General features: G+C 58.4%; 424 protein-coding genes, 4 tRNA genes and 1 pseudogene (2 of these 429 only partly in view). 144 read left to right on the top strand and 285 right to left on the bottom strand.

Annotation, left to right across the window (positions count from 1 at the left end; translation table 11 throughout):
* From V9G17_13470 to V9G17_13370, 21 genes are all read right to left on the bottom strand, one after another.
* A protein-coding gene (locus V9G17_13470) for a cytochrome ubiquinol oxidase subunit I (protein ID MEI2753607.1) crosses the window boundary here: on the bottom strand, positions 1-886 show its 5' portion. 1,010 nt of this gene lie to the left of the window's left edge; 886 of the gene's 1,896 nt are visible here — the first part of the coding sequence; its start codon is at positions 884-886; the stop codon falls past the left edge of the window.
* A 28-nt stretch (positions 887-914) separates the two neighbouring features.
* Entirely contained in the window at positions 915-1,919 is a 1,005-nt protein-coding gene (locus V9G17_13465) for a hypothetical protein (GenBank protein ID MEI2753606.1), read from the bottom strand.
* A 36-nt stretch (positions 1,920-1,955) separates the two neighbouring features.
* On the bottom strand, positions 1,956-3,071 hold the full coding sequence (locus tag V9G17_13460; protein ID MEI2753605.1) for a cytochrome bc complex cytochrome b subunit: 1,116 nt from the start codon (positions 3,069-3,071) through the stop codon (positions 1,956-1,958).
* Positions 3,071-4,009, bottom strand: coding sequence for a ubiquinol-cytochrome c reductase iron-sulfur subunit (locus V9G17_13455; protein ID MEI2753604.1), 939 nt, complete (start codon positions 4,007-4,009; stop codon positions 3,071-3,073). The genes V9G17_13460 and V9G17_13455 overlap by 1 nt, the downstream gene beginning before the upstream one ends.
* Before the next feature lie 5 nt (positions 4,010-4,014).
* On the bottom strand, positions 4,015-4,821 hold the full coding sequence (locus V9G17_13450) for a cytochrome c (GenBank protein ID MEI2753603.1): 807 nt from the start codon (positions 4,819-4,821) through the stop codon (positions 4,015-4,017).
* A gap of 38 nt (positions 4,822-4,859) precedes the next feature.
* Entirely contained in the window at positions 4,860-6,563 is a 1,704-nt protein-coding gene (locus V9G17_13445) for a cytochrome ubiquinol oxidase subunit I (protein ID MEI2753602.1), read from the bottom strand.
* A 65-nt stretch (positions 6,564-6,628) separates the two neighbouring features.
* Complete coding sequence (locus V9G17_13440) at positions 6,629-7,132, bottom strand: c-type cytochrome (protein ID MEI2753601.1); 504 nt, start codon at positions 7,130-7,132, stop codon at positions 6,629-6,631.
* Positions 7,133-7,343: 211 nt separating this feature from the next.
* Entirely contained in the window at positions 7,344-7,883 is a 540-nt protein-coding gene (locus tag V9G17_13435) for a carboxypeptidase-like regulatory domain-containing protein (protein MEI2753600.1), read from the bottom strand.
* A gap of 283 nt (positions 7,884-8,166) precedes the next feature.
* A complete protein-coding gene (locus V9G17_13430) occupies positions 8,167-8,556 on the bottom strand; it encodes a hypothetical protein (protein MEI2753599.1) in 390 nt (129 codons plus the stop codon).
* 101 nt (positions 8,557-8,657) lie between these two features.
* Positions 8,658-9,674 (bottom strand): adenosyl-hopene transferase HpnH, encoded by a 1,017-nt coding sequence (gene hpnH, locus V9G17_13425; GenBank protein ID MEI2753598.1) that lies wholly within the window; start codon positions 9,672-9,674, stop codon positions 8,658-8,660.
* Positions 9,675-9,777: 103 nt separating this feature from the next.
* A complete protein-coding gene (locus V9G17_13420; protein ID MEI2753597.1) occupies positions 9,778-11,010 on the bottom strand; it encodes a GNVR domain-containing protein in 1,233 nt (410 codons plus the stop codon).
* A gap of 15 nt (positions 11,011-11,025) precedes the next feature.
* Positions 11,026-13,641 carry an SLBB domain-containing protein gene (locus V9G17_13415; GenBank protein MEI2753596.1) on the bottom strand — a complete coding sequence of 872 codons (2,616 nt, stop codon included), beginning with the start codon at positions 13,639-13,641 and terminating at the stop codon, positions 11,026-11,028.
* A gap of 90 nt (positions 13,642-13,731) precedes the next feature.
* Complete coding sequence (locus V9G17_13410) at positions 13,732-15,294, bottom strand: capsule assembly Wzi family protein (protein MEI2753595.1); 1,563 nt, start codon at positions 15,292-15,294, stop codon at positions 13,732-13,734.
* A 157-nt stretch (positions 15,295-15,451) separates the two neighbouring features.
* The gene (locus tag V9G17_13405; protein ID MEI2753594.1) at positions 15,452-17,422 is read right to left on the bottom strand and encodes a nucleoside-diphosphate sugar epimerase/dehydratase; all 1,971 of its coding nucleotides are present in this window, start codon (positions 17,420-17,422) and stop codon (positions 15,452-15,454) included.
* Positions 17,423-17,576: 154 nt separating this feature from the next.
* Positions 17,577-18,170 carry a sugar transferase gene (locus V9G17_13400; GenBank protein MEI2753593.1) on the bottom strand — a complete coding sequence of 198 codons (594 nt, stop codon included), beginning with the start codon at positions 18,168-18,170 and terminating at the stop codon, positions 17,577-17,579.
* Entirely contained in the window at positions 18,167-19,327 is a 1,161-nt protein-coding gene (locus tag V9G17_13395) for a DegT/DnrJ/EryC1/StrS family aminotransferase (GenBank protein MEI2753592.1), read from the bottom strand. The genes V9G17_13400 and V9G17_13395 overlap by 4 nt, the downstream gene beginning before the upstream one ends.
* A gap of 157 nt (positions 19,328-19,484) precedes the next feature.
* On the bottom strand, positions 19,485-20,534 hold the full coding sequence (locus V9G17_13390) for a glycosyltransferase family 2 protein (GenBank protein MEI2753591.1): 1,050 nt from the start codon (positions 20,532-20,534) through the stop codon (positions 19,485-19,487).
* Between the two features lie 49 nt (positions 20,535-20,583).
* Positions 20,584-21,897, bottom strand: a complete 1,314-nt coding sequence (locus V9G17_13385) for a hypothetical protein (protein ID MEI2753590.1) — start codon at positions 21,895-21,897, stop codon at positions 20,584-20,586.
* Between the two features lie 4 nt (positions 21,898-21,901).
* Positions 21,902-22,948, bottom strand: a complete 1,047-nt coding sequence (locus V9G17_13380; protein ID MEI2753589.1) for a glycosyltransferase family 9 protein — start codon at positions 22,946-22,948, stop codon at positions 21,902-21,904.
* Positions 22,949-22,975: 27 nt separating this feature from the next.
* Positions 22,976-23,653, bottom strand: a complete 678-nt coding sequence (locus V9G17_13375) for a hypothetical protein (GenBank protein ID MEI2753588.1) — start codon at positions 23,651-23,653, stop codon at positions 22,976-22,978.
* Positions 23,654-23,719: 66 nt separating this feature from the next.
* Positions 23,720-25,099 carry a lipid II flippase MurJ gene (locus tag V9G17_13370; protein ID MEI2753587.1) on the bottom strand — a complete coding sequence of 460 codons (1,380 nt, stop codon included), beginning with the start codon at positions 25,097-25,099 and terminating at the stop codon, positions 23,720-23,722.
* 167 nt (positions 25,100-25,266) lie between these two features.
* On the opposite strand from V9G17_13370, the gene V9G17_13365 reads away from it, so the two are divergent.
* From V9G17_13365 to V9G17_13355, 3 genes are all read left to right on the top strand, one after another.
* Complete coding sequence (locus V9G17_13365) at positions 25,267-27,534, top strand: hypothetical protein (GenBank protein MEI2753586.1); 2,268 nt, start codon at positions 25,267-25,269, stop codon at positions 27,532-27,534.
* Between the two features lie 93 nt (positions 27,535-27,627).
* Positions 27,628-28,251 carry an outer membrane beta-barrel protein gene (locus V9G17_13360; protein MEI2753585.1) on the top strand — a complete coding sequence of 208 codons (624 nt, stop codon included), beginning with the start codon at positions 27,628-27,630 and terminating at the stop codon, positions 28,249-28,251.
* A 551-nt stretch (positions 28,252-28,802) separates the two neighbouring features.
* Complete coding sequence (locus V9G17_13355) at positions 28,803-29,279, top strand: hypothetical protein (protein ID MEI2753584.1); 477 nt, start codon at positions 28,803-28,805, stop codon at positions 29,277-29,279.
* 100 nt (positions 29,280-29,379) lie between these two features.
* On the opposite strand, the gene V9G17_13350 is transcribed toward V9G17_13355, so the two are convergent.
* The 14 genes from V9G17_13350 to ispH form a co-directional block, all read right to left on the bottom strand.
* A complete protein-coding gene (locus tag V9G17_13350; GenBank protein ID MEI2753583.1) occupies positions 29,380-29,682 on the bottom strand; it encodes a hypothetical protein in 303 nt (100 codons plus the stop codon).
* Between the two features lie 191 nt (positions 29,683-29,873).
* Positions 29,874-29,949, bottom strand: a tRNA-Cys gene (locus V9G17_13345).
* 105 nt (positions 29,950-30,054) lie between these two features.
* Positions 30,055-31,260 (bottom strand): flavodoxin-dependent (E)-4-hydroxy-3-methylbut-2-enyl-diphosphate synthase, encoded by a 1,206-nt coding sequence (gene ispG, locus V9G17_13340; GenBank protein ID MEI2753582.1) that lies wholly within the window; start codon positions 31,258-31,260, stop codon positions 30,055-30,057.
* Between the two features lie 44 nt (positions 31,261-31,304).
* The gene (gene dxs, locus V9G17_13335) at positions 31,305-33,251 is read right to left on the bottom strand and encodes a 1-deoxy-D-xylulose-5-phosphate synthase (GenBank protein ID MEI2753581.1); all 1,947 of its coding nucleotides are present in this window, start codon (positions 33,249-33,251) and stop codon (positions 31,305-31,307) included.
* 183 nt (positions 33,252-33,434) lie between these two features.
* A complete protein-coding gene (locus tag V9G17_13330) occupies positions 33,435-34,433 on the bottom strand; it encodes a DUF3187 family protein (GenBank protein MEI2753580.1) in 999 nt (332 codons plus the stop codon).
* A gap of 30 nt (positions 34,434-34,463) precedes the next feature.
* Entirely contained in the window at positions 34,464-35,669 is a 1,206-nt protein-coding gene (locus V9G17_13325) for a BamA/TamA family outer membrane protein (GenBank protein MEI2753579.1), read from the bottom strand.
* A 33-nt stretch (positions 35,670-35,702) separates the two neighbouring features.
* The gene (locus V9G17_13320; GenBank protein MEI2753578.1) at positions 35,703-36,317 is read right to left on the bottom strand and encodes an ABC transporter substrate-binding protein; all 615 of its coding nucleotides are present in this window, start codon (positions 36,315-36,317) and stop codon (positions 35,703-35,705) included.
* Between the two features lie 87 nt (positions 36,318-36,404).
* Entirely contained in the window at positions 36,405-36,848 is a 444-nt protein-coding gene (gene mlaD, locus V9G17_13315; GenBank protein ID MEI2753577.1) for an outer membrane lipid asymmetry maintenance protein MlaD, read from the bottom strand.
* A gap of 11 nt (positions 36,849-36,859) precedes the next feature.
* Positions 36,860-37,621: an ATP-binding cassette domain-containing protein gene (locus tag V9G17_13310; GenBank protein ID MEI2753576.1), complete on the bottom strand. Its 762-nt coding sequence runs from the start codon at positions 37,619-37,621 to the stop codon at positions 36,860-36,862.
* A gap of 69 nt (positions 37,622-37,690) precedes the next feature.
* Positions 37,691-38,458, bottom strand: a complete 768-nt coding sequence (locus V9G17_13305; GenBank protein ID MEI2753575.1) for an ABC transporter permease — start codon at positions 38,456-38,458, stop codon at positions 37,691-37,693.
* A 58-nt stretch (positions 38,459-38,516) separates the two neighbouring features.
* Positions 38,517-39,272 (bottom strand): hypothetical protein, encoded by a 756-nt coding sequence (locus tag V9G17_13300; protein ID MEI2753574.1) that lies wholly within the window; start codon positions 39,270-39,272, stop codon positions 38,517-38,519.
* Positions 39,273-39,326: 54 nt separating this feature from the next.
* Positions 39,327-41,501, bottom strand: coding sequence for a squalene--hopene cyclase (gene shc / locus V9G17_13295; protein ID MEI2753573.1), 2,175 nt, complete (start codon positions 41,499-41,501; stop codon positions 39,327-39,329).
* A gap of 224 nt (positions 41,502-41,725) precedes the next feature.
* The gene (gene smc / locus V9G17_13290; GenBank protein MEI2753572.1) at positions 41,726-45,406 is read right to left on the bottom strand and encodes a chromosome segregation protein SMC; all 3,681 of its coding nucleotides are present in this window, start codon (positions 45,404-45,406) and stop codon (positions 41,726-41,728) included.
* Positions 45,407-45,595: 189 nt separating this feature from the next.
* Positions 45,596-46,558: a 4-hydroxy-3-methylbut-2-enyl diphosphate reductase gene (gene ispH / locus V9G17_13285; protein MEI2753571.1), complete on the bottom strand. Its 963-nt coding sequence runs from the start codon at positions 46,556-46,558 to the stop codon at positions 45,596-45,598.
* Positions 46,559-46,730: 172 nt separating this feature from the next.
* Here ispH and V9G17_13280 point away from each other — a divergent pair, with 172 nt between their 5' ends.
* Both V9G17_13280 and V9G17_13275 read left to right on the top strand, forming a co-directional pair.
* Positions 46,731-47,447, top strand: a complete 717-nt coding sequence (locus tag V9G17_13280; protein ID MEI2753570.1) for a response regulator transcription factor — start codon at positions 46,731-46,733, stop codon at positions 47,445-47,447.
* On the top strand, positions 47,444-49,306 hold the full coding sequence (locus tag V9G17_13275) for an ATP-binding protein (GenBank protein ID MEI2753569.1): 1,863 nt from the start codon (positions 47,444-47,446) through the stop codon (positions 49,304-49,306). Before V9G17_13280 ends, V9G17_13275 begins: the two co-directional genes overlap by 4 nt.
* On the opposite strand, the gene V9G17_13270 is transcribed toward V9G17_13275, so the two are convergent.
* The 3 genes from V9G17_13270 to V9G17_13260 all read right to left on the bottom strand — a co-directional run bounded on the left by V9G17_13270 (position 49,272) and on the right by V9G17_13260 (position 52,003).
* Positions 49,272-50,264, bottom strand: coding sequence for an inorganic phosphate transporter (locus tag V9G17_13270; GenBank protein MEI2753568.1), 993 nt, complete (start codon positions 50,262-50,264; stop codon positions 49,272-49,274). The genes V9G17_13275 and V9G17_13270 overlap by 35 nt on opposite strands.
* Positions 50,265-50,326: 62 nt before the next feature.
* A complete protein-coding gene (locus V9G17_13265) occupies positions 50,327-50,944 on the bottom strand; it encodes a DUF47 family protein (GenBank protein ID MEI2753567.1) in 618 nt (205 codons plus the stop codon).
* Between the two features lie 24 nt (positions 50,945-50,968).
* Positions 50,969-52,003 (bottom strand): beta-ketoacyl-ACP synthase III, encoded by a 1,035-nt coding sequence (locus tag V9G17_13260; protein MEI2753566.1) that lies wholly within the window; start codon positions 52,001-52,003, stop codon positions 50,969-50,971.
* Positions 52,004-52,168: 165 nt separating this feature from the next.
* Here V9G17_13260 and bamD point away from each other — a divergent pair, with 165 nt between their 5' ends.
* The gene (gene bamD / locus V9G17_13255; GenBank protein ID MEI2753565.1) at positions 52,169-53,089 is read left to right on the top strand and encodes an outer membrane protein assembly factor BamD; all 921 of its coding nucleotides are present in this window, start codon (positions 52,169-52,171) and stop codon (positions 53,087-53,089) included.
* Between the two features lie 177 nt (positions 53,090-53,266).
* On the opposite strand, the gene V9G17_13250 is transcribed toward bamD, so the two are convergent.
* The 6 genes from V9G17_13250 to V9G17_13225 form a co-directional block, all read right to left on the bottom strand.
* Positions 53,267-54,475: a geranylgeranyl reductase family protein gene (locus V9G17_13250; protein MEI2753564.1), complete on the bottom strand. Its 1,209-nt coding sequence runs from the start codon at positions 54,473-54,475 to the stop codon at positions 53,267-53,269.
* 121 nt (positions 54,476-54,596) lie between these two features.
* Positions 54,597-55,343 (bottom strand): cytochrome c biogenesis protein CcdA, encoded by a 747-nt coding sequence (locus V9G17_13245; protein ID MEI2753563.1) that lies wholly within the window; start codon positions 55,341-55,343, stop codon positions 54,597-54,599.
* Positions 55,344-55,345: 2 nt separating this feature from the next.
* Entirely contained in the window at positions 55,346-55,906 is a 561-nt protein-coding gene (locus V9G17_13240) for a TlpA disulfide reductase family protein (protein MEI2753562.1), read from the bottom strand.
* An 8-nt stretch (positions 55,907-55,914) separates the two neighbouring features.
* A complete protein-coding gene (locus tag V9G17_13235; protein MEI2753561.1) occupies positions 55,915-56,538 on the bottom strand; it encodes a TlpA disulfide reductase family protein in 624 nt (207 codons plus the stop codon).
* 3 nt (positions 56,539-56,541) lie between these two features.
* Positions 56,542-57,456: a c-type cytochrome biogenesis protein CcsB gene (ccsB, locus tag V9G17_13230; protein ID MEI2753560.1), complete on the bottom strand. Its 915-nt coding sequence runs from the start codon at positions 57,454-57,456 to the stop codon at positions 56,542-56,544.
* A 77-nt stretch (positions 57,457-57,533) separates the two neighbouring features.
* Positions 57,534-58,970, bottom strand: coding sequence for a cytochrome c biogenesis protein ResB (locus V9G17_13225; GenBank protein ID MEI2753559.1), 1,437 nt, complete (start codon positions 58,968-58,970; stop codon positions 57,534-57,536).
* A 399-nt stretch (positions 58,971-59,369) separates the two neighbouring features.
* Between V9G17_13225 and metK the strand changes: the two genes are divergently transcribed.
* Together metK and ahcY are read left to right on the top strand one after the other, a co-directional pair.
* The gene (gene metK / locus V9G17_13220; protein MEI2753558.1) at positions 59,370-60,518 is read left to right on the top strand and encodes a methionine adenosyltransferase; all 1,149 of its coding nucleotides are present in this window, start codon (positions 59,370-59,372) and stop codon (positions 60,516-60,518) included.
* Positions 60,519-60,625: 107 nt separating this feature from the next.
* Complete coding sequence (gene ahcY, locus V9G17_13215; GenBank protein MEI2753557.1) at positions 60,626-61,882, top strand: adenosylhomocysteinase; 1,257 nt, start codon at positions 60,626-60,628, stop codon at positions 61,880-61,882.
* 228 nt (positions 61,883-62,110) lie between these two features.
* Here the strand turns inward: ahcY and V9G17_13210 are convergent, their stop codons facing one another.
* From V9G17_13210 to V9G17_13160, 11 genes are all read right to left on the bottom strand, one after another.
* Positions 62,111-63,745 carry a radical SAM protein gene (locus tag V9G17_13210; protein MEI2753556.1) on the bottom strand — a complete coding sequence of 545 codons (1,635 nt, stop codon included), beginning with the start codon at positions 63,743-63,745 and terminating at the stop codon, positions 62,111-62,113.
* Positions 63,746-64,046: 301 nt separating this feature from the next.
* On the bottom strand, positions 64,047-64,919 hold the full coding sequence (gene sucD, locus V9G17_13205; GenBank protein ID MEI2753555.1) for a succinate--CoA ligase subunit alpha: 873 nt from the start codon (positions 64,917-64,919) through the stop codon (positions 64,047-64,049).
* A gap of 11 nt (positions 64,920-64,930) precedes the next feature.
* The gene (gene sucC / locus V9G17_13200; GenBank protein ID MEI2753554.1) at positions 64,931-66,109 is read right to left on the bottom strand and encodes an ADP-forming succinate--CoA ligase subunit beta; all 1,179 of its coding nucleotides are present in this window, start codon (positions 66,107-66,109) and stop codon (positions 64,931-64,933) included.
* Positions 66,110-66,212: 103 nt separating this feature from the next.
* On the bottom strand, positions 66,213-67,793 hold the full coding sequence (locus V9G17_13195; GenBank protein ID MEI2753553.1) for an FAD-binding protein: 1,581 nt from the start codon (positions 67,791-67,793) through the stop codon (positions 66,213-66,215).
* A 67-nt stretch (positions 67,794-67,860) separates the two neighbouring features.
* Positions 67,861-68,571: a 2Fe-2S iron-sulfur cluster-binding protein gene (locus tag V9G17_13190; protein ID MEI2753552.1), complete on the bottom strand. Its 711-nt coding sequence runs from the start codon at positions 68,569-68,571 to the stop codon at positions 67,861-67,863.
* A gap of 96 nt (positions 68,572-68,667) precedes the next feature.
* Positions 68,668-70,899: an NADP-dependent isocitrate dehydrogenase gene (locus tag V9G17_13185; GenBank protein ID MEI2753551.1), complete on the bottom strand. Its 2,232-nt coding sequence runs from the start codon at positions 70,897-70,899 to the stop codon at positions 68,668-68,670.
* 25 nt (positions 70,900-70,924) lie between these two features.
* Positions 70,925-73,171 (bottom strand): aconitate hydratase, encoded by a 2,247-nt coding sequence (locus V9G17_13180; GenBank protein MEI2753550.1) that lies wholly within the window; start codon positions 73,169-73,171, stop codon positions 70,925-70,927.
* 67 nt (positions 73,172-73,238) lie between these two features.
* Positions 73,239-75,059: a citrate/2-methylcitrate synthase gene (locus V9G17_13175; GenBank protein ID MEI2753549.1), complete on the bottom strand. Its 1,821-nt coding sequence runs from the start codon at positions 75,057-75,059 to the stop codon at positions 73,239-73,241.
* A 42-nt stretch (positions 75,060-75,101) separates the two neighbouring features.
* Entirely contained in the window at positions 75,102-76,301 is a 1,200-nt protein-coding gene (locus V9G17_13170) for an ATP citrate lyase citrate-binding domain-containing protein (GenBank protein ID MEI2753548.1), read from the bottom strand.
* Positions 76,302-76,505: 204 nt separating this feature from the next.
* The gene (gene mutM / locus V9G17_13165) at positions 76,506-77,357 is read right to left on the bottom strand and encodes a bifunctional DNA-formamidopyrimidine glycosylase/DNA-(apurinic or apyrimidinic site) lyase (protein ID MEI2753547.1); all 852 of its coding nucleotides are present in this window, start codon (positions 77,355-77,357) and stop codon (positions 76,506-76,508) included.
* Between the two features lie 190 nt (positions 77,358-77,547).
* Complete coding sequence (locus V9G17_13160) at positions 77,548-77,970, bottom strand: dual specificity protein phosphatase (protein MEI2753546.1); 423 nt, start codon at positions 77,968-77,970, stop codon at positions 77,548-77,550.
* Positions 77,971-78,097: 127 nt separating this feature from the next.
* Here V9G17_13160 and V9G17_13155 point away from each other — a divergent pair, with 127 nt between their 5' ends.
* Complete coding sequence (locus V9G17_13155) at positions 78,098-78,457, top strand: hypothetical protein (protein MEI2753545.1); 360 nt, start codon at positions 78,098-78,100, stop codon at positions 78,455-78,457.
* A 37-nt stretch (positions 78,458-78,494) separates the two neighbouring features.
* Positions 78,495-78,689: a hypothetical protein gene (locus tag V9G17_13150; GenBank protein MEI2753544.1), complete on the top strand. Its 195-nt coding sequence runs from the start codon at positions 78,495-78,497 to the stop codon at positions 78,687-78,689.
* A gap of 4 nt (positions 78,690-78,693) precedes the next feature.
* Here the strand turns inward: V9G17_13150 and V9G17_13145 are convergent, their stop codons facing one another.
* Positions 78,694-79,875: a small ribosomal subunit Rsm22 family protein gene (locus tag V9G17_13145; protein ID MEI2753543.1), complete on the bottom strand. Its 1,182-nt coding sequence runs from the start codon at positions 79,873-79,875 to the stop codon at positions 78,694-78,696.
* Between the two features lie 92 nt (positions 79,876-79,967).
* Here V9G17_13145 and V9G17_13140 point away from each other — a divergent pair, with 92 nt between their 5' ends.
* On the top strand, positions 79,968-80,216 hold the full coding sequence (locus V9G17_13140) for a hypothetical protein (GenBank protein ID MEI2753542.1): 249 nt from the start codon (positions 79,968-79,970) through the stop codon (positions 80,214-80,216).
* A 93-nt stretch (positions 80,217-80,309) separates the two neighbouring features.
* On the opposite strand, the gene V9G17_13135 is transcribed toward V9G17_13140, so the two are convergent.
* The 5 genes from V9G17_13135 to V9G17_13115 are packed head-to-tail and all read right to left on the bottom strand — an operon-like array spanning position 80,310 to position 84,467.
* Entirely contained in the window at positions 80,310-81,656 is a 1,347-nt protein-coding gene (locus V9G17_13135) for a transketolase C-terminal domain-containing protein (protein ID MEI2753541.1), read from the bottom strand.
* Between the two features lie 38 nt (positions 81,657-81,694).
* On the bottom strand, positions 81,695-82,453 hold the full coding sequence (locus V9G17_13130; GenBank protein ID MEI2753540.1) for a carbon monoxide dehydrogenase beta subunit family protein: 759 nt from the start codon (positions 82,451-82,453) through the stop codon (positions 81,695-81,697).
* Between the two features lie 27 nt (positions 82,454-82,480).
* Positions 82,481-82,804, bottom strand: a complete 324-nt coding sequence (locus tag V9G17_13125; protein ID MEI2753539.1) for a pyruvate ferredoxin oxidoreductase — start codon at positions 82,802-82,804, stop codon at positions 82,481-82,483.
* A 26-nt stretch (positions 82,805-82,830) separates the two neighbouring features.
* Positions 82,831-83,544, bottom strand: a complete 714-nt coding sequence (locus V9G17_13120) for a 2-oxoacid:acceptor oxidoreductase family protein (GenBank protein ID MEI2753538.1) — start codon at positions 83,542-83,544, stop codon at positions 82,831-82,833.
* Between the two features lie 23 nt (positions 83,545-83,567).
* Positions 83,568-84,467 carry a thiamine pyrophosphate-dependent enzyme gene (locus tag V9G17_13115; GenBank protein ID MEI2753537.1) on the bottom strand — a complete coding sequence of 300 codons (900 nt, stop codon included), beginning with the start codon at positions 84,465-84,467 and terminating at the stop codon, positions 83,568-83,570.
* Between the two features lie 526 nt (positions 84,468-84,993).
* On the opposite strand from V9G17_13115, the gene V9G17_13110 reads away from it, so the two are divergent.
* The 5 genes from V9G17_13110 to V9G17_13090 all read left to right on the top strand — a co-directional run bounded on the left by V9G17_13110 (position 84,994) and on the right by V9G17_13090 (position 90,548).
* Positions 84,994-85,185, top strand: a complete 192-nt coding sequence (locus V9G17_13110) for a methylenetetrahydrofolate reductase C-terminal domain-containing protein (GenBank protein MEI2753536.1) — start codon at positions 84,994-84,996, stop codon at positions 85,183-85,185.
* A 23-nt stretch (positions 85,186-85,208) separates the two neighbouring features.
* Positions 85,209-85,634, top strand: a complete 426-nt coding sequence (gene queF / locus V9G17_13105; protein MEI2753535.1) for a preQ(1) synthase — start codon at positions 85,209-85,211, stop codon at positions 85,632-85,634.
* Between the two features lie 540 nt (positions 85,635-86,174).
* Entirely contained in the window at positions 86,175-89,138 is a 2,964-nt protein-coding gene (locus tag V9G17_13100) for a response regulator (GenBank protein ID MEI2753534.1), read from the top strand.
* A 65-nt stretch (positions 89,139-89,203) separates the two neighbouring features.
* The gene (locus V9G17_13095; protein MEI2753533.1) at positions 89,204-90,022 is read left to right on the top strand and encodes a symmetrical bis(5'-nucleosyl)-tetraphosphatase; all 819 of its coding nucleotides are present in this window, start codon (positions 89,204-89,206) and stop codon (positions 90,020-90,022) included.
* Positions 90,009-90,548 (top strand): DUF309 domain-containing protein, encoded by a 540-nt coding sequence (locus V9G17_13090; GenBank protein ID MEI2753532.1) that lies wholly within the window; start codon positions 90,009-90,011, stop codon positions 90,546-90,548. Before V9G17_13095 ends, V9G17_13090 begins: the two co-directional genes overlap by 14 nt.
* A gap of 158 nt (positions 90,549-90,706) precedes the next feature.
* Here V9G17_13090 and panB read toward each other — a convergent pair whose 3' ends face one another.
* From panB to folD, 3 genes are all read right to left on the bottom strand, one after another.
* Positions 90,707-91,495, bottom strand: a complete 789-nt coding sequence (panB, locus tag V9G17_13085; protein ID MEI2753531.1) for a 3-methyl-2-oxobutanoate hydroxymethyltransferase — start codon at positions 91,493-91,495, stop codon at positions 90,707-90,709.
* A complete protein-coding gene (locus V9G17_13080; GenBank protein ID MEI2753530.1) occupies positions 91,495-92,385 on the bottom strand; it encodes a methylenetetrahydrofolate reductase in 891 nt (296 codons plus the stop codon). The genes panB and V9G17_13080 overlap by 1 nt, the downstream gene beginning before the upstream one ends.
* Before the next feature lie 169 nt (positions 92,386-92,554).
* A complete protein-coding gene (gene folD / locus V9G17_13075; GenBank protein ID MEI2753529.1) occupies positions 92,555-93,415 on the bottom strand; it encodes a bifunctional methylenetetrahydrofolate dehydrogenase/methenyltetrahydrofolate cyclohydrolase FolD in 861 nt (286 codons plus the stop codon).
* 254 nt (positions 93,416-93,669) lie between these two features.
* Here folD and V9G17_13070 point away from each other — a divergent pair, with 254 nt between their 5' ends.
* From V9G17_13070 to V9G17_13035, 8 genes are all read left to right on the top strand, one after another.
* The gene (locus tag V9G17_13070; protein MEI2753528.1) at positions 93,670-94,704 is read left to right on the top strand and encodes a hypothetical protein; all 1,035 of its coding nucleotides are present in this window, start codon (positions 93,670-93,672) and stop codon (positions 94,702-94,704) included.
* A complete protein-coding gene (locus V9G17_13065) occupies positions 94,701-95,399 on the top strand; it encodes a hypothetical protein (protein ID MEI2753527.1) in 699 nt (232 codons plus the stop codon). Before V9G17_13070 ends, V9G17_13065 begins: the two co-directional genes overlap by 4 nt.
* 418 nt (positions 95,400-95,817) lie before the next feature.
* A complete protein-coding gene (locus V9G17_13060) occupies positions 95,818-96,966 on the top strand; it encodes an FIST N-terminal domain-containing protein (GenBank protein MEI2753526.1) in 1,149 nt (382 codons plus the stop codon).
* A gap of 5 nt (positions 96,967-96,971) precedes the next feature.
* Positions 96,972-100,604, top strand: coding sequence for a PAS domain S-box protein (locus V9G17_13055; GenBank protein ID MEI2753525.1), 3,633 nt, complete (start codon positions 96,972-96,974; stop codon positions 100,602-100,604).
* Entirely contained in the window at positions 100,601-101,425 is an 825-nt protein-coding gene (locus V9G17_13050) for a response regulator (protein ID MEI2753524.1), read from the top strand. Before V9G17_13055 ends, V9G17_13050 begins: the two co-directional genes overlap by 4 nt.
* Positions 101,426-101,848, top strand: coding sequence for an ATP-binding protein (locus V9G17_13045; GenBank protein ID MEI2753523.1), 423 nt, complete (start codon positions 101,426-101,428; stop codon positions 101,846-101,848).
* Between the two features lie 335 nt (positions 101,849-102,183).
* Positions 102,184-103,077, top strand: coding sequence for an XrtA system polysaccharide deacetylase (locus tag V9G17_13040; protein MEI2753522.1), 894 nt, complete (start codon positions 102,184-102,186; stop codon positions 103,075-103,077).
* A 158-nt stretch (positions 103,078-103,235) separates the two neighbouring features.
* Positions 103,236-103,811, top strand: coding sequence for a hypothetical protein (locus V9G17_13035; GenBank protein MEI2753521.1), 576 nt, complete (start codon positions 103,236-103,238; stop codon positions 103,809-103,811).
* Positions 103,812-103,874: 63 nt separating this feature from the next.
* Here V9G17_13035 and V9G17_13030 read toward each other — a convergent pair whose 3' ends face one another.
* The 17 genes from V9G17_13030 to V9G17_12950 form a co-directional block, all read right to left on the bottom strand.
* Positions 103,875-104,528 (bottom strand): peptidylprolyl isomerase, encoded by a 654-nt coding sequence (locus V9G17_13030; GenBank protein ID MEI2753520.1) that lies wholly within the window; start codon positions 104,526-104,528, stop codon positions 103,875-103,877.
* A gap of 34 nt (positions 104,529-104,562) precedes the next feature.
* The gene (gene rnc / locus V9G17_13025; protein ID MEI2753519.1) at positions 104,563-105,267 is read right to left on the bottom strand and encodes a ribonuclease III; all 705 of its coding nucleotides are present in this window, start codon (positions 105,265-105,267) and stop codon (positions 104,563-104,565) included.
* Between the two features lie 27 nt (positions 105,268-105,294).
* Entirely contained in the window at positions 105,295-106,545 is a 1,251-nt protein-coding gene (gene fabF / locus V9G17_13020) for a beta-ketoacyl-ACP synthase II (protein ID MEI2753518.1), read from the bottom strand.
* 13 nt (positions 106,546-106,558) lie between these two features.
* Entirely contained in the window at positions 106,559-106,792 is a 234-nt protein-coding gene (gene acpP / locus V9G17_13015; protein MEI2753517.1) for an acyl carrier protein, read from the bottom strand.
* A 99-nt stretch (positions 106,793-106,891) separates the two neighbouring features.
* On the bottom strand, positions 106,892-107,635 hold the full coding sequence (fabG, locus tag V9G17_13010) for a 3-oxoacyl-[acyl-carrier-protein] reductase (GenBank protein MEI2753516.1): 744 nt from the start codon (positions 107,633-107,635) through the stop codon (positions 106,892-106,894).
* Between the two features lie 29 nt (positions 107,636-107,664).
* A complete protein-coding gene (gene fabD / locus V9G17_13005; GenBank protein ID MEI2753515.1) occupies positions 107,665-108,618 on the bottom strand; it encodes an ACP S-malonyltransferase in 954 nt (317 codons plus the stop codon).
* A gap of 106 nt (positions 108,619-108,724) precedes the next feature.
* On the bottom strand, positions 108,725-109,702 hold the full coding sequence (locus V9G17_13000) for a beta-ketoacyl-ACP synthase III (GenBank protein MEI2753514.1): 978 nt from the start codon (positions 109,700-109,702) through the stop codon (positions 108,725-108,727).
* Entirely contained in the window at positions 109,699-110,730 is a 1,032-nt protein-coding gene (plsX, locus tag V9G17_12995; GenBank protein ID MEI2753513.1) for a phosphate acyltransferase PlsX, read from the bottom strand. The genes V9G17_13000 and plsX overlap by 4 nt, the downstream gene beginning before the upstream one ends.
* Before the next feature lie 151 nt (positions 110,731-110,881).
* Complete coding sequence (gene rpmF / locus V9G17_12990) at positions 110,882-111,067, bottom strand: 50S ribosomal protein L32 (protein ID MEI2753512.1); 186 nt, start codon at positions 111,065-111,067, stop codon at positions 110,882-110,884.
* 38 nt (positions 111,068-111,105) lie between these two features.
* Entirely contained in the window at positions 111,106-111,711 is a 606-nt protein-coding gene (locus tag V9G17_12985; protein ID MEI2753511.1) for a DUF177 domain-containing protein, read from the bottom strand.
* Positions 111,712-111,795: 84 nt separating this feature from the next.
* On the bottom strand, positions 111,796-112,053 hold the full coding sequence (gene rpsR / locus V9G17_12980) for a 30S ribosomal protein S18 (protein MEI2753510.1): 258 nt from the start codon (positions 112,051-112,053) through the stop codon (positions 111,796-111,798).
* A gap of 15 nt (positions 112,054-112,068) precedes the next feature.
* Positions 112,069-112,461, bottom strand: coding sequence for a single-stranded DNA-binding protein (locus tag V9G17_12975; protein ID MEI2753509.1), 393 nt, complete (start codon positions 112,459-112,461; stop codon positions 112,069-112,071).
* Positions 112,445-112,798 carry a 30S ribosomal protein S6 gene (gene rpsF / locus V9G17_12970; GenBank protein MEI2753508.1) on the bottom strand — a complete coding sequence of 118 codons (354 nt, stop codon included), beginning with the start codon at positions 112,796-112,798 and terminating at the stop codon, positions 112,445-112,447. The genes V9G17_12975 and rpsF overlap by 17 nt, the downstream gene beginning before the upstream one ends.
* 234 nt (positions 112,799-113,032) lie before the next feature.
* Positions 113,033-113,398, bottom strand: a complete 366-nt coding sequence (locus V9G17_12965) for a hypothetical protein (GenBank protein ID MEI2753507.1) — start codon at positions 113,396-113,398, stop codon at positions 113,033-113,035.
* Between the two features lie 11 nt (positions 113,399-113,409).
* Entirely contained in the window at positions 113,410-114,051 is a 642-nt protein-coding gene (locus tag V9G17_12960) for an outer membrane beta-barrel protein (protein MEI2753506.1), read from the bottom strand.
* A gap of 162 nt (positions 114,052-114,213) precedes the next feature.
* Complete coding sequence (locus V9G17_12955) at positions 114,214-114,426, bottom strand: hypothetical protein (protein ID MEI2753505.1); 213 nt, start codon at positions 114,424-114,426, stop codon at positions 114,214-114,216.
* Between the two features lie 90 nt (positions 114,427-114,516).
* On the bottom strand, positions 114,517-115,722 hold the full coding sequence (locus V9G17_12950; GenBank protein MEI2753504.1) for a hypothetical protein: 1,206 nt from the start codon (positions 115,720-115,722) through the stop codon (positions 114,517-114,519).
* A 383-nt stretch (positions 115,723-116,105) separates the two neighbouring features.
* Between V9G17_12950 and V9G17_12945 the strand changes: the two genes are divergently transcribed.
* The gene (locus tag V9G17_12945) at positions 116,106-116,615 is read left to right on the top strand and encodes a hypothetical protein (GenBank protein ID MEI2753503.1); all 510 of its coding nucleotides are present in this window, start codon (positions 116,106-116,108) and stop codon (positions 116,613-116,615) included.
* A 409-nt stretch (positions 116,616-117,024) separates the two neighbouring features.
* On the opposite strand, the gene pth is transcribed toward V9G17_12945, so the two are convergent.
* The 8 genes from pth to V9G17_12905 form a co-directional block, all read right to left on the bottom strand.
* Positions 117,025-117,615, bottom strand: coding sequence for an aminoacyl-tRNA hydrolase (gene pth / locus V9G17_12940; GenBank protein ID MEI2753502.1), 591 nt, complete (start codon positions 117,613-117,615; stop codon positions 117,025-117,027).
* A gap of 5 nt (positions 117,616-117,620) precedes the next feature.
* The gene (locus V9G17_12935) at positions 117,621-118,388 is read right to left on the bottom strand and encodes a 50S ribosomal protein L25 (GenBank protein MEI2753501.1); all 768 of its coding nucleotides are present in this window, start codon (positions 118,386-118,388) and stop codon (positions 117,621-117,623) included.
* Positions 118,389-118,425: 37 nt separating this feature from the next.
* Positions 118,426-119,367 carry a ribose-phosphate pyrophosphokinase gene (locus V9G17_12930; protein MEI2753500.1) on the bottom strand — a complete coding sequence of 314 codons (942 nt, stop codon included), beginning with the start codon at positions 119,365-119,367 and terminating at the stop codon, positions 118,426-118,428.
* A 299-nt stretch (positions 119,368-119,666) separates the two neighbouring features.
* Complete coding sequence (locus V9G17_12925; GenBank protein MEI2753499.1) at positions 119,667-120,566, bottom strand: 4-(cytidine 5'-diphospho)-2-C-methyl-D-erythritol kinase; 900 nt, start codon at positions 120,564-120,566, stop codon at positions 119,667-119,669.
* Positions 120,567-120,586: 20 nt separating this feature from the next.
* Entirely contained in the window at positions 120,587-121,966 is a 1,380-nt protein-coding gene (locus tag V9G17_12920) for a sigma-54 dependent transcriptional regulator (GenBank protein MEI2753498.1), read from the bottom strand.
* Positions 121,951-123,645: an ATP-binding protein gene (locus V9G17_12915; GenBank protein MEI2753497.1), complete on the bottom strand. Its 1,695-nt coding sequence runs from the start codon at positions 123,643-123,645 to the stop codon at positions 121,951-121,953. Before V9G17_12915 ends, V9G17_12920 begins: the two co-directional genes overlap by 16 nt.
* 209 nt (positions 123,646-123,854) lie before the next feature.
* A complete protein-coding gene (locus V9G17_12910; GenBank protein ID MEI2753496.1) occupies positions 123,855-125,072 on the bottom strand; it encodes a type II secretion system F family protein in 1,218 nt (405 codons plus the stop codon).
* 166 nt (positions 125,073-125,238) lie between these two features.
* Entirely contained in the window at positions 125,239-125,781 is a 543-nt protein-coding gene (locus tag V9G17_12905; GenBank protein MEI2753495.1) for a CDP-alcohol phosphatidyltransferase family protein, read from the bottom strand.
* Positions 125,782-125,944: 163 nt separating this feature from the next.
* Here V9G17_12905 and V9G17_12900 point away from each other — a divergent pair, with 163 nt between their 5' ends.
* Positions 125,945-126,265, top strand: a complete 321-nt coding sequence (locus V9G17_12900; protein ID MEI2753494.1) for a hypothetical protein — start codon at positions 125,945-125,947, stop codon at positions 126,263-126,265.
* On the opposite strand, the gene V9G17_12895 is transcribed toward V9G17_12900, so the two are convergent.
* From V9G17_12895 to asnS, 22 genes are all read right to left on the bottom strand, one after another.
* Positions 126,262-127,389, bottom strand: coding sequence for a serine hydrolase (locus tag V9G17_12895; GenBank protein MEI2753493.1), 1,128 nt, complete (start codon positions 127,387-127,389; stop codon positions 126,262-126,264). The two genes, V9G17_12900 and V9G17_12895, sit on opposite strands and share 4 nt — an antisense overlap.
* 110 nt (positions 127,390-127,499) lie before the next feature.
* Positions 127,500-128,012 (bottom strand): DivIVA domain-containing protein, encoded by a 513-nt coding sequence (locus V9G17_12890; GenBank protein MEI2753492.1) that lies wholly within the window; start codon positions 128,010-128,012, stop codon positions 127,500-127,502.
* Between the two features lie 21 nt (positions 128,013-128,033).
* The gene (locus V9G17_12885; GenBank protein ID MEI2753491.1) at positions 128,034-128,330 is read right to left on the bottom strand and encodes a YggT family protein; all 297 of its coding nucleotides are present in this window, start codon (positions 128,328-128,330) and stop codon (positions 128,034-128,036) included.
* Positions 128,330-129,136, bottom strand: a complete 807-nt coding sequence (proC, locus tag V9G17_12880) for a pyrroline-5-carboxylate reductase (GenBank protein ID MEI2753490.1) — start codon at positions 129,134-129,136, stop codon at positions 128,330-128,332. Before proC ends, V9G17_12885 begins: the two co-directional genes overlap by 1 nt.
* A 4-nt stretch (positions 129,137-129,140) precedes the next feature.
* Entirely contained in the window at positions 129,141-129,836 is a 696-nt protein-coding gene (locus V9G17_12875) for a YggS family pyridoxal phosphate-dependent enzyme (protein MEI2753489.1), read from the bottom strand.
* A 113-nt stretch (positions 129,837-129,949) separates the two neighbouring features.
* Positions 129,950-130,693, bottom strand: a complete 744-nt coding sequence (pgeF, locus tag V9G17_12870) for a peptidoglycan editing factor PgeF (GenBank protein MEI2753488.1) — start codon at positions 130,691-130,693, stop codon at positions 129,950-129,952.
* A 40-nt stretch (positions 130,694-130,733) separates the two neighbouring features.
* Entirely contained in the window at positions 130,734-131,936 is a 1,203-nt protein-coding gene (gene ftsZ, locus V9G17_12865) for a cell division protein FtsZ (GenBank protein ID MEI2753487.1), read from the bottom strand.
* A gap of 54 nt (positions 131,937-131,990) precedes the next feature.
* A complete protein-coding gene (gene ftsA, locus V9G17_12860; protein MEI2753486.1) occupies positions 131,991-133,235 on the bottom strand; it encodes a cell division protein FtsA in 1,245 nt (414 codons plus the stop codon).
* The gene (locus V9G17_12855) at positions 133,232-134,101 is read right to left on the bottom strand and encodes an FtsQ-type POTRA domain-containing protein (GenBank protein MEI2753485.1); all 870 of its coding nucleotides are present in this window, start codon (positions 134,099-134,101) and stop codon (positions 133,232-133,234) included. Before V9G17_12855 ends, ftsA begins: the two co-directional genes overlap by 4 nt.
* Before the next feature lie 2 nt (positions 134,102-134,103).
* Positions 134,104-135,102 (bottom strand): D-alanine--D-alanine ligase, encoded by a 999-nt coding sequence (locus V9G17_12850; protein MEI2753484.1) that lies wholly within the window; start codon positions 135,100-135,102, stop codon positions 134,104-134,106.
* Positions 135,103-135,111: 9 nt separating this feature from the next.
* A complete protein-coding gene (murB, locus tag V9G17_12845) occupies positions 135,112-136,044 on the bottom strand; it encodes a UDP-N-acetylmuramate dehydrogenase (GenBank protein ID MEI2753483.1) in 933 nt (310 codons plus the stop codon).
* A gap of 20 nt (positions 136,045-136,064) precedes the next feature.
* Positions 136,065-137,447, bottom strand: a complete 1,383-nt coding sequence (gene murC / locus V9G17_12840) for a UDP-N-acetylmuramate--L-alanine ligase (protein ID MEI2753482.1) — start codon at positions 137,445-137,447, stop codon at positions 136,065-136,067.
* Positions 137,448-137,529: 82 nt separating this feature from the next.
* Positions 137,530-138,651: an undecaprenyldiphospho-muramoylpentapeptide beta-N-acetylglucosaminyltransferase gene (gene murG, locus V9G17_12835; GenBank protein MEI2753481.1), complete on the bottom strand. Its 1,122-nt coding sequence runs from the start codon at positions 138,649-138,651 to the stop codon at positions 137,530-137,532.
* Positions 138,648-139,856, bottom strand: a complete 1,209-nt coding sequence (ftsW, locus tag V9G17_12830) for a putative lipid II flippase FtsW (GenBank protein MEI2753480.1) — start codon at positions 139,854-139,856, stop codon at positions 138,648-138,650. The genes murG and ftsW overlap by 4 nt, the downstream gene beginning before the upstream one ends.
* 35 nt (positions 139,857-139,891) lie before the next feature.
* Positions 139,892-141,280, bottom strand: coding sequence for a UDP-N-acetylmuramoyl-L-alanine--D-glutamate ligase (gene murD, locus V9G17_12825; protein MEI2753479.1), 1,389 nt, complete (start codon positions 141,278-141,280; stop codon positions 139,892-139,894).
* A gap of 10 nt (positions 141,281-141,290) precedes the next feature.
* Complete coding sequence (gene mraY / locus V9G17_12820; protein MEI2753478.1) at positions 141,291-142,367, bottom strand: phospho-N-acetylmuramoyl-pentapeptide-transferase; 1,077 nt, start codon at positions 142,365-142,367, stop codon at positions 141,291-141,293.
* A 66-nt stretch (positions 142,368-142,433) separates the two neighbouring features.
* Positions 142,434-143,897: a UDP-N-acetylmuramoyl-tripeptide--D-alanyl-D-alanine ligase gene (gene murF / locus V9G17_12815; protein MEI2753477.1), complete on the bottom strand. Its 1,464-nt coding sequence runs from the start codon at positions 143,895-143,897 to the stop codon at positions 142,434-142,436.
* Between the two features lie 12 nt (positions 143,898-143,909).
* The gene (locus V9G17_12810; GenBank protein MEI2753476.1) at positions 143,910-145,460 is read right to left on the bottom strand and encodes a UDP-N-acetylmuramoyl-L-alanyl-D-glutamate--2,6-diaminopimelate ligase; all 1,551 of its coding nucleotides are present in this window, start codon (positions 145,458-145,460) and stop codon (positions 143,910-143,912) included.
* Positions 145,420-147,129: a penicillin-binding protein 2 gene (locus tag V9G17_12805; GenBank protein MEI2753475.1), complete on the bottom strand. Its 1,710-nt coding sequence runs from the start codon at positions 147,127-147,129 to the stop codon at positions 145,420-145,422. The genes V9G17_12810 and V9G17_12805 overlap by 41 nt, the downstream gene beginning before the upstream one ends.
* 8 nt (positions 147,130-147,137) lie before the next feature.
* Positions 147,138-147,470, bottom strand: coding sequence for a cell division protein FtsL (locus tag V9G17_12800; GenBank protein ID MEI2753474.1), 333 nt, complete (start codon positions 147,468-147,470; stop codon positions 147,138-147,140).
* Positions 147,467-148,396, bottom strand: a complete 930-nt coding sequence (gene rsmH / locus V9G17_12795; protein MEI2753473.1) for a 16S rRNA (cytosine(1402)-N(4))-methyltransferase RsmH — start codon at positions 148,394-148,396, stop codon at positions 147,467-147,469. The genes V9G17_12800 and rsmH overlap by 4 nt, the downstream gene beginning before the upstream one ends.
* A gap of 303 nt (positions 148,397-148,699) precedes the next feature.
* A complete protein-coding gene (gene asnS / locus V9G17_12790; protein ID MEI2753472.1) occupies positions 148,700-149,992 on the bottom strand; it encodes an asparagine--tRNA ligase in 1,293 nt (430 codons plus the stop codon).
* A 135-nt stretch (positions 149,993-150,127) separates the two neighbouring features.
* On the opposite strand from asnS, the gene V9G17_12785 reads away from it, so the two are divergent.
* Positions 150,128-151,222 carry a hypothetical protein gene (locus V9G17_12785; protein MEI2753471.1) on the top strand — a complete coding sequence of 365 codons (1,095 nt, stop codon included), beginning with the start codon at positions 150,128-150,130 and terminating at the stop codon, positions 151,220-151,222.
* A gap of 27 nt (positions 151,223-151,249) precedes the next feature.
* Here V9G17_12785 and V9G17_12780 read toward each other — a convergent pair whose 3' ends face one another.
* From V9G17_12780 to V9G17_12770, 3 genes are all read right to left on the bottom strand, one after another.
* On the bottom strand, positions 151,250-152,269 hold the full coding sequence (locus V9G17_12780) for a hypothetical protein (GenBank protein MEI2753470.1): 1,020 nt from the start codon (positions 152,267-152,269) through the stop codon (positions 151,250-151,252).
* A gap of 147 nt (positions 152,270-152,416) precedes the next feature.
* Positions 152,417-152,914, bottom strand: coding sequence for a YajQ family cyclic di-GMP-binding protein (locus V9G17_12775; GenBank protein MEI2753469.1), 498 nt, complete (start codon positions 152,912-152,914; stop codon positions 152,417-152,419).
* A gap of 38 nt (positions 152,915-152,952) precedes the next feature.
* A complete protein-coding gene (locus V9G17_12770; GenBank protein ID MEI2753468.1) occupies positions 152,953-154,959 on the bottom strand; it encodes a carbon starvation CstA family protein in 2,007 nt (668 codons plus the stop codon).
* Between the two features lie 150 nt (positions 154,960-155,109).
* Here V9G17_12770 and V9G17_12765 point away from each other — a divergent pair, with 150 nt between their 5' ends.
* Together V9G17_12765 and V9G17_12760 are read left to right on the top strand one after the other, a co-directional pair.
* Entirely contained in the window at positions 155,110-155,493 is a 384-nt protein-coding gene (locus V9G17_12765) for a PilZ domain-containing protein (GenBank protein ID MEI2753467.1), read from the top strand.
* Positions 155,494-155,643: 150 nt separating this feature from the next.
* Positions 155,644-156,651: an alpha/beta hydrolase gene (locus V9G17_12760; GenBank protein ID MEI2753466.1), complete on the top strand. Its 1,008-nt coding sequence runs from the start codon at positions 155,644-155,646 to the stop codon at positions 156,649-156,651.
* A gap of 58 nt (positions 156,652-156,709) precedes the next feature.
* Here the strand turns inward: V9G17_12760 and V9G17_12755 are convergent, their stop codons facing one another.
* The 13 genes from V9G17_12755 to V9G17_12695 all read right to left on the bottom strand — a co-directional run bounded on the left by V9G17_12755 (position 156,710) and on the right by V9G17_12695 (position 170,323).
* Positions 156,710-158,263: a glycosyltransferase family 39 protein gene (locus V9G17_12755; protein MEI2753465.1), complete on the bottom strand. Its 1,554-nt coding sequence runs from the start codon at positions 158,261-158,263 to the stop codon at positions 156,710-156,712.
* Between the two features lie 26 nt (positions 158,264-158,289).
* Entirely contained in the window at positions 158,290-158,442 is a 153-nt protein-coding gene (locus tag V9G17_12750) for a hypothetical protein (GenBank protein MEI2753464.1), read from the bottom strand.
* A 76-nt stretch (positions 158,443-158,518) separates the two neighbouring features.
* On the bottom strand, positions 158,519-159,430 hold the full coding sequence (locus V9G17_12745) for a glycosyltransferase (GenBank protein ID MEI2753463.1): 912 nt from the start codon (positions 159,428-159,430) through the stop codon (positions 158,519-158,521).
* A gap of 16 nt (positions 159,431-159,446) precedes the next feature.
* A complete protein-coding gene (locus tag V9G17_12740) occupies positions 159,447-160,991 on the bottom strand; it encodes an oligosaccharide flippase family protein (protein MEI2753462.1) in 1,545 nt (514 codons plus the stop codon).
* Between the two features lie 61 nt (positions 160,992-161,052).
* Positions 161,053-162,162 carry a glycosyltransferase family 4 protein gene (locus V9G17_12735; protein ID MEI2753461.1) on the bottom strand — a complete coding sequence of 370 codons (1,110 nt, stop codon included), beginning with the start codon at positions 162,160-162,162 and terminating at the stop codon, positions 161,053-161,055.
* On the bottom strand, positions 162,159-163,367 hold the full coding sequence (locus V9G17_12730) for a glycosyltransferase family 4 protein (GenBank protein MEI2753460.1): 1,209 nt from the start codon (positions 163,365-163,367) through the stop codon (positions 162,159-162,161). Before V9G17_12730 ends, V9G17_12735 begins: the two co-directional genes overlap by 4 nt.
* Before the next feature lie 17 nt (positions 163,368-163,384).
* Positions 163,385-164,548, bottom strand: coding sequence for a glycosyltransferase (locus V9G17_12725; protein MEI2753459.1), 1,164 nt, complete (start codon positions 164,546-164,548; stop codon positions 163,385-163,387).
* Between the two features lie 245 nt (positions 164,549-164,793).
* Positions 164,794-165,789: a lysylphosphatidylglycerol synthase transmembrane domain-containing protein gene (locus V9G17_12720; GenBank protein MEI2753458.1), complete on the bottom strand. Its 996-nt coding sequence runs from the start codon at positions 165,787-165,789 to the stop codon at positions 164,794-164,796.
* Positions 165,782-167,233 (bottom strand): CDP-alcohol phosphatidyltransferase family protein, encoded by a 1,452-nt coding sequence (locus tag V9G17_12715; protein MEI2753457.1) that lies wholly within the window; start codon positions 167,231-167,233, stop codon positions 165,782-165,784. Before V9G17_12715 ends, V9G17_12720 begins: the two co-directional genes overlap by 8 nt.
* Before the next feature lie 137 nt (positions 167,234-167,370).
* Positions 167,371-168,090, bottom strand: coding sequence for a phosphocholine cytidylyltransferase family protein (locus tag V9G17_12710; protein ID MEI2753456.1), 720 nt, complete (start codon positions 168,088-168,090; stop codon positions 167,371-167,373).
* Entirely contained in the window at positions 168,087-169,181 is a 1,095-nt protein-coding gene (locus V9G17_12705; GenBank protein MEI2753455.1) for an aminotransferase class V-fold PLP-dependent enzyme, read from the bottom strand. The genes V9G17_12710 and V9G17_12705 overlap by 4 nt, the downstream gene beginning before the upstream one ends.
* 69 nt (positions 169,182-169,250) lie before the next feature.
* A complete protein-coding gene (locus V9G17_12700) occupies positions 169,251-169,829 on the bottom strand; it encodes a thiamine pyrophosphate-dependent enzyme (GenBank protein ID MEI2753454.1) in 579 nt (192 codons plus the stop codon).
* Positions 169,826-170,323 carry a thiamine pyrophosphate-binding protein gene (locus V9G17_12695; protein ID MEI2753453.1) on the bottom strand — a complete coding sequence of 166 codons (498 nt, stop codon included), beginning with the start codon at positions 170,321-170,323 and terminating at the stop codon, positions 169,826-169,828. The genes V9G17_12700 and V9G17_12695 overlap by 4 nt, the downstream gene beginning before the upstream one ends.
* A gap of 142 nt (positions 170,324-170,465) precedes the next feature.
* Here V9G17_12695 and V9G17_12690 point away from each other — a divergent pair, with 142 nt between their 5' ends.
* The 5 genes from V9G17_12690 to V9G17_12670 all read left to right on the top strand — a co-directional run bounded on the left by V9G17_12690 (position 170,466) and on the right by V9G17_12670 (position 176,768).
* The gene (locus V9G17_12690; GenBank protein MEI2753452.1) at positions 170,466-171,008 is read left to right on the top strand and encodes a hypothetical protein; all 543 of its coding nucleotides are present in this window, start codon (positions 170,466-170,468) and stop codon (positions 171,006-171,008) included.
* Position 171,009: 1 nt separating this feature from the next.
* The gene (locus V9G17_12685; protein MEI2753451.1) at positions 171,010-171,549 is read left to right on the top strand and encodes a hypothetical protein; all 540 of its coding nucleotides are present in this window, start codon (positions 171,010-171,012) and stop codon (positions 171,547-171,549) included.
* A 124-nt stretch (positions 171,550-171,673) separates the two neighbouring features.
* Positions 171,674-172,321, top strand: a complete 648-nt coding sequence (locus V9G17_12680) for a TetR/AcrR family transcriptional regulator (protein ID MEI2753450.1) — start codon at positions 171,674-171,676, stop codon at positions 172,319-172,321.
* Complete coding sequence (locus tag V9G17_12675; GenBank protein ID MEI2753449.1) at positions 172,311-173,504, top strand: efflux RND transporter periplasmic adaptor subunit; 1,194 nt, start codon at positions 172,311-172,313, stop codon at positions 173,502-173,504. The genes V9G17_12680 and V9G17_12675 overlap by 11 nt, the downstream gene beginning before the upstream one ends.
* A gap of 84 nt (positions 173,505-173,588) precedes the next feature.
* Positions 173,589-176,768 (top strand): efflux RND transporter permease subunit, encoded by a 3,180-nt coding sequence (locus tag V9G17_12670; protein ID MEI2753448.1) that lies wholly within the window; start codon positions 173,589-173,591, stop codon positions 176,766-176,768.
* A gap of 131 nt (positions 176,769-176,899) precedes the next feature.
* Here the strand turns inward: V9G17_12670 and V9G17_12665 are convergent, their stop codons facing one another.
* On the bottom strand, positions 176,900-177,244 hold the full coding sequence (locus V9G17_12665) for an SCP2 sterol-binding domain-containing protein (protein ID MEI2753447.1): 345 nt from the start codon (positions 177,242-177,244) through the stop codon (positions 176,900-176,902).
* 63 nt (positions 177,245-177,307) lie between these two features.
* Complete coding sequence (locus V9G17_12660; GenBank protein MEI2753446.1) at positions 177,308-177,751, bottom strand: S-adenosylmethionine decarboxylase; 444 nt, start codon at positions 177,749-177,751, stop codon at positions 177,308-177,310.
* A 153-nt stretch (positions 177,752-177,904) separates the two neighbouring features.
* Here V9G17_12660 and V9G17_12655 point away from each other — a divergent pair, with 153 nt between their 5' ends.
* Positions 177,905-178,087 (top strand): hypothetical protein, encoded by a 183-nt coding sequence (locus tag V9G17_12655; protein ID MEI2753445.1) that lies wholly within the window; start codon positions 177,905-177,907, stop codon positions 178,085-178,087.
* Between the two features lie 158 nt (positions 178,088-178,245).
* Here V9G17_12655 and V9G17_12650 read toward each other — a convergent pair whose 3' ends face one another.
* From V9G17_12650 to V9G17_12580, 15 genes are all read right to left on the bottom strand, one after another.
* Positions 178,246-178,956: an FAD-binding oxidoreductase gene (locus V9G17_12650; protein MEI2753444.1), complete on the bottom strand. Its 711-nt coding sequence runs from the start codon at positions 178,954-178,956 to the stop codon at positions 178,246-178,248.
* A gap of 26 nt (positions 178,957-178,982) precedes the next feature.
* The gene (locus V9G17_12645) at positions 178,983-179,693 is read right to left on the bottom strand and encodes a site-2 protease family protein (GenBank protein ID MEI2753443.1); all 711 of its coding nucleotides are present in this window, start codon (positions 179,691-179,693) and stop codon (positions 178,983-178,985) included.
* Positions 179,690-180,586, bottom strand: a complete 897-nt coding sequence (locus V9G17_12640) for a DUF2167 domain-containing protein (protein MEI2753442.1) — start codon at positions 180,584-180,586, stop codon at positions 179,690-179,692. The genes V9G17_12645 and V9G17_12640 overlap by 4 nt, the downstream gene beginning before the upstream one ends.
* 377 nt (positions 180,587-180,963) lie before the next feature.
* Entirely contained in the window at positions 180,964-181,164 is a 201-nt protein-coding gene (locus tag V9G17_12635) for a hypothetical protein (protein MEI2753441.1), read from the bottom strand.
* Positions 181,165-181,366: 202 nt separating this feature from the next.
* A complete protein-coding gene (locus V9G17_12630) occupies positions 181,367-181,843 on the bottom strand; it encodes a hypothetical protein (protein ID MEI2753440.1) in 477 nt (158 codons plus the stop codon).
* Between the two features lie 26 nt (positions 181,844-181,869).
* Entirely contained in the window at positions 181,870-182,052 is a 183-nt protein-coding gene (locus V9G17_12625; GenBank protein MEI2753439.1) for an FKBP-type peptidyl-prolyl cis-trans isomerase, read from the bottom strand.
* Between the two features lie 220 nt (positions 182,053-182,272).
* The gene (locus V9G17_12620; GenBank protein MEI2753438.1) at positions 182,273-183,373 is read right to left on the bottom strand and encodes a DUF2914 domain-containing protein; all 1,101 of its coding nucleotides are present in this window, start codon (positions 183,371-183,373) and stop codon (positions 182,273-182,275) included.
* A gap of 112 nt (positions 183,374-183,485) precedes the next feature.
* Positions 183,486-183,932 (bottom strand): hypothetical protein, encoded by a 447-nt coding sequence (locus tag V9G17_12615; GenBank protein ID MEI2753437.1) that lies wholly within the window; start codon positions 183,930-183,932, stop codon positions 183,486-183,488.
* 73 nt (positions 183,933-184,005) lie between these two features.
* On the bottom strand, positions 184,006-185,067 hold the full coding sequence (locus tag V9G17_12610; GenBank protein ID MEI2753436.1) for a hypothetical protein: 1,062 nt from the start codon (positions 185,065-185,067) through the stop codon (positions 184,006-184,008).
* 45 nt (positions 185,068-185,112) lie between these two features.
* Positions 185,113-185,763 carry a hypothetical protein gene (locus tag V9G17_12605; GenBank protein ID MEI2753435.1) on the bottom strand — a complete coding sequence of 217 codons (651 nt, stop codon included), beginning with the start codon at positions 185,761-185,763 and terminating at the stop codon, positions 185,113-185,115.
* A gap of 182 nt (positions 185,764-185,945) precedes the next feature.
* A complete protein-coding gene (locus V9G17_12600) occupies positions 185,946-186,575 on the bottom strand; it encodes a hypothetical protein (protein MEI2753434.1) in 630 nt (209 codons plus the stop codon).
* A gap of 210 nt (positions 186,576-186,785) precedes the next feature.
* Positions 186,786-187,160, bottom strand: a complete 375-nt coding sequence (locus V9G17_12595; GenBank protein MEI2753433.1) for a hypothetical protein — start codon at positions 187,158-187,160, stop codon at positions 186,786-186,788.
* Positions 187,161-187,328: 168 nt separating this feature from the next.
* Complete coding sequence (locus tag V9G17_12590; protein MEI2753432.1) at positions 187,329-187,664, bottom strand: hypothetical protein; 336 nt, start codon at positions 187,662-187,664, stop codon at positions 187,329-187,331.
* Positions 187,665-188,133: 469 nt separating this feature from the next.
* Entirely contained in the window at positions 188,134-188,421 is a 288-nt protein-coding gene (locus tag V9G17_12585; GenBank protein MEI2753431.1) for a type II toxin-antitoxin system RelE/ParE family toxin, read from the bottom strand.
* The gene (locus tag V9G17_12580) at positions 188,418-188,600 is read right to left on the bottom strand and encodes a hypothetical protein (protein ID MEI2753430.1); all 183 of its coding nucleotides are present in this window, start codon (positions 188,598-188,600) and stop codon (positions 188,418-188,420) included. The genes V9G17_12585 and V9G17_12580 overlap by 4 nt, the downstream gene beginning before the upstream one ends.
* 470 nt (positions 188,601-189,070) lie before the next feature.
* Between V9G17_12580 and V9G17_12575 the strand changes: the two genes are divergently transcribed.
* From V9G17_12575 to V9G17_12540, 8 genes are all read left to right on the top strand, one after another.
* Complete coding sequence (locus tag V9G17_12575) at positions 189,071-189,994, top strand: polyprenyl synthetase family protein (GenBank protein MEI2753429.1); 924 nt, start codon at positions 189,071-189,073, stop codon at positions 189,992-189,994.
* 89 nt (positions 189,995-190,083) lie between these two features.
* Positions 190,084-191,067, top strand: coding sequence for a hopanoid-associated sugar epimerase (hpnA, locus tag V9G17_12570; GenBank protein MEI2753428.1), 984 nt, complete (start codon positions 190,084-190,086; stop codon positions 191,065-191,067).
* Positions 191,068-191,171: 104 nt separating this feature from the next.
* Positions 191,172-191,984, top strand: coding sequence for a carotenoid biosynthesis protein (locus tag V9G17_12565; GenBank protein MEI2753427.1), 813 nt, complete (start codon positions 191,172-191,174; stop codon positions 191,982-191,984).
* A gap of 186 nt (positions 191,985-192,170) precedes the next feature.
* A complete protein-coding gene (locus V9G17_12560) occupies positions 192,171-192,788 on the top strand; it encodes a c-type cytochrome (protein MEI2753426.1) in 618 nt (205 codons plus the stop codon).
* 22 nt (positions 192,789-192,810) lie between these two features.
* Positions 192,811-193,131, top strand: coding sequence for a DUF5666 domain-containing protein (locus V9G17_12555; protein MEI2753425.1), 321 nt, complete (start codon positions 192,811-192,813; stop codon positions 193,129-193,131).
* A 6-nt stretch (positions 193,132-193,137) separates the two neighbouring features.
* The gene (locus V9G17_12550; GenBank protein MEI2753424.1) at positions 193,138-193,596 is read left to right on the top strand and encodes a phage holin family protein; all 459 of its coding nucleotides are present in this window, start codon (positions 193,138-193,140) and stop codon (positions 193,594-193,596) included.
* A gap of 295 nt (positions 193,597-193,891) precedes the next feature.
* On the top strand, positions 193,892-195,724 hold the full coding sequence (locus tag V9G17_12545; GenBank protein ID MEI2753423.1) for an ATP-binding protein: 1,833 nt from the start codon (positions 193,892-193,894) through the stop codon (positions 195,722-195,724).
* Between the two features lie 384 nt (positions 195,725-196,108).
* A complete protein-coding gene (locus tag V9G17_12540) occupies positions 196,109-196,477 on the top strand; it encodes a hypothetical protein (protein ID MEI2753422.1) in 369 nt (122 codons plus the stop codon).
* A 64-nt stretch (positions 196,478-196,541) separates the two neighbouring features.
* Here the strand turns inward: V9G17_12540 and V9G17_12535 are convergent, their stop codons facing one another.
* The 11 genes from V9G17_12535 to V9G17_12485 form a co-directional block, all read right to left on the bottom strand.
* Positions 196,542-197,114: a DNA-3-methyladenine glycosylase gene (locus V9G17_12535; GenBank protein ID MEI2753421.1), complete on the bottom strand. Its 573-nt coding sequence runs from the start codon at positions 197,112-197,114 to the stop codon at positions 196,542-196,544.
* A gap of 154 nt (positions 197,115-197,268) precedes the next feature.
* Entirely contained in the window at positions 197,269-199,311 is a 2,043-nt protein-coding gene (locus V9G17_12530; protein ID MEI2753420.1) for a TonB-dependent receptor, read from the bottom strand.
* Positions 199,312-199,318: 7 nt separating this feature from the next.
* Positions 199,319-199,735, bottom strand: a complete 417-nt coding sequence (gene nikR, locus V9G17_12525; protein MEI2753419.1) for a nickel-responsive transcriptional regulator NikR — start codon at positions 199,733-199,735, stop codon at positions 199,319-199,321.
* A 137-nt stretch (positions 199,736-199,872) separates the two neighbouring features.
* Positions 199,873-200,952 (bottom strand): HD domain-containing phosphohydrolase, encoded by a 1,080-nt coding sequence (locus tag V9G17_12520; protein MEI2753418.1) that lies wholly within the window; start codon positions 200,950-200,952, stop codon positions 199,873-199,875.
* 48 nt (positions 200,953-201,000) lie between these two features.
* Positions 201,001-203,766: an ATP-binding protein gene (locus tag V9G17_12515; GenBank protein ID MEI2753417.1), complete on the bottom strand. Its 2,766-nt coding sequence runs from the start codon at positions 203,764-203,766 to the stop codon at positions 201,001-201,003.
* 14 nt (positions 203,767-203,780) lie between these two features.
* Positions 203,781-204,431: a prepilin-type N-terminal cleavage/methylation domain-containing protein gene (locus tag V9G17_12510; protein MEI2753416.1), complete on the bottom strand. Its 651-nt coding sequence runs from the start codon at positions 204,429-204,431 to the stop codon at positions 203,781-203,783.
* A 7-nt stretch (positions 204,432-204,438) separates the two neighbouring features.
* Complete coding sequence (locus V9G17_12505) at positions 204,439-205,077, bottom strand: methyl-accepting chemotaxis protein (GenBank protein ID MEI2753415.1); 639 nt, start codon at positions 205,075-205,077, stop codon at positions 204,439-204,441.
* Entirely contained in the window at positions 205,074-205,448 is a 375-nt protein-coding gene (locus tag V9G17_12500) for a hypothetical protein (protein MEI2753414.1), read from the bottom strand. The genes V9G17_12505 and V9G17_12500 overlap by 4 nt, the downstream gene beginning before the upstream one ends.
* A gap of 169 nt (positions 205,449-205,617) precedes the next feature.
* Positions 205,618-207,051, bottom strand: coding sequence for a Do family serine endopeptidase (locus V9G17_12495; GenBank protein ID MEI2753413.1), 1,434 nt, complete (start codon positions 207,049-207,051; stop codon positions 205,618-205,620).
* A gap of 68 nt (positions 207,052-207,119) precedes the next feature.
* Positions 207,120-210,014: a heavy metal translocating P-type ATPase gene (locus V9G17_12490; GenBank protein MEI2753412.1), complete on the bottom strand. Its 2,895-nt coding sequence runs from the start codon at positions 210,012-210,014 to the stop codon at positions 207,120-207,122.
* A 129-nt stretch (positions 210,015-210,143) separates the two neighbouring features.
* The gene (locus V9G17_12485) at positions 210,144-210,791 is read right to left on the bottom strand and encodes a thioredoxin domain-containing protein (GenBank protein ID MEI2753411.1); all 648 of its coding nucleotides are present in this window, start codon (positions 210,789-210,791) and stop codon (positions 210,144-210,146) included.
* A 102-nt stretch (positions 210,792-210,893) separates the two neighbouring features.
* On the opposite strand from V9G17_12485, the gene V9G17_12480 reads away from it, so the two are divergent.
* Complete coding sequence (locus V9G17_12480; GenBank protein MEI2753410.1) at positions 210,894-211,439, top strand: Slp family lipoprotein; 546 nt, start codon at positions 210,894-210,896, stop codon at positions 211,437-211,439.
* 112 nt (positions 211,440-211,551) lie between these two features.
* Here V9G17_12480 and V9G17_12475 read toward each other — a convergent pair whose 3' ends face one another.
* The 7 genes from V9G17_12475 to V9G17_12445 all read right to left on the bottom strand — a co-directional run bounded on the left by V9G17_12475 (position 211,552) and on the right by V9G17_12445 (position 215,983).
* Complete coding sequence (locus V9G17_12475; GenBank protein ID MEI2753409.1) at positions 211,552-212,031, bottom strand: hypothetical protein; 480 nt, start codon at positions 212,029-212,031, stop codon at positions 211,552-211,554.
* 16 nt (positions 212,032-212,047) lie between these two features.
* Positions 212,048-212,392, bottom strand: a complete 345-nt coding sequence (locus V9G17_12470; protein ID MEI2753408.1) for a hypothetical protein — start codon at positions 212,390-212,392, stop codon at positions 212,048-212,050.
* Between the two features lie 256 nt (positions 212,393-212,648).
* Positions 212,649-212,951, bottom strand: a complete 303-nt coding sequence (locus V9G17_12465) for a hypothetical protein (GenBank protein MEI2753407.1) — start codon at positions 212,949-212,951, stop codon at positions 212,649-212,651.
* Between the two features lie 173 nt (positions 212,952-213,124).
* Complete coding sequence (locus V9G17_12460) at positions 213,125-213,652, bottom strand: cytochrome P460 family protein (protein ID MEI2753406.1); 528 nt, start codon at positions 213,650-213,652, stop codon at positions 213,125-213,127.
* A gap of 28 nt (positions 213,653-213,680) precedes the next feature.
* Positions 213,681-214,835, bottom strand: coding sequence for a tetratricopeptide repeat protein (locus V9G17_12455; protein ID MEI2753405.1), 1,155 nt, complete (start codon positions 214,833-214,835; stop codon positions 213,681-213,683).
* A gap of 183 nt (positions 214,836-215,018) precedes the next feature.
* Entirely contained in the window at positions 215,019-215,267 is a 249-nt protein-coding gene (locus V9G17_12450; protein ID MEI2753404.1) for a helix-turn-helix domain-containing protein, read from the bottom strand.
* A gap of 383 nt (positions 215,268-215,650) precedes the next feature.
* On the bottom strand, positions 215,651-215,983 hold the full coding sequence (locus V9G17_12445; protein ID MEI2753403.1) for a hypothetical protein: 333 nt from the start codon (positions 215,981-215,983) through the stop codon (positions 215,651-215,653).
* Between the two features lie 195 nt (positions 215,984-216,178).
* On the opposite strand from V9G17_12445, the gene V9G17_12440 reads away from it, so the two are divergent.
* Positions 216,179-216,688, top strand: coding sequence for a DUF4188 domain-containing protein (locus V9G17_12440; protein MEI2753402.1), 510 nt, complete (start codon positions 216,179-216,181; stop codon positions 216,686-216,688).
* 226 nt (positions 216,689-216,914) lie between these two features.
* Here V9G17_12440 and V9G17_12435 read toward each other — a convergent pair whose 3' ends face one another.
* The 5 genes from V9G17_12435 to V9G17_12415 form a co-directional block, all read right to left on the bottom strand.
* Positions 216,915-219,254, bottom strand: a complete 2,340-nt coding sequence (locus V9G17_12435) for a TonB-dependent receptor (GenBank protein MEI2753401.1) — start codon at positions 219,252-219,254, stop codon at positions 216,915-216,917.
* A gap of 45 nt (positions 219,255-219,299) precedes the next feature.
* Complete coding sequence (locus V9G17_12430) at positions 219,300-219,674, bottom strand: biopolymer transporter ExbD (GenBank protein ID MEI2753400.1); 375 nt, start codon at positions 219,672-219,674, stop codon at positions 219,300-219,302.
* A complete protein-coding gene (gene exbB / locus V9G17_12425) occupies positions 219,664-220,089 on the bottom strand; it encodes a TonB-system energizer ExbB (GenBank protein MEI2753399.1) in 426 nt (141 codons plus the stop codon). The genes V9G17_12430 and exbB overlap by 11 nt, the downstream gene beginning before the upstream one ends.
* A 174-nt stretch (positions 220,090-220,263) precedes the next feature.
* On the bottom strand, positions 220,264-220,503 hold the full coding sequence (locus V9G17_12420) for a hypothetical protein (GenBank protein MEI2753398.1): 240 nt from the start codon (positions 220,501-220,503) through the stop codon (positions 220,264-220,266).
* A gap of 101 nt (positions 220,504-220,604) precedes the next feature.
* Complete coding sequence (locus tag V9G17_12415; GenBank protein MEI2753397.1) at positions 220,605-221,066, bottom strand: hypothetical protein; 462 nt, start codon at positions 221,064-221,066, stop codon at positions 220,605-220,607.
* 488 nt (positions 221,067-221,554) lie between these two features.
* On the opposite strand from V9G17_12415, the gene V9G17_12410 reads away from it, so the two are divergent.
* A complete protein-coding gene (locus tag V9G17_12410) occupies positions 221,555-222,139 on the top strand; it encodes a porin family protein (GenBank protein ID MEI2753396.1) in 585 nt (194 codons plus the stop codon).
* A gap of 108 nt (positions 222,140-222,247) precedes the next feature.
* Here the strand turns inward: V9G17_12410 and V9G17_12405 are convergent, their stop codons facing one another.
* From V9G17_12405 to V9G17_12330, 16 genes are all read right to left on the bottom strand, one after another.
* Positions 222,248-224,212: a prolyl oligopeptidase family serine peptidase gene (locus tag V9G17_12405; GenBank protein ID MEI2753395.1), complete on the bottom strand. Its 1,965-nt coding sequence runs from the start codon at positions 224,210-224,212 to the stop codon at positions 222,248-222,250.
* Positions 224,213-224,432: 220 nt separating this feature from the next.
* The gene (locus V9G17_12400) at positions 224,433-226,691 is read right to left on the bottom strand and encodes a TonB-dependent receptor (GenBank protein MEI2753394.1); all 2,259 of its coding nucleotides are present in this window, start codon (positions 226,689-226,691) and stop codon (positions 224,433-224,435) included.
* On the bottom strand, positions 226,678-228,174 hold the full coding sequence (locus tag V9G17_12395) for an amidohydrolase family protein (protein MEI2753393.1): 1,497 nt from the start codon (positions 228,172-228,174) through the stop codon (positions 226,678-226,680). The genes V9G17_12400 and V9G17_12395 overlap by 14 nt, the downstream gene beginning before the upstream one ends.
* 74 nt (positions 228,175-228,248) lie before the next feature.
* The gene (locus tag V9G17_12390) at positions 228,249-228,443 is read right to left on the bottom strand and encodes a helix-turn-helix domain-containing protein (protein ID MEI2753392.1); all 195 of its coding nucleotides are present in this window, start codon (positions 228,441-228,443) and stop codon (positions 228,249-228,251) included.
* 60 nt (positions 228,444-228,503) lie between these two features.
* On the bottom strand, positions 228,504-230,846 hold the full coding sequence (locus V9G17_12385; GenBank protein MEI2753391.1) for a TonB-dependent receptor: 2,343 nt from the start codon (positions 230,844-230,846) through the stop codon (positions 228,504-228,506).
* Between the two features lie 109 nt (positions 230,847-230,955).
* Positions 230,956-231,276 (bottom strand): hypothetical protein, encoded by a 321-nt coding sequence (locus V9G17_12380; protein MEI2753390.1) that lies wholly within the window; start codon positions 231,274-231,276, stop codon positions 230,956-230,958.
* Positions 231,273-231,803: a TlpA disulfide reductase family protein gene (locus tag V9G17_12375; protein MEI2753389.1), complete on the bottom strand. Its 531-nt coding sequence runs from the start codon at positions 231,801-231,803 to the stop codon at positions 231,273-231,275. Before V9G17_12375 ends, V9G17_12380 begins: the two co-directional genes overlap by 4 nt.
* Positions 231,804-231,829: 26 nt before the next feature.
* The gene (locus tag V9G17_12370) at positions 231,830-233,119 is read right to left on the bottom strand and encodes a sialidase family protein (GenBank protein MEI2753388.1); all 1,290 of its coding nucleotides are present in this window, start codon (positions 233,117-233,119) and stop codon (positions 231,830-231,832) included.
* 63 nt (positions 233,120-233,182) lie between these two features.
* Positions 233,183-234,298 carry a hypothetical protein gene (locus tag V9G17_12365; protein MEI2753387.1) on the bottom strand — a complete coding sequence of 372 codons (1,116 nt, stop codon included), beginning with the start codon at positions 234,296-234,298 and terminating at the stop codon, positions 233,183-233,185.
* A gap of 118 nt (positions 234,299-234,416) precedes the next feature.
* Complete coding sequence (locus V9G17_12360) at positions 234,417-234,725, bottom strand: hypothetical protein (protein ID MEI2753386.1); 309 nt, start codon at positions 234,723-234,725, stop codon at positions 234,417-234,419.
* Between the two features lie 6 nt (positions 234,726-234,731).
* A complete protein-coding gene (locus V9G17_12355) occupies positions 234,732-235,286 on the bottom strand; it encodes a redoxin domain-containing protein (GenBank protein ID MEI2753385.1) in 555 nt (184 codons plus the stop codon).
* A gap of 69 nt (positions 235,287-235,355) precedes the next feature.
* Positions 235,356-236,492: a TonB family protein gene (locus tag V9G17_12350; GenBank protein MEI2753384.1), complete on the bottom strand. Its 1,137-nt coding sequence runs from the start codon at positions 236,490-236,492 to the stop codon at positions 235,356-235,358.
* 34 nt (positions 236,493-236,526) lie between these two features.
* Positions 236,527-236,985: a hypothetical protein gene (locus tag V9G17_12345; GenBank protein ID MEI2753383.1), complete on the bottom strand. Its 459-nt coding sequence runs from the start codon at positions 236,983-236,985 to the stop codon at positions 236,527-236,529.
* Between the two features lie 46 nt (positions 236,986-237,031).
* Positions 237,032-237,337 (bottom strand): hypothetical protein, encoded by a 306-nt coding sequence (locus V9G17_12340; protein MEI2753382.1) that lies wholly within the window; start codon positions 237,335-237,337, stop codon positions 237,032-237,034.
* A 135-nt stretch (positions 237,338-237,472) separates the two neighbouring features.
* On the bottom strand, positions 237,473-237,745 hold the full coding sequence (locus V9G17_12335) for a hypothetical protein (GenBank protein MEI2753381.1): 273 nt from the start codon (positions 237,743-237,745) through the stop codon (positions 237,473-237,475).
* 213 nt (positions 237,746-237,958) lie between these two features.
* Entirely contained in the window at positions 237,959-238,936 is a 978-nt protein-coding gene (locus V9G17_12330; protein MEI2753380.1) for a tetratricopeptide repeat protein, read from the bottom strand.
* A gap of 357 nt (positions 238,937-239,293) precedes the next feature.
* Between V9G17_12330 and secA the strand changes: the two genes are divergently transcribed.
* From secA to V9G17_12250, 16 genes are all read left to right on the top strand, one after another.
* Complete coding sequence (secA, locus tag V9G17_12325; protein MEI2753379.1) at positions 239,294-241,999, top strand: preprotein translocase subunit SecA; 2,706 nt, start codon at positions 239,294-239,296, stop codon at positions 241,997-241,999.
* A gap of 177 nt (positions 242,000-242,176) precedes the next feature.
* A complete protein-coding gene (locus V9G17_12320; GenBank protein ID MEI2753378.1) occupies positions 242,177-243,460 on the top strand; it encodes an SAM-dependent methyltransferase in 1,284 nt (427 codons plus the stop codon).
* The gene (ndhC, locus tag V9G17_12315) at positions 243,453-243,824 is read left to right on the top strand and encodes an NADH-quinone oxidoreductase subunit A (protein ID MEI2753377.1); all 372 of its coding nucleotides are present in this window, start codon (positions 243,453-243,455) and stop codon (positions 243,822-243,824) included. Before V9G17_12320 ends, ndhC begins: the two co-directional genes overlap by 8 nt.
* A gap of 103 nt (positions 243,825-243,927) precedes the next feature.
* The gene (locus tag V9G17_12310; GenBank protein ID MEI2753376.1) at positions 243,928-244,407 is read left to right on the top strand and encodes an NADH-quinone oxidoreductase subunit B family protein; all 480 of its coding nucleotides are present in this window, start codon (positions 243,928-243,930) and stop codon (positions 244,405-244,407) included.
* A 64-nt stretch (positions 244,408-244,471) separates the two neighbouring features.
* Positions 244,472-246,223, top strand: coding sequence for an NADH dehydrogenase (quinone) subunit D (gene nuoD / locus V9G17_12305; GenBank protein MEI2753375.1), 1,752 nt, complete (start codon positions 244,472-244,474; stop codon positions 246,221-246,223).
* Positions 246,224-246,288: 65 nt separating this feature from the next.
* Complete coding sequence (gene nuoE, locus V9G17_12300; protein MEI2753374.1) at positions 246,289-246,819, top strand: NADH-quinone oxidoreductase subunit NuoE; 531 nt, start codon at positions 246,289-246,291, stop codon at positions 246,817-246,819.
* Between the two features lie 83 nt (positions 246,820-246,902).
* Positions 246,903-248,210: an NADH-quinone oxidoreductase subunit NuoF gene (nuoF, locus tag V9G17_12295; protein ID MEI2753373.1), complete on the top strand. Its 1,308-nt coding sequence runs from the start codon at positions 246,903-246,905 to the stop codon at positions 248,208-248,210.
* Between the two features lie 96 nt (positions 248,211-248,306).
* Positions 248,307-250,976, top strand: coding sequence for an NADH-quinone oxidoreductase subunit NuoG (nuoG, locus tag V9G17_12290; protein ID MEI2753372.1), 2,670 nt, complete (start codon positions 248,307-248,309; stop codon positions 250,974-250,976).
* Between the two features lie 24 nt (positions 250,977-251,000).
* Entirely contained in the window at positions 251,001-252,068 is a 1,068-nt protein-coding gene (gene nuoH, locus V9G17_12285) for an NADH-quinone oxidoreductase subunit NuoH (protein ID MEI2753371.1), read from the top strand.
* Between the two features lie 9 nt (positions 252,069-252,077).
* Positions 252,078-252,653, top strand: coding sequence for an NADH-quinone oxidoreductase subunit NuoI (gene nuoI / locus V9G17_12280; GenBank protein ID MEI2753370.1), 576 nt, complete (start codon positions 252,078-252,080; stop codon positions 252,651-252,653).
* A gap of 130 nt (positions 252,654-252,783) precedes the next feature.
* Positions 252,784-253,293, top strand: coding sequence for an NADH-quinone oxidoreductase subunit J (locus V9G17_12275; protein ID MEI2753369.1), 510 nt, complete (start codon positions 252,784-252,786; stop codon positions 253,291-253,293).
* 14 nt (positions 253,294-253,307) lie between these two features.
* A complete protein-coding gene (gene nuoK, locus V9G17_12270; GenBank protein ID MEI2753368.1) occupies positions 253,308-253,613 on the top strand; it encodes an NADH-quinone oxidoreductase subunit NuoK in 306 nt (101 codons plus the stop codon).
* A 16-nt stretch (positions 253,614-253,629) separates the two neighbouring features.
* Complete coding sequence (nuoL, locus tag V9G17_12265; protein MEI2753367.1) at positions 253,630-255,528, top strand: NADH-quinone oxidoreductase subunit L; 1,899 nt, start codon at positions 253,630-253,632, stop codon at positions 255,526-255,528.
* 33 nt (positions 255,529-255,561) lie between these two features.
* Positions 255,562-257,130: an NADH-quinone oxidoreductase subunit M gene (locus V9G17_12260; GenBank protein MEI2753366.1), complete on the top strand. Its 1,569-nt coding sequence runs from the start codon at positions 255,562-255,564 to the stop codon at positions 257,128-257,130.
* On the top strand, positions 257,127-258,602 hold the full coding sequence (locus V9G17_12255; GenBank protein ID MEI2753365.1) for an NADH-quinone oxidoreductase subunit N: 1,476 nt from the start codon (positions 257,127-257,129) through the stop codon (positions 258,600-258,602). The genes V9G17_12260 and V9G17_12255 overlap by 4 nt, the downstream gene beginning before the upstream one ends.
* 133 nt (positions 258,603-258,735) lie before the next feature.
* On the top strand, positions 258,736-259,557 hold the full coding sequence (locus V9G17_12250) for a YihY/virulence factor BrkB family protein (GenBank protein ID MEI2753364.1): 822 nt from the start codon (positions 258,736-258,738) through the stop codon (positions 259,555-259,557).
* A gap of 128 nt (positions 259,558-259,685) precedes the next feature.
* Here V9G17_12250 and V9G17_12245 read toward each other — a convergent pair whose 3' ends face one another.
* Positions 259,686-260,855, bottom strand: coding sequence for a site-2 protease family protein (locus tag V9G17_12245; protein MEI2753363.1), 1,170 nt, complete (start codon positions 260,853-260,855; stop codon positions 259,686-259,688).
* 72 nt (positions 260,856-260,927) lie between these two features.
* On the opposite strand from V9G17_12245, the gene V9G17_12240 reads away from it, so the two are divergent.
* The 18 genes from V9G17_12240 (at position 260,928) to V9G17_12155 (ending at position 287,245) form a co-directional block, all read left to right on the top strand.
* On the top strand, positions 260,928-261,650 hold the full coding sequence (locus tag V9G17_12240) for a polysaccharide deacetylase family protein (protein ID MEI2753362.1): 723 nt from the start codon (positions 260,928-260,930) through the stop codon (positions 261,648-261,650).
* Positions 261,617-262,108 carry a GNAT family N-acetyltransferase gene (locus V9G17_12235; protein MEI2753361.1) on the top strand — a complete coding sequence of 164 codons (492 nt, stop codon included), beginning with the start codon at positions 261,617-261,619 and terminating at the stop codon, positions 262,106-262,108. Before V9G17_12240 ends, V9G17_12235 begins: the two co-directional genes overlap by 34 nt.
* Positions 262,109-262,198: 90 nt before the next feature.
* A complete protein-coding gene (locus tag V9G17_12230) occupies positions 262,199-262,597 on the top strand; it encodes a VOC family protein (protein ID MEI2753360.1) in 399 nt (132 codons plus the stop codon).
* A 184-nt stretch (positions 262,598-262,781) separates the two neighbouring features.
* On the top strand, positions 262,782-263,651 hold the full coding sequence (gene dapF / locus V9G17_12225; GenBank protein ID MEI2753359.1) for a diaminopimelate epimerase: 870 nt from the start codon (positions 262,782-262,784) through the stop codon (positions 263,649-263,651).
* A gap of 79 nt (positions 263,652-263,730) precedes the next feature.
* The gene (gene uvrC, locus V9G17_12220; GenBank protein MEI2753358.1) at positions 263,731-265,539 is read left to right on the top strand and encodes an excinuclease ABC subunit UvrC; all 1,809 of its coding nucleotides are present in this window, start codon (positions 263,731-263,733) and stop codon (positions 265,537-265,539) included.
* A 313-nt stretch (positions 265,540-265,852) separates the two neighbouring features.
* Positions 265,853-266,485 carry a hypothetical protein gene (locus tag V9G17_12215; GenBank protein MEI2753357.1) on the top strand — a complete coding sequence of 211 codons (633 nt, stop codon included), beginning with the start codon at positions 265,853-265,855 and terminating at the stop codon, positions 266,483-266,485.
* A gap of 35 nt (positions 266,486-266,520) precedes the next feature.
* Positions 266,521-267,231 (top strand): hypothetical protein, encoded by a 711-nt coding sequence (locus V9G17_12210; GenBank protein ID MEI2753356.1) that lies wholly within the window; start codon positions 266,521-266,523, stop codon positions 267,229-267,231.
* A gap of 10 nt (positions 267,232-267,241) precedes the next feature.
* Positions 267,242-267,763 carry a hypothetical protein gene (locus V9G17_12205; protein ID MEI2753355.1) on the top strand — a complete coding sequence of 174 codons (522 nt, stop codon included), beginning with the start codon at positions 267,242-267,244 and terminating at the stop codon, positions 267,761-267,763.
* 5 nt (positions 267,764-267,768) lie between these two features.
* Positions 267,769-268,554 carry a hypothetical protein gene (locus V9G17_12200; GenBank protein ID MEI2753354.1) on the top strand — a complete coding sequence of 262 codons (786 nt, stop codon included), beginning with the start codon at positions 267,769-267,771 and terminating at the stop codon, positions 268,552-268,554.
* 18 nt (positions 268,555-268,572) lie between these two features.
* A complete protein-coding gene (locus V9G17_12195; GenBank protein MEI2753353.1) occupies positions 268,573-269,553 on the top strand; it encodes a hypothetical protein in 981 nt (326 codons plus the stop codon).
* Positions 269,554-269,806: 253 nt separating this feature from the next.
* The gene (locus V9G17_12190) at positions 269,807-270,604 is read left to right on the top strand and encodes a LuxR C-terminal-related transcriptional regulator (GenBank protein MEI2753352.1); all 798 of its coding nucleotides are present in this window, start codon (positions 269,807-269,809) and stop codon (positions 270,602-270,604) included.
* Positions 270,605-270,825: 221 nt separating this feature from the next.
* Positions 270,826-272,097 carry a hypothetical protein gene (locus V9G17_12185; GenBank protein MEI2753351.1) on the top strand — a complete coding sequence of 424 codons (1,272 nt, stop codon included), beginning with the start codon at positions 270,826-270,828 and terminating at the stop codon, positions 272,095-272,097.
* 41 nt (positions 272,098-272,138) lie between these two features.
* On the top strand, positions 272,139-273,464 hold the full coding sequence (locus V9G17_12180; GenBank protein MEI2753350.1) for a beta-ketoacyl-[acyl-carrier-protein] synthase family protein: 1,326 nt from the start codon (positions 272,139-272,141) through the stop codon (positions 273,462-273,464).
* 245 nt (positions 273,465-273,709) lie between these two features.
* A complete protein-coding gene (locus V9G17_12175; GenBank protein MEI2753349.1) occupies positions 273,710-274,366 on the top strand; it encodes a response regulator transcription factor in 657 nt (218 codons plus the stop codon).
* 104 nt (positions 274,367-274,470) lie between these two features.
* Positions 274,471-279,303, top strand: a complete 4,833-nt coding sequence (locus V9G17_12170) for a PAS domain S-box protein (protein MEI2753348.1) — start codon at positions 274,471-274,473, stop codon at positions 279,301-279,303.
* Between the two features lie 192 nt (positions 279,304-279,495).
* Complete coding sequence (locus V9G17_12165) at positions 279,496-282,357, top strand: PAS domain S-box protein (protein MEI2753347.1); 2,862 nt, start codon at positions 279,496-279,498, stop codon at positions 282,355-282,357.
* Between the two features lie 92 nt (positions 282,358-282,449).
* On the top strand, positions 282,450-283,007 hold the full coding sequence (locus V9G17_12160) for a TIGR00645 family protein (GenBank protein MEI2753346.1): 558 nt from the start codon (positions 282,450-282,452) through the stop codon (positions 283,005-283,007).
* Positions 283,008-283,276: 269 nt separating this feature from the next.
* Positions 283,277-287,245, top strand: a complete 3,969-nt coding sequence (locus tag V9G17_12155; protein ID MEI2753345.1) for a GNAT family N-acetyltransferase — start codon at positions 283,277-283,279, stop codon at positions 287,243-287,245.
* A 195-nt stretch (positions 287,246-287,440) separates the two neighbouring features.
* Here the strand turns inward: V9G17_12155 and V9G17_12150 are convergent, their stop codons facing one another.
* Positions 287,441-289,936, bottom strand: coding sequence for an ATP-binding protein (locus V9G17_12150; protein ID MEI2753344.1), 2,496 nt, complete (start codon positions 289,934-289,936; stop codon positions 287,441-287,443).
* Positions 289,937-290,113: 177 nt separating this feature from the next.
* On the opposite strand from V9G17_12150, the gene V9G17_12145 reads away from it, so the two are divergent.
* Positions 290,114-291,028: a hypothetical protein gene (locus V9G17_12145; GenBank protein MEI2753343.1), complete on the top strand. Its 915-nt coding sequence runs from the start codon at positions 290,114-290,116 to the stop codon at positions 291,026-291,028.
* 256 nt (positions 291,029-291,284) lie between these two features.
* On the opposite strand, the gene V9G17_12140 is transcribed toward V9G17_12145, so the two are convergent.
* From V9G17_12140 to uvrA, 3 genes are all read right to left on the bottom strand, one after another.
* Positions 291,285-291,713, bottom strand: coding sequence for a DUF3015 family protein (locus V9G17_12140; GenBank protein ID MEI2753342.1), 429 nt, complete (start codon positions 291,711-291,713; stop codon positions 291,285-291,287).
* Positions 291,714-291,984: 271 nt separating this feature from the next.
* The gene (locus V9G17_12135; GenBank protein MEI2753341.1) at positions 291,985-292,314 is read right to left on the bottom strand and encodes a DMT family protein; all 330 of its coding nucleotides are present in this window, start codon (positions 292,312-292,314) and stop codon (positions 291,985-291,987) included.
* A gap of 376 nt (positions 292,315-292,690) precedes the next feature.
* Complete coding sequence (gene uvrA, locus V9G17_12130; protein MEI2753340.1) at positions 292,691-295,198, bottom strand: excinuclease ABC subunit UvrA; 2,508 nt, start codon at positions 295,196-295,198, stop codon at positions 292,691-292,693.
* A gap of 208 nt (positions 295,199-295,406) precedes the next feature.
* On the opposite strand from uvrA, the gene V9G17_12125 reads away from it, so the two are divergent.
* The 18 genes from V9G17_12125 (at position 295,407) to V9G17_12040 (ending at position 325,315) form a co-directional block, all read left to right on the top strand.
* The gene (locus V9G17_12125) at positions 295,407-296,198 is read left to right on the top strand and encodes a hypothetical protein (GenBank protein MEI2753339.1); all 792 of its coding nucleotides are present in this window, start codon (positions 295,407-295,409) and stop codon (positions 296,196-296,198) included.
* A complete protein-coding gene (locus V9G17_12120) occupies positions 296,188-296,967 on the top strand; it encodes an MBL fold metallo-hydrolase (protein ID MEI2753338.1) in 780 nt (259 codons plus the stop codon). Before V9G17_12125 ends, V9G17_12120 begins: the two co-directional genes overlap by 11 nt.
* Positions 296,968-297,063: 96 nt before the next feature.
* Positions 297,064-297,840, top strand: a complete 777-nt coding sequence (locus tag V9G17_12115) for a class I SAM-dependent methyltransferase (GenBank protein MEI2753337.1) — start codon at positions 297,064-297,066, stop codon at positions 297,838-297,840.
* Positions 297,841-297,934: 94 nt separating this feature from the next.
* Positions 297,935-299,590 (top strand): radical SAM protein, encoded by a 1,656-nt coding sequence (locus tag V9G17_12110; protein MEI2753336.1) that lies wholly within the window; start codon positions 297,935-297,937, stop codon positions 299,588-299,590.
* 164 nt (positions 299,591-299,754) lie between these two features.
* A complete protein-coding gene (locus V9G17_12105) occupies positions 299,755-301,866 on the top strand; it encodes a universal stress protein (protein ID MEI2753335.1) in 2,112 nt (703 codons plus the stop codon).
* Positions 301,866-303,269, top strand: a complete 1,404-nt coding sequence (locus tag V9G17_12100) for a radical SAM protein (GenBank protein ID MEI2753334.1) — start codon at positions 301,866-301,868, stop codon at positions 303,267-303,269. Before V9G17_12105 ends, V9G17_12100 begins: the two co-directional genes overlap by 1 nt.
* Before the next feature lie 68 nt (positions 303,270-303,337).
* Positions 303,338-303,853: a hypothetical protein gene (locus tag V9G17_12095; protein ID MEI2753333.1), complete on the top strand. Its 516-nt coding sequence runs from the start codon at positions 303,338-303,340 to the stop codon at positions 303,851-303,853.
* 358 nt (positions 303,854-304,211) lie between these two features.
* Positions 304,212-305,975: a di-heme-cytochrome C peroxidase gene (locus V9G17_12090; GenBank protein ID MEI2753332.1), complete on the top strand. Its 1,764-nt coding sequence runs from the start codon at positions 304,212-304,214 to the stop codon at positions 305,973-305,975.
* A gap of 144 nt (positions 305,976-306,119) precedes the next feature.
* The gene (locus V9G17_12085; GenBank protein ID MEI2753331.1) at positions 306,120-308,837 is read left to right on the top strand and encodes an ATP-binding protein; all 2,718 of its coding nucleotides are present in this window, start codon (positions 306,120-306,122) and stop codon (positions 308,835-308,837) included.
* Between the two features lie 76 nt (positions 308,838-308,913).
* Positions 308,914-310,230 (top strand): outer membrane protein transport protein, encoded by a 1,317-nt coding sequence (locus V9G17_12080; GenBank protein ID MEI2753330.1) that lies wholly within the window; start codon positions 308,914-308,916, stop codon positions 310,228-310,230.
* 695 nt (positions 310,231-310,925) lie between these two features.
* Positions 310,926-311,060, top strand: a complete 135-nt coding sequence (locus tag V9G17_12075) for a hypothetical protein (protein MEI2753329.1) — start codon at positions 310,926-310,928, stop codon at positions 311,058-311,060.
* A gap of 92 nt (positions 311,061-311,152) precedes the next feature.
* A complete protein-coding gene (locus tag V9G17_12070) occupies positions 311,153-311,434 on the top strand; it encodes a hypothetical protein (GenBank protein MEI2753328.1) in 282 nt (93 codons plus the stop codon).
* A gap of 214 nt (positions 311,435-311,648) precedes the next feature.
* Positions 311,649-313,742 carry a TonB-dependent receptor gene (locus V9G17_12065; protein MEI2753327.1) on the top strand — a complete coding sequence of 698 codons (2,094 nt, stop codon included), beginning with the start codon at positions 311,649-311,651 and terminating at the stop codon, positions 313,740-313,742.
* Positions 313,743-313,752: 10 nt separating this feature from the next.
* Entirely contained in the window at positions 313,753-315,813 is a 2,061-nt protein-coding gene (locus tag V9G17_12060) for a TonB-dependent receptor (protein ID MEI2753326.1), read from the top strand.
* A 68-nt stretch (positions 315,814-315,881) separates the two neighbouring features.
* Entirely contained in the window at positions 315,882-319,004 is a 3,123-nt protein-coding gene (locus tag V9G17_12055) for a PAS domain S-box protein (protein MEI2753325.1), read from the top strand.
* A 51-nt stretch (positions 319,005-319,055) separates the two neighbouring features.
* Positions 319,056-320,024: an ABC transporter substrate-binding protein gene (locus tag V9G17_12050; protein ID MEI2753324.1), complete on the top strand. Its 969-nt coding sequence runs from the start codon at positions 319,056-319,058 to the stop codon at positions 320,022-320,024.
* Between the two features lie 14 nt (positions 320,025-320,038).
* Positions 320,039-322,324 carry an ATP-binding protein gene (locus tag V9G17_12045; protein ID MEI2753323.1) on the top strand — a complete coding sequence of 762 codons (2,286 nt, stop codon included), beginning with the start codon at positions 320,039-320,041 and terminating at the stop codon, positions 322,322-322,324.
* A gap of 255 nt (positions 322,325-322,579) precedes the next feature.
* Positions 322,580-325,315, top strand: coding sequence for a PAS domain S-box protein (locus V9G17_12040; GenBank protein MEI2753322.1), 2,736 nt, complete (start codon positions 322,580-322,582; stop codon positions 325,313-325,315).
* An 87-nt stretch (positions 325,316-325,402) separates the two neighbouring features.
* Here V9G17_12040 and V9G17_12035 read toward each other — a convergent pair whose 3' ends face one another.
* From V9G17_12035 to larC, 8 genes are all read right to left on the bottom strand, one after another.
* A complete protein-coding gene (locus V9G17_12035; GenBank protein ID MEI2753321.1) occupies positions 325,403-326,164 on the bottom strand; it encodes a 2OG-Fe(II) oxygenase in 762 nt (253 codons plus the stop codon).
* Between the two features lie 225 nt (positions 326,165-326,389).
* Positions 326,390-327,112 carry an outer membrane lipoprotein carrier protein LolA gene (locus V9G17_12030; GenBank protein MEI2753320.1) on the bottom strand — a complete coding sequence of 241 codons (723 nt, stop codon included), beginning with the start codon at positions 327,110-327,112 and terminating at the stop codon, positions 326,390-326,392.
* Positions 327,109-329,544, bottom strand: a complete 2,436-nt coding sequence (locus V9G17_12025; GenBank protein ID MEI2753319.1) for a DNA translocase FtsK — start codon at positions 329,542-329,544, stop codon at positions 327,109-327,111. Before V9G17_12025 ends, V9G17_12030 begins: the two co-directional genes overlap by 4 nt.
* 99 nt (positions 329,545-329,643) lie before the next feature.
* Entirely contained in the window at positions 329,644-330,447 is an 804-nt protein-coding gene (rsmA, locus tag V9G17_12020; protein MEI2753318.1) for a 16S rRNA (adenine(1518)-N(6)/adenine(1519)-N(6))-dimethyltransferase RsmA, read from the bottom strand.
* Positions 330,448-330,536: 89 nt separating this feature from the next.
* A complete protein-coding gene (locus V9G17_12015) occupies positions 330,537-330,857 on the bottom strand; it encodes a hypothetical protein (GenBank protein MEI2753317.1) in 321 nt (106 codons plus the stop codon).
* 19 nt (positions 330,858-330,876) lie between these two features.
* On the bottom strand, positions 330,877-331,869 hold the full coding sequence (gene pdxA / locus V9G17_12010; GenBank protein MEI2753316.1) for a 4-hydroxythreonine-4-phosphate dehydrogenase PdxA: 993 nt from the start codon (positions 331,867-331,869) through the stop codon (positions 330,877-330,879).
* A gap of 40 nt (positions 331,870-331,909) precedes the next feature.
* Positions 331,910-332,923, bottom strand: coding sequence for a hypothetical protein (locus V9G17_12005; GenBank protein MEI2753315.1), 1,014 nt, complete (start codon positions 332,921-332,923; stop codon positions 331,910-331,912).
* Positions 332,924-332,981: 58 nt separating this feature from the next.
* On the bottom strand, positions 332,982-334,190 hold the full coding sequence (gene larC / locus V9G17_12000; GenBank protein ID MEI2753314.1) for a nickel pincer cofactor biosynthesis protein LarC: 1,209 nt from the start codon (positions 334,188-334,190) through the stop codon (positions 332,982-332,984).
* A gap of 169 nt (positions 334,191-334,359) precedes the next feature.
* On the opposite strand from larC, the gene V9G17_11995 reads away from it, so the two are divergent.
* Positions 334,360-334,932 carry a hypothetical protein gene (locus tag V9G17_11995; protein ID MEI2753313.1) on the top strand — a complete coding sequence of 191 codons (573 nt, stop codon included), beginning with the start codon at positions 334,360-334,362 and terminating at the stop codon, positions 334,930-334,932.
* A gap of 129 nt (positions 334,933-335,061) precedes the next feature.
* Here the strand turns inward: V9G17_11995 and larB are convergent, their stop codons facing one another.
* Positions 335,062-335,829 (bottom strand): nickel pincer cofactor biosynthesis protein LarB, encoded by a 768-nt coding sequence (larB, locus tag V9G17_11990; protein MEI2753312.1) that lies wholly within the window; start codon positions 335,827-335,829, stop codon positions 335,062-335,064.
* A complete protein-coding gene (locus V9G17_11985; GenBank protein MEI2753311.1) occupies positions 335,826-336,848 on the bottom strand; it encodes an NAD(P)H-dependent glycerol-3-phosphate dehydrogenase in 1,023 nt (340 codons plus the stop codon). Before V9G17_11985 ends, larB begins: the two co-directional genes overlap by 4 nt.
* 215 nt (positions 336,849-337,063) lie before the next feature.
* On the opposite strand from V9G17_11985, the gene V9G17_11980 reads away from it, so the two are divergent.
* Positions 337,064-337,423 (top strand): zinc ribbon domain-containing protein, encoded by a 360-nt coding sequence (locus tag V9G17_11980; GenBank protein ID MEI2753310.1) that lies wholly within the window; start codon positions 337,064-337,066, stop codon positions 337,421-337,423.
* Positions 337,424-337,516: 93 nt separating this feature from the next.
* Here V9G17_11980 and V9G17_11975 read toward each other — a convergent pair whose 3' ends face one another.
* The 3 genes from V9G17_11975 to V9G17_11965 all read right to left on the bottom strand — a co-directional run bounded on the left by V9G17_11975 (position 337,517) and on the right by V9G17_11965 (position 340,716).
* Positions 337,517-338,317 (bottom strand): arginine deiminase-related protein, encoded by an 801-nt coding sequence (locus V9G17_11975; protein ID MEI2753309.1) that lies wholly within the window; start codon positions 338,315-338,317, stop codon positions 337,517-337,519.
* A complete protein-coding gene (locus V9G17_11970) occupies positions 338,314-339,558 on the bottom strand; it encodes a TIGR00300 family protein (protein MEI2753308.1) in 1,245 nt (414 codons plus the stop codon). The genes V9G17_11975 and V9G17_11970 overlap by 4 nt, the downstream gene beginning before the upstream one ends.
* A 105-nt stretch (positions 339,559-339,663) precedes the next feature.
* Entirely contained in the window at positions 339,664-340,716 is a 1,053-nt protein-coding gene (locus V9G17_11965) for a tRNA pseudouridine(13) synthase TruD (protein ID MEI2753307.1), read from the bottom strand.
* Positions 340,717-340,891: 175 nt separating this feature from the next.
* Here V9G17_11965 and V9G17_11960 point away from each other — a divergent pair, with 175 nt between their 5' ends.
* Both V9G17_11960 and V9G17_11955 read left to right on the top strand, forming a co-directional pair.
* Positions 340,892-341,503 carry a hypothetical protein gene (locus V9G17_11960; protein ID MEI2753306.1) on the top strand — a complete coding sequence of 204 codons (612 nt, stop codon included), beginning with the start codon at positions 340,892-340,894 and terminating at the stop codon, positions 341,501-341,503.
* Positions 341,500-342,333, top strand: coding sequence for a metallophosphoesterase (locus V9G17_11955; protein ID MEI2753305.1), 834 nt, complete (start codon positions 341,500-341,502; stop codon positions 342,331-342,333). Before V9G17_11960 ends, V9G17_11955 begins: the two co-directional genes overlap by 4 nt.
* Positions 342,334-342,369: 36 nt before the next feature.
* Here the strand turns inward: V9G17_11955 and V9G17_11950 are convergent, their stop codons facing one another.
* A complete protein-coding gene (locus V9G17_11950; GenBank protein MEI2753304.1) occupies positions 342,370-343,014 on the bottom strand; it encodes a HEAT repeat domain-containing protein in 645 nt (214 codons plus the stop codon).
* A gap of 89 nt (positions 343,015-343,103) precedes the next feature.
* On the opposite strand from V9G17_11950, the gene V9G17_11945 reads away from it, so the two are divergent.
* Positions 343,104-343,562, top strand: a complete 459-nt coding sequence (locus V9G17_11945) for a MarR family transcriptional regulator (protein MEI2753303.1) — start codon at positions 343,104-343,106, stop codon at positions 343,560-343,562.
* On the top strand, positions 343,559-344,317 hold the full coding sequence (locus V9G17_11940) for an MBL fold metallo-hydrolase (protein ID MEI2753302.1): 759 nt from the start codon (positions 343,559-343,561) through the stop codon (positions 344,315-344,317). Before V9G17_11945 ends, V9G17_11940 begins: the two co-directional genes overlap by 4 nt.
* Positions 344,318-344,515: 198 nt before the next feature.
* On the opposite strand, the gene V9G17_11935 is transcribed toward V9G17_11940, so the two are convergent.
* Genes V9G17_11935 through V9G17_11920 form a run of 4 tightly spaced genes read right to left on the bottom strand, consistent with a single transcriptional unit; the run spans position 344,516 to position 347,881 of the window.
* Positions 344,516-345,376, bottom strand: a complete 861-nt coding sequence (locus tag V9G17_11935; GenBank protein ID MEI2753301.1) for a transglutaminase-like domain-containing protein — start codon at positions 345,374-345,376, stop codon at positions 344,516-344,518.
* Between the two features lie 26 nt (positions 345,377-345,402).
* A complete protein-coding gene (locus tag V9G17_11930; GenBank protein MEI2753300.1) occupies positions 345,403-346,182 on the bottom strand; it encodes an ABC transporter permease in 780 nt (259 codons plus the stop codon).
* A gap of 38 nt (positions 346,183-346,220) precedes the next feature.
* On the bottom strand, positions 346,221-347,192 hold the full coding sequence (locus V9G17_11925) for an ATP-binding cassette domain-containing protein (GenBank protein ID MEI2753299.1): 972 nt from the start codon (positions 347,190-347,192) through the stop codon (positions 346,221-346,223).
* Positions 347,192-347,881: an LON peptidase substrate-binding domain-containing protein gene (locus V9G17_11920; protein MEI2753298.1), complete on the bottom strand. Its 690-nt coding sequence runs from the start codon at positions 347,879-347,881 to the stop codon at positions 347,192-347,194. The genes V9G17_11925 and V9G17_11920 overlap by 1 nt, the downstream gene beginning before the upstream one ends.
* Positions 347,882-348,060: 179 nt before the next feature.
* On the opposite strand from V9G17_11920, the gene V9G17_11915 reads away from it, so the two are divergent.
* From V9G17_11915 to V9G17_11905, 3 genes are all read left to right on the top strand, one after another.
* The gene (locus tag V9G17_11915; protein MEI2753297.1) at positions 348,061-349,197 is read left to right on the top strand and encodes a lipocalin-like domain-containing protein; all 1,137 of its coding nucleotides are present in this window, start codon (positions 348,061-348,063) and stop codon (positions 349,195-349,197) included.
* Positions 349,198-349,279: 82 nt separating this feature from the next.
* Positions 349,280-350,311, top strand: coding sequence for a YCF48-related protein (locus V9G17_11910; protein ID MEI2753296.1), 1,032 nt, complete (start codon positions 349,280-349,282; stop codon positions 350,309-350,311).
* Between the two features lie 18 nt (positions 350,312-350,329).
* On the top strand, positions 350,330-350,938 hold the full coding sequence (locus V9G17_11905; protein ID MEI2753295.1) for a histidine phosphatase family protein: 609 nt from the start codon (positions 350,330-350,332) through the stop codon (positions 350,936-350,938).
* A gap of 16 nt (positions 350,939-350,954) precedes the next feature.
* Here the strand turns inward: V9G17_11905 and V9G17_11900 are convergent, their stop codons facing one another.
* Positions 350,955-351,446, bottom strand: coding sequence for a hypothetical protein (locus V9G17_11900; protein ID MEI2753294.1), 492 nt, complete (start codon positions 351,444-351,446; stop codon positions 350,955-350,957).
* A gap of 112 nt (positions 351,447-351,558) precedes the next feature.
* Here V9G17_11900 and V9G17_11895 point away from each other — a divergent pair, with 112 nt between their 5' ends.
* Positions 351,559-351,915 carry a hypothetical protein gene (locus V9G17_11895; protein ID MEI2753293.1) on the top strand — a complete coding sequence of 119 codons (357 nt, stop codon included), beginning with the start codon at positions 351,559-351,561 and terminating at the stop codon, positions 351,913-351,915.
* Here V9G17_11895 and V9G17_11890 read toward each other — a convergent pair.
* Positions 351,912-352,568, bottom strand: coding sequence for a hypothetical protein (locus tag V9G17_11890; protein ID MEI2753292.1), 657 nt, complete (start codon positions 352,566-352,568; stop codon positions 351,912-351,914). The genes V9G17_11895 and V9G17_11890 overlap by 4 nt on opposite strands.
* A 217-nt stretch (positions 352,569-352,785) precedes the next feature.
* Here V9G17_11890 and V9G17_11885 point away from each other — a divergent pair, with 217 nt between their 5' ends.
* The gene (locus V9G17_11885) at positions 352,786-353,484 is read left to right on the top strand and encodes a methyltransferase domain-containing protein (GenBank protein MEI2753291.1); all 699 of its coding nucleotides are present in this window, start codon (positions 352,786-352,788) and stop codon (positions 353,482-353,484) included.
* Positions 353,485-353,544: 60 nt separating this feature from the next.
* On the opposite strand, the gene V9G17_11880 is transcribed toward V9G17_11885, so the two are convergent.
* The 7 genes from V9G17_11880 to V9G17_11850 all read right to left on the bottom strand — a co-directional run bounded on the left by V9G17_11880 (position 353,545) and on the right by V9G17_11850 (position 359,752).
* Positions 353,545-354,327, bottom strand: coding sequence for a hypothetical protein (locus V9G17_11880; protein ID MEI2753290.1), 783 nt, complete (start codon positions 354,325-354,327; stop codon positions 353,545-353,547).
* Between the two features lie 131 nt (positions 354,328-354,458).
* Entirely contained in the window at positions 354,459-354,662 is a 204-nt protein-coding gene (locus V9G17_11875; GenBank protein ID MEI2753289.1) for a hypothetical protein, read from the bottom strand.
* A 152-nt stretch (positions 354,663-354,814) separates the two neighbouring features.
* The gene (locus V9G17_11870) at positions 354,815-356,116 is read right to left on the bottom strand and encodes an ABC transporter ATP-binding protein (protein ID MEI2753288.1); all 1,302 of its coding nucleotides are present in this window, start codon (positions 356,114-356,116) and stop codon (positions 354,815-354,817) included.
* Positions 356,117-356,974, bottom strand: a complete 858-nt coding sequence (locus V9G17_11865; protein MEI2753287.1) for an ABC transporter permease — start codon at positions 356,972-356,974, stop codon at positions 356,117-356,119.
* 369 nt (positions 356,975-357,343) lie between these two features.
* The gene (locus tag V9G17_11860) at positions 357,344-357,889 is read right to left on the bottom strand and encodes a hypothetical protein (GenBank protein MEI2753286.1); all 546 of its coding nucleotides are present in this window, start codon (positions 357,887-357,889) and stop codon (positions 357,344-357,346) included.
* Between the two features lie 168 nt (positions 357,890-358,057).
* Positions 358,058-358,417 carry a DUF1499 domain-containing protein gene (locus V9G17_11855; GenBank protein ID MEI2753285.1) on the bottom strand — a complete coding sequence of 120 codons (360 nt, stop codon included), beginning with the start codon at positions 358,415-358,417 and terminating at the stop codon, positions 358,058-358,060.
* Between the two features lie 168 nt (positions 358,418-358,585).
* The gene (locus V9G17_11850; GenBank protein MEI2753284.1) at positions 358,586-359,752 is read right to left on the bottom strand and encodes an acyltransferase; all 1,167 of its coding nucleotides are present in this window, start codon (positions 359,750-359,752) and stop codon (positions 358,586-358,588) included.
* A 270-nt stretch (positions 359,753-360,022) separates the two neighbouring features.
* Between V9G17_11850 and V9G17_11845 the strand changes: the two genes are divergently transcribed.
* From V9G17_11845 to panC, 3 genes are all read left to right on the top strand, one after another.
* Positions 360,023-361,198 carry an LL-diaminopimelate aminotransferase gene (locus tag V9G17_11845; protein MEI2753283.1) on the top strand — a complete coding sequence of 392 codons (1,176 nt, stop codon included), beginning with the start codon at positions 360,023-360,025 and terminating at the stop codon, positions 361,196-361,198.
* Positions 361,199-361,296: 98 nt separating this feature from the next.
* Complete coding sequence (gene folK, locus V9G17_11840; GenBank protein MEI2753282.1) at positions 361,297-361,860, top strand: 2-amino-4-hydroxy-6-hydroxymethyldihydropteridine diphosphokinase; 564 nt, start codon at positions 361,297-361,299, stop codon at positions 361,858-361,860.
* A complete protein-coding gene (gene panC, locus V9G17_11835; protein ID MEI2753281.1) occupies positions 361,857-362,714 on the top strand; it encodes a pantoate--beta-alanine ligase in 858 nt (285 codons plus the stop codon). Before folK ends, panC begins: the two co-directional genes overlap by 4 nt.
* Positions 362,715-362,797: 83 nt before the next feature.
* On the opposite strand, the gene V9G17_11830 is transcribed toward panC, so the two are convergent.
* The 6 genes from V9G17_11830 to V9G17_11805 all read right to left on the bottom strand — a co-directional run bounded on the left by V9G17_11830 (position 362,798) and on the right by V9G17_11805 (position 370,316).
* Positions 362,798-363,307, bottom strand: a complete 510-nt coding sequence (locus V9G17_11830) for a PilZ domain-containing protein (GenBank protein MEI2753280.1) — start codon at positions 363,305-363,307, stop codon at positions 362,798-362,800.
* Between the two features lies 1 nt (position 363,308).
* A complete protein-coding gene (locus tag V9G17_11825) occupies positions 363,309-363,737 on the bottom strand; it encodes a MazG nucleotide pyrophosphohydrolase domain-containing protein (GenBank protein MEI2753279.1) in 429 nt (142 codons plus the stop codon).
* Positions 363,734-365,149 (bottom strand): DNA recombination protein RmuC, encoded by a 1,416-nt coding sequence (locus V9G17_11820; GenBank protein MEI2753278.1) that lies wholly within the window; start codon positions 365,147-365,149, stop codon positions 363,734-363,736. Before V9G17_11820 ends, V9G17_11825 begins: the two co-directional genes overlap by 4 nt.
* Positions 365,150-365,244: 95 nt before the next feature.
* Complete coding sequence (locus tag V9G17_11815; protein ID MEI2753277.1) at positions 365,245-367,875, bottom strand: PEP/pyruvate-binding domain-containing protein; 2,631 nt, start codon at positions 367,873-367,875, stop codon at positions 365,245-365,247.
* A 15-nt stretch (positions 367,876-367,890) separates the two neighbouring features.
* Positions 367,891-369,231: a glycerate kinase gene (locus V9G17_11810; protein MEI2753276.1), complete on the bottom strand. Its 1,341-nt coding sequence runs from the start codon at positions 369,229-369,231 to the stop codon at positions 367,891-367,893.
* A gap of 5 nt (positions 369,232-369,236) precedes the next feature.
* On the bottom strand, positions 369,237-370,316 hold the full coding sequence (locus V9G17_11805) for a lytic transglycosylase domain-containing protein (protein ID MEI2753275.1): 1,080 nt from the start codon (positions 370,314-370,316) through the stop codon (positions 369,237-369,239).
* Between the two features lie 94 nt (positions 370,317-370,410).
* Between V9G17_11805 and V9G17_11800 the strand changes: the two genes are divergently transcribed.
* Positions 370,411-371,100, top strand: coding sequence for a uracil-DNA glycosylase (locus tag V9G17_11800; protein MEI2753274.1), 690 nt, complete (start codon positions 370,411-370,413; stop codon positions 371,098-371,100).
* A gap of 21 nt (positions 371,101-371,121) precedes the next feature.
* Here V9G17_11800 and fsa read toward each other — a convergent pair whose 3' ends face one another.
* Positions 371,122-371,769, bottom strand: a complete 648-nt coding sequence (gene fsa, locus V9G17_11795) for a fructose-6-phosphate aldolase (GenBank protein MEI2753273.1) — start codon at positions 371,767-371,769, stop codon at positions 371,122-371,124.
* Between the two features lie 197 nt (positions 371,770-371,966).
* Between fsa and V9G17_11790 the strand changes: the two genes are divergently transcribed.
* Positions 371,967-372,269: a hypothetical protein gene (locus V9G17_11790; GenBank protein MEI2753272.1), complete on the top strand. Its 303-nt coding sequence runs from the start codon at positions 371,967-371,969 to the stop codon at positions 372,267-372,269.
* Between the two features lie 939 nt (positions 372,270-373,208).
* Here V9G17_11790 and dapB read toward each other — a convergent pair.
* The 8 genes from dapB to V9G17_11750 form a co-directional block, all read right to left on the bottom strand.
* On the bottom strand, positions 373,209-374,012 hold the full coding sequence (gene dapB, locus V9G17_11785) for a 4-hydroxy-tetrahydrodipicolinate reductase (protein MEI2753271.1): 804 nt from the start codon (positions 374,010-374,012) through the stop codon (positions 373,209-373,211).
* A gap of 29 nt (positions 374,013-374,041) precedes the next feature.
* A complete protein-coding gene (gene dapA / locus V9G17_11780; protein MEI2753270.1) occupies positions 374,042-374,914 on the bottom strand; it encodes a 4-hydroxy-tetrahydrodipicolinate synthase in 873 nt (290 codons plus the stop codon).
* A gap of 36 nt (positions 374,915-374,950) precedes the next feature.
* Entirely contained in the window at positions 374,951-376,213 is a 1,263-nt protein-coding gene (gene lysA / locus V9G17_11775; protein MEI2753269.1) for a diaminopimelate decarboxylase, read from the bottom strand.
* Between the two features lie 102 nt (positions 376,214-376,315).
* Entirely contained in the window at positions 376,316-376,618 is a 303-nt protein-coding gene (locus tag V9G17_11770) for a hypothetical protein (protein ID MEI2753268.1), read from the bottom strand.
* Positions 376,615-378,069 carry an argininosuccinate lyase gene (gene argH, locus V9G17_11765; GenBank protein ID MEI2753267.1) on the bottom strand — a complete coding sequence of 485 codons (1,455 nt, stop codon included), beginning with the start codon at positions 378,067-378,069 and terminating at the stop codon, positions 376,615-376,617. Before argH ends, V9G17_11770 begins: the two co-directional genes overlap by 4 nt.
* Entirely contained in the window at positions 378,069-379,286 is a 1,218-nt protein-coding gene (locus V9G17_11760; protein MEI2753266.1) for an argininosuccinate synthase, read from the bottom strand. The genes argH and V9G17_11760 overlap by 1 nt, the downstream gene beginning before the upstream one ends.
* 15 nt (positions 379,287-379,301) lie before the next feature.
* Positions 379,302-380,282 carry an ornithine carbamoyltransferase gene (gene argF, locus V9G17_11755; GenBank protein MEI2753265.1) on the bottom strand — a complete coding sequence of 327 codons (981 nt, stop codon included), beginning with the start codon at positions 380,280-380,282 and terminating at the stop codon, positions 379,302-379,304.
* Positions 380,283-380,298: 16 nt separating this feature from the next.
* Positions 380,299-381,507 (bottom strand): acetylornithine transaminase, encoded by a 1,209-nt coding sequence (locus V9G17_11750; GenBank protein MEI2753264.1) that lies wholly within the window; start codon positions 381,505-381,507, stop codon positions 380,299-380,301.
* A 170-nt stretch (positions 381,508-381,677) separates the two neighbouring features.
* On the opposite strand from V9G17_11750, the gene V9G17_11745 reads away from it, so the two are divergent.
* On the top strand, positions 381,678-382,322 hold the full coding sequence (locus tag V9G17_11745) for a zinc-ribbon domain-containing protein (GenBank protein ID MEI2753263.1): 645 nt from the start codon (positions 381,678-381,680) through the stop codon (positions 382,320-382,322).
* A gap of 14 nt (positions 382,323-382,336) precedes the next feature.
* Here V9G17_11745 and V9G17_11740 read toward each other — a convergent pair whose 3' ends face one another.
* Positions 382,337-383,191 carry a hypothetical protein gene (locus V9G17_11740; GenBank protein ID MEI2753262.1) on the bottom strand — a complete coding sequence of 285 codons (855 nt, stop codon included), beginning with the start codon at positions 383,189-383,191 and terminating at the stop codon, positions 382,337-382,339.
* A 181-nt stretch (positions 383,192-383,372) separates the two neighbouring features.
* Here V9G17_11740 and V9G17_11735 point away from each other — a divergent pair, with 181 nt between their 5' ends.
* Positions 383,373-383,978, top strand: a complete 606-nt coding sequence (locus tag V9G17_11735) for a 2,3-bisphosphoglycerate-dependent phosphoglycerate mutase (GenBank protein ID MEI2753261.1) — start codon at positions 383,373-383,375, stop codon at positions 383,976-383,978.
* 21 nt (positions 383,979-383,999) lie between these two features.
* Here the strand turns inward: V9G17_11735 and V9G17_11730 are convergent, their stop codons facing one another.
* Positions 384,000-384,494, bottom strand: a complete 495-nt coding sequence (locus V9G17_11730) for a hypothetical protein (GenBank protein ID MEI2753260.1) — start codon at positions 384,492-384,494, stop codon at positions 384,000-384,002.
* Between the two features lie 233 nt (positions 384,495-384,727).
* Between V9G17_11730 and V9G17_11725 the strand changes: the two genes are divergently transcribed.
* On the top strand, positions 384,728-385,192 hold the full coding sequence (locus V9G17_11725) for a hypothetical protein (protein MEI2753259.1): 465 nt from the start codon (positions 384,728-384,730) through the stop codon (positions 385,190-385,192).
* Positions 385,193-385,610: 418 nt separating this feature from the next.
* On the opposite strand, the gene V9G17_11720 is transcribed toward V9G17_11725, so the two are convergent.
* From V9G17_11720 to V9G17_11710, 3 genes are all read right to left on the bottom strand, one after another.
* Positions 385,611-386,633 carry an ATP-grasp domain-containing protein gene (locus V9G17_11720; GenBank protein MEI2753258.1) on the bottom strand — a complete coding sequence of 341 codons (1,023 nt, stop codon included), beginning with the start codon at positions 386,631-386,633 and terminating at the stop codon, positions 385,611-385,613.
* On the bottom strand, positions 386,630-387,691 hold the full coding sequence (locus V9G17_11715; protein MEI2753257.1) for a putative zinc-binding metallopeptidase: 1,062 nt from the start codon (positions 387,689-387,691) through the stop codon (positions 386,630-386,632). The genes V9G17_11720 and V9G17_11715 overlap by 4 nt, the downstream gene beginning before the upstream one ends.
* Positions 387,692-387,872: 181 nt before the next feature.
* A complete protein-coding gene (locus V9G17_11710; protein ID MEI2753256.1) occupies positions 387,873-388,340 on the bottom strand; it encodes a low molecular weight phosphatase family protein in 468 nt (155 codons plus the stop codon).
* A 78-nt stretch (positions 388,341-388,418) separates the two neighbouring features.
* Here V9G17_11710 and ttcA point away from each other — a divergent pair, with 78 nt between their 5' ends.
* A complete protein-coding gene (gene ttcA, locus V9G17_11705; GenBank protein ID MEI2753255.1) occupies positions 388,419-389,294 on the top strand; it encodes a tRNA 2-thiocytidine(32) synthetase TtcA in 876 nt (291 codons plus the stop codon).
* 633 nt (positions 389,295-389,927) lie between these two features.
* Positions 389,928-390,389: a hypothetical protein gene (locus V9G17_11700; GenBank protein MEI2753254.1), complete on the top strand. Its 462-nt coding sequence runs from the start codon at positions 389,928-389,930 to the stop codon at positions 390,387-390,389.
* 23 nt (positions 390,390-390,412) lie between these two features.
* Here V9G17_11700 and msrA read toward each other — a convergent pair whose 3' ends face one another.
* Both msrA and zwf read right to left on the bottom strand, forming a co-directional pair.
* The gene (msrA, locus tag V9G17_11695; GenBank protein MEI2753253.1) at positions 390,413-390,958 is read right to left on the bottom strand and encodes a peptide-methionine (S)-S-oxide reductase MsrA; all 546 of its coding nucleotides are present in this window, start codon (positions 390,956-390,958) and stop codon (positions 390,413-390,415) included.
* A 31-nt stretch (positions 390,959-390,989) separates the two neighbouring features.
* A complete protein-coding gene (gene zwf, locus V9G17_11690) occupies positions 390,990-392,519 on the bottom strand; it encodes a glucose-6-phosphate dehydrogenase (protein ID MEI2753252.1) in 1,530 nt (509 codons plus the stop codon).
* Positions 392,520-392,778: 259 nt separating this feature from the next.
* On the opposite strand from zwf, the gene V9G17_11685 reads away from it, so the two are divergent.
* Positions 392,779-393,615: an energy transducer TonB gene (locus tag V9G17_11685; protein MEI2753251.1), complete on the top strand. Its 837-nt coding sequence runs from the start codon at positions 392,779-392,781 to the stop codon at positions 393,613-393,615.
* A gap of 33 nt (positions 393,616-393,648) precedes the next feature.
* On the opposite strand, the gene V9G17_11680 is transcribed toward V9G17_11685, so the two are convergent.
* Positions 393,649-393,969, bottom strand: coding sequence for a PilZ domain-containing protein (locus V9G17_11680; GenBank protein MEI2753250.1), 321 nt, complete (start codon positions 393,967-393,969; stop codon positions 393,649-393,651).
* 371 nt (positions 393,970-394,340) lie between these two features.
* Here V9G17_11680 and V9G17_11675 point away from each other — a divergent pair, with 371 nt between their 5' ends.
* Together V9G17_11675 and V9G17_11670 are read left to right on the top strand one after the other, a co-directional pair.
* On the top strand, positions 394,341-394,463 hold the full coding sequence (locus tag V9G17_11675) for a hypothetical protein (GenBank protein MEI2753249.1): 123 nt from the start codon (positions 394,341-394,343) through the stop codon (positions 394,461-394,463).
* A 356-nt stretch (positions 394,464-394,819) separates the two neighbouring features.
* The gene (locus V9G17_11670) at positions 394,820-395,242 is read left to right on the top strand and encodes a PilZ domain-containing protein (protein MEI2753248.1); all 423 of its coding nucleotides are present in this window, start codon (positions 394,820-394,822) and stop codon (positions 395,240-395,242) included.
* Here V9G17_11670 and V9G17_11665 read toward each other — a convergent pair.
* The 3 genes from V9G17_11665 to V9G17_11655 form a co-directional block, all read right to left on the bottom strand.
* Entirely contained in the window at positions 395,199-396,566 is a 1,368-nt protein-coding gene (locus V9G17_11665) for a DUF3422 family protein (GenBank protein MEI2753247.1), read from the bottom strand. The genes V9G17_11670 and V9G17_11665 overlap by 44 nt on opposite strands.
* A 148-nt stretch (positions 396,567-396,714) precedes the next feature.
* Positions 396,715-396,879: a hypothetical protein gene (locus V9G17_11660; protein MEI2753246.1), complete on the bottom strand. Its 165-nt coding sequence runs from the start codon at positions 396,877-396,879 to the stop codon at positions 396,715-396,717.
* Positions 396,880-397,211: 332 nt separating this feature from the next.
* Positions 397,212-397,940, bottom strand: a complete 729-nt coding sequence (locus V9G17_11655) for an OmpA family protein (GenBank protein ID MEI2753245.1) — start codon at positions 397,938-397,940, stop codon at positions 397,212-397,214.
* 700 nt (positions 397,941-398,640) lie between these two features.
* Here V9G17_11655 and V9G17_11650 point away from each other — a divergent pair.
* Positions 398,641-400,935: a restriction endonuclease gene (locus tag V9G17_11650; protein MEI2753244.1), complete on the top strand. Its 2,295-nt coding sequence runs from the start codon at positions 398,641-398,643 to the stop codon at positions 400,933-400,935.
* A gap of 91 nt (positions 400,936-401,026) precedes the next feature.
* On the opposite strand, the gene V9G17_11645 is transcribed toward V9G17_11650, so the two are convergent.
* The 9 genes from V9G17_11645 to V9G17_11605 all read right to left on the bottom strand — a co-directional run bounded on the left by V9G17_11645 (position 401,027) and on the right by V9G17_11605 (position 409,698).
* The gene (locus V9G17_11645; GenBank protein ID MEI2753243.1) at positions 401,027-403,177 is read right to left on the bottom strand and encodes an AAA family ATPase; all 2,151 of its coding nucleotides are present in this window, start codon (positions 403,175-403,177) and stop codon (positions 401,027-401,029) included.
* Positions 403,174-403,812 carry a hypothetical protein gene (locus tag V9G17_11640; GenBank protein ID MEI2753242.1) on the bottom strand — a complete coding sequence of 213 codons (639 nt, stop codon included), beginning with the start codon at positions 403,810-403,812 and terminating at the stop codon, positions 403,174-403,176. The genes V9G17_11645 and V9G17_11640 overlap by 4 nt, the downstream gene beginning before the upstream one ends.
* Before the next feature lies 1 nt (position 403,813).
* Positions 403,814-405,157 (bottom strand): hypothetical protein, encoded by a 1,344-nt coding sequence (locus V9G17_11635; GenBank protein ID MEI2753241.1) that lies wholly within the window; start codon positions 405,155-405,157, stop codon positions 403,814-403,816.
* Between the two features lie 743 nt (positions 405,158-405,900).
* Positions 405,901-406,179 (bottom strand): type II toxin-antitoxin system RelB/DinJ family antitoxin, encoded by a 279-nt coding sequence (locus tag V9G17_11630; GenBank protein ID MEI2753240.1) that lies wholly within the window; start codon positions 406,177-406,179, stop codon positions 405,901-405,903.
* Positions 406,180-406,393: 214 nt separating this feature from the next.
* Positions 406,394-406,470, bottom strand: a tRNA-Arg gene (locus V9G17_11625).
* Positions 406,471-406,556: 86 nt separating this feature from the next.
* The gene (locus V9G17_11620) at positions 406,557-407,075 is read right to left on the bottom strand and encodes a shikimate kinase (GenBank protein MEI2753239.1); all 519 of its coding nucleotides are present in this window, start codon (positions 407,073-407,075) and stop codon (positions 406,557-406,559) included.
* A gap of 66 nt (positions 407,076-407,141) precedes the next feature.
* Positions 407,142-407,996: a shikimate dehydrogenase gene (locus V9G17_11615; protein ID MEI2753238.1), complete on the bottom strand. Its 855-nt coding sequence runs from the start codon at positions 407,994-407,996 to the stop codon at positions 407,142-407,144.
* 65 nt (positions 407,997-408,061) lie between these two features.
* The gene (locus V9G17_11610) at positions 408,062-408,823 is read right to left on the bottom strand and encodes an SDR family oxidoreductase (protein ID MEI2753237.1); all 762 of its coding nucleotides are present in this window, start codon (positions 408,821-408,823) and stop codon (positions 408,062-408,064) included.
* Positions 408,820-409,698 (bottom strand): tRNA (adenine-N1)-methyltransferase, encoded by an 879-nt coding sequence (locus tag V9G17_11605; GenBank protein MEI2753236.1) that lies wholly within the window; start codon positions 409,696-409,698, stop codon positions 408,820-408,822. The genes V9G17_11610 and V9G17_11605 overlap by 4 nt, the downstream gene beginning before the upstream one ends.
* A 300-nt stretch (positions 409,699-409,998) precedes the next feature.
* On the opposite strand from V9G17_11605, the gene V9G17_11600 reads away from it, so the two are divergent.
* The 6 genes from V9G17_11600 (at position 409,999) to V9G17_11575 (ending at position 415,379) form a co-directional block, all read left to right on the top strand.
* A complete protein-coding gene (locus tag V9G17_11600; protein ID MEI2753235.1) occupies positions 409,999-411,255 on the top strand; it encodes a sigma-70 family RNA polymerase sigma factor in 1,257 nt (418 codons plus the stop codon).
* A 126-nt stretch (positions 411,256-411,381) separates the two neighbouring features.
* Complete coding sequence (locus V9G17_11595) at positions 411,382-412,458, top strand: trypsin-like peptidase domain-containing protein (GenBank protein ID MEI2753234.1); 1,077 nt, start codon at positions 411,382-411,384, stop codon at positions 412,456-412,458.
* A 54-nt stretch (positions 412,459-412,512) separates the two neighbouring features.
* The gene (gene lipB / locus V9G17_11590) at positions 412,513-413,295 is read left to right on the top strand and encodes a lipoyl(octanoyl) transferase LipB (GenBank protein MEI2753233.1); all 783 of its coding nucleotides are present in this window, start codon (positions 412,513-412,515) and stop codon (positions 413,293-413,295) included.
* Positions 413,295-414,551 (top strand): Glu/Leu/Phe/Val dehydrogenase, encoded by a 1,257-nt coding sequence (locus V9G17_11585; protein ID MEI2753232.1) that lies wholly within the window; start codon positions 413,295-413,297, stop codon positions 414,549-414,551. The genes lipB and V9G17_11585 overlap by 1 nt, the downstream gene beginning before the upstream one ends.
* A 110-nt stretch (positions 414,552-414,661) precedes the next feature.
* Positions 414,662-415,048, top strand: coding sequence for a hypothetical protein (locus tag V9G17_11580; protein MEI2753231.1), 387 nt, complete (start codon positions 414,662-414,664; stop codon positions 415,046-415,048).
* Between the two features lie 34 nt (positions 415,049-415,082).
* The gene (locus V9G17_11575; GenBank protein ID MEI2753230.1) at positions 415,083-415,379 is read left to right on the top strand and encodes a hypothetical protein; all 297 of its coding nucleotides are present in this window, start codon (positions 415,083-415,085) and stop codon (positions 415,377-415,379) included.
* Between the two features lie 60 nt (positions 415,380-415,439).
* On the opposite strand, the gene V9G17_11570 is transcribed toward V9G17_11575, so the two are convergent.
* Positions 415,440-415,922, bottom strand: a complete 483-nt coding sequence (locus V9G17_11570) for a group 1 truncated hemoglobin (protein MEI2753229.1) — start codon at positions 415,920-415,922, stop codon at positions 415,440-415,442.
* 176 nt (positions 415,923-416,098) lie between these two features.
* Here V9G17_11570 and V9G17_11565 point away from each other — a divergent pair, with 176 nt between their 5' ends.
* Both V9G17_11565 and V9G17_11560 read left to right on the top strand, forming a co-directional pair.
* Positions 416,099-417,121: a LysR substrate-binding domain-containing protein gene (locus V9G17_11565; protein MEI2753228.1), complete on the top strand. Its 1,023-nt coding sequence runs from the start codon at positions 416,099-416,101 to the stop codon at positions 417,119-417,121.
* A gap of 89 nt (positions 417,122-417,210) precedes the next feature.
* Complete coding sequence (locus V9G17_11560; protein MEI2753227.1) at positions 417,211-417,741, top strand: hypothetical protein; 531 nt, start codon at positions 417,211-417,213, stop codon at positions 417,739-417,741.
* Positions 417,742-417,915: 174 nt separating this feature from the next.
* Here V9G17_11560 and V9G17_11555 read toward each other — a convergent pair whose 3' ends face one another.
* On the bottom strand, positions 417,916-418,845 hold the full coding sequence (locus V9G17_11555; protein ID MEI2753226.1) for a D-alanyl-D-alanine carboxypeptidase family protein: 930 nt from the start codon (positions 418,843-418,845) through the stop codon (positions 417,916-417,918).
* A 103-nt stretch (positions 418,846-418,948) separates the two neighbouring features.
* Here V9G17_11555 and V9G17_11550 point away from each other — a divergent pair, with 103 nt between their 5' ends.
* A complete protein-coding gene (locus V9G17_11550; protein ID MEI2753225.1) occupies positions 418,949-419,176 on the top strand; it encodes a hypothetical protein in 228 nt (75 codons plus the stop codon).
* Here V9G17_11550 and V9G17_11545 read toward each other — a convergent pair.
* Positions 419,160-419,333, bottom strand: a complete 174-nt coding sequence (locus V9G17_11545) for a hypothetical protein (GenBank protein MEI2753224.1) — start codon at positions 419,331-419,333, stop codon at positions 419,160-419,162. The two genes, V9G17_11550 and V9G17_11545, sit on opposite strands and share 17 nt — an antisense overlap.
* 165 nt (positions 419,334-419,498) lie before the next feature.
* Entirely contained in the window at positions 419,499-420,692 is a 1,194-nt protein-coding gene (locus tag V9G17_11540; protein ID MEI2753223.1) for a VCBS repeat-containing protein, read from the bottom strand.
* A gap of 242 nt (positions 420,693-420,934) precedes the next feature.
* Between V9G17_11540 and V9G17_11535 the strand changes: the two genes are divergently transcribed.
* Positions 420,935-421,255, top strand: a complete 321-nt coding sequence (locus V9G17_11535; GenBank protein ID MEI2753222.1) for a hypothetical protein — start codon at positions 420,935-420,937, stop codon at positions 421,253-421,255.
* Between the two features lie 283 nt (positions 421,256-421,538).
* Here the strand turns inward: V9G17_11535 and V9G17_11530 are convergent, their stop codons facing one another.
* The 24 genes and pseudogenes from V9G17_11530 to V9G17_11415 all read right to left on the bottom strand — a co-directional run bounded on the left by V9G17_11530 (position 421,539) and on the right by V9G17_11415 (position 445,994).
* On the bottom strand, positions 421,539-422,534 hold the full coding sequence (locus V9G17_11530; protein ID MEI2753221.1) for a PCP reductase family protein: 996 nt from the start codon (positions 422,532-422,534) through the stop codon (positions 421,539-421,541).
* A gap of 13 nt (positions 422,535-422,547) precedes the next feature.
* Positions 422,548-422,829: pseudogene (locus V9G17_11525) on the bottom strand (HU family DNA-binding protein).
* A 68-nt stretch (positions 422,830-422,897) separates the two neighbouring features.
* Positions 422,898-423,797 carry a signal peptide peptidase SppA gene (gene sppA, locus V9G17_11520; GenBank protein ID MEI2753220.1) on the bottom strand — a complete coding sequence of 300 codons (900 nt, stop codon included), beginning with the start codon at positions 423,795-423,797 and terminating at the stop codon, positions 422,898-422,900.
* 13 nt (positions 423,798-423,810) lie between these two features.
* Positions 423,811-425,526: a 30S ribosomal protein S1 gene (locus V9G17_11515; protein ID MEI2753219.1), complete on the bottom strand. Its 1,716-nt coding sequence runs from the start codon at positions 425,524-425,526 to the stop codon at positions 423,811-423,813.
* A gap of 57 nt (positions 425,527-425,583) precedes the next feature.
* On the bottom strand, positions 425,584-426,279 hold the full coding sequence (locus V9G17_11510; GenBank protein MEI2753218.1) for a lysophospholipid acyltransferase family protein: 696 nt from the start codon (positions 426,277-426,279) through the stop codon (positions 425,584-425,586).
* Complete coding sequence (cmk, locus tag V9G17_11505) at positions 426,276-426,959, bottom strand: (d)CMP kinase (GenBank protein MEI2753217.1); 684 nt, start codon at positions 426,957-426,959, stop codon at positions 426,276-426,278. Before cmk ends, V9G17_11510 begins: the two co-directional genes overlap by 4 nt.
* 27 nt (positions 426,960-426,986) lie before the next feature.
* A complete protein-coding gene (gene aroA, locus V9G17_11500; protein ID MEI2753216.1) occupies positions 426,987-428,315 on the bottom strand; it encodes a 3-phosphoshikimate 1-carboxyvinyltransferase in 1,329 nt (442 codons plus the stop codon).
* A 6-nt stretch (positions 428,316-428,321) separates the two neighbouring features.
* Positions 428,322-429,215: a prephenate dehydrogenase/arogenate dehydrogenase family protein gene (locus V9G17_11495; GenBank protein ID MEI2753215.1), complete on the bottom strand. Its 894-nt coding sequence runs from the start codon at positions 429,213-429,215 to the stop codon at positions 428,322-428,324.
* A 61-nt stretch (positions 429,216-429,276) separates the two neighbouring features.
* Positions 429,277-430,290 (bottom strand): 3-deoxy-7-phosphoheptulonate synthase, encoded by a 1,014-nt coding sequence (aroF, locus tag V9G17_11490; GenBank protein MEI2753214.1) that lies wholly within the window; start codon positions 430,288-430,290, stop codon positions 429,277-429,279.
* Positions 430,291-430,308: 18 nt separating this feature from the next.
* Positions 430,309-431,394: a histidinol-phosphate transaminase gene (gene hisC, locus V9G17_11485; GenBank protein ID MEI2753213.1), complete on the bottom strand. Its 1,086-nt coding sequence runs from the start codon at positions 431,392-431,394 to the stop codon at positions 430,309-430,311.
* A gap of 16 nt (positions 431,395-431,410) precedes the next feature.
* A complete protein-coding gene (gene pheA / locus V9G17_11480) occupies positions 431,411-432,487 on the bottom strand; it encodes a prephenate dehydratase (GenBank protein ID MEI2753212.1) in 1,077 nt (358 codons plus the stop codon).
* Between the two features lie 139 nt (positions 432,488-432,626).
* Complete coding sequence (ruvB, locus tag V9G17_11475) at positions 432,627-433,664, bottom strand: Holliday junction branch migration DNA helicase RuvB (protein MEI2753211.1); 1,038 nt, start codon at positions 433,662-433,664, stop codon at positions 432,627-432,629.
* 30 nt (positions 433,665-433,694) lie between these two features.
* The gene (locus V9G17_11470; GenBank protein MEI2753210.1) at positions 433,695-434,201 is read right to left on the bottom strand and encodes a hypothetical protein; all 507 of its coding nucleotides are present in this window, start codon (positions 434,199-434,201) and stop codon (positions 433,695-433,697) included.
* A gap of 3 nt (positions 434,202-434,204) precedes the next feature.
* Complete coding sequence (gene ruvA, locus V9G17_11465; protein ID MEI2753209.1) at positions 434,205-434,813, bottom strand: Holliday junction branch migration protein RuvA; 609 nt, start codon at positions 434,811-434,813, stop codon at positions 434,205-434,207.
* A gap of 84 nt (positions 434,814-434,897) precedes the next feature.
* Positions 434,898-435,653 (bottom strand): YebC/PmpR family DNA-binding transcriptional regulator, encoded by a 756-nt coding sequence (locus V9G17_11460; protein ID MEI2753208.1) that lies wholly within the window; start codon positions 435,651-435,653, stop codon positions 434,898-434,900.
* Between the two features lie 141 nt (positions 435,654-435,794).
* The gene (locus tag V9G17_11455; GenBank protein ID MEI2753207.1) at positions 435,795-436,457 is read right to left on the bottom strand and encodes a hypothetical protein; all 663 of its coding nucleotides are present in this window, start codon (positions 436,455-436,457) and stop codon (positions 435,795-435,797) included.
* A gap of 164 nt (positions 436,458-436,621) precedes the next feature.
* Positions 436,622-437,377 (bottom strand): PCP reductase family protein, encoded by a 756-nt coding sequence (locus tag V9G17_11450; GenBank protein ID MEI2753206.1) that lies wholly within the window; start codon positions 437,375-437,377, stop codon positions 436,622-436,624.
* Positions 437,378-437,403: 26 nt separating this feature from the next.
* Positions 437,404-438,330: an Mrp/NBP35 family ATP-binding protein gene (locus V9G17_11445; GenBank protein MEI2753205.1), complete on the bottom strand. Its 927-nt coding sequence runs from the start codon at positions 438,328-438,330 to the stop codon at positions 437,404-437,406.
* Between the two features lie 76 nt (positions 438,331-438,406).
* Positions 438,407-440,254: a GTP-binding protein gene (locus V9G17_11440; protein ID MEI2753204.1), complete on the bottom strand. Its 1,848-nt coding sequence runs from the start codon at positions 440,252-440,254 to the stop codon at positions 438,407-438,409.
* Between the two features lie 79 nt (positions 440,255-440,333).
* On the bottom strand, positions 440,334-441,131 hold the full coding sequence (gene cysD, locus V9G17_11435) for a sulfate adenylyltransferase subunit CysD (GenBank protein ID MEI2753203.1): 798 nt from the start codon (positions 441,129-441,131) through the stop codon (positions 440,334-440,336).
* Positions 441,132-441,148: 17 nt separating this feature from the next.
* On the bottom strand, positions 441,149-442,216 hold the full coding sequence (gene trpD, locus V9G17_11430) for an anthranilate phosphoribosyltransferase (GenBank protein ID MEI2753202.1): 1,068 nt from the start codon (positions 442,214-442,216) through the stop codon (positions 441,149-441,151).
* A gap of 41 nt (positions 442,217-442,257) precedes the next feature.
* Positions 442,258-442,980, bottom strand: a complete 723-nt coding sequence (locus tag V9G17_11425; GenBank protein MEI2753201.1) for a phosphoadenylyl-sulfate reductase — start codon at positions 442,978-442,980, stop codon at positions 442,258-442,260.
* A 5-nt stretch (positions 442,981-442,985) separates the two neighbouring features.
* Positions 442,986-445,490: a sulfurtransferase TusA family protein gene (locus V9G17_11420; protein MEI2753200.1), complete on the bottom strand. Its 2,505-nt coding sequence runs from the start codon at positions 445,488-445,490 to the stop codon at positions 442,986-442,988.
* Between the two features lie 51 nt (positions 445,491-445,541).
* Positions 445,542-445,994, bottom strand: coding sequence for an Rrf2 family transcriptional regulator (locus tag V9G17_11415; GenBank protein ID MEI2753199.1), 453 nt, complete (start codon positions 445,992-445,994; stop codon positions 445,542-445,544).
* A gap of 350 nt (positions 445,995-446,344) precedes the next feature.
* On the opposite strand from V9G17_11415, the gene V9G17_11410 reads away from it, so the two are divergent.
* From V9G17_11410 to rplT, 7 genes are all read left to right on the top strand, one after another.
* Positions 446,345-446,932, top strand: a complete 588-nt coding sequence (locus V9G17_11410) for a helix-turn-helix domain-containing protein (GenBank protein MEI2753198.1) — start codon at positions 446,345-446,347, stop codon at positions 446,930-446,932.
* 59 nt (positions 446,933-446,991) lie between these two features.
* A complete protein-coding gene (locus V9G17_11405) occupies positions 446,992-447,303 on the top strand; it encodes an HU family DNA-binding protein (GenBank protein ID MEI2753197.1) in 312 nt (103 codons plus the stop codon).
* Between the two features lie 132 nt (positions 447,304-447,435).
* Positions 447,436-447,510: transfer RNA gene (locus tag V9G17_11400), tRNA-Val, on the top strand.
* 86 nt (positions 447,511-447,596) lie between these two features.
* The gene (gene thrS, locus V9G17_11395; GenBank protein MEI2753196.1) at positions 447,597-449,552 is read left to right on the top strand and encodes a threonine--tRNA ligase; all 1,956 of its coding nucleotides are present in this window, start codon (positions 447,597-447,599) and stop codon (positions 449,550-449,552) included.
* 3 nt (positions 449,553-449,555) lie between these two features.
* Complete coding sequence (gene infC / locus V9G17_11390) at positions 449,556-450,062, top strand: translation initiation factor IF-3 (protein ID MEI2753195.1); 507 nt, start codon at positions 449,556-449,558, stop codon at positions 450,060-450,062.
* 39 nt (positions 450,063-450,101) lie between these two features.
* Positions 450,102-450,293 (top strand): 50S ribosomal protein L35, encoded by a 192-nt coding sequence (rpmI, locus tag V9G17_11385; GenBank protein ID MEI2753194.1) that lies wholly within the window; start codon positions 450,102-450,104, stop codon positions 450,291-450,293.
* 45 nt (positions 450,294-450,338) lie between these two features.
* The gene (gene rplT / locus V9G17_11380; GenBank protein MEI2753193.1) at positions 450,339-450,707 is read left to right on the top strand and encodes a 50S ribosomal protein L20; all 369 of its coding nucleotides are present in this window, start codon (positions 450,339-450,341) and stop codon (positions 450,705-450,707) included.
* A 59-nt stretch (positions 450,708-450,766) separates the two neighbouring features.
* Here the strand turns inward: rplT and pheT are convergent, their stop codons facing one another.
* From pheT to fmt, 5 genes are all read right to left on the bottom strand, one after another.
* Complete coding sequence (gene pheT, locus V9G17_11375; GenBank protein ID MEI2753192.1) at positions 450,767-452,485, bottom strand: phenylalanine--tRNA ligase subunit beta; 1,719 nt, start codon at positions 452,483-452,485, stop codon at positions 450,767-450,769.
* 12 nt (positions 452,486-452,497) lie between these two features.
* On the bottom strand, positions 452,498-454,042 hold the full coding sequence (locus V9G17_11370) for a phenylalanine--tRNA ligase subunit alpha (GenBank protein ID MEI2753191.1): 1,545 nt from the start codon (positions 454,040-454,042) through the stop codon (positions 452,498-452,500).
* Positions 454,043-454,069: 27 nt separating this feature from the next.
* Positions 454,070-454,774: a ribulose-phosphate 3-epimerase gene (gene rpe / locus V9G17_11365; GenBank protein ID MEI2753190.1), complete on the bottom strand. Its 705-nt coding sequence runs from the start codon at positions 454,772-454,774 to the stop codon at positions 454,070-454,072.
* On the bottom strand, positions 454,774-456,186 hold the full coding sequence (rsmB, locus tag V9G17_11360; protein MEI2753189.1) for a 16S rRNA (cytosine(967)-C(5))-methyltransferase RsmB: 1,413 nt from the start codon (positions 456,184-456,186) through the stop codon (positions 454,774-454,776). Before rsmB ends, rpe begins: the two co-directional genes overlap by 1 nt.
* A gap of 61 nt (positions 456,187-456,247) precedes the next feature.
* Positions 456,248-457,198 carry a methionyl-tRNA formyltransferase gene (gene fmt, locus V9G17_11355; protein MEI2753188.1) on the bottom strand — a complete coding sequence of 317 codons (951 nt, stop codon included), beginning with the start codon at positions 457,196-457,198 and terminating at the stop codon, positions 456,248-456,250.
* Between the two features lie 87 nt (positions 457,199-457,285).
* Between fmt and V9G17_11350 the strand changes: the two genes are divergently transcribed.
* Both V9G17_11350 and V9G17_11345 read left to right on the top strand, forming a co-directional pair.
* A tRNA-Met gene (locus V9G17_11350) sits at positions 457,286-457,362 on the top strand.
* A gap of 243 nt (positions 457,363-457,605) precedes the next feature.
* Positions 457,606-458,940, top strand: a complete 1,335-nt coding sequence (locus tag V9G17_11345; protein MEI2753187.1) for a hypothetical protein — start codon at positions 457,606-457,608, stop codon at positions 458,938-458,940.
* Positions 458,941-458,959: 19 nt separating this feature from the next.
* Here the strand turns inward: V9G17_11345 and V9G17_11340 are convergent, their stop codons facing one another.
* Both V9G17_11340 and V9G17_11335 read right to left on the bottom strand, forming a co-directional pair.
* A complete protein-coding gene (locus V9G17_11340; GenBank protein MEI2753186.1) occupies positions 458,960-459,127 on the bottom strand; it encodes a magnesium transporter in 168 nt (55 codons plus the stop codon).
* Entirely contained in the window at positions 459,127-460,092 is a 966-nt protein-coding gene (locus V9G17_11335) for a DMT family transporter (GenBank protein MEI2753185.1), read from the bottom strand. Before V9G17_11335 ends, V9G17_11340 begins: the two co-directional genes overlap by 1 nt.
* A gap of 502 nt (positions 460,093-460,594) precedes the next feature.
* Between V9G17_11335 and V9G17_11330 the strand changes: the two genes are divergently transcribed.
* Positions 460,595-461,373: the 5' portion of an NAD-dependent epimerase/dehydratase family protein gene (locus V9G17_11330; GenBank protein ID MEI2753184.1), read on the top strand. 229 nt of this gene lie beyond the right edge of the window; 779 of the gene's 1,008 nt are visible here — the first part of the coding sequence; it begins with the start codon at positions 460,595-460,597; its stop codon lies off the right edge, out of view.

Genomic DNA, 461,373 nt, shown 5'->3' with positions numbered 1-461,373 from the left:
CTCGCATCAGCCAGTAGCCGGCAAAGGGAAGGGGCAACAGACCGAAGACGCCGATGAAGTTTCCAACGTACCCCATCCAATCGTAGTGGTAGCGTTCTTCCTGGCTGCGAGCGGAAAGGTAGCGGATACCGGCATAGGCGCCGCAAATGTAGCCACCGAGCACCACGTTGGCGATCAAACGATGGATGTTGACCGGCCACCAGGTCGGGTTCCAGGTCGCGGCCCATGCCCGGGCGAAATCGCTCCCTTCCGAGATCACCACCGGACTGGACTGGAAGGTTGCCCAGGAGTTCGGCACGATCATGATGAAGAAGGCGAAGACATTGAGCAGGAATCCTAGGAAAATATGGAACTTCTTCCCGTTTCCCTCGGCCATGGCGTCCCAGCCATACCAATAGAGATAGAGCGTGGCCGTTTCCACGAGAAACAGACAGCAGTACACCAAAAACGACGGGAAAAAGATGTCCGTGAGATAGGCCATCAACTTCGGGTAAAAACCGATGAGCAGGAACAACAGGATGCCGCCGAATAAGGCGGTGGTGGCGTAAGACGACGTCAGAAGCTTGGTAAACTCCTTCGCCAACTTGTCGTAGCGCTTATCACCTGACTTCCAGCCGACGATTTCGCATAACCACGCAAAAATCGGCACGCCGAGCACGAAGCCGGCGAGCAGCAAATGGAGCTGGGCGATGATCCAGACAAGGTTCCGACTGCCGATATACGGAATATCTCGATACGCGGTCGGAGCTTGAGGGGCGGCTTCCTGAGCGAGTGCCGTGTCGGGCAACCCTATCCATCCCAGCACTGCCGCACATGCTGCCAACAGGGCCACACGGCCTGCGATTTGGCGCCCGTGATTGGTGACGATCTGACCCTGGCTCATCATTGTTCTTACCTCGTCATTCGCCATGATGTCACTTGCCGCTTCCCGCCGGTTTCCCGGCTGCTGATTGCGAAGCTTTCCCCTCGTGCTTAGCCGAGTCTTCTTTGACACCAGCTTTGTCTTTAGCACCCTTAGACTTGTCTTTGTCTTCTTCGGCAGCCTGCTGCTCCAACGTGGCTATCTTGAGTTCCGCGGCCTTTAATGATTTTTCCCCAGTGCTCAGCGATTTCTGGGGATCAAAGTGAGCTGCCGCGGGCTCCTCCGGCGGTTTACAACATTCCTGTGGATGCGGGGTCGATACCGGAAGCACAGACCAGAATAGCAGGCTCAACACGACCCCGGCAGCCGTGAAGGCCGTCAGCATTAATCCTTGATCGGCCGGCACCCGGAGCATATCCCAACGCAAAGTCAGTCCCTGATAGGTACCTTCGGCCGGTTGCGCCTTGACTACCGTGGTGTGGACCAGTTTCCCGAGAATCGACAGACCTATGAACGTGAGCGCCACAAGCACGATCATGGACACACTTCCCCAGGCGGTGAACTCCACGCCAATCCGTTCAGCGACAGGAAGATGCTTAAAAGATTCCATGTCCAGGATTGATTTCACGGTGGAGCGCGCAATATCGGTGCCCCCTCCCTCGATAAGCCATACCAGCGGAAGGTAGAGCAATCCCGCGAACACAAATTTCCCCCACAAACTCAGACCAATCGAGGCCGGAGGCTCGAGTCGCAGTTGCTCCAAAAATACGGTGCGCGCGACGAGACCCAGGGCCCATATATCGATTGGAATCGAGAGCAGGAACAGGAACGGCAGGCCCGCGCCTTCAGCAAAATGGAATCCAATCCCAGCTGAGATGACGAAAAACGCAAATACACTGACTGGAGTCAGTAGCAGCATCAAGAACGTCACCCCGAGCGTGGTCTCGATGTGGATGGACCCCATGGCCATGAACAAGAGGGCGAAGCCCATCTTAATCGGCAGCGCGGTCCAACAGGCCGGCCAAAGAATGCTGAGCCCTAATTTGAATGACGACATTGTCTCTCGACCAGTCATGTGCTCGAGCCCCTCCGCCTAATCCAAAAATTCGCGGTTGATGATCGCCGCCACAGTGAAGATCACGATGGTCGCCATGACGACGATCCATCCGATCAACGCGATCGGGCGCTTGAAGATATTGCGTTCCGGGCTGCGATCGATGAACGGCAATGCCGCGAGCAGCGCCATGAACGCGCCGGGCAGGGCAATTGCCCCGAGGAACTGCCCGAACTCTCCAGCAAACACTTTCAGGCGCAATAGCTGAAACAGGAACAGGAAATACCACTCCGGCTCCGGATGGTAATCTCCAGGGTCAGGAGCCGCCTCCTCAAGCAACACCACAGGCTCCCATATGGCCAAGCTGCAAATAATCAGGAACACCAGAACCATGCCGACCATGTCCTTCCAGATTTGCCTTGGGAAGAAGTAGTCGGTCTTGGCCTTGATTTCCTCGACGCTGCCGCGAAACGGTCCGGCTGGACCGGCCTTGCGGAACAAGAATACGTGCAACCCCGCTAAACCCATGAGTGCCGCGGGAAGGACCATGACGTGAATCACGAAGAAGCGACTCAACGTCATCTGTCCCGGCGTGGCGCCCCCCTTAAGAAAGCGCGCCATGAAATCACCCAGGAGCGGCGTCTTATCCATGATCTCGACGCCGACCGTCGTGGCCCAATAGGCCCGTTGATCCCATGGAAGGAGGTATCCGGTAAATCCGAATCCCATCACGATCCCAAAGAGCGCTAAGCCAATCAACCACACCAGCTCGCGAGGCTTCTTGTAGGCACCCCACAGAAACACCTGGGACATGTGCGCGAAGACACAGACGACCATGGCCGTGGAGCCCCAAAAATGGTACCCCAACAAAAACCAACCATAGTCCACATTGTGGATTATGTACTGGGTGCTGGCGTAGGCATGGTCGGCGGTCGGCACGTAATAAAACATCAACAAGACGCCAGTGACCGCCTGCATGATGAAAATAAAGAGCAGGATGGAGCCGAATACATATGCCCATCGCGAGCCGCCAGGGACGGGCTCGTTGAGCATTTTGGCTTGCAGAGTCTTCAGGCCGACGCGCTCGTCGACAAACGCGAAGACTTTTTCAATAGCTGAGGGCTGAGTGGTCGTTGGTTGCGTAGTCGTATCCATTAGACAATCCGAACCTGGGCCTTCGTGCCCGCCTTGAATTCCATATCGATAATAGTGATGTCTCCGGAGGCGGTGACCTTAATGGGCAGCGGGTCGAGTGCCCGTGGAGCCGGTCCATCCAGCACCTTGCCGGCGGCATCGTAAATGCTCAAATGACAAGGACAGAGAAAAACCTGCCCCAACGTCTTATGCGTGCGCCATTTGAATCCACAACCAAGGTGCGGACATTTTCCGGAATACACGATGTACGGCACATCTTTTTTGTTCGTCCAGAGATGCTTCCCCGTCGCGTCTCGAAACTCCATATCCTTCCCCTGATAGATGCTCTCCAACACCTTGGGCGAGGCTTTCAGCACCCAGACGTTTTTGTCGATCTCCTGCTGCGGCAAATAGGCTTCCTTGACGCTACGTTTGTACTTGTACTGAACGCCGACATCATCCTGTTTAATTTTTGCCGCATTGCCGATCTTCAGCCATTGATTGTCGAACGGGGAGTACATCGGCTTCATGAGGTAACGCAGGACGGGAAATGCGATCGGCAGACCGATGAGAAAGCCGATGGCATGAGTGAAGTTCATGAAAAATGTACGCCGCTTGACACTACGCTCAAGCTCCGGAAATGGAACCAGCACCTCTCCCGGCATGACATGGATATTGTCCTCCAGGTGAGCAATTTCCACCTCATGCGTGGTCACGTACTCGTCCCGCTTAAACGTCGGGAAGGCCGCATACTCTGCCGAGCTGCAGCGAAGCGTCACAACGTCATCGGTCACTCCTTGCACCTGCCCCATAGGGACCTGGCGCTCGACCGAATCCGTCGCGCCGGTGCCGACCACGATATGGCTGATTTCGTGGGACAGCGGGTCCATAATGACCCGGCGCACCTCCCCCACTTCACCGTCTGTACATCGAACTTTGGATTTCAGTTTCGGCTGCATGATGCTCACTTCATCTTGATGGGCTTCGGCGTATTCACCGAAGCATTCTTATAACCAGCCAGCCAGCTCGCCAACGCCTGGACGTCACTTGGCTCCATCAAATCCTTATACTTGTCCGGCATCTTCCCCTTCTCGTACTCCTTCTCAAAGCCCTCGGCTTTATAGCTCTTCGGATCAAGGATTTTTTGTGCGATTTCATCCGCAGTCAGAAGACTTCCGATGTTATCCAACTCAGGCCCGCGCTTCTTTCCGCCTTCACCATTCAGCTTGTGGCAGTTATAGCACTCCTGGAGCTCCCATTGCTCCGCACCCAACTTGGCTACATCTCCGCCTGCCACACCAGTCGTTGCGGTCGGGGCATTACCACCCCCGGCCTTCTGGTCGGCTGGCGCCTGCGCGACACCGAGTGCCTGCAATCGGGCAGTCAACTCTTTTGTCTTTTCATCAAGCGCCTTGGCACGCTGCAGCAACACGTCGACTTTGCCTGCTTCATATTGTTCGCGTTTCGGCTTGAGTATCTTGTCGATTTTCCCTTTTTCATCTTCCGGATCGAACTGCGGCCACACGGCCCCTCCAGCCACATAGGCGGCCGAGAGAATAGCGTAGAACCCGATGAGCGCCCCTGCGGCCTTGACTCCACCAAACGGCTTGAGCGGCGGAAGGTCGAGAATAATAAAGACAACGGTCCCGAGCATCGCATAGCCGAAGAACAACATCTGGAAGACCAGCGGAAATCCCAGCACGTTGGTGGCGCCGAACAAAATCCCGCCGATCACGATGCCTACTACCAACTTTTTAATCACGTTTCCCATGAGTACCCTCGTTTATCGCCCTTCCAGTTTGGTGATACTTATTTCGCACCGGCCGGCACAGGGCTTCCCTCGTGCGCATGGCCCTTTGAATCAGAGGGGCGCAACGTCACGAGAATTGCAAAACTGACGACGGCAAAAAACGTCACCGTAATGCCGGTGATCCACCAAGCCGAATAAGACAGCGTCGGCGTGAACGACTCGGCTGTAAAGTCCGGCAACAGATTGTATGCGTGAAAGTACTTCCGTAGCAGCGATCGCACGGCACCCATGAGCCCCATGGTCCAAATGGCACTGAACGCCAGGAAGACCAGGACGAACTGAGAGGCAAAATCGATCTTGCCCCAGACAATCGTGCCCTGCGAAACCGCACGGTTGTAGATCACATAATTGACGACCGTCACAAAGATCAAGGTAAACGCTGCGGAATTTTTTGCCGGCATGAGGGCCAGGAAATTCCAGTCGGATGGCAGCTCTAACTCTGCCACCAACTTGGCGCCGGTAGGCACAAACCCATGCGGCGTCATCCAAATTGCATTCCCGACCACGACCATCAGGAAGCCCACCTTGATGACCGTGCTCGAAGAAACGGTCAGCGGGATAAACCGTCCCAGGATGGCCGGAGCCAAAAGCAGAGGCACCAGAAATGCCAAGGAGGTGGCATCCGGTACCGGGTAATCCGTGAGGACCTTCGTCATGACGATAGGCAGTAAGACCATCACGATCGGGGCAAGAACGGTCATCCGCACTCGCTCCACGCCCTCGATCCGTTTCATACTCAACCAAATGTAATAGTTGCTGGCCAGGAAAATCAGGCCAACCATGGCACCCTGCATTTCAAAGAACATCGACAGTTGATCGGCCATCATATACGGACAAATCGAAGCGTCATAGTCGCACAGTTCGTAGGACAACAAATAACCCATAAACGGCAGGAAGAGCAGAGCGCCCACCCCGATCATGTTGCCGACAAATCCCATCCAATCGTAATACGCGCGGTCTTCCTGCTTCTTCGACCCCATGAACATGTAGGCCGCAATCAGTCCGGCGATGAATCCTCCGAAAGTCACGTTGCCGACGAGTCGATGGAGATTAAGCGGCATCCAGCTGTAATTAAACACCTTGTCCCAGAGGGAGGCAGTCGCCAAGAATTCAGCCGGCGAGATCCCCTCGGCACGGACCGGGGTATTCATGAAGGACGTCGGCGCATCGATCACAAACAACGTGATCGACCCGATCAAGTTCAGCAACACACCCAATGCAATGTGTCGCGCCTTCTTCTCCCCCTTCCACGCATCCCACGTATAGAAATACATGTAGAGAACGATGGTCTCACCGATAAACAACAGGGGGTAGACCACCGCAAAAATCAGGAAGAAGTGATTGATAAGCCAGGTGGTGAATTGCGGATAAGTAGCGAGCAGCACAAAGATGAATAGGCCGCCCGTTAATGCAGTCATACTGTAGAGAATGACTGTAACCTTCGTGACTTCCTTGGCCAAGCGATCATAGCGGGGATCCTGCTTGCGATACCCCAACCACTCGGAGATCACCACGAAAATCGGGGCTCCCAGAATGAATCCCGCAAAGAGGATGTGAAGCTGAGCGACGATCCATACCGCCGTGCGGTTCCCGGTATAGGGAAACTCCACGGGGGGCGCACTGGGAGCCTGGGCGTAGGCCACCCCTCCCAATATCGCCACTAGCGCGAACATAACCAACAAACAGCGCTGCCAGATTTTCATGATGTCTCGCCGCTCCTCCTCATTCCAACCGATTGACCCATGATTCAAACCGAACCCGGAGTGGGTTACTTCACCTGATCAGCAGGAACCCAATCCTTCTTGTTGGCATCCCAGCCCTTGCCCGCCAAGCCGAAGGACCGCTCAAACGCCACAATCTTCCAACGATCTTCTTCGGACAGCTTGCTCTTCCATGGCTTCATCTTCGTGTTGGGAACGCCCTCGGAAATGCGCCAGAACCAGACCGAGTCCGAATACAACTTCATGCGATCGCCGTTGCGAAAATCACGAGCGCCCGCCTTCACCGGCTTGCCATCTTTACCATGACAGCTGGCACAATTGACGTCAGGATTTTTGCCGCCGATGTACAGCTCACGCCCCTCTTCCACGATTTTCGGATCGGTCCACCAACCGGCCGGCATGTGCTTATCGGCATATTCCGCAGGAGCAGGCGGCGGCGGAACCACAGGGCCTTCGCCTCCCCCCTCACCCCCACCACACCCGACAACGCCCAACCCAAACCCAACAATACCGATCATCAACGCCCAGCTCTTCATACCTGCATGTTTCATAAAAAAGCCCCCGTTCCTTTCTTCATGCCGACGCCCTCTCCAGCGCCGACACCCATTACCATCGACAGAAAAAAAAGACGCTTCCCTGCGGCGCAACGAGCTGCCACAGCAAAAGCGTCAAGACTCACAATACAACGAGGTCACGTTTGGACTTCCCCGCCTACTTCTTGCTATTCGATCCGGCGAGGAACAATGCCCCACGGACCGCACCCTATTTCTGCCGCTTGCCCTGTCCCTTCTTTCGCCGTTGCTCTTCGCGCATCCGCTTGCGGGAGATCTTTAGCCCAATCCATCCCACAATAGCAACAGCCGCGACCCCCAGCCCGTACAACAACCACTGCGGAGGACCAAGGTCGCGCTCACACCCACTTCCAAAATCAACCCGAAGCTTGCGTTCCGTCTCCAGATCGTTGGGATCGAACTGGATCTTATAATTCTTTTGCTCCCCACCGGCCTCAACCAAGAGCGGGTCGCCGACATTATCGTTATGAAGATGCAGGGTAACTTTATAGTACCCGTCACCATCCGTGGTCACAGTCTGACCGACCGTGATCCGCGTATCCTTGACCAGCACCTCGATATTGGCGCCGGGACGGCCATCTTTTCCGCACACAAACCCTTCGACAGTATATCGATGGTCGGCGGCATGACTCGCGAACACATCCGATGGCACACACCACGCTGCGATCAACCACAAAAGCAGCGCGCCATGATGGGCGGTTTTTCTACTAATCACTCTCCGCCATCGCATACGTGTGATCCGTGCCGGACTGGTTTTCGGCCTCACAAACATCCCGTCCGAAGACTTGCCGCGAGAGGCCTCATCGACACGAATCAGAGCCAATTTTGAGGCCGACTCTTCTAGCATAGCCCCCCCTCTTTGTCAACAAATGGATGGAGTCAAACGGAGGGAGCACCGAGGAAATACGTGGTGGACATTGGGGAGAGGAACCGAACGATTGCGGCCACTGGCGCGGAAGGAGCGGCGACACACCACACACCGGAGCTCGATCAGGCTGCGCAGACGCAGAGGCTCACAGATGGCCGCGCAACTTGGCGTCTGCCGTCACCCGATCGATTTCTTTTTGACGCTCGGATTCCTTCTTCGTGATCCACGCTTCCCAGGATTTCCCTGTGGCCGTGTCTTCGCCGGTGAAGGCAATCGCCACCACCTCAGAAAACGGAATCGTCAGCATTCCGCTGCTCGTGGCTGGGAAAAGCTCCAAGGTGGGCTGCTCGCCGGTCGCGGTGCGATTGAAGAGATACCCCGTCACACGCTCCCCCGACTTGAGCTCAACCGTGACGTCTCCCCGATAATCAAATGCCAGCTCGATCGCCTCTCTCAACTCCGGAAGGGAAGCCGGCCGAAAGGTCCGGCCTTCAAGGCTGCCGGCCTCCGGCGCATGGTACTTTGCGTCGGTCATAGATGTCTCATATCATCTAGAGGGTGATGCGTGAAGCGTTCGGCCGGCTCAGCGACCGAACCGCTTCACGACTGCAGAAATCACACGTGTCCAGGCCCCAACTAACGCGCATTCGGAAGCAGGGTAATCTTCACGGTTTTAGTAAAGCCGGAGAAGGACCCAAAGGTATCCTCCACCGCTGACGCCTCATACCCGCAGTGCACCATACAATCCGCGCACTTTTCGTTGCGCCCGGTGCCATACGAATCCCAATCCGTCTGCTCCATCAGCTCTCGAAAGCTTGATGCGTAGCCCTCTTGGAGCAAATAGCAGGGCCGCTGCCAGCCAAACACGTTATACGTGGGGTTCCCCCAAGGCGTGCATTGATACTCACGCTTGCCCATGAGGAACTCCAGAAACAGCGGCGATTGGTTAAACTGCCACCCCCGCTTCCGATTGCTCAGAATCTTGGAAAACAGTTCGGTCGTGCGACCGCGCTTCAGGAAATGCTGTTGGTCCGGGGCTTTCTGGTAGCTATACCCCGGCGAGATCATCATTCCTTCGACGCCCAACCCCATCATTTCATCGAAGAACTTCCGGACGCGTTCGGGATTGGCATCGTCGAACAGGGTCGTGTTGGTCGTAACGCGATGGCCGCGCTTGAGCGCCGCCTTGATAGCCTTGACCGCCACGTCGTACACCCCGTCACGGCACACTGCCAGGTCGTGCTCGTCTCGCAAGCCGTCCATGTGCACACTGAACGTCAAAAATTTTGACGGAGGATATTCATCCAGTTTTCGTTCCATCAAAATGGCATTCGTGCAGAGATACACGTACCTCTGACGCTCCACGAGTCCCCGCACGATCTCGGGCATCTCGGGATGGATCAGCGGCTCACCGCCCGGAATACTGATGATGGGCGCCGCGCATTCGTCCGCCGCAGCCCAACATTGGGCCGGGGTCAACCGCTTGTCCAGGACATGATCCGGATATTGAATCTTGCCGCACCCCGCACACGCGAGGTTGCAACGAAACAGGGGCTCGAGCATGAGCACGAGCGGATACCGTTTGACGCCCCGAAGCTTCTGGGTCAACACGTACTTGGTCACTGTATACATCTGGGAGACTGGCACAGCCATCCCGCACTCCTATTCTGGTGAATGTGAATGTAACCTACGACTCAGACTTCCGGCCTTCTAGCAGAGAGATCGCGCGGATTCTACCATTGCGATTGAAAAATCGTCAATTTCTCGTCAAGGTCGGCAACTGACGAACCCGCGCGCGATAGTCGAGGAAAAACGCCACAAAAATACTGACGACGAATGCCAGCACCCCCGCGACAGCCACATTCAGCAACACCCGCGGGCGAGTCCGCTTGTCTGCCGGTACAGCCGGATCGAGCACTTGCACCGTCGGCGTGTCCCGCGCCTCAGCAATCTTGGCCTGCTCATGTTGGGACGTCAGCAGGGTAAAGAGGGTCTCCTGGACTTTGACTTGTCGAAAGAGGCGGCCGAACTGCAGGGCTAAATCAGGCACAGCCACCATAGCCGGATGTAGGCGCTCTCCCGACAGCACTCCCTTGGAATCCCTTCCTGTGCCCATTGTGGCCAACTGCTTCTTCAGTTCCGCCACGTTCGAGCGGATTCGAGCGATGTCCGGATTCTCTGGGGAGAGATAGCTCCCCATCACTTGCAGTTGAACCTCTTGCGCCGTGATTTGACCCTGGATGATGGCTGCGGCTTCAATCATGACCTTGGCTTGCGCTTCGACAGCCACCGTCTTGTTCTTCGCCTGAAAATCCCGTAACGCATCCTCAGCCTTGGCCATGCTCTCCATGGTCTCCGTCAGTCGACGTTCGAGGAACGCGCGATTCTGTCCGGCCTTACTCACCGTCACCGTGCGATTTAAACGGTCCAGATTCGCCACATAAAAATTCGCCATATCCGCCGCGACCTGCGGATCTTCGTCTTCCACCACCACCTTGATCACCTTTTCCTTGGTCACGGTAATCCGCAGATGGTCATCCAGTGCTTTCCGAGTATCCACCATCGAGGGCTCTCGATAACGGTCCATCAAATTGAATTTCTTGATAACCTCATCGGCCATCAAACGTGACTTCAAAATTGAGACAAAAACATCCGTGGGCGTGGTCGGCAGCCCGGGCAAACCAAGCCCAAGATTCTGGGCCATCCCGCCAGCCGCTGGAGAAGCGAGTAAGGCGGCCAATGCCCCACCTTCCTTCGACTCCAGTTGCGGCAGGACGGACGAGGCAGATTCGTAGACCTTGGGAAGCAGGAGACTGACCACGAGGGAGACGAAGACGCACAAACTGCAGAAACCGATAATCATCCTCCGCCGGGCGACCAGCACATCCCAGTAGTCGAACAGCGTGGCCGAATTCTCGGCAGCAGGCCTGTCGGTCGAAGGGCGGGGTGGATCCAGGAGGGCGTGGGGGCTATCTGAAGGCCAATCCATGAGCGTTCCGATCGACTAGCGACCAACCACGGCAATGCCGGCCGCGGTCAGAGCCAGACTGCCGATAATACTCGCCACCGTCTGCCACAAAGCCAACTGAGGCGGACGCGCTTCGATTTTCTGCGGCACCACAATGGTGTCCCCCGGACGCATTTCCTTCGCGGAGAGGTAAGAAGAATCGCTCGTTCCGTTCGCTCGCATGACATACATTTCACGTTTGTTGGCATCTTCTGTGATGCCTCCGGCTTGGCGGAGATAGTCATTCAACTCCAAGCCCGGCCGATACACCACCGTGCTGGGGTTTTTGACGGAACCGATAATGCCGACCGTTTGCGGAGGGGTCGGAATGGTGATGCGGTCACGCGATTCCAAAATGACATCGTCTTCAGTCCCTTCCAAACGCTCAATGGAATCCAAACTCACAATCACTCGCCCCAATTCGATCCGTGACGCCGTAGCCTCGAGCTGTTGGAGTCGCAAGGCCAACACCTGCTGTTCGGCCATCGTCCCGCCTGCGGCAGCCATGACGCTTAATCCGGCGGTGCCCGCGGCAATCCCGGCGGATTGCGCCGTCAACCGCTGTCGTTCCGATGCAATAAACCGGTCCAGCTCCGCCTGCTGCTTCAGCTTCACCGACTCACGCACGAGCACGATTCCGTTTGGAAACGCATTGGGCGTGAACCCGCCGGAGCGTTTCAAGACCGAACTGAGGCGCTCCCCGACCTCAATCGTGAAGTACCCGGCCCGCCGCACTTCCCCCTCGACCAAAACCAAAGCCGGCGGTCGCTGTTGACTCGAAATCACCACCTGATCCAATCGACTCAACACGTGGTTGTCCGAGGCCTGCCCTTCGAACACCGCCTTGGGGCTGAAGGGAATCACCTTCGTGAGGTAGGTCGCAGGGTCAGTGCGGATGATCTCCGCCCGATCGGCATAGGCGTCAACCGTGAGTTGCTCGGGAGACAAAATATCCTTCACATGCATCCCGGCGCGATACTCATAAGGCCCTGGGCTTTTCACCGCCCCCACGAGACTGACGACATTGACCACCTGTGTGGGTAACGTCGCCAGCCGGACATAATCGCCGTCCATGAGAATCGGATCGCCGCCTTCAACGCCCAGACGATTTTTTTCCGAGCCCTGTGAGGCGAAGGCTCGCACGAGGTCCACGTCAATCATGTTCCGCTCTTGTAACGCCGGATCCTGTCGAAACAGATGACAGCGTTGGCGATCGGCCAACGGCGTCAGCCCTCCAGCCAAGGTCAGCAATTCCGTCAACCGGGAGCCGGGCTTCATTTCATAAATAGCCGGGCGCTTCACCGATCCACTAACAGCGACGACAGGCCCTAGCGGCGGAACCAGCACCACATCACCAGCTTGCAAGCGGTTATCCTGCCGCCGATCACCCTGCAGCAAGAACTCGTACAGATCCAACTGCCCGACCGTTTTCCCCTCTCGCATTATGCGAATCTGCCGCAAGGAGCCCGATCGAGACGGACCGCAAGCCGCATAGATCGCATTCGAGGCAGTGGCCAACGCGCTGAGTTCATAGGCCCCCGGCCGTGCCACTTCTCCCACGACATACACCTTCATCGTGCGGATACGAGCCATCGACACATGCAATTCGAAGCGCTTCAAGAGCATGCTCAACCGGGCATGGATAGTGCGTTCAGCCTGAGAGAAAGTTTGTCCGCCGACCGGAATGGCGCCGACTTGCGGAATGACGACCATCCCATCGCGTTCGACGGGAGCGATGTAACTACGATTGAAGTTTTGATCCGGCACATTCCAGATGTGAACCGCCAACGAATCCTGCGGGCCGATCACATAGTCCGGCCCCACCGGCACATCCTGCAACGAGGTAAACCCACCCGCATGGGCATCAAAAAAATCATAGCCGAACTGCTTCAAGCGGCTCTTCACTCCCTGCAGCACCGAAAATTGCGCAAAGGCCTCTTCAACTGAAAAATCCTGATGCCGCAATAACTCGGCGGTAAACGGCTTTTGCTGAATCTGTTGTTTTTGCTGATTCATCTGACTTTGAAGCTGTCCCTGCATGCCACCAGTGGCCCCCTGCACGGCAGATTGCAGCCCTTGCAACTGAGACACGCCCTGCTTCTCTCGCTCTACTTGACTCTGCAACTCGAGGCCACGCTTCTCTTTTTCTGCCTGTAGCCGTTCCAGTTGTCGGTCGCGTTCTTCTTCCTCCTGCCGCATTCGTTGCTCGACGGACGTGGGCAGCAAACTATTCGCCGCCATCGGCCAATAGTCGTTCAAATTCGGCACCGTGTTTTCAGGTGAGAGGTCGGGGGCTGTAGGAATCGGACAGGGCGCATGTTGAGGCACAATCGGTTGAGTCGCCGTCGGATTGGTGACGATGGCCTGTCCGGGAGGAGTCGGCAACCCGTAGTTTCCAAATGGGAGAAACGGCGACAGTTGGTTACCGAGTGACGGCCCGCCGGCTGACGGTATGGACGAGGGTGGCAGCACGGGATTCGTCAGCGTCTGCGCCAGCAGAGAAGGAGGGAGCACGATGCTTCCTACCAGCATCCAAATCACCATGCGCATCCAGCCGCTTGACACAGGATCACGACCGACGGAGCGCACCAGCTCTTTGATTGCTCTATACATAGAATCGAGACGGCCCCAGCCTGTGGATAACGACTGTAGGTTCTAATCCAAAGTCACCGGTTCAGTCAAACGAGCGCGAATCGTGTGCGGCTAAAATTGAACGGCCACGGCGGTCCATAACAAATGGTTCTTTGCTGTCACGCCGGCGGCAAAGGTTTCGGCAAAGGGTGTAATGGCTGATATCTGCCCGGGATTCGTCAGGCGCTGAAACGTGTACCCCCCCATGAACTGCACATTTTTCGACCACCACCAGGTGAGATCCACGGCCGCTTCCCGCTTCTTTTCATGAACCGGCTGCCCGCGATCCCGCTCTTGAAGGTTAAAGTTCGCTCCCAACTGTAATGTGTCGGTCAGATATCGGGTGGTGCGTACAAAAAAGTCGGTCGCGTCGGTGCCCATATGGTGGCCCAACGGAAACCCGCGATGCCGCATGCCGCTGGTGTAGGTCCCGTTGTTGTACCAAACCTGCCCCAACTCCGGGTGCCGACGCCGGCCATAGTCCGAATCCGCATATTCGATCCGAAGGTCCATGGTATCGCCTTGGAACACCTGCGGAATATAAATACCGCCCAGGAACGCAGCCCGGCTGGGGATGGGAAGTTGCGACCATTTGTCTTCGGTCCCGATTTCTCCATACAGCTGAAGGCCGGCAGGAAAGGGAATCAGGTAGGGAATCGACGGAATTCTGAGACGGAAATCGGCCATCCCCTGTTCATTGACGTCCTTGTCAGCCCCCTGATTCGCCGGATGGATGTAGGTATCCACCACCGTCTCCGGAAAGGATTGGTCACGTCCGCGTCCGCCAAACTGCGTCAAGCGGGTCAGCCCGAGTTCCAACCACGAAGTCGGCAAGTAGCTGATCCGGAGGCCAAACACTCGGGCCCGTGAGAAATCGCGATTGCGTTCCATTTGTCCGAGGAACGCATTGACCTTCCAGTCGCCAAGCCCGCTGAGAACTCCCGGCAATTGGAACGGGCGCTCCGTGCCAAGCTTGATCATCTCCATCGGAAACGCGTGATCGGTCAGCAACAACGACCCGTGATAGCCGGGCCCCCACCATTGCGTCCCCCGCCCGACCTCGAGCGCAATGTTCGCGTAACTCAATTTGAGGCTGAACTCGCGCAGGTAGAAATTGTCGCTATTGTTCGTCGCGCCCAGCCCCAACAGATGGCGATTACTGATGAACTTCGGCTGCACCATCACCGCGGCCCAGTCGCTCAATTCGGCCCACGCGCGGACATCGGTTTGATTCTGAACGCCGTTCACCGAATATTCCCCGCCGCGATTCTCACGGAACCGCACGGTTTGGCCGCCGCCGATGGAGGAGGCATCGAACTCCGACGTAACACGGGCACCGAACCGTAACGAACCGGTGTGATCGTCGGAGCGCGCACGGACGGTGCCCAGACGAATGAGTTCCGGACGGAACTCCACGAGCAATCGTTCCAGAAGGGGTTCGGCAATCGCCTCTCGCCCGTCCAACTCGACCTCATCTGCGCGGACCCGCTCGATGGCGCGAGTCACATATTGCGCCGCCTGCATACGGCTGAACGGTTTGGCACCGATCAACGCGCGGTCGATCACCCCGAGCGCAATCAGGCGCTCAATGGCGTCATAACTCCAGTGATGCAGCGGCACATTGCTGGAGGCCATGGCAATTCCACTCAGAAGGAGCCACAGCACCAGGCCGAGATTAAGTACGAATGAACGGCGACAGATTTTCACAAGGCAGGCCGAGCTGGAGCAACAAGAGAGGGTATGACCATGAGTCCTGAGGCCGGACTCTCCGCCAAAGCAGGGTGGCGACGCATCATTCCCGCCTGTGTGGAACATTCGGCGCCACGCCGGCGACCGTTGCGATACCGGTAGGCGACTGGCTAGGGTCTTCGGACAAGGGGCCGTCGGTCTCGCCGCCCCCCTCGTGGATCAACGATGTGCCCGCCGGGCCGTAGGTGGGGAGGATGGCCCCGAGGAGCGCTAGGACCTTTGACACATTGCCCTCCGCCGCAGATTCCTCCAGTCTGGCCACGAGCCCGGACAACTGAGCGAGATCGCGCGCAGGATCAGGCCGGATACAGAGCACGTTGGCCACTGAGGTTGCCTCCACCGTTTCGTGACCGGCAACCAGTTCCTCCGTCAGTTTCTCGCCCGGCCTGCAGCCAAGATAGGTCAAGAGAATATCTTTGTCGGGAACCAATCCGGAGAGACGAATCAGATTACGCGCCATCTCGAGCACACTGATCTGCTCGCCCATCTCCAGAACGAAGAGCTCCCCGCCCCTGGCCAACCGCGCTGCTTGGAGCACCAGATGGACGGCCTCGGTCATCAACATGAAATAGCGACGCATGTTCGGGTCCGTAATCGTCACCGGCCCGCCCGCTTTGATCTGCTCCAGAAAAAGCGGGACCACACTGCCGTTGCTACCCAACACATTCCCGAATCGCACGGTGGCAAACACCGTCCGGGACGTTCGGGCCAACCTCTGCACGAGCAGCTCCGCCACCCCCTTGCTCGCCCCCATCACGCTGACCGGATTCACCGCCTTATCGGTCGAGATCAGAATGAACCGATCCACTTCATGTCGATGGGCGGCTTCCGCGACCACCCTGGTCCCGCCGACATTGTTCAAAACCGCCTCGCAGGGATTTCCCTCCATGAGCGGCACATGCTTATGCGCAGCGGCATGAAACACCAGTGTCGGGCGATACTCGGCAAACAACCGGTTCATCTGGCCGACCTCGGTCACATCGCCGATCACCGGAACAACGATCGTTCTCCCGGCCGACGCCAATTCGTTCGCCACCGCAAACACGCCGTTCTCAGAGCGATCCAGCAATACCAACGAGACAGGATCCAGTCCGGCGATCTGCCTGCACAATTCCGAGCCGATCGACCCGCCGGCTCCGGTCACCAGTACGCGCTCCCCCCGCACCAGTGTGCGAAGCGGTTCAGGATCCAGATCGACAGGGAGCCGGTCCAACAGGTCCTCGATGGACAAATTCCGTATCTGACTGACCGCCACCCGGCACTGCAACAGATCCCGCAAGTTCGGGAGCGTTTGAATCGGGAGATGGAACGGCTCCAACGCCTTCACCACCACCCGAATCGCAGCGGGCTCGGCACTCGGCATCGCCACCAACACCACGTCGGGACTCTGCGTTGCGATGACATGGGGCAGGCACTCCCTGCCTCCCAGGACTCTCACCCCATGAATGCGGTGCCCGACTTTTACCGGATTGTCGTCAATGAACCCGATCGGTCGATAACCGAAGGAAGGATGGCTGCGCATTTCCCGCACGATCATGGCTCCGGCACCTCCGGCACCCACGATCAGCACCCGCTTCCCATCGGTCCCAAGCCAGCGCGCCTCCCGAAGCAAACGAGGAAGGACTCGCAGCCCGGCCAGCAGGCACAGCAGCAGCAACGCATCGATGACAACAATCGAAGACGGATAGGCCCGCATCTCCAGCCCGAATCGCACCACCCCGGCAAAAGACAACGAGCTGACGGCGATGCTCAGCGCAAGATTACGGAGATCCCAGAGACTCGTATACCGCCAGATTCCATCGTAGAGCCGGAAGAGGTAGAAGGTGAGCGCCCTGATCGTCAGCAGGAGCGGAAGCATGGCCACGAACAGGTCCCATTCCTGTGCGGGAATGTTCCCATCGAAGCGAAGTAGAAACGCCAGCCAGTTCGAGAGCACTGACAGTCCTACGTGGCCGGCAAACAACAGCAGGCGCCGCTGGCCCGCGGAGAACGAGATAAAGAACTCACGACCCATGAGATATCCCCGGCGAGCCCACTTCGTCGGACTCAACTTTCATCATTCGGGTTGGCAGGATACCTTGTCTTGAATGATCGAATCCAGCCCCCGACCGGGACTGGCCATAGACCAGCCTGCCACGGTCACCGGGCTGCACCGGAGCATCCGACACTCAGCCGTGCCGCCTCGTACCCATCAATGTTTTCACGATGATGAAGATATCAACGAAAACGGACGACCGGCGAAGATCGTTCTTGGCGAGACGAATTTTCTCGGGGAGGATCATCGTAACGTACACCTGATCCGCATCCTGGGCTCTGCCTAAAATGGCAGCCTCATCGCGATAGACGATCGAGGCCGTATCGGTAATCCCTGGCCGAACGGTAAGCAGTTCCTCATAATCTTTTCGAAACATCTCGACATAGCGGGGGATCTCCGGACGCGGGCCCACCAAGCTCATATCCCCTGCGACGACATTAAACAATTGTGGGAGTTCGTCCAGTTTGGATCGCCGGAGCCATCGTCCGACCTCGGTAATTCGACTGTCCTCTCCCACCGTCAGACGCAGATCGTCGGATTTGGCCCGCATCATCGTACGAAACTTGAGGATCTTAAACGGTCGAAAGTGTCTTCCTATTCGTTCTTGTCGAAAAAACGCCGGCCCAGGGGAATCGATTCTGACCAGCAGTGCTATAGTCACAAACACAGGCGCGAGAAGAACAATTCCCAGCGTGGAGATCAAGATATCGAATCCGCGCTTGATCACCGCCGGTATTGTGCGACAACAGTCCGTACTGCACGAATCACTGCTTGCACATCCTCCTGGGCCATCTTCGGGTAGATAGGGAGGGAAATAATTCGATCAAACACCGCACTGGCCTGAGGAAAATCCTCGGATCGGTAGCCGAACGTCTTCCGATAATAGGGCTGCAGGTGGAGCGGGATAAAATGAACCGATGCACCGATATTTTCCTTTTTCAACGCGTCGATAAATTCGTTTCTCGAAATTCTCAATCGACTCAACTCTAATTGAATGACGTACAAGTGCCAGGCATGATCCACATGAGTTTCTGCCCGAGGGCAGTGCAGCTCCGGGAGGTCGGCAAAGGCCGCGCTGTACATTGCGGCAATCTCCGTCCGTGCAATGAGAAACTGATCGGATTTCTCCAGCTGAACAAGACCGATGGCTGCAGAAATATCGGTCATGTTGTATTTAAACCCGGGAAATTGAATCTCATAGAACCATGACCCGGCGGCCGTATAGCGATTCCAGGCATCCTTCGTGATCCCATGCAGCGTCATACAACGCATGTGATTAGCCCGTGCAGCATTGTCGGTAGTAGCCATCCCTCCCTCTCCTGTGGTGAGGGATTTGGTGGCGTAAAACGAGAAGCACGTGACATCACTGATGCCCCCTATCTGCCGATCTCGATACTGCGCTTGGAACGCATGGGCTGCATCCTCAACCACAGCCAACTGGTGTCGCTGAGCAAGGTCACGAATTTGATCCATTTCACACGGATACCCGCCGAAATGCACGGGCACAATGGCTTTGGTGCGGCTGGTTATGGCGCGGTCAAGGGCATTGAGGTCTAGATTGAGTGTAGCCGACTCACAATCGATCAAAACCGGCTTTGCCCCCAGGTAGTGGACCACCTCTGCTGTCGCTGCGAAGGTCATTGTCGGAACCATCACCTCATCGCCCACGCCAACACCGAGCGCTTCCAAGGCGATGTGGAGCGCGGCCGTTCCCGAGTTCGTGGCCACCGCATACTTAGCTCCTACCCGTCTAGCAAACTGCTCCTCAAATTCTCTGACTCTGCCACCTGTCGTAAGCCAACCTGACCGGAGAGTCTCACCCACTGCCGCGATTTCCTCTTCGCCGATCGAGGGGGCATGGAAAGGAATCCAGCGCTCATTCATCGCAGCACATCTTCCGGATGGTCCCGACGTAGTGTGTGCGGAGAAACGGCAGCAAGCTCAAGAGATGACAGGCCATCCAAGAAGCAGAGGCGATCCGTCTCCATTTCGATTGGTGTCGGCCCATACCCAACCAACCAGCATCAATGAGGTTCGTGAATTATCGTGAGAGAGGTGTTGTGGCCCCATCGAAAGCGCCTTGCTTCGGCAAGCACCACAGGGTCAGCACGCGTTGGAGAAATCCAACTCCGTAACTGAGATGAATCGTCAAGAAAACAACCGGCATCCAGAGACCGCACAGCCACCCATCTTTGATGCCGATCTGGGCACCTAGGGCGAGTGTTGCGAGCAAATAGGTGGCTGCCAAGCTAAAGAATAAAAAAAGCGACTTGGGAAGCCACACCCCCAGGGCCAAAGAAAACGCTCCTGCCAAGACCATGATGGCGGGGACCAGTTGCCTTCCGGTCATAATTCTACCGAGCTTATGTGCAGTGAGTGGCTTAAAATATCCATATTGATAATACATACGCCACAACTTAGACAGCGAGTTTCGCGCCACATAAAAGGCATATACATCGGGTACGAGCAACACCCGCCCGCCCTGACCAATGAGACGATGATTGAACTCGTCGTCTTGATTTCTGATGAATTGCTCGTCAAACAGGCCAACCGTCTTGAACAGCTCCTTCTTGAAGCACCCCCCCCATACCGTATCCACACGTTTAGGTTCAGTGAGCCCAACTTGATAATGCGACGTCCCGACGCCAAAGGGGTGTGACACACCACGAGCAATGGCAACGGCCATGGGCGTTTGATCAGCCGGAACCGCAATTCGTACGCCTCCGACATTGTCCGCGCCCGTTTTGCGTTGCCACTCTACCAACTTTGATATGTAATCGACAGGGTACGTCGCATGAGCGTCCATCCGGATGAGGACATCTCCTTTGGCTTGCTGAATCCCCACGTTCAAGGCCGCAGGAGTCGTTCGTTTTGGGTTATCCAGCATTCTTACCGATGGATGATGTGCGGCTATTCGTTCGACTTCCTTTCGCGTCCCATCATCACTCAGCCCGTCAACCACAAGAATTTCAGCCAGATCCTTCGGATACGAATTGGCAAGGATGGAGAAAAGGCAGCTTCCTATGAAGCGCACTTCATTACGGCAAGGAACAATGATCGTAATGAATGGAGTAGTAATAATATTGACCATCAACCTAGCTTATCCATGAAAGGGCTTTCGCCCTTACCGAAAGAAGCAATTAGGATCTCATAGTCATTCGAACGCCGCGCTTGCATGACACGATGCATAACAGATAGCCAAGACCCATGCCCATTACCATTCCCTTAAGCCCAGGAATTCCGCTACGAATAGAAATAGGATAGGCTGCAACAAGCCCTGAAAAAACAAACTGACCCGTTACACTGACGCATGCAAACCTGAATGCTCCCCAGTGAAGAGCTCCTAGCAATAGCGCCGCGACTACCGTCGCGCCTAGCCCATAATTCATATAACAATCCGTCATTAAATTTATACCCCATCCAAGACGCGCTGGCAGCCCGGCGGCCGCTGCATAGTGCTCGTATGGGCCCTCTTCCGGTCGGTCTTCTGCCCAAAATCGCGGCAACATGATCTGCGTGAGATAGGTAAGGGATCCTCCCGGGTATGGCTCAATCCGATTTGACATAACAATATATTGTGAAAATGCCGTCCGTGACTCAGCATTCACGACGATTTGGCCCACCGCTTCGCTCAAAAGCTCAGATGGTCCAGCAGACTCCTTCGCTTCGCGGAACACACCAATGGCGATAAGAGGAACGACGAATAGCAATACGAGAAAGATTGCTCGCGCGCTTCGAATTCCACGAAAACTCGCGAGAACTACCGCCGCCAGGCCTCCCTCCAAGAGCGTCACTCTATCCCCTAACGCCATCATAGAACCGAAAAGGAGCACTCCACTGATGATCACTAGCGCCCAAAATATCGCAAATAATCGGCCTGTTGGGATGACTAATCTGTTGCTTAATCCAATTCCTGCGACGAAAAGAATGCAGAGGCTCATTGAGGTAATACTCAACATCCATTTCAGCAATCCAACATAGGCGCCCAATTGCTCTCCAGACTTGAATGCCAGATAAGCCGATTCACCACTGCGGAGATAGGTTAAAACAAAATCAATCCAGGGCAGGATACCGATTACAAAAGTCCCAACGCCCAGAATAAGTAATGGCCACCCTCGCAAGTAAAGTGTGTCGTCTTGCATTTTGTGAAGGCGGTGCTCCCGCAGCGGCAGAATGCTCCAGACCAACAAATAAGTATTGGCAAATAGGAGGCTCACCACCGCCGCACCCCAATAGTGGTGATCGTAGGAAATGAAGTAGGGGAAACCATCGTACCAATAGTCTCCCAAACTGTACCCTAAAGCCTCATAAAAAAAGACAACGACATAACCGTGCAATAGGTAGTTATAAGATAAGATGAGCAATAGAAGGACGCTAACGGATCTGGTTCTTGCCAATACACGAAGACAAAGAGCCACAAATAATGCAAATAGTACGACTGCAACGGCTTCCACGGATCTACGCCTCAACTACTTTCAACTGACTTGCTATGGCATCACCTACCTTCTGTATCGAAACCGAAGTCATACATTTCTGCGAAATCGGACATTTCAAAAAGAGGGAGGTCTCGAAGCATGGCATACAGGACAACGTATGCTCTGTTTTTACGACTAGATTCTTATTCCCCAATGGCCGCGTCTGATCAATTCTCGTAGGCCCTGCTACGGTCACTACTGGCACGCCAACTGCAGCCGCAACATGCCCCAACCCAGTATCACCGCACAGGAAAACATTGGTCCTAGCTATCAAGGCGGCCACAAGGCCTAAAGGCATGCCCTGAAATCGGACTACTTTGCCCGAGATATCCTGTGATCTAATCCCAAAGATACCGTCTTCGGGGCCAAAGAATAGAGCGACCTTTCCCTCGGGGTAGTCGAGCAAGAATTTTGAAATAATTTCCCAACACCATTCCTCTGGAAGCTTCTTAACCTGTTCATACAATCCACAGCCCGGATGCAAGCCCAACACAGTGTGCCCCTCAAGCCCACGAAGTCTCCATTCGGCTGCTACCTCGGCTTCTGAGCACTGATTCAATTTAAATCTTGCAGGCAAATTCTTGTCAATTCCTGCACGGGGAAACAACAATCTCAGGATGTCAATATTGTCGGAGCTCCGATGATTCGGAGGTTTTGCGAGGCGCCAATGCGTATACCCGCACCCCCTACGACCAATTCCATCACCGGCAATCACCTTCAGCCCAGACAAGAACCTTAATAGGAAAGCAATCCTCGGTGAAAGCCGACTTGCGACAATTCCGACGTCAAAACATTCATATCGAAGACGAACAAAAAACATAAGTATGTCTAATACTGAGCTCTCTCGAAATGAGAAGACCCTCACTTCGTCGCATAGATCAGAGTCTCGAATCACATCGCCAGCTGCAAATGAACCAGCCACAACAGTCACATGCGCGGTCGGCAACTCGGCCCGCAGAGCCTGCAGCATTGGAGTAGTCATGACCATATCTCCAATACCCCACGTCTGAACTACCAGAACTTTCCTCATGTCACTTCAACCAATCGACGATTCTGATTAGGAGGCTAATACGCAGCACATTGCTAGTTTGCTCAAAAACGGCCCCCAAAATGCCGCTTTTGACACCGAGATTAGACCGAGCACTAGAACGAGAGGGAATAACACCGCGCAGGTCAGAATCCACCCGGTGTTACTTACTAGGCATCTAGTTAAAGCGACCCCGAATGCCAGCGGAATCAGCGACACTCCCGCCGCCCAATACCCTTGTCCGGGCTCGGTGAGGGCTCGTTGCTTGTCATCGAGAAAGTCGGACCATCCCCCCAAGTGCTGGATGAGGAAGAACTGAGAAATGAGTCCCACACAAATGAGCAACGGCAAGAGAAGGCTGACTCGCTCGCTGTTCCAAGTTACTGGCAACGAAGGCAGCATCCGAGCTACGTAACGACCGAAATTCGAATAGTACCCTATGAAGAAACAGATCAAACTAGGAATCAGATACAGTATTGCCCGCGTAACCGCCTGCACTGTTTGGTGATCAAATGGTGGGGAGAGAAATGCCGATCCAAGGGTAAGGTCGAAGATCGCTCGCACCACAAAGAGTAAAAGAAAAAATGCCGACGCCCAATACACGGGCTCGAAGATATCCTTCCTCGTTTTGAGGAATAGAGCTCCAAAGGGAATCGCAGCGATACCGGTGAGCACCGCGAGCAACAGATATAGGGTCGGATCTTCCATTGTCACGATCAGAATGAAGCAGCTACCGTGCCATGGCCATTCGTTAGTACGGGATCCGGAATGGCTTCAACTACGAGCAAATCGCACTTTTTGCCTGACGACGTAAGAGAGGTAGCCGGCCTCCAGCAGCGTTTGAAACCCAACTGCGACAACATAGCTCCAAACAAGACCGTTTCGCCCCACCGAGTTGAACAACGCATAGCTCAAGCCCATCTGCAGCATGTATCGACTGGAATAGATCACGGACACCGCATGCATTCGGCCATCGTTGAAGAGTGGTACCAACAACACTCTCGAAATCGCCTCAGCAGGTAATCCCCAAATGGCCAATTTCAACAGGTTTGCAGTCGCACTCGCCACGGACGCGTCGAACTTGCCACCGCCAAGGACGAACTCAATGACTTCTTGTGCATTGCCATAAATTACTGCACCTACCAACACCGTGAGGCACAGTAGACCGCCACAAGTGGCGAATAGAATATATTGGGCAGACGCGACATCACCAGACTGCATATAGCGGATATAGCGAGGCCCGATGATCAAGGCGATTGGCTTGGCAGCTAATATCGTAAGAGGATAGATCAGCGCCAAGGCATACGACAACACAGCGATGGTTCCCACCCCATCCAGAGACCCCAGTCTTCGCATGTATGCTAACGCCGCCTGAGCCAAAATGGAGGTGAGAAACAGCCCAACCCCTTGACGTAGAACGTGCTGGATCTCAGCATTCGTGGCACTCAGACCTGGTTGGTATTGAATCTTGGTAACCCGGCTAAAAATGATCCACACGAAGAAAAGTCCACAGAAGCCAGACACGCACAATGATATTGCTGTCTCATTGAGAGAGGGCGTGTATCCAAAAATCAACCATCCGCCAATGAGCCCGACTCGGCTGAGTAGTTGATATATCTCATTGCCGACGGGTACTTCATACGCCGTCAGGATGGCACTCAGAAGTGACCCCACCCCCAAAACAACCACCAGTGGCATGAACAGGAGAATGAGCTGTTGCGCCTCACGCTGGGCAGATTCCTGGAGCCCAGGAGCGAGCAACTCCGTAAACGGAGCCACAAAGATAACGCTCAGCGATATCGCACATGCCGAAAATGCCAGCAGGTAATTGAGCATGCCTGAGAACATCGCATTGGCTCTAACGCCCTCACTTCTACGCATACTTGAAAATTGGGTAGTTATGATCGCCTCAAGGAAGGTGACACCACTCACGCTTATCACCAGAAAAGGGATTGAATAGGCAACGTCGAAGGCGTCTTTGTGCGCTGACGCTCCCCAATTCGAGGCTAGAAACTTTATGAACAGGTATCCAATCAGTATATTGAGCACAATTTGTGCTGTGAGTGCCCAATGCCTGAGAATGTCTTTCGTTATACTCATTAAAAATAACGAGGTTGCGCCCCTACTGTTCTCGAAATAGATCGCGTGCAACACGACGCGATGATCCTAAGCCAACTCTTGTAGCCCTGGATCGACGACACGCACTCATCTCTTTAAATTCGGTGGACGAGTGCGCCCAATCGTTGCACTCGCTCCACTCGCCGAGGTGCATATAGCAATTGACGCGGCACCTTCCCGATTCTTATCATCGGCCCCCGAACGTGAAATCCCTGGCCACACATCGCCTTCCCTGTAGCCCATTCCGGGCAGGGTTGCTCGCGCTCATCATCTTGCTCTGCCACGATCCGCTCCTCGCCGAAGAAGCTGAGCAGGCAACCACTCCCCATCTGGTCGACATGCGCTTCTCCGTTTCCACCTTCGCGCTCAATCTCGAAAAACAGGGGTTGGAAGACAATACCTTCACCAATGGGCTGGGGCGCGACACCACACTCATCGGCACCCTCGTGAACGCCTCGATCTACAAACGCCTGCTCCCCACCCTCGAGGCTGAGCTCGGCGTGTTTGCCAATATGCCATTCGGGCATGAGACCGAGGTTTCCCAAGTCCGTCCGATCCTGCGCCTCACTTACCAGCCGACCAAACAAATCAGCGCGGTGATCGGTACCCTTCACGTCCCGCACCAAGAATTCCATAACGCCGTGTTCTACCGGGGCAATCGCTTCTTGCGCCCCATAGAACAAGGGGCTCAAATGCTAGTGGATACCGAGTTCTATCGGCAAGACCTGTTTATCAACTGGGAACAGGCTTTTCGAGGTTCCGCAACCAACCGCTTCGATGTCGGATATGCCGGGCAACTGAAGTTTGGCCCCCTGCATTTCAATGGACAAACCCACTGGGTACACAACGGGCAGGCCCTCTTCAAACTCGACCGGTCGTTCCAAGCTGGCGACAACCTCGTGATCGCCGCTGGCCCCGAGCTGGTCCTGGAACCGTCCCGCTACTTCCCGGCGCTCCCCTGGTGGAATCAGCTCGGCATCCGCTTCACCTACCTGACGAGTTACAACCAAACGGAGGCCGGCACAGAGGCGACCCGCGGGCGAGGATACGAACTCCAAACCTGGCTCGATCTGGCCGGATGGCGTCCGTACCTTGCCTTCTGGAAAGGCCGCAATTTCCTCAGCCAGCAGGGCGATCCAGAGTTCCGGGCAAGCAACTTTCCAGAAATCGGTCTCTCGAAGACGATCCGCTTGGGCAACCGCGCGTCCATCGAGTTCGGAGCACAAGCTCGACGCATCCGGGCATTTTTTACCGAAGATAGCCGCACCTATTTCACGCGCGACACCTTCAAGTGGGTGAATCAGGAATATATTGTATTCAATTGGAACTGGGACACCAATCACGCGGACCTGATTGGAGACGTCTGGAATTCTCTCTCACGGCCGTTTGGCGATCGCGAAGAACCCGAAACAACACGCCGATTCTTTGCCAAATTGGACGCCTTGACCTACATGTACAATATTGCCTATCCCGGCATGCGCCAGGTCGGTGGAGTGCCCGTCTCCGATCACACCTTTGCCGGTCAATACCTTTCTCCGGTGCTTCAATACCGAGTCAGTCCACAGCTGACGCTTAACGCCGGCTTTTTCACCGGCCTACCGGTGGGAGCTACCCAACGGTTTCATACCGTACAGCCGATTCTGTCTGCCGAATACGAAATGATCCCAGATATACAGCTGATAGCCGGCACCCTTCATCGCAACCATCCCTTCGTGGACGCGCTGTTCAACGATACGATGTTGTTCACCCGCCCGATTGAACAGGGCTTCCAGTTACTCATGAACCGAAAACACTACCAGCAAGACGTCTTCATTAATTGGAATCAAATCGAGACCTTCCAGAAGGCAGAACGCTTCGATGTGGGCTACGCCGGACGTGTGGCAGCCGGTCACTTCGCATTCAACGGCCAAGTCTACTGGTCCCATTCCGGCGGTGCACAATACTCTGAATCAAGGACATTTTTCGGACCGGGCATTCCGCGTGATCGGCCAGCCGGCAACAATTTCTTGACGGCCTTCGGACCTCAATTCACGTTTCAACCCAGGCAGTACTGGTCGCAGCTCTCGTGGTTTCGCGAAATCGATGTCATGGCCCTCTACCTGACTAGCCAGAATGAGCCGACGCAAAGCGGTTCCCCGATCGTCCGTGGTCGCGGGTATCAATTGACAGCGGGGTTGAATCTCGATGGGTGGCGCCCCTATATCACCTTGTGGCGAGGAGAACACTTCGTCACGGAGCGCGGCGACCCAGCCTACTATGCAGGCGATTTTACCGAATTCGGCCTGGTGAAAGACGTCGCCTTACCCGCAGGATTCGTCCTCCGCATCGGCGGATTCGGACGGGTGATCGAAAATCGTGTCTCACACACCGAGTATGCGCTGCTTAATTGGTCCTGGGATCAGTCTACCTGGCGAGGATATTGTCTGCGGCCAACCTTGCTCCATCAGAGCGAGACATCGTGTACCCACTGAGACGCACTTCTCTCTTGCCACCTCGAATGAAGCCCGTTAGAGTAGCACCTGGTTGCCTTTTGGGTCAATCCTTGGTCAGTGAGAGGAGGGGTGATGGGTCGCTGGTCGGTCGGTATTCTATTCCTGATCATGTCGTGCCTTCCCATGCATGCGTTCGCCGAATCCTACGTCGGCGCAGGGATCGGCCTGAACGCCCCCACCTTTGACACCACCGATGCCGGAAAGATGTCCCTCCAGAAAGACCTGTTTTACGGAGGCAAGATCGGCCATTATTTTAACGATCGCGGCTACAACTGGTTCGGGCTTGAAGTGGACGCGTACCGTTCCACCCCCGGCATCAAACAGCAAACCTTGCCGACGTCCAGCAACCCTCGACTCTCGGGCACGATCCCTGGTGCCGATTTGATGGTACACTCGCTGGCTTTTAATGCCTTGGTCCGTGTCACCGGCTATCAATACAAAGTCGAGCCCTATGCCGGCCTGGGCATCGGCCTCAATGTAGGAAATATCTCCAACGGAAATTTCCGACCAGAGGCGTCTTTCGCCCCAAGCTTTAATATTTTGGCCGGTATTCGCTATTATGTGACCGAGTCGATCGCCCCCTTCATCGAGTACAAGTACAACTTCGCCCAGTTCAGCTTCAACCGCAGCGACATCACGGCAGACTACCGCGCCAACCTCTTCATGTTTGGCATCTCCTACCATTTCGGGCGATAAGGAACCTGTCTTTCCCAGGACTTCGCTCTCAATAGCCGCAAATACGCTACCGAACCCATCAACAGAACCACCCGGGTAACGTACAGTGGTTTCCTGTCCGCTGGAGCATCGACTATTCACCACGCTCCCGGTCTTTGCTATTGCTGGCGAGAAGGCGTAAGGTTACTGCTGGCTGTTATCTAGACATACCCTCTCATTTGCCTGCGGCCTGCTACCGCCGACAACGCTCGAAAGGCGGCCCACCGTGTTGACGCATCCACTAGAGGTCAGGGAATGGTTCTGCGTCGCAAACGTTTTGTTGTCGCCCTCGCGAATGAAGCCCCCGTTACACCGTGTCTTTCCTTAGAGACCACCAGGCAATCTGAGCCGAACTGAGCCGACGAGCTCAGCTCAACCCTCAAATCCTTCACATCGAATATCTGGACTGATCACTCTAGCAGCGCCGAACGGAGCGCGGACGGAGCAGCTAGGCGATCACCAGACAGAACCGATGACCTGTGCCACAAGCGTTCGACCCGACCCCTACCTGGAGGTGTTTGATGAATTCAAGAATGGTTGCACACAGTTCACTCTGGGTACTGCTCATCAGCGGCTTCTTGGGCTGTTCCGGCACGAGCCCGTTTGTCACGTTGCCCAGCAGCGCTTTTTTTGAGGCCGACGCCAAAGAGCGAGAGGCATTGCAAGTTGTAAGTCGGGCGCAGGAATCACGCCGAGCGAATTGTCAGCAGGCCGGCACGTGCGAAGAGGTGACGTACACCAGGGGATTGGTCGCGTTATTCGAAAACCGCGAGGATGCGATCCACGCCTTTCAAGAATTACACACCACTGTGCCAAACGGCCGGTATGCTGCCTCCAGCTCCCGCTGGCTCACCCTGCTGCAAGGCGGGCAACTGGCGTCGGCCAAACAGGACCCGCTGTTCATTCAACTGCGACAGGAGATACTCCATGGCCTGCTGGATCCAGACACCCTCGCCACGAGTCGGAAACTAAAGGAACAGGAGCGACGGATCGCCGAGGTGAGCCACTGACATCCGGCGAGCCACTCAAAGCACCTCACGACGTCACGCCTCTCTCAACGTTGGCGTCGTGTCGATACAGGGCTCAGTGGATAAACAGCACGACTGGACGTCAGAACGATAGATTCGGAACCGACAGTTTCGTGCGAAGTTGTTCTAATAGATGGCTTGTGTGGAGCGCGCGGCCTTCATGAGTCAAATGGTATCCGGTATCGGCAAAGAACCGACGATCATATTGAAAGTCGCCCGCCGGGCCTAAGACCGGGATCTTCAGTTCCACCAGTTTCTCCTCGATGGTGCGCACGTTCTCCTGTATGCGAGGAGCATCGAACGCCATGCGCCCTGCCACCACTAGCGGCCAACCGTTATACAGCGAGACTCCGTGATCTGCGCAGTGCCGAGCAAATTCACTCAAGGTGCTCCATGGGTACATCCGTGCAACCGACTGTCCATTGAAAGGACTGCGAGCGATTCTGAAGTGAATCGAGCAAGCTTGGGAGCCATTGCGTCGAAAAGTGCGAACGGAACCGGGAGTAGCGAAAATGAGGGGGTGTAACAGGGTCCGGCCAGAATCACCGAACCCTCTAAGATATCTGCGGGAATGGTTGGAGGCGCCGGGCGGGTTCGAACCGCCGCATCGCAGTTTTGCAGACTGCTCCCTTAGCCACTTGGGTACGGCGCCACGGATCGGATTATAGAAGGGGGAGCTTCAGGAACTCAACCGCGAAGAGTCGAGAAACGCAGGAATATTCTGAACGAACCTCTCAGCAAGGACCAGCACGACGAGCTAATGTTTCGTCGGAAGCACTGGAATATCTCGAACGATGGTCGAATGTTCATCCGCCGCATGGCCGATCAATTCCCAACCAGGCTCCGCCTGACCATCTGACGCAGCGGCTGCTTCGCCGGATACTCCGGCTGCCTCCGCTTCCTTTTCCTTGGCCAACAGCTCGACCTCACGAATCAACGTGTCCATGAGTTCTTCAAGCGGCACTTTCCGCATCAACTTTCCCTTCTTAAAGAGAATACCCTTGCCCTCACCGCCGGCGATGCCGATATCCGCTTCCTTGCCTTCTCCGATGCCGTTCACCACACACCCCAGCACCGAAACGTTCAGCGGCGTCTTGATATGGCCCAGCTTCTTTTCCAGCTCATTCGCCATCCGGACTACATCGATCTCAACCCGGCCGCAGGTCGGGCACGCAATCACATTGATGCCACGATGGCGCAACTCCAGCGACTTGAGAATCTCGAATCCGACTTTGACTTCTTCCACCGGATCAGCCGCCAACGACACCCTCAAAGTATCGCCGATGCCCTGCGAGAGCAGCCATCCGAGGCCGATCGCAGACTTGACCGCACCCGTCATGGCCGTGCCGGCTTCCGTGATCCCGATATGCAAGGGATAGTTCGACTGAGTAGAGAACAAATAGTACGCGTCGATGGCATGGTGCACGTCAGAGGCCTTGAGCGACACCTTCATATTGGTGAAGCCTTCATCTTCCAACGCATGTACGGCGTTCAAGGCCGATTCCGACAGGGCTTCCGGGGAAGGCCAGCCGTATTTATCTAACAACGGGCGTTCGAGCGAGCCTCCGTTCACGCCGACGCGCAACGGAATGCCCCGCTCATTCACCGCTTTAATCACGTCCTGCACCTTCCACCAGGCGCCGATGTTGCCTGGATTGATGCGGACACAATCGACGACCTCAGCGGCCTTGAGCGCGAGACGATGGTCGAAATGAATATCCGCGATCAACGGGACCGTCATGGCGGCCTTGATCTGCGGAAGCGCGGCGGCGGCCTCATCATCAGGAACGGCGACTCGAATGATTTCACATCCGGCCTCTTCCAGCTGACGAATCTGGGCCACCGTGGCCGTCACATCACGCGTGTCCGTCGAGCACATCGACTGGACTGAAATCGGCGCATCTCCGCCGATCTTTACCGATCCTGCCTGAATCTGCCGCGTCTTTTTTCTCGTGATATGCATCCGCGTCCCAGTTGGTGTCCTGTTTAGCTGCGCTCCACCCTCAACTAGCTGCCCTGCTCGTCGCCGTGGGGAAGACTGCCCACCAGCGATGCCAAACGAGCGGCATCATCCGTAGCCACGCCGGCTCCGAACAACGCCTTCACGCTGTTGTAAATTCCGTCTGCCGTCAGGCCATACCGTTCGCGCAGCAGGTCTTGCGGGCCCTGCTCGATGTACCAATCGGGCAATCCGATCATCTTCGTTCTCAGGTTCGTGACACCTTCTTCGGAGAGGGCTTCCAAGACAGCGGAACCGAACCCACCCATCTTACACCCCTCTTCGACGGTCACCAGGCAGCGCACCTTCTTCGCCGTCTTGATGATCAGCTCCGTGTCCAGCGGCTTCACGAAACGGGCGTTGACTACCGCAGCGGAGATGCCCTCCTGCGCCAACCGTTCCGCCGCCTTCATGGCGGGCCAGACAGTCACACCGATGGCCACAATGGCGACATCCGTCCCTTCCCGGAGCAACTCGCCCTTTCCGATCGGTAGCGCGGTCGGTTCGGGATCCATCGGCACCCCAAGACTCACGCCTCGCGCATAACGCACCGAGGCGGGCCCATCGTAGCTGACACACGTCTTCATCATGTGCTGCAGCTCGTTTTCATCCTTGGGTGCTGCCACGACCATGTTCGGCACATGCCGGAGAAAGGCAAAATCGAACGCGCCATGGTGCGTCGTGCCGTCCTCAGCCACGAGACCGCCCCGGTCGATGCAGAAGGTCACGGGCAAATTCTGGGTGGCCACATCGTGCACCACCTGGTCATAGGCCCGCTGCAAGAAGGTGGAATAGAGCGCGACCACCGGCTTCATACCCTGCGTCGCCATCCCGGCGGCAAATGTAACGGCATGCTGCTCGGCGATCCCCACGTCATAAATCCGATCCGGGAACACTTTTTCAAACGCATTGAGCCCCGTGCCTTCGCACATGGCCGCGGTAATGGCCACGACCCGTTTATCCTGGTGGGCGACCTTGATCAAGGCATCAACCGCCATGCTGGTATAGCTGGGCCGCGATGCTTTTTTGGCCGGCACGCCCGTTTCACGCACAAACGGCGGACAGGCATGGAACCAGACCGGATTATCCATGGCTGCCTGATAGCCCAATCCCTTCTTCGTAATCACATGCAGGAGGACCGGGCCCTTCATCTTCAGCACATTCTCTAAGGTCGGCAGCAGGTGTTCGAAGTTATGTCCGTCGATCGGCCCGGCGTACTGGAAGCCGAGTTCCTCAAACAGCAAGCCCGGAAGTATCGCACCCTTGGCCAATTCCTCAGCCCGTCGCGCGATTTTCTGTACTTCGAGACCGATGTGCGGGATCTTGCGCAACAGCTGGCCGGTTTCCTCACGCATGCGGGCGTAGAATTCGCCGGTGAAGGTCCGGTTCAGATACGCCGAAATGGCGCCGACGTTCTTCGAGATGGACATCTGGTTATCGTTCAGGACAACGATGAAATCCTTATTGGTCCCGCCGGCATGATGCAACCCTTCGAGGGTCATCCCGGCCGTCATGGCACCGTCACCGACCACGCACACCACTTTGTGTTTTTCGTTCCGCTGCTCGCGCGCCTCCACCATGCCGAATGCCGCGGAAACCCCCGTACCGGCATGTCCGGCATTAAAGGTGTCGTAGACACTCTCTTCACGCTTGCAAAACCCGCTCAGCCCGCCGTACTGCCGGAGCGTATGGAACTGCTCCCGTCGGCCGGTCAGCAGTTTGTGAGTATAGGCTTGATTGCTGGTATCCCACACAATCTTGTCCTTCGGCGTATCTAGGAGATATTGCAGCGCGACCGTCAACTCCACGACGCCCAGATTGGAGGCCAGATGCCCCCCGACATTCGAAACCACCGTCAAGATCTGTTCACGGATCTCCTGGCACAGTTCGGGAAACTGCTCAGGGGAGAGGCGTTTCAAATCAGCGGGACTGTGGATATTTTTCAACAGAGACATTGCACAATCTCCTTGTCAAATGATGACAATTGGACGCAGGTATTCATTCAGTGGGAACAAGCCGTATAGAGAAGGTTGCGACGAAGCAGCGAAGAAGTTTCGTACAATCGGCTCATCCTCACATATGGCATCGCCGGTGTCAAGATTTCGCATTCCCTCGGGACAAGAACGGGACACCCCCGGTTACGATCGAAACCGGTAGGTGAGGACCGTGGACAGGGTAAAATCCGCCGCACTCCCGGTAATAAAATCGAGATTCTCTACTCCGTACAACTGCCACAGCAGACCGGGAAGGACTCGATAACTCACCCCCAGCACCGACTCCGTCACGCCCTTATCCAAAACTCGCGTTCCGGTCCCGTGAAACGGCGGGGAATAATAATCGAACTGTGCCGTGATCGAAAACTTTTCCGTCCAGAGATATTCCACGGCGACCAACCCGCTCATCACCGGCTGGAGTCCCAACCCGGCAATCCGCCCCATGGGAAACACTCCATTCAGGTTCGCATAGAGGATCCATCTTTCTGCGAACTTCTTATCCAGCGCCAAGCCGATGCCGACGTCAGGATGCCCGCTGCCGAACACCTGGTCGGTATCTCCAGTCGGGGCTTTGACCCCGACACGCACCGACAAGGCCGGGGCGATCGATGTTTCCTTCAGAATCTGATACTTGCCGTAAAATGAAATATCCCCCAACCCGGTGGCCCCCTCTGTCCCCCTGAACAGCGTGCGGCCTCCATTGGCTAGATTGAAGGCATACCCGACATCCTGCAGCGCCTTTCGTGGCGGCGACACCCCGGTCGTGCCCCGCTCCACCCCGACGATCGGGCCCTCCATAAAACCACCGTACCGATGATAGGCGGGAATTTCTGCGCCGATCTCCAATCGATCCGTCAGACCGTACCGAAGGAAGAGGCCAGTTCGTACGGTTTCGAATTTCATCGAGACATCGGCCTGTTCCTCCTGGTCCCTGGCAATACTGGCCGTATTCGCCACTTCCAACCGCACATCGAAATCGCCCTTTTTCAAAACCGCGGCCCGCTCGCCCGGCATGGCCAGCACCAGTTGATCCAGCGCTTGAAAGTTTCTGACCGGAAACGGACCGAATCCTTCCGCTCCAGCGGAGAACGGGAGGCCACACAGGGACATCACCACGAAGAAGCAATAGATCACCTGCCGCATGAATACTCTCGGCCGTCCACTCAGTAACACTTAATAGGGGAAGTCTAACCCTGCGAAGACCGCGCCACCCTCACGACTGTATCCGTAATCTACTCGGCCGACGACATTGGGGCGAACGATGGCGCGAAACCCCAACCCGGGCGTCATCCGATAATCCTGGAAGCTGACGTCTTTGAACGAGTTGAATACCTGACCCGTGTCGAGAAACGGAGCCACTTCGAAATCCGCCGTCACCCCGGCCAGCTTCGTCCGCAGGAGATGGATCCGTTCCTCGATACTGAAGGCAATCAGATGTTTGTCGATGTATCGGTCCAACCCGAACCCACGCAGATTGTTCTGCCCACCGAGCGAGGACTGTTCGAAAAACGGCACCTGGGACCCGATGGTCGCCTGCAAGTCGGCACGGATGACCAGAATGGCGCGCTTGGACTCGCTCGGAAACAGTTTTTTGACTTCGAGTTCATAGCGCGAATAGACCGGGTGGTCGCCGTTTTTGATGTTTTGATTCAACTCCGCATAGGCCATGACGGACAGTCCATCCGTGGGTGTGACCAGACTGTCGCGGGTGTCGTAATGAAAGGACGCGCGGTGCCCGACGATAATGGACTCGCCTTGAATGCCGTCCACGGCCGGGAATTGCTCGACCGAAAAGGGAAGGTCGGTACCGCCTCGTTGGAGCCGCACCTGCCGGACTCGCTGCCCAACGGAGATCTGGGTGACTTCATTCGCATAGAGGCCGAGCCGCCAATAGGCTCGCGCTTCCCTCGCCGTGTAGTTCGATTCATCCGCCTGCACGGTCGATTGGCCCAGCCCAAAAAACCGAGAAGTGGCGTTCTTGAAGAAGGTACCGCCAAAGTTAAGGTAGTATTGTCCGTTGCCGAATGCCGGATCGACATAATCGAACAACACCTTGCGTTCAATCCGCTCAGTCAACGAGGCGATGAATCGCATCTGGCGTCCACCCGGCTCATACTTAAACAGATTGAAGACCCCGCGAGTACCCACGATCGAGTTCTGAATGAGCATGGGCGCCATCAGATACTTCAGCTCTCCGTCCGGATTCGTGATCAGAATCGGTGCGATCAAGCCGGCGTCGTTGCCGTCGTTCCGACTGGTTGAAATGGAGGGAACCGGAAAAATCTGCGTGTCTGCCTCTGCCGGAGCCGGAAGGCTCAGGAACAGAAGACCGGCCAGCGCCAGACAGATTCGAATCGACGAAAAATGGTGACACTGCATGGCGCTTGCCGGAATTGCTCGCCCCTAGCGGGACTACGGAGCTTTGATCTTGTCGGATTTCTTGCGGAGTTGGTCGACGAGGTCGGGATACGAGGAGGTGTGGAGGATCTTCGTAAATTGCCCGCGATAGTTATTCACCAAACTGACGCCATCGACCACAACATCGTACACATGCCAGTCGTTACTCTTGTGCAGCAATCGGTAATCCATGGGAATTTCAGCCTTCCCGGAGAGGACCTTCGTACGGACCTCCGCATATTCTTTCTCCATCCGCTCGTTCAGGTACTGCACGCCCTCACCGGAATAGGTCTCCACACGGTCAGCATACGTATTGGTCAAGAGTGTACGAAAGAGATCAACGAACTCCTGCTTGTCCTTGTCGGACAACTGATTCCATTGAGCCCCCAACGACCGCCGGGACATTTCAGGATAATCAAACCGTTGCGCCACGACCTTCTCCAAGCGTTGCCGCCGGTCATCCTGCCGAGCGGGTGCTTTGAGCTCTTTATCATTCAAAATCTTGAGGACTTCATCGATGGTGCCCTTGATCGAATCCGTCGCCGGCCCTGCGATGGCGACCGCCTGTCCACCGACTAACACCTGCAGCGCCAACAGCGTCCCGATGATCATCCCTCGCACTACATACATCCCAACACCTCTCGTTTGAGTGGCAAGCCTCTCACCGCACCGGCCTGGCATATTCATTCCCATTCCCTGACCTCTCATCCGATCCAACTAGTTGACCTTCCCGTGTACATACTGGCTGACCAATTCCTCGAGATCAAGTCCGGATTCGGTATCACGAATTTTATCGCCGGGCTTCAACGGATCGCCCCCGCCTCCTACCGACAGGGCGAGATACTTGTCTCCGATAATCCCGCGTGTCTTGATGGAAGCAATCGTGTCGGAATACAACTTCACGCCGTCTTGAATCGCCAGCGCCACCAAGGCACGATCGCTGCTGAGGCCGATTTGGCGGACACGCCCCACTTCCACGCCGGCAATTTCAACCGACGCGCCTGGTTTGAGCCCCGACGCAGAGGTGAACTCCGCCTCAACCGGATAATTGTGTCCGCCGATCACTTCCAACTTCCCCAACTTGATAGACAGATAGCCGAGACAGGCGACCCCGACGAGCACAAAGATTCCCACCATCAATTCCAGCTTTGCACGTTCCATAACGTCTCCTATCAGAGGGATGCGGTCGGCAACCCCTTCGGCGTGACGGCCCCCGCGACAAAAATAAACTCCCGAATCTCGGCGTCCGTCGTCTTGACGAATTCATACGATGGCGCCATCTCGGCAATCCGTCCATTCCTGAGCATCGCCACATAATCGGAGATCCCGAAGATCTCGGGGATCTCGTGACTGACCATGACAGCGGTAAACTTGAATTGTTGCTGCATCGCCACGATCAGATCATGAATGGCTTTCGCCATCAACGGATCGAGCCCCGTCGTCGGCTCGTCGAACAGAATGATCTCCGGCTCCATCACCAGGGCGCGTGCCAACCCGGCGCGTTTGCGCATGCCGCCGCTCAGTTCGGCGGGAAACTTATGGCCCATGCCCTTCAGGCCCACCTGCTCGAGCTTTTCCTCAACCCGCCGGGTGACGATGTCGCCCTTCAAGCGCAGCTTCTCCCGTAAGGGGAAGGCGACATTTTCAAACACCGTCATCGAGTCGAACAACGCTGCCCCCTGGAACAACATGGCAAATTTCTTCCGCACCTCGTTGAGGGCCTGCCCCTTGAGTCGCGCAATGTTCGTGTCATCGATCCAGACCTCGCCACGATCCGGCTGCATCAGGCCGATAATATGCTTCAGCAGGACACTCTTGCCTTCGCCGCTTCGCCCGATAATCGTCGTGAGTTTGCCTGTGGGGATGGTCAGGTCCACGCCTCGTAGCACTGGCTGCCCGCCCAAAGTCTTTTCGACGCCGACCAGTTTAATCATGGATCCTCGTGCATGCTACATCTGCCCCCTGCCGTCGCAGTCGCCTCATGCGCGTCACATGCTACGGCGTTAGAGCAGCACCGACGTCAGAAAATAATCCCACACCAGAATCAGGACGGCCGACAGCACCACCGCTTCGGTCGTCGCCGTCCCCAATCCCTCGGCACTATGTTTGGTGTGAAAACCTTTGTAACAACAAACCCAACTGATCAGCAGGCCGAAGCTGATGGATTTCAAAATACCGCCGTAGACATCCTTCCACTCGACGGCCGACTCAATCGAACTCCAGTAGGCGCCTTCATTACCATTCAACAACTGCACGCCGACGACATACCCGCCATAAATCCCGACGACGTCAAAGAGCGCAACCAGAAGCGGTACGGCGATGAGACTGGCGACGAGCTTGGGGCCAATCAAATATTGCAGCGGGTTGATCGCCATCGTGTCCAAGGCATCGATCTGTTCCGTAATCCGCATGATCCCGATTTCCGCCGTCATGGCGGACCCAGCCCGGGCCGTCACCATCAAGGCCGCCAGAACCGGTCCCAATTCCCGGATGATGCTGAGCGCCACAGCAGAACCGAGCACTGCTTCAGAACCGAATTTTCGTAGAGTGTAATGTCCCTGCAGCGCCAGGACCATGCCAGTGAAAACAGCGGTGAGGACGACCACAAACGTAGACTTATAGCCGATGAAATTCAGCTGCTTGACGATTTGGTAGACCCGGAATGGCGGACGCGTCAACCAGGCAAAGGAAGACAGGACAAATAACATCATCCGTCCCATCTGCTCTGTCAGATCGATCGTATATCGCCCGATACGAGCAATGCCTTCCATGCCACGCTCTCCTCTCGTCCACCTACCCGACTCAGCCGTCGAACCACGTTGAGCCTGATTAGGCCAGTCCCTCACGCAGCGCCTGGTCGGCGCAGGCGCTGAATACCGCCGTCAGCTGTGTTCCGGCGACGCGGCTTTGCACACGAAGTCGATTGAGTCCGATCAAACTCGTCGGGTGAGCCAGGCACGCAGCGACACCCTTCACCCACCCAGATGGCCTGAGAAACAGGTTGAAGTCAAGCGGAAGGCTTTCATCGACAAGATCCGATGCCGTACGAATAATGACAAAAGGAATCTCGTGCTCCGAGGCCACGGCCCCCAACGCCGCGCTCTCCATGTCGAGTCCGATCCCTCCCACGCGAGCGGCAACCTCCCGTTTCTCTTCCGCGCGGCAAAGAACTCGTGGAACCGTCACAAACCGGCCGGACTGCACGGACACACGCTGTTCCTGCACAGCCCGCCGCACCCAGTCGACCAATACCGGCGCGCAGGGAATCGGTCGTCCGACCTCTCTGCCATCTTCCATTGTCACCTGCGTGCCGATCAACACCTGACCGATCTCCGCCGGACCCAACGCACAAGCAAACCCGGTCGACCACACAGCGGCAAATGACCGTTCCGCAAGCATCCGCCTAGCCGTTGTAGCGGCCCGTTCTGGGCCGACACCCATCGGAATGACCCACCACTCAACCGGCCCCTGCTGCGCGACGACGCAACGAATCCCCCCGACGGTCTGCACCTCGCTCGCGGCAAACGCCTGACGCACGGCAGCCAACTCCCACCGGGTTGCCACGAACACTCCGATCGCGGTCACGATGACTCCCGAGGAACAATGAGAGGAAGAACTGAACTGGGTGAACACCCACGGTCAGCGTGGCGATCGGAACTGTCCTGATTGATAGGCCTGCAGACGCAATTCATCGGCTCTCGTCGTTCCACGAGCCTTGAGATTGCGGTACATAGCCAGCGCCCAGAGGGGGAAGTACTGGCAATACCAATGATAACGAAGGTAGAACACGCGTGGGAAACCGGTTCCGGTATGGCGTACCTCTTCCCATGACCCATCCTTCCGCTGATTCCGAATGAGGTAATGGATCCCCCTGGCCAGACTGAAGGAGTCCGTCACTCCGCCTGCCATCAAGGCCAACAGCGCCCAGGCTGTTTGCGACGGCGTGCTGTCACCGCGACCGCTCTGCGAGACATCTCCGTACGACAGGCATGACTCACCCCACCCGCCGTCGGGGTTCTGTTTGGACTCGACCCAACTGACCGCCCGGCGGATATAGGGTGACGAAAGATCCTCTCCAATGGCCCGCAGGCCGGAAAGGACCGACCAGGTCCCATAAATGTAGTTTACGCCCCAACGGCCATACCAACTGCCATCGTGCTCCTGATCATTTTTCACAAACGTCAGCGCAGAGGCGACGGCAGGATGGGTCCAGTCATATCCCAACGTCGCCAGCATCTCCAGGCACCGCCCGGCAAGGTCGGCTGTGCTGGGGTCAAGCAGCGCGCGATGGTCGGCGAACGGGATGTAGTTGAACACAATCCGATTATTATCGACGTCGTAGGCGCCCCACCCCCCGTCTGAGCCTTGCATCGACGTCACCCAGCGACACCCACGGCGAATCGCCAGGCGTTGTTGAGCCTCATCGGGCAGATGCACCTTCGCCAAGGCCATGAGCACCACCGCTGAATCGTCGACATCGGGGAACAGTTCGTTCTCGAATTGAAAATACCATCCGCCCGGTTCGGCTCCGGGAGAGGAGATAATCCAATCGCCGACGGTCTTGGTCTGTTTGGACAATAACCACGACGACGCCTTCTGCAGCGCCGGATGATCCTCCGGCATACCGGCCTCGATCAGGGCATTGATGAGCAAGGCGGTGTCCCAGATTGGAGAGTGGCACGGTTGCAAATGCATGGCATCGACACATTGGCCGTTATCCTGCACCGTGTCGTGTATTTCCAGCTCCTCAATCTCCCGCATCGCCTTGACCAGAAGAGGGTCGTCGTTCTTATATCCAAGGCAATGCAACGCCATCACGGAGTTGGCCATGGCGGGATAAATCGCGCCGAGGCCTCCGCTGCCCTTCATGTGGTCGAGCATCCAATGCTCAGCGCACTTGAGCGCCTTCTGTCGAACCCACTCAACGGGCGAGCGATCATAGATCTTAAGCAGCGCATCGAGATTGATGAAAAAGTTTCTCGCTGTGAACCATGTCCGGTCCTTTTTCAACGGAGGCACGGTGCCGTAGTCGATCTCTGCCGGCGGTTGTGTATATAGCTCGTCGATCCCCTGCTCGCTGGGAACATGACACAACGGCCGCTTGGCAAAAATGATCAAAAGCGGAATCAGCACTGCGCGCGACCAATAGGAAATCGCGTAGATGCTGAAATAGAACCGCTTCGGCAACAGCATGATTTCCGGAGGCATACTGGGGACGCCGCGCCAGTCATACTGACCGAACAGGGCAAGCGCGATTTTCGTGAAGACATTCGCCGCCACCACGCCACCCTTCTCCAGGATGCAGGTGCGGGCGTTCACCATGAAGGGCTCGTCGGCAGACACACCGGACAGCTTCAACGCAAAGTAGGCCTTCACCGAGGCGCTGATCTCCGCAGGCCCCCCGTGATAAATGGGCCACCCACCGTCGGGTAACTGTGCCGATTTTAAGTACCGAACCGCTTTGCGCTCCCGCTCGGGATCGATACAGTCCAGGAAGCGGCGCAACATCAGATATTCGGACGTCAGTGTGGTATCGGCCTCCAACTCGGCCACCCAGTACCCTTCTGACGCGTCTTGTCGCGCCAGAAACCAGGCCTGGCTTTTCCGAAGCGCCTCTTCCAGCGCTTCAACCTGCCCTGTGGAGTGAGCCGGGGCCCGCTTGGCCGCACTCTCACCGGCCTGTATCGCTGGTTTGTTGGAGACGAGTCGGAGCACCGGAGCGGAGGCAAAGTCACGCGCCGCCCTAATTCGGCTCGGGACCGACACCAGCAGACTATCGGACAAACGATTGAACAAGTTCTTGAGAAGTCGCATAGCGTGATGCCGTGAATCTGAAACAGACGGGGGGATTGAGAGTCGAGATGGTTCCATTAATCAGGCAACAAACACATGAAACCGCACGATACCCGTTATCAGCATGAGCAGTTCTGTATAACAAACTGTTTCTGGGCAGTCAAGGCAACCGACCCGTACCAGGGCACCAGGACAGCCTTCCCAAGCCCTCGGCCGGTGCCATACGGACCCATCCTCCGCCCGAATTACGCCGGCTGAAGATCGCCGAGCTTAACCGAAATCAGCGTCGACACCCCGGGCTCTTCCATCGTGACCCCGAACAGCGAATCAGCCATCGCCATCGTCCGCTTGTTGTGCGTAATGACCATAAACTGGGCGGTCGACGACAAACTCCGCAACACGCTCGTAAAGCGTCCGATATTTTCCTCATCGAGCGGCGCATCGATTTCGTCCAAGATACAGAACGGCGTCGGGCGGATCAAGAAGCTGGCGATGAGCAACGCCATCGCGGTCAGCGTCTTCTCTCCGCCGGACAGCATGGTAATACTCTTCAGGCGCTTTCCCGGCGGCTGAGCCACGATCTCCACACCCGGCTCGCGCGCACCGTTGTCCTCCACGCCCTCTTCCAACGGCTCCTCGACCAGCTGCAACTCGGCGCGGCCCCCGGGGAAGAACTGAGAAAAGACGTCCCGGAATTTCTGCTGCAACTCGTTGAACGTCTCCACGAACATGTCCTTCGTCGTCCGGTTGATCCGCTGGATGATTTCCTTGAGGGACGCGATGGACGTCGAGAGGTCCTGCTCCTGCGTGGTGAGGAATTGATACCGCTCTTCCAGCTCACGATGCTCGTCAATGGCCGCCAGATTGATAGCGCCCATACGATCCAGGCGTTCACGGATTTTTTGAATCTGCTCCCGCAACTGCGGTGTTTCCAGAATCGAGACCGGGGCCGGCGGTGCGTCTCCCTCCGGTAGCGGCTGATCACTCGCGGGCAGGAGTAACGTGGCCGGATCGATCTGGTAGGTCCCGGCCAATGTGCTCTCAATTGTGGAGAGGTGCGCCTTCACTTCTGCTTTGCGCACTTCCGCCGTCATTCGTCGATCGTGCAACGCAGAGAGGCTCTGCCGCACTGTACTGAGGGATGCCTCCACCGCATGCAGCCCGGCCATTTCCTGCGCCTGCCGCTCCTGGGAGGCCACCAACTCGGCCTTGATTCCATCCACCTCAGCGCCCAATTCGCGACACAACGCTTCCTGCCTGGTCTGCTCCTCCCGGCTATTTTCGGTCGCCTCAACCAAGCCGGCTACCTGCTCTTCCAAATCAGCCGCGCGGCGTTGGGCCGCATCGAGTCGTTGCGTAAACCGGGCAATATCGTTCGTGGCATGGTCTCGTCTCCCGCGCATGCTCTCCAAGGACAATCGGACCTCGGTGAGGCGGTGTTGGATCGCCAGGCTTTGGCTTTCAATCACGACCAGTCGCTCTCTGATTTGCAGTAACCCGGTTTCCTGCCCGAGCTTCTCCGCCACCCATTGGCCCAACTGGGCCTGACTGGACTGAAACTCCTCCTGAAGCCGCGCCTGCTCGGCCAAGCCCCGTTGCAGCTCCTCCGCCAAGACATCCACCCGCCGGTGCAATTCTCCGCGCTGACGTTCTACGCCCGCATCGTCTTTCTGCAGCGATAACTCCAGCATCTCCGCTTCGCGGATCGCCCGACCGAGGCGCTGCTCATCTTCACGGCCGAGCCCTAAGTCGGCTGCCGCTTCCTCTCGCGCCGCCCGCGCCTGCTCAAGGGCTTGAATCGCTGCAGTCCTCCGGGCTTCCAACTCCAATACTTCCCGGCGACGTTGCAGCAAACCGCCACTGGCACTGCTGCCACCCCCGGTCATCACACCAGCGGCGTCCAGCGTCTCACCCGACAACGTGACATAGGTCGGCCCGGAGGGGGCGGCCCATTGATGCTGTTGCCACAACTGCAGGGCCACGTCCAATGATTCCACGAACACGATCCCGTCGAACAAATAGCTCAATGTCGACGCGGAGGCGCCGTCCGCGCGAATCAAATCCGTCGCGCGCCCCACCACACCCGGCTGGCCGCTCAACGCGGGCCACCACGAGGCCGATGCGTCCGTCGCCCCCTGCTCAGGGGCCCACCGCAATTGCTGCGGAAGAAACGCTCCGCGCCCCAATTCTTTGCCTTTCAAAAACTCCACCGCACGACAGGCTGCTGACGGCTCATCCACGAGCCAGCCGCGAACACGTTCCCCCAAGATCGTCTCGACGGCACGGTCCAGTCCCGGCGGAATCACCAGCCACTCGGCGAGCGCCTCGCGCACGCCATCGCATGTTTTCAACGCCGTATCCTCTTCCTCGCCCTCACGGCCATACCCCATTTCCTCACGCACGACGCCCTGAAGGGCACCCAGACGCGACTCCACACCGGCGACGTCCTCGGAAAACTTCACGATATCGCGGTCCAGGCCGGTGATTTGCCCCCCCAGCCCTTCGATCCGCTCGATCGCCGCCTGCCGTTCGGTCATGAGTTCTTGAATGCGCCCGCTGGCCTCTTCGCGCTGCGCGGCCAGCACGTCACGTTGTTGATCCAACCCCGCCACCTGCGCCACCAACTGTTCCTGCTCGCGGGAGAGTCGTTCCGCTCGAGCAGTGGTTTCCTGCTGACGGGACGTGATCTGCGTGAGGCTCTGCTCCGTATTCGCAACGAGTACGGCTAAGTTCAACACATCTTTCCGCGCACGCTCTTCTTCCGCGACCGCCGAGGAGCGATGGCCGGCCAACGATTTTGCCTCGACATCCGCCTGTTGAAATTGTGCCTCCTGCGCAGCGATGTCCCCTTCCAATTGGAGCAGCATCGCTCGAAGCGTTTCGATTTCCACCTGAGCCTGTTCGCGATCCGCAGCGAGCCGTTCCATCTCCTGCGCAGCCTGCAGACGTTGCCGCTCAAACAGTTCTGTCCGGTTCCGCTCAACCTCCGCAGCCGTCAAAGCCTGTGACTGTCGCTGTTCGGTGCCGGCCAACGTATCACGCACCCGCGCAATGGCCTCCGCCGCGTCATTCATGCGCAGCCTGATCGCTTCCTGCTCGGCATCCATGCGCGCCTGCTCGGCCACCTGTTCCGCTTCCTGCGATTCCACCTCTCGGGCTTCGTGATCGACGGACTCCAGGTCGGCATGCATGGTGCGATAGTCACGGGACAGGAGTTCAATCTCGAGACCACGGGCTTCCTGCTGCAACGTCTGATACGAACGCGCCTGGCGGGCCTGACGCTCCAGCGAATTGAGCTGTTTCTTGACCTCGGCGACAATATCGCGCACTCGCACCAGGTTCTGTTGGGTCGCGTCAAGCTTACGGAGGGCTTCGGCCTTTTGCTTTTTGTACCGGACGATTCCCGCCGTTTCCTCGATCAGTTCCCGGCGATCCTGCGGCGAAGCCTGCAGAATCTGCTCAATTCGGCCCTGCTCGATGACGGTATGTCCCTTGGACCCTGCCCTGGTTTCGATCAGGACATTTCGAATGTCCTTGAGCCGACAGGGCGTCTTGTTGATGAGATATTCACTATCCCCGTTTCGATAGAGCCGGCGGGTGATCATCAGTTCCTGATATTCGCTCAACTGGCTTGGCAGCCCGGAAATCGCATCCAGCCGCAACTCACCGAGCCCGCCGATGACCAGCGAGACCTCCACCAACCCCAACGGCTTGCGCACTTCCGTACCGTTGAAGATGACGTCTTCCATCTTCTCGCTCCGAAGCGTTTTGGTACTTTGCTCGCCCAGCACCCAGAGGATGGAATCGACGACGTTACTCTTGCCGCTCCCGTTCGGACCCACGATGGCCGTGATGCCTTTCGGGAATTGGATTTTCGCCTCCGCGAACGACTTGAAGCCGAGCATTTCCAATGACTTCAGATACACCGGCGACCTCCAGAGCAAGAAGGTTGAGATGGGACGGAGTATGGGGAATAAACCGGAAAATCTTCTATCACAGCGATAGAATCAATGCAAAGAAAAACCCCTGATATGGGGGAAGATTGGTGCCACTCCCCCAACATATGGAGGAGCGGCAAAAACAGTGGAAGGAAGCGTAGCCGGCGCCAGGCAGCGCTAGTTCGCCGAGGCCGACGCGCGTGAAGCCGATTCGATCGTGACCAGTTCTTTGGGAAGGAGAAACTCGACGTCTTCTTCGATGACCGTCAGCTCCTCGACCTCCTCGGAAGAACCAAGGCGTTTCAGGTAGGCCACCACTTCGGTGACCAGGACCTCAGGAGCAGAAGCCCCGGCAGACAGCCCCACACTCTTGGCATCTTTCAGCCAGTCCGGATTGATATCCGAGGCCGCATCGATGAGATAGGACGGAATGCCGCAATGCTCGCCCAATTCGCGAAGTCGATTCGAATTCGAGCTGTTCGGGGACCCGATCACGAGGATCACATCGACCAGCTTCGACAACGACTTAACCGCGTTCTGGCGGTTTTGGGTCGCGTAACAGATATCTTCCTGATGCGGCCCTTTGATATTCGGGAACCGCTGGTGCAACGCCTCGACGATGTCGCGACATTCATCGACACTCAGCGTGGTCTGGGTCACGTAGGACAGATTCTGCGTCTTCTCGACGTGAAGCCGTTCCACATCCTGGACGGAAGACACCAGGTGAAACTTATCCGGGATCTGGCCCAACGTCCCGATGACCTCTGGATGTCCCGCATGGCCGATGAGAATCAACTCATACCCTTGCGTATAGTCGCGATTCACTTCGTTATGAACCTTGATCACCAGCGGACAGGTGGCATCAATGACATGCAAGCGGCGGCTCTGCGCCTCTTCCCAGACCGACTTCGCCACACCATGGGCGCTGAAGATCACCACCGATCCTTCGGGCACTTCGTTCAGCTCTTCCACGAATACGGCACCCTTATGCCGGAGCGAGTTCACCACGTGCCGGCTATGGACGATCTCGTGACGCACATAAATCGGCGCCCCATATTTCTTGAGTGACAGATCAACAATGTCTATGGCGCGGTCGACACCCGCGCAGAATCCACGAGGATTGGCTAAATATATCTTCATATTCCGTTTCCCTCTCACGCTCATGTAGGGCGGTTCGGCCTGTCGGGAAAGCGCGTAGTCGCACTGAACGGCCACCTTACGTCAGACCCGCCCTTGTCGTCAACCGGATCATCCACCCCGTCCCTGAACAAAAGCAGTTGAGGCCGCTGAACCATTGTGGGAGAATCTCGCCATGTCTCTCCCCGCAGCGACCCACAAAAAGATTTTGATCGTCGAAGATGAGCAAGATATTCTCCAACTCGTCAAGCTATACCTCGAGAAGGAAGGATTTCGCACGGCCACTGCGATGACCGGCACAGAGGGACTCCGTCAGGTCAAGGCCGAACATCCCGACCTGATCATTCTCGACCTCATGTTGCCCGAACTGGACGGGCTTGAAGTCTGTAAACGCATCCGGCTGAACCAGGAGACCGCGCTGCTCCCCATTCTCATGCTGACCGCCAAGGCGGAAGAATCCGACACGGTGATCGGGCTTGAGCTGGGCGCCGACGACTACGTCACCAAACCCTTCAGCCCCAAGGCACTGGTGGCGCGCGTTAAGGCGCTGCTCCGACGACTGGACCGGAACGCGAATACCCCCCACACGCAATATCACTACGGTCCATTGACAGTGGATCTCTCCCGGCATGAGGTCCGGCTCGAAGGACAAGAAGTCCTCCTCACGGCCAAAGAGTTTGGCCTGCTGGAACACCTGCTGCGCAACATCGGGCGAGTCCTGACGCGAGATGTGTTGCTGAGTGCCGTCTGGGGGTACGACTACTACGGCACCACCCGCACCGTCGATGTCCACGTGCGCCGCCTCAAACAGAAACTTCCACTCTTGGACGACGCCATCATTTCGATCAAATCACTCGGATACAAACTACGGGAATCCGACGTACCGGCATGAACCTCGGCATCCGGTGGAAAGTGGCCCTGGGCACCCTCGCCGCCGTGTTCGTCGGCCTGGCCGTCGCAGGGTGGCTGGTCATCCGCTCGGTGGAGCAGACCGAACTCAGCCGCATGGCGGAGACGCTGGAGACCAGCAGCGGCTTGGCGGCGATGACACTCAGACCCCTGTTTGATCAGTCTGGATCGACCAGCCAAATCGCCCTGCTCCACGCTACCGTCCGTGCACTAAGCCAACAGGCCCACCTTCGTATTACCGTGATCCGGAAAGACGGCACCGTGTTATCCGACAGCGCAGTCCCTGCCGAAGGGCTGACTCACGTTGAAAACCACCTCTCCCGCCCCGAAGTGGCACAGGCGCTCGCCTCGGAACGTGGAATGGATATCCGCGCCAGCCAGACCACGGGGGAACGCACCTATTATGTCGCCCGTCTCCTGACGCCCGACTCGCCCGCACATCCTGACATGCCGGTTATCAGACTCGGACTTCCGCTGACCGCGATCGATGAGCGCGTACGGCACATCCAGCAAGACTTGCTGACCGCCTTTGGTGCGGCATTCCTGTTGGCCATGGCCCTCAGTCTGTGGGTGTCGCGCAATCTCACGAGGCCGCTCTCTGAAATGGCCGCCGCCGCCCGCCAGCTGGCCGGCGGGACGCCCGGCGTCCGCCTGCTGGTCTCCTCGACGGATGAAGTCGGCCTGCTCGCGGAGACCCTCAACCAGATGACCGACCAGCTGGAGACCAAAATCAAGGAAGTATCGGACGACCGCGCACAACTGTTGGCCATGCTCATCGCCATGGTCGAAGGCGTGATGGTGCTGGATTATCGCGGCACGGTCGTCCAGGTGAATCCGGCGCTGGAACGGATGTTCTCTCTGGGACTGACGGAATCACGGGGCCGACACTATGCCGAACTCATCCGGCACGAAGGACTGACCGCGATCGTCTCCTTCGTGCTGCAGACCCGCTCCGGCCAAGGCGGCGAAATGACCCTCTCGCCCAGCGGACGATGCCTGCGAGTCGAAGCATCGATTGCCGGAGGTCACCGCGAGCAAGAAGCCTGCGCCGTGTTTGTGTTTCATGACATTACTGAGCTGCGTAGGCTGGAGAACATCCGCAAAGATTTCGTCGCTAACGTCTCACACGAACTGCGCACGCCGTTGACCTCCATCAAGGGCTATGTCGAGGCGCTGCTGGATGGAGGCAAAGACGAGCCGACGACGGCGACGGCCTTCCTGGAAATCATCATGCGCCAGAGCAACCGGCTCAATCTGATCCTGGATGACCTCCTCCAGTTGTCCCAAATCGAGTCCGGGCAGGTACTCTTCCGCCATGAGCCGGTGGACTTACGCGCATTATTGGAACGGACGGTGGCGGTCATCAAACCATTGGCAGACAAGAAACATCACACGATCGAGCTGTCACTCACGGACGAGTATGGGGTGATTACGGGTGATGAGGAACGGCTCGCCCAGGTGTTCATCAATCTGCTCGAAAACGCGGTAAAATACACTCCGGACCAGGGACAGATCTCCATGACGATCCGCCCCGCCGCACAGAGCCGGACAACCTCACCCCGCGCGATGATCGAGATCGTCGTCGCCGACTCCGGCATCGGGATTCCTGAAGCGGACCGACCGCGAGTGTTTGAGCGATTCTACCGAGTGGACAAAGCCCGCTCGCGCGAACTGGGCGGCACGGGACTCGGCCTCGCCATCGTGAAGCACATCGTCGAAGCCCACGGCGGACAGGTCTGGGTGGAAGGCAATAGGCCCAGGGGCAGCAGGTTCATGGTCCACCTCCCCCTCCTTGCGCAGGAATCAACTACTGGAGTTTCGACAGCAATAGGTAGCAGATAGTCGAGAGCAACGCCGCACCCGGCAAGGTAAAAAGCCAGGCCGATAGGATCCGCCTGGTCACGCCCCAGCGCACGGCCGAGAGCCGCTTGACCGCCCCGACACCCATGACGGTGGAGGTGATCGTGTGGGTCGTGCTGACCGGCAAACCGATATGAGCCGTCGCCAGCAGCACAATCGCCGCCCCGGTTTCAGCGGCGAACCCATGGACAGGCTCCAGTTTGACGATCCGCATGCCCAGGGTTCGTACGATTCGCCACCCGCCCACCGCCGTGCCGAGCCCCATCGCCAGGGCGCACGAGCCAATGACCCAGGTCGGCACCTCAGCCGTCGGAATCGCTCCAGCCGAGACTAGCGCGAGGGTGATGATGCCCATGGCTTTCTGCGCGTCGTTCGCCCCATGACTGAATGCCATAAAGCTGGCGGAAACTAACTGCATCCGTGAGAACAGCCGCAAGGCCAAGGCGCGCGGCACCCGAAAAAACATCCAACTCAGGGCGACCATCAACACCAGCCCGATGGCGAACCCAAAAAACGGCGACAACACCATTGCTTCAAGTACCGAGCGCAGACCCGAGAACTTGACGGCTGCCGTGCCTCCGTGGGTGAGCGCGGCACCGACCAACCCCCCGATGAGCGCATGCGACGAGCTGGTCGGAAGCCCCAGCAGCAGGGTCACAAAATTCCAGATGATCGCCCCGGCCAAGGCCGAGGCCACGACCGCCTGAGTCACCGACTGTGGATCGACAATCCCAGTCCCGACCATCTTGGCCACAGCGGTCGACATGAAGGCGCCGGCGACATTGAGCACACCGGCCACCAGCACCGCCGTGGATGGACTCACCACGCGAGTGGAGACCACGGTCGCAATGGCATTTGCGCTGTCGTGCCAGCCGTTTGAAAAATCAAACAGCAGCGCCAAGACCACGACCACCAACAACAGCCCGCTCAGTTCAACCATGAATGCCGCTTCCTACCCTTGAAGATAATGTGGATTGGTGTCGCAAGAGGCGCAGGAGGCGCTCACGTGTGCTTGAGGGCGATGCGCTCAAGAATGTTGGCGACATCTTCGCAACGATCCGTCCCTGCTTCGAAGTTTTCGTAGATCTCTTTCCATTTGATCACGACAATCGGGTCAGTTTCTTTCTCGAACAGCAGAGAAATCGCATCACGAGAAATGCGGTCGGCTTCATTCTCCAGACTATTGACCCGAACGCTGCATTCCGTGACCGCCTGGTGCGACTTGCCCAACAAGTCCACCGTCGCGCCGACTTCCACTGCCGCCTGATACAACACATTCGCCAGCCGGATCGCCGACTCCGTGGGAGCCGTCACCTTATAAAGGACAAATCGGTCGGCGATGGCCTCAACCACATCCAAAATATCGTCGAGGGCACTCGCCAGATCATGAATATCCTCTCGATCGATGGGCGTGATAAATGTCTGATTGAGCTTCCTGGCAATGTCGTGGGTAATGCCATCTCCGATGTGCTCGACGTCCTTAATGCGCTTCGCCTTCTCGACGGGATTGCGAAAATCCTCCGTCATGTCTTTCAACAGACGGCTCCCCTCAATCATGTTGTGCGCCGCATTCTTGAACAAATCGAAAAAGGCTTCTTCTCGAGGAATGAGACCAAACATAACGTCCTTTCTAGCCGCGAGGGGTTACCACCGTACCACTCCTGTGGCCCAGGTTAAGCCCCCGCCAAATGCGCCCAACAACACCAGATCCCCTGCCTTGAGTCGCTGCGCTCGCACCGCGTGGTCGAGCGCGATCGGCAGGGAGGCCGACGATGTATTCCCAAACTGTTCAATCACCGAGTAGACCGCCTCCTGCGAGAGGCCGAGACGACGACGCAATTGCTCCAAAATCCGCGCATTGGCCTGATGGGCGATCACCCTTGTCACATCGCCGGCCGCAAGCCCGAACTCCTTCAAGATGTCGAGGATTGCTTGCTCCAAGCAACGCACCGCGGAGCGGAACACGGCGCTCCCTCGCATCCGCAACACGTGTTCGTTCGCACGGAGGGTCTCCACTCCGCCGGGCTTTCGCGAACCACCGGCCGGAATCGTGATCAGACCATGGCCCGAGCCGTCGGCGTAGAGTCGCACACCGAGGATACCCGGAGCATCCGGCCGGGCCGAGGCATCCTCCACGACCAACACCGCACCGGCACCATCGCCGAACAGCATGGCCGTGTCCTTGTCTCTTAGATCGAGAACCCGTGATTTCACTTCAGCGGCGATGACGAGACAGGAGCGAATCTGCCCGCTCCGAATCATGACATCCGCCATCGATAATCCGTAGAGAAACCCCGAGCAGGACGCCGACAAGTCGAATGCCATCACCGGCCTCGCACCCAAGGCACGCTGAACATGGCAAGCCGTGGAAGGAAATGCACTGTCGGGTGAAGTCGTTGAGACGAGAATTGCGTCGACGGACGCCGATGTGACCCCAGCAGCCTCGCAAGCGCGCTGCCCGGCCACCACCGCCAGGTCTGAAGAGGCTTGGCTCTGCGCGACCCAATGCCTGGTCCGAATCCCGGTTAACGCCACAATCTGACCCGGATCCAAGCCAAGCGGGGCCGCCACCTCCTCGTTGTCCACAACCCGGGAGGGCACGTACGAACCGGTTCCGACAATACGACTGCGCTTCACGGGGTTCCCACTCAACACACCCTTGGAGAAGGCCTGTAACAAGACCCTCGACAACCTTAAGGGGTGCGGCGAGATTATAGGTCCGGGACTAAAAGGGGTCAACCTCCGGAGTCCGAATTCGTTGCATTTCGTTTCCTGATCTGCTAGAAAAATTGTATAGTTAGGGTTGCTTCCATATTCTCGACAATTTACCGAAGGAGTTGCTGGATGCACAGCCATTCAAGGGATTGGTGCGTCACTCTCGCCTTGGTGGTGGGGGTGTTGTGGTTTGCGAGTGGATGCTCGAGCAAACCCAAAACGACCGCCGACGCCAAACCCGTGAGCGGCACGGATGAACAAATCTTCTTAGGCGACACGATCGAAAAGAACTACGACCCCAACGTGATCATGAAACGGGGCGAAGCATTTTTCGAGAAGGAAGAGTTTGCAGAGGCCATCGTCGAATACCAGCATTTCTTGGAGTTGCATCGGGTCCATCCATTAGCGGTCTATGCCCAACTCCGTCTCGCTGAAAGCCACCTCCGAATGGGCAAATCGATCGACCGCGACCCGGATCCGATTCAGAAGGCTATCGCGGCATTCGAAAAACTACGAAAAGACTTCCCCGGCAGCAAGTACGAGGCCCAGGCGCTCCAACGCATCGCCGATTGCCACGACTGGCTCGCGCAGACGCATCTATTTGTCGGGCAATTCTACTATCGTCGGGCGTCCTATCTCGCGGCCGCGCATCGATTCGATCAGATCATGAAAGACTATCCGGACAAGAAGGTCGCCCCGGAGGCCCTGTACTACCTGGCCATGACCTACCAGGAACTTGGCGCTGACGATTGGGCAACGGAAAAATTACAGCTACTAGCCGAAAAGTATCCGAACAGCGAACTTGTCGGGGATGGGCGTCGATTGTTGGCCAAGTTGGAGAAGAAATCGCCGCCCCCTGCGCCGACCGTCGTGGCCAAGACCGACGCACCGGTTCCGCAGAATCAGTCGTCGACGCCACTACTTGCGACCTCGGTGCCATCGTCGAGCTTTACCCCCTCTGCCTCACCAAGCATCCCCAACCTAAAGAGTTCGCCGACGATGTCCCTTGGTCAACCCTTCGTCTCCTGCCGACTCGGCGCCTGGTGCTGATAGGCGACGAACCTCCCGTTCAACCACTCATTTGAGACCTGTTCACAACGGTCGCCCGCACGGTCACAGCGGGGGTTACGACGTAGCCAATAGACTCTCGTACATCCGTGGCCATCTCTGTGACGATGTGGTGTCCACGTCCTGCGAGAACACCGCCGGCGGAGCTCGCAACGGGTGTCAGCGTAGGTGCAAGGCCTCGAGCAACAGATCGTTGACCGACGCCTTGAGGCGCGTTTTCGCGGCAGGGAGAAAGTGTTCGGCCGTCGTGCGCCCTTGAAGAACCTCGAAATAAGACTGGACCACATCTTGATACCGGCGGAGAAGCCTGAAGCCAAGGCGCGGAAAGGCATAGATGACACGAGCGATTCTCGCCGTGACTCTGAAGTCGGGCAGGACATGACGCTCCAACGATGCCTCGTAGGCGCCGAGCGACTCGTGGTGGGCCTGTAGGTTTCCCAGAATCGCCTGCGCCGCAAGTTGCCCGGAGCGGACGGCGTAATAAATGCCCTCGCCAAACAGCGGATCGACCAAATGCCCCGCATCACCCACCAATACTGCGCGACCGTTCACGAACTGCGAACCAGCCGCATGCCCCTGTCCACGCTCAGATTCTGAATAGACAGGAATCGGATGCCCCACAGGACGCGGCACCGTCCGGCCTGACAACCCATGTTCTGCGCTGACAAAACGATCAAAGGTCGTGCGCAAACTCGTCGCCTTGCGACAGAACTCTCCCACCCCTACCGACACGCCATTTCCCTTAGGGAAGATCCATCCGTATCCTTGACGAGCCGCACCCACATCAACCAGGATCGTTGTGGCGCCAGGATAGTGTCCGTTCTTTCCAAGCAAGACCTCACTTTCCAGCGCCGGCGCGCGAAAGAGGGAGCGGTTCGGGAATAACTGCCGCGCGACCAGGCTATTGGCTCCGTCTGCACCGATGACTATTTTTGCGCGATATCGACCCGCTTGAGTTACAACCTCAACGTGATCGGCATCCTGACTCATCTCAAGGACCCCCTCACCGGCCCGGATCTCGGTGCCTGCCTGAATTGCTTGCTGCACTAGGTAGTGATCGAAACGATCTCGCATAACCATGTAGGCAATGGGTTGGGGGGACTCGATGAGGAGAGGATCTTGCCCGCGGTACACAAACTGAACACTATTGACCGTCTGTTCGACGACCGAGCGGAACCCAGGGTCTAACAGCTGATCGATGCGCGCCGACAGTCCGCCGCCGCAGACCTTGTACCGGGGATGGGCCGTTTTATCGAAGCCGACTACCGCGAGACCGCCCCGACTGAGAGCCGCAGCAGCCACCGCTCCAGCCGGACCCATGCCGACAACGATCACATCGTAGGTTATGTCCGGTTCTCCAAGAGCCATGGACGGTCTTCCGATTGGGGCACCGACGGATCCAACTCGGCCTTGCCCGAGATTGGAACGCACCATGCCGCGTGAATACTATGCGAGGGGCCGACGGGGAAGGAAAGACAAGAGGTCCGAGTTATTGACCGAGATACCAACCAATCCCGTATCGTTCGAGAAAGCTTGTGATCATGGTCAGCGAATTCGCGTAGATCATCACGCCCACCACAATGAGCAGTACCCCGCTCACCGTCGACACACCCCAAAGATACGCGCGCACTTCTTTAAAGTAACTCAGAAATCGATCGACGCCCAGCGCAGTCAGAAACAGCGGTAGGGCTAGTCCCAGTGAGTAAAACGTCAGCAACACGACACCGCTGAACATCGATTCGGTCGTACTGGCATAGAGCAGGATTGTCCCCAGGACAGGCCCCACACAGGGCGTCCAGCCCGCCGCAAACGCAATCCCGATCAGGAACGAACCCAGAAACCCGGCTGGTCGATTCCGAAACTGATACCGGTGTTCCATTTTCAGAAAGTTCAAATTCAGGATACCCAGGAGATAGAGGCCGAAAATGATGACGACAATGCCTCCGAACCGTCGCAGATGCTCCTGGTAGGTCATCAACGCCTGCCCTAACAGACTGGCCGACGCGCCGAATGCGATGAACACCGTCGAAAACCCTGCGATGAAGAGCAGAGAGTTCAGCACGATCGCCTTCCGAAAGCGGTTCCGTTCGGAGATATCGGTGAGCTGCTCGATCGAGAGTCCCGTGATGTAGGAAATATAGGAGGGGACGAGCGGCAGCACACAGGGCGACACGAACGAGAGCAGTCCCGCGGAAAATGCCGCCACAAATGAAATCGACTGCACTGAATCGGTCATACTTAGGATCCCTGCAACAACGATTCGACTAGGCGCTTCCCCGCAGGCGCGCTCCAGTCACGAGCCCCGGGAATCCGGTTGCGAATGATGCCCTTGCGATCGATCAGAAAGGTCATGGGCAGCTGGCGTGCGCCATACTGAAGCCCGATGCGGAAATCGGCATCGTGCAGAACAGGAAAGGTGAAGCCGACCTCTCGTTGGAAGGGGCGCGTCACGGCAGCCCCCTGCGCATCGGTTGAGACGGCCAGAATCTCAAAATCTTTACGACTAAACGTTCGATACAACCGTTCCATCGCCGGCATCTCGATTTTGCAGGGACCACACCAGGTCGCCCAAAAATTCAACAGCACAACCTTGCCACGGAATTGATCGAGCGTCACATTGAACCCTTCAGAGTCGCGCAGGAGGAAGTTCGGGGCTTCCTCATCGACCTGGGGAATGCGCTCGACAACGGGCATCGGAGCGCCTTGCGTGGAGAAGGATGCCCCTCGGGCGTCGGCAGAAAATCCTCCGCCGACCATCACCGCTGCGGCAACTATGGAGAGTACCGGCCAACGATTCATCTTCACCGTTATGACGTGGGAGGCTCTTGAGCCGGGATCGCCTGCGCGGCCTTCTCCGCAGGCTTAAGCAGGTTCGTCAGTACCTTGAGGTTGTCCAATCTGGTCCAGTCCCGAGGGCCGATCACTTTCTCGCGAAGCACTCCCTGCTGGTCGATGATATACGTCTCTGGAACGCCCATGAGTTTGTAACGCTTATCGGTCTGCCCCCAGGAATCGACCAAGACCGGGAATGTGAGATTCAGGCCTTTTACAAACGGCGGGATCTCCTTCTTCGTCGTGACCCGGTCGATGCTGACCGCAAGAATCACCAGCCCGTCCTTCTCAAAGTTTTTATACAGGACCTCCATCGAAGGCATTTCTTCTCGGCATGGTTTGCACCAGGTCGCCCAAAAGTTCAAGAACACCACTTTCCCGCGGTAGTCCGACAGCCGCAGTTGCTTGTCGTTTAAGTCAGGCAACTGAAAATCCGGCGCCTCTTTGCCCACCACCAACGGTTCGTACTTGGAACTCTGCAACCAGACCACGAGAAACATCACGCCAAGAATGGCTGCAGCGGCAATGACCACTACGCTTCGGGATGGACCGGTCCTCGGCGCGGGATTCGGGGAGCTTTGATGCGTATGGTCTGTCATGGTCTACGCGTAGGCATGCAGACCGGAGAGCAGAAAATTCACTCCCCAGAAACAAAAAATGACCATGAGAAAGCCGAAGATCGCATAGATCGCCGCTTTATGGCCTTCCCACCCCCGAGTCATGCGGGCATGGATATACGCGCCATAAATCAGCCACACGATCAACGACCAAGTTTCTTTTGGATCCCAACTCCAATACCCGCCCCATGCGTAATTCGCCCACATCGCCCCAAGGATGATCCCGAAGGCCAACAGCGGAAACCCCAACATGATCGCCTTATAGCCAAGCTCATCAATGGTTTCAAGATCGGGAAAGGCCGCATAGAAGCGGGACTGACTGTCGCGATTGACGGCCCGTTCTTTGAAAAGATACATCAAGCCCAATCCCCCCGCCATGGCGAATGCCGCGTAGCTGGTCAAGGTGACGGAGACATGGATGTAAATCCAGTAGCTGTTCAACGCGGGCACAAGCGGCTCTGCGGTTTGATAGCGATAGGGCAAGAGGGATGCGGCGCCCATGGCGATAAACCCGATGCCCACCACAAAGGCCCCCACCGCCTTGATCCGGTATCGGAACTCCAGGAGCACGTATCCCAAGATAATAGCCCAGGACACATAGGCCATCGCTTCGAACTGGTTCGACCAAGGCGCAAAGGTCCCGGAATGCTCCATTCGCTCAAATGCCCGCGTCGTCAAGGCCAGCGTGTTCAGCACCCACCCGAAGACGGTGACAAGGGTGGCCACCTGCCCCAGTTGGGTAGCCCAGGCCCCATCACGTTCCTCGAGATTCTCGATCGGGTGCCCCGCCGGAACCATCTGCATGGCAGGACGCTTCGCGAACAAATACGCCACATACAAACCTAAGGCAGCCAAATAGAGCCAGAATGTCATATCGAACAGGAACAGTGATCGCATCATACGGACCTCCGTCTATCTCTCATCACGCGCAGCGACAACCGAGTGAGACCTGTCTCAGAGCCGCTCCGCATCGATTGTCAGGATTGAGATTGGGCGTTGATTTTCTCCGTCAATTTCCTAAACTCTTTCTGGAAATCGATCTGACTCTTATGCGTGGTTCCACCAAGATGAAGCGTGACACCGGACTCGCCCGGAACGATCTTCGCCCACAGCCGTCGATGATAAATCAATGACGAGAGCGTCATCCCTACCACCAACATCGTACACCCGATCCAGACCATATTGATGCCCGGATTCCTGGCAATCTGCAGACCGGTGAACTTCTTCGGCTGATACCCGATAAATTCGAATTGGTACGCCGAGTCTTTAATCTCAAACAGGTCGGGATAGTGGTAGAACACCCACGGTGTGGACTGCACGCTACTCCGCTCATCAACCGTCAGGCGGATAGCCGGGTTGGCATGCTCGGCGGTTTTTGAGAACACTTTCTTTTCGGTCGAATTAAAGGCAAAATCCGCCACAAAATCCGTCATCTTCATCTTCAACGGAAGACCCTCGACGGCCTTTTCCTTGTTCCACTCCAGGTCTACCGTGGCGATAATCTTGTCGCTGCCCTTCTCCTTGATGTTGATTCGCGCGGCTTCAATTTGATCCCAGGCGTCGCCATAGCTGGATTGGTAGAACCAAATTCCCTTATAGACCAGTGGATCATTCACCGTGATCGTCTTGGTCGTGGCAGGAACCCCCTGATCGATTACGGTCAACGTGCTGTTATAGGATTTGACCGATCCGTTCTCGTGGTAATCGATCCAGAACTTGTCGACACGAAGATCAAAATTCCCCCGCGGGATATGGTACGTCTGCCCTTCCAGGCACACCCCAAACTCTTGAAATCCATAGTAGCTCCCGAGCAGTCCCCCCAAGACGATCACCGTTGCGCTGAGATGGGCAACATGCGCCCCGACCCGGCCCATAATGCCCTTGGTCGCGTAGACCGTCACCTCGCCGGGATCGCTCTTGGCTAACACCCGATAGCCTTTTTCAGCGAAGAGTTTTACAAGTCCCTCGGCCACGGCGTCTCGCGACTGATTGAGCGAAAGGGTGGCCTGCTGCTTCATACCTTGGATGAAAGCCAACGACACGCTGACCTTATCCTGCCGCATGGACCGCCACACACTGGGAAACCGTTTATGGAAACAGGTGAGAGAATTGACGCAGAGGAGCCCCAGCAGACTGGTGAACCACCAGGTGTGGTAGACGTCGGTAAAACCCAGCCGGAGAAACCAGCGATAGGCTTCTTCTCCATACTCCTGCACATAGGTTTCCGGACGCTCACCTTGCTGAATGACCGTACCGATGGTCGCGGTCATCGCCAACACGATGAACAGAAACATTGCCAATTTAATCGAGGCAAAAAAGTCTACGACCTCGCGAGAAAACTCCTCCCAGCCGAGGCCGGAAGTGCGCGGAGACGATGCGCTCACGTCAGATGCTGCGTCGGGTTTATCGTTCATGAATCAACATACCTCGCTGCTTCGACCTGGCCGTTATACAGACCCCATCATCATACTCAAATGACGAGCTGCGTGTGGGATCCTGCGCCAATGTAGGCCGATACCACGAGGTTGGAAGTGCCGAGGCAGAGCGTTTATGAGAAAAATGTTCCAAATACGCGAAAAGTAAGCTATCTTACAAGTCGACTCGAAGGGCTGTCAAGCAAGGCACGCGCCTCCGGTGAGACTCGATCAATTCCATCTGAACGGTAGACAAAAAGCACCCGGTCAGCTACTATTGCTTTAGTTTTTTGCGGAGTTGCCTAATTCAGGCGAAGCGCAGCATCTTCCACTTTCAGCCGTCGTGCCACCTGACCTTAATCGCCGCATCCTCGAATCACTTCAATTCCAGGGGGAACAATGAGACATAACTATCTGTTCACGTCTGAGTCGGTCACCGAAGGGCACCCGGATAAGATTGCCGATCAGATCTCAGACGGAATTTTAGACGCCATTATTGCCCAAGACAAGTTGTCACGCGTCGCCTGTGAAACCATCCTGACAACCGGCATCGCCTTCGTCGCTGGAGAAATCTCCACCAAGGCCTACGTGGAGATTCCCGACATCATTCGCGAAGTCATCAAGGATGTCGGGTATACGGATGCCTCCTGGGGATTCGACTCCAATACCTGCTCGGTCCTGACCTCCATTCACCAGCAGTCCGGGGATATCGCCATGGGTGTGGATTCCGGTGGTGCTGGCGACCAGGGACTCATGTTCGGGTATGCCACCAACGAAACCACCGAACTCATGCCGATGCCGATCGTACTGGCCCATCGATTGACCAAGCGGTTGGCCGAAGTGCGCAAGAAAAAGATCCTGAAATGGGTTCGCCCCGACGGCAAATCCCAAGTCACAGTGGAATACAAGGACGGGAAGCCCTTCCGTATCGATACCATCGTCGTCTCCACGCAACACAGCCCCGATGTGACCAATAAGCAGATTGAAAGGGATTTGATGGAGCACGTCATCAAGCCCTCCATGCCGAAAGGCTTGTACCACCCGACAAGCGTGAAACACCATATCAACCCGACCGGTCGATTCGTGGTCGGCGGCCCGATGGGCGATACCGGCCTCACTGGCCGGAAGATCATTGTCGATACCTACGGCGGACATGGGAGCCACGGCGGAGGTGCCTTCTCAGGGAAAGATCCTTCGAAAGTGGATCGCTCAGCCTCGTACATGGCTCGCTACATTGCCAAGAACATCGTTGCTGCCGGACTGGCCGCAAAGTGCGAAGTCCAGCTGGCCTATGCCATCGGCGTGGCTGATCCCGTCTCCGTCTTGGTCGACACCAAGGACACCGAGAAGGTCGCACCCGAAAGCCTGGATAAACTCGTCCGGAAGCATTTCCCATTGACTCCACGTGGAATCATCGACCATCTCAAGCTCCGCCGGCCCATTTTTAAGCAGACCGCGGCCTACGGACACTTCGGTCGTAACGAACCGGGGTTCACCTGGGAAATTACCGATAAAGCCAAAGCCTTGCGCAAGGACGCAGGCCTCTAAGGTCCCGTCGCGCGTCGCACCAGCCGAGGGGGCGGGTCGCAAGCCCGCCCCTTTTTTCTGCATTCGCACATCAATTGATACTCAGACACAACACAGGAGGATGACCAGTGGACTACGATGTAAAAGACATGGGATTAGCCGACCAGGGAAAATTGAAAATCGAATGGGCGGAGGCGACGATGCCGGTGCTCCGACTCATTCGCAAACGCTTTGAGCGAGAACAGCCGCTCAAGGGCATCCGCGCCACCGCGTGCCTGCACGTGACCACCGAGACAGCCAACTTGATGAAAACCCTCAAAGCTGGTGGAGCAGATGTTCGCCTCTGCGCCTCCAATCCGTTGAGCACGCAAGACGATGTCGCCGCTGCTCTGGTGCGGCATGAAGGGATCCCGACCTTTGCCATCAAGGGAGAGGACAACAAGACATACTACCGGCACATTGAGTCGGCCATCGCCCACAAACCACATCTCTCGATGGACGACGGCGCCGATGTGGTCTCCCACCTGCACTCGAAGCGGAAAGACTTACTCCGCAACGTGATCGGCGGAACAGAGGAAACCACCACCGGCGTCATCCGCCTTCGCAGCATGGCCGAAAAGAAAGTGCTGAAGTTTCCGGTCATCTCCGTGAACGATGCGGACACAAAACACATGTTCGACAATCGGTACGGCACCGGCCAAAGCACCATGGACGGTATCGTCCGTGCCACCAATCGGTTGGTGTGCGGCTCCACACTTGTCGTTGCCGGCTACGGCTGGTGCGGCCGCGGCATCGCCACGCGCGCACGCGGAATGGGCGCGAACGTCATTGTGACTGAAATCGATCCATTGAAGGGTCTCGAGGCCGTCATGGACGGATTCCGGGTCATGCCGATGGATGAAGCAGCCCCCCTCGGCGACTTCTTCGTCACGGTCACGGGCAACTTGAAGGTCATTCGCGGCGAGCACTTTGCCGCCATGAAAGACGGGGCAATCGTCTGTAACTCCGGACACTTCAATGTTGAATTGGATATTCCTGCATTGGAAAAGCTCAGCAAGAAGAAACTCGCCGTGCGCTCGGGTGTGGACCAATACACTCTGAAGAACGGCCGACGCGTCAGCCTTCTGGGCGAGGGCCGTCTCGTAAATCTCGCCACCGCGGAAGGCCATCCTTCCAGCGTGATGGATATGAGTTTCGCGAACCAGGCCTTAGGCGCCGAATATATCGTGAAGAACTATAAGAAGCTGGAGAAGAAGGTCTATCCGGTTCCAGCCGATATCGACAAGGAAATCTCCCGGCTCAAACTCGCCGGCATGGGCGTGTCAATCGACAAGCTCACGAAAGAACAAGTGAAGTACTTGGCCTCGTGGGAAATGGGAACCTAGTACCTATCGGAGAAAGCCGGGGCCGCCAGGAGAGCGGCTCCGGCCCATCCATCAGGCAATTCTGAACGGTTGGGCAATCTCCTCAACTCACCCCGCAGGCTCGTACTACTATTCTTTGTCTGCTCTCCATGATTTTCGCACCGTCCTGCTGAATGCCTGTCCTGCGCCTTTAGCTTCAAGGCACCTCCCAACCACAAGCGATAGGAGACAGGTCCAGCCTAGTACGGACTAGCGTGAATTTACCATGGGAAGTTCTCGGGACCCCTCGGCTTCCTGCTGAATCCGTTGACGCTCGGCCTTTGACTCTTCCAACACACTGTGCAGCAGATCATCACTGAGCTGAGTTAACTGAGCCGCCGCGTCCTTCATCTCCGCATGCTCCACCGCCCGCGAGAGCACCTCAGCCTTCGTCGCGCCTTTCTTTTGCCCCAAGAAGGGCTTGATGATGAGATAGGCCACATCACGGAACGGCATGAAGCGCAAGAAGCGGCGCAGCAACTTGAAGGTCTGGATCGGATATCGGGTGAGCTTATAAATAAACAGCTTTTTTAGCCCTTCTTGGCGCACCGAATTGATCACTGCGCCTGGCAAACAGGTAGGATCGATCTCTGAGCACTTAAAATACTTGTACCAATCCTTGGCATCGGTAACTAACCCGCGCTTGATATATTCCTGCCACAACGGCGTTCCCCGATAGACACAGAGCCGGTTGAATCCAAAAGTGTCCAAGGGAAGCTTCGAAGCGAAATCGAATGTTTTCTGCATGTCCTCGACTGTCTCGTCTGGATTGCCCACGGTAAAGAAGCCGTGAACGATTTCAATCCCGGCCTTTTTGGCGTTTCGTACGGCGGTCTCCACCTCAGCCAGTGTCTGTTCCTTCTGGAGACGATCCAGGATTCTCTGGCTGCCGCTTTCAATACCAAACATCACCGTCCGGCAATGCGCCTGCGCCATAGCGGGGAACAGATGTTGTGCCACGGAGTCAACACGGCCTTCGATGCCCCACTGAATCGTGAGCTTGGCCTCGATGATCCCTTTGCAAATCGCGTCGATGCGCTTGGGTTGTAATAAGAAGTGATCATCGACGAAATAGACGGATCCATACCCGTTCGCCTCAAGATACTTCAGTTCGTCAACGACGTGTTGCGCAGTACGAGCCCGCCACTTCCCCTCATTGAATATGGGGATATCGCAGAACACACAAGGCCACGGACAGCCCCGGGATGTCTGCATGGTCGTAAACCGCTCCATCGACAGCACCGCCGGCACGTCTAACGGCATAGACTCGACAAAATCCAATTCCAAACTTTCCCGGTCCGGGAAAGGCCACTGATCCAAGTGGCGTTCCATCGTCCGGTTGGGGTTATTGATGACCTGGCCGTCTTTCGCCCAGGTGAGGCCGCCCACCGACTGCGGATCATCAAAGCGATCGAGTAAATCAAGCAACAATTGCTCCCCGTCTCCTCGACACACGAAATCGACTTCTGGGCACTGCAGTTTCACCAAGCCTGCGTTGAGACTGGCAAAGACTCCACCGAATGCTAGCTTCACGTCGGTATCAGCGGCTCGAATCTGGCGCGCAAGAATTTTTGCATACGGATAACTGGTGGTGCTGAGGAAGCTAAGACCCACCAGGGCAGGCTTCCGCCGTTTAATCTCTTCGATGATGAATTCATTCGGAGTCTCAGGATGCGCCTGATCGAACATCACACATTCATGGCCCGCCCGCTTCAATACTGACGACAACGACATAATGCCGATCGGCGGAAACCCCATGACCCGGATACGCCCATTCTTGGCTCGAGTCTTGGCCGGAAGGGCATAAAACTGGGGATCACGCACATGTATAAGAAACACCAGCATAGTAACGTCCTTTCATCGGTACAGTAAGCAGGTCCCTCGGATCGCCACTAGATCTTTGGGGGAGCAGAGGATCCACTTTCCAATTACAGCGAGACCGAATCACTCAGGCCAGTAGGGCATCGCGAGGCAGTATACAGTACCACGTCTAGAGAGAGGGAAAAAGGGAAGATTCCGACAGCGGCCAGGGAAGAGCGCAAGCATCAGCGAGATCGAGCTTTTCACTCCCGGTCTGACTTGTTCACTTTACACAAAAAGAGGACGCCGGCCCTTCGCCGGCGCCCTCTCAAGGAAAGATATCAGCCTAGCGGCCGAGCGCTGCCTTCACGGCATGGCCAATTTCGGCGGGATTCTTCACAACTCGTACACCGGCAGCTTCTAGCGCCTTCATTTTTTCCGTCGCGGTCCCCTTGCCACCTGAAATGATGGCACCCGCATGCCCCATCCGACGCCCCGGAGGAGCCGTGATCCCGGCAATGAAACTAATCACGGGCTTTTTCACGTGTTTCTTAATGTATTCGGCTGCCTTTTCTTCCGCGTCACCACCAATTTCACCGATCATCACCACAGCCTGAGTTTCTGCATCGTTCTCGAACAGGGGCAACACGTCCACAAACCCTGTGCCGTTGACGGGATCCCCGCCGATGCCGACACAAGTCGTTTCGCCGAGACCCAAGGTCGAAAGCTGGTGGACCGCTTCATAGGTCAAGGTGCCGCTGCGCGAAACGACGCCGACGACGCCCCGTTTATGAATAAAACCTGGCATGATACCGATCTTGGCTTCGTCGACTGTGATGACGCCTGGGCAGTTCGGGCCGATCAATCGGACATCTCGGCCATGCAGCGCGCGTTTCACCTTCACCATGTCGTTGACGGGAATACCTTCCGTAATGCAGATGATCAGTTTGACACCTGCATCGGCGGCTTCCAGGATCGCATCTGCACAAAACGGCGGCGGCACAAAAATCAGAGAGGTGTCGCAGTCGGTCTTCCTGACGGCATCGGCCACGGTATTGAATACGGGGATGCCCTCAACTTCCTGTCCGGCCTTCCCCGGCGTTACTCCAGCGACCATCTTCGTGCCGTACGCTTTGCATTGCGTTGCGTGGAAGGATCCTTCCTTCCCCGTGATCCCTTGCACTACCACTCGCGTATTCTTATTGACGAGAATGCTCACGGTCTTCTCCTTTACGCCGCCTTGCCGGTCAGCTTCACGATTTTCTGCGCCGCTTCCCACAGATCGTTGGCCACCTCCAACTTGAGACCAGACTCCGCCAACAGTGTGCGGCCTTCATCTGCATTTGTCCCCTGGAGGCGCACCACTAACGGCACTGCGATCTTCACTTCTTTGGCCGCCTCGATCACTCCATGCGCAATTCGCTCACAGCGCACAATGCCGCCGAAAATATTGATAAAGATGCCTTTGACGTTCGGATCTTTGAGCAGGATACGGAAACCGGCCGCCACAGTCTCTTTCGTCGCGCCGCCGCCCACATCGAGAAAGTTGGCCGGCTCACTGCCCGCCAGCTTGATTACATCCATCGTCGCCATAGCGAGGCCTGCACCATTGACCATGCAACCAATGTTGCCGTCAAGCTTCACATAATTCAGATTGTTCGCGCCAGCTTCGATTTCCAACGGCTCTTCTTCGCTGAGATCGCGCATTTGCTGAATATCAGCGTGCTTAAACAGCGCGTTATCATCAAAGGAGACTTTGCCGTCGAGCGCAACAATCGTCTTTTCTTTGGTGATGATGAGCGGATTGATCTCTACCATCGCCGCGTGCTTTTCCATGAACAACCGATAGAGATTGCCCATCATCTGGATAAAGGGATTCATGACCGCCGGCTCAATGGCATTGAGACCGAGAGCGAAGGCCACGTTGCGCCCGTTGTAGCCCTGGAATCCCACGGCGGGATCAATCAATTCCTTGATAATTTTCTCAGGAGTCTTGTCCGCGACTTCTTCGATTTCCATGCCCCCTTCGGTGCTGGCAATAAATACAGGCCACCCGGAATCGCGGTCCACTAGAATGCTCAAATACAGTTCCTTACTGATGTTTGCGCCTTCTTCGAGAAGAAGCCGGTGGACCTGGCGGCCCTTGGGACCCGTCTGATGTGTTACCAGCGTCTTGCCGATCAACTCCTTGGCCAAGCCCGCCACCGCCGCCTTATCCTTGGTAATCTTGACGCCGCCAGCTTTGCCGCGACCGCCCGCATGAATCTGAGCTTTCACCACGAAGACCGGCGTATTGAGTTCACTGGCCCAGGCAGTTGCACCTTCGGGTGAGGTAATTTCCTTTCCCCGCGGCACCGGCACCCCGAACTGTGCGAACAACTGTTTGGCCTGAAATTCATGAACGTTCATCGTAACCTCTAGAGCTATTGGCTGATGGCTAATGGCGCATGGCTCAGGACTGTCCGCAGTTCGGCTTTCAGCCGGACGCGATCAGCTAGAAGCCAATGGCGCTCTATTCCTTACGTGTATAGGCAGGGAGAATCATCGGAGAGATGACCCCGTTGGAACTGCCGTGTTGCTTCGCCTCCGCCCTGAATCGCTGCAAATGTTGGAGCGAGAGTTTCCCTTGTTGCATGGATCCAGCGCGCGAGGCCGCCGTCAAACCTGACCGCTTCCCAAATACCATCAGATCGAGCAACGAATTCCCCATCAATCGATTCCGTCCATGCAACCCTCCGGAAGCCTCGCCGGCGACGAAGAGATTCTTGACGTTGGTTTCTGAGTTTGCGTCGATCTTTACGCCACCGTTTTGGTAATGCAATGTCGGATAGATGAGGACGGGATCCTTGCTGATATCGATGCCGAATCGCTCAAACTGCATCATCATGGCGGGAAAGTGCTTTTCTACCGTCCCCGGCCCATGCTCTGCATCAAGCAAAGGCGTATCCAGCCAGACACCGATGCGGCCAGACATGGTGCGAATACCACGGCCCTCTTCACACTCACGAATAATCGAAGAGGAGACCACATCGCGCGTATCCAGCTCATTCACAAACCGCTCCCCCTTGGCGTTGACCAGATGGCCGCCCTCTGACCTGATGCCTTCCGTGACCAAGGCACCGATCAATTGCTCTGGATAGACCGCACCGGAGGGGTGATATTGGAACGTATCGATGTGATCGAGCTTCGCTCCCATTCGATAGGAGAGGCATAAACCATCGCCGGTTGCACCATAATGGTTGCTCGTGGGAAATCCCTGAATATGGAGCCGTCCAATACCACCGGTCGCAAGAATCACGGACTTGGCAGCCACCACGACCTGCCGGTGATTGTCGAGATCCTTAAAGATGGCCCCAGTGCACTGTCCACTGTCATCGCTCAACAACTCCACGGCGGCACAGAATTCAAGCAGCTGGATCTTCTGATTCAGCACTTCATCTTTGAGGACACGCATGATCTCAAGACCCGTGTAGTCTGAGCAGGTCAAAAGCCGCGGCTTTGAACTCCCGCCACCCTTTTTGACGTGCAGATTACCATCGGCTTGTCGATCAAACAGTACGCCCAGTTCAATTAACCACTTCGCAATGGACGGCCCATCTTCGACCATGACTTTCAGCAACTCATGGTCGTTCTGCATGTGGCCGCCCTTTAGGGTGTCCAAAAAATGAGTGACCGGGGAATCTTCCGGGGCAACGGAAATTTGCATCCCTCCCTGGGCCATCACGCTATTCGAATCACCGAGTCGTAGCTTCGTCGCCAGAATGACCTTCGCGCCTGCCCCATGGGCATGCAACGCCGCAGCACAACCGGCACCACCCCCGCCGATGACGAGAACATCGGTCGTATAGTGGGGAGTGAGATCGACATTCTCAACGATTGAACTATCCCCTTCGAGCAGCGCGGCCAACTCAACGACTGTTTGGTCATTCGCGTTCGGACCAAATCGAATTGGGCGATAGGCACTGGCGCGATAATCGGGGTGATACTTATGAATGAGTTGGTCGCGATCAGCCGGAGTAAACTTTGGGATGGTCTGCTTGCGGCGAGCATCCCGAGTTTGGTGGACAATCTGTTGAAGCGCGTGAATATCCATGATTTCACTTTCAGCACGGAGCACAGTCTCTCGGCATCTTCCTAAGACCGGCTGTCGGCACAATGCATTACTTTACGGTTGCACAGTGATCGGCGAGTTCCTGTTCGTTCATGGCAAGGACTTTGCGCCACTCTTCGTTGAAGCGGCCGTCCTGAATTTCTTTGATGCGCGCATCGAGTCCCTTGGGCCTCTCCGTGAAATGCGCGCCTTGCGCACGGCTGACATACAGGGCGACCAGATTAGGGGCAATATCAGCGATACAAACCGGGGTGCACATCCCGCACATGACGCAATCCATGAACATTTCGGACACGCTCTTGAAATCACCGAATACGGCTTTCCAGACCCCTTCTCGCACATCGATTTTCTGAGGGCACGCTTCTGTACAGGCATTGCAATTCCGACAAAGCGGCGCCTCTGGATACAAATTAAAGAGGTCTTGCTTGGGATCTTTGAGCGACTGAATGTCGTACAGCGCCTTGCGGGCTGGAAACGGCGGCATGATCGTGAAAGACATACCGTCTTCGACGGCCATCTGGCAGGCCAGGCAGGTTCGAACCTTGGGATCATCCTTCGTTCGGTAATAGGTCGCACAGGCGCCGCAAAAGCCACCGAGACAGCCAGCGCCTCGCACGACCTCCTGCCCCGTATGCCACAGCGCCTTGATCACGGTGATACCTTCCGGCACTTCATACTTCTTGCCGGAGATTTCAATCGTCACCATCTTATGGCGCAACACTTCCGGCTGATCAATTACATTGGTGTCTTCTTGTGCCATGATGTCCTAACTCTGCGACCAGTACTCAGCCGTCAGCGTTCAGCCTTAGGATTTCCCATCTGGCTGACCGCTGCCGGCTGATGCCTGATGGCTCTTCTACGCAATAGCATCGATGATCGCGTTCAAGGTGGCACTCGGCCGCATCGCCTTTGACGACTTCGCATCATCAGGATGGTAGTACCCGCCAGTATCAACCGGCTTGCCTTGTGCCGCGATCAACTCGCCGGAGATTTTGGCTTCGTTGTCCGCCATCTCCTTAGCAACCTTCACGAAGCGCGCCGCCAGATTCCTATCCTGCGTCTGCTGTGCCAATGCCTGCGCCCAATACAAGGCCAGATAGAAATGGCTACCGCGATTGTCAATTTCACCGACTTTGCGAGCTGGGGACTTGTTGCTCTCAAGGAACTTGGCATTGGCTTGATCGAGAGTATCAGCCAGCATTTTGGCAGCAGGATTGTTGGCTACTTTGGCCAGATGCTCCAACGACGCGGCCAAGGCCAGGAATTCTCCGAGAGAATCCCACCGCAGATAGCCCTCTTCCTGGAACTGCTGCACGTGCTTTGGCGCAGATCCACCCGCACCGGTCTCGAAGAGACCGCCACCGTTGAGCAACGGCACAATCGACAGCATCTTGGCACTGGTTCCGATTTCGAGAATCGGGAACAGGTCCGTCAGATAGTCCCGCAAGACGTTTCCCGTTACAGAAATCGTGTCCTTACCTTCCTTGATCCGCTCCAGTGAGAGGCGGGTCGCATCGGCAGGGGTCATGATCCGGATATCGAGCCCGGTTGTATCGTGTTCCTTCAGATACTGATTCACCTTCGTGATCAGTTGCGCGTCATGCGCCCGGTCCTTGTTCAACCAGAAAATGGCCGGGGCGCCGGTCGCTCGTGCACGGGTCACTGCCAACTTGACCCAATCGCGAATCGGGGCATCCTTCACCTGACACATACGCCAGATGTCGCCCTCTTCAACCTTGTGCTCCAGCAGGGCCTTCCCGGAAGCATCGACGACGCGAATGGTGCCGTTGCCCGGCGCCTTGAAGGTCTTGTCGTGTGAGCCGTACTCTTCCGCCGCCTGCGCCATCAAACCGACGTTGGGTACGCTGCCCATCGTTTTCGGATCGAGCGCGCCGTGCTTCTTGCAGAAATCAATGACCTCGCGGTAGACCGTTGCATAGCTGGCATCGGGGATCACGCACTTCGTATCCGCCAGCTTCCCGTCCGGCCCCCACATCTTTCCGCTGTCGCGAATGACCGGCGGCATGGAGGCATCGATGATGATGTCGCTCGGCACATGAAGGTTGGTGATACCCTTGTCGGAATTCACCATCGCCATCGGAGGCCGCTGCTTGTACACAGCCTGGATGTCGGCTTCGATCGCCTTGCGCTGATCTTCCGGCAAGGCTTTGATCTTCGCGTAGAGGTCGCCGATGCCGTTGTCCGGATCCACACCCAGTTTCTTGAGCGTTTCGCCATGCTTCGCAAACACATCTTTGTAGAAGACCGTCACGGCATGACCGAAGATCTTGGGATCCGAGACCTTCATCATGGTAGCTTTCATGTGCAGCGAGAACAAGACGCCCTGCTTGGCGGCATCCTGGATCTGCTCTTCGAGGAACGTGCGCAGGACCTTGACGCTCATGAAGGTGGCATCAATCACTTCCCCTGCCTGCAGGGCCACTTTCGGCTTGAGGACCGTAGTCTTGCCGTCCTGCCCGACGAACTCGATCCGCGCATCGGTCGCTGCGGTCGTGGTCACCGACTTTTCGTTGGAGAAAAAATCGCCGCCCTTCATATGGCTGACATGTGACTTGGAATCCGGACTCCAGGCACCCATTTTATGCGGATGCTTTCTGGTGTGGGCCTTCACGGAGAGAGGCGCTCGGCGGTCGGAGTTGCCCTCGCGCAACACCGGATTGACGGCGCTGCCTTTGACTTTGTCGTAGCGCCCCTTGATGTCTTTTTCCTTGTCGTCCTTCGGATTCTCCGGATACTCAGGCAGCTTGTAGCCCTGGCTCTGCAATTCCTTGATGGCCGCCTGCATCTGAGGCAGCGACGCGCTGATATTCGGAAGCTTGATAATATTGGCTTCCGGCTTCTTGGCTAGTTCGCCCAATTCCGACAGCGCATCCGGCTGCTTCTGTTGCGGCGTCAGGTACTCCGGGAACACGGCAAGGATACGCCCGGCCAACGAAATGTCGCGCAATTCCACCGACACACCGGCTGCCTTACTGAAAGCGTTGATGATCGGCAAAAGCGAATACGTTGCAAACATCGGGGCTTCATCAGTCTTGGTATATATGATCTTGTCAGCCTTCGTACTCATGATTCTCCCTCTTGTCACCTATGAGTTAGTTGAGCGCGTTCAACGCCGAGCCCGCCTTAAACCACGCGATCTGTTGCTCAGTAATGCTGTGGTTCGTCTGGATGGTGAGCGCCGTCCCATCCGCCTTATGAATAATGACCTGCACCGGCTTGCCGGGAGCCAGATTATTGAGCCCCGTCACACTGATGCGGTCTTGTTGCTCGATCTTGTCGTAATCCTTTGGATCTGCGAAGGTCAAAGCCAAGATGCCCTGCTTCTTCAGATTGGTTTCATGAATTCGAGCAAAACTCTTCGTGATCACCACTCGAACATTCAAGAAACGCGGGGACATCGCCGCATGCTCACGGCTGCTCCCCTCACCGTAGTTCTCATCCCCCACAACGATCGACCCAATGCCTTTGGCCTTGTAGGCTCGCGCAATCTGCGCAATGGTGAGGTTCCCCTCACCCGTGAGTACATTGGTTCCCTTGCCTGGTTCTGAGGTGAACGCACTGTTGGCGCCCAGAAACATGTTGTCGCTGATCTTGTCGAGATGTCCCCGGAACTTGAGCCATGGTCCGGCCGGCGAGATATGATCGGTGGTGGTCTTTCCCTTCGTTTTGATCAACAACGGCAACTTGTCGAAGTCTTTTCCATCCCACCGTGGGAATGGCTGCAACAGTTGCAACCGCTCGCTCGTGAGAGGGATATCCACCGTCAGGCCTTCACCATTGTCAGCCGGGGCCACAAAGCCCTCCTCGCCTTTCGCAAAACCCTTGGCAGGGAGTTCTTCCCCCTGCGGTGGCTGGAACTTAAACTCTTTTCCATCCGCACCCTTGAGGGTTTGATTCACGGGATCAAATCCCAAATCACCGGTAATGGCGTACGCTGTCACAACTTCGGGGCTCGCCAAGAAGGAGAGCGTTTCGCTGATTCCATCATTGCGACCAGGAAAGTTCCGATTGAACGAACTGACGATTGAATCGGCCTTTCCCTTCACCCCATCGGCCCGCTTCCACTGCCCAATGCAGGGCCCACAAGAGTTTGACAACACGGTACCGCCGAGCTGCTCAAAGGTGTCTAAGAATCCGTCACGTTTCATGGTGTGGTAAATGCGCTCAGAGCCAGGCGACACAAGGAACGATGCTTTGGCCTTCAAACCCGCCTTCAAGCCTTGCCGTGCGATATGGGCAGAGCGACTGATGTCTTCGTAAGAGGAATTGGTACAGCTGCCAATGAGTGCCGCCTTTAATTCGACCGGGTACCCCTTCGCCTTCGCTTCCGCCGCCAATTTCGAAATCGGCCTGGCGAGATCCGGCGTATGCGGACCAACCACATGTGGCTCGAGCTTCGACAGATCCACCTCCACGATTTGATCGTAGTACTTTTCAGGCGACTGATAGACTTCGGGATCACCCACCAACAACTCTTTGTGAGATTGAGCGAAGGTCGCCAAATCAGCACGATCCGTGATGTTCATGTAGGCGACCATCTTGTTGTCGAAGGGGAATACGGAGGTCGTGGCTCCAAGCTCCGCACCCATGTTACAAATCGTGCCCTTCCCGGTGGCACTGATGGTTTCGGCTCCAGGACCAAAATACTCTACGATCTTGTTCGTCCCACCCTTCACCGTCAACAGGCCGCACAGATAGAGGATCACGTCTTTCGGGGAAGCCCAGCCATTCAATTTCCCGGTTAGGCGCACTCCGATCAATTTCGGATGCAGAACCTCCCACGGCAATCCTGCCATCACTTCACCGGCGTCCGCACCACCGACACCGATCGCCAGCCCGCCCAAGCCACCACCATTCGGCGTATGCGAGTCTGTCCCGATGATCAAACAGCCTGGAAAGGCATAGTTCTCCAAGACCACCTGATGGATGATTCCCGCGCCGGGCTTCCAGAAACCAATTCCGTACTTCTTTGCGGCAGACGCGAGGAAGTTATACACTTCCCGATTCTCATCCATCGCACGGAGCAAGTCCTTCTCGGAACCCATTTCAGCCCGAATGAGGTGATCGCAATGAATCGTGCTCGGCACGGCTGCCTTCTTTTTATTGGCCTGCATAAACTGCAACATAGCCATTTGCGCCGTAGCATCTTGCATCGCGACACGATCCGGCCTGAGCGCCAACATCGCCTTGCCACGCTCCCAGGTCTGCGTGTCGAAATTATCCGCGTGCGAAACCAAGATCTTGTCAGCCAGGGTGAGCCCGCGGCCGAACTTCTTTCTGGCCTTGGCAAACACATCCGGCATCTTGGCATATAGCTTCTTGGCGAGATCCATCGACATGATTATTCTCCTCGAAAAGCAATCAGCCATCAGCTCTCCATGAGCCGATGACTGTCAGCTGATAGTCTTATTTCAGTGGCGGAACTTCCCGCCTCTTCGGCGTCGCATAATTTACGAGGTAGTCGAACAACCTGACCAGGCGGCTATCTTGGCGTTTTTGATCAACCCAGTGACCGATTAAACCGATTGTCCGCGAGAGGATAAAAAATCCGTTCAAACTATCGACAGGGAATCCGATATCGACCAAGACGGCTGCCATCGTGCCGTCGACGTTCAGAATCAAGTTATCCTTTTTCACGGAGGTGATTTTCTCTACCTCAAGCGCGAAGTCCAAGCAGGGAGTCTTGATTTTGAGACTCTTCACATACCCGACCAACTCCTTGACCCGCTTGTCCGGATTCCGGAGACTCTTCACACGATGCCCAATACCCGGAACTGGACCGTGATTCTTTTTCATGTAGGCCAAGAATTCGTCTACGGACAGCTTGTTATCGACAGCATATTTAAAGAATCGCCCGGCGTCCGTCACCGCTCCTCCGAAACGCGGACCAATCATAATCATGCCTGCGGCAACAGATTGCGAGAGGCCGATTCCGGCACAAGCCGCGAGGATGGTCGCATAGGCACCGCTCACGCAAGGACCGTGATCAGCGGACAGCATCATGATGCGCTTGACGATCTCGGCTTCCTGCTTTGAGATCAACCGCTTATCCCACAAAAGCCCGATGATATGAGGTATTTCATAGCCCTTATTGATGAGTTCAGAAGCAGGATAGCCGTCGTAGCAAGGCTCATCGCCACGGTCATCGCTGATGGTCGTGCGGATCAGCGGCGCGACCATGACCTCATCGGCTTTCAGAGCCTCCTCGACGGTCTTGGGTAATCTGGGCAACGTAACCGGTTCGACCGGTTCCTTCACCTGACCGGACTTAAGCAGTTCCTGATAGGTTTCCTTGATGGCAGGGCCAAGCGCGCCAAAAGTGGCCGGTACGAGCGCGCCGGCCTTCTTGAGCGCATCAGACTTCGAGCGAGCCGAGCCTTCGCCCTTCATGCCTTCCTTGGCACCGGCATGGCCAAACTTCATCCCCTTCGGCAGACTTTCCTGGCAGAAACCAGACACCACGGCAATCAGTTTCACCCGACGTTTTTTCGCGCCATACCACTCTGCAGCACGCTCTTCGAGATCACCGCCCATTTCGCCAACGATCACAACCGCTTTCGTTTGCGGATCGTTCTCGAACATCTCGAGATAACTGACATAATCGGTACCGGGATAGGCATCACCGCCGATACCAATGGCTGTCGTGATCCCGTCGGCGAATTGAGAGCAAATCCAGATGATTTCATTTGAAAGGCCGCCGGACTTGGTGATGACTCCGAACGAGCCTTCACGATAGAGCTTGGAAAGGACCAGATTGTCAAAGGCGCCACCGATCACACCCAGGCGGCAGGCTCCGGCGGAGATGATGCCGATGGATGAGGGACCGTTGAAGACCTTCCCCAATTTGCGCGCATGGGCACCAAGAATCTTTGCGTCCTTTTCAGGCACGCCCTCAGTGATCATTGAGACCACCTTGATATGCGAATCGTCCAGCGCCTCCATACCACCCTTCATCGCACGGTCGGCGCCAATGTATACAAGGCTGGTATTCAGGGCCGGATGATGCTTGGTAGCCTCGGCGATGGACTTGTACACCGGAATGGCAATGAGGCCACTGCCGTAGGGAATCTCATTGGACTTGCCGGCATCCGGCGGATAGACGAAGGCTTCGACGTTGAGCGGTCGCTTAATGAGATAACAGAACTCGGCCATGCGGCGGGCGGCGTTGACACCGGCCTGACCACCCTGAATCACCACACGGGTGTCTTTGTTTGCCAGAATGCTCATCTCGGGATCTCCCCTTATCTTCAGTTGGTCATAGGCGGCAGGCTACTTCGCTTGGAGCGCCTTGTCGACAATATCGGTGAGCGGCGTATTGCGATCGAAGACATTGATGTCAAAGCCTTCGTCTTTCAGCGCACGCATCGCATCAAGCCCCTCTTTTTCGCGTGGCCCACCGCGACGCACCCAGATCTTCACGTTCTTCAACTTGCCGTCGGACTTGGCCTTCCTGAAACCGTTGATGATCCCGCCGAACGTCTTTTTCACGTCGGTAAAATTCGCGATCGCACCACCAACAATGATGTTTCTGATTCCAGGCAGCGAACAGACTTTTTCCGTGAGCACTTCGACCGCCCAATCCGGCGGATCCCCTGAGTATTCGGCGTAGTTGGCTAACTTTCCGCCACGTGCGACGACTGCGTCCGAATAGTACACGCTGGCACCACCGCCCGCCGGCAGCATGGCGGTATCTCCACCAGGAATCTCGATGAACTTCACCGACCCCTTGATCTTGCTGTCAACCGCCATCACTTCGATTTCTTGCTTGGAATAGGCCCGGCCAAACTCAGCCGCAAACGCAAAATTCCAGTCCGGATGCCTAAATTTGGCATCGCCATCGAGCAATGTCACCGCATCGAGCGCCACCAGCTGTTCATCGGCGGCGCGCAACACCACGGGATTCACCTCGAGATACTGCGCATCTTCACTATCGAAACAGGCAAACATTTTCCCCGCAAACTCGGCCATCTTCTTCACGAGCGGCCCGCTAAATCCAGCCTCTTTCGACAACTTTTCAAGCGATTCAGGGGAAGGTGCCTGCCCGATTTCAAGACACAATCGCTTGACGCGATCCCAGTTCGACTCGACCTCGATCCCGCCACAGTTGGCGATGAGGATCTCGCTGCCTTCGCGCGTGGATTTCACGGCGCAATAATATTCTTCTTTGTGCGGAATCATTTCGGACACAATGACCTGCGTCACCGTGATGCTGCCGACTTGGCGACCGATCATCTCCTTCGCCGCGGCTTCCGCGGCCTTGAAGTCGAGATCGACCTTGACCAACCCCAGCTTGAATCGTGACCCGAGGGCCTCGTGCGCTTTGGCCACGAGCTTGGATTTCTTCAACCACTCATTGGCTTGACCCAGCTTGGTCAACTCGTCAACGGAAGTGACGACCACATAATTGGGAACGGTGATTCCCCACTTCTTCATCAGCCCCATCCCGGGACCTTCAAGCACTTTCGCCATGATTGACGACTCCTTGGTGTGTGATAGGGCAGAGAAACGGACGGGTAGAGTACCGAATTCTGCTGATTAGCTCAATCCTCCAAAGGGCCTACGCTGCGAGCACAGAAGTCCTACCATACTGAGCACCGAAGATTCATCATCATAAATATTTGATAACGTTATTATTGTTTCTGATGCCTCAGAGTTTTGCGAGAGAGAGTCTTTTCAGGTCTTAGACGCTGACTGTGGCCTCTTTCGCTGGCAGGTGGGACAGTAAAACGAACTTCGCTCCCCGTGCATGCGAACGATCTCGGCACCACAAGCATTTGGGCAGGGCTCTCCGGCTTTGGCGTACACCAAATGCCTGTGCCGATACTGGCCCTCGGTTCCATCCGGTGCAAAATAGTCTCGCACACTAGATCCCCCCATGGCGATGGCCTCGCGTAACACCTCCCCCATAGCGCGGTAGAGTCGTGCCATCCCCTTCTCCGGGATCGTATTGGCTACCTGATCGGGATGAAGCCTCGAGCGGAAGAGGATCTCATTCGCATAGATGTTACCGATCCCGGCAATCACCTGTTGACGCATTAGGAGCCCCTTCAGTCTGCTCCGTGTGGATCCGAGTACACACATAAATTGCTCGTAACTGATGGTGAGCGGGTCATGGCCGAACCGACGGGCGATATACCGGCCGAGCCCCGCCTGATCGAGCAACGACAAACGACCAAACCGCCTAGGGTTCCAATATCTGAGATCAGGCTCGGCGCTTCGTTCAAGGCGCAAAATAAAATGGGTATGTTGCGGATGCCTGGTCGGGGCGGAGTGAAGCAGCAAGAGTCCCGTCATGCCCAGCTCTGCGACAAGAAATCTCGTCTCTTCGCCGCAGAGAAACTGGATGATGACGCTTTTCCCCTGTCGGCCTACCGTGGTAATCGTAGCGTGGTGGTACCAGTCTAGAGTGGACAACCCTTCGCGCACGATGTCGGCGCGGCCGACCCAGCACTCGCGCACCCTGGCTCCGACGAGCCGTTCACGCAATTGACGCGCCGCGACTTCTGCTTCCGGCAATTCTGGCATTCAGGATTCTTAAGGCCTCTGATGGATCACGATGACCGGCAGATTACGCCATGAGGTCGATGGAGAATGCAACTCCAACCGGGAGTTGCCTCGGAGACATCAGTGCAGATGGGGAGAATGGGATCGGGGAGAAACGGATCGGGAAGGGGCGCGGAGAAACCAAACTGCATGTCCTGCGACGGCGCGGCCTCTAGGCAAGCGATGAATTCTCTTGGGTTTGCCGTCGACGTCGCACATCCTCGATGGTCTCTTGAAGGCACGGCAGTGGCATTCCACCTGGACGTCTGGTCAGCACAAGCTTGACCGCATCGGCATAAGACATCCCCTCAATACAACACAGATAGGCAATCACGACTGACACCGACCGTCCCATGCCTACCCGACAACATACCATCAACCGATGCTCCGCCACGTGGGCCGCAACCCACTCCACCGCCTCATGCAACGCTGCTACCGTGGGCGCACCAAACTCCTTAAACGGAATCTTGGCATAGACAACCCGCGAAGGAACCGTCACATTCTGCTCCTCCGCAACCATGAGAACAGCAGTAACTTGCGGCGGCGGATTCCTTGCGTCATCGGCATTACCGACGAGCACGCGTTTGTTGATCATGTGCATCGTGTCGTTAGTATAGGGGGTGCAGCCTACCGGTCAAGTGAATCATCATAATCCCGGCACAACGGTTGAAGATCGTTCAAATCGGTGCGTATACTCACCTCCGTTAGTGGAGGATTAAGTGATGGCTCACACGTCCCTAGAGGTAGTAGAACAGCGGCTGGCGAGTGTCCAGTGCGCAATCTGTAAAACCAATACCTTCGGTGTCGATCGGCGCACGTTGCAGCCAGATGGAGAATGCCGAGCCATCTGCTTGAAATGCCGGTACAATTTTCCGGTGTACACGGATATGGAGTTTTACCTTCGAACTCAACCGGATGTGCCCTATCGCCTTAAAGAAATTTCCTGTCCCAAATGCCAACATCGAGGCGTCACCCTTGATTTCCGTATCACTATGTCCGTTCGCGAAGCCATCTATTTCGTGACCTGTAGCGCCTGCCGGACACCGTTCCCTGAACGTTCCTCACTGGAAGCGTTTGAGTAGCTCTTACGGACGCAATTTGATGTATACTGAGCATATTATGAGTACTATACCAACTCCTGAGTCACCGAACGCTCCTACTCCCGTCACTCAAGCTGAAAGCAAGCCTCGCAAGGAAATTCCCCTCATTGCGATTCCGAACGATCAGGATATGATCGAGGCTGAAATGGCCGAGCTTTTCGATGAGGATCGCGTATCCCATCAACACGGCTCTTCGGAACCGGAGGCGGACTAGGTCATCAGGCGGGACGGACAATCTCCACGTGGCCAGAAGCGAGAATTCGACCGACCATGGCCGGTCGTCCTTTTCGTTCCTTTCTGACTATGTCGCTGACCCGAACGATCGCCCCACGATGCCAGTCATCGAAAGGCGCGTTTGACGCCGACGCCTCCTTATCCTGGCGTCCGACCTCTGATCTCCCTGCTTGATCGCAGAACCAGACACGTTTCTCGCCCTTCATGACGCGCAACTCGCTCACCACCCGATGGTAATCCTGATTTCGCGACACGAGCGTCTTGCCATCTTTGCGCAAAATCACATAGGAGAATTTGAGCGCATCCTTGATCAGTCCGACTTCCCGATCCACTTGAGCAATCCAGGCCGGGGTCTCCCACTTCCGCTCCTCATGGCACCAGTCATCAGGTTTGACGAGTGCGGGGCAGGGAATATCGTGCAGACAGGGGGCATACACAGAACAGCGCTGCTCCGCCAATAGATTGTCTCGCACTTGATGTAACTGGCGCGATGCAGCCCGCGAGGCTGGCTCCATCAACATCAGGCTCCCCTCAGGAGCCAAACAATTCAGCAATTCACCGACTAGCGCCGTCCTTTGGCCCACAGGGTCCGTACCCCCAATAAATAATTCGGAAAGAAGATTTTGTAGAATAATGAGGTGATAACCATGCTCCCCACGCTGCTCCCGAATGGCCGATGGCAGGGAACGTTCGAGATTACACTGAATTGTCTGCAACGGGAGGAGGAGCTGACTCTGATGCTGCCGAGTGTAGACCTGCCACATTTTCGCACACAAGCCCAAGACTTGAGGCGAATGATCAACCACCGTCATATGAAGAGAGGGTGGTTGCCCCACGGACCTCGAGAGGCACCAGTCAAGTACGCCAAGCGCTCCGGTTCCAGGGCCACCACCGATGTCCAATACTCGAAACTCCTGATTCGCAAGAGTAGGAAGCGTCGGGTGCAGCTCATCCAAAAGAAGCTGCACTTTAGCGAGATTCACCGGCACATAGTAGGCCAAATAGCCGGCTCGCAGCTGAGGATCCTCGAAATAAGCCCTTCCTGCCCCCGACCCAGTGCGTGTGAATAGTTGGGAGAGTTCCAACACTGCATCAATGATCGATTGTGGTGGATCTTGAGACGAGTCTAGAAGGTCGAACTCAGCCACGGCCGCAATGACATTCATGATTCTCGGTGATAGTTGGTACATAGAGACAGACCCTCGGTTGACCCCCTAAACAAAGCTGGGGTATTCTGACAATAGAAGGAGCACCTCACATGACCGACCCTATTTTGCAAGCCTATCGAGAGGTTGAAATGGCCATGGAGCGCTTCACGCTCGTCCTACATGACCATGTCGATCATCTTCGCAAAACCGAAGCGCCTGGGTCCGACAAGCTGCATCGCATGGCCAACGGCACCAAAGCCATGCGCGACAGCGCGTCGATCTATCTATCCTATGCCAAATATGTGGCTCACGGGATGCCGGAAAGCCCCGATCTCGTCGAGGAAGATCTCCAGGGTTAAAGAGAGCCACATCGAAGCGCTTCCTAAATGCACAGGGCCCGTTCGGTTCTACCGAACGGGCCCTGTTGTTTTAACGCAACTCTGCGTCTCAGCTTAGATACTGCGCAGGAAATGGCCCATCGCCTCACTGTCAGAAGCGGAAGCACCCATGACCTGAGAAATGGCCACATTGGTGGACTTCTTTCCGGTCAAACCGGACTCAACTTCATCCACGATCAGTTCAACAGGCATTGACTGACCACCGTAAACCCTTGGGCCACCAATGATCTTTGCATTCGAGAAACCGTAGATAGCCGTCGCCACTTCCTTCGCGAGCCAACCGACATAATTGAACTCAGGCACCACAATCAACTTGGCTTTCCCGCAGAGCTTTCGCAACTCCTGAGTCGGGAACGGACGGAGCGATCGGATTTTGATCAGGCCGATCTTAATACCTTTTTCGGCGCAAATACGCACGGCTTCACGTGACTGCGCGGCGGCACTACCTGAAGCAATAATCACCGCTTCAGCATCGTCCACATTTTCTGCCGTCAACAATCCGCCCATGTACTGATTGATGTACTTGCGGGATCGCTCCACAGCAGCCCACACTTCCTGCTGCCACACGGCGTGAATGTTATAGGCCATAAAATTGGACTTCTGAACCGGGGCGTCGCGGGAAAGTCGAGCTGGAGGATTTTCAGCATCAAGAACCGGCACAGCACCACGCCAGGGTTCACGGGGCGGGAGCTTCATGCTGCGGTCCTGCATCCGAACATAACCTCTGGCATGCGTCACAAAGAACCCATCGCAACATACGCCGACGGGAAGGGTCACGTCGTTTTTCTCGCTGATGATAAAACCAGCCAACGTGAAATCATACATGTCCTGCTGATTTTCGGCATGGAACACAATCATGCCGCAATTGAGCAGATACGAGACCTCAATATTGTCTGGCTGAATAGCCAATGGAGCGTTTACGACCCGGCAGGTGAACATGGCCACAACGGGGAGCCGATGTCCTGGCCAGGAAGCAATTCCCTCCAAGCCTCTCAACGTTCCAGGCCCGGCGGTGGCAGTATAACAACGAACTCCCGCACGTGAACCACCCGCGATCGCCGCCATGACACCGACCTCTTCTTCCCCGCGGTAATACTCCTTCACATAGCCTTCACCATACAACACGCCGACCAACTGCATGGTTTCACTCTGTGGGGTAATGGGGTACGCAATCGCAAGGTCGACGTTTGACCGGCGGATCGCCTCTTTCGCAGCTTCACTGCCGGTAATGAACTCCTTGGTACGAGGAGCTTCCAGGAACAGATACTCGGGCGTGACAACCTTCTGCCGCTTAGCATCCGCATGCGGATCCTTCTTGGCTTCTACCTTCGGAGCCGAGACACTTGTAGTAGGATCGCCCTGAGGATTAGTCTTTTGTTTCGGTTCCAATGCTTCACTCATTGTTGCACCTCTTGACTGTATCGCCTTAGCCTAAAACCTTAGCCCTCGCGCTTCATCTGCTCAGCTGAGTGGCCGAATGTGGCCGCACTGCCTACGCCAGCAGCGGACGGCATGAAGGTCATAGGATCCGTATGCGCCTTTCCGCCATGAACCTTGGACTGAGTTCCGGTGAAACGGACATTTTCGCCATTATCAGGAAGCTTAATGCCCATTTCCTCACGAACCTTCTTGAAGATTTGCGCAGTCTTCTTCAGTTTCAACGTATCCGAATCGCGAATGGTCAGCATGGCGTCCTCATGCCCCTGCTCGGCACAAATAGCCATGGTGCAGCAGTTCGTCCCTGCACGAATCATCTTCAGCGTCAGATTGGCATAGTGACAGTGAACGCCGATAAAAATACAGGCCTCAATCTTGTTGCCCCAAATGGTGAGATTGGGGTGATTGGGATTGATGACTTCTTCAGGGTCAATCTTGGGGTACTTGGGGCGATAATCTGGCATGGGAATAATCATCACCTCAGGAATCTGAGCCGCAATTTCCAATACGGCCTTCGCCTTCTCGACAGCATGATTGTTCCACGCCCACAAGACGAGAGGCCCCGGGAAAATCGTTGCATTTGGGCTTGTCAGCATTTTCCGAGCCATCTCTTCGATCACGACATCTTCGTTCGGTTCCAGCAGCCCATAGTAGAGTCCTTCGCCTGGATCAGGCAATGCTACCCCCAATTGAGCTGCTGATGGAGGATGGAATCCGGCTGGCCCCGGCACGATAATTCTCTCTCTTGTATCTTGCGTCATTCCCACGCCCACTCCCCTTTCTTACGCTTACCCGACTACTGGGCTCGCCAAGACCGCCGTCGTACTCTTATCGCTATATGTGATGTTATCGGTCAGCGCGGCCATCGGTAATTGATCAATCATGATCATCTTAATGGCATTGTTCTTCGCCATGTTGTCGCAGACCCACACGCATTGCGCGCATCCCTTACAACGATCTACAGCCACGTAGGCTGAGCCATACTTAAAGCCCTTCTCTTTCCCCATCTCCTCGCTATACTGAATGGTATTGGCCTCAGGACAATACTGAGTGCAGAGCTTACAGCTCTTCGAGGCACAAATTTCGACATCGATATGGGCGACTAAATACATTGGAACTCCTTCGTACTAAATCCTGATTAGGCGCTCACAGTCGCACGGACTTCGGATCGCTTGACCGTCGGTGCAGCCCAACCATGGTCGACTGCGTAGTTCCAGCCGGCCTGAATTACCGCGACATTCTTGTCGATCAATTCCTGCTTCTTTTTAAATTTCCGCTCGACGACACTGTCCAGGGCGGCGGTTCCCCCGGAGACCACGAATCCTTTGCCAAGGAACCGATCCTTGACCGACTGCTCCAACGCTTCAACGGTGGTCAATCCGGTAATCGCTCCGATGCAACCCATCAAGGCCATATTCGTGCACAAGTCCATCCCCGCCACTTCGAGGGATAACTTCGTAGCGGGGAAATAGTACAGTCTTGCACGGCGTTCTTCTAACTCACGAGCCTGGTCCCGATGAAGCTTCATCGGACCATCATTGTTGATCAACGCAATACCGTCTTCCTTCAGTCCGAAGTAAAACGGCATCGTGTACGATTTCCCGTGCGTGATCACTTGTGGATGGAAAATGATAATGATGTGCGGGAAGGTGATTTCCCCGATTTCGTAGATGGGCTCGTCTGATACCCGCACATAACTCTCCACCGGAGCCATACGCTTTTCCGACCCATAGAACGGAACAATCGTACTTTCCCCACCGGCATTAATCACCGCGGTGCTCAGAATGTGTGAGCCTGTCACAACGCCTTGACCACCCACACCCGCCATCCGAATGTTGAAACGTTTCGCCATGCTCAATCCTCCTTAAACGTAACTCAGGCTTTCGGGAGCCCAGGAGCAGGAGCAGCCGGCTTCGGGAGAAATTCCTTATAGCCATACCGTTCCGTAAGAAATTGCTTCGCTTCGTCTGTAATGTATTCGGAGAACTGATAGCGATCGTTTTCAACATTCTTTGCGTCTTCCATGACCTTGTCGGTCGGAATGGCGTACTCAATGTTGCAGGATGTGTAGGCCTGAATGTATGTGGAACCAACCTCTCTGGCGATCAATACGGCCTTCTTGATGACGCTTTCCACCCGGCGTGGATTATTGGGCACCACCGTCGCGACGTAGGCGCAACCGGCGACCTTCGCCATCTGCAGCATGTCCATCTTCTCAAACTTCTTCCCCAGCGGAGCCATCTTCAGCACAGCGCCCCGATTCGTCATACCACTCTCCTGCCCACCGGTGTTTCCGTAGACCTCATTGTCGAGCATGATCGTGGTGAACCGTTCCTTGCGGAACCAGGAGTGAAGAACCTGCTGAAAGCCGATATCCGCCGTACCACCGTCACCGGCCATGACGACCACATCCTTCGGTTTATCGCCGAATCGAAGTCGCAAACCACGGGACAACCCGCTGGCCACGCCATTTTGATCGCCATAGTTACCGTACACGAAGGGGATCGCAGCCTGAGAAATAGCCAGGCGGCCGCAACCAGCAGTTCCAACAGTAATGGTATCTTCGGGATTGGGGAAGGCAATCATCGCGAGGCGGATAAAGAGGGTCATCGCGCAACCGGCACACATCGGGTGTTCTTCAAGCACTTCCTTGAAGGAGCCCATCTGAGAGACGGACACCTTTTTTCCAAAGGGACCATGCTCAACCATGTCCCGATATTCTTTCGGCATGAACTTTTCAAAGCCGTTTGAAAACTTGACGTAATCAAGGCTCATAAGGACTCCCTCCCCTTTTATAAGCTGAGGACCGTGTTGCGGCCTTCCATCGAGGCCACAACAAGCCAGGTACAGACTATATCGACGTTAATTCGGACTAGTACTGAACTGCGTTCCCGACACGGAACGGAATGTGGGCCTTCTGATCAGCCCCCATCGCGGCCGAGTGTAACAAAGCGCGAAAAAATCTGTCAATCGCCACCAGTAGGATAAAAACAGAAGACTCACGCACTCCAAGACGATGGTGAGTCTATAGACTCCATAAAAGCATTGCAACTTTGCAGAAGGCCCACACCGACCGAAAGAAGGCCTAGTAGAAATAAGGGCGCTAGGCCGTTGGCCCTAAATACGCTGGAACGCGAAGAATTTTCTCCTCCCTCGCACCTGATTCATCATGTAATTCAGTTGAAGTTCATACTGGAAGCGGGTAAAGATTGTTGCTTCACGCATTTGAGTCTACACTGCGTCTATGCCTATACGAGTACTAGTGCCAGGGGAAGAACATGGCGAGGAGCATGTTGGAGGGGTGCATAAGCGTCCCCCGATTCCGGACGGCTCACTCAAAGCCGAATGCCCGAAATTCATGAGCCACGGCCCGTGCGGGGGCGTCCGTAAAGGCGGCTTCTGCGAAGTCTACCCGGACATGACCTGCCCGTGGGTCACGCTTTACAATAAACTCAATGAATTGGGCCAGCTGGAGTGGATGAAACAAGTCTAACAGTATGTGGTGGGGGTGAACGGGTGACAGGGAAGGGCAGCAAGAAACGGCAGCGAGACGGAGCAACAACCAAGCTCGGCTATAACGAACGGCACGCCAAGAGTGGAATCTCTATTCCACTGCCCGATATTGAGACCTTCCCCAACCAATACAAGGGATACGACATCACGATCGTCATCCCCGAATACACCGCCATTTGCCCTAAAACGAATTTGCCCGACTTCGGAACCATTACCCTTCACTACAAACCCGACAAGCATTGCCTCGAGCTCAAAGCGCTCAAAATGTACATCCATGCCTATAGAAACGTCGGAATTTTCTACGAAAATGCCGTCAATCGCATCCTTCACGACGTTGTACGCGCATGCCGACCAGTTTGGGCTCAAGTCACGGGCGACTTTACGGCACGTGGGGGCCTGTCCAGCAAGATTCAGGCACGCTACCGTTGATTTCCCTGGAACCTGTCTTCCCCTAGTCACTACCCAACTCGACACACGTTCTTTTGATCCTGCCTTTCGCAGCCCCCACCTGCGAGGAGCTACCTCCCCGCGCACCCTTTTGAGCCCAGGCTCCGCCGTTCGCCAATGGTCGCAACGCACACGAACAACCAACCCCATCGCGCTTCGCGATGCGACAGAGATGTCCGCCATGCACGCCGTTGTCAGCTATCATTCACAAGACAGAAACCCCGCTGTCGAATGAGCGCCGACACCGATCGTCGGCCACGCAGACCTTTACGCAGGTCGCTTCAGTTTCTTCTCAAATCAACCGACACGGAAGAGTCAATGTACGGTCCCGGCGCGGATAGGGCGCATGCACGATATACCATACGACCTTCCTGGCCTCCGCCCAGCGATTCAGCGGCCAGGTCGACCGCAACGACAGCTCCCTATTTTTGTCCCGATCAGGACGGGCCGTCCCCTTGCAAACCGCCATGATTTCACTCCAGATGAGACGATCGGTAGCATGAGGCCTGACTTGGAGACGACATGCTAGCGATCCTCCGCCTGCTTCAGCGCGTTCGTCAGACGCTGTCCCGGAGTCGACACGGGCAGCCGCCGGCCCCATCCCATGGCAAGCAGGCGCCCGCAGACCGGGATCCACGCGAAATGACCCTGTATGAAAGCGAAGAGAAGTACAGAAGCTTGTTCGAATCGTCGCGCGACGCGATCATGATCTTGTACCCGCCGAACTGGAACTTCACGGCCTGTAACCCAGCCACTGTCGAACTCTTCGGAGCACGAGACGCGGCGCACTTCACATCACTGGGGCCATGGGACGTCTCACCCGAATTTCAGCCGGACGGCGAGGCCTCCATGGCCAAAGCGCCCGAGATGATCGGACTGGCGATGCAGAACGGCTCCCATCTGTTCGAGTGGATGCACAAACGAATCAACGGGCCGGACTTCCTGGCGAGTGTGCAGTTGACCCGCATCACATTGAAAGGGACCTCAGGGCTGCAGGCGACCGTCCGCGACATTACTGAACAACGCCGCAGCGAGGTCGCCCTCCACGCCTATGCTACGTTTCAGAAAGCCATGCTGGATAACGCGGGCCATGCGATCATCTCCTGCAAACCCGACGGCACGATCCAAGGCTTCAATCCGGCAGCAGAAGCTCTGCTGGGATACAGCGCTGAGGAGCTAATTGACAAACAAAGCCCAGCCGTCTTCCATGATTCGGACCAAGTGGTGGCGCGTGCACACCAGTTCTCCCAGGAATTGGGCACCACGATCGAACCGGGCTTTGATGTTTTTGCCGAAAAGTGCCGGAGGAATCTTCCTAACGAGCATGAGTGGACCTACATTTGCAAAGATGGAACCCAGCGAACGGTGCTCTTGAATGTGACCGCGCTGCGCGAGGCAGATGGCCGCATCACCGGCTACCTCGGCATCGCCTCCGATATCACGCCGCTCAAGCAAGCCGCTCGGGAATTGCTCGCGGCCAAGGAAGCGGCCGAAGCCGCCAATCGCTCGAAGTCGCAGTTCCTGGCGAACATGAGCCATGAAATCCGAACCCCGATGAATGGGGTGCTCGGGATGACCGAACTTCTACTCACCACCACCCTCGACGCCCGGCAACATCACCTCACGCAGACCATTCAACAGTCCGGCGAGGCGCTGCTGGCCGTGATCAACGACATTCTCGATTTTTCGAAGATCGAAGCCGGGAAGCTGAAGTTGGAGCAGGTCGACTTCGACATTCAGGAAACGGTTGAGGACGCGGTGGAACTCTTCGCCAACTCCGCCCAACGCAAGGGCTTGGAGTTGACCTGCCGCATGCCGGGGGTGCCTCTTGCCCTTCGCGGAGATCCCACTCGACTGCGCCAAGCGCTGCTCAATCTCGTGGGCAACGCGATTAAATTTACTCCGCAAGGAGAAATCAACGTTCGCATTGAAATCGCGGAGGAAACGACAGAAACCGTCACCCTTCGATTCGTCGTGAAAGACTCCGGCCTCGGCATTCCCCTTGACGCACAAGGCCGTATCTTTGAAGCGTTCTCACAGGCCGATGGCACCACCACACGTCGATTTGGCGGGACAGGCCTTGGACTGACCATCGTCAAGGAGCTGGCCACACTGATGCAGGGGCAGGTGGGGGTGGAGAGCCAGGTGGGCAGCGGTTCCACCTTTTGGTTTACCGCGGTGCTGCGGCGGCAGCCGGTTCCAACAGCCCCCGCTGCGGATGCGGAACAAACCCTTGCCGGCAGGCGAGTCCTCGTGGTGGACGACACCGCGACCAATCGTGAGATTTTACACGACCATCTCCGCGCATGGAACGCTCACCCAACCTTGGCATCCTCGGGACAGGACGCCTTGGACTGTTTAGCGAGCGCTGCGGATCAGCACCAGATATTCGATCTCGCCATTCTCGATCTACACATGCCGGACATGGATGGTTTACGGCTGGCGCAACTGATTCGGAGCGACGAACGGTGGGCCGGCCTGCCCCTCCTCATGCTGACGTCGGTCGGGTATGATGCCCACGCCCCTGACGCACCGCATATAGACTCCTGGATGACCAAGCCGGTGCGCAAATCCCTACTCCGCCGCTCCCTCCTTGGGCTGCTCCATAACATCCCACGGATGGCCAGTCCACCGTCCGTGGCCCCAACAGCCAGCAGCGCCTTTCGCATCCTCCTAGTCGAGGATACGCCGGTGAATCGTGATGTCGCCACCGGCATGTTGGAGATTCTCGGTCACCACGTATTTGCCGTGGAGAACGGCCGTCTCGGTGTGGAAGCCGCCGCGCAGCAGCCGTTCGATCTCATTCTCATGGATTGCCAGATGCCTGAGATGGACGGCTTCACCGCCACCGCGGCGATTCGCCGGCAAGAAGCTCTTACGAACAACCACCGTCATGTGCCCATCATTGCACTCACCGCCAACGCCATGGAAGGCGATCGCGCCCGCTGTCTTGCCGCCGGCATGGACGACTATCTCACCAAACCGTTTACCGTCGCGCAGATGCACGCCGTCCTCACTGAATGGTTGACGCCACAATCCGTCACGACGAACGAGATAGATCCGCCCCCCTTCGCCCAGGCCATCGACACCGCGCCACCTGCGGCCAGAGAAGAAGAACCCGTCACGGCATGCATCGACAAGGCCGCCTGGGATGCGATTCTGTCACTGCAACGCCCGGGACGACCCGACATCTTGTCCCGCGTGCTGGCTACCTACTTGGACGATTCTCGGCTGCTAGTAGAACAGATTCGCGCCGCCGTGCAGTCCCAAGATTCTGCCGCGCTCTCCCGGACCGCCCACCGATTGAAGTCCAGCAGCGCCCAGCTCGGCGTCTTGGCCACCGCCGCCCATTGCAAAGAATTGGAGGCACTAGGACGGCTTGCTCGCATCGACGAGGCCGCGCACCTGGTGTCGCAACTCATCGAGGCCCATCAGCAGGCCTGCACGACCATCACCTCGGAACTGCATCAGCGCTCCAGCCAATAGGCCCACCTCTGCACAGTGTTTGTGACTTGCGAACGCACAACGACCGCGCTAGTCTGCACCCAGCCATGGCTACCTATGCAATCGGCGATGTGCAAGGCTGCTTTGCCTCGCTCAGGCAACTCACGAAGACGATTGGATTCAATCCGGCACAGGATCGTCTCTGGTTCGTAGGGGACCTCGTCAATCGCGGGCCGGATTCACTCGGTGTTCTGCGATATATTCGCGGGCTCGGGCCGGCAGCGGTCACCGTACTCGGCAATCACGACCTGTTCCTGTTGGCCGCTGCGGCCGGCCTGGCACCCCTGCGCCGCGATGATACGCTGAGCCAAGTCCTGAACGCCCCGGATTGCGACGAACTCACGGCCTGGCTCAGACAACAACCCTTGCTCTATCGAGAGGGCTCCTATGTACTCGTCCATGCCGGGCTCTTGCCGCACTGGACGATCGAGGAGGCCCGGCAATTGGCCATGGAAGCCGAAACGGCGCTGCGCGGAGAACAATTCAGCGCAATGCTACGCGCCCTTCACCCCAGCGGTCATTTGCAGTGGGCTCCCGATCTAAGAGGCCCTGTGCGCGTTGCCACCATCACGAAAGTCTTGACCCGACTACGAACCTGCTCCGACGACGGTGTCATGGAATCAACCTTCTCCGGCCCCCCGAAACTCACACCCCAAGGATTTCACCCCTGGTTCGATGTTCCGGATCGCCGCAATGCGACCGCAGCGATTGTGTTCGGACATTGGGCCGCAATGGGCTTACACGTCTCAGAAAATCTGCTCGGACTGGATAGCGGCTGCGTGTATGGGCGACAACTCACCGCAGTGCGACTGGAGGACCGGAAGATCTTTCAAGTGCGTTGTGAGGAAACGCGTGGAGGCAAGTGAGCCGCCAGTTACGGTCGGTTGGCCCCGCTACAGCAGGAGGCTGCTGCCGACCTACCGGTTCCTCCCAGGGCTGACTCCGCATCCCCGTCACAATCCACTGGAACATTCCTTCGGACAACCGGAATCGCTCCCGCGCCCGTGTGAACACGACCACTGGTCGCACTCGAAGGACTATCTGTATGCGATCGATCTGTACAACTTCGCCTATTGGTGGGAAGCGCATGAAGTGTTGGAGGGCCTATGGCATGCGTGCGGACGCACAACTACGGCAGGCAACTTCTTCCAAGCCCTCATTCAGTTCGCCGCCGCCCATCTCAAGCGGGCACTTGGCAATGAATCGGCCGCCCACAACCTTGCCCGCTACGGGCTCTTACGCCTGAAGAACTGCCCCACCCCCTACATGGGGCTTGATATCGAAATGTTCGCCCAGGACGTCACAGTGTGGATGGGCAACACAAGCCGGCCAAACGTGCGTATTCGATTAGAAACCTACGGCAACGGGCAATCAGTACAAGGGACCTTGTGAGCAATCCCTGGTTCTTGGTGACAGCAGCAACACAGCGTAACACCGTCAGCCGATCAGTCCGCGTGGGGCAGAGACCCAAGACATGGCCTGAGGCAACGGGAAGGAGTGATGCGAGACGAGACAGTAGCTAATCGTAGCTATGAGAGAGCGGCAACCGGCTAGTGATAACTTTCAGAGTCGGAGGGAAAGGTCCCCTGCTCAACTTCATCCTTGTAGCGGCGGAGAGCTTGGATGGCATCTACCTTCAGATGGGCATAGGGCTTGACGAATTTCGGCACAAACTCATCGAATAAACCCAGCAGGTCATACAGCACCAGCACCTGACCGTCGCAATGCGGGCCGGCGCCAATACCGATCGTCGGAATCGTGAGCGCTTCCGTCACGGCCTTCGCCAACCCCGATGGAATCGCTTCCAGGACGATCCCCATAGCCCCGGCGGCTTCCAATGCTTGCGCATCTTCAAGCAGTTGCTGCGCCCGATCTTTGCCCTTCCCCTGGACCTTATACCCCCCGTACTGATGGACCGATTGAGGCGTCATTCCGAGATGCCCCATCACAGGGATACCGATCTTCACGATCGCCGACACACGATCCGCCATCGCCGCCCCACCTTCCAGCTTCACGGCGTGGGCTCCGGCCTGAATGAACCGGCCGGCGTTTCGAAGCGCCTCTTCCTGGCTGACCTGATAAGACAGAAAGGGCATATCGCCGATCACCAACGACCGCTGAGTGGCTCCGACCACCAGCTTGGTGTGGTACAGCATCTCCTCCATTGTGACCGCGAGGGTATTGGACTTGCCCTGTACCACCACACCCAGAGAATCACCCACCAGAATCACGTCGATGCCCGCCTGTTCGACAATGCGTGCAAACAGCGCGTCGTACGCGGTGACAACTGTGATCTTCCGCCTATCGCGCTTGCACTTCTGCAAGTCAGGGACAGTCATCACCCCAGCTCTGCTTTTGTGAGAATTTCCGGCAGCCGTTCCGTCGATTTAATCGCCATGATGTGTACACCGTCGCAGTAAGGCCGCACCGCTTTGATGGTGCGTACGGCGATCTCAACACCGACATCGAGCGCGCGCTTGTCGCCTGCGGCGCGCATTTCATCGATCATATCCTGCGGCACACAGACGCCTGGAATGTTGGCGTTCATGAATTCTGCCATCTTGGCACTGCGCAGCAACAGAATTCCGGCGAGCACTTTCACTTTGAACGGACGCACCGCCTGCATGAACGTTTTGAATTGTTCAGGCTGATACACCGCCTGGGTTTGAAAGAATTCGGCACCGGCCCGCACCTTGACCTCGAATTTGACCAACATCGGGCCGAGCGGATCGGCTTCAGGAGTCACGGCCCCGCCGATCGTAAAGGCGGTGGCCCCGTCGAGCTTATTGCCCGCATAGTCCTTCCCGTTGTTCAAGCCCGTTACCAGTTGCATGACTTGAACGGAATCCAGGTCGTACACCGGCTTCGCTTCTTTATGGTCGCCTACGGTGGGGTAGTCCCCGGTCAGACACAGGATATTCCGGATGCCCAGGATGTGCGCACCCATGAGATCGGATTGCATGGCGATACGATTGCGATCCCGGCAGGTCAACTGCATCACCGGGTCATGCCCCAGCTCATATAACACACGGCAGACCGGCAACGACCCGGCTCGTACGATCGCCGCCGTATTGTCGGTGACATTCACCCCGTGCACGCGCCCGACGAGCGACTTGGCACTCTCAACCACATGGGTCAGGTTCGTGCCTTTCGGCGGGTTATATTCCACCGTGACGGCAAATTGCCCCTGGGCCAATACCTCTTTGAGTCGCCGCGGCTCTCGGCTCATCTACATCTCCCCCGCATGTTGTATAATTCCCCTATCCTTCTCGCCTATCCCTGCCTGCTCACTCGCACTAGCTCGAAATAGAAATGGTGGAACCTCTCGGCTGTGCGCATCGATCACGCACCGTCTGATCGTGCGCGGTCCGCGAGGAACGCGAGTGTCTCGATCGCCCCTATTTCATCCCTGCCATTCTCTTAGCAGATTCAACCGTATTGTCGAGCAACATCGCAATCGTCATCGGGCCGACGCCGCCGGGAACCGGGCTGATCCACCCGGCCTTCTGGCTGACCGACTCGAAATCGACATCCCCCACCACTTTGCCGTCCGGCAGGCGGTTCGTTCCGACATCGATCACAACCGCGCCGTCGCGCACCATATCGGCCGTCACAAATTTGGCTTTACCGATCGCCACCAACAGCAAGTCCGCCTCACGACACACGGCCGGAAGGTCTTTTGTCTTGGAGTGGCAAATCGTGACCGTGGCGTTGCGGTGGAGCAACATAAGTGCGAGCGGTTTGCCGACGATGTTGCTGCGGCCGAGCACCACCGCCCGCTTGCCCTCGATCGACACGCCGGTCGACTCGATCATCTTGATGACCCCCTTCGGCGTGCACGCCTCAAAAATGGGGCTCCCCTCGACGAGGCGACCGAAGTTGTAGGGGTGAAACCCGTCGGCATCCTTTTGGGCGGACACTGCGTCAAGCACCACCTTACTGTCGATATGTTTCGGCAGCGGCAGCTGCACCAGAATGCCGTGGATCTTCGGATCGGCATTCTTCTGGGCAATCAGTGCCAACAGCTCAGCCTGAGTCGTGCTGGCAGGCAACTTCGAGTCATCGATATAGATGCCCGCTGCGTCGCAGGCCTTCTGTTTGCTTTTGACATAGAGATGCGAGGCGGGATCGTCACCCACCAAGATCGTAGCCAATCCCGGCTTCATCCCCGTTTTGGCCAATACCGCCGCGGACTCTTTCGCGAGTCCTTCACGAACCTGTTGTGCCAACGCCTTCCCATCGATGATACGAGCTGCCACGATATCCTCCCTGGCCTGAATAGAAGCGAAAAGTGTCGGCACCATAGCAGGCAATTTTTCAACAAGTCAACGAGGCAGGAGCTAGTGAGGCCTCGAGTCTGGCTCCGTGCGAAACGCGAGATCCGGCAGGGCGGAGCTTGTCGACATGACTCCGTCGGCCAACCTGTCTCTATGCGTGATCCGGCGGCTTCCTTGACAGTCTCGGAGGCCCTTGGCTACGATGCACCAGCAGAATCTTCTGTGCGATACCTTCGTTGATGATTTCCACGACCATCTGTCACAACCGTTTCCATCGGCCCGTGCCCCGCCGTCGCTTCGGTCCGGCGCTGGCGCTGGCTATTGGAATGCTACTCCATACTGGGGGGGCGTGGGCGCTCCAAGTCAGTGGGCTGGAATCCCCCCACAGCTTCCTCGCCGATCCCGCAACAAGGTCCTATTTCATTTCGAACATCAACGGCGAATCCGACGCCCGCGATAACAATGGCTTCATCACCAAACTGAGCGACGACGGCCGGATCACCGCGTTCAAATTCATTGAGGGCGGCCGCGGAGATGTCACGCTCCATGCCCCCAAGGGCATGGTCGTGGTTGATGACGTCCTCTATGTTACCGACCTGGATACCCTGCGCGCTTTCGACAAAACCACGGGAGCCCCCCTCGCCACGCTGGCGCTCCCACATCCCGCTGCCGGCGGCGCCGCCCAGTCGCTCACGGATGTGGCCTCCGACGGGCACGGGCATCTGTACCTCGCCGACCAGGGCGGCAATGCGATCTATCGCGTGGACCTGGCGCCAACATTGGCCTTGTCCCTGTATCTCTCCGGCGCACATCTCGCCGGACCTTCAGGCGTGGCCGTGCACCCCAAGACCGGACATCTTGTCGTCGTCAGTTATGATTCCGGAAAGATTTTCGACGTCACCCAGGAAGGAACTCTCACCGAACTGGCCTCGAATGGGTTTTTCACCGGGCGATTCCAAAACCTCAGCGGTGTGGATTTCGACCGGTGGGGCAGCATGTACGTCTCGGATGGAACAAAGGGCAAGATCTGGCGCATGCTTCCGAACGGAAAGTTTCAGGTGATCGCGGAGTATCTGCCAGGTCCCTCCGATGTGGGCATCGACCGGGTGAACCACCTCATTCTTGTCCCCTACCAAGACTCCAATGCGGCCGAGGTCAATGGCCTCGAATCGCCGACAGCCTCCTCAGGTGATCGAGCCAAACGCACACTGGCGGACTATGGCTTCGTCGAACCAAAGAAATCCGACAAGGAAGGACCTCCCCGCAAATGAGCCAATGTGTCTACTGCAAGCAGCGCAAGGGTAAACGTTCCTGTCCAGCCCTCACCGGATTGATCTGCAGCCAATGCTGCGGAGAACACCGCCTGACACGGATCGCCTGTCCTCCCGACTGCGGCTATCTTGACATCGGAAGCGACTACCAGCAGAAGCGGCTGGGCGAGCAGTTCGCCCCGGTCCGACGGGAGCTGTACCGGCAATTGAGTGTCACGGGAGGCGAGAAAGCCGCCGCGCTGTTCAACCTCATTGAGGTGGTGACCTTCGGCTACTTCCATGACCGGCGAGACGGCCAAGATGCCGAAGTGTTTGCCGCCATCCAAGCCCTGCGCCGGACCTTGAGCCCCCTCCATGTGCCGTCTGCCCCCATGCCGGTGTTCGCGGAACGTCTCAAGAAGGAATACGACGCGTTTGTCAAACAACAGCCCCAGCAAGTCACGGATCCAGGCTCAGCCCCGGAAATACTCGACCGCGCTGTCGCAATCCTGACCGAATTTTCCGGCCAAGATTTTCAATCGCGCCGTTTCCTGAATGGCATGATCGGCTACGTGAAGGCTTTCCACCCCGAGATTGCGGAACACCTGACCAAGCAACACGACCCCAGCCGGATAGTGCTCCCGGGCCAACTCACCCCGCCCCCCCAAGAACCGACTCATGTCCACGGTCCCGAGTGCCACCATCACCATCACTAAATACACACGTACTAGACATAGGCCTGCCACTTCGCTGTCACGCGTGTAATCGCTTCTTCCCGTTAAAATCAGCATCTTGCCGACCGACATTCTCTCTTTAGTTTCGCCCATTTTCTACCGATACAGGTGTGCCGAGACCTATGGCTACGTAGGGGAATGCCTCCGGACTGGACGTCTAACCACATGAACTATCAGGACATTTCAGCATGAATCTCTTGCTGAGCCGGCCAAAGATCGACGCACTGGCCGAGCTTCTGCCCGCAACGCGGCGCAGCGACAGACAACGCCAACATGTCGACACCCCGCACACCTGGGAGAATCGCAGAAACGTGCCACTTCCAGAGCCCTAAACGCCGACACTTCCACCGTCTCAATGAACCGGCTCTGGCCCACAGATCATTAAAAGGAGACTCCCGATATGCGCGTCACAACGACCTGTCTCAAACTCGGCGCCCCCTGGTCCTCTGAGTCCCTTTCAGCCCTGGATTCCGACCAAACCCTCCTGCTCCTGTTCGGCGCATCGAATTTGCTCGATACCCCGGACCGCATGGCGGAGGTACTGAAGGCCTGCCCCCGGAGTCACGTGATGGGTTGTTCGACCTCCGGAGAAATTCATGGGAACGAGATCTCGGATAATAGCCTGGTCGTCGCCGCCGTACAGTTTGAGCAAACACCCCTTCGCACAGCCGAAGCAGCCGTCCCATCCCCTCAGAGTTCCTACGCCGCGGGATGCGCCATCGCTCAGCAGCTCAAACAACCCTCGCTGCGAGGCGTCCTGGTTCTGTCCGATGGCCTGAATGTCAACGGGAGTGAGCTCGTCAAAGGCCTCAATGACACGCTCGGAGACTCCGTCGTCGTCACCGGTGGGCTCGCCGGCGATGGGACTCAGTTCAAACAAACCTGGGTGCTGAAAGATCGTACGCCACAGAGCGGCTATGTGACCGCCGTCGGCTTTTATGGCGACCACATCCGGTTGGGGCATGGCTCCAAAGGCGGATGGGACAAATTCGGACCGGAACGGCAGGTCACCAAATCCAGCGGGAACGTGCTGTATCAACTGGACGGTCGTCCCGCGTTGGAACTGTACAAGGAATATCTTGGAGAGCGCGCCTCCGGACTGCCCGCCACCGGCCTCCTGTTCCCTCTTGCAATCAGAACCTCGCAGACGGAGGGGAAAGTTCTGGTCCGCACCATCCTGGCCGTGGACGAAGCCACCCAATCCATGACATTTGCCGGAGACATTCCGGAAGGCGTTTTCGCGCAACTCATGCGCGCAAATTTCGATCGGCTGATTCAGGGCGCATCCGAAGCCGCCACACTCACAATCAACAGTCACAACAGCCTACCCTCGAATTCGCCAACCCTCTGTATCGCGATCAGCTGTGTCGGTCGCCGCTTGGTGCTTGGCGAACGGTCGGAGGAAGAGGTCGAGGCGGCATTAGAGATTCTGCCGAAAGGCAGCCGGCAGATTGGATTTTACTCCTACGGGGAGATCTCGCCGTACCAAAGCGGCACGTGCGACCTTCACAATCAAACCATGACGCTGACGACGATCACCGAAGCATAAGGTCCATGCATCCGCTCCTCAAACGACAACTCAAACGCCTGGGGCTGGACGACGCAACCGCGCCCTCATCGCCCGACGTCTGGCAACACCTCCTCGAACGAGTGAGCCAGAGCTATCTGGAATCAGACCAGGGACGCGAACTCCTGGAGCGCTCGATCGCCTTATCTTCGCAAGAAATGCAGGAGCTGAATGAACAACTCCGGCGCACCTCGGAGAGTCAGCTCGCAGGAGAGAGGGACAAGTTACAGACGGTGCTCCGCTCCATGGGCGACGGACTCTGCGTCGTCGATCGACAGTGGAACATCGTGTTACTGAACCCCGAAGGCGAACGTCTCTGGGGCCTGACAGAAAAAGAGGTCGTCGGACGCCGGCTCCATGACATGATTTCCCTCTCCTACGGCACGAGCCTCACAGGCCCGATCTTCACTCAACTTCTGCTGGACGAAACTGCACAGGGCAACACCTTCCGGACCGATGACGGACTCCTGAGCACGACCACGGGACGCTCGTTTCCCGTCGCCTGTGTGCTGGCGCCGATTGTGCACGAAAATCGTGTAGCCGGAGCTGTACTCGTGTTTCGCGACATCACGGACCGGAAACATACAGAGAACATCCGTCACCGCACCGAAAGCCTGCTCCGGCGACAACAAACCGCGCTCTTCGAACTGACGCGCAACAGCATCATCCAAAGTGGCGTATTGGAACCGGCGCTGAAAGAAATCACCCGCGCGGCGGCCACGACCCTGGAGGTGGGCCGAACCAGCATCTGGCTTCTGAGCGAAGACCGTCAGGCGATTCACTGCAAAGACCTCTACGAATCTTCCAGTAATACTCACTCTTCAGGCCTTGAACTCCAGGCAGCGAGTTTTCCAGTATACTTCCGTGAAGTTCTCTCCGAGCACGTGATTGATGCCTCCGATGCCAGAAGCGACCCCCGCACCTGCGAGTTCACTTCCAGCTATCTGGAGCCCCTCGGGATCGGCGCCATGCTGGACATCCCGATTCGGTTCAAAGGCAAACTCGTCGGGGTGCTCTGCAATGAGCATATCGGCACGCCGCGCTCCTGGATGCTGGAAGAACAGCAGTTCGGCCATGCGATCGCCTCCCTGGTATCGCTCGCACTCGAAGCCGTCGAGCGCCTCCACGCCGAAGGGGAGCTGCGCAAGAGCGAGGGACGGACCAGATTGATCATCGACACCGCGCTCAGCGCGGTGATCAGTATGGACGAGAAAGGCGCTATTATCGGCTGGAATTCCCAGGCCGAACAGGTCTTCGGATGGACGCGCGAGGAGGCGATCGGCCGCCTTATGACGGAGACCATCATTCCGGTCGAGCACCGCGAGGGTCACGATCGTGGGCGCGAGCGGTTTCTCAAAACCGGTCAAGGCCGGGTCATGAACAGACGAATCGAAACGACCGCGCTCCATCGCGACGGCACCGAGTTCCCAGTCGAGCTAGCGATGACACCACTCCGTATCGAGAATGCCTATACCTTCACCGCCTTCGCCGTGGATATTTCAGAACGAAAAAAAGCGGAAGAAGCCTTGCGCACAAGCGAAGCGCGGTTGACGATGACAGTGCAGGGCTCGCACATCGGAATCTGGGACTGGAACCTCACGACAGGCGCGATCTACTTCTCCCCGCAATGGAAAAGTCAGCTCGGCCATACCGACACCACGCTCGCCAGCAATTTCAACGAATGGCGGACACGGATCCATTCAGACGACCAACCGTTGGTCCATGAGACCATCCAGTCCTGTCTCGATGGACAGCGAGCCCAGTTCGAGCTCGAACATCGCCTTCAACATCGAGATGGCTCCTATCGCTGGATTCTGTCTCGCGGCAGTTTGATTCGAGACGTCTATGGGGTGGCGACACGCATGGTCGGCATCCACATCGATACCACCGACCGGAAACAGAGCGAGCAGGAACTCCGCGCAGCGAAGGAAGCGGCAGAGGCCGCCAGCACGGCAAAGAGCGAATTTCTGGCCAATATGAGCCACGAAATCCGCACTCCGATGAACGGAGTACTGGGCACGACCGAACTCCTGCTCAATACACAGCTGACAGACAAACAACGGCATCTTGCCTCAACGGTTCTCCGATCCGGGAAAACCCTTCTGGCTATTATCAACGACATCCTGGATTTTTCAAAAATTGAAGCGGGCAAGCTAGATCTGGAGTGCATCGACTTTGACTTACTCCCGGTGCTCGAAGAATCGCTTGAGCTGTTCGGCGAAGCCGCACGCCGAAAACAGCTTCGGCTCTCCCATCATATCGGTGAGGCAGTCCCACGGTATCTCAAGGGTGACCCGGTCCGGTTCCGCCAGGTCCTCATGAATCTCTTGAGCAACGCGATGAAATTTACCGAAACAGGTGAGATCTCCCTGAAAGCCGAGTATGTAGAAGGCACCACGACCCGGGCATTGCTACGATTCGCCGTCACCGATACCGGCATCGGCATTTCGGCAGCGGCCCAGTCACGCATCTTCGATGCATTCTCGCAGGCGGATGGCTCAACCACCAGACGATACGGCGGAACCGGTCTTGGCCTCTCCATTGCCAAACAGTTAGTCGGCCTGATGGGCGGGAGCATCACGGTAGAGAGCACACCCGGGAGTGGTTCGACGTTCGCCTTTACGGTCCAGTTCGATCTCCAGCCGCTGGGATCAGGGCTTTCAACGATGCTCGAGCCCTATCTACATGTGCCAGAGCCTGTTCTTTCATCCGGACAGACCAACGATGCCCCTCACCACATCTCACCTTCATTGGGACCGGATTTCCCAGGCGCCAAGCCGAACGGACGGATCCTGTTGGCTGAAGATAGCCCCGTCAACCGCGAAGTGGCCATCGGGATGCTGGAACAACTGGGCTACGAGGTCGAGGTGGCAGAAAACGGGCGGCAGGCCCTCGTGACTACCGAGCACAACCAATTCGACATCGTGCTCATGGACTGTCAGATGCCTGAAATGGACGGACTCACAGCCACCGGAGCAATTCGCACTCGCGAACAGTCATCCAGCCAACGTCGCGTCCCGATCATCGCGCTGACTGCCCACGCCATGCAGGGGGACCGAGAGCAATGCCTCGCGGCCGGCATGGATGATTACCTGAGCAAACCGTATACCCAGACACAGTTGCAAGAAATCTTACGCAAATGGCTGAGGAGCCATGAGTCTCCTGCACACACCACGGAGCCGACCGTCCCTGCTCAGCCGTCTCGGCCGGAATCACTCCGAACGACGACCGAACCAATGGATGACGCCACTGTCACGGTGCCGGGCATGGACCTTACTGCCCTCAAAAGCATCCGCGCGTTACAACGCCCCAACCGACCAGATGTGCTGGCCTCCGTGCTTCGCAAATATCTCGACAGTTCGCGTGAAAGCCTGGAAGCGCTGCGTGACGCCATTCGCGCCAACGACCCAACGGTATTACAAGCCATTGCGCATCGGCTCAAATCGAGCAGCGCGCAACTTGGCGCCCTCGCCGTGGCTGCCAGCTGCAAGGAACTCGAAACCATGGGCCATCGGAACAATCTCGTCGATGCCGAGCGGTCGTTCGCACAATTACAATCCGACTATCTGACCGCCTGCACTGTCTTCCGCAATGAGATTGCCAAGGAGAAGCAGCCATGAACCTGCTGACACCAGGACGAGCACCCTGCGCACTGGTTACGGATGACGATATCATCATCCGTATGTTCGCTCGCGAGTCATTGGAACAAGCAGGCTGGGCGGTGATGGAGGCTGAAAACGGGATTGAAGCCTGCGAGCTCTTTGAGAAATGCCCGCCGGACGTGGTGCTCCTCGACGTGATGATGCCGGGCATGGACGGATTCGCCACCTGTGCGGCATTACGCCGGTTGCCGGCCGGAGAACATACTCCGATTCTGATCATGACCGGCCTGGACGACTTTGAGTCCATCACCAAGGCCTACGATGCCGGTGCAACCGACTTTATCCTCAAACCGCTGAATGCGATGCTGCTCACCAACCGAATTCGGTATATGGTTCGGGCCAGCCAAGTGCTCCGGGAACTCCGGGAGAGCCAGGCCACACTCACTCAAGCCCGTGATGCGGCGATCGAGGGGGCTCGGATCAAATCTGAGTTCCTCGCCACCATGAGTCACGAAATCCGTACCCCCATGAACGGCGTCCTAGGCATGACGGACTGGCTGCTCGATACGCCCCTCACCGCCGAACAGCTGGACTGTGCCCAGACCATCCGCTCGTCCGGCGATGCCTTGATGGTCATCATCAACGACATTCTGGATTTCTCCAAGATCGAATCCGGAAAACTGTCTCTCGAATTACTGGACTTCGACTTGTCCCTCTTTATTGACCGGGTTCTGGCCCTCTTTGGGGAACGGGCAAAACGGAAGGGCCTCTTACTGACCTCCCGGATTAGCCAAGACGTGCCAACCGCCTTATGTGGCGATCCCGCCAGACTCCAATAAATTCTTAGCAACTTATTGGCGAACGCCATCAAATTCAGCGATCACGGCACAGTCTCTATTCTCGTGGAGCTCGATCAACGCCCTCCTGAGCAACGCCTCGAATTTCCCGCCACCCGTTATGGCGAACTATCGGCACAGCAAGACCGGGTCACACACCTCCGATTCTCCGTCTCGGATAATGGTATCGGCATTGCCCCAAGCGCCGTTGCCAAACTCTTTCAGCCGTTTGTCCAAGCAGATGGATCCACCACCAGGAAATATGGTGGGACTGGGCTAGGGCTCGCCATTTGCAAACAACTCGTTGAATTGATGGGAGGACATATCGGCGCGGAAAGTGATCCAGGATCCGGTTCTGTCTTTCGATTTACCGTGCCTCTTCAGCAACAATTACTGAACAACGACAAGGCACATCACACGGCCTAACCAGCAAGTCTCACGGCTTTCCCGATCCCATCCATTCCATCCCTCATCCCATCGATGTACCAATTTCAAGAATTCCTACGACGTATCTATTAAGATACGCTCTCGGCCGATTATCATGCACCAAAGAGTGCTGAAGATTCAGATGCTTCAACTATCAGCTTGAAATCACTAATGAAATTACATGGCTCAAACTTTGCTTTACTTCATCATGCACACATAGTATACAAAGTATGTCGAAAGGGTTTGCTTTGTGATCTCCTTCTCAAGCATCCTGATGTCAGCTCTTACTTATCTCGCCTAGTAGGCAAAACCCTACACCCAAGGATCACACACCAGTGCATTGCCTGACATTCGACATCGAAGAACATTTTCAGGTGTCTCGTTTCGATTCCCCGATTCGTCGACGGCACTGGGGCTCCTTTGAGAGTCGTGTCACCACGAACACCTGCAAGATGCTGGATCTACTCGCTCGCTACCAGACCAGGGCCACCTTCTTCGTATTGGGATGGGTTGCAGAGCGACATCCCGGACTCATTAAACAGATCGCCGAATGTGGTCATGAAATTGCCTCACATGGGTATGGCCATGAATTGGTCACAGCCCAAACTCCGGAATTGTTCCGTGCAGATGTGAGAAGGTCCAAACAAATTCTCGAAGACCTCACCGGATCACCGGTGCAAGGCTACCGCGCTCCGGGATTTACGATAACTCGCGAAACTCTGTGGGCCCTCCCCATCCTCGCCGAGGAAGGGTTTACCTACGACTCGAGCGTCGTTCCGATTCGACACGATCATTGTGGCGTTCCCGGCTCCGATCCTTGGCACCATCTGAAACAGACTGCTTCAGGCCCCATCTGGGAAGTCCCGCCCTCTACCGTGAACCTAGGCGGAATACGGCTTCCCATTGCCGGCGGCATCTATTTCCGTCTGCTGCCCTTCCCCCTACTCTGCGGGTTGTTGCAACGGATCGAACAAAAAGGTCGTCCTCTGGTCATGTATTTCCATCCGTGGGAACTGGACCCCCACCAACCGCACATGGAAGGTCCTTTCCTTTCCCAACTTTTTCATTATATGAATTTGGACAAAATGGAGTTCCGGGTTTCTACCCTGATGAATACCTTCCGATTCGGTCCCATTGCCGAACAGATCGACCTTTCGCCGATCATGCCGCTCGATGCAACCGCGTTTCCAGCTGTTCCTCCTGCCGAAATTGCCCACGATTTAGCGTAGCGAAATCTGCATCCCTCCATCCCCCCGTCACGCCGCGCCCACGCGCGGGCGCAGGTTATGTGCTGCGCCAAAGTAGGGATTGCAGTGTCTACACGGTTTCAGTACGGTAGGAGTCGCGTTCGAGAAATTTGATCCCGAAGCACTCAAGGAGAATCACGATGCACGAGGGGAGTAGGAATCGGCGACTACTGTCGCCCAACTCAGTGAGCCTGATGTGGACGCTGGCCTGCCTGCTGCTTCTACCCGGCGCGGCGACCAGCCAAACCTTGGATGACACCGTGCAGTTCATCAGCGACATGGCCAATACACACGGGTTTGTCCGCAGTCTGAGTTGCAGAAATCCAAAAGCGGGAAAACCGACGAAGATTACCGAGATCTACACCGTGATTCCGACCGGAACGAAACTCGGCACAGTCGAACTCAATCACGGACACGACGAGGTCAATACCGGATTCACACATTTCGATCTGCACGACATCGATACGATCGAGTACCAGGGGCAAGACACGCGCGACAACAACCTGGTCCTCTACGGCGTCCGCGTGACTTGCAAGAGCAACGGCCCTTGCATTATGAAAACAAGTTACTGTACCGGGGCGGTAACCGAACTCGAAGCACAGTTTCCAGAAGATATCCTGCTCTTCCGCTCCGCTTCGCATGCGGAGCGCATGACCAAAGCACTCTCCCATCTCTTGGGGCTGGTCCGCGCCCAACAACAGAACCAACCCTTCTAATCGCTCAATCTGTGCTAGGCCGCGCTCGGGAGGAGTTTCGGCCCTGGCACGTAGATCCTCAGGTCACTCGATGATCGTGACCACCATTTCCACTCGCTCAACCGGATTGTCGCAGGGGCCCTTCCCTGCAGGGGTCGGTGCCCCGCCTTGACACATCACTCGCGGTAGCGCCACGATCTTGTCCGCCACCCCGATTCCTTTGACGACCTCACCGAAAATCGTATACTTGCGGTCCAAGAACCTCGACTCCTCAACAACGATAAAAAACTGAGATCCTGCGCTGTCCGGATCCTGTGCCCGCGCCATCGATACCACGCCACGCTTGTGCGGCAGATCGCTGAACTCGGCTTTCACATTGTGCCCTGGCCCACCCTGACCATAGGCATCCTTCTTCAACGAGTCCTTCGTATTGGGGTCCCCCCCCTGGATCATGAATCCCGGGATCGCCCGATGGAAAGTCGTGCCATTATAAAACCCCGATTTGGCCAACTTGATGAAATTCTCCACATGCTTCGGCGCGACTTCCGGCAGAAACTTGATCTCAATATCGCCGAACTTTGTCTTGATGACCGCCCTCGCCTGACTCGCACTCACAGCTTCGGTTCCGGCTGGAGCAGCCTCAGCAGCCTGGCCGATTCCCGCCACGCCGACTGCCATGAACAGACTCACTACTCCCACAATTTTGAATCGATTGCTCCATCGCATCTGTGTCATCATCACTCTTCCTCCTTGTCGGACCACGCCCCTTCGCTCAGGCCAACTGTGTCAACGCTTCCTTCGCCGCCATCTGCTCGGCTTCTTTCTTACTATGCCCGCACCCAATCCCTCGCATGACACCCTGAATGGTCAACTCGACCTCGAAGACCTTCTCATGGTCAGGCCCCGATTCCCGGACGGTCGCATACTGCGGCAAGGTATCAAACCGCTTCTGGCAGACCTCCTGGAGCTGTGTCTTGTAATCCTCCATCCCTGGTCGCGCCTGTTCGGCACGTGTCGCCAGCAATTCTTCTTCCAACACCCGCAGCGTAAACGTCCGGCTGGCTTCCAGCCCGCCGTCTAGATAAATCGCGGCAATCAGGGCTTCAAGCGCATCCGCCAACAGGGAGTGTTTCTCACGCCCCTTGGAGAGTTCTTCGCCTTTCCCCAGTCGCAAGAGGTGGCCCAGCTTCATGCGTCTGGCCGCCTTCGCAAGCGACGCCTCGCTGACCAGGTGGGCCTTCAACTTCGAAAGGCCGCCCTCATTGCTGCCTGGAAACTCAGCGGCGAGATACTCACTCATGACAAGGGAGAGCACCGCGTCGCCCAGAAACTCCAAGCGTTCATTCTGTGTTCGATCTTTGCTGCGCCGCTCGTTGGAGTAAGACTTGTGCGTCAACGCTTCTTCCAACAGGCGAGGCTGATGGAAACGGTAGCCCAGAAGGCGCTGGACCGCCTCAATTGACGTAGCCGGCGTCATACGACCTGACTCGCGCACTGAAGAGGATTACTGGTCACACCTGCGAAAAAGGAGACAGGCGTTAACCCCGCCAAACCCGAAGGAATTGGAAAGGACGACCTGAGTCTTGACCAGACGCGCAGTATTGGGCACGTAGTCAAGATCGCAGGCGGGATCGGGATGATCAAGATTGATGGTCGGGGGCAACACGCCATGGTGCAGCGCCAGAATGCTAAACACTGCCTCAATACCACCGGCCGCACCCAAGAGATGCCCTGTCATGGATTTCGTCGAACTGACAGGAATTCTGTAGGCTTGCTCCCCAAACACATGCTTAATCGCCTTGGTTTCAATGGCATCCGCCATGGTAGACGTACCATGGGCGTTGATATAGCCGATGTCTGTTTTGGCCACCCCAGCATCCTTCAACGCCATTTCCATACACCGGACCGCGCCCTCCCCTTCTTCAGGCGGAGCCGTAATATGGTACGCATCGCTATTCATCGCGTATCCGATGACTTCGGCATAGATGCGAGCGCCGCGCGCACGCGCATGCTCAAGTTCTTCGAGCACCACCACACCGGCCCCTTCGCCCAAGACGAACCCGTCTCGATCCTTGTCGAATGGACGGCTGGCCTTCGTCGGGTTGTCGTTTCTAAAAGAGAGGGCTTTTGCCGAAGCAAACCCGGCCACGCCAAGGGGGGTAATCGCCGCCTCGGCACCGCCGGCGATCATCACATCCGCATCACTGCGCTGAATGAGCCGGTAGGCATCGCCGATGCAGTGATTGCCGGTTGCACAGGCCGTCACAGCACAGGAGTTGGGTCCTTTTGCACCGACTCGAATCGCCACCTGCCCGGAAGCAAGGTTGATGATGGTCATCGGAATGAAAAACGGAGAGACCCGACCAGGACCCTTCTCCCTGAGCACATCATGATAATGTTCAATAGACCCCAGCCCACCGATACCGGACCCGATGTAGACGCCGACTCGCGTGGCTTCTTCAGGCACCACCTTGAGCTTCGCGTCGTCCACCGCCAACTGGCTCGCCCCCACCGCATAGTGGATGAAGGTGTCCATCTTCTTGATTTCTTTTTTCTCGATGAACTGAGCCGGGTCGAAATCCTTGACCTCTCCAGCAATCTGCGCATCATAGCCGGTCGGATCGAATCGCGTGATTCGGCCGATCCCCGACTCTCCGGCGCACAGCGCTTTCCAGGTCTTCTCCACCCCGGTCCCAAGCGGAGTGACCAGTCCGAGACCGGTTACCACCACACGTCTGGCAGGTCGATCGTGCATACCTACGGTTCCGCTAGGCCTTCTCTTTAATATAATCCAGCGCTTTGCCGACGGTTAGGATCTTCTCGGCATCCTCATCGGGGATCTCGATTTCAAACTCTTCTTCCAGAGCCATCACCAATTCGACCGTGTCGAGCGAATCGGCGCCCAAATCCTCGACGAAATGGGCCTCGAGCGTTACTTCTTCTTCCTCGACCCCCAACTGCTCGGCAATAATTTTCTTCACCCGTTCATCTACTGTTGCCATGGACTTGCCCACCTCCTTCCCCATCTTACTTGACCTCCACATTCCTCACCGGGAGATTCCGGATCGAGGACACCAACCCGGACACCCGACCTGACTCACTTATACCATGAGCATGCCACCGTTCACGTGCAACACTTGCCCTGTGATATACGACGCTGCATCCGATACCAGAAACCGAACCGCCGCCGCAATGTCGGAGGGAAGCCCCAGTCGGCCCAAAGGAATCTGCTTCTGCAACGCCTCCTTGACTTCGGGGGACAGTCCCTGGGTCATCGCCGTATCGATAAAGCCCGGCGCCACCGCATTTACCGTCACCGCTCGACTGGCATACTCACGCGCGGCCGTCTTGGTAAACCCAATCACCGCCGCCTTGGAGGCGGCATAGTTCGCCTGCCCCACATTCCCCATTGCCCCGACGATCGAGGCGATGTTGACGATCCGCCCAAAACGCTGTTTCGTCATCGGAAGGAGAACGGCTTTCGTGCAATGAAAGGTTCCATTCAGATTAACCTGCAAGACCAGGTTCCAATCTTCTTCTTTCATTCTGAGCAACAATCCATCACGGGTAATGCCCGCGTTGTTCACCAGAATATCAATTCTGCCCCACTCCTGCATCACGTGGTCAGCCATGGCCTTGGTATCGTTCCAATCGGCCACGTTCACCTTCACACTCAGCGCCCGGCGTCCCATCTTTTGAATCGCCGCCACCGCATCCTGCGAACGCGCCGGATCAAGGTCAGCGACCACGATATCCGCCCCGTCCTCCGCCAACGCTTCCGCAATGGCCCGTCCGATTCCTTGGGCGCCCCCGGTGACAATCGCGACTTTTCCCTGTAATGACATCAGCCTGCTCCCCGCAATCTCAACTCGTCTTACGCCTGATTGCTCGTGCCCAACGTCGTGAGCGTCGCCTCGAGCGACTTCGGATCATTGACGTTCGCCGTGACGGCGCCTGGAAGAATCCGCTTCACCAACCCCGTCAGCACGGTTCCCGGCCCTATCTCAACGAAGGTCGTCACGCCGAGCTTCGCCATCGCCTGTACCGACTCTTCCCACCGCACCGATGACGGCAACTGCCGCACCAGTGAGGCCCGGATGTCCTCGGAGCGTTGCAGCGCCACGGCTTCGGCATTGTTCACCAACGGCACGGTCAAATCGCGCCAGGCTATTCCTCCAAATTCCGCGGCGAGCCGGTCTGCGGCCTTTTGCATCAGCGGCGTATGCACCGGGACACTGACCGGGAGTGGAATGGCCTTTTTACATCCCCGGGTCTTAGCAATCTCAATAGCCCGTTCGACAGCGGCCTTTTCTCCGGCAATCACGACTTGGCCGGGAGAATTAAAATTCGCCGCCGCCACCACACCAACCGACGCAGCCTCCTGACAGACCGCTTTGACCACCTCCGCAGTAAGCCCCAATAACGCAGCGACCTGACCTGTTCCAGGCGGCACCGCTTCCGACATATAGCGACCGCGCTTCTGGACAAGCGCGACGGCGTCCCGAAACGATACTCCACCGGCCGCATAGACCGCCGAATATTCACCGAGACTATGCCCTGCAACGGCCAGCGGCTTCAACCCGGCCGGTTCCAGCGCCTTCAGGGCCGCGGCACTACTCACCAACAACGCCGGCTGAGTATTCTCCGTGAGATTCAACCGCTCCGCCGGACCGTCGAAACAGAGCTGCGCCACATCGTACCCGAGAATGGAGGAGGCCTCTTCATAGACCGCCTTGACTGCCGGAGACGCCTCGTAAAACGCCCGCCCCATTCCTACAGATTGCGACCCCTGTCCGGGGAACAAAAATCCAATTTGTGACGCCATCATAGCCGCGTAAGGTATCGTAGAAACCACGCTCAATGTCAACGGGAAAAAGCTGGAGAAAATCCCTCTGTCAGTGGCGACGGATGCCCCACGACCACGCCTCCCCTGACTACCAACGAACCAGAGCCGAAGCCCAGGTCAAGCCTGCCCCGAAAGCACCGAACATCACTAACTGCCCCTCTTTCACCCGTCCATCGCGCACAGCTTCATCCAACGCAATGGGGATCGACGCAGCCGAGGTGTTACCATATCGATCCATATTCAAGATCACTTTTTCAAGCGGCAACTTCAAGCGATCGGCCACCGCTTTAATGATCCGCAAGTTGGCCTGATGGGGAATGTAGAGATCGAGATCCTCAACGGAGAGCTGATGTGCAGCGAGAGTCTCCCGCGCCACTTCCTCGAGGGTCCGTACCGCCACCTTAAACGTTTCATTACCTTTCATTTTGATGTACTGCGATCGCTCGCTCACCATGGCTTCAGAGGGAGGGATTCGCGTCCCACCGCCCGGCACCACAATCAAATCAGAAAGGCTTCCATCCGAGTGCAAGTGAGTGGACAAGACCCCGCGCTCACCCTCCGATGCACTCACGACCGCCGCACCGGCGCCATCCCCGAACAGGATGCAGGTGTTACGATCCGTCCAATCCGTAATCGTCGACATCACTTCCGAGCCTACGACCAAGACATGGCGCATGCCGGTTCGAATATAGGCATCGGCCACACCGAGCGCGTAGACAAACCCGCAGCAGGCGGCAGACACATCACAGGCTGCGGCACGGATTGCCCCTAAGCGGTGCTGGAGCAGGCAGGCCGTAGAGGGTAGCGGCATGTCTCCTGTGCAGGTAGCCAGGAGAATCATGTCGAGTTCCCCGGCGGAGACACCGGCAGCCTTCAAGGCACGCTCGGCGGCAATCAGCCCCAGATCGGAACAGGCCTGCCCCTCGGCTGCGATACGGCGCTCGCGAATTCCCGTGCGTTCGCGAATCCATTCATCGGACGTCGCAACCAGCTTCTCTAGGTCGACATTCGTCATCACCCGTTCCGGGGCGTAGGACCCCGTTCCGGTGATCCGTGCTCGTATCACACCTGCGTTCCTTCCGGTTTCTCGTCCTGATGGCGTCTCAGGCTCTCTTCGATATCACGCTGGATCAGTTCATCCAGCCTGGTCTCGGCCAGACCCTTCGCGCGACGAATCGCATTCTTAATCGCCTTGGCAGAGGAACGGCCATGGCAAATCATCGTGGTTCCATTCACTCCAAGCAGAGGCGCGCCGCCAAACTCGGCGTAATCAATTTTTCGTTTGAGGTTCAGCAACGGCTTCGCAATCAACGGATAGGCTAATCGCCCGAGCCAGGAGCCGGAGATTTCTTTCATTAACAACTTCTTGATGACGTCCGCGACCCCCTCGGAAATCTTCAGCGCCACATTGCCGATAAATCCATCGCACACCACCACATCGGCGCTGCCGCTGTACACCTCCCGCCCCTCGATGTTGCCGATAAAATTCAACGGACTGGCCTTCAGCAGTTTAAACGCTTCCTTGGTCACCTCGTTGCCCTTGCTGTCCTCTTCACCGATACTCAAGAGCCCCACGCGTGGATTCGGCTTCGCATAGACGTGCTTCGCGAACTCGTTCCCCATCAAGGCGAATTGCTCAAGATGCTGGGCCGTGCAATCCACATTGGCGCCGACATCAAGCATGATCGCACTACCGGTTAGGGTGGGCAACATCGTGGCAATCGCCGGACGCTCCACTCCTTTGATCAATCCAAGCACAAAAAACGATGCGACCATGCTCGCGCCGGTATTCCCCGGACTCACGACGGCATCAGCCTCTCCCGATTTCACCAGCTCCGTCGCCACCCAAATGGAAGACTCGCGTTTCTTTCGCGCCACTGCAGCCGGCGACTCGTGCATCTCCACCACCTGCGGCGCATGGTGAATCGTGATCCTCGTATCGGTGCAATGGAGTTTGTGGCAAGCGGCGGCCAGCTCATCCTGCTTGCCGACCAGAATGATCCCGACGCCCAGTTCCTGCGCGGCTTGCATCGCGCCTTCAATGACCGGGGCCGGTCCGTGGTCTCCGCCCATCGCATCGACGGCTATCTTCATGTGCGATCAGCAGTCCACGGATAGAGATGTGAAGAATCGTGTAGAGACGCCCTGTCGGCTAGGACCTGAACGGCCTCACCCATGGCATGGCGTCGGATCGTGATCACGGTGCGCAATTGTACCCGAATCACGTCTGGAAAAGAACCAGCTGTTACGCTTCCTCGACGACGATGACGGCCTTCCCCTTGTAGGTCCCGCAATTCATGCACGTATAGTGCGGCAGCTTCAATTCGTGGCATTGCGGGCACAACGAAAAACCTGGGGGAACCAGTCTGGTCTTGGCGGTTCGCCGCATATCTCGCCGGGACCGTGAATGTTTGTGTTTTGGATTTGCCATGACGACTCCTTCAACGGGTACAGATCCCGGTTAACCGACTATGCGTTTCCACCTTTGGATTGGCGCCCCCGTAGCACACGAAAGGGACTCGGTCCCTGCTCCGGAGGACAACCGCAGCGACGCTCATTCAAATTCTGGCCGCACTGCGGACAGAGACCAAGGCACTCTTCCCGACACAACGGCTGCATCGGAGCCGCCAGAATCACCTGCTCGCGCACCATGGGAACCAGGTCAAGGTGATCGCCCTGATACAGATAGACCTCATCCGCCTCTTCCGTTTCTTCGACCGGCTCAACCGGTTGGGCGCCCCGTCTCGGACTTCTCCGAGGTGCCTCCGCCGGAGTCGGCTTGCTCACCGCGTCCGGCTGCGGAAGATATTCCGCGTAGAGGGTCACAAAAAGCGGTTCGGCATACTCCGTGAGACACCGAACACACTGACGGATCGCCGTCCCTTCCAAGGTTCCGGTCACCGTGATCGGCCCTTCGTGATGGACGAGCTCCAACTGAACCGTGAGCGGCCCCTGAAACTTTTCTTCCGGCTCATCCAAGCCAAGCTGCGGTCCCGTGGCCGTGCACGACAGGGAGAGTCCTTCCGAGGCGATGTCAACAATCGCAGGGTTGAGCGTATCCATAGGCACTGTCACGACAGGAAACGCCGCTCCCGCATGGAACGGGAGACGGACTGCTGGACGACCTGATCCAAGACTCACCAAAACCTAACCCTCGCCCTATCGCTCTTCAGCGAAGCTCACCAAGGCGATCTGACGCGCCCGCTTCACCGCCACCGTCAAGACACGCTGGTGCTGCAGGCAGTTTCCAGAAATGCGACGCGGGACGATTCGTCCGCGTTCAGTCAGAAAGTTCCGCAACAGACCGACGTCTTTGAAATCGATCGGCGCCTTATCCACACAAAACCGGCACGGCTTGCGGCGCTGAAAAAAACGCCCCCCTCCGCCCCCGCCATTTCCGCGATCTCCTCGTTCCATACTCGCCTCCGTCTGCTACTGCTGTTCGTCTTCGTAAGAAGGTTCTTCGTGTAGGCCGCCGCTCTCGCCTCCCGCCTCGCCCCGCTTCGGCAGAAAGGTCACGCCTTGGGCCACAACTTCGTGTTTACTACGCTTTTGTCCGTCCTCGGTCTCCCAACGGCGCTGCTGAAGCCGCCCATCGATGATTACGCCGTTGCCCTTGCTGAGATACTGTCCGCAATGCTCCGCCTGCTTCCCGAACACCACGATGTCGATGAAACAAACTTCTTCCTTGAGTTCATCCCCCTGCTTAAACCGCCGACTCGTCGCCAGCCCGAAGCTGGCAACCGGCGTCCCGCTGGGGGTATACCGCAACTCCGGATTGCGGGTCAGATTCCCGACCAGGATGACTTTATTGAACCCCGCCAACGGTGGCTCCTTGTGGTGCGGCCACAGGGGCGCCTCTGGGCGGAGCCGGCTCCTGTTCCAATTTCACGGTCAGAAATTTAATGATCGAATCTTCAAGTCGGTAGGCGCGTTCGAGTTCGGCGATCACCGCTCCCGGCCCCTTGAAATAAAAGTAGACGTACGTGCCCTTACGTTCACGCTTGATCTCGTAGGCGAGCTTCTTGCGGCCCCAATTTTCGGCCCGCTCGAGAGAGGCCCCGTTCTTCGTCACGGTGCCCTTCATCTTTTCAATCAGCGCAGTCGTCTCTTCGTCGCTTAAGGACGGACGAATAATGAACAGGGACTCGTAGAGCTCCATGCAGATTCCTCCTGGGCGTTGGCCCCCATTCATAGATGGGAGCGAGGTGTAGGTGCCGGATTTACCGGCCGAGCTGGGGAAGGTAGCACAGCTTCAAAGAATGTGTCAAACGGCCGAGTATCTTTTTCCTAAGCACCAGGCTCTTCGGGAAAGCCGCATCGACTCTCCACGCACTTAGTCACGGGAGCCCGCCGACGGAAAACACTCGGCAACACCCGGATAAGACTCCCGAGCTCACAATTTCTTCCTGAATTGCGGTGGCACATGAGCCGGAGGAGTCGGGCGAGGTCCAGGCATACCTGATGGCGGACGCGCCGCGCCGAAGCCACCATATCCACCATACCAACCAAAACCGAGCGGTCCGTATGGACCGCCATAATACCCGAGCGGATTTCCCCAATACCCTGGGCCATACCCGATCCCATATCCAGGCCCGTATCCTGGACCGGGCCAGGAGGAATAGGACTGACTACCGGCGTAGCCGGGATCGACCAGGAAATCACTCTGTGCCAGTCGCTCCGTCTGATGAACCGATTGGGCGCAACCTGGCAACCACACGATGGCACAGAGCACAATCAACCTCGGCACGAATCGAATCATGGCTGCCCCTCCTAAAAATGATAGGACAGACCGACGAAGAGTTGATGTGCCCGATAGGTCGCATCAAAGCCGCCGACCGTCCCGAAGGCTCCACCAAAACGAAACGTCGAGTCCGTATATTTGTATTCGGTGAACAGCGCGACCTTCGGCGTCACGAACGCTCGAATGCCGACGAGGATATTCCCGCCGACCGACACTTGCGTATCACTCTCCGTGGTCGAGGATCGGCCCAGCCGCGCGATAAGTAACGCCGGGCCGCCGCCGAGATAAGGCTGCCAGGTGACGCCGGGATAGCGCAACACCACGTGGCCACCGAGGTTGGTCACGGACAGGTGGATGCCCGGCACATCATCTAGGTTCTTAATGTGCGGGGTACTGTGCGTGACATCCAGCTCAAGCCCGAAGATGCCATGCGAAGGGAAAAATCCCAGCTTGCCTCCGAAGGCAGGGCTCGTTTTCAGGTTGAAGTTGGGAGCGTCCAGACCGGCCAGCGGCCCGCTTCCACGGACATTGCGAAGGGGATCGGCGAAATTGGCGCCAAACTGCGCGGCCGCATACCATTCAGCTTGAGTTGGTGAAGGGGCGCACAGCAGAAGAAAACCACTCAATAATCCGGCACTCAACCCACTGCACACAAACCTAGTCCACACCATGGTGCTTACTCCATGGGCGAGGCGTATATGAATCATAACAGGCAATCGACTCAGCAGACTGGACAACTTTGGCTGGATCGAGCGAGGGATGTCGAATGCGTTACGGAGAAGACGCGAGCGGCTCAGGGGCTGGGATATCGAGTGAACTATTTCGACGTCCCGCTAGGGCTCATTGCGGGCGGATGAATTATAGAGGAGGTACAACACAATCCCACCGACCACGGCAATACCCACCCCTGCCAGAGCACGCGTGCCGAAACTCAACGGGCCGACGAAAAACTCCGCCGCGCCCGGCAAGACCACCGTCGAGACAATGACCAGCAGTAACGCAAACAGATGAATCCAGAGGTAGATGGGCTCGCCAGGTTTTCGCATAAATGATCGTGACGCTCCGCGCAGTGTACGAAGTCTGGCTTGATTATTCCACTGCAGAACGAGGGGGTGTAAGGAGACCAGGCCTGAGACTCACTCGAGCGTGAACCGCTTCGTTTCTTCGAGATGCTTGTTCAGATAGGGCATAAAGGGCGTCCCGCCGGTACCGACGGCGGTGGGATTGCTGGCGTGCGACTGGTGCTGCTGAAAAATATATCGCTCGGCGTACCCAATGTGAATGTCTCGAAACTGCGCGAGTAACTCCACGCAGGCGCAAAAGGCCGTCCAGAGTTCGGGATGCGTTGTTTTACGATCACGCGCATACCCATAGAGCAGCGGACGATGTTGCTCATCCGTGCGCGCTTCGAGCGCCGTCAGGAACGCCCGGTGGCGCGGAGGCATATAGTCACGCATCTCCACGAGATACTGTGTCAGCGGGTCATCGGCATGAGGGATTCCCAGGCCGGCATCCAAGGCCGGCACAATCGAGCTTTGCGAGCCGGTTTCGCCGCGGAATTGTTGCGGCCGCTCCGCATAGCCTGCGACCCCTTCGTAAATGACTCCCTGAGGCAATGACGGGCTGTTCTTCCAACCATGGATATAGGGCCGCACCCGGCTGTAATAGATATACGGATCACACCGCTCGGGCATGCGAAGCAGCGTCTCTCGCATCGCTTCCTGCGCAACGGCTAACGCGTGCAACCCTTGCAACACTTCGTCCGGCCTATTGTCCTGCGCCGCATTGTGCGCCTGAACCAATCCCGCCAACCCCATTCCCGCCTTCGCCTCAATATCGATGTGAATCAGGACGAACCATTCTTCATCCAAACCTCCCAGAAAATTCTGCAGCAGCACGACATTGCCCAACTCAATAGGCTGTAACGGATCGAGACGCCGCCAATTGTGCAGGGCATAGGAAGCATAGGACAGCACCGGCGGTCGACCAAGCTGCTGCGCCACCAGATACCAGGGGCAGGCCAGACTCGCCGGCAGCCTGGCTGCAGGATGGTCTGGATCTTCCCAGACGTAGGCATGACCGGCAAAGGAGAGGGTGCGCATCACGCAACGGAAAACATCGAGGCTCCAGTCATCCGCCACCGGACCCATGACCGCATGACGGTCCTGGACGAAATGTCGAAATTGTCGGGCCGTCAGGAGTTTCGGGAGCTCCGCGCCGATCTGATTCAGAACGGTCTCATCAGGCAACTGTTCAAGCGGATCAGTGGTCGGCAGAAAACCCCGCTCAGGAGAGATTTCGAAGCGGGACAGTGAGAGGAGATGATGGCTAGAGGTCGTCATGGTCTCTCCCATGAATCGTTGCGACAACTGTTTTTACTCTATCACAGTGATCCCACGTACTGCGGAACCATTCCGACGGCTGCCTCGGAAAAATCCTGCGCTGTATCCGGACAACATCCGTCCATTCCTCCTCGCCCAAACGGTGTAGACAAAATCACTCTCAACGGGAATGGCGCACACCTTCTCCCACTCATACAATCGCTTTGTTCCGGGCAAACGTCTCAGAAGAGATCCCTACAATGGTCAACGCATTGGCTTCAGCTGCCAGACCACCGCCGTTCCATTCGCACCGGGAGTATTGTTCACCCTTGGCGAGTCGATGACACGGGCCGCGGAGATCACGCGGTTCCCATCGTCTCGTACGCTCCGAAAGGAGTACTGCCATGAACTGGAACAACCTACAACGCAGCATGCGAGTGATTCTACCAGCTGGCTGTGCCCTCGCACTCGTGTGCGGCGGCACGGCACTCGCGAGCGAAACGTGGATCGATGATGTGTGGAACATCGTGGCGTTCGAAAAGGCGACCTACCCCACCTCAGATTTCGCTCCTTACTTCCAGAAGCTCGACCGCATCAAGACAGGCCTGGACCGAGGAGATCAGCAGATCGCCAAGATGGAAACCGACCGCTTCCTCAAGATGCTGATGGATCGACGGCACGGCATCAATGACGTGGCGGCAGACGAGATCTACAACTTTGTCTTGAGCGTCAGGCCAAACGGGTCGAATGACACAACCGCGTTGAGTTCGCCCCTCGAACTGGGTGCCAACACCGAACGTCCCATCAGCGTCCCGGACTTCACGGTGAACACACCCTATGAAGGGGGACCACTCTGCGGGTCAGCCGGGTGTGATTACTGGGGCAATGATGTGTGGGACCCAGGCGCTTCGTAACAGATGCGCCTCGTACGACGTTGACGTCGGCTTCGAGAGAGAAAGAGCGGTGGCCCCTGCAGCAGACAGGGGCCACCCGAGGTAGATCCTACTGACGCGATTTATACCTACAAGCCGCCGTTCATCTGAGCGAATCTACTGCCAGATTGGACGACACAGGACCGGCAGGGGAAGCGTCCTCCCACGACACACATTCGAGCGCACTCACCCATGCCTTGTCGGTTCGAGGCCGTGGCATGCTGACTATTACCTTCGATGACCAGGGAATCGTGCGCGGAGTTCAGACGGGGCAAACCAAAGCAACCGGCGGGCCTGGATCAAGGGCATCAGAATTGTAGTTTTTTAAATAGAACAAACAACAGCGGGATAGCCGGTCAAGTTAGGCATGAGCTCGACGCAGGCACCGAGGCTAACCCGGTCGCTCCTCGCCCTCCGCTTTTTCTCGCACGTTGAATTGATTCATCGCCGTGGCGACATCGCGGTTGAGCAGCAATTCGAGGGCATCGACCGCTCGCTCAAGGCAGGGGGCATAGATCGCCCGCTCTTCAGGTGACACCTGCTCCAGCACGTAGTCTGCAGTATCCTGCCTCGGTGCCGGACGGCCGACACCGATCTTCAGCCGCACGAACTGCGGCGTGCCCAACGCTTCAATGACGGACTTGAGGCCGTTATGGCCTCCGCTGCCGCCGTCCTGCCTGATCCGCAAGCGACCCGGCTCTAAATCCAGATCGTCGTGCACAACTACCAGGGCTTCGGGAGTCAGGCCAAGTTCGAGGAGGAGGCCCTTGAGGGGAGGGCCGCTGAGATTCATCCAGTCGAGAGTACCGGCGAGTTCGATGAGTTTGGAACCGGCGCGACCCGAGCCTCGCTGGGCCGCGCCTTTCCTGGTGAGACGTATCGACCAACGTGCAGCGGCCCGTTCGATCACCCAACAGCCGATATTATGCCGCGTGTCGGCATAGTCGGCTCCGGGATTGCCCAATCCAACGAGCAGGCGCAACGCAACTACTTCTTCTTTTCCGCTTCCTTCTTCGCAGGCGCAGCTCCGGCCTTGGGCGCGGCAGCTCCAGCTTTGGCGTCTCCCGCCTTGCCCGCTTCCGCACCGGCCGCTCCTTCAGCCACTGCCTTGCCCTTCACCGCCACCTCAGGCTCCTTGGCGCCTTCGGCACCAGGCGCACCGGTGGTCAGCAGGGATTCGAGCTTGGCATCGGTCATCGGCGCAGCCACGCTCACAACCATGTGCTCAAGGTCGTCTAAAAACCGCAAACCTTCGGTTTTCGGAACGTCCTTCAGGTGGATGCCCTGGTTGATTTGGAGCTGCGACGCATCGACTTCGATGAAGTCGGGCAAGACCGACGGGAGACATTCAATGTGGAGCTGACGCAACACATGATGCAACACTCCGCCTTCCTTCAACCCAAGCGGCTGGCCACCGGTCAAATGCACCGGAACCTTGACACGAATCGGCTTATCCATCGCCACTTCAAAGAAATCCGCGTGCAGGACGCTGCTCGTAATGGGATCGACCTGGAACTCCCGCAGCAACGCGATACGCTTGGCCTTGCTCTTCGCGCCGTTGATGGTAAGAGAAATGAGCGCGGTGGATCCTGCTTGAGAACGCAGAATTTTCACCAACTCATCGGGCTTGACTGAGAGCAGGAGACATTCTCCCTGTCCGTACAACACGGCCGGGACCCGGCCTGCACGACGAAGTTGACGCGCGGGCCCCTTGCCCCCACCTTCTCTGCTTTCAACGGTTAAATCGAATTTCATGATACTCCTCCTCGACCAGTCGCTCGACGCGGACGGCCTACACGAATAACGAACTTACTGATTCATCTTCATGGATACGCCGGATCGCTTCTCCAAAGAGAGGCGCCACCGACAACACCTTGAGTTTCGGACACTTCTGTTCTTTGCCTCGCAGGGGAATCGAATCGGTCACCAGCACTTCAGTCAAGCCGGATTGTTGTATACGCTCCAATGCGGGCCCCGATAACACCCCATGCGAACAACCGGCCCACACTTCACGCGCACCTTTATCGAGGCAGGCCTGCGCGCCCTGGACGATCGTGCCCGCCGTATCAATCATATCGTCGAGGAGCAAGGCGCTCTTGCCCTGCACATCGCCGATGATATTCATGACCTGCGCCTGATTCGGCCCTTCCCGCCGCTTATCGATAATGGCGAGATTCGCCTGCAACCGCTTCGCGAAGGCCCTCGCGCGCTCCACGCCGCCGGCATCCGGCGACACCACCACCAGATCCGACACCTTCCGCTTCGTGATGTACTCCATCAGCACCGGTAAGGCGTACAGATTATCGACCGGAATATTGAAAAACCCCTGGATCTGGCTCGCGTGGAGGTCCATGGTCAGCACACGGTCTGCGCCGGCCGTGGTAATGATGTCGGCAACCAGCTTCGCCGAGATCGGCACACGCGGCTGATCTTTTCGGTCCTGCCTGGCATACCCGAAATAGGGAATGACCGCCGTGATACGGTTGGCCGACGAGCGTTTCAGGGCATCGATCATGATGAGCATTTCCATGATCGAATCGTTGACCGGAGAACAGCAGGATTGGGTGACGAATACGTCGGCCCCGCGCACGTTTTCTTCCACACGGATCCGGATTTCGCCGTCACTGAAGGAAGACACCGTCGCCGCACCAAGAGGCAAGTCGAGGTACGAGCAAATCGCCCGCGCAAGCGCAGGATTGGCGCTGCCCGAAAAGAGCTTGAGTTCCCTGTTCATCCGACCCCTTCGATGCCGTACGAGGCGATGCCGATGCTGTAACGGTGCTTGTCGAGTTCGTAAAAACGGTGGGCACGGACAGGACCCGCTGTGAGTCCCGCTGACCTCGCGCACTGTCAGGACAAGAGGACGCCTACCGAAGCTCAGCACAATAGCGAAAACGCCGGGAAGTTGTCAACCGATCTGCGGTCGACAAAACGTCCACTGCGCGATGTGGGTGGGGGCGCCCGATCAGCTTTCGATCGGTTGTGGCCTTGCTCCCCCGGCCGTGCTGCCCCCCTGGCATTGGCGCTTAGGGCTCAGACTGCACTCATCACCGGAGTACCCGCCGCCGGTACGGCATACACCTTCATCCTCGAATCACGAGCCAACACAGCCGCAGCCCGCTCCGCATCAGTCCGCCCGGGAAATACCCCGAACATCGTGGCACCACTCCCCGATAAGAGCGCGACTTCGGCCCCTTGTTCCAGCAATTGCGTTTTGATCTCGGCCAATACCGGATGCTGCCTGAAGACCGGCGCCTCAAAATCATTCTCCACCAGGGGAATGATTTCGGACCAATCGACAACCGGACGGCTGCCCAGCTGCAGCAGCTCCGGAGACAGCGGGCGCGTCCCCGCCCTGGTGGCAGACAGCTGCTGGTACGCCCACTTGGTTTCGACAGGAAACCCGGGGTTCACCAGCACGATCCAACGACTGCCCGTCACCTGCACGGATCGCACCTCTTCCCCTCGCCCGGTGACACAAGCAGCCGGCCCCACAAAAAAGAACGGCACGTCACTTCCCAACTGCTGCCCGACCTCCGCCATCTGCTGGACCGACCAATTCACGCCCAACAAACGAGTCAGGCCGAGAATGGTTGCCGCTGCATCGCTGCTGCCGCCGCCCAGTCCGGCGCCTAGAGGGATACGTTTGGTGAGGACAATCGACAGATCAACGGGGCGATCGATTCGCGCCAAGACCAGCTGTGCCGCTCGATAAACCAGGTTGCTCTGATCGGCCCCCAATGCAGCATGGTCGCAGCGCAACACAATCCGAGACGCCGCACTCGGCTGAAGGGTGAGGAGCACCTCATCATCGAGGCCCACGGTGTGCATCAACGACCAGATGGCATGAAAACCGTCAGGACGCCGTTCGAGCACGCGGAGGATGAGATTCACTTTCGCAGGGGTCAGAACACGCAGGCTGGTCGCATTCACTCGCAGATTACTGGGCGGCGCTAATCCCGGCCTCCTTTGATTTCGTATTTTTCGAGACGGTACCGGAACGACCGGGTATTCAGCCGCAACAATCGCGCGGCTCGCTTCTTGACCCACTGACTGCGCTCGAGCGCCTTCAACAACAGATCCTTCTCGATCGTGTTGATGAGCCCTTCTAGGTCCAGGCCATCTTCAGGCAACTCAGATGGCAGCGCCTGCTGGTTGCTCACCGGCTTGTGGAGCCATCCGCGAATATCCGCATCCGTCACCGACGACCCCGTTGTGAAGGCCACGACACGCTCGACCACGTTCTCCAATTCGCGAACGTTGCCTCGCCACTCATGCGCCAACAGCACGCGCATGGCCTCCTGGCTCATCGTCGGCACTGGTTTACCACTTTCCTTGGCAAATTTCTCTAAGAAATGTTGGCTCAACAACGGAATGTCACCGGTCCTCATGCGCAGCGGCGGGAGCTTGATGGGAATCACATCCAGGCGATAATACAGATCCTCCCGGAAGGCGCCTTCCGCGACGGCTTTCTCCAAATCCCGGTTCGTCGCCGCGACGATGCGGACATCCACCTTCACATCCTGGGTTCCGCCCACCCGCCGGAACTCACGCTCTTGAATCACTCGCAACAGCTTCACCTGGATGGCCGGGGTCGTATCGCCGATCTCATCGAGAAAAATCGTGCCTCCGTTCGCCACTTCGAACAGACCCGCTTTATTGGAGATCGCCCCGGTGAACGAGCCCTTCATGTGGCCGAACAGTTCACTTTCGAGCAGAGTTTCCGGCACCGCGCTGCAATTCACCGTCACGAATGGCATGGAGGCGCGCACACTGTTGAAGTGGATCGCCCGAGCAACCAGCTCTTTGCCGGTCCCGCTTTCACCACCGATCAACACATTACTCTTCGAATCGGCCACCTTCTTGATGACGTCATACACTTTCTGCATCGCCTCGCTCTGGCCGATAATCTGTGAGAACGACGACTGGCTGGCCAGCTCCCGCTTCAGGAGCATATTCTCCGTCGACAACCGACGCCGCTCGATCGCGTTGCGAATGATCAGCTGCACTTCATCGACCTGGAACGGCTTGGTGAGATAGTCATAGGCGCCGTGCTTCATCGCCTCCACCGCCGAGTCGGCGGACGCAAAGGCCGTGATCATCAGCACCACGGTGTCCGGGGACGTCGCCTTGACGGCCTTCAGAACTTCAAGCCCACCCACCCTGGGCATCTTGAGGTCGGTGATGACGAGGTCGAAAATTTCTTTCTGCACTTGCGCGATCGCTTCATCTCCGTCCGAGGCCACGGTCACTGCATATCCCGCGCGCTTGAGCATGATGCTCAACACTTCGCGCAAGCTCTGCTCGTCATCGACGACTAAAATCTTTTCCACAGTTCCCTTCCTTCATGCCGTAGCCGGACGCCCGCCTCTGCAGACTGCGGAAGACACACGACGAACCGTGCCCCCTGCCCGACCTCGCTTTCGACCTTGATCCACCCATCGTGCAACTCCACAATGCGGTGAACTTGAGCCAGCCCCAGCCCGGACCCTTCTTTTTTCGTGGTAAAAAACGGCAGAAAGATTTTGTCGAAATTCTGCTTAGGAATGCCTTCTCCGTTATCCTGAAATCCGATTTCGATCACATCGGATCGGTGCCCGCCGACGTCTACTCGCCGCACCCCGGTGACGATCGTCAAGGTCCCTCCCTCGGGCATGGCATCAAAGGCATTGACGGCCAGATTCCAGAACACCTGCTTCAGCTGGTCCTGATCGACTTGGGCCATAAGTGGGTTCGGCGTCATGCGGGACACGATCGTGATACCGGATCGAGATCGAGCTTCATGTTGGATCAGATCCAACGTATCGGCAAGGACTTTGTTCAAATCGTGCTCCACCAGATTCAACGCGGGCGGGCGGGCGTACTGCAGAAACTCGGTGATGATATTGTCGAGCCGCCTGGCCTCACGAATGGCAATATCCATCAGTCGCTGGCTGGTTTCATCGGGGCCGACATCCTGCCGCAGCATCTGCATCGCCCCCGCGAGCGCGCCGAGCGGATTGCGGATTTCATGCGCCATCCCCGCCGACATCTCGCCCAAATTCGCGAGCCATTCCCGTCGGCGCATCTCCTCTTCCAAATAGCGAATTTGTGTCAGATCCTTAAACACACCGACCAAGCCACGCTGCGTGCCCTCTGCATGCAACGGAGACACCGTCATTCCCAGCACCAGCCGACTCCCGTCTGCATGGAGACAGTCCACCTCGAATCGCAAGGGGGAGACGGACATCAGCGCAGCTTCCTCAGTTGGGTCGCCGGAATGCCAATTGAAGACATCCCGCCACACACGCCCTTGCACATCAGCGAAGGCATAGCCGGTCACTTCATGCGCCGCCGGATTGAACGACGTGATGCGTCCCTCTTCGTCCGTCGTAAACACACCGCTACTGATACTTCGTACGATACTCTCGTGAAAGACTTGCAGCCGATTGAGCCCTTGCTCCTTTTCACGCAACGACTGATCCGCGTCGCGAAGCTGGTCGGCCAACACACCGCTCAGGAACCCCACAACCAGAAACGCCAGACCATAGACTCCAAACGTTTGGAGCGTTTCGCCACCTTCCAGCCGACTCGGAGGCAGCCAGCCGGAGGTATGGAGCAGCCCCACATGCTGCACCCACGTGATCAGACCGAACAGAAGGGTGCAGCCCGCTCCGGTCACCAACCCCACACGGCGATGCGGCACGAGACTGGCGACCGACACGGTAATGATAAACAGCACCGCAAAAGGGCTTTCGATTCCGCCTGTCCTCGCTACCAGGATAGTCTCCAGCACAAAGTCAAAGCCTACCTGTAGCCACGTAAACGCCGCGAGCGCAGCAGGAGCCGTCAGCCGGCGCAACAAAAGAGCATACGCGATGGTCGTCGCATAGGTGAGGATGATCAGCGCGGAGAACGTCGGCACTAACTGACCGCGGGTAGACTCAAACACCAAGGACAGCCCCAACAGGAGCGTGACAATCGCCACGCGGAGCCCCATGAGCCAGTGAAGTCGCGTCTTCAACTCAGGCATCGAGCGCTCGCCCGGCAATGTGCGGTACGAGTCTGCGAGTGGCAAGGCCTGGGACGTCGAATCCAAGGACGGCTCAACACCGGTGGTCCGAACTGGAAGAGTGGGAGACAGCATGGGGGGCGCATTGCCCTGGATGGATGTGCGGCGCATGGTCCAGGGAGACCATCGAACCATGCGCCGTAGCACGGATACGACTGTGCGGCGTCGCCCTATTGGATGGCCGACGCCATCGTGAAGATCGGAAGATACATCGCGATGACAATAAACCCGATGATGGTACCCAGCACCACCATCATGATCGGTTCGAGCAGCGAGGTCAGCGTCTCAACCGCCTGATCGACTTCGTCCTCATAAAAGTCGGCAATCTTGCCCAGCATGGCATCGAGTGCACCGGTGGATTCGCCGACCGCGATCATATGTGTGACCATTTTGGGAAACACGTTACACTTGGCCAGCGGTTCGGAGATCGTTTTTCCTCCGCTGATACTCACCCGCGCATTCATCAGCGCTTCCTCGATCACCTTGTTGCCGGATGTCTTGGCGCAGATGCTCAGCCCCTCCAGCAACGGCACACCGCTGGTGATGAGAGTGCCCAGCGTACGGGTGAACTTCGCCACGGAGGCCTTCCTAATCAGGTCGCCGACGATCGGCATCTTGAGGAGCAATCGGTCGATGACGACTCGTCCATTCACAGTCGCGTAATATCGCTTGATCGCGATCACCGCCCCAACCATGGCACCGCCCATGGCGTACCAGTAACTTTGGAAAAAGTTACTGACATTGATGACGATCTGGGTCGGACCAGGCAAGCCGACTTTCCCGCCCGACATTTCCAGAAACATCTGCGCAAAAACCGGAATGACCCACACCATCAATACGCCGATGATGACGACCGCCACGCCGACGATCGCCGTGGGATACACCATGGCCGACTTGATCTGGCCCTTCAGCTTCATCGCCTTCTCGATGTGCTTGGCCAGACGAGTCAGAATCGTATCGAGCAGACCGCCGACCTCACCGGCATGGATCATATTGACGTAGAGGTCATCAAACACTTTGGGATGTCTTTTCAGCGCATCGGAGAACGTCGAGCCGGCTTCCACGCTGTTCTTCACGTCGCCGACCGTTTCGCGCAAGACTTTATTTTCAGATTGTGTGGAAAGGATGTCGAGGCATTGAATCAGGGGCAGTCCGGCATTGATCATCGTGCCGAACTGGCGGGTGAAGACCACCAGATCCTTGTCGGTAAGCCCACTCCCAAGGCTAAACTTGAACTTTCCTCCCATGCCGGACTTTTCTTCCAGGCTGGTCACGACGACCTGCTGTTTGCGAAGCTGCTCCACCGCCTCATCCCGAGTCTTGGCGGTGAGCTCGCCCTTCTTCACAGCACCCTGGCGGTTCCGTCCGACATAGGCGAATGTACTCATAACGCGGTTTCCACTCCTTTGAGGCCCAGGTAGGACACGTACGTATGCAGCGGAAAACTATGATCGAAGTCTATAAGACGACCTAAAAACTGTCAAACGAATGCACGAAAGCGGGCCCGTGGCGGAGACTGCACGACGCGGCCACCAAATCGTCGACGCGTTACGCCTAGTTGGACGTGATGCGGCAATAGCCGCGAAAGAGATAATGCAGGCCGGACGTGAGGGTCACGCCGCCCATCAGATACAGGAGCGGGTCAAGCGTCCTGAGATCGAGCCGTCGAGAGGCAAAAAACACAATCGCGACCAGCGTCGCGAGTTGAATCAGCGTGGTGCCCTTCCCCAACACCGTCGGCGAAATATCGACCTGGGTATGGGTGAAATGGGCGACGCCCGCGCCCAGCATCAACATGAGATCACGGCTGGCGACCAGAATCGTCAGCCAGAGCGGGACCAGATGCATCACGGAAAGCGTGATAAACCCTGTCGTCAGCATGAGCTTGTCGGCCAGGGGATCTAACACCTCTCCGAGCCTAGTTCGTTGATCAGCCACACGAGCAATGATTCCGTCCAAGGCATCCGTCAACCCGGCAATGAAGAGCGTGGCCAGCGCGTAGTCGAATTGCTCATAGTTGAGCAATCCCACATACACCGGGATCAAGAGGATGCGCAGCATCGTCAGACTGTTGGGAACGTTTATGTTCATCGACATAGAAGATGCTCGCATCGGCGCCTCGACGTTTGAGCACCGCGACGCGAATCGCGCATCATAGAAACCCCCGGGAACCTTGTCAACGACGGTTGCACTCCGGAAAGGAGGTCCCTATAATCCAGACCCGTAAGACGCTCTCTGCGGATGATGGACGGAGGTTTGTATGAGTGGACTCCCCCTCCTCTTTAAAAAAGAGGGATTAATCGAACGGCATCAAGTCGAGGGGATCGACCCGAGTGATCGTTATTTCAATCGGGCCGTTCTGGTCAATCGTGTGGCGGCGGGCTATACGGGTAAAGTTACCTATGAAGCGTATGCCGTGGAAGGCCCAGCGCACCCCACGACGAATGCGGCCGTCAAGGCCGTGGTCGAAAAACTCATGCGAGTGGGGTTTACCCGATTGCGCACCCGCCTCAACTTCAAGGGCACCCGCTACCTGGCCGAAAAAGAAACCTGGACCGACTATCCGGACCTGCCCGCCTAGACCCCCAACAATTCCCGGCAAATCAGATCATGAATGAGTGGACGGAAAGTTTTGATCCGTTCATTGCGCCTCGTCGGATGTACCCGGTTGGACAGCAGGACCACTTCCAACTCTTTGACCGGATCCATCCAGAGCGACGTCCCCGTATAGCCGAGATGCCCGAACGATTCCGATGTGAAGTGAGCGCCGGAAGAAGACGGGGCTGACGGCGTATCCCACCCCAAGGCCCAGCTGGCATTCGGGACTCTCTGCTGCCGGGTTGTAAACAACGTGACCAGGTCAGGGTCTAACAATCCCGCCGTCCCGCGCCGGCCTTCCATCCACGCCTTCGCCACCGCGAGTACGGCGCGCGCCGTGCCAAACAGCCCGGCATGGCCGGCTACACCGCCCAGCGCAAAGGCATTCTCGTCGTGCACTTCGCCGCACAACAGACGTCCCCTCCAAGGATCGTCTTCCGTCGGAGCAATCGCAGCTGATTCCAAGAAGGCAGCTGGGGTGGCGTGCATCCCACGCGGGATGTACGCAAGCGGCTGTGCCTCGAGCGGACGGTAGATCTGGTTATTGCAAAACTGGTCCAACGACTCGCCCGCCAGCCTCTCTACCACCCATCCCAGCAGCATGAACCCCAGGTCGCTATACAGACTGCGCGAGCCCCGCGGGTAGACCAACTCCTCCTGCGCTATGTAGCCCAGCACCGCCTCACGCGCCGCAACACGTCCCGGGAACCCGGGCTGGGCGACCTCACGCGAAGCCAGCCGCTCGTAGTACGGTCGCCAACCGGGAAGCCCCGCGCTATGCGTGAGCAATTGACGAAGAGATGCCACACCCGCCGCACTGCCTTGCAGTTCATTCAGGATCTGATCGACCCGATCTTCCAATGCCAACTTGCCGCGCTGCATCAGTACCAGCAAGGCCGTCGTCGTTGCCAACACCTTGGTCAGAGAAGCCAGGTCATAGCAGGTGTGAATCGTCACCGCTTCGTCGGGATTCTGCTGCGACAAGCGGCCGGCGGCACCTTCATAGACGACCATCCCACGCAATCTGACGGCCAACACTGCGCCGGGAAACGTACCGTCATCGACCGCCGCCTGCAACGCGGCCTGAATGGGGTGTGGTGTAACCATCGATATACGTCTACAGGAGGTTTACGGAGAGAGGAAGAGGGAACGGAACGGCGGAGCCTCCTGGCAACCACGCCGCAGACGGAAAAGAAATCTCAACAGGCGCCAGATGCTCAACGGGCCGTGCTTGATTCGCCGGCTAGCTTTCCTTGGACCGAAGCTGCGTCCGACTGAAAGGTATCGCTTTCTTCCACTTCCAACATGCGCTCGAACGAGCGCAGGGTCGAACGGAATCGTTCCACCATCATCAAGCGTTGTTTCTGGAGGTCTGCGAGGCCACGTTGCATCTCGGAGAGACTCACTCGGGCCTGCCGGATAATTTCACTCGCCTTCAATTCAGCTTCTTTCACAATCAAATCAGACTCGCGCTGCGCAGACCGTTTCACATCCTCCGCCAAGGTCTGGGCGGAGACCAGAGTGTTCGACAAGGTCGTCTCTGTGCGTCGCAGGTCGGTGACCTGCTGCTCAGTCGCGGTTAGCTTTTCACGAAGGGCACTGTTTTCTCGATTCACGTTCTCGACGGTCAATGCCAGCTCCTCGAGGAACCGGTTCACTTCGTCCCGGTCATAGCCCCTGAACTTGACCTGAAAGACCATTTGCTGAATGTCGATGGGAGTGATTTTCATGCGACACCTCTTGCCCGACGGTTAATGCATCCGTACGGCGATATCCCGTAACGATTGAACCACGGCATATTGTAAAAAGACAAGAATCAGGATGGCGATCATGGGCGACAGATCCATCCCCATACGCCATCCTACCAGCCGACGGATCGGCGTGAGCACCGGCTCCGTCGCGCGCTCCAAAAACTGCACGATCGGGTTCCACGGATCCGGATTGACCCACGAAATCAACGCGCGGGCGATGATGACCCACATGTACAGCCACAACACCGTATCCAAGACCGTTGCCGCTCCCTGCAACACATTGCTCATCACAAACATCAGCGTCCCAACTCCTGTGAACGTTTCGTGGCCGCCTCGACGGCCGCCATCAAACAGCTCCGCAGCCCTCCGGCCTCCAATTGATAGAGCCCAGCGATCGTGGTGCCTCCCGGCGACGCCACCTGGTCTTTCAACCGGGCCGGATGTTCACCCCGCTCCAACACCATTCTCGCGGCGCCCAAGACCGTCTGCGCAGCAAGCAATTCAGCGGTCGCCCGCGGCAAACCCATCCGGACCCCGCCGTCGGCCAATGCTTCAATCGCGACGAAGACATAGGCGGGTCCGCTTCCGCTCAGGCCGGTCACCGCATCCATAAGTCGTTCCTCGACCGACACGACCGACCCGACCGCCTCAAACAAAGTCCGCACCGCGGTCAGATCGTCGGCGTGCAGATCAGACGGATAGGTCAACGCGGTCACTCCTTCTCGCACCAGAGCCGGCGTGTTGGGCATCGCCCGGACGATTCCTCTGGCACTCACGATCCGCTCACGAATCCAGGCGGTCGTCACACCGGCGGCAATGGAGACGATCAATTTCCCGGCGCAGGCCGACCCCACATCACCAAGCACCGCCGGCATCGCCTGCGGTTTCACCGCCAGGACCACCACGTCGGCCTCGCGGACAGCCTTCGCATTTTCATCGCCGACGCGAATGCCAAAGCGCGACTTCAACGCATCGCGGCGCGCGGCAACCGGGTCCGTCGCACAAATGGCCACAGGCTCACAGGCCCCTGCGGCCAGTAGTCCGCCGATCAGGGCCTCCGCCATTTGCCCGCCTCCGAGGAAGACAATCGGTTTCGTCAGCATCGACCTACTCACCTCGCGCTCCGAAAATCGCCGTTCCCACTCGCACGTACGTCGCGCCTTCCTCAATCGCAACGGGATAGTCGTGCGACATACCCATCGAGAGTTCCTGCATATTAATGTTCCTGTACCCCCGCGCTGTCAATCCCTGAGCAAGCGTCCGAAGTTGTCGAAAATAGGGACGCGCGTCTTCCGCCGTTGGAGTGGGTGGGGGAATGGCCATGAGGCCGCGAATATCCAGATGCTCGAGTCCGTTCAGAGATTCCAGGGCTGCGACCAGTGTCGTTGGCTCAAATCCTCCCTTGCTGGCTTCTCCACCAAGATTCACTTCCAACAGCACACGTTGCCGCAGCCCCACGGCCTTCGCCTGCCGGTCGATCTCTTCCGCCAGGCCGAGGCTATCGACGGAATGAATCGTCTCAAATCGACCGACGACCGATTTTGCCTTACGACGTTGCAGGCTGCCGATGAAGTGCCAGATGACGCCTTCGCGTCCCAACCCATCGATTTTCGGCAAGGCTTCCTGGAGGCGATTTTCTCCGAGGTGTCGAACGCCGGCGTCCACCGCCTGACGCAGCCGTTCAATCGATACGGTCTTGGATGCGGCGACAAGACGAACGGATTCCGGCAGACGCCCTGCACGAGCGGCCGCACGGTGCATTTCGTCCAGCACCGTTCGAACCCGATCGGCAATCGTACCCACCCCTGCCTCCATCCAGCCGCCTAGCGGGTTGCTCCATGTTCACGGTCACCCCATGTCGCCCACGAGCAGACTATTCAACAAGCGTGGAACATCGTCGCGGCGGCGGGCGGAGCTCACCTCGACCGACGGGACACGAGCGCAATCCCACTCACCATCGTCGCCTTCACCACACCGTCGCGGCGATAACTATAAAATCGCTCGGGCTGACAGATCGTGCAGGCATCGACCGTGGAGACTCGTTCGGCGGCCAGTCCGTCAGCCAACGCCTGCAGTCGCACAAATGCGCGCAAATCCAGATGCGCCTTCTGCGCACTCACCGGCTTCACAACCGATTGCCACTCGGGAAAGACCTCCCGCAGTTTTGCAAGGACCGGCTCATCCACCTCGTAACAGCAGGGACCGGCGGAAGGACCGATCGCCATCTGCAGTCGATCGGCGGTCGCCCCGAACCGGCTCACCATCAAGGCCACCGTCTTCGGCACAATACCGGCCACCGCACCCCGCCAGCCTGCATGGATCGCCGCCACCACCCGTCGATTCGGATCGTAGAGCAGGACCGGCACACAATCGGCAGTCCGCACGGTCACCATGACCCCTGGCTGATCGGTCACCAAGGCATCCCAGCCACCTTCGAACACGTCGCCCTGCTCGACCGGCTGATCGACGACCAGCGCATCCGTTCCATGGACTTGTTTGACGGACAGGACTACGTTCGCCCCTCGCCCGTCTTCCCGTGGCCCTGGCGCAGAAGCTCGACCCGGCGTCACCGAGAGGGACGACAACCGGGTGCCGAAAAAATGTTCCACCCCATCCGCGTGCGTCGCAAACGACGGCGCGGTGATGACGTCCGACACCATCCCCGTTCCAAGCCTCGCAGTGACCGATGCCGTGTCCTTCTCAGTCGGCCTGCTTCCGCAGGAAGGTCGGCACATCCCATTCATCGTCACCGACCACCGCGATCCGCTCCACCGCTTCCCGTGTCTCGCCCATGCGGCGAAGGAACGTGGGGCGATCGATGTCCTTGATGGGTCGATCTGAACCAGTCGCATGCACGCCGGTCAGCACCTGTTGCGCCGGACGCCCGTTGGGAGTCCTGGCCGCAGGACGTTCTGCCGTCACGGCCGGTCGCGCCACCGGTTGTTCTTCCCGCTCGAATCCGGTTGCAATCACGGTCACGATCAGATCATCGCCGATCTCAGGATTGATGACCTGTCCGACGATGATGTTCGCTTCGGCATCCGCCGCATGCTGCACAATCGACGCAGCTTCTTCCACTTCATGCAACGACATGTTCGGACCGCCCGTAATATTCAACAGCACCCCGCGAGCGCCTTCGACGCTGCCCTCTTCCAACAGCGGGCTGCAAATGGCCTTCTGTGCCGCTTCCTGCGCCCGGTTGGCACCACGCCCGATCCCCATCCCCATCACTGCACGACCTGTGTGCGCCATAATGGTCCGCACGTCGGCAAAGTCCACATTGACCAGTCCGATGGTCGTGATCACGTCCGCAATGCCCTGAATCGCCTGGCGCAGCACGTCGTCCGCCACCTTGAACGCATCCAACAACGGGGTCGCCTTATCCACGATTCCCAGCAACCGTTGATTCGGGATAATCAACAGCGTATCGACGTGCCTGCCGAGATCGCGAATGCCTTCTTCGGCATGGCTCATCCGTCGATGTCCTTCATATTGGAACGGCTTGGTCACAACCGCCACGGTCAGGATACCCAATTCGCGCGCAATGCTGGCCACGATCGGAGCCGCGCCCGTCCCGGTGCCGCCGCCCATTCCGGCGGTGACAAACACCATGTCGGCCCCGACCAGGCTCTCTCGAATCTCATCCTTGCTTTCCAACGCAGCGTCACGTCCCACTTCAGGCTTGGCGCCGGCGCCGAGACCGCGAGTCCGTTCCGGACCGATCTGAATCTTATAGGACGCCTGGGACCGTTCGAGCGCCTGCACATCCGTATTGGCGGCCACAAAATCGACCCGGCACAATCCGCCGGTGATCATCGTATTGACGGCGTTACACCCCGCTCCTCCGACCCCGATCACTTTGATGCGAACGGGGGATTGCGGCTCCTCTTGAAATGAAAACATCGTGGCACCTCCCTTGACGATAGTGCGGACGTGGTCTGAAGCCGTCCGCAAAAGTTAGAAAAACTCGAACATCCACGATCGCATACGATCGAACACTTTCCCCAATCCCTTGCCGTGACGAATGCCGGCAGCCTCCAAGTTGTCGGCATGTTGACGTGCATGCAACAACAGCCCGACACCGGTCGCGTGCATCGGATTGCTGACGATATCGCGCAATCCTCCGATGCCCGTCGGCATGCCGCGGCGAGCCGGCAGATTCAGGCCTCGCTCCGCAGCATCCGGCATCCCTTCTAATAATGACGTGCCACCCGTGATCACCACGCCGGCGCCCAGCATGCCTTCATAGCCGGCGCGCACAATTTCGCGCTTGACCAGCTCGAACATTTCTTCGACGCGCGGCTCGAGAATTTCTGCGATATCACGGCGCGTGAATTGCCGCGGTGGACGATCGCCGACGGACGGCACTTCCACCATTTCATGGCCAAGCACCAGTTCGGTGCGGGCAATGCCGTGTTGCACTTTGATTTTTTCCGCGTCGGTTTGCGAGGTCAGCAACCCGATGGCTAGATCCTTCGTCAGATTCTGTCCGCCGATCGGAAGGACCGCCGTATGCCGGATACTGCCGTCGAGGAAGATCGCCAAGTCGGTCGTGCCGCCGCCCAAATCCACCATGGCGACTCCCAACTCCCGCTCTTCGGCACTCAGCACGGCTTCGCTCGAAGCGAGGGGCTGCAGAATAATGTCCACGACGTCGAGCCCGGCCCGGTTCACACTCTTGATGATGTTCTGTGCCGACGTCACCGCACCGGTGATAACATGGACGTTGACCTCCAGCCGGTTGCCGGACATGCCCAACGGCTCGCGCACGCCCTCCTGATCGTCCACCATGAATTCGCGCGGCAGCACGTGCAAGATCCGACGCTCGTGAGGAATCACGGCAAGGGTTCGCGCACTTTCCACCGCCCGGTTGATGTCGTCGCGTGTGACTTCCTGTTTCTTGAGGGCCACCACGCCCTTGAGATTTTCCCCTGAAATATGGCTCCCCGCGATGCCCGTATAGACCGAGTTGATCTGCACGGCCGCCATAAGCTCCGCTTCCTCAACCGCTTTCTTGATCGACTCCACCGTACTCTCGATATTGACCACTACACCCTTGCGAAGCCCACGCGAAGGGCAGGAGCCGACACCGATGATATTCAACGGGCCTTCCTCCGGCACTTCGGCGACAATCGCACAGATTTTGGTGGTCCCGATGTCGAGCCCGACCAGGATATGATCCCGCTTAGACACTCGGCTCACCCCCTTCCCCGAACAATGACGCGGTCGGCATAGCGAAGATCGATTTCATTCGCCCTGGCGCCCTCGCCGTCAAAGGCCACATCACGCAGTGCGGGCCGCATTTTGAGAAACCGATACCATTGCTGATTCATCGACGACTCACTGAATTGAAACGTCACGCCCTGAACCTCGACCACCAGGTTATTGAGATTGCCCACATTGATATCCGGACGGCCCCCGGTCGTCTGGCCGACCATGCGGGCCAGTGCCGCACCGACTTGCACGGGACGACGATCATCCGGTTTTCCCTGCACCAGCCGCTTCCCGTCGACACCGGACAACATCGGCAACGTCGGATCATCCGCCGACCCGAGATGCGCCAGCAAGAACCCGTCCGAATCAACCAGGAGGTTCTCCGCCACCGTGCGGACCACGACCGCGGGTTCCCGCTCGACGATGTCGATATGAATCTCGTGCAACGGCTTCAGCTCGACCGTTGCGTCCTTGATCCAAGGATGCGTCTTGATCCGGTCGGCCAGCCAGGACGGGTTAATCGAGTAGAGCGCAGTGTCTGGCTTCAACGCCAGTCTTCCGATCACCTCTTTCCTCGTCACATGATGCAATCCGCTCACCGACACGGAGCGCACCAGAAACCATTCCCGTGTCAGAGGCCCCACTTCACGTGCCAGGACAAAGAGCCCCGAACAGCCGCCGACCAGAACAGTCACCGTCGCCACCACCCGCAAGGAGATCAGCAGGCCCCGCCCCAATCTGGACCAATACCCGCCCGTCTCATCCGTCCGATGGCGACCCGGCATAGATTCCGACCGGGCATTCGCCCGAGGATTCACTTTGACTGGTCGTACCTTGCGCCACCGCAACGACATCGCTACCTCACGGCTCGAAATGATCCGACTCCGGCTCGCCGAAGCGCGGACTGGAGAATCCGTTCCGTCAATGCGTCGTACGACAATCCGGCCTTCCCTGCCGCCATGGGCAACAGGCTCGTCTCCGTCATTCCAGGCACCGTGTTGATCTCAAGGACAAAGGGCTTTCCCTTGGTCGTAATTCGGAAATCCACCCGGGCCGCCCCGCTGCATCCCAAGGCCTGATAGGTCCGAATGGCCAGTTGTTTGATCTGACGAGTGACTGCGGCCGAGAGCGGCGCCGGACACAGGTACTGCGTGCGACCCTTCTCATACTTCGCCGAGAAATCATAAAATCCATCCGGCGCCACAATTTCCACCGCCGGCAATACGGTCACGACTCCGTCGGAGCCGCCCAGAAGCGACACCGTGACCTCGTGCCCGGGGATAAACGCCTCCACCATCGCTTCTTCGTCATACTGGTGCGCCACACGAAGAGCCTCTTTCCATTGCGACGGCTTCCGGACAATGGTGACTCCGATGGTGGACCCCTGACTCGCCGGCTTCACCACCACCGGCAGCTTCAATTTGCAGGTGCTCAGCACCCGCTTCAAACTGGGAGCCGTTCCTCGCAGCACCACCGTCCCGCGCGGGGCAGGAATTCCCTGCGCCGCCAATTCCGTCTTGGTCACCACCTTATGCATCCCGACGGCACTGGCTCGAACCCCGGAACCGGTATAGGGAATGCCAAGAGTCTCCAAAAATCCCTGAATCGCGCCGTCTTCACCGCCCGGTCCGTGCAGCGCCAGAAACCCGACTTCAACCGCCTGCTCCTCAAGCGTCTTGGACAGACCCGGTCCGACATCGATAGCCACCGCGTCGTAGCCGCTTCGCACCAACGAGCGGTACACCGCCTCACCGGTCTTGAGCGACACCTCCCGTTCGGACGATTGCCCGCCCATTAAGACCCCGATTTTTGAACGCGTCAGCGGCTTCCGTTCCGTCACATCCACTCCCTTCATCGATCCGCGTCAGGCCTTACCGACCACCTTCAGTTCCAACTCGAGATTCACACCCGATACCTTTTTGACGGCCGCGCGAACCTTCCTGATCAAGGCCAACACATCGGCTGCGCGCGCATGGCCGAGGTTCACCATGAAATTCGCATGTTTCTCCGAGACCTGCGCATCTCCGATGCGAGCCCCCTTCAAACCGGCCGCATCCACCAGACGACCGGCGGAATCCTTCGGAGGGTTCTTGAACACGCAACCGGCACTCGGCATCGTGAGCGGCTGGGTGTTCTTGCGATAGTGGAGATACTCCTTCACCGTCTGTTCAATCTGATCGTGATCGCCGGGCCTCAACTGCACCCAGACCCCCGCCACGATGCCGCGCGGGAGATGCGCCCGCCGATAACTGAACGGGATATCCGCAGCAGGAATATCCACCACCCGGCCGCGAGGATCCACCATCCTGACGGCCTTGACCGAATCCTTCATCTCACCCAGGCGCGTCCCGGCATTCATCACGACACACCCCGCCACGGTCCCGGGAATCCCAGCGCCCCATTCCAATCCGGCCAGTGATCGACGAATGGCATATCCGATCAACGTCGGCATGCCCACGCCCCCTTCTGCATAAAGCACGTGGTCCGCTTCCTGACGGATGGTTTTGAATTGCCGCAGGCTGACCACGATCCCGCGGATGCCCCCGTCACGCACGAGCAGATTGGTCCCGCCCACCACAAAGATCGGAACGTGTTCCGCACGAGCCTGCGCCACCACCCGGCAAAGGTCCTCCACATCGGCCGGTTCCACCAAGACTTCCGCCGGTCCTCCGATATGGAATGATGTATAGGCCTGCAGCGAGACCTCATACGCGACTGTTCCACGAACTCCCTCAAGAATACGCGCCCAGTCTGCCCTGGTTCTTGCCGCATGCTCTTTGACCGCCGCACGTGACACGATGGTTCGCCTCGTCGGCCCTAGGCCGGCAACCGCTCAAGGATCGCCAATCCCGTTTTCCAGATATCTCCTGCGCCGAGCGTAATCACGAGGTCCCCGGACTTCAGCGTCGGCAGCACCTGCTCCACCATGGTGTCCTTGCGCTCCACAAAGGTGGCCGAAGGATGTCCGGCCGCCTGCACCGCCTCCACCAGCTTTGCACCGGAGACACCGGGGATGGGCTGTTCGCCTGCCGCATAAATTTCCGTCATGAAAAGCACATCGGCCTGGTCGAACGCATGGGCGAACTCCTGCATCAGATCACGCGAACGGCTGTAGCGATGCGGCTGGAACAGCACAACCACGCGGCGATCCCACCCTTGTTTCGCGGCCGCGATCGTGGCGCGCACCTCAGTCGGATGGTGCCCATAGTCGTCCACCACCATAATACCGGCCTTCTCCCCGCGCAGATGGAAGCGTCGCTCCACCCCGCTGAATGCCGCGAGGCCTTTTCGGATCAGATCGACCGGAATATCCAACTCCACACCGATGGCGATCGCAACCAGCGAGTTCGAGACATTGTGGATGCCGGGAATCGACAGCCGGAACGGGCCGAGATTGCGTCCGCGGAAAAACACCCGGAACTCCGAGCCCCATTGCCGCAAGCTGATGTCGGTGGCGCGAAAGTCTGGCACATGGCCGGGTTGCTCGTGCAGGCCGTAGGTCTGATAGCGCTTGACCACCCGCGGCAGTAGCTGTCGCAACCGTTCATCGTCGGAACACAACACGGCCAGGCCGTAAAACGGCACTTTGTTGACGAATTCCAGAAAGCTGTCGTTCAACTTCTCCATCGTCCCGTAGTGGTCCAGGTGCTCGCGGTCGAGGTTGGTCACTGCGGCAATGGTCGGCGCGAGGCGCAAAAACGAACCATCGCTCTCATCCGCTTCCGCAATGAGCAGATCACCGCGCCCCAATCGTGCATGGCTCCCGAGGGCATTCACCTTGCCGCCGATCACCATGGTGGGATCCAATCCGCCTTGTGCGAGCACATTGGCGACCATCGAGGTCGTCGTCGTCTTCCCATGGGCGCCGGCGATCGCCACGCCGAATTTCAGCCGCATCAGTTCCGCCAACATCTCCGCGCGCGGGATGACCGGAATCTGCCGCGCTTTCGCCGCAACCACTTCGGGATTGGCGGCGGCCACTGCGGAGGAGATCACCACCACCTGGGCCTCTCCGATATTGGACTCGTGGTGGCCGATCGCAATACGCCCCCCCAATTCCTCAAGCCGGCGCGTCGTTTCCGACGGGCTGAGATCTGACCCGCTGACCTTATACCCGAGCGTCAACAACACTTCGGCAATCCCGCTCATGCCGGATCCGCCGATGCCCACCAAATGAATATGTTGTGTCTTTCTGAACATCGCCGTCCGCCTTACTCCTTGCACGCGAAATGGTCTGTGTGCACCGTTCCGGTCATGTTGCTGTGTCTCCCGCGCTCGTTGTTCATAGGGCGCGAGCGCTCCCGCTGGTCTCATGGCGCCTCCTTATGACGTCGTAACATTCACGAACGATGGTTTCTGCCGCATCACTGCGTCGCATGTTCCAACTCTGTTCACTCATGGTCTGAAGCCGATGCGGCTCCTTCAAAATTTGCGTGACGGCTTGCGCCAGGCCAGCCCCGGTCAATTCCGCTTGCGGCAGGAGCACCGCGCCACCGGCCTTCGCCATGACCTCGGCATTCCGTTGTTGATGGTTGTAGATCGCCGTGGGCAACGGAATCAGAATCGCCGCCTTTCCACACACGGTGAGTTCAGCAATCGTCATGGCTCCGGCCCGCGCCACCACAAGATCGGCGCCTCGCAGCACCGTGGGCATGTCATAAAGAAAGGGCACGACCTGCGCAGGCATGCCAGCCTGTTCATAGGCAGCCACGACCCGGGCATGATCGGCTTCGCCCGTTTGATGGGTAATGGTGAGCTGGCCCTTCATAGAAACAAGCCACGGCAAGGCCTCGATCATCGCCGAATTGATGGCCTTCGCGCCTTGACTGCCGCCGAAGACCAGCAGATGTCGATCGGTGCGTTCCTCAGCTCGCTTCGCGGCCGGAGCGGCAGATTCCAGAAACGCCTGCCGAACTGGTGTCCCCACCACGCTGGTCTTGCATCGATCGAAAAACTTGACGGTCGACTCGAAGGCCAGAAACACCCGCTGCACGAAGGGCGCGACCGCCTTGTTCGCCATGCCGGGATAGGCATTCGGCTCGAGAATCACGCCGGGAATCCGTCGCAGAAATGCCGCCAGGAGCATCGCCGGGCTGGTATAGCCGCCGACGCCGAACACGAGATCGGCGCTCTGCTTCTTGAGGATGCCCAACGATTGCCACAGACTCTTCGGCAAGGTGACCAGGGCCTTCATCATCTCAAAGGGACTCTTGCCCATCAAAGGATTGGCATCGATGCACTGCAATGGAAAACCTTCATGGGCCAGCACTTTGCGCTCAATTCCACGCGTCGTACCGACAAACAGAATCCGGGTGGATGGATCGCGCCGCACAAACTCGCGCGCAACGGCAATGGCCGGATACAGATGCCCGCCTGTTCCACCCGCGGCGATCACGACGTTCATTCCGTCACCACGCCGCGCTTGCGCACAGGCCTCGGCCCACTGCTGTCCTGCCCGCCCTGCCGGTCGCGCGAGATGCTCAAGAGAATCCCCACACCGAACAAATTGGCCATCAATGAGGACCCGCCATAACTGACAAACGGCAGGGTCAACCCCTTGGTGGGCAGAAGTCCCGTCACCACTCCGGCATTGACCAACGCCTGTATACCGACCAGCATGGTGATACCCATTGCCAGGTGCCGACCGAACGGGTTGCGCGCCCGCTTCGCGATCTGAAACCCCTTGATGACGAATAGGCCGAAGAGCAGCACGATGGTCACGGTGCCCATCAGGCCCAACTCTTCGCCGACCAGGGCCAGCACAAAGTCGGTATGAGCCTCCGGCAAAAAGAATAACTTCTGCTTCCCCTCGCCCAATCCCACGCCGAACGGGCCCCCGCTGCCGAACGCCAGAAACGATTGATGGATCTGATATCCGGAACCGGTCGGATCCTTGGATGCGCGCAGAAATTCCATCAGGCGTTGGCGCCGGTAACTGGATCCTAGAATCAAGGCAGCCATGGCCGGCAGCGCGCAGAGCGCCAGGAGACCGAGATGTTTGATTCGGGCGCCCGCCAGAAACAACATGGTGACAACCACAAGCCCCATCACCACCACGGTGCCCAGATCCGGCTCCAGCAGAACCAATCCACTCAGCAGACCAAGCACGATCAGCGGCGGTACGAGGCCTCGTGAAAAGTGAGCGACCTGCTCCTGCTTCTTGGTCAGATAGGCCGCGATGTAGATGACCACCACATACTTGGTCAACTCGGCCGGCTGGATATTGATTGGCCCGAGATGCAACCAGCGGCGCGCTCCCTTGGCCACACTGCCGAGCGACGGTACGAGCACCAGCACCAGGAGTACCGTCGTCCCGAAGAGCATCGGAATGGCCAGTTTTTTCCAGATCGTGTAATCGATCTTCGAGATGAGGTGCATCACCAGAAGACCGGCGCCCAACCAGGCCAACTGCCGTTTCAGGAAGTACCAGGGGTCGTGAAACCGATTCCCCGCCACCACCGCGCTGGCACTGAACACCATCACAACCCCCACGAGGGCAAGTATAAGCGTCACGGCCAGGAGTGCCGGATCGACCGGCACGCGTTTGGTCGTCCGCTGGGTCGAGGTCGACCAGGGCAACGTCAGTGTCCCGAGCGCATGCTGTGCCATCGTTCAGTTGTCGTTCCTCCCACAGGATTCCGGACTCAAGCCGGCAACCCTTGGACCAGCGCCTTGAACTGCCGGCCCCGGTCTTGATAATCCGCAAACATGTCGAAACTGGCGCAGGCCGGCGAGAGTAAGACCACCTCACCGGGCTGCGCCTCGCGAGCAGCAAGCTCCACGGCGTCGCGGAGGGTCGCTGCAGGACGACATCGGTCAAAATCACCCATTGCCGTTTGGATTCGGCCGGCGGCCTCCCCGATCAAAATCAGCCCTTTCACCCGTTCCCGGATCGCGCGTTCGAGGCGTGAAAAGTCCCCGCCCTTGTCGCGTCCACCGGCAATCAGCCAGATCGGCTGCTCAATGCCTTCGAGCGCTTTCAACACCGCATCGACATTGGTCCCCTTGGAGTCGTTCACGAAGCGAACGCCTCGACGCTCGCGCACCACCTCCAGGGCATGTTCTAACCCAGGGAAGGATCGCAGCACGGCGCGAATGGCCTCGATCGGACAACCGCAGAGCAGACCATAGGTCACCGCGGCCATCACATTTTCCACATTGTGAAGCCCGATGAGCCGCATGTCGCTCCGGCGACAGATTTCCTCCCGCCGTCCTCGCACCGTCGTCACGATCAAGTCGCCGTCAAGCACCGTGGCTCCCGCCACGCCCGATACCGTCGCGCCGCTCCGGCTGAATCCCAGGACGGTGCCTTTGGTACGCCCGCGAAGCGCAGCCACCCGCGCATCATCCAGATTGAACAGCGAATAGTCCCCGGCCGTCTGATTGGCGAAGATGTTGGATTTGGCCGCCACGTAGTCATCCACCGAGGCATAGCGGTCCATATGATCCAAGGTCACATTCAGAATCGCCGCGATCCAGGGGTGGAACTGTTCAATCGTCTCGAGCTGGAAGCTGGAGACTTCCAACACCACATACTCATAGGGCGCATCCGGTCCCGTCTTCGCTTGGACACAGGCCAAGGCCGCCTCACTCGCCGCAATTCCTAGATTGCCTCCGACAAACGCGCGTTTCCCGCTCTCCTGTAAAAACTTGCCGATCAACGTCACCGTCGTGCTCTTCCCGTTAGTGCCGGTCACGGCTACCACCGGCGCCGTTAAATAGCGGGACGCCAGTTCCAATTCGCCGATGACCCGAACCCCGCGGGCGCGCACACGATTGAGCGCATCGAGATGAGTCGGCACACCCGGGCTGATCACGACGAGATCGGCCCCTTCGAGCGCGGACTCGTACTGCGCCCCCACCTTCACGGCGATGCTCGACTGGTCTACCTGCGACAGAATGGCGGCAAGTTCCTGCGACTCCTTCCGGTCGGCCAGGGTCACCCGAGCCCCGAGATGGTTCAACAAGCGCGCCGCCCCCACTCCGCTTCGGGCCAATCCAACGACCGTCACCTGGAGATCTTTCACGTCCACTGATAGTCACCTACCGTAATTTGAGCGTGCTCAAGCTGAGCAGCGCCAGCAAAATAGCAATGATCCACAGACGCACCACTACCTTCGGCTCATCCCACCCCTTCATCTCAAAATGATGATGAATGGGCGCCATATTGAAGATACGTTTTCCCCGGAGTTTATAGGATCCCACCTGCAGGATGACCGACAACGCTTCGATAACGAAGACGCCGCCGACCAGGAGGAGCAGCAGCTCGTGTTTGCTGATCACGGCCACGGTACCGAGTGCCGCCCCCAGCGGGAGTGATCCCACATCGCCCATGAAGACTGAGGCCGGATAGGTGTTGAACCACAAGAAGCCCAGACTGGATCCCAGGATGGCCCCGGTAAAAATGGCGATTTCTCCCGCACCTTCAATGTAGGGGATAAGCAAATATTCGGCCATCACACGGTTTCCGGTCACATAGGCCACGATCGTATATGCCAGCGAGGCAATCATGACCGGACCGATCGCCAAGCCATCGAGGCCATCCGTCAAATTGACGGCGTTGGAGCTGCCGACAATGACAAGAATGACGAACACGATGTAGAACCAGCCAAGGTCGGGCGTGAAAAATTTGAAGAACGGGACACTGAGTTTCGTCGTGTAGCTGGGCAGCGTGTAGAGAAAGACGCCGATCGTCAGCGCGACCAGAATCTGGCAGGTGAATTTTTGTGCTGCCGAGAGGCCCTTTGATTGGCGCTTGATGAACTTGAGATAGTCGTCCACGAAGCCGATCGCACCGAAGCCCACCGTCGCCATCACCACTAGCCACACATACCGGTTGGTCATGTCGGCCCACAACAACGTGGACAACACCACCGCAAAGATAATGAGAATCCCGCCCATCGTCGGCGTGCCGCTTTTGGCCATGTGCCGCTTCGGTCCGTCGTCGCGAATTTGCTGGCCGAGCTTGATCTCCTGCAATTTGCGGATGACCCAGGGGGCCATCACAAACGCGATCAAAAACGCCGTGACCGCCGCATAGATAATCCGGAAGCTTTGGTACCGAAAGACGTTCAGGAATGAAAACTGTGTATGAAGGGGGTAGAGCCAGTTGTATAACATCCTACGGCATCTTTGCCCGCCATAGGTCAGCGGGCCTTAAAGTTCCTGTGTCTGTGTGCCTGCCGACTAGCAAGCCTTTCGCGCGACCCGTCGCATTCCCGTCACGGCATCCACGACCTGTTCCATGCGCATCCCCCGAGAGGCCTTGACCAGCACCACGTCGCCCTGCCGGACCATTCGAGCGAGGGCCACGGCTGCCGCCGCTGCATCGGGCAATTCGGTGATGTGATCGGACGCCATCCCGGCCTGCCGGGCTCCTTCGGCCAACTCTCGTCCCAATACACCGCAGGCGAGCAGATGCCCGATCCCTTGCGCAGCCAGAAACGCCCCGACTTCCCGGTGCATCCGCTTGCTGTCCGTGCCTAATTCCAGCATATCGCCCAACGCCGCGATCGACCGTTTTCCACGGCCCAGCTCCGCCAGCAGTTGAACGGCCGCTTTCATCGAGGCTGGATTCGCGTTGTAGCAATCGTTGATCACCTGCACTCCGTGGGAGAGGCTGATCTGCGATCGCATCGCAGCCGGACGAAACTTCGCCAGCCCTTCGGCGATGGCCGCCCCCGATAACCCCAACGCGTACCCGACCGCAGCTGCCGCGAGGGCATTGCTCACATTGTGTTGTCCCTGCGTCCGGATCCGAATTTCAGTCTGACGACTTTTCCCCGGCACTATCAGGCCAAACACCGTTCCGCCTTTTTCATCGACCCGAATATTGTCCGCACGAATAGCGGCTTTGGGAGAGACCCCGAATGCCACGACCCGGCACTGCGCACGGGCCGCAAGATAATCAAAATATTCATCGTCGGCGTTTAAGACCACGGTCCCGTCTTGCGGCAAATGGTCGAGCAACTCGGCTTTGGCCTGCGCGGACCCTTCCATGCTGCCGAAAAACTCCAAATGATCCGGGCCGATGTTGGTAATCACGCCGATGGTCGGTCTCGCGATTTCGCACAGCCGGGTGGTCTGCCCCTGCTGATCCACACCCATTTCAATGACCGCAGCCTGATGACGGGTCGCCAACTGAAACAGCGTCTGCGGAACTCCGATGCGATTATTCAGATTTCCCTCGGTCTTCAGCGTTTTCCAGCGCTGTGCGACCACCTGGGCAACCATTTCCTTCGTCGTCGTCTTGCCGTTGCTCCCGGTGATGGCGATCACCGGAATGGGAAACCGGTTTCGATAGTGCGTGGCCAACCGTTGATAGGCCTCGAGCGTATCTCGCACTCCAAGCAGCATGGGCACGCCGGCACGTTTCGGCGCTGGCGGCAAGTGATAGTCCTCTTGCACGATGGCGCAGACCGCCCCCTGAGACAGCGCCTTCGGCACGAACGCATGCGCGTCAAATCGCTCGCCCTGAAAAGCGATAAAGAGATCACCTTTTCGCACCAGCCGCGAATCGGTCACCACACGACGAATTCGTTGTTTCAGGTCCTGGGACGTGACACCGGCCGGCGGCCTGGCACTCAAGACTTCACAGATTTCTTCTACCGTAAAGAGCGCCATCACGCCGCGATTCCCATGCTCCCGCATGTGTTCCCTCGCTCAGGCTCCGGATCGGAGTGCGCCGATCGTGTCGCGCGCGACTTCCCGATCATCGAAGTGATGTTTCGTGGTTCCCACGATCTGATAATCTTCGTGCCCCTTCCCCGCGATCAACACCATATCCCCCGACTTCGCCTCACGAATGGCTGCCTCGATGGCCTCCCGGCGATCTGCAACCATGCGATACCGAACATGACCTCGATCCGCCAGCGCCTCTTTGACCCCGACCTCGACCTCGCGCAAGATCACCGCAGGATCTTCGGTACGCGGGTTGTCCGAGGTCAGTATCACCACATCACTATACTGTACGGCAGCCCGCCCCATCTTCGGGCGCTTGGTCCGATCCCGGTCCCCGCCGCACCCGAAGACCGTGATGATCCGCCCCGTGCGTAGCGCCTGGGCCGCGGTCAACAAACGAACCAGTGCGTCTTCAGTATGGGCATAGTCCACCACCACGGAAAAGTCCTGGCCGGCGTCGACCAGTTCGAACCGCCCCGGCACGTTCGTGACCGTCTCAACGGCCGATCGAACTTGATCGAGCGTCAAGCCTTCATGCAACACCACGCCGGTCGCAGCCAAGAGGTTCGACACATTATGCTCTCCGATCAGACGGCTCTTGATCGGACAGCTCCCGGCGGGACTGCGCAAGGTGAAACTGGTGCCGGCCGGCGAGAGCCTCACACCTTCAGCATAGATGTCGGCCTCCCGGTGCAGGCCATAGGTCCACACCGGAACGGTGCAAGCCGCACGAATCCGCCCACCCCATGGATCATCCACGTTGATGATGGCCCGCTTCCGCTGCTTCACCGCGCCCGCCTTCCCTAACTCGACAAAGAGTTTCAGCTTCGCTTGAAAATAGCGCTCCATGTCGAGATGGAAATCCAGGTGATCCTGCGTGAGGTTCGTAAAGACCGCGACATCGAACTCAGATCCGGCAGTCCGACCCAAGGCCAAGGCATGCGACGAGACCTCCATCACCACCGTATCCAACCTCGCCTCGCGCATTCGTGCAAATAATTTCTGTAACTCCAACGCACCCGGCGTCGTATGCGAGGCGGGAATCGACTCCTTCCCGACGAGATACGCGACCGTTCCGATGAGGCCGACCTGCCGCTGCGCGGCTTCCAGCATGGTTTTCACGACATAGGTTGTCGTGGTTTTCCCATTAGTCCCCGTGACGCCGACCATCCGCAACGAAGAAGACGGATCGCCATAAAATCGGCTACCGAGAATTCCGAGCGCTGCGCGTGAGTCCTCCACGCGGACGCAAGGAATCGAACCCGCTTCTCCGCTTCGCTGCACCACGACGGCCGCCGCCCCTGCCGCAACAACAGAATCTAGATACTGATGGCCATCGACACGCTCTCCCGGCACAGCCACGAAGAGCGACCCGGGCCCCACCTTCCTGGAATCGTCGGTCAGGTCGGTAATGGTCACCCGCTGGTCTCCAGTCCGTTCCAGCACTCCGAGGCGCCCATGTATCGGGCTGATCAATTCATCGAGTGTCATATCAGGATTCAAGTCCGGCCATCGCCAGCTTAACCGGCTCATCTACCGCCACACCCAAATAGTTGAGCACTTGCTCCCCGACACGACGGAATACCGGCGCCGCAACGACACCACCCCAGCCCTCGCCACGGGGTTCGTCGATCACGACGATCATCGCCAACCGCGGATCTTCCGCCGGCACATAGCCAAGAAACGACCCGACCAGCAACGTGGAGGAATAGGCACCGGTGCGGGGGTCAACCTTTTGAGCCGTTCCGGTCTTACCGGCCACCCGAAAGCCTGGAATAGCCGCTTTCCCTCCGGTGCCGCTCGTGACCACGCCCTCCAGCAAGGTCGTCATCGTCCTCGCCGTATCGGAAGAAATAACCCGCCGCTTCGCCTGCGGCATGGTTTGCGCCACCAATTGTCCCTTGGCGTTCCGGACTTCCGAGACCACGTAAGGCTTCATCAAGACGCCGCCGTTCGCGATGGCCGACACAGCTGTGACCATCTGTAGGGGTGTCACGCCGACCTCTTGGCCCATCGAAATCGACGCCAGCGAGCGTTTTCCCCATTGGCGCGGCCCCCGAAGCAAACCCACCGTTTCTCCCGGCAAATCAACGCCGGTCTTATCACCGAACCCGAAATCCTTGAGATAATCAAATACTCGCCACTCACCTAAGGCCATACCGACCTTTGCCGCGCCGATATTGCTCGACTTCTGGATCATCTGTGCAAACGTCATCCAGCCCGTTTTTTCGTGATCGTGAATGACCGTGTTGGCGATGGAGAATTGCCCGTTCTCTCCATAGATCATGCTCCCGGGCGTCATCACCTTCTCTTCGAGCGCGGCCGCTGCAATCACGGCCTTCATGGTGGACCCGGGCTCATACGTATCCGTCAAGGCGCGGTTACGCCATCTGTCGGGAGCCAGCGCACCGACCGTGTTGGGGTCGAATCGTGGACTGACGGCCATGGCCAACACCGCCCCGGTTTTCGGCTCCATGACAATGATCGTGCCCGACTTGGCATTCGATCGACTCACCGCCTCATCCAGCTCTTTTTCAGCAATGTACTGGATCACTTCGTCGACAGTGAGGGTCAGACTGTGCCCGGCTGCCGCACCTTCCTCATTGAGCCCTTTCGGAAATACGGCGCGCCCCAACGCATCACGCTGCAACACCACCGACCGCTTTTCACCACGCAGATAAGATTCGTAGCGCAGCTCCACGCCTTCCAGCCCGCGATCATCCATGCCGGCAAAGCCCAGCACATGCGATAACAGCGGCCCCTTGGGATAGAAGCGACGCCCCTCCATCACCACCCCGACGCCATCCAGCGCGAGTCGCTCAAGCCGTCGTCCCTGTTCAGGCTCCAGCTTGCGTGCCAGCCATACGAAATGCTTTTCCTGCTTCAGCTTCTTTTCAAGTTCCGTCGCCTTCACGTGCAAGATCGGCGAGAGATTGCGCGCTGTCGCGCCTGGATTCCCAAGGGACGCCGGAACTCCAAATACGGACGGCACCTCCATATTCATGGCCAGCACCTTGCTGTTGCGATCGTAGATCGTTCCCCGCGCGCCCTCCAGAATCACGTTTTTCTGGTGTTGACGATCGGCCTTCACGGTCAATTCCGCCGACTGCATCACCTGGAGATTCACGAGGCGGACCACGACACAAAGAAAGGCAACCACCAGCCCGCAGGCCACCACAATACGGCGACTGCGAAAAGGCATCGCAGCCACTATCGCGCTCTCCGCGTCACGATATTCTTAGCGATCCGCACCTCACCCTCTGCTGCCACCGGATTCGCCGGCGCTTCCGGCTCGATGTTAACGACAACGACCTGACCCTTCTCCGGCTGCATCATCCCCAACTTGTCGCTGGCGAGGCGCGCAATTCGCTCAGGAGCCGTAAGCCCCGAGAGCTTCACACGCAATTCATCACGCTCACGCTCAAGGAGCACCTTCTGCGTCTTCAGCCGTTCGATGTGGTAGCCGATGCGAACGATGTCCACCCGCTCCCACACAAAAAGCAACACCAGCGACGTGACGGCGGCAAACGCGACGGCTTTCATTGTAGAGACTCCTTAGCGATCCGCTCCACGACTCGCAACTTCGCGCTTCGTGACCGCGGGTTTCGGCATCGCTCGCTTTCCGAGGCGATGACCGGTTTTTTTGTCAGCACCCTCACCGCCGCTTCGGGGCCGTTCGCCAGCGCCCGGAACGTATGCTTCACGATTCTGTCTTCCAGTGAATGAAACGAGACGGCACACACCCGACCGCCGGGGGCGAGAATATCGACCGCATCCCGGAGCGCCGGCTCCAACACATCCAGCTCACGATTCACGGCGATCCTCAGCGCCTGAAAGGTGCGCGTCGCACAATGAATCCGTCCATGCCGATACGATGCCGGCACGGCACGTTCCACCACGGCCGCCAATTGCCAGGTCGTCCCGATCACGTCCTGCATCCGCGCCTGCACAATCGCACGGGCAATCCTGCGCGAGTACCGCTCCTCACCAAGCTGGTAAATCAAATCGGCCAACTCGGTCTCCGGCAAATCACGAACCAGATCCGCCGCCGTGCGCCCCTCGCGCTGATCCATGCGCATATCCAACGGGCCATCTTCCCGGAAACTGAATCCGCGCTCCGCGCGATCAAGCTGAGGCGAGGACACGCCCAGATCGAAAATCACGCCATCCACCCGAGTGACTCCACTCTCAACAACCAGCGCCTTGAGATCGCAGAAATTTCCGTGCCTGAAATGCACCCGGTGCGCGACCTCCCGCAGACGCACTTGTGACTCCGCGAGTGCCGTAGCATCGCGATCAATCCCCACGAGTATGCCATCTGGAGCGGTGCGATCGAGGAGGCGAGCAGCAAGCCCTGCATATCCAAGAGTGCCGTCCACGTAAACACCACCTGGTTTACAGTGCAACCAGAACAAGATCTCTTCGACTAACACCGGCTCATGGGAATCGCGAGCAGAACCTATTTCCATTTCCACCCACTTCACCCCACTTAATGGGTGGAGTATACACCCAAGTGAATAGCTGTCAACAGAATTAACCCCTATTTATCAAGAATATTGTTCACTTTAGCCCCATGCCAAAAATGAACAGATTGCCAGGGAAAGTTATCCACACGTGTGTATAACACTGTGGGAAACTCTCCCACTAAAAAGTGATTTTCAGGCAAGAATATGTGAGGGAGGGGTGGGGATGACCAAGAAATCAGTCGGATGCAATACCTGCATTCGGTGGCCGTTCTTGACGAAGTCCAGCAGAGAGGGAGCTATGCGCCGCTACGGATAGAGGCGATACAACATTCGAGGAAAGGGAATGGTCTCTCGCACATGCTCAAGACCACAAATCCAGGCCACGGCCCGCTCAATACCCATCCCGAACCCGGCGTGCGGAACCGAACCGTACCGGCGAAGGTCGAGATACCACTGAAAGGCTTCGACCGGAAGATGATGATCCTGAATGCGCGCCAACAGTTTTTCGTGAGCATGAATGCGCTGGCCACCGCCGATAATTTCTCCATACCCTTCCGGAGCGAGCACATCCATGCAGAGCGCCAGATCAGGCCGTTCCTGGTCCGTCTCCATATAAAAGGCCTTCAGCGCTGCAGGATATCGATGCACAATCACCGGCCGATCGAATTCATTGGACAGAACAGTCTCATCATCAGCGCCAAAATCGTCGCCAGGCTTCGCGGGAGTTCCTTTCCGTTGCAGTATGTCGATAGCCTCCTCATAGGTGATGCGAGGAAACGGCGCCGTCACACGCTCCAGCTTCGCGAGATCCCGTTCGAGCACGAGAAGCTCGGCGCGACGGGTCGCCAGTACCGCCGCCACAATATGGGACAAGAACTGCTCAGCCAGATCCATCATATCTGACAATTGCGCGAAGGCCACCTCCGGCTCGATCATCCAGAATTCCATCAAATGCCGGCGCGTCTTGGACTTTTCCGCGCGGAATGTTGGACCGAAGCAATACACTTTCCCAAATGCCGCAGCGGTGGCCTCACTATATAATTGTCCACTCTGGGTCAAATAGGCCGTCTCATCGAAATATTGCGTCTGGAACAACGTCGTCGTCCCCTCACAGGCATTCGGCGTGAAAATCGGCGCGTCGACCAGCGTAAATCCGCGCTCGTCGAAAAAGTTTCGGCAGGCCCGAATAATTTCATGGCGTACGCGAAGCACGGCATGCTGCCGGCTGGAGCGCAACCAGAGATGGCGATGCTCCATCAAGAACCCGGTACCGTGCTCTTTCGGTTGAATGGGAAAGGGCTCTGCGATCTGGAAGACTTCAAGCCGCAGTACGTCAAGCTCATACCCGCCCGGCGCACGCGCATCCTGCCGTAACGTGCCGGTAAGCACGAGACTGGACTCCTGCGTAAGCTCTGCCGATCGAGCAAACTGTTCGTCACCCACCGTCGCCTTGCTCACAACCGCCTGAATGTCCCCGGTGCCATCCCGCACAATCAGGAAATGGAGCTTGCCCTTGTCACGACGACTTCTGAGCCAACCTCGAATCGTCACTTCTTGCCCGGCATGGGCGGCCGCTTCATCGATATACATTACAGGCATAGGTCATCCTATTCAGAACTGAGCATAGTCGAGGGTGTCATGGCCGGAGGGTAACGAACAGCGACGGGCTTTTCAAGCGCCTCACAAATCCCCCCTTTCGTTGACACAATGTCGGTGCAGAGGCATCATCAACGCATGACAACAACAAACTCGCCCCCCCATCCGCGCCCACCCAGTTCATTGATTGTCGGGCTCATTTTTGTGGGCCTGATACCCGCTGCACAAGCGGGAGAGTTCAGGCCAGACAACCCGTTGAACCAACCCGGAAAGATCTACTGGTGCCCCGGCCACACGGCTGATAAGCGGATCACCGCCACCCCCGATGCAGGCTGCACCCCCTTGTATGATGCGGAACGTGACCATAAGAAACCAGAGAGAATGGACGAAACAGCCCCTGACACGTCTACCCCGAAAGAGCCGCTCAAGATTGTTGACATTCAAAATGAAGCGACGAAGTTCACCCGCGAGTATCGAGAGTTCCTGGACTGTTGCGCGAGCGAGCTGGATTCCGTCGAGCGGATCGACGAACTCCTGGAACAATCCAACCACATTCTGATGTCAGTGCAACAAAAGGGCATCTACAACAGCGCGGGCTTCGGAGTGGGAAGCGGAACATCAGGATTGGGGGGCGGGCCTGGGGAATCACCGAAACTCGGCACCTTCGCACGTCAGTGGACGCTGAGTGAGATTGTCGGCACGGTCGCCCTCGCTCGTGACGACCTCAAGAAAATCAAAACGCGAATCAAGGACCTTGGGACCCGATTCGAGAGACTCGACTCCCTGGACTACGAACAACGCGGGAGAGAAGCTCGACAGATTGAAGACGAGCGCGAGGCGATTGTTCGTGAGAACCGCGCCAAAAAACCACCGACGTCCGCGCCCACAGGCATGGACATCCAGGACACCACCATCCCGACGAGAATCGGCGGAGACATCGAAAACACCAATTTGAATCGATCCCTCAATCCAAGCTTCGGTGCCGACATCGGAGCCACCGTATCACCGTACAGCAACGTCAACGAATCGCTCCGTCCCCGCAGGGGAGAAGACCTCAAAGACAGCACCTTACCGGACCGGGTCGGGACGCAAACCCAGGACACCACCCTCCCGAATGCATTTGGTTTTGAAATCAACCAGTCTCAAAACGCAGAGCATTCGTCATCTGTGCAAATGCGTGGCGTTGGGGCCGCCATCGGCGACTCCTCCCTCAATAGCCAGTCCCGACGCTGAACGCATACGCATCAAATCCACACCCTCTCATTCCTTGGGAAAGACGGACGGAAGCGCCTCCCAATGCGCGCCTCCGTCCGTACTCCGATACAATCCGCTACCGTTTGTGCCCACATAGAGGAGCTGTGGATCAAGAGCGCTTTGCGCGAGCGACCGGATATTCGTACTCGTCAGCCCCTCATTCAATCCCACCCACGTCTTCCCGCCATCTTCGCTCCGGTGGATGCCGTCACGTGCCGCCACATACATCACCCCGGCCCGTGCGCGATCGAGCACCATCGCGACGATCATTTGATCCTGCAACGATTCGCCGATCCGTACCCAGGAAGCCGCTCCGTCGGTGGTTTTATAAAGACCCGCCAGCGTCGCCGCATAGACCGTCTCCGGTGTGAACGGATCGACCAACACCGACGTGACACTCAGCGCGCGCGACGTCTTGACCATCCCCTCCGGCACCAACCCATGGTTCACCTGCACCCACTGCGCCCCCTGATTCACCGACTTGTACACACCACCGCTGGTGCCGGCGTAGAGCACGGAAGATCGCATAGGATCCATGCCCAGCGTCACCACCATTAACACTTCCTTCATCCCCTCCATCCGTTTCGTCCACCGCTCACCCGCGTTCCTCGATTCGAATACGCCCATAGTGGTGGCGAGAAAGATGTGGGTGTCGTCGGCCGGATCGAACACAAATTGATTCACAACGGACGAAATCGTGGCGTCATCGAGCCCGCCACGCATGGACACCCAACGCTGCCCCCCGTCATAACTTTTATACACGGCATCCCCCTTCGTGCCCGCATACACGGTGGCGGGGTACGTCGGATCAATGGCCATCGCGATCACGCGCGAGTAGCTCATCCCCTTCGAGAGATTGCTCCAGGTCTTGCCGCCGTCACGCGATTTGTAAATGTAGTCGTTCGTGGCAATGTAGAGAATGTCGGGATTGGTGGGATGCAGTTGAATGACGACGATCGGGTCGCTGCCGGTGCATCCGCCGAGGGACCACGCCAAGAGCACGAGGCAAATGAGAAGTTTGGCCATGCTGGGACTAGCGGATGTTCTATGGGATGGTCAAACAGGTCGCCCAGCTAGGCCGCAGCGAGAGAGGCGGCGAGGCGTACTCTACTTGTACGTCGAGCCGCTGATCGACGTGAGAACGAAGCTGGAGGCCTGTTTCACCATCCCATGTTAGCGGTAGTTGGTGAACTGCAGATCAATCCCAAAATCCTTCCCCTTCAAGAAGGCAATCGCCGTCTGCAAATCATCTTTGCTCTTGCTGATCACGCGCACCTGCTCACCCTGAATTTGCGCCTGCACCTTCAACTTGGACTCCTTCACCGCCTTGGTAATTTCCTTGGCTTTCTCCGAGGAAATCCCGCTTTGAATCTTGATCACCTGTCGAACCGTAGCTCCGAGCGCCTCCTCGATCTTGCCGTACTCGAATGCCTTCAGGGAGACCCCGCGCTTCACGCATTTCGTTTTGATGATCTCGATGACCGCATTGAGCTTGTACTCGTCGTCGGAGAGCACGACCAGTTCCTTTTCCTTTTCTCTCAACGTCAGTTCGGTCTTGGAGTCCTTGAAATCGAACCGCTGCTTGATCTCCTTCGTCGCCTGATCGACGACGTTCTTCATTTCCTGCATATTCACTTCCGACACCACATCAAACGACGATTGGTCAGCCACGGCCCCCTCCTTCTCCTGCTTCGTCAATCACGCTGCGGCTAGCAGCAACCTCCGCCATGCGGCAACTTGAACCCACGTTCATCATGCCGATGGATAGCCGTCTGCACATGACCCGCCGATCCACCGCCGGCCGTCGCGACCACTTCACTGCTGCTGAACGGCTGCTTCAGAATCACATATCCATACCACTGCTTCATACTGTCGCTCAAGACAACCAGCCCCAACATCGCAACCACCGCGACCAGCACGGCATCGAGATACAGCGCAAAGGCCTGCCCCGCGGCAAGGGTCGCCGCCTTGGCCAGAAACATCCAGAACATTTCATACGAACCGGCCAGCGTAATGCCTCCCACGAACAACATGGGAACCGCCGTCACCCAAAGATAGGATGACTTCCACATTTTGATCAACACGGTCGTGCCGATACAGAGCGCGAGTGTGCCCAGTAATTGATTCGCTGCGCCGAACATCGGCCAGATGGTCGAAATGCTGCCTGTCCCGATCAGGTAGGCCCACGACCCCACAACAAAGGCGCTACTCAAGAGAACCCCCGGCCACCAGTTCATCTGTCGAAACGGTGCATAGACACGCCCGGCCATTTCCTGGATCAGATACCGCGCCACCCGCGTCCCCGTATCGATGGTCGTCAGAATGAACAGCGCCTCGAAGACCAGAGCGAATTGATACCAATAGGCCATCAGCCCGGCCATGCCCGGCAGCGCCGAAAAGATGGACGCCATACCCACTGCCAACGAAACCGCCCCGCCCGGCCGCCCCGCCACATTCACTTCCACCAGCTGCGACAACTCCGCAATGCGGGAAGGCGCAAAGCCCATCGCTGTCAGCGTCTCGGCCGACAACATCGTGTTGATCGCCAAATAATCGCCGGGGATCAGCACCGAAGCTGCAATCAACGCCATCACACCGACGAAGCTTTCCAGGAGCATCGCCGCATACCCCACCACCGCCTGCGATTCCTGCTCAATCATCTTGGGGGTCGTGCCGGAAGACACCAATGAATGAAACCCCGACACCGCCCCGCAAGCAATCGTAATAAAGAGAAACGGGAACAGCGTGCCGGGAATAATCGGCCCGCCGCCATTGGCGAAGGCCGTCACACGCGGCATCTCGATGGTCGGAGCCATGAGGATGACCCCGAAGCCAAGCAAAAACACCACGCCGAGCTTCATGAACGTGGAGAGATAACCACGCGGTACCAGCAGCATCCAGCCTGGCAACACCGACGCCAGGAACCCATACCCGGCCAGCAACCAGACCAGCGCCGGCTTCTCGAACTCGAAGAGCCAGGCAAGGGACGACTGACCCACCACGCGCCCGAAGAGCACCGCCGCCACCAACAGCACCACCCCGATCACCGACACTTCCGCCACGGCACCGGGACGGAATTTCTGGAGATAGAAACCCATGATGAAACCGATGGGAATCGTCATCGCGATCGTAAAGGTTCCCCAGGCATTGTGGTAGAGCGCATTCACCACCGCGAAGCCCAGTCCCGCCAATGCCACCACGACGATAAAAAGCACGGCGATCGCCGTCGCCGTGCCGGTGATGGAACCGAGTTCGTCATGGGCGATTTCAGGCAACGAGCGGCCGTTGCGGCGCATCGACGCGACCAGGATGATGAAGTCTTGCACCGCCCCGGCCAGCACCGCGCCGATCACCAGCCAAAGAAAACCAGGCAGAAACCCGAATTGCGCCGCCAATACCGGTCCCAGCAACGGCCCGGCCCCCGCAATCGCCGCAAAGTGATGGCCGAACAACACGACCCGATTGGTGGGATGAAAGTTGACGCCGTCATTCAAACGCACGGCCGGAGTCAGGCGCGCATCGTCCAACTGCACCACATGACGAGCCAACCAGCGACCATAAAACCGGTAGGCCAACACATAGATACAGGCCGACGCCACCACCAGCCAAAGGCCATTTACTTTTTCGTGAGGATTGATCAAGCCGGCGACATGGGCTAACGCCACCGCACCAAGAACGGACAGGAGCATCCAGAGCAGACGATAGGCCATTTTCATGCGCGGCATCCTAGCATAAACGGCAGAAGATGGGAGTGACACAGGCACCCTGCTTGAGTCAGGAGTCCATGGGCGAAGCGGAACAACTTCTTCTTTGAGGGCCAACGTATCCGCGACTTTGCTATACTTGTTCACGCCATGCCACCCGACATGCCTTCACAGTCGCCCGGAAGGGAACGCCGAGAGTTCTATCGCATCACCGTCGTACTACCCACCCGCATTCAGCTCAACACGGACAACGGGGAAGGTGACTTCACGGAAAAATCCGTCAACCTCAGTGGCGGCGGTATCGGTATAACGGTCACGACAACCTACAAATTCGGGGCTATCCTTTCCCTCACACTCCTCCTGCCCGACCACGCTCCCTTCACATCCTCTATCGAAGTGTTGCGGCTTGACCCCCTTCCGGTCCCAGGCGGTGCCTACCGCCTCCATGCCCGCTTCATCGGGATGACCACACAGAATCGGGAACTGCTGATCAGATACATCGTGCGTTTTCAGCGCGCTCACCTGCAAGAACACTATTCCGCCTGACAGGCGCGAGATGCCGTCCCCAGTTGAGTCGACCACGCATCCGCAGCTATCGGCCCGTACAATCAACGCCCTCTTCGCCGAGTGAATGTCAGCGGTGCATCCCCGGTACACCCGTTTGCTTCCGCCCTCCATTGCGAGTGATCATGTCCAATGCATGTCTTTAAATGGGTTCTCGTTTCGTTCGTGGCGCTGGCAACAATCGGCGCGCTCTACCAAATTGTCGGCACGGTGCTCGATCGGAAGCAGCATCCGCCTCCCGGCCAGATGATCGATGTGGGCGGTCATCGACTCCATCTCCACTGCATGGGGCAAGGCAGTCCCACGGTGGTACTTGAGGCGGGAGCACCCGGATGGTCGCTCTACTGGAGCACCGTGCAACCGGAAGTCGCACGGGTCACTCGCGTCTGCAGCTATGATCGCGCCGGCCTGGGCTGGAGCGAACGTGGCCCTTTGCCTCGAACCGGCCAGCAATTGGCACGCGAGCTCCATCGCCTGCTCGATCGCGCCGGCATCCCCGGCCCCTATATTCTCGTGGGGCATTCACTCGGCGGCTTGGTGACCCGCCTCTACCGCCAGGAACATCCGCGCGATGTCGTCGGCATGGTGCTGGTCGACGCGGGACATACATTGGAAATGCGCCAGCTAGAATTTCGATCTTTCACCCACGCCGCCCAATCGATGCTCCCGATCATGCGCACCATGACGATCCTCGGCATTCCGCGACTCATGATGTCCTTCGACAAGCTCCCGTCGCTGCTGGCCGAGCAGGAAACAAAGGTCCCTGAGTCGATACGACCGATGCTACGCGCCGGCTGGTTAAGAACCGGCTCTGTCACGACATTGGCCGATGAGGGATCTGCGCTGATTGAAACCCTGGAGCAGGTACGTCGCACCGATTCCCTCGGCGATCTTCCACTGGTGGTCGTCACCGCAACCGCTCCCGTCTGGTGGCCGGACATGCCGGGTCAGGTGAACCCTGTGAAGTTTAGAAAAATGTGGCTGGATCTGCAGCAGGACTTAACAACGCTCTCGTCTAACAGCCGTCAGGTGTTTGCCGACCAGAGCGGTCATTTCATTCAGTTCGACCAACCCAGCCTGGTGATCGAGGTCATTCGGCAGATGGTCAACAACACTCGTCAGCCATCAAGAAGCCGGTAGGGAGCGAAGACCGAGCACGACTCGAAACCCACTTGCAGAACCAGCTGGACACCGGCATTCATCTGGCCAATGCGCCCGACACCGCACTCGAGGAACGCACCCGTTCATACACTTGATAGCGGCCCACTTGAAGAATGAGTCGCATCTGTCCGCGTTCGATCACACTCCGGTAGATGCCCGCCCAGCGGCCGAATTCGCCGACCACCAAGAAATCAGGATCTGCGGCGAGGGCGTCGTACGTCAGATGTCGCTCCGCTTGCCACATTTGCGGAATGAAGTCTACGTTCAGCTGCGCGGGTGGGTAATGGTACGGCGAATTCAGCAAGAACAACAGTTCACTTTCGTAAGTTTCAATCACGGCATGGCTGGGTACCCGTCGGTGCAAATACGCCGCCACCTCCTGCAACGCACTCCCATCTTCCCGCCCGCGGAACGCATACCGAGTTGCGACCACCATCCAGAGGGAAAGAAGCACAAGCAGCACCGCGCCAATGCTCTTGATCTGCGGCAGTGCCATCTCCCCGGCCCGAACCCCAGACCAGAGCGATCGGGCGATACCCCTGACGTCATACCCCCGACTCCAATCGTGCAAAAGCGCCACCACAAACGGCGCCGAGACGAACCACATGGGAAAGGCATATCGTGCCCCACCGAGCGATAGGAGAAAGAACCAGCCGAACCAGCTGAGAGAGAAGGTCAGTAGCATCAATCGAACCGCATCGGCGAGCTGAAATGAACGGGATTGTCTCCACTGAGACCACATCGTCCATGACGCAAAGCCTAATCCACAGAGCGTCGGCAGGCAGAATTGCAGCGTAAACAGCAGCGCATCGAGCCGAATGATCGGCACCAACACGAGGGCCGACACCTGAAGAAGGCCGGACATCGGGGGATTCGGCAGCGTATGGCCTTGCAGTATCACCACTCGCAGCCCATCCAGCACGTACAGGACCACCCAGCCTCCAGCTGCACCAGCGGCCATCAGCCCAGCGATCCGTCGTTCACCTCGAAGCAGCGCGACCACACTGGTCATCACCAGCGCCAGGGTCAAGAACGGACGAATCTGCGCTTTGGTCATGAGCGCGATGCCCCAACAGGCAACGGCCCCTCCCCACCACAAGCGATGACGTTCCACCAACACCAGGCACATGGCGCCGGCCAGGAAAAAAAACAGCATCGGCATCTCCCCCAACACCTGCCGCCCCATGATGAGCGGATGCATCTGCCAATTGCTGGGCAAGAAGAGCAGGAGTCCCAGGGTTCCGAGTGCGACAGCGTGGTTGTACAATTTCGAGGTGAGTCCATACAGAAGACCCAAGGCACCGAAGGCATAGACCAGCTCCACAAGCCTCGCCTGCCATACCCCCACGCCGAACAGGCGGAAGCCGGCGGCAATCGATGCCACGACCGGAAAGTGCCCGGCTAAGATCGGCGGCGCCGGTTGCCCGTTCAGCAGGCAACCATAGTGGCCGGTCTCCACCCATTGCCGCGCGACGCAGAGTGTCCACCCCTCGTCCCACCACAGAGGTGGCGTGACCTCCAGCTCAAACAGGCCCATCACCAGCGCCGACGCGATGAAGAACAGCCCGATACCGATGTGACCGATGTTCATGAGATATCCAGGAATCACTCCGCGGCTCAGGCGGATGCAGACAGGCGCACAGAATCTCGACGAATGACCGTCAGGTCTTGCAGCGCTACGGCCTCGCTCGGGATGAGAAACGGCGCACAACGATACACCACCACCGTCACCGCACTCAGCACAGGGTTATCCTGCGGCTCGACCGCCACGATCTTCCAAGAAGGAGGGACATCCGCACAAGGGCGTCAGCACCACACCATGCCTTGCGCTGCAAGTGCACCAGACTCATGGCTTGCGTGCTCTTGCAGGGGGGACAGACGAGCTTCGTTCAGGCACAGAAGGCACACCGGCAGCGAGCGCGCCTCGCAACAACCCCCAGAGAAACCCAGCGGACTCACATTTTTCCCCGATCCAGTAACACCAGAACAGCCGCTTATCCGGGAAATGCTCCCAGTCGAACGGCCCGAACACTTTTGTCCACAGAGCCCTCAACCACCGCGGGTCGGCTCTTTTTCCGGCGGCTCCCCATAACAGACTGTCCTGAGGCACGATACCGCTGGGGTCTGCCCGTATAACCTGAAACAGTTTTGCGATTCCGGTCCCTCGCTGAAAGATATGCCTGCAATATTGTCCCGGTGTCACCCGTCGCAGATGCGTGACCGGATTCGGCACATACACCATCGTGGCGCCCCGCTTCCGCAGTCGCCAGATCAGCTCCCAGTCCTCGCCCGGGCCGTCGAAGAAAGGGTTGAAAATATATCCGTCCTCCTGTTCGCAGACATTCAACCAGTCTCGTTTGAATAAGATATTGCCGGTGTTTCCGACCAGACCTCCCTGGTCGATCTGCTCTGTCACGGGGAGCGGACGGCGGCGACGAATGGCGTCCAAGAGGGGATCCGTTTCTTGAAAGGTCCCCCCGGCAACCGCGGCATCGTACCGGTCGAGCGCCGCGATGAGGCGCTCCAGCCAATCCGGAGGCGGCACCCCATCGTCGTCTGCAAATGCAATCAGGTCACCGGTTGCCCTGGCAATGCCCTCATTTCTTCCCCAGGCAGCTCCACGCCGCTCACGGTCGAGCACCACGACGACTTCGTCCGGCGGCCTTGTCTGCTTCTCCAAGGCCGCTCGGCACAAGGCCAAGGTGTCTCGCCCTAGGGTGGCGATCACAACGGACACCATATGCTGATCGGCATGCATCATTCGATTCAGAACACTAGTTCTGCGTCACCGTCTTAAGTCTGAGCAGGACCGGCCCGACCACTCGAAACAACTTCTCACCGGCATGGCGGAACATGCTCGGCAAACTCTGCACCATCAACTCGACTTCTTCGACCTGCAACAACCCGAGGCAAAACACCCCTCCCCAATACAACAACGATCCGACCACACCGCCCACGAGGAGGGAAAGAACCGGGGTGGACACCAGTGCAGCAGCTCCGGCCATTGCGGTAGCCGTCCCCAGCAAGAGGCCCATGAATCGACCGGCCGCGAATCCGTGAAAGATCTGAACCTGCCGCCTCCGCAACACCCAGGCATAGCCGCCGGCCACTAGCGCGAAAGACAGCGACGTGGCGAACGCGGCACCGGAGGCCCCCCAGATTGGAATCAATACCCCGCATACCCCGATATCCACTGCCGCCGCGGCCATCATAACTCGAATCAGCGACGCGCCACTCCCGCCCGCTTGGATGACCGGCCACAACACACGCGCCAACGCGTAACAGAAGGCACCCGGTACCAGAACGCGCAACACGACAGCCGCCTCAGCAAACTGCGGCCCGAAGTACAGCGTAATAATCCGATCCCCCAGGACGAATACCAGCAAGAGGAGAAACGCCGTGCCCAACATGACATAACGCAGAAGCCGGCTCACCAAGGTGGAGACTTCTCCCACCCGTCCCTCTGCCCAGAAGCGAGCCGTCGCTTGCAGCATCACCCCTTCAACGGCGATGGGAATGAACCACACAAATTGCGACCACTGCACGGCCGCCGCGTACAGCCCCGCCTGGGCCTCACCGGCCAGATGCCGCACCAGAATGATATCCAGGGAGCAGAGCGTCATGTTCAGCACGGAGAAAATCATCGCCGACACCCCGAAACGCAGCAACTCCTGAGTCGGCAACGGGGCGAACCCGACCGGCTGTCGGCCATTCGACTCGCCGAGGGCCAGGGCCACGGCACGCAGACAGGCGAGGGCCACACACACATCCGTCACCAGTAATCCGGTAAATACGCCCACGACCCCCGTACCGTTCACCGCCGCGATGACGCCAAGAACACCTGCCGCCACCACCCCGATCATGCCGGGTATCGCCGCTCGCTCCTCATGCCGAAGCCCATGCAGCACTCCCCGCGCATAGAACCACATCTGATCGAAGAGCAAGACTCCCACGACGGCAAGCGCCATCGGCAGGGCGACCGTGCCAGACGCTGCGGTACTCCAAATGACAACCCCGGTCACGGCGCCGACGAACAGCACTCCCGCACCATTGATGAAGGCACCCGCTCGCGCAATGTGTCGACACCAGAACGGATCGTCCGGCCGCTCCGCAATCCGTTTGGTCATGGTCTGCATCATCCCGAGATTCGCGAATTGCGAGGCGAGCAACAACAGAGCCAGGTAATAGGCATATTGCCCATACCCTTCGATGCCGAGAAATCGAGCTAGGATCGGCAGCACCACCGCCGAGGTCGCGAGCTTGGCGACCGACCATCCACCGACAGACACAATGCCTTTGGAAACCGCTTTCGTCGACATGGATGTTTCCGCGAGACGATCCGTGGCCGATGAAACCCTCCTGCTAGGGCTTCACGTCGGATCAGGCCACAAACCGCTCGTACTGTACTTGATGAGCCGCCAGAGCCTTGGAGGTTTCATACGTCTCCAGCACGTAATCATAGGCTGCACGGCCTTTCTCCAACGGCGACTCAGCTAGCAGGTTACGGATCGCGGACGCATAATCATCATCGTGCACCTGCTTCCCGAATCGGGAGGCAAACTGGTCCGGATCCACCCGGCTGATAATCGGACAGCCGTACGCCGCCGCTTCCAAAAAGGTTAATGGCAGTCCCTCTCGGACTGCCGTGCTGACAAAAACCCACGTGTCCGACAGAATCTGGTGCATCCGCTCCGGCTCACGGAAACGGTTGATCAGCCCCGGCATTTCGAGATTCGGCACATCACGAAACTTCCGGCGCAATTGGGCGTCGAAACCGGATTCGGCCGACGCACTCCCCTGCCCCACCGCCACAAATCGATACTCCGGGAACTGTGCCGCCAATTCCAGAAACAGCCACGGACGTTTGCGCTTGTCCCATCGGGCCACAAACGTAACTGTGGGGCGCGCGCTTTTCTTCGGCAACGTCGCGGGGACATCAATGAGATTGGGCAACAACGTCGGCAGCACCGACAGGCCATACAGACGCTTAACCTTCTCCTTCAGGAAATGGGCCGGACAGAACACCGCGTCAGCCCGGCGCACAGCCCGCCTGACCAACAACCCGGATTCGGTGAGGTAGTTGAGGGGGGTCAAGAGGCGACGCATCGGGGTGGCATACAGGAATTCAACCCACCAATCGCTCAACTCGCGCGGGTCGCGGCTGGTGACCAGATGGGCTCGGCGTGGATGGAGACGCTGCGCCAGATAGGTCAACACGGTCGGGTCCTGCGAGTGGAAAATATCGGCCTTGGATGCCCGGATCAGACGGCAGGCCGCCGCAACGTTCCGTGGCGAAAAACTACGGATCTCCACCCCACCGATCGTTTCAGTCGGCAGCTGACCTTGGCGCCCGGGAACGATCACGCTGACCCGGTGGCCGGACAGCACCAGACTCTCGGCCAACTTTCGGGACATGCTGCCGAACCCACCATAAATGCCCCAGTCAAAATACTGGCTGGTCAGGATACAGATGTGCGGCTGTTTCCTCATGCCCGATGTTCCTTGTTCAGATCGGCTGCGGCTCCGACCGAGACACGACCACTGGCCTGGCGGCCCGCGGACGAAGCCAGCGTCACCCGCGCACATAACTCGAGATATCGCGTCGCCAGTGCCGGCCAGCCGAACTCCACCGCACGTCTCCGGCTCTCTTCCCCCATCCGCTGCCGGTCATCCGCGTGCATCACATGGTGCAACGCGCGGATCAGCGCCGGCACATCCGCCCATGTCACAATCTCACCGTTCTGTCCCTGCGTCACCAATTCCGCGGTCCCTCCCGTATCGGTCACAATGACCGGGAGACCGGACGCCATCGCTTCCAAGAGGGCGATCGACATGCCCTCCTGCTGAGAGGGCAAGACGAACACATCGGCTTCCTGATAGACAGCCGGCATCTGTTCTCGTGGCACAACCCCCTTGAAGACCACCGCATCGGATACGTGCAGACTACTCGCCAGTTCCCGCAGGTGCGGTTCAGCATCTCCGGTGCCAATGAAGATCAGCCGCACTGGCGCAGTACAAGCTGCCCGCACTTGAGCAAACGCCCGCAACAAATGGTGCTGCCCTTTGCGTTCGATCAACCGCGCGACACAAACAATCGTAAAGTCCCGTTTCGCCACGTTATCGCCGGGAACAAACGATGTGGTATCGACACCATTGGGAATCGTCACCAGTTCCAGGTCCGGCATCGTCTGATGCGCCAGCACCACCTGCTCCGCGCTGATCGCCGTCACCGCTCCCGCCCGCCGCCAGATCCGTTTAATGACCGGTGTCAGCACAGGGTAGAGATAGTTGTACCGGGCCTCGAACCCGGGCACATCCGGCCCCTGCAGCGACAGGACATACGGTAGTCCATGAGTCACGTTCAACAGGTAACTGATCGCACCGGCTGGCACACCCGCGAAGGAGAAACTTAGATCATAGTGATACTGCCCGGCCAATCGTCTCGCCAGACGCAACCCACGCCAGCTGTACCGAAGTAGTTCGCGATTGGTGGCATGGTGAATATTCCGATTGTCGACCGGCACTTTGTAGATCGTAATCCGGTCGGCAAATGGCTCGGTTTCGCACCGCGTCCGGCTTCGAGAGGACGTCACCAGATCCACGGTCACGTCCCGCCGTTTCGCCATCTCTTCCAGAAGATGAAAGTTGACGACACCGGTACCACCCCCGAGGGGAGGGAACTCGTTATCGAACATGAGAATGCGAATGATGACTATCTCCTGGTCACGCGGCGGGCAACGTAGAGTGGTCGACGCTTCACTTCGTCGGAAATCCGGCCGATGTACTCGCCGATCACACCGATCGTCATCAGCTGAATCCCGGCCAGAAAGAAGATCGAGACCACCAGGGTCGTGAAGCCGGCCACCCCGATGCCGAACGTGAACTTCTTTACCAGATAGAAGAGGGCCACCAGAAACGAGAGCAACGAGACGGTGAATCCCATCACCGTAATGATCCGGAGCGGCATGTGGCTAAACGAAATCAATCCGTCGAGGGCCAAATACACCAACTTCCGAAACGTATATTTGGGAGTGCCGGCGTGGCGCGCCTGACGTTCGTAGGGCACCCCGATCTGTTTGAACCCCACCCAACTACGAATCCCTCTGACGAATCGGTTACGTTCCGGCATTCGAACCAGCAAATCCACCACCTTGCGGTCCATAATGCAAAAATCTCCGGCATCCAACGGAATCTCAATGTTGGCCACCCGTTGAAGCAGGCGATAGAAACCGGCATAGGCCAGCCGCTTCCCCCACCATTCTTTACGTTCGGTCCTGACGGCGTATACCACTTCCCAGCCTTCTTGCCACTTGGCCAGAAACTTGTGCAACACTTCCGGTGGGTCCTGGAGGTCGGCGTCCATGATGCAGACCACACGACCGCGACTATGCTCTAGCCCGGCGCTGATCGCGACTTGATGGCCGAAGTTCCGCGCAAACTCCACCACGAATACCCGAGTGTCCGCCTCTTCCATGCGCCGCAACAAGGCGGGGCTTTGGTCCTGGCTGCCATCGTCGACAAACACAATTTCGTAATCGAGGCCCTGCTCGGACAGTGTGTTCGTCAGGCGGGTGTGCAGCGTCAGAAGATTCTCTTCCTCATTAAACACGGGAATGACAATCGACAGCATCGGCGGCGGCAGGGATCCGGCAGCCGGCCTCATCACCGCGGCAATATGAGCGGGTTGCAAACGACGGCCTTCCACACCTGACGCAAGCTCCATCGCGGCGGCCAGAGTCCGGCAGAACTCCAACGCCTCAGCAGGATCTTCCACCGGAGGCATTAGACGTTCACGAGGCTGTTCCCGCCCCGCAAGTGGCGGCAGACCCTTCCCGGTCGATTGGCTGTCGGGATGTGAATAGTCGGGTTGTGGCATAAATTAAACCGGCGCTACATAGATCGCGCATCATCCTCTGCCGACAGCGGTCACGCCTCCTGGCCGCAGGGACAACGACAAGCGTAGTGTAGCGGAGAGTGATTTTTTCAGCTACTTCTCGTAAGGAAATTGCACGAGTTTGACTCATTTTGAAACAGTTCTGCCGGCCGGTAGAAGACAAGTCTTACCCTGTCGCAACCACAGCCTTCCGTGGCCGACAACCCTAGCTTGCAGATCGGAGATCGTTACTCGGTCGGAAGAGAGCGATCGACGCCCTTTGTCATGATGGCAAGGCAAACGAGGCCCAGGGCAATCCAGACGAATTCACGAAATCGCCGCAGCAGCGCGAAAGTAATCCCGGTGACTTCTCCATAGCCAAACGCCGTCAGCAACAACAGATTGCCGGCATCCTGCGCGCCCAAGCTGCCCGGGATGAAGAAGGTACCGCCCTTGATCAACACAGACAGCGCACCGATCGCCAATGCCGACAAGACCGTCACCGGTTGTCCCAGACAGAGGATCATGACAAACACTTCCAGTGCTTCCGCGAGCCACCCCAGCAAAAAAAGCCCGGTCGAAAGCAGAAAGGCCGTGCGCTGCGTCGCATAAAATCCGGCGATGGTGCGATCCAAGTCGAGCAGTTGCTGCTCACGCGATTCCAGATATTGGATGTGCACCCCGAGGCGCCGGAGCATCTTCAGAATCCACCCGAACATGCCCTGACGTTGCACCACCACGAAGGCTCCGACCCCGAATCCCAGCAGCCCGACGGACACCAGGCCGGCCATGGCGGTTTGTCCCGCTGATCCTCCCGAGCCCAACAACCAAAACGCGAGCCCGATACCGGACAGGATAAAGAGGATCTGGGCGATCGTCATCGTGGTTTTGGCCGTCACCACCGAGGCCAGTCCCTCCACGATGGGTACGCCCTGTCGTTTCAGCAGAAACGCCTTGAGCGGCTCTCCGCCCACATAGGCCGTCGGGGTCGTCATATTCACGACCTCCCCGGCGGTACGAATCGCCAGCACTCGCCAGAAAGGCACGTGCGTCGCCCATGCGCCAAGCGTGACACGCCACCCATAGGCTTCCAGAATGTACATGAGCAGGGAGGGAAGGAGAATCACCAGCATGGCGGCGGGCCCGAGTTGTGCCACCGCCTCGTAGATCCGCTCGATGCCGATATGCCAGACCAGTACGGAGAGCGTCAGTGCGCCGAGAACAAGAAGTGCCGCCTTAAGCACGGGCCCGTGCCGAGGGACGAATCACCCACACCATCATCACCCAGAAGACGGTCGAACCGAGCGCGGCCATCCACAGAAACCAGTCCAGTTTATCCAGCAGCGCAAAGAGAAAGACCACCACCGAAAAATCGCGACTCGCAACGTTCTTCAGAATGAAGTCGGACCAGGCCGCCTGCTTGGGCGTATTCCAGCCACGGGTCGCGCCGATTTTTTGCGCCTTGGTGACCAACCAGAAGGACATGACATTGCCCAACACCGCTGCGCCGCCCAGCGCCAACGGCACCCAGGCGCCCTCGGTACCGGCCTGCCGGAGATACGCACCGCAGGCGATTCCGGCAAAGATGGCGATATGCACCACGTTGTCCATGGCGATATCAAGCCAGGCCCCGAATGGCGATTCGGTAAACGTGAGCCGAGCCACCTCACCATCGCAACAATCGATGACGGCCGCCAGTTGAAACAACAACGCGGCCACGATCCCGGCCGAGTACGTCCCGATACCGAACCCCACGGCCGACAAGATCCCAACCGCCGTCGCCACCATGGTGATCGCGTTCGGCGAACATTTCATCCGCAGGAACAGTCGCGTCAGCAGCCGCGAGAAGGTCCGGTTGAAATACCGATCGACGAACCCCTCCGCATCGCCCTTCAACGAACGGAAGAGGGTGCGTTCCGCCAATCCGGCGCTGGCATGATCCCACACGTCTCGATACCACAGACCTGCATGGGCCGCGGCCGCGACCACCCGCACACGCCCCTCCACCGCCGCCCGTTCCAGCCAGCGTCGCACTGGAATGATGCCCCCCGGCTCAGCGGCACCGGATGGGGATGCAGCGGCTCCGTTCGGCGGACTCAAAATGCTGGCCGGCAACACCACCAAATCGGCGGCGACCTGGTGGCCCCCCTGTCCAGGATGATTGTGAAACGAGATCAGCCGCCCCTCCTGAAGCGCCACCGCCGGATTGCGGCGGCCGATGGCAGGCTCAACCGGACCGGATTCCCGCGTGACCACGAGCGCCTCGCCGTCTCGAACAGACTGCCGAAGGTGTTCGATCAAGCCTTTGGAAAACACAGCCTGCACGCCCGCGATCAGACAAAAGCCCCGCACTTCGCTGGCCAGCGATTCCCAGGTTCGCGGATCGTCGAGCGGAAACTCCCGCACCGGCATCCAGCGCACAGGAATCGTCACCCGGGCCCCCCGTGCCAGCGCGTGCTTGAGCAGCTCTTCATCGGGGCCAGCCAGGACGATCAATTGGCGCATACCGCCCCGCTGCAGCGTGAGCACGGTACGTTGGAAAAGGCTTAACCCTCCGAGAGGGGTCAAGGGCCCGACGTCGCTCAAGCCACGTCCCGGCCGATCGCCAAACAGACCAGCGCCCGGCAACAAAATGGCCGTGCTTAATCCCTGGAGTTCCGCACCATGCTGCAGTGTACTTTCACTCATGATCGGATTCGTCGTTCGTCTCTCGTCATTCGTATCTCGCAAAAAAACTGGAGATCCATAGCAATAGCGTAGAGGTGCCGGAGATCTTACGAGAGACGCGCCACAATTCACGCGTCACCTGCGGCGGGCACGTCGCGCTACAGCCGCGGTAGAACCTCCCGCTCCGCCTTCGTCACATCCTCGGGAAAATCGATTTCGGTCCACGGCAAGCCGCCGATTTTCTCATGCCCGACTTTGACGTCACGAAAATACTGCAACAATCCGTCTTCGTATTCCATGTCCCAGCGATCCTGATCGATATAGCCCTTGAGCGAACTGATCACGTGCGCCGTATCGGCTCGTCGGACCCTGAGGAACCCGACCCCCTCGCCTGCAATGTCGTATCGCTCCGGCATCTTTTTGCTCAAGGCAACCACCCGATCGCCCTGCACCACGACCATGCACTCCTCGCCCGTCTGCTTCACCGTATCGTCCATCAACAGGCAATTCTCGTGGGGCGAGGTTACCAACCGATGCAGAATTTCGCGATGAAACAAGACATCCGCATCCATGATCACGACGTCGTCGGACAACGCCGTCCTGGCGATCCACAACGACGAGATACTGCCCCGGTGGAACTCCTCGTTCACCAGATAGGAGATATCGACCCCGTGGCAATGCGCGCCGACTGCGGCCCTGATCATTTCCTGTTTGTAGCCGACCACAATGGTGGCCTGTCGGATCTTGACCGACGCCAGAGACTCGAGATACCGGGACAGCAACGTCTGTCCCCCGATTTCAATCAGGCATTTCGGTTTATGCTGGGTCACCGGCCAGAGGCGCTTCCCCACTCCGGCAGCAAGGACGATCGCCTTCATACGCGGGCAACCGCTCCCGCCACTACTTCCTCAAAGGCGGCCAGGAACCCGTCGATCTGCAGGTCCGTCAAGGCGCCCATATTGGCGATACGGAAGATCTTGGATTCCAGTTGTCCTTGTCCCGCATAGATGACATAGCCGCGAGCCTTCAATTGATCGTGCAAGGTGGCGTAGCTGATGCCGGGGGGCAGGTGAAAGGCCGTGATCGTATTCGAGAGCGAGTCCGACGGCAGCAAGGTCTTGACCCCCAACTTCGCCATCCGTTCCCGGATGTGCACCGCCGCCCGCTTGTAACGGTGGAACCGATTGGCGACGCCCTCTTCCAGAAGCTCGTTCAAGGCCTCTTCAAAGGCGTAGTACAGCTGAACAGCCGGCGTAAAGGGCACAATGCCCTTACCCTGATTGTCGACATAGTGCGTCAAGTGGAGGTACCAGGATCGCTTGGGGTATCCGCGCATCCGCTCCAGAAATCCTTTACGAAGCAGGACGAACGACACGCCGGGGAAACCCTGAATGCATTTGCCGGCAGTCCCCGCCACCATATAGATGTGGGAACCGGCGATATCGATCGGCTCCCCTCCGAGGCCGCTGACGGAGTCGAGCACAAATACCCGGTTCAGCCCATCGACAACCTCGGCAATCTCTTTCACCGGATTGATCAGCCCGGTAGTCGTCTCATGATGCACCATGGAGACCGCATGCACCTCGGGATGCTGACGCAACGCTAAGCGAAGTCGCTCAGGATCAGGCTTGATGTGCCACTCCGACTTGAGTTCGGAGACTCCGAGTCGATGCAGTCCGATCATATTGGACAACCGCTCGCCATAGACGCCGTTGTTGAGGACCATCATGCGCTTGCCCATCGGCAGGCAGGACATGACGGCGGCTTCGACCGCAGCCGTGCCTGACCCCGTCAACAACACGGCCACGTAGTCGGATTCGGCCCCAGGAACAAAAGCCGTCAGCAGCTTCTGCTGGATGCGACCCAACAAATCGGAAAACTCGGATTCGCGATGGCAGATATCCGGACGCAACAACGCCTGCCGCACCCGTTCGCTCACGTTCACCGGACCTGGATTCAGAAGTATCATGTTCATACCTCAGGCTGTGGATCGGAACTGAGCGGAGCGGCCTCACACATCACACTCAGCACATCGGTGCTATTCAATCGCGCTCATAAATCGAGCCGTGATGGCGGGCGGTTCAAGCGCGACTCGCCCGGCATCCTCCACAAACTCATTGACCTTGACCAGCAACATACTGGGACCGGACTTCTTCAACATGTCTTTGAACTCGTACACAAGGTCATCCCGGTCCAACACTCGCTCGACATTGACATACCCGGCGGCCCTGGCCACCTTTTCCAACTGCACGACATTCGAGATCGTTGGCTGATTCCCCGTCGAGCCATAGACTTCGTTGTCGAACACCACATGGATGAAATTCTTTGGCTTCAAGGCACCTACCGTGGCCAGCGTGCCCATCCCCATGAGGACGTTGCCGTCGCCGTCGAACACGACGACGTGCTTGCTCGGTTTGGACAGCGCCACGCCGAGCGCAATGGCCGGCGCATTCCCCATCGACCCGATCATGTAAAAATGGGTCGGGCGATCCGCGATCTTCTGGGCCTCCCGCGAGGGGAATCCGTTACAGATGATGACCGGCTGATCGGTCAGCAATTCGAGCAACGCTGCCATGGCCTGCGCCCGGCTCTGCATGGTGCCTTGTTCGGGCCTCATGGATGCAATCCCTTGATAATGCCCTTCTTGATCAGAAGCGCGACCGGAATTCGCTGCTTCATCACGGTTTGCCCCACCCACCGGAGGTCGTCCATCATTGTCGGTTCCGACAAGGTCCGGTGTGGAATTCGCACCGTATCGAGTAGTTGCGGCATCGTCTCGCCCATTACCAGATGTTCCGGGGCGTCTTTGCCCTCAAAGCCCCGCCAAGACACCAGGAGAATGCAGGGCTGGCGATACATCATATTCAGCGACACGAGCGTATTCAGCGACGTTCCAAGCCCGGAATTCTGCATGAGCACGGCGGGAACTTTCCCCGCCATATAGGCGCCCGCCGCCATAGCGACCGCTTCATCCTCCCGCACGGCAGGGGTGTAGAGTTTGCGCGTCAACAACTCTTCGATGATCCCGCCCAGCAGCGAATCCGGGACACCCGTGAAAAAATTCACGCCCAGATTTTCGAGCGCTTGCACAAACACATCGCTCTCGATCATGAACCCTGTTCCCCTTATTCGATCGGCCCCGGCACAAGAAGCGCATTATAGCCAAGGGGTCCTCCATTCACAAGAACGGCGCCGATGAGTTGCCGTTACCGCGAGAACCGTGATAGCGTTTGAACAGAGTCGATTGAAGACTATGTCCGACGCGTCTTCGATATACGCCCTTCTCCGCACGGCCAGCCGCCTGGGACTTCTCGGTGCGCTCATCTTCATCCTGGCCGTGCCTGCATTCGCCATCACGATGACGAATGATCCTCACGGATTCGACAATCTCACCTGGGGAGTGCCCCTCACCGATATGCCGGAACTGGCGGTGATCCAATCCGACTCGCACACAATCGATTACCAATATCGCGATCGCCCGCCGGTCTATGCCGATATTCCGGTCGAAAGCGTCTACCTCTCAACGGTCAACGAGCAGTTTGCGCGGGTGACCATCCGATACCGGGGCGCAAAATCCCATGCGCAGGTACTGCAATTTCTCGAACGGTCCTATGGCAAGATCGAACGGCTGCCTGGGCAGATGATGCGGGGCCTAAACCAACAATATACCTGGCGAGGATCGGATACCGAGATCGGTCTCACCTATGAGGCCAACCGGGAGCGTGGATTTATTTTCATCGAAAGCCGCAATCTCGCGCCGAGATTTCAGGACCAGATGTCGGATACGGCCGAATAACATGGCTCAGCACCTTCACTTCATTCCTCGGCGATGGACGCGGCCCCTCACAACGTTCATCGCCACGTGGCTGCTGTCGGTCTCGGTGGCGCTGGCCGTCCCCATGCAGAACGACCCGAACGGGTTCGAGGGCATTCCCTGGGGCGCGTCGTTCTCGGAGTCCGACACCTTCGTCAAGGTCGAAGACACGGGCCGAATCCAGAGCTACGAGCTAAAGACCACCGGCCGGACATTGGGGCCGGCGGCGGTCGACTCCATGAAGTTCATCACGGTCGATGGAAAATTCGCACGGGTCATGGTGCGATACAGCGGCAAAGAGGCCCACGACCGGATCCTGAGTTATTTGCAGGAACGATTCGGCCCGCTTGACCAGACTCCCGGCCAAGTTGCTGCCGGCGCAGTGAAATTCCACAACTGGCAAGGGGACGAGAGCGAGATCATCCTCCGCTACGACCTGCGCACCAGCCAGGGCGTCATCTTCTTCGAGAGCGAAGCGTTTCGCGCCAAGTTCAACGAGGGCAACTCGCCCTCGACATTTTGACCTGCTGCACCCGCATCCACCCCGAACAATCGTAGGACGGAATACTCGCCATCCTTGTCTTGTTTCGTCGGCACATGATAGCCTGGCACGTGAGTAACCACTCACTCACCCGATCGCCGATTGCATGAAGCCGACGACCGCCATGTCCCGCAATCTCAGGCGAGACCGCCAGGCCAGCCTGATCTCCTCCGCCGCCAGCCTGTTCGCAGCCAAGGGCTTCCAGGGCACGACCACCAAATCCATTGCGCGCGCGGCCGGCATCAGCGAAGCCCTCGTGTTCAAATACTTCCCGACCAAGCGGGCACTGTACACCGCGATCCTCGCCGAAAAGGCCCCGCTCAGCGAACTGCTGAGCGCCGTCGAAAAAGTCGCCCGTCGGCGCGACGACCAGCAGGTCTTCACACTCATCGCCGGATACCGCATCCGTCCCGGCGCCGACCCCACGATGCTGCGACTGTTGCTCTTCAGCGCGCTGGAGGGCCACGAACTGGCCGACATGTTCTTCGGCAAGCAACACCGCGTCTTTTACGACTACCTGGCGGGATACATTCGCACCAGGATCGAAGAAGGCGCGTTCCGCCCAATTGATCCGCTGCTGGCCGCGCGCGCCTTCATCGGGATGGTCGTCTACCACCGTTTGTTGCATGAGATTTTCGATGTGCCGCTGCATTGCCCGCACAAGGAGATTGTCGCCACCTACGTGGAACTGTTCCTGGGCGGATTGCGGTTTTCGTCCACACCCAGCAAGCGGAGGCTGTCGCGTGTCCGCTAATCTCATCAGACGGCATCCGATCGTGACCCTCGGCATCATGCTTTTCGTGGCCGTCGTGGCATTGGTGGCCCTCCGCCTCAGCAGTGGGGCCAAGAGCGATCCCCGGAAAAACCGCATCCTTACCGTCGGCACAATGAGCCCCATCAAGCAGGACCTCGATGTCCGGTTGACCTACACTGCCGACCTCATCCCCAACCAGCTCGTGAATATCTTCTCGCGCGTGGACGGCTACATCGCCAAGATCTATGTGGACAAGGGTGACTTGGTGAAGGCCAATCAACTGCTGGTCGAAATCGATCACACCGACTATGTCCACGCGGTGAATCAGGCCAAGGCCAATCTGCTGTCCGCCAAGGCCAAGGTCGTGCAGCAGGAGGCGGCGGTACGTAATGCCGCCCTGACGCTCGACCGCATGCAAGCCTTGATCAAGGACCAGTTCGTCTCGCAGCAAGACCTGGATACCGCGCTGGTGAACCGCGACGCAGCCCTGGCCCTGCAAGACTCCTTACGCGCACAAGTGCAACAAATGGACGTCGCCCTGGCCCAGGCCGTGACCAATCTGGCCTATGCGTCCATCCGCGCCCCGTTTGCCGGGTATATCGCAGAACGTAACCTGGACCCCGGCTCCTATGTGAGCGGCACCACCGCCAGCACATCCACGATGTCGCGCGGCATTTTGAGCGTACATGACGTCGAAACCGTCCGCACCTTGATCGAAGTGGTAGAAAAGGATGTGCCGCTGGTGAAGGTCGGGCAACGCGCGGATGTGCGCGCCGAAGCCTACCCGAACGAAATCTTCGAAGGCAGGGTCACCCGCATCGTGCAAGCCCTCAACCGCGCCACCCGCACCATGACCGTCGAGGTCGACCTGCCCAATAAGGATCACCGCCTGAAGGGCGGCATGTTTGCCCGCGTCGAGGTCCTGGTCGGGAAACACCCCCAGGCGATTCAGATTCCCCTGGACGCGGTGAGTCGGCTCGAAGAGTCTCAGTATGTGTATGTCGTCAAGGACGGGAAGGCCCATCAGATCCCGGTCGAACTGGGGGCACGCTCGGAGAATCGCGTCGAAGTGGTGAAGGGCCTCACGGGAGACGAACAGGTCATTGTCTCCGGCAAGGATCTGGTGAGCGAAGGTGCACCGGTACAGACGCAGCCGATGGATGCCGTGAAACGTGAGACGTAAACGGTGCGCCGTGAAGATTCCTCTCATGCTGTCCCATCGATCCCCGCATGTCACCTCTGACGTGTCGCGTGTGACGTCTTCATCATGTGGCTGACACTTCTCGCACTGCGCAATCGAATCGGCATCCTGATGCTGTCCCTGGCCATGGTGATCCTGGGGGCCACGTCGCTCGAGCGGCTCCCGGTGGATCTCTTCCCCAACATTCAAGTTCCGGTCGCGTTTGTCGGCGTCATTTATAAAGGCGCGCCTCCTCTGGATATCGAACAGAGCGTGGTCTACCCCATCGAGAAGGCCGTCAGTTCAGCCTCGAACGTCGAGCACGTCGAATCCTTCGCTAAACAAGGCATCGGCGCGGTCCAGGTCTGGTTTAACTGGGGCGCGGACATCAACGTGGGTCAGATGGAGGTGATGCAGCGCATCACTCAGATTCTGAACAGCCTGCCGCCAGGCATTTTGCAGCCGTTCATCGTCAAGTTCGATGTCTCAAACATCCCCGTCGCCTTTGTGACGGCCTCCGGCGGCGATTTGGATGAGCGGGCACTGTATGACCTGGCCTACAACACCATCGCCCCCCAGATTGAACAGATCGCCAACGTCGCCGCGGCCACCGTCGAGGGCGGTAAGATCCGGCAGATCAATATCAATCTGGACCCCGCCCTCCTCCAGGCGCGCGGCCTCTCGATTCTCGACGTCGTGAAGGCTGTGAAGGCCTCCAACCTGATTCTCCCGTCCGGCGATCTCAAAGCCGGCAACCTCGACTACAACGTGTTCACCAATACACAGTTCAAGACGGTGGAGCCCATTAACGACGTGGTCGTGAAGATCGACCCGCGGGGTAACCCGGTGCGCGTGCGCGATGTCGGCGTGCTCAGCGATTCGTCGGACATTCAGACCAACGTGGTCCGTACCGACGGCAAACGCTCCGTCTACCTGCGGGTGAACAAGCAGCCGATTGCGAATACAGTGGACGTCGTCGATGCATTGCGGAAGGCCATCCCGAAAATGATCGGCATCCCGCCGGGCGTGCAACTGGGCATCTCCTTCGACCAATCCATCTATATCCGGCAATCAATCAAGAACCTGATCGAGCAGGCCCTCCATGGCTCGTTGCTGGCGGCGGCGGTCATTCTGCTCTTTCTGAGAAATCTCACCAGCACGTTGATCATTTCCGTCGCCATCCCGCTGTCGATTCTCGTGACCTTTATCGTGCTCTATTTCACCAACCAAACGCTGAACGTCTTCACCATGGGCGGCCTGGCTCTGGGCATCGGCCGGCTGGTGGACGATTCCATCGTTGAATTGGAAAATATTCAGCGCCATTTGAACGTCGACCGGAATCGGTGGGACGCCATCGTGAACGCCGCCCGCGAGGTCGCCATGCCGATCTTTGCCTCCACGGTCACCACCGTCGTCGTGTTCCTACCCATGTTTTTCATCGTCGGAATCGCGCGACTCCTGCTCATTCCATTGACCCTGACCATCGCCATCGCCCTGTTCACCTCGTTCTTCGTGTCCCGCACCGTCACGCCTGCGCTCTGCTATCGCTTTCTCAAGTCGGAGCAGGAAGCCCATCGCAACCTGCCCCGCTGGTTCGTACGGGTCATGCAGTGGAGTCAGCGACGGTACGACGCGCTCGACGAAGGATACGAGCGCAGCCTGCGATGGGTCCTGGCCCACCGGCGCACATTGCTGGTTGCTGTAGTGACAATCTTCGTCGGATCGCTCGCGCTACTGCCCTTTATCGGAACCGAGTTTTTGCCGGTTTCCGACGAAAGTCAGTTCCGGATCGTCCTGCGAGCCCCGGTCGGGCAGCGGGTGGAGAAAACCGTCGATCAGGTCGCCGAGGTCGAACGGGTGTTGCGGGAGAAGATTCCGCCGGACGAACTGGAAGCCATCGCCTCCAGCACCGGCGTGCTGGCACAAGGTCGTTCATCCCTCTTTAATCCCAACACCGGGCCACACACCTCGGTCATCTCGGTTTATTTGGCTTCCCCCGACAAGCGCCGACGAAACCAGGTGGAGATCATGAATGCCGTCAGGCCGGCGGTCATCAAATTGTTTCCCGGCGTCGCGATGTTCTTCGATCCGGGGGGCCTGGTGAAACGCGTCACCAGCTTCGGCTCGCAGAAGTCCATCGATGTCGAGATTTACGGATACGACTTCGAGAAGGCCCGTACCGTCATCCGCCAGGTGCAGGACCTCATGCACAAGACTCCAGGGATGGCCGACATTGAAGTCAGCCGGGAGGAAAATTATCCCGAGGTCAACGTGGTCGTCGACCGGGAAAAAGCGGCCCTGCTCGGCATCAGCGAAACCGACGTCGCCAACGCCGTGCTGTTTTCACTGAACGGGAACGGCCAGACCGATCCGATCATCTTCACCGACCCTCAGAACGGCAACGAATACTACATCAGCGCCTGGCTTGCGGAAGAACATCGTAAGGACCTGTCGGCCATCGAAAATGTGCTGCTGACGACAAAAAACGGAGAGCCGGTCCTGCTCAAGAACCTGGCCACACTGAAGCTGAATGCCGGTCCCGTGAAGATCGAGCGCAAATACTTCCAGCGCGTTGTGCACATCACCGCCAACCCCGTCGGCCGCGACCTCGGCTCGATTGCCCAGGACCTGGAGTCGGCGTTCGCCCAGATGCAGCTCCCGCCGGGATTCAGCATCCGGCTCGCCGGACAGATCCAACAACAACGCGAGACGTTCGAAGGCCTCACCTATGCCAGCGCCCTGGCATTGATCCTGGTCTACATGGTCATGGCCGCACAGTTTAAATCGCTGATCGATCCCTTCATCATCATGTTTTCCGTGCCGATGGGAATCCCCGGCGTGATCGTGATCCTCTATTTGACCAACACCACCATCTCCACCTCCTCCCTCATGGGCATCATCATGATGCTGGGAATCGTGGTCTCCAACGGTGTCCTGCTGGTGGACTACACGAATGTGCTGCGACGCCGCGGCCTGGACCTCGCCGTCGCCGTCGTCACAGCCTCGCGCACCAGGCTGCGTCCTATTCTGATGACTTCACTCGCCACCGTGGTCGGGCTGATGCCCATGGCCCTCGGCCTCGGCACCGGCAGCGAGACCAATGCTCCGCTCGCGCGGGCCGTCGTGGGAGGGCTCACCGTCTCGACGATCCTGACGTTGTTTCTGGTCCCGACCGTGTATACGATGCTGGAAGAACGCTTTCCGCGGCGTCCAGATCAGCTGGGAGAAGAGCGGGTTCAGGGTGAGTTAGTGAGTCAACAGGCTTAGGAAAGTCTTCGCACAGGTGAACGGTCTAAGGCGGGGTACGATGCGCAGGGTGTTTAGAAAGGCCGTCCGGCAAGGCCGCAGATGGCGGCAGCTCGTTTGCCGCAGCGGAATGGCAAGACTCGGACAGACTCTTAGGGGCGGAGACTGGGAAAGAGTGACGCCAGTTGCAGGGCCAAGCCCATATCACCGCTGATACGAAGCCGCCCGGTCATGGCCACCATGGTCCCGCTGATCTGACCATTCAAGACCTTCAGGCAATCCTCTCCGGACATGGCCAACGTCACCTGTGGATCCGGGTGCACGCCCTCGGATACCTGGCAGGCCCCGTCCCGGATCTGTAGTTGGTATTGCCCCCCATCGGCGCCGTTCAGATTGAACTGATACACCACATCCAGTCCGTCGGCCGCGTCAGGATCGAGCTTGCCGGCGAGTGTAGCGAAAAAGGCTCGTACAGTGTTCGGTGGTGTCTGCGTCATGGCCTGGTGCTCCGGCAGGACAGTGGGGCTCCTGCCGGAAGCCAGAAATAGAAAGGTCGTGGTCTAGTACCGCAACATCGCTCGGTGACTGGAACGACGGGCGCCGAAGAAGGCTTTGGAAAATTCTTCGACGACGGCCGGCTCATATCCTTTGCAACTGAAGATGTCGAGATAGGCGCTATTGGTGTCGTTCGCAAAGTGGCCGCTGATCAGGGAGGTCTCGATCAACTGCACCATGCTGTACCCCGCCACGCGACCTTCTCCGAAATTGACGATCTGGCAGGCGCCATACCGCTTCATTTCGATCAGTTCGCAGAGCTGGACAACGTAAGCTTCGATTTGTTTGGCGTCTCGAATGCGTTCGGGGATGCAATCGTGGAGGTCGACGGAGGTGCAAATGCCCCAGGCTTTGCCGGGTCCGACAGAGTCCGGATGGACCGCGGAGTCAGCAACCCTGGCTGAAGATGATGAGATGTCGTCTGAAGTGGCACCTTCTGTCTTGTGCATATGCGATACGACCTTTCTGTTGGGAATGGTGGGGGCGTGAACACATGCTTGCAATATACTGAACGTTTGAAACCCTGTAAATATTTATCTCCGAAATTTCTTGTCTCTCACACACATTGACAAACTCTCGACCCCTTAGCCAGAATGCCGGCCATGGCTGATACGTCGACACCCCAATCCAATCCCTCCGTACCGACCGCCGAATTACCGGAACGCCTCTGCACCTGGTGCAAGGTCGCCATGACCACACGTCTGGTCGCCGGCGGGAAGTTTATCCACTACACCTGTCCCAAGTGCGTGTTTCAGCACACCACCAAACGTACGCCGGCAAGCTGACCGTCCTGTACAGGCCGCCCAGGCCACACTCCCACTGGACGATCAAAATGGTTCGGCCACCAAGGCCGCAGCGAACGAATGGCTGAGGCGTACTGGATTTGCCCGCTGTAGTCTTGTGTGATAGGAGCACGAAGGTGGAGGCCTTTTTCAGCCGCCCATCACTCGTCGTAGTACTTTTCTCGATAGATCGGACACAGCCCCTTGGCGTTGACCCTTGCCGTCACGTCCTTGATCATCCCATTGCCGCCGCACAGATAGACTGCAAGATTCCCGACCGATGAGACCCGTGCATCGACCAGCGCCGTCACGCGCCCGCTTGCCCCCTGCCAGCCTGGTTCCGGCCTGGAGAGGGTCGTGACAAAGGAAAAGCTTGGATGGGCCGCAGCCAGCGCCGCCAGTTCCTCCTGCCAGTAGAGATCCCGTTGGCTGCGAAGCCCCCAGAACAGGGTCACGGACCGCGACTGTCCATCCTCCAATTGAGCCAGAATCATGCTGCGAAGAGGGGCGATCCCGGTTCCGGTTGCCACAAAGAGCAGATCTCTGGCTCCGGCGTCCCGCAGATAAAACGCCCCTGCCGGCCCCTTCAATGAAGTGCGCGATCCATCTTTCAACCCGAATAAATAACTCGACCCAGGCCCGCCCTGAACAAGATTCAGCACGAGCAGAATCCGGTCTCGCTGACTCGGCGGCGAAGCGATGGAATAGGGCCTGGTCACCGGCCTGGGCTGACCTTCCTTCGGCACCTCGAACGACACAAACTGCCCGGCCTTGAACGTCATGCTGTCTGGCTCCAGAAGGCGCAACTCGATCGCGCGCACGTCGTACGTGAGATCTTGAATCCGACTGACTTCAGCCGTGAATGTGTCCACAGAAACCTCGTTGGCAGCTCGGGTGATCAGTTGCGGGAAGGGAGCAAGAGATGCGTTTCATAACTCATGATACCAAGAAACGCCGCCAGCCCAAGATAGTACAGACCGTAGCTGACCCTGGTGGCTAGCGGTACGTCATAGTAGCGCTCCGGTAGACCGTGGGGACCACCCCGAAAGGTAGACATCAGATGGGGAAGGGCCATGATCGCGATCAACAGCAGCATGGGGCTTTGGTTCACGATGAACAGGCCAATCAGGATCGGCACACCCAGCCACCAGACCTTCGGCGAAATGATCGCCGTGATGCGCCCCCCATCCAGCGGGGAGAGCGGAATGAGGTTGAAGAGATTGATCATGAACCCGGCATAGGCCAGGGCCAGCATCAACTGGCTGTGGGTATACTCCGCCGCGTAGTAGCAGGCCATGGCCGCAAAGGTCCCCGCCACCGGACCGGCAATGCCGACATAGGCCTCGGTTTCGACATCCATCGGCTGTTCCTTGAGCTGAATCCAGGCGCCGACGAAGGGGATAAAGGTAGGAGCTCCGACGTTCAAGTTGCGCTGCTTGGCGGCGGCGTAGTGCCCCAGCTCGTGGAATAGGATCAACAGCACGAACCCCACCGCATACCACCAGCCAAAGACGAAACTATACACCACCATCGAGAGCAGCATAGTCCCGCCGGTGAGCGCAATCTTGCCTAGCTTGAGACCGCCGAGGAGCAGGAGGAGGATTTTCACGACGACACCCCTCCACCCCCGCCAGGCTGGTCCACGTGGGGCTTTTTCTTGAAATACTTGGCGGCGAGTCCAGCGATCGCAATCACCAGTAACATCAACACTTTCTTCCCCGCGATCACCAGGGGAATGATGAATCCCCAGAGCTTCGCCAACAGGCCGGACTTGATCGCCGCGCCGGCAATAAGCGCCGACAAGCCGACCGCCGCCACCTTGTCGGTGGTGCTATCGAAATCGGCATATCGTTTCCCCTCGACAAACTCCACATTGGCGAGCAGAAGGCTCACGTGTGGCTTCAACAGCGGCAACTGCTCCAACGATCCCACCATGTTCATACTGAGATACCCCTGCCGCCCCAACGCCAGCGTGTTGTAATTGACTCCAACCGCTGATTCCCGCTCCTGCGCCGAGATAGCCCAGACCACTTTGTTGGCAGTCTTATCGTAATGCGGCTTTTCCTCCCACCCGCGAATCACCAGCGGGGAAAAGCCCTGGGCCTCCCGGGTTTTGTTGTCTTCGTCCGTTCCCTCCTTGATGGAGGCCATCAGCGCATCGGCGTCCCAATTGGCCGCCTCATCGTCCTTGACGTAGCCGGCGTCGATATACCGGACCACCATGAACCACTGCTCACCTTCTTCTGTCGCGGTAATCAGGCCGAGTTCTGAACCGGAAGGGAAATTCCCCATTTGTTTGAGCAGCCGCTGGGTCTCCTGCGCCCCGAGAAACCGATACCCCTTCGGTAATTTCAACAGCGCCTGATCGCCCAGCTTGGCCTCACCAGGCCCAACTTGCCAAGGCAGCGCCGCAGGTTTCGGCTCATCGGCTAAAACCGGCAGCGTCCATGCGCATAACGCCAGAACCATCACCATCATGAGCCTCACCTGATGCCATGCCATAACCGGACCTCCTGACACCTGAGTCACTCCGCCTGCAGGGAAATGAGAAACCCATCGCACTCACCTTGCGACAACTACAGGGAAGCGAGGAAAATGGTTAGAGAACCTGGCGTAGATTCGGAGTCATCACCCAATCAACTTGTCGTATTCGCCGTGTGTACCAATCCAGAACTAGTTGACGCCGTCTGGAATGTCGAACCCCAGTGCCCGATAGTGCTCACCAACTCGTGCTGACCAGAGCGTCCCTATGCGTTTGAGATGAAGTGACGGATGGCGAGGGTTGGATTTAAGCAGGTGGAAGTTCTTGTCGGCGAGTGAACGGATATCCTCCGGAAGCGCGTGATACGCAATCCAGAATCGTGAGGAGGCAGTATACTTCACAGGGGACGGGTTTTCCCCTGTTCGTGCTCCGCACGGGCCTCAGCCAACAGGCTCTCGAGCTTGCCTGCCTTCAGATCTGATTCAATCTGCGCGTCCCATACCCCGGCATCAAATTCAAGAAACCACGTCCGGAACTGAGCCAGATCCGCTGGGGAAAGGTTTGAAACTGTGCGTTCGAGCTGCTCTATCTCACTCATGGCAGTCCTCCATCTCACCAGTGAAAATTGTACACGAGTTCACCAGGATTGTCTGTGCCCACATCTATTCCAGGCTATAGTCGAAACGACGCGATGGCAGACTCCTTATCTGCAGTCCTAGCAAGGATGCAGCCGGCGCTGGAAGGGCACAACGCCAAATGGCACATTTGATGTTAGTCACCCGCTCTCAAACTTCTACCCCCTAATATCGAAGCCGGTAAATATCATCGAGTATGTACATTTTATAGGCATCTACCGTAATCCATCCATACTTGGAGTGATAACCTTCATCGTTTGAGGAACCTGCACCAATCTTTTCCCAAGTAAATAGGCAGTGTTCATGGTTTTCCTTTTCAGGGAATTTCTCCCTTACCCATTGCTCAGAAATATCTAAGGCTGCCTCCATAGCTTTTGGTAGCCACCACCCACGGTAGTAGTAAATTTCGCCTTGCACTGGCAGCGGATGTGCAGAATCGTACGTCTCGAAAAAGAAGCGATCTCCCTCTTTTCGGAGTAGCTTATGAAGCTGAAACCTTTCGTGCCCAGATTTGGGATCAGTATAGAGGCCAGCAGGAGCTATCGGCCCGATGTCCGTCTTGTCAAAGCGAATGCAAAGTCGCGACGTGTCTCCCTCTCGACTCGCTTCAAGTATGATACCCTTTGGCTCAGTATAGGCCATCCTCGCTACTCCTCACAGGCTGCGGGCTACGCTATACCTCTCACCCAAACCTCCACCGCCAACACGGCACCTGGCGGAATAAGGCCGGGAACTCCTTCCTCCCGATAGGCCAGGTGGGGGCTGATGCGGACCTTCCGATAACCGCCGGCTTTCATCCCAATCAACGCCTGCTCAATATCGACGATGACCTGACGCCTTCCCAGCGCCACCTAGTGGTCGATTAACGTCACGCCGCCCTCAACCCGCAACATAGAGGCGAACAACTGGGACGACTGTCGTTCGTTGAACAGAACCTCGTGTCCGCGATTCAAGAAGAGGCGCATGTTATAGATGACCTGTTCGCCTTTTTACACGGCCAGGCTCGTGCCTTCCCGCGCGTCGAGGAGTTCCAGCCCGATGATGCGGGGCATGTGCGACTCCAGATGCCGGTCAGTACACGATCGTCGTCAGCGACCGCGCGGCTTCGTCCCGCTTCTCCGCATGCACCACCACCCGGCCGATCACACGCCCGTCCTCGGTCTCCACATCAACCCGCCAGTCGCCGGGATCGAGTCCTTGCTTAAACGTGTAGGCACGATACCCGCCCTCACGCCCTCCGGAAATTTTGAGGGCAATCCGGTCGGCATGGGTAAAGGGGTGGCTGGCGTCCAGGCGGTAGTACCAATGGTGATAGATCGTGGTATTGAGCGCGACTGGAGCAAAGACCGCCGTGAAGCAATAGATCGGTTCATCGGCGGCCACGGTCGTACTCGATCGCTGCCACACCTCAAACCACTGCTTTTCGTATGACAGTTCGAAATGGTCGCCGGAACGCTTGACCTCGTGATACATCCCCCCGAATTTCATCGAGAGCGGCACGGGCGGAATCCAGTTCAGAAAGTAGAACCCGACCAACAGGCCGATCAGCGCCAGCGCGGGCGCGCCAGCCAGCAAGGCCTCGCGATTGGTGCGAGCCTGGTTCCGCCAATAGATCAGGTGCACGACGCGGAGGACGACCAGCACCGTAAGCGCGGCCCCGGCGAGGAAAATGGCCTGGTTCATCCACCCGGTCATGACCGGCAGAAAAAACGTGACGAACGCGAAGCACACGAGCGCGTAAAGACTCACCAATAGCTGCACATTCGACAAGCGGCTACGGAGGAATTCGTTCGCCACCAGGAAGGCCACAAGAACACAGAAGAAGACGGCCGTCCCGGCGAAGGTCGCGCTCTTGGAATAAAAGATCGCATAGGCGCTGAACAGGCCGCCCAGCAAAAACTGAATGGCCATCGGCGCGTACGGCTTGGCCTGCACCACCCATTTCATGAAGAACGGCGCATCCGGCGGAAGATCCTCGACCCGAGCCTCGTTCGTGCCCAACCGACCGGTCAGCACGATCAGGAAGCCCAATAGGGTGAGGTACAAGAGCAGGAGCAGGTTGTCCCGCAGGCGGTCGATCCGCGTCAACACCAGCGTGTCATAGGTCACGCCGCTAAGGAAAAACAGCGGTGGAAGGTACGGCTTCCCCAAGACAGACTGGAATCGTTCCATCGAGACCATGTCTTAGATTTCAGGAGAAGCAGGCGATTGTCAAACGAAGAGAGGAATTGGTGGTGGGTCAGTTGAATAACAGAGGGGAGGCGTCTGCACTTTTGAGTCGACCCTATCGTGCAGCGGTGTTGAGGCCCAGTCGAGTGTCGAGGGCGTCGAAGAAATCGACGTAGAGGATCGGCCGGTGCTCGATGGGGATCGCCACGAGATTCGGCCTGAAGACTTCTGACGAGACATTCATTGCCCATGCCGGCGTGACGCGCGCAGAGGACTCGGTGACTGGCTCGACCTGCACCGTGAGCTGATAGCCGACGGTGCCGCCGGCAAGCGCGGAGCTATGGCCGACGCCGCTCGGCTGACTTTTGAGGAGGCCCTTGGCCGGATCGACCATCGCGAGCGCCATCGTATAGTCGATCATCTGAGCCTTGACGGCGTCAAAGACGACGGGCTGACTCAGATTGTAGACCCGCGAGCGGTAATGCGCTTCTTCTTGTGGCGAGAGGATCGTGCAGCCGGTGAGGAGCAGCGCCAGCAAGCCAGCGAGTAGTGAGTGCATCATGGTCTCGTTCGTCCTCCATAAGGAAACCCAGGTACATCTGCTTTCATCTCTAAACTTCGACACTACCGAGGAATTACATAAACGGAGGGAGCGGCGCATACGTCACATCGTATCCCAACAGGCGTTCCAGCCACCCGACCATGTGCTCTTCAGGCAGCGGGGCACGATTCAAACGGGCTTCTAGCTGGAAACCGCCCGCGGTGCCCACGATCCCGATAATGGCCGAGGCGTCGCTCCCTTCCGGCATCAACTCCTGCGTCTGGAATTCGCAGAGCGTGCTATAGAGGCGTCCGTGCGGCGCGATTGTGGCGAGGACTTCCGGCAATTCCCCCAGCGCGCAATGCACGGAACAGCGATACACCGACCGGGCGCCGGGCTGTACCGCCGCAAATGCGTCGAGCGCCGGCTCAGAAAAACCCGTCAGGTAGGCGCGCACCCCGGCAGGCTGGGGCGCAAAGGTGGCCGCCAACCGGCTCGCCGGCACGAGAAACTCATAGGCATCCAAGGAATTGTATTCGAACTGACAGGGGCCGAAGGCATCGGGCCAGGAGCAGAAAAACGGTGTCGCCGGATCGGCCGGCCTTAACACCAGACTGTCTTTCTCCACGGAGGTTTCGACCGGCAGATCCAACGTGCCGATCGCGTCGAGAAAGATCGCCCGCCGCTCATCCACCCATTCGGCCCTTCGCGCGTCTTCACGCGTTTCCCCGGGCGTCACCACGTCCTGCGTATGGAGGCGCACGCGGATGAAGGCATGGTTATGCCGGAACCCCAGCCAGAACATACACGTGGGCTCATGAAACCGCAGGCCTGATTTGGTGCGCCAGGGATGGCTGATGGAGCAGTAGGTTCCGACGTCCTGGAATCGCTGATAGACCGTGTGGTAACCGCCGGCGAGCAGGAAAAAATCACCCTGCCACGCCTCGTGGATATGGAGAAGTGTGACATCTTCCGTGGCCCAGTGATCGAGCTGGTCGAACGCATCCAGTGAATCGACCGCCCAATCCTCCACGTAACAAATCACGTCTTTGGCAGGATGCGCCGGCTTCAGCCCCAACGCCCCCAGTCGCTCACCGACCGCAAGGACCTCGCGAAAGGTCAATTGGCCCGAGGTCTCCCACCGCCGTTCACGCACGACACCCCTCCGCACTCCCCGCACGACGGTCGAACCCAGACGGCATCACTTGGCGGACTTCAACCCACGGCCCTCGATTTTTGTATCGGCGATAAACCGTTCGATCCCATCCTGCAGCAGGCCGGACATGAGAGTCTCGACATCTTCGCTGGTGAACCAGAACACCAGCTTGGTCTGTTCCCCCTGAATGTTCCGCACGGTGGTGCTGTCGTCCGCGAGGTTCTTGGCCTTGATGACCAGGCGATTCTGACCGGTCAGCTTCGTATTAAAGACCCGGCTTTTCGCGGTCGTGGCGAACTCACGAATCTCCCCGCGGATCACGATATCCGCCCCTGATACCTCAACACCCGCCTGCACGACTCGCGCATCCCACCCGTGCCGGTTCCATCCCCGTTGGCGCAGCGTTTCCGCCAGCGCCTCGGCAATCGTCACTCCAGGCGCGCCTCCGTTGACATTGAAATTCGTGATCCCACCGCCCAGATGGGTGCGCTGACCGATTTTCGCCCGGTCGGTTCGCAAGTCTTCAAACGGTTCGATCACGATCTTCAACGGCTCAGTCTGACTGCTCGGCACGAACGGCTGTTGCGACTGAAGATTCAGCGGGACCATTTCTCCAGCCCCGGCACAACCCAACAGCACAGCCAGACCCACTGCGACACAACACTGACCTACCATGCGACATCCCTGTGCAATCACACTTGCCTCCCTGTCAGTATCAGTAAGTAACGTTTCTCAAAGACGGGCACAGTCTACCCAACTCGCAGCCGGATGACAAACGGGAAGGAGACCTGGAAGTAACGCCTGTCGCTGATGGCTAATAGCTGGTGTCGCCGGCAAAAAAGAGGGCTACCGGAAGGAGACGAACCCCAATGGATTGATCAAGGGGTCAGTAACGGCAGCAGGCTCCGGAAAGTCTCACGCCCTACCTCCGGCAGACGCCCCTCACGCATGGCCGGAGAATCCAGCGGCACAAAGCGGGCGATCTTGAACCAGGCCCGGCCCGACAAAACAGCCGCCAATTGAGCCTTGCGGTCGTGGGTAATCGGCAGCGTGTAGCCTTCTCCCCGCTTCCATTCCCAGAACGTGGGAGCGAGAGACAGTTCCAGCCCCTGACCGGCCAGCTGATGGAAGCGATCGAAGAAGTTTTTCTTGCACTGTTTAACCTGGCCGCCGTCCACGATCATGGCAAAAGCCAAGTGGTGGCCCCACCAGCAGAGCGAGCGAAAGGTGAACTTGTCGTCTCCGAGGAAATGTTTGGGATAATCCAGATATTGGTAGGGGCACGCTTCAAGCCGTTCGCCCTTCACAAACTGCGCTTTCGATGGGTCAAACCCGGGCGGCACCAACAGTGCGGTCCGGCCCAGGTCTTCCTGCAACCCGAGCTGAAGCTCGCTGAGCAGATCACGGACCTTGAGGATGATTCGTTCCTTAGCGCGAAACAGCTCCCCATCCGCGACCAGCGTGATCTCGGCAGGGGCCAGCGAGGAATCCTGTGACGAAGAAGCCATGTAGGCTAATAGCTCACAGAAACACAATATTGACGGGTGCGCCCTCTGAATGCCCAGGCGTGTGGCGGCGTAGTCCCCACCTTTCGTCGGATGCTCAAAAAGGCTGTCCAGCAAGGCCGCAACGAGTGAGGACCCGCAGGCGTACCCTCGGGGTACGTTGAGGGTCCGAACGAAGTGAGAACGCTGCTGGCGGACTTTTTCAGCATCCGGCTAGGACTTCTGGTGGGATTCGAACACCGACACCTGCAAATCGAAGATCCGGCGACATTCGGCACAGCGAAGGCCCACGCTGTCGCGGATGACATCCAGTTCGCGAATCGTAACCGAGACGGGGTGCGCCTCAAGACAGGCGGCTAATAGTTCTTTTGCCGTCGGGAGCCCCTTCGCACCTGACAGGTCCCCATCAACCGGCACCGCCGCCACCCGCGCCACCACTTGGTCCGACACCATCTGATGCATCATACGGCAAGAGGTGCAGGCGATAATGAGTCGCCCCTGCTCGTCGAGCCGCTTCAACGACAGGCACAAGGGATGAACAGCGAAACACTGTTGCACAAAGGCACCGCTTTGAAATCGCTGTCCCATAACCACCTATGGAATGACCCAAAGAGCGAATAGCGTAAAACAAGCAATCGAGCGCAGGCGTAGGTGCTTCAGCTATCGGCCGTCAGACGGACGCACTACTTCCAGCAAGATACGTTTCACGCTTCACGGCGGTTGCGCGAAAAGCCGGCGCTCTTTTTCAACATCCTGTCACAGTTTCGCCAACCCCAGCATCAGAAGCACCCCAAGGGCGTAGGGAATCATACAGGAATACAGCACGGCGTTGAAGGCTCGATCCGGCGTGGTCGATCGAACCGTGTGGTCTTTGTAAATGAACTCGTAGGCGAGAATCAGCAGCGTAAGGGTCAGCACAAAGACCCGGCTCGTGCGAGGCCAGGTGTAGTGCCCGCTCACGATGAAATTGGCTGTGAAGAACCCGCTGGTGACAAACAGGAGCGGCGCAAGCACGTAGCGAAGGGTGTGGGAAAAGTAGACGTGCCAAACCGGTCTGGTGGATCGTTCCTGCGGATCGAGTAAGAGGGTCATGACCCGACTGGCGCGGGTTGGCTGGAGGGCGACGGAGCAACTTGCTTCGCCTGCTCCTCGGCAGTCCGGCAGGTTTTGCAAATGCGCGGACGCTGCTTCAGGAAGCTGATCCGCCCACTAGCCAGGCAACTATAGTGCACAAACTCATCACATACCGCGCAGCGCGACCATCCCCCGCGTAACATCGTCTTATCGCGATAGAGGCCCTGCTGGCAGACTTTGCAGTTGCGGGGTTCGATCCCCAGCAACATGGGCTCCCACTCGCCAGCTGCTTTGCGAATACTCATAACGCGGAAGTATAGCGAAGGGGTCCAAGAAAAAACAAGGAGGGAGAGGAGGGAGGGTGGCCTGGTGGTCCCCCCAAGCCACCCTCCCGAGGGAAAAAAGGACGAGAAGAACGCCAGGCGACTTCCTTGGGAAGAGACCAAGAAACCGGTCGGATCAGGTGGTAGATTATGGTGAATGCGGCCTATTGCCCAAGAGGAAACAGGCGAGCCGCATGGTGCACAGTCAAAACATGTACTTGCTTCTCGATCAAACGATAGACAATGCGATACGAGCCTTGAACAACTTCACGGATCTGTGGATCGGCAAGTTCAGGCATAATCCTCCCCGACTGAGGAAATAAGATCAAGCGGTCCACTGCAGCCACGAGTCGTTGCGTCACCAATTGAGCGGCATGCGGAGAATCTTTGGCAATGAATTGTTTGATGGCCTGAACGTCAGCGATGGCCCGACGTGTCCAAAGGAGGGTCATCCGAGCAGTTGGCGAACGGCATCCTGGTGGGGGATCATCTCGCCGGCATGAGATTGACGGAGCCCTTCCTCTACCTTTGAGAGAAAGCAGAGCCGTTCAATGGCATCTTCGAGCGTCGCATTGTCTGGCAACCGCTCAACAGCCTCAAGGATCTTTTGTTTGGCAGTCTGAGTACCCACGGTCCGCACGCCTCAGTGTGAGGCTTACTCTATGCCTCTTGCTGACTCGCGTCAATCCAAGGTAACAGACTTGCCGACCTCCTGAGGACGGCGCCTAGGACCCTACCCTACAGAGTACTCGCGGTTGAAATAATGATCTACGGTGCCAGCCTCATCTATGCGATAAGGTTCAGCAGCAACTACGTCAGGCGAGTTATGACTCATCCTCGCTCGAGAACGCTCATGACTCTTGAAAAATCGCCATCCGTCGGCATCACGAAGAGGCAGCGACCACCGCTCCGGGAAGCCCACACGGCCTCGACAGGCCGGTTCCGTTCGATGTCAACACAAGTAGCTGATCACATATTGTGATCAGCTCACCATGCTCGCTCGCACGCTGGCCCTCTCTTCTCCCCCCGTTTGACACTCCGCGAACCCCTTTGTTACTCTCTCGCGCACATGAAAACGCACAGCCCCTTGAGCACTCGGACATGAGCCCCGCAGGCCAACTTACCCCGACCGGTCTGGACATCCGCCGGTACCTCGAACGGAAACGCGAGGAAGTGGACCAGTATCTGCAATCGGTCATCCCGAGTGCCGAGACCATGCCCACGACCCTGCACGAAAGCATGCGCTATAGCCTGTTCGCGGGCGGGAAGCGGGTCCGGCCTATTCTCGCCATCGCCGCAGCCGAAGCAGTCGGCAATGCAGGGAAGGCCGTTTTGCCTGTCGCATCCTCATTGGAACTGATCCATACCTATTCCCTCATTCACGATGATCTCCCGGCGATGGACAATGACGATTTCCGCCGCGGGAAACCGACGAACCACAAGGTCTACGGCGAAGCGATGGCCATCCTGGCCGGCGATGCGCTGTTGACCATGGCGTTTGAACTCTGCGTCCGAGCGAATACCGAGCACCATCTCGATGCCGCGCAACAGGTCCAATTGATCCGGGAACTAGCCGTCGGGTCCGGTAACCTCGGCATGGTGGGTGGGCAGGTCCTCGACATTCAGGCCGAAAACAAGGACATCGACCTCGCTACGTTGCAGTCCATCCACAAACATAAGACCGGCATGCTCATTCGAGCCGCTGTACGGATGGGTGCCATCACCGCCGGGGCGACACCTACGCAACTCGACGACTTGACCTTTTACGCTGAACAGATCGGCCTGGCCTTCCAAATCGCCGACGATGTGTTGAACGTCACCGGCACGCGCGAGGAGCTCGGCAAGAATCCCAACACCGACGCCCAACGCGGCAAAAAAACCTACCCGACGTTTTACGGCGTCGAAGGAGCCAGGCAACTGGCGGAAGATTGCGTCACCAGTGCCAACGACCGGCTCGCCTCCTTCGGCACGAAAGCCGATCCACTCCGCGAGTTGGCCCGGTACATCACCTCGCGGAAAAATTGAAGAGCCTATAGCTGATAGCTTATGGCTGATAGTCTGACAGCTCCTCTTCCTGCCATACGCCATCGGCCATTGGCCATCAGCTCCCCATCATGAAAGTACTCGTGACCGGCGCAACGGGTTTTGTCGGCGGAGCCGTGGCGCGGGCCCTGGTCAAGACCGGTGTCGAGGTTCGCGTGCTCTCCCGGAAGGGCGCAGATCTTCAGAACCTCGCCGGACTACCGGTCGAGCAGGTTGATGGAGACTTGCGCAACATCGAGTCCCTCCGACAAGCCTTAGCCGGTTGCCGGCAGCTCTACCATGTCGCGGCCCATTATGCCCTGTGGGCGAAAGACCCTTCGATCTTCTACGACATCAACGTCACCGGCACGCGAAGCCTGCTGGAAGCGGCTCGCGAGGTCGGCATCGAACGGACCGTCTATTGCAGCACCATCGGCGCGATCGGCCTGCCGCCGGGCGGCGGATTAGGAACCGAAGAGACGCCGGTATCGCTGGCGCAGATGGCCGGCCATTACAAACGGTCAAAATATTTGGCCGAGCAGGAAGTGCTGACACTCGCGCGCGAAGGCCTGCCGGTCGTCATCGTGAACCCCAGCGCGCCGGTCGGCGAAGCCGATGTGAAGCCCACCCCCACCGGCCAGATCATCGTGGACTTCATGAAAGGCCGCATGCCCGCCTACATCGAAACCGGCATGAACCTGATCGACGTGGACGACGTGGCCCAAGGCCACCTGCTCGCCATGCAGAAAGGCCGGCAAGGCGAACGCTACATTCTCGGTAACAAGAATCTGCTCCTCAACGAAGTGTTCCAGATTCTGAGCCGCATCACCGGGGTGAAGGCCCCCACCATCAAGTTGCCGCGCCTTGCCATTCTGCCGCTGGCGTATGCAAATCAATGGATCTCGAACCTCACGGGTGTGCCCCCGCGCATTCCGCTCGAAGGCGTGAAGATGGCCAAATACAAGATGCATTACGACTGCGGCAAAGCGATCCGGGAACTCGGCCTGCCCCAAACACCGGTCGAGACTGCCTTGGAGAAAGCCGTGCAGTGGTTCCGATCACATGGCTATGTGTAATCCGATGCTGAAACAGGCCTCCATCGACGTTCCCGGCTCGACAAGATCCTCCACAGACCCACGGCGAAAGAGCGTGACTTTTTTGAGCATCCGTTGATCCTCCGATGGAAATCCCTCTCCTTTTCTTTAACACTATCCTGCTCCGCCCCTACGTCTTTGCCTTCCTCGCTGCCTTTCTGGTTTCAGCCGTTGCGTTGATCGGCTGGCCGCGGACCTGGCGCTTCTGGCTCGTCAGCTGGATCACCGCCTTCGTCTGCGAATATTCCTCCACCCGTAACGGCATCCCCTTCGGCTGGTACTTTTACAACGGCTCTACGGTCGGGCAGGAGCTCTACTTCTCCAATATCCCCTTCATGGACTCGATTTCGTTCTCGTTCCTACTGTTCGCCAGTTATTGCCTGGCGCTCTTGTTGCTGCTGCCGGTCCAATCGAGTTCGCGCGCCGGCACTATACCGCGACTTCCCGATCTGACGTTCACTCTGCCGCTCCGGACAAGTTGGCCGGTATTCACCCTGACGGTGCTGCTCTTCGCCTTCATCGATATGGTGATCGATCCGGTGGCGCTGCGAGGCGACCGCTGGTTTCTGGGAAAGATTTACTATTATCCCGACCCTGGCGTGCATTTCGGCGTCCCGATGGCGAACTATCTCGGCTGGGCGGTCGTCGGCGCGATCTCCCTGTTGATCTACTTCCCGCTGGACCGGCGCTTGCACCAGCCCTTGCCGGCACACCGTCCGTCTACCACCCATCGCCTGCTGATCGGTGGCGGACTCTATTACGGAGTGCTGGCCTTTAATCTGGCGATGACGTTCTGGATCGGCGAAACGCTTCAAGGCACCACCGGCCTGCTGATGTATGTGCCGCTGACGGCCATCTTGCTGCTACGCCTGTTCACGCCTGCGACCCAATCTACCTAGCGGGATGTTCCTGGGCATCGGACACTTCGCTGCCCATGACGACCACCAGGGCCGAACAGAGTTTTTTCGCAACCTTCTGAGCACAGTCGACACACATCCTCTCGAGTCTGGTGTGATTGGCATTCATTCGATCGAGACGGTATAGTGGTAAAGGGCGTTGTGCCTAGACTGGAAGGTTTGTCTCTCATGAAGAAACTTTGCGGACTGCTGATGATCGGCTTCCTGGCCACCTTGGGAATCCTCGGGTGGTTCGGATATCAGTCCTATAGCACCGGGTTTAGCGCCAAGGCCGAACCGAACGAGCTGGAAGTGCTGATCGCCAGACAACTCCGGCACCTGGCCATTCCCTTCGAGAATCGACAGCTCCGCAATCCCCTACCCATCACGCAGGAACTGATGAAGGACGCTCTCGCCCACTTCGCCGATCATTGCGCCTCATGCCATGCCAACAATGGTAGTGGAGACACCGTCATCGGCAAAAATGTGTACCCCAAAGCGCCCGACCTGCGCCTGCGAGACACTCAGACTATGTCCGACGGAGAATTGTTCTTCATCATCCAGAACGGGATTCGCTTCACCGCGATGCCCGGCTGGGGAAGCGGTGATCCGGCGAAAGACAGCGGTAGCTGGCAACTCGTGCACTTCATCCGCCACCTCCCCAGCGTGACCGAAGAAGAATTGCAGGAAATGGCCGGCTTGAATCCAAAAACCAGGAAAGAACTCCAGGAAGAGGCCCTGATCGACCAGTTCCTGGGCGGAGACGATGCCGCTGCCTCCAAGGCTGTCGGCGCCCATCATCATTAATCCGTCAACGAAAGGACGACCCGTGACATTCCTTCGACTCTTCATTGCCGCGTTCCTTCTGATCTGCGCCCCGGCCGGGGTAGCCGCCCATGGGAGCGGACAGCATGTGCTCGGCGTCGTGGCCGCTATCGACGCGACTCACATCGAGGTCAAAACCCCCAAGGGTCAGGTCGTGTCGGTACGAATCACGGACAAGACCCAATATAAGGTACGGAACCTTCGCCGCCCGAAGAGCCCGCCGCAGGTGGGAGACCGCGTGGTCATCGAAGCCGAAAAGGGCACCGACGGCCTGACCGCCACGGAAGTCCATTACTCGGACTCCAAACCCAAAGAGGCCCAATAGCGCCCCATGCGAGTGTTTGAGCTACAGAGCAGTCAGCACAGCGCAAGCAGCACGAGCAGCCTCCGCCCCTTTGTCATGCGGGTCCTGGTGATGGGGCTGGCCGTCTTTCTCGCCGTGACGATCGTACCCGGCATCGAATCGGAAAGCTTCGGCGCCGGTCTGGCAGCCGTGCTTGTGCTGACGGTACTGAATACGCTGATCCGGCCGCTGCTCTACCTGCTGGCACTCCCGCTGATCGTCGTCTCGCTCGGCCTGTTCATGGTGGTAATCAACGCCCTCCTGCTCCAACTGACCGCCGCACTGGTCAAAGGGTTTACCGTTGTGGGATTCGGGGCCTCTTTCTGGGGCGCCCTCGTCATCAGCCTCGTGAGTAGCCTCCTCAACATGATCCTGGTGGTGGAACATACCCGCGTGGAACGGCACGACCATCCCCAGCGCCCCCCCACGATCATCAACCCGGACTAGCGACCGAGAGCCGAGACTGGCCGCCAGATGGCGTATAGCCTGGCGATGGGAGGATCCATGGACCGTGCCATACACTATGAGTCCTATGTGCTTCGAATGCAGATGCTTCCTTGAGTTACCTTGATCCGGCTGCTACAATGCCGACCGACGCTCGCCATTCACCGCCGAGAGCGCACAACCTATAACGAGCACCATGTTCCGAACATGCTGCGGGCCATGACTCACCAGCGGAGTCATCCAGACCGGAACAAATGGTCGCCCCCTGCGTAGTCGGGAACATCCTGCATAGAGGTCGATGAGTCCTCCAGCCGAACCAGAAAAAAAAGCTGCCGCTGAAACGCACCTGCAACGCACCCTCACCTCCGTCGTCAACGGATTACCCGCTGAGGCCGCCCTGGTCGCAATTTTTCACCAGGAGCAGGGGCCACTCACGACGCAGGTGCACCGCGGATTCACCCCGCGCGATGTCCAATCGATCGTCCGTACGCTCTCCTCGCAAAAGGTGCTGACCTCCGTCCCCGTCGGCAACGATCCCGAGGCCTCACGCACCATGCGCCTTCGCCTGATCACGCCGGGTGCCAAGTCGCTACTGGGCGTGCCGCTGCGCCACCGTCAGCGCACCTTTGGTTTCCTGGTAATCGGACGGAAAGACAATGCCGTCTACGCGAAAAAAGACAAAACGATGCTGGAACAGGCCGGCGACGACATTACCAAGGCCCTTGAGCGGGACAGCCTCTTTGACCTCAACGTGCTGCTGAGCCGTCCGCTGGTCGTGCAAGAGCCCCAGCCGGTCATCGCGACCCCGGATGTCTATACTGCGCCGACCTCCCATGCGACCCCGGAAATCCAAGAAAAGATCGTCGGACTTCTCAACGAACTGGGGCAGACCCTGGCCTTCGATCGCGCCTGGATCGGAGCCTATGATCCACTCGCAGGTAACGTCGAAGTGCTCGGTATCGCCGGAGAACAGAAGACCGATCCGAAGGACCAGAAAAAAGACCTCAAGGCGGGCCAGCGCCTGACCCTCGACGCCTCTGCCGCCGGGTGGGTGGTGCGCCACCGTAAGCCGCGCGTCGATCACGATCTCGCCTCGACCCAGGGCCGCTTCCTCGACCACAAACACTTGTACAAAGACCGGTTCCAGTCGTCGCTGGTGCTCCCCTTCTTCTTGCGTGGCCAGGTCGGCGGCACCATCACGCTGGCATCCAAGGAAGCGGACCGTTTCGCCGTGACCGATGCCCGCCAGCTCGAACCGATCAACCTCAAATTAGTTGAGCTGCTTCAGGCTGCGCCACCACCGGCACCGGGTGCCGCCAAGACGGAAGGCGAACCAGATGCTGCCGCCGGCTCAGTCGCGCTGATCTCGGCAGAGCCGGTGATTAGAAAGCAGGAACGGCAAGCGGCCATCGGAGAGTTCAGCGCCTTTCTCGCGACGGAAATCCGGGAACCCCTGGGTTCAATTCGTGCGCAGCTGGAAGAAGTCACGGCGGAGGGTATTCTCGACTTCGACCCGCAGACCCGTGTCGAGAACGCGATGCGGGACCTGATCCGCATCGAAGCGATTCTGAACGAAATCCTCGACTTCGCCAAGCCACTCGACCTCGCACGCCGGCTCTGCCGCGTCCCAGAAATGGTCGAAAACGCGCTGACCGTGGTGGCCACAGAGTTGGAAGCGACCCGTATTCAAGTGGTCAAAGAATATGCAGGGCTCCTCGCCCCGGTCCGGGCCGACGAAGCCAAGATGCAGCAGGTGTTCCTCAGCATTTTCAAAAATGCGATCGAGGCCATGACCCCGGGCGGCATCCTGACCATCTCCATGAGCAACCAGCGGGCAGGACGACATCTGGAAGTGCAAATCCTGATCAAGAACAACGGAACACCGATTCCTCCCGAACATGTCGACAAAGTGTTCGAGCCATTCTTTACGACGAAGCGCTCCGGTACCGGCCTGGGCCTCGCCACCGTCAAGAAAATTGTCGAGGAACATCAGGGTAGCATCGGCATTTCCGGCACACCCGGCGAAGGCACGACGGTGACGATACGTCTACCCGGTGTCAGCCGAGGCCCGGCCCATCGGTATCGAGGGCGCGGACGCCGTCCGCCACGCCGCCCGACCGCCGCGTCCTAAGTCCTCTTTTAGTTCTCATGGCTTGGAAGGTTCCCCCTCGGAACCGGTCCTTTCATCAGTGTGCCTCCCCCCGCACCAAGCAACGTCACGTCCTAGGCCTGGCGAATTGCGCACATCGGAAGAATGCACTCTGCCCCTCACCTTCAACAGACAGGCGGGGTGAACCTCCTCCTGCGCACATCCAACGAGCGGGCTCTAGACCGTGCTTCTCTTAGCGAATCGCCATACACACCTGTGGGTGGTCATTGAGGCCGTCCAACTGCTCCCCCTCCCCCTTTATCCTTGACACGGCTTCCTCAGATAGCTAAGATTCCCGCACTCATCAGGCTTTTAACGTCTATAATCGACCACCATACTTTCACATTCTTTCAAAGGAGTAGGGGTATGAAATTCGTGATCGGCAGCGTCGCGACCCTTGCAGGTGTATTGTTCATGTGTTCGATGGCCTCCGCGAATCCGGCCCTGTTGCCGAAGCACGAAGGTTATCCGATGAAGAACGACGGCAGCCCGGTGAACGGACAACCGACAGCCAATGACCCAGGTCAGAAGGCGGGAGCCGGCGAGTCCACGCTGATGAAGTCTGCTGATTCCTCCAGCAAACATGCCGAACAGAAATTGGTAAAGTCGGACAATGCGCGGATTACCGAAGGCCAGGGTGCCGGTCGGTTGCCGAACGTGCAGGGTCCGCAAATCAAGATCGAGCCGCCGGTGACCTCCGCGACCAAGATCACGGGCGATCGCAAGATCGACTAGTTTCGATTCTCGACAGTACGGAGAGAGGGCCGTTGTCTCACGACAACGGCCCTCTTCTTTTTCCTCATCGCATCAATCGCTGGCGCTTTCTTTGACCTGAGCCGGCTGCTGCTTCCCATCGGAACCGCCACGGCTTTTTCGCCCATTCCCCTGCGTAGTCGACTCCGATCCGCGGATAGGTTTTCAGAACACCCTGCGACAGCACCTCTCCACGGTCTTCGAACCAGAGCGCCTCTCCGGTGGTGACATCGCACCGATTCAGACGGCGATCAATGCTGAAGGCGCGGGTCAGCCGGCCCGGTCCGTCAATGAGCATCCCGCGGCACGCCACTGCCCTCAGAAGGATCGCAGCCGGAAATCCATCTTGCTCGGTCACCACATTCAACATTTCATGCATGCCATAACAAAGATACACATAGGCCATTCCAGGGGGGCCGAACAGCACCTCCGTCCTCGCCGTTCGTCCTTTTGACGCATGACACGCCTTATCCTCCGGACCGACGTAGGCCTCGACCTCGACGATCTTTCCGGCCATCAGCTCTGCCCCGTTGTCCCGTACGAGGTACTTCCCGATCAACGACCGCGCAACTTCGACGGTTGGGCCAGCGAAAAAACTCCTCGGCAAAATCTCTCTCATGGGCGAGTCTCGTCTCCTACCTTCCATGTGCGTCCTTCTCAAAATGGCTTCCAGAAAGGCCGCAGGCGAAGACAAGACCGGAGGCGTACCCTCGGGGTACGGTGAGGATTTTGTCGAGCCGAGAACGCAGCTGGAGGCCATTTTCAGAAGGCCGCTAAAAATACCACGCGACGCCCCCCATGACCATCCTCGGATTCCCCGGCACAAAGTGGATATCCGTGACACCTGCAGCCTCATTCTTGAGCCTCGACTCAAAGGCAAAAACCGCTTGTTCCCACTTCGTATTGAGTAGATTCTGCACGAAGAGAAACGCTTCGAGCCTCCCATGTGCCAGCTTGATCGGGAGCTGGTACCGTTCGGACACATCAACATCGATCCAGGAGGGCGCACGGATGCTGCGATCTTCCGTCAGCGGGCGAACCCCCAAATACGTGGCTTGCAGTTGCGAGGTCAATCCTTCCGGCCACCGCAGCAGGAGCGCACCATAGGCCGTTACCTCCGGCGCCAGGGGAATGGCTTCGCCATTGCGGAACTCCGCCTTGGTCCAGGTAATGCTGCCGTTGAAATACACCGGTCCCCAGACCTGCCCACGCGCTCCGACCTCCATACCGCGCCGACGGGACGCACCACGAATCTCAGTCGTGCCCTCGTCACCGACAAACACCAGCTCCTGTTTCATGTCGAGCGCCCACAGAGTGGCAGTCAGCTCAATACCATCCGAACCCCACGGTCTCGATCGAAGGCCGACCTCATAACTCTTGGCCCTTGCCAGCGGTGAGGCGACCGGAGTCACCGCTGAACGCGCATCGTTGCTATGGTATCCCTCGCCATAGTTCAAAAAGAGTTCCGTTCGCCACCAGGGCCCCAGAATCAGATTCGCCTTCGGCAACACAAGACCGGAGTCGGCGCTCCCGGAGGCCTGCGCCAGACAAGTCTGGCAGCGGTTACGCACATTGAAAGTAAACACCTCGCTACGCACGCCGCCGGCCAGGCGCATCCATGGCGTCGGTTGCACCTCCAGCTTGAAGAAAGGGGCATAGGAAGCCTCAGTGATGTCCGTATCGCTCGTGCTTCCGAGCGGATTTCTGAGCGCTTGCGGCCCGAGCCGGGCATGGATGTGATCGACCCTGGTTTGCACCCCGACAGTCGCTGCGCCGTCCATGTCGAACCATCGTGCGGTCTGTTTGTAGCCGATGTCCCCGCCATACATGACCCGCCGATCGGATTGCTGAAACCCATCGCCGTTGACCGGATCGTTCTGGAATAACGTAAAATTGGTAAACAGATCGAACCGGTAGTACTGCGCATAGGCATTGGCAAAAAAACGGCCGCCGGAGGTGGTGTCGTAGTGATAGTTCAGCCGGCCGGTACCGCGCATCGTTCGCCCACCCTCGGAAGGATCGACCGCACCGAACCGATCCAACGACCCGTCCTGCACGGCGCGCAAGGGGATCTCCCCCGACGCATTCCATTGAGACTTATGAAAGGTACCGGTCACCGACAGCTCCGATCGGGCGCTTGGATTCATCGTCGCCTTCCCGAGCAGATTGCCCCGAAAGTACCGGTTATCCTGCTGAAACGGTCCGTTCGTGTAGTACCCCTCAGCAGCAATCAGCGAGCGCACACGGTCCGTCGTCGGGGAAAACATCAGCAGGTGGCGCTGCGTATGGAACTGCCCACCGGCCGACTGCACCACGCCCTCGCTGACCGCCTCCCGTGTCCTGAAATTGACCGCGCCCGCGGTGGCAAAATCGCCATACTCCGGCAGATAGGCCCCCTTGTAGACATCGAGGCCTTCGATAGTCTCCGGAATGATGAAATTGAGGTCGGTGTACCCCTGGCCATGCGCATGGGAACGCAGGTTGATCGGCATTCCGTCGGCAAAAAACGCGACATCCGTGCCGTGGTCCGCATCAAAGCCGCGTAGAAAATATTGGTCGGCTTTACCGGCGCCGCCCGAATGTTCGACGGCAATAAATCCCGGGATGAGGCGAAGCACTTGGGCCGGACGCCCTTGCGGTTGGAGAAGATATTCCCTGTCTGGGATGAATTGCTGCGACGAGGCTGCAACCGGACGGTCGGCTTCGACATTTACTTCCGGCACATTCAGGTCCGGCGCATCCGGATCATGGGCCCTGAGGGGAGCAACCCAACACAAGAGACTCACTGAGACGGTCAGGAGAGCAACCCGCTTCACCGACCGCTCACCGCAACCCCTTGCCCGTCGTCGTCATGGTGAGCTTGCCGTGTTTCACGCCCTTGACGCTCAACAAGGCGTCGGCCACCTTGCGGATAGCGGCACCTTTCCCTCTCGCAACCAGGACTTCCAGGCAGTGATCGTGATCGAGATGCACATGCATCCCCGCCAGGATGTGTCCCTGAAAATCGTGCTGGATACGGGTCAGCTTTCCCGTCAACCCCGGCACATGATGGTCGTACACAAACGCGATGGTGGCGACGGTCTCCTTATTCTCATGCCATTGCTGTCCGACCAGATTGTCGCGAATCAAGTCGCGGATCGCTTCCGAACGGTTCGTGTAGTGACGACGTTCGATCAGACGATCGAAATCGGCAAGGAGGTCGTGATCGAGGGAGACGCCGAATCGCGCGAGCTTCTTCATGGCTGAATATCCGTGTTACGAAACTGATAATCGTGGCACGGATCGTACAGAACCATTCGCGAATCCGTCAAGCAGCACTCAGAGGACTCTCTTGAGGAGCGATACGCGGCGGGAGGAATCAGACCACGAAGGGACTGTTACGCGACCAACTGGAGCGGATTCGTCGTAGCCAACAGCTTCTTTCCTTCACGATCGATGAGCTGCACAAATAAGTTGCTCAACTCAGGATCGAACTGTTTTCCGGCCATGGCTTCGATTTCAGCCCGAGCCTGACTGAGCGTCAACGTCGCTTTGTATGACGTGGGGTGCGTCATGATATCGAAGGCATCGGCCAGCGCGACGATTCGTCCGGCCAGCGGAATCTGCACATCCTTAATCTGGTGATAGCCGGTGCCATCCCATCGCTCATGATGCGTCAGCGCGACTTCCCGCGCCATCATCACCAGCGGCGCCCGGCTGTCCGACAGAAGCCGCGCTCCGATCTTGGTATGCTGCTTCATCACCTCCCACTCAGCAACATCGAAGGTCCCGGTTTTCATAAGCACCGAGTCCGGCAGGCCGATTTTCCCCACATCGTGCAACGGAGCGGTTTTCTTGATCATATCCACCTGATCCGCCGATAGCCCCTTCATCTCCGCCAGCAACATGGCGATGCGCCCGACACGCCAGGCGTGGCCGCCGGTCGCGTCGTGGCGATACTCGGACGCCAGCGCGAGACGACTGAGCAGATCCAGCTGCGTTTGCTCCACGACTTTGGTGCGCAGGCGAACCTGCGCTTCCAAGTGTTCATTATGCATGCGGAGCTGTTGGTGCAGTTTCCGAGTGACGAGTTGATTCTTGATGCGGAGCACCATTTCCGTGCCGTCCACCGGTTTGTTCAAGAAATCTTTGGCACCTTCGGCCAGCGCCTTGTGTTTCGTCGATGCATCCAGCTCGCCCGTGATGATCAGGATCGGGAGATATTCGTCGGCTGGAATGACTCCCGCCAGTTGCCGCATGACTTCACATCCATCCATCTGCGGCATACGCATGTCCATCGCGATCAGGTCCGGCTTCACCTCCTGGTATAACTGCGCGACTTGGCGTGGATCGGTCGTCGTCGTGATCTTCGAAAACCCGGCCTGCTTGAGGATCGCTTCCATCAGTTTGAGGCTGGATTGCTCGTCGTCTATCAGCAGCAGTCTAATCGTGCTGAGGTCGAGGCCCGATATGGACATTGCGGCGCTCCTGTTCGGAAATGGTCTACCGCCCCTAGCCTACCATCCTCATGCCGCATCCCCAATGTTTTTCTGGCTCTCAGCAGGGAGTGTTTTTGGATAGTGGAGCGTCGCCAGCGCATCCTGGAGTGCCCCCATGGTCAACGGCTTGCTCAGTTCAGCATCGACCGCTACGGACGCCTGCTCGTCCTGCTCGATCTGATCACCGCCTGTCAGCAGGAGCACCGGCGTGTCAGGCGACACGTGCTTGATGACCTTGGCCAGCTGACGACCCGTCATATTCGGCATCCCATGATCGGTCACGACCAGGTGTACGCGCTCGGGGTTGAACCGCTTGATGGCCTCGGCCGCACTGGCGACCACTTCCACACGATGCCCGGCGACTCGAAGATATTCCCCCGTGACACGGCCCACCAGAGGGTCGTCGTCGACGACCAGCACCTGTAGCCGGATCCCTTCCATACTGTGGCCATCGCGCCGCTTGCCCGCATCCGCATCCGACTGAATAGGAAGCCGGATGCTGAAGGTGGTGCCGACTCCGACGGTACTCGTGATATCGATAGTGCCGCGCAAACGCCGGATGATGCCGTACACCATGGCTAACCCTAGCCCAGACCCCTTTTCCCCTTTGGTGGAATAGAACGGCTCGAGACACCGCTGACGCACGTCTTCCGTCATGCCGGTACCCGTATCGCTCACTTCCAATCGCACCCCGTCGCCGTCGGCTTTGGTGCGCAGCGTGATGGAGCCACTCGCCGGCATGGCATCAACGGCATTGAAGATCAAATTGGTCAGCACCTCACGCAGCTCCGACTCATGTCCTGCGACTGCAGGCACCGACTCCAGTTCCGTCTTGATTTCGATCGCAACCCCGTTCGCCAAGGCCTGATCCTTCCACTTAGGCTGGCTGAGCCTGACACTTTGTTGGACCAGGCAGTTCAGATCGACGATACCGGCCAGATCGGCTTCGAGGCGTGGCCGGTAGAAATCTCGCATGCGGCTGACGACCTTCGCCGCATCTTTCGCCGCCATATTGATCGTCTGAAGGTACTCCTTGACCTGTGCCGTATTTTCCAACATGCGGGGATCGATCAGCAGGAGTTCGCTGAAACCCATGATCGGCGACAGGGTGTTGTTGAAATCGTGGGCGATGCCGCTCGCCATTTGACCGAGTGCCCCCAGCCGCTCCTGTTGCACCATCTGTTGTTGCGCCGACTTGAGCTCGACCATGGCGGTTTCCAGCTGCATATTACTCTCGCGCAACGACGTTTCCGCTCGCTTACGTTCCGCAAGATCCGAGGCGTTACTCAAGGCCACCGCGACCTGATCGGCCAACTGCCGCAATTGCTCGATGTGATCCTCGTCCATGTCGGGCGCCTTCCGGTAACTGAGTGCAATCCCGCCGAGTACATCACGCGAACGGAAGAGGGGCAGCAACAGGAGGCACTCGATTCCAGTGCCGCTGAGCGTGGCGAATGCGCCGTCACTGGCCGGCGTCGTCAGACTGACGCCGTCCTGATGCGCCAGAAACAGTTGATGCTCAACGTCCGTCACCGCAACACCCTTCATTGTCGTCTGGGCACTATCCGGGCCAAGCCTGGCATACAGCCAGCCACGCGTGCGGTCCGATGGATCGACCAGCAACACGGCCATCCCTTGACAGGGAGACACCTCGCGCAATCCGGCTAGAACCCTATCGACGATCAGGCTGGGATCGAGCACCGAGAGCACCGACCGGTCGATCTCGTGAATCGTCGTCAACTGGGCAAATTGTTGATGGAGGCGACTCGCCATGGCATTAAAGGAGATGGCCAGTTCTTCAAACTCATCTCCACTGTTCACCTGCACCGGTATCGAAAAATCCCGTTTCGCAATCCGCCTCGTCCCCTGCCCCAGTTCCTCCAGCGGCACCATGGTTTTCCGGATTTGATTCACGCTCAGCAAGGCCACACATAACAGGGCGATCAGCACAACGAGGCTGAAGCGATAGTGAAAACTTGTCAGCGGCGCGAGCACCGAACTACGGGCTTCGCTCAACATCACGGTCCAGGGTTCTGTCAAAAACTGGTACCGGAGCGGAATGGCCCAATACCCGGCGATGTATGAATCGTTTTCATCCGTCCATTCCACTAGCGAACGGCTACGGCCATCTCCGTCGGCTTGCCCCACCCGTTGTTGCCGCAGCTTCGCCGGGGCGGACGGACTGCAGAATAGAACCTCCGCCCCCTGGCCGAACACACACATGGACATCTCTGTCGGGATCGACATGCCGCCGATAAGGTCCCACAGATACTCGCGGTTGATTTCTGCAACAACTGCCTGCGCATCGAAATCGGTGCGTCTGACCAAGAATACGCGCCTGCCCCCGGATTCAGCAGATCCCGCGATGAGCAGAGTTTTCTGTTGCTGAAGCAACGACTGCTGCGCGGACGAGAGAGCCGGAAGAGACGGCAGCGTACCCAGAAAGACGTTCGCGGTCCCGTCCACTGACACGTGTGCCATCCCCAAGAATCTCACCGTACTCGGCAGAGGCTGCGGTGACGCGCCATCCGGCGACATGGCCGATGACGCTTGCTGGTGCTCGCTGATCGAGAGCAGTTCAGCCTCCAGCAGGAGGAGCCGCTGATAGAGAGCCATCCCCAAGGCCTTGCTCTCCTGCCGCACCCGACGCTCGGCCTGCTGGGTGAGCTGGCCAGTCACGTCATTGAACGCGACCAGACTCAAAACCCCGACCGGCAACACGGCACAGAGAATGAAAAGGAAGAAGACACGGCGGGCGACGCGACTACTCAGGAACGACCGTTCAATCTGCACGAGGCCTCGTCCTGCTAGAACTCTACCGCCAGCCCGACGAAACTGCCGTCGTTGGCGCGGATGACATCGTCGTGGCTTTTCTGGGCGGTCAGCGGTTCCATGCTCTGACCGTCTTTGCCCATGCTATAGAGGTCGTAGTCGGAATTGATCGGATGGAGAAAGCGATCCTTCCGAGGTTGCGATGGTGGCCCTCCCCCGGACACGTTCGCCGCGTAGGCACTGGTCGGCTCGAACCAATAGGACGTCTGCCTCCCTCCGGGCGCTGATGATGCGGGTACCGATCCACCGCCTCCCCCTCCACCACCAGATCCACCCGTACCGCCCGATCCTCCTGTGCCACCCGATCCTCCTCCACTACCCGAACCGGGCAACGTTAACGCCGCAATATTGAGGTAGGCATAGGGATTGCCCCAGGGATCGACCATCTCACCGGCTCCCACCTCGGCCAGTGTGTGGGGCAACGACTCGTTGGCCGCTTCGTACGAATCGATCACCCGCTCGATGTAGCGAATTTCCGCGATGCAGCGAGCCAGTCTCGCCTTATCGAGGTAATTCAGATAGTTCGGAATCGCCAAACCCGCCAACGCCCCGACAATCGTCACGGCAATCATCAACTCAATGATCGTAAAACCCTGCTGCGTGCGGCAACGTGTGACGTACGCCATACGATGCCTACAATCCTTCCATAGTCGGCAGAGGTGAGGGACCTGGCTTCACCTCGCCGCCTGACTTCGTCCGGAAGGGCTCCATCGCCTGGGCCAGCTGCTCGATGGTCAGACGAAGCCGGTCAGCCTCCTGCTCCACCTCGCGGAACGCACCTCGTCCCGCTGCCTGCTTCAACCGGTCCAACTGTGGAGCGATTTCCGCATGGAAGGCCTCGATACGAGCAATTTTCTCCCGAAGCGCACCGACCATCTCCCCCAAACATTCCGCTTCCGCATGGAGATAGTCGTGCTTGCGAATCGAGGTGCGTACGGTCAGATCGCCACTGGCTACCGACTGAAAAATCTTTCGAAACCGATAGAGCGGGCCGGCGATGCGATGCGAAAAGAAAACACCATGCACGATGAGCCCTACCGACACCACCAACACTGCCGGCCAAAAGCGGCTGTGCAGCAACTCGAACTGATCGGCGACCCGCTGCCCCTCCGCCGTCGACAACGAGAGGTGATCCAACTGACGCATCAGCGGAACGAAGAGGGCCCCTGACACAACCGCAATGACCACTACGACATAGCACACGCTCAACCTCAGCAGGCGCAGCTGAACCGCGTCCCACAGAAAATGACGCCGAAACCGCTGGCGGCTCATGACGTCGGGTCCTTTCGTGTCCAGACCAAATGGTCCTGATTCTTGTAGACAATCCGTCCACCACCGGCGGGGTCATAAAAAAATGCCAGTTGATAGTGGACCTCGTCGGCACCCTGATACGACACGACGAAGAAACTCTTGGCCCCCTCCCGCCTTTCATCGATCTTCGTGATCACGTAGCCATCCGCCGTGACGGCACTCGTGCCGAATCCGATGCGGTGCTCATCGATAAACATATGTTGGTTGGCATACCCTGATGCCTGCGTCTGCCAGACGCCGACGAGATACGGCGGAGCCGCCGCCGGCTCAGACGTACATGCGGCGCACAGCCAGAGTGCGAGCAGACCACTCACCCGCGAAATCGCCCACATCCTGCACCTCGTTGCGAGACAGCCTTCGGCCACTCTCCGACTCAGTATGCCGTACCGGCTTGCAAATTCAATTTCTTTGGGAATTTCCACAGACCATCGACCAGGCTTCACCGTGCAGGTTCAGCCGGGCGTGCCTGTGCCATGCTGCCGGTTGGCGGCTCGCGCAGACCTATTCGCTCTGGATGGGAATGTAGAGCAGACTGCCTTGACGATTGATCAGCAACAGCGCCAGATCCGTCGACCGGAGCGGTTCGGCAAGACGTTGGAACGTGTTGAAGTTGGGGATGGGCTGTCGATTGAGTTCCAGCAGCAGATCGCCGGGCTGAAGACCGGAGACTTCAGCCAGGCTGCCGTCTTCAATATCCGTCACCACGAGCCCGGAGTTCGCCGGCAAATCCATTTGCCTCGCCAATGCCGGAGTGATCTCATCGACGATGACGCCGGAGAGGGGATGCGTGGTGGAACCGGCGATGTCCGCCGCCTGCGTTTTCTTGGGCCGTTCCCGCGGCGCTTCCTGCACGGTGAGGTCCGCCTGCATCAACTTAGCATCACGCAGCAATTCAATCCGGTGTTTGCTGCCGATAGCCGCCGTGGCCATCAGATTCCGCAAATGGCCACTATCCATGACGTCCCGCCCGTCGAAACGCACCACCACATCGCCGCGCTTCAATCCGGCCCGTTCGGCGGACCCTTTGGCCTGCAGGTCGGTAATGATCGAGCCCTTTACGTCGGGAAGATGGAACGTCTTGGCGAGCAACGGCGTGACATCTTGCGTAGAGGCGCCCAAGAACCCCCGGACGACCCGACCCGTCTTGATGAGACTCTGCATGGCGGTCCTCGCCATGTTGCTGGGAATGGCGAATCCCACCCCCACGCTGCCGCCCGTGGGACTGGCAATGGCCGTATTGATCCCCACCAATTCTCCGTTGGTGTTCACCAGAGCCCCGCCAGAATTCCCGGGATTGATCGGCGCGTCGGTCTGAATGAAGTCTTCCACATCGGCCACCCCCACATCCGCGCGACCGACGGCGCTGACGATCCCGAAGGTGACGGTGCGGCTCAGACCGAGAGGATTGCCGATAGCCAATACGAAGTCGCCGACGGCAAGCGCGCTGGAATCGCCCCAGGCCGCAACAGGAAGACCGGTAGCGTTGATTTTTACCACCGCAACATCGGTTTTCGGATCGGTCGCGACCACACGGCCCTTGAACTGCCGTCGGTCCGCGAGAATGACTTCCACATCCACCGCATCGGCCACGACGTGATTGTTGGTGATGATGTACCCGTCCGGAGACACGATGACCCCGGAGCCCTGCCCATATTGCCGTCTCGGCGGCACGTCCTTGAACATACCGAAGGGGAGACCTTCATCGCTGAACGCCTGATCGTGCACCATTACAGTGGACGCGATGCTGACGACAGCGGGAAGGACTTTGGCCGCGGTGGCCCGCACCTGGGACTGCAAATCCCCGGTCGTGCTGACACGAGAGGGGCGAACCACCACTGATTCGGCAGACGAAGCAGGCAGCGTAGGCCCGATTCCCAACAGGGCACCGAGTACACCCGCCGTCAGCAGGCAGGAATGACACCGACTCATGAACATCGCGCCACACATCCTCTCACGCGGCAGGCCCCAGCGTATCACTGGACCAGGGGTCGCACACTCAGAACTCACAAATCGGCATGCCGAAGGCGCAATGCGTTTGAAATCACCGAGAGGGAACTAAACGTCATCGCGGCACTGGCCAACATCGGGCTGAGGAGGAGGCCAAAGAACGGATACAACAGTCCGGCAGCAACCGGAACACCAATCATATTGTAGACGAAGGCGAAGAAGAGATTCTGGCGAATGTTACGCATCGTCGCAATGCTCAAACGGCGCGCCCGTACAATGCCTCGTAAATCGCCCTTCACCAGGGTGACTCCGGCATTCTCCATCGCCACATCGGTGCCGGTTCCCATCGCCACCCCGACATCCGCCTGCGCCAGTGCCGGCGCATCGTTCACCCCATCACCCGCCATCGCTACCACATGGCCCTGCTGTTGAAGTTCTCGGATGATCTTGCTCTTTTCATCCGGCTTCACGCCCGCCCGAACGTCGTCCAGACCCAGTTCCTTCGCGACCGCCTGCGCCGTCACGGCATGATCGCCCGTCACCATCACAAGGCGAATGCCTTCCTGACGCAACAACCGCAGGGCCTCAGGGGTCGACGCCTTGATCGGATCGGCCACCCCGAGCAACCCGGCCGGCCGGCCATCGACGGCGACGAACATCACGGTTTGCCCGGTCTGACGCATCAATTCGGCATCGGCGTCCAACGCGGCGAGGGACGCGTCATCCGCCATCCGCATCTCACGCAACAGATCGACGGTCCCGACCGCCACTCGCTTGCCATCGACCACCGCCATCACGCCCTTCCCCGTTTTTGACGTGAACCCCGATGCCGACTCCAATGTGAGACCCCGCGCTTCGGCTCCGCTGACAATCGCGCTGGCTACCGGATGTTCGCTCCCTCGCTCCACCGATGCCGCCAATCGCAAGAGATCCGCTTCCGACCAGGGAGCAACCGCGCTCACGACGCGAAGTTTCGGCTTACCCTCCGTCAGTGTGCCGGTCTTGTCGAACACCAACGTATCGACCTTTTCGATGGTCTCCAGCGCTTCAGCTTTCTTAAACAACACACCGGCCGCCGCGCCGCGACCGGTCCCCACCATAATCGACATCGGCGTCGCCAAACCCAGGGCGCAGGGACAGGCAATGATCAGCACGGCCACCGCATTCAACAAGGCATGGGCCAGCCGCGGTTCCGGCCCCACCAACGCCCATACCAATCCGGTCACGATCGCCACGCCAACCACCATCGGAACAAAATACCCGGCCACGACATCGGCTGTACGCTGGATGGGAGCTCGACTCCGTTGCGCCTCCGCCACCATCTGAACGATATGCGCTAGGAGCGTATCCGCGCCCACTCGATCGGCCCGCATCACCAGCCCGCCGGATCCGTTGATCGTGCCACCCGTCACCCGATCTCCGGCGGTTTTCTCAACCGGCAAGAATTCGCCGGTAATCATCGACTCATCGATTGCCGTGGCCCCTTCCAGCACAATCCCATCGACCGGCACCCGTTCTCCCGGTCGCACGCGCAGGCGATGTCCCACCTGCACCTGGTCGAGCGACACATCTTCTTCACGGCCGTCTTCGCGCAAAAGCCGCGCGGTCTTAGGAGCCAACCCCAACAGAGCCCGGATTGCCCCGGTGGTCCGACTCCTTGCCCGCAATTCCAACACCTGCCCCAGCAGAACCAACACCGTGATGACCGCCGCCGCCTCGAAGTACACCGGTACCGCCCCGCTCTCCAGATGGAACGATTGCGGGATCAGCTCGGGAAATATCGTGGCGAAGACGCTGTAGAGATAGGCCGTGCCGGTGCCGATCGCAATCAGCGTGAACATGTTTGGGCTCCGATGGACAATCGAAGCCCAGCCGCGCTGAAAGAACGGCCAGCCGGCCCAGAGGACCACCGGCGTGCTGAGCAGGAACTGCACCCACGCCGACTGCCCATCGGACAGGAGATGCTGGATCGGGTGGCCGGGAAACATATGCGACATGGCCAAGACGAACACGACCGCCGCCGGACCCAATGCCACCCAGAACCGCCGGGCCATGTCCACCAACTCGGGATTCAACTCTTCCTCGACCGTGACGGTTCGCGGCTCCAGCGCCATCCCACAGATCGGACAGGCTCCCTGCTCCGCCTTCACCACCTCCGGGTGCATCGGGCAGACATACTCCGTCTTGGTCGGCAGCGGCTGAATCGAATCCGGCTCCAGTGCCATGCCGCATTTCGGGCAGGGTACCGGCTTCTCCTCCAACACCTCAGGACACATGGGGCAGACATACTTCGTCCCGGGAGGAGGCGGTGTGACGGATGCCATCGACTTCGATGATGACGGCGCGAGATAGCGCTGCGGGTCGGCGCGAAACTTGGTGAGACAGCCTTGGCAACAGAACGAGTAGGTCGTGCCCTGGTAATCGAACGACCCGGCCGCCGTCGCCGGATTCACCGTCATGCCACAGACCGGATCGATGACGCCTGTAACTACGTTACCCGACGACGAGCCGCCCAGCATCGGGAGCGACTTGCCCCCGAACTGCCGTGGCACTGGTGGTGACGCCACGGTAGCCGGAGACACATATCGGGCCGGGTCCACCCGGAATTTTTCGAGACAGCCTTGGCAACAGAAGTAATACGTCTTGCCCGCATGCACATAAGACCCGGCAGCGGTGGCCGGTTGAACGGTCATCCCGCAGACCGGATCCCGCTCACCGCCTACATCCGGTGGCTGGTCAGGCATCGTCTGCATCATCGGCAATGAACGCCGATCGAGCCCGGATCCGACTGCCGCCACAACCGGTACGTGCTTCACGTACTGGTCCGGTGCGGCACGAAACCGGTCAAGACAGTGGACGCTGCAGAAATAGTACGTCCGGCCGTCATGGTCGAAATGACCCGCCGCCGTCGCCGGGTCCACCGTCATGCCGCAGATTGGATCAAGAGCCATTCATTACCCCGCTGGGAAGCGAAGAGCGTATGGCCGATAGCATATGGTCAAGAGTCGAAAGAAACGAACCTTCCGTCACACTCCCTTATCTCCTGCTATAAGCCACACGCCATCAGCTATTTGCTCCGATCATTTTTTCGTGCTGTCACCCTCAAGAATGCTGTGAATAATAACCTTTAAATTCTCGGGGTCAATTTGTTCGACCTTGATGTTGCCGTCGAGCAGGACGGTGGGTGTCTGTTGAATCTTAATACGATCGCCCCATTTCCGTCCGTCTTCGAAGGCTCTCGCGGGCTTGGCGCTGGCCAAGCCTTCTTCGAATGCGGCTGGATTAAGGCCCACCTCGCGAATCAACACTTCGCGGATCGACTTATCGATGATGCCGATCTTGTCCTGATGGATGGTCCGGAACAGGGCCCGCTTCATTTCACTCCCCTTGCCCATCGTCTTCGCCTGTTCATACATATCGAACGCCGTCGGCAACTTGCCGGGGATCACCGGATACCCCACCATGACCGCTTCCAGCTTCGTGCCGAATTCCTTCTCCAGAATCGCGAGGCCTTCGCCGTCGAATCGGTGGCAATGCGGGCAATAAAAATCGGCGAATTCAACCAGTTGCACTTTCCCCGGCTTATGCGTCGACTTTTCGTCGTTCAGCACCTGGAAGTTGCCTTTGAGTTCCGGCTTCCCCGCCTGCGCCACTCCCGCCGGCCCGAAGGTCACCATCGCAACTAACCCCATAAACACGCTTCCCCACCACAGACGACGCTTCACCATACGCTGCACTCCTTTTTCAAACTTGGTTCGGTTCAACAAGCCTCTCGACATTATAAACAATGCTCGCCCATTTCGACGTCTGATATAATGCCAACGATGCGAGTGAAACTTCTACAGGGGATTGGCATTTTGTGGTTCGTTGCGATTCTGGCGGCCTGCGCCTCGTCCGGAGACACGCTTGAATCGCCCGACGGTGGCCAGCAGGCCCCGCCGTTTGCTCAGATCAAGGCCACCCCGGAATCCTTCAGGGGGCAGTCCCTTATATTAGGGGGGCAGGTGCTGGCCGCGCGACGCATGAAAGACGGCACGCGGATTGAAGTGCTGCAGTTGCCGCTCAACGACTCGCACCAACCGACGCTCGATCTCTCGAAATCACAAGGGCGCTTTGTCGCGATTCAGCGGGAGTTTCTGGATCCTGCGACCATTCCCCAAGGCACGTTCCTGACCGTCACCGGCGAACTCACCGGGTCCATAACGTTACCGCTCGACGAGACCGACTATACCTATCCGGTGATCGACATTAAATCGTTCCGCACCTGGATTCCATCGCAAGACTCGAACATGTCCCGCATCCGCCCCTACCCGTATTACAGTCCCTTTTGGCATCCCTACTGGGGGCCCTATGGGCGCTTTCCCTACTACTGGTAGGCCCTTGGCCATCTGTCCGTGAGTCCATTCAACAACGAGGCCCATACAACAACGCCCCGTCCATCCATCAGGATGAACGGGGCGTGTGCCTGCGCGCAACAGACGGGGTCTGTTACTTGATCATCACCAACTTGCCGCCGGGCTGTTTGGGGTTGAGCTGATCGCGGTATTCGAGCGTATTGCCCTGGGTCTGGTTAAACAAATCGCTCGTCGGAATCCCGAGATACTTTGTCTCGCCTGGCTTCAAGACGACTTCCGCCTTCAACACAAACGGCGACGCCGCATTAACGGTGTCGATCATTTGGAATCCTCGCTCCGTCGCGGTGGTATTCGTAACCTTGATCAACAGCGGGCGACCCGGCCGGACTTTGAAATCGATCACCGTCGTCGGCGGATACCAGGCCTTCAGCGTACCCAGTTCAACGGCGTACAACTGCACATCCACTTCCAACTCTTTGAACGGCTGGCCCACGACGGAACCGGTCTCGAGGTCACCGACTTCAACCCCGCCGGCCTGCAGCGCCCACGCAGACGTTCCACTCGCCAACACACCCACCACGCCCAGGAAAAGGACCGCAATCCTGCTCAACATAGAACCTCCTGTCAGGTTAAAGAGATGAGGACGGACGATGCTCCTGTGCCAGGCAAGGAGGAAGACCGGTGCCTTCCAACACCTGGCCACCGACAATGTAACCATCGACGATGAGAAACAGCACTTTCATGCGTTTGGTATTGTCCGAAAATTTTCCACTGGCCACCGCCAGCACTTCATGTGATCCGTCGGGCTGGGGCTGATCCGCTTCGATCCTCACATAGTACGAATCGAACCCCTCAAACTCCCGATTAAACGCCTGCGCCCGTAACAACCGCTCCAGTGACTCGTCGGCGGCCCACACTCCCGACCCGCCGGCCAGCACGAGCATCTGAACCACGGTCACGAAGAGTTTTCGCATGGGAGACCTCTCCTAGGGAGTCGAGTTATAGCCCCAGCACTCGCAATCGTCTACAGATGCACGCTCACGGATACCTACCGATGCTACAGGATCGTGTCGTCGACCCGGGCGGCACGAATGACCGCCGGATTGGACAGGGCGCCGCATGTCTCGTGGGATTGAGCAGGTCAGTCCACGAGGCACAGAGCGCGGCATCGGCGAGGAACGAAGGGGGACGGCGGATTGTGCTCGCGTCCCCCTTCGTCACACAGACGACCTACTTCCCTTTCCCGGTCCCCTTGTGGCTCGAAGCCTGCTCCGCATGCATCAGAGACTCCTCCGCATGTTTGACGGCTTCCTTGGCATGCTCCAGCGCTTCCTTCGCATGCGGATCGTTGCTGGCTTTGACCGACTCTTCCAGATGCTTGATGGCTTCCTTCTCATGCTCCACGCCTTCCTTGGCGTGCGCAATCGTTTCCTTCACGTGCCCACCGCCGTCGGCCAGGGCATATCCCATCGGCGCAACCGCCACCAACGCAGACACTGCAAACGCCATGATGCCTGAACGTAACAACGTCATGATGATTCCTCCTGTGTGATACGTAGCCCCAGCACTCAATCGGGCGGGACTCGATGTGAACGAAACACGTGCCCCCAAAGACGGTGGGAGAGGGAAGCGCATGGGCGTACGCTTCCCTCATCGGAGCTCACTGCGTGGTCAGCGCAGTCCAACCATCGAGCCCCGTCCACCGATCATCGAAAGTCGGCGGGCGTCAACCAGGGCAACCGGCAGACGCCACAACGTCCATGATCTGCCCTCGCGTTCCGGCCAGCAGAATCCCAACTCGCATACACCCATGACTCGGCCTGTCTGACCCCCTCGCCATGCATCGTCAGGCCGGCACACTTTTCCATCGCAAACACCGAAGGCCTGGCTCCAGATGACCCGGTTGCAACCGAATTGGGTTCAGACTCCACCACAAAGACGGTTCCAACGGGGAACGATTCATACTCCGGCGTGAGAAGTGCCTTGGGGCTGACATAGAATCGCAGAGTGTGAGCCCCGCTCCGCGACTCCACCGTGGATGTGACAGACGGCCAATCGCGATATCCGAATGGAATGAGCAGAATGGCAGTGGGCGGAGTCGACGACCATCCCCCGCTGAGATCAAGGGCCACCGACAGCAGCCGGACGACGGCCACATTGAGGCCCTCGCTGTCATTCGGCGATTGATTGCTACTCGCACGACGCGGTAACGCCACTGCACCACGGATCGACATAGCACACCTCCCTTTCTTACGCCTCCGCCTATCGGGTGAGTGCACCGACAGCAAGGCCTTGAGAGGCGGACGCACCCTGCCGGACGGCTCCAGGCTGCACTCTTGCCCGGATGGATGCGGCCCGCGCGGCGAACAATCCGGCCTCAACCGGCTGCCCGAGGAAAGCAAGCACGTGCGCATACCGCTCCACCAATAAACCGACGATCGGATGGTGCACACCCAGCTGTTCCTGCTGAATCACAAGCGCGCGCTGATACAGCAACTGCGCCTGGGTCCACAGTCCCTGCTCATCGGCGAGAAACGCCATATTGCCGACAATCGTGCCCGTCAAAGAGGCCTGAGGGCCGGACGTCCGCTCCGCAATGGCCAATGCCTCATCGAAATATCGTTGGGCCCACGCGTAGAGGCCTTCGGCCTGATAGAGGCAGGCGGCGTTGTTCAAACTCATCGCCACCGCCGGATGCTCATCGCCATATCGCAGGCGGCGCATCTTCAGCGCGCGCAAGTAGAATGGTTCCGCCCAGGCATAGAGACCGCGCCCCTTGTACAAGACAGCAAGATTGTTGAGCACAGGTCCCAGATCCGGAGGATCCATCCCACGGGCCTCTTCCATAAGAATCAGGGCCAGGGAATACATCGATTCGGCCGCCGTTTCTCGGCCCTGCTTGCGGTACAACTCGGCCAGATTATTCAGGCTGATTGCGACATCGGGGTGCGCCGCGCCCAGCACCTTGCGTTCGATGCTGAGTACACGTTCATACAACGTCTCCGCGCGGCCCCACTCGCCTTCGACATGGGCGATTTCCGCCAGATTATTTAAGGCCGCCGCAACATCTTCATGCTCCGGTCCCAACTGTTGTTCCCAAATGGTCAGCGCACGGGTGTACAACGATTGCGCCTCCTGGAGACGGCCCTGGTCGTGATACAGCAATCCAAGATTGTTGGCCGCTGTGGCAACGCGAGGATCGTCGAGGCTGACCTGCTCCGCCTCGCGGAGCGCGCGCTGCAAGAGGTGCTCAGCCTCGGTGTAGTGCGCCGCTTCCCTGGCCTTCACACCGTCCGCAAACAATTGCTCCCAGGCATCCGGCTCAGCAGCCCAGCTCCCATCAACCCCGCACAAGGCCATGCCGGCCGCCAATACCAGGGGTATCCACTGTAGGCTCTTCTTCGTGCAATCAGCCATGGTGCGCCACTCTCCCCACAGACTTCGTCGATTCCCTACCATGCATTCCCTGTCACCCGCCTCCCCGCACCGACCGCCCAGAGAGCCCCGAGGGGCCGGGGTGAAGGGGGAGGCCATCCCACTCACCCCGGGAGGCAGATCCTGAAGAAGGGTGCACAACTCCAGGATCCGTTTCCGGCCGACCTATCGTTTCGTCGCTCTGCGTCCGCTGAGCGGCACCGCCTTGAGGTGCAGTGTCGTATCATGGGGACGCGAATCCGTTCGATTGCCTTCCACCAGCGCTGTCACGGAGACTCGAAAAATGCGGAGACTGCCACCACCGATCTTCGTGGCATGAAGCCGTCCTTCATCGACCCAACGATAGACGGTCCACTTGCTGACCTGGAGCAGTTGCGCCGCTTCCTTCACGCGCAACAGCGGCTGTTCAACCATCTCTCCCACCCCTTCTCTCCCACTCCTTCAAGACCTTGGCGGTGGATAGGAGCGGTCCGCTACCGCTCTTCCCCCAACGGCAGGAAGGGGCACGAGCCTCCCGCACAACCGGGTCCACCATTCAGAACCGACGCAGCGCATCACAGTTCCGTCGTGGGAACCGACAGCGGAGCTCACAAGGAAGGCGCCTGCGCTGCCGGTTGTCCGGGATCGGAGGGCAATCCCATCCTCAAACTCAACCTGCTTAAGTGAAATAGCTCGGGCCGAACGCCCGGATATGGCGGAACACGGGACCGATACACCCCCGTCCGTCCTCTTAGCCTGGACGACGGGATCGAATTCCACTGTGCGATGAATCGGTGGCGACGCGCGCCCCGCCCGAACTATCCCCTCACGGGGATCGGCGGCGCGCGGGCCTGAAGGCACGAGGGGTCCCCGAAAGGCAGGAGGAGCGGAGGAGCACTCAACGCTTGAGATTGGGCAACCCAGACCGTGCCCACATCCCCTTGTGAAATGATGACGACATCCGATGTCGCCTGACAGGCCCAGGAGCAGAGGGTCGAATGGGATTCCGTGCCTGAATGCTGATGAGGACTGTCCGACGGAGTGGCATGCGCGAACGAACAACCCGGCGCCACAAGGGCCAACGCCATATACACGCAGACGATGCCGAGTGCGAGGAGACCGGCGAAGGTTTTGGAGGGCTGTCGGTTCATAATCTGAGAGTTCTCACGTGCCATATCAACTACGCCGTTCTGCATACGTTGTCTACCGACGGATGCCCACGCGTGCTACAAAATGTGCGCATGCAGCGATTAGGTGTGAGGCCCACGACATGGTTGACCGCCTGAGCCCCCTTCGCTAGACTTCAGCCGGCATAGTCGCATCGCCACACTCAAGGGAGACCAGCCATGTCAGTCCGCGTTGATCGGCGCACCGTTGATCTGTCCGCCTATCCTGACCTCGTTGTGATTTACCTGGGGATGCGGGTCAACCGGCTGACCGGCCTGAAGACGTTGTTCGGTTTTGGACCGCAGATCGCACGTTCTGTCGACGCCAACCCAGAGGGCCTACTCCTGCACGAAAACCTGTTGTGGTCCCTCGCGCCGCCACATGTCGGGATGCGCCAATACTGGCGAGACTTCGCCTCGCTGGAACGGTGGGCCCGGTCCGATCCACACCGTCAATGGTGGCAGGCGTTCTTGAAGAATTCCGGGGGAACCGGATTCTGGCACGAAACCTACTTCATGCGTGGCGGGATGGAAGCGGTCTACGATGACATGGTACGCGATCTCGGATTCCTGCGGTTCGCACCCCAGCAATCGGCGCGTGGATCGATGTATGCGGCGCGGGACCGTGCCAAACAAGCAGGAGACAGCTCCTCGCCACCTCCCGTGGATGAAACCCGCTATTACTCGTGACGCCTACAGCGCCCGACAGACTCGGGCGAGTGAATCTGACACCTCATTATTTCATGACTTCCAAACTACCTTCCTGAAAGCCACGCCCGCGATACCACGCAGGAACTGGGCTACAGCCCCCTGCCCACGGATGCGACAGTGCGGACTCCCTCCCACTCCTTTTTAAGGCGCTGGTTACGTCGCCGCCAGTAGGCCGACAGCACTGGACGACGACAGCCTCCACTGATCAGAACATGCCCAACGTCACGCCGCCGTAGATCGCTCGCCCGTAGCCCGCGAAAAACAATGTCTTATTCGCATCGGGCGTGCTGTCGGCGATGACGCCGCCAGAGCCGACGTATCGCTGGTCCGCGAGGTTGTCGAGCTGCAGATAGAACCTCGCGAAGCGGAACCACGAGGTAGGACTGAACTCGACCGTCTTGTGAAGATTCGCATTCAGCAACCAATAGGCCGGCGCCCCCACGGTATTGTTGTTGTTCAAGAAATAGCTGTTCCAATACGTGGTCTCGAACCAGCCGCCCCATCCGGAGGGATGGTTGTACTCCTCCTTAAAATTCAGCACGTCCCGCGCCACGTTGGGCACCTGCTTGCCGTCCCGCAAAATCTGCGTGATCGGGCCTGCCCCGTTCACTCTGAACTGATCAGCGAAGTTGATATATTGGGCATCGATATGGGTGTAGGCCCCGGAGAAACGCCAGCCGGGCGACGGCCGCCAATCGTAACTAGCCTCGATGCCCCGGTATTGAGAGGAGTCGGCATTGATCGCAAAGGCGCCTGCGGTGGTCGAATTGACCTGGGTGATGATTTCATCTTTCACGAGCACCCAAAACCCGACCAGTTGGACGCTGAACGTGCTGTGAAGTTTCGAGTCGGTCCCGATTTCGAAATTGTAGTTCTTCTGTGGCTTGATCGAAAAATTCGTTCCCGCTAATCCATCCAGGCCGGTGGTCAAATTGGCAAAGCCCGGCACGGAATATCCGGTCGAGGCCCGCACCCAATGGCGATACTGTTCAGTGGGTCTCCAGGACAGGGAAACCTCCGGCGCCCAGTTATAAAAGGTGCGATCGGCTCCGGGGGTCGAGCCGAGGGCCCCGGCTGTGTAATTGATCGTCTGCACACTGATCTGCGATTGTTGGAATCCGACACCCGCCGCCAAGGTCCACTTCGGGATGAACTCCAACTCCTCCCGCAATCGTCCGCCGATGTTGCGAATAGTGCCGCGGCTGTTCTGCACCAGCGTGCCACGGGACCCACGGAAATCGCCGAGATTCTCAAACGTTTGCGATTCCTGCTCCATATTATTGGCGAAGAATCCCACATAACTCCTGAGCGGCATCTCTCCCAGACGGCCGTCATGGCGAAGATCCGCATACCCCTTGAAGTTGGGATAGAACGCGTCATTGATCTGCGTGAAGGTCTGATTGATGTCGCGCACATCGTAATCGGCTTCCAAAAGAAACACGGTATTGGCGTCGATCTGGCGTTCATACAGACCGCCGATGACGGTCCGCCGATCAAGACGCCGCTGGGCCAGACGTAGTGGATCGTTGCCAAGCCCGGTGCCTCCGGCCTGCCGGGAATCCGCGTTGAATTGCGCGAGTGTCAACCGCGTCGGCACGTTCGCATTCAACGCGTTCGTCACGGCCTTCACATAGAAATTGTCCTTGTCTCCCAACTTGAATCGAAAGTTCAGATTCACCGTTTGCGTGTTGTAATCGCTATGTCGGAGATAGCCGTCTTCGGAAACCTGACTGGCAAACAAGGCCACGTCCACATCGCCGTATTCCCGGCCGATCGCGACGCCATACTTCTGATAGCCGTAGGAGCCCCCGCTCAGAAACGTTTCGAGGCCGTTGATGTCGGAACCGCGCCGCGTCTTGAAATGGATCATGCCGCCAAGCGCCGCGTTGTCATACAGCGAGGACGCCGCGCCGCGCGTGACTTCCACGCTCTGCATGAACCAGGGGTCGTGCATATCCAGGCGGGAGAACCCGTCGGATTGCGTCTGGCCGATGCCGTCTTCGTAAAACTTTAGATCGCGCACGACGCCGGTCGTTTTCACACCCGACCCTCGAATCGACACCCCGAAATCGCGCGGACCGTTGGCGGATCGGAGGATCACGCCAGGAAGCGACTCCATGGACTCCTTCATCGTGCGCGTCGGTTGCGAATCGGTTTCCGAACGCGGGGTCGCCGAGAAAGCCAGCCCCTCCGGATGCTTTTGTACCCGTTTGCTCACGATGCTGATGTCCGCCAACTCATAGACGGGCGTCTCCTGGGAGGCTCCGCCTTCGGCGGCCGCGTCGGTCGTTTCCCGATAGAGTTGCGGCCGTTCGTCCTTCGGCAACGTCTCGTCGCGCGTGCGGCTAAGGTCTTCCAATTGCTGCAATAACTGCTCCCGCTCATGCACATTGTGCTGAAGCCGCTCACGCAACGCCGCCTCTGATTCCATCGTGCCAGACATCGATGACGGCACGTCGCTCTGGGCCCACGCGGGACTGAGGAGCATTCCACACAGGAGCATGGTCCCCACCACTCCGTTCTGTACGACTCTGACTGATATCATCCACTCTTCCTTTCGTTGCCTGCGCGCGAAGCCCGGCGAGAGTTGTCACGCCCGTATCACTTCCAAACTCACCAGCTGAAAACCAAGCCCGCGAATGTGGTCGACGATGCCCACAAATCGTTCCAGCCGCGTCACCTTGTCGGCGCGAACCAGCACCGGCGAGTGACGGGGATGAGGCGCCAGGGCAAGGGCGAGTTGCTGCTCGCCGATCGCCCGGTCATCGACAAACAGGCCGCCCTCCGCTGTGACGGTGACGACAATCAGTCGATCGTGCCGTTCACTCGACGAACTTGCCTTCGCAAGATTGACGGGAATCTGTCCGGTCGTGATGAAGGTGGCCGTAGTCAGCACAATCACGAGCAACACCAGCATAATGTCCACCAACGGAATGACATTGATCTGATCGACTTCACGTTCCATGGTCGGCCTTGTACTGTGCGAGCAATTCGCTGACCCGTCGCCGGAGCACGTTGTTCATGACGACGCAGGGAATCGCGACGACAAGCCCGGCCGCAGTCGCTTTCAGCGCGAGACTCAAGCCGATCATGATCGTGGTGACAGCCAGCGCGCCGGACGTCCCCATGGTATGAAAGGTAAGCATGATGCCCAACACGGTCCCGAGCAGCCCGATATAGGGCGCATTCGCCGCCACGGTTCCGATCACCACCAACCGTCTGGTCAACGCAATTTCACACTCCTCGATCGAGGCGAAACCTCGCACGTCGATGTTCCGGTAGCACCACCAGCGCTCGATGGCCACGGCCACCGCCCACAGGCTCAACCCGATCAACAGCCCGATCACGCCGTACTCTACGGCTTCCTTCAAACCTGCCATCACCTGCTCCTTTCCTACATTCCGGGACCGTTACCGTCTCGGTGATCGGAGATTCCTTGGACGCTTCCGCCGCCACAGATACCAGCCGGCCATGAAGAGGAGTGGACAGATCAGACCCGAGACAAACACGATCCAGCGCCCGGTCAGACCGAAGATCTGTCCCGAGTGCATCGGTCATTGCCATTGAATAAAGTGGTCTCCGGCCGTGCCGCGCTCCGGACTTTGCACGTGCACAATTTCGCCGCTGTATCGATCCACCAGCACACATCGCCGGCTCAGTATCAGGCTGAGCCCGGGAACATCGCGCCGGCAGATTGTATAGGTGCTGGTCGGTTTCTTCGGCAGGTAGAGCCATTCCGGTCGGCCACCCGGGTACTGCGTCTCCACGGTCTGTATGAGCGACAACACTTTCATCACACAGGGTCCTTCCCCTCGTAGACGATGCGTAGCCTGGGCAGAGGTCGCCCAAACCAAGCGCTTTCACGGCGGCTGCGGTTGATGAGATGAAGAAGAAACTACGTGGCGATCAGCGAGGGAGGTGCGCGGAAGCCGAGAATGTGTGAGTTGCGATCAGCAACGAACGGCGACGCGCCATCACGGAGCAGCCGGCGCGTGAACACCGGCCACGCAGGAACGCTCCAACGGCCCACAATGGCTGCGGAGGTATCACCGAGCGGTGATTCTCCCGACGCAATCGCCTGCCGATGATCGGCAATGAGACGATGAAGGGACCGGACAGGATCGGAAGCGGTACGGTTGGAAGCATGGGCGAAGATGTCTGCTTGCGGCTCCGATTGCCGATGGTCCCGTTCGGAAACGGTCGCCTCCACCCATCGTTGCGCCAGAACGCAATGCAGGCAATTGAGTGCGCCAGTCGGCGTAACGGACATCCAGGCCAGCGCCAGCCCGATCGCGAGCAACAGGCCCGCGAGGATTCTTGATTTGTGATGAACTTCAACCCGTATCGGCATGCGCATGATGTAACAGACTCGCCATTTCAGGCGCTACCGACGGATGCCGCTCGATACTACAAAACGACACGATTCATCGAGCCTCGAGCTGTGTGTGGGAGTGACGATGCGTGAAATCAGACACGAAACGGTGCCGTGGCGAAATACGCCACCATCCGACTAGGCCGACGCTGAGCAGAATGATGACGGCACCCCTCGCCTCATCCTCCATTCACAAAGCAAGAGGCCAGGTCCCCCGCCAGCATACAGCAGGCCGGGCATGAGGACCGGGGAACCCTCGGCCAGGAATCATTTGGCGAGGGGGGCGCTCACACCGAACAACGGTGCTGCGGCAGGACCGGAGGCAGCTCCCTTAGCTTGTCGCATCATGACACAGACCCCCTCGATTCAGGCGCACGACACCCGTCTCAAGAATCGTTTACGCCCGCGCTGTTCGCTCGTCTAACCATGCAACGGGCACATGACTGGGTGCGCCCAGAACAAAGGAGGCACTAATGAAGATGTCCATGCGCATGAAAGTCGCCACGGTGTTGATGTTCGTCGGTGCAGCACTCACTTTCGACGCGATGCCTGCCGGAGCGGAAGAGTCAGAGTGGAATCGAGGCGGCTTGTCGATCGGTCCGCGTTTTGCCGCGATCGACCCCAAGGACGGCAGCTCCCAGCCGTTCGGCGGAGCACAAGCGCGGCTCCACCTCGGCGATATCCTGGCGATCGAAGCCTCGGCGGATGCGCGGAGAAACAGGTCTGATGGCAACACCAAGGTCTGGACGGTCCCCGTGCAACTCTCCGCCCTCGTCTATTTGATTCCAAAGGGACCGATCAGCCCGTTTGTGCTGGGGGGCGCCGGCTGGTACTACACCATGGTGCAATCGTCGGATCAACTCAAGGACTCCCAGCATCGATTCGGTCTGCATGCCGGCGGAGGGCTACAGTGGTGGCTCAGTCGAGGCCTTTCCATCGATGGTACGTATCGATACCTGTGGATCGAGCAGCTCGAATCCAAGAATGTGGCCTTGAGAGACAAGACCTTCGACGATAGCGGGCACATGTTTACGGTCGGATTGAACTTCCATTTCTGAGCGGCTTGACACACAATCGCCCGCGTAGCACGTCAAGCAGGCCAGCTAGTGGGTTACTCCGCCCCTGTTCAATCGACGAATGCCTGTGGATACGACAGCGAGGGGAATTCAGTCGAGGTGAGAGGTGAGAAACTGTTCCAGTTCCTTGAACACGCCAATCCGATCCGGCTCACGACGCAGCACCTGATCGGCGAACGGGAGCTCCACATATCGAGCGGTCGTCACGTTCGCGGCTTTGAGCGCCTCGGCCATGTCGCGGCCCTGCGACACCGGCACAGCTCGGTCCATGGCGCCATGCATCAGGAGTAGCGGGGTGCGAATCTCCTTCGCATGAGCGACGGGCGACGTGTCGCGGAGCCGTTCGCGGTCGCTCCACCAGGAACCGCTCCGCAACCCGGCGGCCGGTTTCTGATTCAAGTACCACCGGCTGTTCGACACGACCTGCGGCAGGTCGGTCACCCCGCCCAAACTGACGGCGCACCGATACAAGTCCGGCGTCTTCACCACGCCCATCAAGGCCGCGTACCCTCCATATCCCGATCCGACGATACAGATCCGGTGTGCGCTCGCGAGGCCGGAGCGAATCGCCCATTGCACCGCATCGGTCACATCGTCCTGCATCTCCAACCCCCAGCGCTGGAACGCGGTACGAAGAAACTCGTCGCCATACCCTTCGGTCCCGCGAAACCGCGGTGCCAGCACCGCCCACCCACGGCTCACAAACCATTGCGTCCAATAATTGAACCAGTCACGGCCGTGCGACGCCGGTCCTCCATGGGGGAACAGGATCAACGGAAGTTCACGAGGGGCACGATCGTTCGGAACAGTCAGGAATGCAGAAAACTCTTTTCCGTCACGCGCCGTGAGGAACGTCTCCCGTGACGTCGCTAATACGGTGCCCTCAAGACCAGGATAGGCCTTCCCGATCGCCAGCATCCGACCGTCCTGCTCGTCGAAGAGAGACCACTGCGGAGGATGCGCCACACTGCTCGATTTCACGATGTGAAGCCGCCCGCCGTCGCTGCTGCTATGAATCACATTGACACGCCCCGGGATCGCCCGATCGATGCGGGCCTGTAGCCGCTGCGCATCGAAGTCCCAGAAGAGCACCCGCTCGTCCGCCGCGCTGTACCGAACCCCGACCACGTTCTTGCGTCCCGGCACATACACCAACTCACCGGTCAGATCATGCTTCGCATCGGCGGCGACGAGAATCCGGTCCACGCGACGATCGACGACGTTGACCTTGAAGATAGCAGCCTTGCCCTGATGCTGGTCTCTCACGTACAGCCAGGCAGGATCGGCATCGAATCCCAAGGGGACCAGACCGGTTTCTTTCGCCAGATCGTATTGCGCCAGGTCTCGCCACAAGCTGGACTCCGGCTGCTTCACAATGACATGCACCATGGTCTGAAATTGACCGGCTCCGGCCCGCACGTGCCCCTGACCATCGGCGATCCACTGCGAAATGGTATGGGGGCCGGGCTGCAATCCTGGATTCACCTGCACCGACTGCCGCTCTCCGGAATAGACATCCACCTTATAGACATCTGGAGAGTACTGACGCTCCAGGTCGAGCGCAATCAGGACATGCCTGGAATCACCCGGAATGAGGCCCACGATACGATCCTGCATCTGCGGAAAATGCTTCTTTCCGAAGATGGAGAGAAAGGGTGCCTGTTTGAACAGGTTGGGCGTCTGCTGCGTCCCGTCCCGGTTGACCGCCATCAGTCTGGTTTCGACGGAATCGATCGTGTCGCGCGTGGTGGCAAATTGAATACTGACCAGCAGCCGCTCGTCGTTGACCCAACGAAACCAGGTAATCAGAGATTCCTGATCGTCGGTGATGACGGCGCGATGAGACTCCTCCCCGGTAAGGGTCTGAGTCTCCAGGGAGGTCTTTCCCTCGTAGTGGCGAAGCACCGCGAGGTGCCGGCCCGATGGAGAGAGTTGGATGGAGGCGATGCGAGGGAGTGAGGAGAAGGCCTCAGTAGGCGGAGCAGCCGCACCGGACTCGGCACGGCCCGGTGCCATGCTCCAGACAAACACCAAAAAAATGAAAAGTCCGTACATGGCCGGCACGGTCTATCCCTGAAGTTACCAGGACATGTCCATATCCGGAAACATCCGACAGCTGTATTTATCACATGTTCGAACCGCGAGCGTCTATCCTATTTTTCCGCGTGCGGCCAAGGAACCACGGGTGTCTTACCGTGACGCACCGCGCATCCAGCCACTAGGGCGCAGGGGCTCATGCGACGATGAGCTCCTGCGCGCGCCAGTTCTGCAGCCGTTAAAACTTGTATTCAACGCCTCCAAACGCGCTGATCCCAAATCCCGGGTTCGCAAACCGGTTGAGTTGGTCGTTCACCACCACCGCACCGGCATACGTCTTGTTGGTGAGGTTGCGACCTTCGGCAAAGAGCGTCCAGTGCTCATCGATGTTCCAGCCGGAACGCACGTTGATAAGGGCATAGGAAGGATTCTTGATCGTGTTGGCGTAATTCGTATAAAAGCCGGACAGCGACCACTCGACATTCGGCGCGATCCACCAGCCCGAGGGATGGTCGTAACGAGCCTCCACATTCACACTATGTTCCGGCGCACCGGCGACCGTATTCCCGTCTTTGGCGATCAGCACATTGGGACCGACCCCACCGCCGGCCCGCACGTCATCGGTGAATTTGAAACGCGACCAGGTATAGGCGACCCGCGTCTGCAGACTGTCCTCTCGACCGGCGCCGCCTTGCGCGAACAGACCTTTCCCTAAGACCGTCCCTCCACCGGCTTCGACGCCGGTATGCCGCGTGCCGTTCGCATTTTGGAACGTGCCCTGGTTATTAATGATCGAGGCCAGAATTTCTTTCTGCATTTCCAAGTTATAGACGGTCACATCCCAGGTGTAGCGCTTGTCCGCTGACGTGCCCCGGTGCCCGAGCTCCAACTGCCATGCCCGTTGAGCATCGAGGTTTAAGAAGCCTCTATTCGCCGTGCCGTTCGCATTCACCGAAGAGAGTAACTCCAGATTCAGCGGTGCCTCATAGGCTCGGCTGGCGTTGAAATATAATTGCGACGTCGAGGTCGTCCGGTAGACGAACCCGATCTTCGGGCTGAACGCATCGAAATGCTGTAACGGCCGATTCGTGCCGGTCGGCGTGGATGGCGTATTGGGATTGAAGGGACTCCCGGCCGGCCCGAAATTATCCACCGTCGCCTGACGGCCCGTGTAATCCCACCGGCCGCCGATCACGATCGTGAAATCCTTGGTCGCATCGAACGCATCCTCGGCGTACATCCCGAAATACGTCGTCTTCGCCGTGTAATTTTGCGTCATCGCGCCGATACTGCCGTTGATGTTCACGAACCGCTGCTGTCGTTGGTTACCATAGCGTGGTTGAAAGCCCATCACGAACGAGTTGTTCTGGCCGAACAGGCTGTTGGAGTTGACGTAGCGGAACTCGCCGCCGACGTTGTTATTCTCCTGTCGGATCGTCTGAAAGATCGGATGGTCCACGAACTGGTTCGAGAAGTACGGAATGATCTCAACATATTGGTTCGGGGCGAACTCGTTGTGGTACGCGATTCCGATACGCTGCAACGTGTAGTACCGCCCATAGTTACACACCTGATTGTTCAGATTGCAGGCAAAGAACGGAGGCGTGCCGGAAGGGCTTTGCCCGCCCGGCTGTTGCCGGTTGGAAAACAGCTGCTGATTGGTAAGCGAGCCAGGAATCCGCTCGGCGACATTGGCCTGGAGGAAATAGGCTCGGATCTCCTGATGGTTGCCGAGTTGCAAGCCGATGTTGGCATTGATTCGTTCACGGGCCTGCTGGCTGTTGTCCTGGAATCCATCCTGGCGATTACCGGACACGCTGATGTAGTAATCCATCGTGGCGCTCATGTTGCCCACCTTGAAGGGCTGCAGCACCTTCCCGCTGGACACCTGCCCGCTCACCATGCCGAAACTGCCGCCGAGCATCCGCATTTGTAACATCGAGGCGCTATACCCCGTGCGGGGCACGAAATTGATCGCGCCGCCGATGCTGTTCGCGCCATACCGCAGCGCGTTCGCGCCCTTGTAGACCTCGATCCGCTCGTAGGCCAGGAGGTCGATCGATTCAAAATCCGAAAACCCGTCGGCATCGCCGAAGAAAATGCCGTTGATGAGGATATTGATCCCTCGATGGTGAAAATTGTTGCGTAACGAGGTCCCGCGAATTTGAAACTGCCCTTCGTCGGCGCCGAAACGCGATTGAAACCGCACGCCGGGGGCGAACTGCAACACATCTTGCAAGTTGAGCGCGCGTGACTCGGTGATTTGCTTTTCCTCGATCAGGATATTGCTGCCCGGCCGACGGGCAAGTTCCTGCTTCACATCCTCGACGTTTTCGATTCGCTTTCCGCTCACCTCGACCGCATCAACGACGACGACCGGCGCATCCTGATCCAGCGTTCCTTCAGCAGCCAGGACCGTACTCGGCTGCAGGCCTCCCAACACCAAGGCTGCCAGGCAGCTGAGGCTGACCCAATTCCAACAATCACTCCACTTCATTCCCTCTTTTCCGATCTGCCCAGACCAGAGATGACGATGAATAATGACGCGATACCGGTTGGAGCATCGCGTACGACTGACCTCGATGATCCGCTGCTGACGAGGCAGCGGTCTGGACCGTTTGATCGTCCAGCAACACTCCCTGCTTCACTCTCCGGCGAATAGCTTCCACCTGCGAAAAATCTTCGATGGGGTTGCCGGCCAAGGCGACAAAACTAGCCTCATACCCTTCCTCAAATCGCCCGATCCGACGGTCGGGGAAAATCGCCGCCGGCGTATCTTCACACCACATCTTGAGCAGCGTGAGATTGTCGAAGAGATGGAGCCGGTGCAGCGCCATCACTTCCGCCAGCGAGGTTTCGGCATGGTCGCTACCGATCACGACGCGCACTCCCTCGCGATGGAGCAACGCAATGTTGTCCTTGAGAACCTGTGACCATGAATCAACGGGCGCCGCCGGCTGGTGATCGCTCGGCCCGCTTGCATGCCCTTCGTGGTGCCCGTGCGGGTGATGTCCCCGAACGGAGGGCATGGCGCTTCCCGCCACAACGGTGGTCACGACTCGCACGTGACGTTCCAAGGCCAACCGCGCATCCGCTTCCGTGAGTCTGGCGGACGCCCCATCGGCGGCACTGGTCACCAGCCATCCCGGCACATGGGCGATCTCATCGACGCCCGCACGAATCGCCAGGCGAAAATCCGCCGCCGTTTCGACATGGGCCGTCACCTGCAGCCCCGCGGCATGGGCCTTCGCGACAATCGGTGACACGAGTCGCGGATGGAGACCGCTTCGTTGCGAGGACTGTCCGGACGTTCCGGCCGCATCATCGTCTTCGGAATGCACGAGATAGACTTTCAGGAAATCAGGCCGGCCACTCGTGATCAACGGCCATTTCGTGTCCAAATCAGCCTCGGTGTCGAGCACGATGTACGACCGATTCTCAAACCATCCCCGCTCGATTGGCCCGATCACCGGCTCATACCGACTGCCGCGCAAGACATCCTCGTAGAGCGCGATGGGATGCCCCCCACGGCCCGTCAGTCCGGCATGGGCGAAGGTCGCATCGATGCTCGCCGGTTGATTGACGGCGCTTCGAATCTGCAATGCAAAGTCCCGGACGTTGTTGGGATTCTTCACGTAGAACACGCCGTCCTTGAGATACCGCTCTGCCACCGCCTGAACATTCCACGGACCTTCCACGTTATGATTGTGCGCTTCCCCGAACGGCGGCACGACGAACAGGCCTGACAAGTCCACCGTCTCGACTCGCCCCTGCGGCGGGGTGCGCGTCAAACGCCCCTGCACTGAATACCAGGTGGCTGCCTGGAACCCCTGCCCGTCGAACCATCGACCGTTGAGGAACGCGTAGGAATCGCTCTCGGACGGCATGGTCTGGTGCGACGCCTTCGACGATGAGGACAGGCCCATCCCGCCCGCACAGCCGGCCAGGAAAACAACCAGAAACAGCAGGATGCGACTCATAGGTCCTCTCACTCGCACACACAAGACCGTGCTCCGTTTTTCACCGCCCGATCGCTGTCTGTGCTCTACACGCATCAGACGGTCAGATTCATTTCCTGTGTCTTGTTGTTTTCCACCAGCCGGTCCAGCGACGTACGGAACACCCTGAGGCTGCCCCGCCCGATCTTGGTGCCTTCCAATCGCCCTTCTTCTACCCATCGATAAATAGTCCAGCGACTCACCGCCAACACATCCGCCGCTTCACCGACTCGCAAGAGTTGCTTATTCATGGCAAGCTCCTTGTTAAGGGTGCGAACGGTCCCACACCAGGGCACCGCTCGCGCACAGAGTTAGAATAGTCCGAACGTGACCCCACCGTAGATCGCCCGACCGTAGCCGGCGAAAAACGCCTGTTGCCCCGCGGCGGCTCCGGCAGTTTCGCCACCGATCACCTGGCCGGATGCGGCGTATTTCTTATCCGCGATGTTGTCGAGCTCGATATAGAATTTCGCGAACCGGAACCAGGAATTCTTGAGGTCGAAATTCTTGTGTATGTTCACATTCGCGATCACATAAGAGGGGATGCCGAACGTGTTGCTGTTGTTCAAGAAGTAGCTGTTGTAGTAGCTGCCTTCGACCCAGCCTCCCCATCCGGTCTCCGCATGATCGTATGCCACCTTGGTATTCAGCACATCGGTCGGCACATTGGGAACCTTGTTGCCATCCCGCGTCAGGAAGCCGGCCGCGGTATTGAGCCGATCGGCAAAATTGATATACTTCGCTTCGATGTGTGTGTAGGCGCCGGAGAGTCGCAGTCCATCCATCGGTCGCCAATCGTAGAACGCCTCGATACCCTTGTATTGAGACGAATCGGCATTCACCGATGCCGTGTTGGTACCCGACACGGCTTGCGTAATGATCTCGTCCTTGAAGAAGGTCCAGAATCCCACAAGCTGCACGGTCAGAGTCTTCGTCAGTTTGGACTCCGTCCCGATTTCGAAGTTGAGATTCTTCTGCGGCTTCAGATCGAAGTTGGTACCGGGAGCGCCCGTCACAGGATCTCTGAGCAGATTGCCGAAACCTGGGATTCCATATCCGGTCGACGCTCGAGCCCAATGTCGCTGCGTCTCTGTCGGCTTCCACGTGACGGACATTTCCGGCGCCCAATTGGTGTAGCTGCGACTGGCGCCTGCCCTGCTGCTCACGGCGCCGCCGGTATACCCGATCGACTGGACGCTCAATTGGGACTGTTCAAATCCCAATCCTGCCGCGAGAGTGACCTTTGGAATCACTTCTAATTCCTCCCGGAATCGCGCGCCGACATTCCTGATCGTTCCGCGTGAATTTTGAATGAGCGCCCCGCGGGTCCCGAATCCGTCGGCGAGGTTCTGGAAGGTCGCCGCTTCCTGCTCCATGTTGCTCAAGAAAAACCCGACGTAACTCCGCAAGGGCATATCGAACAGCCGTCCGTCGTGTCGCAGATCGGCATAGTGCTTATAGTTCGGATTCACGTTGTCGCTGATTTGTGAAAAGGTCTGATTGATATCTTTGACGTCGTAGTCCGCCTCAATCGTCAGGACCGTATTGGCGTTGATCTGGCGCTCGTAGATGCCGCCGATAATGGTCCGCCGGTCCAGCCGCCGTTGGGCCAACCGCTCCGCGTCACTACAGGTGTTGGCATTGCAGACGACGTTGGTGCCACCGGCCTGCCGGCGATCGGCATTGAACTGGGACTGAGTCAAACGGGTCGGCACTCGCGCATCGAGCCAATTCGTGATGGCCTTGAAGTAGAAATTCTGTTTGTCGTCGATCTTGAACCGCAAATTCAGATTGATGGTTTGGGTGCTGTAGTTGCTGTTCCTGATGAATCCGTCTTCCCCCACGTTGCTGACGAACAGCGAGGCGTCGAGATTCTCGTATTCTTGTCCGACCGCGATCCCTTCCTTGTGGTAGCCGAACGATCCTCCGCTCAGGAACGTCTCCACGCCATTGATGTCGCTGCCACGCCTGGTCCGGAAATGCACCATGCCGCCGAGGGCGTAGTTGTCGTAGAGCGACGAGGACGCGCCTCGTATGACCTCCACGCTCCGCATGAACCAGGGATCGTGAATGTCCAGCCGAGACAGGCCGTCGGACTGCGTCTGGATGAATCCGTCCTCGTACATCTTGATATCGCGAACGGCAAAGGTTGTTTTAGCGCCCTGGCCGCGGATCATCATGCTGAAATCACGCGGACCGTTCGCCTGCCGCAAGACCACGCCCGGCAGAGATTCCATCGATTCCTTCATGGTTCTGGTCGGCTGAGATTCCGTCTCCGACTGTTCGGTCGACGAGACGGAGAGACCCTCAGGCCGTCGCTGCACACGGTTACTCACGATGCTCACATCGGATAACTCATATTGCGGAATCGCCTCCGCTGAGGCCGGATCGGACGATTCCTCCGCCACCGCCGGCTGAGCCGGTTGAACCGGCGCGACCACCGCACCACTGGCCGGTTGCTGTTGGAGCTCCTCCAGTTCATGAAGGATGTTCTGCAACTGCTCGCGCAAGTCACGTTCCCGCGCGCTCTTCTCAACCACCGTTCCAACACCCGTCTCTTGCGCGAACGTCTGGTGGGGGGCAAACGGCACTGCCAGCACGAATGTAGACAGCAGCATGAATTGAATTTGAGATGAATACCGACGGGCCCACATACACGTCCTCCTGGCACAACTGTGCGCACGACAGCAGAGATAGACCCTTCCCGCCCCTGTCTGAACGGACGAGAACAGCTGCTAGAACACCTAGCGATATAAAAAGGATTTACGACTGAATGGGTGGCGCACGAGAGGCCGCGTGGACATTCGCCCGGGCGGCGATGACGGTGTGGTCGTTGCCCACGAAGAGGGCGACCATGAGAAACGGCTGCAGCACAAGAGCGGAGGGCCCAGTATCCGACGTGGGATTCGCCTGACAGGCCCAATTACAGAAACTGGAGTGAGAGACTGTGCCGCCATGATGATGGTCGGCCGGCATCGGGTCGGCATGCTCGAAGGCGCAGGCCATGGACAAGGCGGCCAGGACCAGATAGATCCCCGCAAGCACCGCCGCCAGCCCGGCGAAGGGCTTCTTCAGACAACTCATGGCATCAACCCCTGCAAGGCATGCACCGCCTTCGGCGCATCCCATTCACGAGGCCCGACGGCGCGACCGACCAAGGCTCCCTGCCGGTCGATGAACACCGTGGTCGGCAAGGCCCGCACCAGATAGGCCTGCGAGACGTCCTGATGTTCGTCGAACAACACGGGGAGTTGCACGTTGAGGTTCGCCAGGAACTGTTTGATGCCGTCTCGCTGCAGGTCGGTGGTGACGGTGAGCACCACAAACCGTTCTGGATCCAGTTGTTGCCGCAGCCGTTCCAACGCCGGCATTTCTTCTTTGCAGGGCCCGCACCAGGTGGCCCAGAAATTCACCACGACGGATTTCCCCTTCAAGTCCGCGAGTTGGACCGACCGGCCATCCAGCGATTGCAGATCGAAGGGCGCAGCCACGGTTCCCGGTGCAACCCGCGAGACTTTCAACGTAGTGAAGAGATCATCGGCCCATGCGGGACTCGCCGTTGCGCCCAACACAACGGCCGCGATCAAGCCCCTGAACAATCCCCTCACCATCCTTGCTCCACCCACAAGCTCGTCGCCTATCGTACCGGTTCAGCCGCCACCTTCACCGAGGGCATCCGCAACGTCTGCGTCACAATCTTATGCCCCGGCATCCCATGTTCCATCCAGGCCAGGACAAACAGGCCCTGACTATTCACCGCCACGACCGGCGTCTGACTCTTCTTCTCATTCACTTTTTGCGGCGCCGTAAACGTTGCGCCACGATCCATCGAAACGCTCATCACCACATCCCGTTTGACCGGCGCCTGCTCCTCCCACACCACCACGATCCGTCCTTCCGGATCGACCGCGATCTGGGGATGGTCGGGAAACGTATTTTTCGAGACGTTCAATTTTTGCTTTTCGGAAAAGCTCTTCCCTCGATCGTCCGAATACGCGAGATACACCGCGGGAATTTCATCTGTTCCTTCGGTATACCAGACGACGTAGAGACGTCCCTGCCGATCGACCCCCATCGAGGCCGGACGATGCGGACAGGCCGGGAACACCCATTGATCGTGCCCGACAATGACCGGCGCTTCGAAGGTCTCCCCATGGTCCGTCGAACGGGCCACAACCGTTTCCCGCACATTGCCGTCGAAAATCTTTCGCCAGGCCACGTAGACCATGCCCTCGGGGCCGCTCGTCACCGCCGTGCGGCAGCAGACACAGGTCCCCTCGTCCACTTTGAGATTCTTCGTGATCGTGACACCTTGATCCAACGAACGCGCCACATAGGTGCCGGGGTCTTTCTTTCCTTCGCGCCCGTCGATCCACGAGAGGTGCAACCGGCCATCCGCATCCCGATGCAACGCATCGAAGGTATGCTGAATCACTCCCGGATCATCGTTCACCAACACGGAGGACTGAAACGTCTTGCCGCTATCGGTCGAACGGCTTAACCGAAGCTCCGTGGCAAACGGCTGTTGCGGGGTGGCTTTCGGATGGGCCAGTCCCCAGGTGACGAACACGTCCTCCCCCTGCACGACCAGAGCCGGCGCTTCCTGTCGCCAGTAGGGCACGTCTTCTGGACGGTTGATTCGCACCGGCGCCCCCATCGGCCCGTCCGGCTCCAGACTGCGAGCGTAAAGAACCGACCGCACGTCTTTCTCCTCTTCCATCCAGGCCAAGGACACCAGGCCCTGCTCATCCACTTGCACGGATGGCCCCACCAGACTCTTCACTTTATGTTCGGTGATCTGCTTCGCGCCCCGATGAAGCTCACTGAGCGGCTCAGCCCAGGCCGCTACACCCGTCGTCGCACACCACCAACCGGTCGTGGCAACGAATAACCAGAGCCCCTGTCTAGCCCACGATATGAAATACATAGCCGCCTGCCTTGTTCGCTTCGGTTTCGAGCGCACCCGCTAGGAGCACAGTTTCCGCTCGGCTCAGGACTTCACCATTTGAAAAGATTTGGTCAAGCCGAAAATGAAACTGGTCCCCTGTGCCAAATTGTTATTGGAATCCCGGGCAATGGGAATCTGCGTATAAAAATACAGGGACGTCATTTTCGTGAGTGGGGAATCGATCAACCCGTCCAAGCTGACCTGAAACCCCGGCGAGAACGCCACGTACGTCGACCCGGTGCCGGGCACTCGACGGTTCGCAATGAGCGCATCGACGACCGTCGGGTCAACCCCGCCGCCATTACCCATCGGAGCAGATTGCTCGAGAGAGGCGCTGATATTGTCATGTGTCAGGTATCGCCAGCTGACCTGTCCCGACAGCACCAACCACGGCAACGTGATCAGATTGGCACCGAGATTCACATTATATTCATCCCCGAATTGATAGCCGTCGTTGTTCCGAAATGTATGACGATAACTGGCATAGGAAAATTGATTCAGCCGGTGAGGAATCAGTTCGTACGTCTGATACAGTGATCCGATCAACCCGACGTTGCCGCGCCCCAATTGAGTCGGCGACTCCATGAGCGCCCCTTGGCTATCCTTCGTGTGCGTACTCCCGGTCGGAAGCTGAACCCCAAAGCCTGCGATGAGCATGCTTCGCAGAGTCGGCAGAACGTTGTATTTCGCAGTCAGAATCATGTCGCCGATATTATTGTCCCCGAAGTGTACCGACTCACCGTTTCCGTTCTCCCCACCCTCTCCCAAAGCGTCCATATGACGATGCGTCCGCCAGAGATAGGGAATGGTCACCTCCACCGCGAATCGGTCCGTAATGCCGTAGTTCAAATCAAAGGTCATCGTCTGAGTGATCGTGCGGGTTTCTTGATGGTGATCTAAAATCAGTCGGCGCTGCTCTTGGTTGATGGCAGGAATGACCCCCGACGTCCCGTCCAACAATCGCATGGGGGTATAGTTGTACATCGAATTAAAGGTCAGCAGGCCGGCTTGGGGCACCTGCTGCTGCGATCCGATCACCACGAAACAGGTCACGGCGCCGCAAGCCGCATGGGCCGCCGGCAACGAGCCCAAGCTCGCACTGAATATCCCCACGGCGCCGAACAGGGGCATAAGGAGCCTTCTACCCAGATCCCACATCTGCACGATCCTTTCTCCAAACACGGATAACGCCACGGCACCCTGCGCACAGGCCAATCAGGGCCTCCGACGCAGACTCCGCTCGCAATGAATAAAGACGATGAGCCGATAGAACGATTCAGGAAAGAGAGGAGACGGGAGGGCCCCGTGATGTGCGCGGAGCAGGACGTTCGACCTGCAATGAATCCGCCACGTCGTGATCGACGAGACCGCTCAACGGGCCGTTGACGTGAAACAATCCTGTAACGGTCTCGAGGTCTTGCCCGGCCGCACACATCCAGGAGCACAGCACCGTGCTATGCACGCCGGCCCCATGATGGGCATGGTGTGCGACATGTTCCAACGCGTGGGGGTAGACAAGGCCCTGGAGTGCCAGCAACGAGCAGGCCAACAGAACACTCACCACGATGTGCTGCGTCCTGGTCATACCACCTTACCGAAGGGCCACGGCCTTGGCGGGCGTCGCGGCCTGAATTCGAGCGACGATGTCGTGAATTCTGGCTTCCGTCAGCAACCCGCCCTTGATGTATTCCTGCACCACACCGTTCTGATCGATGAAGACACTGACCGGCAATCCGAAGACACCGTACTGATTGGCCACTTTGTTTTCGTGATCGAGTAGCACAGGAAAGGTGTGTTTATAGGCTGCGATGTGCTCACGAACCTTGGCTTCATCTTCCAATTCATTCACAGCCAACACCACAAAGCCCTTCTCCCGCAGCTGATCGTAGACCGTCTGCATCGCGGGCATTTCCGTCGTGCAGGGCTTGCACCAGGTGGCCCAGAAATTCAGGAGCACGATCTTGCCCCTGTACTGCTCAAGCTTGTGCGACTTGCCGTCGAGATCCGTCAGCGAGAATTCACTGGCAGGCATCCCCGCCGCCGTAGGACGCGATCCCATTGCCCAGGCCGAGCCGACGAGACCGGCCACCAGCACCAGCGCAAGAACCACGCTTGTAGGCACGCTCGCTGTCGACGAACTATTCATGATGACACCCCTATCCTTCACAGGCCTTCCAAACCAACCGGTTCCCCGCCAGAGCGGAGCCACCGCCGCCTAGCGATTCAAGCTGTAACTGACCGGCAAATGCAGCACGACCATCGGCGCGGTTAACTCATGCTTCATGTGCAGCGGACAGGCGCGCCGCACGGCTTCCATCGCCGCTTGATCCAACGACTCGTGTCCGGAACTTTTCACCACCTCGACATCTTTCAGCTGCCCGTCCTGGCGGATGGAAACCTTCAAGACGACTTTGCCTTCCCAACCATTCAAGCGCGCGGTGCTGGGATAATGCCGCAACTCAATGATGCGGCGATGCAGCGACTCGGCCAACCAGCCATAATCGGCTTTGGTAGCGGGCCTCGGCGTCGCCACGCGCGCCACGACCTGATGCTCTTGCAACGTGGCCGGATCCGGCTGCGCGGCGGAAACTGGAGCCGGAGGGGCGGCGGCCGGCTCACTGGCCGCAGCAGCAACCGCTTCCGCAACAGGCGCGGGGGCAGGATCGGCAGGAGCCGGAGCAGCCTGGATCGCTTCTGCCGCCGAAGCAGCCTGTACAAGTTGCGTGCTCGCCGTCACAACCGGTTCAGGCCTCGTTTCCAACACCGTCGGCTCGCTGACCACCGCCTGGGCCTGATAGGTCTGAGCGGTCGCAGGCGCCGCCTCCACCACCGTCTGTTCGACGGCCGGAGCGGTTTCACGCACCACTTCGGCAGGCATGGCAGCCTGCATCAGTGGTTCCGTCTTTTGAATCTCTTGCGGCTCGATGGGCTTGGCTTGCACCTGTACCACTTCCCTGGTCGGCTGCATCTGCTCCTGAGGACGAACCGTTTCGACGACCGGCTGCACTTCGCGTTGGATCGCCTGCGGCACCACCCGGGTTTCGACCTGGCGCTGCACCGGCTGAGGCGGCGGTGGCACGGCACGTACCGGCTCAGGGCGCGGCTTCACCGGCGTGGGAACGGGAGGCTGCACCTGCGGTACCGGAGCCGGTTCTTCTTGGCGCACCACTTCACGCGGTGCCTCCACCAGTGCCACGTCCCATTTGAACGGCTCTTTCTCCACCACCATGGCCACCTTCGGCATCAATCCGAATGCAGCGAGCGCGAGACAGGCGTGCAGCAGGAGCGACGCTCCCCACCCTGTCATCGATCGCTTGGGTTGCCACGATTGCGCCACGAGCACATTCTCCATGGGACACTCCCTTTCGAAACGATTCGTTCCGCCCTTATTTGAAGATTACCTTGGACACCGACCCGATCGGCACCTCGACCTGGCCGAAATCAGATTCACCTTTGAAGCTGCCGCTGACAGCCGGCGTAAACTCCCCGTTCTTGCCGTTCGTCAAGGTCACGGTCATGGCCGGCGCAGCCTTGTCGGCACCGGGCTTGAGATCGATCTGCTTGATCTGGTCGAACTTGATATTCACCGTCGCCGTGCCGCGCTTGGACGGCAGATGCCGCAACTCATGCGGGACGAACGAGGTCTCGCTCATTTTTTCTTCCCAATAGAAGATCCCGTTCTTCAACTCGGTCTCGACCCCCTGCTGGTCGGTCACGGCAATCGTGAACGTTTTCTCAGCCTTCGCGTCGGCGGCGGACAGGCCCGGCGCCCAAAGCAGAAGCGACAATCCCACCAAGCCATACAGCCCCATCCGACTCACCCGCTGCTTCACCTGCGTCTTCATGACTCCTCCCCTTGCTCCTGCAGAATGCTGAAAAAGTCCGCCAGCTTCATTCTCGCGGCGTTCCGAAGCTCACCGAACCGGCCCCGCGTCGATCTGTGTTTCGTCCGTCCAGCCACTCGACGTAGATCTCGCCGCTGGTCTCAATCCAGGCCGCGTGCAGACCTCCCTCACGCTGAAACCGAAGTGTGGGAGGAGAAAACGCTGCTGCAGATTGGACGAGTGTGAGCGGCGCGCCGTGCATCGTGACCGACTCGGAGTCATTCTGGGCAGAGGCTCCGCTGCTGAAGCCGACGAGGGCCAGCAGGGCCGCAGCACCACACACGGCAACGCCGATATCACGCACAGGGACCATCACAGTGTCCTTGTATCCCGACGATCTGAAAGAAGGAATGCACCCACAGCATGCGAGAAACCTCGCCGAACTGTTTATTCAGGCTCTGCGACATCTGGTCGCGGAGCAAGACAGGCACAACGTAGTAGGCTGAAGTTAGGCGAACAGGGGTGGAGCGCGGGGACGGCTTGGGGCAAGCAACTGAGGCAAGCGCACAGCCTCAAAACGGAACGAGACTTCACCGGTAGACGCGAACAGATGCGCCGAATGTACGGGGGTCGCCACATGCACCCCGGCTGTCGCGCACATCCAAGCACAAATGCCGGATCCATGCATGCCGGCATCGTGATGCGCCGCATGTTGGAGTTCATGCGCGACGGCATTCCCGGTCGTCACGGCCAAGAGGACGATGACAGCGCAGGCGACCATCCAGACGATGCTTCTAAACCGGAGACTTGGCATAGACAAAAGATCGAGAGTTATGGAGGGCATGCTAACAAACTGACCGACAGAGCGTCAACGCAACTTTCGCCCTCCCTGCCCTGTGGAATCACCCGCATACACGTCGCACTTCACGAGCGACGAAGACCGTCTCGGGAACACATCCGCACTTGTCGTGAGCAGGGTGGGGCCGCAGGCGAACTATGGTCCGCCCATGCCGACGATGCGCTCGACCCTCTCGTCCCGACCGCCAAGATCCCGGTAACGCCGGTATTGCGCCAGCGCCCGCCCCATGTCCTTCCGATGGAGCTCGTAAAAGACCCCGAGGTTATAGTGCGCCTCTGCCGACTGGGGCTTGAGGGCCACGGCCCGTTCGTGTTCTTTCTCGGCCTCTTCCAGCCGATTCAAGCTGGTGTACACCATCCCCAGATTCAAATGCGCTTCCGCATATTCCGGGCGGTACCGGATCACTTCCAGAAACTCCCGCTCCGCCTCGGCCAGCAATCCCTGACTTCGATAGACGAAACCCAGGTTGTAATGGGCATCGACCAGATCGGCCTTCACCTCAATGGCTTCTTTGAACGCGGCAGCGGCGGCGTTCAGGTCATTGCCGCGTTCGGCCAGACGCCCAAGGAGATACCAGGCGTTGGCATGCTGGGGATTCGTCTGCGTAAGACGGGACAAATATTCGCGGGCCAGCTTCAGATCGCCCTGACTGTCGTAGAGACTTGCCAGGTGGTACAAGGCGTCGGCGTGGTCGGGACGCACCCGCAGAAGAGACTGGTACATCTTCAAGGCATTTGCCCGATCATGTCGCTCTTCATAGAGGCGCGCCAGATCCAGATGGGCCTCTTCGTTGCCAGGTGCGATGTCTAACGCCTGCCGCAGCACCGCTTCCGCGTCACTGCCGCGCCCTTGCGCAAGATACACATCGGCGAGATCGTTGAGGATCTCTGCGGACGCCGGGCTCAACTTCAGCGACTGCTTATAGGCCTGGATCGCCTCATCGGGATTGCGCTTATTCTGGAAATAGACGAGTCCCAACACATGGTAGGCTTCGGCCAACTTGGGATTTTGCGCCAAGGCCTTCTTCAGTGCCTCGATCGCGCCGTCGGCATTGCCCTCGCGAAACAACGTGACGCCCCGCTCATAACTGCGCCGGGCTGAGTCGGACGACACCGATGAAGCGGCCGATACTTCCGCGACTCCAACGAAAACAACGACGCAAAAGAGCGAAACGCTCGTGACCAGTCGGAGAGAGAAGATGGCCCCTTGCCGCATCGAAATCCGCAGTGGAATCCGTGGGTGACCTTCGCCTGTAGAGACGGCGAAGCAGTGAGCCTCACTATAGATTGCAGCGCATCCGAAAGCAACGATAGGAGGTCCGTTGGCTCCATTCATTGAGAAGTAGTTGAGACCATTACCGCTGTTTCGGTAGGATTCGTTTAGTGATTCCTGTATACTCCGCGACCGAGCCGATGCTCAGCGGGTGAGTTTCGTCCGTGAGAAGGCTCGTGAGAATGAAGGTACGCCTGCATGCTGACCCAAGTCCTGAACATCATCTTCGGAAGCAAAAACGACCGCGAGATCAAAGCCTTGCGCCCGATCGTCGAGCGGATCAACGGACTCGAATCGAGCCTCACGCCCTTGTCCGACCAGGCGCTGGCCGAGAAGACGCAAGAATTCAAGAAACGTCTCGAAGCCGGAGAAACGCTGGAGGATATTCTCCCCGAAGCGTTCGCCGTCTGCCGCGAAATGTCTCGCCGCCGCTTGAACATGCGGCATTTCGACGTGCAGCTCATCGGCGGCATGATTCTGAATAAAGGCCGGATCGCCGAAATGAAGACCGGTGAGGGGAAGACGTTGGTCGCCACCCTTCCGCTCTATTTAAATGCCCTGGAAGGCAAAGGCGCCCACCTGGTCACCGTCAACGACTACCTGGCCAAACGCGATGCCCAATGGATGGCGCAGCTCTATCACGCGCTCGGCCTCTCCGTCGGCATCATCCAGCACGATGCGTCCTTTCTCTATGACCCGACCTATGAAGCGTCGGACAAGCGCCTGCAACATTTGCGGCCCTGCACCAGACATGAGGCCTACCGCGCCGAGATCACCTACGGCACCAACAACGAATACGGGTTCGATTACCTGCGCGACAACCTGATCGTCAGCGACCTGAGCCAATGCGTCCAACGCCCGCTGAACTTCGCCATCGTGGACGAAGTCGACAGCATTCTGATCGACGAAGCGCGCACGCCATTGATCATCTCCGGTCCCACCGATCAAACGACCGATCTGTACTACCGCATCAATTCGATCATCCCGCAGCTCAAGGCGGAGCACGACTATACGATCGAAGAAAAGACCAAGACCGCCTCGCTCACGGAAGAGGGCAACGTCCGTGTAGAGAAACTATTGGGCGTGGACAACCTGTACGACCTGCAGCACATGGATTTGGTCCACCACGTCGTCAAGGCGCTCCAGGCCTATTCACTCTACAAGCGCGATGTCGATTATGTGGTCAAGGACGGCGAAGTCATCATCGTCGATGAGTTTACCGGCCGATTGATGCCGGGCCGCCGATGGAGCGACGGGTTGCACCAGGCCGTGGAAGCCAAAGAAGGCGTCAAGATCGCCAACGAGAACCAGACTCTGGCCTCCGTCACCTTCCAGAACTACTTCCGTATGTACAAGAAACTGGCCGGCATGACCGGTACGGCCGACACGGAAGCGGGAGAGTTCGCCAAGATCTACAATCTGGACGTCAACGTTGTGCCGACCAACCGGTCGATGGTCCGCAAGGATTACGCCGACGTCGTCTTCCGGACGGAAAAAGAAAAGTTCACGGCGATCGTCGAGGAAATTAAGGACTGCAACGAACGTGGGCAGCCGGTCCTGGTCGGCACCGTCTCCATTGAAAAATCCGAGCGGCTGTCCGGCTACCTGAGCCGAAGCGGCGTGAAGCACAATGTCTTGAATGCCAAGTTCCATGAGAAAGAAGCGGAGATCATCGCGCAAGCGGGACGCAAGGGAGCCGTGACCATCGCCACCAACATGGCGGGCCGCGGCACCGACATTCTCCTGGGAGGCAACGCCGACTTCCTGTTCAAACGGATCCTGTACCAGGACGAAAACCTCACGGACGCACGGAAACAGGAAATTTTCGACCAGATTAAGGCCGATTGCGAAAAGGACAAGCAGGAAGTGGTTGCCGCCGGAGGGCTCCATATCCTCGGCACCGAGCGGCACGAAAGCCGCCGTATCGACAACCAGCTCCGTGGCCGCGCCGGCCGTCAGGGCGATCCCGGCTCCTCCCGCTTCTACCTGTCGCTCGAAGATGACCTGATGCGCATTTTCGCCTCCGAGCGCGTGTCCCAGTTGATGCTCAAGCTGGGCATGGAAGAAGGCGTGCCGATCGAACACGGGATGGTCACCAGAGCCATCGCCAACGCTCAGAAAAAAGTCGAGGCGCACAACTTCGAAATCCGCAAACAGCTCCTTGAATACGACGACGTGATGAACAAGCAGCGGGAAGTGATCTACCAGCACCGCCACGCCGTGCTGGCCGGCGAGCACATCCAGCAGGATATTCACGACATGATGCGGGACATCGTGAACGCCTTCGTGGAGACCTACTGCCCGGCCGATCAGTACCAGGAGGAATGGGATTTCAACGGCCTTAGCGAAGCGCTGCAGGGCCAGTTCGCTCTGGACGTCACTCAGGGTCACGGCAGCGTCGCAGACCATTTCAAAGACGTCGGGCGGGATGCGCTGATCGAGGACATTCAGAACCAGGTCCGGCGGGCCTACGATCACAAGGAACAGGAACTCGGCTCCGAGCTGATGCGGTATCTGGAAAAGATGCTGCTGCTCCAGGTGATCGACCACCACTGGAAAGATCACTTGCTGGGCATGGACCATTTGCGGGACGGCATCGGCCTGCGCGGATATGGGCAAAAGGACCCGCTGATCGAGTACAAGCGCGAAGGGTTCGACATGTTCTCCTCCATGATGGACCGGATCAAGTCGGATGTGCTGGAACGGATGTTTCGCGTCCAGGCCGTGCGGGGCGAGCAACCGCCCCCTCCCGCACCCGAGCCGACCCCTCCGCCTCGCATGGTGCTCAATCGCAGCGACGAACCAGCCTCGCAAACGGTCCAGAGCCAGGCGGACAAAACCGGTCGCAACGATCCCTGCCCCTGCGGGAGCGGAAAAAAATTCAAGAAGTGCCACGGAGCGTAACAGGGAACAGGCACTCCCCCTTCACTCACGACGGATCGAGCAAGCACTCCGTCGAACATCGAGATTCTCCCACCTGATCAGGTCTTTTCGCCTTGACTTGCCGCTGAGGCAGCGGCTAATCTAACCCCCTCTTTTCCCTAGAGAATCCGGTAGAAGTGCTGTTTCTAGCGATGGCGCATGAAACGGGAGGCGACTACCGACAAGGGTGGTGTCACTTTGAGCACTGGGCATCCACAACTCCTGGCGGAAATCAGGGCTGAAATTGCAGCCACTGGTCCGATTCCGTTCGCCCGTTTTATGGACCTCGCCCTGTATCATCCGAAGTACGGCTACTATGTTCGCCCCGTCGATGATCCGACCCAGGAACGCATCGGATGGTCGGGCGATTTTTATACGAGTTCCGACGTGCATCCGATCCTCGGCCAGGCGTTAGCCAGACAGGCACAACAACTCGACACCCTCCTCGGGCATCCAGACCCCTTCACGGTGGTGGAGATGGGAGCGGGCAAGGGACTGCTGGCGCGGGATTTCCTGACCGCTTGCCGGAACGCGCCCGCGAACCTCCGCGACCGTCTTCGATACATCTTGATCGAGCGCAGCGCCGCAATGCGCACCCAGCAGCAAAACAATCTGGCGCCCTGGGTGGGACAGGCCGGTCGCGTTGCCTGGCTCGACCGCCTGGAAGATCTGCCGCCGGACAGCGTCACCGGACTCTTTTTTTCGAATGAACTCGTGGATGCCTTTCCTGTTCACCGGCTCGCAGTGCTCGACGGCCGGCCGCAGGAGGTCTATGTCGAATATCGCGACGAGCGATTCAGCGAGGTCTACCGCCCCCTCTCCAATGAACTCACCGCCTACCTGCGAGAGGGCGGAATCAACCTGCCGGACGGCTATCGGGCTGAAATCAATCTCGACGCGGTCGATTGGATGACGCAGGTGGCACAGGTGATGGCGCGCGGCGCCGTGCTGACGATCGATTACGGCCACACCGCCGAAGACCTCTATGGCCCGGACCGCAAGAACGGCACGTTCCTCTGCTACTACCACCAAACCACCTCTGAGGATGCGTACGACCGGGTGGGAGAGCAGGACATGACCGCCCACGTGGACTTCACCGCCCTGGCGCAAACGGGCCAACAGGCCGGATTGGACGTCACCGGGTTTACGAATCAGATGAGTTTCTTGATCGGCTTGGGCGCTGAGCAATTGCTGGAATCGCTCCAGCCGGAATCGCCGGAATTTTACGCGGCGATACACCTGCTGCGGCCGGACGGCATGGGGCGCACCTTCAAAGTGTTGATCCAGCACAAGGGCATGGCCAAACCCGAATTGGACGGGCTGAAATTCCAGCCGTTTTTCGGATCGATTCTGAGCAGGACGGCAGCGGTCTCCGTCAACCGTGAGGCGTCACGCGACACGCCACGAACCACCCTTCACGATACACAGGTCTGTCATGGGTAGCGAAGCCGCACCGCTGAACTACATCCCGATCCTGATTTTTATCGTGATCGCGTTTGCGTTCGGCGCCGTCCAGATCCTCCTGGGACGCATCGTTCGCCCGAGCCGGCCCTACCGCGCCAAACTCGCGCCGTACGAGAGCGGCAGCCCGCTCTTCTCCGATGCCCGGGTGCAATTCCCGATCCGGTACTACATCATTGCGATGCTGTTTGTGATCTTCGATATCGAAATCGTCTTCATGTTCCCCTGGGCCGTGGCGTTCAAGAAGTTGGGGCTGGTGGGACTCGTCGAGATGATGGTGTTTATCGGCATCCTGATCGTCGGCTTCTGGTACGCCTGGAAAAAAGGGGCACTCGAATGGGACTGAGAATAAACCGTAATTCGTCGCTCGTGAAGCGTGAAGCGCAAGCGCTTGGAAAGCTGGCTCCGCATTCGACGAACGACGATTCACGAACAACGAGATACTGCTTATGAGCTTTTTAGAACGGCAACTGGATGCGAATATTCTGACGACGAATCTCGATGCCTTCGTCGGATGGGCCCGGAAATCGTCGTTGTGGCCGATGACCTTCGGGTTAGCCTGTTGCGCCATCGAAATGATCGCCAGCGTGTCGTCGCGCTACGATATGGACCGCTTCGGCGCCGGCGTGTTCCGTGCGTCGCCCCGCCAGTCGGATTTGATGATCGTGGCCGGCACCGTGTCGCGCAAGATGGCCCCCGTCATCCGCCGCATCTACGACCAGATGGCCGAACCTCGGTACGTGATCTCCATGGGATCCTGCGCCACCTCCGGCAATCACTACAACAGTTACGCCGTCGTGCAGGGCGTGGACCAGATCGTGCCGGTCGATGTGTATATTGCCGGTTGCCCACCGCGTCCTGAAGCGCTGCTGGACGGGCTGTTGAAATTGCAGGAAAAGATCCAGCGCGAGAAGATTTTTGTGAAGTAAGGCAGGCGCAGAGAAGTTTCGCTCGCGAACGCGAGCTTCTCTTGCCATCGGCTCTGTGAGGAAGATGCAACCGCTGCTTGAACGACTCATGACCACCTTTCCCGACGCCGTCCGCGGCGTGGAAGTGGATGCCGCTCGACACGAGATCACGGCCCGCGTCGCCGCGGCTCGCATCGTGGATGTCGCGCGGTGGCTACACGACACGCCGGAGGCCTCGTTCGACCATATCACCGACATCTGTTCGGTGGACTATCCGAACGACCCGGAACGGTTTGAGGTGATCTATCAGCTCCTCTCCCTCGCGCACCGCCGGCGCATCCGATTGAAGGCCCGCGTGACCGAGGAGTCGCCCCAGATCGCCTCCGTGACCGGCATCTGGAAGGGCGCCGAGTTCATGGAACGTGAGGTCTACGACCTGATGGGCATCATCTTCGTCGGCCACCCTGATCTTCGGCGCATTCTCCTGCCGGAAGATTACGAGGAGGGCCATCCTCTGCGGAAGGATTTCCCCGCCGAAGGACGTGGGTGGCGCAGCTCGTTCCCGTTCATTCCGCGCCTGGACGAAGCTCCGGAAGAACAGACGGAAGGGGAAGTTCCCGAGCAGGAGAAGCAGGCGTACCTCGTCGCCGAACACCAGGGCGGCACGCGTCGCCGGGAAGAACTGTTGCTGAACATGGGCCCGCAACATCCCAGCACCCACGGCGTGCTCCGAGTCGTGTTGGAACTGGACGGTGAACGGATCGTGAAGGCCACGCCGGATCTCGGTTATTTGCATCGCGGTGTCGAGAAGTTGGCGGAAGGCCTGCACTATATGCAGATCATTCCGCATACCGACCGGCTCGACTATGTCTGCGCCATGACGAACAACTATGCCTACGTCCGCGCGGTGGAGAAGCTGCTCGACATCACCGTGCCGGAACGGGCGGAATATATCCGCACCCTGGTCGCCGAAATGCAACGCATCATCGGCCATCTCTTCTGGCTCGGCACCCAGGCACTCGACATCGGGGCCATGACCGTCTTCTTCTGGACCTTTCGCGAACGCGAAGTGCTGTTGGACATGTTCGAAAAGTTATGCGGCGCGCGCTTGACCTTGAACTACTATCGTATCGGCGGGGTCGATAGCGACTTTACCCCCGATCTCGTGGTGCGGCTGAAAGCGTTCCTGCAGACGTTCCCCGACAAGGTCAACGAATACAACCAACTACTCATGTCCAACCGGATTTGGGTCGGACGGACCAAAGACGTCGCCGTGATTTCCGCGGAAGACGCGATCAACTTCGGGCTCACCGGGCCGACGCTCCGAGGGTCGGGCGTCGATTACGACATCCGCAAATACGAACCCTACGGCGTCTACGACAAGGTCGAATGGGAAGTGCCGGTCGGCAAACGCGGCGACACCTACGATCGCTACTGGGTACGTATGGAAGAATTGCGGCAAAGCGCGAGGATCATCGCGCAGTGCCTCGACCAGATGCCGGAAGGCCCGATCATGGCGGATGTGCCGCATGTCGTTCCCCCGCCCAAAGCGAACGTCATGCGCGACATGGAAAGCCTGATTCACCACTTTATTATCTTCACGCAGGGGTTCAAGCCGCCGAAGGGTGAAACCTACTGCGGGACTGAAGCCCCCAAGGGAGAGCTCGGGTTCTTCATTGTCAGCGACGGAAGCCCGCGGCCCTACCGATTGAAGATTCGCGCCCCCTCGTTCATTCACATGGGCGCGTTCGACCACATGGCCCGGGGCTACCTGATCTCGGACATCATCACCATCTTCGGAACCTACGACATCGTGATGGGGGAATGTGATAGATGAAGAGCGGCGCACGGGAAGCAGGGACGCTCACGCCTCATTCCGGCGCAGGCATAGGAACACGATAGATGCTGAAAGAGACGCACAAGACAGAGATCGAAGACATTCTGAGCCGCTATCCGGTCAAACGCTCGGCACTGCTGCCCCTCCTCTATCTGGCGCAGCGGGAACAGGGGTACATCACGGAAGCGGCGATGCAGGAAATCGCCGGGATTTTGAGACTGACTCCGCCGCAGGTGTACGAGACGGCTACGTTTTATACGATGCTGAATCTGAAGCCGGTCGGGAAATTCCACCTGCAGGTGTGCAAGTCGCTCATGTGCGCACTGGTCGGCTCGGACACGGTCATCGGCTGGATCAGCGCGAAACTCGGCATCAAGCCGGGCGAGACGACACCGGACAAGCTGTTCACTTTGAGTATCGTGGAATGCCTGGCAGCCTGTGGCACCGGCCCGATGATGCAGGTCAACGACGACTATTACGAGCGCCTGACGGAAGAGAAGCTGGATCGCATTCTGGCCGACCTACGTCAGACCGGCACCTGTTCGCTGAAGACCGGCCCCTTCATGTGGCCGGAACCGAGCGGGGCAAAGAGCTAATGGCCGATAGCCTATGGCGCATGGCTGGAATCAAGCAGGCATGTCCATGCTATCAGCTATAAGCCATACGCTCTGGAGTTAAGATGCCGAAGTACGAACCCATTTTACTGAAAAACATGCAGCAACCCGGCTATACGGGTTCGCTGACGGAGTATGAACGCGTCGGCGGCTACCAGGCCATCCGGAAGGTGCTGGGCAAAGTGAGCCCTGCGGACGTGACCGCAGTCGTCATGAAGTCCGGACTGCGGGGGCGCGGCGGCGCCGGATTTCCGACCGGTGTCAAATGGGGATTTCTGCCCAAGGACTACCAGGGCCCACGCTACCTCTGCTGCAACGCCGATGAAAGCGAACCAGGCACGTTCAAAGATCGCCAGCTCATCGAACGTGACCCGCATCAATTGCTTGAAGGTATGTTGCTCGCTTGTTATGCCATTGGCGCAGCCAGTTCCTATATCTATATTCGCGGAGAATTCGTCCTGGGGGCCAAGATTCTCGAACAGGCCATCAAGGACGCACGCGCGGCGGGATATGTCGGCAAAAATATTTTCGGCTCGACCACCTCGATCGACATTTGGGTCCACCGGGGGGCCGGCGCCTACATCTGCGGTGAAGAAACGGCGCTCCTGGAATCGCTCGAGGGCAAACGCGGCCTTCCGCGCGTCAAGCCGCCGTTCCCGGCCACACATGGGCTCTACAACAAGCCGACCGTGGTGAACAATGTCGAGACCCTGGCCAATCTGCCGCACATCCTCAACCGGGGCGCCGAATGGTTCGCCTCGATCGGATCACCGCCGAAGAGCACCGGCACGCGAGTCTTCTGCGTCAGTGGGCATGTGGCGCGACCCGGCAATTATGAAGTCCCAATGGGGATTACCGTTCGCGAACTGATCTACGAGCATGCCGGCGGTATGCGGTCGGACAAAAAATTGAAGGCCTTCATTCCAGGGGGCGCCTCCGCGCCCTTTCTGACCCCCGATCACTTGGATGTGAAGCTGGATTTTGAATCCGTCGCGTTGGCGGGGTCCATGCTGGGGTCCGGCGGAGTAACGGTCATGGAAGAGGGCACCGACATGGTGTGGGCGGCCCTGCGCCTGATGGAATTTTTCTATCACGAGTCCTGCGGCAAGTGCAGTCCCTGTCGCGAAGGCAGCTCGTGGCTCGTGCAGATCATGCGCCGGATCGTCAACAAGCGTGGCCGGATGGCGGACCTTGAAACCCTGACCGACCTGTGTAAAAACATTGCCGGTCGAACGGTCTGCGCCTTCGGCGATGCCGAGGTGTCGCCGATCCTGAGCACGCTCAAACACTGGCGGCATGAGTATGTCGCCATGATCCACGCAGCCGAGGCGGCAAACTTAATACGGCCGGAGCCGGCGGGAGCCAAACATTGACGTATCGCGTGGAGCGTCTCTCGTCATCGGAGCACAACGGACGCTGCGTATCACTCACAATACTTCACGCTTCACGAGCGACGAACGACGTATATTATGTCTGATCCAAAACCAGAAACAGTCCGGCTCACCATCGACGGCACGACGGTCGCGGTCCCCAAGGGAACCCTGGTGATCGAAGCGGCGCGACGCGTCGGGGTGATGATTCCGCATTTTTGTTACCACCCCAAGCTCAAACCGGATGCCAACTGCCGGATGTGCCTGGTCGAAGTCGAGAAGATGCCGAAACTCCAGACCGCCTGCAGCACGCCGGTCGCCGAAGGCATGGCCGTGCGCACCGCCACCACCACGGTGGACGATGCCCACAAGTCGGTCCTGGAATTCATCCTGGCCAACCATCCGTTGGATTGCCCGGTCTGCGACCAGGGCGGCAAATGCGATCTCCAGGACTTCTCGCATCAATACACGCCGACGACCAGCCGGTTCACGGAAACCAAACGGATCTTCCCAAAAGAGTACTTCAGCCCACTCATCGAAACGCAGATGAACCGCTGCGTGCAGTGTTTGCGCTGCGTCCGCTATTGCGACGAAATCATGGACGTGAAGGCGCTGGCTCCGGTGGGACGCGGCACCATGACCGAGATCAAACACTTCGGTCCGCATGAACTCGATTGCGAATTCTGTGGCGGCTGCATCCAGATCTGCCCCGTCGGCGCCATTACGAGCCGTCTCTCCATGTATGAGTATCGCCCCTGGATGCTCAAGCGAGCCGACACGATCTGCACCTTCTGTGGCGACGGTTGCCGCATCACCGTACAGACCAAGGACAATGAACTGATCGAGGTCAATTCCGCGCACGGCGCCGGGCGGAATAACGGCGACCTCTGCGCCCGGGGCTTCTTCGGCTTCCAGGCCACCAGCCACGCCGGCCGCCTCACCCATCCCTTGATCCGCCGCGAAGGCACGTTGGTCGAGGCTACCTGGGAAGACGCGTTGGAATACGTCGCCGAGCAAGCCCTCCGCCTGAAACTGGCGCACGGCGCAGATGCCTTCGGAGGATTGATTACCTCTCGTTGCACGAACGAAGACCTCTATGTGTTCCAAAAGTTCATGCGCCAGGTGATTGGCACCAACCGAATCGACAGCAGTGCGCGATATGGCCACCTGAACGGCGTGCAAGCGCTCCGACGCGTGCAGGGCACCCATCGCTGGACCATCGCCTTTGAAGACATCGTCGCCGCGAATATGCTGCTGCTGGTCGGCACGAACATCACCGAAACCAGCCCGATCACGGGACTCAAGGTCAAGGAAGCCGTCAAGAAACGGCAGGCCGGTCTCGTCACCGTGGAAGCCCTGCAGCCGGCCATCGATACCCTGAGCAACATCACGAACCTGGCCCAGCAACATTTCCCGACACATCCCGCACAATTCGGCAATACCGTGCTAGGCATCATCAAGGCGGTCATCGACGGCAACCTAGTCGATGCCACCGTGGCACAACAGGCGCCGGCCTTTGTGCAACGACTCACGTCCGCACTCCAGGCCACCTCCTGGGACGCCCTGGAGACGGCCACCGGCCAACGCCGCGACCAATGGGAAGCGACGGCCAACGTACTGGCGAACACCAACCGGTTGGTAATCCTGGTCGGCAATGCGGTGTTGCGCCATCCGGGCGGAGACGCAACGGTCACCAATCTGCTGGATCTTCTGATTCTGCTCGGAAAACTCGATAAGCTCGGCTGTGGACTCGGGCCGCTGGCCGAAGAAAATAACGATCAAGGCGCCGTCGAAATGGGCGCCGTCGCCGAATTCTTTCCCGGACCCGCGCCACTCAACGACCAGCCCGTCCGTGATCACATCGCGGCCCTATGGCGAGAAGAATTGCCCCGCACACCCGGGGCTTCGCTCACCGAGATGCTTGCGGCGGCACACAAGGGCACCCTCAAGGCCATGTTCGTGGTCGGTGAAAACCCGATCGGCACCCTGCCTGCTGCAGCCCGGACCAAAGAAGCCCTCGGGAAGCTGGATCTGCTGGTCTGTCAGGAATTGTTTCTCACCGAGACCGCGGCGATGGCCCATGTGGTGTTCCCCGCCTGCTCGTATATGGAAAAGGACGGCACCTTCACCAATTCGGAAGGTCATGTGCAGGGTGTTCGACAAGCGATCAATCCCGTGGGCGACAGCCGCCGCGACTGGGAAATATTCTCGGCGCTCTCCGTGCTAATGGGCTCGCCACTTGAATATGGCGACGCGAGAGAAATCTTGAAAGAGATCCGGACGGTCATCCCCGGGTATGGACTGTTAGGCCCGGTTCCCACACCACCCAAAGTCGACCCGGCCGTGTTGAACCGGTATCTGGCAGACGGATTTGCGGATGATGTGGACAGACGCTATGCCCTGAGCCGACCGCTGCAGACCAACGATGGCCCGTTCACACTGATGTTCGTGCAAACGCTGTTTCACTCCGGAAAACTGTCCACTCGCTCCAAGGGACTGCTCCAATTGCAGCAGGAAGGATTCCTCTCCATCAATCCAACCGACGCAGCCGCACTCGGACTGACGGACGGAGGGCAGGTCACGGTCTCCAATTCACGCGGCGCCATCACCACCACGGTGAAACTTCGCGAACGTGTGCCGGCAGGCCTGGTGTGGTTCCCGGAGCATTTCGACCACGAGGCCAAACAACTCGCAGAATGGACGATTGATCCCCGGACTCAAATCCCCTATTTTAAGCTCGCACAGGTGACTCTCGCGAAGGTCTCGTAGGACGGGACGAGGAGTATTGTTGTCATGGAAATCGGATTACGACTGGCGGTGTCGTTAGCTCAAATCGCCGCGGTAATGGGAGTGGTGATGCTGACCGTCATGGTCCTCACCCTCGCAGAGCGGAAAGTCCTTGGCTGGATGCAGGATCGCATGGGCCCGATGGAAGTCGGCCCTTATGGTGTGCTGCAACCGATCGCCGACGGACTCAAACTCTTCTTCAAAGAAGACATCATCCCGGCGGGAGCCAATAAATTCCTCTTTACCCTCGCACCGATTCTGGCCCTGGTACCGGCCATGATCGGATTTGCGGTGATTCCCTTCGGCCCGAGCCTGACCATCGAACTGTTCGGGATGCAGATTAAGCCGTTCGTGATCAGCGACATCAACATCGGCATCCTCTACATCCTGGCCTTTGCCTCGATCGGCGCCTACGGGATCATCCTGGGCGGCTGGTCCTCGAACAGCAAATATTCCCTCCTCGGCGGACTCCGTTCCGCCGCGCAGGTCATCAGCTACGAATTGTGCGTCGGCCTGGCGATCGTCGGTGTCATCCTGCTGTCCGGCTCGCTCAGCCTCGTGAAGATCACGGAAGCGCAGGCGGGAGGATTCTGGAACTGGTTCGTCATCGCCATGCCCTTCCCACAGATTTTCGCCTTCGTGGTCTACGTCATTTCCGCGGTTGCTGAGACGAACCGGGTGCCGTTCGACCTGCCGGAAGCGGAGAGCGAACTCGTGGCGGGCTTCTTCACCGAATACAGCGGCATGCGCTTCGCCTTCTTCTTCATCGCGGAATACGCCAACATGATTCTGGTGTCCTGTGTCGCGGCGGCGCTGTTCCTTGGCGGATGGAACGCGCCCTATCCGGGCACGATCCTGGGGCACATCGGCTTGGACAGTCTGGCCTGGATTGAAAACGTCGTGTGGTTTGCCGCAAAGGTCTACTTCTTCCTGTTCCTATTCTTCTGGCTGCGGGCGACCCTGCCCCGCCTGCGGTACGACCAACTGATGCGGTTCGGCTGGAAAGTGATGCTCCCGATTGCGTTGGGGAACATCGTCCTGACGGCCATTGCCGCCTATTTCTTTCCGCGGTAACGGAGTGAAATGAACGTCGCCGTCACAACACAGCCCAAACGGAAATCGTCGTTCAGCGATTGGCTGAAGACGCTGATCTTCTATGAGCTCTTGGTGGGCATGAAGGCGACGCTGACACATCTACTCAACTACAAGCCGATCACCCTGCAATACCCGCATGAGAAACGCCTGCTGCCCGACAACTATCGAGGCATGCTGGCCTTGCTGCGGTATGACGACGGGACGGAAAAATGTGTCGGCTGCGACCTGTGCGAAGCGGCCTGTCCTTCACGGGTCATCCGGGTCGTCAGCGGGGAAGTCCCCGGGGAACCGACCAAACGGTATTCCAAGGAATATTATATGGACATGACGCGCTGTCTCTTTTGCGGCCTCTGCGTCGACGCCTGTCCCGTAGATGCCCTGAGCATGACACGCGAGTTTGAATGGGCCGTGTACGATAAGCGCCAGCTGCACCTCAACAAGCAACAACTGCTCGCCATCGGCGACCGTTCGTTTCCCGTCCGGGAAAAACGCCTCGAGCTGCAGCATCCGAACGTGGCGTTTTTCAACGTGACCTTCAAGCATCTCCCGCAAAAGGAGAACTAGGCCTCCCGCCTCGTCCTCCGTGCTGGCCCCCCACACCGAGACGACCGAGGCGGAACAGGCTGCTACCGGGCAGGACGCAAGGGTAACAGGGGGCAGGACCTTCATCGGATTCGGAAGAGACGACGGACGCATGGATCATATTTTCTTCTTTTATTTTGCTGCAGTTATCGCCGGCACCTCCATACTGGTAGTCGCCTTGCGAAATCCGGTCTACAGCGCGTTGTCCCTCCTGATCATGTTTTTTCATGTGGCGGGACTCTACATCACCCTGCACGCGGAGTTCCTGGCAGCGGTGCAAATCGTCGTGTATGCCGGCGCGATCCTGGTGCTGTACCTCTTCGTGGTCATGTTACTGAGCATCAAGTCCGAGGAGCGGTACCACAACCAGCTTCCAGTGGCGGGATTGCTGGGGGTCGTGCTGTGTACCGAGGTGATTCTGCTGGTCATCCAGTCGCGGACCGGCGCTGCAGCCCCGGCGGCGTCCGACCTGGTCGAAGGGCCAGGCAACACCGAAATGATCGGAGAAGCCCTGTACTCGACCTATTTGTTCCCGTTCGAGGTCGCATCGCTGATTCTCCTGGTAGCTATGATCGGGGCGATCATCCTGGCGAAGAAAGACATCAATGAACCCGTGCAGTAATCATCGGTAATCACATGGCTGTCCCGTTATCCTACTATTTGATCCTGAGCGGATTTGTGTTCCTCACGGGTGTGGTCGGGGTGCTGATCCGGCGCAACATCATTGTGATCCTGCTGTCGGTGGAGTTGATGCTGAATGCCACGAACATCAACTTCGTGGCCTTTTCGGAGTATTTTCACAATGTGGCAGGGCAGGTGTTCGTATTCTTCGCCTTGACCGTAGCGGCGGCTGAAGTGGCCGTGGGTCTGGCCATCATCATCGCCCTGCACCGGTCGAATTCATCCATTTACGTCGACGATCTGAACCTGTTGAAGCGATAGACCGACTGCACCGACTATGCTCTATACGTTGATTCCATTTCTCCCCTTGTTCGCCTTTCTGATCGTCGGTATCGGCGAGCAGTGGATCAAGGACCGTGCCCACCTGGTGGCGGTTCCGGCGATGGTCGGTTCGTTTCTGCTCTCGCTGATGGCCTTGCACGACGTGGCCACCGGCCAAGCCATCAACGTGCCCCTCTATACCTGGCTGACCTCCGGCAATCTGGACGTTCACATCGGGATTTCGATCGATCGCCTGACCGCCGTCATGTTGATCCTGGTCACCACGGTCAGTACGTTGGTGCACATCTACACCATCGGCTACATGCATGGCGAACCGGGATACGCCCGCTTCTTTGCGTATATCGCCCTGTTCACCTTCTCCATGCTGATGCTGGTGATGGCGGACAATCTGCTCCAGCTGTTCGTGTTCTGGGAGGCGGTGGGACTCTGTTCCTACCTGCTGATCGGCCACTGGTATGAGCGGGCCAGTGCCTGCGCCGCCGCCACGAAGGCGTTCCTGGTCAATCGCGTCGGCGACTTCGGCTTCATCCTCGGCCTGTTCCTCGTGTGGTACTCCTTCGGCTCGCTCGATTTCGCCACGGTCTTCGCGCAAGCCGACGGTCTGGCTTCCAAGACCACGAATCTCCTTGGACCGTTCGGCGGCACCTGGGATGTCTCAGTCATGACCATGATCTGCCTCCTGCTCTTTACCGGGGCCGTGGGCAAATCGGCGCAGGTACCGCTGCATGTCTGGCTCCCCGATGCGATGGAAGGCCCGACGCCGATCTCCGCCTTGATCCATGCCGCCACCATGGTCACAGCCGGTGTCTTTATGGTCGCGCGCCTCTCGCCGCTCTATAACCTGTCTCCCACGGCCATGACTGTCGTGGCGTTGGTCGGCGGGCTGACCATGATGCTGGGCGCCACCATCGCCTTGACTCAGACCGATATCAAACGCGTGGTGGCCTATTCGACCATGAGCCAGCTGGGCTACATGGTGATGGCCTGCGGCTTGGGCGCCTACAGCGCGGGCATGTACCACCTGCTCACCCACGGCGCCTTCAAAGCCCTCCTCTTCCTCGGCTGCGGGTCGGTCATCATCGCCTTGCACCATGAACAGGACATGCGCCACATGGGCGGCTTGAAAGACAAGCTCCCCGTCACCTATTGGACCTTCCTCATCGGTTCACTCGCGTTGGCAGGATTCCCGCTCACCGCCGGATTCTTCAGCAAAGACGATCTGCTGCTCTCATCCTGGTCATCCGGTCCCTTGGGCCAGGTGCTCACGATCTGCGGGCTGCTGACGGCTGGATTAACCGCTTTCTATAGCTTCCGTCTGGTCTTCGTGACCTTCTGGGGAAAATCTCGCGTCGATCCGCACCACGCAGGCCATATCCACGAACCCTCAATCACGATGACCGCTCCCCTCATGGTACTAGCCGTATTGAGTATCGTCGCCGGATATCTGGGCATTCCGGAGTTTCTGGAACCGGTCTTCCATGGCGAAGGGGCAGCCGGTCATCATGAAGGGTCGGCCGCCTACGGCATCATGGCGGTCGCCACGTTGATGGGGCTCACGGGGATCGGGGCGGCGTATTATCTCTACGTGTTGAATCCCGGTTTGCCGGACCGGCTCGCGCGCCAATGGCACGCGGCATATGAGTTGTCGCTGAACAAGTGGTATATCGATGAAGCGTACGACCGCGCACTGGTCCGCCCGACCCTGTCGGCGGCGCAGGGGCTCTGGAAACATGTCGATGTTGCGATTATCGACGGGGCGGTCAACGGAGTCGCTCGCGCCATCGCCTGGGGCGGCTGGCTCATCCGATTGACACAGACCGGACAAACGCAACATTACGCGCTCGGCATGACGCTGGGGGCCGTGGTGATCCTAACGGTGTATTTGTTGTTCTAGTGTGACGCGCAAGAGCAAGAGAAGGACGCATTCGTGAGTTCGTTTCCCTGGCTGAGTCTGATCATTTTCCTGCCGTTAGCCGGAGCCCTGTTGTGCCTGCTGGTCAAGGCGGAGTCCGCCCGCTGGCTGGCGCTCGGCGTGACCGTCGCCGACTTCCTGCTGGCCCTCCCTCTCTGGTGGCTCTTCGACTCCTCAACCGCCGGGATGCAGTTCGTGGAGCATGCCTCCTGGATCAACTCTCCTCCGGTGCGATACAGCCTGGGCCTTGACGGCATTAGTTTTCCACTGGTGTTGATGACCACGTTCCTCATGCCCTTGTGCGTCGCCGTGTCCTGGACCGCGATCGAGAAGCGCGTCCAGCTATTCATGTCGATGCTCCTGGTGATGGAAACGGCGATGCTAGGGGTGTTCGTCGCCTTGGACTTCGTGCTGTTTTACGTGTTCTGGGAAGCCATGCTGATCCCGATGTATCTGCTCATCGGCGTCTGGGGCGGCCCCAACCGTCTCTATGCAGCGATCAAGTTTTTCCTCTATACCCTGGCCGGCAGCGTGCTGCTCCTGGTCGCCATCCTCGTCCTCTACTTCCAGGGCGGGCACACCTTCGATATCCTGGAATTGAGCCGCGGCACCTACAGCGCCTCCCTCCAGATGTGGCTGTTCCTCGCCTTCTTCGCCGCCTTCGCGGTGAAGGTGCCGATGTTTCCTTTCCATACCTGGTTGCCTGATGCGCACGTGGAGGCACCGACCGCAGGCAGCGTGATTCTCGCAAGTGTCCTGTTGAAAATGGGGACGTACGGCTTCCTCCGCTTTACCTTGCCGATGTTGCCGGACGCCACCGTGAGCTTCACCAAGCCGATGATCGCGCTTTCAATCATCGGAATCATTTACGGCGCCTACATGGCCCTGGCCCAGACGGACATCAAAAAACTCATCGCCTACTCCAGCGTCAGCCACATGGGCTTCGTCACCCTGGGGATTTTCGTCCTGAACATCCAGGGCATCGAAGGGGCGGTGATGCAGATGGTGAATCACGGCATCACCACCGGGGGCCTCTTCCTGTGCATAGGCATCATCTACGAACGGACTCACAGCCGCCAGATTCTGGACAATACAGGCCTGGCTGGACCGATGCCGCGGTATGCGCTCTTTCTGATGATTTTTGCGCTGTCGTCCTTAGGACTTCCCGGCACCAATAGTTTCGTCGGCGAATTTTTAGTCCTGGCCGGTACGTTCGTGTGGAGTCAGTTCGCGACGACGTTGGCCGCATTAGGAGTGATCCTGGCCGCAGCCTACATGCTCTGGCTGATGCAACGGATGGTCTTTGGAACTCCGGCTGCCGCCCATCGCGCACATCTTCTGGATCTCAACGTCCGCGAGACGGCAACCCTGATCCCCTTAATCGTGCTCGTGTTCGCGCTGGGAATCTTTCCAAACCCGTTATTGACCCGTCTGCATGCCAGCGTGACGCATCTCCTGGCCGGCTCGAAGACTCCCGCAGTTGCCGTCGAGCACGAGTCGACTCCGGTCACACCAGACAAACCGACGGCCAGGCTCGCGGCCGCACGTCCCCACTCATCTTCTGACCAGGCAGCAACACGATGACCTTTCCACTCCAGGACCTTCTGACCATCCTTCCGGAACTCATCGTCATTGGGACGGCCTGTCTTGTGTTGGCACTCGACCCCATCCTTGAAGCCTCCAAGAAAGACGTCCTCGCCTGGCTGACATTGGGTGCGCTTGCCATGTGCATCGGCCTGACATCCTCTCAGATGACAGGTCGCGTGTCCGCGTTCAGCGGCATGGTCGTGATCGATGCGTATGCGGCATTCTGGAAACTATTGCTCTATATCGTCACCGGCCTCACGGTGCTGCTCTCACTGGCTTATCTCAAGGCCGAACGCCTGAGCATCGGGGAGTACTACGGGTTTGTCCTGCTCGCACTGGCCGGGATGATGGTGATGGTATCGGGCGCCGATCTGCTGACCATCTACCTCGGAACCGAACTGATGTCGATCTCACTCTATGTGATGGCCGGACTGAAGCGTACCGAGGCTCGATCGCTGGAGGCGTCGGCCAAGTATTTCGTATTGGGTGCCTTCTCGTCCGGGATTTTGTTGTACGGCATCTCGCTGTTGTTCGGCCTGGCCGGCAGCACGGGCCTCTCCGCCATTGCAGCCGCGATTGCCACGCGCGGAACCGGAGATCCCCTCCTCTCCCTGGCGCTGGTGCTGCTGGCGGTCGGGTTCGGATTCAAAATGGCCGTGGTGCCGTTTCACATGTGGACCCCGGACGTGTACCAAGGGGCCCCAACCTCCGTCACCGCCTTTATGGCCGTCGCCTCAAAAGCCGCCAGTTTTGGCGCGTTCCTCCGCGTATTCGTGGAGGGCCTGGGGGCAGCCAGCGCCGATTGGTCCGTCCTATTTACGGTGATCTGTCTCGCCACCCTTGCGTTGGGTAACCTCGTGGCGATCGTGCAGACCAACATCAAACGCATGCTGGCCTATTCCAGCATCGCCCATGCCGGGTATGCCCTGATCGGGGTCGTGGTGGCAGGTCGCCACAGCGGCGAAGGGGCCTCGACCGGTTTCGCGAGCGTCTTGCTGTACATCGCCATCTATTCGTTCATGACGCTCGGAGCGTTTGCATTGATCGGCATGTTGCGCAAGGAAGGGCAAGAGAGCGACCAGATCGAGGATTATGCGGGGTTGGCCAAACGGGAACCATTGGCGGCCTTTTTCATGCTGGTATTTCTGGTGTCGCTGGCCGGCATTCCTCCGACGGCCGGCTTCATCGGTAAGTTCTACATCTTTATGGCTGCAGTAAACGGGGGCATGACCTGGTTGGCCATCGTGGCCGTCATCTTCGCCGCCATTTCAGCCTTCTACTACCTGCGCGTCGTGATGGTCATGTATATGCGCGAGGCCGAAGGTTCCATCGCCACCCAATCACGGTTGGAAACCTCTCCGGCCCTGTCAGTGGTTCTGGCCTGCGCCCTCGCCGGCGTCGTGCTTCTGGGTCTGTTCCCCAATGGTCTGTGGTCATTGGCCAGCCAGGCCGCGCCGCTCTTAAAGTAGCATCCCGGATCGTTCGTCATGCGGTGGCGTCCGCACTTCTGCGACGACGTTGCACCGGCCTTCCTCACAACGCGCTCCGCACCGGACTCGGCCATCTGGCGTAGCTCACCGAGTCCACACCGCCCAGGGTTGCATGACTAACTTGTCGCTTCTCTCCAACGTGTTCGATACATTTCGACGGCGAGGCTGTCTCAGCTTGGCCGCCTCGCTGGCCTTCTTCTCCCTGCTATCTCTCTTTCCCATGGTCTTTCTATTGCTGTACGGCATCAGCTTCATCGTGAGCCAGGATGTCATCGGCTATCAGTTTTTGCTGGGATTCTTGAAAGGCTTTCTTCCCAGCATGGGTGAACGCCTCGCCAGGGATATTCGCCGCGTGGCGGAACAGGAAGAGGTCCGATGGGCGGTGTTTCTCGCCTTCGGCTGGTTCGGCGCACTGGTCTTCTATGAACTAGACTATGCCATGAACACGGTGTTCGGCACGGCAGCCAAGCGGCATCCGTTGATTTCAACGCTCGTGGCCGTCGCCTTGATTTGGATGCTGGGATTTTTAACCCTCATCTCGTTCGTCGCCACCCAGGCCATCGAACTGCTGACGACCTATGCGCCAAGCCTGTTCGGGATCAACCTAGTCGCCATCGCCGCCCATGATTTCCTGATCGCCTATTCGCTCCCATTCCTGCTCGCCTTCGCCGCGGTGACGTGTCTCTATCGATTTCTTCCGCATCAGCGCCCCACGTGGCAAGAGGCGACGATCGGAGGCGCGGTGTTCAGCCTCTTGTGGGTCTCCGCCAAAGCCCTGTTCGTGACCTATCTCGAAGATGCCGCCGTCTACACGCAACTCTACGGGTCATTGCTCGAAGTGGTGCTCCTCATGCTCTGGGTCTACTATTCCTCTGCGCTGGTGCTCCTCGGCGCCGTCGTGACGCACGAGTGCCAATGCCGACGAGCCGCTTGACGCAGTCTCCGATCCAGCCGCATCGCTAGCCCGGATCATTCAGGACTGCCGTCGCAAAGGTCGAACGAGAAAAACCCCGCCGGGCGGGAGGATCGGACGACGAAGCAGGGATTGATGAATAGTCCGGGCTAGGAGGATTCCATGCCGGAGGGATGTCGCTGCTCAATGAAATGTCCAATGGCGGCGCGCGTTACCAGGCCCAGCAGTTGCCCGTCTTGAACGACCACGAGCCGTTCAGCCCCCGTCGCTAACATCTGCTCCAACGCCTGTATCGCCGAGAGGTCCGGCGACACCACCATGTCATCGCTGGATGGTTGCATGATATCGGCTACGCGGCGCAACGCCCAGAGGGAATTGCTCACCTGCTGCACATCGCGCACTCCCACGACACCGACCAGTCGGCCGTCCTGCACCACGGGAAATCCTCCGTAGCCGTAGGGGAGAAAATACTGGTTCACGGCCTCTTCCACTGTGCTGTCCGGGGATACGGCGACGACATGGCTGACCATCAGCTCGCGAACCGGCACCGAGGCCAGCGACGCGCGAATGGCGGCCTGCTTCCGACTCCCGCGCGCAGCGGCGAACAAAAAGGCCCCCAACAACACGATCCAGCCCCCACTGCTCGCCAGAGCGCCGGAGACGGTGCCGGACAGGGCTCCGACGAGGAGGAACGCTCCGAAGAGACCGAAACTGATCCCGAACAGCAAGCCCACGAATGCCGCCTGACTCGTCGCGCGGTAATAATCCTTGCTCCAGGCCCACAACCCCGCCCGCAAGGCTCGACCGCCGTCCAACGGAAAACCCGGCAACAGATTAAATAAGCCCAATTGAGTGTTCACCATCCCGAGCAACGTCCCCAATGCCACCAACCCGTGCATAGAGGTTCCGGTTGGAAATGTTTCCAGCAACGAGACCAGCCCGATGCACACACCCGCGAGCAGAAAACTCACAATTGGACCGGCAATTGCGATCAAGAACTCAGCCCGGGGATGCGGTGGCTCCTTTCGCATCTGGGCCACGCCGCCGAAGATAAACAATGTGATCTGACTGATGGGGATACGATAACGAAGCGCCACCAGGGAATGGCCGAGCTCATGCAGCAGGACGGACGCAAACAGGAGAATGGCCGCCACACTGCCCATGGCCCAGTACCGCGGTTCGCTGAGACCGGGCAGCACGTCCGGTAAATAGCCCGTAGCTAACGACCAAGTCACAAAGAAAAAGACCAACAGCCAGGAGGCATGCACGTGGATGGGAATCCCGAACATTCGACCGATTTTCCAGTCTGGACCTTGCATGCGTTCACCGTAGCAGCCACTCGGACAGAGCGTCAACTATCGCCGTGTCGTGCCTTCGGGTATACTGCGCCCATGCGTCGCAATCAGGCCTGGATCAAAGTTTCGGCGATCTGCGCAATGGCACTCGCCCTGCAGGCGGCTCCCCTGGAGGCGCAGGTCATCAAGTCCGGGCCGGCTTCGTGCCCCGCCGTGGCCCTCACCTATGATCTATGCCCCGTGCGCACGGCCTCCGGATTCGACCGGGAGCTGATCGACTTCCTGATCGAGCACAAGGTGCCGGCGACGTTTTTCATGTCCGGTCGTTGGATGGCCAAACACGACGCCGAGGTCAAGCAACTGCTCGCCGTGCCGTTTTTCGAAATCGGGACCCATGGCGAAGTACATGCCCATCTGCCGATGCACGACGTCGAAGCACAGAAACAGGAAATTATGGGGCCGGTTCGCCTGCTCAAGATCAGATACGGACATCCGGCCATCCTGTTCCGGCCGCCCTATGGGGAATATAACGACGACACGGTAGAAGCCGTACAAGCCCTGGGACAGAAGTTCATCCTGTGGAACATCGAGTCCGGGGATCCCGACCCGACGCTGGCGGCAGAGGCAATCGTGACCCGCGTGCAGAAACGAATGAAGCCGGGCAGTGTGATCGTCATGCATGCCAACGGAAAGGGCAAACACACCCGCGAAGTCACCGAAACTCTGGCCGCCACCCTGTTGCCGGCCAAGGGCCTGACCCCGATGACCGTATCGGACCTCTTACGATGCCACCAATCGACAGCAACCCCCACACCCTAATTCGCGACATGCGGGCGGAGGATCGCGACTCGGTGGTCGGGATTTTGACCAGCTCCGATCCCTGGAAACAGCTCGGCTTCACCGCCGTCGACTGGAACCGTATCTTTGCGCCACTGCCCGCAGGACGCGATACGTTTGTGCTGGAGATCGAGGGACAGGTGGTGGGCATCGCCATCGTGCGCAGGAAATTCCTGTTCGGCGATTACCTGGAATTACTCGGGATCGCGCCGTCGGCCATCGGCCAGGGACTGGGACGTCGCTTATTGTCCCACGTCGAATCACTCACCTTCGCACGGGCCAAGAACATGTTCGCGTGCGTCTCGGACTTCAACGACGCCGCCCGGGCCTTCTACCGAAAGCAGGGGTATAAGGAAATCGGTCCCATGCCGAATTTTCTGATCCCCGGTTACGCGGAAATTCTGCTGCGAAAAACGGCCGGGCCGGCGAGAAAGAGCTAATGGCCGATAGCCTATGGGCAGAGAACATAACAGCACGGCTCATTTCTTCTCTTGCCATCAGCTAGACGCCATCTGCTATAAGCTCCTCGTATGAAAGTCACAAAACTCCTCCATACCCGCATGCGCGTCAGCGACATGGATCAGACGATCCGCTTCTATCAGCACGTATTGGGCCTGGAAGTGCTGGAGCGCAAGGTCTCGCCGCGCGGGTCGCACCTCGCCTTCCTCAAAGTCCCCAACAGTGAAGAACTCATCGAACTGTGCAGCTTTCCCGCCAGTGGACCGGTGACGGTGCAGGAAGATCTGGTGCATCTCGCCTTTCAGGTCGAGAATCTCGACGAGACGATCCGGTCGCTGGAATCAAAACAGGTGAAGATCACCGACGGTCCGACCAACACATCCTCCGGCAGTCGCTTCATTTTCATCGATGCGCCGGACGGCTACGAAGTGGAACTCATCGAGCGCCCACCGGGGACAGCGCTCGTGTAAGCGCTGTTCTTCGTCGCTCGTGAAGCGTCGCTCGTCGTTCGACAGTGAGCGATGTGCACCGCTCATTGCTCCCTCCCGGCCAATTGTCTGCGCATGCCAACCCATTGACGAATTCTAATCCACCCAAGTATTGTTCCTTCGCTTCACGTTTTACGAGCGGCACACGACAAGAAGGAGCGCGCAGATGAAGAACGGGTTTTTTCGCGGACACGGACTCGGCAACGACTATGTGGTGATGGACCCCACGGAACTGACATTTAAACTCACCCCCGGTAAAATCCGCGGCATCTGCGATCGCCACTGGGGACTGGGCAGCGACGGGATCTTGGCGCTGGTTCCATCAAAAAAAGCCGACTTCGGCCTGCGGATCTACAATCCCGACGGCAGCGAAGCTGAAAAGTCTGGCAATGGCCTGCGCATTTTCGCCCGCTACCTGCATGCCACCGGAAAAACCAAGAAGCGAACCTTCACCGTCGAAACCAAGGGGGGATTGGTCTCCATTGCCCTCCATCTCGACCGCCACGGCGACGCGGCAGCCGCGACCGTCGAGATGGGACGGGCCACCTTCCAACCGGGCGCCCTCCCCTGCACGGCCACCGTCGATGAACTGATCCAGCAGCCCATCGAAGCCGCCGGGCGGTCGTTGCAATTCACCGGTGTCAGCGTCGGCAATCCCCACTGCGTGATTTTCAAACAGTCTGGCGAAACCTGGACCAGGGAGGACCTCCTCACACTAGGGCCTGCGCTCGAACACCATTCCCTCTTCCCGAAGCGGACCAACGTCCAACTTGCGGTGCCCACCGGCCCGAAAGAAATCTTTATTCTGATCTGGGAACGCGGCGCCGGTGAAACGCAGGCCTCCGGATCGTCCTCCTGCGCCGCCGCCAGCGCCGCCGTTCGTCTTGGACTGGTGAAGGGACCGGTCACAGTGAAGATGCCCGGCGGCACGCTCAACATCGAAGTCGCCCAGGACTTCAGCCTCACGATGAAAGGCCCGGTCGCAGAGGTCGCCCGAGGCGCTCTGAGTCCGTCGTTTGTGCGCGGACTCAAATAACTTCTCGTCAACCGTCAATGGTCACTCGTGAGGAAATACAGGAACCCTTCCTGTTATCCTTACGCCTGATGGATGACCTATGACGACAGACGTGCTCCAATCCAAGCTCGATCACCTGCCCGGGCAACCGGGCTGCTACCTCTTTCGGAACGCGAAGCGGGAGATCCTCTACGTCGGAAAAGCCGCCGTGTTGGCGGACCGGGTCCGCTCCTACTTCCAGAGAGGCAGCGACCAGACACCAAAGACTGCTCTGCTCGTCAACGAGATTGCCGACCTCGAAACCATCGTCACTCGCTCCGAGCTGGAAGCCCTGATCCTCGAAAGCAATCTGATCAAGCGCCACCGGCCGCGCTTCAATATCGTCCTGCGTGACGACAAGCAGTACCCCTATCTGCGCCTGCCGATCAAAGAACACTTTCCACGCCTCTCCATCGTCCGGCGGGTGCAAAAAGACGGAGCGCTCTACTACGGTCCTTACACCCCGGCCGGGGCGCTCCGCGAAACACTGAAGGTGATCCGCAAAGCGTTTCCGTTGGCCACCTGCGAAATCGAGATCGACGGCCGGGCCGACCGGGCCTGCATCGAGTTCGAGATCAAACGCTGCATGGCTCCCTGCACCGGCAACCAGTCGCGGGACGAATACCATCAGATCGTCAAACAGGTCCGCCAGTTTCTCGAAGGACGGGACCGGGAACTCCTGGACAGCCTGCGTCAGGACATGGAACTCGCCGCAGAGCGGGAAGCGTTTGAGGAGGCGGCCCGGTTGCGCGACCGACTCTTTAGTGTCGAACGCACGTTGGAAAAACAACGCATCACCCAGATCAGCACGACCGACCAAGATGTGATCGGACTGGCCCGTCAGGGCACCGCCGCAGATCTCCAACTCCTGTTCGTGCGCGGCGGCCTGTTGATCGGGCGAAAAGATTTTTTCTGGCCCCAATCCGCCGATTCGAACGACGAGGAACTTGTCCGGTCCGCCATCGAGCAGTTCTACAATAAAGAAGGACAACCGCCCAAGGAACTGTTGGTCCCCACGACACTCGACGAAGCCCCGCTGATCGAGCAGTGGTTGAGCGAAAAACGTGGGGACAGCGTGCGCCTCCTGGCGCCGGAACGGGGTACCAAGCATCAACTGGTTCTCCTCGCAGAAGAAAACGCGGGAGCCGCCATTGCCGATCATCTCCGCAATGAGGCGCTGGACCGACAGGCGACGGCTGAGCTCAAACGCCTGCTTCGCCTCGACACGGCCCCTCGCCGGATTGAAGGCTTCGACATTTCGAACATCCTGGGCAATCAATCGGTCGCCTCGCTGGTCGTCTGGGAGGACGGGCAGGCCAAGAAATCCGACTATCGCAAATTCAGGATTCAGACAGTGGAGGGAGCCAACGACTTTGCGAGCATGCAGGAAGCCGTGATGCGGCGGTACGGCGCGACCGAAGATCTCGCCCGTCCGGACCTGATTCTCATCGATGGCGGGTTAGGCCAGTTGAGCGCCGCGCTCGAAGGATTGAAACAGGTCGGACAGGACCAGATTCCGATCATGGGCCTCGCCAAGGCCCGCGGGGAGAAAGAAGAACGGATTTTTCTCCCCGGCCGGAAAAACCCCATCGTCCTGCGGCCGACCTCCCCGGCTACCCACCTGGTCCAGCGCATTCGCGACGAAGCCCATCGCTTCGCCCTGACCTATCACCGGAATTTGCGCGGCAAGGCCTTGCTGTCATCCGAACTGGACCAGATCGCCGGCATCGGCACCATTCGCCGCAAGCGGCTTTTGAAGCAATTCGGCAGCCTCCAACGGGTCGCCACCGCCACCGACGATGAACTCCGGTCCGCCGGCCTCGATGTCTCCACCGTCGCTGCCCTACGTAAAGCCCTCACCCCGTCCTAGCCCACATTATTCATGAGCGCTTCGGCTGCAATCGCCGATCCGCTGCTGCGACGCGCCGTCATGAGTAATGCGGGCTAACGCAATACCGAGAGAGACTTCGCATAAACTGTATTGGGTTCGATACACCCGTATCTGAATAGGTACGCTCGATCCGCCGCACCGGCGATGCCTCACAGTGGAACAGGCACACTTTCTCTTCGAATATTGGGTTTTTGCGACTCGTTCGACAGCGGAGCAATTGCTGCTTGCCAGGTACGTAGTTTGCGTCTCTCTCCGGGCATCCGACTTAAGACGCTAATGGGGAGGCATCCCGATGAGGATGTTGCGCATCGTTCACATACTGATCTTCGCCTCGCTCGCCGCCTGCACCACCCCGCCGGAGGTCAAGCAGGCGCTGGTGGCCAAGGATCAGGGCTATACCGAAAATGAACAGCTCATGCAGCAGTATCGGGAGCTGGTCGGCAATATCAACAGCCGCCATGTGCAGTGGTTCCGCTATGTCCAGACTCGTCTCAAGCTGGATCTGGCCTTGCAATGGGCCACGACCAATCCCCGGCTGACCGACATCCCGGACGCCACCCTCGCCGACGACGATGCCGAGGTGCTGGGTCCCGATGTCCTGGCTGTGATCAATGCCATGCGCCTCAAATCTCTTCCCGAACGCAAGGGCGCGAACGGGCAGCCTGTTTTTCTCGCCGGCTCCGGGGACATGAGTCATCTCATCCAGCAAATTCCCGAATTAATCTCGCGGATCGAGCAGCGCGTGGCCTCCGATTCCAAGGCCCCGCAGGCTCTCGATCTCACTGCGTTCGACCAGTACCGGAATAATGTCGAAGCGCTACGCCGGATCAACGGCATCATCAAACAGTACCTGGACATCGACGTCACCCTCAGCCGGAACGACACCCAGTCGCTTGCCGACGCGCTCCGCACGGTGCGCCGATGATCCGCCGCACAGCCGGCCGGAAGAAGGAGCCCTCCATGGTCACGCGAGGCGTGAGGCTACTGTCCGTCGTCATACTGTTCCTCATGGCCACCGGTTGCCACTCGATCCACAGCCGTTCGGTGCGCGACCTCATTCAACTGGAAGGCACCAAGATCGACGCCGCGCAGACCAACATCGACCTCTTCCAGAAGGAAACCGAGGCCCGCATCAAGTTCCTCGAACAGGCGCGCAGTTCGCTGCACGAGAGCTTCAAATCACTCCAGATACAGGAAACCAAACACCGGTTCGCCCTGGCCTCCTTCCGGAACCTGACCACAAAGAAGGGAGACTCCGCCTACGCGGCAGCCTACCTCACCAGCCTCATCTACATGGCCGATGCCCAGGGACTCGAGAAGGCGGTCTGGAATCAATTTGAGGAAGACTTTTGCGGCCTCCGCGATACGGCCAATGCCCTCAACGACTCATGGAAACGGACGGCGACGCTGCATGCCCAGGTGCATCGATTTGCCAAGCAAACCGCCTTCGCATCCGTCGATCCTGAGTTCGTCACGGCCGTCCTTGATCAGGCCCCCAACCGGTCCGGCCAGATCATGGAGATCCTAGATCACTCGCGAACCGTGAACGATGCCCTGGAAGAAGTCGTCGGCGCGCGAATTTTGCGCATCGGCGGACTGGATCGTGCCCAGCTGTTCACCGCCGACCTGGTGGAACTCCTCGATCGATTGAAGAAGGACGACGGACAGTAACGGAGGCTCTATGAACCGCAGCATCGAGGGGGTGGTCACTTTCCTCCAAGACAACGACAGTCTGATCAAGCAGCTGATGGAAACCGCCGAAAGCGCCACCAATGAAATCGAACAACTGGCCGATCGCGTGGGCAACGCCCGCGAGGAAGCGCAAGTGCTGGTCGATCAGTTGGGGGCGGTGGAGTTCAGTGTCGGCCGCCAGGACGATACAAAGGTCCGGCAAGCAGCCCTGCTGGAGGCCGTCGCCGCCCTGCGGAAGAAGTTTGAGACCTACAAGAACGACCCGCTGCGACGAGGCATCTATGCCGCGGAGATCTCCAATCTGTACCTGCAACTGGCCAACACCTTCAATAACGAGACAGTGGCCCAAATCGTCCCCTTCGGCGCCGACGAAATCAGCGGCTATAAAGACTTGATGAAGAAGGCCGTGCTGGATGCCGCGTCGCGAAAAAAACGCGCTGCCGTCATTAAAGCGGGCGTGCAGATTTCGCGTTTGGCACTTGGCGTGGCCGGCAAACTGGCATTGGTGTGAGAGGTATGGGAACTCGACCGGTCATGCGGACATCCGCCGCGTTGATGCTGCTCCTTCTCGCCACAGGCTGCAGTCTCGATGCCGCCTCACGCGGCCCCTTCGGTCCGGACGATCCGGAAACCGCCGTGCCAAAGAAGCCACTGCCCGCACAGCTCCCGACCAGACATGTCCTGGAATTCTCATCCGATGAATCCCCCGAGCATATCAAGCCCAAGATGGCCGGAAGCGCACTCGATGCCGGTGTCTCCCGCTCACCCAATCGGGAGGCGGTGCTCTCAGCTGCCGACATTGCGGGACTGCGAAAGGTCGCGGAAACGGATCCTCGAGTCGCGGCCCTCCTCGGTGAACGATGGGGATTCATTGACGCGGATCGAGTACCACCGAGGGGGAAGGTGTCGTTCGGCTGCTGTCGGACAACCGCGCGATTCACCAGACTCACCTACTTCAGCTACAGCCATAACGTCGCCGTCCACGTGCACATGAAAGATTCGACCATTCTGGAAGCCTCGCGAGCGGAAGGGTATCTACCCCCCGAAGGCCCCCGGGATATCCAACGGGGCATCGAGCTGGCTCGCGCCGACCGCCGTCTCGCCGACAAGGTGCAAGGGATGCAAGGACACGGGCTGTTGATGCAGCCGGATCGCGGTTTCTTCAGAAACGACCCTGGGTATGGACATCGAGTGATTTGGATCACCTTCTCCCCTGGTCTGGGCGGCGACCCCAAATACTGGGCACAAGTCGATCTCACGGAAGACCGTGTGCTGGATGCAGGAAATGAACCGCCCCGTTAGGCGGTGAAAGGATACGGGATGAGACGCCTCGCGGTGAGTGCCTTGTTACTGCTCTGCACCCTCGCGCTGCCGCTACCCGGCTCGGCCGACACAGCATCGGAGCATGTCGAGTGGGGTGCGTGGAGTTTCGACTACGAAGTCCGGGACAATACCGGGTTGGCCCTTCGCAACGTCACCTACGGCGGAGAACAGGTGCTGGCCAAAGCCAGCATGCCGGTCCTGCGCGTGAAATACGTGAAGGAACGCATCTGGTGGAACCCCTTTACCTGGTTCGGCTCCCGCGCCGACAGCGGACGCTGCGGCCCCTTTCAAGATCGACTGCGCTGGCAGGATCTCGTCCCGATTGTGAACTGCGGCGACCAGAAGGTCTGCGTCGAAAGCTCGACGGTGAAAGGCATGAAGTGGCTGGAACTGGGCATCTATGCCCGAATCGGGGAGTATCACATTTACCAATCCTGGCATCTGTCCGAAGACGGTGAATTGCGGCCGGTCGTCCAGAGCCGGGGGTTATCCTGCAATACCGATCACGTCCACCATCCCTATTGGCGCTTCGATTTCGACATCAACGGCAACGGAATGGATCAGGTATTTGTGCGCGACGATGGGGGCCCGGACAGCGGCTGGGGGCCGGGATGGAAAAAATATACCAATGAACGCAATGACGTGAAACATACGGCCACTCACCGGGCCTGGTTTATCCGCGACCAACTCACAGGACATGGGGTATGGGTGTTACCCGGAGACGGCTACGCGCCCCTGAAAGACGACGGAGAACGCGATTCCTTCGCCGACCTCGACGTGGCCATTCGCCGGGCCAATGCGGACGAAGATCTCTCATGGGTCTTCGGAGCCCGGGGCCAGCTCGGTTATGACGAGGACAACCAGGGCGTCCAGGAACAGGATGTGGTGTTCTGGTACGTAGCCCATCTGCCGCACATGGCCGCCCTCGGCCCCACGAAGTGGCTGACGCTCGGGCCGACCCTGAAGATTCACCGCTAGCTTGACGGCATTCGAGCCTCCCGCTGGCTCCATGTCAATTTTCAAGACCCTCCTCTTCCCCGTTGCGGTTCAAACCTTAAGCACTCTATACTAGGTGCAGGTTGCCCTAGATACCGGGCTCAAGCGGACAGTACAATCAGCCTGTTTCATCAGGGCACAGCTGTCTCACTATGAACCACGTCCGCGCTTCTGAATCTTCATGGCCTCGGGTGCTCCCACTCGCACCCGGCCCCGCTGATCGGGAAGAATCGGCATGAGTCAGCCAGCATTTTCCGCCAAGGAATTTCAACGGCTCGGCGAAATCATGCATGATGCACGCTCCGTCGATCGCAGCGACAGGGTGTGGCAACTCGTCTCGGCCGTGCAGAAAGTGATTCCCTACGAATTCTCCGGATGCGGCGCCGTCGATCTCCTGCGTGGGATCGATCCTTCACTGGGGCATTCCACCTACCCGCGGGAATTCTGTCATCTGTATATGGGCCAAGGATTAGCGGTCGATCCAGCCGTCAACCGCCTCATCACCTCGGGTCAGACCGTGACCTCCAGCGCCGATGAACCGACCGCCAACGAGCCCAAGGAGATTATCTCGCTGAAACTCGACTTCGGCATCAAGACCTGCCTGTCGGCCGGAGTGCGTGGAGCGAATGGATCCTGTTCCTACTTCGCCTTCAGTAATTTTGATGCGAAACAAGCCGATAAACTCCGGCTCCTGCTCGACATTCTGACCCCGCATTTTCACCTGAGTTATATGCGATGCCACTCCGCGTGGAATCCGGAGCGATCTGCCCCGCCGCCGACCCTACTGAGCAAACGGGAAGAAGAAATTCTCCGATGGGTGGCGGCAGGCAAGACCAATTGGGAAATCTCCGTCATTCTGAAAGTCAGTTTGAACACCGTCAAATTTCATCTCAAGAACGTCTTTCAGAAAATCGGGGTCGAAAATCGATGGAGCGCCATTGCCTATTGGCAAACCGGCGAACAACATCGCATCGTTCCATCCGCACCGCCCAGTGACGACCGTCCGCCCGCCGGCGCCAGCACACCCGACTAAATCGCTCGATGCATGCCGACTCGCGCTCCGCCCCGTCCGTCACCGGTTGACCGACGCCGGGTAGGGCGATCGCCTACCCCGATGGGTAGGTGACGCCAGATCACGCCTCTCGTACAGTCGTCCCACACAACGTCATGCCGCGCGTGACGTACCAGCACCACCCTCATTCACACACCCGGCCGGGGCCATCCTGCCCTAGGATGCCGGGAAGGAGAGGCCCTATGAAGCAGCTTGCCGCACAACCTGCAGCAATGGACGCCACATGTACTCTGCTCGACCTCCTGCAACAACGCAAGACGCGCCGTTTCGGCCGCGGCATGACCCTGCCCGGCGGCCCGCTTCAATACACGAGTCAACATGATCCCCTCCCGCTGAGCCGGGAAGAAGAACGATATCTGATCTATGCGGCCATCGGCCGATCCGGGCGCAACCTAGGCGACATGCAGTTTGTCGGCCGCCCGGGCGCGAGCGCCGGACAGGGCCACGCATTAATGAACTTCAAGAGCCGCACGGTTCCCAGCCCCTGCTCCGCGCAGAGCACGCAACTCTTTTACACCAACGATGACGGTGTGTTTTTTGTCGCCGACGCGGCCGGCCCCGACCATCCCTGGGATCTGGAGGTTGTGCAACTCCAATCGTCCCGGCTGGAGATCCCGCGCGAAGCCCCGTTCATGCTGCCGTTCAATCAGTGGTATACGAACCGCCCCGGCACAACACTGTTCATGCCCGTCACCAATATCGCGCTCCTGTATCTGAATCTCCTGCTGACGATGTTCAGCGAAGACACGGGATACTTCATCGTCGATACGGACAACGGCAACGCCGCCTGCGGCCTCGATGCCTTCCGCAAGAGCGCGGGCGGGCACCTGCACGACAATCTCGCCTCGCGAAAAATGTTCAGCCTGCGGGAACTCGATGCCGGCATTTGCGAAACCGCCGTTCAAGAGCAGGGCATCATCTGCGAACATCTCTCGCTGATGCAGCAGGCCCTGGGACTGGGCGGCGGCATCCAGAGCGTGGGCAGCGGCCGTCACCTTCTCGGGATGGAACCGCACATCTACCCCGGCCTCGGCTTCCACTTCGTCGTCCCGCCGGGCAAACCCCTGCGCGCCAATCCGGTCGGCATTCCACAGGTGTGGGAAGGCCCCACCCCGCCGTTCATGCCGTCGATGAAGGATGCCGTGACCAGCCTGGTCGCCAGCAAGTTCGGGCCGAACGGCACCTACGGAAAGCCCAGCGAGCAGCCTTGGACCAATCCCAAAGCAGCTCAGCAGGTGCCGCAGCATTCCGAGCGCGCCATCGACGCGACCATCGCGTTTGCCGACTACGTGCTCGGCACCTACGGACGGTTCCCGGCGCACGCCGATGCCTGCAAGTCCATCGTGGCCTGTCAAACCCATCACCTGGACGAAGAGTTCTATGCGACGTTTTATCCCGATTCCACGTTACCGGACGCGCATCGCGAGCACATGCATATGTGGCACAGCCACTGACGACACACATTTTCACGCTCCCCGGAGCACAGGAGGGCACCATGACACCACAGACCTCTCGTCGAGTCGTCATTACCGGAATGGGAGTGATTTCCCCGTTGGGTTGTACCGTCGATCTGTTCTGGCATCTATTGAGCAAGGGTGAGAGCGCCGTCAAACCGGTCAGCTCGTTCGATACCTCACCGTTCCAAGCCTGCCTCGCGGCGGAGGTGCGGGACTTCGACCCCGAAGATTTCCTGCATCGCAAGCAGGCGCGTCGTATGGGGCGCGCCACCCAGTTCGCCGTCGCCTCCGCCATGATGGCAGCCCGCGATTCCGGCGTCGAGCTGGAACAGGAAGATCGCGGGTCCATCGGCATCAGCATCGGCACCTCCATCGGCGGCATGAAGGAAGCGTTCGAGTTCCACGATGCGGCCAAACTCAACGCCTATGAGCGCGTCAATCCATTCACCATGGGGATGACCTTCCCGAATGCGATTTCGTCGGAAGTGGCCATCGTGCTCGGGCTGCACGGCCCCTGCGAGACGTACTCGATCGGCTGCTCCTCGACGGCCAATGCCATCGGCCGCGCCTACGAATGGATCAAGTCGGGACAATCGTCGCTCGTGGTGGCCGGCGGGACCGAAGCGCCGCTCCACCCGAGCGTCTACGCCGCCATGAACGCCGGGCGCGCGCTGGCGCCGGACGAACGCGGGGCCATTCGCAACCTTCCCCGTCCCTTCGACAAAACCCGATGCGGCATGGTGTTGGGCGAAGGCGCCGGCTGCCTCATCTTGGAAGACTATGAGCACGCGCGCGCCCGCGGCGCCAAGATGTATGCCGAGCTGGAAGGATGGGGCTTTACCTGTGATGCCCATTCCATGGTGAAGGCGGACCACACGGGACACGAGCAGCAACGGGCGGCCAGGCTGGCTCTCTCGACGGCCCATTGGTTCCCGGAGGAAGTGGACTACGTGAACGCCTGCGGGCTCGGCACCATGGAGTTAGATGCGCTCGAAACGAACACGGTCAAACAGGTCCTGGGGGACCACGCGTATCGGGTTCCCGTCAGTTCGTTCAAAGCGGCACTCGGCCACGCCTTCGCCGCCAGCGGCGCCTTCCAAGTCATCGGCACCGCGAAGGCCATGGAGCACCAGTTCATCCCACCCACGCTGAACCTGACGACGCCGGATCCGACATGCGATCTGGACTATGTCTCGGGGCAGGGGCGGGCGGCGCATCTCGATCGTGCCTTGATCAACAGCTTTGGATTCGGCGGCAAGAATATCGTGCTCGCGCTGTCGCGCGTGAATGCCGGCATCGCCACCACCAACCCGATGGCTGCGTCGCCGGGCTACAGCATGACCCATCTGGCGGGAGTCTCGTAGGCCCGCACCATGAGCAACCTGAGCCAGAAGACATCGCGTATCGAATGCGCGGCCGTGTGCGCGGGTCGACCTCTGACAGGCCGGCCCGCCGCAGGGTCGTTCGATCGCGGCTTCCCTCCGGTTCGAACAGGATGGACGCCGATCATCATCCGACGGGCCCCCCTTATCGAAGGGCACCCGCCGCCTCGGCACAGACAGAGAAACGGTTCACCAGTCATCCATCCACATCTAGTTGAGAGTCGAACATGAATGAATTACAGAACACTCCGGCGCGCGTGTTCATCATCAATCCTCAGGAATTGGTCAGAGTCGGCATGCGAACGCTGCTGAATTCCGTACCGGACTTTATGGTGGTCGGTGAGGCCTCGTCGAAGGAAGAGGCGCTCCCCTTGGTGCTCCACCACAAACCCGACATCGTCGTGCTCGATCTGCGCGTGCAGGACGGCACGGGTATCGAAACGGCCAAAGACATCCTCGCGCATCTTCCGGAAACGCGCGTGCTCTTTCTGGCCGATGCGCTCAACGATTCCACCCTGCTCTCCGCCGTCGCGACAGGCGCCCACGGGTATGTCCTCCAGGAGGCCGGGGCGGATACCCTGCTGCACGCCATGCGCAGCCTGACCAAGGGTCAATCCTACCTGGACCCGGGGGTCACCCGTCACACGTTTGCCTACCTCCGCAAAGTTGCCGATCGGGAGCCCGAACGGGGCCGTCATCTGCTGTCGCCGCAAGAGCGACGCCTCCTCCCCCTTATTGCACAAGGAAAAACGAACAAGGAAATCGCCGCCGAGCTCGGGCTGAGCGATAAAACAGTCAAAAACTACCTGGCCAACGTGTATTCGAAACTTCACCTGAGCAGGAGGTCTCAAGCCGCCGCCTTTTACTTAAAAACCATTCCCTGACGCCGGATCGCCTGACGCACGATGGTGCGGTGCTCAAGTTCCTCCTCCCGCCGACCGACAGAGTATCGACGCCTACGCTCTGCCTTTGCGGAATCGCCTGTAGCATGCACCATCTGCGATCGTTCCAACTCCGAGACATGACCGCCTGCGGCGCGGCGTTGCGCCGGCTCGGCACAGATGCCACCAGCCTTGAGCAAGTCGCCGACCGCCTCGTTCGTCACCTCTACGGATCCTTGACCATGGGCCATCTCCGGGAGCCGGCCTGCAGCCTGGTCCGCCTCTTCAAGACGACACCCTATAGCCGGCTGACACCGGACCTTCGTGCACTGGCTGACGCCCGGCTCGGAGACACGCCCCCGCCCCCCTCTCTGACCTGCCTCACCCTGCTGGCCAGCGCTGGAGCGGTCCCCGGGTGGAATGACCCGGCGCGTTCGAGCCGCTTCCGCGTGATCCCGCTCGACACTCTGGAGGCCGTCGAACGGTTGCCCATGTTCAGCCAGCTCTTCCGACAATTGGGGGTCTCGCTCCCCTCCCTCACACAGCCGGGTCCAAGCGTGTTGCTCGACCAGCACGAACAATCCTTCAACGTCTTTCACATTCCCGAAGCCGAAGGAAGCCCCTACGTCCCGGGACAGGAAGAGTTCGTGCTCAAGTACGGGATCCGGTCGGTCCTGGGATTCGGCGCGCCGCTGCCGGACGGTGAACTGTTTTCCATCATTCTCTTCAGCAAGGACTTTATCCCTGAAAGCACGGCAACCCTCTTCAAACCCCTCGCGCTGTGCGCGCAGATTGCACTGGCGCCCTATGCGACTACGACGGCGGCCTTTCACCCGCACCACACTTCCAAGCCGGAGCAGGCCGGCGGCGACCCAACGCCCGTCCACGACGCGCATCTGCAGGCCAGGATCGCCGACCTCGAACGCCTTCTCGCTGTGCATGAACAGACTGTGGACGAGCAGGCCGACCGGATGGAGCTGATCGTGCAAGGTTCCCAAATGGGCACCTGGGACTGGGAAATCCCCACGGGGCGAGTGACCTTTAACGAACGATGGGCGAGTATGCTCGGCTACCGTCTCGACGAGCTCGAACCCCATGTCCGGACCTGGGAACAATTGGTGCACCCGGATGACCTTCACCAGGTGATGGCGACGGTTTCTTCGCATCTTCGTGGGGAAACGCCCACCTATTCCAGCGAGCATCGCCTGCGAACCAAGTCCGGGGCCTGGTGCTGGGTCTTCGACAGCGGACGCGTGGTCAAGCGGGACACTAAAGGTGCCCCCTTGCGGGCCGCCGGCATCCATCTCGACATTTCCGACCGTAAGGCACTCGAAGCGGCGCAGACACGCGCGCAATGCGACTTGCAGGCCAAACAACAGGCGCTGGATGAGGCCCAGACGCTGGCCCATCTCGGTTCGTGGCACTGGAATATTGCGACCGGTCAGGAAGCATGGTCCGAAGAGCAGTGCCGGATCTTCGGCCATACTCCAGACCAGAGCCTCCCGACCTATGCGACCTTCCTCTCCGCGCTGCATCCGGACGACGTCGAGCGCGTACAGCAAGCGGTCGATGCGGCGCTAAAATACGACTCGCCCTACAACCTCGATTGCCGGATTCGCCGCCCCAACGGCGAAGTCCGGCACATCAATTGCCGCGGAGTCGTCCAGCACGATCCCGACGGACGACCGGTGAGTATGGCTGGCACCGTGCTCGATATCACCAACTACAAACGCGCCGAATTTGCCTGGCGGGACAGCGAAACCAGAATGCGCTCGATCTTCGAGAGCGCGATTGAAGGCATTGTAGTGATCGACGAACGCGGCCGGATCGAAAGCGCCAACACCGCCCTGCTGAATTTACTGGGGTACCAGGCGCACGAACTGATCGGACAAAACATTTCCATACTCATGCCGTCTCCCTATCGTGAACACCACGATGAGCACCTGGCGCACTATCTGATCACCGGGAAGCGGTCGATCATCGGCAGCGGCCGCGACGTTCCGGCTGTACGAAAAGACGGCACTCAGATCGACGTGTATGTGTCGGTCAGCGAAATGCAGATCGGAACGGCGAAAAAGTATACGGGCATGCTCCGTGACATTTCCGAACGGAAGCGCATGGAAGAGACCCTCCGGGAAAGTGAAGAACGCTTCCGGCAATTGGCCGAGCATATCGATGCGGTTTTTTGGCTCACCTCGCACGATAAAAGCGACGTCCTTTACGTCAGTCCAGCCTTCGAAACGATCTGGGAATTTCCCAGAGACCTGCTCTATGCGAATCCGACGTTCTGGCTCGATCACATCCATCCGGAAGACCGTAAACGCGTCGCCACCGCCGTTGCCTGTCAGGCCCATCTCCCCTATGACGAGGAATATCGGATCGTCACGCCAAGCGGACAGATACGGTGGATCCGGGATCGCAGTTTTTCAATCAAGAACGCCAATGGGGAGACCTACCGCATTGCCGGTATCGCCGTCGATATCACCCTGTCCAAACAGATGGAGGCACAGATTCGTGCCAGTGAGCTACGGCATCGCGCGCTCGTGGAATTGTCGCCCCACGCCATCTTCGTGAATTGCGAAGACAAAATCGTGTTTGCCAATCAGGCCTGCGCAAAGTTATTGGGCGCGATCGATCCGTCACAGTTATTCGGAAAGACCGTCCTCGATATTATCCATCCCGAATCGCACCCCAAGGTACGGCAGAGAATCGCGAAAATACGCGACACGAATCAACCGGTCCCGCCCACCGAGGAGCGGTTTGTCGGTCTCGCCGGCTCCATCATCGATGTGGAAGTGGCGGCAGCCCCGATCATGTTCGAGGGAAAACCGGCCATCCAGGTCATTGCCACCGATATCCGGGCTCGCAAAGACCTGGAACGGGCCCTGCTCGCGACCAACCTGCAACTGCACACCATCCTGGCCAGCGCAACCAATGTGTCCATCGTCGCCACCAATACCGAGGGGACGATAACGACCTTCAACACCGGCGCGGAAGAGTTGCTGGGCTATTCTGCCACCGAGATGATCGGGCAACAGTCGCTCACCTTGCTGCACGTGCCCGAGGAAATCGACCGCCATGCCAGGGAACTCAGCGACTTGTATGAGCGCCCGATTCATGGTGTCGCAGCCTTGATCGAGAATGCCAAACGAGGCGGGTTCGATGAACGGGAATGGACCTACCAGAGAAAAGACGGCAGCCGACTGACCGTCCTATTGACTATCACCGCACTCCGGGACAGTGACGGAGTCGTGACCGGATTCCTGGCGATTGGAAAAGACATCACCAGCCGAAAAGCCGCAGAACATGCCCTCGCCCAGGCGCGGGATGAAGCCCTTCGAGCCGCCCAGGCCAAGGCCGACTTCCTCGCCACCATGAGTCATGAAATCCGCACCCCGATGAATGCCATCATCGGCATGACGGGTCTCCTGCTCGATACCGCCCTCACGAAAGAACAACATGAGTTTGCCGACTCGGTCCGCCGTTCGAGCGACGGCTTGCTGACGCTCCTCAACGACATTCTCGATTTCTCCAAAATCGAGGCGGGAAAACTTCATTTCGAAGAACTCCCGTTCGACCTCCGGATGACGGTGGAGGATACGGTGGAGCTGCTCGCGGAACAGGCGCAGAGCAAAGGCCTGGAGTTGATCGGGTTAGTCGATGCCGCCGTGCCGACCGCCGTCGTAGGCGATCCCGGCCGGCTCCGGCAGATCCTGGTGAATCTGGTCGGCAATGCCATCAAGTTCACCGCCGCGGGCGAAGTGTTTCTCCATGTGACGCGTGAGACTCAAGACGGTCTGGACCTCCTGCGGTTTACTATCAAAGATACCGGGATCGGTATTCCGGAAGCAGTGCAGGGACGATTGTTCCACGCCTTCGTGCAAGCCGACAGCTCCACCACCAGGCGTTTCGGTGGTACCGGCTTGGGGCTCGCCATTTGCCAACGACTCGTGAGTCAAATGCATGGCCGGATCGGGGTCGAAAGCCACTCGGGGCAGGGCAGCACGTTCTGGTTCACCGCGCAATTTCCGGAAACGACACTCGCCACTCCCCCGTCGCCCTTTTCCTGGAGCCGGCTTCGTGGCCGAGGTATTCTCCTGGTGGATCATTGCGACACCGTCCGGCAGGCTCTGCGCCAGGAGCTCACGTCGCATGGAATGAATTGCACCGTGGCCCGGAGCGGCCCGGAGGCCGTGGAGCTGGCCCGTGCGGCGGCCGCCGCACACAACCCCTTCGACCTGGCCCTCATCGAATTGCACCTCTCCGACGTGGACGGGTTCGAAACGGCCACCTTGCTGAAACAAGACCCCGCCACCGCCGGCATACGTCTGGTAATTCTCACCACGGTCGGCCGACGGGGCGACGGCCAGACTGCGCGATCCATCGGCATCGACGCCTATCTCACGAAACCGCTCCGTCAGACACAATTGCTCGAATGCCTGTGTCTCTTACTGGACCAACAGGCCACAGCCGGGACGCCGCCGAACGCCGAACCGCCAGCCTTGATCACACGACACACCCTGAGTGAATCCCAGGCAGGACCGAAGCCTCGCCTGCTCCTGGCGGAAGATAATCCCGTGAACCAGAAAGTGGCCTGCAAGATGCTGGAGAAACTCGGCTACCGGGTCGATGTCGCGGGAAACGGACAGGAAGCCGTGGCCGCTCATGAGCGTTCCCGTTATCCGCTGATTTTTATGGATTGCCAGATGCCGGAAGTGGACGGGTTCGAAGCAACCGCACTGATCCGCAAAATGGAAGGCCGGTCGGCCCATACCCCGATCGTCGCTATGACGGCCAACGCCATGCAAGGCGACCGCGAACGCTGCCTGGCCGCCGGGATGGACGACTACATCGCCAAACCGGTCCGCCCCAAAGATCTTCAGACGGTACTCGACACCTGGCTCGGAAACGCCGGCACTGCGACCGGCACCAACGGCTAGCCCGGATTATTCATGCATGCCGTCGCGAGTCGTTTGAGACCGAAGCCCGCCGGGGCTTTTCGCAAGTAAGGCCGACGCAGACGTACTTGCGGTCCGTCGAGGAGGCCGAACGAGAGCAGCCCCGGCGGGCGAGAGGATCGGACGACGGAGCAGGTATTCATGAATAGTCCGGGTTAGAGAGGGATGGCTTTCATGTCTCTCCATCAGCGTCGCGCCAGACGGCGACAGGACCATGGCCTCGACCCCAGCATCATCAACGTGCTGCCGGCCAATATCGCCGTGCTGGACGCGCAGGGGACGATTCTCGCAGTCAACGAGTCCTGGGAACGGTTCGCAGCCGCGAACGGCTTTACCGACGACGGCTACGGCGTCGGCCTCAACTATCTCCACATCTGCGATGCGGCGGGACCTCAGCCCGACGCCCAGCACGTGGCCCAAGGAATCCGGCACATCCTGGACGGCACCATCCGTGCGTTCGACTATGAATACGAGAGCTCAAGTCCCACACTCCGACGCTGGTTCCGGGTCATCGTCACCCCGAAGCAGGGCAGCCCGAGCTACGGCGCTGTGGTCATGCACATCAACGTGTCGGACCTCAAACAGGCGGAAGCCGCCATGCATCAGAGCGAGGCCCGGTTGCGCGCGATCGTCGACACGGCGGTGGACGGCATCGTCGTCATCAACGAACGAGGCATCATCGAATCGCTCAATCCCGCTGTCACTCGCATGTTCGGGTACACCCCGGACCAGCTGCTGGGGCAGAACGTGAAACTCCTCATGCCCGACCCCTACCACACGGAACACGACCGGTACCTGACCAATTATTTGCAGTCGGGCCAGAAAAAGGTCATCGGCATCGGCCGTGAAGTGCTGGGACTTCGACATGACGGCGTGTCATTTCCCATTGAGTTGGCCGTGAGTGAGATGCTCGTCGACGGCGTCAGAAAGTTTACCGGTATCGTACGCGACATCTCCTCGCGCAAACAGGCCGAGGCCCAGTTCCGTCAAGTGGTGGAATCCGCGCCGAACGGCATGTTGATGATCGATCCCCTCGGCAACATCACGCTCGTCAACAAACAGGTCGAAACCATGTTCGGCTACAGCCGAGAGGAGATGCTCGGCAAGCCGGTCGAAATGCTGATTCCGGAACGGTTTTGTCCCGACCATCCGGCGCATCGCATCGGATACTTCTCCGCCCCGTCGTCCCGCGCCATGGGAGCCGGCCGGGAACTCTTCGGCCTGCATAAGAACGGGCAGGAGTTTCCCGTCGAGCTCGGACTCAACCCGATCGATACGCCGAACGGAAAACTGGCGCTGGCATCCATCGTCGACATCACCATGCGAAAACGCACAGAAAGCGCGCTGTCGAAAGCGGCCCAGGACCTCGAACGGAAGAACTGGGAGATCTCGGAAGCCCGCGACCAAGCCGTGCGGGCCGGCCAGGCGAAGACCGACTTCCTGGCGACCATGAGCCACGAAATCCGTACCCCGATGAACGGGGTGATCGGCATGACGACCCTCTTGCTCGACACCGAGCTGACCGCTGAGCAGAAGGGCTATCTGGAAACGCTGAAACATTCCGGCGAATCGCTCCTCCGCATCATCAACGATATTCTGGACTATTCCAAAATCGAGGCCGGCAAATTCACCATTGAACACATCCCCTTCGACCTGCGGCTGACCATCGAAGACACCCTGGACATCCTGGCACCGACCGCCCAGGGACGCCAGTTGGAACTGGTCGGGCTCATCGATGCGCAGACCCCGCGAACCGTGATCGGCGATCCCGGACGGATCAGACAAATTCTGACCAATCTGGTCGGCAATGCCATCAAGTTCACCGAGAAGGGCGAAGTGCTGATTCAGGTGATGCAAACGGATGAGAGTTCAGGCTCCGTCACCCTGCGGTTCGAGGTCATCGATACCGGGATCGGCCTGACGCAGGAAGCCCAAGCCAAGATGTTTCAAGCTTTTTCTCAAGCCGACAGCTCGACCGCTCGTAAATACGGCGGCACGGGGCTCGGCCTTTCGATCTGCAAACGCTTGGTAGAACTGATGGACGGGGAAATCGGGCTGCAGTCGATGCCGGGCCTGGGAACCCGCATTTCGTTCACGGTCAAGTTTTCTACCCCGGAAGAAGGCACCGCCCCCATCACGCCTCCGCTGCCTGTGAAGAATCTCAGCGGCCTTCGCGTCTGCCTCGTCGACGATAATGCCACGAATCGGAGTCTGCTCCAGTACCATGTCTCAGCCTGGAACATGCACCATGAGAGTGCCGTCGATGGTCCGTCAGCACTCAACCTCTTACGGCAGGCAGCGCAGGAAGGCACCCCCTTCGACATCGCCATCGTCGATGTCCACATGCCGGAGATGAGCGGACTGGAACTCTGCCGGCTCATCAAGGAAGATCCTGCCATCGCGAAAACCCACGTCATTCTGCTCACGGCCTCGGGCCAGCGCGGGGACAGCATGCTCGCGAAAGAAGCGGGCGCCGCCGCGTACCTGACCAAACCGATTCGTGAGCGCCATCTGGCCGATTGTATGCGCCTGACGCTTGGCCGGGAAGGCCGTGAGGAGGAGAAGGCGCAATTGATCACGCGGCACACCCTGACCGAGGTCAAGGCCCTTACGGTCCAGCGTGTGCTGGTCGTGGATGACAACCCCATCAACCAACGCGTGGCCGTGAAGATGCTGGAGAAGCTGGGCTGTCGCGTGGACCTCGCGGGAACCGGAATGGAGGCATTAGCCGCCATCTGCCGGCACCCGTACCCGTTGGTGTTCATGGACTGCCAGATGCCGGAACTCGACGGATTCGAAACCACCAGGCTCATTCGTTCGCAGGAACAGCCGGGTACCCGTCTTCCCATCATTGCCATGACCGCCAATGCCATGGCCGGCGACCGCGAAGCCTGCCTGAAGGCCGGTATGGACGACTTCATCAGCAAACCGATCATCGCCGCCGACCTCCAGGCGAAGGTTGCGCACTGGCTGCCCGATGTCAGACCCGAAGACCTCAAACCCTCTGTCGCGAACGACGCGCCTGCGGGGGGCTAGTCGGCCAGGGCATCACGCCTCGCGACCTCACGATTGACAGAACTCCACGCGCCGACTAGGATACGCCCTGAACAAGGAGGGTCCATACCGGCGTGAGTCATCCGTCTGCACCCCATACCCCGTCTCCACCGTCTACAGCAGCCCATCGTGTCGAGCAGCTCTTCGAAATCCTGATCTTCGGCAGCCGCTGGATTCAGGCGCCGCTCTATGGCGGGCTCATCATCGCCGAACTGCTCTATGCCGCCAAGTTCCTGACGGAACTTTGGCACATGATCGTCCATTTCCGCGAGGAAACCGAAACGCTGTTTATGCTGGGTGTGCTGTCGCTGATCGACGTCACCATGGTCGCCAACCTGCTGACCATGGTCATCATCGGCGGCTACGCGACCTTCGTCAGCAAACTGGATCTGGAAACCCACCCCGATCGCCCGGAGTGGCTCACCCATGTGGATCCAGGCACCATCAAGATCAAACTGGCCGCTTCGCTCGTCGGCATCTCCAGCATTCATCTGTTAAAGGCCTTTGTGGACGTGACCAACGAGAACCCCGAACACATCAAGTGGAAGATCTTTATTCACATGACGTTCCTGGGTTCGGCGATCTTCCTCGCCTACACCGACAAGCTGATGCAGCGGGACCGCAAGCATTGACCATAGCGACGCCAGGGTGCCGTATCACTTGAGATACGCGCTGTATCCGATTCGATAATCTCCACAACATACCTGCCCTACGCATTCGCGTCTATTTCCGTATCCGCAGACGGCACGGAACGCATCGACAGGGTTGCCGGGCCGCGTTCTGTTCTACCGTCCTTACTGGGCATGTGGTTTGCCTTTTCCAATCGTGGTATGACAGGCGCCGACACGGGCGCTTTCCGTCGAGACAACGCCACCCTCACCATGTTCCCCTTGGAGTCACGATGACTACTCCCGCTTCGCCGGACGACCCGCTGACACTCGCAACGATTCTGGAGGAAGAAACCGAACTGCTGCACGGCCCCCTGCCCAAGGATCATCCGGTGGGGGCCCCCGATGCGGTGCGCACGGCCGCGCTCTTCCGGCACATCCACGCCTGCCACCCGAAACGCGCGGGACTCTGCTTCTCCGGCGGAGGCATACGCAGCGCGACCTTCGGACTCGGCGTCTTGCAGTCTCTCGCGCGCCTGCAGCTTCTGAACAAGTTCGACTACCTTTCGACCGTCTCCGGCGGAGGCTACATCGGCAGCTGGCTCACCGCCTGGATCCATCGCCATCCGCATGGATTGGACGGCGTCATCGAGGATCTGCGGGTCACGCCGAAAACCGGCGCCACGGAAGCGCCGCCGCCGGTTCAATGGCTGCGGAACTATAGCAACTACCTGAGTCCGCACCTGGGCTTCCTCTCAGTCGACTCATGGACGCTCTTCGGCATCTACTTGCGCAACCTGCATTTGAACTGGATGGTGCTGCTGCCGTTGCTGATGGTCCCCCTGCTCGTGCCACGCTGGGCCATCGCCCTTGCCCAGCTGAATACCCCCGGGCAGCCCTTGCACGTCTGGCTTATCCAAGCCGTGTTTATGGTCGGTCTCGGACTGGCCGTCATGGCGCTGATCTATCTGCACCTCTGTCGCCCTACGCTCCGCGAGTATCGCCGCAACACCTGCTGGCAGAAACTGGAAAGCCCGCACTGGTTTCTGGTCGCCTGCCTCGGCCCCTTGATCGCGTCCGTCTTTTACCTCACAACCGCTTGGGCCTGGCTCCATAACAGCGGCACAGTGGAGGAATTCAGGCTCGCCGACACTGTACTCGGCGGCATTCTTCTCCATACAGGGAGTTGGCTTTTCTCCGTGGTTGTGCTCAAGCGGTTCAAAGCGTTCTCCCCCTGGCTGCTCTGGGAAGCCGCCGCCGTCGCCGCCACCGGCGCGCTGGGCGGATTGTTGCTCCGATCTATCCTGATGAAGACTCCCGATCAGCTGGTCGTCGCCAAATTTGCCGAGTGGTTCGCCACCTTCGCCGTTCCGGGCGTCCTGGCGGTGTTCTTGTTGACCGCGACAATCTTCATCGGTCTCGCAAGCCGGTTCACCGAAGAACAGGATCGTGAATGGTGGGGGCGCACCGGTTCCTGGGTGCTGATCACAATGGTGATATGGGCGGGCCTCTCTTCCATCGTGGTCTTCGGTCCTGGTCTGATTGCGTGGCTCACCCCAACCGTCGCCACCTCTCTCGGCGGCATCTCGGGCCTCCTGACATTGGTCCTGGGATCCGGGTCACGCACCACCGCGCAGCAGCAGGAAGAGCGGTCGAACATGACCCTGCTCACCGATTTGGCTGTCCGGGCTGCCGCGCCGCTGTTCATGGTCTGTATCTTGATCGCACTGGCGTTGGGCACCAGTTGGCAATTGAACCTCTTCGCCCACCTCTTTCAACAACACCTTAACAACGACAATCTCATCGGTCCTATGCAGACCGGCATGGGAGTCTGGTCGAATCTCCAGAGCCACTATCAAGTGCTTCACAATACGCCCTTGCGGATACTGATCCTATTCACATGGACCGTGGCATTCCTGGGCTTCCTCATGTCCGGACTAATCAATATCAACCGGTTTTCGCTGCATGCGATGTATCGCAACCGGCTCATCCGCGCCTATCTCGGAGCCTCGCGCGTCCAGGCCGAACGAGAACGGACATTCAACCCCTTCACCGGATTCGACAATCTGGATAATCCGGCCATGAGCGACGTGCGATTCGACGACGTGCGCCTGGCGCGCCGGATAGCCAGAGAAGTCTTTTCAAAAGATGCCCGCGCGCGGCTGGATGCGTTCCACGCGCTCCCGGAACCGACATCGGCCCAAATTCAGGCCATGATCGCGCACCTGACGCAGGAACTCTCCCATTCGCTCACGAACAAAGCGCTGGTCACGGTCGCCGAACAGCTGCGTGTCGGACCGGCCTGCCGCGCCAAGATCGCCGCCTTGCAACAACCGGAGACGCCGGAGGGTCGTGACGCCACCACCTGGCTCACCACACTTTTTCTCAATAAGTTGCACGACCAGAGCCCGCGCCCGCTTCATCTCATCAACATCGCGCTCAATCTGGTCAAGGGCGACAACCTGGCCTGGCAACAACGGAAAGCCCAATCGTTCACGATCAGCGCGCTCCACAGCGGCAGTTGGAATCTGGGGTATCGCCGCTCGGAGGAGTACGGATGCAACCATTACCTCGCCCAACCCCTTTCTCTCGGGACCGCTCTGGCGATCTCAGGCGCCGCCGCGAGCCCCAACATGGGCTATCATTCATCTTCAGCCGTGACGTTTCTCCTCGCGCTCTTCAACATTCGCTTGGGCTGGTGGCTCGGGAACCCAGGCCGTGCGGGCGCCGACACCTATCGCAAAGCGTCACCGAACGTCTCGGTCGGCCCCTTGCTGTCCGAAACCTTCGGCCTCACAGACTCCTGTCATCCCTACGTCTACCTCTCCGACGGCGGACATTTCGAAAATCTCGGCTTGTATGAAATGGTCTTGCGCCGCTGTCACTGCATCCTCGTGGTGGATGCCGGGTGTGACCCGCAGCTCACCTTTGAAGATCTCGGCAACGCCATCCGGAAGATCCGCATCGATCTGGGAATCGACATCGAACTGAATCTCGACCAGATCAAGCGGGCCGCCGACGCCAAGACCAGCAGTCGCCACCACGCCATCGGCATGATTCGCTACGACAAAGTGGATGCCAACGCCACCGCCGGCACCCTGATCTATCTCAAACCCTCGCTGACCGGGAACGAGCCGTCGGACGTCCAGGACTACGCCGCGCGTCACCCCTCCTTTCCCCACGAACCGACCTCCGACCAGTTCTTCGACGAAGCCCAGTTCGAATCCTACCGTCGCCTCGGCGAACATATCGCCCAACAGGTGCTGCGCCCCGCCATTCAACGAAGCGAGCAGGACTTTTCCTCGCTCTGCCATGCACTCCGCTCCTACTGGCTGACCACCCCGCCGGGCATGCGTGAATCCTTCCTCGGCGAAACCGACGACCTGAAGGATCTCGAACGCCTCCTGCGCGACGATCCGGACCTGCTTCGCTACGACCTGGAAATCTATCCTGAACTCCGCTCGGTGTTCGGGATCGATCCCGGGACCATCGCGGTCAATCCGCGAGCCGCGCTGCACACCTGCAATCTGCAGATCCAACTCATGGAACAGGTCTACCTGGCCGTGAACCTCGAAGAGTTCCACAATCACGCCCTCAATCGCGGCTGGATGAACCTGTTCCGGCGCTGGACCTCCGCTGAGACCTTCCGTCTCTTCTGGCCGACGCTCTGCGGCATGTACAGCCAACAATTCGTCCGCTTCGCCGAGCCACACCTGAATTTAAGTATCGATGAAGTGGTCGTGTTGGAAGCGATGGGGCCGACCAGTGATCTCTCATCGCTCGTCAGAGACCTGTCGATTGAGTGGGATTCCGTGCCGGATTACGCGGAGACGTTCATGCAGGCGCTCCACAAACTGTTGCCGTTGGAGGAACCGACCGGCGACCACACGCGGCGAGCGGCTTGGCACATGCGACTGAAAGCCAGGCCCTCACCGGACGATTCGGCCGGGCCAGGGGAAATCCTGGCCGTAGTGGCCGCGACCCGTCTTTCGGTGGCCGGACACCGGCTCGCGCTGCATGGCTGGGTACGACCGGCCTATCGAGGCTTGGGCCTGGGACATCGCTTGTTCAGACATGCCATTGTGGAATTAACGGCGGCATACTCCGGGCACAATCTGATCGTCGATTTGGGGCCGGACAATCCGGCCTGGGCCGGCACGTCCATCCGCAACGTCGGCTGGCTCCGTTTCTACGAACAACTCGGGTTTACGCGAGACCGGTCGGATCCGACGCGATTTCGTATGTCCCGTCAACTCAGCTAACCGGATGTTCGGCATTCGTGAAACGTGAAGCATATCCTCTTGGGGACGAGATCGTATGGCATGTAGCTGGAAGCAATGCCCCACGCTCCCTTTCAGGCCATACGCTAGAGGCTCTTTTCTGCGGACGAGAGACGAACGACGTTTCACGAGCGACGGACGAAGACGACGGCATCCTTGAGCATACTGACACCTGGCTCATTGCCAGGCAGGTGTCTCCGTCCCTGACTCATCCCGCCAATGCGGCACCCAGGCGAGAGCCACGAGCTTGATCGAGATATTCGATTTGGTGGGTTTCAACGACAGGGACTCCAACTTTTCTGTGAGCGGATCGGTCGCCGCAGCCAGGGCATCGGCTTCCGCTTTAAACTCGGCCTCGAGCGCCGCCAGCTGTTGCTGCAACGCCGCCACGTTGTCTTCCGCCTGACTCACGTCTTTCGACTCTTTCATCGCCCGGCCGGCGCCGCGGATCGCCGTCGTCGCCTTGCCGATATTGCCGGCGCTGATCGTTTTCCGCCCGAGAAACGCCCCCAGGATAGTGGCGCCGACTGAAATAGCCGCCTGGATCTGACTGCTGCGGGACTCGGCCTGCTGCCGTTCCACCATCTGTTCTGCGCGCCGGATACGATCCTGCAACGCGGCGATCTTGGGTGAATACTTTTTCCGCAAGGCTTCGCTCTGCTGATCACGCTGCTCCCGGCCCGCCTGTTGAAGCCGCACACGAAAGTCACGCTCCGGCTCTCCGGGCATCGAAAGCGCCTTCGTGCTCGGACTACGGAATAGCTCAACTTTTTGCGTCCGGAATAACCAGCCTGACAAGTCGGTCTTCCAACCGTCAAACTGCTTGGCCTTGCCGGCGGCAGCCTGCAGCGTGGCGAACTGAGCCCCGCCTGCAGGATCGCGCTCCAGATCCGCTACGGCCAGATCGACGATCGTCGCATGATCCCATTCCACCGGCACGGCACCACCGGTAAGCGGAGTCAGTAGGGTGAGGGGTTCGGTCACATCGACCGCAGCCTTGTTGTCCACCACCCGTACCTGTGCCACCCCCAAGACCATCGGTTGATAGACGAGTGCTTGCCCCTCCGGTTGGCGTCCCCGTAGCGGGACAAAGTATTGCGGCACCTCCGGCGGCAACATGGGGCGTTGCGCATGGGGCGTCCCATGTGCAGGCGTCGATGCCACGGGTGTGCCTGTCGACTGGCCCGCTTCGGCTGGTCTCTCCCGCTTAATGGGATCCATCAATTGTTTGATTTGTGTCCGCGTGAGCGGCCCGCGCAGATAGGACAGCGTCCATCGGGTCTGGAAGACCTCTGGTGCATCCTCGTGGACGTTGTTCAGGAGAAAAACCCGATTCCCAAGCCCCGCAAGAATTTGCTCCATTTGTTGGCGATCGAATTTCTTGCCGCTGCTGGCAGCCGCGCCCTCCAACCCTTCCATCACGCGCGCCTTGTCGCGCTCCGTCTGCAACCGACCGATGAACCAGGTACCGGTATTGGCCAGTCCCTTGTAGTCGAGATCAACCGGGTTTTGCGTGGCCAGCACCACACCCAACCCGAACGCGCGCGCCTGCTTCAGCAATGTGAGCAAGGGAGCTTTGGACGGCGGATTGGCGACCGGCGGGAAGTAGCCGAAAATCTCATCCATGTAGAGGATGGCCCGCAGGCTCGTGGTGCCGGATTGGCCGCGGACCCACCCCAACGTCTGGTTCAGAAGCAGGGACACGAAGAACATGCGTTCGGCATCGTTCAAATGGGCGATAGAAAAAATCGCGATGCGCGGTTTGCCCGACGGGCCGTAGAGCATACGCCCGATATCCAGCGCCTCCCCTTCCATCCAGGCGGCAAAACCCGGCGCGGCCAGCAGGTTGTTCAGCTGCATGGCCAGGGCGAACCGTTCCTTCGAGGGGAAGAACGACTCCACATCGAGCACACCCACCTTCGTCATGGGAGGCGTTTGGATCTGATGAATGAGCGCGGGAAGATCGAGGTCCCGCCCTGCCCGCCAGGCGCTGTCGAGAATCGAGGAGAGCAGAATGTGCTCGCGGCTCTTGATCGGATCGGCCTCGACGCCGATCAGCCCCAACAGGCTGGTCACGGTCGTGCCGATGCGCTCGCGGAGGAGTTCGGCATCGTCGAGTAATTCTGCGGACGGAGCGGCGAAGGATTTCAGAATCGACACCGGAAGACCGGCGTTGCTTCCCGGTGTGTACACCGCGAAGTCCGCCGTATCACGCAACTTTTTGATACGCTCGCCGCTCTGGCCCCAGTCGCCAAGCCCCTTCTGCCACAGGGTCGCCTGCTGCGCGGCGAAGTCGGCGGCGGACAAGCCCTTCTTGCGGGCGTCGTCTTCATTAATCCACGGCGCGAAATCTTCGCCGCGAAGCTGAGGAAAGGTGAGCAGAAGATTGGCGAGATCGCCCTTCGGATCAATAACGATGGCCGGGATGCCGTCGATAGCCGCTTCTTCCAGTAAACCGACACAGAGACCCGTCTTGCCGCTTCCTGTCATACCGACGCAGACCGCGTGAGTGACCAGATCCTTCGAATCGTAGAGCAACCAGCCGGGCTTGGCCTGTTTGGCGGCAAGATCATAAGGCCGCCCGAGATAAAACACGCCGAGCTTTTCGAACTCGGCTGCGTCGTCCGTCGATGAGCCGGTACTGGTCGTGGTCTGTTTTTTCTTCGGCGGCATAATTCCCCGCAATGGAGATGAAGAGCACCAATTCGAATCGACCAAATTCGACGGGCATTCTAGTAAGCACAGGCCGCGACTGCAAGCCCGCGGGCACAGTCAACCGGTGCGATCTTGCGGTGCGATTACGTACCGGCTACTTGCGAAATGAAATCGACACAGGCACTATGCGCCCCGATGGATCGTCGATGGATATTATCCCTCGTGATCGCCGTCTGCGCGATCCCGGGACTCGCCCTGGCCGAAGCTCCCCCGCATAGCGTCCACTGGGGCGCCATCGCCTTCCCCGATCACGACCCTACCTTGACCCTGAGCGCCGCACTCCTGGATCGGTTTACCGAGTTCGACGGGGAAGGCAGACGCTACAACGATATGCGGGAAACCATGGGGCTGAATTTCTTCACCTTGAGCTGGACCAAGCCCCTGGCCCAATTGCCGGGATGGAATCTCAATCTCACGGCAGGCGGCGGACCCACGCGCGACGGGCCGAGCCGGTTTCTTCAAAACGATGTGGTGCACAAGTTTCGAGGGCTCACCGAGGTCCCGGTCGGGAACAAACGCGAAGCGAACGACTTCATGCTCAGCGGGTCGCTGACCCGCTGGTTCAGTCTCTTGGGATCGAACGATGCGTTCTTTGCCGGTCTGGGTGGCGCCGGTGGGTCGCTGTATTATGAACCCTATGTGCAGGCAGGATTTCGCCGGTTGGCCCTCTTCGCCCCGGTACCGCTGCTGGGCGACTACCTTCGCGTTTCAGCCCTCGCGCGATACGGCCGCCCGTTCAGCGGTGCCGCGTTCCACCAGGTCGCGCCACAGTCCTACATGGCTCAGGGCTCTGTCGGCCTCGGGAACTATCGGCACTGGGCCGACTCGACTCCATGGGAAATCGAACTGGCGGTGACCGTCGATTCAGGTCTGTTCGTAGATCATCGGGGGGATGCGTTGGAAGAACGATTCGTCTCAGTCGCGGTGCGCTATTCGGCCTTCACGTTCGAAACCTGGAACGATCTCATCAACCAGAAAGACTACGGCCCGACCTTCGGCGCCAGACTGACGCTGGATTTGCTGTATATGTACGACCGCTGGTTCAAGTAGAAGACCAGGACCTCAGCCATTCGGGCGGACAAAACAGGAGGGATTCGGTCCCGCGCTCCTGCCGTCAGGAGTCTCACACTGACTCCTCAGGCACAGACAACCTGTCCGCCCGCAAGCCAATCTCCTCTGTATAGCCTGGTTACTTGAGAATGCCCAGAAACCATAAGAGGACCAGCAGGCTTGCCGGAACTCCGAGTAACCAGAGGATAAATCCTTTTCCCATCGTTCCCATACATTCCTCCCGACCAACCGCAGATTATGGTAATAGCGACGCTGCCACCAGCTCACGATTCAGAGCGCTGACCATCTTCAGATGCGCCGTGCGATCTTCTTCCAATCCCGCCGCAAATAAGTCGGCGTGCTTGCGTTGCAGTACCAGGCCAAAATCCTCCTGTTTGCCGGACGGGATTTCATACAGCGAGGCCAAGGCACTCACGTACTGGCCCCCACCAGCCGCAGCCTCCTGACGGAGGTTCTCGTACGCCACTCCTGCAAAGAGATTGATCTTCTGCTCTTTCAGCACCATGCCGTCCGCTGAAAAGAGCCCATTGGGGCTCGTGCTGGAGAAGAAATTGACGGTCGTGTCAACCGTAGCTTTCGTTGTGTTACAGCCCCCAACCATGAAGCCGGCTGCCACAACACACAGCCCCAATCCCAGGTTTTTAATTGATGTTGCTGTCTTCATACATGCCTCCTTCTCGGGGCTGTCAGCGTTAGATCATTTCCCAATCAAGCCTTCTACTCACGTTGTAACCGATAAACATCCAAGGAGACCCTAGTCATTACCCTGGAGAGAGGGAAGAAAGGCGCTAGCCAAGCAGCTAACGCTGGCGCCTGTCAGATGCCAGGACCGAGACTACGAGGAAAAATTTGATAGAGGCGCCAAAGGATTGGGGGGAGCTGGGAAGGCTCGTCTAACAGTAAGAAGAATTGAAAGCGCTGTCGAATGACCGCGATCACCATTCCTTAAAGACAAAGAACACTGCGCCGATCATCATTCCGAATCCGACCAAATAGTTCCACTTCAGCTCTTCTTTCAGATACAGGACTGAGAATACGCAGAACACGATCAGGGTAATGACCTCCTGAATCGTCTTGAGCTGGGCCGCCGTGAATTCATAGTGGCCGATCCGGTTCGCCGGCACTTGAAAGCAATATTCCACGAACGCAATCCCCCAACTCACCAAGATTGCGATCCACAGCGGCGACTCTTTGTACTTCAGATGCCCATACCAGGCGAAGGTCATGAAGATGTTGGAGACTGTAAGGAGCAGGATGGTGTGCATAGGCCTACCTCTTTGGAAACCTTTGGCTGATTGCAAGGTCTAGCATCGGCCGAGTGATCGGTTAGTCATCTAATCGGGGGGCACTAGACTGAATAAACAACGGCAACAACAGGCCTATTGGGTTTGCTAAGCATTGGATTCAATATTGTCCTTTGCTTCCCTATGCCTCTCTCACACTTAGCGGGGTGTGCGGGGGGCGCTTCGGATGTTGTCAGGGCGGCACGGTAGGATAGTAGCGGCCAACATGCAGCTGTGCGACGGCATGCGACCCTTGGTCGCGCATTAGAGTCGCACGCGAGCAAGTGAGCGTGTAACCAGGGGGCGCCTCCATCTGAGCGCATTCTGACGACACCCGAAGCGCCCCTCACGCAACCCGCTACACTCCCGCTTCCTTCAGCACCTGCCCCGTGTACGACCTCTTCACCTTTGCAATTTCTTTCGGCGGGCCTTCGGCCACGATTTCGCCGCCCCGGTCGCCGCCTTCGGGACCCAGGTCAATGATCCAATCCGCATTGCGGATCATGTCGAGATTATGTTCGATCACCAGGACAGTATTGCCGGTCTCGACCAGACGATCGAGCACGTCCAGCAGTCGCTGGATGTCGGCGAAATGCAGGCCGGTGGTGGGCTCATCCAGAATATACATGGTGCGGCCGGTGGGACGTTTGGAGAGTTCGCGAGAGAGCTTCACCCGTTGAGCTTCACCGCCCGACAACGTGGTGGCGGACTGCCCTAGCTTGACGTAATGCAGCCCCACGTCGTGGAGCGTCTGCAACTTCGTCTTGATGTAGGGGATGTTCTCGAAGAACTCCAAGGCGTCGTCCACGGTCATGTTGAGGATATCCGCGATGCTCCGGCCCTTGTATTGAATCTCCAGGGTCTCGCGGTTGTACCGCTGTCCCTTGCAGACTTCGCAAGTGACGTAGACATCGGGCAGGAAATGCATCTCGATTTTGATGAGGCCGTCGCCCTGACAGGCTTCGCAACGCCCGCCCTTCACATTGAAGCTGTAGCGGCCCGGCTTGTAGCCGCGCACGCGCGACTCCGGCAGGTTTGAAAACAGGTCGCGGATGAACGTGAAGAGGCCGGTGTAGGTTGCCGGATTGGATCGCGGCGTGCGGCCGATCGGCGATTGGTCGATGTCGATGATTTTATCCAGCGCATCGACACCTTTGAGTTCCTTGCAGCCGTCGATCTTCGGCTTCTTGTGATAGAGCAGCTGGGAGAGCGAATGGAACAGCACTTCGAGCACGAGGGTGCTCTTGCCTGATCCCGATACGCCGGTTACGCAGGTTAACAGGCCCAGGGGAATGTTGACGGTGACGCCCTTAAGATTGTGCTTCTTCGCCCCCACGACGGTCACAAAGCCCTTGGGCTTCCGAGTACGAGACGGGAGCGAGACCATCTGCTCGCCGCGCAGGTACATCCCGGTGAGCGAGTCGGGATTCGCCATCACTTGCTTGGGTGTACCCTGGGCAATGATTCGGCCGCCATGCGTGCCGGCGCCCGGCCCCAGGTCGAGAATGTAGTCGGCCGCTTCCATCGTCTCCGCATCGTGCTCCACCACGATGACCGTATTGCCGAGATCGCGGAGGCGAAGCAGGGTCTGGAGCAAACGCCGGTTATCCCGCTGATGGAGGCCGATCGACGGTTCGTCCAGGATGTACAAGACGCCGACCAGGCCCGACCCGATTTGGGTGGCGAGACGAATACGCTGACCTTCGCCGCCTGAAAGCGTGGCCGCCGGACGGTCCAACGTCAGGTAATCCAAGCCGACATTGACCAGAAATCCCAGGCGCTCGCGAATCTCCTTCAGGATGCGATGGGCGATGACGAGTTCGCGTTCGGTAAATTTGAGGGACGTGAAAAAATCCGCCGCTGCCCGCACCGATAACATCGTAACTTCGGCAATCGATTTCTTGGCGATCTTCACCGCCAGACTTTCCGGCTTGAGCCGAGCCCCGTCGCAGGTTTCGCACCGCTCCAGCAGCGTAAAGTCCTCTTCTTCCGACGCGCCCGGCGTCATGGCATACCCGATTCCGTCGCAGGCCGGACAGGCTCCATGCGGGCTATTGAACGAGAAGATTCTCGGCGTGATCTCCGGATAACTCACGCCGCACTTGATGCAGGCCAGCTTCTCGCTATACAGATGCACCTTGCCCGTCTCGGACAGGACCCCGACCAACCCCCCGGCCAGCTTCATGGACGTTTCGACGGAGTCCGCCACCCGCCGCATCAACGCGTCGCCGGGCTTCATGACCAGTCGATCCACGACGATCTCTATATTGTGTTTCTTCTGCTTATCGAGCGTGATGTCCTCGCCCAGATCGACGATCTCCCCGTTGATGCGGGCCCGCACATAGCCGGCCTTCCGCATCTCCAGCAATTCTTTCCGGTATTCCCCCTTCCGCCCGCGCACGATCGGAGAGAGTATCTGAAATTTCGTCCCTTCCGGTAATTCACAGATCGCATCCACCATCTGCTGGACGGTCTGCGCGGTGATTTCCTGGCCGCATTGGAAACAGTAGGGGTGGCCGACACGGGCATAGAGGAGCCGTAGGTAATCGTAGATTTCAGTGACCGTCCCAACCGTGGAACGGGGATTGTGGCTGGTGCTCTTTTGTTCGATGGAAATGGCCGGCGAGAGGCCCTCGATGGAGTCCACGTCGGGCTTGCCCATCTGTTCGAGAAACTGCCGGGCGTACGCGGAGAGGGACTCAACATACCGCCGCTGGCCTTCCGCGTAGATCGTGTCGAAGGCGAGTGAGGACTTCCCCGATCCGCTCAAGCCGGTCATGACGACCAGCTTATCCCGCGGAATCTCGACATCGAGGTTCTTCAGATTGTGCTCACGCGCACCTTTGATGATGATGGAATTGCTCATAAGCGCGGGATTATACCACGCCGTCGCGCGAGTCTCGGCACCCGATGACGGCGATCCTGACGGAGGCCCCGGCCGGCGTCAAAATTCAGACGCATGCCAGGGCGGAGTCAGTCGAGCCATGACTTGAGTTTTTCCCGAATGTGCCGATAGAGCATTACGAATGGCCCCCGAGCCTTGAACAGGCCACCCCACCATCAGCTCAACCACTATGCATGACGTCCTGAGCCTCTTTAAGCGCAATATCAATCAGCTCTTCGGGATCTGCGTCGATATCCTCAACGTCGGGCGCTCTCTCCAGCAGCTCTCGCTCTCCATGCAGATTCTGGCGAATAACGGCGTCGTGCAAGCGGCCAAAATCGCAGGAGGGAAAGGCCGGCCCATGCTGGCGCTCGTCGAGATTCTGAACAATACCCCCAAAGAAATCCGGCCCGAGGTGGAAGCACTTGAGCACCTCTGCGCGGGGCTCGCCCGTGTCACAGCCCACAGTTCAAACATTGTCTGGCGCTATCATCAACTGATCGCCAGCCTGCTTTCGTCGATGGCGCATGGTGAGCAGAGCTCGGCCGCAAAAAGCCTGAACACCTTGTCTCACCTCCGTTTCACCACGGCGGCGGATGTCACGCAATTGATGCAGCATCCGGCGTTTTCGGACGCAGGGGCACTCGAACGCGACAATCGCGTCTATATCGTCCAGCTGTGCCAGACCAATCTCGCCGAACTGCATGAGCGGCTGAAAGAGGCGCTGCGCTGCCTGGGGGAAACCCAGCAGGCTCTGGTCGGCCTGAAAACGATCGGCCTCACCGCGCGCTATATGGCCTTCTGTATTTCCTCGGAAGCGGCCGGGTTGGCAGAGGCAGAAGCCAACTTCAAGAACCTGGCGACGGAGATCACCCATGTCGTGGATGATCTGGATGCGAAAACCCGCGCCATGAAAGAGGCCATCGAGCACGGGCAGGAGCTCTTAGAACTGCTGCTGAAAGGGCACACGTATGCAAAGTAAAGTCTTGTATAACCAGAACGGCCACCAGTGGATCGTCATCGGCCGCGATCCCGAAAAGGACAGTCACGTCATCGACACGAATGAGTACGTCATCATCAATCGCAGCCATGCCATGTTGCTGGACCCGGGCGGCATTCAAATCTTCCCACAGGTCCTGGCGGAACTCGCGAAGTATGTGCGCATGCAAGACATCCGCGTGATCTTTGCCAGCCACCAGGACCCGGACATCTGCTCGTCGCTGGCCATGTGGCTCGACCTGAACCCCGCGATCAAAACCTATTGCTCCTGGCTCTGGACAGGCTTCGTCAGCCATTTCAGCACCGGTGCGGTGATCACGTTGAACCCCATTCCGGACCAGGGGATGCGCATCAGGATCGACGACGAAGGCCCTGAGGTTGAAGCCGTTCCGGCCCACTACTGTCACTCCTCCGGCAATTTTTCTCTCTACGATCCGACCGCCGGCATTCTCTTTTCGGGGGACATCGGCGGCGCCCTGGTCCCCGACCATCATGCCAGCCTGGTGGTCACCGATTTCGAGCAGCACATCCAATATATGCGGGGGTTTCATCTGCGCTGGATGCCGTCCACCGTCGCCCTGCGCGGGTGGACACAACGGGTCCGCGCCATCAAGCCCCGCATGATCTGCCCGCAGCACGGCTCGATCTTCGAAGGCGAGATGGTCGGCAAGCTGCTGGACTGGCTGGACAGCCTCGAAGTGGGTCAGTGGAAGGACAGTGCCGCCAAGACCGACACGCGCGCGGCGGCCTGATCGCCACTAGCGCACCGATCGAATCATTCCCATCACATCCGTCCCACCGGCACCGCTACCTTGACAACAGGCAAAAGCGGGTGCTACCACCCTCCCATGGTGCGGGCGGAACGATCTCCCATACATGATCAGCCGGAAGAGGCGGCAAAAGCTGTCTCAACCTGGTCCGGGCAGGCGCGTGAACAGGCCGTCCAACGGATGTTCACCGCGATCGCGGGCGTCTACGATCTCAACAACACCCTGCTGAGTTTCGGCCTCCATCACCATTGGAAACGCCTCACCGCATCGTACGTGCCCACCGAAACGAACGGGCGCGCGCTCGACATCGGCGCCGGCACGGCAGATCTCGCCCTCTTGATTGAACCCAAGATGGGCCAGGCAGGCCATGTCATCGCCTCTGATTTGAACCATGCGATGTTGGCGGAAGGACTGAGGAAAGTCACCGGGCGCGGGCTCCGCGACCGGATTACCTGCCTGCAGGCCAATGCCGAGCAGCTGGGCTTCCCTGACGAGACCTTCCATGCCGTGACCACCGGCTTCTGCATGCGCAACGTGGGCAACCTGACGCAGGCGTTCACGGAAATCCGGCGGGTGTTGCGGCCGGGCGGTCGATTCGTGTGTCTGGAGTTTTCACGACCGGCCTATGGCTGGCTGCGCGGCCTCTACGATTGGTATTCGTTTCGCCTACTCCCTTGGATCGGCACCAAAGTGGCGCGGGACCGCACGGGAGTGTACGAATATCTCCCGGCATCCATCCGCACCTTTCCCGACCAGGAACGGCTGGCCACCCTGTTACGCGAAGCCGGATTTCGCCAGGTGGAATACCGGAACCTCACCGGAGGCATTGTCGCCATCCACGTGGCAACCAAGTAATACAGCGCGCATGGCCTATGGCGAATGCGCCAGGAGCAGGGAGCCATTCCTTTCTCGCCTATCAGCCCTACGCGAGTAGCCATCAGATCCGACCATGGAATCCATTCTCTACATTTTCCTCCCCTGCAAGAAGGTGTACCCGATCGGGGTGACCTATCTGGCCGACTTCATCCATCGACGGAAGCCGGAGGTGCGGCAACGCATCCTCGACTTGTCGTTGTTCCCGGAATCGCAACGCAGCCAGGCGATCCGCGATACTGCGCTTGAATTCAAACCGGACCTCGTGTGTTTTTCGTGGCGGGACATTCAGATTTTCTCTCCCCACGAAGGTGACACCTCGCTGGAGCATGCCTTCAATTTTTATTTCGCCGGGAACCCCATCAAACGGGTCGCCGCGTCGTTTGCCGGGCTGAAGCAACTCTATCGCTACTACAGCCATATCCGAGCCAATCTGTCCTACCCCTGGTTGATCCGGAAGGAATTCCCCAAGACGCAGATCATGATCGGCGGCGGAGCCTTCACGGCCTTTGCCGACCAGTTGATCGAGAAGCTTCCGGAAGGAACCATCGGCATCCTGGGCGAGGGGGAAGACGCAATTCTGAAGGTGGTCAACGGCGAATCGCTGGAAAACGAGCGCTATATCATTCGCGAGGGGAAACAGACGCGCAAAGGCAACCAGGGCGCTCCGGCGCTGCTCGACGCCTTAACCGTCGATCTGCCCTACCTCACTTCCATTTTCCCGCAGCACGCCTCGTATATGGATGAATCCATCGGCGTCCAAACGAAACGCGGCTGCCCGTACGACTGCGCCTTCTGCCTGTATCCCTATATCGAAGGCAAACGCGTGCGGTACCGGCCGCCGGCAATGGTCGTCAAGGACATCTCCCAGCACTATCACCAATGGGGCGCCCGGCGTTTCTGGTTTACCGATGCGCAGTTCATTACCGGGAAGGAAGCCTATCCCCAATGCACGGAGATCCTCGAACGGATCGTGAGTGAACAGTTGGAGATCGAGTGGTCCGGCTACATCCGCACCTCATTAATCACGCCGGATCTGGCTAAATTGATGGTGCGATCGGGTGTCGGAGACTTGGAAGTCGCCATTACCTCCGGGTCGCAGGAGGTGTTGAATAACCTGCACATGGGCTTCAAGCTCGAACGGCTCTACGACGGATGCCGCTATCTGGCCGAAGCGGGGTTCAAGGGCAAGGTCATCCTCAATTACTCACTGAACTCCCCGAAGGAAACGGAAGAGAGCCTGCTGCAAAGCGTTGAGTCCTATAAGAAGGTCGCCTCGATTTTGGGAGAAGAACGGGTCTTCCCCTTGATGTTCTTCCTGGGCATCCAACCCAATACCGACCTGGAGCACCGGCTGCTGGAGGAAGGCTACCTCTCGGCTGGATACAACCCCCTCATGCTGACGCCGACGAGCATTCGTAAACTGCTCTATAACCCGGCGCCGTTGAACAAAATCATCGCCAAGGCCTGCCTCGCCGCATGGGAACGAAAAGAAGGAAGCCGCGATCCCCGCGCCTGGACCGGTTCACTATCTCAAACCACTTCTCAAGCGACCCCCTCCGGCCCAAAACCGGACACGGCCCACTATGCCGATGCAAACCTCATTCGCGGCATTCAGAACAACTCCGGACGGGACGCGCTGCTGACCTTGGAGGACATACTTCGCTCGCGTCGCCCCGCTCAGCCGACCGCCGCCACGACGGAAAAGACGGCTGTGAGTCCAATGAGTTAGCCGTTATTCACAGGCCCTTGCACACCCTCGGTTTGCTTGCATTCCCCGAGAACACGGTGCTATCATGCCGCTTCTTTTGGGGTAAAGTTCCACTCAACCGTTTGAATTCTTGGCGGTTCTCTGATCTCTTCCCCCTGTAGAGTGTTTGCCTAGGAGGCGTTTCGATGTACAAGACCATTTATATCCCGGTCGATAATTCCGACCATTCCAATACAGCCGTCGATGTTGGAGTCGAATTGGCGAAAACCTACGGCTCGAAGATTGTGGGTAGCCACGTCTATGCCGCCAAGATGCACGATAAGCGGTTTAAGCAGATGGAGGCCGGCCTTCCCGAAGAGTATCACGACGAGAAGGAACTCGATCGCCAGCGCCAGATCCACGATTCGCTCATTACCCGCGGGCTCCAGATCATCACGGACTCCTACCTCGACTACGTTGATAAAAAGTGTAACGAGGCCAACCTGCCCGTCGAACGCCGTTCCTTAGAGGGACGCAACTGGAAAGTGCTGGCTGAGGACATCAACACCAATGCCTACGATCTTGTGATCATGGGGGCCTTGGGAGTCGGAGCAGTCAAAGACAGCGTGATCGGCAGCAACACCGAGCGAGTTCTGCGGCGCGTACGCAACTCCGACATGTTGATCATCAAACAACCGACTCCGGTTGGCACCGGCAAAATCGTCGTGGCCGTGGACGGCAGTCCCTATTCCTTCGGCGGTCTCATGACCGGGCTGGCACTCGGCAAAGCGTTTAATGTTCCGGTTGAGGCCATTTCAGCCTTCGATCCGTACTTCCACTATGCGGCGTTCCACAGTATTTCCGGCGTGCTCAATGAAGAGGCGGGGAAAGTCTTCCGCTTTAAAGAGCAGGAAAAACTGCATGAGGAAGTCATCGACAGCGGTCTGGCAAAAATTTATCAATCACACCTGGATATCTCCCGTGAAATCGCTCAGGCCGAGCAGACCGATGTGAAAACGACCCTCTTGGACGGGAAGGCCTTCGAAAAGATCATTCAATACGTGCGGAAAGAAAATCCGTGGCTCCTGATTGTGGGTCGCATCGGCGTCCACAGCGACGAGGACATGGATATCGGCAGCAACACGGAAAACCTGCTTCGGGCGGCAACCTGCAACATCCTGGTCTCGAATCGGAAGTACGTGCCACCGATCGATACCCAGGCGGAATACACCATCGCTTGGACCGAAGAAGCCTTGCGTCGGATGGAGCGAATTCCCGTGTTTGCCCGTGGGGTGGCCAAGACCGCCATTCACCGATACGCCATTGAGAAGGGCCACACGATCATCAGCAATACGGTCGTCGACTCGGCCGTCGGACACATCCTCCCCAAGGGAGCAATGGATGCGATGCGGGCCTTGGGCGGGAATCTGGATGCCGCCGGAATCGATCGCGACAAGATGCAAGCGGACGACTCAGTCGCAGCGGACCTGATGGGCTCCACCCTGAGCGGGATGATGACCCAAGTGGTGGAAGAAAAACCGGCCCACAGCCCCGGTACGCAGGCCTACCTGGATCGAATGAGCCAGAACTACTTTGTGTGCGACGGGTGCGGCTATATCGGAAAAGGCGACACCCCCGTGAAGTGCCCGGTGTGCAGCGCCGAAGGTGATCGCTTCAAGCAAGTCGACAAAACCATCTTCGAAGCAGCCGCCAAGGCCGAAGGTGGGCTTGAGACCGATGTCGCCTATGACGATGTCCCGATGCAGTGGACCAAGGATGCGAAAGAGGCGATTCGCGCCGTGCCGGCCGGCTTCCAACGTCGCCGCGCAAAAGCCAAGATCGAAAAGAGCGCCCGCAAGCTCGGTATGACCACGATTACGCTGGAATATGCCGGCTCGATGATTCAAGAAGCGGCCTCCGAAGACTATACCCCCATTTTTGCAAACAAGGGGACGGGGGCAGTTCCTCAACCGACCCCTGCGGTAGCCGAGCCCAACGGAACCGAAGCCCATGCCAAGAACGGCCATAGCGAGGAACCGGCTCCGGCTCCTCAGGAAGCCTTGTCGCCCTATACCTGGACGCCGGATGCTCAGGGTCGTTTGGATCGTGCACCGGAAGGGTTCATGCGGGAATGCACCAAGGCCCTGATCGAGAAACACGCCGATAAGATCGGCACGACGGTGATCACCCTGGAAGTTGCGACTGAGGGAATCGAGCAGGCGAAGGGCTACATGGCCGATGCCATGAAGACCGGCAATCTGAAAGATATGATCGCCAACCTGACCGGCTCCTCCAGCAAAACCGGGGCAAACCGGTGATGGGAAAGTCACTGCCGGTCCTTAATTTCCCGTTCCTCGGCGATAAGCTGGAGTCTCTCCAGCAGCAAATCTCAAAGTTCATCTCTCCGACGTCCCCTTCGGCGGCGCCGAACGATGGTCGAACGGTCGATGACTTTAAGCCCTACCTGGTCGCGCTGAATCTGACCAAGCGCTGCAATCTCAAGTGCGATCACTGCTATCTCGATGCAACGACCAAAGCCGGCGGCGGGTCGGATGAGCTCAGTACGGAAGAATGCTTCCGTCTCATCGATCAAATCGCCGAGGTGAACAAGGGATGCCTGCTGGTAATCACCGGCGGTGAGCCGCTGGTGCGGCCGGATATCCTGGACATCGCCCGGCATGCCGTGGGACTCGGGTTCATCGTTGTGTTCGGTACCAACGGCATGTTGATCAACGATCGTATGGCAAAAACGCTGGTCGAGATCGGCGTGATGGGCGTCGGTATCAGTATCGACTCTCTTGATCCGAGCAAGCACGATCAGTTCCGTGGTGTCTCCGGCGCCTTTGCCAGCGCATTAGCAGGCATCGAGGCCTGTAAACGCAACGGGCTGCAGTTCCAGGTTCACTTCAGCGCGCAACCCATGAATTATCAGGAGTTGCCCGCGGTGGTGGAATGGGCCCATACTCTCGGCGCACGAGTGTTGAATGTCTTCTTCATGGTCTGCACCGGGCGCGGCGAAGAACTGACGGACATCACGCCCCAGCAATACGAAGAGGTTCTTGGCTATCTTGTGGATTGCCAGGACCAGTACAAAGATATGCTGGTGCGCGCCCGTTGCGCGCCACATTTTAAGCGGCTGGCCTACGAAAAAGATCCCAATTCTCCCCTGACCAAAGCTACCGGTTACATGGGCGGCGGGTGTCTGGCCGGGACGAATTATGCGCGAGTCACTCCGAACGGAGAGCTGACGCCTTGTCCCTACATGCCGCTCTCAGCCGGAAATGTTCGCGAGACGAGTTTTGTCGATTTGTGGGAACGTTCGGACGTGTTCAATTCATTCCGCTACCCCCAACTGAAGGGCAAATGCGGCGATTGCGAGTACACGGATATCTGCGGGGGCTGTCGGGCTCGACCCTACGTCGATCACGGCGACTGGCTGGACGAAGATCAATGGTGCCTCTACACCCCCAAGGGCGGCGAAAAGATCAAAGTCGCCTTTAATACTCCGGAAGAGACCGATATCGCATGGGACGAGGCCTCGGCATTGCGACTCAGCCGAATCCCCTATTTCCTGCGCGCCATGGTCAAGAAGGGCGTGGAACGTCATGCCAGGGAAGCCGGCATCGCGATGGTCACCGTTGAATTGATGGAAGAGCTGAGGAAAAAGCGCTTCGGGAACGATGCGCCCGTCTTCAATTTCGATATGCGAGGAAAGGACTAGGAGCGGGCGAGATTCACTGACTACGGTAGGCCCCCTATCTTCCCTGTTGCCCTTGGCCGAATCTATACATGGACTCCGTACAAAGTATCTTCCTTGACCTGAATCAGCTGATTCCGATCGTCAACCACTGGTTTCACCTCCTTTCGGCCGTCATCTGGATCGGCGGACTCGCCTTCATTGTCATGGCCGTGAAGCCAGGCCTCCGTGACGCCGCGTTGCCGAAAGAATATGTCCGTCCGATTACCGACGCCTTCTACAAGCATTACAAGCGGGTGGCGGGGCTCCTCCTGGTCGTCCTGCTATTCACGGGCGGTATCAACCTCCACTATGTCAATCAGGTCCTGGTCTCCCAGACCGGCCAGGGGATGCAAAACCATCCCAAGTACCTCTGGATTTTCTGCATCAAGCTGATCCTGGTTCTGTGCCTACTGACGCTGTTTCTCTACACCGTCATTTTCAAGTCGGATCAAGACGAGGAAGAGGAAGGCGAGAACTACGAATCCATTCCGTTCCAACGCGCCGCGCTCTGGATGGGTTTTTTCATCATCCTCTGCGCTGCCGCCATGAAACACCTCCACCAGTAGCTAAGCTACCTCACGTCGCCCGTAGATCGCATTCGTCGACTGCGCTGTATCTCTTCAGATACCTTCCTGTGCTAGCGTTGCTTTATCCCCTGCTACATCAACTCGACAGTGGTCAGGCCGAGCACCTGCATCCATCGCGTTCAGAAATAAATGGCTTTCATTTACCGATCCAGGTACCCTTCCCGCGCTCACGGCATGTGAGTTGCTTATTGTAACCTCGGGAGTACTGTGCGCTCCCCTCTCACTGCATTGTTGTCGCAATCGGGAATCGAAGAGTGAGTGCGTTCAGGCAACTCACCCGCTGGATCGATCATGCGCGCCCAATCATATAATCTCGCCCACCATGAGGAGATGAATCATGCCCTTCTACCCCCGACGCATTGCGGTACTTGCCGGGCTGCTGTTTGCACTTTCGACCGTGCATTGCCAGGCAATTGATCTTCCCTCTTCACAGCATGTCGGCGCCTCTGATATTCAGGGTTGGCCTGAGCAGGAGCGGCAACGGTGGTATCACACATCCGCCGGCACCCAACTGATTCCCTACGACTGGTTTGTCGCGTTAATTGAAGACGAGTCGATCCTCGATGACTTCGCCACCACCGGTATCCTGCGTGACCCTTCTCACCCAGATAAACTTCCTGTGGGATTCGCCAAAGTCGAAGGAGGGCCGTCGTCCCCCGCGATGGTCGGCTTTACCTGCGCGTTTTGCCATACGACCGAGTTCAGATACAAGAACAAGAAGAACGAGAACGAGTACAAGAACGAGCCGATTCGCATCGAGGGGGGCCCGTCACTGCAGTACAACTCTCGTTTCCTGCAGGTCCTTTTCAGCAAACTTGGTGAACTCAACTCGCCGGACAAGTTCAAAATCTTCGCCGCCCGCGTACTCGCGCGCCGCGGGGAAGCCATGACCACGTATACGCTCACCACCTTAGGGCGGGAACTCAAGACACGCACCCAGGGGCTCATTACTCGGGGCGGGAAAGATACTTCCCCGGAACAATGGGGACCGGGTCGCTTCGATGCCCTCGGCCGGGGAGGCAACACGGTCTTTACCCCTCTCCATCCCGACAACCTTCGCCCCTCCAATGCGTCCGTTAGCATTCCTCCCTTGTGGGGCGTATGGGAATATGACTGGGTGCAATGGAGCGGCTCGATTCAGCATCCGCTCGCGCGAAATATCGCGCAAGTGATTGGCGTGAATGCCGGCCTCTTCGCCTGGACGCAGACCGCGACTTCGATTCCGTCGGAAAAGAGTGAACTTTTCCAATCCTCGGTGGATATCAACTCCCTCAAAACATTGGAAACCCTCGCCCGCCGGTTGCCTTCGCCTCGTTGGCCGAGCACATTTCCCTCCATCAATCGCGAGTTGGCGGCAAAAGGCAAAGACCTGTACCATGGCAACAAGGCTAAAGGCATTCAAAACCTCTGTGCCCATTGCCATGTTGCCACACCCATCAAGAATTCATCTCCCAATGGTCCAAGCCTCCACGTCACCATGGTGCCGCTAAAAGAAATCGGGACCGACTCCCTGTATCTTGAAAATTTCTCGCGCCGCATGGTGGATACCGGCCCGTTGCAACGTGGCCGTATATCGGCACGAGAGGCCTCGGAACTTATTACCAACGAACTGATGGCCGTGAGTCCCGCGGGGAACGATCCTGACTATCAGCACCTGACGAACAAGTGGAGGGACACGGCGCAATATATCGCCCGCCCGCACGTTGCCGTCTGGGCGACCGCTCCGTTTCTTCACAACGGATCGATACCCAATCTCTATGAACTGCTCTCCCCCGCACGCGAGCGCCATGCGTGTTTTTATCTGAGCCCAACGATGGAATTTGATCCCGATAACGTGGGCTTCGCGATTGAGGAATGTACAGGGTCACCGGCGAGCCGCGACCTGCCGGGAGGCTTTGAGTTCAAGACCTACCTCCCAGGAAACGGGAACGGAGGCCATGAATTTGCGAACGTCCCAGGTTGCGAGAGCGGAAGCAGCAATGGCATCCTGGGCTGTGAATTGCCGGTTGAGAACCGGCGGGCCCTTATCGAATACATGAAAACCTGTGACCTCGACGGTAGGGTCATACGTGACGCCCCGGCCTGCCGGGATCTTGAATAACGAGTCTCGAACAGGCCGCCACACGCACGCCGCAAGACGCCACGCGGAAAAGAAGCGCTCGCCTCCGGCGCGCCAGTTCGTTATGATCTGGGCGCCGGGGCGCTTCCTCGCCACGTGGCATGGACCGAATCGTCTGGCTGCCGTATGATCGATCTCCTCTCCAAGGAACGCTCCATTCTCGAACGACCGTTCATGGAGTTTCGCCCGTTCGGCCTCAACGACCAGGGCGAAAAGATCTGTGACATCAGCGGCGTCATCGTTCAATCCAACGTCGATTATTTGCACGACTATCTCAGCCGCACGGGTGGGGACAATGCTGCCCGCGAAGCGCTGGATGAACTGTGCCGATTACTCAACTCGCGCCTTCCGGACCGCACCTATCACGTCACGCCCGACTTCCTTCGCAATATCTGGAATAGCTACTCCTACGAATTCGTCTGTTACCTCAGGGAATTCTGCGAACAACTGTCCGGCGATCCCCATTTTCACGTCAACGTGGGCACAGACCGGAAAGTCCCCCCGTTGATTCAAATCCTCTGTCGCCCATTTTCGACCCAGCAGCTCTACAAGATGTGGCCCTATTTCGGCAGCAAATACGTCCGAGGAGTCTTGGAGTTTGAGGTCGGGCAGGTGACCAGACGTTCGGCCGTCCTCCGTATGACGTTTACCGATCGGGCCCTGGTGCAGTTCGGTCCCTACCGGAAACGCTGCGTGGATGTCATCTGCCTGTCGTGTAAAAGCAGCATCGCCCGGGTGCAGACGCAAATACACGGCACCCCGGCCGCCACTGTCAGAGATCTCGCCTGCACCGCCAATGGCGATCCCTACTGTGAATGGGAGTTCACCTGGATACCGCAGGTCCGCAGCTCCGTCCCGCTCGCCATGTGGATGCTCGTCGCAGGGGGAACGTTCACCTATCTGCATCTTCGCCAACCGGACGTACCGACGGTGGAGGCGCTGGGACTCGCGGCCGTTCCGGCGTCGTTACTGTGGTGGATGATCACCAACCACATGCGTCGGGCCGCCAAACCACTGCAACGGTTACTCAAGGAGCAGGAGCAGGTCGTCGACGCGCGGCATGAGGAGTTGCGCGAGGCCTACCTCGAACAACAAAGCACCGCCGTCACCTTACGCCGCAAAATCAATGATCTCACCACGCTTCACCGCGCAGGCCTCTTGTTCAGTTCGACCTTCGATCGTGACGAACTGCTCACCAATGTACTCGATACGATCGTCCGCGATTTGCACTACGATCGCGCCATGATCGTCCAGTTCGATCGCACCCGCAATGTCTCGCACGACTTTCGAGTACGCGGCATGCCGCAGGATGTCGCCACCTTTCTCCGCACGCAGGAGGTCCTCATCACCGACCCGAATAGTGTGGAAGGCACGGTGTTCTTACGCGGTGAGCCGGTGCTCACGAATAACGTGCACGAGCTCTGGGACCGCCTACACCCGTTCGACCAGAAGCTGATCAGCATGGTCAATGTGAAATCGTTTATTACCGTTCCCCTGAAAACGCACGATGCCGTCATCGGGGCGCTCACGGTCGATCGCACGCACAATCAGGCGCTCACGCAGGACGATCTCGATGTGTTGATGACACTCGCCAGTCAGGTCGCCATCGGCCTGGACAATGCCCAAGCCTATCGCGAGATCGAATCGCTTAATGCACGTCTGGAAGCGCGTGTGCGCGAACGGACCGCCGAGCTGGAAACCGCGAACGCGCAGCTCAAGCAGATGGATCGACTCAAATCGAAATTCCTCGCTCACGTGTCCCACGAGCTTCGAACGCCTCTCACAAGCATCGTCGGATTCGCAGACAATATGATCGAGGGACTCGTCGGCTCGCTCAACATGAAGCAGGAGCAATATCTCACTCGCATCAAAGCCAACGGCACCAGGCTCGCGCGCATGATCACCGATCTCCTCGACCTCTCCCGTGTCGAGGCCGGAAAACTGACGCTCTCCTTCGACCATGTCTGCCTTCCGGCGATCGCCGGCGATGTCATCGAACAACTCCTCCCCCTGGCCATCACCAAACATCTGACCATCGAACTCCAGAGTTCCGATTCGACGCTGCTCGTGTGGGCGGACCAGGATCGACTCAGCCAGATTTTGACGAATTTATTGGATAATGCTATCAAGTACACGCCCGACGGGGGGCACGTTTCCGTGGAACTCTCCATCGATCTGCACCAGATGGCTCAGGTCGTCGTTCGTGACAACGGCCAGGGAATCCCCTCGGATGCGCTCCCCAAACTGTTTGATCCATTCTTTCGGGTGCAGCAAGAAGAACGCGGCCAGACCAAGGGCTTGGGACTTGGGTTGGCGATCGTGAAAGACTTAGTCGATCTGCACGGCGGCAGCATCAGAGTACGTAGCGAGGTGGATCAGGGCACCGCGTTTATCTTCACACTGCCCCTGCAGTCACGCGACTCGATCCCCCTCACCAAATTGCCTGCCGTCCGCCGCACGGTGCTGGTGGTCGATGACGACCTTGATATTTGCGACCTTCTGCGGGATCGACTGGAATCGGAAGGAGTCCAGGTGTATACCGCAGCGGATGGTCTCGCCGCGTTGCGCCTGTTGGCGGACACGCCGATCGACGGCGTGTTACTTGATATCGCCTTGCCGGAGTTGGACGGGTTTGAAATCCTCCGTCAATTACGCCACTCGCACCCCACGCTCCCGGTGGTGATGATGACGGCCGTGGAGGCCTTGGACCGCGCCATGGCAGCCGTGGAATCCGGGGCTCAGGGCTATCTCTTGAAACCCTTCGATGCGGCCCGCTTGCGGCAAATCGTCGACCGTTGGTTCATCGCCGGCGCCGACCACTCAGATTATCCGATAGGACGATAACCCCATGGTGTTTGCCGACCGCTCCCGCCGTGTCCTGGCTCTGTGCATAATGCTTCCAGCCATCGTAATCGTCTGGATGACGCCTATTGCACAGGCCCAAACCCCTCGACTGCAAGGGCAATCCGCTGCTGCCGCTGCGATGGGAAACGCCTTTGTCGCGCAAGCCGATGACCCGTCCGCGCTTCATTACAACCCTGCGGGCATGACACAGCTGCATGGATTCCAAACGCTGTTCGGCACCACGCTCATCGGCGGGACCACCCAATTCACCAGCCCAACCGGTGCGCAGACAACCGGAGACCGCAACGGGAGCCTGGCCTGGCCTCCTCCCGGCCACGTATACCTGGTCGCGAATCTCAAGGACCTCGGGCTGTCGGCACTCGGGAACTTCACTGCCGGAATCGGGATGAACAATCCGTTCGGTTCATTGACCAGATACCCGAACGATGGGCCGTTTCGCACCGCCGTGACCTTCACTACGTTGCCGTTGCTCGATATCAAACCCACCATCGCCTACAAGCTGAACGATCAGCTCTCCTTCGGATTGGGCGCGGATATTTACACGTTTTCCGGGCTCTTCGGAGAAGGCCATCTCGAACAGAAATCCGTCTGGCCAGGCGGACTGGGCATCCCGGCCGGCGCCTTGATGGAGATCAATGGCAGCGACACCACGGCGGGGTTTAACGTCAGCCTCCTGTACACCCCCTTCCGCAACAGCGACGGAAAACCACTCGTCAACATCGGCATGGTCTACCGCAGCCAAGCCACCTTCCATCTCACCGGCAACTTTCTCGCCAACGGCACCTCAGTCGCCGGCGCCGCCGCCACCTTCGTTCTGCCGCAGGTCTTCTCCGGCGGCATCGCCATCTGGCCGGTTCGTACATCCGAGCGCGAGTGGAAGCTGGAATTCGATGTGGACTATACCGGGTGGAAATCCAACCGGAACCTCGATGTCCACTTAACGAACGGCGGCCTGTTGCCGTTTCCGCAAAATTGGCAGAGTACCTATACCGTCATGATCGGAACCGAATACCGATGGTTGCGTGTGGCCTCGATGCCCGATTGGGACATTGCCTTGCGTGCCGGCTACATGAACCAACAGGCACAAATACCCGACCGCACCTTTAATCCGGGAGTCCCTTCAGCCAACACCCATATCCCCTCGGTGGGCATCGGGCTAGCCTGCCATGAAAATGGTTCTTTCCTTGGACTGGTGCGTTGCAGCGAACTGGGCATCGGCCCGTTGAAGCCGAAATTGTTCGCCATTGATCTCGCGTACCAAGCGGGGCTGTATGAAGTCCGAACCATTACCGGCAACCAGAATACAACCGTCAACGGCCGATACGACAGCATCGTTCATGTCGGCTCACTGTCGTTGCGCTTCAACTACTGACCCGACTCGTTCCGCACAACGCGGCACTCCCAGTGGTTGCATGGCCATGACGCCGACGGCACGGCGGTTGCTTCTCCCACGGTGAATGTCGGCGTGGTATCGAGCCGATTTCCTGCGGCCGGCAAGAGTATCGCCGTCTGCAAAACACGGCCTCCTGGATCATGCCCATCCAGCGTTGGTTGAATCGCCTCCTTCCACACGCGACCGGCCGCGTCTTCGCTATCAAGGAAGACGCGGCACCTATTCGCCCTACCTTCGACTATGTCTTTCTCGCTGCCTCCTAGTCCGGGACTACTATGGTCGGCGCTGATCGGAGGGCAATCGTAGGAGACCGACTGGTATCGGATTAGATACGGCGGAGAATCCAATTCGATACATCCTGTTGCCGTTCCTGCCCAACCGGGATGCTGCCTCATCGACGTGGCGGCCTAGACCGAATTATGCTCAGCCCTTTGGTCAGGTCTCCGATGCCATCAAACAACCGCTCACACGCACTTCCCGGCCATCATTTCTCATGAAGCCATCTTCCATCCTACATGCCCCGTGCAGGAGAGATGCTTCAGAGGTCTGACTAACCCCCTTCACGACGTCCATCCACGTGAATGGCATGGCTGTTGCTGCATGACAGCCTCGGAACCAATACACGACCACATTGAATTCGGGCACGAGCTCTTCGGAACAGAAAGGAGCCTGACATGGAACTTGTCATGGGTGGTCTCCTGATTGGAGTCAGCGGCATACTGGCCCTCTTGATTGTCGCGGTATGGAAAGACGCCGATCCACAGCAGCCTGAAACGCATCCGTCTCAGCGGGGCACAGAGTTCCCCTAACCGCATTCTGCGCAACGAACGTGAGCATTGAGAGCGGCTCAAGGCAATACCACACACTCAGTACCAGTTCCCTCGCGCAAAGGAGTTGCACCATGAACCGGTTTGTCTATTTGCGATCACAGAAACGCCAACGCATGACCGTCAGTCTGCCGGCCGACCTGGTGGAGCGTATGCGCGATGCCGCCTATTGGACATCGGGCACCACAATGGCTGGTCTCATTTCTTCAGCGATGGAAGATCTCCTCAATAATCTTGAATCGCAAAACGGCCGACCGTTCTCACCACGGCTGCAGGACTTGAAACCGGGGCGTCCACGCGGACACAGGACCACTCAACCGCCTGTATCTGAGGAAATACAGTCTGTATCCAACTAGATACGCACCACAGACCCAGCACTTCTCCCTGGCCTTCGCACCGTGAGAAGGCTGTCTTAATCGCCCCAATCTTCGGGACATTCGCGCGTGATCGGCCGATACGTCCGACTGTTCACAAGTATGCCTTTTGCGTCTACCTCTTCCTAACCACAAAGTTCTCGTTTTGTCTCTCCGACCACATCCGACACCGCCGGTCAGGAACCCACGGGACGTCATGCGGCCTTCAGCAGAAAACCTCGACACCACCCGCCGACAGCCATCCTCTCCCTCTCAAGGCAACCGACAACTCATGGTCAGTCAAACCATCAACACTCACATGCGACGTGGTACCCTCCCCATCTGTGGTGGGATCTTGATCGTCTGTTGCGCCTTGGAGGCCCACGCTCAGCGCGCAGCCCCCTCGCCGGCTGTTTCGACAACCGGCGCGCCGATCAACGAGGAGCTGGAACTCCTGAAGGAGGAGGAAACCGTCAGCATCGCCACTCGCCATGAACAACCGATCTCCCAATCTCCTTCCAATGTGTATGTAATTACAGACGAAGACATCCGCCACTCGGGTGCGGCGGACATTCCCACCATCCTCCGGCGCGTGCCTGGGCTGGATGTCATGCAGGTCACCGGAGCGGACTTCAATGTGAGCGCGCGAGGCGACAACCAACTGTTCGCCAACAAGATCCTCGTCATGATCGACGGCCGCTCGATCTATATCGACGGCCAGGGCCTCGTGTTCTGGAAATCACTCCCGGTCACCCTCCCGGAGATTAAACGCATCGAGGTACTGAAAGGGCCTGCCTCTGTCGTCTACGGCTTGAATGCGTTCGACGGGGTGATCAACATCATCACGAAGTCCGCGCAGGAGATGAAAGGCACCACCTTGCAGTTCGGCGGCGGGGAACTCGGCACCATCTCCAGTGCCGCCGTCCAGGCGGGATCGGCTGGCAAACTCGACTACCGTCTCTCCCTCGGCCATGATCAGAATCAACAATGGCGCAACAACGACGCGCTGGCCTTCCGTTCGAACAAACTCAACGTGCAGACCCAGTACAACTTCTCCGGTGACGCCACCTTACGCGTCGCCGGCGGGGTGATCGATACCAATCGCTTCGACGGCCCCGTCTCGAACGTCCAAATTCCCCATTCGCAATTCAATCAGGCCTATACGGACGTCCATTACCAATATCGCAATTTCTCCGTGCGCGGGTGGTGGCAGGGGAACGACATTCCCGTCGACTCCTCGACACACCCGCTGCTGGCTCGGTTTGTCCGGCAGACCAACGCGACAGGCGGGCCGAACGTTTCGTTCACCACCAACACGTATAATGTCGAAGCGCAACACAGCCTCGACTTCGGGCCTACCAACCGGCTGAGCTACGGCATCAACTACCGCTACAACACCGTCGATGGAAGTGCGGTGTCTGAATTAGGACGCGAAGACCGATTCGGTATCCATCTTCAGGACGAGTGGAAGATCTCGCCCGCTCTGACCTTGGTAGCCGGTATTCGCTATGACCTGCATACCAGGATCAATGGGACCTGGAGCCCGCGCGTCGCCCTGGTGTACAACCTGACGCCCGACCAGACCGTCCGTTTCAGTGCATCGGTGGCCTACCGCCCGCCGACACTGTTCGAGTCCAATCTCGATCTGCGCATCCTGCCGACGGTGCCGCCGCTGTTTGCACCTATCCCGCTATTTGGATCACAGAGACTCAATCCCGAGCAGATCATTTCCTATGAAGCCGGCTATCAGGGCTGGTGGATGAAACATCGGCTCCGGACCAGACTCGACTTGTTCTTCAATCATCTCTCCGACTTGATCAACTTCCAAACCATCGGCACTACCCGCACGCTCATCAACGGCGGTGAGGCCGACATCTATGGCACCGAAGCGGGGCTGGAGTTCCTCGCCACCAGATGGCTCAGCGGGTTTGCGAATGTCTCTTACCAAAAGATCGGCCAGACCTTCACCGGCGTCTCCAGGCGCGGCGGCCCGGACTGGAAAGCGAACGTAGGCTTTCGTGGCGATTGGGACAGCGGGCTGAACGGAGAGATCGCGGTCCACTACATCGCCGGCGCCACGTACCCCTTGATCGAATTCTTCACCGCGCTGGCTCCGGTGCTTCCCATACCGACAAGTCCGACGATCGATAGTTACACCTTGCTGAACCTGCGCGGCGGGTACCGATTCTGGCACGACAAGGCCGAAGTGGCCGTCGCCGTCTTCAATGCGCTGAACGATCGTCACAAGGAACACCCTTTGGGCGACACGCTCGGCAACCGAGTGATGGGTTGGGTGACCCTTAGGTTTTGAATGTTGCGTCATGAAATCTGAACTGAACACATCGTGGTATCCGCTCTTGGCGGCGGGATTCACGCTCCTCCTCAGCAGCCTTGCGGCTGCCGAACCGGCGGCGGTGATCGCTCGTGAGTCGTTCCCGTTCGCCGCTAATGATGAATTGGCGCTCTTAAAAGAAGAAGAAACGGTCAGTATTGCGTCGCGTTATGAGCAGCCGATCTCACAGGCCCCGTCGAACGTTTACGTCATTACGGACGAGGATATCCGACAATCCGGTGCCATCGATTTGCCAACCGTCCTTCGCCGGGTTCCAGGGCTGGAAATCATGCAGACGGCAGGGGCCGACTTCAACGTGAGTGCCAGGGGTGGAAACCAGCCCTTCGCAAACAAGATGCTCGTCATGGTGGACGGACGGTCCATTTACCTCGACGTTCAAGGCACCGTGTTCTGGAAATCCATTCCGGTCACGCTCCCTGAAATTAAACGTATCGAAGTCCTCAAGGGACCTGCTTCAGCCGTGTATGGGTTTAATGCCTTCGACGGCGTGATCAATATCATCACCAAGTCGCCGGAGGAAATGAAGGGCACCACGCTGCAATTCGGGGCGGGCGAACTCGGCACGATCAGCAGCGCCGCCGTCCAGGCAGGCACCGTCGGTAAATTCGGCTATCGCCTCTCCATCGGCCGCGATCAGACCCAACAGTGGCGAGATCGAGAGGCTCTTGGCTTTCGATCGCACAAGTTCAACGTACAGACTGAGTACGCGTTGTCGTCGACTTCCAAACTGCAGGTATCAGGAGGGTTGGTCGACACGAATCGGCACGACGGACAGGTCGGCGAAGTCACGAGCAACTCCATTCGGCCATCGCTTGCGTACGCCAATGTCCTCTACGAACATGGGGCCTTTCTCGTTCGGGCCTGGTGGTCCGGCTATACGGACCACGCAACCATTAATCCCAACTCCCAATTGGTCAACCTGCTGAGCATTACCGACCGCAACGGACAATCGACCAATCCGTTCTCGGGAAACACCTACAACGTGGACGTGCAACATGCGGCCGACCTCTGGGCCACGAACCGATTGCTGTACGGGATCAATTATCGCCACAACTCGCTGTCAAGCAGCGCTATCGCTCAATTCAGCCGAGAAGACCGCCTGGGACTGTTCATTCAGGACGAATGGCGCGCCACCTCCGCAGTGACAATCGTCGCCGGCCTGCGTTATGACCTCCATTCCCAAATCAACGGAACCTGGAGCCCGCGGGTGGCGCTCCTGTATCAACCGGTCGAGGGCCACACCTTTCATCTCTCCGGATCGACCGCCTATCGGCCGCCGACCCTGTTTGAATCCTATCAAGACCAGCGTGTGACCACCTCGATTCCAACCGGGGTGCCGTTTCCACCCTCAATCTCGTCGACGGTGCCGGTCACCGGCTCGACCCGGCTCACGCCGGAACAGATCATTTCCTATGAGGCCGGATACCAGGGCTGGTACTGGAAACACCGGTTACGAGTGCGCGCGGACCTGTTCTTCAACCATGTCTCCGATTTGATCGGCAGCCGGATCATCGCCGGCGGGGCCTCAGAGTTTGTCAACGACCAAGGTGCTGCCGACATTTACGGCGGTGAGGCCGGCATTGAATTCCTCGCCAGCCGCTGGCTCAGTGGATTTGCCAACTATGCCTACGAGGAAATCGGCCAGTCATTCAGCGGCACAGTCAAACGAGGCGCCCCGCGATCAAAAGTCAGCGCAGGCCTGAGGACCGAGTGGGAAAACGGCCTCAGTGGGGAGATCGGTTACTACTATGTCGGGGCAACAACCTATCCGCTCGCACAGACCTTTACGCTCCTGGCCAATATCCCCGCCACCGGGGTAACGGTCCCATCTGACCGCATCGGCAGTTACAACCTGCTCAATCTCCGTGTTGGGTATCGGTTTTGGCAACAAAAGGCCGCCGCCGGCTACATGCGTGAGGCGGAAGTGGCCTTCTCGATCTTTAATGCACTGAACGACAGACATCGGGAACATCCGCTCGGCGACCGGATCGGCAGCCGGTCGATGGGATGGATCACCGTGCGGTTTTAACGGAGTCATCGGAATGCTCAGCGCCAGGTTTCAGATCGGGAACACTCCGGAGTGACAGCGAGGCCGTTATGACTACCATGACACCCGGCCATTCGATCCTCGTCGTGGACGACGATCCCGATATCGCCCTCGGACTACAGGACTTACTCGACCACGACGGCTACCACGTAAACGTCGCCGGCACCTGCGCGGAAGCACTCACACAAACACGGGACCACGAGTACAATGCCGTTCTGCTGGACTTGGGATTGCCCGACGGAGACGGCTCGTCCGTCCTACGGACGTTGCAGGAAATGCAGCCCCAATTACCGGTGATCATCCTCACGGCCTACACCAGTGCCGATCACACCGTCGGCTCACTAACCCAAGGCGCCTTCGCCTGCCTCACCAAACCCTACAATCGGGATGAGCTGCGAGCGGTCCTTCGCCGGGCCGTCGGGGTCCAGGCGCTCGCCGCGAAAGCCGAACAAGCCGAACAGGCGCTGAGCGAGAGCGAGGCGCGATTCCGTTCACTGGTCGAAGCCGCCACCGATGCCATCGTCTTGGCGGATCACAAGGGCCGGATTCTCTCCTGGAACCAGGCCGCCGCCCGTCTGTTCGGCTATGCCAACGACGAAATCCAAGGCCACCCCCTGACCATGCTGATGCCGCAGCGTTATCGCGCCGCGCATGAGCGCGGCCTCGCCCGCGTCCAGGAAACCGGGCAGTCCAGGCTCATCGGTCGTCTCGTCGAACTTGAGGGATTGCGGAAGGACGGCAGTGAGTTCCCGATTGAGCTCTCGTTGGCCATGTGGACGGCCGATACTGCGGTGTTTTTCAGCGGCATCATTCGTGATATCACCCAACGACGCAAGGCAGAAGAAATTCTCGACCGCCTCCGCCGTCTCCACGAAGTCATCCTCACGCAAGCGGGCGAAGGGATTTACGGACTCGATCACAACGGTCAGGCCACATTCGTCAATGCCACCGCCGCCCAATTGCTCGGGTATGACCCATCCGAACTCATCGAACAATCGATGCATGCGCGACTCCATCACTCACAGCCTGACGGGAGCCCCTCCCCAGCCGATCAATGCCCGATCTACGCCGCACTCCACGACGGGCAAGTCCATCGCGTCTCACGTGATGTTTTCTGGAGGAAAGACGGCACGAGTATGCCGGTGGAATATGTCAGTACCCCGATCACCGAGAAGGGACTCGTGGTAGGCGCCGTCGTCGTCTTCCGGGACATCACCGAGCGCCTGGAGGCCGAACACGCCGTCGAAGAAAGTCAGGAGCGATTCCGTCAGCTGGCGGAACACATCAGGGAAGTGTTCTGGATCACCGATCCAACCAAAAGCCAAGTGCTCTATATCAGCCCAGGGTACGAAGAGGTGTGGGGACACTCTTGCGACAGCCTCTACGAGAGGCCGAGTTCATGGATGGACGCCATCCATCCCGACGATCGGCTACGAGTCCGGGACGCGGCCATGAGCCGACAAATTTCTGGAGGCTACAGTGAGGAATATCGCATCCTTCGACCCGATGGATCGATGCGATGGATCTGGGATCGCGCATTCCCGATCCATGACGCGTCGGGAACGGTCTACCGCATCGCGGGCTTTGCGGAGGACGTGACGGATCGCAAACGGGTTGAAGCGGCGCTGATCGAAAGCGAACGTCGGTATCGAGTCCTGTTCGACGACAATCCGTCCATGTATTTCATGGTCGATGCCGCGGGCACCGTCCTGTCGGTCAATCGCTTCGGAGCCGAGCGCCTCGGGTATGACGTCCAGGAACTGCTCGGATTGTCCGTGCTGAATATCTTCCACCCGAGCGATCAGGACGACGTGCGCAGGAACCTCGACGCCTGCCTCTCCGAAATGGGCCGGCCCAGAGGGTGGGAGTACCGCAAAGTCCGGAAGGATGGCAGCGTCATCTGGGTGCGAGAAACCGCTCAGGCGGTGCTTAACGCCCAACAGGCCCCGGTGGTGCTGATCGTGTGCGAAGACATTACCGCCATGAAGGAGGCGGAGGTCGCCCTCCACGACAGTGAAGAGTTCAAGAACCAAATCCTGCGCAGCAGTGCGGATTGCATCAAAGTGTTGGATCTAGAAGGTCGGCTGCAATACATGAACGATGCGGGGAAAACGCTCTTACACATCAACGATCTCACCGGCTACCTGAATAAAGCCTGGACGGACCTGTGGGAAGGAGATGATCGGAATGCCGCCCTGGCCGCGCTCGAAGCGGCCAAAGCCGGCGAGATCGGCAAGTTTGTCGGCTTCTGTCCCACTACCAACGGAGTCCCGAAGTGGTGGGACGTACAGGTTACTCCCATGCTCGACACGCGGGGGCATTCACGACGCCTCTTGGCGATCTCTCGTGACATCACCGATTACAGACAGGTCCAGGATTCGCTTCGCGCCAGCGAGGAGCGGTTCAAATCCGTCGTTCGAGGATCGAACGACGGATTCTGGGACGGCCATGTGCTTCCCGGCCAACCCTGGCATTCGCCGCTCACCCCAGTATGGTGGTCACCGCGGGTGCGTGAGATGCTGGGATACAATGAAGTCGAGTTTCCCGATATTCTCGACAGTTGGGCATCTCGCCTCCACCCGGATGATCGCGAGGGTGTATTCCAGCGATTGGCAGCCTGCCTCAAAGAGGGGATCTCCCATTACGATGTCGAATACCGCTTACTCACCAAATCCGGGGAGTACCGGTGGTTTCACGCTCGAGCCGAAGTGCTGGAGCGGGATGCGAACGGCTGTGCGCTCCGCATGGCAGGCTCTCTGCAATGCATCACTGAACGTAAACAGGCGGAAGCGCAGATACGCCTCAGCGAGGAACGGTTGCGGATGGCGCTGCTGGAGTCAGACGTCGGCATCTGGGATTGGGATGTGCCGTCGGGCCACATCTATTGGTCTCCGGGTGTCGAAGCCTTACTCGGCCTGCCCTTGGGCTCCTTCCCCGGCACCTACGCCGCGTATATCGCCCTGATTTATGTGCTGGATCGTGGAACGGTCCTGAGCCAGATCGAACACAGTTTACGCGATCAGGACGCCGTCAACGTCCGACACCGTGTCGTGTGGCCGGACGGAACCCTGCACTGCTTAACCTGGACCGGACGAGTCCATCGGGGTGCCGACGGGGTCGCCACACGCGTGCTCGGTATCGTGCATCACATGAAGGGGCATACCGACGAGTAGGCTGGATTCGCCACGCTCACGAGACAGGCCGGCTCGATGAGGACGCAGACTGTGACTTTCGCATTCCTACATTCGACCTACATCACCCAGGCATCCGATCCGGTTCGGAAGACTCTGGGGCGGCTGGTCACCGTCATTGCCTGCCTACTCTTCTGGACCCATGTCGCTTCGGCAACTGACATCATCGTGCTCAAATCTTCCGACATCGCGGCATACAACCAAGCCATCACCGGGTTTAAAGCGACCCTTCCGAGCGGCATCGTCCTCTCCGAATACGATTTACAGGGTGATTTGGAGAAGGGGCGCAAACTGGCCCGCAAGATCCGCGCATCCGACCCCGCCCTGGTGTTTGCGGTGGGACTGAAAGCGGCGAAGGCCGCACAACTGGAGATCGTCGACATTCCAGTGGTCTATGCCATGGTGTTGGACCCGGCCAAGTACGGCTTCAACACCCCGAACATGACCGGCATTCTCATGGAAGTGCCGATGGAGCGACAACTGGCCGTCATACGAGCCCTCTTGCCTCGGCTCACACGCGTCGGCACGCTGTACGATCCGTCGAAGACCGCGTCGCTGATCGAGGAAGCCAAGCGCCTCCTCAAACCGCAGGGGTCGGAATTCGTTCCGATCCCAATCGACAGCGAACGAGATGTACCCGGCGCCTTGCGTAGCTTACTGCCGTCCATCGACGCGTTATGGCTCGTCCCCGATTCCTCGGTGCTCACCGACGAGTCGCTGCGCTTTATCTTGAATACGGCGTTGGAGGAACACGTCCCGGTCATCGGGTTCTCACGCGAGTTTGCCCGCAGCGGGGCGCTGCTCTGCCTCTCCGTCAATTACAGCGATATCGGACGACAAGCGGGGCAACTCACCCTCAGGATTTTAGACGGCCACGTCTCGTTGCCTGCGAAACCCTTGCCCCCGGACCGCATTGAACTGAGCCTGAATCGCAAGACGGCCAAATTCCTCGACATCGACATCCCCAGAGATCTGGAGGAGAAAGCCGACGAGTTGTACTGATGAAAGGATCCACCATGAGTGGCCCTACCCTGCCCCCCATCGCGCTGTCCCTCTTCTCGAACGGACCGGGTCGGTTTGTTAGCCTTCGTACCAAGTTCGTGCTGTTTTTCAGCTTGATCCTCATCCTGACCTCCTCGGGAATGGGCTGGTACTTTGTGCACAGCAAACGCATCGCCATGACCGAACGGGTGAAGGATCTCGGCACCATTCTCGTCAAGAATCTCGCCCACAACGTGCGCTACGGCATCATCATCGAGGATCGGGTGATTCTTGAACAGTTCATCGACGGCGTCATGGGCGTCGATGAAGTGGTCTATGCCATCATTACCGGCACGGACGGCCAAATCCTCGCCGCAAAAAGCAAAGGTACCCTCGAGAGCCCGTTTGGCACCGTACGATCCACGGCACAGCCGTTCTACCCGCACCCAGACCTTGCGAACTCGGTCCGCAAGGCACCGGACACGGAACCCACCGTCACGCGCCTCAGGCTCAGCAGCGCCGGGGCAATCCCGTTCCAAGAGAAAAGTTCAACCCTGCCGGTCTCGACATCCGGGGTTCCAGAAGAAACGTTCTACGACTTTGCCCTCCCGGTGATGAAGCGTTCGGAATTCCACTCTGAGGCCCTGGCGCTCCAAGCGGAGGAAACCCGAAAAGCCGGAAGCACGCGCCCGTCCTCACAAGCCTTCGGAATCGTTCAGATCGGCCTGACCGAAATGCCGATGCAACGCGAACTGACGACCGTGCTGTGGAATTTTCTTCTGCTCACGCTCGGCATCATCGCGACCGGTATTCTCTGCACGAATCTCCTCGCCCGCCGGATCATTACTCCCTTGCGAAACCTGGCGGCGGGCGCGCGCAAAGTCGGCGAAGGCGATCTCTCCACCTTTGTCGTGCCGACCACACAGGATGAAGTCGGCCAATTGACCGCACTCTTCAACCTTATGACCAAATCGCTTCAGGAACGGAACCAGGCCATCTCCACCAATCTCGAAACCATCCGGCGGCATGTGACGCAGCTCACGACATTGAGCCAATCCAGCGCCGCGATCACGTCCACTCTCGACCTTGATCGCCTTCTTTCGACCGTACTGCAACTCCTCAGTGAAAACCTGGGATTTTCCCGGATGGTCCTGTTCTTATGGGATAACGACCGTGGTGTGGCCACGGTCGGCCGCATGCTCGGCATGCCGCCTGAAGCGGAGGAAGCCGCTCGACGACTCGTCATCCCCGTGCGTGAGGACGGCGGTTTTGCGGCGGAACTGCTGATCCACGGCAAACCCGTACTCGTCCCGGACATCGAGTCCGTCGCCGACCGTATCTCCCCGGCCATCCTTCCCTGGCTGCGTGAGGTAGGACTGACGTCCTTCGTCGCCGCGCCGCTCCGCAGTCAGCAGCGAATTCTCGGCTACTTGGGTGCCAATCGCGGCACGCTGCCTTGCAGTCAGGAAGATCTCGACCTGCTGGTCACCATTGCCAGCCACGTGGCGGTCGCCGTAGACAATGCCCGCGCCTACACCGAACTGGCCACCTTGATGGAACACCTGGAGCGGCGCGTGGAGGAACGAACCCATGAATTACAGACGGTGAATGAGCGTCTTCAGGAACACGACCAACGGCGCTCGAAATTCGTGTCGGTCGCCTCGCATGAATTGCGCACCCCGATGACCTCCATTAAGGGGTTTGTCGAGAACATGCTGGATGGACTGACCGGGCCGCTCTCCGAACGACAAGAGCACTACCTGCAGCGCGTCAAACACAATGTCGATCGACTCACACGAATCATCAACCAACTGCTGGATTGGTCCCGTCTGGATGTCGGACGGATCGAGATCAAACCCGAATCCTTACAGATCGATGCCTTTGTCAGAGATGTGGTGGAGAGCTTCCAGACACTCGCGGCCGAAAAGGCCATCGTTCTGGAGGTCGTGCCTTGCGCGCAGCCACTGGCCGTACGAGCCGACCGTGACAAGCTGGAACAAATTCTTTGGAACCTTGTCGGCAACGCCATCAAATTTACGCCCACATCCGGGCGTGTTTCGGTGAGCTGCGGGATCCGCGATGCCGGTTTTGCGCAGATTACAGTAGCCGACACCGGATGTGGCATTGCGGCCAACGAGTTGGCTCACGTCTTTAACGAATTTTCAAAGGTTGAATCCACCATGCCCTCCTCACAAGGAGCCCAACTCGGCCTGTTCATCACCAAAAGTTTGGTGGCCCTGCATGGAGGACAGATGTGGGTGGACAGTCGGCTGGGTGTCGGCAGCCAGTTCTGCTTTACCTTGCCGCTTGAAGATGCGTAGGCAACGACATCGTCGCGGCCGACGCACCCAGCGAACGATTATATTTCCCTTCGTTGTATCTGATCGGATAATGCCCGCATTCATTTGCACTGGCCCATCTTCACGGCCAGGCTCGTGATTCATCGCCGCGTTCACACACCATCACAGAATCAATGGGTTCTCCCTTCGTGCCCGGCTCATTCAAGGCACAGGACCGGCATGAGTATTGCGCCTGGAACGAGATGGTCCGATCTCCCACCGGCTGGAGCACACAGCATGGGGACCGCCGTTCTCATCGTCGATGATGACCCGGATATCCGCGAGTCGCTCACAGACATGTTGAGCCACGAGGGGTATCTCGTCCACGGGGCCGTCTCCGGAACCGACGCGCTGCGGCAGGCCAAACAGATGCGATACGGAGCCGCGCTGCTCGACATTCAGCTGCCCGACCTGAACGGACTGTCGGTGCTGAAAGTGCTCATAGAGCTGGATGCCGCGCTTCCAGTGATTATTCTGACCGGCAATGCCACCCCCGAGAATACCATCGGCTCGCTGGCCAAAGGCGCCTTCGCGTACCTCACCAAGCCCTACAATTCTCAGGAACTCAAGGCCGTCCTACGCCGAGCCGTCTCGGTCAAAGGGTTGGCCGTTCGAGCTGAGCATGTGGAGCAAGCGCTGCATGCCAGCGAAGAACGCTTCCGGGCGTTGGTGGAGTCGGCGACCGATGCCATTGTGCTCGCCGACCAGAGCGGCCTCATCATCTGGTGGAACGGCGCCGCCGAGCGAATGTTCGGTCACACCAAAGAAGACGCGCTCGGCCGCCCGCTAACCATCGTCATGCCGGAGCGGTTTCGCGCCGCCCACGAGGCTGGCATCACGCGTCTCGCCCAAGGTGGAACCGCCACGACTATCGGGCGCACCATCGAAATGGTCGGCTTGACTAACACCGGAGACGAATTCCCGATTGAGCTTTCGTTGGCCTCCTGGCGTGCGAGCGAAGGGATGTTCTTCAGCGGCATCATCCGCAATATCACGCGGCGCAAACGTGCCGAAGAGTCGGTCGTCAGGTTGAGTCACCAAAATGCCTTGATCCTCGACAGTGCCGGAGAAGGCATCTTCGGGCTCGACCCGCAAGGATGCGCCACCTTCGTCAACGCCACCGCGGCGCGAATGCTCGGGTGGAGCGCGGCCGAACTGATCGGAAGACCGTTGGCGCCCCTCCTCTACCGGCTCGGCAACACCATTGCCGCCCACTCCTCGGACCCCTTCTGTCTTACGTCGTCGCTCCATGACGGGGCGATTCACCGCATCCAAAATGAGACTTTTGCCAGAAAAGACGGCTCGCTGTTTCCCGTCCAATACGTCACGAGCCCGATTCTTGAGCAGGACCGGCCGGTCGGCGCAGTCGTGGTCTTCCAGGACATCAGCGCCCGCAAACGGCAGGAAAACCTGCAGCAGGCACAACTCTCTGTCAGCCATATCCTCGCGCATGTCGGCACTGTCGAAGAGGCCATCCCGCAACTGCTCCAGGTCGTAGGCAACATGGGGCCGTGGGATATGGCGCTCTTGTGGCAATGCGAACGGATGGGAGAGACACTGACGTGCCAAGGAAGCTGGGTTCGCCCGTCACATCAATGGGGAGAGTTTCTCTCGGTCTGTCGCAACAGTGAGTTCCCGCCGGGAATGGACTTCCCCGGCATCGCCTGGGCCTCCAAACTCCCGCTCTGGATACCGGACGTCCTCACGGATTCCCGATTCACCCGCATACCGACCGCCGCTCGCCTGGGCATGCATGGGGCCTGCATCGTCCCCATCCGGACCGGTCACGTCATCCACGGCGTGTTCGAATTGTATGCCGGCACCGTACAGCCTGCCGACAGCCACCTGATCCACATCTTGACGGACACGGGCATGAAGATCGGACAATTCATCGATCGTACGCGGGCCGGAGAGGCGTTGCGCGCCACCCATGCCATGACTCAGAGCCTGCTAGCCAGCCTGCCCGGCGCCATTTTCCTCTGCGGACGGAGTCTGCGCGTTCAGTATGCGAATACCCTCGCCCATCAGTATTTTGCGCCTCCCGGAGAATCGCTGATCGGCCGCTCACTAGCCGACTGTCTTTCCCTCAGCGAGTCCACACTTCAGGATCTGGTGATGGAATGGACCGCGCACAGTGCAGACCCACCTCATCGGCTCTCTGAACGTGAGTGCGAGGTCGCCACACGGCTATATCGCTATCGATTCTTCCCGGTCACCACCCCAAACGCTCCGCAGTATCAGGTGGGCATCGTGTTGTGGGATATCACCGACGACAAACGACTCCAGGATGAGCTGATCCAGGCTGAAAAACTGTCGAGTCTGGGCACCATGGTGTCCGGGATGGCGCATGAGATCAACAATCCGGCCCAGGCCATCCTCAGCATGGCCGAGTTGATCCAGGATGAGAACGACCCCGATACGGTGAAACAATTTGCCGCCGATATTGTGGGATACGCCCGTCATGTGTCCAGCGTCGTACGGGACTTCGCCGGCTATGCCCGCGCGTCCGGCAGAGATGGCGAGACGGAAATCGATGTGGCGGAGCGGTTGCTCGAAGCGGTCAAGATGGTCCGGCGAGGGCCTCATTTCGGTCAAGTTGAAATTGCCACACAGTTCGACTCCCCCGTGTTTCTTCGCGCGCGCAGGGGAGAAATCGATCAGGTTTTTGTCAACTTGATCAGCAACGCCACCCAAGCGATGGAGGGGAGCGGCTGCTTGACCTTAGGCACCAGTCAGGACGAAAGATGGATTCAGGTGACCATTGCCGATACCGGCCCGGGTATTCCGGCATCCATTCGGGCGAGAATTTTCGATCCGTTCTTCACCACCAAAACGGCTGGAAAGGGGACGGGACTCGGACTCAGCATCGTGCACAAGATCGTGACCAAATACGCCGGCACCATCACGATGGACAACACCGAAGGAGGAGGCACCACCTTCCGGCTGCGGTTTCCGGCACTCACGCAGCCATAAGGCCCCCCAGACGGCACGATGCAACCACAGCCTTACGATGAACGGCACGCGAGGAGTCCGTCGGTACGCTGGCAGCAGAAACGGATGTCAGGACTGTGAGCGAGGAACATACGCCCGCTTAAACACCGAGCGCAATCCGAAATAGGCGAAGGAATCTTTGAGATTGGAATACAGGCGCTTGAACGCGCCCATGTCGGGATTCGTCACATACTCCATGGTCAACACGATCCGTTCTTCCTGCTCTCCGAGCGGAGTCACGGCATGCCACAGCTTATCGCCATTGAAAATGACCAGGTCGCCGGGAGCCGTGGCCAACTCCATATGAATCGGCTGTTTCCCCGGCACATCTTTGAAGAGATCACACACTAAGCGGCATTGTTTGGACCGATCGAGTAGTCCCATCAAAATGGTGTATCGAGCACCTTTGTAATAGGACGTATCGTAGTGATACCCGATGTGATCGCCGGCTTCCGTATAGTAATAGAGCGCACAGGAATGGGGATCGCTGTCGGGACAGAGCAGCAGATTCACCTTAGTCAACCGGTTGAGCATCGCCCGGAAGGCGTCAGAGCGATACAGATCGATGAACTGCGGGGCTTTCTCCATCACGGCATAATAACTGACGCTGCCGCCCTTCTTATGCCCGGGGATATAGTTGCGGTTTAATCCCGACTTGAGCGCCTGGGCTTGCGACGCCAGGGAGGCCTCCACAAAATCGCGCGGGAGAAACTGCGGGATATACAGGAATTCGTTCTGGTCCCAATAGTCCCGCTCCAGCCGATCGAGATCCAACGCCGCGATCGCCCGCTCCACCGTCTCGGTCACGCTGCTCGTACAAGTTGGGCTCATAGCTTGCTCTTTCGTGAATCGTCGGCTGCATCTCGTCCGGAGACCGAGCGCATGGCGCGTAGCTGGTAGCAGGAGTCGGCAAGGCAGAGCAACTGGCCAATAGCCGATGACCTGGAGCCGGAACTCAGAGCCGCAGCGCTTCTCATACCATCCTCAGCCATACGCTATGCGCTCCGATCTCTCACGCGATACGCTCCACAATTCACGCGTGACGGATGTCGAGAGCTAGGGTCTGCTCAACACCGGGGCCCTCACGATTTCTACATCGGCCGGGGCCTTGAAATCAAATAAATCATCCTTCAATCCGCTGTTCGGTTTCAACTCCGAAAATTCAAACGTGGCGACATTCCCGCTGACCTCATGCAAGGCGATGGTCTTCAAGAAGTAGGTTTTGGGCTGCACCTCGATCACGATCTTCTGAATCGCACGGTCCGGTTCGGCGCGCCCTTGCTTCGGGGTCAAGCTCACCAACAAAATGCCGCCTGCGCCACGCTCCTTGTTCGCCGTGGGTTCGATATCGAACTCTTCATCCAGCTTCGCCACCCCCTGGAGTAACTGCAAGGGCGCCTGGGACGCAGCCATATAGGTGAGCTTGCCCACCAGCACCTGCTTGTGCTCCGGCACATACATTTTGACGTCATCTTTATTGACGTAAATTTCTTCCGTGGCCGGCTCGATATAATCCCATCGCAGATGCCCGGGCTTCTTGATGTAGAAATGTCCGGTCGAAATCACCGGCGTGGAAAATCCTTCGATCCTGGTTTTTTGCGTGAAGGAGGCCTGCAAGTCTTTGGTCTTTTCATAACGAATCTGGATCTTCTTCACCACGTCTTGCACTTCTTGCAGCGCCTGCAGATCCATCGCCGGCTCATCGGGCTTCACCAATTGAGCACCAGCGGGCATCCCACTCATCAGCAGCCATACAACAACCAATAATATCCGCATCATTCCTCATCTCCACCGACCGGCCCGCGACGCCCCAACACTTCTCGGCGCCCGTCTCGTCCTGCCGCGCCGACCACCCCTTCCGCTTCCATCTGTTCGATCATCCTGGCCGCCCGAGGATACCCAACGCGGAGACGCCGTTGAATCAAGGACGCCGAAGCCTGGCCGGTGGACAATACCAGATCCTTGGCCTGCTCATAGACTTCGTCCTTGGCCTGCTCCTCTTCCGCCTCCTCGACCTTGAGCGACTGGAGTTCACGGCAGTAGGACGGCAACGCCTGCTTCTTCACAAATTCGACGACCCGGCGCACGTCATCGTCCGACACATAGGACCCGTGAATCCGCATCAGCTTCCCGGTACCGGACGCGAGATACAGCATGTCGCCGCGACCGAGCAACGCCTCGGCGCCGTTCGCGTCGAGAATCGTACGCGAGTCGGTCTTCGAAGAGACTTGAAACGCGATCCGAGCGGGGAAGTTGGCCTTAATCAAACCGGTCAATACATCGACCGACGGCCGCTGGGTCGCCAGCACGAGGTGAATGCCCGACGCGCGCGCCATCTGCGCGAGACGCGCAATCTTGTCTTCCACGTCTTTCGGGGCCACCATCATCAAATCCGCCAACTCGTCGATCATGACCATGATGTAGGGCAAGGGTTCAGGCGGGCTCGCCTTGACTGAATCCGTCGGCCCATTGTCACCAGCCGGTTCCGCATCTTCACCCTTCGACAGCCGTTCTTCTTCGGAAAGAAACGTCAGCTCGACCTGTTCCGGCTTGCCGGATTGCCAGACATCCGACACGGCTCCTTGCACTTCAGAGATACGCCGGTTGTAGGCATCGATACTGCGCACCCCCGCCTCCGCCAGCAACTTGTACCGCCGTTCCATCTCCTGAACGACCCACCCCAAACCGCGCGCCGCCGATTTGGGATCGGTGATGACGGGGCGCAGCAGGTGCGGAATGCCATCGTAGCTTTGAAACTCCAGCATTTTGGGGTCGATAAGCAGCAGTTTCACTTCGTCCGGTCGGGCATTGAACAGAATGCTCAACAACATGGTGTTCAGCCCCACGCTCTTGCCGGCTCCGGTCGCGCCGGCGACCAATAAATGGGGCATCGTTCGCAGGTCCGCACAAACCGCACCGCCGAAGATATCTTTCCCGAGCGCGAGCCCCAATTTGGAGCGTGAACGCGAGAAGGCGTCGCTGGTAACCACTTCCTTCATCGACACCATTTCACGATGAGGATTCGGCACTTCGATCCCGACGACCGACTTCCCCGGCAACGGCGCCACAATACGCAAGCTGATGGCTTTGAGCGCCAGGGCCAGGTCGTCGGCCAGATTGACGATGCGGGCAACCTTCGTCCCCGGCGCGGGCTCGAATTCATACATCGTCACGACCGGACCCGGTCGCACCTCCGTCACCCGCCCGTCGACCGCAAAACTTTTCAACGCCTTGGTCAGGATTTCCGATTGCAGTTTCAACTCATCATCGCTCAGGCGGGCCAGTGGACCGGAAGGATCACTCAGCAATTCCTGGGGATCAGGCAGGACATACCCGTCGGACACGGAGGGACTGGTCGCAACGGCTGCGGCCGGTTCGTCCGCCGACACCACACGTTTTTCCACTTTCATCGGAGGCTGAATCTTGGGGGGAATCACAGGCACAGGAATCTGTTCCACCGCTTCAGCCACCACCTGCACTTCGCGACCAAAGTCCTGCTCCTCGACCTCGCGCGGAGCACGCGCTTTCTTCTCACGAACTCGCTTCGGCTGAGCCTCTTCCGGTTTAGTCGGCCACTCTGGCAACCACCCCGTCATCCGCTCGCGCGCGGCCAACCACCAATCAGGAAGTCGCTGCAGGAGGACCGTCAACGACAGCGGCACGGTAAACAGCAGCGCCACCGTCAAGCCGGCAAGTACCACAATATGCGCCCCGGTCGTGGCGAAATAACTCCGGAGCCCATCGGCCAACACTTGACCGATGATGCCACCGGCCAGACCGCGATTGACCCATCCACTGGAAATCGTGGGGACCGCCGTCACTTCCAAATGCAACAGCGCGCTCAAGAAGAGCATCGCCGCCACGCCGCTGCCGGCGTTCCTTAGTCGCATGGTGAGAGGAATCGGCGTGAAGCAACGCGCGCCGAGCAGGCCAAGCAGAATGGGAAAGAGGTAGGCGGCTCCGCCGACCATAAAAAAACACGCGGCCGCCGACAGCGCGCCCACCGATCCGATCATGTTCTTGGGCTGATTGCCGGCTGCTCCAGATGCCGCCATCGATTTGGCGTCGCCGGGAACGAACGACACCAGACTGAGCAGGATCAAGAGACCGGCTGCGATCAGGAGAACCCCGATCACTTCGCGCTTCACATGAGAGGAACGGGAAGGAGCTGAGCGGGCGTCACCGCGCTTTGCCGTGGTGGATACACCCATGCGGCGGATCGTAGCACAGGGAAAATACCTTTTCAAACAAACGGGGAATGTTGCGCAATCTGATGAAGCCGCGCCCACTCCCGCGTATACGGACCAGCGTCAGGCCGGATGGCGGTCGAATGCGCGCGCGAGTGTGCGGTAGTCCTCGAGTGTGAGCATCTCCGCCCGCGCTTGCGGCGGCACGCCGGCGTCCGCCGTGGCCCGCGCAATCTGTTCCGGAGGATACCCTTCATCGCGCAGGGAATTCACCAGCGTTTTTCGGCGATGGGCGAACGATGCGCGCACCAGCCGCCGGAACCGTTCGTGCCGGACCGGCTCGAACCCTTCCTGTCTGTTGATCCGAAGATGCACCACCGCCGATCCGACGGTCGGACGGGGGCGGAAACAATTCGCAGACACGCGAAAGGCCACTTCCACCTCAGCCGCCTCTTGCGTCAGAACCGAGAGCACCCCATAGTCCTCGCTGTTCGGTTTAGCCGCCAATCTGAGCGCCACTTCCGTCTGCAGCATGAGTACCAGGCGATCGAGACTGGCACGGGCGTCGAGCAGCGCAAACAGGATCGGTGTCGAGACATAATAGGGAAGATTCGCCACCACCACCGTGCCCGGCGGCAAGGTCTCGAAGGGAAAGGCCAGCGCGTCCCCGATTCGAAGATCCAGGTTGCGGCAATGCCCGAGACTCTCCTGCAGAGGAGGCTGCAACTGTGGATCGACCTCGACAGCAATAACACGGCCCGCTTCGGCACACAAACCGGCAGTCAGGGCGCCTCGCCCAGGCCCGATTTCCAGCACGGTATCCTCCGGGCCAAGCGCCGCCAGGGACACGATCTTGCGGATAATGTTCGGATCGATGAGGAAGTTCTGACCGAGCCGTTTCAAGGCTGGGGGGAACGAGGGGGCCATACTCTCCCGCAGCTTTCTAGCAGGCTGGCGACACAGGCCGCCTGCGGGGGATTCCAGGAACGTCTGTGGTTCTGCTGGTGCTCACACTGCTAGCCGGCGGTCGGAGGGGTCGCGGCCCGAATACGTTTGGCGAGCGTGACGAGGTAGGAACGATAACTGTCCACCTCGTCGGTAAACTCTTGGATCAGATCGTTGGTAAACGCCATGCCGGGAGTTTTTCGCGCCAACTCGTCCGCCACCTTCTGTCCGGCATGCTGCTGGAGCAGTGCCACCGTGCGGATCTTCCACTGCCCCACGCGTTCGGTGCCCAAGGTGGTATTGAAGTCTTGAATGGTCCGCGTAGCGATCGCATCCAATTCCTTCACCTGCTGATCGATCATCGTGGCCGCAGAAAGTCCTGTCTCTGCCATGGACGTGTACCCCTCTTTTCTATCGGGACGTTTTGGCGACCGGTGACCAGGATCTGGCCAGGCGGGCCGCCACCTTCACGGCTTCCAGCAGACTCCCATGCTCGGCAACCCCTTTGCCGGCAATATCATATGCCGTTCCATGATCCACTGAGGTCCGGATAATCGGCAAACCAACCGTCAGGTTGACGCAGGTTCCGAATGCGACCAGCTTCAAGGGAATGAGCCCCTGATCATGATACATGGCCACCACGCCATCGTAGTCGCCGCGAGCGGCCTTTCCGAACAGGGTATCGGCGGGAAGCGGATCACTCGCCTTGATACCGGCGGCCCTGGCCAGTTTGACGGCCGGAGCAATGCTGGTCGACTCCTCATTGCCGAACAGGCCATGCTCTCCCGCATGCGGATTCAATGCCGCGACGCCGATCTTGGGACGCGCAATGCCGAAATACTTCGTCAACCCAAGGTGCGCGAGGCGGATGGCCTTGGTAATCCGTTCCGTCGTCAACAGGGGCGAGAGCGCGTTGATCGCCACATGGGTGGTGGTGAACATAATTTTCAGCGGCCCGCCGACAATCATCATCCCGAACTCGGTGGTCTGAGTCAGATCTGCCAGCAGCTCCGTGTGCCCCGGGTAGTGAAATCCGGCCATGTTCATGGCTTCTTTGTTGATGGGCGCCGTGACGATCCCGCCCAGGCTCCCTGCCTGCGCCAACGTGACCGCCTCCTTGATGAATGCGATGGAAGCTGCGCCCGTCACCGCCGTGGCGACGCCCATTCGAAACTTCGGCAACGGACGCTCCAGCGGGTCCGCAACCGCCACCTGCCCGGCCTTCAGCCGCTGGCCGGTCGCCGGATTGAAGTCCACCACCTGCAGCGGCAGCTTGAGCCAGGCGATCGTCCGTTCCAAAACGTGACGCGAGCCGACGACAACAGGAATGCACAGGCGCGCCAGGGCCTTATCGGCTAACGCCTTGGCGATGACCTCCGGTCCGATGCCGGCCGGATCTCCCATCGTGATCCCCAGGACCGGACGAGAGGTGAGAGTTGTGCGCTTAGGAGCCATATGTATACAAAAAGAGTGTGTACCCAAGGTACAGGAGTGCGCTACCGCTGAGCAACCAGGGCCGCCAATGCCCGGACCAGACGGCCTGCAGCAAACTCATGCCCATCGCGATGACGGCCAGCACCATCGTCGCCAACGCCGTCGGCCCCAGCGTCCAGTCGGTGCCCAACAACCCCACAGAGACGGGAATCGCGCCCTGGAACACCATCGCACCGGTGACATTCCCGACCGCCAGCCGATCCTTCTTTCGATACAACCACAGAAAGCTGTTCGACATTTCCGGCAACTCAGTGGCCAGCGGAGCGATCAGCAAGGCGAGGATGAGCGGCGACACCTGCATTTCGGCTGAAATAGAATTCGCGGCCGTCACGAACAGATGGGCTCCGCCAACCAGGCCCAGTAATCCGACGACTCCCTGCGCCCCGATCGCCAGATACGACGGACGTGAAGACCGGCGGGCGAACAACAGAGGCTCCAGTTCACCACCCCCCTCACCCTCTTCATCTTCGGCCGAAAACTTGAGCTTCATGTAATAGACGTACATGCCCAAGAGCACCACGGCGACAACCATGTGAAAGGGTTTCGACGGGATGACCGCGCAGGTCAGGGCCAAGGCGTAACTGATCAGGAAAAAGCTGATATCGACCCGGACTTCGCCGTAATTGAGCTTGAACGTCGCCGTTCGCTTACCGAGCTTCGCGTAGAACAACAATAACAGCGCGAGAATGGGGAGAACCAGCGTGCTGAGCATGAACGGCGCCCCGAGAATGGCGCCTAGACCGACTTCCATCTGCTCTCGTCCGGCCCCGAAGAAAATGGCAATGATCGGGATCGATGTCTCCGGCAAGGTTGTTCCGACCGCCGCGAAGACGCTGCCGACGGCGCCCTCAGAAATATTCAGGCGCTTACCGAGCCATTCAATGCCGTTGGTAAAGAGCTGGCACCCGGCGAGGGTGATGACCACCGAGGCCACGAACAATCCCACATAGAATAGGATCGTCACAGAAGGCCTCGCGACAACGACCCCTCACACAAGAAGACGACAGCGACAGTTTCGGTGTTCACTTGCGGCCTGTTCCCTTTTTCACCTGTCCTGCCCTGTTCCGATACACCAGCAAAGCTTCATCCAACACGTCTTTCACCGGACGGCCGCTCTGTTCGGCAATCCGTTTACAATCTTCATACTCAGGAGCGGCTTTGCTTTTCCCCGGCTGCGATTCAGCCACCTTGATCCGCACATCATGGCCCTGAACCTGCACCGGGACAAACCGTCGCGGCAACACCCGTCGCTGCACGTGATGCGTCCTTACGCCGAGCGCCGTCGTGTCGGCAAACAGCACAGCCAACACGGCCTCCACCTTCTCTTGAGGCGCCAGCACGGAGAGCACATTCCCGGGCCGGCCCTTTTTCATCATGACCGGCGCCAGGGTTGCATCCACGGCACCCGCAGCAAACACCCGATCGAACACGGTCTCATAGACCTGCGGATTCAAATCATCGATGTTCGTGTGAAGTTCCACGATGGTTTCGACCGAACCGGCAACGACCGGTCCGTCACCGACAAACACACGCAGCACATTCGGCCACTGTGCCGGATCGGCAGTTCCCGCCCCATAACCTACCTGGCGCACCTGCATCTGCGGCAGACGACCGAATTCTGTCGCCAGGGTGCGCACCAATGCCACTCCGGTTGGAGTCGCCAATTCCCGCTGGGGACCCTCGGCATAAATGGGAAGACCGACCGCCAGTGCAGCCACGGCCGGTCCCGGCACAGGCAACGAACCATGCGCCGACGTGAGGGTGCCCGATCCGACATTGATCGCGGAGGACGTCACACGCTCCACGCCCAGGAGATGCAGACCCAACACCCCGCCGACCACGTCGACAAACGAATCGATCACACCGACTTCATGAAAATGCACATGCGAAGGCTCGACACCATGAGCTTTACCCTCGGCATCGGCCAACACGTCAAAGACCGCTTGACTCCGTTCTTTCACGGCCGGAGGCAGGCCGCTCTTCAGTAGAATCCGTTTGATTTGCGCCAGCGTCAAAGGCGCACGAAAGCCTTTCTCGATCAATACATCGACCTTGGTGGCCGAGACGGCCCCGCGCTCGACCCGCTTCCGTGTCAGGCGAAAGCCATCGATCCGCAGTAAGGCAAGGCCGCGCACGAGATCTTTAAATGGCAATCCCGCATCGACTAATGCACCCAACGTCATGTCGCCGCTGATGCCGGAGAAACAATCAAAATGCAGATGGGTGGCCACGTGACTCCTACAATTGATGATCCGGTGTGAGCGAGCGGCATCTTACCGGAGCCGCATCCAGACAGCAATCATTCCGCTCGTTCGTTGACAGCCCTTCCATGCTGTGTTATCCCCAATGAAGAGACGCACTCCATCAATTCACCGGCCCTCATCCGTCGACCTCAATATCATGATTACTTCCAGACCATCCAGTGCTGTCAATCTTCTTTCCGCATTGCGTGGAATTCGGCTCAGCCTGTTGATTCTCCTCACCGCCGCCATTCTGCTGGGCGGACTGAGCATGGACGCGCTGGCCAAGACCAAAGGCAAAAGCGGCGTCCCGCGCCCGGAGCCGGACCTGAAAATTCTCTCACTGGAAGCCACGCCGATGCCCTATCGGCCGCAAGACGGGCCGTTTCATTTTATCGCTACGGTGCAATTGCCTAAGGAAGTCGACGAACAACTGATGCTGGAGGTGTCCGCCCTCGTGACCTCCTCCTCGATGACCTCGCTGCGCTTCCTATCGATCAGGCAGACAGTCAATGACCATGAGCAAACCCCTACCAGCGCCGCCGGAGAAACGCCGCAGAAACGTGTGCAGGTTGACCTAGTGTGGGACGGGTTGGACCACAACAAACAGCAGGTGCCGGTCGGGTCCTACGAATACGAAGTGCGGGTCAAATTACTGAGTAACGGAGAAAAGGGCCAACGCACCCAAATGTTGGCCTGGCCCAAGCGCGGTAAATTTTCCGTGAAGGACTAGCCGGATGGTGAAACAATCCGCCGGCGCCGCGCTCGACGCTCGAGCCTGACGCATCTCCCGCGTCACGAACGCGCCGGGTATTCCACCGAGAGACACACGAGCAAACGCCGCAGACTCACCCGCGTGTGCCTACTGAAGCCGACTCGTTTCTTCCGCCACCATGTTAATCCGATGCGCGAGGCAGCCGGCCCCGAAGCCGTTGTCGATGTTCATCACTCCGACCCCGGCCGCGCAGGAATTCAGCATGGTTAACAATGCAGCCAACCCACCGAAGTGTGCGCCATAGCCTCGGCTCGTCGGCACCGCAATCACCGGTTGCCGCACTAATCCACCGACGACGCTGGGAAGCACCCCATCCATCCCGGCCACCACGATGAGGGCTCGGGCATCATGCAACCGCTCCTGCTGACCCAGCAGACGATGCAAACCGGCCACTCCCACGTCATACAACGTATCGGTCTTGCTCCCCATGATATCGGCCGTCACACGTGCTTCCTCCGCCACAGGAATATCGGCGGTGCCGGCCGTGACGATCAACACGGCCCCCCGACGCACCAACTTGGGGGGCGCAATGGCCACGACCCGTGCCGCTTCGTGGTAGACCGCCCGCTTGCTCACCCGCCGGAGCGCCCGCGCAACCGTCGGTTCCACCCGCGTCGCCAGCAAGGCGTTGTTCTTCCGCAAAAGCGTCTTCGCGATGGCGACGACCTGCACCACCGTCTTCCCTTCACAAAAAATGACTTCCGGAAATCCCTGCCGAAGCGCGCGATGGTGATCGAGTGAGGCGAATCCTAAGTTTTCATAGGGCAGAGTGCGTAACCGGTGCAGCGCATCCGGCACCGCCATGGCACCCTGTTGAACCTTCGTGAGCAACGCCTGCAACTGGTGTTGGTTCATGACAACCCCTTCTCCCCCTTCGCTTCCCGCTCCATGAGGTCACCGACCGCCTGACGACAAGGCTTGTCGGCAAAGAGCACGGCATTGACCTCCTGCACGATCGGCATATCCACACCGCAGCGCAGGGCGAGCCCCAAGGCCGCCTTTGCCGTGCGCACACCTTCCGCCACGGCTTGCATGCTCGCAAGAATTCCCTCCAGGCGCTCGCCCTTTCCCAGTCGTACCCCGACCGAGTGATTACGGCTCAAGGGACCGGTGCAGGTGAGAATGAGGTCGCCGACGCCTGAAAGCCCATAGAAGGTCCGTGGATCGGCCCCCATCGCCACACCCAGTCGAATCATTTCGGCCAGGCCGCGGGTCATGAGCGCGGCGCGGGCGTTATGTCCCAGTTCAAGCCCATCGACGACCCCGGCCGCCAGGGCCATCACATTCTTCAAGGCGCCGCCGAGTTGCACCCCGATCAGGTCATCATCCGCGTAGACTCGAAAGTTCGGCGTCATGAACAACGACTGAATCGACTTGACCATGCCGGCATCTCGCCCAGCAAGACAAAGCGCCGTCGGTTTCCCGCGGCTGACCTCACTGGCAAAACTCGGCCCTGATAACACCAAGAGGGACTCGTGCATGTGCGCAGGCAACACCGCCTGCATCACCTGCGTGACGAGCGCCAGCGTCTCTTCCTCAATACCCTTCGTCGCGCTGACGAACGGAATGGGCTGCGGCAATAAGGTTGCGATCCGGCTCAATACCGGTCTCGCCACATGCGAGGGCACCGCAAAAATCAGGCAATCAGCGCCCGTGATGGCATCGGCCAAAACATTCGTTGCCGACAAGGTCGGCGGAAGCAGTACGCCCGGCAAATACACTGCGTTCTCACGCCGTAACTGGATTGCTTGAACCACCTCCGGCTCGTGAGCCCACAGACACACCGGCACCTGTTTCTCCGCCAGATGCCGGGCCAACGCCGTTCCCCAGGCTCCGGCACCGATGACCGCGACGTGTTGAACGACTGCGCGCATTACGATTGTCCTACCAGGATCAGGCCATGGCAGAGGTGAGTGGCTAGGATTGAGCGGAGAGACCTCATGGACGCGGATTATAGGAAGGGGCTTCGAAAGCTGTCAACGAAACGATCCGCCCATCTCCTCGTGCGCAGGCAGTGCCTACCCGTTCTCGCCACTGGAATTCCTGCCGCCGTCGCGTTAGGCTGCAGGCTCCATCGGGACCTACGACTATGAAACCCTGCCCAGCCTGCGGGCGTGCCTTGCCGGAAATCAACCGCTACTGTACCCACTGCGGAGCGGGAGTTGACGCCGACACCGGCTTGAGACCAGCGGCGACTCCTGCCGGATCGACTCGCGAACAGCTGAACCTGCAGATCCTGTATGGGATGGTCACCGTCCTGATTGTCTCCGTGCTGATGCCGCCATGGGAAAGCCCGCCCTCACAGCCACCGCTCTTTCTCGGCTTTCATTTCATTCTCTCCCCGCCGCAACCGGATGCCATCGTCAGCCGACTGTTGCTCACGATTGAGCTCACCACGACCGCCATCGCCGGGATGTACCTATCATTTCTCTTTCGTACGAAACCGTAACAGGGCCATCGTCACACGCCATGCGTACGCCGCGGCGGGACTCTCTTTCCGATCACGATGGAGTTTTGACCAGGGGCGATTGACGGATGCTGGTTAATCCAGTGCGAGAGTCAGGCACTTGGCGGCGCCGCCTGACTTCATAAATTCATCCAGCTGGACGGGATGGGTGCGATAACCGCGTGTTTCCAGGAGTGTCGTGGTGCGCGGGCACCCGGCTGGGATCACCACCTGCTTGCCGACACACACCGCATTGCAGGCAAATCTGAGCGCTTCTTCTTCAGGGACCGCAAGTCGCTGTTCTGCCGCGACCCGTTGCTCGATGGCCGCCTGACCGTAGGAGTCAAATGCGGAGGGGAGATAGAGCAGTTCGCCGCCGCTGAGCGGGCAGAAGCAGGTGTCCAAATGGTAGAACCGACTGTCGATTAATTCGAGTGGAATGATTTCCCGTTGAAAGATCTCGCTTAACCTCGGGAACGCCCGTATATCCGATCGCTGACGATATCCGCCGAACCAGGCATCAGGGAACCCGAGCAGGTCGCCGGCCCCTTCGAAATAGAGCGCCTTCTCGAGTGTCAGCACCTCATATCCATGCTCGCGAAACCATCGCGCAAAGTGCACTTCCTCCCGCTGTCGTTCCGGGTATCGGAAGCAACTCACCATCGCGCGACGACCGACAACCACTCCCGCATTGGCCGTAAAGACCAGATCCGGCAAGCCCTCAACCGGCTGCATCCGCTCGAGCGCGACACCCACATCCTGTTCTAAGGTGTTCATCAGTGCGTGCCACTGATTCACCGCCCGCGCCGGGTCCACGCTGTTGTCCCGCCGCATCCAGGGATTGATCTCGTAATCGATTTGGAAATAATCGGGGGGACACACCAGCAGGCGACTCATGCACGCCACCCGAGTTCTCGCGCGAGTTCTTTGAGAAAGGAGGAGGCATCCATGACCAGCCCCACAGCCTGAAAACTGCCGCGGTCGGCCAATTTCGTCGGCACCGCCGGATTCACGTCGACGCACACCGTGGAAACCGTGGCCGGCAACAAATTGCCGGTCGCGATCGAGTGCAGCGTGGACGCGACCAGAAGGGCAAGCGCGACCCCTGGAATTTCGGCGCGCATGGCCTGCTGCGCCGCCATGGAATCCGTCAACACGCCGGGCAAGGGGCCATCGTCTCGAATGGTGCCTGCCAGCACCATCTTCACCTCACGCCGCACACAAGCGGCCATGATTCCATCGGTGATGACACCCGACCGCACCGCGGCTTCTATGCTGCCGATGGCACGAATACGATTGATGGTACGCAGGTGATGCTCATGCCCATGCGGCACCGAACGGCCGGCCGTAAGCCCATACCCGAGCGACGTGCCGTACAACCCCGCCTCCATATCGTGCGCGGCCAAGGCGTTGCCGCAAAACAAGACGTGAATGTACCCGGACTCGATTAACCAGGTCAGGGCTTCTCTCCCGCCCGCATGGACGATGGCCGGTCCGCCGGCAAACAACACTTTGGCACCAGGACGCCCCTCGCGATGCCATTCGCGTAACTTCTGCATGCGCTGCGCGATGTCGGCAATGACAGGATGATGCGGCCGCTCCGAGGAAACCAGAGATTCCATGAATCCGAAGACATCGCGCTCGGCAGGACGAGCGAGGGGTGTGACTCTGATGCCCTCACGGCCGGTCACGATCAAATCACCCGCCGTCACGGCCCCCATCGGAATGGTTCTGGCACGAGCCTTGGCCGGATCCACATAAATGCCGAGGTCCATTTCCATGCCCTCCACCTCCACCCACTCGCCATCAAGACGAATCTGGGTCGGCAGATGTGACGTCGCATAGAACCCTTCGGGGAGCACCCCCGAAGCCGGTGCCGGCTCGAAGCAACAATCCGCTTCGCGCTCGATGGCAGCTCCGTGTGGCTGAATGGCTCGCAGGATCTCGTTTAACAGCCGACTCGACGGCGCGCGCACGACAATCCGCGCCTGAGAGGGCGCATCCCTGGTCGCGCCAATCTTGACGTCCTGCAGATCAAAGGTGCCGCCCATCATCAGAATCGTGTCCAGCACCTTGGCCAGGATCAACGAATCGATAATGTGGCCTTGGAGAAAGACGGTTTCTTGCGAAGCGGTCATGACCACCTTTCATGACACGTGCCGACGCCGGATGACATGGCGTCGCGGAGGAAGGACCCAACTGAGTAGATTCTATCACCTCTCGGCAAGATTGACGCACACGAGTTAGTCGTTGCTCTTCACCACTTCCCTCAGCACGCTCGTGGCATAGGAGCCGGGAGGGAGCCAGAATCCAAGCGTGAGCACCGCGCCCTCCAGCGACCAGGTCAGATCATTGAGACGGACGCGAAGGGCCCGCCGTTCTCCACGGAACCCACATTCTGCGCCGGCGCTGGACAAGAGTTCCGGCGTAGTGCCCAACTCGGCGACCACAGCCCGTTCAATCTCACCAGGCTCGCCTGTCGCCCAGGGGGCGCGAGAGCCGAAGAGTGGTCCGGTCGGGCTGATCTCAAACCGGTCCGCTCGCAGCTGCTCGATGTCCGGTTGCTCGACGGGAAAGCAGGCGCCGTTGTCCGATTTCATCGCCCAGTCGCCCAGAAACACCCGGTCGATGCTCTCGATCCGTTTGGCAACGATATGGTTGAACACATGCGACTGATAGGCATTCATGAACCAGATACGCTTATTGCGGGGCATCTTGTTTCGACGCGTAGCGTCCTGCAGCAACTCAGCACCGAGCTGAAAATTCGTCCCTGATCGCCCTTGCCGTTGTGGACCGAAGTAGTTGGGCACACCGCGGCGCACCAATTCGTCGAACAACTGCTGCAGGGAGTCCTCGCTACGCTCCCGGACATCTCGAATCACCAAACGAAAATGGTTCCCCGCGTGATGCCCTTTGCGGAGCCGATTACGGTGGCGTCCCAGCACCTCCAGCGTCAGCAACCGCTCATCAGTGGGGAGTGCCGCCACTGTTTCGGCCTTCACGCCCTGCAAGGACAACATCTGCGTCGTCACGGCTTGGGCATCTTTCAGTCCGGCCACCCCGATGGTCTGGGCCTTTACGTGAAGCTGGGACGCGAGTCGCAAGACGAGATCCGGCGTGGATAAACCTCGCTTTTTCACCCGGATATACAGATGCTCGCCTTCGCCGCAGGGGAGATACAGCGGGCGTTCTTCCACACAAAAATCATCCGGCGTGCTGCGAATTCGGCCGCCGAGGGCGGGAACCGAGGCGGTCAGATAGGGCACGGTGTCATCGAGCCAAGACGGGAGGGGCATAAAGTTCCTTCTCGTGCGTGATCAGATACAATTGCTGTCATTTGGGTGGGCGGACGAACGACCCGTGTTATACTCGAATGAGGCCGTCCACGACTCCTGCAATCCGCTGCAGACGATGACAATGTCGAACCGCGCTTTCCATAAGTGGAGCCCCGTCTGGATACTGTGCTGCGCCATGACGGCTGGATTCGCATCCTCGGCCATAGCGGCCACCCGCTTGAACGGGCTCGACGTCTTCGCTCAATTCACCCAGCACATTCAACGCCAGGCTGATACGGACAAGCAAGCCTTCGCCACGGCCAGTCAATGCATGACGTGGTTCTACAAACAGCAGCGGCACAAGCCGGCCCCGCCCACCGTGCAGAACATTGCCTGGCTCCAACCGACGGAGCCACACCGAATCACGGACGACGCTTCAGAGCAAGAAGGCTCCGAATGCCGCTCACGTTATCCGGGAGGCATCGACGCGGTGCGCACCGACTTCCAACGCACGCAGGCCTTCCTCTCGCTGAGCCTGACCTTTTACGAATTCGCTCTCGTCGGAGACGGCGACGATAATTCAACCTATAGCACGCATGAACTGCACGATATCCTTATCGCGCTGAACCTGGCCGCTGAACCGTCGCTCGGGGCGGATGCTCATCTGCGGTCCCTCACCTCGCACTTCGATGCCCTGCACAAAACCCGTGGCATGGAAGCCCTCATGACCGGCATGGGCAAACTGTACGACCAGGGCTACCGTGTGACCACCGCAGACAAGGCCCATCTCAATCGAGTGATGGAATGATTTCGTCCTTGATGCGATGGCAGGAGCTGGCGCGCATCTGGATCGGCCACTGGCTCAGCCGCCCCTTTCATCACCTGTTCAATCTGATGCCAGGGATCGAAATCGGCCTCTCCGAACCAGCCATCACTCGCCTCTCTCTCGTCCATGCTCCATTGGCGGGACGGCGCGCCGTACATCTCAGCGACCTCCATCTCGACCGCTACCGCCCTCGGCACCGCGCCCTGGTCCGCTCGGTCGCCGACCTCGCACCGGATTGGATCTTCATCACCGGCGATCTCCTAAACGTCCGGAACGGCCTTCCGCACATGCTTCGCTTCATGACGGAATTACGGCGTCTCGCGCCGGTCTACGTCACGCTCGGCAATCACGACCACTACAGTGGCGTTCGCGTAGACGAATTCGCCGAACAATTCGACCGTCGCAAGGTGACCCTGCTGCTCAACCAAGTCACGTTCTTGCCGATGGGCACCGGTGAACTGGCCCTTGTCGGGCTGGACGATCCGTCGCTGCACCGCGCGGATCTCCGTTGCATTCCTTCGCCGCAAGCCGGGCGTTTCACCCTGGTCCTGGCGCACGCGCCGAATATTCTGGACCAGCTTACGCCCCACCATTGTGTGGATCTCAGCCTATGTGGACACAGCCATGCGGGGCAGTGGCGGTTCCCCCACATTCCGACGTTCTGGTTGCCGCCGGGCTGCCACGGACGGACCAACGGCATGTACAGCACCGGCACCCACCGGCTCTACGTGAACCGTGGCATCGGCTGGTCGGTCATTCCCATGCGCCTGAATTGCTCGCCTGAGATCGTCCTCCTCGAATGGACCGCGTAATCGATCGCCAAACTTCGCCCCCGCAGCCCTCCCCGCTTATCGAATCCGCTCCAACGCCTCGCGAGCCCGGCTCCGCACCGTTTGATCCCAGTCTTCCTTGCTGACATAGGCCAACTTATCTTTGGCCCCGGTCGCGCGCAAGCGACCGAGCCCCAACGCCGCACTGGAGCGGACGTAGGCATGGTCATCCTCCAGCGCCACAAGCAGGTGGGCCACAGCTGCGTCATCCCCGATCACCCCCAGATGACTCGCCGCCATTCCCCGTACCTGATGTTGTTTGTCGCCTAACGCACGTTTCAGCGTGGTGACAAAGAGTTCCTGGAGCTGCGGCGCAATCGACTCGAGCCCGACACTCCGGTATTCGTTCACCTCGATCACCGCGAATGCCAGCTTGAGTTGTTTTTCGCGGGAGGTCTGGCTCTCGAACAGGGCGATCAACCGAGCCCGCTGCTGATTTTTTTTGCGGCGGGCGATGATTTTCCTGATGAGGATCCACACCAACGTCAGGACCGCAAGCGACAGCGCAGCCAGAGGAAGGGCCTGATCGATAATAAGATCCTGCATATCCGGCGACAAGCGCTTCCACACCCACACACCGGACACCACCAGCCCCAGCAGGAGGAGGATGGTGGTCAGATTAGCTTGGCCGGATTGTGCGTGACGAGGCATGGCAGGCGACATGATAGGGGGACTGTCCGTGCGGCGTCAACGCAACCTTGAACGGCTGACTCTTGACAGCTACCTGATGGGATGACTAGGCTGCGCCCGCAATGGAACTGCCCGACCTCAAAGACGATCCGCACCTCAAAGTCCTGCGCCCGTTGGTCGAGACCTACCTCGCCTTTTGGCGGACGGACAGCCGCCACGTGCGCTCGTTGAAGCTCACGCCGTCACAATTCGACGTGATTGCCACGTTAGGCGATACCGAAGGCCTCACCTGCGCTGAGCTCTCTACCGCCACCTTGGTGACGAAGGGCACCCTGACCGGTGTCCTAGACCGTCTGGAGGATAAGGGATTGATTCGGCGCACGACGGTGGCCGACGACCGACGAAGCACACGCATTTGCCTGACTGAGAAGGGCGACCGCCTGTTCAAGAAAACATTTGCGGCCCACATCGCGTTTATTCGCCCCTTCTTCGAACGCGCGCTCACGCCCACAGAAGCGGACCACTTACGCACGCTGCTCCTCCGCCTCCATCGGAGCTTTCAGGAGAACCCGACCTCATGATCCGGGTCACAGTGCTGGGGTCGGGCACCAACGTGCACCCCACGCGCGCCGCAGCCGGATATCTCATCCAAACCGATCACACCTTTCTGCTCGATTTCGGCCCGCGCACCCTCACCAACTTGATTGCCAGCGGTGTCGACCGGCACCGGATTACGCACATTCTGTTTTCGCATTTCCACGCCGACCACTTCGCGGACTTTATCCCATTCTTCTTCGACGCCGTCATTTTCTGTAAGTATCAAGGCGGTACCAGGCCTCCGTTGACCCTCATCGGTCCGCATGGCACCGCCACCCTGATGCGCGCCATGATGACCACATTTCCGAGTTTCAACCGCGCGCCGTTTCGGGTCACGATTCGGGAGGTCTCCGATCGCAGCTTTCGCCTGGGCGACACCCGCATCAAACCCGCAACCGTGACCCATGCCCCCCGACTGCATTGCGTAGGCTACCGCATCGAGTACCAGGACCACGTCGTGACCTATTCGGGAGATTCCCTCTATTGCGACAGCCTGGTTCGGCTCTGTCACGAGGCCCATCTCGCCATCCTGGACTGTTCCTTTCCGGAAAACCGCCCTGGCGCAGGCCATCTCCATGCCGGGCTCTGCGGACGCGTAGCGCAAGAAGCCGGTATCGACCAGCTCGTGCTGTCCCATTTTTATCCGATTGCGGAACAGTATGACGTCCGCGGACAAGCGGGAAATTACTTCTCGGGACGAATTCGAATGGCGCGAGACCTGCTCAAGCTCAACGGGTAGCCTGGTTCGTCGTTCGTGAAACGTCGTTCGTCCCTCGTCCGAAAAAAGAGCGCCTCTGCCGTGTAGCGTATAAATGGAGAGCGGGCCGCTGTGCTACAGTGATACGCCATCAGCCCTACGCTCTGATCCACTACGAGATACGGTTCACGCTTCACGAGCGACGAGTGAGACGCTGGCGGACTTTTTCAGCATCCTGCGCTAGAGCCCTTCTTCCCGCTGCTCACAACCTAATATTTCAATAAAGCGAGGGAAGCGGGTCTTTTTCAGCGGCTCGTCGAGCTTGTTGTAGATGGCGAGTAGATTCTTGATCATGCGGGCGAGGATCGCCCGGGCAGAACTCTTCTGGAGAAACCGATCTTCGAAGCCATATCCGGCTTCCGTCAAGAAACGAGCGCAGTTTTTCTCGGTCAGCAACGCACCGCCATTGAAACAGTCGATGAAGATTTTATACTTGTCCGAATCGAACTTCACGAGGAAGTGGCCCGGCATGCCGATCCCGTGCACCGGCAACTGCAACCGTTTCCCAATGAGCAGGTACACGGTTGAAAGGCTGATCGGGATGCCCGTTCGACGATCCAGCACGCAGTTGAGATAACTGTTCTCGACTTCATAATAGTTCTTGGTGTTCCCTCGAAAGCCAGCTTCCGTAAAGAGATACCGATTGAGCGCCTTGACGGTCTCCTCCCCCGAGACTCGGGATCCGATCTGCTCCCGGACCTCCTGAGCCATGCGATCTAACTCACGCTGATAGCGCTGTACATCCAGTGTCGGATACGCGTACCGGGCCAGCAGGAACGCCCCCGTTTCGAGATCGATGTGATCCTCCGGAAGGGCAATGAGATCGCGAAGTTCTTCTTCCAGTCTCGTCCCGCGGATTTCCTCCAACACCGTCAGAATACGATCAGCCATCTCCGGCTGCTCAATCTCCGCCTCTTGCAACAGAGGCACGGCGGAATCGCCACAATCAATGAGCTTCCCGCTGATCGTTTTGACGATTCGTTCGTCCTCGTCACCGAGGAGTCGGATCAAAGCCCGTATTTGGCTTTCATTCACAAACATGGCAGATCCCCCTTGTGCAATCGGGCTCATCCGATCGCCCGTCGGAAGGCGCGCGCCCCCCCATACAGACAGAGGGCATCGAATAGCACCATCACGCCGATGACCATGCCGACGTGGGGCAGCGCTTCGGCCCACCCCTGAAGAATCAGTGGACGTACGGCATCAATGGCCCAGGTCATGGGATTGAACTGCGCGAGAAAGCCCATCCAGCCCGGCATCGCCGCCAGCGGCACCAGGGCCGAGCTCAGGAAAATCATGGGCAGGGAGAGAAACCCGAGAACCGAGAAAAAATCACCGTGGCTTTTCACTGAAAAGGCCATCGCCATCGAAATGGCGGTTAACCCGACGCCGAACATCATGCCGATGAACAAGATCATCGCCACTCCCAACAGTCCGGTGACAGGCTGTACACCGAACAACCACGCGACCGCGAGAATAACCAGCACTTGCAGCGAGGTGATGGTCGTCACAAAAATGAACCGGCTCAGGATGACCGAGGTGCGGTGAATGGGCGTGGACATCAGCCGCTCGAGAAACCCATTCTCCTTATCGAAGAGCAGATCCACCCCTCCGGCCAGCCCGTTGTTTAAGACCGTCATCACGACCACGCCGGCAGTCAGAAAGCTAATGTAACTCGACGCCTGCGTCACCTGCATGTCCGCGGCGCGTTGAAACAAATTTCCGAAGAAGATCAGCCAAAACAACATCGGCTGAACCAGCGTAAAAAGCATGCTGAACTTTTCACGGCTCAGCCGCCTCACCCAGCGCATCGTCAGCGCCCGAATCTCCTGCCAATATTCCTTCATAGCCCCTTCATCGCGCTCTCCGCCGACGCCTTCAACCCTTATGGGTTCTCGGCCTTCGGCTGGTCGTCCTTAATGGATCGCCCCGTATGGGCAATAAACACATCGTCCAATCGCGGCCGGTGATAGTCGATGAACTCCAGCTGACACGTCAGGCGGTTTGCTGCGTCAAGAATGGCCGGCAACGCCTTCTCCGGTGAGTCGACTCGAATATCCAACCCGGTCGGTGTGGTCGTGACGGCACGAATGGCCGGCAGATCCTTCACGGCAGCCGCCAGCAGCTCGACGCGGTCATGTTCCCGCACCGTCAGCGACACCAGATCCCCACCCAGTCCGACCTTCAACTCATGGGGAGCGCCCAAGGCCTTGATCCGCCCGCCATCGATGATGGCGATCCGGTCACAGAGCTGATCGGCTTCATCCAGATAATTTGTGGTCATGACGACGGTGATGCCGCGCTCGCGCATGGCCCGGACATGGTCCCAAATGCGGAGGCGACTCTGCACATCCAAACCGAGCGTCGGCTCGTCAAGAAAGAGGATCTTCGGATCGGGCAGGAGACCGCAGGCAATATCCAGCTTCCGTTTCATGCCGCCGGAGTAGGTCTTGGCGGGACGATCGGCCTGTTGCTCTAACTCCACGAGCTTCAACAATCGGGGGATACGCGCAGACGCCTCTTCAGGCGACAGATGATACAGATCGGCGAGCAACTCGAGATGTTCCCGTCCGGTCAGAAACCGATCGATCGCCCGCTCCTGAGGTACATATCCGATCGTCTTCCTGACACGGTCGGCATCCTTCACCGAATCCATGCCGAGGATCGTCGCCGACCCAGATGTGGGATGGAGCAACGTGATCAGAATGCGGAGGGTGGTACTCTTCCCGGCACCGTTCGGGCCGAGCAGACCGAAAATCTCTCCCGCGTAGACCTGAAAGGACAGATCTTCGACGGCCTGAACTTTCTCGTAGGTTTTTCTGAGATGCGACACCTCAATGGCAACCGCCCGCGACATCAGCCCCACCCTCCGGCACCGCGCCGTTCCGCAAGTTTGAACTGGATGAGATCGCTGAGACGGCGGGCCTGCTGCGGCACATGGTCCGCTTCCAGCAGAAACTGCTTCTCCAGCGGAGTACAATCGAGATACGTCGAGAGGGAATTCACGAACACTTCGTCGCTCACATCGGGCTGGACCAAACTGTGCAACGGCGAGGCGTCCTCATCCGCCTTGAGATATTCGTCGAGCACCTCCGTCAGATAGCGGCGCAACGCCGGCTCCATCGAGACCGCGCCCTCCCGCGGCTTCAGCGAGACCCGGGCTTCGCGGTAACTCTTCTCGTAAAACTCTTCTTGAATTTCGTAACGCTCAAGGCCTTGAAGAAGGATGTTCGACCGGCCATCCGCTAAACCCTGCACGCTGGCCAATCGCCCGACGCACCCGATCGAAAAGATTGGAGGATTTCCGTCGTATTGGTCTTCCCATCCTTCCTTGAGCAACGCCATCCCGATGCATTGCCCTCCTGCGGTCGCATCCGCTACCATCTGACGGTAACGTGGCTCGAACACATGGAGAGGCAGATAGGTCTTGGGAAAGAACACCACGTTGGGAAGGGGAAACAACGGAATGCGCTCCGGTACCGGAAACGGCTGCGCCTTTCCCGATAACTCTCGACTGGACTGGTCGCGTTCCGGCTCAAGAAACATGGCTCACGATAGCTGATGCTTTGCAAAATTGTCAACGCCGCCACACAACGCGGCCACGGAAATCACCGTCACAAAACCCTCATGAATACTGGCGTTCTGGCGCCTATTCTTCTAAATGGTGTGCCGCGTTCATGGTCGGCGATGATCACCGGGCATAGGCAACCGACGACGGGCCTGACGTGATCACATCGAGGCTTTCTACCATCATCGCCTCGCTGATCATGGTGGGATTCCTGTCCCTGGCCGCACATTCCCTGGCGGCAGACAAGCCACCTTCCTTTGACACCGCCACGACCGGCTACCGGTATCAATTCCCGAAAGACCATGGCGCTCACGAACGGTTTCGCACTGAATGGTGGTATTACACCGGCCATCTCACGGCCGCCGGCGGCCGGCAGTTCGGATTTGAGCTCACCTTTTTCAGACGAGGCATGCCCCCGGAACAAGTCCGGACGCTGCCCTCACAGTGGTCGATTCAACAACTCTATCTCGCGCATTTCGCCCTGACCGACCTTGAGGGCAAGCGATTTCTCTACGCCGACAAACTCAGCCGCGCAGGTCTCGGAAAGGCCGGCGCAGAAGCCGATCAACTGCGGGTCTGGATCGACCGTTGGTCGGCCTCAACGGATACGCGCCAGCCGGACCGCCAGCGACTGCAGGCCGCCACCAATGATTTTGCGATCCAGCTTGAGGTGACTCCTCGCAAACCGCCGGTCATCCACGGCCAGGACGGCATCAGCCGCAAAGGCGCCGGGCCTGAGCAGGCTTCCCACTATTATTCGCTCACACGCCTGACCACTGAGGGGGAGATTCGGATCGGCGCGGATACCTTTTCCGTCTCCGGCCTCAGCTGGATGGATCACGAATTCGGCTCAGCCGACCTGGGACGGGACGTGGTGGGGTGGGACTGGTTCAGCCTGCAGTTGAGCGACTCGACTGAGCTGATGTGGTATTCCCTGCGAAGGAGCGATGGATCGGCGGACCCTGTCTCCAGCGGCACCTTAGTCTTCGCCGATGGACGAACCCAGCCACTCACAGCCCAGGACGTCACGATTCAGCCGCTCGACTCGTGGACAAGTCCGCGATCGAAGGCGCAGTATCCGCAACATTGGCGAATCACAGCCCCCTCCCTAAGCCTCAACCTGGACGTCACCTCGCTGCTCGCCGACCAGGAGTTGGACACGGCGCATAGCACTCGCATCATCTATTGGGAAGGAGCCGTGTCTGCCACGGGACAGGTCCATGGCAAGGACGTCACAGGACGCGGCTATGTCGAACTGACGGGCTACACGAAACGCTTCACCCCTCGACTGTAGCCACTTGCCTGATGCCGTACCTTGACTCAGTCACCACGCTATGGTTAGGTCTGCGGCCATTGTGATGATACGACGACCTCGAATGGCCACCCTGCTCCGCAGATCCGTCTGCCTGGTCGGCTTACTCCTCCTCGCCTGCGGGTCGCGTGAAGCGGCGGTCGTCTCGATCGCGCTCCATCCGTCGAACCCCAACATCGTCTATGTCGCGACAAACGAGGCCGTGCACAAGACCCGCGACGGCGGCGCGACCTGGGAACAGTTTGAGCCTTTCACGGCCCGCCGCGTGACGACCCTGGCGATCGACCCGAAACTCCCTGCCACGGTCTATGCGGGCACGATGGGCGATGCGATCTATAAAAGCCCCGACGGCGGCCAGCATTGGCTGCCGCATAATGTCGGGCTCAAAGAGCATGTGTCCTTCGTCAACGAAATCATCTTCCATCCCGACAATACCGAACTCATTTACCTGGCCACGACGGTGGGCGCCTTCATCAGCAAAAACGGGGGGCGTGAATGGGAAGAGCGGATGGCAGGGATGAAGGAAGTGCATATCGTCACCTGCATCACTCTGGATCATCAGCACCCGCGCGTGTTGTACGCCGGGACGACGGGTGGAACCTATCGCAGTGACGACGGCGGCACCACCTGGCACAAGAAAAACGGCGGACTCATACCTGACGAGGTGCTGAACGCCGCCATGGCGCTCGGAGTGAATATGTTGGCCGTCGATCCGCGAAATTCCGACATCGTCTACGCCGCCACGACCAAGGGGCTGTTTCGATCCGGCAATCGAGGGGACTACTGGGAGCAAATCGGACAGCACTTGGCCAATCAATTCATCAGTACCTTGGCCCTACACCCGACGGATCCCAACATTTTCTACATCGGCGGGCCGGAGGGCATTCTCAAGACCGTTGATGGCGGAAAAACCTGGCAGCCCCACAACCAGGGACTGACCACTATGAACGTGCGCACGATCAGCCTCAGCCCAAGTGATCCAGAGCTGCTCTATCTGGGCACCAATGGCAGCGGGTTGTATCGGTCGACCAATGGCGGAGCACAGTGGACCCCGATCCCCTTGACCAACCACGCGCAAGCCGCACCCGCGTCATAGGGTCGGCGAGGACGACCAATGCCGATCATTCTGCTCATCAGACATGGAGAAACGGAGTGGAATCGATCCGGCCGGGTGATGGGTGATCAGCCGATTCCCCTCAACCCGACCGGCGAAGAACAGGCCCGCACCTGCGCCGCCATCCTTTCTCGCACCCCGATCGCAGCCATCTACACCAGCCCCGTTCTGCGGGCCGCGCAGACCGCCGAGATTCTACGTGGTCCGCATGCGGTCCCGCTGCATCTTGCTTCCGGGCTGAGCGAGATCGGCGTGGGAATGTGGCTCAATCGTTACTGGCATGAATTCGCCGACGACCCGGCCAAGCGGGAGTGGTACACCCACCCGGATCGAGCCCGGCCTTCCGGCGGAGAAACGCTGCGCGAGGTCCAACAGCGCGCGGTGGCGGCAGTGGAACAGGCTCTCGCCCCAGCCCACGACACCCCCGTCGTCATCGTGTCCCACGGGGATGTCATTCGGGCGATTCTCGCCCACTACCTGCATCTCGACCTGGCGATCATTCGCCAGGTGCACATCGATCACGTGGCGGTGAGCGGGCTGGATCTGGCAGGCGCCGCAGCCCAACTGCTGTTCCTCAACCATCGCCCCGGCTTGGACAAGCTTCTGTAGTCGACAACCCTGCCGGCTACGGTTGAGCGGCAGCAGGGGCCGCACCGTCCGCACCCTTGCCGTAGTAACGGCTGCCATACCGCTTCAATTCATCGGACAATCCCGTCCATTCTTCGGCTGTCAGCAATCCCTTCATCTTGAAGCGCAGACTGAGCATCCGTGCGGAGGAACGCATCCGGTTGTTGTTCAGGTCGTCGAGAATCTTCGTAAACTCCTCGGGCGTGGCCGTGTAATTGGCATTCAGCTCGTAGAGCGCGCGATGGGATTGGCGGTGCTGCTCTCGTGCCGACTTGATCTCGGTGATCATCTCCCCCATCACCACATTGACCTGTTTTGCAGTTTCGGGGTTTTTCACATGTTTCTCAACCAAACCGGTCACATCCTGAGACGCCTTGCTCCAATAATAGTCCCCCTTCCCATGCCCATAACTTCCGTGGTGATGGGAAGAACAACCGGTCAATCCGGTCGCGAGTACAGCGAGAAGCACAACCAAGGATCGATAACGCATGACAGCCTCCATGAAATAAGAAAAATGAATGGTTCGCACGAAAACGCGTTGCGCCGCGTGTCGTTCCTCCCGTAAGCTTGCCTGCAACAGGGCATCCCACAGGAGTACCGATATGGGCGCACAGAAGGATCACCGGCAGGGAACCGGCCCGGTGGAATCGCTCCGGGACGAATTCCGGGAGCATCTCCACCTATTCTATAGCACGCTCAAACTGGCCGCTCCCTACGACACAGTCGAGAAAGCCCTGGGAGCCCTGACCACGAGACTAAAAGCCCTCTCTCCGGAGGAGCTCCAACAGTTATCCACGGACCCATCGCTGCGATGGACGCACTTCCGGCAGGCATTCATCGAATCCGGTCTGCGGTCAAAACATCGCGGGATCATCGCCGGCCTCGCACGATCAGGAGCGGCACTGGCCCTGCCGCCGGAATTTGAACACCTGCTCGACCTCTACAGACCGGCCAGCTAGGCGGCTCCGTCACTTTTCAACACCACCTCCCGAAGCTCCGCATACACCTGCATCAGCCTCGTGTTTTCGATACGATAGGCCACCGTAATCGTCAACAGGCCGAACGCCACCACGATCATGCCAACACCAGTGACGCCAACACCCAACAACACACTTCCCAGTGATTCGAGCCCTCCTTCACGCACATAGGTAATCAGAAATCCAAGCGTTCCGAACCCTACGAGGCTGAACCACAGAAACGTGAGAATCGAAGAGGACCAGGGCGCCCGCTTCGTGCACACCATCCTGATCCCCTCACCCTCCGACGCCCACACGATGGACCCTTTCAACGGCCAGGCCGTGCGAAACCGCATCGAGAACAGGCGATGAGTCGGCCTGATGACCATCCGGCTTGCCTCCGGAAAGACCCGCGCCACACCGTGGGGCAGACTCAGAAAACCGTTGTGATCGAACGTGCGCAGCAGTTGGCGGGCAGTCACCGCAGCAAACTGGTCCTGTACCTGTCCGATCCCATAGCCATAGCGGCTGGCATCGGACGAGAGACGCGTAAAGTACATCCAGTCGCCGACGATCAATCCGATACACAACACGATGGCAAACGCCCCGGCCAAAATCATGACGGAAACTTCCCACAGGGTTTCACGGAGAATCAAGTCCGGCCCTCACGCAGGAGCACTCAAAAACCAGAGGAACCTGTTGACTCCCTATGAGTGCTTTGGCTACATTAAGCCCGTTCTTGTCCGGCGGGTGAGGACGAGTCATCCGGATTGCAGTCCCGCCTTCATAGATTTTTCCACGCCACACATCTCATCACCGTCACTGCTGCACGCAGGGTGTACAGGTGGAGAGGCGTGATTTTTCGGAGGGACGATGGATATCGCCAAAGTCGAGCGAGTGTACACCAGTTATTCCGGCGTCTACGATCATATTTTCGGAAAAATCTTTCACGAGTCGCGTGAAGCGTGCGTGCGCAATCTCAGGATCCGACCCGAAGAAAAAATTTTGGAAGTCGGCGTGGGAACCGGAATCGCCCTGGAGTACTACCCGAAGAATTGCGAAATCATCGGCATCGATCTCTCCTCAGGCATGCTGGCGAAGGCCCGGCAACGCCAGTCGCACTATCATCTGGATCATGTGCGGCTGATGCTGATGGACGCAGGAAAAATGGATTTTGCCGATGACAGTTTTGATACGGTGATGGCCGCCTATGTCGTCACGGCCGTCCCGGATTATCGCAAAGTGGTCAATGAAATGATTCGCGTCTGCAAACCAGGCGGGCGCATCATCATGCTGAACCATTTCAGCAACGGCAACAAGCTGATCGCAGCCGTCGAAAAAGTTATTTCTCCCCTCTGCAAACATATCGGCTTCCGTACCGATCTCTCGCTGAATACCGTTCTTGAAGGCACCAATCTCCAGGTCGCCCGCAAAGAAAAGGTCAACCCGATGAAGTTCTGGCACTTAGTGGAATGTGTCAACCAGAAGGGGGCCCAAAACGGCAGCGTGAATGGGAATGGACACGCCAAGAGCAACGGCAATGGGAACGGAAGGCACGGATACCACAGCTAATCCATCTGACCCCGAGGCGTCCTCTCACTCACGGCCCCGAACGGTTCGCCCGAGTATATTTTACTTCACCCAATCCTCATTCGAGAAAATCGTCTGCTCTACCAGGCACGTTCCAGGGTAGTGCTGCATGATGCGATCGCTCACCAGGCTCAACAGCCGACCGCTCGATCGACCGGCAGCCTCATGAACCTGCAGGCTGATTCCAAATCCGGCCCCATCGATCGGACCATAGGTTTCCACACGAAGCGCGGCGGCAGGCCCAGCATTCGTCTCGGTTGCCGCAATGAGTTCCCCCTCCCAACACATCGCCCGCTGACCGGCGACCCGACGGGATGCCGCTTTCCAGCTACAAGGGGCCCCCGCTTGATCCAACTGAGCGAGCAGCCAGCCGACCGTGGGAGGCTCCCCGGCGTCGGCCTGAAACGTCCACTGCGCAACCGGGCTAGCCATGTCCGCATCGCTAGCCGGTAACGAAACTTCCTCCAACGTCGCCTCTTCGCACACCACAAAGAGGTTTCCGTCAGGATCGAACCAGAACCGCAATTTCCCCTCGCTCGACTCCACATGGATCTCGTCGAGGAGGGAACAGTCGCGCCCTTCCTGCTCAAAGATCGACAGATCAGAGACCCCATACATCGTCAGCTTGGCCACCCGCAAAACACCCTCGACGTGATACCGCACGACAACTGTCGCCACGGTACCGGCCCTGACTTCACGCCCTGATTCCTCGTCAAAGAGTCGGCGCTTGGACAGCTGTACATCCGTGACATGTCCGCCACGAAACCCGTGCGTGTGCGACAGAAACCAGCGGAGGTCCTCCACCGTCTTCATTGAATGGGTCATGAATTCACAACGACCTTTCTCTGGGGTAGCGCCACCCGACGTCCACGCTCCGGTTACCTTATCACGTCGGGAATGTTGAGGAGAGATCGAAGTGGAGGGTGGGTCGGAAGAGAGACGGCTTCCTGTCGGCGCTAGAACAGGGCTTGTTGCTGCTTGGCCTCTGCCAACTGACGCTCCAGCTCATCCACACGCTCCTGGAGGCGTTGATTATCGAGGCGCAGGAGATCGAGCCGGTCCAACAATTGTTCCCGTTGGATATTCGTCCATTTCAGCGTGCGCCTCAATCCGGCCAGCTCTAGTTGTGCCTGCTGCCCGTCCTCTAACCCGGAATTCATGCGTACGCCTCAGTCGATTGCCACCCGGCAGTGATGTGGCAAATCGTAACGCACTCTGATCCCGTTGCGGAGCGATTACTGATTTATCGACAGGGAATGGAAGCGGATGGGGATGAACCGAACCGGGTGAGTACACCGAGAACGTGAGGCAATCAACTCGCGCGGGCGCGGGTCGGCAAGGTGTCAGCCGGGAGTCCCTCGCCGGCCTCCCAGCGATACCGAACCAACACCCCGTTGGCTTCCCAGCCGGGCGGGCACAACTTGCCGGTGCCATAGTAGTCGGCATCGAGCACAGACAATGGCGCGACGTTCCTAATCCAATCCTGCGCATGCCCGTTGGACTCGATATAGGATTGGAAGAAATACGCCCCGCCAGTGAGCGGCAATTCCGGCACCACGAAATCAACATAGCCCTCGCCGCGCAAGGTCAAGGGCTTCGGATCGACGATGTCGGTCGACAGGACAAAGAGGTCCTGCGCCTTCCGCCCATTCACCGAAATGCTGACGCGGCAATTCGAAAACTCTTTCCCTTGCGCGCAACGGTAATACATGCGAATCACCGCATCGCGACCGGTAATGGCCGCCGCGACAGGATGCTTGTCGCCATCCAACACCTCAATCCTGGTGAGCAGGATCTCGCCCAGCCCCTCCCGATCATGGCGCGCCTCAATCGCCGTCCCAGCCAGACCTCGGATCGCATCGGCATATCCTTCCACGACCTCGTGCGTCTTGCCGATCTTCGCGACTCGTCCCTTTTCGAGAAGAATCGCGCGTTCACACAATCCTTCAATCACGGTCATGTTGTGGCTGACGATCAACACCGTCCGGCCGCTTCGGCTGACTTCTTCCATTTTCCCTAGGCACTTCTGCTGGAAACTGGCGTCGCCGACGGCCAACACCTCATCCACGATCAAAATTTCAGGTTCCAGATGCGCGGCGACGGCAAAGGCCAACCGCACGTACATTCCGCTCGAATACCGCTTGACCGGCGTGTCGATGAACGCTTCCACTCCCGAGAAGGCGACAATCTCATCGAACTTTCGCCGCACTTCTTCTCGTCGCATACCCAACATGGCCGCATTGAGAAAGATATTCTCCCGACCGCTCAGTTCGGAATGGAACCCCGTTCCTACTTCAAGCAGTGAACTGACGCGCCCATAAATATCCGCGGTCCCCGTCGTCGGTTGGGTGATCCTGGAAAGGATTTTGAGCAAGGTGCTCTTCCCGGCACCGTTGTGCCCGACAATACCCAACACTTCGCCTCGTTTGACCTCGAACGAAATGTCCTTCAAGGCCCAGAATGAGGATTCCGACTCGGGTTCGCCACCCCTCCGCCGCGTCAGGCCTCGGAGACGATGCATCAGGTGATCGCGAAGGGTATTGTGTTGCGCCGTTGCGGCACCCAACCGATAGTGCTTCGAGAGGCGATCTGCTTTGATGGCAATCTCACTCATTCAGATCACATCCGCAAAGGTGCGTTCCATCGAGCGGAAATAGATCAAGCCGCCGACGAGCACAAGGAACACCACACCCAGACTCGGCAGAAACATCGTAAAGTCTACCTCGAATCCGGGGATGAGCGCCCACCGGAATCCCTGAATCACACTCACCACCGGATTCAACGCATACAGCGTTCGCCAAGACTCCGGCACCTTGCTGACGGGATAGAGGATGGGCGACACAAACATCCACAGCTGAATGAACATCGGCAAAATATGTCCGACATCCCGATACTTCACATATAACGCAGAAATCCACAGGCCGGCAGCCAGCGTAATCGTGGCGGCCAGACCGGCGAAGAGCGGCAGGAACAGAATCCGCCAGGTCGGGACGATTCCAAACCAGGCCATGAGGCCCAGGAACGCGACAAAGGCCAACACCAGATCGACCAGGGGCGCGATGGTCGCCGAAAGGGGCAGGATCAACCGAGGGAAATAGACTTTACTGATGAGCGGCGCCTCGCCCACTAAACTAGTCCCCCCTCGGCTCAACGACTGTGACACATAAAACCATGGCAACAGGCCAGCATAGAGGAACACCGGATAGGGAAAGCCGTCCGAGGGAATCTTTCCCATCACACTGAACACGGCGGTAAAGATGAGCATGGTCGCGACCGGCTGGAACATGGCCCACGCCACTCCCAGCAGTGTCTGCTTGTATCGCACCGTCACATCTCGCCACACCAGAATAAAAATCAGTTCCCGATAGTGCCAAAGCGCGGCGAGATCTAAGTCCAGGAGGCCCTTGGTAGGTTGAATACGGACGTGGGGCAACGTCAGCGGAGTCCCCTGCTCGACATTCGTCACAGACATAGCGCTCTCCATCGCTCCCTGTCACTTTCACCCCAAGATACTCCTCGGAGCGACGGTTGCTCACTCCCCGCAGCGCAGGGGTTCATCTTGACGGCGTGTCGACTGGCGCTAACTCCTACAGATCACTGTCTTTTATGTCAGACTACTCCGCGTCGGTCAAGAAATTCGATCCCTTGCGCGCAACGAAACGCATCGAGCCGAATGAGGGAGACGCCGCTCCTGGAACTGGTGTACGACCGATCATGCTTGCCACGGTCAGCACGAGTCGCACCTTCATTGCTTAGGTGCTGGTGGTGTGAGGACACGCCGACCGACGCGTGTAGGAACAGCGGGTTTGTCAATGAGCGCGTGCGAGACGGAACGGTTCGACTATGGTGCAGGCAAGGCAGGCTTTGGAGCAGCACGCAGTTCGTCGGCAGAGACATATCGAATGGCCAACCCTGACATGTGGAGCATCCAGCCCTGCCCGCCGCCGGCTCCCTGCGTAAAACTCCACGCATCCATTCGAAACGGATTCCAATAGCCGCCGCGATATGAATTACCCGTCGTGCCCCCCGGTACCGCCGTGCCCATGGTCGATTGGAACGTCGGGCCACGATCCGAGAGTCGCCGCACATCCGCTTCTCCCAGGACAACAGCATCGGCCCCCAACTCTTTCGCCCGGGCAAGAATTCGATCACGCAACGTGTCCTCACTCGCATATTCGCTGGTCGCAATGATGCGGGCGATCTGCACATGCCCATGGTTCGGCTCACGCTGTAACGTCGTGACATCCTCGCTTCCCGGTCGAGGCTCAAAGGCCTTGCTGGTCAAAGGATCCACCTGCACGGACACACACGCACTCAACAACCCGAGAAGAAGGATCAACGCGAGGCGGGAAGGCTGCTTCATGAGAGCACGATTTCGAATGTTCATGTCCACCGGTCCAGGCTCCGACTCAATGTGGCTTGATTGCATTCTATAGTGACGGCTTGGGAGGGGCAATTCAACCCCAAATCACTCCGAGACTCGATGGTACCCATCACCAACCCTGCCGTCAATCCGGAAACTCAGGTCTCCGATCCAACACTGCCCTATGTTTCACTACAATCGGCCGTCGACCACCGCCCGAATCTCCTCCATGCGACGCCGATTGACGCCAAGGTCACTATACCCCGTTCGGGAAGCCGATCGAAAATGGATCGTCTTCGTCTCATCATCAAACACAAATTCGACATCGTCCACGAATCGAAGCAGCAGACTCGTAAATTCATAATGGAGGTAGGCCTCGCCCTCTTCAACGACGTTCGCGCGAGGGAGGTTAGCCACGACGGTTTTGAGCGCCTCTTTGGCCTCCGCCAGAGTTTTCTGGTATCGATAGGGGGCAATCACATGCCCCTGATCGGATGCCTGGGTCGACACACAATTCGGACTGGAGGGGCAAGGCTGGAGTGATTTCATCATCGGCTCGACGGCACCATAGAGCAGCTACGACACAAGGAGGCCGGACCTGCAGGACAAAGTGGGATGACTTTTCACCGGCAGGATTGGGCGTGTGCCTCCTGACTGTAAGGAGAGTCTCCTCCACTGTCAACTGCTGCTATCGAGATCTGGGTGGCTCTGGTGTGGGCGCTAGCTGAAGCGAGCCATCAGCCAAGCGTGACAACGCGGAACGGCGGCCATCGCTGGTTTCTCAATCAGGCGAAACGTGGCAAAGCACAACGTGATGAGGATCGGCACAAGACAGAGCACCATCGCCCAATGTTCAGGAGCTGTGAGAGTCCCCGCCGGCTCACCGAGAACCAATCGATACGCCGCAAACAACACCAGGCTGTGCAGCAGGTATAGGCTATAGGCCATTTCGCTCAACGCGACGGAGGCCGGCCATTCGAGAATCCCGAAGATCGAGTTCCCGCAGGCAATAATGGTGAACCCCGTTGCCAACAGTACCACTGCAGGAAACGTGTAGGCGGTAGGAAAGATCCACATCGTTGCGCCCAGACAAGCAAGTGCAACTATGCCCCAGCCTCGCTGAGTGAATGTCGCACGTATCGCGGCGACACGCGCCAAGCTGGCAGCAGCGATCCCTCCCCCGAACGCATCCAACACAGACCAGCGAACGTCGGGCATGGCCATCGTGAGCATAACAAGAGCGATTGCGCTAAATATCACCCATGGGGTAGGCGGCCGAACACGGAGCCACCATGAACCGAGGGGAAGAAATGCATAGAACAACCATTCATACGGCAACGACCACACGGCACCGGCTAAGGGGACCGTTTCCGTAAAACCATTCACGGACACAAGCCCGGGGATTGTAAAGGTGAGCCAACTCGCGACATGGAGCGCAAACGTGGTGATTGACTCCTGCAAGCGAAATCCTGTGCGATAGAGCGACATGCTCACCACACCGATTACCACCAGGAAATATAACGGCACTAACCGGAAGATTCGGGAAAGGTAGAGGCGTGACCAATCGACCGGCTGCACTCGCCCGTCGAGCAGCTTGGACCAGAAGAGAAACCCCGTGATCATGAAAAAGAGGGTCACACTGCTTTGCCCAAGGTGCGTATAGAAATTTGACGGAGGGACATCCCATGTGCCGGAACGCAGATAAAAATACCAGATGGACGAATGGCTCAGGAACACGGCAAAGGCCAGATAACCCCGAAGCCCATCGATGGAGGCATATCGGGCAGGCGACGCCACCCGATGAAGACGTATATCCGGCAGGAGCCTCGCGGTGCCCAGGGCGAGCAGGAGCGCCGCAACGGCAGGCCACAGGCTGGTAGCATCCATATGCTCGGATGAGACCATAGGATTTCATATTTGTCTAACCTTTCCGGGAACCAGACCGGTCTCACGCGTCCCGGACTCACGAAACCCCGCCCAGAAATGCTCCCCTCCTCAAGCAGAACCGCCATCCTCCCCCTACACCACTCCGTTGATTGCCGGAGTGATCCTGCGGTACCCTAGCGCTTTGACTGATCCCAGGTTGACGGCAAGCAGCCGCCACCGATTGCACCCAACTGAGCGCCGACGCTTCGGTCAACAAAGGAGTCCTCACGCATGGCCGGTTTCCCGATTGAAGTCGCAACCCGCATTAAGACACTGCCTCCCTATTTGTTCGCCGCCATCGACAAGATGAAGCAAGAGGCACTGGCGCGCGGAGTCGATATCATCAACCTTGGTATCGGCGATCCTGATCTCCCCACGCCCACGCCGATCATCGATAGCCTGGCCCAAGCCGCCAAAAATCCGAAGCATCACCAATATCCCTCTTATGAAGGCATGTTGTCGTTTCGTCAGGCCGTTGCGGATTGGTACAAACGACGATTCGCGGTGTCGCTCAATCCCGCGGATGAAGTGCTGACGTTAATCGGATCGAAGGAGGGGATCGGCCACGTCCATCTGGCCTTTATCGATCCGGGCGACATTGTCCTGGTGCCCAGCCCCGGATATCCGGTCTACCCGGTCGGAACAAGCTTTTGCGGCGGCGTTTCCCACATCATGCCACTGACAAAGGCCAACGGGTTCCTGCCAGACCTCAACGCGATCCCGAAGGATGTGGCGAAAAAAGCGAAACTGATGTGGTTGAATTCGCCAAACAATCCCACCTCGGTCATCATGAGTAAGGACTACTTCAAACGCGTCGTCGAGTTTGCCCAGGAAAACCAGGTGATTGTCTGTCATGACGCGGCCTACTCGGAGATTTACTACGACGGCAAACGGCCGGCGAGTTTTCTCGAAGTGGACGGGGCGAAGGACGTCGGCGTGGAATTCCACTCCCTCTCCAAAACCTACAACATGACCGGCTGGCGGATTGGATTCGCCGTCGGCAATAAGAACGTGTTGGGCGGACTCGGCCGCGTGAAGAGCCAGTTGGACTCAGGCGTGTTTGAGGCCGTGCAGGCGGCAGGAATCACCGCGCTCGGGCTGGACGATTCGGTCACCGATGGCCTGCGAAAGATTTATCAGGAACGACGCGACACACTCGTGCCGGGACTGAAAAAGCTCGGCCTGGAAGTCGACCCGCCGCCTGCCGCCTTTTATATTTGGGTGACGGTGCCGAAAGGCTACACCTCCGCCTCATTTACGGCCCATCTTCTGGAGAAGGCCGGCATCGTGACGACCCCCGGCAACGGGTTCGGTGCGCCTGGCGAAGGCTACATTCGCATGACGGTGTGCACCACAAAGGAACGACTGGCAGAAGCAGTCGAACGAATCAAGAAAGTCGGGTTCTGATCCAGATATCGTTCGACAGACGTCCATCGAGAGGGCGTGGGACGGCAGGTCGGTCGGCCCTCGAATGGCAGGCAACAATCACTCGTTGACGAGGCTCCGTGGCGACGTCATTTATCGGCTTTGGCTCTAACCTGGGCAACCGCATCGACTTTTGTGACCGGGCCGTGACGCTGCTCGGCCTGCTCCCACACTCGCGGCTGGAGGCGGTGTCATCACTCTATGAAACCGAACCCCTTGAGGACGGGGCCGCTCCCGGTCCATCCTGGTTCCTCAATGGTGTGGTGCAGATCGAAACCAATATCGCCCCGAAGAGCCTCTTGGAAATATGCCGTGAGATCGAGCGCGCCTTAGGGCGTGATCAAGACAATCGCAAGGGGCCTCGGACTCTGGATCTCGACATCCTGTTGTATGATGACTGTATTCTCGGCGAATCAGCCCTGACGGTCCCCCATCCGCGGCTGCATCAACGACGATTTGTCCTCGCCCCGCTCGTGGAGCTCGATCCTGAGCGCCGACACCCGGTACTGGGACAGAGCCTACAAGAGCTCCTGTCGCAACTCACCGACCCGTCGGTCGTTCGCCTGCTCGATCCCCAGCCCAACTCTCGCTACGGATCCCGGCCGAGCTGCAGCGCGCCACCAACAGCCGAGCCGCGGACGTGAAGATTATCCGCACGACGTCGGCGATGGCTGACTGGAGCCGATGCCTTCATCGCGAAGGGGTCACCATTGGGTTCGTACCGACGATGGGGGCGTTGCACGAAGGGCACCGCGCCCTGATTCGTGCTGCCCGGCTGGCCTGCGACGCCGTGGTGGTGAGCGTCTTTGTGAACCCGACACAGTTCGGCCCGTCGGAAGACCTCACGAAGTATCCACGCCAGCTGCGCCTCGATCAGGCGCTTTGTCGACAGGAAGGGGTGGACGTCATTTTCTCCCCCACGGTCAAGACGATGTATCCGGCCGGCGCTCAAACAGTTGTGACCGTTCCTGAGATAGCCTGCCGCTGGGAAGGGCACGCACGACCACACCATTTTCAGGGCGTCGCAACGGTCGTCACGAAACTGCTCTCCCTCGTGCAGCCCGATAAGACGTGGTTCGGACAAAAAGACTATCAGCAAGCCGCCCTGGTGCAACAACTCGTGAAGGATCTCAACCTGCCAGGCCATCCGATCGTTCATCCTACCGTGCGGGAATCCGACGGGCTGGCACTTAGTTCGCGCAATATCTACTTGTCGCGTTCAGAACGACAAGCGGCCCCTGTGCTGTACCGTGCACTGCAAGCCGGAGCCGGGGCCATTCGTGCCGGAGAGCGGAATGGCTCCCGTATTCAGCGGCACATGGCTCGCGTGGTGGCGACGGAACCTCTGGCAACAGTGGACTATCTTGCGGTTTGCGACCCAACCACGCTCGCCCCACTCTCCACAGTCCCCCGTCGGGCTGTCCTGCTGGGAGCCCTCCGTATTGGAACCGTGCGTCTCCTCGACAATCTGCTGATTGCTGTCCGGCGCACGACCTAGGCTCGCACCCTCATGAGCCATCGTGCCGGCCAAAGGAATGAGCCGAAATACCGTGAAGGACACAAGACTGCGTGGATCTGCGGTTAGGCACTGACGCGGGGAGGGACTTGCTGATGCGCAAGAAGTTCCAGCACCAGCTGGCCCATGCGCTGCTTGTGATCGAGGGCAAACTCCAAAAACTTCACCCCGATCGACTGCGGATGGATGGAACAAATCATCGCGGCATCGACTTTGATATCGGGCAGGCCCGCAGGAGCATGCACGACCAACTTCACGAACGTGCCCCGCGGAAGGGAACTGGCAACTTGCAAGGTACAGCCGCCCATGGAAATATCGGTAATCACCCCGCCGGCCGTCGGCGAGTCGAGCATCAGCGATGCCACAAAGTTCACCTGCAGCCGTCGGTATTCACGACGATCGAATTCCTGCGAGGTCTGCCGGTTCCCTGGTCGCCGAGCCTGAAAACGAGTGGCGCACAGCTGGCAACGAACATGGAAGATAGACAGCCGGTTCAGCGTCTTCTCCACGAGATTCGTCCCGGACGTCACTCTGACACACGGCGTGCCGCACGCCGGACAATACAGCTCTTTCATGCTACAGCTCTGGCTTCTGCATCTTCACGTCTACCTGCGACCGGTCCAGTGAATTTCCAGACGACTGGGCAGCCAACAACGGTGCGACCTGGGCTGGAGAATACGTCGACGGTTTCACCCATTTACCATCCGCCCGCTTATGGCCCCCGACTTTACTTAAGTTCGAGCGATGGACCTCCCGAAAGACCGGATCCATATCCATGCCATACGACACGGCGGTACCATACACAACGTACAACAGATCGGCTAACTCCTTCGCCACCCCCGGAAGATCCTGGGCAACCATGGCCTCCTGCAGTTCTTCAAACTCTTCCTGAATGAGCCGTACCCGAAGTTGTCTGGTCGCGTCTTCCGGAAGGGACGGCCGGTCACTGATGGCAATCTCGAACTTGCGGTGAAACTCTTCCACCATCGCCTGTGGATCCATCATCCTAATGTCCCTATGTCTTCCGCCGCAAACGTCAGCCCCGACCTTGGTTCGACGCTGGAGGCCTCCAACAGCGCAATGTCTTTGTCCGATGATATCCCGAGGTCTTTGAATTTTCTCGCAGCCGGCAACACCCGCGACTCCAAGGATCCAACTGCCTTATTATAGGCGCCCACACTTTTCCCCAGGGCCTGCCCGATATCGTTCAAGTGATCGGCGAGAACGGCCATCCGCTCATACAGTTCCTTGCCCAGCCGCCCCGCCTGCTCAGCATGCTCGGTCAATTGTTCCTGCTTCCAACCATAGGCCACGGCCCGCAAGAGCGCCATGAGTGTCGTCGGCGTCGCGAGCACGACGCCCTGCGCGAACCCATCTTCGATCAGCGTGGGATCTTGCTCCAATGCCGCACCAAGAAACTGCTCGCCGGGCAAAAAGAGCACGACGAATTCCGGCGTCTGCCCGAACTGCGTCCAATAGGCTTTGAGGCTGAGCGCATCCATCCTGGTCCGTACCTGGCCGGCATGGCGAAGCAAATGTCCCTGTCGCTGCTGTTCATCCTGCGCCTCATAGGCATCGAGGTACGCCGCCAGCACGGTCTTGGCATCCACCACGATCTGTCGACCGCCGGGAAGATACACCACCATGTCCGGACGGATGAGCCCCTCTAATGACCCGACCGTATCCTGCTCCACAAAATCGCAATGGGCGACCATACCCGCAAGTTCCGCCACGCGACGCAAAGTCATTTCACCCCATCGCCCCCGCACGGACGGGGCCCTCAGGGCCTTCACCAAATTACCGGTTTCCTGCTGGAGCCGTTGGTGCGATTCGGCCATGAATTTCAGCTGCTGATCGAGGCCTCCGTATTCGCGCTGCCGAAGCTGTTCAGCCTGTTGCAACTGCGCTTGATATCGCTGCAGTGACTCCTCCAGCGGCTTCACCAATTCGCCGATGGCTTGCTGCCGCTGTGACAATTCGCCTTTCGCTTCTGCCTGCAAGGCCGCGAATGAGGTGCGTGCAAGATCCAGGAACGTTTCATTGTTGTGCTTCAACGCCTGACCAGACAGGGCCTCGAACGATTCGTGCAATTCCTGCCTCGCCTGGACTAACAATACCTTCTGATCATCCAGGCTGCGGGCAACCTCCTCCATCCGTGTTTCGGCCTTGGTCCGATCCTGCTGAGACGCTGTAAGCGCGTCCCGCAACTGCGCCATCTCTGTCTGCTGATCGTCTACGCGCTGTTGGAGCGCAGCAGCCAATGCATCAGCCCGCTGCGCACGCCCGCCGCTCTCGAGCAATCGGGCATGGAAGCCTGCGTGAACACGGACGGTGATCCACCACCCGGCTACCAGCACACCCACGAGGAACCCAATGGCCGTGCCAACCAAAAACGTCGGGGAACCGAGGTCGATCATGACGCTCCCCTACGAATGCTACGACTAATTGGAGATCTGTTCACCTGCTGGCTGTCGCGAAATAGAAAGAATCGTACGAGAACCACGAATGAACGTCAAGGGACCAAGCGACGCACGAGTCCCGTAGCACTCGTAATTTCAACCTGTTCATTTTCGCGCAACAGACTAGTGGCGTAGGGCACATTGACCAGGGCCGTAAGGCCGTACTCCCGAGCAATAATCGCACCGTGCGAGAGCGTGCCGCCCATTTCGGCAATCAAACCCGCCGCCACTCCGAACAGCGGGGCCATGCCGGGATCGATCACCGGAACAACGAGAATATCTCCCGCCCGCACCCGAGGCCAATCCGCTGTCGACCGAACAAGACGAACGGGTCCCTTGGCAACCCCGGTGCTGATGGGAATGCCACGCAAGACCGTTTCCTCACCCTGAACACTTGATTGGCCTCCAGATGCGACAACCGCCTCCCAATCTCGAATGGTGTCGGGAACCGCAATAGCCTCCTGCCGCAGGCGTTCCTCGCGTCGCTCTCGCACAAGGTGGTGCCAATCGCGACTGGCGTCGTCGGCCAAGGCGACTCGTTCATCCAGCGTAAGGGAGAACACATCTTCCCGCGCGGCGAAGACGCCACGTTCGACCATCCGCTCACCGAATCGAAGCAGTAAATGGCGGGCCGCGGTGGAGTAATACATCAAGTGGTGTCGATTCTCTTCCCGTAAGGCACAGAACCGGCTGAGCCGTCGATACCATCCACGGAAGATGAGCCACCGGTGACGCCGCCAGCCGAATCGCCGGGCGATCTCTGCAAGCGCTTCCTCGCGTCGCCGGGCCTGACGGGAAAGGATTTCCCGTGGACCCACCGCCACACCGGTGCGCACCTGTGCCTGCAGCACGGCCAGCACCGCATCAGGCTGATCCGCAATTCGTGGGGACATAATGTCGGATTCTCCGACTGCCCGATGCCCATACTCACTCACATACTGCTCAAATCGGCGCAGAAACTCGGTGTCCCTGAGAGCATCCCGAAATCCACGGGCCGTCCAATCTTCCGTCAGGAACCACCGCTGAACCACATCCTCCCTCTGAGCAACTTCGACAAGCTCCGCCAGCCGGACAATGTGAGACGCGCTGATCACGGTCCCCTGTCCTTGCAACGAACCATTGAGGAGCTCTCGCCAATCTGAACCCAGCCAGCCGGGAAGAAACGTGCCCATCGCCTGAAGCCCCTGCGCGACACCACCCGCGATCGCGAAGGTCACCTCGTGCTCATCGAGCCACGTCCCCAGGCTGTCGAGCGTCATGCTCAGCTCCTGCGCGGAGAGGTGCGGAATACGATCGTAATGATAGCGCTCCGCCATTGTTTTCATGGCCGAAAAGTTTTTCGGCCCCTGCCTCGTGGCCCTACGCCATTCCCGCATCATACTGATCCCGGCACGGACCAGTGCGAACGCTCCGAGGGGACGCACCGGCGGGGTAAACCTCACAGACTCCCCGCCCATCTGCTCGGTTAAGAACGCCGGGTTTCCATGCAGCTGCCTCACCAACGTATAAAACAGCGTGACATTGAGATACGGTCGCCCGTGGAGCACACGAACCGACGAAAGGCCTTCAGGGATGCTGCAGCCGAGTCGCCGATAGGGAGTGATGATGTAGGCATCCATGAATCGTTCTACGAACGAGAGGCCTAACGGACTGGGCAATTCCGGCAAGGTTTCCTTAAAATTGGCTCGCGTCCATTCGCATTCGTCGTTGGTCAGGGCCGACGAGGGATGAACCCCGGTAATCGGACGGGCTTGCACGACCCAGAGCCGCTCGACATCCCACACCCATTCGAGATCCACCGGACACCGAAACGCAGCCTCAATGTGCTTCGAGAGTCGTGCGAGCTCGAACAGTTGCTCATCGGACAGGGATGAGTACGATTGCTCAGAATCGGGAATCGATTCCGTCTGCACTCCCACTGAAGTAACCGTCAGCTTTTGTTGTTTGTGCGCAAGGACGCGTCGTCGCACACGGAACGGCCAATGGTCTTCATCGCGCACCTCCACGACGTACTGATCTGGCGTCACCTCTCCACTGACGAGGGACCAGGCGAGGCCGGGCACGGCATTGATCGACACCTGAGACGTCCGCCCCGTCACGGGATGGACCGAATAGGCAACGCCTGCCACCTGAGCGTGCAGCATCGGCTGAATCACGACAGCCATAGCAGGGTACGGTACATCGGCACCGGATCGGAACAGGTACCGACACACCCGTTCATCCCATACGGAGCCCCAACAGTCGCGGATGGATCGCAACACCGCGGCCAGAGACACACCTAATGTTGTGCAATACAAACCTGCGGCACTCATGCCCGCAGCATCTTCATTGGTGGCAGACGACCGAACTGCCCAGAGTGTCGTGACATCGCCGGCCAGCGTCGCGAGCCGCATCTCCAGCTCCGCCTGGAATCCTGACGGCCAGGGCTGTTGCGCTATGAGTTGCTGAATCCGCGCCTGCTCCTGCACGCGTTGCTCCCCGGAGAGCTGGCGCAACTTGGTCCAGAGCGAGACCGCATCGACCCTCGCCTGATCCAGGCAGTGGTGGTACAGGGCAGTCGTCACGCATAACCCGTCAGGCACGGCAACGCCTGCCTCGAGTAATTTGGACAGTCCCGCGGCCTTGCCACCAACCAGAGAGGAATGACGGCTCTCGCGCAACGAGAGGATGAACGGATCAGCCATAGGCGAGGATACTAGCTAGAGTGCGAGGAGGAGGTAAAGATCGTTCACATTGGTCCCAGTCGGACCAGTCACAATGTGGCCACGCAACTTCTTGAAGAACGGATAGGCATCGTTGTTCTGAAGCGAGCGGAACGGATCAAGCTTGGCACGCCGGGCCCGCGCGACTGTTTCACCATCGGCGATCGCACCCGCGACGGATGTCGGCCCGTCCGTACCGTCAGTAGCAAAGCCGGCGACCCACACGTCAGAGAGCCCGGCAACCTCCAATGCGGCCGCCAAGGCAAACTCCTGCGCCCGCCCCCCCTGCCCCTGACCTCGAATCGTCACCGTGGGTTCGCCCCCGGCAATCACACAGCAGGGACGAGGCAGAGGCCGACCATGAGCCGCAATCTCCCGAGCCATCGCGCCGAACAGCTTGGCGATCTCACGCGCCTCCCCAGTCAGGGTAGTGGAAAGAACGAGCGTCCGAAGTCGCTTCGCCTTCGCAACCTTCACAACCGCATCGACGGCTGCTTGATTGTCTCCGATCAGCAGGTTATCAACACGGCGGAAGAGTGCCGCGCCGGCCTTGGGAGTTTCCGGCAGGGTTTTCTTGATACCCGCCTCCATTCGACGACGAACAGAGACTGGAACGCGCCCAGCAACGTCGTATCGTTCCAAGATCCGCCAGGCATCCAGAAATGTGGTGGGATCCGGGGCGGTGGGGCCAGACCCGATCGTGCCAAGATCATTTCCAATCACGTCCGAGAGGATCACACTCGCCACGCGCGCGGGGGTCGCTGCGGCCAACTGCCCGCCTTTCACGCAGGATAGGTGCTTGCGAACCGCGTTCATCTCTTGAATGGTTGCCCCGGACCGCAACAATAACGTGGTCGTTCGTTGCTTATCCTTGAGGCTGATCCCCGAAGCGGGAGCGGGGAGAAGACTCGAGGCGCCGCCGGACAAGAGGACGATCAAGAGATCGTCCGGCTTCAGCGTCCCAACCAATGCCATGATTGCACGACCGGCCTGAAGTCCCGCCTGATCCGGAACGGGATGTCCGGCCTCCACAATGCGAATCTTCTTTGTCGGCGCGCCATGCCCATATTTGACCACGACCAGTCCGGTGTCGATCCGGGAGCCCAATTGACGCTCCAGCGCCTGGGCCATGCGCCCGGACGCCTTCCCGGCGCCGATCACGACAAGTCGCTGGTTTGGGTGGAGAAAGTAGCGTTGCGAACCGATGGTGAGTTGTCCACGCCGGAAGCGAACCTGACGACACACCGCCTCGTACGGATCGACGGCCTGCAGTCCCGCATGAAACAGTTTGGCAAGGAGGGCTCGTGCCCTGGGCTGCGAGACTCCGACTTGTATCATGGGGACTACGGAAGTTTGTCTTGTTTGAAACAGCGATTCGGACAGGTCTGTCGCGGCACCTTAACCTGGTAGGTGCCCTTTGGCAAGTAGTCCTTTGTGAACTCAGGATTCAACATTTTCAGTTCAAGAAAGTACGTTCCATACTCCTCGGCGATCGCCGTGAGACGGCGTTGCGGTTCCTTGATCATCACCGTGACCGTTTCTGTTTCAAGCGGAGGGTAGAGATCTTTTTTGGTCAGGCCCAGATACTTCTCCGGCTGTGAGTAGATTTCTTTCGCCGCAATAATCCGCGCCACATAACGCATCGTCTCTCGTGGGCCATGCATGCGCCAGTAGTCATTAATCTTCTGCTCTTTAATCAATTTCCGTACGCGATCTTCCCCCGCATTATAGGAGGCCATCGCGAGAAACCAATCCCCCTGGTACAAATCGCGGAGGTACCGAAGATACTTGATGGCCGCTTCGGTGGACATTTCGAGATTGCGCCGCTCATCCAGCCACCCTTCGTTGTGTAGCTTATACCGTCGCCCCGTAGAATTGATGAACTGCCAGGGGCCAGAGGCCTTCGCCCGAGAATAGGCCGCCGCAATGCACTTACTCTCCACCAACAACATGTATTTCAAGTCATCGGGTAGTCCAGCCTCGGCTAGCTGCTTTTCAGCCGGCGCGAAACAACGACCCGTCCGTTTGGCCAGGATGATGCTTTCGCCTTGATCCTCGAGAAATTGGTAGAACTCGTACTCGATCCGCTCGCGCACCTGCCAGTTGTCCAATGGAATCGCTTGCCCGGCGAACGTCAACTTATCCGGCAACTTGAAGGAGCTGAGAAAAAACCGTTCTCCCTCCCGTTTGATTTCCGGCAGGATGACCAATCGATCTTCAAGTTCAGGCACCAGCTCGGACTCGCCTGCGGGCGGAGTAGGCCCCTGGTCAACCTCTGGCGTGCTCCGACCGACTTCCGGTGGAAGCGCCGTTCCCGCCGACGTATTCGAATCCGCCCGCAGGACTGGCAGCGCGGACAGCAGAACCACCGCCATGGTGGCGCACACGGCAAGCACCCGAAGACCCCGATGTGTAGTCAACATGCCCTTGTCATCCTTTCGTCACACTTGAAGGCTCATGCTAGCAACAAGCTCCTCGGGGGACAAGTAACTCGTGGTTTTGGTACACTCCCCAACCATGTCTACACTCGTGCTGCTTAATGACGACATCGTCGCCTGCACGCGCTGCCCTCGCCTGGTTAGCTACCGGGAGGCTGTGGCCAGGGAGAAACGGCGGCAATTCCGAGATTGGTCCTATTGGGGAAAACCAGTCCCAGGATTCGGAGATGCTCAGGCGCGGCTCTACATTTTGGGCCTGGCACCGGCAGCACACGGGGGCAATCGAACCGGACGGGTCTTCACCGGAGATCGCAGCGGAGACTGGCTATATGAGGCCTTGCACAAATTCGGGTTTGCCAACCAAGCGACCTCTACCCACACAGGTGATGGCCTCACCCTGACGGACTGCTACATCGGCGCAACCGTGCGGTGCGCACCTCCCGCCAACAAGCCACTGCCGGATGAATTCACCGCCTGCCGGCCGTTTGTCCTGAGTGAACTACAGCTGTTGACACGGATGCGTGTGGTCGTCACTTTGGGGAAAATTGCGTTCGATCACTATTTCACAGCAAATCGTGAATTGGGACTCGCCCTGCCCAGCCCGCGCCCTCAATTCGGGCACGGAGTCCTCTACGAGTTGCCGGGGGGCGTGACCCTGATTGGCTCGTACCACCCGAGTCAACAGAACACGTTCACCGGGAAGCTGACGCGCCCCATGTTCCACCGCATCTTTTTCATGGCCAAACAGAAACTCGCCGAGAAGCACTGAGCAAGGCACAGGTTCGACCGGCTATTTCTTCCCCATGGCATCCCAGTCGGCGAGAAACTTCTTCAGGCCGATATCGGTCAGGGGATGCTTTACCAGCTGCTGGAACACGGTGTAGGGCATCGTACAAATGTGGCCCCCAGCCAGCGCAGCTTCGACGACATGCTGCGGATGCCGAACGCTCGCAACGAGCACCTTGGTTTTATAATCGTAATTCTTGTAGATCGTGACAATCTGCCGAATCAGTGCCATGCCATCGGAACTCACGTCGTCGAGACGACCAATGAAGGGCGATACGCACCAAGCACCCGCCTTAGCAGCCAACAGTGCCTGCGTCGGGGAGAAGCATAAGGTGACATTGACACGAATCCCCTCGGCCGCAAGCTTCTTTGTGGCCCGAAGCCCTTCAGGAATGAGGGGAACCTTCACCACGATGTTCTTGTGAACTTTGGCCAGATCCCGCCCTTCTTTAATCATGGCTTCGGATTCGACGCCAACCACCTCCGCACTGATCGGCCCGTCGACCATCTTGCAGATTTCGAGCAGCATTTCTTTGAAACTACGCCCCTCCTTCGCCACAAGGGACGGGTTGGTGGTCACCCCGTCAATGAGACCGAGATTCGCACCTTCTTGAATTTCTTTGACATTGGCCGTATCAAGATAGATTTGCATATGAAGGTCCTTTCGTCTCTAAGCTTTCTGGTCCATCTTCTCAGCGGTTATTGTAGAAGCAACTCGGCATCAAGGCAATAAGTGAGCTCGGGCATGCTAGACTTGTTTGACAGATGAGAATGGTGACCGCTAAGATTTTTTCGGCCAAACATTATCTCTCCATGCTTCGCACCCAGTGATTCAGGAGGACAACCTGTATGCGCACATCCGTCTGGCTTCTCGCAGTCGCCCTCATGGCCGCAGGCTGTAGTCACAACCCCTACATGGATGCTTCGTTGACTCGCTACCAGGGGAAGGATCGCGCATGGATTGAAAAAGAATTGGGAGCGCCAGACGCCAAAACGTCCCGGTTTTTTGGTGGAGAGAAATGGACCTACAATCGCATTGCGGGAGGAACGGCCGGGCCCCCTCTCTTTAACTTTAAAGCGAATGAGTGCCAGATGATCCTGTTTTTTGATAAGAACGACACGGTCTCAGATACGAATTATTCCGGCTGCTGACTCGTGAGTTTCCGCTCAAATGTAGTGGCACAATTCTGACTGCAAAAGAAGTAGGTTTGCCCCCCGATTTCTCGCCGAATCGCATTTTCTCGAGGAATGAAGACGCGACACACAGGGTCTTGAATCATCTGCTTTCCAGGTGCTTGCCCTTCTCGAAGGCTGACAGCCCCACCACCCTCCCGCACCTTCCTAATCGCCCTGCGAAGAAGATAGTAAAAAAGCACCAGGAGTGCTGAGATTAGAAATAGTCTATACATGGTATTGCATCTTACCAGCCACACCAAATTTTGTGGTGACTTGCTTACCGAACAGAGATTGGAAAAACATGCCTCGCCAACTTACGAGGACGGAATAATCCCGTAAGGGGCAGTGTCAGGGCCAAACGGCCCATACACTTCGGTATCTATGGGGGGCCTTTTCCCATCCTCATACAGTACTTCAGATGGATGGTTTATCCTACAGAGCAATGCTATAAGCCAGGAATGCATAAATGTGACAAATGCCGCGGAACAATGTTGCCTGAACGGGCGGTTGACCTGAATGCTGGCTTAGCGATCACAGTCCTGGCGTGCCTGAACTGTGGCCGACGGAAAGCAGCAGACGCAGAACCGAGACCGATCACGTCACGACATTGACCCGTCGCAACAATCAATCCCCGCAGAGCGCTCACCTGCGATGAGCAGAAGGTGGCAGCCTTGCTCCACCTTGGACCTGATGTCCATCTCGGACACCAGCTCGTTCACATCGCACAACAAGCCTCGCTCCGTCTCTCACTAGCCAAGGCATAGAGCTAACTGCTAGTCTCCTCTTGGACTATCCGCCAACCTGCCACTCCCTGCGTCTGCGGATACTATAGGCAAACGATACCGTATCCTCTTGGCGGGATGAAACATCATCGCTGCTGCCGTAGCGTAAGCCGTCGGCAAATATGGCAATTTTCTATTTCAGGCTTAACACGTCCAACATGTCATAGAGCCCGGGTGGTTGCTTCACAACCCAGCGGGCAGCACGGAGAGCGCCTCTTACGAATGTGTCACGACTGCTAGCGCGATGGGTGAGCTCAATACGTTCGCCCATGGTCCCAAACATCACAGTATGGTCTCCGACGATATCTCCGGCTCGAATGGTCTGAATTCCAATTTCGCCTTTTTTTCGTTCGCCGATCAGTCCCTTCCGCGCATAAACACCGACTTGTCCCAGGTCTCGATTGACGGCTCGGGCGAGAACTTCCGCCAATTTGAGGGCGGTTCCACTCGGCGCATCTTTCTTCAGGCGGTGATGCGCTTCGATCACTTCGATATCGTAATCTTCTCCGAGCGTCTTGGCCATTTCTGCGATCACCTTGTAGATCACATTGACGCCCACGCTCATGTTGGGCGAGAACACACAAGGAATTTGCCTGCTGACATTTCGGAGTTCGTCTAACTCGGACGCTGAGAAGCCGGTCGTCCCGATGACAATTCCACGTCGATACTGCGCGACAATCTTCAAGTGCCCAAGAGTCGCTGATGGTGTTGTAAAATCAATCACCACCTCTCCACGCTCCATTACACTAGAGAGATCGTCCACGATCGGCACGCCTGTTCGCCCGCAACCAGCGACTTCGCCGGAATCCTCTCCCACAGCATGGTGCCCCTTCCCCTCTACAGCACCGACAAGGGTCAAAAATGCCGAATCTTTCACCAGCGACACGAGGCGAGACCCCATTCGTCCGGCAGCACCAGTAACAACAACCTTAATCATGACAGCAACCTTCACCCGCAACGGGCCCGCTATACCAGCCCGGCTTCTTTCATCACATGCAGAAGTTGTTCTCGATTGTCAGACCCCATCGAACACAGCGGTAGCCGTATCTCGCGGTCGATCTTGCCCATCATATACAGCGCTTCTTTCACAGGAATGGGATTGGTTTCATAGAACAGGGCCGTAAACAGCGGATAGAGCCGATAATGCATCGCCCGCGCGGCATCTAGTCTTCCGGCAAGAAACTCATTGACCAACTGAGCCATCTCGCGTGGGACAATATTGGCTGTCACCGTAATGACCCCCTTGCCACCCACCGCCATCATCGGCAAGGTCAAGGCATCATCTCCGGCCAAGACAGTGAGGCGCTCTCCGCAGAGTCGGATGATTTCAGAAGCCTGCTGAACCGATCCGCTGCCCTCTTTAATAGCAACGATGGTTCGACAGCTCGTGAGTCGAGCCACGGTGCTCGGCATCATATTCACGCCGGTTCGCCCCGGAATATTGTACAGCACAAGGGGAAGATCGACCGCGTCTGCGACTGCCCTATAGTGCAGGAACAACCCCTCTTGCGTCGGCTTATTATAATACGGCGTGATCAGCAGCGCGCCATCGGCCCCGGCCGCCTTCGCGTGCTTCGTCAGCGCGATGGCCTCTTCGGTACTATTGGATCCCGTCCCCGCGATGACCGGAACCCGCCGCCTGGCGACTTCAACCGTAAAAGCCACCACACGATCATGTTCGGCATGGGTCAAGGTGGCGGACTCACCGGTGGTGCCGCAGGGGACAATTCCATGCGTCCCGCTGGTGATCTGCCATTCGATGAGGTCACCGAAGGCTTTTTCATCCAGCTTACCGTGCCTAAACGGCGTCACGATAGCGATCAAAGATCCTGCAAACATGGGACGCTCCATAAGAAAGTCAGTACATACGATGGGCTACGCGAGAAATGCGGGAACCCGCTCCCCTCGAACCAAGTCCTCGTAACTCTCCCGTGCACGAATCACGTGGATCTGCCCCTCGTGAACCAAAACCTCCGGCACGCGAGGCCGCGAATTGTAGTTTGAGGACATGACAAACCCGTAGGCACCTGCACTCATCACGGCCATGAGGTCTCCGGCATTCATCTCCGGCATCACGCGGTCTTTGGCCAGAAAATCGCCTGATTCACACACAGGCCCGACGACGTCCACCGTCCTCTTGGCTGCACGCGCCACGCTCTCGAATACCGGCCGGATATCGTGATGCGCATCATACAGGCTGGGGCGAATCAGATCGTTCATTGCCGCATCCACGATCAAAAACCGTTTGGTTTCGCCGTCCTTCGTGTACAACACCTTCGTAAGCAGTACGCCGGCATTCCCCACAATGACACGGCCAGGCTCCATGATCAGGACACATTTCAAATCGCGCACGAGCGGAAAGATCGCCTCGGCCAAGTCTTTGGGTTCCGGAGGGGTTTCATCGGAATACGTAATCCCCAGGCCACCACCGATGTTCAGATAACGAATCGGAATACCTTCCTCCGCCAGGGTTTGCACCATCGTCAATACTTTCTTCAGCGACTCGACGAAGGGCGCGACTTGCGTCAACTGAGACCCGATGTGGGCATGCAAACCCACCACCTCGATGTGGCCGAACGCTGCCGCAATCTTAAACTCTTCGATGGCACGATCCGCCGCAATCCCGAATTTGCTCTTCTTTAAGCCGGTTGAAATGTAGGGATGGGTTTTGGGATCGATGTCGGGATTGATGCGCAGGGCCACCCGGGCCTTCACACCCATCGACGCCGCCACCTCGTTGATCGCCTGCAACTCCGCGGGGGACTCAACGTTGAACATCAGAATATCCGCCTTCAAGGCATCACGAATTTCATCCGGTTTTTTTCCGACCCCGGCGAAGACGATCTTGTTGGGAGACACCCCTGCCTGCAATGCGCGAAAGAGTTCTCCGCCTGACACGATATCGACGCCGCTGCCTTCCTTGGCCATCAGGCGAAGCACCGCCAGATTGGAATTGGACTTCATAGCAAAGGCGACAATGTGAGGAATGTTCTGAAAGGCACTATCATAGACACGGAAGTGCCGGACGAGCGTGTGGTGGCTATACACATAACAAGGAGTGCCGACCTCCTTGGCAATGCGCGAGAGCGGCACGTCCTCGCAATAGAGCTCCCCTTCCCGATACTGAAAGTCATTCATGGTGGTCATCCTCAATCAACAATTCTACACCTGCCCCGGAAAGCCCGTCCAATAACCGTCCCGTCAAGGGGCCGGCACCGCGGCCGCAACTTCGTACAGCTCCTATCGGGTGCCCATCATCCTTATCGGTGGAGTCGGTAATGGATCCGGTTCAGACGGGGTCAGTGCTTCTTCAACGATCACCGAACTCGGAGCGCTGGGCCTAGACGCCGATCCCCACACATTCGCGCCAGGGGCCAGCAATCCCTCTCGCCTTAACTGCCGCTCGATCACCGGTGCCACACCGACATTTTCAGGCGGAACCGGTGGGCCGAGCACCCCACATCCGCCCAAGCCCAGCACAATCCACACCGCACCGACCGCCCCCCCACCGACTCCCGGGCCCCAAGCCCTGACGAGCCTCATCCCTTCAACGCCTTCTCAAGCTCCTTGATCCGAGCCTCCACACGCCCTGTCGCCGTGCCACCGATCTGCCCCTTCCGATCAATGGCGCCCTTCACCGTGAGGCAACTCAAGGCGTCCTGCGCGAAACGGGTGGAGAAACCGCGCAAGTCTTTCAGGGTCAACCGCTGAAGAGGTTGATGCTGCTCGAGGGAGAATCGCACAATCTGTCCGGTAATGGAATGGGCCTCCCGGAACGGAACCCCTTTGGTGACGAGGTAATCCGCCAACTCCGTCGCCAGCATTCCGCCCCCCTCGGCCGCTTCAGCCAAGACGGTCTTGTTCACAACCAGCCGGCGCATCAACTCCGTACACAGCACCAGCGATTGCCCCGTGGTATCCACCGCATCGAAGAGCGCCTCTTTATCTTCTTGAAGATCGCGGTTGTAACTCAACGGCAATCCCTTCAGAAGCGTCAGGGTCCCCATCAAGTGACCATAGACCCGTCCCGTTTTCCCGCGCACCAATTCAGGCACATCCGGATTCTTTTTTTGCGGCATCATGCTGCTGCCGGTACAGAACGTATCCGGCAGGTCCACGTAGCGAAACTCCTGCGACGCCCAGAGAATCAATTCTTCGCTCAAGCGCGAAAGGTGCATCATGATGAGCGACAAGGCACTGAGCGTCTCCACCACCGCATCACGGTCCGACACGGCATCGAGGCTATTCTGTGTCACCGCCGGAAACTCCAGAAGTGCGGCCGTATAGCGTCGGTCAACGGGATAGTTCGACCCTGCCAAAGCGCCCGACCCCAGCGGCATGACATTCAGCCGTTCCCGGCAATCGTGGAGACGTCCCCGGTCTCGCCCAAACATTTCGACATAGGCCAGGAAGTGATGCGCCAACAGTACCGGCTGAGCCCGTTGCAAGTGCGTATATCCCGGCATCACAACATCCATATGCGCCCGCGCTTGCCCCACCAGGACCCGCCGGAATTCCTGCAGTTGATCAATCAGCGTCGAGAGCACGTCCCGTAAAAAGAGGCGCAGATCCAGAGCCACCTGATCGTTGCGGCTTCGGCCCGTATGCAGCTTTCCGCCCAACGGGCCGATCAACTCAGTCAACCGGCGCTCGATCGCCATATGAATGTCTTCGTCCTGCGGCGAGAAGGGAAAACGCCCCCCATCCAACTCCACCTTCACGAACTGCAGTCCCCGCACTAGCTGCGCCGACTCACGGGCCGTGAGCACCTTCGCCCGTTCAAGCGTCCTACAGTGCGCGATACTGCCTTGGATATCGTACGGATAGAGCCGTCGATCGTAGGCCAGCGAAGAGGTGAATTGCTCGACCAGACGGTCAGTTTGTTCAACGAATCGACCGCCCCAGGCCTTGCCTTTGGGCAACGCGCGACCGGGCCGTTTCGGCGCAGCGACAGACTTCTGGGCACGCGCACTGGCAGGGTGGGATTTCGCCATTACCGCGTCGACCTCTTCTTCCGCTGGGACCGAATCGCCAACCGGAGCGCGTTCAAGCGAATGAACCCCTCGGCATCCTTCTGCTGATACACATCATCCTCTTCGAACGTGGCCATATCCAGACGATACAGCGAGCGCGGAGACTTCCGCCCTACCACCGTACAGCTCCCTTTGTAGAGCTTCACTCGAACGGTACCCGTCACATCTCGCTGCGCTTCATCGAGCGCCACCTGAAGCATTTCTCGCTCCGGCGCATACCAATATCCGCAATAGATCAGCTCGGCATAGCGGGGAATCAGGCTATCCCGCAGATGCAACACTTCCCGATCCATCGTGAGGGACTCCAAGCCCCGATGGGCTACATGGAGAATCGTGCCCCCCGGCGTTTCATACACCCCGCGGGATTTCATTCCGACATAACGGTTTTCGACCAGATCGACACGACCGACGCCGTGCGCGCCGCCTAATTTGTTGAGATGGGCCAACAAAGTTGCCGGGCTCATCTTCTTGCCGTCCACCGCCACCGGATTGCCCGCCACATAGTCGATCTCGACTTCCAGGGCCTTATTCGGCGCCCGCTCCGGCGAGACCGACATGACGAAAATCTCCTCCGGCGGGGCCTTCCACGGATCTTCCAGAATGCCGCCCTCATAACTCGTGTGGAACAGGTTCATGTCCATGCTGTACGGCTTCGCCTTCGTCGCAGTAACCGGAATGCCGTGTTTTTCCGCATACTCGATCAACTCACGGCGCGAGCGCATGGTCCATTCCCGCCAGGGCGCAATGATCTTAATTTGCGGATGCAGGGCCATGTAGGTCAACTCAAAGCGGACCTGATCGTTGCCCTTGCCGGTTGCGCCGTGACACACCGCCTCAGCCCCTTCATTGGCGGCAATTTCAATCTGACGCCGCGCGATCAGCGGGCGGGCAATCGACGTGCCCAGCAGGTAGCTGCCTTCATAGATCGCATTCCCGCGCAACATGGGGAACACATGGTCCTTGACGAAGACCTCACGAAGATCCTCCACATAGACTTTCTTCACCCCGAAGGACTGGGCCTTCTTCTTGATCGCCTTCAGATCTTCGCCCTGCCCCAGGTCGGCGCAAAACGCCACGACCTCGCAGCCATACACCTCTTCCAGCCACTTCAGAATAACCGACGTGTCCAAACCTCCCGAATAGGCCAATACCACTTTCTTATACGATGACCGACTCATACGACTCCCTTTCACTTACGGTTTCCGCGCAGGTTTCTTTCCGAGGAGCCTGACCAAAATGGCCTTCTGCATATGCAATCGGTTCTCGGCTTGATCAAAGACGACCGACTGCGGTCCATCCAACACCTCGGCACTGATTTCCTCACCGCGATGCGCGGGCAGACAATGCATGACCAGCGCATCCGGCTTCGCGCATTTCAATAATCGAGCATTCAACTGATAGGGCGCGAGGATCTTCAGACGTTTGGCCTGTTGACGCTCTTGGCCCATGCTGATCCAGACATCGGTATAGACCACGTCGGCATCCTTCACCGCCACGAACGGGTCCGCGCCGATTTCAATCACGGCCCCAGTCTGCCGCGCTTCGTCCCGCGCTCGATCCACAATGCCCCGATCCGGCTGATACCCGGGCGGGCAACCCACGGTAATCGTCATCCCCATCTTTGCCGCGGCCTCGATCAGCGAATTCGTCACGTTGTTACCGTCGCCGACATACGCGATCTTGAGACCTTTCAGCCGCCGCTTCTTTTCCTGAATGGTCAACAGGTCGGAGAGGGCCTGACAGGGGTGATTCAAATCGGTGAGACCATTGATGATGGGAATGGTCGCTTCGCGAGCCCACTCTTCGGCGATGGCATGGTCAAAGGTGCGCACGACGATGGCGTCGAGGTACCGTGACAGGACATGCGCCGTGTCGGCGACACTCTCTCCTCGCGACAGCTGGATGTCGCCCATCGGCAACACCATGGCCTGCCCCCCAAGCTGATTCATCCCCGCCTCAAACGACACGCGCGTCCGGGTCGAGGGCTTCTGAAAGAGCAGGCCCAGCATGCGGCCCTGCAACAGGGGATGGGGCACACCGCGGCGCTGCTTCACTTTCAACTGCGCGGCCAGGCGCAACAAACCCGTCAGCTCTGCAACGGGGATCGAGAGCAGTTCCAGAAAATCTTTCCCGAGACCGGCCCGGGAGGGTGACCGATGCGGACGCCGCGACATACGCGCCCCTACGTAATTAATGGTGGCTTGATGTGGTTCGCTGACTAAAAACCTGCGCGAGCGCGACCAGTAAGCGATCGATCTCACGCTCCGTGATGATGAGTGGAGGAACGAACCGCAGGATCCGGTCGCCGGCGCAATTGATCAACAATCCGCGGGCCAGACAATCGGCGACCACCGCTTTCCCATCGATATCCAGTTCCATCCCCTGCAAGAGGCCGATCCCACGCACATCCTTGACGCAACGATGGCGGTCTTTCAGGACGGTGAGTCCTTTGGCCAACGCCTCCCCCATCCGCCGCCCCTGGTCCAGGATCTTGCCCTCCAGCAGGACGCGTAGGACCGCCAACCCCGCCGCGCAGGCCAGAGGATTTCCGCCAAAGGTCGACGCATGGGTCCCCGGTGAAAAGGCCTGCGCCACGGTATCCGTCGCCAGGCAAGCCCCGATCGGAACTCCACCGCCAAGCCCCTTCGCCAAGGTCATAATGTCCGGTTGCATGCCGAAGTGCTCATAACAGAAGAGGGTCCCTGTCCGACCCATACCTGTCTGCACTTCATCAAAAATCAGGAGCACATCCCGGTCCCGGCACAGGTCCCGCAATCCCTGCATGTAGCCACGATCCGCCACATGCACCCCACCTTCGGCCTGAATCGGCTCCAGCATGACGGCGGCGGTTTTCGGCGTGAGCGCGCGTTCGACTTCCGACAGATCGTTAAACGCCACGTACGAAAACCCCGGCACCAGGGGGGCAAATCCTTTCTGAACCTTCTCCTGACCGGTGGCGGTCAACGTGGCCATGGTGCGCCCGTGAAAGGAGTTTTTCATCGTGATGATTTCGTAGCGATCGGCCCCATACTTGTCGTACGAATATTTGCGGGCCAGTTTGATCGCCGCTTCGTTCGCTTCCGCACCACTGTTACAGAAGAAGACTTTCTGCGCAAACGAATGCTCGACCAGGGTCTGGGCGAGCCGCACCTGAGGCTCGGTATAATAGAGGTTCGATGTATGGATCAGGTGCTGCACCTGCTTTTGGACCGCCAGCACCAGATCCGGATGTCCATGACCGAGGAGGTTCACCGCAATACCGGCCACAAAATCGATGTACTCCCGGCCTTCCAGGTCGTAGACCTTCGAGCCACGGCCCCGCACGATCGAAATCGGCTGGCGCGTGTAGGTGTTCATCAAGTACTGTTCGGCATTGAGCCGCAACTCACCCGTCGGCATGGCACACCTCTCCCATCGTGAGGCGGCGAAGCTATCATAGGGGACAGGTGAAAGCAACAGAACGAAGACCCCTCAGCAGCTCCCAGCGCGGTCAGGGGTCTGTTTGACGCCTGCGGATGGCAGGGGCCTCCCTTGACGGGAAGAGACGGCGGATGGGATAAGGTGACCCTATGAAATCCTGTTCACAATGCCGACAAGAAAATCGAGACGATGCCCGCTTTTGTCACCAATGCGGCGGGGCCTTCGCCGTCGAAAGCCAGGAAGCGGCAGTCGCGTCGGACGCGGCGCCCTCACCGCAGACAGACGCGGAACTCTGGAAAGCCTTCATCGGCCCCAATGCCGATCGCTATCTGGAAACCTTCAAGAAATTCACCGGGCCGTCTGGGCCGAAATTCGCCCTGACCTGGCACTGGCCGGCCTTCGTCTTTGAGCCCTTCCTCTGGTTCCTCTACCGGAAGATGTATGTGTATGCGCTGATCTATGCCATCGGTCCGGCCATGGCGTTCTATATCACCCAAGACCTTTCCGCCGACATCATCTGGCGCATCATTGCGGCTGCCAGCGCCAACTACATTTACTACTGGCATGCGAAGGAACAGCTCGCCAAGATCAAGGGCGAACGGGCCACTGGTGGAGAGGCCAGACAACAGATGTTGGGAGAATTGGGCGGCGTGCAGCCGTATGTGGTGTGGGTCGGCGTCGGCCTACTCGTCTTGAAAATCGGCCTGGTCGTGGCCATGTTCAAGGACGGAACGCCGGACGGGCCCAAAGGGCCCCCGGCCAAGACACATCCCACCAGCGCCACCCGCGTCTGATTCAATCGCGACGATCAATCCATCACGGACGCGCCTGACCCGGCTGAGATCCGCTGCCGCTGCCACTCGATCCAGGACACGAACCACTCAAAATCCTGCTGGTAGGCGGCTCCGCTGAGATCCGGCGCGGCTTGAGTCTGCTCCAGCTGCGTATAGGTGCGCGGCCAATTCTTTTGCCACCAGGATTTCAATTCGTCCGGACCGTACGGCTGCCCGTTGGGATTGCTGATGCCAGCGGCGGCACAGAGCCCTGCAACAAGGGGCCAATAGCGATCCTTGCCGAGACCAAGACTCCGGAAATGTTCGCGGAGCAGGAAGACCACCCAGAGTTCGGCGCTGTTCTTTTTGTTATGTTTGAAGGGCTGCGTTTGCCGGAGAGGAACCGGGTCGAAGGTCTTGATGACCGAGGTGTAATCCGGGCCGCCGTAACTCCCAGCCGACTCAGCGATCCCTTGCAGCATGTTGGCGAGTTCGACCTCGACGACCGGCGCTCGGGACGGACTGTCGTCAGGATTGCCGGCACTCAACGGATTCGTCGCCGTCAGCAATTCGATCAACGGCTTGAGCTCGCGCAACCGTACGGCGGCCGCTTTGAGGATCTGCTCAGATTCAAGCCAGTAGTCCGGATCGCTCTTGGACGCCCGTTCTCGACCAGAGGGTGGTAAGACGACGGGGATCCAGTAGCGCACCAGCACGAAGAGCACGTATTCAACCTCAGCACCGGCCTGCGCAACACCGGTCAGCGCCTGACTGACCCCGAGCGCCCGTCGAAAAAACGCCTCGACCCGATCTTCGACGTGCAGCCGACATCCCATCGCGCGCCACCACTGCTGCAGCGGGGCCCAGTCTGCGGGAGAACGTTCCGGCATCCATACACTCCAGCGTGAGGATAAATCGCAGGCATGGTACTGGCTGCCTCCACTGATTGCAACTCGACCTCACGAGCCACGACGAACATCTGCACGCTCATCACGCTTGACAGAGCGAAGGGGAAATCGCATAACCTGGTATGAAACGGTTCTATCCTTTCGGACAAGGAGACGAGGCACGATGAGCAAATTAGTCCTCATTCGTCACGGCGAGTCGCAGTGGAATCTGGAAAACCGCTTCACCGGCTGGGTGGATGTCCCCCTCTCCCCGAAAGGTATCGAAGAAGCGAAGGCGGCAGGAAAAAAACTGGCAGGCTTTACATTCGACCGCGCCTTTTCATCCGTGTTAGCCCGTGCGAACGAAACCATGCGCCTTATTCTTGAGGGGATCGGGCAGACGGCCATTCCTATTGAGAAGGACAAGGCGCTGAACGAGCGCATGTACGGAGAGTTACAGGGGCTGAATAAGGCTGAGACAGCCAAGAAGTTCGGCGATGAACAGGTAAAAATCTGGCGGCGGAGTTACGATGTGCGGCCGCCGGGCGGAGAAAGCCTGAAGGACACGGCCGAACGGGTGCTGCCCTATTACGACAGCCAGATCAAACCCTACGTGCTGAAGGGGGAGACGATCCTCATCGCCGCCCACGGAAACAGTCTGCGCGCACTGGTGATGCAACTCGAACAACTCACGCGGGAGCAGGTCCTGGAACTCAATATTCCGACGGGAGCCCCGCTGCTCTATGAGCTCGACAGCAACGGGAAGGTGCTGTCACACCGATATCTCTAACAGGAGAGCGCGACCGACAGCCTACACACACTGACTCAATAATTCCTGATACTTGTCCAGCGGCACCAGATCGGGCAATAACACCAGCAGCTTGGCTCGGTCCTCTGCCTGAATCAGAGCCTGGTTTTCCAGCAGGTCAGAAATTTCTTCGGAGGCCGCCATAGCTCCGCCCTCGTAATCCCCCACCGGCGCGTACAGCGCGCGACGGTCCTCCATTTCGACCAGGTAGGCCTCCCACTTCACCGACGCCAGCTTGAACGTCGTGGCCCAATCCGCCTGGATCAACTCCAGCACTCGCTGAAACAACACTTCGCGGTACTTCCGTGGAATGTGGGCATTGATGGCCGCATGAACCCAATAGAGCGTGAAGGAGAGCAGCTCCCGCGTCATCGTCTCCTCATGCTCCTCCTGGCCCTCAATACCATAGTCACTCAACAGCGCAACAGAGATCCGGCGCGGAATCAGCTGGTACAACGCGTCGGCGACTTCGGCCGGCGTCATGGCTCCTTTTGGCATACACATCCTCCCGAAAGGGAGCTAAGCATACTGGAGGCCCGCGCGCGTTGACAACCCCGGACGGGAAACGAGCACTGAGCGTCCATTGCTTGTCCGCCGGAAAGGCCTATGCTACATACAACGTCATCACCGTGAGACGGAGAGTCATGGCGCACAGGCAACATGTTCGACCGCTGCTCCTCGGCCTGGCTTTATTCAGTCTCCTCTAGGCTGCACCGGCCAACGCAGCAGAAGTGCAGCAAGCACGCTGGGGCTTCGCCACCGATCTAGGACTCTGGACCGGCACCACCAACAACACCACCTTCGCGCTCGGCTTTGGGCTTGATTACTACATGGACCAGAATTTTTCGTTCGGCGGGATGGCACTGTTTACGCCGGTCGGGGACCTGACGCAGATCGGAATCGCAGGAGTCGCCAAGTATCACCTTCGCGTGAATAGCGGATTCAACCTGGTGCCGTTTGCCGGGCTAGGCTTTCTCCACGCAGACCTCAATCGAGGCAGCGGACCGACGAAAATCGATCGCAACGACACCAGCCACTTCATTCCGCTCGGTATGTCGCTGGAGTATCCGATGGGGCCGAAGATCGCCTTTTCAACCACCCTCATGGTGAACCTGCACCACATCACCCTCTCACCACCTGTCCCAAACGACAACACCAGCGTGGCGCTGCTCTTCGGCATCCGCTGGGGGCCGTAGCGCAGCCGCAGTGCACAACAGACGCAGACTGATTGTTCAAGTGAAGTCGACACGTTGCTCAAAGCAAAAAATCCGCGGGAACGCTGATTAGCCTTCCAGCGGATCTTTAAAGAGGGGTTGAGCCCCGCGAGAACCCAGCCGCAAGCACATCAAGCAGTTCAGTCCAGACTCCACAGCCGCTCAAACGGGCTTCCAGCAAGGCCGCAGTGAACGAAAAACTGAGGCGTACGCTCGAAGTACGTCGAAGTCTGGAGAGAGGCGAGAACGAAGCTGGCAACCTGTTTCAGCATTCCCGCGGATGTTCAAACGGGTCTTGCGGCAAGGCCGCAGCAAGTGAAGGCCCGAGGCGTACTTGAGCACAGTACGTTGAGGGTCTGAGCGAAGCGAGAACGCAGCCGCAAGCCCGTTTCAACATCCGCTAGGCGGCTTGGGCGGGGCGCCACCGGAGGCCGACATGCAACAATTCCTGCAGCAGGTCTTTGTAGGCGAGCTCGGCCTTTTCTGCCGAATCGGCGAAGTCTTCACCGCTGGCGATCTGAGGATTGGGATTGGCTTCCAGGACGTACACGCTACCGTCCTTATCCATGCGCATATCGATGCGGGCATAACCACTCAGCCCTAGCGCGCGATAGACGCGCTTGGCCAGGTGCTGAATATGGCCAACGACGCCATCCGGCAGGTTCCTGGCTTCGCACGAACAGATGCCATACTTGTCCTGATACTTGCGACTCCACTTCACTCGCTCGGTGGCAATACGGCGCGCCTCGTCCGGCATTTTGTCCATCACGAGTTCCCAGACCGGGAAGACCTGCAGGTGCGCATTGCCCATCACCCCGACATAGAGCTCGCGTCCTTCGATATACCGCTCGACCAGGGCTCCGGTGCCGACATTGTCGTGGATAAACGCCACCCGTTCCCGCAGCTTTTCATCGTCGTCGACGATCGAGGCCTGCGAAATGCCCAATGAGGCCTCTTCGCTGATCGACTTCACGATCAACGGGAACGGCAGGTATTTGGGTCGCCGCACCATGCGATGCAGGGGCACCACCATGAATTCAGGGTACGGGATACGATGGTACGACATGACCTGCTTCGCCAGCGCCTTGTCGCGCGCCAGCATGAGACCGCGTGGATTACAGCCGGTGTAGGGGATGCGCATCAATTCAAGATACGACACCACGTTCTGATCGTAGACCGCCCGACCATCGAACTCCTCCAGCAAGTTGAACGCAATGTGGGGTTTCCAATCTTCGACGGCCGAACGAATCACTTCCAGGTCGCTTTTGACTCCGAGCGGCTGCACGTCGTGGCCGAGTTTCCGAAGCGTGGAGACAACATCGTACTCCGTCTTCCAGGCCGCCCCTTCAAGCTCCTGTCCGTTCAGTTGGTCGGGAGGCACAAGATCCTTGTGCATCAACACAAGCACGCGCAATCGTCTCATAAAGCCACCTTGTGCCGGCCGCTGTGCAGATAGTTCATGGTCTGCACCGTCAGGAGAATCGCAAAATCCAGCTTGGCCTGCTCTTTCTGCTGGGTCAAATGTAGTTTCGACGCCTGACATCGTTCGATCATGCCTTCCAACACCTGATCGATGGTGTACTGATATTCGCCCGTCCATTCAGCGACCCGGCGACGGATTTCCTTTCTCGTACGGCGAAGAAACTCGGCGGCGCTGGGATTTTTTGCATAGGCCGGCCCGTCGGAGAACAGTTTCTTCAGATCCGTGTCGTATGACGGCGCGCGCCCGACCCCATAGTGCTTCCGCTTCTCCTCGTAATGATCGCGCAGCGTCTTATAGATGCGAGGCAGCGGATCCAGCAGTTGCCGGCCGGCGACGACCGGTGTCGTTCCCGCCAATTCGCCCATGAGTCGGTCCATGAAATCCAGCTTCTTCATCACCGGCCAGCCTCGATACCGCTCCTTCCAGAGCGAGTGCGGATCGAGCCAGACGGCAAAGGTTTCCGCAAAGTCTTCATCCGGATGGCTCTGCGCATACCAGACATCCAGGTGGCGCACGAAACTCCGGCTATAGGGGCGCGGCGTGTAATATTCGGGGTAGGGCTGAGACGAACGGCCGAAGAGTTTCTGGCGACGACGACGGCGACGAAGCAGATAGGCATTTTCAATGGCGTGGCCGGCTTCGTGCCGGAGAATCCGCATGCACCAGTCCCTGGTGCCGCCCTCCACTTCCAACATTTGACTCGCTTCCAGTTTTGCCAGCCGGGGATGCGCAAGGTAGAACGGCACGGCAATGCCGGGCACACCGTCCGGCGTGAACCATTCGTCGGAGATCCAGACGTGTGGCCGGAAGGTGAGACGGCGCGCCTCCAACTCACGAGAGAGTTGTTCGATGGGCTCTTGATAGAACGTCCCTTCCAGGCGCAGGTCCAGATCGCACATACGCAGATCGAGGAGCTGTTCGTCGCTCCACTCGGCCCACACCGGAGCCGGATCGGTCGTGCCGCACCCCGGTCCTCGCTGATTCTTTGTCCGCCCCATCGTCCAACCACCAAAAAGCCCCGTTCGGCGCCGTTTTGTCCTGTTTCAACTATAGCAGCTCATGGAAATTATGCAGGGGGTTCCTCCGCCACCCACAACGCACCATTGAGTGAAAACCCATAGGCAGTGAGCCATATTGCTCAGCCACTTCCGTTAGGACTACAGGTTCGGTCGGTTGTAATTAGAGGGTCGGGAGACGATCTAGCAGGTGAGGCACTCCGCTCCAGATGTGCTCGATGACGACGTGCAGATACGCACGCGCCTGCTCCGGCTGATCTCGCCAATCGGGCAGGATCTCATGCACGTCCAGAATCGGCTGATCGATGCCGTAACAGAGGTGATTGAAGAGAGGGACCTCTCGCCCGAATTCCCCGCGAATCCATGCCTGATGGTTTTTCCCCATCGCAACGGCGACAGAAGCGGAGTCGATCAAGGCCTGGGTGAGTTTTCGTTGCCGGTGGCCGGACGGGTCGACACCCTTTTCCAAGAGCGCAGCCAACACGACGGGATGGATCTCCTGCGGTGACGCCTCGATGCCGGCAGACCCGATCAGATACCCGGCCTGCGAGCCGAGATGCGCCTTCAACGCATATTCAGCTACCAGACTTCTGAAAATATTCCCTGAACACACGAACAAAATCGACGTCATCGGATCACCCTACTGGTCGGCCCGCCTCCGTTCACGGCCCTCCCAATCATGGCCCCGGTTGCGCTACAATGCCGCGCCATGCAGCGCACAACCACGCCACCCTCCGCAAGCACCGCGCAGCCGGCCAGACGCTCAGAGGAGGTCGAACGCGTCCACACGCGCCTCTGCCGCCTCACAGGACAAGCCATCGCCGACTACCGCATGATCGAAGACGGCGACAAGGTCATGGTCTGCCTCTCCGGCGGAAAAGACAGCTACGGGCTCCTGGAGATTCTGCTCTCCCTGCGCACCCGCGCCCCGATCCATTTCGACATCATTGCCGTCAATCTGGATCAGAAGCAACCAGGCTTTCCGGCGCATGTACTCCCGGACTATCTCACCACGCGAGGCGTGCCGTTTCACATCGAAACGCGCGACACCTACTCGGTCGTCAAGCGGCTAATCCCTGAAGGCCAGACCACCTGTTCGCTCTGTTCCCGACTCCGGCGCGGCCACCTCTACCGAATGGCCACGGAGCTGGGCGCGACCAAGATTGCCCTGGGTCATCATCGCGATGACATCCTGGAAACACTGCTCTTGAATCTGTTGTTCACCGGCAAGATGAAAGCGATGCCGCCAAAGCTCCGCTCCAAGAGCGGGCGTCATCTGGTGATCCGCCCGCTCGCCTATGTGAAGGAAGCGGATCTGGCCCGTTACGCCGCCTTGCTCCAGTTCCCGATTATCCCCTGTGACCTGTGCGGCTCGCAGGAGGATCTGAAGCGAAAACAGGTCAAGGTGTTGCTGCGCGACTGGAATGAGCGGTTCCCCGGCTCGAACGACAGCATGTTCGCAGCGCTGTCCAATATCGCGCCATCCCTGCTGTTGGATCGGCACCTGTTTGACTTTGCCGCACTCACAGCGGACCAGCACCCGACTGAGCCGCTCGCGAGCGACTCCGAGGATGACTTGCTCTAACCCGGTGAGGGTGATCGGGGACGGCTGGACGACGCGGGTCGTCAGACCCGGTGACGGAGATGGGTCCGACGGCCACACCGCAAACAACGATGGGGATAGTAGCCGATCAGGAAAAAGAAGAAATCAAGAAGGCCCTGACGGCGAGACCGCTTCGTATAGCCTGAACATTTTCCACAAAACGACATAAGACGCGCTCGCAGGCCTCAATCAATTGGCACCTAGGAAAACACCTAGGGCCCAGGAAAAGAATCCTACAGAAAACCCCCTGGACACTGCAAGTCTAGTTTGTTCGACACAACGGCGGGTCTCGATCAAGGATCGCCCATGACTCACATTGACACAGCGCCGTGATGGGACGGCTGAGGAGGGGGACGAGGCGAGCCCTGTCATCAGGTACGACGGCGAAGACGAAACCGGTACAGACAAATCGTGCACCGGAACGGATAGAACCCGACCAAATGCATCACAAAGTCTTTCCAGCCATGGCGGCTCACTCGCTTGGCACCGCCTGAACACATCGGGCAATAGACCATCGGAACCGTCGCGACGCGCCTTTCTCCATCACATCAGGTACAATCACCGGGGTGTGCGAGGTCGTGAGTGTGCAGAAGTTTTTGCGAGGACGCAAGCCCCATGGCCAGGAAACCCGTCGGCGAGACATCGCGCGCGGAGCCATCCCCCAGACGCGGAGCCGAACCTCCGCTCTGGTCCATCGCGGCCGCAGCCGGCGTGATTATCTTCACCCCGATGCTGCTCTACTCCATCGCGCCGGAAGGACCGATTCGAGAAGGCGATACCATCTTCTCCAACGGAGCCCACAAAGTTGTACTCTTCGAGCCCGACCGTTACCGACAAGTCGGCTATGAGGCGACCTGCATGCTCGACCCGAAAGACCCGCTCCTAGTCACGCATCCTCCTTCGGAAGATGAGTCGGGCGAGGTCATCATTGCCCAGGTCCAAGGGAAACGTACGATCGAGTGGCCGTTTTGCCCGCCTCAAGCCGAACTACGCGTCAAACGACATCACATCACTCAGCAACCCAGCATCCTTCAAGACATACGCGACGGACTGCTGCGCCTGTTCACCCCTTCATAACGAACGCGGTCTCTCGACCGGTGCTACGTCTTGAGCAGCGCGGCATATCGCTGGCGAAACTTCGCCACTTTCGGCCCGACCACATAGGTACAGTACCCTTCAAGGGGATTCCGCGCGAAGTATTCCTGATGGTAGGCCTCGGCTTCAAACCATTGGGTGGCCAACGCCACTTCCGTCACCACGGGGTTGGGGTACAGATGCTCCCGGTCAATCGCCGCAATCACATCTTGCGCAATCTGCTGCTGCCCCGTGGAATGGTAAAAGATGGCGGATCGGTACTGCGTACCGACGTCGTTCCCCTGTCGATTAAGGGTCGTGGGATCATGAATCGCAAAGAGCACCTGCAAAAGATCGCGATAGGTCACCATCCCGGGATGGAAGGTAATCCGCACAGCTTCCGCATGCCCGGTCCCTCCCCCACAAACTTGCGCATAGGTCGGGGCCGCCAGCTGCCCGCCGATATAGCCGGACTCAACCGACTGCACACCCTTCACCTGGTCGTAGACCGCCTCAAGACACCAGAAACAGCCCCCCGCCAGGGTGGCGATCTCCGTCATTGCCTGTCGCATTGTCACCTCGTCGGTTATTCACCCCTGCAGACTAGGCCCACCCTCCGTTCCACCACTCCCGCCCCTCCCGCCTCAACAAGGCCTCGGCCTCGGGCGGTCCCCAACTGCCGCTCGGATAGTTCGGGCACGCAGCAGCCGCAGGGAGGGACTTCCACACATCGAGAATCGTTTGCACCACGGCCCAACCCAGCTCAATATTGTCCGCGCGTTGAAAGAGCGTCGCATCACCGGCTATGGCATCGTGCAAAAGAGTCTCATACCCGGTCTGAGGAGCGTTGCCGAAATAATCGGCATACTGAAAGTCCATGTCCACCGTCCCGATCCGCACCGTCGGTCCCGGCACCTTCGCGTCGAACCGCAGCGAGATACCCTCGTCGGGCTGAATGCGGATCACCAGCACGTTGGGTGCCAACCGATCGACCCGCGTTTTCCTAAACAACATAAACGGCGCGCGTTTAAACTGCACCACGATCTCCGTCAACCGGCTCGCCATCCGCTTTCCGGTCCGGAGATAAAAAGGCACCCCCGCCCAACGCCAGTTATCGACGAACAGTTTCATCGCCACGTAGGTCTCGGTCATCGACTCAGGCCCCACGTGCGGCTCCGAGCGATACCCCACCACCGCCTTCCCATCCGCTGTGCCCGGGCCATACTGCCCGAACGCAACAAAGCGCAACACGTCCAGCGAACTCAACGGCACCACCCCGCGCAACACCTTCGCTTTTTCATCGCGTACGGCATCGGCGGCAAACGAATTCGGCGGCTCCATCGCGAGGAAACAGAGCAGCTGCAGCAAATGATTCGGCACCATATCCCGTAATGCGCCGGCCTGTTCATAGTAGCGGCCGCGATGCTCGACCCCGAGACTTTCCGCGACGGTGATTTGCACATGGTCGATGTACTGGCGATTCCACACCGGCTCGAAGATGCCGTTGGCAAACCGGAAGACCAGAATGTTCTGGACCGTCTCTTTTCCGAGATAATGATCGATCCGATAGATCTGCCGTTCCTGCAGAACCCGTTGGAGCTCGTGGTTAAGCGCCCGCGCCGAATCCAGGTCCTGGCCGAACGGTTTTTCGATGATGACCCGGCGCCAGACCCCCTCACGTTCGACCGTCAGGCCATATTCCCCCAGATGCGTCACGATTCGACCGAACAAGCCGGGAATGGTGGCCATGTAGAAAATATAATTCCCCTGCGTGCCGGAATCGACATCGACCTGCTGCAGGAGCTCATTCAAGCGACGATAGGTACCCCCTTCTTGAAAATCCCCCGCCAGGTAATGCACACGCTGCAGCAACGCCTGCCAGACCGATCGATCGACAGTCGCCGGCAGGTAGTCGCCCATGACCCGATCCAACTTCTCTCGAAACTCCGCCGTCGTCATTTCCGGACGATCCAATCCCACCACGGCGAACTTTTCCGGAAGGAACTGGCCGGCCATGAGGTTGTACACAGCCGGGAGCAGCTTCCTCTTGGCCAGATCCCCGTCAATGCCGAAAATCACCATCACACAGGGTGTACGTACCTGAGAAAGATCCATGATCGGCTCAGCGCTCATATTCGATACCTTTCATCGCACAGGCGGCATCCTGCCTAATCCCTGCCGCAACCGCAACCTCATCACCGGACCTCCGGCGATTCTGCCATTTGAGTAGGCCCCCAGCCCAACCCGTGCTACTGATGGACGGAACGATCCGCCAGGCAACCACCGACGCGGGATTGATATGATGCGGCCAACGACTCCGTCCTCGTCTTTATCCCAAGCATCGATCCGTTGGCCATCACGAAGGTGGCCCACCCTGGCCGCTCTGTGCGGAATGCTCGCCCTGGTGACCGATGTCGGACACGTCAGCGGCACCACCCCGCAACTCACGCCACGGGATCTGCAGATTGAGATGTCGGCAGAGAGTCTCGTCGGATCACTGCCGGCCAATCGGGGCCTCACCGTCTCGGTTCATATCTCGACATCGCCGGTTCTGCAAGACACCCCGCTGGTGGCCGTCTTTGAAATGCCCTCCTCGGCTCCGCACACCGTTCCCTTGGAAATCGATCATGCCCGGCACCGGTATTCGGCCACCGTGAACCTAGGCCGGTTGTCGGGCACCATGGGAACGCCCCTGAAGGCGACGGCCCTTCAAGTCCTCATCGGCCATCAGCAGGGGTCACACGTGGAAGCCCTCGTACATCGTACCGTTGTGGTCACCCTCGCGACTCCGGGATATGCCGACCACCGTTCCAGTCACGCTGATCTCGCCAACCACATCGCCCAGGGCTCAGGACCGACCCGAAACCAGCCCACGGAACTGGCGCTGCTGGACGGAGCTGTAGAGGAAGAGGAGTTAGTCGGAACCAGAGCACTGCCGCGGCAGGAAGGGTATTGGAAAATGCTGCAGCGGCTCATCCGTAAATGCATGACAGAGGGAGGAACCGCTCGAGTCAGCAAAGATGCCGCGCGCATGTCAGGCATCGGCTTCCGCCTCTATGCCAACGGCGAGGCCCAGCTGATCGAAGTCGAACGGAGCTCCGGAAATGTGGCATTCGATCAGGCAGCGGTGCTGGCCGTCGTGAATGCCCATCCATTTCCGCCGTTTCCCCCCGGCACCAAGGACACGCAGGTTGACGTGCATGTCGATATCCCTGCCCTCTCCCGCTGACAACACACCGACGCCTACGGGGCCACACACGTATCAATTGTTCTGCGTCCGCTTGAGCCAATCGATATACCGCTGCAGCCTCGTTTTCTCCTCGTCATGCACATGAACAAACTCGAGACCAAAACCCGTGGCGTCCGTCCAGCGTACCTCGGCCACCTCAACGGTCATCGGCTCATACGGAGGCGGAAACTCGATCTGGAGAGCCAAGCGTGCGCGCGCGGCGAGCGATTCCTCACTCACGACATGGCACCCTTCTTGGGACAGGCTGGTGATCAACCCACCCCCGGCAACCGCCTTACCCGAAAAAATTAACGGTACCTCGATTTCATAGCGGGGACTATCGCGACGCTCCACATGTGCCTTTCGTCAGATGAGTGGACGAGATTCGCTCCACGAATTGTCCGGAGAGGGATACGCTCTTCCGCAACCGAAATCAACCGGTTTACCAAACAGACACCGAACCGCCAGTCCCTGCCCAGTCGATACTCCGTTCATTCAATCCGCATATCTGTAAAAATACACTCTCGTGTCTTTTTGACACAACTACGTCATTCCACTCCAGCGAAAAAATACTCACACGACTCCGAACCACGAGCAATCTGACTCGAGGAAAACCTTCCACTCCTGGCAATCGGCTGATGCGTCGGCTGGCACGAGGGTTGCTCATTATTGCGGGTGAGGGTCGGTCACTCAATCAGAGTCCACACCTTAGAGGGAGACGCTCCATGGAATACCTCTCCGAAATTATCATCACTGTTATCGCCTTCGTCGCCTTGATCGGACAATGGGTGACGGACCTGCTCACCATGTCGAGCAGAAGCCGCCTGGCAAGCCAGGACAGCCGATAACGCAGCCCTCAGTGATCATGGATCACCACAGAGGTCGGAGCCATACTCCATGCATGTCACCACCGCACGTTCGCCCAACCGGAGACCCATCGGAATAGCCCTGGCAATCGTCGTGCTGGCCCTCTTGCCATTTCCTGTCAGCATTCCTCTGACAGTGTGGCTGACAGGCCATCGTCATCAAACCGACACCCCCTGACATCCCGGCATCCATCCCCGGCATGGATCCCTAAGTATTTCCACTCCCATCCCCTGCTGGAACCGATGGCGGCCCATCTCCCGGCTCAAGTTCGGAAACCTCCCGACCGATAACGTCTCTATGCCCTCCGGACCGAGGGCCAAGACAAGGAGTCCCTCTCATGAACACGAATCTGCGTTCATCTGCCCGGATCCCCGTCACCTATCGTGTCCACCTGTTGGGTGATTCGATGATCGGCCAAGGCACCTTGCTCAACCTCTCCGGACCTGGGTGCGCGCTTGAGACCACGCTGCCGATGCAACCGGGCGACTACCTCGAACTACATGTGATGGCGCCGGACCAGGCACGACCGCTCACCGTGGGACTGGCGAAGGTGCGATGGGCCACTGAGCAGCAAGCTGGAATTGAGTTTATCCGTATCCAGTGTGATCACCAGAGCCGCCTGCAGCGCTTGCTCGAACAGATGCTTGAAGATCACCAGATGATGTGTCGACTGATCGGGCCGATAGCGACTGGACGGGAAGCGCAGGAGGTGGAGATCAGTGCGCGGACGAATCCTTCGCGGAATTCGCCATCCGTTTGACGATAATCTTCCGGCCCACGGTCATCAGCGTGAACGACGTGGCGAACGCAATCGGGACAAAGATCGCGGTCGCGACATTGGCATTCTTGAGCCACCCCATCTCATAACAGGCCTTTAACACGTAACTGCCCAATCCCGTCAAGTAGTAGGTGATCACGATCACGGAGAGACTTTCGACCGTGCGCTGCAGGATCGCCTGAGCCCGCGTGGTGGAATCCACACTGATCAGCAACTTCATGTTCTGATCCTGCAATTGAATATTCTGCTCCTGCAATCGCAATTCGATGTGCGTTCGAAGCACGGCCACCGTCGCCTCGAAATCCTTCTCCATCGCGTCGATACGCCGGAGCAGCTGCTGATAACCTTCCGTGACCCCGGTAATCTTCCAACTCACATACTCTGAAATCTGGCGAAACGGCGGGTAGGGCCGCTCTTGCAACGCCACCAGGTTGCTCTGCACGATACGGTCATAGGGCACCGAGGCGGACAGCCGGTACCGCATCGACTCCGCCAAGCGACTCACCTGCAACAGGTCCTGAGTCAGGACCGTCAGCCATTTCTGCATGGTCGGCGGGGTCGTCCCACCGAGCTGCTCGATCAAGACGGCCCGTTGATAGAGGTGGCGCTGCTCATAGTCATGAATTTGATCGACGGCGCGCGAAAACGCCTTCATCGGCAACATCACCAGGTGGTAGTAGTTTTCAATGGCGACGATCGTATCCACAATCTTCGCCACTTGTTGTCGCAACGCTTGTTCGGAGGTCGAACAGATAAGATACCGTTCGCGGTCGAATTCATCGGGGGTAAAACTCGTGACGGCCACGATGTCGTCGCCCAAAATGCGGCTGCCGTACACCATCGCACCGGGAAGCCTCGCAGGAAGCTCTCCTTCAAGGGGAAGCTCTTGCGGCAGGAACAGCAGATCGAGCGCATTCACGCGGATGCCGAGGGGGGACAGCGGCATCATGTAGCCAGGAAAGGTAATCGGCCCGAAATCAAGCGGGGCGCTGGGGTCGCGAACGACATGCCACACCTGGTAGCTATAATACTCCGTGTGAGCTTCCCACACGACGACGAGACGGTCCCCATTGGCCGCAACTTTAAACCCGTAGCCAAAGCGCTCTTCCACGGCGCCCTCGGAAATCTCCAAGGCCTGCAGAAGATGCTGGAACTCCCGACGACTATTGGGGCGTTCCACCGGCGGGTTCGCCATCCGATACGCCACATGGTGAATGTGCGCCGGAACACCGAGCCATTGCGGAAGGTACTGTTTATTGGATTGATGGATCCGGTTCAGAAATCCCGACGGTCGGGAATCTGCCACGGAAGGCTCCACATGGTCCGTCATATCACCCGTCTCTCAGGCTGAAACGAGAGGAAGGCTCGTCCTGGATTCACACCAGCTCGTCCTCAATCAGGACGAACGGGGCCCCGCAGCCATGCAGCCGCGGCGGCACGGACGGCCACCGTCACTACTCGTCTTCCTCTTCAATATCCTCAATACCTTCGTAGCTGACATCCCCTTCATGGATGGAAGTCGCCATCTTTTCACACGCCGACTCAATGATCTCTTCAGCCTCCTCGGGGGAATCGGCTGAAATCAAGAATTTCACGGTAATTCCAAAGCGCTGGTTCACAATCGTACTCCTTCGGCGAATGAAGGGGCAGAAAGTCTGCCCCCTGCTGTGGCTCAATACCATAAGCTCCCGCGTATTGTCACTCTTCTGTCTCACGGAAAAGGAATGGGGCAAGGAATGGGGAGGGCCGATCAGGTTCAGCTCCCATCAGAAATGAGGCCGAACTCTCCCCGCGGAGACGGGGGCCACTCGATGCCAGGAGTCAGAATTCGGGGTTGAATTCGATGGAGGAGGAGAGCGCCTCGGGACCAGGAGGGGAAGACACAGGTCCGCGTAGCGAGAAAAAGCCTGGTCCCGGCACCCACTCACGGGAAGACACCGGGACCGCTCGACTATTTACGGAGCAGCATGTGGCCGCGCCGATTCTGTTGATGGCAGGCCTCGTCGTGCTCGGCACAGAAGGGGCGATCCTTGCCATAGGACACAACCGCCACTTGCGTCGCATTGACCCCCAGATCGACCAGGTAACTCTTGGCCGCCTTGGCGCGTTTTTCACCCAGTACCAAATTGTAATCATGGGTGCCGCGCTCATCGCAATGCCCGGAGATCTTGAGGAGCGCCGTGGGGTTCTCCTTCAGCCAGTCGGCATTGGTGGTCAGTGCCTCGCCTCCGCCATTGTCTGCCACGCTGTATCGGTCATAACCATAGAAGACGTCTTTCAGTCCGGCTTCCATCGCCGCCGCTTCCTCGCGGCGAATTTCGGTATACCATTTCTCACTGCTGTCACTACCATCGACCGGCCTCAGCATATTCCCGATAGGGCTCCGGCTCAGCCGTTCCTCCCCGGAAATCTGCCCGTTCACCAGAGGCGAAAACCCCCGCAACCGCCCCCCCTCCGGCTCAGACAAATTATCTTGTCGTCCAAGGGAAGGGTACTGGTCACCCTGCTCACTCGCGACACCGTTCTGGTTCGCAGATCCATCGCCGGAACGGCTCGACGCCGACTGGGACTGCTCATCGGAGCCCGACTGAAACCACTTCATATTGCTACAGCCCGGTGCCGCTAACAGAACCATTGCCATTCCGCCCACCATCAGTTGCGATGCGCCACGGTGCTTCATGAACCTTACTCCTTCACGCTGGGGTGTAGCCGCTGCCAGACAATACAAATATAGCATTCGCCACGTTTTACGCAGGATTCACCGCCGAGCCTTCATAAACACCCTGTATTCCAGGTGATTGCACGCGGTTTCCCAGGCAGCGCGTGCCTAGGCTTGGCGGCATATTCCCTTCAATTCCAAGGGATTCCGAGGGTGCTCCGCAGTGACAGAAGCACACTCAGGTCCTCCGGGAATCAACGGGTCAGGAGCGTATTGGTGAGGGAGTTGGAGAAGTCAGGAGAGAGGAGAGATGATCGTAGCGCCATACACGACGTCGAAGACTACGGCAGACAAACTCTTGGTGCGCCCGGAGGGACTTGAACCCCCAACCCTCGGATCAGAAGGACGACGAAGTACCTTAGAGACAGACAACGATCAGGGAGGACAGATAGACATGTTCTCTTTATAGATCAATGCTTTTTGCCTCAGTCCATGAGGATCACTGGTGATTGAGGCATACCTGCAATCGTGGCCAAAACCGGGACCGAACCGGGACCAAAACCGGGACCAAAATTTGGTTAAAATTTCGAGGCGATTCCTGATTTGGATTATGAAATGGCTTGCCAAGCCTTATCCATTCCTTCTAGATAATCTATAAGGAATTTTATAGCCTGAGCATGGGTAGGATTCTAAATAGCTTAATCCGCAGATCCGCGATCTGATGGCCGACTACGACTTCCGATCTCTCTCACCTCATGATTTCGAGTTGCTGAGCCGTGACCTATTGCAAAAGTGGCTCGGAGTGCGACTCGAAAGCTTTACCACTGGCCGCGATTCCGGCATAGATTTTCGACACAGTTCGGGGAACGATAAATTAATTGTTCAGTCTAAACATTACGCCGAATCCGGTTTCAATGCTCTCCGTCGGGCCCTAATTGGGGAAAGCGACAAACTTAAGGTCCTTAACCCGTCAAGATATATTGTAACCACCTCCGTTGGGTTAACCCCCGGGAACAAAGCTGACTTACTTGGCATTCTCACACCATACTGTGTCGGACCCTCCGATATTCTCGGGAAAGATGACCTGAACAACTTACTAACCGAATACACTGACATTGAGCGCGCACATTTCAAGCTGTGGTTGACCAGTTCGATTGTATTAGAGCGAATTCTTCACGCTGGCATATTCTCCGACTCCGATGCACATCTCGAGCGCATTCGTCTAAGACTTTCTCGCTATGTTCCAAATCCAAGCCTTGACCGAGCGCAGGAAGTACTACATGAATCTCACTTTTGTATCGTAGCAGGAATCCCTGGCATAGGAAAAACCACTCTCGCCGAGGTCCTACTTGCAGATCTCGTAGAGCGGCAGGGATTCGCGGCGTTCCGCATCGCCCATGACCTATCGGAGTTACGTCCCATAAAGAATCCAAAGTCAAAACAGGTTTTTTACTTTGACGACTTCCTTGGGAAAACATCGTTGAATAAGCTTCAGAAGAACGAGGATCAGCGTCTTGTAGAGCTGATGGCTGAGGTAGCAGCGAATCCAAACTGGCGCTTTATTCTAACTACGAGAGAATACATTCTGAACATCGCTAAACTACAGTACGAATCGTTCGCGAACCCTCCGGTAAACTTCAAGATGTGTGTGATAAACCTTGGCGATTACACAAGGAAGGTGCGAGCAAAGATTCTATACAACCACATTTATTATTCTGATTTGCCTAAAGAATACAAACTTGCTCTGCTGGAAAATTGCGCCTACGAAAATATTCTTCTCCATCGTAATTACAATCCGAGAGTAATCGACTACATGACACAGAGCACACATGCTCTCGGAGTGACTCCCACTCTATACCTTCAAGAGTTTGTCGATAGCCTGCACAATCCGACAAGAATATGGGACCACGCATTTCGTTATCAGATATCAGAAGCCGCGAGAAGCTTACTGTTTGTGCTAACAACACTTTCTGATGAAACAACTTTAGAGAACCTTGAAAAGGCCTTTTGGTCTTTTTATCAGCTTCGGCAGAAACGTTTCGGCTTTTCGACTGGACCAGGAGATTGGGTTGATTCGCTCAAGGGGCTTGACGGCAATTTTATCAAGAGTAGAAAAATTGGAGATGACGTTATTATCTCATTTCACAACCCATCAATTCGGGACTTCATGGAGAAATTCCTGGAGACCTCGGATTCTGACACTACAGACCTCCTGCGTGGGGCCTCATTCTATGAGCAGTACACAACACTCTGGACAGGCCATCGGGGCAAACGATATCCAGCAATTGATCGTGCAGCAATCGAATTTGTACGAATGCTATCTAGCAACCTATGGGGACCGAGCGCGAGGACAATCCATAGGGTAAACCGGCAGGGTGAAACAGTGGGCCTCTCCTCTTACCCACCATCCAATGAAAGCCGGGTCCATTTTTTGATAAATGTCATAGACGAACTGAAACTTAAAAGCGCTACGTCCATCGTTGAATCGGTGCTTGCTCAGATGAGTGCGCTATGGCTAAAGGGGTCGGGTGACAAGGAGGATTTGATCCGTCTTTTGCAAAGTCTAACTAAACGAGGACTTAAAGAGCATGAAGCAGCTTTTACCTCTGCGCAGCACTGTTTATTATCGGACCCAGAGACGGATGCAGAGTTTCGGGCTGCAGCTGATTTTTATCATGACTACCCTAAAGCGGTTTCGCATGAGAAATGTGACGCTTTGAGAAAGCTGTTTAGAGCATTTGCATCAGATCATCCTGCAAATAGTGATGACGATCCGGATTGGATTCGAGGTGCCGTAACAGACATCGAATATGTCGGCGAAAGAATCGGCATAGACGTAGAAGAGTACACTCAAAAGCTCTTAGAGCGTGCCGAGGAGATTGAAAACGATCGTGCCAACGTTTCAGAGCCCGATGATGACGATAGAGACTGGGGAGGGTCCGAATCCAGTGATGATGACGTTCAGAGCATGTTCGAGGGACTAGAAAGCGACCTGAACGAGCCTCGAGGGAATTAGACCTCCCCCCCTTATTGATAACCGATGCCTAGCCAGGCTAGAGAGTCAGCCGATTACGCATTTTTTGAGGAATGTATTCTCCGGCATTAAACTAGGCTGTGAGTATACTGTGGCGTTGGGATTGAAATGGCACTTCTGATGAAGTCAGTTCAGGGCCGTTACGCGTCCACGATTGAAGTGTAATAACCTTTGTTTTTTGATTGCTTTCAATAGGTCTCAATTTCCGCATGAGCAGCTGGCTAAAACGCTCATCATGCGTGGAGATCAGAAGCTGACGCTTACCTCTAGCTCTTCGCAGTACATCCACTAAACCGAGAAGGTTAACATCGTCTAAACTTTGCAACGGATCATCAAGTACGGCCATCTCTAAAGGAATCGAGGAGGTGGCCAGATTGAACGACAAAAACACTGAGAAGGCTAAAGCATTTAACTGAGAGCTGCTGAGGACTCCGAGAGGATCTTGTTTCTTAACATTACCAACGGGATCCTCAATGAGAACATCCATTCGGCCTTTACCTTGAGTGTATTTGCTGAACAGAGATGTACGAGTGAAGGCGGGATGAGGAACTATTCTGGCGTAAATCCTATCTAAAAGTGGCTCTATCTGCTTGATTTGCGATCCAACCGCCACCGCACCAACCTCTCGCAACGCATCAATCATTTGAGTCGCGGTTTGCCTGACCTCCGCATAAGAATCGTACACTGTCTTCTGTTCCTGATATGCCCTTTCTAATGTGGTCAACTCCTGCTGAAGCTTGCCTTTTTCCAACTGCTCTGACAGGCGGCTCAATGCTAGGGACAGCTGTTCTCCAGAAGAATATAAATCCCTATAACGACGGTCTCTTTCGGTGAGGCTTGTTCGAGCGCTCCTAAGAGTTGCAGACAGGGGAGAATGCTCCGGAGGTGTAATATTGAAGGACGCCAGTTGCCTTAATGCACTTTGCTGGAGCGCTAAATACTCGTTCCGCTTTTCGACAAGCTGACGATAATGCGCCTCCGCAACCGAGAGTTTCGCTTGTGTCTGCGATAATTCATTAGATAAAGCATTCACAGTAGCTGCCTCTATGGCTTCCGACGCTGGCATTTCCTGCCCACTAGCCAATCGCTCCAATCTCTCTCGTGTTGTAAGTTCGTCATAAGCTTGACTGCACACAGGACAATTTTCACCGAGATGGCGCAAGGCTAGAGATGCGAGTGATTTAAGGCTTTCCTGGGATTCTCGCAGGTCTATGAGTCGACGCCGCTCTTCAGCTGCCTTTGTTTGAGCATCTGCGAGCTTAAAATTCACTTCTTTCCATTTTTCTCTAACCTCGGTCAACTGCAACTCGGCATCACTAATCTCCTCGTCGCGAGGAGGAGCCGTTTGGAGGCTCTCAAAATCCCGGTCAAGAGCATCTAAAGTAGCTATCCGTCGTGAACTTGCAGCCGTCTCCGTTTGAATCCTTCGCAGAATCGCGTCAAGACTTACTGAGGCTTCAGCAGACTCGATAGGAGGAATAGCATCATAAGCTAAACCTATTTCACCAACACTTCCCCACCAAAGCTGCCACGAGTCCGCCAGGCTGGAAACCAGCTCACTATCACTTGCGCCTCGCCTATCGATTTGCTGCCGCACTTGTTCTAACTGTCGTCGCGTGACCTCCACATCGGCCTCACGCTGGGTGATTGCTCGGCTCCAGGCAAGCCGTGCGCTTTCAAGCTGCTTCTGAAGTTCCGTAATACGACCTGCTCCCACTAGCTCACTTAGAGCCTGGAATCGCTCAATATCTGATTCACTTTCTATGAAGCCTCGCACTAGATCTTGCTGGAGATATACGCAATGCGTCAGCACATTCGCTAATGTTTCAAAACTTTTCTCACTCGAAAGAGCGACAGGCCACAGTAGCTCTAGCAAACGGTTCTCGCCTTTTCGGGAAACTAACTGTTCGTTTCCTTCCTGAAGAGTGAGAGTCATCTGTGTGCCATCGTATCGTCTGCTAACACGTATAAGCCCAGTTGACTCGTTCGACAGAGTTAACGTTACCTGTGCATAACCAAACTTGGCATAGAGCGAGAGAACCTTGTCCTGAGCCTTCTTTAAGCGCGGCAAGGTCCCACACAACCCCCACAAAACAGCGTCTAATATTGACGTTTTACCTGTTCCATTTGCCCCATTAACCAAGATCACGTCTCCAGAAAAGTCTAGAGACACCTTTTCTGAAAAGGAGCGAAAACCCTCGACTTCAAGGGACTCGAGTCTCACTGTCCCTCCTTCTTCCTGAACAGACGCTCAAGCAAAGGTTCCTGCTTCTTAAACGCATCTACTATCACTGTAGCCGAATCAAGCGGCACGCCTTGGGTCGCTAGCAAACCAGGGAGAATCTCAAGCAATGAGGCGGGCCCTACATCAAATGTCCCTACATCTATAGGTAGAAATGGTAGCAAGACCCTTTCGACATCAGAGACTGTAAGAAGCTCTTCTCCTGTGGCCACAATCTTACGAACGCGTGAAACATCATGCCGAATCTTTTCGATCTCACGTTTATCGGCTACGGTTGGAAGCGCAGGGTTGATAAGAACTAAATAACCCTCCCATAACTTTGGATCTGATGTGCTTAATTTTCTGGAAATTAGGTCTACGACGGCACCTTGAGCAAGGTGCCAAGAAGCAAGCAAGTCACTTAAATGATCGTATACTACTATTGCTACTATAGAGACAGCATCCTCTGCCAATAACCAGTGCCCAGAAAGCACCTCCGTAGGTTGCTCACGTTCAAACTCGAGCTTGTCCTGATTTGTGCCCGCGATCAACGGATCACGTACTACCACATACGCAGCCATCTCTAGTAATCGTTGGACCTCAACGATTACTGTTATTACACTCAATGGTTGGCTCACCTCAGGCGTTCCCTATCATATCTTGAATGATTTTGGGATATTGGCGGGCCTTAAAAACATCTGTGATTGAGCGCTTGGGTTTCCCTAATACTAAATTATCTAGTTGTTCTCCCATAACGATATCCGAAGGTAGTTTTGTAACTTCTGGCGTCCCTTGGACACCAGAAAGAAGGAATATAACAGGTGTAGGTTTTGACGCTTTGGCGATTTCCCTTTCGAAATGCGCAAACATCGGTTCAATCATTGCAAAAGTTCTAGTTCCCCTACCGGATATTGGAACAACAGTGCAAACAGGCTTTCCTGCTCGGTGCAGAGTTATACACCCAGCGATATCAGGCCTGGCCTTCGCACTTGTGATTCGCTCTATTAGGGCTATGCACTGCACTAAATCGGCATATTGGTCGTGATGACACCCGCGATGAGGGAGATAAGACACTGTCATTTCAAGTTGCCAAACTGCTCTTATCCGGCCAAGTGCAATCAACCCAAGCGTTTTTAACTCGCCAAGAAAGCCATCGCAATCCTCATTCTGAATAGCATTGTTCGTTGCAAAATCAGCGCAGCTATCACGCAACACTCTAATATGTTCTTCAGCTACACGCGCTGCCAAGGCCTTCATGAATTCGACCCAACCAAGACTAATATGCTGTTCAACGGTAATAGCTAAACTACTGGCAAACGCGGAAGCCTCCAGTTGCCCTGGATCCACATAGTAGACCTTGTGACCAATTGGAACTGCAGTTTTAATCCGCTGAACCGATTCAACAAGTACTTTAGCCGGAGAACCAAGTCCAGCAAAGACCAAGTGGGGCGTAGCAGACACCCTTAACGAAATTACCTCCTCCCATTTTCCTTGCCATTCCTGGGTTAGTTGCTGACTTCGCAGTATCCAGTCCTCAAATTTAGCCCCAGCATCGCGATGGAGGTAAATGAAGTTGCATACCCCAACCTGAGAGTGGTCCTGCGGGCCGTACACGACACTAACATTCGATCCCGCGTCGACAACAGGTAGGGCGTGCTCTTGAGCATGATCAAAATTGAGGCTTAGAACATCAATAACAGCACGCTCAACGAGAAGGGCAGCAGCAATAACATGACCCTCGTTAGGCTTTGCATTTCTAAACTCTGTGACAGGAAGACGGCTCACTAACTCTTCCTGTTTGTTGTTTCTTTTAGTGTAGACCGCATCTGCCAGCGCACTCAGGTCGGCTGGATCCGCACAATCTCCATTCACCAGAACACCGTCAGCTATCAGTCTTTCATGGGCATCTTCAGCACATTTTTTGGACAGGGGAAGTCTCGTAGGCGCTTCAATGGACGACCCTGCACCAATAATGATTGCCACTTTGCCCCCTGTTGGGTCTGCAATAGCTCCTAGCAAATCGGATGGTACTGTCGGCACGCTGAACCCCGCAGTGGATGCTCGTCAATTCAGATATCTTGAGGCCAGCGGGAATATAGCGCTGTTTGCTTCGAATTTCGAGGCCTTCTGTTCCAACACTTTGTAGGTCTAAAGGACAAATACCTTTTTGATGGCCAACCCCTCTTAGACGAGCCGATTCGTTGCGATCCGACTGGAAGTGTCTTCCTACTTTGACCATATAGATCAAGTGAAGCGGGGGCTGCGCCCCCGATCCCCCCGGCCGTCCGGTCCAGTGGTCCGGAACGGCCGGGCGGCCTCGTTGGGCGGACTCTTTGCGTGACGAATCTCCCCATGGTTTCAGTATCCCTTTTCTCTTCTCTGTGTTTGTAACCCACGATCAAACAGAACGGCGGCCAAGCTAACGCATCGCCGCCTTCCCAAAAGACGGACCATTGTTTCCTCTCACCCGTAGAAGATTGTGGCCGGGTGACAGGGTGCGACTGATCTGATCGATCATCGTGCCCAGAGCTTCACGATGAACCGATGCGATCAGTGGCAGGCGAGAGAGCTCTCTGTGTAACCGGGATCAACCCAAGCACGTTTTTTGCGGGTGTGGGGCGAGCCAGTACGCTCCAAGCAATGGTCGTCTATGTCCTGCCCGCGTTTTTTTTGGCTACCTTCAGATCTTTGAGAAACCGAGTAGCGGGCTTGAGGGTGAGCAAGGTTTATACGCCGGTATGGTTTCTGAGGGCGTGGAAGGTCTTAAAGGAAGGGAGCTTCTCCGGCTTCTTCGTTTCGCCCAGGGCGGTCATGGTCGTGGCGTTTGGAACGGTGACAGGGAAGGGAATGCCTTGATGGCGTTCGACCTGCGCATAGAACAGGCGGATGGCTTCGGCTTCAGTGAGGCCCAGACGATCGAAAATCTTCACGGCTCTCTTCTTGAGCCCTACGTCGATACGGATGCTAATCCGACTTGACCTTGATATGGGTGCGGCTTTTCTCATGCGGCCGATTGTACGCCATCAGGCGTATAAGTCGGTAACGATAGGCGGGAGATCCTCGGGCATCGCGCCATTGAGACGACTATGCGGTACGCGCACCTCGCACGAGGAGATCTTCCGGACGCCGTGAATCGAGGAAGTCTGGCTGGAACTGTGACCAAAACCGTGACCAAACCGGAGGGGGAAGAGCAAGAAACGATGCAACCTGTTGATTATATGGTGCGCCCGGAGGGACTTGAACCCCCAACCCTCGGATCCGAAGTCCGATGCTCTATCCAATTGAGCTACGGGCGCGCGCGGGTATAAGAACCATGTTACCGAGGGGATGTCAAGAAACGCGGCGCCCCACGGTGGCGTTCACCGCCAGAATGCTCGATACGTCACCCTGCCGACTCACGTGACAGTAGCCGCAGAATGCGTTCGGCAACCTCGCCGGTCGAGGCCCCATCGGTAGGGACTATGTGATTGGCTGCCGCCTGATACTTGGGTGTGCGTTCGGTCAGTACGTCCCGAATTTCCTCCGTGAAGGACTTCGTGCCCGTCAACGATGGGCGCTGGGTGTCACCGCCAATGCGACGCGTGATCGTCTCCACGGTCGCGGTGAGCCAGACCAGGGTCCCGGTTCGTCGCAGCGCTTCTACATTCTCCGGCCGCAAAATGGCGCCGCCGCCGGTATCGATGATCAACTGATCCCGAGCGGCAAAATCACGGCACACGGCGGATTCCAGATCGCGAAAGTGTTCCCACCCGAACTGCTTGACGATTTCGGGCACGGACAGCTGCGCCCGCTTTACAATTTCGGCATCGGTCGACACCACTGTGCGGCCGAGCTTGCGCGCCAGCATCTTGCCGACCGTACTTTTTCCAGTGCCTCGGTAGCCGATTAAAACGAGATTCATGCGAGGAGCCATGCCTCGAAACAAGGCGTGAGTGCGGATGTGTGCTGCTGAAGACCGGCTGCTGTCCTACCCAAAGCGAGACTCCAGGACCTGTCGCATCACGTCGGCCGGGGCCGGCTGCTTCGTCCACAGTTCAAACTGCAGCACGGCTTGGTTGAGGAACATCTCCAACCCGGAAATGGTCCGACACCCGGCCGCCTTGGCTTCCTGCAGCAGTTTCGTCTCACGCGGATTGTAGACGATATCCATCACCGTCAGTTCAGGCCTGAACAGATTGGTCGGCACGCAGGACTCATCCACACGTGGTGACATTCCGACCGGGGTGCAGTGAATCAAGGTGCGCACATGCGGCACCCAGTTCCTGAGAGTATCCAACGTGAGCGGGCCGTCCTCGATCGGAATTCCCGCTCGCTCCCGTAAATCCTTCACCAATTTTTGCCGCTCGGCCTCTTCGATCCCCAGTATGGTCAGCCCGGCGATGCCCGTCCCAGTCGCCAGTGCAAACGCAATGGCTCGGGCCGCGCCGCCGGAGCCCAGGATCAACACCCGATGTCCGTCGAGCAGTGCTCCGCCTTCCTTCAACGCGCGGAGTGCACCGGACGCGTCCGTGTTGTAGCCCTTGAGCTTGCCTTCTTCGACGACGATGGTATTGATCGCGCCGATGTGCTTGGCCGTCGGCTCCACCTCATCCAGAAATGGAATCGCCGCCACTTTGTGCGGAATCGTCACGCTGAATCCTCGTGCATTCCCCAGCGCCCGCAGGCCTTTCAACGCGTCACCGAGGGCTTCCACGCGGAAGGCGAGATAGACGAGGTCCAGCTCCATCTTTTGGAAGGCGGCATTGTGAATCGCCGGCGAGAGTGAATGTTCGACCGGATTGCCGATGATGCCGCACCATTGTGTCTGAGTCGTGATGTCCATACGCTACCGTCCTAGTTCCTGCGCCACTATTCCAGTTAGTCCAGGCCCCTACCGCCCCCTATCCCTTAGCCCTTGCTGATGGTCATGCCGCCGTCGATGGGGAACGTCGCCCCGGTCACCCAGGCAGCCTCGTCGGACGCGAGATACAACACCATCTTCGCCACCTCCTCCGGCTTCCCCGGCCGGCGTATGGCGTACTGCGCCAAGATCGGTTCGAGATGGGCGGGATTGGCCATCAACGGCGCGGCCATCGGAGTATCTACCAAGCCCGGGTTGACCACATTGCAGCGAATGTGGTCCTCCGCATAGTCAACCGCCACCGCGCGGGTCAGTGCATCCAGAGCCCCCTTCGATGCCGTATAGGCCGATAATCCACGAATCCCGACCAGGCTGGCCACACTGGAAATATTCACAATCGCGCCGCCCCCGCTCTTCATCAGCTCCGGAAGCGCCGCGCGGGTCATGCGAAAGACGCCCGTGAGATTGATGTCCAACACCTTCGCCCATGTGGCATCGTCGGTTTCATGGAGGCGCTTGCCGAAATCGCCGATCCCGGCGTTATTCACCACGATATGGAGCTTGCCGAAGGTGCGCAGGGTTTGTGCGATCACATCCTGCACATGCGCCTCATCCGTCACGGACCCAGGCACAGCCAACGCCCGCCCGCCGTTCACGCCGATGCCCTTCACCACTCGGTCGAGCTCTTCTTTGCGGCGTCCGGTCACCACCACAGAGGCCCCTTCATCTGCGAACAGCTTGGCGATCGACTCCCCGATTCCCGCGTTCCCGCCGGTAATAATAGCCACTTTGCCTTGTAACCGATTCATGCCGTTGCGTCCTCCCCCTCGTGACCTGCGTCTTCCTGCTCATCGGCGGCCTCTGTCTCGACCGCTTTGCTCTGGCGCGACCACCAGCCCTCTTCGACCTTTCTCGCGACGGTCAGGAAACCCGAATGCGCCACCATGCGATGATCCGGACGGACACTGCGCCCCTGAATCGACCAGGTCCGCAGCAACGTCTCGAAGGTTTCGATCATACCGAATACCGACGTGCGCTCCAGTGCGTCCACGGTTTGCATCACCTGTGGCACCGTCGGCACAAAACTCAAATAAATGCCGCCCGAGCGCAAGACCTTCGCCGCATGCGGCACGACCTGCCACGGCTCCGGCAGATCCAACACCAGGCGATCGAACAACCGCCCGTCTTCAAGCACATCAATCCCCTCATAGGCATTCTTGCGACATGGCATGAGGGTGGACACCGGCCCCATATAACGCTCGATGTTGGTCAAGGCCGTTCGGGCAAAGTCATCCCGGGCTTCATAGGTCACGACGAGTCCCGTCGGCCCCACGGCTCGCAACAACGCCATGGTGAGCGCGCCGGACCCGGTTCCGGCCTCGAAGACCCGCGCGCCGGGATAGACATCCGCCCACATCGGAATCAGCGACAGGTCTTTGGGATAGAGTACCTGCGCCCCACGAGGCATCTTCAGGACATACTCCCCGAAGGTCGGCCGTAGCGCGAGGAACCGCTTTCCCTTGGAGAGGGTTACGACGGTGCCGTCCGGCCGGCCGATGAGCTCATCGTGCGGAATCGTCTCGCCGCTAAAGTGATAGATATCCCCGGCTTTCAAGGTCAGGGCATATTGCCGCCCCTTCTTGTCGACCAGATGAACACGTTCGCCATTCTGTAGTTGTGACATAGTCCGGCATTCTAGGAGACTGCCGACCCGTTTTCAACCAAACCGCCACAGCGCAGACTCCGACATGCCGCACCGCCACACCTCTTGACAGTGACGAACACAGCCCTATCTCCCTTAAACAGCAATCCGGCCCGGCCTCAGTGTCGTAGTCGCACTGAGGACAGGAGTCGGAGGCAGGGGTACGCAGCCGTGAATCCTTTTGTCACCACACGGGCTCTAACGTAAGTGGTGGGATACGCAGCCTCTCCACGCTCTCTACCACAGCCAACCTCCCCAGGACGGGGAAGAGAGGTGACGACCATGAAAGACGCGCTCGCGAGTCAAGACGATACAGACCCGTCGGTGACCGCAGAGGTCGACCCTGATGCCGATGACCCAGAGGCCAGCACTCTGCTGGACAGCATTGCGCAAGACGGCCAGGGTGAGACGGACACGGACGGCGAAGACACGGCACCTGAAAAACCAGCGCGCTCGGCCTCTTCACCGTTTCTGCTTGAATCCCTCTACTTCCGCTCGTTCGGCGAACGTGCCCTGCTTGAGCGCGATGAAGAAATTGCATTAGCCAAACAGCTCGATCTCGGCACACGCCAGATTCGGCAGACCCTTCACCAAGCCGTCAAAGCCGGCAGCCGACTGAAACGGACCGAGCGCATCACCGAGTGCCTCCACACGCTCAATACCGTGCGCCGTCTGAGCGGCTTGTCGGCCACGGTGCTGAACCAAGCGGAACGGGCGCTGGAGGAGCTCCGATTAGATACACCCGGCGGCAAAGTTCCCGCCCCGGTTCGGAAGGAACTCGATGCCGCCCTAGACCAACTTCACACCTCACGGCTGACCCTGGAATCGGCCAAGGACGAGTTGGTGCGCTGCAACCTCCGCCTGGTGGTGAATGTCGCGAAACATTACACCGGACGCGGCCTCACCCTGCTGGATCTCGTCCAGGAAGGGAATATCGGCTTGATGAAAGCCGCAGAACGGTATCAACATCGCAAGGGATTTAAGTTCAGTACGTATGCCACCTGGTGGATCCGACAGGGCATTACCAGATCCCTGGCCGATCAATCACGTACCATTAGGATTCCGGTGCACCAGACGGAAGCCTCGAACCGCATTCTTCGGGCTTCACGTCGGCTCGTCCAGCAGTTGGGACGCCAACCACGCCTGGAGGAAGTGGCCTCGACCATGCGGATGCGGCCCGATCGGCTGCATGAGACCATTCAGGCCTTTCAGGAGCCGGTGGCGTTGGAGCATCGGGTCGGTGACGGCAGCACAGAGCTCGGCGAACTGTTACCCGACCAGCAGGCGGTCCCGCCAGACGCGCATGTGAACCGCACGGAACTCACGCGCGAAATGGATCGGATCCTTGGCACCTTGACCCCCAGAGAACAAACCGTCATCCGATTGCGGTTCGGGATCGGGGAAGACCAGGCCCGTACGCTGGAACAGGTGGGGCAACATCTCTCGGTCACTCGCGAGAGGATTCGTCAGATTGAAGCCAAAGCGCTCAAGAAACTCAAGACGCCGATGGTCAAGGAAATGTTCGCCGCCATCAAATAACTACGACATACGTGAGACGGCAGCGCGATGCGGGCGAGGGTCACACCTCGCCCGTGTTGCGTGAGCCGCCTTTCGCCCTACGTCCTATTGTGAGAGAATGCGCCGCGACGGAGGAACAGGTCCCCAATGGTGAGAGGCGCCCACAGTCGTACCGCTACCGGCCGGGTCAATCGGACAGGGTGGCTCGCCTGGGGACTCCTAGCCGCCGCCCTCTTGAGTCTCTCCACACCGGCGGAGGGCGCCGACCGTCCCCCCAGCGATTCGACCTCGCTCACAGAACTTTCTGTCCCCGCCGTCGTGACGAAGGTCCGTCCGTCGGTCGTCACCGTGCTCACCCGCGGCATGCCCCAGGGAGGCTCCCAGCACGGAGCCTCGCCGGGCTCAGGCTCCGGCGTGATCCTCGATGCCGGTGGGTATATCCTGACCAACAATCACCTGGTACAGGGCGTCACCAGCGTCGTGGTGGGACTCTCCACCGGACGGCTTACGCCGGGGCGGGTCGTCGCGCGGGATTTCCTGCTCGATCTCGCACTCGTCAGAATCACCGCCCCGGATCTGGTCCCGGCCGAATTCAGCCGGCGCACCTCCTTCGAAATCGGTGAAACCGTGGTCGCCATCGGAAACCCCCTTGCCCTGAAGGGAGGCTCCACCGTCACGGTCGGCGTCATCAGCGCGCTGGATCGCTCGGTTCTCACGCCGGAGGGGGAAACCCTCTACGACCTGCTTCAAACAGATGCCGCGATCAATCCGGGAAACAGTGGCGGTCCGTTGGTCGATCGCTACGGCCAGGTCGTGGGCCTCAATGTCGCCATCGCCCCCTCTGCGCAAGCCATCAGTTACGCCATTACGATGGAGGCGGTGATGCCTCATCTCCAATCCATGATGGATCGCGGCTCCGTCCTGCGGCCGGACCTTGGCTTGATCCCGCTGACCATCACCCCGAGTGTCGCCGCGAGCTTCGATCTGGAGAGTGACCGGGGCATCCTCGTGCTCTCGGTGGACCCGGCCAAACCAGCCGGACGAGCCGGATTACAATCCGGGGATGTGGTGACCGCCATCGATCACCATCCGCTCTATAACATCGGAGATTTCTGGCACGCGGTGACTCGAGCGAGCGAGCAGATGTCGTTTCAGATCAGCACGCAGGGGAAGGCCGGTGCCACCACCATCACCGTGTCACAACCAGGTCCGGAACGGCCGTAACCCATGAGACTCGATCAGCCCCTGCATACAGCGTCCGCACACAGGAGCCCGGATATGCCTGCACCGACACAGCCGCTGCGAGCGAGCATCCTGATGCGCTGCGAGCCACTCCCCTACGAGATAGCCTGGAGTCTGCAGCGTGCCTGCCGGACCGAGCGCGCGGCCGACCGATGTGACGACCTGCTCCTGCTCATGGAACACCCTCCCGTCTTTACCGTGGGACGAACCACGCAGGGCCAGCATTGGCCGGGTGAGCTCCGTCTGACGCAGAAATCAGGCATCCCCGTGATTCGTACGGAGCGCGGCGGGTCGATCACCTACCACGGACCGGGCCAGCTGATCGGTTATCCCGTGCTCCGCCTCTCCGAATTCTGCGCCGGACCGAAGGCCTATGTGCATCGACTGGAAGACGTGATCATCAGCACTCTGGCCGAGTGGGGCATTGCAGGGCATCGCCGGGAGCGGCTGCCGGGCGTATGGGTCGGGGGAGACCATCCGTCGAAAATCGCCTCGATCGGTGTACGCATTTCGCAGGGTGTGACGACGCATGGTTTTGCGCTGAATGTCTGCCCTGATCTGGCGCCGTTTTCGTACATTGTCCCTTGTGGAATTGCCGACTGCCGCGTGACGTCCATGGCGACGCTCTTGGGCGACGCACCCGAGATGAGCGCCGTCCAGGAACGACTGGCTGCCAACTTTGCCGAACGATTTCATCTGACCTGGACAGAACACATTGGCCCGGAACGATTCATGGCGTTGATCACAGCCTCCACCGCGGCGCCTCAGGAGCCGGAGCCTCTCCCTCATCAGGCTACTCACCAGCAAGGAGTCACGTGATGAACGAATTCGATACGCACACCTTCCGGCTGGCCGTCGCCCAGTTTAATGAAGCGGCAGAGGCCATGCACCTCGACACCAACCTGCGTGAGCGCTTAAAACTACCGCAACGATCCCTACTGGTCAGCGTGCCGGTGAAGATGGATGACGGCCATGTAGAAGTCTTTACCGGTTACCGGGTCCAGCACGATTCGGCGCGAGGCCCCTGCAAAGGCGGCATCCGATATCATCCGGACGTGAATCTCGGCGAAGTGGCCGCGCTGGCGATGTGGATGACGTGGAAGTGTGCCGTGGCGGATCTTCCCTATGGTGGCGCGAAGGGCGGCGTGAGGGTCGATCCGAAAAAATTGTCCCGCGGTGAACTGCAACGATTGACCCGACGGTACGCGGCGGAAATTTTCCCCTTGATCGGCCCGGACAAAGATGTCCCGGCACCCGATGTGGGCACGGACCAGCAGGTCATGGCCTGGATTATGGATACCTACAGCCAGCAGGTCGGGTATGCCGTGCAAGGGGTCGTCACCGGCAAGCCGTTATCGATCGGAGGCAGCCTGGGTCGGGAGGAAGCCACCGGTCGCGGCGTCTCCTACGTGACCTTGGAAGCCTTACAGCACCTGAAACTGGACGTGGCCCGCGCAACCGTCGCCGTGCAGGGGTTCGGCAATGTCGGCTCTCATGCGGCGCTCATCCTGCAGCAAGCCGGCGCGAAAATCGTGGCCGTGAGCGACGTCAGCGGCGGATTGTACAACCCGAAGGGCCTCGACGTGGCCGATGTGCTCCATCGCTATCGTGACAAACACGAACCGTTGCACGACATCACGCCGGGCGAGCCGATTACGAATGAAGAATTGCTGCAACTGGAGTGTACGGTGTTGGTTCCCGCGGCCCTCTCCGAACAAATCACCGAAACCAATGCGTCCAAGTTGCGCTGCCGAATTCTGGCGGAGGGCGCAAACGGGCCGACCACATTGGAAGCCGATCGTATCCTGACCGACAAGGGCGTGTTTATCATTCCCGACATTCTGGCAAACTCGGGCGGCGTGATCGTCTCCTACTTTGAATGGGTGCAGGACGTCCAGCGCTTCTTCTGGAAGGCGAAAGACATTCAAGACCGGCTGCAAGACATTATCACCAGCGCCTTCCACAGAACCCTGCACTTCTCTCTGGAGAAACGGACGACCATGCGCATGGCTGCACTGATGTCGGGCATCGACAAGGTAGCCCAAGCACATCTCCACCGCGGGCTTTATCCCTAGCGGCCCTAGCAGACTACGGCACACTCAATGGGCGTCATGCGTCGAGACCAGCTTACGTGTTCTGTCCGCATTGGAATCGCCTGCAGGAAGCAGAAAGTTACGCTCATACGATGACACGATACATACTGGCTGCGATCGCCGGAATCTGGATGGCCGACGGCCTCGCCCTGCTGAGCCTCCCGCTGCTTGTCGTCCAACGAATACAGGAATCCCTCCTCCAGAACCCGCACCTATTCCGCTGGCAAGCAATCGGCATCGGCCTCGGGGCCATTCTCATCCTCTGGTCGGGGCCGCTGCCCTATCAACCCTTGTGGTGGATCACCGGCGTCGCCATGATCATCAAAGGTTGTTTCCTGACCTGGGGCCCGGCCGCATGGCGCACGCCATTATTGAGTTGGTGTTTCGCTCGCGAAGCTGTCGATTACCGGTTCTTCGGACTGTGGTTGTGCATGCTTGCCGTTCTGCTGTTGCATGCGTTAGGGTTGCTGCACGGATAGCTCGTGTTCATGGCCGGGATGGATCGACATCGTCGTGATCAGTCACCACACCATCGCCTCACTCTGGGAGGAGCACAGCCGCGAAGGCTGGCCGCGTTTCTCCAGCCCGAACGAAGGGCAGTTGATGACACTGGATACCGTCATCGGCGGATGTGCGGTGTTCTACCTCGACGGGCAGGCGCACATGGACAGTCAGCGCATCGCGATACTCCAGGACTGTGTCGCCGACCTTGATACCTTGCTCGATGATCTGAGTGAGGACAGCTTGGGCTACTTTCAACGCCTCCGCCGACTGGCAACCGCCCTCGTCCAGCTCAATCAACCGACCTAGCCGCCACTCTGCGAGGAGCAGCGGGGACCGACCGGTAGGCCCGCCCCCGCTATGTTGTCCCTACGGTACCTCGACGATATCCTTCTTCATCGGACCGAGTAGCCCCAATAATTCACCTTTCTCGCCGGCCGGCACATTGAACTTGTCGAGCGCCGCAACAAGATCCTGAACCAGGGCTCCGAAATCCCCACTGCTGATGCGCATCCCCAGATGCATGCTCTTCATGTCACGGCCACGATAACTGCACGGCCCTCCTGTTGCGCTGCACACTTGATCCACCAGGTGGCCCTTCAACTTCGGGATGTCCGTCGTCGCAAACCGACTGTTGATCCGGCCATCGGCCGCGACGTTGGCCACAAACTGATCGACCACCGCCGTGATGGCAGGCTTCCCTCCCAAACGGTCATACAGAGACTTGGTGGCCGTCGCACCGGCCACTGGCTGCCCGGCTCCGCTCAGACTTCCCGTATCCGCACAACCGGCCAACACGGCCAGCGCACTCAGCACCAGCACTCCCATTCCAGCATTCTTCGTGACCATCATCCGCCTCCCCCTGTGATACGTGACCGGCTGCAACCCTCCAGACCCGCACTGGGCCCAGGCTCCCAAGCAGCAGCACCGGTTGACCTCAGACAATAGGGGAGATACTATCTATTCGTCTAATATATTGTTTTCATACATTCTATAGTCTAAAGCTATAGCTAGCAGCAGGAGCGGGCATGGAATTGCGTCAGCTTGAATACTTCATAGCCGTGGCGGCCCACCAAAACTTCAGCCGCGCAGCGGAACATGTCCATGTCTCCCAACCGTCCCTCTCGATCCAAATCGGTGGACTCGAAAAGGAGCTGGGTACCCGCCTGTTCGATCGGCTCGGCCGCAAGGTTGTCCTGACCCAGGCCGGAGAATTGTTCCATGTACATGCGGAACGAGCCTTGCGAGAGCTCGATCAAGCGGAGCAGGTCGTCCAGGAACTGCTTGGCGCCAAACGTGGTCGCTTGGTGGTGGGGGCACTCTCAACGGTCAACTCGTACCTCATCGCCCCGCTCGTGTCCCGATTCAAGCAGCGCTTCCCTGACATTCATCTGCAAGTGCATGCTCAAGCCTCGACCGATGTCGTCAACGGGCTGTTGTCCCACCATCTCGACATCGGAATCTGCCTACTGCCATTGACCCATCCTCACCTGACGACCGTTCCACTTTTTGAAGAGCGATTGGCCCTCGTCGCTCCCGCACATATGATAATCGGCACACATCGTGCGCGGATGCGAGACCTCGCGGGGCTCCCCCTGATTCTCATGCCGGTTGATTATTGCCTGCGCAAAATGGTCGAAGCCGAATGTGCGAAGGCGGGCGTGCATCCGCAGGTGGTGCTGGAAATGAGCTCGCCGGAGGGAATTCTCCAGGCTGTCGAGGAAGGGACCGGCGCCACGATCCTTCCTGAACTTTTCGTCCGCTCGCGGCGCCCCGGCCCGGCGCTACAAGTGATTGACCTCTACAATCCGACTCCCCGACATGCCGTCGGTTTGGCCTACCTCACCAAGCGACATCGCAGCTTGGCCGCGCAAGAATTTGCGGCGCTCTGCCAAACAACGATGCGAGATTTACAGTCCCACCCCTCACCGACCGAGCCGACCCAACGGGGAAAACGAGCGACAGGACACTCTGTGCCTTCCGCCGAGAAGCCCTCTTCTGTCTACCGAAACTCCGCCTCGACCTTGAAAGTCAGGCGGCCCGTTGGATAGAATGCCGTGATTCCAAGCCAGTCCTCTGCCAGGCGGCACGTAATGTCAGCGCGATGTGCGCGTTGACGATCGGTTCTAAGGAGGCATTCATGATGCAGCGCAAGCGGATGTTCACTGCCCTGATGGCGACGATGGGCTCCCTCTGTCTTGCTGCGATGGTGAATGCCGGGCCATACGAACTCAGCAAGGACGACTTGACCGATCCCAAAGGCATTGCGAGTCAGGACGTGTCCCTGTTTGGAATCAAGTTGGGAGATGATGAAGGAAAAGCACTGGACGGGCTGGTGAACGAAAAGATCCCCGGCATCAAAGCAGAACAAGAAGCGACATTTATCTTTCTGCTCGATCAACGCAAACCGACCGGCCCGATGGCCGGAGTTCGGGTACAGGACGGCAAGGTCGATCTTATTTTCATCAACAATCGCTTCGCCTATAAGACTCGCGGCATCTTTCGCAATGTGCTCAACAGCGAAAGTCCGGAAGATGTGCGGAAGTTACTCGGGAAAGAGGATTACGGCGACGAAAACGTGATGGGTGCGATACTCGCCTATGATAAGCAGGGCTTCCAGGTCAACTACCTCGGGAAAGACGTGAACGTGGAGTTTTCACTCCCTCACTAGACCATTACGCCCGGGGAAAGATCCCACTCCCCTTTCCTCAATCTACCGTGCCCATCTTCGTGCCGTTTCAGCCGCAAGACTGGCGCAGTCCCTCCTCGTGGAAGACGCAGTCCTCCCCCTCGCTCAAAGCAAGACTGATACAGGCGAAAGACCACCAGCGACGACTCGTGAGATCTAGCGGGTAAGGCCAGCACGGCTATCACTGAGCCGCAGACCATAGTTGATGAGGCTGGTCGCCGTATTCCAGCGACGCTTGGAGTTGAGAATGACCAGCAGCAGGTCGCTGCCGTCTTGGGAGACTTTGGCGATGAGGCACCGACCGGCTTTGGAGGTGAATCCCGTCTTCACCCCTTGCACCCCCGGAATACGCCCCAGGAGCCGGTTGGTCGTGCGCAGAACATAGGACCGATGCTCATTGATCGGCATGATGATTTCACGTTCCTCACTCACCAATTCCTTAAACACCGGGTGGTGCAAGGCGATCTCGCTCAATTTCGCCAGGTCTTCGGCCGTTGAATAATGTTCCGGCGCATCAAACCCGCAGGCATTGCTGAAGTGGGTGTTGCGCAATTCGAGCGCAGCGGCCTTGGCATTCATGAGATCGACAAACCGCGCCTCGTCCCCGCCGACGTGCTCGCTCGCCGCCAGACAGGCGTCATTCGCGGACACAATCAACATCGCCTTCAATAAATCTTCCAGCCGAAAAATCTGACCCGTCCGGAGACGCAAATGCGTCTTGTGCGCGCGCGCAGCCTTGGGACTGACCGTCACCTCGTCATCCAGATGGCCATACTCCAGAATGACCAACGCCGACATGATCTTGGTCAGACTGGCCGGCGACAGCCTCTTTCCACTTTCAAACTGATAGAGCGTCGTCCCCGTCTTCAATTCCTTGAGCAGAATGCTGTGCGCAGGGACATGCCGCCATCGGAGACTATGATGCGCTTGCTTGGCAGACGGGACCGGCCGGGGGTCGAAGGGTACCGTGATGACTTCGTCGTCTACGTCGGTGTCGATGGCCAATGCCTGACCACTCCAGAGGCCGAACAATAGAGCCAGAATGCCAATGCCACTCATCGACAGTGTACGACGTGAACGGTTCATGTGGGGGATCTGTACTTTCTTGTGACGAACAGACGCGGTCTGACGTTCACAGGGTATAAGTTTCTCGAACTTTCGAGCCACGCAAGCTACTGGAGATCACCTTATGGAAAAATCGGAGCAAGTCGGCGAGATCGATCCAAAATCCACAATTCAGACAACGGGCGTAGAGCCGACGATTCATGAGCGTGTAATGCCGCTCCACCATCATGAACCCTTTGCATTTCAGGCAATGCATCGACCGACCCTGTTCCCTTTACAACGGTTTCGTGGACGCCCCGGCGCATCTCGAACCGATACCAACGCCGTCACTGGATTTAGCGAAGACGATTGAGGATAAGGGCGAGGCAGCCGGCCAACAACCCACCCCCGAAGATCGTGGTGCTAAAGGAGAGGATCGCGCTCGAGCTCCCCGCAGGATTGGTCCCGGAGATCAGATCGCGCACCCCACCTTGAACCATCAAGACTGCCAGCGTCGTCAGGCAGCCCATGCAAAACCACCACAGAAACGATCGCACGAGCCCCCGCGGTCTGGTCTGAGAATGGCGTGGACTATGGTCCAGCAGCCTTTTCGAACTCTATCCGAGCCCTATCGAGGTGTCAAGCAAACGGCCTGTCTCCTCTTCGGTCATTGCGCCGCAAACCTGAATACGCGGCTATTCGCCTGCGCGCCCAGTCGGAGCTTGCCCCTTATATCCGTGATGCAGAAACACCGATACACTCCCCGAGCCGTTATCCGCCGTGACCAAGCCCGGTTCCTCCAGGTTATCAGCGGAGACGCGATAACTCGCCACGGCAAACGGACCGTTCCTCGTGCGATAGTTACGCGGTGGATAATGGAACGTGCCATCACCACGCCCGAACAGGATGGAGAGATCCGTCGATTGCAGATTGACGATTGCCACATCCGCAATATGGTCGCCGTCGAAGTCATGGGCCGCTCCGAAGTTTGGACTCGCATCGGCGCCTGAATCCTTGCCCGGCTGGAACGTAGCGTTCCCGTTGCCCAAAAATGTCGTGAAGCTGTCCCCTTCCCCGTTGATGACTAAGAGATCGGTCAGGTGATCATTGTTAAAGTCGGCAAAGCTCACGCCGAGGGGCCGCCGGCCCGTCTTATAGTCTTTGGGGTCCCGAAAGGTGCCATCACCGTTGCCGATCCAGATGGACACAGCACTCAACATCGGTCCGCCGTTCGTCACCAACAAATCCGGCTTCCCGTCCTGATTCAGATCCCGCAAGGCCACCGAGGTGGGCGTGTCACCGTATTCATATTGCGCGCCTGGACGAAAGTCTCCGCTGGCGCTCCCCAGGAAAATCTTCACTTTGTCGTTCCGCAAGGCCACCGCCAAGTCGGGATGGCCGTCACCATTGATGTCTTCACTGGCCACGGAGACCGGCGTGCGATGGACGGGATACTGCGGCCCGTCGTCGAACTTGCCGTTGCCTCGACCGAACAGGATCGACACCTGATCGCTGCCTGAACAGGCCAACACCACATCCATCTGTCCATCATGATTAAAGTCGTTGAGGGCGAGGGAGCGGGGTTCCTGACACACCTTCACCTGGACCTGGTCACGAAACGTACCATCCCCATTGCCGAACAGCAGCGAAATCGAATTACTCGAAATGTTGGTCGTGATGAGGTCTGTGATTTGGTCCCGATTGAAGTCGGCCGTGGTGATGGTGGTCGGATTCTTCCCGACCGGGTAACTGGCAAAATAATAGAAGGGGTCGGGCGGCACGTAGGGATCGGCCTTCGAACAGGCAGAGAGCAGCACCACACCAGCTAATAAGATCGGTCCAACTCCGAAGAGCGACGGAATATTGATGCATCGACGGTCGGCGGTCATATCCATCCTGATGAAAAAGGCATGACATTCCGGCCAAGTCCATGCTTCGCCGCTCCTGATCCTCACCCGTTCGCGGAGTATACAGAGCCCCCTCTGGCTTCGCAACGAAGGCCTGCATCTGCCCCCTGCCCGTGGCCAAATTGGCCACTTGCCGAATGGGCTCGAACCTCTAGGCCTTTCGCCCCTTTGAAAACTTGGAAAGCCTTAGGCTACAATGCGACCCAAGTGTGGAGGAGGTGCCCATGAGCAAGAAAGTCAATATGCCTTTGTCGATGTACGGTGTCGCGGAAGTGCTGAAGTGGTGTATCGATCGCAATAACGGCCGTATAGGCGGAGTCGATACTGAAGGTTTTAAGAAGATGCAGGCGCTCTTGGCGGAGAAGCCGACCTCAAACGATTATTTGGCACTGGACCAATTCTGGAAGAAAGAAGTCGTGCTGGAACTCACGGAAGACGAGGTCTCGACCATCGACCGTTGCCTGTACGATATTCCGAACTTAGACAACGAACCATTGCCGCAGATTCGACACAAATTCTGGCCTACCGCCGTGGCCGCGAATTAAGTTTCGGCCCTCGCCGTCTCGCACAATCTTTCCGGCAACCCACAGAGCGTGATGTTCTGTGGGTTGCTCGTGGACTGTGAGGGCTCCTCTCACATACCCATCCGCAACCCGCTCCTGCCTTCCTTCCGGAAGGGGCGAATCGATCCGTAGCGCCAACCGGCACTGAGGCTCAAGTCTGTTGATGTGATTCTTGGTCGTGAATCGGCCCGTCCCGTCACGCGAGGGGACAGAACGGGCCTGGCGTCGACAGGAGCAAGGTCACTCGCAGAGTCACGTTCCTACTCTAGAGAGATCCCTCGCCCTTGAGAAACTTCCGGAACCGCCCCATGAGGTCGGCACCGAGGGTGCCGCCTTCCGGTTTCTTGACCTCCGGGTCGCTGAAATGCGACCGGATTTCCTGAAGGCGCTTCTCCGCTTGATCGTTCCCCTGCAACCGCTTGGTTTTTTGGAGCGCAGTGTCGAAGGCATCGAAGGTGAGTTCATTGTAGCCAAACGACCGGATACGCTTCACCGCCTTCATCATGGCCTGATTGCGAAATGTCGTGAGGTGCTCGGAATCGACTTCTTTGAGCCCAAGCTTGCGGGCTCTGCGTTCAGCCGCCTTGCGTATGCCGCTGCGGACGAAATCCGGTGACGTTTGCAGGCGCTTCCAGGCTTCGTCACTCCAGGCCACACGCTCCTGCGGCGCCTCCCACAACTGCACCGCGGTCTGCTCATCGATCCTGGTCAACCCCTTCTCTCGCGCCGACTCCTCGGTATCATGCCGGATCATGTCGCTCACGAAATCCATGGCGATCGGCGGGGACTCCTTGATCTTCTGCTGTAACAGGGCCAATGCCCCTTCAGTCCATTCCAGGGGCGCCGCCTCTCGCTCCCGAATCTCCCCCAACGCCTCGACCTTCTCAAAGAGATCAACGTTGACCTCCATGTGGCCGCCTTTGCGGGCGATCTCGTCGGCGATTTGCTTGATCATCCCTCGCATGAACTCTGGGACGGCCGCCAGGCGTTCCTTGGCAGCCGCGGTCCAAGGCAGCTGCCCCTTGGCCATTTGATCCGCCGCCTCAGCCATGCCGCCTTCACCGCCCATGGTCCCCATCATCTGACCTTTGAACTGCTCGAGGATCTCTTCGGTGATTTCTGGATAGCCCAACTCCCGCGCCTTCTTCTCGGCGAGGCGGCGGACCATTCCCCGTAAAAACATAGGGGCACGCTCCATTCGCTTCAGCGCGCCGTCACTCCACCGAACCTCAGGGGCTGTTATATTTGAGGACTCCGCCACGGTATCACTCCTGTTACTTATTGAGTAATTCCTTCAGTTCCTTGCCTGCCTTGAAGAATGGCACACGCTTGGCCGGCACCGCAACGGTCGCACCGGTTTTTGGATTACGACCTTCCTTCATCCGCCGGGCGCGGAGACGAAAACTTCCGAACCCCCTAATTTCCGTCTTATTGCCGTTCCGCAGCGAGTCGCGAATACAGTCGAAAATCGTGTTCACCACGATCTCCGCCTGCCGCTTCGTCAATGTCGTAACCTGTTCCGATATCCGTTCGATAATCTGCGCTTTGGTCATCGTCCCTCTCCTCGTGGGTGGGGCTTACGCACGGCTGAAGGCTGCGTCGCCTACCGATACGATCCGGCCGCTCAGAACGCCATCAGGTATTTCAGTTTGACGCCGGTATTCAACTCCAGCTTCGGAAACACCGACGACCAACGTGATTCGATGATATCTCGAAATGAAAACCGCTTGCGAGGCTCGACCACTTTGGGCTCACCTTCCATCCCGGCAATATCCGCCGCGATGTGGATGGCATCATCCAGGTCGCCGAGTTCGTCGACCAACCTCACCTCTTTCGCCTGGCGCCCCGTGTAAATCCGCCCATCCGCGAGCGGCTCAACATCCGACACTTCTAACGACCGCCCGTCGGCCACGGCTTGAATGAACTGGTGGTGCACATCATCCATCACCGACTGTAGCAGCTTGCGTTCCTCATCACTCATCTTCCGCAACGGGGATCCGACGTCTTTGAACCGCCCGCTCTTAATGACCACCCCTTCGACCCCGACCTTTTTCATCAGGCCTTCGAAGTTGGCCATTTCCATGATCACGCCGATACTCCCGGTCAACGTGCCGGGATTGGCAATGATGCGGTCCGTCGCCGCCGCGATGTAATACCCTCCGGAAGCGGCCACTGTCCCCATGGATGCGATGACGGCCTTATTACTCTTGTTCTTCACCCGCTTCACGGCGTCGTGAATTTCCTGGGACGGCACGACGCCGCCGCCGGGGCTGTCGATACGCAACACGATCGCCTTGACCAGCGGGTTCTCACTATATTGCTTCAACTCGCTGATCGTCGCTTGTGCATCAAGGATCACGCCCTCGATCCGTATGAGGGCCACACGATCTTGATTCGAGAAATCGAGGTCGGGGAGGAGCGCGTTCAAGAGAATCAACGCTCCTCCCCCAATCACGATGGCCCAAAAGATCCGGCGCAAGAGGCTCCGCTGTGGCTTCACCGCCGTGTCTGCTTGTGGCCCCATTCAGTCTCCCGACTTAGGCTTCGGAATCGCTCTGGTTGCGCTTCCGGCTCTGCTTGGCCGCACGACCCAGGGTCTGGTCGATTCCGCCCTGAGAGGCGTGGAACTCATCAACCTGGCGTCGATCGGAATCCATCTGGTGATCGCGCAAGCTGAGCGCAATTTTCCGCTCATCACGATCGACCTTGATGATCTTCGCGGTCACGTCATCCGTCGGCTTGAATTTTTCTTCCATCCGAACGTTGGCATCCAGCCCGACTTCGCTGATATGGATCAGACCTTCGACATCGCCATCCAGCTCGATGAAGAGTCCGAAATCGGCGATCTTGCTGACCTTGCCGGTGATGCTATCGCCGACCCGATACTTATTGGGAATCTGCTCTTCCCACGGATCGCGCGACAGTTGCTTGTAGCCCAGCGAAAGGCGTTCCTTTTCCTTGTCGATGCGAATCACCACCGCATCCACCTTCTGGCCCTTCTTGAAGAGCTCCGACGGATGCTTGATGTGCTTCGTCCAGGACATATCGGAAATGTGGATCAGCCCGTCGATGCCTTCTTCCAATCCGACAAAGGCGCCGAAATCGGTCAGGCTCTTCACCTTTCCTTCGATCCGCGTGCCAGCCGGGTACTTCGCTTCAATCATGTCCCACGGATTCGGCGCGGTCTGCTTCATACCGAGGGAAATCTTCCGGCTTCCCGGATCGATGTTCAACACGGCTGCTTCCACCTGATCGCCGACCGAAACGACACGCGACGGATGCCGGACTTCATGCGTCCAGGACATCTCAGAGACGTGTACCAATCCTTCTACGCCGGGCTCCAACTCCACGAACGCGCCATAATCGGTCAGGCTCACCACGCGACCACGCACACGCGTGCCCACCGGATACTTCGCCGCCACACCGGTCCAGGGATCCGCCGATTTCTGCTTCAACCCTAGGGAGATACGGCCGGTTTCCCGATCGTACTTCAGCACGGTGACTTCTACCTTGTCGCTGACCTGGAACAGTTCGGACGGATGGCCCACACGACCCCAGGACATATCGGTGATATGCAAGAGTCCGTCGATGCCGCCGAGGTCGATAAACGCGCCGTAATCGGTGATGTTCTTCACCGTGCCCTGAATCAGCTGACCTTCCTTCAAGGTCGATAACGTCGTCTGCCGGCGACGGTCGCGCGTCTCTTCCAGCAGCACCCGTCGGGAGACGACCACGTTGCCACGGCGATGGTTGATCTTGATGATCTTGAGGGGAAACGTCTTGCCGACCAAGCCGTCGAGGTCGCGGACCGGATGGAGATCGATCTGGGAGCCAGGCAAAAACGCCTTGACGCCGATATCGACCATCATGCCGCCCTTGATACGGGAAATGATCTTACCCTCAATGCTCTTTTCTTCTTTATGCAGCGTCTCCAATTCCTCCCAGATTTTCATCTTGTCGGCTTTTTCTTTGGAGAGCACGAGATTGCCGTCTGCGTCTTCACACTCTTCGAGGTACACCTGGAGGCGATCGCCGACCTTCAATTGCCCCAATTCTTCATGCGAGAACTGGTCGGCAGGGATCATGCCTTCCGACTTGTAGCCGATATCGACCACAACTTTGTCCTTGCCGATGGCCACGACCATGCCCTCGGTGATGGTCCCTTCCTCGAAATTGCGGAAGGTTTCCTCATACATCGCCGCTAAGGCGTCACGATCCAATTTGGGTTCACTTTGTGGTGTGGCAGTACTCATGAAAAGGTCCTCGTCCTCCGGCTTGTGCCGGGTGCTGATAGTGAGAAAAACCGAGTCTTACTCAGCGTTGCAAGACTTGGCTGTTGGTGTTGCGGCGGGATCGTGAGGCTGCCCGGCGTTCGCCGGCCAGTCCCCTGGCATCGGAACCTGTCCGAGCTCAGCAATCTTCGCCATCACCGTCCGACTGACATGTTGATAAAACGCTTTGCCTTCCAACCGCACGGCGTCCGCTGAAAAATCCAACGGCTCGCCATAGGCCACCGTCACGCGCCGAAACCTCGGCCACTTGGCGCCGGGTGGCAAGACATCAAACGTGCCGCCGATATGCGCCGGCACCACCTGACAGCCCGTCTGCGAGACGATCACCCCGATTCCCGGTTTGCCGGGCTTCAACGCACCGGTCATCGTCCGCCCCCCTTCAGGGAAAATGGCGACGGCCTTCCCCTCCTGAATCAACAAGACCGCTTTACTGAACGCATCGCGATCCAGACGGCCGATCCGTAAGGGAATCCACCCCAGGGCCTGCAGCAGGCCGTTGAGCAGCGGCATGGGAAACAAATCGTGCCGCCCCATGTACCAGACCCGGCGAGGAATCCCGCAACCAAGCAACGGAATATCCAAATAACTGGCATGATTCGAGGCGATCAGGAATCCGCCTTGCCGCGGCACCGTTCCGACGGTGCGATACCGGAAACACAGCCATCCGATGGTGCGAGAGAGAACCCATAACAGGCCATACAGTGCCGAGCTCACAATCTCGCCGTGATCACAGCCAGCATGTGCTCAACGACTGCCTCTGCCGGCATACTCGACGTATCGATCCGCTCGGCATCGGGCGCGGGAATCAGCGGTGCCACGGTACGGGACCGATCGCGATCATCCCGCCCGGTCATATCGCGTTTCGTTTGGTCAAATTGAACCGAGTGACCCGCCGCCACCAACTCACGATGTCGTCGCGTCGCCCGGACCTCGGCGTCGGCCTCAAGGAAAAATTTCACGTCCGCTTCCGGAAAGACGCGGGTCCCGATGTCCCGCCCCTCCGCCACGACACACCCCTCGGCGCCAATCTGCCGTTGCACCGGCAGCAGCCATTCCCGAACGGCTGGAATGGCCGATACCATGGATGCCAGTGCCGTCACGGTCGGCGTGCGCAATTGGCCCGTAATATCGCGTCCGTCCAGTAACACATGGGATTGCTCGGGGCCACAGGCCATATGCAGCGTCGTCTTAGGGAGCAGCGCGGTAATGGCGAGGTGTTCATCCGGACTGAGCCCCGTGTCGTGCACTTTCCACGCGATGGCACGATACAAGGCGCCTGTATCAAGGTAGAGGTATCCGAGCCGTAGCGCCAGGAGTCTGGCCACCGTACTCTTGCCGACACCAGCCGGACCATCGATGGCGATGATCAGACCCCGCTTCCCGCGGCTCGACATGTCTCGCTCACTCACGCGATCCTCGCACTATAGACGTTTCCCAGAATCAGTCAACAGGTCCAAGAGCGTACGCTCAAAGTTCGGGAACGAGGTGTCGATACACGCCGTGTCCTCGATCTGGGTCGGCTGTGACGCGGTCAGGGCTCCGATCGCGACGGACATGGCCACACGATGGTCGCCGTGACTCGCGCAGGTGGCCCCTGTCAGCGAGCCGTTCACGCCATTGCGACCCAGCCCCTCGATGACCATGCCATCAGGCCGTTCCTCGATCCGCGCACCCATCGCCCGGAGCTCAGTCGCCATCGTCGCGATACGGTCGCTTTCCTTCACTCGCAACTCTTCCGCCCCGGTAATCACTGTCTCCCCCTCGGCGACGGATGCGGCCACACACAGAATCGGGAACTCATCGATGGTCTGCGGAATCTGTTCCGGCCCGATCCGGACTCCCTTCAGGGGCATCGACCGTACTCGCAGGTCCGCAACCGGCTCTCCGGCCTCTTCACGAGGGTTGAGCACCTCGATGTGTGCACCCATCTGACGCAAGATCTCTAACAGGCCGGTCCGTGTGGGGTTCATGCCGACCGACCGTACTGTCACATCGGAATTCGGCACAATCGACGCACCGACCACCAAAAATGCCGCTGCGGATAGGTCACCTGGCACCACCACCGATTTCCCGCCCCACCGTACCGAGGGACGGCCCTCGATCCGAACCGTACACCCGTCGCGATGAAACGGAATTCCGAAGTAGGCAAACATGCGCTCGGTATGATCGCGCGACAGCCGCGGTTCAGAAATGGTCGTGATCCCATCGGCATACAATGAGGCAAAGAGCAGCGACGATTTGATCTGCGCGCTCGCAACCGGCGACACATACGAGATGCCCTTCAGCCGCGTCCCGGTAATCGCTAACGGCGCCAATTCCCCGCCCTTGCGTCCGGCGATCGTCGCCCCCATCGTTCGCAGCGGTTTCACGACGCGTCCCATCGGACGACGTCTGATCGATTCATCTCCGGTGAGGACCGTAAAAAAATCCTGCCCCGCCAGCAAGCCGGCTATCAACCGAATACCGGTTCCGGAATTGCCGCAATCGATTGGGCCGAACGGCTCCGTGAGACCCCACATACCTTTACCATGGACCGTCAACCGCTCCGGAGTCTCCTCGATCCGCACGCCCAGCGACTGGAACGCGCGCATGGTATTCAAACAATCTTCGCCGCGACAATAGTCGGTGACCTGGCTGAGTCCTTCGGCGAGGGCCGTGAGGATGATCGCTCGATGGGTGACGGACTTGTCGCCGGGAACCGCAGTGGTCCCCTTCAGCGGACGTCCCGGGGTAATGGTTAAGGATGCCATCTCAGCCTAGCTCTTCCCCGATGGGCGGGCCGTGAGTTGTTCCCGTTCATACTTGGCCTTCTCCAGCTGCTTCTCGATCCCCGCGGCGTCACCGGCAGCAATCAAGCGCTTCAGTTCGCCGAGGTGGCGCTCATACGTCTCGATCAACGACACCACATTGTCCCGGTTCCACAGGAAAATATCTCGCCACATTTCCGGCGAGCTGGCCGCAATCCTCGTGGTATCGCGTAATCCGCCGCCGGAATGGCCTGCCAGATCCAGCTCGGGGACCCCATGGTCGCGCACATCCGCCAGTGCCGTCATCAACGCAAATGCAGCGACATGCGGCAAGTGACTGACGGCCCCGAGAATCTTGTCGTGTAGAAAGGGGTCCATCTCCAGCACAACCGAACCCGCAAGTTCCCAGAGCGCCCGAACAGTTTGGAGCGCCTCGGCATCCGTCCTGAGCGTGGGAGTCAGAATGCAGCGCGCCCCTGCAAACAGGGTCTCGGATCCTGCCGCCACGCCGGTCTTTTCCTTGCCCGCAATGGGATGCGCACCGACGAACCGCACGGACGGCGGAAGAAGAGCCTCGGCACGCGTGACCAGATCACCCTTCACACTGCCCACATCACTCACGATCGCCCCAGGCGCGAGACAAGCGGCCCATTCCTGCAGATGCCGTTCATAGGTATCCACCGGCGTCGCGAGCAGCACAAAGTCCGCCCCTTCCACGCCATCACGCGGATCCGACACATATCGGTCGATGGCGCCCACCTCGACGGCCGTCTTGAGATTCTCGACGCGTCGCCCGATGCCGACGACGGAATCTGCCAGCTTCTGCTGACGCATGATCATCCCCAGCGAGCCACCGATCAACCCGACGCCGACAATCGCCACCTGTTTAAAATGCGGTTTCATCGTCGAGGTATTTCTGGCGCGTACAAAGCCGGGCGCCGCAGAACAACGAGTGCCACGCCACTCACAACGTTCGATCGACGGCGGCGGCAATCTTGCGCAAATCCCCCATCAACTCTTTAAATTTCGACGGCCGGATCGACTCTTCGCCATCACAGAGCGCACATTCGGGATTGGAATGGACCTCGATCAAAAGTCCGTCGGCGCCGGCGGCGATCGCGGCTTTCGACATGGGCGCCACCAGATCCCACTTGCCCGTCGCATGACTGGGATCCACGATGACCGGCAGATGCGACAGACTCTTGAGCGTCGGAATGGCAGCCATATCCAAGGTATTTCGATACTGCGTTTCAAACGTGCGGATGCCGCGCTCGCACAACATGACATTCCGGTTTCCGCGGGACATGATGTATTCAGCGGAGAGCAGGAATTCCTTGATCGTCGCCGAGAGGCCGCGCTTCAACAAGACCGGCTTATCGTAGGCCCCGACCTCCTTGAGCAACTCGAAATTCTGCATATTTCGAGCGCCGACCTGGATGATGTCGGCCTTTTCAAGAAACAGCTCGATGTCGCGAGTGTCCAGAATCTCACTGACCACCGGAAGGCCGGTCTGTTTTTTGGCTTCGACCAAATAATCCAGCCCTTCGCGTCCCAGCCCCTGAAAGGAGTAGGGCGACGTGCGCGGCTTATACGCGCCTCCACGGAGAATGGTCGCCCCGGACGATTTGACCTCATGGGCAATGCCCACGGTCAGTTCCAACCGCTCGACCGCACAGGGACCGGCCATGATCGTGATTTTCTTGTCGCCGATTTTGACGCCATTGACGTCAATGATCGTATTGTCTTTCTTAAACTCCCGGCTGACTAGCTTCCACGGAGCCAGGATCGGCAACACGCTCTCAACACCGGGCAACGCAGTGAGGGGCTGATTGTGCAAGATGCGATCATCCCCGATCACCCCGATGATGGTCCGTTCTTGGCCAGCCGAAATGTGCGATTTCAATCCCAGCTCACGAAGCCGGTCGATAATATGATCGACTTCGCGCTCCGACGCCTCGGGCTTCAAGACAATAATCATGATCTCGTCTCGCTTTCCTTATCGAGGAGCGCGCGTCACATCTTCAAGCGCGCTCAGGAATAGATGATTTTCTTCCGGGAGGCCGATGGTCACCCGCAGCATTTGGCCGTCAATGTGGCGGACGATGATGCCCTTCCGTAACAATGCGTCGAATACCTCCCGGCCGTCTCTTCCGACATCGAAATAGAGGAAATTCGTTTCGCTGGGCAAGGCCTCAAATCCCAGTCTCCGCAAGCCCGCCCGAACCTTGTCCATTTCCGCATGATTGAGGGCTCGACTCGTCCCCACATGCGAGTCATCGTCCAGGGCCGCTAACGCGGCGCGTTGCGCCATACTGTTGGCGTTGAAGGGCGGACGGATTCGATTCAAGTAGTTCGTAATCTCCGGCGTGGTAATTCCATAGCCGATCCGGAGCCCGGCCAAGCCGTAGATTTTAGAGAAGGTCCGCAGCACGATGACATTGCGACCGGCCTTCACATACCCGAGCGACTCCGGGAATTCAGGATGTCGCACATACTCGTAATAGGCCTCGTCGAACACCACCACCACCTGCTCAGGCACGCGCGCCATCAACGCCGCCACCTCGGCCTTGGTCGCCATGGTCCCGGTCGGATTGTTCGGATTGCAGATAAACAGCAGGCGAGTGTTGTCGGTAATCGCGTCCGCCATCGCGGGCAAATCGTGGTGCCAATTTTTCTGCGGCACCTCCACGGCCACACCGTGGGCCGCCTTCACCTCCATCTTATAAATCACGAAGGTGTGCTCGGCCATCACGGCCTCGTCACCCGGCGACAAAAACGTTCGCGCAAGCAGGCCAAGGAGTTCGTCCGAGCCATTTCCGAGAATGACCTGATCAGGCGTGACTTTGCACCGTTCGGCCAGGGCCCCACGTAATCGAAACGCTCCCCCGTCCGGATACCGATGCAGCGTCGAAGCGGTGTCACCCAAGACGGCGAGGGCTTTGGGCGACGGCCCGATCGGGTTCTCGTTGGACGCCAATTTAATCGCCCGCGCAAGGCCTAACTCTCGCTGCAGCTCTTCGATCGGCTTTCCAGGAACATACGGAACAAGGGAGGCAATATCGGGATGTACCTTCAATGGCATGGCGTGACTCGGGCCTCTAAGAATAGGCGGGATACGACCCTAAAATCTTCATAAAGAGGCAGCGACTCTTGACCTCGTCGGCCGCCTTCTTGACCCGTTCCTCATCGATGTGCCCCTCGATATCCACAAAGAAAATGTATTCCCAGGCCTTACGGCGTGAGGGGCGGGATTCAATCTTGGTCATGTTGAGGCCATGCGAGGCAAAGGGTCGCAACAAGTCGTACAGGGCGCCCACCTTGTCCTTCACCGACAACATCAGCGACGTCTTGTCGCGGCCCGTCCGTTCCGGGGCCTTCTGCGAGAGCACCAAGAACCGGGTGAAGTTATTGATGTTGTCTTCGATTCGGGCCGTGATGACCTTCAGCCCGTACAATTGGGACGCCAGTTCGGATGCGATTGCGGCGGCCGACGGATCGTCGACGGACAATTCGGCCGCCCGGGCCGTGCTGGCCACTTCAGACACCGGCACATGCGGCAGATTTGTCTCCAACCAATTACGGCATTGGGCAATGGCATGCGAGTGCGAATAGATCCGCTTAATATCTCCTGTGGCCCCGCTCTTGGACATCAGGTGGTGCGCCACCTCCTGCAGGACCTCTCCATAGATGAGCAAACTGGAATCGACGAACATATCCAGCGTGTGATTCACCACTCCTTCGGTGGTATTTTCAATGGGCACCACCCCAAAATGAGCGCGACCACGCTCGACTTCACTGAACACCTCTTTGATACTGTTGACCGGAATGTATTGAGCCGACGACCCGAACTTCTGCATGCAGGCCATGTGCGTAAACGTGGCTCTCGGGCCGAGATAGGCGACCTTCTGAGGCCCCTCCAGAGACAATGAGGCCGACATGATCTCTCGATACACGGCCCGGATGGCATCGGTGGGAAAAGGGCCGGTGTTCTGCTTGCTCAGACGGTCAAAAATCGCCGCCTCTCGGGCCGGTGTATGCAGATGCGCATCCGCATCCCTCTGTTTCTTGAGTTTTCCGATTTCGATCACGGATTTCGAGCGCTCGTTCAAAAGGCGCAAAATCTGATCGTCAATCCGGTCGATTTCCTGACGATGTCCTTGCAGGTCTTCAGACATGACGGGGGGACTCCCTCCTCGCGCATCCTGCCTCGTGAGAGACGAGACCGCGAAACGATTCCAAGCCCACGGCTTGAACTTGGACAAGTGGGTATCCTACAGGAGCCAGCGCGGGCATTGCAAGGATAGGTGCGGCGATTCAAGGAGTTGCGACAGATGTATCGTCACTGGAAAGCGAGAGAAGATCTTTTCGTTTCTTGAAATGATCGAAGGCCAGCCTGGTCGCCTGCCGGCCACGACCGGTACGCTCCAAAAAACCCGCCTGGATCAGATACGGCTCATAGACATCCTCAAGCGTGCCCCTGTCCTCCTGCACCGCCGCCGCCAGGGAATCCACTCCGACCGGCCCGCCGTTGAACTTCTCGATGACGGTCAGGAGAATGCGCCGGTCCATCTCATCCAATCCGGCGGCATCGACCGCCAACCAGACCAACGCATCCTGCGCCACCTGCTTGGTGATTCGACCGCCGGCTTTGATCTCGGCATAGTCCCTGATACGCTTAATCAGTCGATTCACGATGCGCGGCGTGCCACGAGCCCGGCGAGCAATTTCCGCCGCACCGGCCTCGTCGATCGGAATATTCAGCAAGCCGGCCGAACGCGTGACGATCGACGTCAGTTCCTGCGACGAATAAAACTCCAGCCTGTGAACCAAGCCGAACCGATCCCGCAACGGCGACGTCAATGCTCCGGCCCTGGTCGTGGCTCCCACCAGCGTAAACCGCGGCAATTCCAACTTCACGGTCCTCGTGGACGCCCCTTGGCCGACCACCAAATCCAGCTGGTAGTCCTCCATCGCCGGATATAAGGCTTCCTCCACCGAGGCCGGGAGGCGGTGGATTTCATCGATGAACAGCACGTCCCGTTCTTGAAGATTGGTCAAGATCGCCGCGAGATCCCCGGCATGGCTCAGAACCAAGCCCGAGGTCGACCGAATGGCCGAGCCCATCTCCCGCGCGATGATATGCGCAATCGTCGTCTTCCCGAGCCCCGGTGGGCCGTAAAAAATCGCATGGTCCAGCGCTTCGCCGCGACGTTTGGCCGCCTCGATACAGATCTCCAGCGATTCCTTCATCCGTGACTGGCCGACATACTCTTGCAAGCTATGTGGGCGCAGCGCGGCTTCGAGGCCACGTTCATCGTCGGTCAATTGGTTGCTCACTGTGCGGTCTGACATAAGACGATCCGCCCGAACAAGACTTCGATGTTACCTGCCCTCTGGTGAGGGTCTGAATTTCGGCGGCGAGGGTACGGCCCCCTGGCCGGGCGCAGCCGTGCTCCCACAATCGGGCGGGCACCTGACTCCGCCTTGACTGGGGTCCGGCATGGTAGTGCCCATGTTCTGCAACTGGCACTGCGAAACGAGTCCGCCGTCCGTGGAGCCGCAACGCGAAGGGACATTCGAGCGCCCAACCTCTGTATACCCTTCAGGACAGGCCCCGCACACGGCCAGCAGGTTCCCCCCCAACGGCACACATTGCACAAGGGTCGGCTCGCCGTCTTTGCACAACTCCGGCGCCTGGATGACACCAGTGGTGGCGTAGCCTTCAGGACACTTCCCGCAGGTCTTACGGATGCTCTTCGGCTCCTCTGGCGCATCGGTCGCGCCGGCAAGCCCGGCTGATCCGAGTGAGAACCATGCAGCCACCAGGATCAGCCTCACCGACCCAACCCACCAGCGGCTCTCCCCTTGACTCTGCAACAACTTCAGCATGCGTCACCCCTTGGCTAGGTCCTTAAGTGCCTCGCGAATCACGCCCTCCAGCCCCTGCGCCATGGCGCCGGACTTCTCCACCCTCTTCAGAGCCTCTTTCACATCAGGCGGCCGGTACCCGAGATTCACCAATGCCGACAAGGCATCTTCGTAGAGCGGGTTTTCGGGCCGCCCGGTCTCCGTCCCCACTTGTTCACCAGCAGGATGGAGCCGCGCCACCTTATCTTTCAATTCCAGCGCGATCCGGGCTGCGGACTTTTTCCCGACCCCCGAGACCGTGCCCAGCTTCTCGATATCACCGGCTTGAATGGCTGAAAACAGATCGCGCACCGACAGCGTAGACAACACGCTGAGTCCCAATTTGGGCCCTATGCCGGAAATGCCGGTCAACAAGAGGAAGGCCTCTTTCTCAGCAGCCGTGAGAAAGCCATACAGCTGAATCGCATCTTCGCGCACATGGGTATGAATCCGAAGCGTCACGGACTCGCTCGGATTGGGGAGCGCATAGTAGGTACTGAGCGGAATCAACACTTCGTAGCCCACACCGTGCACATCGACCGTGACGAGAGCAGGCGCCTTGAAGGCCAACAGGCCCGTCAATAAGGCGATCATGTGGGTAGCAGGGGGGTGCGGTGGTACGACGTACCTGGGGAAGAGACTGCGGCCGCGTCGATACTCAGTGGCGATCCTCCCGAACTAGGCAGTAGCGGCGGCGACTTTCTCCATAACTTCGTCGGAGATGTCGAAATTCGCATAGACCTTCTGCACATCGTCGTGCTCATCCAGAATTTCCATGAGTTTCAACATTTGCTCGGCGGCCTTCTCCTCCAACGCAATCGTATTCTGCGGGATGAAGTTTATTTCGGCAAGCGTGCATTCGATTTTCGCATCGCTGACCGCTTTTTTGACGGCCTCAAAATCGTGGGTGTCGGTGAGGACTTCAAACGCCCTGTCGGTCACTTTCACGTCTTCGGCGCCGGCTTCCAGGGCGAGGCTCAACAGCGCATCCTCCTCCATCTTGCCCTTCTCCACGACCAACACGCCTTTTTTGTGGAATTGCCAGGCGACGGCACCCGCCTCCGCCATATTGCCGCCGTTCTTAGTCAACAAATTGCGGATCTCGGCCACGGTGCGATTCCGATTATCAGAGGTGATCTCCATCAGCACCGCCGTACCTCCTGGACCGTATCCTTCGAGGGTAAACTCTTCATATGTCACGCCGGGCAATTCACCCGTGCCGCGCTGGATAGCCTTCTTCATGTTATCGCCGGGCATGTTGGCTTCTTTGGCCTTCGCAATGGCCAACCGCAAGCGTGGATTGCCATCGGGGTCACCGCCTGACCGCGCCGCAATCGTCAACTCGCGAATGATACGGGTAAAAACCTTCCCCCGCTTCGCGTCGACCGCTGATTTATGCCGCTTGATTGTTGCCCAATGGCTATGGCCACCCATGGCGACTCCTCTTGGCTCGCAGCGACCGTCGATCTGGCCGAATTCAGAGCCCGTTCAAATGGCTGATTAAAAAGGTAGAGCTAACACAGTCATCCCGGAGGTGTCAACGCGAGGCGAGGCCCATGGGCTGCGAGGAACGCACTACTCAGAGTAGACGAGGAGTTGCAGACCGATGATCACCACCAGGCTCGCCCACAGCAGTTCCCAATACGAACGCTCGGTGACGACTGACCTGGTTCGCCAACCGGAGACCAACTTTGAGGAGCCCGCGGTAACGGCCATCACGCCCATGGCCAGATGATGGAGCGCTATTTTATGGGCGGCGGGATGATCGCCGTGGGAATGGCCGAATAACATCAGGCCTCCGACGACCGCAAACAGTGGGAGGGGCACCATCCAGACCGCATGAGCGAACCAACCAAGCCTCCGCAGGAACTCCACGATGCCTACAGCCAACGCCAGTATTCCATAGGTCTTGTGCTGCAGGACCTCCGCATCGCTCCCGAAGAACGTCTGCACAAACGTCATCGACCCGATCGGCCAGGAGTCATGATCGCTCCAGATCAAGAGGAAGATCCCTCCCACGGTCAGCGCCCCTGGCAGCAAAAACCGAGTCCAGACCAATGCCGGCCATCCCAGCGCTTGGCGCACTTCGCTTAGCCCGATGAGCAACAAAAATGAGCCAGCCAAATGATGATTAAACTCTGAGTAGGCAATGCCCTGCCGCGAGCCCTCCCACAGTTCCCCAGTGGCAACCGCATGGTGATGCTCCGGTTCGGCAGGCTGCGCCAGCGACAGGGACACGCTCCACAGGAGAGTAAGAAGGCAGAGCATCCCCAGGAGGGGGAGCCAGAACGCCTGACACCTCAGACAATGAATCGGTCGAGAGGGACACGGCGGCAGGAATCGAAAGGCCCATCCGGATTGCCGGATGGGCCGCGCACTCGTCTCACACATGCATATGTCGGCTACATGAACTTCATGAACTTCTCTTTGGCTTCATCCATCACTTGCGCCGTGATCTCGACCAATCCGCGTTCCTTGGCAATGCGCTCAATTTCACGACGGGCCATTGGACGAATGAAGTCAGGAATATTATCCATCCGCTGCTCGGCATCTTTGGTCCAGGCGATGCCGTTCGGTGAATCGTTCTTGGAGTCATCCATGACCTGCAGCGTAATGCTCTTATATCCATGCTTGCGCGCATAGGCTTCCACGCTGCTCTGCACCATCGGCTTTACAAACGACGGCAGGCGCTCCAACTTCTCCTTGGCATCTGCAGTCCAGGTGAATTCGCTCGTGCCGTTTCCGTTCTGCGGCTTGCCGCCTGAGGTCAGGCCCATTTCTGCGACCATCGCGGAGAAGGGACACCCGCCGGACGTCTTCTCTCCACCGGCATCCGGCGCGCTGGGCTTCGCAGCAGCCGCCACCGGCTGCCCGCCCTGAATCTTTTCATTGAGATAGGCGGCCATCTGCCCTGCGCCGGCCTGCGCTTCCTCTTTAAGAGTCCCACGGGTCATTTCGAATGGTTCCGCCGTCTCCGTACGGCCTCCCAGTTTCACACCCAGTGAAGCCACCATCTGGGTCTCGCCTGGATTCGTCACCATGGAAAATTTGGCGTCGCAGGAAGGACAGCCGAAGAAGACACCGAGTGAGCCCTCACCGGGTTTTTCGACCTTCTGAAACGTCATGTAGGTCTCGCAGTTCAGGCAAACGAACTTCATAGAATCCCCCTTCCGGGTCGGTGCGCTTACAGCTTTTCCGCCAGGACTTTCTTGTAATCCAGTAACGTTTGAATCCGCCCCACGATGTCCTGATACTTCTGGATCGTCGGATACTCAGGATCAAGGAGCGGCTGCCCCTTATCGAACGTTTTGGCAAACTTACGATCGAACGGGATACGGCCGAGCAGAGGCAGGTCCAACACCTCACACATGGCCTCGGTATTCCCCTCGAACAACTCATTCTCTGCGCCGCAGGCAGGACATCGATACTCACTCATGTTCTCGACGATGCCCAATACCCGGATGCCCATATCTCGGGCATAGGTGACGGACTTCTGGACCACGTCGGAAGCGACTTCAGACGGTGTCGTGACGACGATCGCACCGGCCAGATCGGGAATAAATCCCGCGATGACCGGCGGTTTATCAGCAGCGGCGCCCGGCGGGAGATCGGCGAGGAGATAATCCAACTCTCCCCAGACCACATCGGCCAGGAACTCGCGGATCACGTTCATTTCCATGAGGCCAAGCCAGACAGGGCTCAGATCCATCGGGCCCTTCCACCGCACCGGCGACGCATCATCGAGGAAAAAATCCATCGAGGCGACCTTGATGCCCAGAGGACCGACAGGAGGCTGTGCGCCCTCGGGAGTCATGCGTAACGACTGTCCGTGCAGACCCATCATCCGCGGAACGCAGGGACCGTTCAAATCGACATCCAGCAATCCAACCTTCGCACCCTGTCGCGCAAAGGCCAACGCCAGGTTCACGGTCGTCATGCTTTTGCCGACGCCACCCTTGCCGCTCATCACGACCAGCTTCTGCTTGACGCCGGCCATTCGAGCCTGCACCTGCTTCATCTGCGCGGTGATCTGCTGCACGACTTTCGCGTCGTCGGAATATTGAAGCTTTGTGAGGATCGCCTTGAGATCCTTGCCGGCAGCCATGGTCATGAAAAACCCTCGGAATTGTTGATGAAGGACGCTACCACAGGGGTTTCAATGGAGTCAAACAGCCTCCGACCCACGACTAAATTGAATACTGGATGGTGGACTTCGTGCCGGACGGCTGTATGAGCACGCCCCGGCGCTTCAACTCCTCCAAGATCTGACGGGCAGCGGCGTCGAAATCCTGCGGCCCCGCGAAGTGTAAATCGGTATTCGGCGGTGCCTCCTCCCCCGCCCTGCTCATGTGCACGGAAATCACCGGAGCCGGCTGCACCAACGTTCGGATCATCTCGCCCATTCGCTGATAATTGATTCCGAAGGTTTTGCTCGTCGAGACGACAATCAACCCCGTATCGATCAACAACCTAGCGACCTCTCCGTACCGCCGCACTCGCTCGGCTGCAAAAGACGGATCAGCCGCCGACAGATCTGCGTCCAATCCCTGCAACAGATTTTCGCCTTCGAGCAGATAGGCATGCCGACTGTCAGCAACCAGCAGCGCCTCCACCCGTCGTGCAAGAAATGTCTTGCCTGTTTGGGCTGAACCGGTGAATAACACGATGGCGGCCCGATGCCCGTATTGCGCGGCGCGATCCTCGGCCCGGACATCGCCCGTGAGCCATGCATATTCACGCTGCCTCGCCTCTTCGCGCAGCCCTTCCTGCTCGTCATGCACCAACTCGGTGATGATCCCGCCCCCAGCGATATCGTACTCATCGACCAGCACGAATCGACCTGTGGCTTCGAATGACGACGACAAGTCAAACGCGAGCGGCGATTTCACACGCAGGGTCAGCTCGGCAACCTGGTTCTTGGCCACCGACTGACTCTCCTGAAGCTGTGCCAGATCGGCGGTGTCGATAATCCGATGAATCGCGGCCACCTCGCAGGCCACCTCGCGCGTGGCGAGGCGCAGGACGTACTTCCGCCCCTTCTCCAGCGGTCGTCTCCCCATCCAAAACAAATTCACACGAATGGCAGTCGATACCAGCGGAATCGAGTCCCGATGCGAGGCGATTTCGCCACGCTCCACGAAAATCTGCTCGTCCAATGTGACCCCGACCGATTGACCGGCCTGCGCCTCACTCCGGGGCGGATCGACGTTGAACCCTTCGATCGATTGCACGACGGCCGTCTTATTGGACGGCGAAAACACCAGCTGATCGCCGACCTTGAGACGGCCGGCCGTAATGCGCCCGGCCAAAATCCGCCGCGCATCGAATTTATAGACGTCCTGTAGTGGAAATCGGAGCGGCTGTTCAGAGCGAACCTGCTCCTTCTTGAAGAGAGCCAGCGACTCCAGCACCGTAGGCCCCTGATACCAATTCATATGGGTGCTGCGCGTCGCGATGTTGTCACCCATCTTCGCGCTGACCGGAATCATCTGCTGGGGAACCGCCCGGAACTGACCCAGGAATTCCCGGTATTCCTTTTCGATCCCGTCGAACACATCCTGCCGATACCCGACCAAATCCATCTTATTGACGACCACCGAAAACTGCGTCACGCCGAGTAGCGACAGGAGGTAGCCATGTTTCTTGGATTGCTCGCGCACACCTTCCAAGGCATCGATGAGCAATAGCGCAGCCTCCGCCCGGGCGGCACCGGAGATCATGTTCTTCAAAAACTCTTTGTGCCCCGGCGCGTCGATAATGATGTACTGCCGCCCGTTCCAGATAAAAAACGTGCGCGCCGTATCGATCGTGATGCCCTGCTCCTGTTCTTCCAGAAACGCATCGAACAGGAACGCATACTCAAATTCCTTGCCCTGCTGGCGGCAGATCGCCTGCACCTTTTCCAGCTTGCCTTCGGGCAAAGACCCGGTGTCGGCGTAGAGTCGTCCCACCAACGTGGACTTCCCGTGATCCACATGGCCCACGATGACGATGTTGAGGCTCTCTTGCGGCTTACTTTGGTCGTGCTGTGTCATATGATTCACTCGTTCAATGGAACCGTGGTTCGTGGTCGTAATCGGTCGCCTGCCGGTTATCCAGCCGGCGTAAGCCGCCTCACATGTACCCCTTCTTGCGGAGCATCTCCATGCCTCGCCCCGCGTCCTGTGCCCGACCGGCCCGTTCCGCCACATGACTCCCACGGAGCTCCGTAATAATCTCGTCCACCGTTTTTGCCGTGGACTTGATGGGCGTGGTACAAGGCGCGCAACCCAGACTGCGATAGCGTGTGCCATCCCCCCTGTCTAGGTAGAGATCCATGAAGGGGATATTCTCGTGCTTGATGTATTCCCAAATGTTGATCTCGGTCCAATCGAGGAGCGGATGAATCCGGATATGCGTGCCCGGCGGGAACGTGGTCTTGAACTGATCCCATAGTTCCGGCGGCTGGTCGCGGAAATCCCAATCCCCATGTTTGTCGCGCGGCGAAAAATATCGTTCCTTCGCCCTGGTGCTGTCTTCATCCGCCCGCACGCCGAGAATAATGCCGGTGTACCCCTTTTCTTCGACCAGATTCTTCATGGCCGTCGTCTTTAAGGCGGTACAGCAGACATCCCGCCCGAGTGTATGATTCATTCCGGCGGCCAGGGCCTCTTTGTTCTGCCCCACCACCAGATTGAGGCGCCACTCGCGGGCAATCCGATCGCGATATTCGATCATGGCCGGGATCTTGTAACTCGTATCCACATGGAGCAAGGGAAACGGCACATGCCCGAAAAAGGCCTTACGGGCCAGCCACAAGAGCACCGTCGAGTCCTTGCCCATTGACCAGAGCATCGCGAGGTGATTGAAATGCTTATAGGCTTCGCGAAGAATATAGACACTTTGATCTTCGAGTTGACGCAGATGTTTCATGGTTCACCGTTTTCCGTTTACGCTGACAGGCCGACCTTCTGCGCGGTTCCCGCATTTGATCCGGAGACCGCCACCAATTCAGCCAGCTTGGCTTTGGCCTGACCTGACTCCAACGCGCTTCTGGCTGCAGTAAGATTTCCAATAATCGACGTCCCTTTGCCGGCTGCATAGAGCAACATGGCCGCATTGAGGAGGACCCAATCCCGTTGCCCACCCTGAATCTCGTTGGCAATGAGCCGCTTGATCAGATCAGCTTCCCGTTCCCGCTGTTCGACGGGGAACCCGGCCATCTCGCGAAAGGTCGCCATCGACAATCCCGCATCCTTCGGCTGGAAGGTAAACGGCGTGATGCGCTCATCCTTGAGCTCCAAGAGACGCGTGGAATTGCCGATCGACAGCTCCGGATCCCCTTCGACGCCGCGAATGACCAACGCGCGCGGGCAACTCAGCATACGCAACGCCTCGATCATCTTTTCGAAGTAGGGCGGATGCGACAAACCGATTACCTGTGAGGTGGCGCGGGCCGGGTTGAGCAGGCGTGCCACGGGATGAAAGAAATTGCGCACGCCCAATTCCTGTCTCATTTCCAGGAACCGGCTCACCGGCGGGTGGTACAGCGCCAGATCCAGATACGCGAGCCCCTTTGTTTCCAATTCGGCCCCAACGAGCTTGGCGGTCCTATCAACAGGAATACCCAAGAGCTTCAGCACCGACGAAATGCCCCGTCGATCCGGGGGCCCATCCACTCCGTGCAAGAGCACCACCGCTCCGGCAGCGGCCGCAATAATCGCGGCGGGAATGGTGGCGTGAAACGTTTCCCGTTTGCCTGCATAGACCGGCACGTCGACGACTCCGAGCCCCGATCGCACCGGCACCGGCGGCACATACTGGCGCGCCGCCGCGGTGAACGCGGCTAATTCCGTGACCGATTCGGACTTAAACCGCATGGCCGTGAGGAACGCCCCGACTTGCGCAGGCGTCGCGGTGCCCTCAATCATAAGGCGCATGGCCTGCTTGGCTTCTTCCCACGTGAGATCCTTGGATGTTTTTTGACCTTTAGCGACTTTGGCAAGCAGATGTTGCATGGATGGTAATGACCTTGTCTGATTTCAGGGTGACGATGATGTTACTTGTGCAGCCCGCACTCGGTCTTGCCGAAATTCTTCCACCGACCGGAACGCGGATCGTCTCCCGGAAGGACAGGCGCCGTACAATGGGTACAGCCGATGCTGGGGTAATTGCGGTCGTGTAACGTGTTATAGGGCACCTCATGGAGCTGGAGATACGTCCAGACGTTTTCACTGCTCCATCGGGCCAGAGGATTCACTTTGACTAGGTTGAATTTTTTGTCCCACTCGATCAACCCGGCGTTCGCCCTGGTGGGAGCCTGATCCCGCCGAATTCCGGTAATCCAGGCCGAGTATTCGCCGAGAATACGAGTGAGCGGTTCGATTTTCCGGAGCTCGCAGCATTGGTCCGGCTTGCTGGCCCACAACTTGTCGCCATATTGGGAGGCCTGCTGTTCCGGCGTCAACAGGGATTTCATCTGGATGACCTGCGCTGGCTTCAACCCGTACCGCGCGATAATCCGATCACGCACGTCGAAGGTTTCGGGAAACAGAAAATCCGTATCCAGATAAAAGAGCGGCGCCTCCGGATCGATGCGATGCACCATATCCACAAGGGCGACATCTTCCGCCCCGAAACTGCAGGCCAACACAATACGCTGCCGGTAGGTCTTCAGCGCGTACGCCAACACATCCCACGGCTGCTTGTCTTCAAACGAATCGCTCAGCGCCTTCAGCTCTGCGTCGGAGGGTCGCTCAGCGGACTTCTGTGTTTCGTTCACCCTTCTTACCCCTCGACCTTTTCCACAAGAATTTTGAAATGCTTGGCCTCAGGCTCCAGCGGTCCCTCTGCCAGGATCTTATGCCCGTCGTTCCGCAAGCTCATCGGCACATTGCGAATGGGCTCTCCAGCGTCGAGCCAGACTTCCAGCTGCTCGCCGTTGTCCATCATTTCCATTTTCAGTTTCGTCTTCACGTAATTCATCGGGCAGGCCACGCCACGCAGATCGTACACCGGTGCCTGAGCCGCGGCCACAGGTGCAGGCGAAGCAGGCGCCGCAACAGGAGCTGCAGCGGGCACGGCTTCTTCTTTCACCTGGGACAACTTCAGATCTTTACCCATTTGTTCCGTGGCCGCCCGACAGACAGCGAGAAACCGCTTGGCGAAGGCCATCTTCTCCGTCGCCGCCTCGGCAGTTGCGTCCTTGGAACCGAGATCGCCGACTTGGGCGCCAAGATTCTTGTACGTCGCCGGGACGATACCTTTGCTGGCCAACCGCAGATCGAACTCCTGGAACGTTTCCGCATCCGTCGCCGGATCGATCCCTTCCGTGACCAAAAGCCCCTTCGCCGCAGCCAACACAGCCCGGTACGACTTATTCACCGACAAGGCATATTGATGCTTCTCGACCAGCAACTTCGCCTGATAGAGCTCCTGATCGGCCTCTAACATCCGGTCGTCGATCATCTCCAAGGCACCACCCGCGCACTCACCGGGCCCCAGATCCTCCAGCACGAATTCGGCCTCACCTTCCCAATCGTAGTAATAGGTCGAATCCTGCTCATGGGGCGGCACGATCGTGTAGGGAATGAGTTCGTCTTTGAGCACATTCTTCCCGACACGCGTGATGAACGACTGAAGACTCTCGCCCGCCTTCCGGTCCCGACGGTACACGTCCACCAGATGCCGCACTGCCGCCGGAACACTCTTCGCCGGCAACTTGACCACCAGTTGTCCGATCTTCGGCGTGCCGTCCACATGCCCGCCGAGATGCAACTCATAATGCGGAGCCGTATGTTCGCCAAGACGCTTGCCCACCCCATGCAACCCGATGGTGGCGATATGATGCTGGGCGCAAGAATTATGGCAGCCGCTGATCTTGACGCTCACATCCCTCAGATCTTCTGGAACCTGGCCGGCGGGAAACACTTCCGCCAACGCCCTGGCCATGCCCTTGGACGAGGTAATTCCTAATCCGCAGGTATCGGTCCCCGGGCAGGCGATGATGTCTTCGACGAGTTCCGCGCCGGGATCGCCCAAGCTGTGGGTCACAAGCTCCTGGTAGAACTCCTCCAGCCGCCCTTCGGGAATCCACCGGATGACCATGTTCTGATTGATCGTCGTCCGGATGTTGCCGTTTGAATACCGTTCGGCCACATCCGCAACCACCCACATTTGGTCGCCCGTCAGATCGCCCATCGGCAACTTGATGGCCGCCGTCACAAAACCTGCCTGCCGCTGCGGCACCACATTGGTGCGCTTCCAGGCCTGGAACGCGGAGGCTTGGCCATTGAGTGACACCGCGCCATTGCCGCTCCCGTTGCCGTTCCCATGACCGCTGGACGTGACGCCGACCTTCGTCGGCATGATCAACGGCGGCACATCGGCATAATCCAGCAACTTGATCGGCTCGTGCGTTGGCACGGCATATCCCATGGCCGCATAGGCCGCTTCCCAGCGGCGCTTGAATTCGTCGAACCCGAGCTTTTCGATGACGAACTTCATACGCGCCTTATTGCGGTTCTTACGGTTTCCGAGTGTGTCGAATACCTTGATCACGGCCTCGATGGTCGGAAGCAATTCGTCCATGGAGGTAAATTCTCTGAGCACTTGGGCCATGCGCGGCGTCGATCCTAATCCACCGCCTGCCACCATCCGGAATCCGAGGGTCCCGTCGGCCCGCTTCGCCGCCAGCAAACCAATGTCGTGAATGGGCGTGAGTGCGCAATCCTGTCGGCACCCCGATAGCGCGATCTTGAACTTCCGCGGGAGACTCTGATTCAGCGGATTGCGCAAGAGGTGATAGGCCACCGTCTTCGCGTACGGCGTCACATCGAAGACCTCTCCCTGGCACACGCCCGCTAAATGACAGGCCGTGACGTTTCGCACCGTATTTGCGCAGGCTTCGCGCGTGGTCAGCCCCACGGAGGCCATCAGACGCATCATCTCAGGGACGTGCTTGAGTTCCACGAAGTGCAGTTGAATGTCTTGCCGTGTCGTGACATGCCCCACGCCGGTCGCGTACCGATCGGCCAGCTCCGCGACCTGGCGCAGCTGGTTGGCCGTCAGCCCGCCGAACGGAATCTTGATCCGCACCATCTGGACGCCAGATTGCCGCTGGCCGTAAATGCCATATTGGAGCCGGAAGGGCTTGAAGATGTCGGTGGAGAGGTCTCCACCCAGGACACGGTCGGCCTCCGCTTCAAACGTTTCGATTTCTTCCGCGATATGGGCCGGAATAGGCTCCGCTTTAATCGCCGGACGGAAAGCCACTGTATTGGGAGTCATCATGATGACCTCGTCGGTTGGAGAGTAGTGTGCGTATGCATAATCGAGGCTGCTTTAAATGTGGTACATCAACGTGTGTTGCTCATCAAGGGCGCGCTGACGCTTGGCCAACTCTTCGACCGTGACTTCTGAAAGCACGCTCAATTCCGCCCGTTTCACACGATCCCAGATATGAGCGAGCAGGGCCTCTTGCTTGGCTCCTCGCGATGACGAATGTTTCGGACGGGTCTCTCCGTTAGCCGACAAAAGCGGGCCTTCCAGGGCATCGAGAATGTCCGCCACGGAGAGCTCCGAGGGCTTGCGGCTTAACACATATCCGCCTTGAGCCCCTCGCTGACTGATCACAACCCCGGCCTTTTTCATCGCATGAAGGACCTGCTCCAGGAACCGAGCCGGAATCGCCTGACGTTTAGCAATCGACTTCGCGCAGACCGGCTGCTCAGCATGGTGGAGCGCAAGGTCCACGGCGGCAATAATTCCGTAGGTAGCTCGAAGGCTCACCTTCATTTGCGAGTATTCCGATGGGGATTCATGAATCTCTATACCTTGTGCGGAACTTTCCTGTCAAGCCAGGACAGCTGCACAGCCTCTCATTATCCTATTGAACATGAATCACGATTGTTTTGAATGCGGCAGCCATCCCTACGACTGCTTCACATTGAAGCATCGAAGAACCGTGGTTCTCCGATGCAGCGTCTTCGGCTGCGATACCATGGCGATGAGAGCCAGCACCAATTCCACACCTGCACGCCAAAGGTTCACCCCTGTCGCCAATACGCGCTCACAACACACTTTTCATCATTGACATCATCCAGAGGCTGAGCAATAATCCCGCCCTCTTCTTCCTCGGTACCTTCATGACGCTGCGTTCATCGACATTTAGTATTTTCTTACTCAGTACGGACAGCGAGATCCAGACACACTACAAGGACCTGTTCGGCGAGCAAGCGGTCACCATCGGCCGTGAAGGGCTGTCGCTCCCGAAAGACATGGCCAAACGTGCCTACGATGCGGTCATCGTGGAATCCAAGGCACAAGCTGCCGCAGACCTTGGGAAACTGCTTTCCGGAATTGATCCTGGGCGCACCCTCTTGGTTGTAGGCTCTCGAGCCGTGCTGAAGCGAACGGCGACGTCGCTACACGCAGCCAAAGCCCTCAAGACAGATCTGCCGCTCTCCAGTGGCGCAGCGGGGCAACCGGTGTGTTTGGATTCCTTTCTGGAACATAAGGTCGGAGATTTCGTCAAAGGGATGCGGAACGGCTCCGGAAGAAATCTCCATCCAATGCTGATCGCGGCCGTGGAGCGTCCGCTGATCTTGCTGACCCTGCGGGAGACCAAGGGGAACCAGATCCAAGCTGCGGAGTTGCTGGGCCTGAATCGCAACACGTTGAGAAAGAAAATTCTCGACCTGGATATTCCGGTCAAGCGCGCCAGGGCAAGTTAGCGTCGCCACCTAAATGAGACGCATCAATCTCTCACCAGAGGCGTAGCATCCATACGCCCATACATCCACCGGTCGCCAACTACCAACGGAGGGAAGCAATGACCAAGGAAGAATTGATCGCAAAAATGGCGAACAGTGCCGGAATCACCAAGGTCGCCGCGACGGTGGCGCTCGAAGCCTTTACCGGCGCAGTGACCACGTCGCTCAAGAAGGGGAAACGTGTGACGCTGGTGAATTTCGGGACGTTTACGATTTCAAAACGGAAAGCACGGATGGGGCGCAATCCGCGAACCGGCGAAGCGCTGAAGATTCCTGCCGCCCGCATTCCCAAGTTCTCGGCCGGCAAAGAACTCAAAGCGGCGGTCAAGTAGACCTCGCCGTCCACTCCGATGACGTGTGACCGGCGAGGCGACCTGTTCTTGCCAGCAGGGAGAGAAAAACCTGTCTTGCCAGAGGGTTTCCTTGACACCCTTGGTGAGGCTGTATTAGCATCGCCGGGCGATAGGCGCGTAGCTCAGGGGGAGAGCGCTACCTTGACACGGTAGAGGTCGACGGTTCAAGACCGTCCGCGCCTACCATTTTTGTGCGCGCACACAGTTCGTGCTCCGACTGCCGGCAGCAAGGCGGTCGGCACGGCGTTGTATTTTTTGTAGGATTGACCGGAGTGGCCTCACAGCTCATTCACATTACCCTTCCTGGCGGAACTCGAAAACAGGTACCAGCAGGATGCACCGTCCGCGAGGCCCTGACCCCGGAAGGGGGACGCCTCGACGCCAAGGTGTTGGCCGCCAAGGTCAACGGCGAGGCTATGGATCTGTCACATCCATTAACGCAGGACGCTGCCCTTGAGCCGTTGACCTTTGAGTCTGCGGAAGGGCGCGAGGTCTATCGTCACAGCAGCACCCACATCATGGCGCAGGCCGTGAAGGAAGTATTTCCGTCCGCACAGCTCACCATCGGTCCGGCACTCGACGATGGGTTCTATTACGATTTTGCCTTCGATCGCCCCTTCACGCCTGAAGACCTGGAAAAAATCGAGGCGCGTGCCATTGAGATTACGAAACGTGGCCTGACGGTCACTCGCAGCGAGCTGTCCAAACAGGACGCCATCAAGTTTTTTCAGGAACGCGGAGAAGCCTATAAAGTCGAGCTGATCAACGGTTTCGACGAGGCCTCTCCTATTTCGCTGTATCGCCAAGGAGAGTTTGTTGATCTCTGCCGCGGACCACACCTTCCCACGACCGGGTATGTGGGCGCCTTGAAGCTGCTGTCGACCGGAGGCGCCTATTGGCGCGGTGACGAGCGGAACCCGATGCTGCAACGGGTGTACGGCACGTCATTCCCGACCAAAAAGGAGCTTGATGCCCACCTCGCGAAGTTAGAAGAGATCAAGCGCCGCGACCATCGCAAGCTCGGCAAGGAACTCGACCTCATTTCGATTCAGGACGAGATCGGTCCCGGCCTGGTGCTGTGGCACCCCAAGGGCTCGCTGATCCGGTTGCTGATCGAAAACTTCTGGCGGGAACAACATATCAAGGACGGCTACGACCTAGTGTATTCACCTCACGTCGCCAGGCTTGACCTATGGAAGACCAGCGGTCACGTCGACTACTACCGCGAAAACATGTTCGCGTCGATGAAGGTGGAGAACAGCGAGTATCAGCTCAAGCCGATGAACTGCCCCTTCCATATCATGATCTACAAATCCCATCTACGCAGTTATCGGGATTTGCCGATCCGGTATGGGGAATTAGGCACCGTCTACCGTTATGAACGGACCGGCGTGCTGCACGGCCTGTTACGTGTCCGTGGCTTTACTCAAGACGACGCACATTTGTTTTGTCGGCCCGATCAGATCGAGGGCGAAGTCAGTCGCGTGCTGGACTTTACGTTTTTCGTCCTCGGCACATTCGGCTTTACCGAGTTTGAAGTCTATCTCTCGACCCGTCCGGAAAAGTCTGTCGGCTCCGAGGAAAACTGGACCATCGCCACCAATGCGCTGGAAGCGGCCCTCAAGAGCCGCGGTGTGGCCTACGAAGTGGATCCCGGCGAAGGGGTCTTCTATGGCCCGAAGATCGACATCAAGATCAAGGACGTTCTCGGCCGTTCCTGGCAGTGCTCAACGGTCCAGGTCGATTTCAACAATCCCGAGCGATTTGACCTTGCCTACACCGGCGAAGACGGGAAGGCTCACCAGCCGATTATGATTCATCGAGCGCTCATGGGCTCCATCGAGCGCTTCTTCGGCATCTTGATCGAGCACTATGCGGGCGCCTTCCCCACCTGGTTGGCCCCCGTGCAGGCCGTTGTGCTGACGATCACGGATAACCAGCAGGAATTCGCGGCAAAAATCGTCTCTACGCTCAAGACCCACGGCTTTCGAGTGGAAGCGGATCTTCGTAACGAGAAGATCGGCTTTAAGATCCGCGAAGCGGAAAAGAACAAGATCCCATATATGCTGGTCGTGGGAGACAAGGAAGTGCAGAGTGGCATGGTGGCGGTTCGCGGCCGGAGCGGCGCGAATCACGGCAGCATGCCGATTGAAGCCTTCCTCGAACTCCTCCGCACCGATGCGAATCAGACATTACGTGAACCCGTAACCCACTCACAAACGAGGTGACCTATCGTCCCTAAATTACGCGTCAACCGGGAAATCAGGATTCGGGAAGTTCGTGTCATCGGTCCTGAAGGCGAGCAACTAGGAATACTGCCGACCGTAGAGGCCTTTAACAAGGCCCAGGAAGGGGGCTACGACCTTGTTGAGGTGGCTCCGACCTCCCAGCCGCCGGTTTGCCGCATCATGGACTATGGGAAGTATAAATTCGAACTCAGCAAGAAGGATCACCAGAGTCGTCGGCACCAGAAATCGACCCAGGTCAAAGAAATCAAGCTTCGTCCTCGTACCGACAAGCATGATCTTGAGATCAAGATCCGGCAGATCAAAGAGTTCCTGGCCGACGGTAACAAGACCAAAGTGACGTTGACCTATCGCGGTCGTGAGATGGCCAATCAGGAAATGGGTCGTACGATGATGGCCACCGTCATTAAGGAATGCACGGAAGCAGGAACCGTGGAGTTTGCGCCACGAATGGAAGGGCGGAGCCTGATCATGATTCTAGCTCCCAAATAGTGTGCCGAGCGCACACAAGGAAGGATTGAGCATATGAAAATTAAGATGAAGAGCCACAGTGGCGCGAAGAAGCGGTTTCGGCGTACAGGCACGGGGAAGCTGGTTCGTCGGAAGGCCGGCGGTCGGCATTTGCTGACCGGGAAGCCGCGCGACCGCAAGCGGAACCTGAAGGGAGCCGTTGAGGTCTCCTCCGCATCGACCCAAGCACTGAACCGTATCCTTCCGCAATAACGACGATTGTGCCGTGAACAGGATCTGAAAAAGGAGTAGCTCCCGATGCCTCGTACAAAAGGTGGCCCGAAAACACGACAGCGGCGAAAGAAGCGCCTGAAACTGGCGAAAGGCCAGTATGGCGCGAAGAGCCGGCTGTTCCGAACCGCAACCGAATCGGTCGACAAGGGGCAGGCCTATGCCTATGTCGGACGAAAGAATCGCAAGCGCGACTTCCGTCAGCTCTGGATCGCGCGCATCAGCGCTGCGACCCGCCTGCATGGCATCGCGTATAGCCGCTTCATGAATGCTCTGAAGAAGGCGAATATCCTCTTGGATCGGAAAGTGTTGTCCGATATGGCGATCCGGGATATGGCGGGATTTGAGAAACTCGTCGGGGTGGCCAAGCAACAGCTCGCAACTGCCGCGAGCTAACGGTTACATCCGCACGCACCTTCTGTGACGGGAGAATCCTGGTCGAACGGATTCTCCCGTCACACCTCTTCCAGTAGTCGATCGATCTCCAACTCCAGCGCCACCGCCGGGACTCCGATTTGCCAGTGCTCCAGCACCTCGGGGTGTACCTCTCCCAGCAACCCAATCACCCGCCCCTTTGACACAATCTTCCCGGCTCGACCATCGAGGAATGAGGGATGATCGACCGGCTCCAGCGTGAAGGGGCGATCCAGGTAATACAGCAGCAGATCCACACAGGAATGAATTTCTGAGAAGTGCGCGCCGGCATGGGCAATCACGGCGCCCAACATCGTCACGGTCCTGGACCCGACATCGGCGCTCGCATCAGGAATAGCCACTTCGCCGACCTCAAACATGCGGTGCGGATAAAACGCCCGGCTTGAGTTGGCTTCCACCTGTAACAACGACGGCGTAATCCACTGACGCAAACAGGAATAGCTGAGGGACATCACGTTGTCCACTTCCACCACCTTCGCCCAGTCGGTGCCATCCAGACGCATGCGAGTGCAGAAGTCCTGGTGGGAACCCATGATGTTGGAAATGATCTCCTGGAATTCCAGACCGACCATGAGATGTCGAACCCGGTCGGCCATCTGTTCCAAACGCGACAGGCCACCCACCGTAAACTGCGAAGGCATCACGGGAGCAAACCTGGCGTACCCCTGGCTGATGGCCACGTCTTCCACCACATCGACCGTATGCAGCAGATCGTTTCGATAGGGCGGCAATTGCACGGCCACCTTCTGCCCGGCTGCCTTGACCGTGTACCCGTACGACTTGAGCGCCGAAGTCACTTCCTTACCACCCAACGGTTCGCCCAATGCTGACTCGATGGCCTTGAGAGGAATTGCGCGCGGCGCCCCGAAATCGATCGGCGTATTCCAGCGGCGGCCGAAGCTGGTTTTCACGGGCGATTGAATCTCGACCGGCGTGATGACTGCACCGCGATCCGCGAGATTGGCCGCGAAAATATTCAGCGTCAACGCGACCATGGGAAGATCGGTGCCGGTCACTTCGACGAACAGTTCATCATCGCCGACCCGCACCTCGCCAATTTCACGACTGTTGATGATCGGGGGAAACGACAGCACCTGCCCATTGGCATCTCGCAACACGGGGAGCCGGTCATGGCCACCGACAATGCCGCCATACTCCACGCCTTTGGGATGAACCATGAGTATCTCCCGCAGCGTCATCATCGTCTCCATGCCGAGCGGTGTGAACCGTACATCATCCGGCTTGACCAGATCATACGACACCGGGAACACAATGGGGGCGAGGCGGTACAAACCGATCGAGACAGAGCGACGCTTGCGTCCGAAAATATCCGCTAATTTTTCCTGTGTCTGAATGAGCTGCGTCAGGCCGGATGCCGTCACACGATACCCGACCGCCGTGCAGGCAGCCACGTACGGACGAACCTGCTCCATCCCCTGCGCCACAATCAGCTGGCCGGCAACTCGCCTCGCCTTCTTGAAGAAAGGATAGGAAATCGCCGAGCCACGTTGCTTGATCCGGATCTGCCTGGCGATGCCTTCACAGCACCACAAGTCCGGACGATTGCTGTCTTGCAGCTCGATCCGCAACTCGCCGGTCTCTGCATTGTGCCCCTTCAACTCTCCCTTCACCAACATCAACCATTGCTCAAGTTGATCGAGCGGAATACGCGCCGACTTTTCGTCCGATCCGGCGATCAAGGCTTCGAGGTCATCTCGTTGAAGGGAAATCGTGGGCATGGTGTCGTCGTCCTAAAAACTTCCCCGCATGGTGCGAATAAATTCGAGGTCCGCTGAAAACAAATCGCGAATATCGTGAATGCCCAACGCCACCATCGCCATACGATCGAGGCCAAGGCCCCAGGCAATGACCGGCACAGAGACACCGAGCGGGGTCGTCACTTCGGGCCGGAATAATCCGGCGCCGCCCAATTCCATCCACCCCAGCTTGGGATGGCGCACATGCATCTCGACCGACGGCTCGGTAAATGGGAAATAGGCCGGCAGAAATTTGACTTCCTTAGCTTGCGCCACTTCCCGGGCGAACAGATTCAACAACCCGAGCAGGGTCCGGAAATTAATGTCCGACCCTAACACGATGCCTTCCACTTGAAAAAAGTCGGTGGCATGGGTGGCATCTACCTGGTCGTAGCGAAAACAACGGGCGATCGAAAAATATTTCCCCGGCACGGACGCACCGGCCGCCAATGTCCTCGCTGACACCGCGGTCCCTTGGCTCCGCAACACCAGCCGTTTCGCACGCTCGGCATCAAAGGGGTAGCCCCATCCCGTCGATCCGGCGCCTGTCCCCTTTTCATGTACCTGCGTGACTTGTGCCAGATACGGCTCAGCGATGGTGCGAGCATGGGTCGGATTCTTCACGAAATAGACATCATGAATGTCACGCGCAGGATGAAACTGCGGCATAAACAAGGCATCCATATTCCAGAACTCGGTTTCGACGAGGGTCCCACGCATTTCCTGGAAGCCCATACTGACCAGCTTGAGTTTTACGAGGTCCAGAAACTCGCGATAGGGATGGCGTTTTCCGGCCGCGATTCTCGGAGCCCGCAAACTGATCGTATATTTCCGGAACCGTTTCGTCCGCCAGGCGCCTTCCTTCAGCAGTTCCGGCGTCAGCTGCGAGACTTCCTCCGCCACGCCGTCGCGCGACAGTTGCTCGGCCACCTCCTGCCCGGAAGGAGTCAACACAAACGACCGGGTGACCCGCTCGTCAATCCGGAACGGCTCCCGCGCATTTCCGCGCTTCACCGCATGTTGTTGGAGCACATTCCGAAGCGGTTCGGAAAAAGACTGCAACTCCCGCTGGCCGCTCCGCAAATCCTGCAATAACGAGCGCATCCCCTCGGCCGTCGCACTATTGCGGCCGGTGCTTTCAATGCATCCGCCTTGGACGATCAGGATCGCGCCCTCTTTCTTGAGGGTGCCGACCGCCTTGCTCACATCGGACGGCTCGAGTGCTTCCTTGGCCTGAATATCCTGAATCGTGAGCCGCCTCCCGGTCTGGCCGGCTTCCCGCGCCGCCGACAGGACCCGCTCAATCGGGGAGTACTTCTCGAAAAACAATTCGCCGATCGGCGTCAACGCAGCGATATGCGCAACCGTTTCCGAATGAACGGCGATCAGCGATTTGGCCAACAACCATTCAACAGCCATGCTCAACTGCGACGGTTCCAACTCGGTGGATTTCGCAAGCTGATCGAGCGTGGGAGGGACGTCTGGCTTCCGGGTCAACGCCAGCAGCACTTTGCTTTCGAGGGGATGAAGATTATCCATGAACAAGGGTGTGGTCCGACGCCTCTTCTATCGCTGAGCGGCTGCACTCCTGGTGGTGCGGGCGGCAGGCTCATGTCCGGCTCTCAGTGCCGTAATGGCCGCGGCATAGTCATGACTGGAAAAAACAGCCGACCCTGCGACCAGCACCTCGGCGCCGGCGGCGAGAATCTCTGTCACGTTATCGGGCTTCACCCCCCCGTCCACTTCCAGGAGCGCCTGGCTCTGCGTGCGATCGATCAACGCGCGAACCTCCGCAATCTTCCGCAACGACGAGGGAATAAACTTCTGCCCCCCGAACCCGGGATTGACGGACATGATGAGGATGAGATCGGCGTCGCGGACGATTTCCGACAGAGTCCCGGCCGGCGTAGCAGGGTTTAACGTCACGCCTGCCTTCACGCCACGTTCTTTGATCGACTGAACGGTTCGATGCAGGTGCGGACAGGCTTCCACGTGCACGGTCAAATAATCGGCCCCCGCCTCGGCGAACTCCCCGATGAACGCATCCGGATTCGTCATCATCAGGTGCACGTCCAACGGTAGGGTAGTGACTTTTCGCAGGGCTTCGACGATCGGCGGGCCCACGGTCAGATTCGGGACAAAATGCCCGTCCATGACATCGATGTGCAACCAGTCGGCTCCGGCTTCCTCCACCCGCGCCACCTCTTCGGCCAGGCGCGCAAAGTCGGCCGACAGAATGGAGGGCGCAATACGTATGGTCCGACCCGCCATTATTCGCTCCTCCGCACACGGGCGGCGAAAAACAGATCCATCCTGTTCATATTGGCCATCGTAGATAGATCCCCTCGAGGGGTCACGAACGGCAGTCCGGCTGGGGGCAACCAGGGCGCGATCGACTCACGCTGAAATTGATGATGAGACTGACAAAACTCGTCGATAATCGACTTGGTTTCTTCCGGCTCAATCGAGCAGGTACTATAGACCAACACCCCACCAGGCCGCAAGAGACGGCTCGTCACCGCGAGCAATTCCATCTGCATCTGCCGGTGCTGCGCGATGGACTCCGGCGCCTTATACCACTTCCCTTCCGGATGACGCCGCAACACACCGAGTCCGCTGCAGGGAGCATCCAGCAAAATGCGGTCGAACGGTCGAGACAACATCGGATGGGACGCCATCGCTGCTCCAACCAGCGTGCGCAGATCGCCGACCAAGGGCGTCAGGATGTTCACTCCGAGACGGCGACAATTGGCCATCACGAGATCGAGCCGTGCCGAAGCCCGGTCCACCGCCACGATCTCGCCTCGATTCTCCATGAGCGCCGCCAGGTGCGTCGCCTTTCCACCTGGCGCCGCGCAGGCATCAAGGACGCGTTGGCCCGGCTGCACATCCAGCAACAACGGAATCAGCTGCCCGGCTTCATCCTCTACGTAAAACCATCCCTCCGCGTATCCCGGCAAATCGACGACAGAGACGGGGCGAGCCAGCTGAATGCCGACTGCGCTGATCGACGTCGGGCCGGCGTCCACCTGTGCTGCCGCCAAGTCGCTCAGCAATGCGGCGCGGGATGTCCGCAGCCTATTCACGCGTAACGTAAGCGGAGGCACCTCTAACGACGCACGACACAAGGCCTCGGCGCGTTCGGCACCCAAGAGAGAATACCAACGCGTCACGAGCCAGGTCGGACAGGAATACCGCACAGCCAAGGCCGCAGCGGGATCGCTTCCCGCTTCGGGCCATGCCGGTTCTGGCGCTCGAAGCAGAGCCCTGAGCACCGCGTTCACAAAGCCGCTCCAATCCCGTCCCAGGCGACGACTCTGCTGCTTCGCCATCTGCACCGATTCATGCACCGCGGCGGAATCGGGAACCCGGTCTAAGTACAAGAGTTGATAGGCCCCGAGGCGAAGAATGGTCTGGACCAGGGTCGGAAGTTTCGTGATCCGCCGATCCGACAACAGGCCCAATCGCCAGTCGAGCGTGGCGCGATACCGCAACACGCCGCGCACGAGCTCGACCATGAAGGCCCGATCGCGCAGATCCAACGCCTCGCGTGACGACACCTGATCGAACAGGTCGTCTTCCGCCATGCCCGCTTTGTCGATCGTCAGCAGAGCCTTCATGGCGGCGCGGCGTCCGGCAGATACACCTCCGCCTGACTGTGAGGGGCTCAGATCAGATGCCATGTTCGAGAAGAATAATCATGGCAAGAGGATGGTCAATAACATGCGACTGATGGGCTCGCGACTAGCCCTGTGCCGGAGAAATGGCGGCGAGACTGATGCCCTCCGCCAGACGATGACCGGCCAGGTACTGCGCAATCGTCATCCGCCGGCTATTGGACGGTTGAATGTCGACCAGCTGGACCGTGCCGTCCCCGGTCGCGACCTCGACCCAGTCCTTGCTCACCTTCGTCACCGTCCCCGGAACGGCACCGGAAACAGCCGCTCCCACCGCCACACGCCACAGCACCCACCGTTCCCCGTTCACATACGTATACGCGCCGGGCCAGGGGGACAGGCCACGCACACGATTCGCAATCTCCGCGGCCGGCAAGGTCCAATCGACCGCACCGTCTTCCTTCTTGAGCAACGGTGCCATGGTAGCCAGGGCATCATCCTGCGGTTGCGGTATCAGCGTACCCGCCTCAAGGCGACGGAGGGTCTCAACCAACAATCGCCCGCCGACTTCGGCCAGCCGAGGCGCCAGCGTGCCGGCCGTATCGTCGGCACGAATCTCCACCTTTTCCTGCAACAACATGTCGCCGGTGTCCATGCCTTCCGCCATAAACATGGTCGTAATGCCGGTCTCCTGTTCACCCCTGATGACGGCCCATTGGATGGGACCTGCCCCACGATACTTCGGCAGAAGCGACCCATGCACGTTGATACACCCACGGGGCGGCAACGTCAGAATTGCCGGGGGCAGAATGCGGCCATAGGCCGTGACCGCAATGACATCCGGCTTCCATTGTCGCAAGGCCTCGAGAAAGACAGGATCCTTCATTTTGAGCGGCTGCAACACCGGGATCCCCTCACGTTGGCACACCACTTTCACCGGCGAGAAGACCACTTCCTGCCCGCGGCCCTTCGGTCGATCGGGCTGAGTGACCACACCGACCACCTCATGCCCCGACGTGAGCAAGGCCTCCAGCGAAGGCACGGCAAAGTCCGGAGTCCCCATAAAAACGATACGCATGCCCACGCTTTATCATTCTGTCCTCACGAATGCAATTCTCCCCGGGCGTTCCTTGACTCTCGTTTCTCACGCCTGTTAGTATCCGGTCGCGGGGTGGAGCAGCCTGGTAGCTCGTTGGGCTCATAACCCAAAGGTCGTCGGTTCAAATCCGGCCCCCGCAACCAACCTTCTCTCTTCTCTTTCAATCACTTAGAGCATTTCAAGTCCCGGCATCGGCGCTTCTCTAGGAAGCCGATTGTGCTCACGTTGTGCGACCTCCTGCCGAAGCACGATCCAAGGTCTCCATATCGGCACGCATGAACCACCCGTCTTGAGTAACGTACCCACGAGAAGCCAGGAACGGCGAATAGACGACATGGGAAGACTCATCATTGAGAAGATGCCACCAGAATGGAGGTAGGGCATGTGTGCGTAAGGGCGCTGATGGCACCAACCGTTCACTCGCACAAAGTCTTGACGCCGAAAAGGTGAAATCTCGGCTGTTCTTTAACTGGAAAATGAAATATATTTCGAACGCTTGGAATTGGTGGCATGCGACCGACGTTCACTCACCGCAACTCATGAAGACCACATTTCAGACCCTTGTGATAGTCTGCGCATTGGCCCTGCCGGGCTGTCTTTCTCCCATTACGCTCAATCGGGCGGTCGTGGCCTATGACGAGGCCATCACAGACGCCATCGCCAAACAACTGTTAGTCAACATCGCCCGTGCCGAGCGCCACCAGCCCATACACTTCACCGGTGTATCGAACATTGCTGCCACCTTCGACTTTCGGGTCAGTGCCGGCGCGACTCCCACGCTTACCGGCGACGCGGGCAGAACCTTGATGCCAATCTTCGGCGGCAGCGTGGCAGAAAATCCAACGATCAGCATTGTGCCCATTGAGGGAGAAGAATTTGCCAAGCGGATGCTAAGCCCGTTCAATGAAGGCAAACTTATTCTGCTCCTTCGACAGCGGTTCGATATCGATCTGTTATTACGGTTAATGGCACAGGAGTTACGTATACAACAGAACGGAGCGGATATCGCGTTCCGCAACACGCCCGCCGATCGGATGGGGTATGAGCGATTCCGACGCGCCGTGTTACACCTGTCGGCGATTCAAGACAGCAATCAACTGTACGTCGAACCGATGAACTTTGAGCGTATCTGGACCATTCCCGCCAACGCCGTGACTGCGGAGGGGTTCCTGGCGTTGGAAAAGGATTATTTTGTCACCTACAACCAGCGGGAAAACACCTACACGCTTCGAAAGCCGATAACCGGACGCATTCGTATCACCAACTATGATCCTGCCACGCTATCCTCTGAAGAACGCGCTCGATTAAACGAGGAGACGGAAGATGAGCACATCAACGATGTGTCCTTCGATATCCGTGCAGGCCACTTCGGGGGAGAGTATCCCATGAAAGGACACTTCCGCCTTCGAAGCTTCAACGCGATGCTCCACTTTCTCGCGCGGTCATTAGGCGAAGATGCTGAATATCACGTGGACAAAGATCCGCTCACACCAGAGGTGACCGAGAACCCCGTCTTTACGATGGAGATGGTGAAATCGGATGGGAATCCATCAGGAGTTGATCTGGCCATACAGTCTCACGGAACCTACTATGCAGTGAGGACCGACGGACCGCTTGCGCGATGGAACCGGGAGGCGTTCCAGTTACTCTATCTGCTCTTTCAAATGACCGTGACCGAAATTCCTCGTCTTGGGGTGCCGAGTATCACGATTGCCAAATAGCCGATCGGGGCTAGGCCACTCACAAGAGCGTTCCCTCCATAATCAAGTAAGCGACACCGAAATAGATCACCAGCCCGGTGACATCGACGAGCGTGGCGCCGAAGGGCGCGGATGAGACGGCGGGATCAAACCCGAGCCGACGAAACACGAGCGGCAAGAGAGAACCGGCCAAGACTCCCCAGACCACTACGCCGACCTATGGCCATGCCGGTGGTGAACCTCAGACACGTGGGGGTGATCATGCAGCAACGGCGCATGGCGGTGCGGATGGGCATGATGAGCTCGGACAAGAAGTACGAGGCCAATCGCCATGACTCCAGTCGCCATGGTTTCACTGAGTCCCCAGCGCTCACCGAGAATGGGAATCGCGGCCAGGGCGCCGATAAAGGGAGCCGTTGCCAAAAATCCAGCCTCGCGCGCGGCGCCATGCAGACGAAGGGCGCGCATATCCAGCACCAGACTCACACCGTAGCTGAACAGACCCAATACAAGTGCGGCGATAATGATCGAGGCTCGAGGAAAGGTTGGGCCGGCCATGACCGCCAGACTGAGCGTACACACTCCGGCGCTCAGTGTTTTGATTCGCGTCACCACAATGGGATCGCGGAGGGACAATCGCTGACTCAAGTTATTGTCCAACGCCCAAGAGAGGCACGCGCAGGCGATCGCGACGAATCCCCATCCGTCCGGAGCAAAATCGCCTGGCCTATACTGGAGAACAGCAGCTGCGACGATGATCAGCATAGCGCCGACTGCCTCCACGCGTCCGAGGTGTTCGCCATAGAGAATCACGGCTAATAGAATAGTGAAGGGTGCTTCCAGGTTCAATGTTAGCGAGCCGAGCACTCCCGTCATGCGCTGTAACCCCCACAGCATGAAGACAGGCCCCAGGATGCCGCCCGTGAGCACCATGGCCGCCAATAACCATCGATCAGTCGGCACCACCCGCGCCTCTCGCCGCGACACTTCAGATCCACGGTAGAATAATCCTTCAAACACCAAGAGTCCCAAGCCCGCGCCTAGGTAAAGCAGGCCTGCAATCACCAGTGGATGACTTTCTGAAAGCAGGAGCTTGGCGAGCGGAGGACTCAGGCCAAAAAGAACGGCTGCTGCGAGGCCAGACGCAGCCCCCTGTCTTTGGTTCAATGGCATAGGGAAGACATTCATATTCACCCGCTTCCCTCGCTCAACCGTGTTCGCACAGATCACATCGAGGGCACAATATTGCACAATGACACAGGTTCCCAGAAAGTCATGCAGCGTGCAGCGTCGTTTATGGCGACGGAGAAATGGCACGTAGTCGATTAATATATAGGAATGTGTTGAGTAGAGCGGGAATATGAATTGAACCGAAAATCAGATGTTTATTTCGGAAGGAGCAGGATGCAGCAAGGTCAGAAATTCATATCCTCTCCCCACAACCACCCCTTTATCCATACGCTCTCAACGGCTCATAGCAGCGTCGGTCCCGACCTCGGCGCTCGCGCACAGCACCTCCCGGATCGAGGCTCGGCCTGGCCCACCCGCACTGCGCATTACCAGCGCATATAGGCAATTCACATGAGCAGTGACCATTTTTGGCCAGAGCGACATAAATGTACAGGGAGTGAATTACGTATTGCTATTGAGCCTATCCATCATTTAGGTTAAATACATGTATTCAACATTTTGGTTCAAAAAAACAGTCTTGGTTGCGGGCGCCACGGGATTCCTCGGAGGCTGGCTGGTACGGCGACTGCTCGATTGCGGTGTGCAGGTTGTCGCGCTAGTCCGTTCACAGAAACCGGAATCGCAGTTCTTCATGGAGGGGCTCGACTCTCGCGTCTCAGTCGAATGGGGATCGGTCTCCGATCAACCTACCATTGAGCGTATATTTAAAAAATATCCGATCGATGTGTTTTTTCATATGGCCTACGGAGCGGATGTTCATCGCGTTCTCGAAGAACCGTTGGAATGCTTTACCTCCTCAGCGGTCAGTACGTGGCAAATTCTGGATTATCTCCGGCTACATCGACCGAAGTGCATCTCCGTCATCAGCTCCACTGACAAGGTGTACGGTGGTCAGCCTATTCCATACCGGGAGGACTTGCCCCTCCAGCCGTTACACCCCTACGAAACCGCCAAAGCGTCGCAAGATCTGGCCGCCCAAACTTATGGGAAGATCTATAAATGCCCGGTTGCCATCACCCGTTGCGGGAATTACTTCGGTGGCTTTGACTTTAACTATACCCGCTTGATCCCAGGTGTCGTGCGCAGCATCATGAACGGAAAGGCACCAGTCCTCCGCTCAGACGGGCGCTTCACCCGGGACTTTCTCTACATTGAAGATGCGGTGGATGTGCAACTATTGCTGGCCGAACGGCTGGCGGAATCCCCGGAGTTGTACGGTGAAGCGTTCAACTTCTCCTATGGCGACCGCATCGAAGTGATCGA

The organism is Nitrospira sp. (assembly GCA_037045225.1).
Lineage (GTDB): Bacteria > Nitrospirota > Nitrospiria > Nitrospirales > Nitrospiraceae > Nitrospira_A.
The sequence above is the reverse complement of the archived record's forward strand: the minus strand, read 5'-3'. Positions and strand labels throughout refer to the sequence as shown.

Excerpts from the sequence above, each read along its gene's own strand:
- V9G17_11535 (MEI2753222.1), top strand. The coding sequence starts at position 420,935 with ATGAGCAAGAAAGTCAATATGCCTTTGTCGATGTACGGTGTCGCGGAA.
- nikR (MEI2753419.1), bottom strand. The coding sequence starts at position 199,735 with ATGAAGAAGCTCGCGCGATTCGGCGTCTCCCTCGATCACGACCTCCTT.
- V9G17_13175 (MEI2753549.1), bottom strand. The coding sequence starts at position 75,059 with ATGAGCATTCTGGCAAACAAAGACACCCGTGTGGTGATTCAGGGTGGT.
- V9G17_12615 (MEI2753437.1), bottom strand. The coding sequence starts at position 183,932 with ATGATGCACTCACTACTCGCTGGCTTGCTGGCGCTGCTCCTCACCGGC.
- V9G17_12245 (MEI2753363.1), bottom strand. The coding sequence starts at position 260,855 with ATGCAAGGTCCAGACTGGAAAATCGGTCGAATGTTCGGGATTCCCATC.
- V9G17_12405 (MEI2753395.1), bottom strand. The coding sequence starts at position 224,212 with ATGTACGGACTTTTCATTTTTTTGGTGTTTGTCTGGAGCATGGCACCG.
- ispG (MEI2753582.1), bottom strand. The coding sequence starts at position 31,260 with ATGCATATCACGAGAAAAAAGACGCGGCAGATTCAGGCAGGATCGGTA.
- V9G17_13030 (MEI2753520.1), bottom strand. The coding sequence starts at position 104,528 with ATGATGACACAGATGCGATGGAGCAATCGATTCAAAATTGTGGGAGTA.
- rpsR (MEI2753510.1), bottom strand. The coding sequence starts at position 112,053 with ATGGAACGAGGAGATCGCGGAAATGGCGGGGGCGGAGGGGGGCGTTTT.
- V9G17_12440 (MEI2753402.1), top strand. The coding sequence starts at position 216,179 with ATGTCAGTCCGCGTTGATCGGCGCACCGTTGATCTGTCCGCCTATCCT.
- V9G17_13265 (MEI2753567.1), bottom strand. The coding sequence starts at position 50,944 with ATGTTTGGTCTCATTCCTCGAGAAGAAGCCTTTTTCGATTTGTTCAAG.
- V9G17_13055 (MEI2753525.1), top strand. The coding sequence starts at position 96,972 with ATGCATCCGCTCCTCAAACGACAACTCAAACGCCTGGGGCTGGACGAC.
- V9G17_12945 (MEI2753503.1), top strand. The coding sequence starts at position 116,106 with ATGAACTGGAACAACCTACAACGCAGCATGCGAGTGATTCTACCAGCT.
- V9G17_12045 (MEI2753323.1), top strand. The coding sequence starts at position 320,039 with ATGAGTGGCCCTACCCTGCCCCCCATCGCGCTGTCCCTCTTCTCGAAC.
- V9G17_11880 (MEI2753290.1), bottom strand. The coding sequence starts at position 354,327 with ATGACCCATTCAATGAAGACGGTGGAGGACCTCCGCTGGTTTCTGTCG.
- nuoI (MEI2753370.1), top strand. The coding sequence starts at position 252,078 with ATGAACGTCGCCGTCACAACACAGCCCAAACGGAAATCGTCGTTCAGC.
- V9G17_13225 (MEI2753559.1), bottom strand. The coding sequence starts at position 58,970 with ATGAACGATAAACCCGACGCAGCATCTGACGTGAGCGCATCGTCTCCG.
- V9G17_11920 (MEI2753298.1), bottom strand. The coding sequence starts at position 347,881 with ATGTTTCTTGAGCCGGAACGCGACCAGTCCAGTCGAGAGTTATCGGGA.
- V9G17_12885 (MEI2753491.1), bottom strand. The coding sequence starts at position 128,330 with ATGTTTGTGATGAGCAATGTGTTGCAGGGAGCGGCAACGGTCTTGGAT.
- V9G17_13060 (MEI2753526.1), top strand. The coding sequence starts at position 95,818 with ATGCGCGTCACAACGACCTGTCTCAAACTCGGCGCCCCCTGGTCCTCT.
- V9G17_12120 (MEI2753338.1), top strand. The coding sequence starts at position 296,188 with ATGCAAAGTAAAGTCTTGTATAACCAGAACGGCCACCAGTGGATCGTC.
- V9G17_12560 (MEI2753426.1), top strand. The coding sequence starts at position 192,171 with ATGAAGAAACTTTGCGGACTGCTGATGATCGGCTTCCTGGCCACCTTG.
- V9G17_11895 (MEI2753293.1), top strand. The coding sequence starts at position 351,559 with ATGGGCGCACAGAAGGATCACCGGCAGGGAACCGGCCCGGTGGAATCG.
- V9G17_12090 (MEI2753332.1), top strand. The coding sequence starts at position 304,212 with ATGCCCTTCTACCCCCGACGCATTGCGGTACTTGCCGGGCTGCTGTTT.
- V9G17_12415 (MEI2753397.1), bottom strand. The coding sequence starts at position 221,066 with ATGCGCATGCCGATACGGGTTGAAGTTCATCACAAATCAAGAATCCTC.
- V9G17_12400 (MEI2753394.1), bottom strand. The coding sequence starts at position 226,691 with ATGAAGTGGAGTGATTGTTGGAATTGGGTCAGCCTCAGCTGCCTGGCA.
- V9G17_12520 (MEI2753418.1), bottom strand. The coding sequence starts at position 200,952 with ATGTCCATATCGGGCCTCGACCTCAGCACGATTAGACTGCTGCTGATA.
- V9G17_13360 (MEI2753585.1), top strand. The coding sequence starts at position 27,628 with ATGGGTCGCTGGTCGGTCGGTATTCTATTCCTGATCATGTCGTGCCTT.
- V9G17_12635 (MEI2753441.1), bottom strand. The coding sequence starts at position 181,164 with ATGAGTGAGATAGAGCAGCTCGAACGCACAGTTTCAAACCTTTCCCCA.
- V9G17_11655 (MEI2753245.1), bottom strand. The coding sequence starts at position 397,940 with ATGAAGCACCGTGGCGCATCGCAACTGATGGTGGGCGGAATGGCAATG.
- V9G17_12485 (MEI2753411.1), bottom strand. The coding sequence starts at position 210,791 with ATGGTGAAGCGTCGTCTGTGGTGGGGAAGCGTGTTTATGGGGTTAGTT.
- V9G17_12695 (MEI2753453.1), bottom strand. The coding sequence starts at position 170,323 with ATGATCGAGAGCGATGTGTTTGTGCAAGCGCTCGAAAATCTGGGCGTG.
- nuoE (MEI2753374.1), top strand. The coding sequence starts at position 246,289 with ATGCTGAAAGAGACGCACAAGACAGAGATCGAAGACATTCTGAGCCGC.
- V9G17_12075 (MEI2753329.1), top strand. The coding sequence starts at position 310,926 with ATGGAACTTGTCATGGGTGGTCTCCTGATTGGAGTCAGCGGCATACTG.
- nuoL (MEI2753367.1), top strand. The coding sequence starts at position 253,630 with ATGCTCTATACGTTGATTCCATTTCTCCCCTTGTTCGCCTTTCTGATC.
- V9G17_13050 (MEI2753524.1), top strand. The coding sequence starts at position 100,601 with ATGAACCTGCTGACACCAGGACGAGCACCCTGCGCACTGGTTACGGAT.
- dapA (MEI2753270.1), bottom strand. The coding sequence starts at position 374,914 with ATGTTTGCAGGATCTTTGATCGCTATCGTGACGCCGTTTAGGCACGGT.
- V9G17_12910 (MEI2753496.1), bottom strand. The coding sequence starts at position 125,072 with ATGAGTACATTCGCCTATGTCGGACGGAACCGCCAGGGTGCTGTGAAG.
- metK (MEI2753558.1), top strand. The coding sequence starts at position 59,370 with ATGAGACATAACTATCTGTTCACGTCTGAGTCGGTCACCGAAGGGCAC.
- V9G17_13455 (MEI2753604.1), bottom strand. The coding sequence starts at position 4,009 with ATGCAGCCGAAACTGAAATCCAAAGTTCGATGTACAGACGGTGAAGTG.
- V9G17_12685 (MEI2753451.1), top strand. The coding sequence starts at position 171,010 with ATGGCTCAGCACCTTCACTTCATTCCTCGGCGATGGACGCGGCCCCTC.
- V9G17_12185 (MEI2753351.1), top strand. The coding sequence starts at position 270,826 with ATGAAGCAGCTTGCCGCACAACCTGCAGCAATGGACGCCACATGTACT.
- V9G17_12095 (MEI2753333.1), top strand. The coding sequence starts at position 303,338 with ATGGACTCCGTACAAAGTATCTTCCTTGACCTGAATCAGCTGATTCCG.
- murF (MEI2753477.1), bottom strand. The coding sequence starts at position 143,897 with ATGCGGGAGCATGGGAATCGCGGCGTGATGGCGCTCTTTACGGTAGAA.
- fabD (MEI2753515.1), bottom strand. The coding sequence starts at position 108,618 with ATGATGGCGTCACAAATTGGATTTTTGTTCCCCGGACAGGGGTCGCAA.
- fabG (MEI2753516.1), bottom strand. The coding sequence starts at position 107,635 with ATGTCATTACAGGGAAAAGTCGCGATTGTCACCGGGGGCGCCCAAGGA.
- V9G17_12340 (MEI2753382.1), bottom strand. The coding sequence starts at position 237,337 with ATGGTCCCTGTGCGTGATATCGGCGTTGCCGTGTGTGGTGCTGCGGCC.
- V9G17_12495 (MEI2753413.1), bottom strand. The coding sequence starts at position 207,051 with ATGTTCATGAGTCGGTGTCATTCCTGCCTGCTGACGGCGGGTGTACTC.
- pheT (MEI2753192.1), bottom strand. The coding sequence starts at position 452,485 with ATGCCCACGATTTCCCTTCAACGAGATGACCTCGAAGCCTTGATCGCC.
- V9G17_13390 (MEI2753591.1), bottom strand. The coding sequence starts at position 20,534 with ATGGTCAATATTATTACTACTCCATTCATTACGATCATTGTTCCTTGC.
- dapF (MEI2753359.1), top strand. The coding sequence starts at position 262,782 with ATGAAGAACGGGTTTTTTCGCGGACACGGACTCGGCAACGACTATGTG.
- V9G17_11735 (MEI2753261.1), top strand. The coding sequence starts at position 383,373 with ATGAGCAAATTAGTCCTCATTCGTCACGGCGAGTCGCAGTGGAATCTG.
- V9G17_12145 (MEI2753343.1), top strand. The coding sequence starts at position 290,114 with ATGGATCGTCGATGGATATTATCCCTCGTGATCGCCGTCTGCGCGATC.
- V9G17_12565 (MEI2753427.1), top strand. The coding sequence starts at position 191,172 with ATGGAAATCCCTCTCCTTTTCTTTAACACTATCCTGCTCCGCCCCTAC.
- V9G17_13130 (MEI2753540.1), bottom strand. The coding sequence starts at position 82,453 with ATGACGCAAGATACAAGAGAGAGAATTATCGTGCCGGGGCCAGCCGGA.
- nuoF (MEI2753373.1), top strand. The coding sequence starts at position 246,903 with ATGCCGAAGTACGAACCCATTTTACTGAAAAACATGCAGCAACCCGGC.
- V9G17_12210 (MEI2753356.1), top strand. The coding sequence starts at position 266,521 with ATGGTCACGCGAGGCGTGAGGCTACTGTCCGTCGTCATACTGTTCCTC.
- V9G17_12540 (MEI2753422.1), top strand. The coding sequence starts at position 196,109 with ATGAAATTCGTGATCGGCAGCGTCGCGACCCTTGCAGGTGTATTGTTC.
- V9G17_11495 (MEI2753215.1), bottom strand. The coding sequence starts at position 429,215 with ATGAAACCGCATTTTAAACAGGTGGCGATTGTCGGCGTCGGGTTGATC.
- zwf (MEI2753252.1), bottom strand. The coding sequence starts at position 392,519 with ATGAGCGCTGAGCCGATCATGGATCTTTCTCAGGTACGTACACCCTGT.
- V9G17_13440 (MEI2753601.1), bottom strand. The coding sequence starts at position 7,132 with ATGAAACATGCAGGTATGAAGAGCTGGGCGTTGATGATCGGTATTGTT.
- V9G17_12765 (MEI2753467.1), top strand. The coding sequence starts at position 155,110 with ATGCCTTCACAGTCGCCCGGAAGGGAACGCCGAGAGTTCTATCGCATC.
- murC (MEI2753482.1), bottom strand. The coding sequence starts at position 137,447 with ATGTTCAGAAAGACACAACATATTCATTTGGTGGGCATCGGCGGATCC.
- V9G17_12905 (MEI2753495.1), bottom strand. The coding sequence starts at position 125,781 with ATGTCGATGAACATAAACGTTCCCAACAGTCTGACGATGCTGCGCATC.
- sucC (MEI2753554.1), bottom strand. The coding sequence starts at position 66,109 with ATGAACGTTCATGAATTTCAGGCCAAACAGTTGTTCGCACAGTTCGGG.
- V9G17_11825 (MEI2753279.1), bottom strand. The coding sequence starts at position 363,737 with ATGATGGATCCACAGGCGATGGTGGAAGAGTTTCACCGCAAGTTCGAG.
- dxs (MEI2753581.1), bottom strand. The coding sequence starts at position 33,251 with ATGTCTCTGTTGAAAAATATCCACAGTCCCGCTGATTTGAAACGCCTC.
- V9G17_12345 (MEI2753383.1), bottom strand. The coding sequence starts at position 236,985 with ATGAAGACGCAGGTGAAGCAGCGGGTGAGTCGGATGGGGCTGTATGGC.
- V9G17_11610 (MEI2753237.1), bottom strand. The coding sequence starts at position 408,823 with ATGAATCGGTTACAAGGCAAAGTGGCTATTATTACCGGCGGGAACGCG.
- nuoG (MEI2753372.1), top strand. The coding sequence starts at position 248,307 with ATGTCTGATCCAAAACCAGAAACAGTCCGGCTCACCATCGACGGCACG.
- V9G17_12080 (MEI2753330.1), top strand. The coding sequence starts at position 308,914 with ATGACGCCTATTGCACAGGCCCAAACCCCTCGACTGCAAGGGCAATCC.
- V9G17_12230 (MEI2753360.1), top strand. The coding sequence starts at position 262,199 with ATGAAAGTCACAAAACTCCTCCATACCCGCATGCGCGTCAGCGACATG.
- V9G17_12670 (MEI2753448.1), top strand. The coding sequence starts at position 173,589 with ATGTGGCTGACACTTCTCGCACTGCGCAATCGAATCGGCATCCTGATG.
- V9G17_13185 (MEI2753551.1), bottom strand. The coding sequence starts at position 70,899 with ATGAGTACGAAGGCTGACAAGATCATATATACCAAGACTGATGAAGCC.
- V9G17_13160 (MEI2753546.1), bottom strand. The coding sequence starts at position 77,970 with ATGATCAACAAACGCGTGCTCGTCGGTAATGCCGATGACGCAAGGAAT.
- V9G17_12275 (MEI2753369.1), top strand. The coding sequence starts at position 252,784 with ATGGATCATATTTTCTTCTTTTATTTTGCTGCAGTTATCGCCGGCACC.
- V9G17_12770 (MEI2753468.1), bottom strand. The coding sequence starts at position 154,959 with ATGAAAATGGCCTATCGTCTGCTCTGGATGCTCCTGTCCGTTCTTGGT.
- V9G17_11615 (MEI2753238.1), bottom strand. The coding sequence starts at position 407,996 with ATGGACATCACGACTCAGACACAATGGTGCGGCATCATCGGCAATCCG.
- V9G17_12135 (MEI2753341.1), bottom strand. The coding sequence starts at position 292,314 with ATGCACACCATCCTGCTCCTTACAGTCTCCAACATCTTCATGACCTTC.
- V9G17_12410 (MEI2753396.1), top strand. The coding sequence starts at position 221,555 with ATGAAGATGTCCATGCGCATGAAAGTCGCCACGGTGTTGATGTTCGTC.
- V9G17_12490 (MEI2753412.1), bottom strand. The coding sequence starts at position 210,014 with ATGGCTCTTGATCCAATCTGCGGCATGACGGTGGACCCGGCGACGGCG.
- trpD (MEI2753202.1), bottom strand. The coding sequence starts at position 442,216 with ATGCAACATCTGCTTGCCAAAGTCGCTAAAGGTCAAAAAACATCCAAG.
- V9G17_12935 (MEI2753501.1), bottom strand. The coding sequence starts at position 118,388 with ATGAAATTCGATTTAACCGTTGAAAGCAGAGAAGGTGGGGGCAAGGGG.
- ruvA (MEI2753209.1), bottom strand. The coding sequence starts at position 434,813 with ATGATCGCCTTATTGACGGGCCTGTTGGCCTTCAAGGCGCCTGCTCTC.
- V9G17_12380 (MEI2753390.1), bottom strand. The coding sequence starts at position 231,276 with ATGAGTTGTCTGAAGAAGCCCTTCGCCGGGCTGGCGGCGGTGCTTGCG.
- V9G17_11650 (MEI2753244.1), top strand. The coding sequence starts at position 398,641 with ATGGCCGACTACGACTTCCGATCTCTCTCACCTCATGATTTCGAGTTG.
- mraY (MEI2753478.1), bottom strand. The coding sequence starts at position 142,367 with ATGTTATACAACTGGCTCTACCCCCTTCATACACAGTTTTCATTCCTG.
- V9G17_11985 (MEI2753311.1), bottom strand. The coding sequence starts at position 336,848 with ATGCGCGCAGTCGTTCAACACGTCGCGGTCATCGGTGCCGGAGCCTGG.
- V9G17_12140 (MEI2753342.1), bottom strand. The coding sequence starts at position 291,713 with ATGAAGACAGCAACATCAATTAAAAACCTGGGATTGGGGCTGTGTGTT.
- V9G17_13320 (MEI2753578.1), bottom strand. The coding sequence starts at position 36,317 with ATGTATGTAGTGCGAGGGATGATCATCGGGACGCTGTTGGCGCTGCAG.
- nuoK (MEI2753368.1), top strand. The coding sequence starts at position 253,308 with ATGGCTGTCCCGTTATCCTACTATTTGATCCTGAGCGGATTTGTGTTC.
- V9G17_13305 (MEI2753575.1), bottom strand. The coding sequence starts at position 38,458 with ATGGAAGGCATTGCTCGTATCGGGCGATATACGATCGATCTGACAGAG.
- V9G17_11925 (MEI2753299.1), bottom strand. The coding sequence starts at position 347,192 with ATGTCGCGGGCGGTTGCCATTGAGGTGTCGCATCTCAGAAAAACCTAC.
- V9G17_12105 (MEI2753335.1), top strand. The coding sequence starts at position 299,755 with ATGTACAAGACCATTTATATCCCGGTCGATAATTCCGACCATTCCAAT.
- V9G17_11710 (MEI2753256.1), bottom strand. The coding sequence starts at position 388,340 with ATGACGTCGATTTTGTTCGTGTGTTCAGGGAATATTTTCAGAAGTCTG.
- V9G17_13235 (MEI2753561.1), bottom strand. The coding sequence starts at position 56,538 with ATGACAGACCATACGCATCAAAGCTCCCCGAATCCCGCGCCGAGGACC.
- V9G17_12420 (MEI2753398.1), bottom strand. The coding sequence starts at position 220,503 with ATGAAAGTGTTGTCGCTCATACAGACCGTGGAGACGCAGTACCCGGGT.
- rnc (MEI2753519.1), bottom strand. The coding sequence starts at position 105,267 with ATGACGCCGGCTACGTCAATTGAGGCGGTCCAGCGCCTTCTGGGCTAC.
- V9G17_12960 (MEI2753506.1), bottom strand. The coding sequence starts at position 114,051 with ATGGTGTGGACTAGGTTTGTGTGCAGTGGGTTGAGTGCCGGATTATTG.
- V9G17_11885 (MEI2753291.1), top strand. The coding sequence starts at position 352,786 with ATGGATATCGCCAAAGTCGAGCGAGTGTACACCAGTTATTCCGGCGTC.
- sppA (MEI2753220.1), bottom strand. The coding sequence starts at position 423,797 with ATGGGGCCACAAGCAGACACGGCGGTGAAGCCACAGCGGAGCCTCTTG.
- V9G17_12055 (MEI2753325.1), top strand. The coding sequence starts at position 315,882 with ATGACTACCATGACACCCGGCCATTCGATCCTCGTCGTGGACGACGAT.
- V9G17_11900 (MEI2753294.1), bottom strand. The coding sequence starts at position 351,446 with ATGCGTTATCGATCCTTGGTTGTGCTTCTCGCTGTACTCGCGACCGGA.
- V9G17_12895 (MEI2753493.1), bottom strand. The coding sequence starts at position 127,389 with ATGGTTACACCACACCCCATTCAGGCCGCGTTGCAGGCGGCGGTCGAT.
- V9G17_13155 (MEI2753545.1), top strand. The coding sequence starts at position 78,098 with ATGGCTCACACGTCCCTAGAGGTAGTAGAACAGCGGCTGGCGAGTGTC.
- V9G17_11675 (MEI2753249.1), top strand. The coding sequence starts at position 394,341 with ATGGAATACCTCTCCGAAATTATCATCACTGTTATCGCCTTCGTCGCC.
- V9G17_12590 (MEI2753432.1), bottom strand. The coding sequence starts at position 187,664 with ATGACCCTCTTACTCGATCCGCAGGAACGATCCACCAGACCGGTTTGG.
- V9G17_12600 (MEI2753434.1), bottom strand. The coding sequence starts at position 186,575 with ATGGCTTCTTCGTCACAGGATTCCTCGCTGGCCCCTGCCGAGATCACG.
- V9G17_12745 (MEI2753463.1), bottom strand. The coding sequence starts at position 159,430 with ATGCATGCCGATCAGCATATGGTGTCCGTTGTGATCGCCACCCTAGGG.
- V9G17_12240 (MEI2753362.1), top strand. The coding sequence starts at position 260,928 with ATGCGTCGCAATCAGGCCTGGATCAAAGTTTCGGCGATCTGCGCAATG.
- V9G17_12470 (MEI2753408.1), bottom strand. The coding sequence starts at position 212,392 with ATGCGAAAACTCTTCGTGACCGTGGTTCAGATGCTCGTGCTGGCCGGC.
- V9G17_13280 (MEI2753570.1), top strand. The coding sequence starts at position 46,731 with ATGTCTCTCCCCGCAGCGACCCACAAAAAGATTTTGATCGTCGAAGAT.
- V9G17_11600 (MEI2753235.1), top strand. The coding sequence starts at position 409,999 with ATGAAAGACGCGCTCGCGAGTCAAGACGATACAGACCCGTCGGTGACC.
- V9G17_13250 (MEI2753564.1), bottom strand. The coding sequence starts at position 54,475 with ATGGCTCTTGGAGAACCGGACATAACCTACGATGTGATCGTTGTCGGC.
- V9G17_11580 (MEI2753231.1), top strand. The coding sequence starts at position 414,662 with ATGACACGATACATACTGGCTGCGATCGCCGGAATCTGGATGGCCGAC.
- V9G17_11830 (MEI2753280.1), bottom strand. The coding sequence starts at position 363,307 with ATGAAAGAGCTGTATTGTCCGGCGTGCGGCACGCCGTGTGTCAGAGTG.
- cmk (MEI2753217.1), bottom strand. The coding sequence starts at position 426,959 with ATGTCGAGCCGCGGGAAGCGGGGTCTGATCATCGCCATCGATGGTCCG.
- V9G17_11855 (MEI2753285.1), bottom strand. The coding sequence starts at position 358,417 with ATGATGAAATCACTCCAGCCTTGCCCCTCCAGTCCGAATTGTGTGTCG.
- V9G17_13270 (MEI2753568.1), bottom strand. The coding sequence starts at position 50,264 with ATGGTTGAACTGAGCGGGCTGTTGTTGGTGGTCGTGGTCTTGGCGCTG.
- V9G17_11975 (MEI2753309.1), bottom strand. The coding sequence starts at position 338,317 with ATGAGTCGCCTGCTGGTGTGTCCCCCCGATTATTTCCAAATCGATTAC.
- lysA (MEI2753269.1), bottom strand. The coding sequence starts at position 376,213 with ATGAATGACTTTCAGTATCGGGAAGGGGAGCTCTATTGCGAGGACGTG.
- V9G17_12640 (MEI2753442.1), bottom strand. The coding sequence starts at position 180,586 with ATGGCATGGCATCAGGTGAGGCTCATGATGGTGATGGTTCTGGCGTTA.
- V9G17_13325 (MEI2753579.1), bottom strand. The coding sequence starts at position 35,669 with ATGCAGTGTCACCATTTTTCGTCGATTCGAATCTGTCTGGCGCTGGCC.
- mlaD (MEI2753577.1), bottom strand. The coding sequence starts at position 36,848 with ATGGAACGTGCAAAGCTGGAATTGATGGTGGGAATCTTTGTGCTCGTC.
- V9G17_11790 (MEI2753272.1), top strand. The coding sequence starts at position 371,967 with ATGCGCACATCCGTCTGGCTTCTCGCAGTCGCCCTCATGGCCGCAGGC.
- V9G17_11770 (MEI2753268.1), bottom strand. The coding sequence starts at position 376,618 with ATGAGGCTCGTCAGGGCTTGGGGCCCGGGAGTCGGTGGGGGGGCGGTC.
- V9G17_12035 (MEI2753321.1), bottom strand. The coding sequence starts at position 326,164 with ATGAGCCCAACTTGTACGAGCAGCGTGACCGAGACGGTGGAGCGGGCG.
- V9G17_12085 (MEI2753331.1), top strand. The coding sequence starts at position 306,120 with ATGATCGATCTCCTCTCCAAGGAACGCTCCATTCTCGAACGACCGTTC.
- secA (MEI2753379.1), top strand. The coding sequence starts at position 239,294 with ATGCTGACCCAAGTCCTGAACATCATCTTCGGAAGCAAAAACGACCGC.
- V9G17_11545 (MEI2753224.1), bottom strand. The coding sequence starts at position 419,333 with ATGGGCTGCCTGACGACGCTGGCAGTCTTGATGGTTCAAGGTGGGGTG.
- V9G17_12025 (MEI2753319.1), bottom strand. The coding sequence starts at position 329,544 with ATGGGTGTATCCACCACGGCAAAGCGCGGTGACGCCCGCTCAGCTCCT.
- V9G17_12030 (MEI2753320.1), bottom strand. The coding sequence starts at position 327,112 with ATGATGCGGATATTATTGGTTGTTGTATGGCTGCTGATGAGTGGGATG.
- nuoD (MEI2753375.1), top strand. The coding sequence starts at position 244,472 with ATGCAACCGCTGCTTGAACGACTCATGACCACCTTTCCCGACGCCGTC.
- larB (MEI2753312.1), bottom strand. The coding sequence starts at position 335,829 with ATGAACCAACACCAGTTGCAGGCGTTGCTCACGAAGGTTCAACAGGGT.
- V9G17_12255 (MEI2753365.1), top strand. The coding sequence starts at position 257,127 with ATGACCTTTCCACTCCAGGACCTTCTGACCATCCTTCCGGAACTCATC.
- V9G17_12165 (MEI2753347.1), top strand. The coding sequence starts at position 279,496 with ATGTCTCTCCATCAGCGTCGCGCCAGACGGCGACAGGACCATGGCCTC.
- V9G17_13135 (MEI2753541.1), bottom strand. The coding sequence starts at position 81,656 with ATGAGTGAAGCATTGGAACCGAAACAAAAGACTAATCCTCAGGGCGAT.
- V9G17_11555 (MEI2753226.1), bottom strand. The coding sequence starts at position 418,845 with ATGAACCGTTCACGTCGTACACTGTCGATGAGTGGCATTGGCATTCTG.
- V9G17_11410 (MEI2753198.1), top strand. The coding sequence starts at position 446,345 with ATGACGCTGCGTTCATCGACATTTAGTATTTTCTTACTCAGTACGGAC.
- V9G17_12690 (MEI2753452.1), top strand. The coding sequence starts at position 170,466 with ATGTCCGACGCGTCTTCGATATACGCCCTTCTCCGCACGGCCAGCCGC.
- V9G17_12370 (MEI2753388.1), bottom strand. The coding sequence starts at position 233,119 with ATGTATTTCATATCGTGGGCTAGACAGGGGCTCTGGTTATTCGTTGCC.
- pgeF (MEI2753488.1), bottom strand. The coding sequence starts at position 130,693 with ATGGTGTCGGACGTCATCACCGCGCCGTCGTTTGCGACGCACGCGGAT.
- V9G17_11670 (MEI2753248.1), top strand. The coding sequence starts at position 394,820 with ATGAACACGAATCTGCGTTCATCTGCCCGGATCCCCGTCACCTATCGT.
- V9G17_12195 (MEI2753353.1), top strand. The coding sequence starts at position 268,573 with ATGAGACGCCTCGCGGTGAGTGCCTTGTTACTGCTCTGCACCCTCGCG.
- V9G17_11860 (MEI2753286.1), bottom strand. The coding sequence starts at position 357,889 with ATGAACATTCGAAATCGTGCTCTCATGAAGCAGCCTTCCCGCCTCGCG.
- V9G17_13140 (MEI2753542.1), top strand. The coding sequence starts at position 79,968 with ATGACCGACCCTATTTTGCAAGCCTATCGAGAGGTTGAAATGGCCATG.
- V9G17_13065 (MEI2753527.1), top strand. The coding sequence starts at position 94,701 with ATGAGCCAATGTGTCTACTGCAAGCAGCGCAAGGGTAAACGTTCCTGT.
- V9G17_11715 (MEI2753257.1), bottom strand. The coding sequence starts at position 387,691 with ATGGGGCGGACAAAGAATCAGCGAGGACCGGGGTGCGGCACGACCGAT.
- V9G17_11420 (MEI2753200.1), bottom strand. The coding sequence starts at position 445,490 with ATGATGACTCCCAATACAGTGGCTTTCCGTCCGGCGATTAAAGCGGAG.
- V9G17_12115 (MEI2753337.1), top strand. The coding sequence starts at position 297,064 with ATGGTGCGGGCGGAACGATCTCCCATACATGATCAGCCGGAAGAGGCG.
- uvrC (MEI2753358.1), top strand. The coding sequence starts at position 263,731 with ATGACGACAGACGTGCTCCAATCCAAGCTCGATCACCTGCCCGGGCAA.
- ftsZ (MEI2753487.1), bottom strand. The coding sequence starts at position 131,936 with ATGTTTTCATTTCAAGAGGAGCCGCAATCCCCCGTTCGCATCAAAGTG.
- V9G17_11850 (MEI2753284.1), bottom strand. The coding sequence starts at position 359,752 with ATGGATGCTACCAGCCTGTGGCCTGCCGTTGCGGCGCTCCTGCTCGCC.
- V9G17_11700 (MEI2753254.1), top strand. The coding sequence starts at position 389,928 with ATGGCCAGGAAACCCGTCGGCGAGACATCGCGCGCGGAGCCATCCCCC.
- V9G17_12660 (MEI2753446.1), bottom strand. The coding sequence starts at position 177,751 with ATGCACAAGACAGAAGGTGCCACTTCAGACGACATCTCATCATCTTCA.
- V9G17_12535 (MEI2753421.1), bottom strand. The coding sequence starts at position 197,114 with ATGAGAGAGATTTTGCCGAGGAGTTTTTTCGCTGGCCCAACCGTCGAA.
- V9G17_13275 (MEI2753569.1), top strand. The coding sequence starts at position 47,444 with ATGAACCTCGGCATCCGGTGGAAAGTGGCCCTGGGCACCCTCGCCGCC.
- V9G17_12335 (MEI2753381.1), bottom strand. The coding sequence starts at position 237,745 with ATGGTCGCCTGCGCTGTCATCGTCCTCTTGGCCGTGACGACCGGGAAT.
- V9G17_12200 (MEI2753354.1), top strand. The coding sequence starts at position 267,769 with ATGGGAACTCGACCGGTCATGCGGACATCCGCCGCGTTGATGCTGCTC.
- V9G17_11440 (MEI2753204.1), bottom strand. The coding sequence starts at position 440,254 with ATGACACAGCACGACCAAAGTAAGCCGCAAGAGAGCCTCAACATCGTC.
- V9G17_12955 (MEI2753505.1), bottom strand. The coding sequence starts at position 114,426 with ATGCGAAAACCTGGCGAGCCCATCTACCTCTGGATTCATCTGTTTGCG.
- ccsB (MEI2753560.1), bottom strand. The coding sequence starts at position 57,456 with ATGATGCGATCACTGTTCCTGTTCGATATGACATTCTGGCTCTATTTG.
- rsmA (MEI2753318.1), bottom strand. The coding sequence starts at position 330,447 with ATGGCCCCCTCGTTCCCCCCAGCCTTGAAACGGCTCGGTCAGAACTTC.
- V9G17_13095 (MEI2753533.1), top strand. The coding sequence starts at position 89,204 with ATGGCTACCTATGCAATCGGCGATGTGCAAGGCTGCTTTGCCTCGCTC.
- V9G17_11980 (MEI2753310.1), top strand. The coding sequence starts at position 337,064 with ATGAAACCCTGCCCAGCCTGCGGGCGTGCCTTGCCGGAAATCAACCGC.
- aroF (MEI2753214.1), bottom strand. The coding sequence starts at position 430,290 with ATGATTATTGTCTTGAAGCCCGAGGCGTCGGAGCGCGAAGTCGATCAT.
- V9G17_11595 (MEI2753234.1), top strand. The coding sequence starts at position 411,382 with ATGGTGAGAGGCGCCCACAGTCGTACCGCTACCGGCCGGGTCAATCGG.
- V9G17_12665 (MEI2753447.1), bottom strand. The coding sequence starts at position 177,244 with ATGACGCAGACACCACCGAACACTGTACGAGCCTTTTTCGCTACACTC.
- V9G17_12435 (MEI2753401.1), bottom strand. The coding sequence starts at position 219,254 with ATGATATCAGTCAGAGTCGTACAGAACGGAGTGGTGGGGACCATGCTC.
- V9G17_12595 (MEI2753433.1), bottom strand. The coding sequence starts at position 187,160 with ATGGGACAGCGATTTCAAAGCGGTGCCTTTGTGCAACAGTGTTTCGCT.
- V9G17_12375 (MEI2753389.1), bottom strand. The coding sequence starts at position 231,803 with ATGGTGAGGGGATTGTTCAGGGGCTTGATCGCGGCCGTTGTGTTGGGC.
- ftsW (MEI2753480.1), bottom strand. The coding sequence starts at position 139,856 with ATGGCACAGCATGCGCTCGGGACACTGACGTTGCCCTGGTCGACCTCG.
- V9G17_12510 (MEI2753416.1), bottom strand. The coding sequence starts at position 204,431 with ATGGCGTACGTCACACGTTGCCGCACGCAGCAGGGTTTTACGATCATT.
- msrA (MEI2753253.1), bottom strand. The coding sequence starts at position 390,958 with ATGCGACAGGCAATGACGGAGATCGCCACCCTGGCGGGGGGCTGTTTC.
- V9G17_11910 (MEI2753296.1), top strand. The coding sequence starts at position 349,280 with ATGGCCACCCTGCTCCGCAGATCCGTCTGCCTGGTCGGCTTACTCCTC.
- V9G17_11815 (MEI2753277.1), bottom strand. The coding sequence starts at position 367,875 with ATGGCTGATCCGTTCATCCTCTCGTTGCGCGAGAGCCGTCATTCCTCT.
- argH (MEI2753267.1), bottom strand. The coding sequence starts at position 378,069 with ATGGCGAAATCCCACCCTGCCAGTGCGCGTGCCCAGAAGTCTGTCGCT.
- aroA (MEI2753216.1), bottom strand. The coding sequence starts at position 428,315 with ATGGCATCCTTAACCATTACCCCGGGACGTCCGCTGAAGGGGACCACT.
- V9G17_12475 (MEI2753409.1), bottom strand. The coding sequence starts at position 212,031 with ATGTTGAGCAGGATTGCGGTCCTTTTCCTGGGCGTGGTGGGTGTGTTG.
- V9G17_11620 (MEI2753239.1), bottom strand. The coding sequence starts at position 407,075 with ATGAATCTCGTTTTAATCGGCTACCGAGGCACTGGAAAAAGTACGGTC.
- V9G17_13430 (MEI2753599.1), bottom strand. The coding sequence starts at position 8,556 with ATGACCGACGCAAAGTACCATGCGCCGGAGGCCGGCAGCCTTGAAGGC.
- V9G17_11565 (MEI2753228.1), top strand. The coding sequence starts at position 416,099 with ATGGAATTGCGTCAGCTTGAATACTTCATAGCCGTGGCGGCCCACCAA.
- V9G17_12320 (MEI2753378.1), top strand. The coding sequence starts at position 242,177 with ATGAAACGGGAGGCGACTACCGACAAGGGTGGTGTCACTTTGAGCACT.
- V9G17_13460 (MEI2753605.1), bottom strand. The coding sequence starts at position 3,071 with ATGGATACGACTACGCAACCAACGACCACTCAGCCCTCAGCTATTGAA.
- V9G17_11950 (MEI2753304.1), bottom strand. The coding sequence starts at position 343,014 with ATGTCGCCTGCCATGCCTCGTCACGCACAATCCGGCCAAGCTAATCTG.
- ruvB (MEI2753211.1), bottom strand. The coding sequence starts at position 433,664 with ATGTCAGACCGCACAGTGAGCAACCAATTGACCGACGATGAACGTGGC.
- V9G17_12725 (MEI2753459.1), bottom strand. The coding sequence starts at position 164,548 with ATGCCACAACCCGACTATTCACATCCCGACAGCCAATCGACCGGGAAG.
- V9G17_11905 (MEI2753295.1), top strand. The coding sequence starts at position 350,330 with ATGCCGATCATTCTGCTCATCAGACATGGAGAAACGGAGTGGAATCGA.
- V9G17_12700 (MEI2753454.1), bottom strand. The coding sequence starts at position 169,829 with ATGAGGCCCGAACAAGGCACCATGCAGAGCCGGGCGCAGGCCATGGCA.
- V9G17_11445 (MEI2753205.1), bottom strand. The coding sequence starts at position 438,330 with ATGACCATGGCTGCCGGCAAGGATCTCAAGGCGATCCTCACAAAGCTT.
- V9G17_11940 (MEI2753302.1), top strand. The coding sequence starts at position 343,559 with ATGATCCGGGTCACAGTGCTGGGGTCGGGCACCAACGTGCACCCCACG.
- V9G17_12780 (MEI2753470.1), bottom strand. The coding sequence starts at position 152,269 with ATGGCCAAACTTCTCATTTGCCTCGTGCTCTTGGCGTGGTCCCTCGGC.
- V9G17_12805 (MEI2753475.1), bottom strand. The coding sequence starts at position 147,129 with ATGCCTTTTCGCAGTCGCCGTATTGTGGTGGCCTGCGGGCTGGTGGTT.
- V9G17_11560 (MEI2753227.1), top strand. The coding sequence starts at position 417,211 with ATGATGCAGCGCAAGCGGATGTTCACTGCCCTGATGGCGACGATGGGC.
- V9G17_11805 (MEI2753275.1), bottom strand. The coding sequence starts at position 370,316 with ATGTTGACTACACATCGGGGTCTTCGGGTGCTTGCCGTGTGCGCCACC.
- V9G17_12760 (MEI2753466.1), top strand. The coding sequence starts at position 155,644 with ATGCATGTCTTTAAATGGGTTCTCGTTTCGTTCGTGGCGCTGGCAACA.
- mutM (MEI2753547.1), bottom strand. The coding sequence starts at position 77,357 with ATGCCAGAATTGCCGGAAGCAGAAGTCGCGGCGCGTCAATTGCGTGAA.
- V9G17_12630 (MEI2753440.1), bottom strand. The coding sequence starts at position 181,843 with ATGGCCTATACTGAGCCAAAGGGTATCATACTTGAAGCGAGTCGAGAG.
- V9G17_12170 (MEI2753348.1), top strand. The coding sequence starts at position 274,471 with ATGCACCATCTGCGATCGTTCCAACTCCGAGACATGACCGCCTGCGGC.
- V9G17_13465 (MEI2753606.1), bottom strand. The coding sequence starts at position 1,919 with ATGTCGTCATTCAAATTAGGGCTCAGCATTCTTTGGCCGGCCTGTTGG.
- V9G17_13445 (MEI2753602.1), bottom strand. The coding sequence starts at position 6,563 with ATGAAAATCTGGCAGCGCTGTTTGTTGGTTATGTTCGCGCTAGTGGCG.
- V9G17_13310 (MEI2753576.1), bottom strand. The coding sequence starts at position 37,621 with ATGATTAAACTGGTCGGCGTCGAAAAGACTTTGGGCGGGCAGCCAGTG.
- V9G17_13145 (MEI2753543.1), bottom strand. The coding sequence starts at position 79,875 with ATGAATGTCATTGCGGCCGTGGCTGAGTTCGACCTTCTAGACTCGTCT.
- acpP (MEI2753517.1), bottom strand. The coding sequence starts at position 106,792 with ATGGCAACAGTAGATGAACGGGTGAAGAAAATTATTGCCGAGCAGTTG.
- V9G17_11470 (MEI2753210.1), bottom strand. The coding sequence starts at position 434,201 with ATGCTGAAGTTGTTGCAGAGTCAAGGGGAGAGCCGCTGGTGGGTTGGG.
- V9G17_12740 (MEI2753462.1), bottom strand. The coding sequence starts at position 160,991 with ATGTCGACGAAAGCGGTTTCCAAAGGCATTGTGTCTGTCGGTGGATGG.
- V9G17_13380 (MEI2753589.1), bottom strand. The coding sequence starts at position 22,948 with ATGAGGAAAGTTCTGGTAGTTCAGACGTGGGGTATTGGAGATATGGTC.
- ndhC (MEI2753377.1), top strand. The coding sequence starts at position 243,453 with ATGGGTAGCGAAGCCGCACCGCTGAACTACATCCCGATCCTGATTTTT.
- rplT (MEI2753193.1), top strand. The coding sequence starts at position 450,339 with ATGCCTCGTACAAAAGGTGGCCCGAAAACACGACAGCGGCGAAAGAAG.
- V9G17_13150 (MEI2753544.1), top strand. The coding sequence starts at position 78,495 with ATGAGTACTATACCAACTCCTGAGTCACCGAACGCTCCTACTCCCGTC.
- V9G17_11460 (MEI2753208.1), bottom strand. The coding sequence starts at position 435,653 with ATGGGTGGCCATAGCCATTGGGCAACAATCAAGCGGCATAAATCAGCG.
- V9G17_11995 (MEI2753313.1), top strand. The coding sequence starts at position 334,360 with ATGATTACTTCCAGACCATCCAGTGCTGTCAATCTTCTTTCCGCATTG.
- V9G17_12450 (MEI2753404.1), bottom strand. The coding sequence starts at position 215,267 with ATGGTTGAACAGCCGCTGTTGCGCGTGAAGGAAGCGGCGCAACTGCTC.
- V9G17_13170 (MEI2753548.1), bottom strand. The coding sequence starts at position 76,301 with ATGGCGAAAGTGCTTGAAGGTCCCGGGATGGGGCTGATGAAGAAGTGG.
- V9G17_12175 (MEI2753349.1), top strand. The coding sequence starts at position 273,710 with ATGAATGAATTACAGAACACTCCGGCGCGCGTGTTCATCATCAATCCT.
- V9G17_12015 (MEI2753317.1), bottom strand. The coding sequence starts at position 330,857 with ATGGCAGAGACAGGACTTTCTGCGGCCACGATGATCGATCAGCAGGTG.
- V9G17_11930 (MEI2753300.1), bottom strand. The coding sequence starts at position 346,182 with ATGAAGGAATATTGGCAGGAGATTCGGGCGCTGACGATGCGCTGGGTG.
- V9G17_13125 (MEI2753539.1), bottom strand. The coding sequence starts at position 82,804 with ATGTATTTAGTCGCCCATATCGATGTCGAAATTTGTGCCTCGAAGAGC.
- ttcA (MEI2753255.1), top strand. The coding sequence starts at position 388,419 with ATGCAGCGCACAACCACGCCACCCTCCGCAAGCACCGCGCAGCCGGCC.
- V9G17_12855 (MEI2753485.1), bottom strand. The coding sequence starts at position 134,101 with ATGTCGTTGCGGTGGCGCAAGGTACGACCAGTCAAAGTGAATCCTCGG.
- V9G17_11415 (MEI2753199.1), bottom strand. The coding sequence starts at position 445,994 with ATGAAGGTGAGCCTTCGAGCTACCTACGGAATTATTGCCGCCGTGGAC.
- V9G17_11450 (MEI2753206.1), bottom strand. The coding sequence starts at position 437,377 with ATGAAGTTCGTTTGCCTGAACTGCGAGACCTACATGACGTTTCAGAAG.
- V9G17_12395 (MEI2753393.1), bottom strand. The coding sequence starts at position 228,174 with ATGAGTCGCATCCTGCTGTTTCTGGTTGTTTTCCTGGCCGGCTGTGCG.
- V9G17_11570 (MEI2753229.1), bottom strand. The coding sequence starts at position 415,922 with ATGATGGTCACGAAGAATGCTGGAATGGGAGTGCTGGTGCTGAGTGCG.
- V9G17_12125 (MEI2753339.1), top strand. The coding sequence starts at position 295,407 with ATGCATGACGTCCTGAGCCTCTTTAAGCGCAATATCAATCAGCTCTTC.
- V9G17_12755 (MEI2753465.1), bottom strand. The coding sequence starts at position 158,263 with ATGAACATCGGTCACATCGGTATCGGGCTGTTCTTCATCGCGTCGGCG.
- V9G17_11955 (MEI2753305.1), top strand. The coding sequence starts at position 341,500 with ATGATTTCGTCCTTGATGCGATGGCAGGAGCTGGCGCGCATCTGGATC.
- fsa (MEI2753273.1), bottom strand. The coding sequence starts at position 371,769 with ATGCAAATCTATCTTGATACGGCCAATGTCAAAGAAATTCAAGAAGGT.
- V9G17_12550 (MEI2753424.1), top strand. The coding sequence starts at position 193,138 with ATGCGAGTGTTTGAGCTACAGAGCAGTCAGCACAGCGCAAGCAGCACG.
- V9G17_12150 (MEI2753344.1), bottom strand. The coding sequence starts at position 289,936 with ATGCCGCCGAAGAAAAAACAGACCACGACCAGTACCGGCTCATCGACG.
- V9G17_11845 (MEI2753283.1), top strand. The coding sequence starts at position 360,023 with ATGGCCGGTTTCCCGATTGAAGTCGCAACCCGCATTAAGACACTGCCT.
- V9G17_12070 (MEI2753328.1), top strand. The coding sequence starts at position 311,153 with ATGAACCGGTTTGTCTATTTGCGATCACAGAAACGCCAACGCATGACC.
- V9G17_12235 (MEI2753361.1), top strand. The coding sequence starts at position 261,617 with ATGCCACCAATCGACAGCAACCCCCACACCCTAATTCGCGACATGCGG.
- V9G17_12900 (MEI2753494.1), top strand. The coding sequence starts at position 125,945 with ATGAGTGGACTCCCCCTCCTCTTTAAAAAAGAGGGATTAATCGAACGG.
- murG (MEI2753481.1), bottom strand. The coding sequence starts at position 138,651 with ATGAACGTCGTGATCGCCGCGGGTGGAACAGGCGGGCATCTGTATCCG.
- V9G17_12545 (MEI2753423.1), top strand. The coding sequence starts at position 193,892 with ATGAGTCCTCCAGCCGAACCAGAAAAAAAAGCTGCCGCTGAAACGCAC.
- V9G17_12040 (MEI2753322.1), top strand. The coding sequence starts at position 322,580 with ATGGGGACCGCCGTTCTCATCGTCGATGATGACCCGGATATCCGCGAG.
- bamD (MEI2753565.1), top strand. The coding sequence starts at position 52,169 with ATGCACAGCCATTCAAGGGATTGGTGCGTCACTCTCGCCTTGGTGGTG.
- rsmB (MEI2753189.1), bottom strand. The coding sequence starts at position 456,186 with ATGGCATCTGATCTGAGCCCCTCACAGTCAGGCGGAGGTGTATCTGCC.
- cysD (MEI2753203.1), bottom strand. The coding sequence starts at position 441,131 with ATGAAACATCTGCGTCAACTCGAAGATCAAAGTGTCTATATTCTTCGC.
- V9G17_11935 (MEI2753301.1), bottom strand. The coding sequence starts at position 345,376 with ATGTTTGTGAATGAAAGCCAAATACGGGCTTTGATCCGACTCCTCGGT.
- pdxA (MEI2753316.1), bottom strand. The coding sequence starts at position 331,869 with ATGGGAGATCCGGCCGGCATCGGACCGGAGGTCATCGCCAAGGCGTTA.
- V9G17_13415 (MEI2753596.1), bottom strand. The coding sequence starts at position 13,641 with ATGTATAGAGCAATCAAAGAGCTGGTGCGCTCCGTCGGTCGTGATCCT.
- V9G17_12355 (MEI2753385.1), bottom strand. The coding sequence starts at position 235,286 with ATGAATAGTTCGTCGACAGCGAGCGTGCCTACAAGCGTGGTTCTTGCG.
- exbB (MEI2753399.1), bottom strand. The coding sequence starts at position 220,089 with ATGGCAGGTTTGAAGGAAGCCGTAGAGTACGGCGTGATCGGGCTGTTG.
- V9G17_12785 (MEI2753471.1), top strand. The coding sequence starts at position 150,128 with ATGACAACAACAAACTCGCCCCCCCATCCGCGCCCACCCAGTTCATTG.
- V9G17_12350 (MEI2753384.1), bottom strand. The coding sequence starts at position 236,492 with ATGGAGAATGTGCTCGTGGCGCAATCGTGGCAACCCAAGCGATCGATG.
- rpmF (MEI2753512.1), bottom strand. The coding sequence starts at position 111,067 with ATGGCAAATCCAAAACACAAACATTCACGGTCCCGGCGAGATATGCGG.
- V9G17_11945 (MEI2753303.1), top strand. The coding sequence starts at position 343,104 with ATGGAACTGCCCGACCTCAAAGACGATCCGCACCTCAAAGTCCTGCGC.
- V9G17_11965 (MEI2753307.1), bottom strand. The coding sequence starts at position 340,716 with ATGCCCCTCCCGTCTTGGCTCGATGACACCGTGCCCTATCTGACCGCC.
- V9G17_12890 (MEI2753492.1), bottom strand. The coding sequence starts at position 128,012 with ATGAAAATCACTCCCATCGACATTCAGCAAATGGTCTTTCAGGTCAAG.
- V9G17_11335 (MEI2753185.1), bottom strand. The coding sequence starts at position 460,092 with ATGCCATTGAACCAAAGACAGGGGGCTGCGTCTGGCCTCGCAGCAGCC.
- V9G17_11960 (MEI2753306.1), top strand. The coding sequence starts at position 340,892 with ATGACGGCTGGATTCGCATCCTCGGCCATAGCGGCCACCCGCTTGAAC.
- fabF (MEI2753518.1), bottom strand. The coding sequence starts at position 106,545 with ATGCACGATCGACCTGCCAGACGTGTGGTGGTAACCGGTCTCGGACTG.
- V9G17_11540 (MEI2753223.1), bottom strand. The coding sequence starts at position 420,692 with ATGACCGCCGACCGTCGATGCATCAATATTCCGTCGCTCTTCGGAGTT.
- V9G17_13420 (MEI2753597.1), bottom strand. The coding sequence starts at position 11,010 with ATGGATTGGCCTTCAGATAGCCCCCACGCCCTCCTGGATCCACCCCGC.
- V9G17_13395 (MEI2753592.1), bottom strand. The coding sequence starts at position 19,327 with ATGAATGAGCGCTGGATTCCTTTCCATGCCCCCTCGATCGGCGAAGAG.
- asnS (MEI2753472.1), bottom strand. The coding sequence starts at position 149,992 with ATGCCTGTAATGTATATCGATGAAGCGGCCGCCCATGCCGGGCAAGAA.
- V9G17_13080 (MEI2753530.1), bottom strand. The coding sequence starts at position 92,385 with ATGAGCCGAGAGCCGCGGCGACTCAAAGAGGTATTGGCCCAGGGGCAA.
- V9G17_12215 (MEI2753357.1), top strand. The coding sequence starts at position 265,853 with ATGAGGATGTTGCGCATCGTTCACATACTGATCTTCGCCTCGCTCGCC.
- V9G17_11750 (MEI2753264.1), bottom strand. The coding sequence starts at position 381,507 with ATGCCGACGGGTGAGTTGCGGCTCAATGCCGAACAGTACTTGATGAAC.
- V9G17_11630 (MEI2753240.1), bottom strand. The coding sequence starts at position 406,179 with ATGAGAAAAGCCGCACCCATATCAAGGTCAAGTCGGATTAGCATCCGT.
- V9G17_12460 (MEI2753406.1), bottom strand. The coding sequence starts at position 213,652 with ATGTCGATCCGTGGTGCAGTGGCGTTACCGCGTCGTGCGAGTAGCAAT.
- V9G17_13355 (MEI2753584.1), top strand. The coding sequence starts at position 28,803 with ATGGTTGCACACAGTTCACTCTGGGTACTGCTCATCAGCGGCTTCTTG.
- V9G17_12730 (MEI2753460.1), bottom strand. The coding sequence starts at position 163,367 with ATGTTCGATAACGAGTTCCCTCCCCTCGGGGGTGGTACCGGTGTCGTC.
- uvrA (MEI2753340.1), bottom strand. The coding sequence starts at position 295,198 with ATGAGCAATTCCATCATCATCAAAGGTGCGCGTGAGCACAATCTGAAG.
- V9G17_12575 (MEI2753429.1), top strand. The coding sequence starts at position 189,071 with ATGAGCCCCGCAGGCCAACTTACCCCGACCGGTCTGGACATCCGCCGG.
- V9G17_12385 (MEI2753391.1), bottom strand. The coding sequence starts at position 230,846 with ATGTGGGCCCGTCGGTATTCATCTCAAATTCAATTCATGCTGCTGTCT.
- argF (MEI2753265.1), bottom strand. The coding sequence starts at position 380,282 with ATGTCGCGGCGTCCGCATCGGTCACCCTCCCGGGCCGGTCTCGGGAAA.
- V9G17_11370 (MEI2753191.1), bottom strand. The coding sequence starts at position 454,042 with ATGGATAATCTTCATCCCCTCGAAAGCAAAGTGCTGCTGGCGTTGACC.
- hpnA (MEI2753428.1), top strand. The coding sequence starts at position 190,084 with ATGAAAGTACTCGTGACCGGCGCAACGGGTTTTGTCGGCGGAGCCGTG.
- V9G17_12100 (MEI2753334.1), top strand. The coding sequence starts at position 301,866 with ATGGGAAAGTCACTGCCGGTCCTTAATTTCCCGTTCCTCGGCGATAAG.
- panB (MEI2753531.1), bottom strand. The coding sequence starts at position 91,495 with ATGACTGTCCCTGACTTGCAGAAGTGCAAGCGCGATAGGCGGAAGATC.
- V9G17_13245 (MEI2753563.1), bottom strand. The coding sequence starts at position 55,343 with ATGACCGATTCAGTGCAGTCGATTTCATTTGTGGCGGCATTTTCCGCG.
- pheA (MEI2753212.1), bottom strand. The coding sequence starts at position 432,487 with ATGTCTGAAGACCTGCAAGGACATCGTCAGGAAATCGACCGGATTGAC.
- V9G17_13190 (MEI2753552.1), bottom strand. The coding sequence starts at position 68,571 with ATGGCACAAGAAGACACCAATGTAATTGATCAGCCGGAAGTGTTGCGC.
- V9G17_11820 (MEI2753278.1), bottom strand. The coding sequence starts at position 365,149 with ATGATCGACCTCGGTTCCCCGACGTTTTTGGTTGGCACGGCCATTGGG.
- V9G17_12500 (MEI2753414.1), bottom strand. The coding sequence starts at position 205,448 with ATGTGGGCGATTTCGCGGGTGAGTGGTCTGCTCGCACTCTGGCTGTGC.
- V9G17_12110 (MEI2753336.1), top strand. The coding sequence starts at position 297,935 with ATGGAATCCATTCTCTACATTTTCCTCCCCTGCAAGAAGGTGTACCCG.
- V9G17_12680 (MEI2753450.1), top strand. The coding sequence starts at position 171,674 with ATGAAGCCGACGACCGCCATGTCCCGCAATCTCAGGCGAGACCGCCAG.
- V9G17_12360 (MEI2753386.1), bottom strand. The coding sequence starts at position 234,725 with ATGACCAGGACGCAGCACATCGTGGTGAGTGTTCTGTTGGCCTGCTCG.
- V9G17_12445 (MEI2753403.1), bottom strand. The coding sequence starts at position 215,983 with ATGAACCGACAGCCCTCCAAAACCTTCGCCGGTCTCCTCGCACTCGGC.
- lipB (MEI2753233.1), top strand. The coding sequence starts at position 412,513 with ATGCCTGCACCGACACAGCCGCTGCGAGCGAGCATCCTGATGCGCTGC.
- V9G17_12715 (MEI2753457.1), bottom strand. The coding sequence starts at position 167,233 with ATGAGTGAAAGTACACTGCAGCATGGTGCGGAACTCCAGGGATTAAGC.
- V9G17_11685 (MEI2753251.1), top strand. The coding sequence starts at position 392,779 with ATGCTCGCCCTGGTGACCGATGTCGGACACGTCAGCGGCACCACCCCG.
- V9G17_11870 (MEI2753288.1), bottom strand. The coding sequence starts at position 356,116 with ATGAGTGAGATTGCCATCAAAGCAGATCGCCTCTCGAAGCACTATCGG.
- V9G17_11550 (MEI2753225.1), top strand. The coding sequence starts at position 418,949 with ATGGAAAAATCGGAGCAAGTCGGCGAGATCGATCCAAAATCCACAATT.
- V9G17_13405 (MEI2753594.1), bottom strand. The coding sequence starts at position 17,422 with ATGGGTCGTGAGTTCTTTATCTCGTTCTCCGCGGGCCAGCGGCGCCTG.
- hpnH (MEI2753598.1), bottom strand. The coding sequence starts at position 9,674 with ATGGCTGTGCCAGTCTCCCAGATGTATACAGTGACCAAGTACGTGTTG.
- V9G17_12250 (MEI2753364.1), top strand. The coding sequence starts at position 258,736 with ATGACTAACTTGTCGCTTCTCTCCAACGTGTTCGATACATTTCGACGG.
- shc (MEI2753573.1), bottom strand. The coding sequence starts at position 41,501 with ATGCGACTTCTCAAGAACTTGTTCAATCGTTTGTCCGATAGTCTGCTG.
- rpsF (MEI2753508.1), bottom strand. The coding sequence starts at position 112,798 with ATGGAGCTCTACGAGTCCCTGTTCATTATTCGTCCGTCCTTAAGCGAC.
- V9G17_12430 (MEI2753400.1), bottom strand. The coding sequence starts at position 219,674 with ATGGAACGTGAAGTCGATCAGATCAATGTCATTCCGTTGGTGGACATT.
- rsmH (MEI2753473.1), bottom strand. The coding sequence starts at position 148,396 with ATGGAAATAGGTTCTGCTCGCGATTCCCATGAGCCGGTGTTAGTCGAA.
- plsX (MEI2753513.1), bottom strand. The coding sequence starts at position 110,730 with ATGAAGATAGCCGTCGATGCGATGGGCGGAGACCACGGACCGGCCCCG.
- V9G17_13120 (MEI2753538.1), bottom strand. The coding sequence starts at position 83,544 with ATGGCGAAACGTTTCAACATTCGGATGGCGGGTGTGGGTGGTCAAGGC.
- V9G17_11800 (MEI2753274.1), top strand. The coding sequence starts at position 370,411 with ATGTCTACACTCGTGCTGCTTAATGACGACATCGTCGCCTGCACGCGC.
- V9G17_11585 (MEI2753232.1), top strand. The coding sequence starts at position 413,295 with ATGAACGAATTCGATACGCACACCTTCCGGCTGGCCGTCGCCCAGTTT.
- V9G17_13410 (MEI2753595.1), bottom strand. The coding sequence starts at position 15,294 with ATGGCCTCCAGCAATGTGCCGCTGCATCACTGGAGTTATGACGCCATT.
- V9G17_11740 (MEI2753262.1), bottom strand. The coding sequence starts at position 383,191 with ATGCCGGAACGTTCTCCCGCAGACTGGGCCCCGCTGCAGCAGTGGTGG.
- V9G17_11745 (MEI2753263.1), top strand. The coding sequence starts at position 381,678 with ATGAAATCCTGTTCACAATGCCGACAAGAAAATCGAGACGATGCCCGC.
- V9G17_11970 (MEI2753308.1), bottom strand. The coding sequence starts at position 339,558 with ATGACCGCTTCGCAAGAAACCGTCTTTCTCCAAGGCCACATTATCGAT.
- V9G17_12065 (MEI2753327.1), top strand. The coding sequence starts at position 311,649 with ATGCGGCCTTCAGCAGAAAACCTCGACACCACCCGCCGACAGCCATCC.
- ispH (MEI2753571.1), bottom strand. The coding sequence starts at position 46,558 with ATGAAGATATATTTAGCCAATCCTCGTGGATTCTGCGCGGGTGTCGAC.
- V9G17_13195 (MEI2753553.1), bottom strand. The coding sequence starts at position 67,793 with ATGGATATTCACGCGCTTCAACAGATTGTCCACCAAACTCGGGATGCT.
- V9G17_12505 (MEI2753415.1), bottom strand. The coding sequence starts at position 205,077 with ATGAGCCGCCAGCGGTTTCGGCGTCATTTTCTGTGGGACGCGGTTCAG.
- V9G17_13115 (MEI2753537.1), bottom strand. The coding sequence starts at position 84,467 with ATGAGCCTTGATTACGTCAAGTTTTCAAACGGCTTTGAAAAGTTCATG.
- V9G17_12365 (MEI2753387.1), bottom strand. The coding sequence starts at position 234,298 with ATGTGGGATCTGGGTAGAAGGCTCCTTATGCCCCTGTTCGGCGCCGTG.
- V9G17_13375 (MEI2753588.1), bottom strand. The coding sequence starts at position 23,653 with ATGGAAGATCCGACCCTATATCTGTTGCTCGCGGTGCTCACCGGTATC.
- V9G17_12930 (MEI2753500.1), bottom strand. The coding sequence starts at position 119,367 with ATGAACAGGGAACTCAAGCTCTTTTCGGGCAGCGCCAATCCTGCGCTT.
- V9G17_12455 (MEI2753405.1), bottom strand. The coding sequence starts at position 214,835 with ATGGCTGATTGCACGAAGAAGAGCCTACAGTGGATACCCCTGGTATTG.
- V9G17_12705 (MEI2753455.1), bottom strand. The coding sequence starts at position 169,181 with ATGATACTTCTGAATCCAGGTCCGGTGAACGTGAGCGAACGGGTGCGG.
- V9G17_13180 (MEI2753550.1), bottom strand. The coding sequence starts at position 73,171 with ATGTCGATGGATCTCGCCAAGAAGCTATATGCCAAGATGCCGGATGTG.
- V9G17_12205 (MEI2753355.1), top strand. The coding sequence starts at position 267,242 with ATGAACCGCAGCATCGAGGGGGTGGTCACTTTCCTCCAAGACAACGAC.
- V9G17_12465 (MEI2753407.1), bottom strand. The coding sequence starts at position 212,951 with ATGACGTTGTTACGTTCAGGCATCATGGCGTTTGCAGTGTCTGCGTTG.
- V9G17_12155 (MEI2753345.1), top strand. The coding sequence starts at position 283,277 with ATGACTACTCCCGCTTCGCCGGACGACCCGCTGACACTCGCAACGATT.
- dapB (MEI2753271.1), bottom strand. The coding sequence starts at position 374,012 with ATGATTAAGGTTGTTGTTACTGGTGCTGCCGGACGAATGGGGTCTCGC.
- V9G17_12915 (MEI2753497.1), bottom strand. The coding sequence starts at position 123,645 with ATGCCTGAGTTGAAGACGCGACTTCACTGGCTCATGGGGCTCCGCGTG.
- V9G17_12655 (MEI2753445.1), top strand. The coding sequence starts at position 177,905 with ATGGCTGATACGTCGACACCCCAATCCAATCCCTCCGTACCGACCGCC.
- nuoH (MEI2753371.1), top strand. The coding sequence starts at position 251,001 with ATGGAAATCGGATTACGACTGGCGGTGTCGTTAGCTCAAATCGCCGCG.
- V9G17_12390 (MEI2753392.1), bottom strand. The coding sequence starts at position 228,443 with ATGAATAAGCAACTCTTGCGAGTCGGTGAAGCGGCGGATGTGTTGGCG.
- V9G17_11720 (MEI2753258.1), bottom strand. The coding sequence starts at position 386,633 with ATGAGACGATTGCGCGTGCTTGTGTTGATGCACAAGGATCTTGTGCCT.
- V9G17_12800 (MEI2753474.1), bottom strand. The coding sequence starts at position 147,470 with ATGAAAGCCGTCGCGTTTGCCGCCGTCACGTCGCTGGTGTTGCTTTTT.
- proC (MEI2753490.1), bottom strand. The coding sequence starts at position 129,136 with ATGCTGACGAAACCGATTGTCTTCCTCGGAGGCGGGCAAATGGCGGAG.
- V9G17_12620 (MEI2753438.1), bottom strand. The coding sequence starts at position 183,373 with ATGGAACGATTCCAGTCTGTCTTGGGGAAGCCGTACCTTCCACCGCTG.
- V9G17_12810 (MEI2753476.1), bottom strand. The coding sequence starts at position 145,460 with ATGAGCCGGTTAAGCTGGCGATGGCCGGACTTGAATCCTGATATGACA.
- V9G17_12710 (MEI2753456.1), bottom strand. The coding sequence starts at position 168,090 with ATGAAGGCGATCGTCCTTGCTGCCGGAGTGGGGAAGCGCCTCTGGCCG.
- V9G17_11865 (MEI2753287.1), bottom strand. The coding sequence starts at position 356,974 with ATGTCTGTGACGAATGTCGAGCAGGGGACTCCGCTGACGTTGCCCCAC.
- V9G17_13450 (MEI2753603.1), bottom strand. The coding sequence starts at position 4,821 with ATGGGAAACGTGATTAAAAAGTTGGTAGTAGGCATCGTGATCGGCGGG.
- V9G17_13035 (MEI2753521.1), top strand. The coding sequence starts at position 103,236 with ATGCACGAGGGGAGTAGGAATCGGCGACTACTGTCGCCCAACTCAGTG.
- V9G17_12950 (MEI2753504.1), bottom strand. The coding sequence starts at position 115,722 with ATGACGACCTCTAGCCATCATCTCCTCTCACTGTCCCGCTTCGAAATC.
- V9G17_13435 (MEI2753600.1), bottom strand. The coding sequence starts at position 7,883 with ATGCGATGGCGGAGAGTGATTAGTAGAAAAACCGCCCATCATGGCGCG.
- fmt (MEI2753188.1), bottom strand. The coding sequence starts at position 457,198 with ATGCGTATCGTTTTTATGGGGACTCCGGACTTTGCCGTGCCTTCGCTG.
- V9G17_11760 (MEI2753266.1), bottom strand. The coding sequence starts at position 379,286 with ATGAGTCGGTCATCGTATAAGAAAGTGGTATTGGCCTATTCGGGAGGT.
- rpe (MEI2753190.1), bottom strand. The coding sequence starts at position 454,774 with ATGGCGGGTCGGACCATACGTATTGCGCCCTCCATTCTGTCGGCCGAC.
- hisC (MEI2753213.1), bottom strand. The coding sequence starts at position 431,394 with ATGCCATTGAAGGTACATCCCGATATTGCCTCCCTTGTTCCGTATGTT.
- V9G17_12310 (MEI2753376.1), top strand. The coding sequence starts at position 243,928 with ATGAGCTTTTTAGAACGGCAACTGGATGCGAATATTCTGACGACGAAT.
- V9G17_11515 (MEI2753219.1), bottom strand. The coding sequence starts at position 425,526 with ATGAGTACTGCCACACCACAAAGTGAACCCAAATTGGATCGTGACGCC.
- V9G17_13100 (MEI2753534.1), top strand. The coding sequence starts at position 86,175 with ATGCTAGCGATCCTCCGCCTGCTTCAGCGCGTTCGTCAGACGCTGTCC.
- V9G17_13240 (MEI2753562.1), bottom strand. The coding sequence starts at position 55,906 with ATGAATCGTTGGCCGGTACTCTCCATAGTTGCCGCAGCGGTGATGGTC.
- V9G17_11875 (MEI2753289.1), bottom strand. The coding sequence starts at position 354,662 with ATGAATTCCGGGTTAGAGGACGGGCAGCAGGCACAACTAGAGCTGGCC.
- V9G17_12060 (MEI2753326.1), top strand. The coding sequence starts at position 313,753 with ATGAAATCTGAACTGAACACATCGTGGTATCCGCTCTTGGCGGCGGGA.
- V9G17_11810 (MEI2753276.1), bottom strand. The coding sequence starts at position 369,231 with ATGATACAAGTCGGAGTCTCGCAGCCCAGGGCACGAGCCCTCCTTGCC.
- V9G17_11730 (MEI2753260.1), bottom strand. The coding sequence starts at position 384,494 with ATGCCAAAAGGAGCCATGACGCCGGCCGAAGTCGCCGACGCGTTGTAC.
- V9G17_12190 (MEI2753352.1), top strand. The coding sequence starts at position 269,807 with ATGAGTCAGCCAGCATTTTCCGCCAAGGAATTTCAACGGCTCGGCGAA.
- V9G17_13210 (MEI2753556.1), bottom strand. The coding sequence starts at position 63,745 with ATGCTGGTGTTTCTTATACATGTGCGTGATCCCCAGTTTTATGCCCTT.
- V9G17_12180 (MEI2753350.1), top strand. The coding sequence starts at position 272,139 with ATGACACCACAGACCTCTCGTCGAGTCGTCATTACCGGAATGGGAGTG.
- V9G17_11605 (MEI2753236.1), bottom strand. The coding sequence starts at position 409,698 with ATGTCACAACTACAGAATGGCGAACGTGTTCATCTGGTCGACAAGAAG.
- V9G17_12735 (MEI2753461.1), bottom strand. The coding sequence starts at position 162,162 with ATGAGGAAACAGCCGCACATCTGTATCCTGACCAGCCAGTATTTTGAC.
- V9G17_12965 (MEI2753507.1), bottom strand. The coding sequence starts at position 113,398 with ATGATTCGATTCGTGCCGAGGTTGATTGTGCTCTGTGCCATCGTGTGG.
- V9G17_12585 (MEI2753431.1), bottom strand. The coding sequence starts at position 188,421 with ATGACCCTCCTTTGGACACGTCGGGCCATCGCTGACGTTCAGGCCATC.
- V9G17_13330 (MEI2753580.1), bottom strand. The coding sequence starts at position 34,433 with ATGCGGCAGGTGATCTATTGCTTCTTCGTGGTGATGTCCCTGTGTGGC.
- V9G17_12850 (MEI2753484.1), bottom strand. The coding sequence starts at position 135,102 with ATGAAGGGAGTGGATGTGACGGAACGGAAGCCGCTGACGCGTTCAAAA.